343 protein-coding genes, 2 tRNA genes and 3 pseudogenes (1 of these 348 only partly in view) are annotated in these 380896 nt (G+C 36.3%); 170 read left to right on the top strand and 178 right to left on the bottom strand.

Annotated elements, in window-relative coordinates; genetic code table 11:
* The 12 genes from DRF65_RS02540 to DRF65_RS02485 form a co-directional block, all read left to right on the top strand.
* The coding region (locus DRF65_RS02540; RefSeq protein WP_115968610.1) for a non-ribosomal peptide synthetase at positions 1 to 12580 on the top strand (12580 nt) is incomplete at its 5' end.
* Positions 12581 to 12639: 59 nt separating this feature from the next.
* On the top strand, positions 12640 to 13362 hold the full coding sequence (locus tag DRF65_RS02535) for a thioesterase II family protein (protein WP_165852158.1): 723 nt from the start codon (positions 12640 to 12642) through the stop codon (positions 13360 to 13362).
* A 31-nt stretch (positions 13363 to 13393) separates the two neighbouring features.
* A complete protein-coding gene (locus DRF65_RS02530; protein ID WP_115968607.1) occupies positions 13394 to 14617 on the top strand; it encodes a TCR/Tet family MFS transporter in 1224 nt (407 codons plus the stop codon).
* 377 nt (positions 14618 to 14994) lie between these two features.
* Positions 14995 to 15897, top strand: a complete 903-nt coding sequence (locus tag DRF65_RS02525) for an AraC family transcriptional regulator (protein ID WP_123947260.1) — start codon at positions 14995 to 14997, stop codon at positions 15895 to 15897.
* Positions 15898 to 16091: 194 nt separating this feature from the next.
* Complete coding sequence (locus tag DRF65_RS02520; protein ID WP_115968603.1) at positions 16092 to 18338, top strand: TonB-dependent receptor; 2247 nt, start codon at positions 16092 to 16094, stop codon at positions 18336 to 18338.
* A gap of 47 nt (positions 18339 to 18385) precedes the next feature.
* Entirely contained in the window at positions 18386 to 19045 is a 660-nt protein-coding gene (locus DRF65_RS02515; protein ID WP_115968601.1) for a hypothetical protein, read from the top strand.
* A 298-nt stretch (positions 19046 to 19343) separates the two neighbouring features.
* Entirely contained in the window at positions 19344 to 20675 is a 1332-nt protein-coding gene (locus tag DRF65_RS02510; RefSeq protein ID WP_115968599.1) for a 2TM domain-containing protein, read from the top strand.
* Entirely contained in the window at positions 20662 to 20970 is a 309-nt protein-coding gene (locus DRF65_RS02505) for a 2TM domain-containing protein (protein ID WP_115968597.1), read from the top strand. The genes DRF65_RS02510 and DRF65_RS02505 overlap by 14 nt, the downstream gene beginning before the upstream one ends.
* 96 nt (positions 20971 to 21066) lie before the next feature.
* Positions 21067 to 21636 (top strand): methyltransferase family protein, encoded by a 570-nt coding sequence (locus DRF65_RS02500; protein WP_115968595.1) that lies wholly within the window; start codon positions 21067 to 21069, stop codon positions 21634 to 21636.
* A 132-nt stretch (positions 21637 to 21768) separates the two neighbouring features.
* Positions 21769 to 22059: a 2TM domain-containing protein gene (locus DRF65_RS02495; protein ID WP_115968593.1), complete on the top strand. Its 291-nt coding sequence runs from the start codon at positions 21769 to 21771 to the stop codon at positions 22057 to 22059.
* Between the two features lie 23 nt (positions 22060 to 22082).
* Positions 22083 to 22355 carry a 2TM domain-containing protein gene (locus tag DRF65_RS02490; protein ID WP_115968591.1) on the top strand — a complete coding sequence of 91 codons (273 nt, stop codon included), beginning with the start codon at positions 22083 to 22085 and terminating at the stop codon, positions 22353 to 22355.
* Positions 22356 to 22415: 60 nt separating this feature from the next.
* Positions 22416 to 23159 carry a LytR/AlgR family response regulator transcription factor gene (locus DRF65_RS02485; RefSeq protein ID WP_115968589.1) on the top strand — a complete coding sequence of 248 codons (744 nt, stop codon included), beginning with the start codon at positions 22416 to 22418 and terminating at the stop codon, positions 23157 to 23159.
* 70 nt (positions 23160 to 23229) lie between these two features.
* On the opposite strand, the gene DRF65_RS02480 is transcribed toward DRF65_RS02485, so the two are convergent.
* The 3 genes from DRF65_RS02480 to DRF65_RS02470 all read right to left on the bottom strand — a co-directional run bounded on the left by DRF65_RS02480 (position 23230) and on the right by DRF65_RS02470 (position 25832).
* Positions 23230 to 24456 carry a DUF6051 family protein gene (locus DRF65_RS02480; RefSeq protein WP_115968587.1) on the bottom strand — a complete coding sequence of 409 codons (1227 nt, stop codon included), beginning with the start codon at positions 24454 to 24456 and terminating at the stop codon, positions 23230 to 23232.
* Between the two features lie 159 nt (positions 24457 to 24615).
* Positions 24616 to 24822, bottom strand: coding sequence for a hypothetical protein (locus DRF65_RS02475; RefSeq protein ID WP_115968681.1), 207 nt, complete (start codon positions 24820 to 24822; stop codon positions 24616 to 24618).
* Between the two features lie 113 nt (positions 24823 to 24935).
* Positions 24936 to 25832: a hypothetical protein gene (locus DRF65_RS02470; RefSeq protein ID WP_115968585.1), complete on the bottom strand. Its 897-nt coding sequence runs from the start codon at positions 25830 to 25832 to the stop codon at positions 24936 to 24938.
* Between the two features lie 113 nt (positions 25833 to 25945).
* On the opposite strand from DRF65_RS02470, the gene DRF65_RS02465 reads away from it, so the two are divergent.
* Both DRF65_RS02465 and DRF65_RS02460 read left to right on the top strand, forming a co-directional pair.
* A complete protein-coding gene (locus tag DRF65_RS02465; RefSeq protein WP_115968583.1) occupies positions 25946 to 26695 on the top strand; it encodes a glycine-rich domain-containing protein in 750 nt (249 codons plus the stop codon).
* Positions 26696 to 26724: 29 nt separating this feature from the next.
* Positions 26725 to 27078, top strand: a complete 354-nt coding sequence (locus DRF65_RS02460) for a hypothetical protein (RefSeq protein ID WP_115968581.1) — start codon at positions 26725 to 26727, stop codon at positions 27076 to 27078.
* A gap of 79 nt (positions 27079 to 27157) precedes the next feature.
* Here DRF65_RS02460 and mnmA read toward each other — a convergent pair whose 3' ends face one another.
* Positions 27158 to 28345, bottom strand: coding sequence for a tRNA 2-thiouridine(34) synthase MnmA (gene mnmA, locus DRF65_RS02455; RefSeq protein ID WP_115968580.1), 1188 nt, complete (start codon positions 28343 to 28345; stop codon positions 27158 to 27160).
* A 211-nt stretch (positions 28346 to 28556) separates the two neighbouring features.
* Between mnmA and DRF65_RS02450 the strand changes: the two genes are divergently transcribed.
* Together DRF65_RS02450 and DRF65_RS28725 are read left to right on the top strand one after the other, a co-directional pair.
* A complete protein-coding gene (locus tag DRF65_RS02450) occupies positions 28557 to 29084 on the top strand; it encodes a hypothetical protein (RefSeq protein ID WP_115968578.1) in 528 nt (175 codons plus the stop codon).
* A 333-nt stretch (positions 29085 to 29417) separates the two neighbouring features.
* Positions 29418 to 30602 (top strand): hypothetical protein, encoded by a 1185-nt coding sequence (locus tag DRF65_RS28725; RefSeq protein WP_185148446.1) that lies wholly within the window; start codon positions 29418 to 29420, stop codon positions 30600 to 30602.
* Positions 30603 to 31197: 595 nt separating this feature from the next.
* Here DRF65_RS28725 and DRF65_RS02435 read toward each other — a convergent pair.
* A complete protein-coding gene (locus DRF65_RS02435; RefSeq protein ID WP_115968573.1) occupies positions 31198 to 33738 on the bottom strand; it encodes an ATP-dependent Clp protease ATP-binding subunit in 2541 nt (846 codons plus the stop codon).
* A gap of 152 nt (positions 33739 to 33890) precedes the next feature.
* On the opposite strand from DRF65_RS02435, the gene DRF65_RS02430 reads away from it, so the two are divergent.
* The 5 genes from DRF65_RS02430 to DRF65_RS02410 all read left to right on the top strand — a co-directional run bounded on the left by DRF65_RS02430 (position 33891) and on the right by DRF65_RS02410 (position 37620).
* Entirely contained in the window at positions 33891 to 34115 is a 225-nt protein-coding gene (locus DRF65_RS02430) for a uroporphyrinogen decarboxylase (RefSeq protein WP_115968571.1), read from the top strand.
* Positions 34115 to 35224 (top strand): glycosyltransferase, encoded by a 1110-nt coding sequence (locus tag DRF65_RS02425; RefSeq protein ID WP_115968570.1) that lies wholly within the window; start codon positions 34115 to 34117, stop codon positions 35222 to 35224. Before DRF65_RS02430 ends, DRF65_RS02425 begins: the two co-directional genes overlap by 1 nt.
* A gap of 104 nt (positions 35225 to 35328) precedes the next feature.
* On the top strand, positions 35329 to 35748 hold the full coding sequence (locus DRF65_RS02420) for a SufE family protein (protein WP_115968567.1): 420 nt from the start codon (positions 35329 to 35331) through the stop codon (positions 35746 to 35748).
* 2 nt (positions 35749 to 35750) lie between these two features.
* On the top strand, positions 35751 to 36716 hold the full coding sequence (locus tag DRF65_RS02415) for a glycosyltransferase family 9 protein (RefSeq protein WP_228438465.1): 966 nt from the start codon (positions 35751 to 35753) through the stop codon (positions 36714 to 36716).
* Between the two features lies 1 nt (position 36717).
* On the top strand, positions 36718 to 37620 hold the full coding sequence (locus DRF65_RS02410) for a glycosyltransferase family 2 protein (protein WP_228438463.1): 903 nt from the start codon (positions 36718 to 36720) through the stop codon (positions 37618 to 37620).
* 252 nt (positions 37621 to 37872) lie between these two features.
* Here DRF65_RS02410 and DRF65_RS02405 read toward each other — a convergent pair.
* The 3 genes from DRF65_RS02405 to DRF65_RS02395 all read right to left on the bottom strand — a co-directional run bounded on the left by DRF65_RS02405 (position 37873) and on the right by DRF65_RS02395 (position 39350).
* Positions 37873 to 37947 (bottom strand) — tRNA-Val (locus DRF65_RS02405).
* Between the two features lie 34 nt (positions 37948 to 37981).
* Positions 37982 to 38056, bottom strand: a tRNA-Val gene (locus DRF65_RS02400).
* A gap of 49 nt (positions 38057 to 38105) precedes the next feature.
* Complete coding sequence (locus DRF65_RS02395; RefSeq protein ID WP_115968564.1) at positions 38106 to 39350, bottom strand: bifunctional folylpolyglutamate synthase/dihydrofolate synthase; 1245 nt, start codon at positions 39348 to 39350, stop codon at positions 38106 to 38108.
* Between the two features lie 182 nt (positions 39351 to 39532).
* On the opposite strand from DRF65_RS02395, the gene DRF65_RS02390 reads away from it, so the two are divergent.
* Genes DRF65_RS02390 through DRF65_RS02370 form a run of 5 tightly spaced genes read left to right on the top strand, consistent with a single transcriptional unit; the run spans position 39533 to position 43750 of the window.
* On the top strand, positions 39533 to 40873 hold the full coding sequence (locus DRF65_RS02390; RefSeq protein ID WP_115968562.1) for a TolC family protein: 1341 nt from the start codon (positions 39533 to 39535) through the stop codon (positions 40871 to 40873).
* A gap of 1 nt (position 40874) precedes the next feature.
* On the top strand, positions 40875 to 41465 hold the full coding sequence (locus DRF65_RS02385; RefSeq protein ID WP_115968560.1) for a SprT-like domain-containing protein: 591 nt from the start codon (positions 40875 to 40877) through the stop codon (positions 41463 to 41465).
* A 2-nt stretch (positions 41466 to 41467) separates the two neighbouring features.
* A complete protein-coding gene (locus DRF65_RS02380) occupies positions 41468 to 42550 on the top strand; it encodes a mannose-1-phosphate guanylyltransferase (RefSeq protein WP_228438461.1) in 1083 nt (360 codons plus the stop codon).
* 32 nt (positions 42551 to 42582) lie between these two features.
* Positions 42583 to 43248 (top strand): hypothetical protein, encoded by a 666-nt coding sequence (locus tag DRF65_RS02375; protein WP_115968555.1) that lies wholly within the window; start codon positions 42583 to 42585, stop codon positions 43246 to 43248.
* Complete coding sequence (locus DRF65_RS02370; protein WP_115968553.1) at positions 43217 to 43750, top strand: GNAT family N-acetyltransferase; 534 nt, start codon at positions 43217 to 43219, stop codon at positions 43748 to 43750. The genes DRF65_RS02375 and DRF65_RS02370 overlap by 32 nt, the downstream gene beginning before the upstream one ends.
* A 71-nt stretch (positions 43751 to 43821) precedes the next feature.
* Here DRF65_RS02370 and bcp read toward each other — a convergent pair whose 3' ends face one another.
* Complete coding sequence (bcp, locus tag DRF65_RS02365) at positions 43822 to 44271, bottom strand: thioredoxin-dependent thiol peroxidase (RefSeq protein WP_115968551.1); 450 nt, start codon at positions 44269 to 44271, stop codon at positions 43822 to 43824.
* Positions 44272 to 44304: 33 nt separating this feature from the next.
* On the opposite strand from bcp, the gene DRF65_RS02360 reads away from it, so the two are divergent.
* Complete coding sequence (locus tag DRF65_RS02360; RefSeq protein ID WP_115968549.1) at positions 44305 to 44925, top strand: endonuclease III domain-containing protein; 621 nt, start codon at positions 44305 to 44307, stop codon at positions 44923 to 44925.
* 88 nt (positions 44926 to 45013) lie between these two features.
* Here the strand turns inward: DRF65_RS02360 and DRF65_RS02355 are convergent, their stop codons facing one another.
* Both DRF65_RS02355 and DRF65_RS02350 read right to left on the bottom strand, forming a co-directional pair.
* Positions 45014 to 45460 carry a DinB family protein gene (locus DRF65_RS02355; RefSeq protein ID WP_185148445.1) on the bottom strand — a complete coding sequence of 149 codons (447 nt, stop codon included), beginning with the start codon at positions 45458 to 45460 and terminating at the stop codon, positions 45014 to 45016.
* 61 nt (positions 45461 to 45521) lie between these two features.
* Positions 45522 to 47318, bottom strand: coding sequence for a DUF885 domain-containing protein (locus tag DRF65_RS02350; protein WP_115968548.1), 1797 nt, complete (start codon positions 47316 to 47318; stop codon positions 45522 to 45524).
* Positions 47319 to 47484: 166 nt separating this feature from the next.
* Here DRF65_RS02350 and DRF65_RS02345 point away from each other — a divergent pair, with 166 nt between their 5' ends.
* From DRF65_RS02345 to DRF65_RS02330, 4 genes are all read left to right on the top strand, one after another.
* Positions 47485 to 47946 (top strand): hypothetical protein, encoded by a 462-nt coding sequence (locus tag DRF65_RS02345; RefSeq protein ID WP_115968546.1) that lies wholly within the window; start codon positions 47485 to 47487, stop codon positions 47944 to 47946.
* A 173-nt stretch (positions 47947 to 48119) separates the two neighbouring features.
* Positions 48120 to 48824, top strand: a complete 705-nt coding sequence (locus DRF65_RS02340) for a MotA/TolQ/ExbB proton channel family protein (RefSeq protein WP_115968545.1) — start codon at positions 48120 to 48122, stop codon at positions 48822 to 48824.
* Positions 48825 to 48836: 12 nt separating this feature from the next.
* Positions 48837 to 49235 carry an ExbD/TolR family protein gene (locus DRF65_RS02335; protein WP_068941092.1) on the top strand — a complete coding sequence of 133 codons (399 nt, stop codon included), beginning with the start codon at positions 48837 to 48839 and terminating at the stop codon, positions 49233 to 49235.
* Between the two features lie 24 nt (positions 49236 to 49259).
* Positions 49260 to 50150, top strand: a complete 891-nt coding sequence (locus DRF65_RS02330; RefSeq protein ID WP_115968543.1) for a ferric siderophore ABC transporter substrate-binding protein — start codon at positions 49260 to 49262, stop codon at positions 50148 to 50150.
* Between the two features lie 16 nt (positions 50151 to 50166).
* Here DRF65_RS02330 and DRF65_RS02325 read toward each other — a convergent pair whose 3' ends face one another.
* From DRF65_RS02325 to DRF65_RS02280, 10 genes are all read right to left on the bottom strand, one after another.
* Positions 50167 to 50559: a hypothetical protein gene (locus DRF65_RS02325; RefSeq protein ID WP_115968541.1), complete on the bottom strand. Its 393-nt coding sequence runs from the start codon at positions 50557 to 50559 to the stop codon at positions 50167 to 50169.
* 19 nt (positions 50560 to 50578) lie between these two features.
* Positions 50579 to 51313, bottom strand: a complete 735-nt coding sequence (locus DRF65_RS02320; RefSeq protein ID WP_115968540.1) for an ATP-grasp domain-containing protein — start codon at positions 51311 to 51313, stop codon at positions 50579 to 50581.
* 12 nt (positions 51314 to 51325) lie between these two features.
* Positions 51326 to 52729 carry a nucleoside recognition domain-containing protein gene (locus DRF65_RS02315; RefSeq protein ID WP_115968538.1) on the bottom strand — a complete coding sequence of 468 codons (1404 nt, stop codon included), beginning with the start codon at positions 52727 to 52729 and terminating at the stop codon, positions 51326 to 51328.
* A gap of 318 nt (positions 52730 to 53047) precedes the next feature.
* Positions 53048 to 53557, bottom strand: a complete 510-nt coding sequence (locus DRF65_RS02310) for a DUF6973 domain-containing protein (protein ID WP_115968536.1) — start codon at positions 53555 to 53557, stop codon at positions 53048 to 53050.
* Positions 53558 to 53611: 54 nt separating this feature from the next.
* On the bottom strand, positions 53612 to 54466 hold the full coding sequence (gene accD / locus DRF65_RS02305) for an acetyl-CoA carboxylase, carboxyltransferase subunit beta (RefSeq protein ID WP_115968535.1): 855 nt from the start codon (positions 54464 to 54466) through the stop codon (positions 53612 to 53614).
* Positions 54467 to 54556: 90 nt separating this feature from the next.
* Positions 54557 to 55627, bottom strand: coding sequence for a class II fructose-bisphosphate aldolase (gene fbaA / locus DRF65_RS02300; RefSeq protein WP_115968533.1), 1071 nt, complete (start codon positions 55625 to 55627; stop codon positions 54557 to 54559).
* 69 nt (positions 55628 to 55696) lie between these two features.
* Entirely contained in the window at positions 55697 to 56563 is an 867-nt protein-coding gene (locus tag DRF65_RS02295; protein WP_115968531.1) for an NAD kinase, read from the bottom strand.
* Position 56564: 1 nt separating this feature from the next.
* Positions 56565 to 57218: a CBS domain-containing protein gene (locus DRF65_RS02290; protein ID WP_115968530.1), complete on the bottom strand. Its 654-nt coding sequence runs from the start codon at positions 57216 to 57218 to the stop codon at positions 56565 to 56567.
* Positions 57219 to 57405: 187 nt separating this feature from the next.
* Positions 57406 to 57936, bottom strand: coding sequence for an RNA methyltransferase (locus DRF65_RS02285; RefSeq protein WP_115968528.1), 531 nt, complete (start codon positions 57934 to 57936; stop codon positions 57406 to 57408).
* A gap of 5 nt (positions 57937 to 57941) precedes the next feature.
* Positions 57942 to 58562 (bottom strand): toxin-antitoxin system YwqK family antitoxin, encoded by a 621-nt coding sequence (locus DRF65_RS02280; protein WP_115968526.1) that lies wholly within the window; start codon positions 58560 to 58562, stop codon positions 57942 to 57944.
* A 55-nt stretch (positions 58563 to 58617) separates the two neighbouring features.
* Between DRF65_RS02280 and DRF65_RS02275 the strand changes: the two genes are divergently transcribed.
* Positions 58618 to 59217 carry a hypothetical protein gene (locus DRF65_RS02275; RefSeq protein ID WP_228438459.1) on the top strand — a complete coding sequence of 200 codons (600 nt, stop codon included), beginning with the start codon at positions 58618 to 58620 and terminating at the stop codon, positions 59215 to 59217.
* Positions 59218 to 59229: 12 nt separating this feature from the next.
* Here the strand turns inward: DRF65_RS02275 and DRF65_RS02270 are convergent, their stop codons facing one another.
* Entirely contained in the window at positions 59230 to 60126 is an 897-nt protein-coding gene (locus DRF65_RS02270; RefSeq protein WP_228438457.1) for a bestrophin family protein, read from the bottom strand.
* Between the two features lie 236 nt (positions 60127 to 60362).
* Between DRF65_RS02270 and DRF65_RS02265 the strand changes: the two genes are divergently transcribed.
* Positions 60363 to 61241, top strand: coding sequence for a cupin-like domain-containing protein (locus DRF65_RS02265; protein WP_115968522.1), 879 nt, complete (start codon positions 60363 to 60365; stop codon positions 61239 to 61241).
* A gap of 253 nt (positions 61242 to 61494) precedes the next feature.
* Here the strand turns inward: DRF65_RS02265 and DRF65_RS02260 are convergent, their stop codons facing one another.
* Entirely contained in the window at positions 61495 to 62025 is a 531-nt protein-coding gene (locus DRF65_RS02260; protein WP_115968520.1) for a GNAT family N-acetyltransferase, read from the bottom strand.
* Positions 62026 to 62147: 122 nt separating this feature from the next.
* Between DRF65_RS02260 and mutS the strand changes: the two genes are divergently transcribed.
* Positions 62148 to 64736, top strand: coding sequence for a DNA mismatch repair protein MutS (gene mutS / locus DRF65_RS02255; protein ID WP_115968518.1), 2589 nt, complete (start codon positions 62148 to 62150; stop codon positions 64734 to 64736).
* 37 nt (positions 64737 to 64773) lie between these two features.
* Here mutS and DRF65_RS28365 read toward each other — a convergent pair whose 3' ends face one another.
* Positions 64774 to 64929, bottom strand: a complete 156-nt coding sequence (locus tag DRF65_RS28365; protein WP_165852157.1) for a hypothetical protein — start codon at positions 64927 to 64929, stop codon at positions 64774 to 64776.
* A gap of 265 nt (positions 64930 to 65194) precedes the next feature.
* On the opposite strand from DRF65_RS28365, the gene DRF65_RS02250 reads away from it, so the two are divergent.
* On the top strand, positions 65195 to 65512 hold the full coding sequence (locus DRF65_RS02250; protein ID WP_115968517.1) for a hypothetical protein: 318 nt from the start codon (positions 65195 to 65197) through the stop codon (positions 65510 to 65512).
* A 330-nt stretch (positions 65513 to 65842) separates the two neighbouring features.
* On the opposite strand, the gene DRF65_RS02245 is transcribed toward DRF65_RS02250, so the two are convergent.
* Both DRF65_RS02245 and DRF65_RS28360 read right to left on the bottom strand, forming a co-directional pair.
* The gene (locus DRF65_RS02245) at positions 65843 to 66007 is read right to left on the bottom strand and encodes a bacteriocin (RefSeq protein ID WP_115968515.1); all 165 of its coding nucleotides are present in this window, start codon (positions 66005 to 66007) and stop codon (positions 65843 to 65845) included.
* Positions 66008 to 66038: 31 nt separating this feature from the next.
* Complete coding sequence (locus DRF65_RS28360; protein ID WP_165852156.1) at positions 66039 to 66200, bottom strand: hypothetical protein; 162 nt, start codon at positions 66198 to 66200, stop codon at positions 66039 to 66041.
* A 151-nt stretch (positions 66201 to 66351) separates the two neighbouring features.
* Here DRF65_RS28360 and DRF65_RS02240 point away from each other — a divergent pair, with 151 nt between their 5' ends.
* The 3 genes from DRF65_RS02240 to DRF65_RS02230 all read left to right on the top strand — a co-directional run bounded on the left by DRF65_RS02240 (position 66352) and on the right by DRF65_RS02230 (position 67987).
* Complete coding sequence (locus tag DRF65_RS02240) at positions 66352 to 66840, top strand: TlpA family protein disulfide reductase (protein ID WP_115968514.1); 489 nt, start codon at positions 66352 to 66354, stop codon at positions 66838 to 66840.
* 8 nt (positions 66841 to 66848) lie between these two features.
* Positions 66849 to 67505, top strand: a complete 657-nt coding sequence (locus tag DRF65_RS02235) for a thioredoxin family protein (protein ID WP_115968512.1) — start codon at positions 66849 to 66851, stop codon at positions 67503 to 67505.
* An 80-nt stretch (positions 67506 to 67585) separates the two neighbouring features.
* Positions 67586 to 67987 carry a ribosomal maturation YjgA family protein gene (locus tag DRF65_RS02230; protein WP_115968511.1) on the top strand — a complete coding sequence of 134 codons (402 nt, stop codon included), beginning with the start codon at positions 67586 to 67588 and terminating at the stop codon, positions 67985 to 67987.
* A gap of 10 nt (positions 67988 to 67997) precedes the next feature.
* Here the strand turns inward: DRF65_RS02230 and DRF65_RS02225 are convergent, their stop codons facing one another.
* The 4 genes from DRF65_RS02225 to DRF65_RS02210 are packed head-to-tail and all read right to left on the bottom strand — an operon-like array spanning position 67998 to position 71180.
* On the bottom strand, positions 67998 to 68915 hold the full coding sequence (locus DRF65_RS02225) for a YARHG domain-containing protein (protein WP_115968509.1): 918 nt from the start codon (positions 68913 to 68915) through the stop codon (positions 67998 to 68000).
* Positions 68912 to 69547: a DUF2306 domain-containing protein gene (locus tag DRF65_RS02220; protein WP_115968508.1), complete on the bottom strand. Its 636-nt coding sequence runs from the start codon at positions 69545 to 69547 to the stop codon at positions 68912 to 68914. Before DRF65_RS02220 ends, DRF65_RS02225 begins: the two co-directional genes overlap by 4 nt.
* Positions 69548 to 69556: 9 nt before the next feature.
* On the bottom strand, positions 69557 to 69949 hold the full coding sequence (locus DRF65_RS02215; protein ID WP_115968506.1) for an energy transducer TonB: 393 nt from the start codon (positions 69947 to 69949) through the stop codon (positions 69557 to 69559).
* A 28-nt stretch (positions 69950 to 69977) separates the two neighbouring features.
* A complete protein-coding gene (locus tag DRF65_RS02210; protein WP_115968505.1) occupies positions 69978 to 71180 on the bottom strand; it encodes a BaiN/RdsA family NAD(P)/FAD-dependent oxidoreductase in 1203 nt (400 codons plus the stop codon).
* A 114-nt stretch (positions 71181 to 71294) separates the two neighbouring features.
* On the opposite strand from DRF65_RS02210, the gene DRF65_RS02205 reads away from it, so the two are divergent.
* From DRF65_RS02205 to DRF65_RS02185, 5 genes are all read left to right on the top strand, one after another.
* Complete coding sequence (locus DRF65_RS02205; RefSeq protein WP_115968674.1) at positions 71295 to 71789, top strand: acyl-CoA thioesterase; 495 nt, start codon at positions 71295 to 71297, stop codon at positions 71787 to 71789.
* Positions 71790 to 71794: 5 nt separating this feature from the next.
* Positions 71795 to 72856: a thiamine-phosphate kinase gene (gene thiL, locus DRF65_RS02200; protein WP_115968503.1), complete on the top strand. Its 1062-nt coding sequence runs from the start codon at positions 71795 to 71797 to the stop codon at positions 72854 to 72856.
* Positions 72857 to 72944: 88 nt separating this feature from the next.
* Positions 72945 to 73796, top strand: a complete 852-nt coding sequence (locus tag DRF65_RS02195) for an AraC family transcriptional regulator (RefSeq protein WP_115968502.1) — start codon at positions 72945 to 72947, stop codon at positions 73794 to 73796.
* 137 nt (positions 73797 to 73933) lie between these two features.
* On the top strand, positions 73934 to 75142 hold the full coding sequence (locus tag DRF65_RS02190; protein WP_115968500.1) for a multidrug effflux MFS transporter: 1209 nt from the start codon (positions 73934 to 73936) through the stop codon (positions 75140 to 75142).
* Positions 75143 to 75420: 278 nt separating this feature from the next.
* The gene (locus tag DRF65_RS02185; RefSeq protein ID WP_115968499.1) at positions 75421 to 76329 is read left to right on the top strand and encodes a DUF6268 family outer membrane beta-barrel protein; all 909 of its coding nucleotides are present in this window, start codon (positions 75421 to 75423) and stop codon (positions 76327 to 76329) included.
* Between the two features lie 86 nt (positions 76330 to 76415).
* Here DRF65_RS02185 and DRF65_RS02180 read toward each other — a convergent pair whose 3' ends face one another.
* From DRF65_RS02180 to pepT, 7 genes are all read right to left on the bottom strand, one after another.
* The gene (locus tag DRF65_RS02180; protein WP_115968497.1) at positions 76416 to 77150 is read right to left on the bottom strand and encodes a LytR/AlgR family response regulator transcription factor; all 735 of its coding nucleotides are present in this window, start codon (positions 77148 to 77150) and stop codon (positions 76416 to 76418) included.
* Positions 77140 to 78192 (bottom strand): sensor histidine kinase, encoded by a 1053-nt coding sequence (locus DRF65_RS02175; RefSeq protein ID WP_115968495.1) that lies wholly within the window; start codon positions 78190 to 78192, stop codon positions 77140 to 77142. Before DRF65_RS02175 ends, DRF65_RS02180 begins: the two co-directional genes overlap by 11 nt.
* Positions 78193 to 78272: 80 nt before the next feature.
* The gene (locus tag DRF65_RS02170; RefSeq protein WP_115968493.1) at positions 78273 to 78869 is read right to left on the bottom strand and encodes a porin family protein; all 597 of its coding nucleotides are present in this window, start codon (positions 78867 to 78869) and stop codon (positions 78273 to 78275) included.
* A gap of 190 nt (positions 78870 to 79059) precedes the next feature.
* Complete coding sequence (locus tag DRF65_RS02165; RefSeq protein ID WP_115968491.1) at positions 79060 to 79824, bottom strand: T9SS type A sorting domain-containing protein; 765 nt, start codon at positions 79822 to 79824, stop codon at positions 79060 to 79062.
* 164 nt (positions 79825 to 79988) lie between these two features.
* Positions 79989 to 80222 (bottom strand): hypothetical protein, encoded by a 234-nt coding sequence (locus DRF65_RS02160; protein ID WP_123947259.1) that lies wholly within the window; start codon positions 80220 to 80222, stop codon positions 79989 to 79991.
* 180 nt (positions 80223 to 80402) lie between these two features.
* Positions 80403 to 80969 (bottom strand): energy transducer TonB, encoded by a 567-nt coding sequence (locus DRF65_RS02155; protein ID WP_115968487.1) that lies wholly within the window; start codon positions 80967 to 80969, stop codon positions 80403 to 80405.
* Between the two features lie 4 nt (positions 80970 to 80973).
* The gene (pepT, locus tag DRF65_RS02150; protein WP_115968484.1) at positions 80974 to 82221 is read right to left on the bottom strand and encodes a peptidase T; all 1248 of its coding nucleotides are present in this window, start codon (positions 82219 to 82221) and stop codon (positions 80974 to 80976) included.
* A gap of 187 nt (positions 82222 to 82408) precedes the next feature.
* On the opposite strand from pepT, the gene DRF65_RS02145 reads away from it, so the two are divergent.
* Both DRF65_RS02145 and DRF65_RS02140 read left to right on the top strand, forming a co-directional pair.
* A complete protein-coding gene (locus DRF65_RS02145) occupies positions 82409 to 83257 on the top strand; it encodes a hydroxymethylglutaryl-CoA lyase (protein WP_115968482.1) in 849 nt (282 codons plus the stop codon).
* A gap of 186 nt (positions 83258 to 83443) precedes the next feature.
* On the top strand, positions 83444 to 84280 hold the full coding sequence (locus tag DRF65_RS02140; RefSeq protein WP_115968480.1) for a sulfurtransferase: 837 nt from the start codon (positions 83444 to 83446) through the stop codon (positions 84278 to 84280).
* A 274-nt stretch (positions 84281 to 84554) separates the two neighbouring features.
* Here DRF65_RS02140 and DRF65_RS02135 read toward each other — a convergent pair whose 3' ends face one another.
* The 4 genes from DRF65_RS02135 to DRF65_RS02120 are packed head-to-tail and all read right to left on the bottom strand — an operon-like array spanning position 84555 to position 86455.
* A complete protein-coding gene (locus tag DRF65_RS02135; RefSeq protein WP_109621030.1) occupies positions 84555 to 84881 on the bottom strand; it encodes an SUF system Fe-S cluster assembly protein in 327 nt (108 codons plus the stop codon).
* Between the two features lie 3 nt (positions 84882 to 84884).
* Positions 84885 to 85586, bottom strand: a complete 702-nt coding sequence (locus DRF65_RS02130) for a 3'-5' exonuclease (RefSeq protein ID WP_115968477.1) — start codon at positions 85584 to 85586, stop codon at positions 84885 to 84887.
* Positions 85587 to 85601: 15 nt separating this feature from the next.
* Positions 85602 to 85949 carry a tRNA-binding protein gene (locus tag DRF65_RS02125; protein ID WP_115968474.1) on the bottom strand — a complete coding sequence of 116 codons (348 nt, stop codon included), beginning with the start codon at positions 85947 to 85949 and terminating at the stop codon, positions 85602 to 85604.
* Positions 85946 to 86455: a hypothetical protein gene (locus tag DRF65_RS02120; protein ID WP_115968472.1), complete on the bottom strand. Its 510-nt coding sequence runs from the start codon at positions 86453 to 86455 to the stop codon at positions 85946 to 85948. The genes DRF65_RS02125 and DRF65_RS02120 overlap by 4 nt, the downstream gene beginning before the upstream one ends.
* A 193-nt stretch (positions 86456 to 86648) precedes the next feature.
* Between DRF65_RS02120 and DRF65_RS02115 the strand changes: the two genes are divergently transcribed.
* The 8 genes from DRF65_RS02115 to DRF65_RS02080 all read left to right on the top strand — a co-directional run bounded on the left by DRF65_RS02115 (position 86649) and on the right by DRF65_RS02080 (position 90897).
* Entirely contained in the window at positions 86649 to 87086 is a 438-nt protein-coding gene (locus DRF65_RS02115) for a hypothetical protein (protein WP_115968470.1), read from the top strand.
* A gap of 178 nt (positions 87087 to 87264) precedes the next feature.
* Complete coding sequence (locus DRF65_RS02110) at positions 87265 to 87549, top strand: hypothetical protein (RefSeq protein ID WP_115968468.1); 285 nt, start codon at positions 87265 to 87267, stop codon at positions 87547 to 87549.
* Positions 87550 to 87588: 39 nt separating this feature from the next.
* Positions 87589 to 87966, top strand: coding sequence for a hypothetical protein (locus DRF65_RS02105; RefSeq protein ID WP_115968466.1), 378 nt, complete (start codon positions 87589 to 87591; stop codon positions 87964 to 87966).
* Between the two features lie 107 nt (positions 87967 to 88073).
* The gene (locus tag DRF65_RS02100) at positions 88074 to 88331 is read left to right on the top strand and encodes a hypothetical protein (RefSeq protein WP_115968464.1); all 258 of its coding nucleotides are present in this window, start codon (positions 88074 to 88076) and stop codon (positions 88329 to 88331) included.
* 140 nt (positions 88332 to 88471) lie between these two features.
* Positions 88472 to 88792 (top strand): hypothetical protein, encoded by a 321-nt coding sequence (locus tag DRF65_RS02095; protein WP_123947258.1) that lies wholly within the window; start codon positions 88472 to 88474, stop codon positions 88790 to 88792.
* 113 nt (positions 88793 to 88905) lie between these two features.
* Positions 88906 to 89439, top strand: a complete 534-nt coding sequence (locus tag DRF65_RS02090; RefSeq protein ID WP_115968461.1) for a hypothetical protein — start codon at positions 88906 to 88908, stop codon at positions 89437 to 89439.
* A 124-nt stretch (positions 89440 to 89563) separates the two neighbouring features.
* A complete protein-coding gene (locus DRF65_RS02085; RefSeq protein WP_115968459.1) occupies positions 89564 to 89878 on the top strand; it encodes a hypothetical protein in 315 nt (104 codons plus the stop codon).
* Between the two features lie 149 nt (positions 89879 to 90027).
* Positions 90028 to 90897 (top strand): ATP-grasp domain-containing protein, encoded by an 870-nt coding sequence (locus DRF65_RS02080; protein ID WP_115968458.1) that lies wholly within the window; start codon positions 90028 to 90030, stop codon positions 90895 to 90897.
* A 60-nt stretch (positions 90898 to 90957) separates the two neighbouring features.
* Here the strand turns inward: DRF65_RS02080 and DRF65_RS02075 are convergent, their stop codons facing one another.
* The gene (locus DRF65_RS02075) at positions 90958 to 91440 is read right to left on the bottom strand and encodes a hypothetical protein (RefSeq protein WP_115968456.1); all 483 of its coding nucleotides are present in this window, start codon (positions 91438 to 91440) and stop codon (positions 90958 to 90960) included.
* 216 nt (positions 91441 to 91656) lie between these two features.
* A complete protein-coding gene (locus DRF65_RS02070; RefSeq protein ID WP_115968455.1) occupies positions 91657 to 92481 on the bottom strand; it encodes a universal stress protein in 825 nt (274 codons plus the stop codon).
* 64 nt (positions 92482 to 92545) lie between these two features.
* On the opposite strand from DRF65_RS02070, the gene DRF65_RS02065 reads away from it, so the two are divergent.
* Both DRF65_RS02065 and DRF65_RS02060 read left to right on the top strand, forming a co-directional pair.
* The gene (locus DRF65_RS02065; protein ID WP_228438455.1) at positions 92546 to 93829 is read left to right on the top strand and encodes a sensor histidine kinase; all 1284 of its coding nucleotides are present in this window, start codon (positions 92546 to 92548) and stop codon (positions 93827 to 93829) included.
* Complete coding sequence (locus tag DRF65_RS02060; protein ID WP_115968453.1) at positions 93826 to 94590, top strand: LytR/AlgR family response regulator transcription factor; 765 nt, start codon at positions 93826 to 93828, stop codon at positions 94588 to 94590. Before DRF65_RS02065 ends, DRF65_RS02060 begins: the two co-directional genes overlap by 4 nt.
* 235 nt (positions 94591 to 94825) lie before the next feature.
* On the opposite strand, the gene DRF65_RS02055 is transcribed toward DRF65_RS02060, so the two are convergent.
* Positions 94826 to 95416 (bottom strand): porin family protein, encoded by a 591-nt coding sequence (locus DRF65_RS02055; protein ID WP_115968452.1) that lies wholly within the window; start codon positions 95414 to 95416, stop codon positions 94826 to 94828.
* Positions 95417 to 95721: 305 nt separating this feature from the next.
* Here DRF65_RS02055 and DRF65_RS02050 point away from each other — a divergent pair, with 305 nt between their 5' ends.
* From DRF65_RS02050 to DRF65_RS02040, 3 genes are read left to right on the top strand one after another with little or no spacing between them, the layout of a single operon-like run.
* Positions 95722 to 96840 carry an efflux RND transporter periplasmic adaptor subunit gene (locus tag DRF65_RS02050; RefSeq protein ID WP_115968450.1) on the top strand — a complete coding sequence of 373 codons (1119 nt, stop codon included), beginning with the start codon at positions 95722 to 95724 and terminating at the stop codon, positions 96838 to 96840.
* A gap of 29 nt (positions 96841 to 96869) precedes the next feature.
* The gene (locus DRF65_RS02045; protein WP_115968449.1) at positions 96870 to 100028 is read left to right on the top strand and encodes an efflux RND transporter permease subunit; all 3159 of its coding nucleotides are present in this window, start codon (positions 96870 to 96872) and stop codon (positions 100026 to 100028) included.
* Positions 100015 to 101430 carry an efflux transporter outer membrane subunit gene (locus DRF65_RS02040; RefSeq protein WP_115968447.1) on the top strand — a complete coding sequence of 472 codons (1416 nt, stop codon included), beginning with the start codon at positions 100015 to 100017 and terminating at the stop codon, positions 101428 to 101430. The genes DRF65_RS02045 and DRF65_RS02040 overlap by 14 nt, the downstream gene beginning before the upstream one ends.
* Before the next feature lie 80 nt (positions 101431 to 101510).
* Here DRF65_RS02040 and DRF65_RS02035 read toward each other — a convergent pair whose 3' ends face one another.
* The 4 genes from DRF65_RS02035 to DRF65_RS02020 form a co-directional block, all read right to left on the bottom strand.
* Positions 101511 to 102002 carry a cupin domain-containing protein gene (locus DRF65_RS02035; protein WP_115968446.1) on the bottom strand — a complete coding sequence of 164 codons (492 nt, stop codon included), beginning with the start codon at positions 102000 to 102002 and terminating at the stop codon, positions 101511 to 101513.
* A gap of 11 nt (positions 102003 to 102013) precedes the next feature.
* Positions 102014 to 102757 (bottom strand): pirin family protein, encoded by a 744-nt coding sequence (locus DRF65_RS02030; protein ID WP_115968444.1) that lies wholly within the window; start codon positions 102755 to 102757, stop codon positions 102014 to 102016.
* 23 nt (positions 102758 to 102780) lie between these two features.
* Positions 102781 to 103383: an isochorismatase family protein gene (locus DRF65_RS02025; protein WP_115968442.1), complete on the bottom strand. Its 603-nt coding sequence runs from the start codon at positions 103381 to 103383 to the stop codon at positions 102781 to 102783.
* Between the two features lie 186 nt (positions 103384 to 103569).
* Positions 103570 to 104454, bottom strand: a complete 885-nt coding sequence (locus tag DRF65_RS02020; RefSeq protein ID WP_115968440.1) for a helix-turn-helix domain-containing protein — start codon at positions 104452 to 104454, stop codon at positions 103570 to 103572.
* Between the two features lie 278 nt (positions 104455 to 104732).
* Here DRF65_RS02020 and DRF65_RS02015 point away from each other — a divergent pair, with 278 nt between their 5' ends.
* From DRF65_RS02015 to DRF65_RS01965, 11 genes and pseudogenes are all read left to right on the top strand, one after another.
* Positions 104733 to 105308 carry a DUF4840 domain-containing protein gene (locus DRF65_RS02015; protein WP_115968670.1) on the top strand — a complete coding sequence of 192 codons (576 nt, stop codon included), beginning with the start codon at positions 104733 to 104735 and terminating at the stop codon, positions 105306 to 105308.
* Positions 105309 to 105400: 92 nt separating this feature from the next.
* Positions 105401 to 105967 carry an RNA polymerase sigma factor gene (locus tag DRF65_RS02010; protein ID WP_115968439.1) on the top strand — a complete coding sequence of 189 codons (567 nt, stop codon included), beginning with the start codon at positions 105401 to 105403 and terminating at the stop codon, positions 105965 to 105967.
* Positions 105960 to 107354 carry an outer membrane beta-barrel protein gene (locus DRF65_RS02005; protein WP_115968437.1) on the top strand — a complete coding sequence of 465 codons (1395 nt, stop codon included), beginning with the start codon at positions 105960 to 105962 and terminating at the stop codon, positions 107352 to 107354. Before DRF65_RS02010 ends, DRF65_RS02005 begins: the two co-directional genes overlap by 8 nt.
* A gap of 46 nt (positions 107355 to 107400) precedes the next feature.
* Positions 107401 to 108363: a T9SS type A sorting domain-containing protein gene (locus DRF65_RS02000; RefSeq protein WP_115968436.1), complete on the top strand. Its 963-nt coding sequence runs from the start codon at positions 107401 to 107403 to the stop codon at positions 108361 to 108363.
* A 787-nt stretch (positions 108364 to 109150) separates the two neighbouring features.
* Entirely contained in the window at positions 109151 to 111106 is a 1956-nt protein-coding gene (locus DRF65_RS01995; protein WP_165852155.1) for a right-handed parallel beta-helix repeat-containing protein, read from the top strand.
* Between the two features lie 235 nt (positions 111107 to 111341).
* Positions 111342 to 112259 (top strand): hypothetical protein, encoded by a 918-nt coding sequence (locus DRF65_RS01990; protein WP_123947257.1) that lies wholly within the window; start codon positions 111342 to 111344, stop codon positions 112257 to 112259.
* A gap of 132 nt (positions 112260 to 112391) precedes the next feature.
* Positions 112392 to 113237 (top strand): annotated as a pseudogene (locus DRF65_RS01985) (YifB family Mg chelatase-like AAA ATPase); the annotation flags it as partial.
* A gap of 47 nt (positions 113238 to 113284) precedes the next feature.
* On the top strand, positions 113285 to 115279 hold the full coding sequence (locus DRF65_RS01980; protein ID WP_115968429.1) for a recombinase family protein: 1995 nt from the start codon (positions 113285 to 113287) through the stop codon (positions 115277 to 115279).
* Between the two features lie 236 nt (positions 115280 to 115515).
* Positions 115516 to 118953 carry a DUF6443 domain-containing protein gene (locus DRF65_RS01975; protein WP_115968427.1) on the top strand — a complete coding sequence of 1146 codons (3438 nt, stop codon included), beginning with the start codon at positions 115516 to 115518 and terminating at the stop codon, positions 118951 to 118953.
* A 17-nt stretch (positions 118954 to 118970) separates the two neighbouring features.
* Positions 118971 to 119513, top strand: coding sequence for a hypothetical protein (locus DRF65_RS01970; RefSeq protein WP_115968425.1), 543 nt, complete (start codon positions 118971 to 118973; stop codon positions 119511 to 119513).
* On the top strand, positions 119510 to 120172 hold the full coding sequence (locus DRF65_RS01965; protein WP_115968423.1) for a hypothetical protein: 663 nt from the start codon (positions 119510 to 119512) through the stop codon (positions 120170 to 120172). Before DRF65_RS01970 ends, DRF65_RS01965 begins: the two co-directional genes overlap by 4 nt.
* A gap of 184 nt (positions 120173 to 120356) precedes the next feature.
* On the opposite strand, the gene DRF65_RS01960 is transcribed toward DRF65_RS01965, so the two are convergent.
* The 8 genes from DRF65_RS01960 to DRF65_RS01925 form a co-directional block, all read right to left on the bottom strand.
* Positions 120357 to 121172 carry a hypothetical protein gene (locus tag DRF65_RS01960; protein WP_115968421.1) on the bottom strand — a complete coding sequence of 272 codons (816 nt, stop codon included), beginning with the start codon at positions 121170 to 121172 and terminating at the stop codon, positions 120357 to 120359.
* On the bottom strand, positions 121159 to 121734 hold the full coding sequence (locus tag DRF65_RS01955) for a hypothetical protein (RefSeq protein WP_115968419.1): 576 nt from the start codon (positions 121732 to 121734) through the stop codon (positions 121159 to 121161). Before DRF65_RS01955 ends, DRF65_RS01960 begins: the two co-directional genes overlap by 14 nt.
* Positions 121735 to 121755: 21 nt before the next feature.
* A complete protein-coding gene (locus DRF65_RS01950; RefSeq protein ID WP_123947256.1) occupies positions 121756 to 122160 on the bottom strand; it encodes a hypothetical protein in 405 nt (134 codons plus the stop codon).
* 345 nt (positions 122161 to 122505) lie between these two features.
* Positions 122506 to 124356, bottom strand: coding sequence for a hypothetical protein (locus DRF65_RS01945; protein WP_115968415.1), 1851 nt, complete (start codon positions 124354 to 124356; stop codon positions 122506 to 122508).
* Positions 124356 to 124952, bottom strand: coding sequence for a recombinase family protein (locus tag DRF65_RS01940; protein WP_115968668.1), 597 nt, complete (start codon positions 124950 to 124952; stop codon positions 124356 to 124358). Before DRF65_RS01940 ends, DRF65_RS01945 begins: the two co-directional genes overlap by 1 nt.
* Positions 124953 to 124998: 46 nt before the next feature.
* Positions 124999 to 125541: an antirestriction protein ArdA gene (locus tag DRF65_RS01935; RefSeq protein WP_115968413.1), complete on the bottom strand. Its 543-nt coding sequence runs from the start codon at positions 125539 to 125541 to the stop codon at positions 124999 to 125001.
* A gap of 395 nt (positions 125542 to 125936) precedes the next feature.
* Complete coding sequence (locus DRF65_RS01930; protein ID WP_123947255.1) at positions 125937 to 126596, bottom strand: hypothetical protein; 660 nt, start codon at positions 126594 to 126596, stop codon at positions 125937 to 125939.
* A gap of 1 nt (position 126597) precedes the next feature.
* Positions 126598 to 127485, bottom strand: coding sequence for a DNA-processing protein DprA (locus DRF65_RS01925; protein ID WP_115968408.1), 888 nt, complete (start codon positions 127483 to 127485; stop codon positions 126598 to 126600).
* Positions 127486 to 127992: 507 nt separating this feature from the next.
* On the opposite strand from DRF65_RS01925, the gene DRF65_RS01920 reads away from it, so the two are divergent.
* The 4 genes and pseudogenes from DRF65_RS01920 (at position 127993) to DRF65_RS01900 (ending at position 134798) form a co-directional block, all read left to right on the top strand.
* Positions 127993 to 128634: a hypothetical protein gene (locus DRF65_RS01920; protein ID WP_115968406.1), complete on the top strand. Its 642-nt coding sequence runs from the start codon at positions 127993 to 127995 to the stop codon at positions 128632 to 128634.
* A gap of 46 nt (positions 128635 to 128680) precedes the next feature.
* Positions 128681 to 129769 (top strand): ImmA/IrrE family metallo-endopeptidase, encoded by a 1089-nt coding sequence (locus DRF65_RS01915; RefSeq protein ID WP_115968404.1) that lies wholly within the window; start codon positions 128681 to 128683, stop codon positions 129767 to 129769.
* 108 nt (positions 129770 to 129877) lie between these two features.
* A pseudogene (locus tag DRF65_RS01910) lies at positions 129878 to 130579 on the top strand (YifB family Mg chelatase-like AAA ATPase); the annotation flags it as partial.
* 1111 nt (positions 130580 to 131690) lie between these two features.
* Positions 131691 to 134798 carry a non-ribosomal peptide synthetase family protein gene (locus tag DRF65_RS01900; protein WP_115968397.1) on the top strand — a complete coding sequence of 1036 codons (3108 nt, stop codon included), beginning with the start codon at positions 131691 to 131693 and terminating at the stop codon, positions 134796 to 134798.
* Positions 134799 to 134865: 67 nt separating this feature from the next.
* Here the strand turns inward: DRF65_RS01900 and DRF65_RS01895 are convergent, their stop codons facing one another.
* Complete coding sequence (locus DRF65_RS01895; RefSeq protein WP_115968395.1) at positions 134866 to 136089, bottom strand: spondin domain-containing protein; 1224 nt, start codon at positions 136087 to 136089, stop codon at positions 134866 to 134868.
* Between the two features lie 196 nt (positions 136090 to 136285).
* On the opposite strand from DRF65_RS01895, the gene DRF65_RS01890 reads away from it, so the two are divergent.
* Complete coding sequence (locus tag DRF65_RS01890; RefSeq protein WP_123947254.1) at positions 136286 to 136567, top strand: hypothetical protein; 282 nt, start codon at positions 136286 to 136288, stop codon at positions 136565 to 136567.
* Positions 136568 to 136585: 18 nt separating this feature from the next.
* Here DRF65_RS01890 and DRF65_RS01885 read toward each other — a convergent pair whose 3' ends face one another.
* Together DRF65_RS01885 and DRF65_RS01880 are read right to left on the bottom strand one after the other, a co-directional pair.
* A complete protein-coding gene (locus DRF65_RS01885) occupies positions 136586 to 137062 on the bottom strand; it encodes a YdeI/OmpD-associated family protein (RefSeq protein WP_115968392.1) in 477 nt (158 codons plus the stop codon).
* Between the two features lie 76 nt (positions 137063 to 137138).
* Complete coding sequence (locus tag DRF65_RS01880; protein ID WP_115968666.1) at positions 137139 to 139346, bottom strand: S46 family peptidase; 2208 nt, start codon at positions 139344 to 139346, stop codon at positions 137139 to 137141.
* Positions 139347 to 139432: 86 nt separating this feature from the next.
* On the opposite strand from DRF65_RS01880, the gene DRF65_RS01875 reads away from it, so the two are divergent.
* Entirely contained in the window at positions 139433 to 139867 is a 435-nt protein-coding gene (locus tag DRF65_RS01875) for an META domain-containing protein (protein ID WP_228438450.1), read from the top strand.
* Between the two features lie 109 nt (positions 139868 to 139976).
* On the opposite strand, the gene DRF65_RS01870 is transcribed toward DRF65_RS01875, so the two are convergent.
* The 4 genes from DRF65_RS01870 to DRF65_RS01855 all read right to left on the bottom strand — a co-directional run bounded on the left by DRF65_RS01870 (position 139977) and on the right by DRF65_RS01855 (position 144295).
* The gene (locus DRF65_RS01870; RefSeq protein WP_115968389.1) at positions 139977 to 140387 is read right to left on the bottom strand and encodes a hypothetical protein; all 411 of its coding nucleotides are present in this window, start codon (positions 140385 to 140387) and stop codon (positions 139977 to 139979) included.
* Positions 140388 to 140393: 6 nt separating this feature from the next.
* Positions 140394 to 142943 carry a beta strand repeat-containing protein gene (locus DRF65_RS01865; protein ID WP_115968387.1) on the bottom strand — a complete coding sequence of 850 codons (2550 nt, stop codon included), beginning with the start codon at positions 142941 to 142943 and terminating at the stop codon, positions 140394 to 140396.
* A 5-nt stretch (positions 142944 to 142948) separates the two neighbouring features.
* Positions 142949 to 143428 carry a T9SS type A sorting domain-containing protein gene (locus tag DRF65_RS01860; protein ID WP_115968385.1) on the bottom strand — a complete coding sequence of 160 codons (480 nt, stop codon included), beginning with the start codon at positions 143426 to 143428 and terminating at the stop codon, positions 142949 to 142951.
* Between the two features lie 159 nt (positions 143429 to 143587).
* Positions 143588 to 144295, bottom strand: coding sequence for a LytR/AlgR family response regulator transcription factor (locus DRF65_RS01855; RefSeq protein WP_228438448.1), 708 nt, complete (start codon positions 144293 to 144295; stop codon positions 143588 to 143590).
* 195 nt (positions 144296 to 144490) lie between these two features.
* On the opposite strand from DRF65_RS01855, the gene hflX reads away from it, so the two are divergent.
* The 9 genes from hflX to DRF65_RS01810 all read left to right on the top strand — a co-directional run bounded on the left by hflX (position 144491) and on the right by DRF65_RS01810 (position 153935).
* Positions 144491 to 145714 carry a GTPase HflX gene (gene hflX, locus DRF65_RS01850; protein WP_115968383.1) on the top strand — a complete coding sequence of 408 codons (1224 nt, stop codon included), beginning with the start codon at positions 144491 to 144493 and terminating at the stop codon, positions 145712 to 145714.
* Entirely contained in the window at positions 145714 to 146343 is a 630-nt protein-coding gene (locus tag DRF65_RS01845; protein WP_115968382.1) for a DUF4919 domain-containing protein, read from the top strand. Before hflX ends, DRF65_RS01845 begins: the two co-directional genes overlap by 1 nt.
* Positions 146344 to 146366: 23 nt before the next feature.
* Positions 146367 to 147653: a cation:proton antiporter gene (locus DRF65_RS01840; RefSeq protein ID WP_115968380.1), complete on the top strand. Its 1287-nt coding sequence runs from the start codon at positions 146367 to 146369 to the stop codon at positions 147651 to 147653.
* Positions 147654 to 147674: 21 nt separating this feature from the next.
* The gene (locus tag DRF65_RS01835; protein ID WP_115968379.1) at positions 147675 to 148397 is read left to right on the top strand and encodes a DNA alkylation repair protein; all 723 of its coding nucleotides are present in this window, start codon (positions 147675 to 147677) and stop codon (positions 148395 to 148397) included.
* Positions 148398 to 148505: 108 nt separating this feature from the next.
* Positions 148506 to 149174, top strand: coding sequence for a hypothetical protein (locus DRF65_RS01830; protein WP_115968377.1), 669 nt, complete (start codon positions 148506 to 148508; stop codon positions 149172 to 149174).
* 95 nt (positions 149175 to 149269) lie between these two features.
* Complete coding sequence (locus DRF65_RS01825; RefSeq protein ID WP_228438446.1) at positions 149270 to 151201, top strand: hypothetical protein; 1932 nt, start codon at positions 149270 to 149272, stop codon at positions 151199 to 151201.
* Positions 151202 to 152440, top strand: coding sequence for a hypothetical protein (locus DRF65_RS01820; RefSeq protein WP_115968374.1), 1239 nt, complete (start codon positions 151202 to 151204; stop codon positions 152438 to 152440).
* A gap of 19 nt (positions 152441 to 152459) precedes the next feature.
* Positions 152460 to 152798, top strand: coding sequence for a DUF6122 family protein (locus tag DRF65_RS01815; RefSeq protein WP_185018872.1), 339 nt, complete (start codon positions 152460 to 152462; stop codon positions 152796 to 152798).
* Positions 152799 to 152864: 66 nt separating this feature from the next.
* Positions 152865 to 153935 carry a calcium:proton antiporter gene (locus DRF65_RS01810; protein ID WP_115968372.1) on the top strand — a complete coding sequence of 357 codons (1071 nt, stop codon included), beginning with the start codon at positions 152865 to 152867 and terminating at the stop codon, positions 153933 to 153935.
* Positions 153936 to 153998: 63 nt separating this feature from the next.
* On the opposite strand, the gene DRF65_RS01805 is transcribed toward DRF65_RS01810, so the two are convergent.
* Complete coding sequence (locus tag DRF65_RS01805) at positions 153999 to 154379, bottom strand: group III truncated hemoglobin (RefSeq protein ID WP_115968370.1); 381 nt, start codon at positions 154377 to 154379, stop codon at positions 153999 to 154001.
* Positions 154380 to 154521: 142 nt separating this feature from the next.
* Between DRF65_RS01805 and DRF65_RS01800 the strand changes: the two genes are divergently transcribed.
* The 3 genes from DRF65_RS01800 to DRF65_RS01790 all read left to right on the top strand — a co-directional run bounded on the left by DRF65_RS01800 (position 154522) and on the right by DRF65_RS01790 (position 156538).
* Entirely contained in the window at positions 154522 to 155493 is a 972-nt protein-coding gene (locus DRF65_RS01800) for an ion channel (RefSeq protein WP_115968369.1), read from the top strand.
* Positions 155494 to 155982: a YkgJ family cysteine cluster protein gene (locus DRF65_RS01795; RefSeq protein ID WP_115968367.1), complete on the top strand. Its 489-nt coding sequence runs from the start codon at positions 155494 to 155496 to the stop codon at positions 155980 to 155982. It abuts the gene before it with no gap.
* Positions 155983 to 156220: 238 nt separating this feature from the next.
* Positions 156221 to 156538 carry a hypothetical protein gene (locus tag DRF65_RS01790; RefSeq protein ID WP_115968366.1) on the top strand — a complete coding sequence of 106 codons (318 nt, stop codon included), beginning with the start codon at positions 156221 to 156223 and terminating at the stop codon, positions 156536 to 156538.
* Between the two features lie 44 nt (positions 156539 to 156582).
* On the opposite strand, the gene DRF65_RS01785 is transcribed toward DRF65_RS01790, so the two are convergent.
* From DRF65_RS01785 to DRF65_RS01770, 4 genes are all read right to left on the bottom strand, one after another.
* Positions 156583 to 156951, bottom strand: coding sequence for an iron chaperone (locus tag DRF65_RS01785; protein ID WP_115968364.1), 369 nt, complete (start codon positions 156949 to 156951; stop codon positions 156583 to 156585).
* Between the two features lie 131 nt (positions 156952 to 157082).
* Positions 157083 to 158441, bottom strand: a complete 1359-nt coding sequence (gene gdhA, locus DRF65_RS01780; protein ID WP_115968363.1) for an NADP-specific glutamate dehydrogenase — start codon at positions 158439 to 158441, stop codon at positions 157083 to 157085.
* 190 nt (positions 158442 to 158631) lie between these two features.
* Positions 158632 to 159741, bottom strand: coding sequence for a DNA-processing protein DprA (gene dprA / locus DRF65_RS01775; protein ID WP_115968361.1), 1110 nt, complete (start codon positions 159739 to 159741; stop codon positions 158632 to 158634).
* 33 nt (positions 159742 to 159774) lie between these two features.
* On the bottom strand, positions 159775 to 160542 hold the full coding sequence (locus DRF65_RS01770; RefSeq protein WP_115968360.1) for a rhomboid family intramembrane serine protease: 768 nt from the start codon (positions 160540 to 160542) through the stop codon (positions 159775 to 159777).
* Between the two features lie 249 nt (positions 160543 to 160791).
* Here DRF65_RS01770 and DRF65_RS01760 point away from each other — a divergent pair, with 249 nt between their 5' ends.
* Complete coding sequence (locus tag DRF65_RS01760; protein ID WP_115968357.1) at positions 160792 to 161718, top strand: DUF3078 domain-containing protein; 927 nt, start codon at positions 160792 to 160794, stop codon at positions 161716 to 161718.
* A gap of 226 nt (positions 161719 to 161944) precedes the next feature.
* Positions 161945 to 162868, top strand: a complete 924-nt coding sequence (locus tag DRF65_RS01755) for a DUF3078 domain-containing protein (RefSeq protein ID WP_115968355.1) — start codon at positions 161945 to 161947, stop codon at positions 162866 to 162868.
* A 75-nt stretch (positions 162869 to 162943) separates the two neighbouring features.
* Here the strand turns inward: DRF65_RS01755 and sufD are convergent, their stop codons facing one another.
* The 5 genes from sufD to DRF65_RS01730 form a co-directional block, all read right to left on the bottom strand.
* The gene (gene sufD / locus DRF65_RS01750; RefSeq protein WP_115968660.1) at positions 162944 to 164251 is read right to left on the bottom strand and encodes a Fe-S cluster assembly protein SufD; all 1308 of its coding nucleotides are present in this window, start codon (positions 164249 to 164251) and stop codon (positions 162944 to 162946) included.
* A gap of 171 nt (positions 164252 to 164422) precedes the next feature.
* A complete protein-coding gene (gene sufC, locus DRF65_RS01745) occupies positions 164423 to 165166 on the bottom strand; it encodes a Fe-S cluster assembly ATPase SufC (protein ID WP_115968354.1) in 744 nt (247 codons plus the stop codon).
* Positions 165167 to 165184: 18 nt separating this feature from the next.
* Positions 165185 to 165691 (bottom strand): GNAT family N-acetyltransferase, encoded by a 507-nt coding sequence (locus DRF65_RS01740; RefSeq protein ID WP_115968352.1) that lies wholly within the window; start codon positions 165689 to 165691, stop codon positions 165185 to 165187.
* A gap of 6 nt (positions 165692 to 165697) precedes the next feature.
* Complete coding sequence (gene sufB / locus DRF65_RS01735; protein WP_115968350.1) at positions 165698 to 167146, bottom strand: Fe-S cluster assembly protein SufB; 1449 nt, start codon at positions 167144 to 167146, stop codon at positions 165698 to 165700.
* Positions 167147 to 167213: 67 nt separating this feature from the next.
* Positions 167214 to 167543 (bottom strand): HesB/IscA family protein, encoded by a 330-nt coding sequence (locus tag DRF65_RS01730; protein WP_027372006.1) that lies wholly within the window; start codon positions 167541 to 167543, stop codon positions 167214 to 167216.
* Between the two features lie 145 nt (positions 167544 to 167688).
* Between DRF65_RS01730 and DRF65_RS01725 the strand changes: the two genes are divergently transcribed.
* Complete coding sequence (locus DRF65_RS01725; protein ID WP_115968349.1) at positions 167689 to 168543, top strand: GLPGLI family protein; 855 nt, start codon at positions 167689 to 167691, stop codon at positions 168541 to 168543.
* 56 nt (positions 168544 to 168599) lie between these two features.
* Here the strand turns inward: DRF65_RS01725 and ypfJ are convergent, their stop codons facing one another.
* The 13 genes from ypfJ to DRF65_RS01660 form a co-directional block, all read right to left on the bottom strand.
* Positions 168600 to 169463 (bottom strand): KPN_02809 family neutral zinc metallopeptidase, encoded by an 864-nt coding sequence (gene ypfJ / locus DRF65_RS01720; RefSeq protein WP_115968347.1) that lies wholly within the window; start codon positions 169461 to 169463, stop codon positions 168600 to 168602.
* A gap of 81 nt (positions 169464 to 169544) precedes the next feature.
* A complete protein-coding gene (locus DRF65_RS01715; RefSeq protein ID WP_115968346.1) occupies positions 169545 to 171623 on the bottom strand; it encodes an LTA synthase family protein in 2079 nt (692 codons plus the stop codon).
* A 214-nt stretch (positions 171624 to 171837) separates the two neighbouring features.
* Positions 171838 to 172356, bottom strand: a complete 519-nt coding sequence (ribH, locus tag DRF65_RS01710; RefSeq protein WP_115968344.1) for a 6,7-dimethyl-8-ribityllumazine synthase — start codon at positions 172354 to 172356, stop codon at positions 171838 to 171840.
* 4 nt (positions 172357 to 172360) lie between these two features.
* Complete coding sequence (locus DRF65_RS01705; protein ID WP_115968342.1) at positions 172361 to 173068, bottom strand: YfgM family protein; 708 nt, start codon at positions 173066 to 173068, stop codon at positions 172361 to 172363.
* Positions 173069 to 173227: 159 nt separating this feature from the next.
* Entirely contained in the window at positions 173228 to 173764 is a 537-nt protein-coding gene (locus DRF65_RS01700) for an adenine phosphoribosyltransferase (protein WP_115968340.1), read from the bottom strand.
* Positions 173765 to 174970: a hypothetical protein gene (locus tag DRF65_RS01695; RefSeq protein ID WP_115968338.1), complete on the bottom strand. Its 1206-nt coding sequence runs from the start codon at positions 174968 to 174970 to the stop codon at positions 173765 to 173767.
* 50 nt (positions 174971 to 175020) lie between these two features.
* Entirely contained in the window at positions 175021 to 176037 is a 1017-nt protein-coding gene (locus tag DRF65_RS01690; protein WP_115968337.1) for a hypothetical protein, read from the bottom strand.
* A gap of 121 nt (positions 176038 to 176158) precedes the next feature.
* The gene (locus DRF65_RS01685; protein WP_115968335.1) at positions 176159 to 177490 is read right to left on the bottom strand and encodes a quinol:cytochrome C oxidoreductase; all 1332 of its coding nucleotides are present in this window, start codon (positions 177488 to 177490) and stop codon (positions 176159 to 176161) included.
* A gap of 8 nt (positions 177491 to 177498) precedes the next feature.
* A complete protein-coding gene (locus tag DRF65_RS01680) occupies positions 177499 to 178176 on the bottom strand; it encodes a c-type cytochrome (RefSeq protein ID WP_115968333.1) in 678 nt (225 codons plus the stop codon).
* A gap of 1 nt (position 178177) precedes the next feature.
* Positions 178178 to 178699, bottom strand: coding sequence for a DUF3341 domain-containing protein (locus tag DRF65_RS01675; RefSeq protein ID WP_047376185.1), 522 nt, complete (start codon positions 178697 to 178699; stop codon positions 178178 to 178180).
* Complete coding sequence (nrfD, locus tag DRF65_RS01670; protein WP_089735129.1) at positions 178686 to 180083, bottom strand: NrfD/PsrC family molybdoenzyme membrane anchor subunit; 1398 nt, start codon at positions 180081 to 180083, stop codon at positions 178686 to 178688. Before nrfD ends, DRF65_RS01675 begins: the two co-directional genes overlap by 14 nt.
* Positions 180084 to 180108: 25 nt before the next feature.
* Entirely contained in the window at positions 180109 to 183168 is a 3060-nt protein-coding gene (locus tag DRF65_RS01665; RefSeq protein ID WP_115968331.1) for a TAT-variant-translocated molybdopterin oxidoreductase, read from the bottom strand.
* Between the two features lie 23 nt (positions 183169 to 183191).
* Positions 183192 to 184550, bottom strand: a complete 1359-nt coding sequence (locus DRF65_RS01660; protein WP_115968329.1) for a c-type cytochrome — start codon at positions 184548 to 184550, stop codon at positions 183192 to 183194.
* Positions 184551 to 184732: 182 nt separating this feature from the next.
* Between DRF65_RS01660 and DRF65_RS01655 the strand changes: the two genes are divergently transcribed.
* Positions 184733 to 185290, top strand: coding sequence for an SPOR domain-containing protein (locus DRF65_RS01655; protein ID WP_115968327.1), 558 nt, complete (start codon positions 184733 to 184735; stop codon positions 185288 to 185290).
* Between the two features lie 46 nt (positions 185291 to 185336).
* Here the strand turns inward: DRF65_RS01655 and DRF65_RS01650 are convergent, their stop codons facing one another.
* From DRF65_RS01650 to DRF65_RS01625, 6 genes are all read right to left on the bottom strand, one after another.
* Complete coding sequence (locus tag DRF65_RS01650) at positions 185337 to 186614, bottom strand: DUF6080 domain-containing protein (RefSeq protein ID WP_228438444.1); 1278 nt, start codon at positions 186612 to 186614, stop codon at positions 185337 to 185339.
* Positions 186615 to 186691: 77 nt separating this feature from the next.
* Positions 186692 to 187648 (bottom strand): T9SS-dependent choice-of-anchor J family protein, encoded by a 957-nt coding sequence (locus DRF65_RS01645; protein ID WP_115968325.1) that lies wholly within the window; start codon positions 187646 to 187648, stop codon positions 186692 to 186694.
* Between the two features lie 82 nt (positions 187649 to 187730).
* Positions 187731 to 189272 (bottom strand): protein adenylyltransferase SelO, encoded by a 1542-nt coding sequence (locus tag DRF65_RS01640; RefSeq protein ID WP_115968323.1) that lies wholly within the window; start codon positions 189270 to 189272, stop codon positions 187731 to 187733.
* A gap of 75 nt (positions 189273 to 189347) precedes the next feature.
* Positions 189348 to 191723 (bottom strand): transglycosylase domain-containing protein, encoded by a 2376-nt coding sequence (locus tag DRF65_RS01635; RefSeq protein ID WP_115968321.1) that lies wholly within the window; start codon positions 191721 to 191723, stop codon positions 189348 to 189350.
* A 6-nt stretch (positions 191724 to 191729) separates the two neighbouring features.
* The gene (locus tag DRF65_RS01630) at positions 191730 to 192194 is read right to left on the bottom strand and encodes a gliding motility lipoprotein GldH (RefSeq protein ID WP_115968319.1); all 465 of its coding nucleotides are present in this window, start codon (positions 192192 to 192194) and stop codon (positions 191730 to 191732) included.
* Positions 192187 to 193599, bottom strand: coding sequence for a PSP1 domain-containing protein (locus tag DRF65_RS01625; RefSeq protein WP_115968317.1), 1413 nt, complete (start codon positions 193597 to 193599; stop codon positions 192187 to 192189). Before DRF65_RS01625 ends, DRF65_RS01630 begins: the two co-directional genes overlap by 8 nt.
* A gap of 479 nt (positions 193600 to 194078) precedes the next feature.
* Between DRF65_RS01625 and DRF65_RS01620 the strand changes: the two genes are divergently transcribed.
* The 5 genes from DRF65_RS01620 to DRF65_RS01600 all read left to right on the top strand — a co-directional run bounded on the left by DRF65_RS01620 (position 194079) and on the right by DRF65_RS01600 (position 200053).
* Positions 194079 to 195320, top strand: a complete 1242-nt coding sequence (locus DRF65_RS01620) for an OmpP1/FadL family transporter (RefSeq protein WP_115968315.1) — start codon at positions 194079 to 194081, stop codon at positions 195318 to 195320.
* A gap of 10 nt (positions 195321 to 195330) precedes the next feature.
* Positions 195331 to 196890, top strand: a complete 1560-nt coding sequence (locus tag DRF65_RS01615; RefSeq protein WP_115968314.1) for an SGNH/GDSL hydrolase family protein — start codon at positions 195331 to 195333, stop codon at positions 196888 to 196890.
* Positions 196891 to 196975: 85 nt separating this feature from the next.
* Positions 196976 to 197914 carry a ribose-phosphate pyrophosphokinase gene (locus DRF65_RS01610; RefSeq protein ID WP_115968312.1) on the top strand — a complete coding sequence of 313 codons (939 nt, stop codon included), beginning with the start codon at positions 196976 to 196978 and terminating at the stop codon, positions 197912 to 197914.
* Positions 197915 to 197969: 55 nt separating this feature from the next.
* Positions 197970 to 198623, top strand: coding sequence for a 50S ribosomal protein L25/general stress protein Ctc (locus DRF65_RS01605; RefSeq protein WP_115968310.1), 654 nt, complete (start codon positions 197970 to 197972; stop codon positions 198621 to 198623).
* A 209-nt stretch (positions 198624 to 198832) separates the two neighbouring features.
* Positions 198833 to 200053, top strand: coding sequence for a cysteine desulfurase (locus tag DRF65_RS01600; protein ID WP_115968309.1), 1221 nt, complete (start codon positions 198833 to 198835; stop codon positions 200051 to 200053).
* A 96-nt stretch (positions 200054 to 200149) separates the two neighbouring features.
* Here DRF65_RS01600 and hemE read toward each other — a convergent pair whose 3' ends face one another.
* From hemE to hemA, 4 genes are read right to left on the bottom strand one after another with little or no spacing between them, the layout of a single operon-like run.
* Positions 200150 to 201181 carry a uroporphyrinogen decarboxylase gene (gene hemE / locus DRF65_RS01595; RefSeq protein ID WP_115968307.1) on the bottom strand — a complete coding sequence of 344 codons (1032 nt, stop codon included), beginning with the start codon at positions 201179 to 201181 and terminating at the stop codon, positions 200150 to 200152.
* A gap of 46 nt (positions 201182 to 201227) precedes the next feature.
* Entirely contained in the window at positions 201228 to 201911 is a 684-nt protein-coding gene (locus DRF65_RS01590; RefSeq protein WP_115968305.1) for a uroporphyrinogen-III synthase, read from the bottom strand.
* A 58-nt stretch (positions 201912 to 201969) separates the two neighbouring features.
* Positions 201970 to 202878, bottom strand: a complete 909-nt coding sequence (gene hemC, locus DRF65_RS01585) for a hydroxymethylbilane synthase (RefSeq protein ID WP_115968303.1) — start codon at positions 202876 to 202878, stop codon at positions 201970 to 201972.
* The gene (gene hemA, locus DRF65_RS01580) at positions 202865 to 204139 is read right to left on the bottom strand and encodes a glutamyl-tRNA reductase (protein ID WP_115968301.1); all 1275 of its coding nucleotides are present in this window, start codon (positions 204137 to 204139) and stop codon (positions 202865 to 202867) included. The genes hemC and hemA overlap by 14 nt, the downstream gene beginning before the upstream one ends.
* 370 nt (positions 204140 to 204509) lie before the next feature.
* Between hemA and DRF65_RS01575 the strand changes: the two genes are divergently transcribed.
* The 6 genes from DRF65_RS01575 to DRF65_RS01550 all read left to right on the top strand — a co-directional run bounded on the left by DRF65_RS01575 (position 204510) and on the right by DRF65_RS01550 (position 210847).
* Complete coding sequence (locus DRF65_RS01575) at positions 204510 to 205535, top strand: rod shape-determining protein (protein ID WP_115968299.1); 1026 nt, start codon at positions 204510 to 204512, stop codon at positions 205533 to 205535.
* Between the two features lie 28 nt (positions 205536 to 205563).
* Positions 205564 to 206418, top strand: coding sequence for a rod shape-determining protein MreC (gene mreC / locus DRF65_RS01570; RefSeq protein WP_115968297.1), 855 nt, complete (start codon positions 205564 to 205566; stop codon positions 206416 to 206418).
* Entirely contained in the window at positions 206411 to 206917 is a 507-nt protein-coding gene (locus DRF65_RS01565; RefSeq protein WP_115968295.1) for a rod shape-determining protein MreD, read from the top strand. Before mreC ends, DRF65_RS01565 begins: the two co-directional genes overlap by 8 nt.
* On the top strand, positions 206914 to 208959 hold the full coding sequence (locus tag DRF65_RS01560; protein ID WP_115968293.1) for a peptidoglycan D,D-transpeptidase FtsI family protein: 2046 nt from the start codon (positions 206914 to 206916) through the stop codon (positions 208957 to 208959). The genes DRF65_RS01565 and DRF65_RS01560 overlap by 4 nt, the downstream gene beginning before the upstream one ends.
* Positions 208956 to 210185: a rod shape-determining protein RodA gene (rodA, locus tag DRF65_RS01555; protein ID WP_115968291.1), complete on the top strand. Its 1230-nt coding sequence runs from the start codon at positions 208956 to 208958 to the stop codon at positions 210183 to 210185. The genes DRF65_RS01560 and rodA overlap by 4 nt, the downstream gene beginning before the upstream one ends.
* Positions 210186 to 210265: 80 nt before the next feature.
* On the top strand, positions 210266 to 210847 hold the full coding sequence (locus DRF65_RS01550) for a pentapeptide repeat-containing protein (protein WP_115968290.1): 582 nt from the start codon (positions 210266 to 210268) through the stop codon (positions 210845 to 210847).
* Between the two features lie 174 nt (positions 210848 to 211021).
* On the opposite strand, the gene DRF65_RS01545 is transcribed toward DRF65_RS01550, so the two are convergent.
* Together DRF65_RS01545 and DRF65_RS01540 are read right to left on the bottom strand one after the other, a co-directional pair.
* Entirely contained in the window at positions 211022 to 211732 is a 711-nt protein-coding gene (locus DRF65_RS01545) for a C40 family peptidase (RefSeq protein WP_115968288.1), read from the bottom strand.
* Between the two features lie 504 nt (positions 211733 to 212236).
* Positions 212237 to 214432: a glutamine synthetase III family protein gene (locus DRF65_RS01540; RefSeq protein WP_115968286.1), complete on the bottom strand. Its 2196-nt coding sequence runs from the start codon at positions 214430 to 214432 to the stop codon at positions 212237 to 212239.
* Between the two features lie 308 nt (positions 214433 to 214740).
* Between DRF65_RS01540 and DRF65_RS01535 the strand changes: the two genes are divergently transcribed.
* From DRF65_RS01535 to DRF65_RS01515, 5 genes are all read left to right on the top strand, one after another.
* On the top strand, positions 214741 to 216432 hold the full coding sequence (locus DRF65_RS01535) for a DUF6909 family protein (RefSeq protein ID WP_115968285.1): 1692 nt from the start codon (positions 214741 to 214743) through the stop codon (positions 216430 to 216432).
* 175 nt (positions 216433 to 216607) lie between these two features.
* Complete coding sequence (locus DRF65_RS01530) at positions 216608 to 217078, top strand: DUF1572 domain-containing protein (protein ID WP_115968283.1); 471 nt, start codon at positions 216608 to 216610, stop codon at positions 217076 to 217078.
* 193 nt (positions 217079 to 217271) lie between these two features.
* Complete coding sequence (locus tag DRF65_RS01525) at positions 217272 to 219110, top strand: M1 family metallopeptidase (protein ID WP_115968281.1); 1839 nt, start codon at positions 217272 to 217274, stop codon at positions 219108 to 219110.
* 102 nt (positions 219111 to 219212) lie between these two features.
* Complete coding sequence (locus DRF65_RS01520) at positions 219213 to 219971, top strand: type III pantothenate kinase (RefSeq protein ID WP_115968280.1); 759 nt, start codon at positions 219213 to 219215, stop codon at positions 219969 to 219971.
* A 59-nt stretch (positions 219972 to 220030) separates the two neighbouring features.
* Complete coding sequence (locus DRF65_RS01515; protein WP_115968278.1) at positions 220031 to 220567, top strand: GNAT family N-acetyltransferase; 537 nt, start codon at positions 220031 to 220033, stop codon at positions 220565 to 220567.
* An 89-nt stretch (positions 220568 to 220656) separates the two neighbouring features.
* Here the strand turns inward: DRF65_RS01515 and DRF65_RS01510 are convergent, their stop codons facing one another.
* The 10 genes from DRF65_RS01510 to DRF65_RS01460 form a co-directional block, all read right to left on the bottom strand.
* A complete protein-coding gene (locus tag DRF65_RS01510) occupies positions 220657 to 221088 on the bottom strand; it encodes a nucleoside deaminase (RefSeq protein ID WP_115968277.1) in 432 nt (143 codons plus the stop codon).
* Positions 221089 to 221688 (bottom strand): hypothetical protein, encoded by a 600-nt coding sequence (locus tag DRF65_RS01505; RefSeq protein ID WP_115968275.1) that lies wholly within the window; start codon positions 221686 to 221688, stop codon positions 221089 to 221091.
* Entirely contained in the window at positions 221688 to 222239 is a 552-nt protein-coding gene (locus DRF65_RS01500; protein ID WP_228438443.1) for a hypothetical protein, read from the bottom strand. The genes DRF65_RS01505 and DRF65_RS01500 overlap by 1 nt, the downstream gene beginning before the upstream one ends.
* 118 nt (positions 222240 to 222357) lie before the next feature.
* The gene (locus DRF65_RS01495; RefSeq protein ID WP_115968273.1) at positions 222358 to 223278 is read right to left on the bottom strand and encodes a helix-turn-helix transcriptional regulator; all 921 of its coding nucleotides are present in this window, start codon (positions 223276 to 223278) and stop codon (positions 222358 to 222360) included.
* Between the two features lie 122 nt (positions 223279 to 223400).
* On the bottom strand, positions 223401 to 223691 hold the full coding sequence (locus tag DRF65_RS01490; RefSeq protein WP_115968272.1) for a hypothetical protein: 291 nt from the start codon (positions 223689 to 223691) through the stop codon (positions 223401 to 223403).
* Between the two features lie 15 nt (positions 223692 to 223706).
* On the bottom strand, positions 223707 to 224192 hold the full coding sequence (locus DRF65_RS01485; RefSeq protein ID WP_115968270.1) for an SMI1/KNR4 family protein: 486 nt from the start codon (positions 224190 to 224192) through the stop codon (positions 223707 to 223709).
* Positions 224193 to 224382: 190 nt separating this feature from the next.
* On the bottom strand, positions 224383 to 224613 hold the full coding sequence (locus DRF65_RS01475) for a hypothetical protein (RefSeq protein WP_115968267.1): 231 nt from the start codon (positions 224611 to 224613) through the stop codon (positions 224383 to 224385).
* 375 nt (positions 224614 to 224988) lie between these two features.
* Entirely contained in the window at positions 224989 to 225237 is a 249-nt protein-coding gene (locus tag DRF65_RS01470; protein WP_123947253.1) for a hypothetical protein, read from the bottom strand.
* A 157-nt stretch (positions 225238 to 225394) separates the two neighbouring features.
* The gene (locus DRF65_RS01465; protein ID WP_115968263.1) at positions 225395 to 226432 is read right to left on the bottom strand and encodes a patatin-like phospholipase family protein; all 1038 of its coding nucleotides are present in this window, start codon (positions 226430 to 226432) and stop codon (positions 225395 to 225397) included.
* Between the two features lie 191 nt (positions 226433 to 226623).
* The gene (locus DRF65_RS01460; RefSeq protein WP_115968262.1) at positions 226624 to 227124 is read right to left on the bottom strand and encodes a M15 family metallopeptidase; all 501 of its coding nucleotides are present in this window, start codon (positions 227122 to 227124) and stop codon (positions 226624 to 226626) included.
* A gap of 179 nt (positions 227125 to 227303) precedes the next feature.
* Here DRF65_RS01460 and DRF65_RS01455 point away from each other — a divergent pair, with 179 nt between their 5' ends.
* From DRF65_RS01455 to DRF65_RS01445, 3 genes are all read left to right on the top strand, one after another.
* Positions 227304 to 228887 carry a Na+/H+ antiporter gene (locus DRF65_RS01455; protein WP_115968260.1) on the top strand — a complete coding sequence of 528 codons (1584 nt, stop codon included), beginning with the start codon at positions 227304 to 227306 and terminating at the stop codon, positions 228885 to 228887.
* A gap of 202 nt (positions 228888 to 229089) precedes the next feature.
* Complete coding sequence (locus DRF65_RS01450) at positions 229090 to 230361, top strand: Y-family DNA polymerase (protein ID WP_115968259.1); 1272 nt, start codon at positions 229090 to 229092, stop codon at positions 230359 to 230361.
* 32 nt (positions 230362 to 230393) lie between these two features.
* Positions 230394 to 230669: a hypothetical protein gene (locus DRF65_RS01445; RefSeq protein WP_115968257.1), complete on the top strand. Its 276-nt coding sequence runs from the start codon at positions 230394 to 230396 to the stop codon at positions 230667 to 230669.
* A gap of 9 nt (positions 230670 to 230678) precedes the next feature.
* Here DRF65_RS01445 and DRF65_RS01440 read toward each other — a convergent pair whose 3' ends face one another.
* Positions 230679 to 231290, bottom strand: coding sequence for a YdeI/OmpD-associated family protein (locus tag DRF65_RS01440; protein ID WP_115968653.1), 612 nt, complete (start codon positions 231288 to 231290; stop codon positions 230679 to 230681).
* A gap of 4 nt (positions 231291 to 231294) precedes the next feature.
* On the bottom strand, positions 231295 to 232428 hold the full coding sequence (locus DRF65_RS01435) for a serine hydrolase domain-containing protein (RefSeq protein WP_115968256.1): 1134 nt from the start codon (positions 232426 to 232428) through the stop codon (positions 231295 to 231297).
* Between the two features lie 98 nt (positions 232429 to 232526).
* On the opposite strand from DRF65_RS01435, the gene DRF65_RS01430 reads away from it, so the two are divergent.
* Positions 232527 to 233855, top strand: a complete 1329-nt coding sequence (locus DRF65_RS01430; RefSeq protein ID WP_228438441.1) for a M48 family metalloprotease — start codon at positions 232527 to 232529, stop codon at positions 233853 to 233855.
* Positions 233856 to 234051: 196 nt separating this feature from the next.
* On the opposite strand, the gene DRF65_RS01425 is transcribed toward DRF65_RS01430, so the two are convergent.
* The 5 genes from DRF65_RS01425 to DRF65_RS01410 form a co-directional block, all read right to left on the bottom strand.
* The gene (locus DRF65_RS01425; RefSeq protein WP_115968252.1) at positions 234052 to 235587 is read right to left on the bottom strand and encodes a hypothetical protein; all 1536 of its coding nucleotides are present in this window, start codon (positions 235585 to 235587) and stop codon (positions 234052 to 234054) included.
* Positions 235588 to 235673: 86 nt separating this feature from the next.
* Complete coding sequence (locus DRF65_RS01420) at positions 235674 to 236135, bottom strand: hypothetical protein (RefSeq protein ID WP_115968250.1); 462 nt, start codon at positions 236133 to 236135, stop codon at positions 235674 to 235676.
* Between the two features lie 186 nt (positions 236136 to 236321).
* Positions 236322 to 236492, bottom strand: coding sequence for a hypothetical protein (locus DRF65_RS28350; RefSeq protein ID WP_165852154.1), 171 nt, complete (start codon positions 236490 to 236492; stop codon positions 236322 to 236324).
* Between the two features lie 107 nt (positions 236493 to 236599).
* The gene (locus DRF65_RS01415; RefSeq protein ID WP_115968248.1) at positions 236600 to 238141 is read right to left on the bottom strand and encodes a glycine--tRNA ligase; all 1542 of its coding nucleotides are present in this window, start codon (positions 238139 to 238141) and stop codon (positions 236600 to 236602) included.
* A gap of 48 nt (positions 238142 to 238189) precedes the next feature.
* On the bottom strand, positions 238190 to 238390 hold the full coding sequence (locus DRF65_RS01410) for a hypothetical protein (protein ID WP_115968246.1): 201 nt from the start codon (positions 238388 to 238390) through the stop codon (positions 238190 to 238192).
* A gap of 290 nt (positions 238391 to 238680) precedes the next feature.
* Between DRF65_RS01410 and DRF65_RS01405 the strand changes: the two genes are divergently transcribed.
* Positions 238681 to 239397: a pseudouridine synthase gene (locus DRF65_RS01405; RefSeq protein ID WP_115968244.1), complete on the top strand. Its 717-nt coding sequence runs from the start codon at positions 238681 to 238683 to the stop codon at positions 239395 to 239397.
* 208 nt (positions 239398 to 239605) lie between these two features.
* Positions 239606 to 240643, top strand: a complete 1038-nt coding sequence (locus tag DRF65_RS01400) for a quinone-dependent dihydroorotate dehydrogenase (protein WP_115968243.1) — start codon at positions 239606 to 239608, stop codon at positions 240641 to 240643.
* A 208-nt stretch (positions 240644 to 240851) separates the two neighbouring features.
* Here the strand turns inward: DRF65_RS01400 and DRF65_RS01395 are convergent, their stop codons facing one another.
* Together DRF65_RS01395 and DRF65_RS01390 are read right to left on the bottom strand one after the other, a co-directional pair.
* Entirely contained in the window at positions 240852 to 241745 is an 894-nt protein-coding gene (locus DRF65_RS01395; RefSeq protein ID WP_115968241.1) for a hypothetical protein, read from the bottom strand.
* Positions 241746 to 241760: 15 nt separating this feature from the next.
* On the bottom strand, positions 241761 to 243005 hold the full coding sequence (locus tag DRF65_RS01390) for a DUF445 domain-containing protein (protein WP_115968651.1): 1245 nt from the start codon (positions 243003 to 243005) through the stop codon (positions 241761 to 241763).
* Positions 243006 to 243112: 107 nt separating this feature from the next.
* On the opposite strand from DRF65_RS01390, the gene msrB reads away from it, so the two are divergent.
* The 3 genes from msrB to DRF65_RS01375 all read left to right on the top strand — a co-directional run bounded on the left by msrB (position 243113) and on the right by DRF65_RS01375 (position 244904).
* Positions 243113 to 243640 carry a peptide-methionine (R)-S-oxide reductase MsrB gene (gene msrB, locus DRF65_RS01385; protein ID WP_115968239.1) on the top strand — a complete coding sequence of 176 codons (528 nt, stop codon included), beginning with the start codon at positions 243113 to 243115 and terminating at the stop codon, positions 243638 to 243640.
* Positions 243641 to 243660: 20 nt separating this feature from the next.
* The gene (locus DRF65_RS01380) at positions 243661 to 244047 is read left to right on the top strand and encodes a DUF7079 family protein (RefSeq protein WP_115968237.1); all 387 of its coding nucleotides are present in this window, start codon (positions 243661 to 243663) and stop codon (positions 244045 to 244047) included.
* 98 nt (positions 244048 to 244145) lie between these two features.
* Complete coding sequence (locus tag DRF65_RS01375; protein ID WP_115968235.1) at positions 244146 to 244904, top strand: murein L,D-transpeptidase catalytic domain family protein; 759 nt, start codon at positions 244146 to 244148, stop codon at positions 244902 to 244904.
* Between the two features lie 157 nt (positions 244905 to 245061).
* On the opposite strand, the gene DRF65_RS01370 is transcribed toward DRF65_RS01375, so the two are convergent.
* The 5 genes from DRF65_RS01370 to DRF65_RS01350 all read right to left on the bottom strand — a co-directional run bounded on the left by DRF65_RS01370 (position 245062) and on the right by DRF65_RS01350 (position 250859).
* Entirely contained in the window at positions 245062 to 246750 is a 1689-nt protein-coding gene (locus DRF65_RS01370) for a right-handed parallel beta-helix repeat-containing protein (protein WP_115968234.1), read from the bottom strand.
* 256 nt (positions 246751 to 247006) lie between these two features.
* Positions 247007 to 248248, bottom strand: a complete 1242-nt coding sequence (gene fabF, locus DRF65_RS01365; RefSeq protein ID WP_115968232.1) for a beta-ketoacyl-ACP synthase II — start codon at positions 248246 to 248248, stop codon at positions 247007 to 247009.
* A 190-nt stretch (positions 248249 to 248438) separates the two neighbouring features.
* Positions 248439 to 249707 carry an acetyl-CoA C-acetyltransferase gene (locus DRF65_RS01360; RefSeq protein WP_115968231.1) on the bottom strand — a complete coding sequence of 423 codons (1269 nt, stop codon included), beginning with the start codon at positions 249705 to 249707 and terminating at the stop codon, positions 248439 to 248441.
* 11 nt (positions 249708 to 249718) lie between these two features.
* Complete coding sequence (locus DRF65_RS01355; protein ID WP_115968229.1) at positions 249719 to 250324, bottom strand: TetR/AcrR family transcriptional regulator; 606 nt, start codon at positions 250322 to 250324, stop codon at positions 249719 to 249721.
* 118 nt (positions 250325 to 250442) lie between these two features.
* On the bottom strand, positions 250443 to 250859 hold the full coding sequence (locus DRF65_RS01350) for an OsmC family protein (RefSeq protein WP_115968228.1): 417 nt from the start codon (positions 250857 to 250859) through the stop codon (positions 250443 to 250445).
* Between the two features lie 569 nt (positions 250860 to 251428).
* Here DRF65_RS01350 and DRF65_RS01345 point away from each other — a divergent pair.
* From DRF65_RS01345 to DRF65_RS01280, 14 genes are all read left to right on the top strand, one after another.
* Positions 251429 to 252307, top strand: coding sequence for an AraC family transcriptional regulator (locus DRF65_RS01345; RefSeq protein WP_115968226.1), 879 nt, complete (start codon positions 251429 to 251431; stop codon positions 252305 to 252307).
* Between the two features lie 363 nt (positions 252308 to 252670).
* Positions 252671 to 255631, top strand: coding sequence for a SusC/RagA family TonB-linked outer membrane protein (locus DRF65_RS01340; protein WP_115968224.1), 2961 nt, complete (start codon positions 252671 to 252673; stop codon positions 255629 to 255631).
* A 15-nt stretch (positions 255632 to 255646) separates the two neighbouring features.
* Positions 255647 to 257284, top strand: a complete 1638-nt coding sequence (locus DRF65_RS01335) for a SusD/RagB family nutrient-binding outer membrane lipoprotein (protein WP_115968223.1) — start codon at positions 255647 to 255649, stop codon at positions 257282 to 257284.
* Between the two features lie 150 nt (positions 257285 to 257434).
* Positions 257435 to 258733 (top strand): MFS transporter, encoded by a 1299-nt coding sequence (locus tag DRF65_RS01330; RefSeq protein WP_115968221.1) that lies wholly within the window; start codon positions 257435 to 257437, stop codon positions 258731 to 258733.
* A gap of 35 nt (positions 258734 to 258768) precedes the next feature.
* Complete coding sequence (locus DRF65_RS01325; protein ID WP_115968219.1) at positions 258769 to 259740, top strand: glycoside hydrolase family 130 protein; 972 nt, start codon at positions 258769 to 258771, stop codon at positions 259738 to 259740.
* 123 nt (positions 259741 to 259863) lie between these two features.
* Positions 259864 to 262092 carry a GH92 family glycosyl hydrolase gene (locus DRF65_RS01320; RefSeq protein WP_115968217.1) on the top strand — a complete coding sequence of 743 codons (2229 nt, stop codon included), beginning with the start codon at positions 259864 to 259866 and terminating at the stop codon, positions 262090 to 262092.
* Positions 262093 to 262126: 34 nt separating this feature from the next.
* Complete coding sequence (locus DRF65_RS01315) at positions 262127 to 263554, top strand: glycoside hydrolase family 125 protein (RefSeq protein WP_115968215.1); 1428 nt, start codon at positions 262127 to 262129, stop codon at positions 263552 to 263554.
* A gap of 109 nt (positions 263555 to 263663) precedes the next feature.
* On the top strand, positions 263664 to 265811 hold the full coding sequence (locus tag DRF65_RS01310) for an endo-beta-N-acetylglucosaminidase H (protein WP_115968213.1): 2148 nt from the start codon (positions 263664 to 263666) through the stop codon (positions 265809 to 265811).
* A gap of 59 nt (positions 265812 to 265870) precedes the next feature.
* Positions 265871 to 268276: an endo-beta-N-acetylglucosaminidase H gene (locus DRF65_RS01305; protein WP_115968212.1), complete on the top strand. Its 2406-nt coding sequence runs from the start codon at positions 265871 to 265873 to the stop codon at positions 268274 to 268276.
* Positions 268277 to 268397: 121 nt separating this feature from the next.
* Complete coding sequence (locus tag DRF65_RS01300; RefSeq protein WP_228438438.1) at positions 268398 to 269261, top strand: ROK family protein; 864 nt, start codon at positions 268398 to 268400, stop codon at positions 269259 to 269261.
* A 21-nt stretch (positions 269262 to 269282) separates the two neighbouring features.
* The gene (locus DRF65_RS01295) at positions 269283 to 271565 is read left to right on the top strand and encodes a GH92 family glycosyl hydrolase (protein WP_115968210.1); all 2283 of its coding nucleotides are present in this window, start codon (positions 269283 to 269285) and stop codon (positions 271563 to 271565) included.
* 26 nt (positions 271566 to 271591) lie between these two features.
* A complete protein-coding gene (locus DRF65_RS01290) occupies positions 271592 to 272089 on the top strand; it encodes a cupin domain-containing protein (RefSeq protein WP_115968209.1) in 498 nt (165 codons plus the stop codon).
* A 212-nt stretch (positions 272090 to 272301) separates the two neighbouring features.
* A complete protein-coding gene (locus DRF65_RS01285) occupies positions 272302 to 274410 on the top strand; it encodes a glycoside hydrolase family 97 protein (RefSeq protein ID WP_115968207.1) in 2109 nt (702 codons plus the stop codon).
* Positions 274407 to 276446 (top strand): glycoside hydrolase family 65 protein, encoded by a 2040-nt coding sequence (locus DRF65_RS01280; protein ID WP_115968205.1) that lies wholly within the window; start codon positions 274407 to 274409, stop codon positions 276444 to 276446. Before DRF65_RS01285 ends, DRF65_RS01280 begins: the two co-directional genes overlap by 4 nt.
* Positions 276447 to 276512: 66 nt before the next feature.
* Here DRF65_RS01280 and DRF65_RS01275 read toward each other — a convergent pair whose 3' ends face one another.
* The 5 genes from DRF65_RS01275 to DRF65_RS01255 all read right to left on the bottom strand — a co-directional run bounded on the left by DRF65_RS01275 (position 276513) and on the right by DRF65_RS01255 (position 282755).
* On the bottom strand, positions 276513 to 279200 hold the full coding sequence (locus DRF65_RS01275) for a TonB-dependent receptor domain-containing protein (RefSeq protein WP_115968203.1): 2688 nt from the start codon (positions 279198 to 279200) through the stop codon (positions 276513 to 276515).
* A gap of 66 nt (positions 279201 to 279266) precedes the next feature.
* Positions 279267 to 279629, bottom strand: coding sequence for a hypothetical protein (locus DRF65_RS01270; protein WP_165852153.1), 363 nt, complete (start codon positions 279627 to 279629; stop codon positions 279267 to 279269).
* A 19-nt stretch (positions 279630 to 279648) separates the two neighbouring features.
* Entirely contained in the window at positions 279649 to 280293 is a 645-nt protein-coding gene (locus DRF65_RS01265; protein WP_115968200.1) for a hypothetical protein, read from the bottom strand.
* Positions 280294 to 280375: 82 nt separating this feature from the next.
* Complete coding sequence (locus tag DRF65_RS01260; RefSeq protein ID WP_002982671.1) at positions 280376 to 281062, bottom strand: response regulator transcription factor; 687 nt, start codon at positions 281060 to 281062, stop codon at positions 280376 to 280378.
* A 154-nt stretch (positions 281063 to 281216) separates the two neighbouring features.
* Positions 281217 to 282755: a sensor histidine kinase gene (locus DRF65_RS01255; RefSeq protein ID WP_115968198.1), complete on the bottom strand. Its 1539-nt coding sequence runs from the start codon at positions 282753 to 282755 to the stop codon at positions 281217 to 281219.
* 201 nt (positions 282756 to 282956) lie between these two features.
* On the opposite strand from DRF65_RS01255, the gene DRF65_RS01250 reads away from it, so the two are divergent.
* Positions 282957 to 283442: an SRPBCC family protein gene (locus DRF65_RS01250; RefSeq protein ID WP_115968197.1), complete on the top strand. Its 486-nt coding sequence runs from the start codon at positions 282957 to 282959 to the stop codon at positions 283440 to 283442.
* Positions 283443 to 283563: 121 nt separating this feature from the next.
* On the opposite strand, the gene DRF65_RS01245 is transcribed toward DRF65_RS01250, so the two are convergent.
* The 8 genes from DRF65_RS01245 to DRF65_RS01210 all read right to left on the bottom strand — a co-directional run bounded on the left by DRF65_RS01245 (position 283564) and on the right by DRF65_RS01210 (position 291049).
* Entirely contained in the window at positions 283564 to 284391 is an 828-nt protein-coding gene (locus DRF65_RS01245) for a hypothetical protein (protein WP_115968195.1), read from the bottom strand.
* Position 284392: 1 nt separating this feature from the next.
* Positions 284393 to 285232 carry a hypothetical protein gene (locus DRF65_RS01240; RefSeq protein WP_115968193.1) on the bottom strand — a complete coding sequence of 280 codons (840 nt, stop codon included), beginning with the start codon at positions 285230 to 285232 and terminating at the stop codon, positions 284393 to 284395.
* Position 285233: 1 nt separating this feature from the next.
* Positions 285234 to 286121 (bottom strand): hypothetical protein, encoded by an 888-nt coding sequence (locus DRF65_RS01235; RefSeq protein WP_123947252.1) that lies wholly within the window; start codon positions 286119 to 286121, stop codon positions 285234 to 285236.
* A 556-nt stretch (positions 286122 to 286677) separates the two neighbouring features.
* A complete protein-coding gene (locus DRF65_RS01230; protein ID WP_115968190.1) occupies positions 286678 to 287016 on the bottom strand; it encodes a hypothetical protein in 339 nt (112 codons plus the stop codon).
* Positions 287017 to 287181: 165 nt separating this feature from the next.
* Complete coding sequence (locus DRF65_RS01225) at positions 287182 to 287427, bottom strand: four helix bundle protein (protein ID WP_228438436.1); 246 nt, start codon at positions 287425 to 287427, stop codon at positions 287182 to 287184.
* Positions 287428 to 287439: 12 nt separating this feature from the next.
* The gene (locus DRF65_RS01220; RefSeq protein ID WP_115968188.1) at positions 287440 to 289485 is read right to left on the bottom strand and encodes a S9 family peptidase; all 2046 of its coding nucleotides are present in this window, start codon (positions 289483 to 289485) and stop codon (positions 287440 to 287442) included.
* A 142-nt stretch (positions 289486 to 289627) separates the two neighbouring features.
* A complete protein-coding gene (locus DRF65_RS01215; RefSeq protein WP_115968186.1) occupies positions 289628 to 290368 on the bottom strand; it encodes a uroporphyrinogen-III synthase in 741 nt (246 codons plus the stop codon).
* 12 nt (positions 290369 to 290380) lie between these two features.
* Positions 290381 to 291049: a DUF4271 domain-containing protein gene (locus DRF65_RS01210; RefSeq protein ID WP_115968185.1), complete on the bottom strand. Its 669-nt coding sequence runs from the start codon at positions 291047 to 291049 to the stop codon at positions 290381 to 290383.
* A 239-nt stretch (positions 291050 to 291288) separates the two neighbouring features.
* Between DRF65_RS01210 and DRF65_RS01205 the strand changes: the two genes are divergently transcribed.
* The 4 genes from DRF65_RS01205 to DRF65_RS01190 all read left to right on the top strand — a co-directional run bounded on the left by DRF65_RS01205 (position 291289) and on the right by DRF65_RS01190 (position 294732).
* A complete protein-coding gene (locus DRF65_RS01205) occupies positions 291289 to 292005 on the top strand; it encodes a polyprenol monophosphomannose synthase (protein WP_115968183.1) in 717 nt (238 codons plus the stop codon).
* Positions 292006 to 292052: 47 nt separating this feature from the next.
* Positions 292053 to 292418, top strand: coding sequence for a DUF4296 domain-containing protein (locus DRF65_RS01200; RefSeq protein WP_115968646.1), 366 nt, complete (start codon positions 292053 to 292055; stop codon positions 292416 to 292418).
* Between the two features lie 65 nt (positions 292419 to 292483).
* Positions 292484 to 293614, top strand: coding sequence for a tRNA guanosine(34) transglycosylase Tgt (gene tgt, locus DRF65_RS01195; protein ID WP_065400151.1), 1131 nt, complete (start codon positions 292484 to 292486; stop codon positions 293612 to 293614).
* Positions 293615 to 293619: 5 nt separating this feature from the next.
* Positions 293620 to 294732: an LptF/LptG family permease gene (locus DRF65_RS01190; protein WP_115968181.1), complete on the top strand. Its 1113-nt coding sequence runs from the start codon at positions 293620 to 293622 to the stop codon at positions 294730 to 294732.
* Here the strand turns inward: DRF65_RS01190 and DRF65_RS01185 are convergent.
* On the bottom strand, positions 294726 to 295442 hold the full coding sequence (locus DRF65_RS01185; protein WP_115968179.1) for a biotin--[acetyl-CoA-carboxylase] ligase: 717 nt from the start codon (positions 295440 to 295442) through the stop codon (positions 294726 to 294728). The two genes, DRF65_RS01190 and DRF65_RS01185, sit on opposite strands and share 7 nt — an antisense overlap.
* Before the next feature lie 87 nt (positions 295443 to 295529).
* On the opposite strand from DRF65_RS01185, the gene rsfS reads away from it, so the two are divergent.
* The 9 genes from rsfS to DRF65_RS01140 all read left to right on the top strand — a co-directional run bounded on the left by rsfS (position 295530) and on the right by DRF65_RS01140 (position 303361).
* Positions 295530 to 295895 (top strand): ribosome silencing factor, encoded by a 366-nt coding sequence (gene rsfS, locus DRF65_RS01180; protein ID WP_115968178.1) that lies wholly within the window; start codon positions 295530 to 295532, stop codon positions 295893 to 295895.
* 21 nt (positions 295896 to 295916) lie between these two features.
* Complete coding sequence (gene ftsH, locus DRF65_RS01175) at positions 295917 to 297938, top strand: ATP-dependent zinc metalloprotease FtsH (RefSeq protein WP_115968176.1); 2022 nt, start codon at positions 295917 to 295919, stop codon at positions 297936 to 297938.
* A 136-nt stretch (positions 297939 to 298074) separates the two neighbouring features.
* Entirely contained in the window at positions 298075 to 298656 is a 582-nt protein-coding gene (locus DRF65_RS01170; RefSeq protein ID WP_165852152.1) for an LUD domain-containing protein, read from the top strand.
* Between the two features lie 24 nt (positions 298657 to 298680).
* Positions 298681 to 299553 carry a phosphatidate cytidylyltransferase gene (locus DRF65_RS01165; RefSeq protein WP_115968173.1) on the top strand — a complete coding sequence of 291 codons (873 nt, stop codon included), beginning with the start codon at positions 298681 to 298683 and terminating at the stop codon, positions 299551 to 299553.
* Positions 299554 to 299557: 4 nt separating this feature from the next.
* The gene (locus DRF65_RS01160; protein ID WP_115968171.1) at positions 299558 to 300214 is read left to right on the top strand and encodes a phosphatidylserine decarboxylase family protein; all 657 of its coding nucleotides are present in this window, start codon (positions 299558 to 299560) and stop codon (positions 300212 to 300214) included.
* Between the two features lie 238 nt (positions 300215 to 300452).
* Positions 300453 to 300860, top strand: coding sequence for a transposase (locus DRF65_RS01155; protein WP_115968644.1), 408 nt, complete (start codon positions 300453 to 300455; stop codon positions 300858 to 300860).
* Positions 300842 to 301195, top strand: coding sequence for a helix-turn-helix domain-containing protein (locus DRF65_RS01150; protein WP_115968170.1), 354 nt, complete (start codon positions 300842 to 300844; stop codon positions 301193 to 301195). Before DRF65_RS01155 ends, DRF65_RS01150 begins: the two co-directional genes overlap by 19 nt.
* Positions 301196 to 301386: 191 nt before the next feature.
* A complete protein-coding gene (locus DRF65_RS01145) occupies positions 301387 to 302379 on the top strand; it encodes a helix-turn-helix transcriptional regulator (RefSeq protein WP_115968168.1) in 993 nt (330 codons plus the stop codon).
* A gap of 193 nt (positions 302380 to 302572) precedes the next feature.
* Positions 302573 to 303361, top strand: a complete 789-nt coding sequence (locus DRF65_RS01140; RefSeq protein WP_123947251.1) for a hypothetical protein — start codon at positions 302573 to 302575, stop codon at positions 303359 to 303361.
* Between the two features lie 191 nt (positions 303362 to 303552).
* Here DRF65_RS01140 and DRF65_RS01135 read toward each other — a convergent pair whose 3' ends face one another.
* The 4 genes from DRF65_RS01135 to DRF65_RS01120 all read right to left on the bottom strand — a co-directional run bounded on the left by DRF65_RS01135 (position 303553) and on the right by DRF65_RS01120 (position 307470).
* Positions 303553 to 303903, bottom strand: a complete 351-nt coding sequence (locus DRF65_RS01135; RefSeq protein WP_115968165.1) for a DUF1801 domain-containing protein — start codon at positions 303901 to 303903, stop codon at positions 303553 to 303555.
* 22 nt (positions 303904 to 303925) lie between these two features.
* The gene (locus tag DRF65_RS01130; RefSeq protein WP_115968164.1) at positions 303926 to 305764 is read right to left on the bottom strand and encodes an ABC transporter ATP-binding protein; all 1839 of its coding nucleotides are present in this window, start codon (positions 305762 to 305764) and stop codon (positions 303926 to 303928) included.
* A 236-nt stretch (positions 305765 to 306000) separates the two neighbouring features.
* The gene (locus DRF65_RS01125; RefSeq protein ID WP_115968162.1) at positions 306001 to 306924 is read right to left on the bottom strand and encodes a M28 family peptidase; all 924 of its coding nucleotides are present in this window, start codon (positions 306922 to 306924) and stop codon (positions 306001 to 306003) included.
* Between the two features lie 156 nt (positions 306925 to 307080).
* Positions 307081 to 307470, bottom strand: coding sequence for a DUF4293 family protein (locus DRF65_RS01120; protein WP_115968160.1), 390 nt, complete (start codon positions 307468 to 307470; stop codon positions 307081 to 307083).
* A gap of 143 nt (positions 307471 to 307613) precedes the next feature.
* On the opposite strand from DRF65_RS01120, the gene rho reads away from it, so the two are divergent.
* Together rho and DRF65_RS01110 are read left to right on the top strand one after the other, a co-directional pair.
* Positions 307614 to 309452 (top strand): transcription termination factor Rho, encoded by a 1839-nt coding sequence (gene rho / locus DRF65_RS01115; RefSeq protein WP_115968159.1) that lies wholly within the window; start codon positions 307614 to 307616, stop codon positions 309450 to 309452.
* 199 nt (positions 309453 to 309651) lie between these two features.
* Positions 309652 to 310248 (top strand): superoxide dismutase, encoded by a 597-nt coding sequence (locus tag DRF65_RS01110; protein WP_115968157.1) that lies wholly within the window; start codon positions 309652 to 309654, stop codon positions 310246 to 310248.
* A gap of 69 nt (positions 310249 to 310317) precedes the next feature.
* Here the strand turns inward: DRF65_RS01110 and DRF65_RS01105 are convergent, their stop codons facing one another.
* The 3 genes from DRF65_RS01105 to DRF65_RS01095 all read right to left on the bottom strand — a co-directional run bounded on the left by DRF65_RS01105 (position 310318) and on the right by DRF65_RS01095 (position 313820).
* The gene (locus DRF65_RS01105) at positions 310318 to 311817 is read right to left on the bottom strand and encodes a T9SS type A sorting domain-containing protein (RefSeq protein ID WP_115968155.1); all 1500 of its coding nucleotides are present in this window, start codon (positions 311815 to 311817) and stop codon (positions 310318 to 310320) included.
* Between the two features lie 330 nt (positions 311818 to 312147).
* The gene (locus DRF65_RS01100; protein ID WP_228438473.1) at positions 312148 to 312534 is read right to left on the bottom strand and encodes a DUF6146 family protein; all 387 of its coding nucleotides are present in this window, start codon (positions 312532 to 312534) and stop codon (positions 312148 to 312150) included.
* 86 nt (positions 312535 to 312620) lie between these two features.
* Complete coding sequence (locus DRF65_RS01095; protein WP_115968153.1) at positions 312621 to 313820, bottom strand: endonuclease/exonuclease/phosphatase family protein; 1200 nt, start codon at positions 313818 to 313820, stop codon at positions 312621 to 312623.
* 413 nt (positions 313821 to 314233) lie between these two features.
* On the opposite strand from DRF65_RS01095, the gene DRF65_RS01090 reads away from it, so the two are divergent.
* Positions 314234 to 316969 carry a TonB-dependent receptor gene (locus DRF65_RS01090; RefSeq protein WP_115968152.1) on the top strand — a complete coding sequence of 912 codons (2736 nt, stop codon included), beginning with the start codon at positions 314234 to 314236 and terminating at the stop codon, positions 316967 to 316969.
* Between the two features lie 11 nt (positions 316970 to 316980).
* Positions 316981 to 319194, top strand: coding sequence for a DUF5689 domain-containing protein (locus DRF65_RS01085; RefSeq protein WP_115968150.1), 2214 nt, complete (start codon positions 316981 to 316983; stop codon positions 319192 to 319194).
* A 449-nt stretch (positions 319195 to 319643) separates the two neighbouring features.
* Here the strand turns inward: DRF65_RS01085 and DRF65_RS01080 are convergent, their stop codons facing one another.
* The 5 genes from DRF65_RS01080 to DRF65_RS01060 form a co-directional block, all read right to left on the bottom strand.
* Entirely contained in the window at positions 319644 to 320114 is a 471-nt protein-coding gene (locus tag DRF65_RS01080; protein WP_228438434.1) for a DUF6702 family protein, read from the bottom strand.
* A 58-nt stretch (positions 320115 to 320172) separates the two neighbouring features.
* A complete protein-coding gene (locus tag DRF65_RS01075; RefSeq protein ID WP_115968641.1) occupies positions 320173 to 320910 on the bottom strand; it encodes an LOG family protein in 738 nt (245 codons plus the stop codon).
* A 24-nt stretch (positions 320911 to 320934) separates the two neighbouring features.
* Positions 320935 to 321648 (bottom strand): nucleotidyltransferase family protein, encoded by a 714-nt coding sequence (locus DRF65_RS01070; RefSeq protein WP_115968146.1) that lies wholly within the window; start codon positions 321646 to 321648, stop codon positions 320935 to 320937.
* 103 nt (positions 321649 to 321751) lie between these two features.
* On the bottom strand, positions 321752 to 322159 hold the full coding sequence (locus DRF65_RS01065) for a RapZ C-terminal domain-containing protein (protein WP_115968145.1): 408 nt from the start codon (positions 322157 to 322159) through the stop codon (positions 321752 to 321754).
* A 78-nt stretch (positions 322160 to 322237) separates the two neighbouring features.
* Positions 322238 to 323263, bottom strand: coding sequence for an aminoglycoside phosphotransferase family protein (locus tag DRF65_RS01060; protein ID WP_115968143.1), 1026 nt, complete (start codon positions 323261 to 323263; stop codon positions 322238 to 322240).
* Between the two features lie 260 nt (positions 323264 to 323523).
* On the opposite strand from DRF65_RS01060, the gene xrtF reads away from it, so the two are divergent.
* Both xrtF and DRF65_RS01050 read left to right on the top strand, forming a co-directional pair.
* On the top strand, positions 323524 to 324054 hold the full coding sequence (xrtF, locus tag DRF65_RS01055; RefSeq protein WP_115968141.1) for an exosortase family protein XrtF: 531 nt from the start codon (positions 323524 to 323526) through the stop codon (positions 324052 to 324054).
* Entirely contained in the window at positions 324041 to 324472 is a 432-nt protein-coding gene (locus DRF65_RS01050; RefSeq protein WP_115968140.1) for an exosortase F system-associated membrane protein, read from the top strand. The genes xrtF and DRF65_RS01050 overlap by 14 nt, the downstream gene beginning before the upstream one ends.
* An 80-nt stretch (positions 324473 to 324552) precedes the next feature.
* On the opposite strand, the gene DRF65_RS01045 is transcribed toward DRF65_RS01050, so the two are convergent.
* The 18 genes from DRF65_RS01045 to DRF65_RS00960 form a co-directional block, all read right to left on the bottom strand.
* The gene (locus DRF65_RS01045) at positions 324553 to 325551 is read right to left on the bottom strand and encodes a cation diffusion facilitator family transporter (protein WP_115968138.1); all 999 of its coding nucleotides are present in this window, start codon (positions 325549 to 325551) and stop codon (positions 324553 to 324555) included.
* Between the two features lie 57 nt (positions 325552 to 325608).
* Complete coding sequence (locus DRF65_RS01040) at positions 325609 to 326601, bottom strand: aspartate-semialdehyde dehydrogenase (protein WP_115968136.1); 993 nt, start codon at positions 326599 to 326601, stop codon at positions 325609 to 325611.
* A 66-nt stretch (positions 326602 to 326667) separates the two neighbouring features.
* A complete protein-coding gene (locus tag DRF65_RS01035) occupies positions 326668 to 327108 on the bottom strand; it encodes a hypothetical protein (RefSeq protein WP_115968134.1) in 441 nt (146 codons plus the stop codon).
* Positions 327109 to 327191: 83 nt separating this feature from the next.
* Positions 327192 to 329837 (bottom strand): TonB-dependent receptor, encoded by a 2646-nt coding sequence (locus DRF65_RS01030; RefSeq protein ID WP_115968132.1) that lies wholly within the window; start codon positions 329835 to 329837, stop codon positions 327192 to 327194.
* Positions 329838 to 330045: 208 nt separating this feature from the next.
* Complete coding sequence (gene nadC, locus DRF65_RS01025) at positions 330046 to 330906, bottom strand: carboxylating nicotinate-nucleotide diphosphorylase (protein ID WP_115968131.1); 861 nt, start codon at positions 330904 to 330906, stop codon at positions 330046 to 330048.
* A gap of 12 nt (positions 330907 to 330918) precedes the next feature.
* Positions 330919 to 332490 (bottom strand): L-aspartate oxidase, encoded by a 1572-nt coding sequence (gene nadB, locus DRF65_RS01020; RefSeq protein ID WP_115968129.1) that lies wholly within the window; start codon positions 332488 to 332490, stop codon positions 330919 to 330921.
* Positions 332491 to 332520: 30 nt separating this feature from the next.
* Complete coding sequence (locus DRF65_RS01015; RefSeq protein WP_115968127.1) at positions 332521 to 333147, bottom strand: NAD(P)H-dependent oxidoreductase; 627 nt, start codon at positions 333145 to 333147, stop codon at positions 332521 to 332523.
* Between the two features lie 124 nt (positions 333148 to 333271).
* Positions 333272 to 335536 carry a T9SS type B sorting domain-containing protein gene (locus DRF65_RS01010; protein ID WP_115968126.1) on the bottom strand — a complete coding sequence of 755 codons (2265 nt, stop codon included), beginning with the start codon at positions 335534 to 335536 and terminating at the stop codon, positions 333272 to 333274.
* A gap of 37 nt (positions 335537 to 335573) precedes the next feature.
* The gene (locus tag DRF65_RS01005) at positions 335574 to 337841 is read right to left on the bottom strand and encodes a T9SS type B sorting domain-containing protein (RefSeq protein WP_115968124.1); all 2268 of its coding nucleotides are present in this window, start codon (positions 337839 to 337841) and stop codon (positions 335574 to 335576) included.
* Positions 337842 to 338002: 161 nt separating this feature from the next.
* Entirely contained in the window at positions 338003 to 338479 is a 477-nt protein-coding gene (rnhA, locus tag DRF65_RS01000; protein ID WP_115968123.1) for a ribonuclease HI, read from the bottom strand.
* A gap of 122 nt (positions 338480 to 338601) precedes the next feature.
* Positions 338602 to 340188 (bottom strand): replicative DNA helicase, encoded by a 1587-nt coding sequence (gene dnaB / locus DRF65_RS00995; protein WP_115968121.1) that lies wholly within the window; start codon positions 340186 to 340188, stop codon positions 338602 to 338604.
* Between the two features lie 153 nt (positions 340189 to 340341).
* Entirely contained in the window at positions 340342 to 342435 is a 2094-nt protein-coding gene (locus DRF65_RS00990) for a T9SS type B sorting domain-containing protein (protein ID WP_115968119.1), read from the bottom strand.
* Between the two features lie 34 nt (positions 342436 to 342469).
* The gene (locus DRF65_RS00985) at positions 342470 to 343066 is read right to left on the bottom strand and encodes a tetratricopeptide repeat protein (RefSeq protein WP_115968117.1); all 597 of its coding nucleotides are present in this window, start codon (positions 343064 to 343066) and stop codon (positions 342470 to 342472) included.
* A gap of 299 nt (positions 343067 to 343365) precedes the next feature.
* Complete coding sequence (locus DRF65_RS00980) at positions 343366 to 344601, bottom strand: MFS transporter (RefSeq protein WP_115968115.1); 1236 nt, start codon at positions 344599 to 344601, stop codon at positions 343366 to 343368.
* A 92-nt stretch (positions 344602 to 344693) separates the two neighbouring features.
* The gene (locus tag DRF65_RS00975) at positions 344694 to 345056 is read right to left on the bottom strand and encodes a hypothetical protein (protein ID WP_115968113.1); all 363 of its coding nucleotides are present in this window, start codon (positions 345054 to 345056) and stop codon (positions 344694 to 344696) included.
* 69 nt (positions 345057 to 345125) lie between these two features.
* Positions 345126 to 346625 carry a GH3 auxin-responsive promoter family protein gene (locus DRF65_RS00970; RefSeq protein ID WP_115968112.1) on the bottom strand — a complete coding sequence of 500 codons (1500 nt, stop codon included), beginning with the start codon at positions 346623 to 346625 and terminating at the stop codon, positions 345126 to 345128.
* Positions 346626 to 346763: 138 nt separating this feature from the next.
* Positions 346764 to 347066 (bottom strand): hypothetical protein, encoded by a 303-nt coding sequence (locus DRF65_RS00965; RefSeq protein WP_115968110.1) that lies wholly within the window; start codon positions 347064 to 347066, stop codon positions 346764 to 346766.
* 180 nt (positions 347067 to 347246) lie between these two features.
* Positions 347247 to 347642, bottom strand: a complete 396-nt coding sequence (locus DRF65_RS00960) for a hypothetical protein (protein ID WP_115968109.1) — start codon at positions 347640 to 347642, stop codon at positions 347247 to 347249.
* A gap of 251 nt (positions 347643 to 347893) precedes the next feature.
* On the opposite strand from DRF65_RS00960, the gene mfd reads away from it, so the two are divergent.
* From mfd to pth, 6 genes are all read left to right on the top strand, one after another.
* Positions 347894 to 351262, top strand: a complete 3369-nt coding sequence (gene mfd / locus DRF65_RS00955; protein ID WP_115968107.1) for a transcription-repair coupling factor — start codon at positions 347894 to 347896, stop codon at positions 351260 to 351262.
* A gap of 374 nt (positions 351263 to 351636) precedes the next feature.
* A complete protein-coding gene (locus tag DRF65_RS00950; protein ID WP_115968105.1) occupies positions 351637 to 352458 on the top strand; it encodes a hypothetical protein in 822 nt (273 codons plus the stop codon).
* Between the two features lie 8 nt (positions 352459 to 352466).
* Entirely contained in the window at positions 352467 to 353285 is an 819-nt protein-coding gene (locus DRF65_RS00945) for a hypothetical protein (protein WP_115968104.1), read from the top strand.
* Between the two features lie 9 nt (positions 353286 to 353294).
* Positions 353295 to 354035 (top strand): hypothetical protein, encoded by a 741-nt coding sequence (locus DRF65_RS00940; protein WP_115968102.1) that lies wholly within the window; start codon positions 353295 to 353297, stop codon positions 354033 to 354035.
* Between the two features lie 365 nt (positions 354036 to 354400).
* Entirely contained in the window at positions 354401 to 355369 is a 969-nt protein-coding gene (locus tag DRF65_RS00935) for a hypothetical protein (RefSeq protein WP_228438432.1), read from the top strand.
* Between the two features lie 85 nt (positions 355370 to 355454).
* The gene (gene pth / locus DRF65_RS00930) at positions 355455 to 356018 is read left to right on the top strand and encodes an aminoacyl-tRNA hydrolase (RefSeq protein WP_115968101.1); all 564 of its coding nucleotides are present in this window, start codon (positions 355455 to 355457) and stop codon (positions 356016 to 356018) included.
* A 170-nt stretch (positions 356019 to 356188) separates the two neighbouring features.
* Here pth and DRF65_RS00925 read toward each other — a convergent pair.
* From DRF65_RS00925 to DRF65_RS00910, 4 genes and pseudogenes are all read right to left on the bottom strand, one after another.
* Positions 356189 to 356830 (bottom strand): annotated as a pseudogene (locus DRF65_RS00925) (carbonic anhydrase family protein); the annotation flags it as partial.
* Between the two features lie 41 nt (positions 356831 to 356871).
* Positions 356872 to 358464: a SulP family inorganic anion transporter gene (locus DRF65_RS00920; RefSeq protein WP_115968098.1), complete on the bottom strand. Its 1593-nt coding sequence runs from the start codon at positions 358462 to 358464 to the stop codon at positions 356872 to 356874.
* A 146-nt stretch (positions 358465 to 358610) separates the two neighbouring features.
* Entirely contained in the window at positions 358611 to 358910 is a 300-nt protein-coding gene (locus DRF65_RS00915; RefSeq protein WP_115968096.1) for a hypothetical protein, read from the bottom strand.
* Positions 358911 to 358932: 22 nt separating this feature from the next.
* Positions 358933 to 359601: a carbonic anhydrase gene (locus DRF65_RS00910; RefSeq protein WP_115968095.1), complete on the bottom strand. Its 669-nt coding sequence runs from the start codon at positions 359599 to 359601 to the stop codon at positions 358933 to 358935.
* Between the two features lie 389 nt (positions 359602 to 359990).
* Between DRF65_RS00910 and DRF65_RS00905 the strand changes: the two genes are divergently transcribed.
* On the top strand, positions 359991 to 361106 hold the full coding sequence (locus tag DRF65_RS00905; RefSeq protein ID WP_115968093.1) for a helix-turn-helix domain-containing protein: 1116 nt from the start codon (positions 359991 to 359993) through the stop codon (positions 361104 to 361106).
* Positions 361107 to 361220: 114 nt separating this feature from the next.
* The gene (locus DRF65_RS00900) at positions 361221 to 361829 is read left to right on the top strand and encodes a DUF2306 domain-containing protein (protein ID WP_115968092.1); all 609 of its coding nucleotides are present in this window, start codon (positions 361221 to 361223) and stop codon (positions 361827 to 361829) included.
* Here DRF65_RS00900 and DRF65_RS00895 read toward each other — a convergent pair.
* The 3 genes from DRF65_RS00895 to DRF65_RS00885 form a co-directional block, all read right to left on the bottom strand.
* Positions 361826 to 362383, bottom strand: coding sequence for a serine O-acetyltransferase (locus tag DRF65_RS00895; protein WP_115968090.1), 558 nt, complete (start codon positions 362381 to 362383; stop codon positions 361826 to 361828). The genes DRF65_RS00900 and DRF65_RS00895 overlap by 4 nt on opposite strands.
* Before the next feature lie 11 nt (positions 362384 to 362394).
* Positions 362395 to 363540, bottom strand: coding sequence for a glycosyltransferase (locus DRF65_RS00890; protein WP_115968089.1), 1146 nt, complete (start codon positions 363538 to 363540; stop codon positions 362395 to 362397).
* Between the two features lie 254 nt (positions 363541 to 363794).
* A complete protein-coding gene (locus DRF65_RS00885; protein ID WP_228438430.1) occupies positions 363795 to 364271 on the bottom strand; it encodes an acyltransferase in 477 nt (158 codons plus the stop codon).
* A 137-nt stretch (positions 364272 to 364408) separates the two neighbouring features.
* On the opposite strand from DRF65_RS00885, the gene DRF65_RS00880 reads away from it, so the two are divergent.
* Genes DRF65_RS00880 through DRF65_RS00870 form a run of 3 tightly spaced genes read left to right on the top strand, consistent with a single transcriptional unit; the run spans position 364409 to position 366402 of the window.
* Complete coding sequence (locus tag DRF65_RS00880; protein WP_115968086.1) at positions 364409 to 365383, top strand: 3-oxoacyl-ACP synthase III family protein; 975 nt, start codon at positions 364409 to 364411, stop codon at positions 365381 to 365383.
* Positions 365384 to 365410: 27 nt separating this feature from the next.
* Positions 365411 to 365644 (top strand): phosphopantetheine-binding protein, encoded by a 234-nt coding sequence (locus tag DRF65_RS00875; protein ID WP_115968084.1) that lies wholly within the window; start codon positions 365411 to 365413, stop codon positions 365642 to 365644.
* The gene (locus DRF65_RS00870; protein WP_115968083.1) at positions 365644 to 366402 is read left to right on the top strand and encodes an SDR family NAD(P)-dependent oxidoreductase; all 759 of its coding nucleotides are present in this window, start codon (positions 365644 to 365646) and stop codon (positions 366400 to 366402) included. The genes DRF65_RS00875 and DRF65_RS00870 overlap by 1 nt, the downstream gene beginning before the upstream one ends.
* Here the strand turns inward: DRF65_RS00870 and DRF65_RS00865 are convergent, their stop codons facing one another.
* Both DRF65_RS00865 and DRF65_RS00860 read right to left on the bottom strand, forming a co-directional pair.
* Positions 366403 to 367563 (bottom strand): glycosyltransferase, encoded by a 1161-nt coding sequence (locus DRF65_RS00865; protein ID WP_115968636.1) that lies wholly within the window; start codon positions 367561 to 367563, stop codon positions 366403 to 366405. It lies immediately after the preceding gene.
* Complete coding sequence (locus DRF65_RS00860) at positions 367563 to 368402, bottom strand: glycosyltransferase family 2 protein (RefSeq protein WP_115968081.1); 840 nt, start codon at positions 368400 to 368402, stop codon at positions 367563 to 367565. Before DRF65_RS00860 ends, DRF65_RS00865 begins: the two co-directional genes overlap by 1 nt.
* Positions 368403 to 368670: 268 nt before the next feature.
* Here DRF65_RS00860 and DRF65_RS00855 point away from each other — a divergent pair, with 268 nt between their 5' ends.
* From DRF65_RS00855 to DRF65_RS00815, 9 genes are all read left to right on the top strand, one after another.
* A complete protein-coding gene (locus tag DRF65_RS00855; RefSeq protein WP_228438428.1) occupies positions 368671 to 369441 on the top strand; it encodes a class I SAM-dependent methyltransferase in 771 nt (256 codons plus the stop codon).
* 125 nt (positions 369442 to 369566) lie between these two features.
* Positions 369567 to 370586, top strand: coding sequence for an acyltransferase family protein (locus DRF65_RS00850; RefSeq protein ID WP_115968078.1), 1020 nt, complete (start codon positions 369567 to 369569; stop codon positions 370584 to 370586).
* 33 nt (positions 370587 to 370619) lie between these two features.
* Complete coding sequence (locus tag DRF65_RS29075; RefSeq protein ID WP_259080860.1) at positions 370620 to 370742, top strand: hypothetical protein; 123 nt, start codon at positions 370620 to 370622, stop codon at positions 370740 to 370742.
* A 15-nt stretch (positions 370743 to 370757) separates the two neighbouring features.
* Complete coding sequence (locus DRF65_RS00845) at positions 370758 to 372485, top strand: HAD-IIIC family phosphatase (RefSeq protein WP_115968077.1); 1728 nt, start codon at positions 370758 to 370760, stop codon at positions 372483 to 372485.
* A gap of 18 nt (positions 372486 to 372503) precedes the next feature.
* Entirely contained in the window at positions 372504 to 372740 is a 237-nt protein-coding gene (locus DRF65_RS00840) for an acyl carrier protein (protein ID WP_115968075.1), read from the top strand.
* A gap of 10 nt (positions 372741 to 372750) precedes the next feature.
* On the top strand, positions 372751 to 374187 hold the full coding sequence (locus DRF65_RS00835) for an MBOAT family O-acyltransferase (protein WP_115968074.1): 1437 nt from the start codon (positions 372751 to 372753) through the stop codon (positions 374185 to 374187).
* 52 nt (positions 374188 to 374239) lie between these two features.
* Positions 374240 to 375178, top strand: a complete 939-nt coding sequence (locus DRF65_RS00830; protein WP_115968073.1) for a hypothetical protein — start codon at positions 374240 to 374242, stop codon at positions 375176 to 375178.
* Positions 375179 to 375498: 320 nt separating this feature from the next.
* Positions 375499 to 376932 (top strand): MBOAT family O-acyltransferase, encoded by a 1434-nt coding sequence (locus DRF65_RS00820; RefSeq protein WP_115968069.1) that lies wholly within the window; start codon positions 375499 to 375501, stop codon positions 376930 to 376932.
* Position 376933: 1 nt separating this feature from the next.
* Positions 376934 to 377851, top strand: coding sequence for an SGNH/GDSL hydrolase family protein (locus DRF65_RS00815; protein WP_228438426.1), 918 nt, complete (start codon positions 376934 to 376936; stop codon positions 377849 to 377851).
* Between the two features lie 11 nt (positions 377852 to 377862).
* Here DRF65_RS00815 and DRF65_RS00810 read toward each other — a convergent pair whose 3' ends face one another.
* The 3 genes from DRF65_RS00810 to DRF65_RS00800 form a co-directional block, all read right to left on the bottom strand.
* Positions 377863 to 378804, bottom strand: coding sequence for a glycosyltransferase family 2 protein (locus DRF65_RS00810; protein WP_115968065.1), 942 nt, complete (start codon positions 378802 to 378804; stop codon positions 377863 to 377865).
* Positions 378805 to 379017: 213 nt separating this feature from the next.
* A complete protein-coding gene (locus DRF65_RS00805) occupies positions 379018 to 379962 on the bottom strand; it encodes a glycosyltransferase family 2 protein (RefSeq protein WP_115968063.1) in 945 nt (314 codons plus the stop codon).
* 246 nt (positions 379963 to 380208) lie between these two features.
* A protein-coding gene (locus tag DRF65_RS00800; RefSeq protein ID WP_115968061.1) for a glycosyltransferase family 2 protein crosses the window boundary here: on the bottom strand, positions 380209 to 380896 show its 3' portion. Its footprint extends 248 nt past the window's final position; only the last 688 of its 936 coding nucleotides appear in the window; its start codon lies beyond the right edge, outside the window; its stop codon occupies positions 380209 to 380211.

Below are 380896 nucleotides of genomic sequence, written 5' to 3'. Positions count from 1 at the left end.
AGCCGGAGATGTTACCAATCCACAGGTCATGGCGATGTACAAAGAACATGGAGTAGATCTGATCAACGCTTACGGGCCAACAGAAACTACGGTATGTGCGACATTACATCATTATAACGAAGATGAAAATCCGGTGAATATCGGAGGTCCAATTGGAAATATGACGGCTTATGTCCTGGATAATCACCACCGTATAGTTCCTGTAGGCGCTATAGGAGAGCTATATGTGGGCGGATCCGGAATTGCCAGAGGCTATCTGAATAGACCGGATCTTACCGAAGAACGTTTCATTACGAATCCTTTCCAGACAGAAGATCAGAAATCAAAAGGAGAGAATGGACGTTTATACAAAACCGGAGACTTAGTACGCTGGTTATCCAATGGAGAACTTGAATACATCGGAAGAAATGACTTCCAGGTTAAGATCCGTGGGTATAGAATCGAATTGGGAGAAATTGAGAATCAGTTGCTGGGTTATCCTGGAATCAGCCAGGTTGCAGTTTTAGCCAAAGAAAATACTTCAGGCTTAAAATACCTTGCAGGCTATTATGTTTCTGAAAATGAGATAGATTCATCTTTACTATCAGAATGTCTGTCAGAATCATTACCAGAATACATGGTTCCATCAGTGTTTGTTCACTTAATCTCTTTACCTCTTACAATCAATGGTAAATTGGATAAGAAAGCATTACCTGAGCCAGAATTTACAGGCAGTAAAAATTATATTGCACCAGAGACAGATCTTGAAAAACAGCTTGTTGCAGTATATGGTGAAGTATTAGGAATTAATGCTGAAACGATCAGTATTCATGACGATTTCTTCCGATTAGGAGGAAACAGTATCATGGCCGTTAAACTAATCAGCAAAATCAGACAGGAGCTGGATCTGCAGGTCAATGTAGGCATGGTGTTTAATCATAAAACTGTGGCCTCTCTTTCCTATGCTTTAGCTCATGAAAATCATAACGAAAATGGAATAAACATAGTTCCTGTTAAGGTAAATTCCCCTGAAGAGCAACGATTGTCCTTTGCCCAGGAAAGACTTTGGTTTATAGAATCCTATGAAGGCGGAAGCAGTGCCTATAACATTCCTATTATTACAAGATTAGATGACAGTATTCAACTGAATCTTTTTGAGGAATCTTTGAGAACGGTAATAATGCGTCATGATATACTTCGGTCAATGATTCATACTACTGAGAACGGAATAGGATATCAATTAGTTACAGACCTTGTTCCTGAGATTAAAATTTCAGAAGTAAATAACGAATCAGAATTGGAGCATGCTGTCAACAGATGTGTGAATAAGGTTTTCAGCCTGGATGAAGAAACTCCTGTAGAGATCAATATTTTCAAACTTGCAGAGCATGCCTATCTGTCTATTGTTGTTCATCACATTGCTTTTGATGGCTGGTCTATAGATGTTTTCTTAAAAGAAGTAGCTTCCATTTACTATAGTCTTTCTGATGGAAAAGAACCGGAACTTTCTCCGGTAAAAGTTCAGTATAAAGACTTTGCATTATGGCAGCGTGAGTATCTTTCAGGAGATCGCCTTGAAAATCAGATTGGATATTGGAAAAATAAACTGGATGATTTCCAGAACCTCGAATTGCCTTCAGATTTCAAAAGACCATCTCAAATATCCTACGAAGGAGAAAATCTTTATTTCAACCTGAATACAGAGCAGGGAGAAAAACTTAGAGCCCTTTCCCAAAAGTTGGGGGTAAGTCTGTACAGTGTAATGCTGGGAGGTTATTATCTGATGCTGTCTGCTTATTCCGGACAGGACGATATTGTGGTGGGAAGCGCGATAGCGAACCGTCACCATGCGGGCCTTGAGGAGATCATCGGTTTCTTTGTCAATACCTTGGCTTTAAGAGAAAAAGTAGATCCGGCACAGAATATCAGTGATTTCATTCTTCAGGTATCAAAATCAGTCAATGAAGCTCAGTCTCATCAGGATCTTCCATTTGAAAAACTGGTGGATGAGCTTGGCGTGGAGCAGGATACTTCAAGACATCCTGTTTTCCAGGTAATGTTTGGACTTCAAAGTATTGATGGAGACGTTAAAGCCAATAAGGAAGAAGCATTATTCCATCCTTTTACCGGAGAAGTAGATTATAAGGCTGCTAAATTTGATCTTACCACAATGATTGACGATGACGGAGAAAATATCCGGATCATGTTCAATTATGCGAAAGCTTTATTTAAAGAAGAAACCATTATCCGAATGGCAGGTTCTTATCAGCTTCTTTTAGATCAGATGATAGACACCAATCCGGATCAGACACCAATCCGTAATCTTTCACTCATATCAGAAGAAGAAACACAGCAGATCATCACAGAATGGAATGCCACGCAGGAAGACTATCCATCAGAAATGACCATTCATAAGTTATTTGAATATCAGGCAGAAAAAAATCCTGATACAATAGCTTTGGTATACAATGATGTTAAACTTTCATATCGTGAACTGAATGAAAGATCCAACCGTTTGGCTAATCATCTGATCCATCAATACCAGACTCAGCCTGACGATTTGGTACCACTATGTCTTGAAAGATCCGAAGATATGCTGATTGCAATTCTTGCCGTATTAAAGGCGGGAGCTGCTTACGTACCAATGGATCCATCCTATCCTGCAGACAGAATAGGTCACATCCTGGAAGATACCCAGGCAAAATTGGTCATTGCACAGGAAAGTACCATCGATAAATTACAGAATATAAACGTCATTTCACTTGATGAAGTGACTCTTAAAGCAACACTTGAAACAGAAGTAGCTAATAATCCTGTTACAGAAGTCCATTCAGGGAATCTTGCTTACGTGATCTATACCAGTGGAACCACAGGACTTCCTAAAGGAGTAATGATCGAGCATAAAGGAGTAATAAACCTCATCAGATCAATGATAAAGGCTCACCAGCTTGACGAATATCAGGAAGTAGGATGCTATTCCAATTATGTATTTGATGCCTTTGTGTATGAAGCATTCCCAGTATTATGCAACGGAAATTCCCTATGGCTATACAACAATGAGCTTAGAACTTCAGTGAATGAGCTTAATGATTATATTAAAACCAATGCCATAGAAGTTTCCTTTATTCCACCAGTTTTGTTGAGAGAAATTGTGGAAAATGGAACAGGTTTAAAACTGATCTTCGCAGGAGGAGAAAGTTTCCCGGCATTGGATAAAAATATTGAAAATATTACCCTTGTCAACGAATACGGGCCAACAGAAGGAACGGTATGTGTTACACTGCACGATTACAAAGAAGATAAAAACCCGTTGAATATTGGGGGATCGATTGCCAATACAACTTTATATGTTCTTGATGCTCAATATCGCCCTGTTCCTGTAGGAGCTGTAGGTGAATTGTTTATCGGAGGGGCAGGTATTGCCAGAGGCTACCTGAACAGGCCTGAGCTTACTGAAGAGCGTTTCATGGTAAATCCGTTCCAGACCTCAGAGCAGAAAGAAAAACATGAAAACAGCCGTTTATACAGAACCGGAGATTTAGTTCGATGGTTACCAAACGGAGAACTGGAATACAGAGGAAGAAATGACTTCCAGGTGAAGATTCGTGGTCACAGAATTGAGTTGGGAGAGATTGAAAATACCCTGCTTCAATTGGAAGGCATTCGTCAGACGGCTGTTTTGGCAAGAGAAAATAAATCAGGAGTAAAGTATCTGGCAGCTTACTATGTTTCAGATTCAGCTATGGATGCTGATCTGCTTTCAGAATATGTATCAGAATCTCTTCCGGAATATATGGTTCCAGGTGCTTTTGTTCACTTAGCTGAACTTCCGCTTACCATTAATGGAAAGCTGGACAGAAGAGCATTACCTGAACCTGAATTTACAGGCGGTAAAGACTATGTAGCCGCTGAAACAGAACTTCAGTCACAGCTTTGCCAAATCTATGGAGATGTTCTGGGGCTTGATCCTGATACCATCAGTATTCATAATGATTTCTTCAGATTAGGAGGGGACAGTATTATCAGTATTCAGCTGGTAGGAAAGATCCGCCAGCAGCTAGAAGTAAGAGTAAGTGTAAAAGAAGTATTTACTGCCCGAACGGTAGCCTCATTGTCTCAGCTTATAGAAGATAAAAAACATGGAAGTGAAGCCAATATTCTTACCGAGCAGGGAATTCTTACAGGAGAAGTTCCGCTTCTGCCGGTACAGGAATGGTTCTTTGAGCAAAAAGAATCCGGTTACCTTACAGCATTCAATCACTGGAACCAGGCATTCATCATTAATGTTCCGAAGCTTAACAAAGTTCTGTTTGAACAGGCTATAGACTTATTACTGACGAAACATGATGCCTTCAGATTGGGATATACAGGTCATACTCAGGAATATAAATCAGGAGAAAATGCTCCTGAAATCAATTATCTTGACGCTTCTGATCTGAAACCGGAAGAACTGGCTGATATATTCACAGACTGGCAGTCCCATTTTGATATTGAAAACGGTTCACTATATCAGATTGGATATGTTGATGGTTATCAGGATGGAAGTGCAAGAATATTTTTTGCATTCCACCACCTTATTATCGATGCCGTAAGCTGGAGAATCCTTACCGAAGACCTGAAGAATATCTATCAAACCCTTGAAAAAGGAGAAAATTATCAGGTTCAGAAAGGAAGCAGCTACCGTCAGTGGGTAGAAGCCATCAGAAGCTATAAAAAAGAAACTCCGGAATCCAGAGATCAAGAAACCACGTATTGGAATCATATTGCTGATATTGTTGAAGAAAGTAATTCAACATTATCTAAACTCATTACAGGAGAATACCAGCATGGTCACCTTCAATTGGATAAAGAATCCACAGGAACTCTGATTCGTGGAATACATCATGTATACCATACTCAGATCAATGATTTGTTGCTTTCAGCTTTAGCACAGGCTCTTACAAAGGTTACGGGGGATAAGTGTCATGCTATTCTGTTGGAAGGTCATGGACGTGAAGAAGTATTCAGCCAGTTAGATATCACTGAAACGATGGGATGGTTCACCACCATGTATCCGGTACAGCTGGAATCAGGAAAATCATCAAAAGACACCGTTATCCTGACCAAAGAATCTTTGAGAAGCATCCCGAATAATGGAATCGGTTATGGTAGCCTGGTAGGCTATACAAACCGTGGATTACCGAAGATCAGTTTCAATTACTTAGGCCAGCTTGACAAAGAAGATGTATCAGGTGAGAAAACATGGTTCATTGCAGCCGAAGATACCGGAGCAGGAGTTGGAGCTTCCAACCGTGACAGTCATTTCGTAAGTATCAATGGTGCAGTTGTCGACGGTCAGCTTCGCTTCGGAATTTCAGGATACCTTTCAGCTGAAAACATTACCCTTTTATCCGAAAGCTTCAAACAGAATCTGGAATCCATTATTAAGAACCTTTCAGAAGAGAACAGAAGCTACCTTACGGGATCAGATGTAGATCATGTGGTGGAAAAGACTCAGCTTTCAGCGATTCAGGAAAAAGGAGAAATAGAAGGAGTATATCTTGCCAACAGCTTACAGGAAGGATTTGTCTATCATGCCCTGAACCAGGGAGAAACAGATGACGCCTACAGAGTACAGCTGATGTGGGAGTATCGTGCTAAAATAAATACAGAGAAATTAAAAAATTCATGGAAATTAACCCAGGCACAATATCCAACCCTTCGTGTCAGATTTGACTGGAATGGAGAAATCGTACAGGTAATAGACAAAAAAGGAGAATTAGACTGGAGATATCAGGATATCAGTGCTCTGTCTGAAGAAGAGCAGGAAAAATTGATCAAAGAAATCACTCATAACGATCGTTTTGAAGGATATGACCTGACCAAAGGAAATCTGTTCAGAGTCTATCTTTTCAAACGAAATGAAGAATATTACAGTTGCCTGTTCAGTAACCATCATGCTATACTGGATGGATGGAGTATGCCTGTGATGATGAATAGCGTTCATGAGGCATATCTGAGCCAAGTGAATAATGAAGAATATGTGCTGTCAATAGACCAGGCATATGCCGCGAGTCAAAAATATTTACAGGTCAACAAAAAAGCTGGCCGTAGCTTCTGGGATCAATATATGACTCTTCTTGAAGATCAGGAAGATCTGAAAAGCCTTGTAAAAGAAGATCAAAGACAGATAGATTTAGGAACTTATCGTCATATCAGAGATCATCAGAAAGTAACAATGTTGATAAACGGAGACAGATATCACCATTTGAAAGACTTTACGAAAGCTCATGGGCTAACAGTAAATGCTGTATTGCAATATTTATGGCACAGCCAGTTAAAACTGTATAGCGGATTGCAGACAACAGTAGTAGGAACTACCGTTTCCGGAAGAAGCTTACCTGTGGATGGTATAGAATCCTCAGCCGGATTGTATATCAATACCTTACCGTTAATTGTTAATCATGAAGACGGTCGTGTCATAGATCGTATCATGGAAATTCAAAACAGGATCAGTGATCTGAATACCCATAGTGATATCAACCTTGCAGAGCTTCACCATGACGGACGTCGTATCTTCAGCAGCTTATTTGTGTATGAAAATTATCCTGTTCCAAAAGGAGAAGGAAGCAATGAACTTGGTTTTATATTCAAAGATTCGGTGGAAAAACTGGATTACCCTCTAGGAATAATGGCTTCAGAACAGGGAGAAAGTGTATTGCTTAAACTGAACTATGAAGGCGCTCTTTTTGAAAACAAAACCATGAAGCAGCTGATGGATGGGATGGAAATTATTCTGAATCAGATTCTTGATAATCCTGAAATGACATCCGATACCCTTTCTTATATTTCAGAGAGCCAATTGGAGCAGATGTTTGCCTGGAATGATACCCAATTGAGCTATCCGTCAGATAAAACAATTCACAGCCTATTTGAAGATCAGGTGCTGAAAACTCCCGATAATATTGCTCTGGTCTATGAAGACATAAAACTTTCATATCGTGAATTGAATGAACGCTCAAACCGCCTGGCCAATTACCTGATCAAAGTTTATGACATTCAGCCGGATGACTTAATCCCTTTATGCCTGGAACGCTCAGAGAATATGCTGATTGGAGTTCTTGCCGTATTGAAGGCCGGAGCAGCGTATGTTCCAATGGATACTTCTTATCCGGCAGAAAGAATAGAATATATCCTGTCAGATACCAAGGCCAAAATTATGCTGGCTCAGGAAAGTACAGCAGAGAAATTACAGGGTATGAATGTAGATGTTATTTCTTTAGATAATACCTCATTCAAGCAAATCATTGAAAAAGAAAATGCATCCAATCCGGTTACAGCTATTAAGCCGGACAATCTTGCCTATGTCATCTACACCAGTGGAACCACGGGACATCCAAAAGGTGTAATGGTAGAACATACAAGTGTAGTGAACCGGATTGTCTGGATGAATGATACCTATCCTTTGGTACCAACAGATAATATCCTGCAGAAAACGCCTTATACATTTGATGTTTCCGTTTGGGAATTATTCTGGGCTCATTTCTATGGGGCATGTATCGTATTTGCACGTCCGGAAGGACATAAAGATCCAGAATACTTAGCTGAAGTTATTCAAAAGACCGATGTGACCATTTTACACTTTGTACCTTCTATGTTAAGTGCCTTTGAGGAAACATTAGACACTAAAGAAGAGTTGCAGGCCATGGTAAAAAGCTTAAGATACATTTTCTGTAGTGGAGAAGCTCTACCATTAAAACAGGTACAGGATGCACGAAGATTAATGAGCCATGCTGAGATTCATAACCTTTACGGGCCAACGGAAGCTACCGTGGATGTTCTGTATTATGACTGTAATGATCCTGCTATTCAGAACGTATTGATTGGGCAGCCGATTGCCAATACAGCAGTATATGTGCTGGACAAATTCTTACATCCGGTTCCTATCGGAGGGGTGGGAGAACTGTACATTGGCGGTGTAGGAGTTGCCAGAGGATATCTGAACAGACCGGAGCTGACGGAAGAACGCTTCATTGCAAATCCATTCCAAACCAATAAAGAAAAAGACGAAAAATATAACGGGACCTTATATAAAACAGGAGATCTAGTAAGATGGGTGTCCGGTGGAAACATAGAATACCTGGGTAGAAATGACTTCCAGGTGAAAGTTCGTGGTTTCCGTATCGAACTTGGTGAAATTGAAAATGCTCTGGTAAAATATTCCGATATCCGCCAGGTAGCAGTATTGGCCAAAGAAAATAATGCAGGTGTAAAATATCTCGTAGCCTACTATGTTTCTGATAACGAGTTAAATGATGAGCAATTGTCCGAATTCCTATCCGCAACATTACCGGAATACATGGTACCAAACATTTTTGTTCATCTGAAAGCATTACCTGTTACCCTTAATGGAAAACTGGACAGAAAACAGTTACCGGAACCGGAATTAAAAGGAAGTCATGAATATACTGCGCCAGAGAATGAATTGCAGGAAAAACTATGTAAGGTTTATGGTGAAGTATTAGGAATAGACTCCGAAACGATCAGCATTCATGACGACTTCTTCAGACTGGGAGGAAACAGTATTATGGCGATAAAGCTGATCAGTAAGATCAGGCTGACATTGGATATGCAGGCTAACGTTGCAATGATATTCAATCATAAAACTGTGGCTTCTTTATCGGCGGCGTTAATGGAAAATATTCAGGAAGATCAGATCACTATTCTTCCTTCACAAGTAGATTCGTTGGAAGATCAACGATTATCTTTTGCCCAGGAAAGACTTTGGTTTATAGAATCCTATGAAGGCGGGAGCAGTGCGTATAACATTCCGATGACAGTTACTTTGAGCAGAAAAACCGATATTCCGGCTTTACATAGAGCTTTAGAAACTGTAATCCAACGTCACGAAGTACTTCGTACATTCATTCTGACTACAGAAAATGGGGTTGGTTATCAGGTGGTTACTGATCTTCTTCCCGAAATCAGAACTATAGAAGCAGGAAACAGAGAAGAACTGGAGGAGCTTGTAAACAGAAGCGCTCATAAGGTATTCCGTCTGGAAGAAGAGATTCCTGTTGCAGTCAATATTTTCAAGTTAGATAATATCAGCTACCTGTCAGTAGTCATTCATCACATTGCTTTTGATGGATGGTCTACCGATATATTCCTGAAAGAAGTGGCTGAAGCTTATCATGCCATTGCCGGAGGAAAACAGCCGGAGCTTCCTGAATTAAATATTCAATACAAGGATTTTGCATTATGGCAGCGAAACTATCTTACAGGAGAACGTCTAGATAACCAGATTAACTATTGGAAAACAAAACTGGATGACTATCAGAGCTTAGATCTTCCGGTAGATTTCCATAGACCTGCCGAGATTTCTTATGATGGTGATACTGCTAGATTTAATATCCCTGAAGCAATGGCGCTTGGATTGAAAGACATTTCTAGAAATCTTGGAGTAAGCTTGTACAATGTCATGTTAAGTGGTTATTATCTAACTCTTTCTACCTATTCAGGCCAGGAAGATATTATAGTGGGAAGCCCGATTGCCAACCGTCATTATGCAGGGCTTGAAGATCTTATCGGGTTCTTTGTGAATACATTAGCATTGAGAGAAAAAATTGATCCTCAACAAAATATAAAGGATTTCATTCTGCAGGTGTCAAAATCAGTCACAGAAGCTCAGGCTCATCAGGATCTTCCATTTGAGAAACTGGTGGAAGAACTGGGAGTGGAACAGGATACTTCAAGACATCCGGTGTTCCAGGTGATGTTTGGCCTTCAGACCAGTAACGCTGGAGGTGTTGCAGCTCAGGAAGAGGAGGTTATTTTCCAGCCTTTTGATGGTGACGTAGATTATCAGGCAGCGAAATTTGATCTGACAACAATGATTAACGAAAGTCCTGAAGGAATTCAGATGTCTTTCAACTATGCTACCTCTTTATTTAAAAAAGAGACAATAGCCCGTATAGCAAACACTTATCAACACCTGTTGGGCCAGATTGTACAGATTGAAAAATCCAATACTGATCATCTGAAAATAGGAGAGTTATCTCTTCTTTCAGAAACAGAGAACAGACAGATTACAGAGATATGGAATGATAACAGAAAAGCATATCAGGATAAAGCTACAATTCATCAACAATTTGAATATCAGGCTGCCAAAACACCTGATGATATGGCATTGGTATATCAGGATGTTAAACTATCTTACAATGAACTGAACGAAAGAGCAAATCAGTTGTCAAATTATCTCATCAAAGAATACAAGCTTCAGCCTGATGATCTTGTTCCATTATGTCTTGAACGTTCAGAAGATATGCTAGTAGCAATTCTTGCGATATTAAAGGCCGGAGCAGCGTATGTTCCGATGGATCCTTCTTATCCTGCAGATAGAATCAGTCATATTTTAAAAGATACGGGAGCTGAGGTGATTCTTATTCATGAAGAAGTAAAAGACAAGTTCAGTGAGGCTTCCTTAGAGGTGAATCTGGTTTTATTGAATGATAAAGCATTAATTGAAGAACTGTCAACAGCAGAGACTCATAATCCTGTTTCCCGTGTAACGTCAGACAATTTAGCGTATGTGATCTACACCAGTGGAACCACAGGACTTCCTAAAGGAGTCATGATTGAACATAAAGGGGTTATCAATCTGATCGATGCGATGACTGAAGTTCATCAGCTTGAAAAATACAAAAATGTAGGAGTCTATTCCAATTATGTATTTGATGCCTTTGTGTATGAAATATTCCCGTCTTTATGCAACGGAAATACCCTTTGGTTGTACAGTAATGAGCTTAGAACTTCAGTGAATGAGCTTAATGACTATATTAAAACCAATACCATAGAAGTTTCCTTTATTCCACCAGTCCTGTTGAGGGAAGTTGTGGATAACGGAACAAGTTTACAGCTGATCCATGCAGGAGGAGAAAGTTTCCCGGCGTTGAATAAAAACATCGAAAATATTACCCTTATCAATGAATACGGACCAACAGAAGGAACGGTGTGTGCTACGCTTCATGATTACAAAGAAGATCAAAACCCATTAAATATTGGTAAAGCAATTGCCAATACAACCCTATATGTTCTTGATGCTCAATATCGCCCTGTTCCTGATGGAGCCGTAGGAGAGCTGTACATTGGAGGAACGGGTGTTGCCAGAGGGTATCTGAACAGACCGGAACTTACTGAAGAACGCTTTATGGTTAATCCATTCCAGACAGCTGATCAGAAAGGAAAAGATGAAAACAGCCGTTTATACAGAACCGGAGATTTAGTACGCAGACTGGCTAATGGAGAATTGGAGTACATGGGAAGAAACGACTTCCAGGTGAAGATCCGAGGACATAGAATTGAGTTGGGAGAAATTGAAAATACCCTGCTTCAATATCCGGGCATTCGTCAGGCAGCCGTTCTGGTGAAAGAAGACAAAGGAAATATGAAATATCTTGTGGGATATTATGTTTCCAATCCGGTAATTGACCCTCTCCAGTTGTCAGAATTCTTATTGAAATCACTTCCAGAATATATGATTCCTAATGTTTTTGTTCATTTAACAGCTTTACCGTTGACGATTAATGGTAAACTGGACAGAAGACAGCTTCCAGAACCTGAATTTACAGGCGTATCAGAATATGCAGCTCCGGAAAATGAGCTTCAAAGACAGATTGCAGTAATTTATGGAGAAGTATTAGGTCTTGATCCTGAATCTATCAGTATTCATGATGATTTCTTCAGAGTAGGTGGAAACAGCATTATGGCGATAAAACTGATTAGCAGAATACAGCTGGTATTGGATGTAAAAGTGAAGATTGTAGATGTTTTCAAAGAAAGAACCATCAGTAAGCTGGCGGCTCTTATTACAAAATTCGGTAAAGAATACAGAACAGTATCCATCCTGAATGCAGTCAATAACAATCCGAATATATTCTTTATCCATCCAGGAAACGGAGGAAGTGAAGTATATCAGTCCCTCGCAGAACAACTGAAAACCAGCTATGACTGCTATGGCGTGGATTCTTATAACCTCTATCATGAAGAAAAGATTGATAACCTGAATAAACTGGCAGGATATTACCTGGATCACATCATTCAGATACAGGAAGAGACCCAGCAGGAAGAATATATTTTACTGGGATGGTCTCTGGGGGGAACCATTGCGCTGGAAATAGCTTCTCAACTGGAAAAACGAGGATGCAAGAAGATTAAAGTCTATCTGCTGGATACCATTTTCTATGCCTCAGATCAAAAATTAGTCAACTTCCTTTCATTCCCTTCCGATGAAGAATTGAGCAGCAAATTGGAAGTTCCTGTAGATCACAGCCATTTTATTGCTACAAAAAGCTTTATGTCGGCAGAGTTTACCATTGCAAGAGAACACATTTCTAATAGCCTTGGTTTTACAAAAGTGGTCTTATTAAAAGCAATGTTGGGTGGAGAAGGATTTGACGAATCATTTAATAATTATATGATGGATTGTACCTATAACAATGTAGACTCAGTTATAGAAAATCAGGAACTGTTATCAGTATATCCTGTGGAAGCTGCACACCAGTTTATGTTAGAAAAAGAAGAACAGATCATCGATATCATTAATAAAACAGTTGGACAATAAAACAGCATGGGAGATCATTTTCTCCCATGCTTTTATGTAGAACCATAAAAGGAAAACCCATGAACAGAACAAGATCATCAAAACCACAGATATTTTTATTGCACTATGCCGGCGGAGACAGGAATTCCTTCCGCCCTTTAATAGAAGGGCTGCAATCCCATTTTCAGGTAGAAACTCCGGAACTTCCGGGAAGAGGTGACCGGATGGCAGAGCCTCCTTTAAAAAATAAACAGGAAGCCATTGCTGATGTATTGGAACAGATACAACGGGTAAGACAGAAAGATGTTCCGTATTTGATCTATGGTCACAGTATGGGAGCGATATTGGGGCTGGAAATTTGTCATGCGATGGAAAAAGAGAGTGATGCTCCCGTACATTTTGTTGCTACAGGGTATCCGGGCCCCGGAATAAAAAATACACCTCCTATTGCAGACCTTCCCAAAACCGAATTCTTTGCAGAAGTAAGAAAACTGGGTGGGATTTCCGATGAGGTAATGCAATATGAGGAATTATTAGACTTTTTTGAGCCAGTATTGAGAAGTGATTTTGGACTTTTGGAGAACAAAAGCAATCAGATTCCCGATATAAAAATACAGACACCCATTTATGCCATAATGGGGAAAAGTGAAAAATATGCACTGAATATAAGAAACTGGGCCAACTATACAGAAGCAGAATGTGAATGCCAGATTGTTAACGGAAACCATTTCTTTATCAATCAGAATTTCAATTATCTGTCGCAGGTCATTAAAAATCTTATGAATACTGCAACAGCTAAATGATAAAATATCTACTCACCCATAAAGCAAATCTATGCCTGGAAAAAAAGAACACGCGCTAACCTTTATCTATATCACAGTACTGATTGATATTATTGGAATAGGAATTATCGGGCCGGTATTGCCTACCCTGATTACAAAACTGTCCAACGCAGACAACATAAGTATTACGGCTCAGTATATCGGCTGGTTTATATCCGTATATGCTTTAATGCAGTTTCTGTTTGCACCGGTTTTAGGAGGGCTAAGCGATAGATATGGACGCAGACCCGTACTTTTATGCTCATTATTAGGACTTGGAATTGATTATCTCATTCTTGCGCTGGCACCTGATATTGCATGGCTGTTTGTAGGAAGGGTCATCAATGGAATTATGGGTTCCAGTATGACAACAGCAGCAGCGTACATCTCAGACGTCAGTACCCCTGAAAAAAGAGGACAGTATTTTGGAATCATGAGTGCCGTTGCTGGGGTAGGAATGATTATTGGGGCCCTCATTGGTGGAGTTCTCGGACAATATGGAGAAAGAATTCCCTTTTATGCTGCCGCCGGATTAAGCTTACTTAATCTTGTTTATGGTTTTTTTGTGCTCCCGGAATCATTATCAGAAAGCAATCGCCGCCCGTTTTCCTGGAAAACCGCCAACCCGATTGGAGTCATGAAAAGCCTGGATAAGAAAATACTGGCCCCTGCATTTATCATTGCCTTTATTTTGATTGCTTTAGCAGGACATTCTGTACAAAGTTCCTGGAGTGTATATGTGATGGATAAATTTAATTGGAAAGAAGATATGATAGGCTATTCAATGGGGTTTTTGGGGTTGCTGATGGTGATCTTTCAAGGTGGTTTGATTGGGCTGTTTATCAATAAATTAGGGCAGAGGAAATCTGTCATTATTTTCCTGGCGTTCTTTTGTCTGAGTATGCTGTTATTCGGGATTGCTAATAAAGGCTGGATGATGTTTGTTGTCATAGCGATTTATGCCCTCGGAGGAATGGCATCCCCAATACTTCAGGCCATGATTTCCTCAAAAGTTCCGGATAATAAACAGGGATTATTACAGGGCGGACTTACCAGTGTTCTCAGCTTAACCTCTATTTTCGGGCCATTGCTGATGACATGGATATTTGCTTATTTTACCTCTCCCCGGTCACCCGTTTCTTACAGCGGTGCACCTTTTATTTTTGGAGCTATTTTAGCCGTAATTGGTAGCTTTTGTATATACATAGCTATGAAAAAAGACAAGGAATTGAAGTGAAAAATCAATCAAATGAAAGATAATCAGTTGTTTATTCTATGAAAGAACACTTTGATGATCCATTCGCTTCATCAAATCAACGGAGTTGATTTCATCTTTGCCTCCTAAAATCTACGGAATCAAAATAAAAACTTTGCGTCTAAAAAATAGAGTAAGTTTACAAACCAAACAGATCTCAAAGATCTGTTTGGTTTTGATGATTTATTGGTGAGATTATATCATTGAATAAGTTGTATGATATCCATCCTTAGCCTCCTAAAAATAAAACGCTATGAAAACTTTACGTCTAAAAAATTAAAGAGTACCATTATTTAGCAATAATAGACAATAGAAATGCACTTAAGATCAATACCTTTGTGATTCTACATCTTTTTATTTTGGAAGAATATAAAAAACGGATTGTAAAAATTATACAATATATTGATGCAAATCTTGACGCTGACCTCTCTCTTGAAAAGATTGCAGAGATCAGTGCCTATTCTCCGTTTCATTTTCACAGAATATTCAAGCTGATAACAGGAGAGACCCTTCAGAATTTTATTATCAGAAAAAAAATAGAAAAAAGCGCTTTTTTTCTGGCGGTAAAGAAAGAGATGGAAATTAAGGAAATCTATCTTGATCTTGGGTTTTCCAATCACTCTGTTTTCAGCAAAACCTTTAAAAAACACTACGGATTACCACCATCCGAATTTCGCAGAACAGCTCCCAAAGCATTTCACAAGATTTTACAAACACAAAGCAAGAACGGACAAACTGATACGGTTTTCAGCCAATACATTTGCACTATTGAAAACCTGTTAAATTGGACAGCAATGAATTTAAAAATTGAAGTAAAAGAAATGCCGGAAATGAATCTGGCAGCAGTAATGAGCCTTGGAATTGCGAATGTAGAACATTCTTATAATGTGCTGATAGACTGGGCAAAGAAGAAACACCTGTTTCCACGGGAAGAGGTGAAAATGATCTCTGTGTATCATGACAGCTTTAAAGTAACCCCTCCCGATAAGGTCAGGATTCATGCCTGTATGCTTTTGGATGAAAAGTCAGAAGAACCAACAGGGGAAGTTTTTTCAGAATCTATAGAAGCTGGAAAATTTATTGTAGGAAGCGGTGAGGTTACCCTTAACGATTTTGAACAATGCTGGGTATCATTGTTTTTATGGATGAATGAACATAACTATTCTACAAGAAGAACGTTTCCGTTTGAGATCTATCATTCCAACTTTAAAGAACATCCGGAGGGAAAAATGATCGTGGACTTCTGTATCCCCATTCAGTAGTTAATACTGAATGTTTTAAACCGGAAGTAATGAAGATAATGGATATTAGTTATTATGACCAAAAGTAACTTCCAGCCTCCTTTCTTCCAGGGCCCAGCATTTTTTACCATTCAGTAACTAAAGAATGCCTTTCAGTAATATTTTTTTTACAGAAGGGCATTTGTCATAGTATTTTTGATCCAGAAATAATAACCATGAAAACACAAGGACATAAAATATTCTTCCTGATAGCTCTCATAACCTTTGCCCTGGGATATTCCCAGATAAAGATATCAGGAAAGGTAACCTATAAAAATAAAGGAATAAGTGAAGTAAATATTACCTTAAAAGATACTTATGACGGAGCGACTACAGACGCGCAGGGCAATTTCTCCTTCGAAACTTCAGAAAAAGGAAGTCATAAAATAACTTTTACCCATCCTAAATATGAAGACATTGAGAAAGAGATTGGTATTGAAAATCAGGATATAATAATTAATGCAGATCTTAAAGAGCAAATCAGTGAAATAGATGCCGTAGTGGTTTCTGCAGGTTCTATAGAAGCCAGTGACAGAAAGAGAGCAACGGCCTTGCTTAGTCCTCTTGATATTTATACCACTGCCGGGGCAGACGGACAGATAACATCGGCTTTAACCTATCTCCCTGGTGTGCAGAAAGTAGGAGAGTCTGAAGGTCTTTTCATCAGAGGAGGAACAGCTTCTGAATCCAAAATTTTTATGGATGGAAGTCTTATTAATAATTACTTTTCGAACTCTGTTCCCGGAATTGCAGGAAGAGATCAGTTCAATACTTCTCTTTTTAAAGGAAATATTTTTTCAAGTGGTGGATATTCAGCGTTGTACGGTCAGGCTCTTTCAGGAGCTTTAATGTTGGAAAGTGTTGATCTGCCAGATCAGAGTTCTTATAACTTCGGGGTTTCTCCTATTTTTCTGAGCGGTGGATTTCAAAAACTGGGAGAACAAAAAAATTATTCATACGGTGCCTCTCTGGGCTATTCTCTTCTGAGTCTTATGCAGAATGTTTTCCATTTTAATACAGACTTTATTGATGCTCCGCAGGGGCTGAACGGAGATGTTAATTTTAGATTCAAAACAAAATCAGGTGGTTTTTTTAAATATTACGGAATGTTTAACTCCAATAAAATGGGTGTAAAAACAGAAAGTCTGGAACCGGAATATGAGTTTGGGCTTGTGAGGTTAAAAGGTAAAACGATGTATCATAATCTCTCTTTCAGACAAAAATTCGGAAAATATCTTCTGAATGTAGGAGGTTCTTACTCTTATAACCAGTCAGATCTTAATTTTTCTACAGAGACCAACGAGATAGAAGATAATCACACAAAATTGCTGACTGATGGAAATTATGTGAATTTTAAAACGGTTCTTGAAAGAAAAATCAACAGAATCAGTGCTGTAAGAGGTGGTTTTGAACTGAATAATACTAATGAAAACCTGAACTTTGAAACTGTTCAGAAAAATTATAAGGATTTGATTTCCTCTGCATTCATAGAAACGGACCTGGGATTTAGCAATGCACTGTCTGCAAAGATCGGAGTAAGAGCAGAAAACTCATCTTACTTGGGTAAAAGTAATATAGCTCCCCGTTTTGCACTGGCATACCGACTTTCCGATAAATGGACTACCAATATAGCTTATGGAATCTTCTACCAGAATCCAGAAAGCAAGTATATCAATGGGCCGGCAGCTCTTGATTTTCAGAAATCACAGCATTATATTTTCCAGCTTTTGAAAAGCTCAGAAGGAAGAAGCCTACGTTTTGAAGCTTTTTACAAAAAGTATGATCAGCTTATTAAAACCTATAGTATTCTGCCTGGAAAACAACAGAACCAACAGATTCAGACCGCTCTGAATAATGATGGATACGGATATGCAAAAGGCCTGGAATTGTTTTGGAGAGACAATAAAAAGACATTCAAAAATATAGATTACTGGGTAACGTATTCCTTTTTAGATTCAAAAAGAGATTTTATCAATTATCCCGTAAGTCTGAAACCCGGTTTTGCCGCAGAACATACACTTTCGGCAGTGGTGAAAAGATTCATTCCGGAATGGAAACTGGGCGTAAATTTATCCTATACCTATGCTAAAGGTCGCCCATACTATGATATTGCTACAGAGCTTAAAAATGGAGAAGCTGTTAACTATACAAGAAATGAAGGCAGGCTTAAAGATTATAATGCTTTGAATATTAGCTTTAATTATGTTCCCAGTATCGGAAAAAAAGATGCAAAATCATTTACTGTCTTTGTTTTGAGTATTTCAAACGTTCTTGGATCTAAAAATGTATACGGATACAATTTTTCAACCAACGGATCAAGAAGTTCAGCAGTAGTTCCTCCAGTAAATACTTTTGTCTTTGTAGGGGCCTTTTTCAGTTTTGGAGTCGATAAAACAGAAGATGCCATCAATAATAACTTATAAAAACATAACTTCGAATAAATAATTAACCAACTTTAAAATTTGATATCATGAAAAAATACCTTTTAAGTTTTGCTTTAGTTTTAATGAGCTTAACTGCTTTTGCACAGACAGATTATGAAAAAGTAATGGCTGAAAAAATTGCAAAAATAGAAACCTGTAAAACCCCTGAAGATTTTCAGACACTGTCTAATGATTTCCAAAGAATAGGAAGTAAAGAAAGTTCGCAGTGGTTACCTCCATATTATGCTGCATTTTCTCAAATCCAAAAAGGAAGAGTGATGATGAGAAACGGCAATACTCAGGATCTGGATGGGGTGGCAGCACAGGCTGAAAAATATCTTGGTACCGCACAAAGTCTTGCCGGAGCAGATAATGCTGAGATTCACCTGTTGAAAAAGATGGCTTATTCTCTAAGAATGATGGTTAACCCGCAGCAACGTTTCATGACAGATGGAGCAAGAGCTTCAGAAGAACTCAGCAGAGCCGAAAAATTAGATCCTTCAAATCCGAGAATTACCCTTATTAAAGCTGAAGATATCTATTTTACACCCGAGCAGTACGGAGGAAGCAAAAGCAAAGGGGTAGAAATGTTTAAAGAAGCAATCACAAAATTTAATGCATATAAGCCTAAAACGTCTCTGGATCCGAATTGGGGAAGAGGAGAAGCAGAATACTTTATGAGTTTACCAACAGAAAATAAAAAATAATCTAATAGAGACTCCCAATAAGTCAAAAAATAAGACCTTGTAGTCTAATTATGAAAAAGCACCCTACCGCAAAGGTGCTTTTTAATGTTTTTATACAAATGGAAGGGTTATTTTCATTAAAATATTTGTTTTTCAATGAATAATTTATTGGGTAATATTTTTTGATTATTGAATTGTTAATTTGCCATCCGTGACACTCTATTGAGATATACCATTCAGGGATAAAAATGAACCCTTCGGTAAGAAATAGTTTTTGGTACCTATAATAAAAGCTAATTTTGAATCAAGAAAACGAATCATGAAGCGTAAAGATATTATAACAATGTTTTGGATCTCATTCATCGTCTCTATGTTTTTCTTTTTTGCCTTTACAGGAGAGAAAAATCTGGAAAACTTTGGACTTACTATTCTCATCTCATTATTGTATACCGTTGTGTTGGGAGGAGGAAATGGATTTTTGAATAATTTTCTCAACAAAAGATTTCCCTGGTCTGATGAAACCTCCAAAAGAGCAGTAATAAGTATTGTTTCCGTTATTGTTGTTAATATTATATTAGTCTATTTCTGTAATTATATTAATTTTATATTGATTCAGAAAGGAGCAACTACAGAAGAGTATTTTTCAGGGAAATATAATCTTGCCAATTGGTTTACCATCAATATAGCATTGCTTATTTCGGCCTTTCTTCATGCGAAAAGCTTTATGCAGGAACTGAAGAAGACTTCCAGAAAAGAAGTGGTGGAGCAGAAATTGATCGCAAAATCAGCCAATGCACAGTTTGAAAGTTTAAAAAACCAGCTGGACCCTCATTTCCTTTTTAATTCTTTAAATGTTCTGAGTTCTCTGATTGATGAAAATCCTCATCAGGCACAGAAGTTTACAGCTTCAATGTCAAAGATTTACCGGTATGTACTTGAACAGAAAGATAAAGAGCTGGTTACAGTGGAGGATGAAATAGAATTTGCCAAAACCTATTGTGATCTTTTAAAAACAAGATTCGAAGACAGTGTTGATTTTATCTTTGATGTTAAAAAAGAAGATTTCCGGAAATATGTAGTGCCTTTGTCACTGCAGCTATTGTTGGAAAACTGTATCAAACACAATTTTGCCACCTCTTCAAAGCCATTGATCATCAGAGTTTTTTCAGAAAATGATATCCTTTGCATTGAGAATAATTTACAGGTAAGGGAGCAGATCAAAGAAAGCTCCGGAATAGGATTGGCTAATATTGTGCAACGTTATTCTCTGCTTACTAAAAGGAATGTTTTCATAGAAAAGGCAGAAGATTATTTTAAAGTAAAACTTCCGATGTTGGCCAGTAAACCCAATATTGTCAGTGAACAGCCGGATAATGATCTTAAAGCTTATAAAAAAGCACAGAAGAGAATGAAAGAGATCAAAGATTTTTATATCAACCTGATTTCTTACTGTATTGTGATTCCCTTTTTGATCTTTATTAATTTTTTTACCAAAAGCACATTCCACTGGTTTTGGTTTCCGGTATTTGGCTGGGGAATTGGGGTAGCCACTCATGCATTTCAGGTGTTTGGAGTTGGAGAATCCTGGCAGGAAAAGAAGATTCGTGAAATTATGAATAATCAAAAAAATAATAACGATGGAAACATTTGACGAAAATGATATTCAATATCAGAAAGCTAAAAGATATGTTGAGAAATTAAGAGGCTTTTATGCCCATCTGTTTGTCTATATTGCCGTGAATGCAATGATTGTTTTTTACAATTATGACCAGCTGAAACCCGGAGAAAGCTATTTTCAGTTCAAAAATTTCTTTACGTTTACTTTCTGGGGAATCGGACTTGTAACCCACGCAGCAGTCGTTTTTTTATCAAAAAACAGCTATCTGCATACCTGGGAAGAGAAAAAGATCCGTCAGCTGATGAAAAAAGAGAAAAGAGATCTGTAAGATTAGAAAACCTACAGAATAACCAAACTGTCAGATTGCTGAAATAACAGATGATTTTCGGTCATATTTTGAATAAACCTTCTAATATCAATCAAAATGACTGCTTTACAGACCCTATATGTAATGTCCATGGTTGCATGGTTTTTAAGCGAGTTTTTTTATAAAAACATGCTGAAATCCGGTAAAGACGATAAAAAAGACAAAGATAAATCTACCCTTAATATTCTTTGGCTGGCCATTCCTTTTTCAATTGCCGCAGCCGTAATGATTTCCAATTTATCAACACTGCCGATAGCTCATGGAAACTGGATCATGTATGTAGGAGAGACCTTTATTCTTATCGGTATTATTTTCAGGTTTATTATTATCAGATCTTTAGGGAAATATTTTACCGTAGATGTTACCATTAAAGAAGATCACAAAATAAAAAAAGAAGGGTTTTATAAATACCTGAGACATCCCTCTTATGCATTTTCTTTACTGACGTCCCTTGGATTGGGGCTCTATCTTAATAACTGGATGTCCCTGGCTTTTGCTTTTATACCTCCGTTTTTAGCCTTTGCTTACAGAATTAAAATTGAAGAACAGGCTCTTGTAGAACGGTTCGGTGAGGAGTACATTACCTACAGAAAGAATACAAAGAAATTGATTCCATTTATTTTCTAAAGTTTAAAAAGTTCTTTTTTACCATTCAGGAAGCTTAATCTACCGTTCGGTAATATAAAATTGATTTGAGGCTCTTTTCCGACATACATTTGAATCAAGAAAAAAACAAATCAACCTTTAAAAAAAACAATTATGGAAACTTTTAATAAAGAAACAACTGCTTACGAAAGAGCATCAAAAAGAGTAAAAGAACTTAAAGAATTTTACGGGAATATTACTTCTTACTGTATTGTGATTTCCTTTTTAGCTTTTCTGAATCTTATAACATCTCCGGGATATTTATGGTTTTTATGGCCCATGCTTGGATGGGGAATCGGAATTGCATTTCACGCTGTAAATGTATTTGGAATCGGCAAAAGCTGGGAAGAAAAGAAAATAAAAGAGCTGATGGCTGAAGAGAAAGGAAAAATTAAAACATTATAATACCATAAAAAAAACAATAGATCATGAATTATAATACAGCATACAACAGAGTTCAGCAATTGAAAAAGTTTTATAAAAACCTGATGTGGTTTGGCATTATATCCCTAATTATTCTAGGAGACGATTGGTTTAATGATGAACTGCGTTACCAGATATTTGGCGGGCATTTATTTTTAGGGATCTGGGCATTGATTCTGATAATGAAAGCCACTTCATTATTTATTTTTAATGATGAATGGGAAAAGGAAATTATAGAAAAAGAAGTGGGGAAAAATAAAAAAACAATAGATCTTTAAACCTGGCTATTTTTTATCTAATTTTATTTGCCAAATTTTAAGAATAAAACTATCAACTTAATGATCAAAACCGTTATTATCGAAGATGAAAAACCTGCTTCAAGGAAACTAGAAAGAATGTTGAGTCATTTCTCTGATATTGAGGTGGTTGCTAAAATAGAATCAGTAGAAGAGGGGGTAGCCTGGTTTTCTGAAAATGGGCACCCACAGCTGATCTTTTCAGATATTGTTCTTGGAGACGGATTGTCATTCGATATCTTTGAAAAAGCACCTACCAAAGGCTTTATTATTTACACGACAGCATTTGATCAGTATACCTTAAAAGCTTTTAAATTAAACAGTATCGATTATCTGCTGAAACCAATTCTTGAAGAAGATCTTTCAGGAGCTGTAGAGAAGTTTAAATCATTCATTCCCTCCAATAACGATATTGGATCCCAGGATATCAAGCAACTGATCAGAAAAGAAAAATCTGTTCTTTCAAGGGTTTTAGTGAAAATTGGTTATAACCTGAAAATTGTCCAGACCCATGAAATAAGTTGTTTTTTCAGTGAAAATAAGATCGTTTATCTTCAGACTGAAGACCGTTATTATCCATCAGATTTTACCTTGGATGAACTCGAAGATATTCTGGATGAGAAAAAGTTTTTTCGGGTTAACAGGCAGTTTATCATCAATTCTGATTATATCAGAAATATCCATACTTCACCCTATTATAAAGTAGACCTTGAATTTCAGCCTCAGGAAGAAATTACCATAAGCCGGGACCGTGTCAAAGACTTTAAAGACTGGCTTGTAAGCTAACTCTAAAAAACTTAACCATGGAACTTATATTATTTCTTTTCAAGCTCTTTCTCTCCATTTTCTAGCATGATTATCGGGTATAAAAATCACTGGCAGATTTAGTGAACTGATGAAAAGCCGCTGTTATTTCAGTCTTATGCTTGTGAGTCAGCGGAAAAGGAACCATATGGGAATACTCAAATGGGAAATCCTTAATTTCAACCTCCACATTGATATTTCTGTAGCCTCCCTGTAGTGTATTTAAGGCTTCCATAGGTGGAGCAACGCTATCTTTTTCCAATACATAAGCCTTTATCTGGGATTGGATCTCATTAATTCTTTCCTCTCTTTCCCTTTGAAAATAATTGTAACGGAGCATCTTTTTGAACCAGCTTTCCTGCGGGTGAAGATCATCATCCTGATAATGCTTCAGCCTGTGATCAAACTTAAAATCAGAGCTTAGCAATTCTGTAAATACAGCCTGCATTTTAATCGTAGCCTGAGAATCCATGATGTATTTCGAAATCGGAAACATCCGGTCAATAGTCATGCCCCCACAAAAACAAAAAACTCTGGATTGAGTGAAAAAGCTATATGGATCAGTCATTTTAATGATCATAGAGAGGAAAGAGCCTATGGAATATCCAAAAAGATCAAGGCTTGCATTCTGCGCAATGCTCTTGATTTTATCGGCTTTAATATCTTTTACTACTTCGATGATATCAGAATAAGTCTGCAGTCCTGACCAGAAAATCCTCTGGGGATGCGCTTCCAATCTGGAACTTGTTGCAGCATTTACATATGAAAAATGAGTGTTTTCAGGATATTTTTCCTTTCTGAACTTTACAATCTCTGTCATCTGATGACGGTCACTCCAGATCGCCTCCGCCCGGTCCATGTGAAAGGCAATAGGGAAAAGCATGACTGCTTTACGGGTCTTCTGAGCCAATTCATAAGCCCATGGAAGGTACTTATCCCATTTCTTTTCATTAAGCCCATGGAAAAAGATGATACAGCCGTCAGCTGTTTCTATATCAGCCCTTTTAAGAATATGATACTCAAATTTTTTATTGCATTCAATATCAAAATCTTTAATGTCTATCGAAGGTTGATCATATACCGGATAGGCATTTTCATTAATTTTCAGGGGCTGATGATGGGTAGGGCAATCCAGATTATCCGAGCCATGAAGCAGGTCCGAAGCTCTGGATTCAAAAGAAATAGATTCAATAGTAACGTTTAATTCTCCGATTTCCACAACCTCTTTTCCGGAATCAAAATGATTTTTCAAAACTTCATACAATTCATAATATTCCATAGCAAGATGATTGAAGGTTCATATTTAGAACTATGAAATTATGTAATTATTATGGTAAAGGATTGATATATAAAGGATAAATGTATTCCAGGCATAAGATCCGTACAATAAACCCGAAACAGCTCTGCTTCAGGTGGATCTGGTGAATAGATCGTGACTTTATTCTTTTTTCTTTTCATCAGCAATGGTTCCATATTGCTGAACCATGACAGAAGTAAGTGCTGCAAGGATCAGACAGATAAAAAGATCAGATTTTTCCGGATGATAGATGGCCTGGTAAATATTATAGCCTAACAGCATAGACACGACAAAGATCAGAACCGTGTTGGCTGATGCATACTGATTGTGGGTAGTAGGAGTTTTCATAATGATTTTTTTATTGTTATTTACCGGGTAAGTATGACAATTCAAAAAACGTTACAGAAAAATTAAAAAAAATAAAAATCTTCATTCTCATATCCCGAAAACCCATACCTCTTCTACCTGTAATCAATTCTGTTAGAGTCAGTATCCTCAAGTTGTTTAAGAATAGAGTCCGGAATTTCATCACTGTCGATGGGGAAGCTGATGGAATCGGAAATAAAATTTTTTCGGTCTGCTTTCCGGAAGATTTCAAACAAGGCAATAGGCTCCTGGTTAAAACTTATGCAAGTGCTGATGAAATGGAGCTCATGAAGCTTATAGTCTGGGTTTTTAAGCTTTTCTTTGCTGTCTTTTATCCTTGAAATAAAATGCCTTTGTCGGATAAAAGTATTGCTGTTCATAATGATAAAAACATAATCGGAATAAGCGGTAACCTTTCCGAAATATTTGTGATGATCTCCACCGCTCCTTTCTATAAAATATTCTCCTGTAGTTTCAGACTTGTAAATTTCCATCGCTGAACGCCAGATCCGGTCTTCTTTGGCTTGTGTAGGATTTTCCGGTAGATTTCTGTTATAAGAATACCAGCAGCCTGCCAAACGTTCTAGCAGAGCTGTATTCAGATTCACTTTATCCATATCAATTTTAAGGTCATTGAAATTGAAAAGCTCAGTATTGGAGTTGATGAAATCAATGTAATTTGAATAGCCTAAAGCTTTCACAATCTGGCTTAATTTGGCAAGATTAGGCCGGCTTAAGAGTGCATTTTCATTCTGATTGATTTTTTTCAGCTTGTTAATTATCAGGTGTTCATAGAGATAATTAGTTCCCAAAAGGTCAGGGTTCTTCTTTATTTCCTTTTCTGAATGCTCCTGAATGATAAGGTCATTAAGTTCAGCACAGATATAGGACCATTCGGTTTTGGTCACATCTTCCCAATGGTTTTTCTTTAAAAAATGCTGACTCAAGAAATTCATCAGTTTCTCAAGATGCAGAATATCTTCCTTTTTCATACTTTGATTTTGTAAGACTAATTTAAGATTTTTATCAAACCAAATAAGATTTTTGAAAGATTTTTATATTTTAAAATCCATTGATATTTGAGTAGAAAAACAAAAGAAAAACAATGGAAACAAGAATGATTTTAAAAGATGAGTCCCTTTGGACTAGGATTCAAGGATTTTCACTGGATGCTTCCGATGCTGATTTTCCTTTTTCGAAAAAGCTGGCAAAAGAAGAGAACTGGAGCATAGATTTTACCAGAAAAGCGATTGAAGAGTACAAAAAATTTGTCTACCTCTGCTGTATCCTTCCCAAAGGAGCTTCCCCAAGTGAAATCGTAGATAAAGTCTGGCATATGCACTTGATCTATACCCAGAATTATTGGGAAGAGTTTTGCCCAGATATTTTAAAAAGACCCTTACATCATCATCCTTCAAAAGGAGGTTTTAATGAAAAAATGAAGCATCATCATTGGTTTTCAACTACTTTGAAAAATTATAAAGATGTCTTCCAGTCTGATGCTCCTCAGGATATTTGGTTCAATGGGGATGCGATTGAAAATAAAAAAAGTAAGTCACGAATGTGGAAATGGATTCCGTTCCTGATGGTAATCTTAACGTTGAGTTCCTGCCTTGGAGAGGTGATCATTACCATTGGTTCCATATTTCTTTCCTTCGCAGGAATTATCATTTTTGGAGCAATCATAGCTTTCATTAAGCAGATTAAAGAGATTCAAGTTGAAAATAAAGAAAATCCCGGTTCAGATAGTGGGGGAAATAGTGGTAGTTGCAGCGGAGGGAGCAGTTGCAGTAGTGGAAGCAGCTGTGGCAGTGGTTGCGGTGGAGGTGGAGGATGTGGGGGCTGTGGCGGATAAAAATGAATAATTTAAAATAAAAATGAATTATGAAAAAGCTAATCATCCATTCTGTCCCGGTTGTAATAAGTGGTCTATGGCTTGTTACTGAATGTAAAACATTCAATCCGATTACCCTAAAAGGACCTGATTTTTTAAAATTCTACCTGATCCTGGTTCTTGGATTCTACCTCTCCGTTTTTATTTTAAAATTATTTGCAGAAAGAGCTTCACAGATTACATTTTATTTTCTAATACTAATTGGCGGTTTGGGAATTGTCAAACTGATCCGGGGAATTATATTAGGAAAACCTGTTGGATTCTTAATTATGATTTTGATTGTGGAACTGATTGTAACGCTTTTGTTAACAACGTTTCCGCCCAAAGATGAGTTCAGAAAATAATTCCAAAAACAAACCCGAAACAGAAAATGCTTCGGGCTTGATGATATCATTAAGTATTGATGTTAATATAATCTGGCTACTAAGAAATTACACCACTTCCAATCAGCTCTTCATCAATATACCATGAAGCGAACTGTCCTTCAGCGATGGCAGATTGCGGTTCTTCAAATTCAACATAAAAATCATTTTCAAACTGGTAAAGAGTAGCTTTCTGCAAAGACTGTCTGTATCTGAATCTGGCCATTACTTCCATAGATTCTCCATTTTGAAGTCTCATATCCTCACGTACCCAATGAAGTTCAGACTTGTCTATTTTTAATGCCTTTTTGTATAGTCCTGGGAAATGGCTTCCTTCTCCTACGAAAATAATATTGTTTTCCATGTCTCTGGAAACAATGAAACAGCTTTCTTTATGGCCACCAATTCCTAATCCTCTACTTTGTCCGATCGTGAAAAATTGAGCACCCTGATGCTTCCCAATAACTTTTCCGTCAGCTTTTTTATAATTGATCTTTCTGGATAAGAAGCTAAGTTCTTCTTCCTTGGTTGAAAACTCAGGAGCTACTTCAGCAAATAAAGGGGAATCTTTGAAAATTTCTACGATTTCTCCCTCGTTTGGCTTCAGTTGCTGTTGCAGAAACTGAGGTAAGCTAACCTTTCCAATAAAACATAATCCCTGGGAATCCTTTTTATCAGCCGTTACCAACCCGATTTCTTTTGCAATTTCTCTAACCTGAGGTTTGGTAAGTTCACCGATAGGGAATAAAGCTTTTGACAATTGATCCTGGCTTAGCTGGCAAAGGAAATAGGACTGATCTTTATTATTATCCTTTCCTGCCAAAAGATGGAAGATTTCTTTTCCGTTTTCATCAATAGTAGAATCTACTCTTGCATAATGCCCTGTAGCCACTTTATCAGCACCTAAAGACATGGCGGTCTTCATAAAAACATCGAATTTGACTTCTCTGTTACATAAAACATCAGGATTCGGAGTTCTACCTTTTTGATATTCATCGAACATATAATCTACAATACGTTCCTTATAAAGTTCGCTCATATCAATTACCTGGAAAGGAATTCCAAGTTTTTGAGCCACCATAAGGGCGTCATTGCTGTCCTCAATCCAGGGACATTCATCTTCTAAAGTTACCGAAGCATCATTCCAGTTTCTCATAAACAAAGCCACTACTTCATGACCTTGCTGTTGTAGCAAATGTGCTGTAACACTTGAATCTACACCTCCGGAGAGGCCTACTACTACTTTCATTGTATTTCAATTTTACGAAACTCTTAACGGGAGTTCTTAGTTTGACGCGGCAAAAATACAACTAAATAAATTCGTAAAAAAACCATAATTTTAAACATTGATAAAAACGATGTTAATATAAAAACACCATTAATAACGTTTTTTGAATGGTAAGCACAGACAAAAATGTGTTTATTTATACCTTACCTTAGAACAAAATAAAATATTTAATATGAAAAAGTTTATTATTTCCATGATGCTGATCGTTTCGGGATCTGCATTTTCCCAGGTTTCAATAGGTGCTCCGGTGCAGGAAAGCAATAAATGGACCTTTGGTGGAGGGATAGGTCTTGGATTCGGAAGCAACAGTTCATTTTATCTGCAGGCGTCTCCAAGAGTAGGATACCGTCTTACCGAAGATCTTGAAGCTGGAGCTGTGGGAAGTGTTTCCTGGCAGACCTCAGATTATTATAGATCCACGATGTTTGGAATAGGACCCTTCGCTAATTATTATATTGCACGGTCGTTTTATTTAAGTGCAAACTTCCAGCATTACTTCATCAATTATAAAGATAAATATTACGATTATAAATACAACCGGGAAGAAAATGCATTATATCTTGGTGGCGGATATATGCAGAGAATCGGGAATAATTCTTTTATGCAGATCGGTTTGATGTATAATGTACTTTGGAAAGAAAATTCAAGCGTATTTTCAAATGGTTTGGTCCCGAATATCGGATTTGTGGTGGGGCTTTAAATAAAATTTAAAAAAGTAATGATATCAAAATAAGAACTCCGTTTTTCGGAGTTTTTTTATGGATTAATGAAAAATAAAAAGGGTGTTTTTTGTTTCTGGTTTCGAATATTATTCATTTTTATGATCTCATGTTCACATTTTAGAAGCATAAAAGTTGAGTGAAATCAAGGTTTTTTTCGTTTTAAAGGGAAATATTGCAAAAAAAATTAAAATGCAATTGATTAAATTTCAATAATGTAAGTGCTTATTAATTCACAAAGTGGTTAATTATTTAAAAAAAACACTTTGTGAACGCCCTATTTTTGCTAGTTTTACCCGATTTTTAAAAAAAATATGAAGAAAACTAAAAACCTATTTTACCTCTTACTATTATTCGTAGGAGTAACCTCTTGTAAACAAGAAGAATTACTTGAAAGGGGAGATCAGCAAAAAGAATTCAGTCTTTTTCGATATGAAAACGAGAAACAGTCCAAAAGTTCTCAGGGAAGCTCATCGCTAGGGAGAGCTTATGCTTTAGATTTCCTGCAGGCCTTTTACTCTTATGATTTATTACATAGCACAAATTATACAGGGTTAAATGTCAAAGTTCCGGTTGGGGAGTCATATGTTAATTTCAGATTACATTCACAAGTAATTAAAGATGAAAAGGGAGATATCTTTATGTATTTTCCAACCATCAAGAATGAAAAAATTGATGAAATTTATTATGCCAGCATTAATAAACAAAATACACTATTAGGACTTTACAAATTAAAAAATATATCAAAAGGATATAGTGATATCGTTAAAGCTTTTGAAAATGCATATAAGCCTGCAGGAAATATAGCTTCTAAAAATGGTGGAGTTACTGACGTTGGAGAAGTTGTAATTACTGGCCCTTCAAACTCTTCAGATGATATGGGGATACTAACTCCGGGACAGTGCGAAATGTATGGCCAATGTAATAATGGCGGAGGCGGAAGCGGTGGCTCCAGTGGAGGAGGCGGCGGAGGCGGCGGAGGCGGTACTCCTGTACTTCCACCACCACCACCACCAACTGTTGCTATTTCAGACTTAGAGAATTACTTAAGCTGTTTAAATATCACTCAATCAGCTGATTTAACGGTTTATGCTGAGGAAATGTATGGCGGTCATGGAGTAGGGCATGCATTCATTTCAATAAAGCAAGGGAATAATGTGATGACTTATGGGTTTTATCCCAAATATGGATTCCCATCAAATGCATATGGAACAGGAGTATTCGGGGATGATGGCGGACATATTTATACGCATTCATGGAATGTAGGAACCATTTCTCCTACCCAATTACAACAGATTATTGCCGCTTCTAAAGCGTATTCTGCAAGTATTTATGATGTAGGTTTTAACAACTGTGCTGATTTTGCCCTGACTATGTTAGAGTATGCAGGAGTAAATACGAATGCTGCCGGAATTGATACTCCTAATACTGTAGCAAGGTTAATTGGCGGAACTGCTAAGCCAGGAACAGCTCCTTCTTCTAAGAAAACATGTAAATAAACCTCTATGAAAGGGCTTAAGATAATTTCTGTTATTTCTTTTTTACTGATTGGAGGAATTCAATTGCATGCAACAGTAAACCTGATTATGTTGCTGTTGTATATATATACATTGATACAGAATATTTTCTCGCCACCTCCGGTTTTGGACTCATCTTGGGAAAGCCTGTTGATTATTCCGATTATAGGAACAATCATTATATTTTTGTCATGCAAAAGATATACAGACAGATTTCTCTTATTAACATGTAGTGCAGGTTTGTTATTGACTCTAATTTTATTATCGGGAATCACTGATCCGGATAATTATACGAGAATCACATTTGGTTTTATTATTCCTTTTTTAGGGTTTATAATAAGCTCGTTGCTATTAATAGTTAAAATCTTCAAAACAAAAGAGGAAAGCTCTTTATAGAATACATTACAGGATAAGCTATATTTAAGAAGTCTTTCACTTATGTGGAGGCTTCTTTTTTAGATATATCCGAATACTTTCAGTTTTAAAAGCATGATTTTCCAGAGCTTAATTTAATCTGTTAAAAGCAAAAAGCACCAGGAAGTTCCCGGTGCTTTTCTATTGAAATTAAATTAATTATTTACGATTGAGAAGATTTTTCAGCAGCTGATGGCTTCTTAGGTTTAGAAGTTTTTCCTTCCAATCCGTCTTTCGCTTCATTCAGATCAAGAACTACAGTTTCACCCTCGTTCAATTGTTTGTTTACAAGCATTTCTGCCAATAAATCCTCAATATACTTCTGGATCGCTCTCTTCAGTGGTCTTGCTCCAAAGTCTTTATCCCATCCTTTTTCTGAAATAAAGTTTTTCGCTTCTTCTGTTAATTCCACTTTATAACCTAATTTTTCAAGTCTGCCATAAAGCTTGTTCAGTTCAATATCAATGATTTTCTTGATATCATCCTGTACCAGAGAGTTGAAGATCACAATGTCGTCAATTCTGTTTAGGAATTCAGGAGCAAATGCTTTTTTAAGTGCATTTTCAATGGTGCTTCTTGCTCTGGAGTCTGAAGTCGTTTTTTTAGCTGAAGTACCAAATCCTACACCATCTCCGAAATCTTTAAGATCTCTTGTTCCGATATTGGATGTAAGGATGATAATCGTATTTCTAAAGTCGATTTTTCTACCTAAGCTATCTGTAACGTGCCCTTCATCAAGAATTTGTAACAGGATATTGAAGACATCCGGGTGAGCTTTTTCAATCTCATCCAAAAGAACCACAGCATAAGGTTTTCTTCTTACCGCTTCAGTCAACTGGCCACCTTCTTCGTATCCAACATATCCCGGAGGCGCTCCAACCAATCTTGAAACCGCAAATTTCTCCATGTATTCACTCATGTCAATTCGGATAAGAGATTCATCGGATTCAAAAAGTTCTCTGGCCATTACCTTAGCCAACTCGGTTTTACCAACCCCGGTTGTACCCAGGAAGATAAATGTACCGATAGGACGGTTAGGATCCTTAAGACCAGCTCTGTTTCTTTGAATAGCCTTCACAACTTTCTTCACAGCTTCTTCCTGACCAATAACTTTTCCATTCAGTTTCTCATCCATCTGAGCCAATTTATCAAGCTCATTTTTACCAACCTTCGTTACAGGAACACCACTCATCATAGAAACCACTTCCGCTACATTTTCTTCGCTCACGGTTTCTTTTTTCTCTTTTACATCTTTATCCCATTTTTCCTGAGCAGCATTCAGCTCCATCTGAAGACGTTCCTCTTCATCTTTAAGCTTTCTGGCTTCAAGATAATCCTGTGCTTTTACTGCTTTCTGTTTCAGTTCCTTGATATCTTCAATTTTCTTTTCAAAATCAATGATCTTGGTAGGAACTTTCATGTTCTTGATGTAAACTCTTGAACCCGCTTCGTCCATAGCATCAATAGCTTTGTCCGGTAAGAAACGGTCTGTAATATATCTTGATGTCAGATTGACACACGCATTAATAGCTTCAGGAGTATAAACTACATTGTGATGTTCTTCATACTTATCCTTGATCTGGTTCAGAATCTGAATAGTTTCTTCAATAGAAGTAGGTTCCACCATTACTTTCTGGAATCTTCTTTCTAAAGCGCCGTCTTTTTCAATATACTGACGGTATTCATCAAGAGTAGTAGCCCCGATGCATTGAATTTCACCTCGTGCCAGTGCCGGTTTAAACATATTGGAGGCATCTAAACTTCCTGTAGAACTTCCTGCACCTACAATAGTGTGAAGCTCATCAATGAATAAGATGACATCTCTGTTTTTCTCCAGCTCGGTCATGATGGCCTTCATTCTTTCTTCAAACTGGCCACGGTATTTAGTTCCGGCTACTAAACTTGCCAGATCTAAAGTGATGACACGCTTTCCGTAAAGAACTCTTGACACTTTTTTCTGTTGAATTCTTAAAGCTAAACCTTCTGCAATTGCAGATTTACCAACTCCCGGCTCCCCGATAAGAAGTGGGTTGTTTTTCTTTCTACGGGATAAGATCTGAGACACTCTCTCAATTTCTTTTTCACGACCAATTACAGGGTCCAGTTTTCCATCTCTGGCCAAAGACGTTAAGTCTCTACCAAAGTTGTCCAAAGTAGGGGTCTTGCTTTTTGCTGAGCCTAAATTTCCTGTAGGCTTTCTCATTTGCTCGAATTCCTCTCTTTCATCATCGTCATCATAAGCACTCATCTGTGGTGACTGCCCGGAATTTTTAAGCATAGTCTGGTACTCTCTTGAAACACCTTCATAGTCGATGTCATAAGCTCCCAAAATATTTGAAGTAGGATCCTCATATTTATATAGAATACCTAAAAGCAAGTGAACGGTATTAATTTCATTGCTTTTGTATTGACGGCATTCTAACTCCGCACGTTTAATAGCATGATCTGCCATTTTGGTGAAAGAAATATTGGTAACCTCCTCAGAAATAGGATTAAGACTTGCTGTATTTAGAGTTTCAATTTTTCTTCTGATTTGTGTTAAATCCGCATTGAGGTTTTGAAGGATTTCTTTAGCAGAGTTTTCCGTTTTTATAATACCTAAAAGTAGATGTTCTGTATTAAGAAATTCACTTTTCAGCCTTTTAGCTTCGCTTTTGCTTTGTTTGAACACCTGGCTCAAACCTTGTGAAAACTTATAATCCATAATATATCTCATTAGAACAAAGGCAACATTACCTTTTATTCATTATCTAAATTACAAATATTTTACCAAAAATCAATTAATGACTTTATGGCAGTAAAAAATTTTATTATCTTCTTGAAAATGATTAAGTTTGTTATCCTTAAATATTCCTCATGAATCCCGAAATTACCACTTACGTCGGATACTCGGCCTCAGTTTTTATCGTGCTGAGTTTCATACTGAAAGATGTAAGAAAAATCAGAGTCGTTAACATGATCGGTTGTTTCTGCTTTGTCATTTATGGCTTCTTTAGCGGACCATTATGGCCGGTTATTATTCCTAACGGACTTATTTGCTTTATTCAGATCTATCATTTATTGCTTGGAAAGAAAGCGTAATGCAGAAAAAAATACTCACATCTGCCTTCAGTAATTTGTATACGGATCAGCGTATTGAAAAGGTATGCCAGACTTTATATCAGAATGGTTACAAGATTGAGCTGATAGGGAATGACTGGAATGGAGCTGAAGAAATGCTGCGTCCTTATCCATTTTCAAGGATCCATTTAGCTTCAAAAAGCCTGAAAACGGCTTATTTTGAATTTAACTGGAAACTGTACCATGAGCTCAGAAAAAAAGCAGATCAGAATACAATTCTTCATGCCAACGATATTGATGCGTTGTACCCCAATTATCTTATTGCTAAAAAGCTAAACATTCCATTAGTTTTTGACAGTCATGAAATTTTTTCAGAAATGCCTGCTGTTCAAGGCAAAATGTCACAAAAATTGTGGCGCTATATAGAAAAAACTGTCATTCCTGAACTGTCATGGATGATTACAGCGAGTGGAAGTTATGGAAAATGGTTTGAGAAAAAGTATGGTATACATCCTGTGGTGGTTCAGAATGCCCCCAAAAGTATAGACTTTACTATTGATATTCCCGAAAATAATCCTAAAATACTTTTATATCAGGGTGCTATCAATCCTTTCAGGGGAATTGATAAAGTAATCCTTGCTATGCATCATATAGATAATGTATTGTTGAAAATCGCAGGAGATGGTCCTAGAAAAAAAGAATATGAGGATCTTGTAATCAGGGAAAAACTTCAGAATAAAGTTCAGTTTCTGGGAAAATTAAAGCCGGAAGACTTAAGAAAAGTGACTGTAACTGCAGATTGTGGAATGAGCATTGAAGAAAATGGAGGTGACAGCTATCTCTATTCATTGCCTAATAAGGTGCTGGACTGTATTCAGGCTTGTGTTCCTTTAATTCTGTCAAATCTTCCTGAATTGCAGAATATTAAAAATCAGTTTGATGTAGGGGAGATTATCCAGGATCATCAGCCGGAAAATATTGCAGTTGCAGTGAAAAAGGTCTTAGATAGAGGGAGAGAGAACTATCTTGAAGAGCTCGAAAAAGCCTCAAAAGCACTTTGTTGGGAAAATGAAGAAATAAAGCTGTTGCAGGTTTTTCAGAAAGCATCTAATTCGTTAGGCTTTAAGTAATAGATTATATTCATGATGTGAAAAATATCTGAAACCAGTCTGCACTTTACTGCTTTAGGTCTAAAGCATAATTTACTATCTTTGCACAAAGAAATTTTTTTAAAATGACCATTAAAGAAAAACAGCAGGAAATAATCGACGAGTTTGCGTTTCTTGAAGATTGGGAGCAGAAATATGAGTACATCATAGACCTTGGAAAAGAACTGAAGGGGCTTTCGGAAGACAAGAAAACAGATGATAATCTGATCAAAGGCTGTCAAAGTAAAGTTTGGATAGATGCTGAATTTAAGGATGGTAAGCTTTTCTTTAATGCAGATTCAGACGGAATTTTACCAAAAGGAATTGTTTCTCTTCTGGTAAGTATTTACAGTGGACATTCTACCCAGGAAATCCTGGATTCTGACTTTGAATTTATCTCAGAGATCGGGTTACAGGAGTTTCTTTCACCATCCAGAGCAAATGGTCTGATGGCTATGACAAAACAGATCAAATTTTACGCAGTAGCTTATCAGCTGAAATCATAATCGTGACCAGAATTTTAGCATATCGTTTTTCTGCGTTTGGAGATGTTGCCATGACGGTTCCTGTTTTTAAGGAATTTTTAGAGCAAAATCCCGATGTGGAGATTATCATGGTTTCCAGGAAGAACTTTGAAGCTTTGTTTGCAGGTATTCCTAATGTTGTATTCAAAGGAATTAATGTAGATGATTATAAAGGATTCTTTGGACTGAGTAAACTTGGGAATGAATTGATCAAAGAATTCAAACCTGATTATATTGCCAATCTTCATGATGTGATCCGAACTAAAATTTTGGACAGAATCTATAGAAGAAAAGGATTAAAAGTTTTTAAAATAGACAAGGGAAAGGAGGAGAAAGAAAACCTTACGGATGTCTGGAACCTGGATAAAGTTCAGTTGAAAAAAACAGTTGAACGTTATGCAGACGTTTTCCGTGAAATGGGTTTTAAATTAGAGCTTTCTCACAAATTAAGACCTGGTTCAGAACATAAATCGGGAATTGGTTTTGCTCCTTTCGCTCAGCATAAAGGAAAAATGCTTCCGCTGGAAAAATCATTTGAACTGGCCAGGATTTTGGCTCAGAAACATACTGTATACTTTTTTGGAGGCGGTAAAAAAGAGACAGAAACCCTTGAATCCTGGGAGAGCAAGATTCCTAATACAAAAAGTCTTTCCGGAAAATTAAGCCTTACCGAAGAGCTTCAGAAAATCGCTGAACTGGAAGTAATGATTTCTATGGATTCTGCGAATATGCATCTGGCAAGTCTTGTGGGAACCAGATGTGTTTCTATATGGTGTGCCACGCATCCATATGCCGGTTTTTTAGGCTTCGGGCAGAGCGAAGAAGATGTGGTACAGGTAAAAGATCTTTCGTGCAGACCATGTTCGGTTTTTGGAGATAAAGAATGTTACAGAGGAGACTGGGCTTGTATTGAAGAGTTCAGCATTCAAAAAGTCGTTGAGAAAATCTGACATGATGAAGCTTTCAATCTGTATACCTGTCTATAATTTTGATGTCCGTGAATTGGTTTTTGATTTAGAAAAAGAAATTAACAGCCAGGAAATTGATGCTGAAATTATATTGATCGATGATGCTTCGAAGGAAGAGTTTAAGCAGACGAACAGAGAGCTTCAGAATATTATTCATCAATTTATTTTTCTTGAAAAAAATATCGGACGCTCCAGAATCCGCAATCTTTTTCTGGATTATTCTAAAGGAGAATATCTTTTATTTCTGGATTGCGATGGAAAAATCGTAGGAAAGAATTTCTTAAAAAATTATATACAGTTTATACAGGAATATCCGGATACTGAAATTATTTATGGAGGCCGGAAAGTTCTGGGTTCTGCATCCGGTTCGGATCATTATTTAAGATGGAAATTTGCTGTTGAGAGGGAAAATCTTTCAGTAGAATTGCGTAGAAAAAATCCATATTTAAGCTTTCAGACCAATAATTTTGTGATTCAGAAAGAGGTATTGAGAAAAGTAGGCTTTAATCCCGAATTTCAAAAGTACGGCTATGAAGATCTTCTTTTTGCAATGGATTTAAAAGCTGAACACATCAAAATAAACCATATTGATAATCCGATTCTTAATAATGATTTGGAAAGCAATATAATTTATCTGGATAAAGTAGAAGAGTCTGTGGAAAGCTTGTCTCATATGCTTAAAGATAAAACCCTGAATTCAAAATTAGCAGAAGTAAAACTTGTTAAGGTGTATAATAAGCTTAAAAATACACCTTTTAAGACTGTTTTAGAGTCATTGTTCACAATAGGAGAAGGAAACATAAAAAGAAGGCTTTCTAAAGGAGATGTGAACCTCCGCTATCTGGATATATATAAGCTTGGACTTCTTTTCAGGAAAATGAAATAAAATATGGAATCAGGCTCAAAAGTTGGGAGATAATATTGTCTGTATGTATGAAATTTAATTTGACACAAAGTTTTTAGCACCTTATCTTATAGTCTTAAGGAAGTAAAGAACGAAGTAAATAAATATCTACGAATCTTCTTTAACAAAAAGTATAGATTTGAACTAATCCCCAAGTTTTTGCGCTTGATCCGAAACGTATTTTATTTAATACTATAAAATAAAAAAAAACTCTCAGAAATCTGAGAGTTTTTGTGGGCCCTGAGGGATTCGAACCCCCGACCCTCTGGGTGTAAACCAGATGCTCTGAACCAACTGAGCTAAGAGCCCGAATTTTTTTTTAAAGGTTTCGTTTCCTTTTTTGTGGGTCCTGAGGGATTCGAACCCCCGACCCTCTGGGTGTAAACCAGATGCTCTGAACCAACTGAGCTAAGAACCCTCTAGACTTTGTTATTGTTTCCTCGTTTAGAGTGGTGCAAATATACAACTTATTCTTTAAACTCCAAATTTTTTTCTAAAAAATCTCCCACAACAAAGTTACTTCCACCAATAAAAATCATTTCTTCATTTGTACATCGTTCTTTTGCAGATAGATATGCTTCCTGTACGGAATTAAAAATTTTATAAAAAATTTTGGACTCCTGAAGCAGGTTTTCATAATCTTTGGGGTGTCTTCCCCTGTTGATGGATGGTTTGGCAAAATAAAACTCAGAATTTTCAGGAAGTAAACCCATCACTTCATCTATGTTTTTATCATTAACGAACCCCAAAATGATATGCTTGTGTCTGTCAATTGAATTTAATTGTGAAAAAACATACTCCAGACCTGCCTGATTATGTCCCGTATCACAAATCGTAAGCGGTTCCTTTGAGAACTCAAACCAACGGCCAATAAATCCTGTATTTTGATGAACGTTCAATAAACCTGTTTCCAGATTCTGATCTGTAATAGTAATGTGCAGCTTTTTTAACTCTTCAACAATAGCGAGAACCACCCGAACATTCTTTTGCTGATAATTTCCTTTCAAATCAGAGGAGAGATCAGTATGAAGCAGGGTAGCGTCTATAAAAGGAGCATGTTCCTTCAGTGCTTTTTCTTTGATGATTGCTTTTACAGTTTCATTGTCATCTCCTGAAATGACAGGGATGTTCTGTTTAATGATCCCAGCTTTCTCACTGGCAATTTCCTCAATAGTATTTCCTAATATATTCTGATGGTCAAGCTGAACATTTGTGATAGCAGAAACCAAAGGCTTAATAATATTGGTAGAATCCAGCCTTCCGCCTAATCCAACCTCAATAATGGCAAAATCTACCTGCTGCTGATAAAAATATTCAAAAGCCATGATCGTAGTAAATTCAAAAAATGACGGAAGGATTTCTTCAGGAATATTTTTAAGTTTTTGGATAAAATCAAAGACAAACTCCTTGCTGCAGTTTTTACCATTTACTTTAATACGCTCTGTAAAATCAATAAGATGAGGAGAATTGTACAGACCTACTTTATAACCGGCTTCCTGAAGTACAGATGCCAGCATATTGCTTGAGGATCCCTTTCCATTAGTTCCGCCAATGTGAATGCATTTTATTTTTTCCTGAGGGTTTCCAAAGTATATACACAGTTTGGTAATATTGTCAAGCCCTGGTTTATAAGCCTTTTGTCCATCTATCTGGTAGTTGGGCATTTGTATGAAAAGCCAATCAATAGCCTCCTGATATTGTTCATTTGTCATGATACAAAATTCTCAAAAGTTTTATGAAAATGAAACTATTTTTTTCAATCTGTAACTTTTTTATATTTACTTCGTCTAATAGGGAAAAATCTTAATATGAAATCGCAGTGATTTGTAAGTGCAAATACTGATGAAAATGACGCGATTGCATATGACCATTAAAAACAAATAAACATTTATATATGAAAAAAGTTTGGATTATCGTTTTTGGATTAGGTTGTCTGAGTGTGAACGCTCAGAAGAAATGGTCCTTAAAAGAATGTGTAAGCTATGCAGTGGAGCATAATCTTCAGGTTATCCAAAATCAATATAACAAACAAACTCAGGATGCCAGTCTTAAAATTGCTAAAAAAGGATATTTACCTTCTGTTTCTGCAAGTGTGGGGAATACGGTCAGCTTTGGACAAACCTCTTTCGGAACGGGGAGTTTAAGAAATGACAGATTCAGTAACAATGTAAATATTGGAGCTGATATCCTGGTATATAACAATGGCAGACTGGAGAAAACGGTTAGAAAGACTGAATTTGATTTGCAGGCAAGCCTGTACGATGTGGAAACGATTAAAAATGATATATCATTGCAGATCGCACAGCAATATTTAACAACATTACTGAATAAAGAAATTGTAAAAATATCTGAGAGTGCTGTTGAGAATGCTAAAAAACAATACGACAGAGCAAAAATAACAACAGCTGTAGGGACAACGGCGCAAACTGTTTTAGCAGAAGCGGAAGCAGCATTAGCAAGAGAAAAGCAAAATTTGAAAACGGCAGAGGTTAACGTGGGACGAAGCTTATTTGCAATGGTTCAGCTTTTACAGCTGTCTGATTATAAAGGATTTGATGTGGAAGATGTTGCGGTTTCAGATCAGCTGTCTCCCGAACTTAAATCTGTAGATGAAGTTTTATCTATTGCCTATGAATCCCAGCCTCAGATTAAAGCAGCAGAAAGCAGAATAAATTCTGCGGAAGCTCAGACTGAGGTTTCAAAAACAGCTTATTGGCCTACCATAACAGCAAGTGCAGGAGTAGGAACTTTCTATAATAACCTTTTAAATACCGATAATATTGGTAACGCGCTTGTTTACATTAAGGAAAAAGGTTTATTCAAGCAGTATAATGATAACTTTGGACAGCAGGCCAGTCTTTCTGTAAATATTCCTATTTTTAATAAAGGAATTACAAAATTGCAGGTAGAGCAGTCCAGAATCAACGAAAGTATTGCTAAAAATACATTGGAACAGCAGAAGCAGACGGTAAGACAGAATGTGCAGAAAGCACAGTTTGATGCTGATGCCAACTATGAGTCGTATATGGCAGCAGTAGAGGCAGAAAAAAGCTCAAAACTAGCCCTTGATTTTGCAGATAAAAGTTATGCAGCCGGAAAAACAACCATCTATGACGTTAATGTAGCAAGAAATAATTATGCAAATGCACAGGGATCAGTAGCACAGGCGAAATATAATTATCTTTTCAGTCTTAAATTATTGAATTTCTATGCGGGAATTCCACTAAGTTTATAAAATGTCTATCCAATCGTTAGAAAAATATTTACCACAAAATACACTTAAATATTTAAGAATTTGGTTTTCAGATTATTATATTCATATAAAAGTCACAAGAAACAGGAATTCTAAACTGGGAGATTACAGAAAGCTCCCGGATAATTCTCATGAAATTACGGTAAACTCTACGCTTACTCCACAGCTTTTTTTCTTTGTGCTTACTCACGAGCTGGCCCATCTGATCGCTTTCGAAAAATATGGTAGAAGAATCTCTCCGCATGGCAATGAATGGAAAGAAACTTTTAGAAATATGCTGGTTGAAAGTCTTGAAATTTATGATGAAGAGTTGAAGCCTATTATCATAAAATTTTCAAAATCACCAAAGGCTAATTTTATGGCTAGCCCTGATCTGGTAAGATATTTTCATACTGAAAAACAGGATGATAGCCTCCATTTTATCGAGCAACTTCAAAAAGGCGAATTTTTTATATATCGCAACGAAAAGTATTTATTAGAAGGTCTGATTAAAAAAAACTATCTTTGTAAGAACCTGGCTACTGGAAGGAAGTATTCTTTCAAGCCTTTAGCGAGGGTAGAAAAATGTAGCTAAGAATGTTAAAATCAGATAGATACTGTGTGATAATGGCGGGAGGAATCGGTAGTAGATTCTGGCCGATGAGCACGCAGAAATTTCCAAAACAGTTTCAGGATATTTTAGGAACAGGGCGTACCATGATTCAGCAAACTTATGACAGAATCAGTAAAGTAATTCCTAAAGAACATATATTCGTAATTACGAATAAAGAATATGTGACACTTTCCCATCAACAGCTTCCGGAAATTCCGGAAGAAAATATTGTGGGTGAACCTCTGATGAAAAATACAGCGGCATGTAATCTGTACATGGCGAATAAAATTGCTGAAATAAATCCGAATGCTACCATGATCGTTCTTCCTGCAGATCATCTGATTCTGAAAGAAGAGGTATTTCTAGAAAAAGTATTGTTGGCATTTGACCTGGCTTCCAAACATGACTATCTGGTAACATTGGGAATAACACCTACAAGACCTGATACGGGATATGGGTATATTCAGTTTGTAGAAAAGAAAAATTCAGAATATTTCAAAGTAAAAACATTTACAGAAAAGCCGATTCTTGAGATTGCCCAAAGCTTTTTAGATAGCGGAGATTTTCTCTGGAATGCAGGAATCTTTATCTGGAATATCAAAAGCATTCATCATGCATTCGAGATGTATCTTCCTGAGATGACGCAGCATTTTATGGCGTGCGAATATAACTCAGAGAAGGAAAACAGCTGTATAGAAACCATTTATCCAAAGGTGCAGAAAATTTCCATTGATAACGGAATTTTAGAAAAAGCAAAAAACGTGTATGTTATTCCATCAGATTTAGGTTGGAGTGACCTTGGAACATGGACGTCTGTCTATGAAAATACGGACAAAGACAAGGATGGAAATGCAGTGAAACTGAAGCATTTGCTTTCTTACAACTCAAAAGGAAATATTATCCGTTTAAAAAACAATAACAAGGCAGTCATAATTGATGGTCTTGAAAATTATATTGTAGTAGATACTGATAAGGCACTTCTTATTTGTCCCAGAGACAACGACCAGCTGATCAAAGATTATGTACTGGATCTGAAAAGTTTTAAGAAAGGAGACAAATTTATGTAGTATTTGGTATCTTTTATGCTTATTTTTAGGCTATGATTAAATGTACACTCCGATTCACGACTTTAGTACTTTTACTTTTTACAGTTCTGGGAAATGCCCAGGAAAAGAAAAAGTTTTCAAGTATCTCCAATATATTACAGAGAATAGAGCCTGACGATAAGGTAGACTCCTGGGTTCTGGTATACAACAGCTATGGAAAAGGGGAGGAGATCAAAGTTTCCGGAGGGAAGATAAATTATACACCTCAGTTTTCCGGATTTAATATGTTTCCTAGTGAAGACAGTTTTTATTATATAGTCTATTCTTCAGGTGGAAAAATTAATTACATACTTGATACTGAAGCTTTAAAAGTTTTTGTAGGAAAAATTGATAATGTTCAGGAGGCTGCGATAATATTGGCTGCTGATGGCTATATGGTAGACGAGGAGTTCAAGGATCTTGCAGGGAATTATCATGAAGATCAGAAGAATTATTATCTGGATCTTGGAAAATTAACATCAAAGGAATGTCCATATCAGAAAACACATTATACATTAACGGTAAGTAAGGCTACCGGGCTTGTATCGAACGTGAAAGATAATGGAACCTATATTGAGCTTTACAATAAAAAATGTGCTAATAACCCAAGACTTTTAAAAGTCGAGAAAAAAGAAGAACCAAAGACTGATGAGCCTAAAAAAACACCCAAACGCAGATAATACTTATGAAACAGAGCGTTTAATACTTCGCCCTATGTCTGCTGAAGACAGAGATTTTATTTTTGAACTGTATAACAGGCCAAAATTTATCCAGCATATCGGCAACCGAAATGTGAATACTGCTGAAGACGCTGAAAAATATATTCTGAACAGATTTGCTCCACAGATTGAGAGACTTGGATATGGAAACTATCTTTTAATAACTAAAGATAATAATGAAAAAGTTGGAGCTGTGGGAATTTTTGAAAGAGAAGGGCTTGATGTGGTAGATATTGGCTATTCTTTATTGGAAGAGTTTGAAGGAAAAGGCTATGCTTTCGAAGCAGCCCAAAAGGTAAAATCTATTGGAATGGATGAGTTTGGATTGTCAAAAATATCTGCAATTATTTCAAAAGATAATCTTTCTTCACAAAAGCTGATCGAAAAATTAGGATTGAAGTTTATGAAATATGTTACCCTTCCCGGAGAAACGGAAGAGTTGAATTATTACGAAACAGAATAAAAATCAAACGTTACACCATAAAAAATCCACAAAATTCTTTGTGGATTTTTTCTTTTTATCAGGGCCGAAAATTATCCTTCTAAAATTTGTTCGGCAGCAGTTTTGGAGGTTACTTTTTCAATAACCCTTGTACAAACTCCATTTTCATCAAAAATAAACGTGGTTCTTACAATTCCCATATAAGTCTTACCAAACGTCTTTTTCTCCTGCCAAACCCCGAATTTTTCAATAATATCACGGGTTTCATCGGCAATAAGATCATAAGGGAATGCGAATTTGCTGTGAAAGTTTTTCTGCTTCTTTACAGAGTCTCCACTTACTCCCAATAGCTGGAATCCTGCCTGTTCAAGCTTGGAATAATTATCACTCAGATTACACGCTTCAACAGTACATGTTGGAGTACTCGCCTGAGGATAAAAGAAAACAACTAGCTTTTTCCCGATTAATTTTGGTGAAGATACAGTTTCTCCATCCTGGTTTATTCCTTCAAATTGAGGTAATTTATCTCCAACTTTCAGCATAATGATTTAATTTTGTTCAAATTTAAGGGTAAAATGACAAAAAAGCAAAGAGCAGAGCTCGTTCAGATAGAACTGGATAAATTATATCCTACAACACCTATTCCTTTGGATCATACTGATCCTTATACTTTAATGGTTGCTGTTGCCCTTTCTGCACAGACAACAGATAAAAAAGTAAATGAAGTTACCCCAAACCTTTTTGAGGTTGCCGGAACACCACAGAGAATGGCGAAGCTGGAAGAATTTCAGATCAAGGAATTGATTAAAGAAATAGGATTATCCAATACCAAAGCCAAAAATTTAAAGAGAATGGCTGAACTTTTACTTGAAAGACATGATGGTATTGTTCCGCAGACTTATGAAGAATTAGAGGCTCTTCCGGGTGTAGGACATAAAACGGCATCAGTAGTGATGAGCCAGGGTTTTGGATTTCCTGCTTTTCCTGTAGATACACACATTCATCGCCTGATGACACAGTGGAAACTTACTTCCGGTAAAAATGTAGTGGAAACAGAGAAGGATGCCAAGAAATTATTCCCGGAAGAAGTATGGAATAAGCTTCATCTTCAGATCATTTTCTACGGAAGAGAATATTCTCCGGCAAGAGGAAAAGGAGAGAAAGATTTTATTACCAAAATGATGTTTGAAAAGTAAAAATCCTGATTTTGTACAAAATAAAATTCCCCTTCAAAGAAGGGGAGGATTTTTGCTTAGCAAAAATACAGGTCGTTTATAATAATGATTAAATATCCAATAATCTTCTATGGTAATTAATCTGTCCTAAATGATAATCCAAATGGGTAATAAGATGAATCAGAAAGTAACCGGTTGTCATCGTATCTTCAAAAACAACAAGTGGATATTCCTTTTCCATTTCAGTTTCCGGAAGCTGGCTTAAAACAGAGTCTATCATGGTCGTCATTGCTTCAATTTTTTCAATCAGTTCTGTTCTGGGAATATCTTTTAAAGAAAATTCAAGGTCACGATGCCTTACGTAACCTGTATTTCCCAGCTGTGTCCCTATAAAATGATTAAGATTTCCTATTAAATGAAGACATAGATTTCCTGCGGAATTGGAAATGTTTTTGTCAGTCTTCCAGAGGTTCTCTTCGTTTTGATAAGCTTCTATTTCGGATTTTAATTTGTGCAGGTCTCTTTGATAAAGAGAGCGCAAAGGTGCTATTATCATGGTCGTTGGTTTTAAAATTAAAAAATGGGACCGTTTAAAAAAGTCCCATTTGTATTTTATATTACTTCTGTTTTTTAGCCCAAAGCTCCATCTTTCTGTTCAAAACATCCAATGGAAGGCATCCCTGACTTAATACTTCATCATGGAAGCTCGCCAGGTTAAATTTGTTACCAAGCTCTTTCTGATATTTTTCTCTCAGTTCACGGATTCTTAAAGACCCGATTTTATACCCTAAAGCCTGTCCCGGCATAGCCATATATCTTTCTACTTCAGCTACTGCTGCTCCCTCATCATAAGATATATTGCTCAGGAAGTATTTAATAGCTTCTTCTCTGCTCATTTTTCCGGTGTGTAAACCTGTGTCTATCACTAGTCTTACTGCTCTCAGCATCTGATCGCTTAAATATCCCATTTTCTGGTAAGGGTTAGTATATAAGCCGAATTCAGGACCTAAGGTCTCACAATAGTGCGCCCATCCTTCGCCATAGGCTCCAAACCACCCGAATCTCATGAACTTCGGAAGTTTTGTATTCTCCTGTTGTAGAGAAATCTGATAATGGTGCCCTGGAATCGCTTCATGTAGGAATAAGGATTCCATTCCTGAAGTTACATTGAATTTGGTAGGATCGGGTAGCGGAACGTAGAAAATTCCTGCTCTTTTTCCATCAGGAGTTCCCGGAATATATTCAGCACTTGCACTGGCTTCTCTGAATTTTTCTGTCTGTCTGATCTCAAACTTTGTTTTTGGAGTCACATTGAACATGGTCTTCAGCTTCGGTGTAATCTTCGTCAGAATACTGTTGAACCCATCTAAAACCTCCTTAGAAGACTTATAGGTCATTGCTTTTGGGTCTGTTTTCACAAAAGTGATAAACTCTTCTAATGTGCCGGAAAAACCAACCTGCTGCTTTACTTTTTCCATTTCTGCACGAAGCATAGCAACCTGCTGTAATCCAATCTTGTTGATCTCATCTGGAGATTTTTTCGTGGTTGTCCAGCTTTTGACATAATAGCCGTAAATTTCATTTCCGTTGGGAAGACTGTTATATCCATCTGTATCTCTGCCTTTGGGTAAATATTCTTTTTCAAGGAATGTTCCCATTTTGGTATAGGCAGGAATTATTTTTTTAGTAATGACATCTTTATAAAGTGCTGAAAATTTATCTTTTTGTGCTTGAGTGAAGTTCTTCGGGAAGTTTTTAACAGGTCCGTAGAAAATGTTTTTTTCCATATCCTGAGTGGTAATTTCCTCAGCTTTCATTTGTGGAATCATTTTAACAATCAGCTTTTTAGGCAAGACAACCTTATTATTAATTCCTTCGCGGAAGTTATCTGCAGCGGCATCCATCCATTCCGGGAATTTTTCCATTCTCTTCAGCCAGTCACTATAGTCTTTTTCTGTCTTGAAAGGCTGGCTTCCCTGCCCGCTTCCATACAAAGGAAAGTTCAAAGGAAGGCCTCCGAACTGAGTGAACGGGATATATTCCGGGTGATAGGCATACGCTTCAATTTTATCCTTTAAAGTATAATCCAATACATCATATACCACTTTATCCTCATCAGAAAGTGCTTTGTAATCTACATTTTCAAGCTGCTTCTGTACTGAATTGTAAAAAGCCACTTCTCCTGAGATGAAATCTTTATCAATATTGATGGGAAGCTGATCATTGTATCTTAGATCTCCCTGAGATGTTGCAGCTAAAGGGTATAGTTTAAGATACTGCTCATAATAATTGGATGCAATAGAATCCAGGTTGGTAGGGGTCACCTTGGTAAGGGGAGAATCTGTCTTTTTGCACGAAGCAAGACCGATCATTAATCCTAGTCCCAGAATACTTTTCGATAAAATATTTTTCATTTCAGAATCTTTATAAAGCAAAAGTAAGTATTATTGGGTATTTACACCCATATCCGAATTGATTTTAAAAAATAATTTTCAAAATCCTTTTCACATTAAATCAATTTTTTATCTTTGTCTAAAACGTTTAACAATCATATTATTACAGTTCTTTTTTTAAGAAAAAATGAAAGGGATTTTAAAAATTTACCATCCGGAGGAAACGCTAAAATACAATATCAGAAATACTTATTGTAAAGCAGTTTACAGCAACCAGCAGCATTTTTTAGAGGTTGAAATTATTACGGATGACGGTTTGGATCACGTAGACGATGATTCATTACAGTACAACTTTCCGCAGCTTTCACTTGAGATCTTCGATTTTCCTATCGACTCTGCGGAAATAGAAGGAAAAACAATCAAAATCAATGATTCTGACGAAGAAACCTATACCGAGGTTGATCTTTTCGATGATGAAGATGCCTATGTCTATGACAATGAGCTCTTTTTCGAAAAGAATGAAGAAGGTGAGCTTCAGGTGATCTGGAAGGGAACTATTGATGATTTCTATACCGGATCCGATACTCCTATTCCTTTTAGGTTAAAATGCGAGTTCAGGCAGGATGATATTGAAGTAGACGAAGACTAAACACTACTATCATTCTTTTTAGTATCAAATTTCTTTTCAAAATTTCTTTTGGAAAGAAATTTGCTGTTCATAAATCCTAACAAACTTTAAGTTGTTTTTAAGCAATTTTTAAGAGAGCAATTCATAATATTCCACTACATTTGTCGTTGAAACTTTAATAAAATTCACATTTAATGCTGTTAACGGAACTTTCTCAGATTTTATTTGCACAAATCACTACCCCTGCAGTTGCCGCAGACAATTTAGAATTTTCATTCTGGAAAATTATGTTCCACGGAGGAGCCTTCGCTAAAATAGTGATGGCAACCGTATTGCTGCTTGGAGTATTTTCTCTGTACCTGTTTTTTGAAAGATTTTTCTTTATCAAAAGGCTTACCTCAAAGACAGACTCCAACTTCATGAATAATATTGAAGATTTTATCAAGGAAGGGAAAATAGAAGCCGCTGCTGATTATTGTAAAACACAGAACTCTCCGGAAGGAAGAATTCTGGAAAAAGGAATTTCAAGACTGGGACGTCCGGTTTCTGATATTGTAAGTGCAATGGAATCTCAGGCTCAGGTAGAAGTGGCCAATATGGAGAAAAACCTGAATCTTTTGGCGGTAGTACCAAGTATTGCACCAATGTTGGGACTTTTGGGAACAGTAATCGGGATGATTATTGCTTTCTTTAATCTATCCCATGCATCCGGATCTTTCTCACCAAAAACACTTTCGGAAGGTATTTATACCGCCTTAGGGCAAACGGCTGTAGGTCTTGCAGTGGCAATCCCCGCAAACTTCTGCTACAATATTCTTTTGACAAGGATTGATAAGTTTGTACTGAAGGCACAGAATATGTCTGGAGAATTTTTAGATCTTATCAATAAACCTTTATAAATCTTTCCTAAGATGAAAATTCAGAGAAGAAATAAAGCGAACCCGGAATTCAGTTTAGCAGCGATGACAGACGTTATCCTGTTGATGCTGATCTTCTTTATGATTACCTCTTCTGCCGCCAACCAAAGTGCGATAGAGGTAAATCTGCCGAAAGCCGGGGCTGTTGAAGATAATATTCCCAATCCTGTGGTAGTAAGTATTAAACCGGATGGGGCTTATTTTGTAGATGACAATCCGGTGAACAGGGGAGATCTGGAGAAGATTATTGTAGATAAATTAACAAGTCAGACCAATAAGTCTTTCACCATCAGAGCCGATGAAAATACCATGCATAAAGATGTTGTTTTTGTAATGGAAATCGCTGAAAAACATAAATTTAACATTGCTATTGCAACTGTTAAGGATAAATAATAAGTGTAAGAATCATTTTTTAGGATGAGAAGCTATACAGCAAACAAAAACGAGGAGAACCGGGACAGAATAAAAAGTGCATTGCTTTCTATTCTTATATGGTGTGCCATCCTGCTTTTTGTTTTTTACTATAAATTGAAACCGGAACTGGATAAAGAACCTGAGGTTATCACCACCATGCTGGTTAACTTTGGAGACAACAGAAACGGAAATGGAGCTGAAGAACCTGCTGAACAGCCCGGAAGTTTGGCTGCTGCTACAGAAGAAGTAACTCCTGAACCAGTAGAAGTTCCTGTTCCTGAAACGAAAGCCGAAGTAAAACCGGAACCTGTAGTGAAACCAGAACCAAAGAAAGTGGAAACTAAGGAGAAAGTTATTACAGGAAACAGTTCAAAAAATACGGTTCCTAAAAAGGAAGAATCTAAAAAAGCTGTAAAAAAGGAAGCCACCAGTGCAAGTGCTTCTAAAAATACTAAGAAATCAGGAGCCGCAAAAGCCAATTCAAAGACCGGAAACGGTGACGGGCAAGGAAATGCTGCTATCGGGAAGTTTCTTGGTGGTAAAGGACAAAACCCAGGTGGGCAGGGAGACGGAAAAGGTCCTGGAAATGCAGGAGATCCATTAGGTGGAGACGGAAACGGCGACAGTAAAGTGGGGATTGATAGAAAACTGGTAGGATACATTCCCGGAACGATGGGAAGAGGAGGAGCACAACCTTCTCACAGCTGTACTGCCAGCGGATCTATTACAGTTGCCTACACTGTAGATAAAGCTGGAAATGTAGTATCTGCGAGAAGAGCAGGAGGAATTTCCGATCCTTGTGTATCATCTACATCCGTTAGCTGGGTGAAGAAATATGTAAAGGCTGAGAAAGCCAACGTATCTTCCAGCGGAACATATAAAATTACATTCTAAAATAGAAAAAAGCACTTTATTCAAGTGCTTTTTTTAATTCATTTATTCTGTTGATGACCGGAAGGGCAAAGATTCCACTAGTTTGTAGGTAAAGCTCATAGAATGTTTTGGCCTTATCCTGAAAATCTTTATTCTGATCTTCTCTGCTCTTAAAGTAGAAAAGGTTTCCAAGCATTTCGTAATAGTCTTTATGGTCTCTTTCTTGTCTTTCATTGACAAGCGTGATCACTTCTTCTTTTGTCATTGAAGATACTTCTGTAAAATTCATTTTGAAAATATCTCTCATGAGAGTATCAAAATCCAGTTCTTTCTGTAGTAAACTTTCTTCAGGCTTGTCCAGGATCAGTTTTTCTAATGCCTGAGTCAGTTGACGAATAAGTCTTAGGGTGAATTCTTTATCTGTAATCATATACTGATATTTATTTTAATTAAAAGTTTAAATAATCTTCTGTTTGAGTGAGTTCACTCCATCTGGCAGAAAGAAATTTTGCGTAATTATAAGGGGGAATTCCATAGGTTCCCAAAGAATGTCCGTCATTTACTTCTACCAAAATTGTTTCTCCATTTTCATTTACTCCGAAATCCAAGGCATAAGAACGAGGCTGGGACTGAAATGCTGAGATTGCATTCCGAACAATTTTTAAATCAATTTTTTTATCCCATTCTCCTTTGTATCTTCTGATGTCCAGAATTTCTTTATATCGAATAAAGCACCTCCATTCCGTTTTAAAATCGATCAGTTCAGAACACCATATTCTAATATCATTTTCCGGATCAATAAGACCTACAAAATCCATTTCGTTTTTGATTACCTTACCTGCGAAAAGCTTTGTTTCCGTTTGTGGTTTTATGAAAATGTTCCAGTTTTTGCTGTTGAATGTTTCATTGATGGTTGAATCCCAGATCTTTCTTTTTAAATAGGCTTTCAGTTCTGCAGGATAATCAATCTCTTTATTTTCACGAATGATATTTAAATTTTGCAGACGTTTTCTAACATTTAGAATACCTCCAACGATAATATGCTCAGGGTTGTTATCAGAAATTTCGCCTGAGTCTATGAATTTTTCAACCTCGAATCCAAAGTTTTTAAAGCCTTCATACGCTGTAAATGCATTCACATTATAAAACTCACCATCTTTATTTGTCTGAATATATGCTTTCATAGCGTAATAAGGTTAGGCAAAAAACAAATAAGCAAGTGCTATAGAGGTAATAATACCTACCAAATCCGCCAAAAGCATAGCAATTACCGTGTATCTGGTATTCTTAATGGCTACAGCGCCAAAATATACCGCAATCACGTAAAATGTAGTATCTGAACTTCCCTGAAGAACAGCTGCTAGTTTCCCCTGGAAGCTGTCTGCTCCAAAAGTTGACATCGTATCTACCATCATTCCTCTAGCTCCGGAACCGGATAAAGGTTTGATTAGTGCAGTTGGAAGTCCGTCAACGAATCTTGGATCAAGGTTGGCTGTATAGGCAACCCACTTCATTCCATCAATGAGTACATCAAAAACTCCGGAAGTTCTAAGAAGGGAAATAGCGATTAGCATTCCAACCAAATAAGGAATAATCTTTACGCAGGTTGTGAAGCCTTCTTTAGCGCCCTCAATAAAGGCATCAAAAACGTTGATCTTTTTATAAACGGCTCCAAGTACGATAGCAAGGAAGATAAACAGAATAAGACCATTACTTAATACCTTACTGAAGTCGTCAAGTTCATCTTTGCTCAATTGCACCAGGTAAACAACTAATAAACCGATAATTGCTGAGATTCCACCTACATAAGCAATTACTACCGGACGGAGAAGATTGATCTTCTGATATAAAGAAACAATAATCATAGCTGCTAAGGTTGCCGCAAAAGTAGCAATCATACAAGGCAGAAAAATATCGGTAGGTGTTTTTGATCCCATCGAAGCTCTGATTGCAATAATGGATACCGGAATAAGGGTCATTCCTCCTGCATGAAGACACAAAAACATAATCTGTGAATTGCTGGCGGTATCTTTATTGGGATTTAAAGTCTGGAGGCTTTCCATTGCTTTTAGTCCGAAAGGAGTGGCTGCATTGTCCAATCCCAGAAGATTGGCACTGAAATTCATCAGCATATGCCCGAATGCCGGATGGTTTTTAGGGATGTCTGGAAATAATTTAGAGAAAAACGGTTGAATGAACCGGCTTAAAAGATTGATCCCGCCTGCTTTTTCCGCAATACTCATGAACCCCATAAAAAGAGTCATAATTCCAATCAGGCCAATGCATATTTTTACAGCTGTTTCTGAAGTTCCGATGACACCATCCGCTTCCTGAACACGGTAAACGTTTACATTTTGTTTTAAAGAATCTGTTTTATAATGAATTCGGCTTTCTGTAAAATAATTTTTCTTCATCAGGTTATCCTTCACAACAGGGGAGAAGGTATTCATAGGCTGAGTGGCAACCTTCACCGTATCACCACCTTTCCCAACAACCATATCATTGAAAATGGTTTTGTAATTATCTGATGAAATGTATTTTATACTGGCAATGGCAATGGCAATGATAATGAAAGCCGACCAAATTCTGCTGAGAACCATTCGATTGATTTAATTGTTTAAACTTATCAAAAATACTTTAAACTACAAAAGTTACAAAAGAATTAAACACTTAAGTTTTTGAGAAGTGAGAAGGATTCTGTTGATAACAGTCTCAAGCTATTGAAAATCATTTGTTTTAACGCAATGTTCGCAAAGATTTTTATAGGAAGATGTATATTTTTCGTTCGCAGTGGCGTTAAGACTTAGCAGAGAACACTAATTAGATTCCCTTGCCGAATGAAATGCCCTTGCGCTCAAAAAATATGTATAAAGTTTTATAACTTCTTTGCGTATTCTTAGCGTTTGAAATAGAAAATATTACTCTTCCAGATAAACAAGATGACCTTCAAAATCATCATTCAGGTTTTTCAGCACCTTAGCATTATCCATTTTTTTAACTAACCCTTCTACAAAAAAGCTTTTTTCGAAGAATTGGCGGTGAATTCCTGGTAATAGTTCCATGAAATAATCCATTCCGAATTTGTTATTATGGAGATCCATTTTAGTTTCCAGAGGTTGATTGGGAAATAGTTCTTCATGCATATCTGTCATTCTTTTACAGAAATCCAGTGCTTTTTCAGGTGAGGAAATTTTACAGCAATACATCATGATGAAACAACACCAGAGTGCATGCCTGAAAGCATTTCCTATGCCATTGTTAGATGCTGTTTCAGGGAATTTTGCCTGTGCAATGGTAAATGCTTTCACGGTAGCATGAAAGCTGAGTATGGCAAAAAGAGGATGGGGGAGGATAAGAGATAAGAGACGGATGATCTTCTTAAAACTCATGCTCCGGATGGTATTGAAAAATATCTTAAAAGTCCTCATAAATAAAAATCTCTCCCCAATTAGAGAGAGATTGTATTGTTTTTGTTACAGAAACTATGCTTTTACAGCTAATAAATTAACGGTTTTAGCAACAGTGTCCTGAATTTCAGTTCTTTTTACAATGAAGTCAACAAATCCTTTTTCCTGTAGGAATTCGGAAGTCTGGAAACCTTCCGGTAAATCTCTACCGATCGTTTCACGAATTACTCTTGGTCCTGCAAAACCGATAAGAGCTTTCGGTTCAGCCATAATGATATCAGCAGTCATTGCAAAAGATGCTGTAATCCCACCAAAAGTTGGGTCACACAGATAAGCGATATATAAAAGACCTGCTTCTGAAAGTTGAGCCAATTTAGCCTGCACCTTAGCCAATTGCATCAAAGAATAGGTAGCTTCCTGCATTCTTGCTCCTCCGGACTGACAGATGATCATATACGGAAGTTTGTGCTTGATACAGTAGTCTACAGCTCTTCTGATCTTTTCACCCATTACAGAACCTAAAGATCCACCAATAAAAGCAAAATCCATACAAGAAACTACCATTTCAGTTCCTTTTACAGTTCCTACAGCGTTTCTGATAGAATCCGTAAGCTTGGTTTTAGCTTTTACTTCTTTTAAACGGTCTTTATAAGGTTTTGTATCCTTAAAGTTTAAGATATCAATACTTTCAACATTGGCATCCAGTTCGGTAAATTTACCACCGTCAAAAAGGATGTCAAAAAATTCCGCACTTCCTATTCTTACATGAAATCCATCTTCAGGAGAGACGTAATTATTTCTCTTTAATTCCTCATGCTCCACAACTTTTCCAGATGGAGTCTGATGCCACAGGCCTTTGGGAACGTCCTTTTTTTCATCAGTAGAGGTGGTAATGTTTTTTGCTTTTCTTTTAAACCAGTCGAATGCCATTTTTAATTGTATTAATGTATAAATGTAAAATGTACCAATGTAAATGTACTCCTTATGATTACTTTTTACATCGGTACAAATGTACAGTTCTTATTTTAAAGTATTTACGTTATTTAAATCTTCAAATGCTTTCACCAATCTTGTAGAGAATGTATCCTCACCTTTTCTTACCCAAACTCTTGGGTCATAGAATTTCTTGTTAGGCTTTTCTTCTCCTTCAGGGTTTCCGATCTGAGCTCTTAAATAATCAATATTGTTTACCATATAGTCTCTAACGCCTTCTGTGTATGCAAACTGAAGGTCAGTATCAATATTCATTTTGATTACTCCGTAGTCAATTGCTTCTCTGATTTCTTCCAAAGTAGATCCTGATCCTCCGTGGAATACGAAATTGATAGGCTTGTCAGCTGTTCCGAATTTTTCCTGAACATATTTCTGAGAGTTGTCTAGGATTTTCGGGGTAAGAACCACGTTTCCTGGCTTGTAAACTCCGTGTACATTACCGAATGCAGCAGCAATCGTAAAGTTGTCAGAAATAGCTCTTAATTTTTCGTAAGTATATGCTACATCTTCCGGTTGAGTATATAGTTTAGAGTTATCAACGTCTGAGTTGTCAACACCATCTTCTTCACCACCAGTTACTCCGATTTCTACTTCAAGAGTCATCTGAAGCTTAGCCATTCTTTCAAAATACTGAGCTGAAATCTCAAGGTTTTCTTCTAAAGATTCTTCAGAAAGGTCTAGCATGTGCGAAGAGTAAAGAGATTTTCCTGTCTGCTTGAAGAATTCTTCGTTAGCATTCATTAATCCGTCGATCCAGGGAAGTAATTTCTTTGCACAGTGGTCTGTGTGAAGAATTACAGTTGCTCCATAAGCTTCAGCAAGAGTATGAATGTGTCTTGCTCCTGCGATAGCTCCTAAGATTGCAGACTTTTGTCCGTCATTGCTTAATCCTTTCCCTGCATTGAAAGCAGCTCCACCATTTGAAAACTGAATAATTACAGGAGAATTTAATTTCGCTGCAGTTTCCATCACAGCGTTTACGTTGCTTGATCCAATTACGTTTACTGCAGGTAATGCAAATTTGTTTTCTTTAGCATACTGAAAAATATCAGTAACTAACTGACCTGTGGCAACTCCTGCCGGAAAAATTCTGCTCATGTTTTACTTTTTATTATAAATTTATTAGGTGCTTAATTTCGTGTAAAGGTAATCATTTTTAAGAAATCATTAATTTCTTTTGTCGCGTCCCCAAAGCAGCTTCTGACGGATGGTTTCGTAAAAGCTTAGATTGTTGGGCTGTACCAGAAGAAGCTGAAAATCGGCTTTCCTGATGATGATTTCCTTATCGGTCTCAATATGGATCAGTCTGGAGTCTAAAGAAAGAGAGTATTGTGGTACCCTGCTTTCCACTCTGAATTTGATCTCCACTTTGTCGTTTACTACTAAAGGTCTTACATTCAGGTTGTGAGGAGCGATAGGGGTGATGACAAAGTTTTCGTTATTGGGAGAAATGATTGGCCCACCGCAGCTTAAAGAGTAAGCAGTAGATCCGGTTGGCGTTGAAATGATCACTCCGTCTCCCCAGAACACATTTAAAAATTCATTGTTAATATAAGAGTCTACCGTAATCATGGAAGTGGTCTCTTTTCTGGAAACCGTTACATCATTCAGTGCATAAGGAAAAAATCCTTCCAGATTTGGAGAAACTACTTCAATTACTGATCGGCGGCTTGTTTTCACATCTCCTTTAAGGATTGAATCCAGTTCTTTAAAGGCTTCCTCTTTGGTGAAAAAAGCCAGAAATCCTAATCTTCCGGTATTTACTCCTACGACCGGGATCTCAAGATCTTCAATGAATGTCAGTGAATTCACAATAGTTCCGTCACCGCCAAAGGTAAAGAAAAGGTCTACTTCCTTATCCAAAAGATCCTGTTTACTGTTGAATGTTTCGAAAATCTTCGAAAACTGAAGAGCTTCAGCCATTTCATCATACAGAACAGATTTTACACCTCTGGTTTCAAGTTCAGAGATAAACTTGCTTAAATATAAAAAAGTATCAAGATCTTTTTTCTGAGAATATATGGCTACCTTCATGTTATATTTCTATAAATTTTTGGAAAAAACCGAATCGGTCTTTAAACAGATCGGATTTCTCATCAGAATAGTATTTTTCAACAATTCTGTAATCGTACCGGTCAAAAGTTGAGTCTATCGAGGCCAGGTTTTCATTGCTGATCTTGATGGTGATGTGGATCACTTCATCAGACATAAAGCTTATAAAACCACCGTAAAATTTCGAGTTATTACTTTCCACAATATTGGCAATCTCCGTCATGGAATATTTTCTGGAAGGAGTTTCTACAGTAAGAATAGCTCCTGATTCTGAAAATAGGGGATAACGGGAAAGATCCTGGAAAATATCATCACAGGTAATATAGCCCAAATACTTTTCATTCTTATTAATCACCGGGATTACATTAGAATTGAAAGTATAAAACAGGCGGATACTATCCATAATATTATGGTCATCCAAAATGGCAAACCGCTCGATCTGATGCTCAAGTTCCTTCAAAGTTCCACCATCTTCTTCGTATAAAAAGTCCTTTGCAAGGGCTCCGTAAAAGTGATGGGATTTTTTGATGAAAATATGAGAATATCCGAAATCTTCCAACATATTTCTGGCCGACTCTATAGAGTCCGACAGGCTAAAACATGGGAAGTCTTTTGAGATATAGTCCTTGATAAACATTGTGCTAATTTATAAAAAATTAAACGAAACTTTTTCTGAAAACACGACTTTTTTTAAGGTAAAACAAAAAAAATGCCGTTAAAATTTGTTTGTAAAGAAAAAAAAGGTACCTTTGTCGCCTTTCATTTTTACTTTTTATTAGATTTATTTCAAACTGCACTGTCTACTAAGGACATATGCAGTTTTTTTATTTTAGGGCTTTCGCAAACTCCCACATTACAATTCCGCCACATACACTCACGTTAAGAGAATGCTTGGTTCCAAGCTGTGGAATTTCCAGAAATACATCAATATTAGGCAGTACCTCATCACTTATTCCCTCTACTTCATTGCCTAAAATCAGAGCGTATTTTTTAGACCTGTCAATAGTGAAATCTGTAATCATCTGACTGCCTGTAGTCTGTTCGATTCCTATGATTTCATATCCTTTACTTTTCAGTTCTGAAATTGCATTGTTGGTATCTTCTTCATGAGACCAGTCTACACTTTCTGTTGCTCCCAGTGCTGCTTTGTGAATTTCGCGGTGAGGCGGCTGTGGCGTAATTCCGCAAAGGATTATTTTTTCAATTAAAAAGGCGTCTGCCGTTCTGAAAGCTGCACCTACATTGTGCATACTTCTGATATTATCTAAAATGATGACCAACGGAATTTTTTCAACTTTCTTAAATGTTTCTACATCTATTCTGTTAAGTTCCTCCAGTTTTAGTTTCTGTACCAATTGTATTATTTTGTTGAGATTAATTTTCCGTCTTTATAGACCTCTGTTTTTTCAATGCTGCCGTCTTCGCGGTAATGGACTCTGTTACCATTCCATTTGTCATTGGCAAATTCTGTTTCACGTTGTACTTTGCCTGAATGATAAAATACTTTCCATTTTCCGGTGGCAAGTCCGTTTTCATAATTCCCGATCTGCTTTATTGATTTTCCGTCTTTATGAAAGAGTTTGGTTTCTCCATGCAGTTTTGCAAATTTATAGTTGGAGACTTCTTCCACAACTCCCTTTGGAGAATAGAAGGTAGCGGTAAAACTATTATCATAAATGTTTTTGTCTCCATTTCTATACACTTCCTTCGCGGTAAGAGTTCCGTTTTTATCATAGTAAGACCATTCTTTTACTTTGAAATCTTTTTTGAACTCGCCTTTTGCATTTACTTTTCCGTTATCATGATAAAAAACAGCATCACCTTCTTTTTTTCCTTTCTTCCATTCAATTTCGGTTTTTACCTGCCCGTTGTCATAGAAGTCTTTGCAGTTTCCTTCCTGTAACCCGTCCTTATATCCACATGGTTTCTGGGCCAAACCCATGATAGAAAAAGAGAAAAACAATAGAAAAATGTATTTCATAGCTATTTTTATTTCAAAAATAGTAAAATACTTATATTTGATTCAAAAATATACTATGAAAAATTTATTCTCTTTATTCATACTGGTGTTTGCCTTTTTACCTTCACAGGCACAAAATACCTATTATCCTCAAGCTTTCTTTGATAAAAAACTAGCCCGTGATATGCTGGCATTCGGAAATTCAACGATTGAAGGGGTAGCTTCTACCAAGCAAAAAAATAATTGGGGCATAAAACCATTGCTTGGACAAAAACATTATGCTCCTAAGGGAACAGTTATTATGCTTTTTCCTGTAACTCCTTATTTTGAAGAGTTTTATAGCATGAGAAAAAAGTATGAAAATAAGAAGACTACAGTTTATATGTCTGAAGAAGCTTTTAAATACAGAGTGGAGGCTTTAACAGATGATCACGGCCGTTTTAAATTTGAAAAACTGAAACCAGGGAAATACTATCTTGAAACCATTGTAAACTTTACAGCAACGGCGAGTTACCAACAGCAAACGGGAACTTCAGATGCCTATAATGGATACGGGGGCTATCTGTATTCCACTCCCATATATAGCACCTTTTTTTACGGATATGACGCTGCCAACAGAGAAAGTAAATTTGTTGAGATAAAAGCAGACGGAGAACTTAAAGAAATCAACCTTTAAAAGGTTGATTTTTTATTTCTTGCTCATAATCTGATGAACATTTTTCTCAATATTCTGGGCTATGGTCTCCATTGGAATGTCATTCTCATCATTGTTGAAAGGGTCTTCAATTTCCTCGGCAATCATCTCAAGACTCATCAGTACATAATACACAAAAACAGTAAGTGGTATCATGAAAAGGCCTATCGTAATAACGTAAGCAATAGGAAGGGCAAGTACATATAGGATGATGAATTTTTTTATAAAGGATGAATAAGAATAGGGAATGGGTGTGTTTTTAATTCTTTCACATCCGCCACATACTTCCAGGAATCCAGAAAGTTGAGTGTCCAGGTACAACATTTCAATCTCTGAAATCTTTCCTTCTTTCTTTAATTGGTTAAGCTTATGACTTAAAAGAATAAGAATTTCACTAGGTCCATGGTTTTTCAATGATTTTTCAATTTCTGTATAATCTTCATCTAATGCCAGGCGCGTTGATTCCTTAGAAAGGTGTTTGGCTAAAAAGTGAGGAAAGTATTTTAAATATCTTGAAATCTGTTCTGCATCCTGACGGTTATCTCCAAGAATGGTATTGATTTTTATCGCAAAGTTGCGGGTATCGTTCACTAGTTTTCCCCATAGTTTTCTTCCTTCCCACCATCTGTCATAGGCCGTATTGGTGCGGAATACAAGCAAAAGAGAAAGGACAAACCCCAATAAAGAATGGATCATTCCTACATTGCTGATTCCTGATTTTGCAGTAAGATGAAAATATCCCACTTCCAGATATTGAATGCCCCAGGAATATAATCCCACCATAATCATGCTTGGAAAAAGGATTTTCAGGGTGTCGCTTTTATGTAAACTGAAAAGGATTTTAAGGAAATGTTTCGTGTTGTAGACTCTCATAAATTCGCTTAATATCACAAATATAAATTTTTCAGAATAAAGTAGGAAGTCTGAAGGTGGAAGAGGAAAGTTATTGAGGTCGAAAAGTAGGTTTTAAGCTTTCCATTAATAATTTTCTATTGAATGGTGTATTATAGGCACTTACAGACAAATAGAAACTTCCAGCCTCCTTCTTCCAGCTTCCAACTTAACAATCTTAATTTTCGCAGTTTTCAAAAAAAGACTATTTTTAATTCGCATTAAATACAAAGTACATGATCCTCGAAAACGTAGATATAGTCAATGATATCAGTAAAGAAGATTTTCAGAAGAACTATTTCAAAAAGCATAAGCCTCTTTTAATCAAGAATTTTGCAAGCCGTTGGGATGCTTTTGATCTGTGGAACCTTGCTTATATCCGTGAAAAGGCAGGCGATCAGAATGTTCCTTTGTATGACAACAAGCCTGCTGATGCTGCTAAAAGCTCTGACGCTCCGGTAGCTAATATGAAAATGAGGGATTATATTGATACAATAAAAAGGAAGCCCTCGGATCTCAGGATCTTTTTCTACATCATTACAGACAGGTTGCCTGAAATGCTTAAAAACTTTACCTATCCTGATTTGGGAATGAAGTTCTTTAAAAGGCTTCCTACTTTATTTTTTGGAGGAAGTGAAGCACATGTGCTAATGCATTACGATGTAGATTTGGGTGATTTTATGCATATCCATTTTGAGGGGAAAAAGAGAATCTTATTATTTGATCAGAAACAGTCTCCATTTTTGTACAAAGTGCCTTTATCTGTTCATACCATCTATGATGTAGACTACGAGGATCCTGATTATGAGAAGTTTCCGGCACTGAAATACGCAAAAGGATATGAAATCTTTATGGAACATGGAGATGCGCTTTTTATTCCGGGAGCGTTCTGGCATTTCAACAGATATCTTGAACCGGGTTTTTCTCTGTCACTAAGAGCATTACCGAACAAACCAAACGTATTTGCCAATATGCTGTACCATGTCTTTATCATGAGATACACAGATAAGCTTATGCGCAAACTATTTAAAGCCAAATGGGTTGATTATAAGAAAAAATGGGCCTTTAAGAAAAGCAGTGAGGCGTTGGAAAAGTATCTGCAGAAAGGAAATTAGTCTGAAAGGATTGAAGATGGAGGCGGGAAAAAGTAAGTTATTTTTGTCGAAACCTCAGGGTAAGTCTTTCATAAAAAATATTTGATTCTTATATCCAATGTTGCATCATTGTCAGTGGCTACGCCGAATCTTTGATTTCTGACATTTGGAAGGATATAAAAGATTCTTCCAGATGTTTAGAATGATAAGTAGATGTTTACAGACAAATAGTAACTTCCAGCTTCCTTCTTCTGGCTCCCAGCCTTATAACATCTTACTTATTAATTAACCCAAAGATCTTGGCATCTACAAATCTTCCTTTTTCAAAAAAGTAGTCTCTCAGCATTCCTTCTTCCTGAAAACTGATCGATGTTAAAAGTTTTTCAGATGAAATATTGGCCGGATCTATAAAGGCATCCACACGATGCAGTCTCATGCTTTCAAGACCAAAGGTCAGAATAGGCAGTATAGCTTCTTTCATATAAGACTGTCTCCAGAAAAGAGGATTGAGTTCATACCCGATTTCTGCCTTAAAATGTTCACGGTACCAGTTGTGATAGCCGCATGTACCAATCACTTTTCCATTCGATTTCAACTGCAAAGCCCAGCGGAATCCTTTTCCTTTTTCAAATTCACTGTTGAAATGCTGAATGATTTGCTGTGCATCTTCGAGTGATTTGAACGCTTCAAGATCATAATATTCCATTACTTCTTCCAAAGAAAAATATTCGAGCAGATCTTGGGCATCATCGAGGGTAAGCTGGCGTAAAATAAGCCTTTCAGTTTCTAGAAGGGGAAATTCCATGGATGTGATTTTATGGTGAAAATACAATTAATTCCTGATAAGGAAAAGTTATTCAGCGATAAAGCATAAAACCACTCTGAACCCTGAATTTATTTTTCTAAATTTGGGGCTCATTTTTTACTATGGCAAAATCGAAGAAGGAAACTCCGCTAATGACTCAATATAATACCATCAAGGGCAAATACCCTGATGCGTTGTTGCTTTTCAGAGTAGGGGACTTTTATGAAACTTTTGGGCAGGATGCTGTGAAGACGTCCCAGATATTGGGTATTGTTCTTACCAAAAGAAATAATGGTGAAGGAAGTGTAGAACTGGCAGGATTTCCGCATCACTCAATAGATTCCTATCTTCCAAAACTGGTAAGGGCAGGGATGAGAGTAGCGATCTGCGATCAGCTGGAAGATCCTAAAATGGTCAAAGGAATTGTGAAAAGAGGGGTTACGGAACTGGTGACGCCAGGGGTAACGTTCAATGATCAGGTTTTAAATTCCAAAAAAAATAACTTCCTGCTTTCCCTGCACAAGGAAAAGGAAAAGTATGGGATTGCTTTAGTAGATATCTCTACAGGTGAATTTCTGGTAAGTGAAGGAAACCTTGAAAAGCTGTTGCATATTGTCAATACTTTTGATCCCAGTGAAATTATTTTCCAGAGGAGTGTACAGATTCCGGAGCAGATTAAGAATAAGAATGCTTTTAAGCTGGAAGACTGGGCTTTTCAATATAACTTTGCCTACGAAAAATTAACCAATCATTTTAAAACCAATTCTCTAAAGGGGTTTGGAGTGGAAGCCCTTCCGTTAGCTATTACAGCAGCAGGAGCTATTTTTGCCTACTTGGTGGAAGATACACACCATAACCTGCTTTCTCATATTACAAAACTTCAGATTATTCCACAGGAAGATTATCTGATGATGGATAACTTCACCTTAAGAAATCTGGAGATCGTTTATCCAAGCAATCCGCAAGGGAAATCATTGCTGGATATTATTGATAAAACCTCAACGCCGATGGGCGGGAGATTACTGAGAAGAAGAATTATTCTTCCTTTAAAATCTGTAGATGAAATTTCAAGAAGACTTTCCCTGATTGATTTCTTAAACGAAAATGATCAGCTTAAATATGAAATAGGACAGCTTTTAAAGTCGATCTCCGATCTTGACCGATTGATGGGAAAACTGGCCGCAGAGAAAATCTCACCTAGAGAATTAGGACATCTGCGTCAAAGTCTGATTAATATTCATAGAATCAAAGCATTATTACATCCTCATGCAGATGTATTGGCTTGGCTAGAACCATTATTTGATCTGGAAGAACTGATTAAATACCTGCAGAATCACCTTAATGAAGAACTTCCGGTAAGCATTGCCAAAGGAAATGTCATTAAGAACGAGGTTTCTGAAGAGCTGGACAGACTGAGAAATCTTCAGAGTAAAGGCCGTGGCTTCCTCGATGAAATGTGCCAGAGAGAGATTGAAAGAACAGGTATTACAAGTCTTAAGATTGATTTTAATAATGTTTTCGGATACTATATTGAAGTCCGGAATACCCATAAAGATAAAGTACCGGATGACTGGGTGAGAAAACAGACCCTTGTGAATGCCGAACGTTATATCACAGAAGAATTAAAGGAATATGAAAGTCAGATTCTGGGTGCTGAAGAAAAAATAGGCGTTCTGGAAACTCAGTTGTATAGGAATCTATGTTCTGAAACAATGGTTTATATTGATCAGATTCAGGGGAACTCCAATATTATTGCTCAGCTTGATGTAGCTGCCGGATTGTCTGAACTTGCTGTTTCAGAGAGCTATACGAAGCCTATTCTGAATGATGGTTACTCCATTGATCTGAAAGAAGCAAGACACCCGATTATAGAAAATGCTCTTCCATTGGGAGAAAAATATATTCCGAACGATATCTTCCTGAATAAAGATTCTCAGCAGATTATTATGGTTACAGGACCAAACATGGCCGGTAAATCAGCTATTCTCCGTCAGACGGCTATTGTATGTCTTTTGGCTCAGATCGGAAGTTTTGTGCCGGCTAAACACGCAGAAATCGGAATGCTGGATAAGATCTTTACCAGAGTAGGCGCTACAGACAATATTTCAGCAGGAGAATCCACTTTCATGGTAGAAATGAACGAAGCTGCCAACATCCTGAATAATATTTCAGAACGAAGCCTTATCCTTCTGGATGAAATTGGACGTGGAACTTCCACATATGATGGGGTTTCCATTGCATGGGCTATTGCAGAATATCTTCATCAGCACAATACACAGGCGAAGACTTTGTTTGCAACCCATTACCATGAACTGAATGAAATGACCGTGAATTTTGAAAGAGTGAAGAACTTCCATGTTTCCATTCAGGAAAACAAAGGGAACATTATCTTCTTAAGAAAACTGGTTCCCGGAGGCAGTGAGCATAGTTTTGGTATTCATGTGGCAAAGCTGGCCGGAATGCCTGCCAAAGTGGTAAACAGAGCAAATGAGATTCTTAAAACGCTTGAAGCAAGCAGAACCCAGGGCGGAGGAACCTCGGAGAATATCAAAAGGGTAACGGAAGAAAATATGCAGCTTTCTTTCTTTCAGCTGGATGATCCGGTTCTGGAGAATATCCGTGAAGAACTTACCAAGATAGACATCAATACTTTGACACCTATAGAAGCTTTAATGAAGCTGAACGCCATAAAAAAAATGATTGGAGGATAATCCAATCATTTTTTTTATTGTAAACGTTTAAAATTGATTAGCAGCAACGCCCGTCTTCTCCTATAAGACCTGGTTCAAGCAATCCTGAATCACTTATACAGAATCCCGCGCGGCATCTTATACCAGCCCCACCATTAATTTCTTTTAAATCTGTTTTTGTCAATTTTCTTTTTTTGTTCTCAGAATTTTTCATGATTTTTTATTTAATTTATACTAAAATACAGGGAAATTTTAATAATTCCATACCGTGTGATAAAATTTAACGGTATATTGTCACTGAATAGTGAATGATAGATGTGCTTTCCCTTTTGTGATAAGTGTTTGTACTATAAACAATTGTGTTTTATTTCTATAAAAAAAATAAATTTATTGTTTTTGTGTTGTCTTAACGATGCTTAATAATAGGATTTTAGAGTTATAAATCTAAAATTGTACCTTTCGGATTAATAAAACCAATCATGAAAAAAATATTTTTAGTATTCTTATTGATTTCACTATTCTCATGCAATAAAGCAGCAAAGGAAAGAGCTGAACAAAGAATTCATGATTCTGTAGCAGTAGTATATAAAGCGTATATCGATTCAGTGAAAATCGTCAAGAGACGTGAAGATTCTATAGAGGAACATTACAGAAAGAAACCTCGACGACCAGGATCAATGTATTGTGAAAATGGAACAATGTTTTATGTTGCAAAGGCTTCTTCCTCTAAATCAAAAACTAAATCAAAAATTAGGTCAAAAACAAACACAAAATTAAAAGCTAAGAGAGAACAGTAAACATTTTTTAGCCAACAGACATGTGTAGGTTTCTGGGTTATAATTATTTATTAAATTTAACCATGTGGAATTATTAAAACCCTGTCAACTATTCTGTTTTGTACCATTGCAAAGCTCAGCAGTAAAGTATTCCCATTTTGAAATACGAAGACCTTCAAAAACGTGTTTAGGAAAAAAGGGATATCATTTTTTAAGAAAGCGGGTTCCCAAGGCAGGTGAGTACAGACATCAATAGTTTGACTTCTACAGAAGCTTTAATGAGCTGAATATGATAAAAAAAATGACTGGAGGAAATCCAATCATTTTTTTATTGTAAGCGTTTAAACTTGATTAGCAGCAGTATCCGTTTTTACCCACGGGGCCAATGATCATGAAATGACTGCTCACTCCTCTAAGTTTGCAAAGTCCTTCTGCGCAGTTGGCTGCAACACCGCCACTGATTTCTTTAAGCTCAGCTTTTGTTAGCTTCTTTTTTTCAATTTTTGATTTTTTCATATCTTTTTAATTTGGTATTATTACTCTGTAATTAGCAGCAAGGACCGTCCTGAATTCCGTAGACTCCATACAGCTCTTCCCCGGTATTACGGTCCGTACAGTTGATTACCCTCGGGCAGATAGGTCCTGCTCCGTTAATGGTTTTCAATTCAATCTTGGTAAGTTTCTTTTTTTGATTCATTGATTTTTTCATAATAATTTTAGTTTGGTTGGAAAGCTAATGTACATTTTATTTCAATAATTCAATACTGTGTGAACGATAAATTTAAAGGTTCATTGCGCCCGTTAACAAACTTTAACAGTTTGGAAATCATGGATAAAGGTTGCAATTATTAAATTTGAATATGAAGAATATATTTAAAATTCTGGCCATCTTTCTTTTCTGTGCGGTTTGTAAAGCTCAGCAGACCGAAGTTCCCGTTGTAAAATATGAAGAGCTTGAAAAAAGAATACAGCAGGAAAAAGATAAGTTTCTTGTTGTCAATTTCTGGGCAACCACCTGTGCCCCTTGTGTAAAAGAGCTTCCACATTTTATGGAGATAAATAACCAACATGCAGGTAATCCGAAGTTTAAAATGATTTTAGTTTCCTTAGACAGGCTGGTAGATAAAGAAAGAGTTTTAAAGTTTATTAAAAATAAAAACCTTACCGCAGAAGTAATTTTGCTGGATGATATCAAAAGAATGAATACCTGGATTCCAAAGTTTGAAAAGGATTGGGACGGAAATATTCCGGTAACGTTATTTTATAAAAACGGAGGAAAAGTATACTTTAATGATGGTGAAATGAGCAAGGAAGATCTTGAAAAAACAATTACTGAAAATTTACAATAAAGACTATTATGAAAAATATGAAAATTTTAATGACTGCATTCATCGCTGGTTTAGGATTACTAAGCTTTACAACGGCAGCTCATGATAAGAATAAAATGCAAAAAGAAACCGTTTCGAAAGTGAAAGGGTATGAAGTAGGAGATGAGGCAGCCGATTTTAAGCTTAAGAATATTGATGGTAAAATGATTTCCCTGAGTGATTTTAAAACAGCTAAGGGATTCATCGTTATCTTTACCTGTAACCATTGTCCGTATGCAAAGAAATACGAAGACAGAATCATCGAGCTTGATAAAAAATACAAGAATCAGGGATATCCGGTTATAGCGATCAACCCCAATGACCCGAATGTACAGCCTGAGGATGGTTATAAAGAGATGATTGACAGAGCCAGGCAGAAAGGGTTTACTTTCCCGTATCTAGTGGATGAAGGGCAGAAGGTTTATCCTCAGTACGGAGCCACAAAAACGCCACATGTTTTTGTATTGCAGAAAGAAAAGGGTAAGAATATTGTAAAATATATAGGCGCTATTGATAACAACTACGATAACCCGAATGATGTATCAGAATATTATGCTCAGGATGCAGTAAATGCCCTGATTAAGGGAGAACCTATGAAAATGACAAAAACTGTCGCCATTGGATGTACAATCAAAGTAAAGAAATAATATATTTGTCAGAATAAAATCGGTATTTTTAATGAATACCGATTTTTTATGCCTGAACTTTTAAGATTTAAAACATCCATATGAAATTCCAATTTAGTCTGAAATATCTGCTTGCCTCCGTTGTTATTTTCCTGATTGAGGTACTGATTGCTACAAAACTGAAAGATATTTTCTTCGTACGAGCCTATCTTGGGGATGTTATTGTAGTAATGCTTCTCTATACTTTGGTGAAGAGCTTTTTCAGGGTAAACAATGAAAAACTTATCTGGGGAATTCTGATTTTTTCCTGTTTCGTAGAGTTTGCCCAGTATTTTAATATTGCAGAAAAATTAGGCTTCCGGGAGGGAAGCCTGATGTATATTGTTATCGGGAATTCTTTTTCCTGGATTGATATTCTGTGTTATGCTGCAGGTTGTCTGCTGCTTTATCTTTTTGTTAAAATGACAAATAATAAAAGTTTGGCTTCAACTCCTAATTCCTAATTCTCAGAACTTACCTTCCAAAACTGTCATATTTATCTTCAGCGTATTTAATAAATCTGTTCAGTAGTGCCACGTTATCCTTTTCCATGGGAGAAAGTTCGTTGTCTACATTATTGGAAACCGGAATGTACCAATTGGTCTGCTCGAAAAAGTCTCTGTACGTTTCTTTTTTGAAAGAATAACCATGCCTTGCAAACACTGAGTTCTTGATAATCTCAAGATCCAGTTTTCTCAGATTTTTAATGTCTTTTTCGCTTAGTCTTTGTTTAGAGGCATTCAGTTTAAAGACCGCATCAGAAGCAACCCGATTCTTTGATGTGGTATAACTTTCGGTTTTCCCATCACTGTCGGTGTATTTTTCTACAAAATCTTTAGGATTGTTCCAGTCTACCAGGTTGGATTCCGGATCAAGCATAAAATTAGGATTATACACAAATTCTTTTTTGATGAGTTTCAGGGATTTCAGAGGAGCTTTTACTGCTTTTTTATTGAAAGCATTCCATTTGCCGGTTAAGCTATCTCCACTTAGTTTTACTTCAAACCTACCGTCTGTTTTATCATTCCCGGGTTCATCCAGTATAAAAGATTTTGAAGATTCATTAAAAATTCCTCTTACAGGACGCTGGTTTCCATTCACAATGCTTTGCCCATACACACTGTCTTTGGTAATTCTGTTGATTTTTATAGAGATTCTTTTGTAGACATTCTCATCATACTCAGAGCCGTCTACATCGTCAACCAGTTTTTCCATCCCTGCAAAGTCTCCGGTGTAAACTCCGTAATATTCTTTATGAACTTCAGGAATGACTACAGAGTCTTTTTTTGCGGTTAGAGAATCTTTGTCTGATTCATTCGTTTTTCCCTCTTTTTTGCAGCTTATCAGAGAAACTGCAAACAAGGAAATAAGGGTGTAACTTAAAGTTTTCATATCTGTTTTTTTGTAATTAAGTATTCAATGATAAGGATATTGGGAATCCAGCCCAGCCATGCAATGATTTGATAAACATCCATGGGATTTGGGTGAAATAAATATACAATAATAACTTTCCACATCCGTAATGTAATGGCTGATAATGTAAAAGCAAAACTCCGCCACATCCATTGCTTGTGTTCTTTAAACTTTTTTTGCCTGGCCAGCTGATAGGCTCTGAAGGTAGAAAACCACCATGAAAGCCCCAGAATAACGAATGATACCTTTGAAAAAAGGCCACCATTGGCAAAAAATCCCATATAAATTCCTGATGGTGCAGCAAAAAATAAAATGAGAAAAATATAAAACTTTCCCATGTTCCGGTGAAAGCTTTTCCATCCGAAGTCTTTGCGAAGTATGGCTAAAAATCCTGAAAGAAGTACAAAAATGCTGGTGTACACATGAGTGTAGAAAAAATAAAGGTATTCTGGTCTATGCTCTACTTCAGTCTGTTTAATCATCAGGAAACTGATGTTGGGGTCCAAGGGAATATATTCCAGTGTTATTTTCAGCATCAGCCAAAAGAAGTATACAAATCCTATGATAAGAAGGATTTTGAAAAATGTGATATTTCTTTTGGCTGATAGCATACCTATGCTTTAATCAAAATTTATCGACATTGGAAGGGTATACCAATAGTCCACAGGTTTGTTTTTATAAACAGCGGGCTCCCATTTTTTGTTTATGGTATTGATGACCCGTATCAATTCTTTATTAAAGTTTTCCTGCTCTCCGTTTGCCGTCACAGAGCTCAGTTCTCCCTTGGAATCAATTAGAAACCGTACCTCTGAGTTTGCTGAGTCTGTAATGATACTAAAATTTATTTTACTCATAATGAGTGTTCTGAATACAGCAATTCCTCCTGGAAATTCAGGTTTTATATCTGCTTTATTAGTATAATCTTTTACAGGGGATTCTGCCCGGTCCTGTTTTACCTGAGAAAAACATAATGTGAACCCAAACGTAAATAGTAGAAATATTAATTTTTTCATGTGTCGTTATCCTTATTTTTAGTGATTTTTATAGGGAATTTAAATCCTGTGCAATCAGCCATCCTTCACTCCAGCATGCCTGAAAATTGAAACCTCCGGTTACTGCATCTATATTTAAAACTTCTCCGGCAATATAAAAGTTTGGAAGGAGCTTTGAAGACATGCTTTTAAAGTTAATTTCTTTTAAATCAACGCCTCCCGCAGTTACAAACTCGTCTTTAAATGTTGATTTTCCGGTCACCTGAAACTTTTTCTTACACAGATTTTCCAGAATTTTCTGCGTTTCTTTTCCTGAAATATTGGCTACCTGCTTGTTGAGATCAACTTTTGAAATATCTAATATTTTTTGCCAGAATCGGTTGGTAATATCAAAGATTTTCGATTGGCCTATGGTCTTTTTAGGATTACTTTGTTTAAAGTTATGGAACATTTCTTCTGCATCGTCCATCTCTATGGAAACAAAGTTCACCTCAATTTCAAAATTGTATTTAAGTTTTGCGAGACTTATGGCCTCCCATGCCGAAATCTTTAGAACAGCAGGTCCGGAAAGTCCCCAATGGGTAATCAAAAGCGGTCCGCTTTCCTCAGTTTTCAGTTTAGGAATAGAAATTCCTGCATTTTCAAAACTGGTTCCGGGAAGATCTTTTAAAAGATCATCTTTAATATTAAAAGTAAAAAGAGACGGAACAAGGTCTATGATCTTATGCCCCAGATTTTCAACAATTTTTAAGGATTTAGGTGAGCTTCCGGTAGTGTACACAAGATAATCCGCTTCAAAATCTCCCGAATTAGTTTTTACACTATATTTTTCATCCTGTTTTTCAATCTCCTTTACGGTACATTTTGTCTGTACAACTACATTTTTCTTCTGAACTTCATTCAAAAAGGTATTGATGATGGTTTGTGAAGAATTGCTTTCAGGAAAAGTTCTGTTGTCATTCTCTATTTTCAACGGAACATTACGCTGATCGAACCATTCCATTGTGTCGCCCGGTTGAAATTTAGTAAAAACACTTAATAGTTCTTTGTTTCCACGCGGATAGAACTGCACGAGTTCTCTAGGGTCAAAGCAGGCATGGGTGACATTACATCGTCCGCCTCCGGAAATTTTAACTTTCTGAAGGACATCAGAGTTCTGTTCTAAAATCGTAATTTTATATTTCTTTTCGTCAAGGTTGGCTGCGCAGAAAAAGCCTGCAGCACCACCTCCGATAATGATGATCTGTTTCATGTATGGGTAATCCTATGCTGAAGATTATTTTTTCAAAAGTACAATTTTTATAAACCATCTTATTTGAGTATTTTTGAAGATTATAATTTTAATGATACCAAAAACGATTTCAGTATGATTTTCTACCATAAATTTGAAGTGCGTTGGAGCGATCTTGATGCCAACAAACACTTAGCCAATTCATCCTATGTACAATATTGTGCGCAAGCCAGAATGGCTTTTATGACCAAGGAAAAAATGGGAGTTACCCAATTAAGCAGATGGGGAATCGGGCCTGTTATCCTGCACGAAAGATATTCTTTCTTCAAGGAGATCTATGCCGATCAGATTGTTATTGTAAGTGTAGAAATAGACGGATGTTCAGATGATTCCTCCATTTACCGTTTCGTTCACAAGTTCTATACACCGGAGGGAGTACACTGTGCTACTTCCGAAGCAACAGGAGTCTGGATTGATATGATGCTTAGAAAAATGACCACTCCACCAGATGATGTAGTGGAAGCAATGAATAAATACAAAAGCCCGGAAACTGTGGTGCTATCAAAGGAAGATTTTAAAAAGCTTCCTTTCCATCCACATAATATTGATCCGGCAGAAATTAATATATAAAATTTATGTTTGAAGATAAATCACAGGAGCTGACTCCCATTTCAAAACTAGGAGAATTCGGTTTGATTAAACATCTGACAGAATATTTTCCTTTATCCAACGAATCTTCGGAGCTTGGAGTAGGAGATGATGCGGCAGTAATTAATCCTGACAATAAAAAAGTAGTTCTTACCACAGACGTTCTGGCAGAAGGAGTACACTTTAATTTAGGCTATGTTCCGTTAAAGCATTTAGGCTATAAAGCGGTAGTGGTAAACCTAAGTGATATTGCAGCGATGAATGCCGTTCCTACACAGATTCTAGTCTCTTTGGCTGTTTCCAACCGTTTTCCGGTAGAAGCTTTGGAAGAACTCTATGCAGGAATTCAGGCAGCATGTACCCGATATAAAGTAGATCTGATTGGTGGAGATACTACAAGCTCCAATTCAGGATTGGTAATGAGTATTACGGCAGTAGGAATCGAAGAAGGGGAAAATATTGTGAAGAGAAGCGGAGCAAAACCAAATGATCTTCTTGTAGTAACAGGAGATTTGGGTGGAGCTTATATGGGACTTCAGATTCTGGAAAGAGAACATGCTGTTTATCTTGCAGACCCAAATATGCAGCCGGAAATGGAAGGCTATGATTATATCCTGGAAAGACAGTTGAAACCTGAAGCAAGAACAGATGTTAAAACTATTTTGGAAGAGCTGGATATTAAACCAACTTCCATGATTGATATTTCTGACGGTTTAGCTTCTGAAATTCTTCACCTTTCCGATCAGTCTAAAGTAGGTTTCAGGCTGTATGAGGAAAAGGTACCGTTGGATAACCTTACGATCTCTACCGCAGATGAAATGAATTTAAATCCTGTTATGACTGCATTAAGTGGTGGTGAAGATTATGAATTACTGTTCACGATTTCACCAGAAGATTTTGATAAAATTAAAAACCATCCGGATTTTACCATCATAGGACATGCTGTGGAAAAAGAAGAAGGAAACTTTATGGTAGCAAGAGGATCTAACCAATTGGTAGCTCTTACTGCTCAGGGATGGGATGCATTTTTAGGAAACCAGAACGGATAAAATTATTTAATTTTAAATATTGTAGAAAACCGCAGCACTTTTTTGCTGTGGTTTTTGTTTATAGCTTAACTATTTTAAAACTCCAGTGATGATTATACCGGAAAAAGAAATACCGATGCACCATCTGACTTCTGAAGAATTTCAGATGAGTACTCTGAGTGCAGCTGGCCCTGAGAATTTCCATGATGTTCACCGGCATAATTTTTTTGAAATTATCTGGTTCAGGGAAGTGTATGAAAAAAGCCATTTAGAGCTGGATTTTGAAAGTTATAAACTTCAGAACAATCAAATCTGCATCATTGCACCTGGGCAGGCATTCAATATGAAGATAGAAGGAGAAGAGGGATATGCCATGGCGATAAGCCGGGAAATTTTCAACGAAGCCTGTGATATTGAATCTGTTCTTACCGGAGGTGTGCTTCCGTTCTTTTTAGATCCTAAAAATGAAAAAACCTGCAGCACACTTATCTCATTGATTGAACAGGAATATAAAGCCACTTCAAGAACTGAACTTTTAAAGGCTTATCTGAAAGCATTCTGTATCATTATTGGAGAACAAATTAATCCTCAGGAACTCTTGCTGAATGACCGTCAACGTGTTCATGACTTAGTAGGACTTATTGAGAAACATTATATAGTACAGAAGGAAACAGGTTTCTACGCCGAAAGACTAAAGATAAGTACCCATCACCTGAATGATATTGTGCGTCTTCTGAGAGGAACAACAGTAAAAAAAATGATCAACCAGCGTCTTCTCCTTGAAGCTAAAAGAGAACTCAGCTTTGGAGCGCTTACAGTAAAAGAGATTGCTTTTAAACTCGGTTTTAACGATGCTTCATATTTTTCAAGGTTTTTTAAGAAACATACAGGGCAAAACCCAGACTTTTTTAAGAATAATGAAAAAGGTAATCCTCAATATTTACAATTTTTAGGGTTTTAAACTAGCATTTTTTACTTGTTATTGTACATTTATCTTCAATTTGTCCTATACTTCCTTCAGTTCTGTTATTGTAATCTTTTGCTTTTTAAGGCAATTTTGCATCCTGAAAAAAAACCGCCTGCGAAGGCTTACAATTTATGAAGAAGTTAGGTATTGTAGTGTTTATTTTAGCATTACTCAACACGTTGGAATCTTTAAGTATAGATCTTTATCTTCCTGCTTTCCCAAGCATGGCTGAAATTTTTAAAACAGATATTGGGCATATCCAAATCTCTATTTCTGTTTTCTTTGCCGGATTTGCGTTCGGACAATTATTATGGGGACCTTTATCAGACAAAACAGGCCGTAAGCCGATGCTGTATTGTGGTCTTCTCCTCTTTATCATAGGGGCTACTGCCATTTATTTTACCTCAGATATTTATGTTTTATGGGCGATGCGTTTCTTACAGGCGTTTGGAGGAAGTGCGGGAATTGTGATTGGAAGAGCCATTATTATTGATTTGTATGATAAACAAAAATCTGTAACCATTTTTGCCCAACAATCTCAGATCAGTGGAATTGCCCCGATTGTAGCTCCTTTACTGGGAAGTGTATTTCTGAAATACTGGGGATGGAACAGTTCATTTGCTTTTTTATGCATCATGGGACTTATTACCTTCTTTATGGTATACAAATACGTTCCGGAAACAAATACAAGAATCAGCCAGCCGGATCATGACCTTCCGGATGAAAAAGGATTAAAGGAACAGTTGAAAATGATTATTTCCAACAAAGAATTCATCAACAGTACGATGGTGGGGAGTATTGCTTTTGCCTCTCTGATCATTTATATTTCAAATGCTCCGTTCTTATTTATGGAACTTCACAGATTCTCGAGTGAGACCTTCAGTTTTATATTTGCATTTAATTCATTAGCCTTGATTACAGCAGCTTATATTACTCCAAGGCTGATTAAGAGAATCAGTAATTCGGATCTTTTATTTGGAGCTACATTGATGCTGTTGCTGGTGTGTTCACTGCACATTCTGATCGCTGCCGGAAGCCTTTCTGTAGCTTTGGAAATCGCAATGCTGTATTTATCATTGCTGGCTATCGGAATTCTGTTCCCTATTACCTCTGCACATGCTTTATCTCCGTTTAAAGAGGGGAGAGGTACGGCTGCAGCGTTACTGGGATTCATGCAACTAATGGTTACCTTTTTAATATCAGGATTATTGGGGCTTTTAGAAGCAGATTCTATAATGCCGATGGTGGTTACCCGTACAGGAATGGCATTGGTTGCTGTATGGTTTGGATATCAGATATTTAAAAGTAAAAAAACCTCAGTGCAGCAATCTGTAGCTTAATAAGTAAGGAAGAGGGAAGAGGGAGGCGGGAAGTTACTGAAAGTCAAAGAACGAATAAAGCTTAGGATTGCAGATTTTTCTGGGTTTTTAGTACTCTATTTTGTAATAACTTTCAGTAATTCAGTAGACAAATAGTAACTTCCAGCTTCCCTCTTCGCGCTTCCAGCCCATTGAGCTTTATCCTGCCATTGCTTCTATTGGTCATACCATTCAGGCACTTAATCAAGTAATTTTTGTAAACAATCCCTAAAGGGTTCTCTTTGCGTAAAATTTAGAATATGAAAAGAAACCTTTTGACGGCTTTTTGCTGTCTGTTGCCATTAGGGTATTGGGTAAGTGCACAATCAGGAATCTCTGCAGAACTTAAAACAGAATATATTCCATCCTCTAATTATATCCGGCCGGAAGACAGCGTGAAAACCAATTCCAAAAGTGATTTTAAAAGAGTAAATCTGAACCTAAGTATTCCGTTATCGGTAAAAAAAGATAAAGATGGTAAGGTAAAAGCATGGGCTATGCTACTGAGTGGGTCTTATGCAAAAATGTCACACACAAATTATGAAACTCCGTTATTTCCGGATCAGATGTTGAACGCTCAGGTGGGGCTACAGCATATAAGACCTTTAGGTAAAAAGTGGAGTATGATGATGATGGCATCCGTGGGAGTGTATACTGATATGGAAAAGATAAGCTTTGATGATGTGCTGGGCCAGGGTGGTATTGTGTTTATCAGGCATTTTAATCCTAATCTTGCTTTGGGTGTTGGACCGGTGCTTACGACAGCATTTGGAGTTCCAATGGTGTTACCGTGGATCTATTTTGACTGGAAAACCAACGGAAAGGTCAAATTCAGAATTAATTTCCCGGAAGGTGCGGAAGCCGGATATGAGTTCTCAGATGCTTTTACCTTAAAAGCTGTGGTTAACCTCAGCGGGATGACTGTAGAAAGGAATAAAGAGGGACAATCCATAATGTTCGGTTATCAGCAGATTACAGCAGGTCTGAAACCGGAAATAAAGATCAATAATAAGCTGAGTATAGGAATTACAGGAGGATCAACCTTAACGAGAAGTTTCATAGAAAGTGAGCGAAAGATCAAAAGCATTTTTAAAGAGAAAAAAATTGCAGATCCAAAGTTTTCCAGTACATTCTATGCTGCTGTATCTCTACGCTGGAATTTACCTTAAGATATGAGAAAATAAGCCGGAATGTATTTATTTGATCTTCTTTTTAACTTGAATAATTCCCCCCACACCTTCCGGCTTTCTTCTTTTTACTTACTGATAAGCTTCTTATAAACGACCTGATTAAGCAGTTCTTCTTTTCGGGTACGGGATATAGGAAGCTCTGTTTTATTGATGAACAGACGGCCTCCGGAAATCATATCGATGTGGGTGATGTTGATCAGGAATGATTTGTGAATCCTGAAAAAATGTTCGGAAGGCAATGATTCTTCAATGGCCTTCATGGTCTGATGGATGACCAGGGATTTATCTTTAAAATGCAGCTTTGTATAGTTCTGCATACTTTCAATATATAAAATATCTACCCAGGAAACTTTGATAAAGGTATCAGATTGCCTTACGTACAGAAAAGGATCATCCCAAGGAGTGTTTTTCTTTAATTTTTCATTAATGATAAATTGCTGCTGGGCTTTATTGACAGCCTGATAAAAGCGGTTAAAAGCAATCGGCTTTAAAAGGTAATCCACTACCTGAAGACGGAATCCTTCCAATGCATACTCAGAATAGGCGGTCGTAAAAATACATAATGGCGGATTTTCAAGCTGCTCCAGGAAATCGATACCATTCAGATAAGGCATATTGATATCCAGCAAAAGAAGGTCTATTTCGCTTTCTTTTACCTTGGTTCCTGCTTCCAGTGCGGTAGCATAAGTTCCTTCTACAGATAAGAAATCGATCTTGTCTGCCAGTTCCTTAAGGTGAAATCTCGCCAATGGTTCATCATCTACGATCAGACATTTCATTTTGGGAATATTATTGCTCATTTTCAGACAGTTTTAAGGTTAAAGTTACTTTATAAACAAGATGATCAGACTCTATTTTAAGATCGTAAGCATCAGGATATTGTAACTTAAGGCGTTTTTGTACATTTTGCAGGCCAATTCCGCCGTCTTTCTTTTTATGAACGGCTATTTCTGAATAGGAATTCTCAACATAGAAGAAAAGATTATTGTTTTCTTCCTTGCAGAAAATTTTCACATAACCGGTTTGTCCCGGAAGTCTGCAGACATATTTAAAGGCATTTTCAATAAAAGGAACCAGTAGCAAAGGTGCAATGTAAGCCTTTGTATTATTGATTTTCAGCGTGGCATTTACATTGAGCTCATTTCCCCATCTCAGTTTTTCCACTTCAACCAGGTTTTGGAGATATTCAATTTCCTTATCAAGAGGAACGAGGTTTTGATTGCAATGATAGAGCTGGTATCGTAAAATATCTGAAAACTTCATTAATAAAAAATCAGCAAGTTCAGTATCCGTTTTGATGAGAATATGGATGTGATTCAGAATGTTAAATACCACGTGGGGATTAATCTGGTCCTGAAGCAGCTTGAGCTGGTTTTCCAAATGGGCTTGCTGAAGGAGAATATGGTCCCGTTCTATTCTTTCATGCTCAAGATAAAACTTAATACCGCATGTAGCTACACTTATCATAAAAGCAGCGGGAATGGCCATATAAAACCCTTGCCATAAAATGGGTAAATGACCGTAAAAACTGGGTGGTAAATCAACGGTAGGAGCCACCTGAAGGTAAGTGAAAATAATAGAATAAATACCACTTAAAATTAAAATATTCACTGTTGCCTGTACCAGAAAGATCTTCATTCTTTTTGTCCTTAAGGCTTTGGGAAGAAGCTTCTGGGCAAGATGATAAGTAAAAATAAAAGACGTTATTACAATGGCAATTGTTTGAAGTACAGCAATAAACCGGTCTGTGTTTGCCTGAAAATTAATCCATATTACAACGGCAAAAATACACCAGAAGCTGAGGTAAAATATATATTCTTTGAAAACATTAGGTTTTGTCATGGATTGGTCTGAAGAGGGTTTATAAAAAATTAGAAACTGCAGATTCACAGTTTCTAATCAGTCAAAGATAATTCAAGTTTTTAGAATAAGAAATAACCTATCCCAAGACTAAAGCTGTGAGGTTTGGATTTAAATTCCTTACTGATGTTAGACAGCCCGTGTTCATACCTTAGATCTACTGTAAAGTTTTTATAATCGATACCGACCCCGCCAGTAAATCCAATATTGGATTTGTCAAACTTATTAAAACCTTCCTGCAGAGATTCGGAAACCGATAACTTGTTGTTGAAAGCGTAGCTGTACACACCACCAGCAAATGCTCTTACATTAAAGTCATCGGTTTTAATAAATTTGTATCCAATCACTACAGGAATATCAATGGCATTCCATGTTAATTTTGCTTCTCCTTTGTCTTTTGCTTCGTAAGATGTTTTTCTTTTGTTGAACAGCGTTTCTCCTTGTACATACAGACTTCCAATATCGAATCTTACCATTGCTCCTGCCTGATAGCCGAACCCGTATTTCCCTTCCAAGGAAGAAGATTCCGTTGAGGTTTTTGTAAAATTTGCCCCACCCTTGATTCCGAAATGAATAGATGGAGTTTGTTGAGCCTGTGTATCCATAGAACATGTAATACATAATAACAGTGAGCAGAATGCTAAAAATTGTTGTTTCATAATTTTAATTATTGTTAGAAATCTGCTGCAAAACAACGAATCCGGAAGGCTTGATAAAATTTTATTTGATGAACGGTAATCGGGTAGTGATGAGCTGTAGATATTGCTGTTTTATCCTTTGATAACATTGATTAAAAAGAAAAAATCCCACGACAAATGAAGTGAAATTTTATCAATAGACAGGGAAGGGTTAGTTTTTGATAAACTTAGAGCTTTGATCCCCTATTTTATATAGATAAACTCCTGCCTTAAGAGCTTCCACATCAATGGAAATGTTTTTCTCTCCGGAACTAAAGCTTTTATGGAGAACCATTTTTCCGGAAACATCATAGACCTGAACATTGTTTCCTCCGTTTCCGGGATTCATAATATTTAAAAGTTTGTTTGCAGGAATGGGAAAAGCTGAAAGCTTGTTTTTATTCTGTGTCTGAATTTCCAACGTAGTTAATGAAGAGGTAGGCAGAGAATATACTTCTGTAACAGTGTTAATGCCCAAGCTTTTTGAAATGACAAATTTGTTCTGATTAGAGGCCACATCATGGAAGATCTGGTATTGAGAATGGTAATCGTTTCCAAATTGTCTGATGATATTTCCGTCTTCATTGATAATAAGCATTAGGTGTTGTCCGCCCTGATTATTGATAAAAGTGAGTATGAACTCTAATTTATCATCAGTATTAAAAATACGTTTGGAGATGGAGTAGTTTTCTGTAAGTAATTCGGGAATATACATATAGCTACCCGGGATATTGGGCGTTAGTGTTTTATACAAAGTATGATTGGCGTTGTAGATATCAAAAGTATTATTCCCTTTACCAATCAGATAATGAGAAGTAGTGTTGTCTGAATAAACATCCCAATGACTGCTATCGGAAGTATAAGAATGTTCAAGGTTCATTTGGCCAAATACAGAATTTGCTGCTATAATGGCCATTGAAAAAAGAGTTTTTTTCATAAGTGATTGTTGTTTAATGAATTTGATGCAAAACAACAGATCTGAAAGATGAACAGGAATTTTATTTGATGAATGGTAGAGATGTTTTGACGAGAATCTGTTTTCGAATGAAAATAAAAACGGAAGCCATTATAGCTTCCGATAGATTATTGTTTGATTTATCTTTAGTAAGGCTGCTCTGTGCAGTCATTCGGAGGTATGCATCCACCACCACCAGGATTTCCGCCACCGCCAACAGCAATGCATTGTCCCGGGCTTCCATCTTCATACATTTCGCAGGCTTTTCCCCAGGCACACTGGCAGTCACTCTGGCAGTTATATGAATCTCCTCCCATATGGCAGCTGTCTATCCCGTTACCAAGAATCGTTGAAAGATCCTTTCTTAAAAGTTTTTTCATTGTTTTCATAATGTAATCTGATGTTAAAAATTAATAGTTTTGTTTATAATGTAAAGGGTAAATATAACAAAAAAACAAATTGCTTTTAATTTTAACTATCCGAAAATGAATAGGATACGGGTGGGTTGTTAGGTTGGATGATATAGAAAAAAGACCCACTCTAAAGCGGGTCTATTGTATTTATTTTTTAAATGTTAAAACTAAGGGAAGAGATATCGTAGATGATACCGGTTTTCCATTAGATTCTGCAGGTTTCCACTTACCTTTTTCTTTGATACGGTAAAAGGCGGCTTCAATAAATGAATTTACATCTTCATTATTTCCCTTTGCCTGGGCTCCCAAGGCATTTCCCTTAGAGTCTACTACAAAGTTTAATGTTGCCTTATAGGAATCTGAAGCAAAATTTAAGAACGCTAGATCAACAGCATCATACAATGATTTTTGAAATGCAGTTTTTCCTGCTTCATATTCCGCTTCTTTTGTCAGTTTAATTTTGACTGGCGGATCATTGACTAATGCTTTTTTATCCTCTTCAGAAATTTTCTCCAGAGCATTTTTATAAGATGTTATTTTGTCTTCCGTAAGGAGCCACTCTAGCTTAGTTCTCAGATCATTAGGCTTGGGGTATTTATTATACAGGGCCGTTTTCTTTCTTTCATATTTCGAATCAGCCTTTTGAAATGCAGATATCTGAGCCCTTCCGAAAGCAAAAGATAGTATGAATGCTAATGCTAAGAGTTTTTTCATCTTCTTAAGCTTTTACAATATTAATAATCACTTCTGTTGCCTTCTCCATGCTTTCTAAAGCAACATATTCATAAGGACCGTGGAAATTGATTCCTCCCGCAAAGATATTCGGGCAGGGAAGTCCCATATAAGAAAGCTGAGCACCATCTGTACCTCCTCGGATGGCTTTGATCTTAGGTTCAATACCGGTTTCTGTCATAGCTTTTGCTGCAAGATCCACGATGTGCATTTTACCTTCAAACTGTTGCTTCATGTTTCTGTATTGCTCCTTGATCTCTACTTCAGCAGTTCCTGCACCATGTTTCTGGTTGAATTCAGCTATTTTTTCTTCCATGAATTTCTTTCTTGCTTCAAATTTATCAGCATCGTGATCACGAATGATGTATTGAAGTTTCGCTTCAGAAATATCAGCAGTAATATCCATTAAATGATAGAATCCATCAAAACCTTTAGTGGTTGAAGGAGTTTCATTGGCAGGTAACATTTGAGTAAATTCAGCAGCGAGTAAAGCCGCATTAATCATTTTACCATAAGCATATCCCGGGTGTACACTTAATCCGTGGATTTTTACTACCGCTCCGGCAGCGTTAAAGTTCTCATATTCAAGTTCTCCTACTTCTCCACCATCCATTGTATATGCCCACTCAGCACCGAATTTAGCCACATCAAACTTGTGTGCTCCTCTTCCGATTTCTTCATCAGGAGTAAATCCTACAGCAATTCTTCCATGCTTGATTTCAGGATGAGCAATAAGATATTCAGCAGCTGTTACAATTTCTGCACAGCCAGCTTTATCATCTGCTCCAAGAAGTGTATTTCCATCAGTAGTAATTAATGTCTGACCAATATATTTTTTTAAACTTTCAAACCTTGAAGGAGATAAAGTGAATCCTGTGGTTTGGTTCAACAGAAGGTCATTTCCATCATAATTTTCCCAAACCTGAGGCTTTACATTTTCCCCGCTGAAATCAGGTGATGTATCGTAGTGTGAAATGAACCCAATCGTAGGTCTGTCATCATTTTCAAGGTTAGAAGGAACGTAGCCCATAATATAACCGTGCTCATCAATTGAAACATCTTCCAAACCGATCGTTTTCAGTTCTTCAGTGATATAGTTTGCAATATCCCATTGACGCTCTGTAGAAGGTGTAGATTCACTTTCTGCATCACTCGTTGAGTATATTTTTACATAACTAAGAAAACGGTTCAGCAATTTCTCTTTCCATAATGGATTGAATTCTATTGTACTCATCAGATTTATTGTAAATTTTAACAAAGTTAGCAAATTTGATGCTCAGAATACATTATTTGCGACTGAATATCAGTTATTGAAATTATAAATCAGATATAAAACTTTGAAAATCAAAATAATGTTAGATTTGTATACCTCAGATCTAAACTTATTTAGTTTTATTATATTTGAGAAAATGAAAGTACCAATGTTTCTTACCGAATGTCCTAGAGATGCAATGCAGGGATGGGGAGAGTTTATCCCTACTGACAAAAAAATAGATTATATCAACTCCTTAATGGATGTTGGCTTTGATGTATTGGATTGTCTGAGCTTTGTTTCTCCCAAAGCAATTCCTCAGATGGCTGACTCTGATGAGGTAGCTGAAAATATTGATAAATCCCGCTCCCAAACAAAAGTTTCTGCTATTATCGGAAACTACAGAGGAGCTGAAAAAGCGTTAAAACATGAGTCTGTAGATATTCTTGGGTTTCCTTTTTCTATTTCTGAAACATTTCAGCACAGGAATACCAATAAGAGTCAGGAAGAGGCTTTTGATGAGATCATTAAAATGCTTGAACTTGTAAAAACTGAAGGAAAACAGCTGAATATTTATTTTTCTATGGCTTTTGGAAATCCATACGGAGAAATGTGGAAATGGGAAGATGTGGACCAATGGGCACAAAGGTTTTCAGATATCGGTGTAAAAGATATTCTGCTTTCCGATACAACCGGAGTGGCAACCCCTGAAACCATAGCCCTTTTATTTGAGAAAATTCCGTCAAAATACCCTGAAATCAACTTCGGGGGACATTTCCATAACCGCTATGAAGAATCTTATTCAAAACTAAAAGCAGCTTATGATCAGGGATGCAGAAGATTTGATAGTGCCATCAAAGGAATTGGCGGATGTCCTATGGCAAAAGATGATTTAGTGGGAAATATGCCTACTGAGCAGGTCATCAACTTTATGAGTGTTGAAAAAACAGACCACAAGCTGAATCTTTTAAACTTTGAAAGTTCTTACAATAAAGCTAAGGATATTTTTCATTTTTAAAATGATTTAAAATCTTTCACAAACTCTACGCAGATAAGACACTAGAAAATTAGAATCTACGAAATCCGTGTGATCTGCGTGAAATTAAAAAATATAAATAGGAGCGGACTTTAGTCCGCTTTACTATATCCATCAATCCATTGGCTTTAGCCAAAAACTAATTAGAATAACCTAAAATTTAACAAAATGTCTCCAATAGTTTCACCTTCTGAATTAAAGAGCCTTCCAACAGGTAACCTTATCATTCTTGATGCAAGAATAGGGAAAGATATAAAGCAAAACTATCTTAAAAAGCATATCAAAGGTGCAAGATTCATTGATCTGGATAAAGATCTGGCGGATATAGGTGAAGATGCTGCTTTTGGAGGAAGACATCCGCTTCCAACTCCGGGAAAATTTGCAGAAACACTTTCCAATCTTGGGATTGCTGAAAATACCCATATTGTTGTCTATGACGATAAAAATGGTTCAAATGCGGCTGCCAGAGCCTGGTGGATGCTGAGATCTTTTGGATTGGAAAATGTACAGGTGTTGGATGGTGGAATGCAGGCTGCTGAAAAAAATAATTTAGAGTTTTCAGCAGGTGAAGAGATATTTGAAAAGACAGAACTTATTGACAAAGAAAAATGGGCTCTTCCAATTTCAACCCTTGAAGATGTTGAAAATGAATTGAAAAGCAATTCTTCTACAGTTGTTGACGTAAGGGATGCCTACAGATACAGAGGAGAGTCTGAACCTATTGATCTGGTGGCAGGACACATTCCGGGAGCCATCAATATTCCTTTTTCTGAAAATCTGGATGAAAACGGATTTTTCCTGAGTTCTGAAATTCTAAAGGAAAAATACAATCAATTATTAAAAGATAAACCTGAAAACCTGATTATTCACTGTGGTTCTGGAGTCACAGCCTGTCATACTATTTTAGCACTAGCTCATGCAGGTTTTAAGACTCCGAATCTTTATGTTGGTTCATGGAGTGAATGGAGCAGGAGAGAAGGAAAAGAAATTGCAAAAGAAGCTTAAAAATAATCCTGAATTGGGTTTCAACGATACAGAAAAGGATGCCAATAATGACATCCTTTTTATATTTTCAATTCTTATATTACTTTTTATTCAGCTGCAGTAAAGCGATAATTATAAACCCTATTCCTGTAATAAAAGGAGGCTGAGTCTGCATTTTGGATCCTAAATAAAGCATATATACCCCTAAAAAAGCAAGGAGTATGGCCCCGATTTTTTTAATCATGTTTGCTGAGTCGTTGTACTATAAAATTATCTGTACAGAAATGCTTGAGATTTAAAGCATTCCCAATTCAAACTTCGCTTCTTCGCTCATCATATCCTTATTCCAGCTCGGTTCGAAGGTAAGTTCTAAATCTACACTTTTTACATTTTCTACCTCAGCTACCTTGTCTTTTACTTCTTGGGGAAGGGTTTCGGCTACCGGGCAGTTAGGAGTAGTAAGGGTCATTATAATTTTTACGTCAGCATCATCGGAGATCTGTACATCATAAATTAGCCCTAATTCGTAAATATCTACCGGAATTTCGGGGTCATATACGGTTTTCAGCATGCTGATGATTTCTTCACCAATGTCTGCAATTTGATCGTCTGTAAATTTCATTTTTTAATCTAGATTGATATTCCTTTTCAACAAATCTTCCTGACGCATACGTCGGAAAATATTTGCCAAAGTTAAGACATCTTTTTCACAATAGTCAACAATTCGCTGCAAGTCTTTTTCTATGTAGTAAATTGATGAAACCATTGAGCCGTCGATATCATCCTTTGGAGTAGGAATACCAAAGACATGAGCCAGTAATTCCAGTGATACAAAACTTTTATAATCCCCGAACTTCCACAGTTCCATAGTATCTATATGAGGAATCTCCCAGGGCTTTTTTCCAAACATCTGAAAGGGAGCGGGAGGCTGCATTCCGTTGATGAGATATCTTCGTGCAATCCATGGAAAATCGAATTCTTTCCCGTTGTGGGCACAGAGAATCACATTATAAAGTCTTGGACTGTTGAAGAGCTCTCCAAATTCCTGAAGCATCTTTTTTTCATTATGTCCGGAGAAGCTTTTGATCTTTAAGGTTTCATTCTTTTCCACCATTCCGATGGTAATGCAGATGATCTTTCCGAATTCAGCCATGATTCCGGCTCTGTCATAAAATTCAGCGGCAGAAATGTCTTCTTTTCTCTGGAATTTTGTCTTTTTATCCCAAAGATGCTGGTCGGTTTCAGACAAATCTTCCCAGGAGCCTGCCTGTGGAACGGTTTCAATATCAAGGAATAAGACCTTTTCTAATGGTATGTTCTGTATCATCGTGTTTTTTATTTGCTATCCTACCTGCATTCCGTTTTTGGTGGGTAATGAAGGAGCTAAAAGAGTGACATCGTTTTTATCTTCCCCATATAATCCTAACACTAAACATTCACTGAAGAAGTTAGCAATCTGTTTTTTAGGGAAATTAACCACTGCTAAAATCTGTTTTCCTATCAATTCTTCTTTCTGATAAAGAGAAGTGATTTGTGCAGATGATTTTCTTATTCCCAGATCACCAAAGTCGATTTCCAACTGATATGAAGGATTTCTGGCTTTTTCAAAATCATGTACTGAAAGAATGGTTCCGCATCTGATGTCTATTTTTTCAAAATCTGCCCAGGTTATGTCTGGTTTTACGTTCATGGTAATGTGTTAATTAAATGTTCTACTTCTGTTTTCTGTTCTGCATATTTTTGTTGTAATTCCGAACCTTCACCCATCCTTTTATAATATTCCAAAGCTTTTCCGCCGAAGAATTTTTTATGAAAGTCCGAAACTTCAGGAACCTGTGGAAAAACTTTATGAAAAAGCATTTCATAATACGCCTGAAACTCTCTTTCATTTTTATCCTCAATCACCTGTCCCGGAGCCTTTTGCCTTACATGAAGCATTTCGTGGGCTACCATATTCAGGACGAGGTTCAGGTCAAAATCAAATAAATTTCTAGGAATCATCACGGTTTGAGGCCCTCCGAGTTCTCCTTCCGCAGTAAGAAGCATCGAAGTAGGAGAGAGTTCTTCCCTGAATCCAAACCCTGCAAAATTGTCATGTTCCAGATCAAAAGAATGGATCAGGTATTTCGCGGCATCCAGAATCTGATTATGTTCTTTATAGGCTTCAAGGTGTAGATTAACCTGCTCGAAATTCATTTGAAGTATGTTTGATAACAAATGTATTAAAATATTGAGAAACCCAAGGTTGTTTATATCAAAGGTTTAGGATATAAGAGTAAAAAAGTTTTTATACGTCAACTTCTGTCGCTTCCGGGTAGCATCTTAGAGGACTATTATGAATCATTAAGAAAATAGTCTGATAACTTTTCTAAAAAACTGGCAGAAAGAAATGCTGAAAAAGAAACTAGAGCGATTTTTGATGATGCAGAGAAGGAATTGGATGAACACAAGTAAACTTAACAAAAGTAGATTCAAAATAAAATATGAAAATATTTCTATGAGAATGTTGAGGTTGGAAGTGCTGGTATTTCAAACGGTGGTTATCTTTCTTTTGATATTCCTGGAAACTTTCAGAGACAAAAACTTGGTGCTGAAATTATTGAAGAGGCTATTTCTTTTTTTGATAAACAAGGGAATTCAGGCAAGATGGCTGTCAGCAGCTAAATATGAAGGAGGGATTTCAACTAATTTAAAGTCGTTTCAATTGACTATCTTGGGAATAAATTACCTAGAGATGGCAGTACTTAATACACCCACAGGAAGAATAGTTAAGAAAAATGGCTTTACAAAAGTATCTGTTGGTGATTGGGATGTTTTTTTGATCTAGGAGGTAATAGACCTGCTGAAATATATTGGATTGAATTAGAATTTAAAAAACCTTAAAACTGAAAAAACTATATACATACAATAATAAAAGAATCACTGTTTGTAACAATTTTGACTTAAAATTTAAAGATTTTCTTTTTTATCTAAAAAATAATGATGAAAAATTATATTTACTCTTGATGAGTAATGTTGATTTTAATGTGAATAGGGAGTTTTTTTTAGAAAAATTCAAAGATTTTTTAGAAAAATGGTTGCAAGAATTTTTTGAATTAAAACAATCTTTGTCTTTCAATAGTATAGAAAGTATTTTTAATACTGTTAAAATGAGCAATAATAAATATGAAGAATTTTTCTCATTTTATAATTTTTATAAAAAGTTAATTGAATCAAAAGATGACATATTATTCTTTTATGATTCTCAATCAAAGACACCACATGAACATTTTAAAAGGTATGTAGATTAATTATGAATTTATTTTTAACTTCATTGATAATTAAAAATTATGTCAATTACATATCATTTAAAATTTCGAAACAAATTAGAACAAAAGCCAGAACTTATTCAACTTATTCATGAGTATAAAAATACGGTATTATTAATCTCTAATTTATATTCAACAGAGTACGGTTATGAAGGAGGAAAATTTCAAGATGAATATTTGGATGTTGACTTAGACAATTCTTCTCAAATATCATTTGATCTTTTACAGAAAGATGCTGATCCACAATCCTGGAAAAAACTACTGGAAGAAATTATTCATAAAATCACTAATGATGTATATCCAGATGAAGATTATTTTTTCGGTTTTCAGGGTGATATTGTGTATGAAATAAGAGAGAATGGGATTGTTAAGAAAAACAGGATTGATAAATTTATATAATAGTATTATAAATAGAAATTACCTTATTTATGTTAAAAGATAAGAAATGCTAACCATAGCAGAACGTTATTTAAAAAAACGAGGAGAACAAGGAGGCAGTAGCCATAATGACAGATAATATTATTGTGAAACCTTATGGTAGTATTTACTATTATAATTCTAAGGAATACCTATTGACAGGAGATTTCAATAAATCATTGATAGGTAATGCTCCTTTTTCAGTAGAAAAAAAATCAGACAGGGTAGTTACTTTTGGAACAGCAGCTAGATTAGAGGATTACATACTATCTTATGAAAATGGTACTATGACACCTAGTTTAGATCTTTACTGGTATGCAGATGAGGATAGGTTCGATTATAAGTAATCTTATTGCTTTATAGAGTGTAATCTTACAAAGGCTTTAACAAATATACAAAACAGTAGTAGTTTTACTGCTGTTTTATTATTTTCCAGCTGGAAGAAATCATGCTGTTTTTATTTATTGTAAAATATTCAGGAACAATTATGAAACAAACAGAAAATAAAATAAAAGAAGCTATAGCTAAGGTCTATAAAGATTTAAAATTAGACCATAACAACCAGTGTCCTATAAAATTGAATTTTTGGAAGAAAGAAGACAAAGATAATAGATTCAATATGGATTATTGGAGTGGCTGGTATGACTATTCAAAAGGATTTTCCTCTAATGAAATGTATGGAAACTATATAATAGCTATAAATGATGAAGATGGAAAGCCATTATCCGTATTAATCTTTCCTGAAGAACTTTGTATTGATACTGATAAAGATGGAAATTATTTCTTAGGAAATAGAAGCAATAATTAAAGACCATTTCGATTGTTTATCATTTAATATTCCGAAAACTTTAAAAAACAAAAGTCAGAATTTAAGGAGATAATATTAATGGACTTCTATCTTAAGTGTATAATTAATGGGTTATGAAAATAGAAAATTTAGATTTTGGAGCATTCTATTATGTCGAAGCTATGAAGATGATAGATGATCCCATTGAGAGTGTCAATGAATTTATGAAGTTTGAAAAAGAAAAGACAGAAATAGAATTGTTTTTAAAAGATTGTAGTTTGAAAGATTTTATTGGGGTAATCATTACTATTTTTAAAGATAAGTATGCTAATGGTGCTCTTTTGGGAGCCCTTATTTCAGAAACAATACAAAAAGAAAAACAATTAAATGAAATATTGTATGTTAAAAAATTTCAATATAGAGATGATTTAAAATCACTTAAGTTTAGATATAATGAAGATGATCACTTCGAATCACTTGAATTTGATATAATAATTCCTTTTACTCAGATTAGTCATATTATTGAGGAGTCTTTGATGGAAAAAAAATATTCAAAAAATGGAGATAAGTATATACTAGATTCTGATAGTGGAATGGAATATATTGAAGCTACTCCTACTTTTTTTAAACTTGGAGCAAACATGAAAGTATCAAAAAAATTTCATTAATAATTTTAACCACCTTATTGGTGGTTTTTTTATTTTCAATCATATATGTACTTAATTCAAATAAAGTATATATGATCCTGGAAAAAAAAAGATAAGAAAGAGGATGCATTAGCAGAAAATTATTATGCTAACAGATAAAAAAATGCAGCAAATAGCAGAGCGTTATTTACAAAAAATAGGAGAAGGGAGCATTGAGGCAATAATATATTCGGATGATACTATTAAAAGTCCTATGATAATATTTATTTTAATGGGAGAATTTAAGTATTCATTGGGTGGAAATGTACCTTTTTTAGTAGAGAAAGAAACTGGTAGAGTTATCACTTTTGGAACAGCGGGAATATTAGAAGACTATATAAAGGCTTATGAAAGGAAGACGTTATACAGAACTCTAGATCGTTATTGGTATCCAGATGAAGATAGATTTAACTACCAGTAATCTATACAATTTATACTAAGCATTCACAAAAGATTCCTACATGCGCGGAAAAAAACGACTGTATCCAAATCAAATAAAAAAACTGTATCTGTATTCATCCATAAGTTCTTCGCAACTTTACCCAAAGAAAAACGCATAATAACAGAAACATGAAGATTACACTGGTAGGCTTTAAAAAAGAAGATCGATTTTCGGTAGGAGTAGCCAATGATGAGGATAAAGAATTAATCAACTTTTTAAAAGATAAAGGATTGGATGTTGTTCCCACTATTTGGAATGACAAAAATGTAGACTGGAACAGCTTTGATGTAGCCGTTGTCAAATCTCCATGGGATTATCATAATCACTTGGCTGAATTTCTGAGCTGGTTGGATCATCTTGAAACCTTAGGCGTTAAAGTTTTAAATCCTGTGGAAATCATCAAATGGAATTCGGATAAACATTATTTGAAAGATATTGCCGATAAGCAGCTTCCGGTTATTGCAGCAGAATATCTGGAAAAAGGATCTTCCTTTAATACCCACTTTTTTGATCTTTTTAATGCAGAAAAATTAGTGGTGAAACCTTGTGTGAGTGCAGGTGCACAGAATACAGTAACAATCAGCAGGGATAATTTCGATGAACGCTCTAAAGAAATAGACCAATTTCTGAAAGAGCAGGATTATATGGTGCAGCCTTTTGTAGAGGAAATAAAAAACGGAGAATGGTCATTTCTGTTTTTCGACGGAAAATACAGCCACTGTTCCTTAAAAACTCCTAAACAGGGGGATTTCAGGGTGCAGCATTATCATGGTGGAAGCATCAGCTATCCAACTCCGGATCCTATGTATATAGAACAGGCAAGTGTTTACTTAAAAAACTTACCTCAATCTACACTGTATGCAAGAGTAGATGGGGTATTGATCAATAATTCATTTCACTTAATGGAACTGGAGCTTATTGAGCCTTATTTGTTTCTTAATGGCAACAATGAATTACAAGAAAATTATTATCAGGCATTAATGACTTTGATTTCCTGATAATTATTTTATTAAGGTGGTCTTCTACGTTGACAGCGTAGAAGACTTTTTTTATCAGGGTTATTTTATAATCTCGTATTTTGAAACTGGAATAATAGCTTTATTCTGAGGGGAATCAATCGTATTGGAGAAAGACAGTCCTCGTTTTGTAGCCTCCAAAAGAAATTCACCACCTGAGAAGGACCCGTCAGAATTATTACTTTCTACTGAATAAATGACTCTTCCAGATGTAAAATTATCATTCACTGTACAGTTGATATTTTTAATCTTATAAATCTGTTCAGATGGCTGTTTCTGAGTGGGTTCCTGTAACACGGTCTTTATGATAGAGTTTATCGGATCAATAGTAATTTCCAATTTAACCGGTTTTTCCTGACGATTTTTTGTAAAGACCATCTTATCTGATATCAATCTGAGCTTTTGTGTACATTGAATCGGATTTCCTTCCTGGCTGTTGTTGGATATCTGAGCAGATGACAGGATATATCCAAAAAATAATAAACAGATCATATACCATCGGTAATGAAAAAGAATAGGTTTCATAATAACTTATTTTGGTGCTTATATAAAAGTACAATTTATATCAGAATAAAATCGGAAATTTTTAATCTTTTTGTTTGGTTTTCAGTGGATATAGGATGCAAATAAAAACCGGACCGGAATTTTTCTCCGGTCCGGTTAAACAAGATTAAGTGTAAAATTTAACCCTTAAAAAGGCAAAAAAGGATAATTCAAATGTTGATTTTTATTGATTGAGCCTTAATCTATGTTTAGGGGGATTGATAGTAATGGAACTTTATTTTTATATGCCATGATGGCTGTCTTGCTTCGGTGAAAAAGAGATTCTACGAGATTGTATCTGTAGGGAACCATGGTCAGCAGATCAGAACTGGTCAGCTTTACTTCCTCTTCAATAGCTTTGATAATTTCAATGGATTGTATCATCTTAAAGCTGTATTTAATATCATCAAGATCATAGCCGGAATTCAGATCAATATCATGAATAACCTCCTCAAAATCTTCCAGCCTTTCACTTACATTAAACACCTCAATCTCCGAATCAAACTCATTAATGAAATAATAAATGTCGTTCATTGCTGACCAGGTGATAGATTTGTGGGTGTCATACGCAAAAAGAATTTTTCGGATCCCTGTATATTCTATATGTCCCGGAATAATCAGTATAGGCTTTTTGATCCTGTGAATAGCTTTAGTTACTGTATTTCCCAACAGCCTTTGTTCAAGCGTCTTTTCAGTCATACCCATGACAATAAAATTACAATTGACAGACTCTATACATTTATTAAGTTCCTCAATAAAATTCCCAGAAGCCAGATAATATTCTGTTTTGATGGTGTAAAGTGTGCCGATTGCATTGGCCTTATCGGTAAGTTTCTTCTGGTTCTTTAGCGTCTGTTCATAGAAGAAATCAGCTGAGGCCTGAGCATTCAGCGCATGAATGGAAATGCTTTGAAGATTGAACAAAACAATATTATATTGGTTTTGTTTAGCCATGGATGCCGCGTAATGAATTGCATTTTCAGCTTCCCGGGAAAAATCTGTGCAGACAATTATTGTTTTCATTGTACCGATTTTGATATTGCAAAACTAGGGTGGAGGTTGGTAGTCTTTTATTAAAAATAGGGTGATGTTGCATAAAATGATGGTGAAATGTATTTTTCAGGTGATGAAACGTTATCATCATTTGAACGGGTCTATTTTACGTTTCAGGTACAGTTTTGGCGGTCTCGTTAAAAACAGAGGAGACTCTTCTGAAATCTATTTCTATATTTACATTCACAAAATCCCGGATATGAACAGGATTTCTAGTATCAGAAAAAATTTAGTACGGAGTAAAAAGATCCTTTCCACCATGAAAAGGAGATTTGTGATTTGGGCAGTAGCTGTAGTTGCTTTCTGTGGCTTTTCGTATCTTATTGACCCTTTTGATCCGGTTTGGCGGGGATATCTGGAGACCCCGTTAAAAATGATTATTGAGGACGCTCTTTGGATTTTTTTCTTTTCCATCATTATTTCGGAGGTCAGTATATTTATTGATCTGACTCTTAATAAACTGCTTCCGTGGAAGGACAGAACAGTCAAGAGATTATTGATACAGGGGCTTCTTCAGGTTTTAGGAAGCGTACTGATTGTGATGATTATTAATGCCATTGTAGATTGTACTTCAGATAATCTGCCTGAAATGGATTCCAGAAAGGAATATACTCTTTTAGGACAGTGGGTAGCCACTAATATTGTGATTTCGCTTATTATAAGCGGTTTTAATACAGTAGATTATTTACTTCAAAACTGGAAAAGAACGGCTGTAGAAGCTGCCCAGCACAAGCTTAGAGCTTCCAAACATAAACAGGCTGCGATGGTAGCTGAACTTCAGGCCCTTAAACTACAGATAGATCCACATTTTATCTTTAATAATCTTAGTGTACTTTCTGAGCTTATTCTGGAAGACCAGCAGCTAGGGTATGAATATTCGGAAAAATTTGCGCGGGTATATCGGTATTTGCTGGTGAATTCCAAGAAAGATATCATTGCCGTAGAAGAAGAGTTGAAGTTTTTAGACTCTTATATTTTCCTGATTGAAAAAAGGATCGGGGAAGGAGTAATATTTAAAATTGATATTCAGGAAGAATACAGATCCATGTATACCCTTCCGTTATCCCTGCAGCTATTGGTTGAAAATGCCATCAAGCATAACCAGACCTCAAAGGCAAACCCATTAAAAATTCATGTCTATACAAACCCCGAAAAAGAATTGGTAGTGGCAAATAATTTTTTACCATTGCTCAATAAACCGGATTCTTCAGGAGTAGGGCTTACCAATATTATTGCAAGATATGAGATCCTGGGCTACACAAAACCAATTATAGAACAAACAGAAGATAAATTTATTGTAAAACTTCCATTGATATGAAGATTAATAAAATTTTAATAGTTGAGGATGAAAGACCCAATGCAGACCGCTTAAAAAGGCTGTTGCTAAAGTTAAGACCGCACATTGAGATCCTGTCTGTAGAAGATTCAATAACCTCTACAGTCAATTGGCTGGAAAACAATGTCGTTCCGGATATCATTATGATGGATATCCGCCTGGCCGATGGCCTAAGCTTTGAAATTTTTAATAAGCATGAAATTAAAAGTGCCGTAATCTTTACCACTGCTTACGATGAATATGCCGTACAGGCCTTTAAATATAACAGCATAGACTACCTTTTAAAACCGATAGAAGAAGAAGAGCTGGATGCTGCATTGAAGCGGTATGAAACCTTTATGGAAGCAGTGCCTGTAGTGGGGTCAGCGATAGAAGGGCTCCTTAATTATCTCCAGCCTAAAGATTATAGAAAACGGTTCCTTATTGTTCACCGTGATGGATATAAAACGGTTTTGGCAGAAGACATTCTCTACTTCTATACAGAATTGGGAATCAGTAAAGCAATGCTGAATACCGGTGTTGTGGAAAATATCCCACAGACCCTCGAAGAACTCGAAAAGCAATTGGATCCAAAGTTTTTCTTCCGCGCGAACAGACAGTTCATTATTCACATCGATTCCGTCAAGCAGATTTTTAATCATTTTAATGGAAAACTGAAACTGGAACTGAGAAAGCAGCCTGAAATGGAAGTGATTGTAAGCCGTGAAAAAGCCTCTGTTTTCAAATCCTGGATGGATTATTAGAGTAAGGAAGCCGGGGGCTGGAAGGGGAAAGTTATTGCAAACATAAGACAAATGAAGATCATTTTAATTACTGTTTTTTTAGAAAGGCTTTAAAATCCTTTTATCCCTGTCAGAAGTTGTATGCACTATAGTAACTTCCAGCCTCCCTCTTCCAGCTTCCATCCCCATAATAACAAAACCCCCTCACGAATTGCTCATGAAGGGATCATATGAAGAAAAAGCTATGATTTAAACGTTATAAAGGAATAGCATATCCCAAAGAGATTGCAAAACCTCTGTTTTTCACATCTACTCCTTTCTCATCAGAGATATTGCTTAATCCTAAGTTATATCTGCCGTCTACAATGACTTTCCCCGGGCCCGCAGGAATTGCTAAACCTGCTCCCATCTGCAATCCGAAATCTACTGATCGGGTTTTACCATATACTGCTTTCACTTTATCGTTTTTCCCCATTAAAAACCCAATGGAAGGACCTGCATTCACATATACCGGGCCGAAGCTGTATTTTGCCAATACCGGGACTTCTATATAGTTGAAATTGTAGGTCTCACTTCCATAATTGTTTTTAAACTTGGTTCCCTTGCTGATAAAGTTAACCTCAGGTTGTATAGAAAAGTTCTTTATCCCTGTCTGGATATTTACTCCCAAACCAGCCTGGAAGGACGTTTTTGACTTTTCACCATTTACATTTTTAATAGATTGGCTGGCAATGTTAATTCCTGCCTTCGGAATCAGTTCTATCCCTGATTCTTTTTTCGGTTCTGTGGTTTGAGCCTGTACTCCTAATCCTAACACAAGCGCCGTGATTGCTAAAAACTTTTTCATTTGATAAAAATTTAAATTACTGACTTATTTTTTGATGTTTTAATACTGCGAAATTAGGCTGGGAAATACCCTGAGTATGGAATTTTAAAAGTGAAACGTATAAATTGAAACCCCAACCGTATTTTTGAAATATTAAAACGAAAAAGCCCTTTTTTATCGATCCTGATACTGGAAATAATCGCTTTTCCTTTCATTTTTGGTATCATACGTTTCACCTGCGATTAATTACGTTTCACCTGATTTTTAGATGAATCTCCTTATTATATGAACTTATTTTGCTGCTGTAAAATTTAAAAACAAATGTTATGAACTACAGAAAAGGATATCTGGCACTCTCACTTACGGCTGCAGCAATACTGTATTCCTGCGGTTCAGGAAATAGTCAGGAAAATGCTCAGCAGGTGCAGGCTCTTCCTACAGACTTCATTCAGGTGAAATCCGGGAATGAAGATGTTTCAACAGGATACCCGGGAAGCATAGAAGGACAGGATAATGTAGAGATAAAAGCTCAGGTAACAGGATATCTGGAAGCAGTATACATCAAAGAAGGACAATATGTAAGCAAAGGGCAGACCTTGTTTAGGATTAATCCGTCTGTATACAATGAACAGGTGAATACCAATGAAGCTGCATTGAAGTCTGCATTGGCAGCACAGGAAACAGCGAAACTGGAAGTTGAAAAATTAAGACCTCTTGTAGAAGGAAAAGTAGTTTCCGATATGCAGCTGAAAACAGCGCAGGCAAATTTAAAAGCCGCAGCAGCGCAGGTTGCACAAGCTCAGTCTTCATTAGGTTCTTCAAAGATCAATGCTAATTTTACCTATATCAAAGCACCGGTGAGCGGATATATAGGCAGAATTCCAAACAGGGTAGGAAATCTTATCAGCCCGTCTGATGCATCACCATTAACGACTCTCTCAAACATCAGCAGCGTAAATGTTTACTTCTCAATGAATGAAGCAGACTTTATAGCGCATAGCAGAGCGGCTGTTTCAGGAGGAAATGCAGAGAATGTAGAGCTTATTTTAGCAGACGGTTCCACCTATGGCTTCAAAGGAAGATTAGAAAATGCAAGCGGAAACTTCGACAGAAATACGGGAAGCATCCAAATGAAGGCTGTTTTTCAGAATCCTGATAAATTGTTAAGATCTGGGGGAACGGGAAGAGTGATGATCCACAATGCACTGGACGGAGTTGTTAAACTTCCGAAAACATCTGTAAAAGATATTCAGGATAAATTCTTTGTCTATAAACTTGAAGGAAAAGATAAAGTGAAAATGACTCAGATTAAAGTGTCCGGAAGCACATCAGAGGATTACTTCGTGAAGAATGGAGTGAATGCGGGAGATAAAATCGCCATCAACAGGATAGATGCTCTTACAGATGGAGCTCTGGTTGTGGCTAAAGTAGCTTCTTCAAAATAATTTTATAATCATTCTTAGAAATTTCGAAAATGTTAAAAAAGATAATAGACCGTCCGGTACTGGCGACAGTAATATCCCTGATTATTGTCATTTTAGGGATTATAGGATTAAATCAGCTGGCAGTGACCAGGTTCCCGGATATTTCCCCACCTACCATTACAGTTTCAGGTTCATATCCTGGGGGGAACAGTGAAACGGTAATCCGTTCCGTAGTAACACCATTGGAAGAGCAGATCAATGGGGTGGAAGACATGAGCTATATGAAATCTACGGCAAGTAATGACGGAACATTTACTATCTCGGTTATATTCAAACAGGGAGTAAATGCCGATCAGGCAGCAGTAAATGTACAGAACAGAGTACAGCAGGCTACTCCTATATTACCTCAGGAGGTGATAAGAATGGGACTGACGACCTCAAAGCAGCAAAACAGTATGGTGTTGATTTTCAATATTTATACCGAAGATAATAAACAGTATGATGAAACCTTTCTTCAGAATTATGCGAATATCAACCTTATTCCACAGATAAAAAGGGTAAAAGGTGTAGGTCAGGCACAGATTTTCGGAATTAAAGACTATTCCATGAGAATTTGGCTGAATCCTCAGAAAATGGCCACTTATGGATTAGAACCATCCGATGTTTCGAATGCTATTGCCGATCACAGTTTAGAGTCTGCTCCCGGTAAATTGGGAGAAGAATCAGATGCTGCATTGGAATATGTAATCCGATATAAAGGGAAAAAGAACAAGCCTGAACAATATGAGAACATCGTTGTTAAAAATGACGGAACCAATGTGATCAGGCTTAAAGATGTGGCCCGTGTAGAATTTGGTTCCATTAATAACAGTGGAGATAACCTTTCCAATGGTAAAAATGCAGTTACCGTTGCCATTATGCAGACAACAGGATCTAATGCCAATGAAATTGAAATAGGAGTAAATAAAGCGATTGATCAACTGTCAAAATCTTTTCCTCCGGGGATTAAATATACCAAGGTAATGAGTACCAAGGAAAGATTGGATGAAGCAACAGGACAGGTGAAATCTACTCTGATAGAAGCATTTATCCTTGTATTCATTGTGGTATTTGTCTTCTTACAGGATTTCAGATCTACCATTATCCCGGCCATTGCGGTTCCGGTAGCCATTATTGGTACTTTCTTCTTCCTTTTGGTATTAGGATTTACCATTAACGTATTGACGCTGTTTGCTCTTGTACTGGCAATTGGTATTGTCGTCGATGACGCTATCGTAGTGGTAGAAGCGGTTCACAGCAATATGGAAGGAACAGATCTTTCAGGAAGAGAGGCTACTCACAAAGCAATGAGCGAAATTACAGGAGCTGTTATTTCCATTACATTGGTGATGTCTGCTGTGTTTATTCCGATTGGGTTTATGTCAGGTTCTGCAGGGTTATTCTATAAACAGTTTGCTTATACATTAGCCATTGCAATTATTATTTCTGCTGTAAACGCACTTACTTTAACGCCCGCTTTATGTGCTGTATTTTTGAAAAATCACCATGCAGAAGAAGGTGGAAAGAAAAAAGGATTTGGACAGAGATTCGCTGTTGCTTTTAATGCAGGCTTCAATAATATGACCGAACGTTATGCAAAAGGAGTAAGATTTTTAATCGGACGTAAATGGATCGCAGCAGGATTGGTAGCAGGAATTATAGGACTTTCAGCATGGTTGATGACAAGTACTACCAAAAGTTTTGTCCCAATGGAAGATGACGGATTCTTCATTTATTCATTGAGTATGCCGCCAGGAACGGGATTAACAAAAACCACAGAAGTTTCCAATAAGATCAATACCATTTTAAAAACGGTAGACGCAGTTCAGGAGAATACTTCCATTACAGGATTTAACTTATTAAGTAACAGTGCCGGACCAGCCTATGCCATGGGATTTGTGAAATTGAAACCTAAAAAAGAAAGAGGAGCTGTTCAGGATATCGACGAGATCATGAATATAGTAAACGGAAAGCTGTCTGTAATCAAAGAAGGAAGTGTAATGAGCTTCAGAATGCCTCCGGTAGAAGGATATGGAGTGACAAATGACGCAGAGATTGTACTTCAGGACCGTATGGCTAGAGATCCGCAGGCTCTTAAGGCAAAAGCAGATGATATAATCGGGCAATTGATGCAGGTTCCTGAAGTTGCTTATGCCTATACCATGTTCAGAGCAGATTATCCACAGCTGGAACTGGAAGTGAACGAAGATAAAGCCAAGCAGTTAGGAGTAAGTATTTCCAATTTATTAAACTCTATACAGACTTATTTTTCAGGGGATCAGTCTCAGAATTTCTCAAGATTCGGGAAGTTTTACAGGGTGAATATTAAGGCTGATGGAGTATTCAGAATGGATGAGCAGGCGTTCAATGATATTTTTGTGAAAAATAATAAAGGAGAAATGGTTCCAGCCAGTACTCTGATTACTTTGAAAAAAGTATACGGTCCGGAATCCGTACAGCGATATAATCTTTATAATTCACTGAATATTAACGTAGTGCCAAAGCCGGGAATCAGTAACGGAGCCTTAATGGATAAAATTGAGCCAACCCTGAATAAACTTCCATCTGACTACAGTTATGAATGGACAGGATTAAGCTTAGAAGAAAAATCAGCAGGAAATCAGACCGTGGTAATCCTTGGATTGTGCTTACTGTTTGTATATCTGCTGCTTGCAGCACAATACGAAAGCTACATACTTCCGTTAGCGGTAATGCTTTCCATCCCAACAGGAGTTGTAGGAGCATTTCTGGGGATCAAAGCAATAGGGTTGGATAATAACATCTATGTACAGGTAGGATTAATCATGCTTATTGGTTTGCTGGCGAAGAATGCGATCCTTATCGTAGAATTTGCGGTCCAAAGGCGAAAATCAGGACTTTCTATTCTGGATTCCGCATTGGAAGGAGCGAAAGCGAGATTACGTCCGATCATCATGACCTCATTGGCCTTTATCGTGGGAATGATCCCACTGATGATCTCTACTGGAGGAATGGCTTCAGGAAATAAATCCATCAGTGTGAGTGCTGCCATAGGAATGCTGAGTGGAGTGGTGCTGGGAGTATTTGTAATTCCTGTACTGTATATGTTCTTCCAATATCTGGATGAGAAATTTTCATCCAAAAAGAAGCATCCTGTAATCCAAAACCAATTGACAAATGAGAATATTTAATATAAAGAATTTCCTTATCTCAGGCGCAATGGCATCAGTACTGGTGTCCTGCGCTGTGGGAAAGCCCTATGCAAGAACAGATCTTCAGGTACCGGAAACCTATAAAGAATCCGTACAGGTAACAGGAGATACAGTAGTGCTTCCATGGAAAACGTTCTTTAAAGACCCTAAACTGATAGGGTTAATAGATAAAGCTTTAAGCAGAAATAATGAAGTAAATGTTGCATTAAAAAATATTGAACAGCTGGACCTTATTTATAAACAGGCTAAGCTGTCTCTTCTTCCCACACTGGATTTCAATGCAGGAGCCAATAGAAGCTGGGCTTCCAAAAATACCCTGAACGGATCCCTTAATGAACAGTTCGTAGGTACAAAATATATGGATGATTTCAGTGCCAGTCTGAGACTGACCTGGGAAGTTGATATCTGGGGAAAAGCTAAAATGCAGAAAGAGTCTGCCGCTGCCGAGTATTTCGCTCAGAAAGAAAATCTGAATGCCATAAAAAGCAGGATCGTTGTTCAGGTAGCTCAGGCGTACTATAACCTGATAAGTCTGGATGAGCAGATGAAAATTGCGGAACAGAATATTGAATTAAGCAACAGTACCCTTAAAATGATGGATCTACAGTTTAAGGCAGGACAGATCAATTCACTGGCAGTGCAGCAGTCAGAAGCGCAGAAGAAAACTGCTGAACTTTTGATTCCTCTGGCTAAACAGAATATATCCATTCAGGAAAATGCGTTGAGCATTCTTTGTGGTGAATATCCGAATAAGATAGAAAGATCAGGAAATCTGAAAATGATGATTCCTGGAAATAAACTGTCAGAAGGACTTCCTGCACAATTATTGAGCCGAAGACCCGATCTGAAAATGGCAGAATTCAACGTCATCAGCCTGAATTCAAAAACAGGATTGGCTAAAGCTGCAATGTATCCCAGTATCAGTCTGAGCCCGCAGATTGGAGTTAATTCTAATAATTTCAGCTCATGGTTTGATATTCCGGGTTCTATTACAAAAGCTGTTGCTGCTAACCTGGCAGCCCCACTTTTCCAAAAAAAACAATTGAAAACCGCTTATGAGACGGCATTGATTGAACAGGAAAAAGCGGCGATCAACTTTAAACAGTCTGTAATGACGGCTGTAGGAGAAGTTTCTGATGCTATGGCAAAAAATCAGGGAACCTCGGAAAGACTGCAGCTCTTGGAACAGAGAACAGCCATTTTAGATAAAGGAATTGGTGATGCTTTAAAACTGTACAAAAGCGGAATGGCAACCTATCTTGAAGTGATTACAGCTCAGAATAATAAACTTCAGAATGACCTGGAAGCTATTAATGTAACACTGGAAAGATTAAAGGCCGAGGTAGACCTTTACCGCGCCTTGGGCGGTGGAACAGAATAGAAGGTAGAAGGTAAATGATAGAAAAAATGCAGCTGTATCATACGGCTGCATTTTTTATTGATTGAAGGTAAAACCGAAAGTTAGTCTAAATAATTGTGAGGATAAGTAGTCTGCCCGAATTTTCTGTCGATTTCTTTTAATAGCGCGATCCTTTCCGGAGTCATTTCAGGGACAGGTAAAAACTCTCCCGGTTTTGCCGGAGTTCCTATCTCTCTGAATACCTGTTCAAGCCCTGCCGGAACCACGGTACATAACATACGGGCATAGCTATCCGAAACATTTTTAAAACAATGAACAGAGCCATTCAGTGGGATATTCACGAAACCACCTTCCTTCAAAGTTGTTTTTCCAGCTTCTGTTTTAAACTCCAGTTCGCCCTCCATAAGGTAAAACATTTCCTGAGTGGCAGGATGGGCATGAGGTGGAGGTCCGCCACCCGGAGAAACCAGCATTTCTATAACAGCATAGGCATTATTGGTTGTTTCCCCTGAAACTACGATCCGGTAATTTCCACCTGCCACGCCAAGGGTTTGTCCCTGATCATGACTGACAATACTGATATTACTTTTCATAAGATAATCTTTTAGTGAGATATATTATTGATTTGATTACCACTGTACATACCGCCATCATAATAAGGAGAGTGGGTATCTGTAACAAAGAGGACAAGCTCTGCTTTATCTTGAGTATTAAAACGGATAGATTCTCCTTTCACAAATACACTTTCACCTTTGCTTAGACTAATAGTATCATTCACTTTTAAACTACCCTGAAAAACATACAAAAGAGCACCAAAGTCTTCTCCGAATGTTTCAGGAAGTGAAAAATCCTGTCCTGGAGTAATCTGCATATCATATATCCAGGTATTGCTGCTTAGCTGAAGCTTGGTTTTGGAAGCGTCGGGTGAAGCAATCAGCCTCCATTGATTCATGCTGTGAACCTTATCCAGCTCCTGAAAAATAACTTCCGGCTTAGCATCTTTTTCTCCCGGACGGATAAATATCTGAAGCCCTTCCTGCTCGTCCAATATAGCCTCTTCGTGGTAGAAAAGCTGGCCGGCCTTCATCAGCATCAAACGGTTAGGCGTGATGAATTCAGTAAAACCTTCCGAGTCTGTATGCTTTACTTTACCTGTTCTGAAGTAGGAAAGAATATCATCGTTGATATGGGGGTGCATTTTGATAACCGCTCCTCCATGAATATGAGCCTGATCAATACGTCCGATGCTGTAATATCCTGTGTCATTGTCTGTAAGGTCTAATCCGGGATATAGAATTGAGATATGAGCATTGCCCATTTTTTTAGAATTATCTATTTTTTTCAACATGTTCTTTATTTTTAATAAGGAAGTTAAACAAACTGTCCGGTTTTGGAGATCACTTCTTCAAATACGATCTGTACTGTCTTTTCTCCATCTTCCGTTGCCCAGCTGTCAATCATATCAGCTACAAGTTGGTTGATAGTAGTGGTACGTACACCTGCTTTTTCCCATGTCTGCTGAGCCACATCATCTGCAATCTGAGTAGGAGAGCCTCCTGCATCTATCACGACCTGTACATCAAAACCTTCTTCTATCATAGATCGGGAAGGATATACAATGCATACATCATGGGTAAGTCCGGCCATAATTACATTTTTTCGGTCTCCGGCTGCTTCCAGGACTGCTTTTTTGAAGTTTTCATCCTTCCATGCATTGGTTATTCCTTCACGCTTTACCCTTTGAGCATATTCATCAGGTAAAATCTCTTTGAGCTCCGGAATAAGCATTCCTTGGGTACGATCTTCCTGGCTGCTCGTTAAGACTACGGGAATATTCAGTGCTTTTGCAATTCTTGCCAGTGCTATAGTTCTGCTGATGATCATTTCTTTCGGTCTGTTGGCACACCATTGCAGAGTTCCTGTTTGGTGGTCAATAAGTAGCATAACAGTATCTTCTTTTCTAAAATGTTTCATTGTGTATAAATTTAGGGTTTACAATTATTAGGTAGTCATATCCTATTGTTAATTTTATCTTTAGGGTTATTGATTCGACAAATTGTAAAACACTAAATTAATTGATACATCATATGTGGAAAAGGGCTGCAAGTAATATACTTTGGTCAGATAGTAATATTAGACTTGCTTTAAATTATTATTATTTTAAACATACTGTTGGATTCCCTGAATGTAATTACGGTATTCAGTGGGATTCGTTTCTGAATATTTTTTAAAATATTTTCCAAATGTACTCGGGTCAGGAAAATTTAAATGTTCTGCAATGGTTCCGATACTCATTTCTTCCTTTTGAAGCAGGATTTTGGCTTCCAAGATAATTTGGTGTTGTATCCATTTCCCTGGGGTACGTCCGGTTTCTTTACGGATAATCTGGCTGAGATATTTAGGATGAATATTCAGGAGATCTGCATAGAACTGCAATTCTCTTTGCTGGGTCGCATACTCGGTTACTGCTTTTCTGAATTGCATACTAAGGCTGTTTGTAGATGGAGTGATATCTCCCTGTTCAGTACGGATGCTAGCCGTAATATTAACCAGAGAATACACCGCACCATGTACAATCTCTTTATGGAAAACAGATCTGGGTGGCGTATAGGAGCTTATTATTTTGAATATAGATTTGATATGCCCAGCCTCTTTTTTCCTGAGTTGAACAATAAAAGTTCCGTTTCCAGACAGATCCGAAAATCCCTTAAGAATATTATTTTCGATGATCTTTTCCTGTAAGAAGTCTTCAGAAATCAGAATACTTTCTGCTTTGTAGGGAAGTTCCGGCATTTCCCAGTTTTTGATGGAAACCGGGTCCGCAAACACTATTGCAGGGGATTTTACCTCATGACGGATGAGGTTGCTGTGAATCACAAGTTCTCCCTCTTTTAAAAATCCTATACAATAATAATTGGAACGGTAGGGCTCAGTAAGACTTTCTGAAATTCTGAAATCCGGGACATGTATATACCCTTCCTGAAGAGTAAGGTCTTTGAAATTATCGGTTAAATTCTGTAGAGAAACTTGTTTAATACTTTCCATAAACTAAACATCTTAGAAGAAAGATCTGATGATATTAAAGATACAAATTTTAGGTTAAAAATGATTGTTATTTGAACGACTTAAAAATATGAATTTCCGAACAATCATCATTTTTTTATAGAAAAAACATTTATTTGAATTGAATTTTTAAATCACTAAATCAATTAGTTATGAAAAATGTTTGTTTTTTTTGAAAAAAGCATGCAAGATTTCCGGAAAAGGAGATTTATATCAATGAGTACTCAAAATAATTAATGTTTAATGAAAAAAATAATGCAATGAAAAAATTTAAAGTATCTCAATTTTTAACAGCTATCTTAATTGTATTGACAGGTTTCACTTTGTATTCATGCACCGTTGATGGTCCGGAAATTCGTCCGGTAAAACAGGAGGATGTGATAGGAAACTACAAAGGGAGACTCATTACTGTACAGGGAGAGAGCAAAACAGAAAAAATAAAGAATTTTAAAGTAAAAAAAGATACGGTCATGTTTGCAGAATTTCCAGTAGATGAAATTGTGAAAACAGTAGTAAAAGACCCGGTAAAAGCAGAGATGGCCATCAAGGCACTGGGAAAGGTGAAATATGATATACAATATACCTCTTCGGTAAATGCAGCCAGTAATGTGATAGAATTGTCTTTGGTTCCAAAACCGATGGAAATCAGAATACCAGTAGATGGAACAACAAAAAAAACAGAAGTGGTATTAACGGCTAAGCAGAAAGGATTTTATGTAGGGATGGATGGCTCTATGCGATTTGTTTTGAATGCAGAGAAAATTACCGTAGACGGTACAGTACTTGCCCCTTATGAAGCGATTAATTATAATTTTCCATTCTGTGTAAAATATTAATTAATGGTTATTACTATAAATAGATTGTATTTATACGATGCAATCTATTTTTGCTTTAAAATTTAAATCAATATCGTATACTGGAGCAGTACATGGGAGAAAGTAAAGAACAGATTTTGATAGGCCGCCTTCTGCAGAAGGAGGAAGCCGCCTGGAAAGAGCTTTTTGGAGCTTATTCAGGTAATCTGACCTATGTATGCTCACGGTATATTTCTGAAAAGGAAGATGTGCATGATGTACTTCAGAACAGCTTTATCAAGATGTTCCATTCAATAGAGTCGTTCGAATATAGGGGAGAAGGTTCTCTTAGGGCATGGATCACCAGGATTACAGTGAATGAGTCACTTAAGCATATCAGACAAAACGGAGATTTTAAATCTTCTGTTGAGGTGGAAGATCTTCCCGATCTTCCTGATGATGATGAACCGGATTTTGAAGAAATTCCGAAAGATGATATTATGGGATTGATCAGATCTCTTCCTGACGGATACAGAACCGTTTTCAACCTTTATGTGTTTGAACAGAAAAGCCATAAAGAAATTGCATCCCTGCTGGGAATCGCCGAAAATTCTTCTGCATCACAGTTTCACCGTGCAAAAGGGTTGCTGGTTCAGAAAATAAAGGAATTTAAAATGTCAAAAAAAGCACAATATGAATAACGAGTGGCTCAATACCCTGCGAAGCAGAATGGAGAACCATGAAGAAGAGGTTCCGGAAGGATTGTGGGATGACATCAGCGATGAACTGTTCTCGGGAGAAGAGGAGAATAAATTGATGCCAGGCTTTATTCCTGCAACAGATGCTGAAAATAAAGGAGAAAAGATAGCTAAAACGAAACCGGATATAAAGAGCTCATGGTTGTATCGTATCGGAGGTATTACAGCAGCAGCAGTTCTGATCTTTATGATGATGAAAATGCTGCCGGAGGAGAATCAGAAGAAAATCTCGCAGAATCCATCAGATTCGAACAAAAAAACAGGGGCTGGTCTGTCTTTGAATAATGCAGGGAATCAGGAGAATATAGAGGTTGGAGAGAAATCAAAGACGGAGAAGGCTTTAACTCAGAATAATGTTAATACAAGACATGCTTCTGTTCAAAAGATTACATCTAAAGAATCCGGAAAAAAAGAAGAAGGATATTATGAAAATACTCAGGACATCATAAAAATACCTGAGGTGATGAAGCCAATAGTTTCTAAGGAAGAGAATAAAATGACGGAAATGCCTTTAGCTGATAATAAAGTAAAAGATGAAGGTGTCGAAAAAGAGATTGATAGGGTAGAGCAGGGATTGCCTGAAAAATATGCAGATAATACCACAACTGAAGTAACAAAATCCGGGTCTGAAAAGAAATGGATGCTGAGTATGCTTACTGGAAACGCATCCTCCAACTCTTCAGAACAGCAGTTTCATGGGTATGCCTCCATGGATGGAGCGCCAATGAATATTGAAGAAGTTTGGAGCGCCTCCGAATATGTAGATGATCCTATGACCCAAATATTACTGGCCAATCAAAGTAAACCGGTAGAAGCAAGGATCAGGCATAAGATTCCGGTAACCTTCGGAATGTCTGTGTATTATAGTTTGGGAAAAAAATGGGGAATAGGAACAGGATTGAATTATACCAAACTGTCTTCCGAGCTTCATTCAGGCAGTAATGACAATTATATTAAAGGAGAGCAGACCGTTCACTATATAGGAATTCCTGTTCAGGTCAATTACAATGTATTTCAGAAAGGAAGATTTACAGGATATATCACAGGAGGAGCTATGGTAGAGAAGCCTGTATCAGGAACCGTTACCACCAGTTATGTAGTACACGATAAGGTAAAGGAAACTTTCAGAGAGGATATAGATCATAAGCCACTGTCGCTTTCAGTAAATGCTGCAGCAGGAGTTCAGGTAAAGCTGGTTAACCGGTTGGGAATCTACGCAGAACCCGGGATCGGATATCATTTCAGGGATGAGAAGTCTCCCAACACCATTTATAAGGAAAAACCCCTGCATTTTAATTTGAAATTCGGGATCAGATTGTTGATTGATTAATGCTGATGACTTTTAAAACAGAAATCAACCTTAAATGTCAATATATATGAAAACAAAACTGACTTTTTTAACATTTTTATTATTCGGCTTTCTGAATATAAAAGCACAGTGCGAACCTACCATCACCAGCCCGAGATTAGGTGCTATATTTGCGGAGAAGATATTGTTCTGTGAAAGTGAAGATGAAATACTTTCCACTACACAAACATACTCATCTTACCAATGGTACAAACAGGAATGGACCTGGCAGACACCCAATAACAATCCATGGGAAGCCATTCCGGGAGCTACCTCACAACAGTTAACGATCAATGGTGGCGACCAGCTTTATTATTTTAAGGTACAAGTGACACAGGGAGCCTGTATGGCAGAAAGTGCAGCAGTAATGGCAGACGGATATGTGTATGGACTTCCGGCAATGATGTCCACTTTTGTTCCGGGAACTTATGAAATTGTAGATGGTGGAGTCGCTCATGTATGTGAAGGTGCTCCCGTGAAATTTGATGACATATTTCCTGTAGTCTATGGCCCTCATACATGGTTTAAATGTATTCCGACCACTGTTGCGCCTTTTACAGGAGACCCTTGTGTGATTCCAAATGTGACAGGAGATACCTATACCACTTCTGAGCCGGGAGAATATGGATTCTACGCCTGTACAGAATATTGCCCCAATCAGTGCCAGATGCTGGACCCTTTTACCTTCGTAAAACTTGAATACGGAAACTGGGAGTTCTGTGGAAATCTGGGTACAGGAGAAGTAAAAGCCAAAGAAAATAAATTAAGTATATATCCAAACCCTACTGCACAGTTCCTGTATATCGGAAAAGAATCAGAAGAGTATAAGGAAGTTACCATTATAGATATGTCCGGAAAGCTGGTGCTTAAGAAAAATGATCACCAGTACAGACAAGCCATTGATGTAAGCCATCTGGCAGCCGGAAATTATATCATTGTTTCTAAAAATGGCAAAGGAGAAGTCTATAGAAATAAATTTATAAAGAAATAAAGGATTAAATAATCTTTTCGTTAGTTTTTAATAGTGGTTAAATCGGTACATGAATTTGTGCCGATTTTATTTTGCTGATATAGAAACCCTCTCTGTACCTATTTTGCTTATTATCCGAATTCAACTTTATATTACAGATTAATTCTGCCTGACTATTATTGATCTTGAAAAAAGCTATATAAAAGGGGTAGAATAAATCTCTTATGTTTCACATGAAACACTGAGTACATTTTTTTGTTTCAATTAAGCTTATTATTGATATATGTTTTATTGTAAAATATTTATATTTAATAAGTTATATTAATTAAATGGGTGTAGAGATGGAAATTTTTTCTATGGTGAATCGATTAAATCATATAACAAAATCTATAGAAATCGGAGTATAGACTTAATTATCCATTATATAAAAGCACTGATTTAGACCAGAATTAGAACTAAGTCTATTATTTTATAATCTGATATTTCCATTTTATGATGAAATAATAGAATTAAAGATTTAATTTTCAATGATTTTTGTAGGTTATTTCAAGTAAATCTTCATTTTAGTGGTGGTTTTTTTCAAGCTCTGTTTTTGATAAAGGCAGGAAATGTAGATTTACAAAAGACGGTTCTCTTATTTTGAGAAATTTAAACTAAAACTGGAAAAATTGATCTTTAGTGACAGGGAGAAAAATAAAGTTCAATAAATTTATAATACGCCATGTTTTGGCGCTGTGTGCCTGTACTTTTGGAAATAATTAATCAACCAATTAAATCATAAAGTACAATGGCAATTATTAAAAATTCAATGAATGAGCTACAAAATCTAAGTGTAGCCGAAATTTCAGCACTCATAATGTCCTTTGATCAAGAGAAAAAGCCTCAATATGTGCAGTTAACGGGTTATTATCCAGGAATTCCTTACGATAAACCTGTTATCTATTATTTATCAAAAACGGTTGCTTCAGAGGATAATTTCAGTATTATTAAGCTTACCAACAACACACAATATAAATTGGAAGCTGCTTTTGGAGACACTGTAGATCTTGCTTACTGTGGGATTAAGGGAGATGAGACGGATAAAATTGTGGATGTCAATACATCTTTGGTAAGGTTACACGTTATGAATATTAAAAATGTTATTCTTTCCGGAGTGTATAAGATTGATGTAGATAAGTTGGAAAAGATTCAACTTCAAAGCGATACCAATTATTATTTGAATGGCAGAGTTGAAGCACTTCCAGGGAACTACCCTGAATATGAATTAATCTCCTTTTACAGAACAGTAAACACAATGTTGAAAGGTGGGAAAATAAAAGGAAATAAATATAGTTTTAAGGCTAAAAATGGAAGTTATTACAAAATTTGGAAACCTAATGAATCCTATCAGGTGGATGATTATGTTTATGTAAATAATACCCCCTTGAGAGTGGAAAAAGCTGGAATCTCAGGTGGAGTGAAACCATGGGTATATCCGAATGTACCATGTGAAGAGATAACTCCGGATAAAAAACCCTCTTATTGTAATATACATTATAAGGAAAATATCCTGATTGAAGTGACTGATGGTTCCATTACATATGAAAGCGTAAACGGGCTTGATCTCGGAGAATGGGGATTTGGTATTAATGTACTTGAAGCTCGTAATTTCATTATAGAAAATGTAGAAATTTCAGAATGTTGGGGAGATGGTATCTATATCAAGTATTCCTATAATGGTAACATTACAAATGTTCTTTGTTGTGATAACCGTAGACAAGGGATGTCAATCATAGATTGTGATAGTGTTAATGTGCTTAACAGTCAATTTATTAAAACCAATGGAACAATTCCGGAAGCAGGAATAGACATTGAACCCAACAAAAACCAAAAAATCAGAAATGTGAATATCGTTAACTGCATCTGTGATCAAAATGCAGGGTATGGATTGATGATAGCAACTCCAGAAGCTAGTGCAGCAGTATCGGATGTTAATCTTCTAAATTTAACAACAAGAAATAATGGTCTTGATGGCTTTGCCTGCAGAACAGAAGGAGATGAATATTCCCATACAATCTTTAATATTAATGTGCAAAACTTAGCTTCTTCAGGAAATAAAGCCTCGCAAATCTTTATTGAAGGCACAAATGGTGTTAAAGTAAGAAATGGCAGAATTGAAAATGCATTTGATTATCCGCTTATTGATTTATATAAAGTACATAATGTAAAAATTAATGATCTGGAAATGGTAGGAAATGGAGACGGAGTTAAGATCAGAAAAGGAGCTGATAACGTAACCATTGAGGGAAATTACATTGAAACAGTTAAAACATGTATTACGGACGATCACACCAATTTTAAAAAAGAAAATATCACAATTAAGGGCAATAATTTGAAGTCCGTACAGCAAAGTGCTATCGATGTGTTGGAATATACTTCACTTACTGTAGCAGATAATGCGGTTTTAAGAACTGGTACTGACGGGATTAAAATAGGAAATACAAAACGCACAATCATTAGTGGTAATAAGACTAATAATGTAGGTTTAGCAAATAATAAAGAGTATGGTCATATTGTGATTCAAGGAGATGCGAGTGAAATTATTTGTGAAAATAATATTTTGGCTAATTATACCGGGCTAACATTTTTACCGGTAGGAATTATTGCAGAATCTCCACAAATGAACTACTGCACATTCAGAACATTACATTCTTATAATAACAGCACCTTCGGACCAGATAAGATCTTGTCAGGGGCTACAATAAAAGTACAGGATATCAGATAATAAGGATATTTGATCATTTTATAGATCGCTTACATATTAAACGATGTTAGACTTAACAGAGCTACCATCGTTTTTTATTATTTGGTCTTTGAAAGAATATTTTCCAGATGATCTCAAAAAGCTTATTGTGTAGATTAAAATTCGGATTCTTTCTAACTTTTTACGATATTTATCAAATTATTTAATGATTAAAATGAAATTTAACAAAATACTCCTGCCTTTAATGATATTCTGTATGATACTGATACAGGCTCAAAAAAACACTGAAAATATCGATGGAGTGTATAAAACAAACGGATCTGTTTTCGTTATCAATAAAAATAAGACGTTTCTGATCATTGCTTATGCAACGCTGATAAAAGGAACATGGAATATTGAAAAAGATCTTCTTTACCTGAAACCCAAAAATCCGGAAGCTAAATTCTTTGTATATGCCCGTAAAAATACAGATATTAAAACTGGAATGCGTATTAATTTTGCAGGAGATGGTATTGGAAACAGCAATATTGTTGTAGGCGAGTTTCCAAATAAAATGCAGCCTCTTTTTAATGATGAAGCCAACTGTCTGGACTATCCTAATGTTCATGTTTTCAAAGAGAAATGGCCAGTCATTACCCTGTTAGAAGAAAAGAAATATGAAAATGGATTAGAGGTTGATATCCCAAAACTGATCTATAATTTTCCGACTGGTGATTATAATGATTTTATTGTTCAGCATATGCAGGATAGTTTGTATCATCATGATTTTATTTTAAAAATCACAAAAAAAGGATTGTCGGAACTGAATAGCGAATCAGGTGAGGTGATTAAAAAATCTACTGTAAAAGAAGTGTTTTCCAATGAAAAAGAGCTGGAATTCATGAATCAATCATTCGATATGGCTTTTGATACAGATTATAAATTGGTGAACAATGCATATAACACCAATGATGATATGAACGAAAAAATAGATTTGAATAACTATAAATACAACAAAATCAAGAATGTATATGTAAGCCTTGGTGTACCGGAAAAACAGGTGAATTATAAAAGCAAAGATTACCATGATAATGCTGTATTAATGAAGTTTGATAAGGTTACAGGAACTACTCAACCGCAGGTTGCTGTTAAAACATTGGGGAAACCAGTCTTTGTGGCGAATTGTGATCACTAAAAACTAATTGATGTTTAAATCTTTACTTTTCTTAAAATCATTTTAAGAATTCTTTTTTCTATAGAAAATTATTAGCATAACTTGCAGATTTTCAAAACGGTATATTAATTATATTTACTTCAAAAACACACCATGCTGATCAAAATTTATGGTAGTGCCATTCATGGCGTTGCTGCCCAGACGATAATCATTGAAGTAAATGTAGATACCGGCGGAGTGGGGTACCATTTGGTAGGGCTTCCCGATAATGCGATCAAAGAAAGCAGTTATAGAATTTCTGCAGCTTTAAAAAATGTTGGCTATAAAATTCCCGGTAAGAAAATTACCATTAATATGGCTCCTGCAGACCTTAGAAAAGAAGGATCTGCTTATGATCTGAGTATTGCTGTTGGAATTCTAGCGGCATCAGATCAGATTCTGGCCGATGAAGTTCAGAACTATATCATTATGGGTGAGCTTTCGTTAGACGGAAGTCTGCAGCCTATTAAAGGTGTTTTGCCCATAGCAATTCAAGCCAGAGAGGAAGGATTTAAAGGAATTATTCTTCCCATTCAGAATGCCAGAGAAGCAGCCATAGTCAGTGGTCTTGAAGTATATGGAGTAGAAAATATAAAGGAAGTCATCGACTTTTTTAATGAAGGAAAACCTATTGAGAGGGTCATATTGGATACCAAAAAAGAGTTCCATGAAAGAATCAATAATTTTCCGTTTGATTTCTCTGAAGTAAAAGGCCAGGAATCTGCTAAAAGAGCAATGGAAGTAGCAGCTGCCGGCGGGCATAATATCATTTTGATCGGTCCTCCGGGAAGTGGAAAAACAATGCTGGCAAAAAGAGTTCCAAGTATTTTACCTCCTTTAACATTGAAAGAGGCATTGGAAACTACAAAAATACATTCCGTCGCAGGAAAAATAGGAACAGAAGCTTCATTAATGACAGTAAGGCCATTTCGTTCACCACATCATACGATTTCAGATGTTATTGTATAGAATGTTGTGTATGTGTATATTTGCAGAAAAATCACTGTATGTTAGCTATTTATGCAAGAGTGTCACAAGATAAGGATGATGAAAAGAACTCAATCGAGACTCAAATTGCTTTGGGTAGAGCCTATGCTCAAACAATAGGGTTGGAATATGAAATTTATGAGGACAATGGAATTTCAGGTACATTGGAAATAGAAAAGAGACCAGCTCTATATGAATTAGTTCAAAATGTTGCTTCCAAAAAAATAACTCATGTGTTTGCCTATGACCAGTCAAGGCTTGAAAGGAATAATACTGTATGGTCAACGTTATACTTCCTCTTTCAGAAGGATGGCATCAATCTATTTTTCCAAAATTCGGGAGAATTTGATTTTTCATTAGATACTAATTTCCTTACTTCAAACATGTTATCCATTTTTAATTCTTTTTATGTTAAACTGACAAAAAAGAAGGTTGTTACTGCATTGCAACGTAATGTTGAGGCTGGGAAAGTTCATGCAAGTCCTCCATTTGGTTACACTAAGGATTCTAATAAATTTTTGATTATCGATGAAAAAGAATCTGAAATAGTGGAAAGGATTTACCAAATGTCCTTAGAAGGTAAGGGAACAGATAAAATTGCTGAAATACTAAACTTGGAAGAAGTGCCAACAGCCTATAGTAAATTGGCAAAAGGAGGAGTTTATAAGGTCAGAGACAAGTATAATCCCAATCTGGTAACTGAAAAGAAAAAAAGTGATGCTAAGTGGAGAGGTAGAACCATACAAGGGATAATTAAGAATACAATTTATAAGGGTCAGAGATTTTGGAGAGGAAATTACTATCCAGTACCAGCAATCTTTGATGAGGTATACTGGCAAAAAGTTAATGAAAACTTACAAAAGAATAGAAACAATACTGGAAAGAAAGTTGAGCATAAATACTTGCTAAAAGGTATCATTAAATGCAACTGTGGTAGAAATATGTATGGAAGGAGTAGAGTTAATAAAAGAGACCATACCTACATCTGTTCATCTCGAAGATACAAAGGGGAAAACTGTGGAAACAGGGCTATAAACATTGATAAGATTGAAAAAATTATATGGGAACACTTTTTTATTAGAAAAGAACTATTGGGGCTTTTAAATGAGTCATCAGGTAGTCAAAAAGAGATTTTAGAAGCCCTTAAACAAGAAGAGTCTTTGTTGGATAAGAAAATTGAAGATAATCAGAAAAGCAGAGGTAATCTTGTTAGAGCAATATCCAATGGAGTCATTAATGATGAAGATGCAAAAGAGGAAATTAATAAGATTAAAGAAAACCTAACTAAATATAGTTTAGATAAGGCATTAATTGTTTCAAGAGTAGCAGATGTTCAAAACTTTGAAAGTTTACTTGTTGATACGAGAACTGATTTTGAAAACTTTTCAAAAGATGTTGATTTTGATACCAAAAGAAACTTAATTCACAAGTACGTTGAGAGGATAATTGTTGTTTATGATGATGGAAGAGAGCATAAGAACGGATTTAAATACCCACCATATACTTATCATATTCAGATTGAATTTAAAAATGGAATTGTTAAAGAAAATTATATCTATAATGTTAAGAATGATATTATAGTGTCACTTAGAGACAGAACATTTAAATTGTTGACTGAAAATGGTATCGTGGAAACAATGGATTCAGATATGATTGACAAGTCAATTATACCATTAAGTAATGGAAGGTTTTTAATTAAACCTTTTTTGGGAAAGGATAATTGTACATACATTTTAGATAACACAATTATTCCTCACGGAGATTTAAGAAGTTGGAACGTAAAAAAAGTTGTTGATTTCTATACTTTAAACAAGACTTTGCTATGCAAAGAGTCTGGTATAAACATTTTGACCGAAAATAAAACTGATGAAAACTATCAATGGTTTGTTAGAAACTACAAGAACTACAAAGATAAGCCACTGATTGAGTGGGTTACATTTTTATTTGAAGCTCAAAATTATACAGACTTATTAGTAACTCCCAAAGCAAAATCAAAATCTAAACTCAAAGAATAGCATGTTCGTATTGTTGTTTTCACATTCTGGCTGAAACCAAAGTTCTCAACATATAATTTTCATAATAACTTAAAATCAAGTTTTAATGTGACACGTTTTGTCGTTAGCCCTCTATATATTTGACCCAACGAGCAAGTAGTAGAAATCCCTATTCAAATATGTGGTTTTCCCCATACGTGGAATTAAAAAAAAATATTATACTTGCTCCTTAAAGTATAAACTAACACAAAAGTATTATGAAGAAATTTTTATTTCTCTTTATACTGGCTCTTTATAGCCAGTTATCAGGGCAATTGTCACCTACTGAGAATTACATTCAATCTATCACCTGTCTAAATGAGGATTGTACCAGAAAATCTGAAGCAGTAACCTATTATGATGGCTTAGGAAGACCTAAGCAGATTGTAAATGTTAAAGCAACCACAACAGGAAAAGATTTAGTAACTCCAATCACCTATGATGGATTCGGGAGAAGAACAAAAGAAATCTTACCCACTCCATTAAGTACCTTAAATTCTGCCATACATTCAGGTGTAACAAATGAAAGTACAGCAAATTCCTATTATGGTGTTTCAAATGCTTATGCAGAAAAGGAGCTTGAAAACTCACCATTAGACCGAGTGTTGCAACTTGCACAGGCTGGTGACTCATGGAAAATGAGTTCAAGTCATACTGAAAAAATTAAGTACGAGGCTAACAATGCAAATGAAGTTTTAGGATTTGTAACAAATACAACTATAAACACCGTTAATAATGTTACCAATACTTTATCAACCCTAACAGTTACTTCTGAAAACAATGGTTATTATAAGGCTGCAACACTTTACAAAACTACTGTAACAGATGAAGATGGAAATCCTGTAATTCAGTTTAAGAATGGTAGAGGGCAAATTTTGCTTATTCGTAAAAATGATGGTAATCAAGATATTGATACTTATTATGTTTACAATGAATATAATCACAAAGCATTTGTTATCCCACCTAAAGCTATAAAACTGATTAAAAGCAATGGAAATGTTGTTACACAGGATATTTTAGATGATTTATGTTATCAATACAGGTATGATGGGAGAAATAGAGAGGTAGAAAAGAAAATACCTGGCAAAGGATGGCAATATATAGTTTATGACAAACAGGATAGACCAGTTTTAGCACAAGATGCAGTATTAAGGACCGTAAACAACAATTTCAACACTAAAGGCTGGCTTTTCACTAAGTACGATGAATTTAGCAGAGTGGTTTATACAGGATTCTTTGCTAATACAGCTACGAGACAAGCAATGCAAGGTGCATTAAATAACATGTCTGCTAATGCTGGAAACAATGAAAAGAGAAGTCGAATCCCTTTTAACTTACAAGGGATTGATATTTATTATGACAAACAGGCTTTTCCAACAGGAAGCATGACTGTACTGACCCTAAACTATTACGATACTTACCCAGTAGAAGCCCCAGCCATTCCAGCAACAGTTTTAGGTCAATACACCTTACCACAGACATTGAATGCAAATAATGATGCTACAACGAATAGCCTTCAAACAGCCAGTTATGTAAAGAACATTGATGACAACAACTGGACTAAAACTTATACTTATTATGACAGTAGAGCTAGACCAGTAGCATTAAAGACTATTAATCATCTAGGAGGCTACACCAATAAAGAATTTAAGCTTGATTTTACAGGACTGGTTGAGGAAAGCTACACCTATCATAAAAAAACAACTAATGATGTAGAGGTTAAGGTAAAAGAAAGATTTGTATATGATAATCAGAACAGGGTTTTAAAGCAATATCATCAGGTTGATAATTTACAGGAGGAACTACTGGCAGAAAACACCTATAATGAGATTGGGCAACAGATTAATAAAAAGACTGGAAATACTACAGGCACACCATTACAGTCTATTGATTACACTTACAACATTAGAGGGTGGTTAACTTCTATTAACAATCCTAATAACCCAGCCAGTTTTAACAATAAGCTATTTGGGATTGAATTAAAATACGATAATCCAGCTTCATCATCTTTTGCACCAGCAAAATACAACGGAAGTATTTCAGAGTTTGATTGGAAAACAGCTAATGGAAACACTTTAAGAAGATACGGTTATAAATATGACAGATTAGACAGACTTACGGATGCTTCATATCTTGAACCTTTAGCAACTGTTCCAGTAACCAATGGCTACGGAGAATTTTTGACTTATGATGAGAATGGGAATATCAAATCTCTGAAAAGATACCAATCGTACAACAATACTGCAATGTTGATTGATGACCTAATTTATAGTAATTACAAAGGAAATCAACTTCTTAATGTCACTGATAACAGCAGTAATAATTTAGGTTATCCAACAGGAGGCAATACGATTGCTTATGATTTGAATGGAAACATGATAAACCATGTTGATAAAGAAATTAGTAATATTTCTTACAATTTCTTGAATCTGCCTAATAAAGTTACTTTCCAACAAGGAACATCGTTTAATAGTGATGTAGTTTTTTCGTACCGTGCAGATGGTGTAAAACTGAAAAAAGCATTTAGCTATCTTAATCCCAGAAGTGGCTTTATACTAACCGAAGACACTGATTATCTTGATGGATTCCAGTATTTCGGACAAGGAAGCTTTAACAGTTTACAGTTTTTCCCAACAAGTGAAGGATACTATGATTATCAAAAGAAAAGATATGTTTATAATTATTCCGATATTTGGGGTAATGTAAGATTAGCTTATTACAACTCAAACAATACAGCTACCATAGACAGGGAATCAAATTATTATCCTTTTGGGCTGGAATATCAGGGTTATAACGGAACTTACACACAAACACCAAATTATACTTATGGCTTCCAAGGTCAGGAAAGACAAAAGGAGACAGGGTGGGGTTCTTTTAAATGGAGAAATAATATTCCAGAACTGGGAAGATTCTTTAATGTTGACCCCTTAGCTGAAAAGTACACATATAACTCACCTTTTGCATTTCAGGAAAATAAAATTGGTTTAGGCAGGGAGCTGGAAGGGCTTGAAATGACAAGTTTTGACATGGATAGTAAAGACCCCAATGTTAAGTATATGACAGAATTGGATGGGGTAACCAATTATAGAGATAGTAAAAATTACCAGCTATTTAATGAAACAAGAAACTCAATTTTAGAGCCAGCAATTGTAACTGTTTATTCAATCTTACCTGAAATAGCAATTGAAGAGGTTGTAGTCACTGGTCTTACAAAAATTGGTTTCTTTGGTAGAGCATGGAATGCACTAAAAGGAGTTTTCAAAGCAGAAAGTGAAGTTTCTACCATTGCTGAAACAACAATAGGAAAAGTTCCAAACCCTTATGGAAAAACTGGAGGACCAGCACATAAGGCAGCAGTAAAAGAAGCAGAAGAGGAATTGAAAGATGCAGGATTTACGAGCATTAAAAAAGAAGTAATGGTTAGAACTCCTGATGGTACTAAAACAAAAAGATTCGTAGATGTAGAGGGTACAAATCCAACTACAGGTGAGGTAAAACAAATCCAAGTAGGAAAACAGACCCAAAAAGGGAAACCTATTTCAAGAGAGAGGAAAGCACTAGATGACATCGAAGGTGCTACAGGAGTTAGACCTGAATTTAAGCCTTATAATAAAATAACACCAAAAGTTGGTGATGCTGGTAAAATTGCACCTTAAATTATAATAATAGAAGCATGAGTTCTAAACAATTAAATTTTTATATTACCCCCGAAGATTATAGGGAAATCAATCAATTTATTCATAAAAAAGGAGCTTTAATACTGTTGAATCAAAAGATTTCAAATGATGATAAAATAGAATTACAAAATGAGATTCCAAAGAATGATGTTTTTCAAATTTATTTATCAAACAATGATTTTCTTAATAAAGTAAGAGTTAATACAACAGAAGGCAAGCATGTAAAATATTTTGACATTGATGAGAGTTATCTGTTGGAGTTTGATTTAGGAGGTTTTTATCCTCATGACACAAGTATTTTACACAGAGGTAGGTTTTACTATGTAAAATCGTTCTGGAACGAAAATGATGTTTTAGAAAAGAAATCTAATGATTTTACCCTGTGGTGTGATGACTTTATTAAAGATTTTAGAAAAGAATTTCTAAAAAGGTTTTCAAAAGAAAAAACATTTTTCTATTCAGACTCTGCAATAAAGTGGATTGAAGATAATAATGCTTCGGAAGCAGGTGGAGGATTAAACTGGAAAATTAATGTATGAAAATCAATATATTAACGATTGTTTTGTTTACATTTTCCTTTCTGAATTGTCAGGAAAAACAAATGAAAAGTTTTGAAGGAGTAATTAAATACAACATAACTTTTGTTTCTAAAACGGATGATAAAGAGTATATAAAATATCAAAAACAAAAGTTTGGAGATAAAATAGACTTGTATGTTTATGAAAATGGAAGTTTTGTTAAGGAATACTCAAACACAGGGAACAAAGGCTATCAATTTGTTTTATACAATCCTAAGAATCAAGAGGTTTGTGCAAAATGGAAAAATTTGGATGAGGTATATTGTACCAGTTCACTAATTAGCAGTACAAGTTTATTAAATGAAAAAGAGTTACCAAGTGAACAAATACTAAATGAGAGCTGTAAAGGTTATAGCATCTCAATGGTAGAGCCTAAAAGTGGGCAACAAATATCACTTTCTTATTTCTATCCAGAGAATGATTTATATATAAATCCTGAATTATACAGCAACTTTAAAGATGGGTTTTATAACATTGCCATGCAAAAAATGAAAGCACCGTACTATAAATTTATCATGGATATGGGAAAGTATGAAATCATTTATGAAGTTGAAAAGGTTGAGAAAATGAGGCTGGATAAAACAAAAATTGAAGCAATTAAAAGCTCAATTTCCAAGTGATTTTTTACCCCTAAAACTCAATCTGCCATTTGGTTTAAGTAATTCACTGTCAATCAGTGATTTAACATGTAAAATAATCCAATCCTGTGTTATCTATATATATGGCAAAGCAAAATCCCCTCTGAAAATTGAGGGGATTACTATTTTCTAAAACCTCGTTAAAGGTTTACACTTGTTGTTTAATTTATAAAGAATTTTTATCAGTAATAACAGCTTTGTAATTTGGGAATGTACGGGTACATCTCAACAAATCCTCAAAATACCTGTCATATCTCCTATTCAGTGGAGTCATTTTTACCAAGTGTTTAAATTCCCCAGTGGCTAACTCATTGAATCTTTTTTCCAGAGTATTCCCCAGAGCTTCCCCTATAAGTTCTTTAATGTGAGGATTTATAAAATAATTAATACTGAATTTAGCTGATTTGTTACAATTTAATTGTAGCTTTGCAAAAGGAGTTACAAATTCCTCTACTCTGGTAGGATTATTCCAACTTCCAATTTCAGTAAAATTACACTCAATTCTAGTTCTTAAATACTCTACCTCTAAACAAGCTTGAATTTCGATTAAAAATCTCTTTGTGGTATCGTAGTGTTCTTTTGTGATTTCATTCGATTTTTGAGCCTCTAAAGTGGCAAATTTGGCAAGTTTTAGATTGCAGTAGCTGTCTTCAAAAATAGAGATGAATATTTCTGAATCTAAATCAGGGATATTTCTCTTCATTTCCAGAAACTCTAAAACTATCAGTTTTTCAATATCACCAGTTGAAAAACCACATTTTCTTAATGTGCTCTTAACTTCCAGAATTTCCATACGAGTTGGATAAACCCTATTACTGGTTACATTTCCCTTTTTATCAATCCCGTTCCAAGCCAAATAATCTAGTATAAGTTTTTGAAATGGTGTCTGATAACGATGTAAAGGAGGGAAAACATCACACTGCTGTTCTGGCACTGGAAGTAGCCAGTTATGGATTTTGTCATAAAATCTATTCCCTATCATGGCTGTTATTTGTATTTTTCTGTTTATTAGTTACAATAGCACCAATAATTCCAGCACCAACAATTAGGATAACAACTATTAAAACAGTGTTATCATTGTTCTGGTTGATGGGTTTTTGGTAACCACTATTTTTTTTAATGTAACTCCCATCTGGTTGCTGATTGTAATACTGGTCTACATCAACTTTTTCACCTTGAAAAGAGGGTGAGTTATCCTCTGGGGAACTGAATGGGTCAACATCACTGTTTTGAGTGCTGGATTGTGCATTTTCAGCCTGATTGGAGTTTCTATTTTCAGGAGCTGGTGCAGGTTGGTAGACATCTTCAAACTTTGCTACTTCAAGATTTTCAACCATTTTCTGAGATTTTTCTAACTTTTGACCTATTTTACTTGGTTTACTGTTTTTCAAAATCTCATCAACAGCCCTTACACTCTCACTTTGAGTCTCTTTCATCCCAATTATGGGGTCTATACTAGAAGGATTGGAATTGTAGTAATCCTGTTGTGTTTGGGCTTTAGCAAGGATTGTAAACAAAACTAAGGGAAGTAATATTTTTTTCATATTAATTAATCTTAAAGTTGTTTATTCTTTATCCAAAAAGAAAGGAGTACTACCAACCCATTGAATCCTTGTATCACTAATTTTCTTAAACTTATACTGTCCAGAAGAAGCACCTGCTGTTATTGTGAATTCATAATAATAGTCAGAAGTTTGTTCTACCACCTTAGCAGGTTGCCCCGTAGCTGCCGTCTGAGTTAAAACAGCTTTATAGCTAGTATAAGGAGTTACCAGAATGAAGTCATCCGAAGAAAATTTAAAGTAAGGATTTGCACTTCCTGTGATTTTCCAGCTTCCTTGAATCCATGCAGGAGGTGAAAAATATTGATTTTGTACAGGATTGTTTTGTTGTGGTGTTGTGGTATCATCGTTACCAGAACAGCTTACGAGAGAAACAGCCATTAAGACTGCAAGAAATAAATGTTTCATAAATTGAATTTTATTGTTCATAATTTTTAATTATAAGCAACAAAAAAAGCAAGGAGATTGAATCCATGCTTTACAGTTATAGAAGGCTCGGCAAAGCCCATGACACATACAAAACAGGTTCTTTCCCCTTGCCCTATGAGACAAGGTGATAACTGTTTGCATTTTTGTGTCATTATTTTGAATTTTGCCGATTCTCTATAACAAAAAAGCAACGTTTACACTTTTTTCGTTGAAGTAAGTAGCAAAGATATTAATTTCAATTTGAATCTTTCAATTCTATTTTTTGTAAAATAGCTTTTGTTTTGTTCCAGAATGTTAAGTACCCTTACTATTCGTTAACATAAATTATTCCAACTTAATTTGGGGACAATTCCCAAACCTTGAAATAAATACATCTTTTAGTTTTAACTTTGAAACTTCTATGTTTTCCTCTTGTACAACAATGCAATCATGTATTGTAAACGTTGGAATCTTTTTCTTTATCAAGTCTCTTGCAACCGTATCAATAATGATTTCAGCCTCTAAATCGAATAACTCGTGAGTTATAATTTTGTGATTCCCTTTTTTCTTCTCCCGTATTAAATCATACAGGATTGGGAATTCTGATTTAAAAACTTCCTGCTCTTTTCTGTAGTGATTGTTTTGAGCATACAGCATGGAAATCAAAAGTTTTTTTGCTAAATCTCTGTCTTGTTCATGTAGGTAGTTGTACTCAGTATTAAACAAACTTTGATACTTCAAAGCCCATTCGACTATATGAATTTTACTCTTAAAAGGGGTAATAAAGTAGTCATAAACAAATCCCTCTGTAGTGAGTGTGTTAAACTTGGAAATTTCTTTATTCATGAGGTTTTCAAGAGCTTTGGTCGAGATATAGTTAGAGTAATCCACTGGTGCAGGGTTTACTTTTCCTGAAACGTTTGAGCCTTTATGGGTTTCAGTATAAGTTGTACCTAAATGGGAATTACCATATAACCCTTTAGTTTGGTTGTAGCTATTGAGGTTGGTGTATCTTTGGGGTTTACTTTCCCTTTTCGATTTCCAATCATTATGATTCCAATTCCCCGTTTGTGAATTATTGGGAAGGAAATTGGAATAAAACTTTTTATTAAACTGCTGGAAGTGGCTATCACTATACTGAAACAAATTTTTAGGTTTATCTAAAGAAAAGTATTTGTTAGAGCCTTGCTGAACTAATCTCCCGTTTGTAACCCCTAATATTGGTTTGGGTAGTAATAAAGTTCCATACCTTTCTTTAAGATGCTGTTCTAGCCATTGGTTAGCTTTGTAAGGGACGGCATTTAATTTATATTTAGCCTTAAATGCTGGACAATTTTGTAACCTTTCAACTCTTTGTGAATCTAGAATGGCTATTTTGGGTAAATACTGTGATAGCAAATATGGAAACATATTTTTTACATCCAATTGCTGTAACTTTTTGCCTTCGTAGTACAATAAGCTTCGTGTAATTTTGTTTAAAGAAGTTAAAGGAGAATAAAATCTGCCTGATGGTTTTCTTTCTGATTGCTTAGTTTTTCGAATGAATGTATGCTCACCATTAAGGAACATCACCAATTGTTTTAAAGCACCGTGATATGCTGAATATCTTCTCCACTTGGATTTATCTTTCGAGTTAAGTGGAAAAGTGAAGTGTTCTAGATATTTATTGAATAAATTTTCCTCTGCAAGATTGAAATCTATGGAAAACTTGGTTCTATCAAAGAGATTGTACAAGATTTTTTCGTAGTTTTTTACATAGGAATCGAAATTTTTATCATAATTTATTGGCTTTGGATAATCTAATACGGTTATTTTTAGCCTTCGGAATGCATGAGAATTAGAAAAGCCGTAGCCGAAGCTTTGTCCTTTAGCTTTGGGATTGAATGGACTTCTTGTTGCCAGCACATCAGATTTTAACAAAAAATTAATGTAAACTTTGTAATTATTTCCACAGCACTTTTTTAGCTCATCACTGTGAATGTTTGTCTTATTGTGTGTTACATGTATTTCCTTTTCATAGTTGTAAGATGTTAATTCAGTGGTGATTAAACTCAACAAAGACAATAGCTTTGTTGTTTCTATTTCAACAGAATACAAAATAGCAGCTTTAATAAGTTCCTCAATATTAATAGTTTCGGGAATTAGGAGTGTTAATTCATACTTAGATAATGCTTTAGGTATGGTATTCTCTCTCATTAATTTTTCTTTAAAATTTGTTTTACCTTTTGAACTGTTCCTAAGCTAACGTTGCATAGCTTGGCAGTATCTCTCAAAGATTGTCCTTTCTTTAGATACTTCACAACATCTTTATACTTATCTAAAACCTGTTCATTACTTTCAACCGAACCTTTTACCCTACCTTTGTAAACACCTTTAGCTATGGCAAGTTTTATGCCCTCTTGTTGCCTTTCCAGTAAGGTTTCTCGTTCCATCTGGGCTATATTTGCCATCACTGAAATGATTAGTCTAAAAGCTGAATTTATCTTACCATTAACTAAGCTTTCAATGCCCAAGTTATCGACTTTCAAAATAATTTTTTTGTCATTTAGAAGTTCCAAGGTACTGAGAATGTCAAAGAGATTTCGTCCTAATCGGTCAATTGAATTTACAGTTATGTAATCTATTAAACCAGCTTCTATGTCTTCAAGCATCTTTTTTCCCTCTGGTCTTTGGCTGAATGGTGTAGCCCCACTAATGATGTCAATGTAAAGTTTTTCATTAGGGTGGCTTTTCTGTAATTGTCTTGCTGTATTCTGGTTTCCAGTAGAAACTCTAATATATCTTGCTTTCATTTGATTATGGTATAAAGCACCCTGATGACAGGGTGCAGGGTTGTTATTAATTTCTGAAATAATGACCATTTGAACATGAATAGTCAAACATGAAATTATATGCTGTTTTCTGCCAGTCTATGAAGATGTATGAGGGCAGATTTTCGGGAATGCTGCCATCTTGTTCTAACATTTCCTGTACAAAGTCTTCATCAGAATTATACTCACCAGAATAAGACTCTGAAACTTCATATAAAAGTCCCTGTATGTCTTGATTGTAGTTACCTCTACAATCTACATAGGCTTCAATGATTTCAAATTCTAAGCCTGAATCGTTTATTTTCTCTGCAATTTCGTAAATGTCATTTGAAATGTGACATTCACTTATTAACCCCTGATTGATAAAGAATTTAGGGGCTTCATAATCCTGAAACATAAATTCGGGTTCTTCTTCATCGTTGTGAAGTTCTTTCATAGCCTCGTAAAGCTCGTTGTAATCTGAGTAGTCAGAGAGATTTAGCCACTCTCCAAAGATGCTCCCATTGTTGTACTTTGCATAAGTGCCACAGTAAAGTGAGCAGTTGTCAAGACAATTTTGTAAATTTGCCATAGTCGATAATTTTAAGTAAGAGTTAAAATTTATTGATATGCCTTGTCGTGCTTCCAACACTTCAAGGCTTTTTTATTAATTCAAATATACAATATTTTTTTTGATGTACCAAATTTAGAATAGGTATTTTTAGTACATTTTATAACTTTTATACCATGTTATTAACAAACTTTTATTGTATCACGTTTAGACTTTAGTCTAAATTTGATACTTTGCAAAAAAATATATCTTAAAAAATTTGTGAAAACCAGCTTTGGAAAAAGCTGATATAAAATATAGATTTATTAGGAGGGGGGTACTTAAAGAAATTAAAAGTAGGGTGGGGTTGCTGTTGATATAGCTATTCTATTGATATAGTTATGACGAATGCTGAATAATATAAATCAATAAGGATGCTACATTAACCAATCTAAATCTTCATCATCAAAATCTGAGAAGTCATCATGTTGTGTTCGTGCTATAAAAAGCCCTGTTATGTCAATGTTATCATACTCCTGAAGTAATAAACCTTTACAGGCTTTAAATTGAGAGCCAGTTGTAATAACATCATCAACTAATATTACATTTTTTGTATTGATATGTGGATTGTCTTCTAATGTCAATAATTGTTGTAACTGTTGAGGTGATAATCTTGGCTTTTTACCATTAGTATGTGAAGCTTCCCTGTTTTCCTCAATTGAAATAATATCTCTTACAATAATGTTTTTTAATCCTGCTGATGCTAGTTGTAAAGCTTTTAGCATCCTATCATCATACATTGCATCGGTTTTACATAATGATGGAGGAATTGGTATTACTGTTACTGGTGTTTGTATTGTTTCCAGAGTTCCTCTTAAAATTGAAGCAACTTTTTTTATTGCTTGCTGTTTATATTTCCAATCAAATTGACCTTTTCTATCTAATTTCTTTTTAAAATTGCCAATTAATTGATTGTACTCATTAAATGCATAACCTTTGTTAGCAAGATAAACATGGAAGAAGAAGCATTTATCTTCTTCATCAAGGTAATGATAATCACTTAGGATAAGCTCATCGATAGACTGTGGATTTGCCATGTCAAATTGCATCTAAAATATCTTTAATGTCATTCACTCTAATTGCCCCCATCTTTTCAAATCTTGCTGGCCAAGTTATATTTTTGTTTTCAAAGCAACTATTAAGGATAAATAGTTTTCTACCTTGATGTAATGCAGCCCTTGCCTGAGTTAATGTTCCAGATGTTTCACTTGCTTCGATAATTATAGTTCCTAATGAAAGTGCCGACATAGTTTTATTTCTTTCTGGGAAAAAGAATCTATTACTCTTCGGGTTTTGTAATGAATATCTGTAAAACGGAATTTGACTTATTAATAAATGATTTTTTGCTATAAATATCTGTAAATCCTTATTCTCTTTAGGATAAACTTGATTTAATGGGGTTCCTATTACAGAAATGGTTCTTCCCCCGTTCTCTATAGCTGTTTTGTGTGCCATAGTATCTACTCCTTGTGCCAACCCAGATACAATAGTAAAGTCTTCTTTCACAAGGAGTTTAGTTATTTTTCGTGTTCTAACTAAGCCTTCAGGGGATGGGTTTCGAGTTCCCACAATGGAAATACATTTAGAATCGATATAATCAAGATTCCCAGAATAGTACAGGGCTTCAATCGGTTCTTTGGCATCCCTTAATTTTAAAGGATAGTCTATAGTTGAATTAATAAGGAAATTAAATTTATAATCAAGCTTGTCGTTAAAGAATAATTTACGAAAAGTATCTTTAAAGTCCTCAATCATTTCTTGAGTTACAAAGCTTGAGGGTCTACCTTTAGGTGAACTTGAAAACAGTTCAGATATTGATTTGAAACTGGCTTTATCTTTAGTCCACAGGAGTTCATATGCTATTGCTTCCTCAAAAGGACTCAAAGAATTTGAAAATAAACTATCGTTGTTGGTAAATAAAGTCATATACAAAAGTACTATTTATTTGATATTATACTATCAATCTTAGAGTTTTTTAGCTAAAGTTAGGGAATTTAATTTTTTTTTAATAGATAGTATAAATGATTTAAAGTGAAGTAAAGCAGATGGATTGTTTATTGGAGGAGAGAAAATAGTTTGAGTATAGACACAAATCGAATGCTTAACTAAGCTGTAATTAAGCTTAATATGACTTCAGATAAGAAAAAAAAGGGTAATAAACATGTTTGAAATATTAAACATTTGTTTAAAAAGGGAGTGTTTTTAAAATTTAAAATTATTTAATTTGTTGATAATCAGCAATTTGATATCTTTTTAGAATTTTTACAGAATGTGGATAAAATTTTTTTGAAATAATTTGAAGCAAATTGTTTAATTCAAAAAATATTTTATTAAATTTGTAGTGTTCAGGTATGAACAAGAAAAAACCTTCTTGTTACCAGCAAAAAGGTTTGAGTTCGTTGTATTTTGGTCTCTTCATTAAATTCCAGTATAATGAAGAAAATAAACTTTTCTATAAACAAAAGTACACTATTAAGTGGATATCTTGCAAATTTTAATCCAGAAATTTACGAAGATATTTTAGAAATTGCCTATGAATCGGTAATTGCAGGTAATGAAAAAGTAAGTAAGCTTATAAAAAGTGAACCTACTCTTTTCAGTAAGAACACGTTAAAATCTTTGTTGTTAAACAATGCTATGATTGACATTTTTAGAACAAGAATTTTAACGAGTGAAAAAACAAAGCACAGAGTTAAGTTTTTTGAAACTTTTAGAATGACTTTTGCTTTGGTTGATAATAAGTTCTTTTTATGTTTCAAGGCATTAGGTAAAGAAAATGTCATTGAAGGTATGAAGACAAAAAGATTTGAGGATATAATTAAAGGAAAACCTTTTACTATGTCTAAAAAGATGAACAAAGAGATTTCTAAATTGAATTTGACAAGTCTACCTCCTATAGTATTTGTAGGATTTAAAAAGACGACTGATTTTATAGATTTTATTAATCTCCAATATTATTTTGATGAGAAAATTGCTTTAGAAGTTACAATGAGAAATGCTGTTACTTCTACTAAAGTGGATATCATTAAACCAAAAAATTTGAATAATGATGATGATGCATCATTAGCAATCTAAGTTAACCCGAAGAGACCAAAATCAAAGAAAAAACATTACTATCACTATGGAAAACACAGCCTACAATGGATTCTCCTTAAAGGTTGTCAGAGACTTTTATGGAATAAGCCAATCACAGTTTGCAAAACTACTTGGTATTTCACAGCCAGTAATTAGTAAATTAGAAAAAGGTGATAAAAACCTTGAAGAAATTCACATTAAAAATTTTAGTGAATATTTTGAACCAAACTATTTTAAAAGAAATGTAGAGAATGTTAATCCTAAATTATTTTATCGAAAACTATCATCAGTAACGAAGTCTAAGTTAGGCTTATTTGAATCAAGATTAAACTTATTTTATAATACAATTGTAGAAGCTTTAGAAATAGTTGATTTAGAAACTCAAAGCCTTCCCCGAATAGATATTGATAAGTATTATAGGGAGATTGATGGAGAGTACAAAATTGACTTTGAATACATTGCTACAGAAGTAAGATTAAACTTCGGAATAGGAAGAGGACCAATTAACGATATCATTAAACTATTAGAAGAGAGAGGAGTTATTATTCATTTTTTTGATTATGATTTTATCTCTTCAGATAACAATAAATTTGATGGAGTAAGTTTTTATGTTAAAGGAGTTCCTATAATTTTAATTAATAATAAAATACCTAATTCTCGAAAGGTTTTTACTATTGCTCATGAACTCGGACATCTATTACTTCATTTTGATGATATGATTTCAATAGAAAGAGATATTGAATTTGAAGCTAATAATTTTGCCTCAGCATTCTTATCTCCAGCTAAAGATATTAAAAGTTCTTTGAGACAGCTTAATATTGAAAAGTTAAAATCCTTAAAGATGGAATGGAATATGTCTATTTCCTCTTTAGTTTATAGAGCTTATACTTTAGGTACAATCTCACAGCAAACATTAAGATTTTGGATGATGAAACTATCACCAATTAGAAAAAATGAGCCTTTAGAATTTGAATTAAATAGTCCGAAATTATTGAAAAAATTATTCGAAGTTTTAGAAGAGCAAACAAATAATGGGTTTTATAAGCATTTAGGCTTTACGGAAAAAATGAGGGTAGAGCTATTTGGAAAAGATAATGTTCCTTACAGAGCAAAGCTTAAAATTGTCTTAGATTAGGCAAATCATCTAACAAAAATCTAAATAAGTAAGAAGGTTTCCCAAGTAGGGAGACCTTTTTCATTACAACTTTACATAACAATAAAAAATGCCCCTACATTTAGGAAAATAACAGATGTGGCACTTGTAGGTGGCGGAAGCTATCCTCAGCCGGGAGAAATTTCACTGGCCCACAACGGAGTTTTGTTTCTGGATGAAATGCCGGAGTTTAAACGGACAGTACTGGAAGTCATGAGGCAGCCTTTGGAAGATAGGGAAGTGACAATTTCCCGAGCCAGATTCACTGTCAATTATCCTGCAAGTTTTATGCTGGTTGCTTCGATGAACCCAAGCCCGAGCGGCTTTTTTCCGGATGATCCTAACAATACCTCGTCGGTATATGAAATGCAACGGTATATGAATAAACTTTCCGGGCCGCTTCTAGACAGGATTGATATTCATATTGAGGTTCAGAAAGTAGAATTTGAGGAACTTTCAGAAAAAAGAAAAGGAGAAAACAGTAAAGACATCCGGGAGCGGGTCCTGATCGCAAGAGAGATTCAGAACGAGCGGTATAAAAATCTTAATATCAGTAGTAATGCCCAGATTGGACCAAAAGAAATTGAAGCATTCTGTGATCTGGACGAAACATCTTTTAATCTTATAAAGCTGGCAATGGAAAAACTGAACCTTTCAGCAAGAGCCTACGACAGAATTCTGAAAGTTGCCCGTACTATTGCTGATCTTGAGGAATCTGAAAAAATTCTTTCTCACCATATTTCCGAAGCCATTCAGTATAGAAGTTTAGACCGGGAATTCTGGAATGCTTAGGAATCATGTAAATTGAAAAACAATCTTTAAAATTACCTCATTTATCAGTATTTTCGACGTCGCAATCAAAATGTTATTGTTTTTTTGAACTAAAACCATGGTTATAATATTTATTATCACAATAATACTGATCGTTTTGCAGGTTACAAACCGAAATATTTGGGGTGTTTATCTGTTAAATTATTTTTTTTGGGATTATGATCATGATTATTCTACAGCATTATGAGTATAAAGGAGTCTATCTGGGGCAGGGTGGAGGTACCCTTATTATGATGTTTTATATATTTTACTTTTCAATCCTTTTTTTTGGATCATTATTTTATTGGATGGATAAGGACAATAGAAAAGTGTACTATTTTGTTGTTCCAGTTATTATTTATTTTTTGCTGGTAATGAGTTTGTTTTCTGATAAAGATTATTCCTTGTGGGGGATTTTATTTTTAGCATTCTTTCCAACTCACCTTTATTCCTATTTTACATTGAAAAAGCTAGGACGTTTGTAATATTCAGTCGTCTGTATGGAGATGTTGTTATGTATTTTATTTACGGAGTGTATTGCTTATTTTATAAAATAATACTTGCTGTGCATTATTTCTTTTTAAGATGAATTCTTAGTGGTTGTTATTTTTTTTAAATCTATTCTATTGTCATTCAGGTTGTTTTTTGCACAAGTTAAATCTCTTATGTGGGATTATTTTGTAATTATGTAACAATTTATTCGTTTTATTATGTTAAATTTGATTATTAAATTATTAAAAATATCATATTATGACATTAAAATTATTAAAAAGAAAAACGAATTTCTATTAAAACCAAACATGAAAGAATAAAATATTCTTTCTATTCTTTTTTGAGAGTAATAAGTAAAGAGCGTCTTTATTTATAGTTCTGTTCACTGAACAGATCACCTGAACTTCTCTACATCTACCATTTACAGGCTTTTTATATAAAATACACATTGAATTCTTCAGTTGTGCTTATACTGTATACTCTGTTCTTCTCTAGGCTTATTGGATAGGGAAATAAGTTTACTGTCAGATTATTAGCTGTAAAATGAGGCTTAATGGAGAAGTGATAAAAACTAAACTTTTAATCAAATTACATCATTACAATGTCAAACTCAACACCAACTTTAGAAACCCAATCATTGGGAACCTCCGTCTTGTTGTCTTCCGGAGACAGAGAAAAACTTTTAAATGACTTTAATAAAACAGGGTGGGATTACAAACAGGAAGAAACTCTGGTGTCCCTTTTCAGAAAGCAGGTGGAGCTTCGTCCTGATCATATTGCTGCAATATTTCAGGAGCAGTCTATTACTTATAAAGAACTGGACGAGGGAAGTAACCGTCTGGCTAATAAATTATTAGCTGAAGGAATTAAAGAAAAGATGTTCGTTCCTATATGGCTTGACCGTTCTATTGAGTGGCTAATAGCGGTTCTTGGAGTTGTAAAAACGGGTGCAGCTTATGTTCCGATAGATCCGGCATATCCCGTAAAAAGGGTAGAATATATAATTTCAGATACCAATTCTGAGATTATAATTACGAATTCTCATCTTGGCTTACAGCTGTCAGAAAATAAAAATAGAGAAGTCCTTCAGCTTGATGGCACGGCGGATCTGGAGTCTTTTTCTTCAGAACAGCTGGAAGTTGAAATTCATCAGGACGCTCTTGCATATACAATTTATACCTCTGGGTCTACTGGAAAACCTAAAGGAGTAATGATTACCCATCAGGCTATTCAACATTTGGTAACATGGCACAACCATCACTTTCATGTGGATCATACCTCACATCTCACTATTGTTGCAGGTTTGGCATTTGATATCTCAGTGTGGGAAACATGGTCGGCACTCACTGCCGGGGCTACACTTTTTATGGCAGAGAACGAAGAAAGAGCAGAAGCTTCTGCTTTGGTAGATTATTATTACAGAAATCATATTACCCATGGCTTTGTACCGGCAGTACTGGCTCCTGCTGTGGTGGAACATACCAGAAACTTTCCTGATTTGAAACTGAAATATCTTTTTACAGGTGGAGAGAAACTGAAGTCGGTATTAACTGCAGAGTTAAGTTATGAATTGATTGATTATTATGGACCAACCGAATGTACAGTATTTGCAACATTCAAAAAAGTTAAAGATGTTGGTGGAAAGTATGTATCTTCAATAGGCAGGCCTATAGCAAACGCCAAAGCTTATATTTTAACAGAGAAGATGGAACTGTTACCCGTAGGAGCTATCGGTGAGTTATATATAGGTGGAGACCTTTTGGCTAAAGGCTATCTTAATAATGAAGAGCTCACTACTGAAAAGTTTATGACTAATCCATTTAGAAAAGAAGAAAAATTATACCGTACTGGAGATCTGGCCAAGTGGCTTCCCGATGGAGATATTGAATTTTTAGGAAGAATAGATAATCAGATAAAAATCCGTGGATTTCGGGTAGAGCTGGGAGAGATAGAAAGGACTCTGAGCCAGCAGGAGAATGTACAGGAAGCTACTGTGATCACAAAAGAAACAACGGGAAGCAATAAATACCTTATCGCTTTTATTGTTGCAAAACAAAGTTCTGAGAAAGATGTTAACTCTGTCAGAAACTTACTGAAAGAAGAATTACCAGGATATATGATTCCTGCCCAGATTATTTTTATAGATAAAATTCCACTTACAGCCAATGGGAAGACAGATTCCGATGCTTTAAAAGATCTGGCAGATAAGGAGGCGAAAGATCTGGTTTCCTTTGAGCCACCAACTAATGAAACAGAAAGAATAATATCGGATATATGGTCTACAGAGCTGGAACGTCCTGTGATTAATATTACAGATAACTTCTTTGACATAGGAGGAAACTCATTGTTGGTCGCTGTAGTGGCAGTAGCACTGGAAAGAAGACTTGATACAAAAGTATACCTTCGAGATATTTATCAGTATCCCGTATTGCAGCAACTTTCGGAAATTTTAATTGTCAGGTCTAAAGAAGCGAGGGAATCAGTACCGGTAGAAGATGTAGAGCCTTATGTAGAGCTGCAGCAGGATGTTTATCTTGCTCCAGGAACAGTATTTGAAGGTGATTTTGACCCCAAACAACTGGAAAATCCATCAGTTATTTTTTTAACCGGAGTTACGGGATTTGTAGGAATTCATCTTGTACAGGAACTTTTAGATACAACAAGTGCTGATATCTATTGTCTGGTAAGAGCTCAGGATGATTTTCAGGCTAAAGAAAAAATTGATCGTTGTTATAAACAATTTGCCATTCCTCAAAAAGAAGAGCAGCAATCAAGAATTATTCCTGTGATTGGTGATCTCTCACAACCATCATTGGGTCTTTCTGAAGAAACATATACAATGCTGGCAGAAAAGACAGACCTGATTTATCATTCAGGAAGTTCCGTAAATTTCATAGAACCATATTCCTATATGAAAGCACCGAATGTAGAAGGACTGAGAGAAATTATAAAACTCGCAGGGGCGGAAAGAATAAAATGTTTGGCACTGCTATCCACAATATCAGTGTATAGCTGGGGACATCTGTTTACCGGTAAAACCGTGATGCTGGAATCTGATGATATTGCTCAGAACCTGATGTCAGTAAGCAAAGATATCGGCTATGTAAGAAGCAAATGGGTGATGGAAGCTATTGCAGATCTGGCCGCTAAAGAAGGGTTACCGCTCATTACATACCGATTAGGATATGCGATGTGCCATAGTGAAACGGGGGCAAGTGCACCATATCAATGGTGGTCGGGATTAGTAAAAAACTGTGTGGAATTCCAGTCTTATCCGGCATTGACGGAATTGAGAGAAGGTTTGATTACTGTTGACTATATGACCAGATCTATGGCTTATATTACAAAAAATAAAGAAGCTATAGGCAAGAAATTCAATCTAATTGCCCGCCCGGAAACGAATCTTACCTTAGAAGGCTTCTTCGGACTCATGAAAAAGCATTATCCGTTTATACTCAAAGATCTCCCTTACAAAGAATGGCGAAAACAATGGGAAGATGACAGTAAAAACAGGCTGTATCCGCTGACTAGTCTTTTCAGGGATAATATGCATGAAGGTTTATCCACTGTTGAATTATACCAGAATACCTATGTGTGGGATTGTTCCAATGTGATTCAATTCCTGGAAGGATCAGAGATTAAAGAACCTGTATTTGATAAAAAGCTATTAGATGTTTATTTAAAGTATCTCGGAATCTCAGTTTTGTAAGTTTTAAGCTTTGGAAATAAAATACCAGACAGAAACTGTCTGGTATTTTTAAATTCATTGTATGAATTTAATTCACAGTTACTTTAATCACATTTTGTACAGCGGGAACAGGATATTGGGTTCCAACCTTTGAAATTACCATATTTTCACTTTGTGGAGTCCCTCCGAATAAAGCCTGGCGGTTTCCTGCTCCTGGATATTGATCTACACCTGTTCCGGAATCAAATAATGTAGTTTTTGAACTAAGATCTCCCTTTACAGTAGCATCAATGCTTGCCTCATTAGCATAGAACCAGTCATTGGAAAAACCAAACATGGTAGCATAGGCAATTTTATCACCCTGATCTGCTGTGAATTTAGTCATGATCTTATTTCCTGGAGGAACAGGAGCATTCCCGGCAACGTAGATCCCTTTAATACCAGGGAAAGATTTTAAACTGTTTTGCAGTTTACTTACATTTCCGGTTTGCGCAATTTCTTTTAGTCCCATTCCATTATCCATTTTTCCCAATTCATAGATAGGGTTTTTATCTCCACGATAAATAACCACCAAAGCAGGAGAAAGGCCTGTCATGATTCCTGTATTTGCGTTAAGCTTTGCTTTCATCTTATCAATATTTCCCATTTGAGCAATATCCGTAATTTCAGGATTAGATAAAGAGTTGGGAGTGAAAAACGGAACAGAGTTCAATAATTGAGTTCCATTGTAATTGGAAACAGCCCAGACTCCAGGAGAAAAAGGTGTTTCATTAGCCGTTCCACCTGAAGTATTGTTGATGGTTAAAGTAAATTCGGACGTTGCCTCATTATAGGAAAGGTTAAGTTTCATCAGTTGTGAAGCATTCACATTAGAAACCTGAGTGATAGGTTTATTTTCCGCTTGTCCGGTCATGTTATCTTTCGTTCCGTTATCCCATAGCAATACACTTGAAGAAACATCTCCGGTGATGGCCGTTCCATTGTCGGTAAACAGTTTGATACCTGGTTGTTTCGAAGCAAAGAACCAATCTTTAGAGGCTCCGTACATTGTAGCAAACATAAGAGCCTGCGCTTTTCCCGCGCTGAATGTAATAGATGCAGACTGTCCTGGTAAAATAATTGGAGGTGTACCAGTTCCCTGAAAACTTCCACTTTCCACAAAATCTTTAGGAGTAACAACATTTTCAAAAGTAATGGTCCTTTGAGATGGGATGTCCATCATGTTATTGTCTGAATCATTGCAGGCTGAAAGTGCAAATGCGGTCATAATTCCTGCTACAGATGCTGTAATTTTTAAAAAGGTCTTTTTCATAACAGTAATTTTTTATAGTTATGATCATAGTCGGGGCCTTTTTAAAATCCTGACAGAAAAAGGTTATATTTTTTTGATGATACAGGATCAGATTGTTTTGAGAGACTTTTATATTGGAAATAATACGTCGAGTTTTGTCGCTGTAGATAAGAATCTTTGCACCAGAGTAACAAATATTATAATTAAAAGAAAAATAATGGATAATTATATAATAATGGCTAAAGACTTTGTCGCTAATGAGAGTATGGTGGTAGATCTTACATCTGCCGGGTTTAAAAATAGAGTAGGTTCATTGGTGTTTCAAAATCAAAGTGGGCAATCAGCACGATTTCTATGGCAGTCCCATAGTTTGGAAAAGGCAGGCTATTTTAAAGAAGTTATCAATGATCTTGGAGTGAAGATTGCCCATTATGATGGCTTCCTGACAGTAACCAATGGAGGAGGGGGACAATATCTGAAAGCAGAATTAAAAGAGTAATATCTTAAGGAAATGAGGTTAAATTCCCCTTTTTCCGTTCAAAATCATCTGAATCATTTTGACCTTTCTGTTTTCTCTTGTCTCTGGCTTTTTAGCATCATCAATCCAGCGGATATATTCTTTTTTGTGAGTATAGCTCATTGTATCGAATAATGCTTTGGCTACAGGGTTTTCTTTAAAAACAAGAGCAATATCATCGGCTATTTCAACAGTCCGCTCTTCTTTATCTTCAAGGAGAGAAACGGTAACCTCATCCCCAAAAGTTTTTCCGAGCTGGTTTCTGATTTCCTGAGTCAGTCCTAAAATATGGCAGTCAGATTTCATTTTAGCGAGACTTCCGCGATATTCAACCTTACCGTCAAATATGGCTTTAATTTTTACCTGTCCTTTTTTGTTAAATAACTCTTCTGTTGAAAAGGGAAACTCCACAAAAGCTGCATTCATTTCTCCGTTTTGCTTAATGATGGCTGTGAATAATATAGGCTGAATACTCATGGGTAATATTTTAATATTCAAAAATAAAAAAACCGTGAAAATTACTTTCACGGTTTCAAAAATATATCAGATAAGATTATTTTTTCTTTGTTTTCTTAGGCATTGCTGTAGTACCTGAGTTTTTAGTTTTTGTATCAGCCGGAGTGTTTGCGTCTCTTACAAGCTTTAATTCATCAACTAATCTTCTTGCACCTGCAAATTTATCGATTGTCCAAAGAACGAAACGAACGTCTACGTTGATTGTTTTTTGCCATTCTTGTTCAAATACAATATCACCGCTTAATGCTTCGCTGTTTCCGTCAAATGCAATACCGATAAGGTTTCCATCCCCGTCAATTACCGGAGAACCAGAGTTACCTCCTGTAATGTCATTGTTAGAAAGGAAGTTTACAGGCATATATCCTTTTGCATCAGCATACTGTCCGAAATCTTTAAGGTTATAAAGATCGATAACTCTTTGAGGAAGATCGAATTCTTCATCACCTTTCTTGTATTTTCCAACAAGACCAGACATGTCTGTATAATAGTTATCTGTAACCCCGAAATAATTTCTGTCTTCTCTGATAGGAAGCTTATCTACAGTACCATAAGTTAATCTCATGGTTGAGTTAGCATCCGGATAGAATTTCTTCTCAGGCATAGCCTTCACTAAACCAGCTAAGAACAGACGGCTGTTTTTTGCAAAGTTATCATCAATCTTTGCATATCTTTCAGTGTTCATTTTTTGGTCTGCAACGATACCGTTTGCAGCTTTCCAAAGTGGATCAGCATCAAGTTTTAAAGCATCAGGGTTTAATAAGAAATTAGTAGCAGAAGCCTTGTTTGCAAAAATAGAAGAGTAAGCAAGATTAGAAACGGCTTTAGCATCTAATCCCAGGATTGTAGCAGATGCTACTTCTCTGTTTTTTACTCTGGCCTGATAAAGGCTGGTCATTGCAGCAAGCATTTCACCTTCTAAAGAAGGACTGAAGTTCTCATAAGTAGCCTTAATAGCAGCTTCAGTTTTAGCTTTCATAGCTAACCTTCCTTGCATATCCTGGGTTGCATAAGTTTTTAAAACAGAACCTAGCTGTAAAGCAAGAGAAATATATTTAGCATTTCTTGAAAACTGAGAAGCATAGTTTCTCTCAACATTTCTGTCAGAAGCTTGCTTATAATAAGCTTCTATATCAAGTAAAATACCATCATAAGCCTCATTTCCTGGCATTGCAGACCATTTTTTATAAATGTCTTCAATCTTTTGCTTGTCAGTAATTGTTCCGTTTTTCTCTACTGCATCAATCGTTCCCTGTCTGTTTTTCCAGTAGTTGGCTACAGAAGCATACTGAGAAGCATAGTTAAGCTGAGTTGCTTTATCCTTATCCATGTACTTCTTCATAACATCCATCGCAGTTTTGGAAGCTTCAACCCAAGCCGGGTAGTCTTTACCTACCATCTGCTGAATTCCGTAAGAAGTCAAATAACGGTTTGTTCTACCTGGATATCCTAAGATCATTGAGAAATCTCCTGGCTTAATTCCTTTAAGAGAAACCGGTAAGAAGTGCTTAGGCTTCATAGGAACGTTGCTTGGAGAATATTCAGCAGGATTTCCTGCAGCATCAGCATACACTCTGAAAACAGTAAAGTCTGCAGTGTGTCTTGGCCACTCCCAGTTATCAGTATCACCACCGAATTTTCCTAATGATGAAGGTGGTGCACCTACTAATCTTACGTCTTTATAATCCTGGTATACGAAAAAGTAGAATTCGTTTCCGTTGAAGAAATCTTTTACAACTACCGTGTATTTCCCGTTTTCAGAGTTTTCTGTTTGGATGGCTTTAGTTTCAGCATCAATTACAGCTTTTCTCTCTGCTCCGGTCATATTGTTGTTTAGCTTGGATGTGATTCTCTGAGTGGCATCATCCATTCTCACTAAAAATCTTACATAAAGATCCTTTGCATTGAACTCGTCTTTCTGTTTCATTGCCCAGAAACCGTTTTTCAAATAATCTTTTTCCGGAGTAGAAGCAGCAGCTACTGCTCCGTAACCGCAGTGGTGGTTCGTGAATAAAAGTCCTTTATCAGAAACAATCTCCCCAGTACAGAAACCACCGAAACTTACGATAGCATCCTTTAAGCTGGAATTGTTAACTGAATAAATTTCCTCAGGCGTTAGATGCAGACCTTCTTTTTGCATATCAACACCGTTAAGTCTTTTGATGAGCATTAGCAGCCACATCCCCTCATCCGCCCTCATCTGAGCAAAGCCCAGCAAGAAAGTGAATAGTAGAAATAGTCTTTTCATTTTATAAAATAATTTTTGTGTTGCTAATTTACTAATTTTTACGATATTCTGTCCCGGATTGGTATGAAAATGGGATGATAATCCACATGAAAAAAATACTATTCCCCCTTTTTGCAGTATTATTTCTGGGACTTGTTTTAAATTGCTCTGCTGTTCCGGATAAAAATCCATACCTCCAAAGACAATGGATGCTGGTTTCTTTTGCTGGTTTTTCTAAAGATCAGCTGATGGCCCATAAAGCTGAAATGAATCTGACAGGAAAGCTGGACAACGGTAAAATTCAGGGAAATGCATACATGGGTTGCAACCAGATGTCCTTTACTTCCGAATTTAAAAAAGATGGGATAGTGAAAATTTCCCAGGGAATAAGCACAATGAAAGCATGCCAGGATATGAACCTGGAAAGCTCATTTCAGAAAAAAATTGAAACCATGACGAAATATTCTGTAGAAGGACATTTCCTTACATTGTCAGACAATCAAGGGAACACAATGAAATTTGTTGCTGCTGATTGGGATTGATACTCTCAGTTTCTTCAATATAAAAGTCCGCCATTGAGCGGACTTCTTTTTGTTTGAAAAATCTAGTTTGGTTATCAGTTTTTGTAGGCTATTAGTTTTAAGAGGGTTACTAGTTTTTAGGAATAGTTTTTTTTATTTCTTCCAAAGTTGCTGTGTTGGGTAGCCCGATAATTGTTTTTGTGTTCCTAGAATTGATGGAGTTGTGAGATGCCTGTCTGTTGGGAATAGTTCTTTTTATTTCTTCGAGTGTTGCTGTATTGGGAAGAGTCTTTCCTGAGTCATGAGAAGCTTTAGGTTTCTGTTCCTGTTTTTTCACCTCCAGCCCCTGATCTGAAGTAAGTCCTGTATGAGCCGTTTGCTTTTCTATATTTTCTTTGGCCTCCTGCATCAGTTTTGACTCCTGTTCCTTAATCTGTTTCAAAGCCTGTGTCTGATCTTCCCCAGAAGTGGTTTGCTTATTTTCCTGAGCGTAAATAATAGTGCTTAAGAATAATAACGGGATGATATATGCTGTTTTCATAATGGTTTATTTTATGTTGACTAATACTTGAATTTTTCCAATCCCTTTTTGGTCATAATCCTGAAGAGCTTTTCCTATAACCTGTCCTATTTTTACCTTTTTAGGATTTGCTTTCATTGCGATACCTTTTTTGGATGAGGTTACCAAAAGATCACCTCTTTTTATTTTTCCGTTTTCAAGACATACTTTGGTAGGGATAACTCCAATAACGCCCATTGGAACTTTATTGGAAATATCAGTATCAATATGTTCTTCTGTTAAAAGTACCCCAGGTTTGGTGGCATATACTCCGGCTACAAGATTGGAATAAGGAGCTGAAGATTTTTCTACCGTTCTGTCAGAGTTTATGGAAATAACCAATATATCACCAGGTTCATATTCAGAAATAGTTCCTTCTACATCAAATGCTTCTGCCACGTCTGCGCCACTATTTTGTGTCCCACCATTAAAATAACCTGTTCCTGCTTTATTGATACGGGCTACATTGACTGAGGCATTTTGATAGGTGGCAATATTACCCGATGGCCCCTGATGGTTGATAAGTAGAGTAGAGCCTGTACCGTTAGTAGTTATATGAACCACTGCTTGGCCATTAGCACTGTTGAAGTTGGCAAATCTACCTGCCTTACCAGTACCAAAGTTGGGGATAAAACCAGAGATCGCATTACCAGGTCCGTCACAAGAAGCCTCAATACCATCTCCATTTCCACCTGCATTGGCAGTGATGGCATTTCCGTTTCCATCAGTTAAAGCTAGTACCGAAGGGCCATTTCCAGCCACATTTGATGCATGAAATAAGCCGGCATAGCCACCGGTTCCTGAAGAAACTCCATATATACCGGCTGTTCCGAAATTCGCAAACTGTGAGTTTACTTCACCTTTTACAGCAGCAGATGTTCCGGTAGTCCTGTCTACTTTGAAATTACCTGCAATACCATTTCCAACCGTTTTTACTGTTATGACATCACTGGTGTTAGCATCATTGAAAATTTCAAACCTTCCGGCTCTTCCGGTAGAAAAAGTTGGGACCCAAGCATAGAGAGCATTTCCGGCTCCGTCAATATTGGTTTCTACACCGTTTCCGTCTTTACCTGCATTAGCAGTAATGGCATTTCCGTTTCCATCAGTTAAAGCAATAAGTGAAGCTCCGTTTCCTGCGGGATTTGATGCATAGAATAAACCAGCGCGTCCTCCGGTTCCGGATGAAATTCCAAAAACTGCAGCAGCCCCGAAGTTTCCAAAAATAGTGTTTACCTCTCCTCTTACAGCAGCGCCTACACTATTGTTATTATCGAGTACAAAAGAAGCTGCATTACCCTGGGTGTTATCAGGAATATTTCCGTTACCATTACTTTGTACTTCAAAAGTATTACCTGTTGTATTAGTCTGGTTAAAGTTTTCAAATCTACCCGCCCGTCCGGTACTGTTATTTAATCCTACTTGCCCATAAACACCTATACCCGTACCGGATGTACTTGTTGAAATGAAACCTCTCACACCATATCCACCACCATCATTCCGGCCTACTACAGCTCCGGCAATATCACTGGTTGTAAGTCCAACAACTGCTTCTCCGTTTCCTGTGTTACTTCCTAGAACCCCTGCGGATGATTGAGCTGTAGTGATCCCATGAATAGCAAAACCTGCTCCTGTAGCACTTTTTACCCCAGCCCCATTTCCACTAGTGGTAACATTAACAGCAGTTCCGTTTCCTACAGTAGAAACACTGAGAGCATTATTATTATTAGCATTATTGAAGATAGATATACTTGCCGGGATTCCATTATTACTAGTGGCTGTAAGACCAGTTCCTGCATTACTGTTGGCGTATACACCTGTTCCATTAGCTGTTGCATTTCCATATACTCCCAATCCATTAGGAGTTGTACCGTATACTCCCCATCCGCTTCCGGCATGGCTTCCGTATGCTCCTATACCAAGTCCTCCTGTTCCATTATTGATTCCTCGTACTGCAGATGAGAATCCTCCTGGAGCTGCACTGGTAACAATCCCTCTTACTGCAGCAATATTGGATGTGGTGGTGTTATTATTACCTTCTAAGGAAGTTCCGTCTCCATCATTTGTTAGCGAAAATAGAGTGCCGGCATTATTTACGGTGTTTGTATAAGGGATAGTGAAGCTACCACCACCGCCTCCGGCTGATTTTGCATACATGGCATACGGAACACTCAGTAACTGGCTGGTTCCTGCTATGGTATAGTTTGTTCCACCCGAAGGATCAGTTTCTGTTTTTAAATAATAGCTTCCTGAAGGCCAGTCGATAGTAGCAAATGTTCCTGAGAGAACAGTTCCGGTTCCTATTTCCATAGTGATTAGTCCATTGGCGTTGGTATTACCGGTAAGCCGTTCAGAATAAACCAGAGTACCTGCAGGTGATCCCTGTAATACACTTACTTTAATAGCAATTCCCTGATTGCTCAATAGCTGTCCTGATCCGTTTCTTACGACAGCCTGATAACTCATTTTTTCAGGAACCTGTGACAGTCCCATAAAGAGACCGGACAGAATCCAGAACAGTAATAATATTTTTTTCATGGTGATTATTTTTTGATTATTTTAAAAGTTTTTAGATTTTCTCCATGCAGATTAATTCTGATGATATACATGGCAGAAGGGATATCGGAAAAATTGAGCTCAGATTTTGACTGTAAGATCACATTTTTTCGGATTAATTTTCCTTGTGCATCGAATAGCTGGTATTCTGCATCTTTAAAATTATGGGTTGTAAAGTCCAGGTACAGATAATCTTTAAAAGGATTTGGGTAAAGTAAAATGCCTTCCAGATTTGTTGATAATGCTTCATGAGTGGCAAGTGCTACAATCTCATAAGGCTGTTGAACACCTTCCGTAATTTGATCCCCAGCTCCTTTATAGAGGTAGGCTGCCTGACCAATACTGTAGGAAACAGAACCGTTGCCTCCTGAAATATCCGTTCCGGTAGGAAGAATTGCTGACTGGGCTTTCAGGTATGAGAGGGAGGTGGCAAGCAGTAAGAGGCAATAAATAGATTCTTTTTTCATGGATAACAGTTTTTAAGGTTATGAATTCAAGTTGTTCCATAAGAAATTTGGGAAGACTAAATTACTACCTATCATGACCTGATCACCGAAAAATAGACTAACGGCAGAAATAATCGACCAATGGCGTTTTGTGAATTATGGTTGATGTTTAACAGCTTTCTAAGGTTCAAAGAAAGACAGATTATTTTTATAAGCTCTGCCGATGGGAAGTTTGATGCGATGGATGAGTTCTATTTCATGACAGCTCTTTCCACGGATGAGGTGTTTGGGCACAGCATAGCTCCTGTGTATTCTGACAAAAGAATCAAAAAAACTTTTATGTAAAAGATTACCTAAAGAATCAAGGATACAGTGTTTTTTTTCAAGAGTGATGATTCGGGTGTAATCTTTGAGCGCCTCCAGATAAAGAATATCTGCCTTTCTGATCTGAAAAATGTTTCCGCTCTCCTTGATTTTAATAAAATCGTGCCCCAGCATAACATCATAGCATTCACATTTATCCTTTACCTTGAAAAACTCGAAAAGTCTCTGCATAGAGTAATGGAAACGTTCTGAAGTGAGAGGTTTGGTGATAAAGTCCAGGGTATTAAGCTCAAAAACACAGGCAGCAAGTTCCGGATGGGAGCTCACAAAGATACAGGCAGGAATTCTATGGGCTAATTTGCGTAATTCCAGGCCGCTCATCCCTTTTAAATTGGTTTCAGTGATCAGAAGATCAATAGGAAGTTCGAGGTAAGGAATTGCTTTTTCAGCCGAATCAAATGATTCGATAATCTCTATATTCTCGTATTGTTTAATATAATGCTGAAGAACCAGCCTGTCCAGTTCATCATCATCAATAATCATACATCTAATATGGGTAATCATGATCTTCTGGAAATTAATTTTTAAGTTAAAAGTTTAAAAATCAGAAAATTATTATATAAAGTTATTGATTTTTTATAAAAGAATAAAGAGTTGGTCTTAAATTTATATTAAAAAATGTTATTAACTAAAAATTGATTTTGTTTTTTTTCTGAAAAATATTATCTTGTAAAAATCATAAACATAGACAGAACTTTAATGTTAGAAAAGAAAGAACATAATTATGAGAAAGCAGTCCTGGTGGGCATTATTACCCAAAATCAGGATGAAGAAAAACTGGTGGAATATATGGATGAACTGGAGTTTTTGGCTTTCACAGCGGGGGCAACCGTACAAAAACGTTTTACCCAAAAATTAACACAGCCTGACTCCAAAACCTTTATTGGAAGCGGAAAAGCACTCGAAATAAAAGAATATGTAAAGGAAAATGAAATAGGAACAGTAATTTTTGACGATGAACTTTCTCCTTCACAGCTTAAAAATCTGGAAAGAGAAATGGAGGTAAAAATCTTAGACCGTACCAATCTTATTCTCGATATTTTTGCACAAAGAGCACAGACTTCTTATGCAAGGACCCAGGTTGAATTAGCCCAATATCAATATCTTTTGCCTCGATTGACCAGAATGTGGACTCACCTGGAGCGTCAGAAGGGAGGTATCGGGATGAGAGGACCCGGGGAAACGGAAATTGAAACTGACCGTCGTATTATCCGTGACAGAATTACTTTATTAAAGGATAAACTGAAAATCATTGATAAGCAAATGGCTACTCAGCGTAATAATCGTGGAAAAGTAGTGCGTGCAGCTTTGGTAGGATACACAAACGTTGGAAAATCTACCTTGATGAATTCTATCTCAAAATCTGAGGTCTTTGCTGAAAATAAATTGTTTGCAACACTGGATACCACGGTGCGGAAAGTTGTAATCGGAAATCTTCCGTTTTTACTTACAGATACTGTAGGTTTTATCAGAAAATTGCCTACTCAGCTGGTAGAATCGTTTAAATCTACGCTGGATGAGGTTCGTGAAGCAGATCTTTTGATTCATGTGGTTGATATTTCTCACGAAAGTTTTGAAGATCATATCGACTCTGTTAATCAGATATTAATGGATATCAATGCCCATCAGAAACCGATGATCATGGTGTTCAATAAAATTGATGGTTTTAGCTATGAGAAAAAAGATGATGATGATCTGACCCCTGGTACAAAGAAGAATGTTTCCCTTGAAGAATGGAAAAAAACTTGGATGGCCAAATCAAAGCACCCAACGGTTTTCATTTCTGCTTTAACGAAGGAAAACTTCCCAGAAATGAAAAAAATGATCTATGATGAGGTAATGAAGATTCATATTTCCAGATTCCCATATAATGATTTCCTTTTCGAGTACTTTGATGACGAAGAGGACGAAAACAACAATTAATGAAATATCATTTTTTTCTATTATTCATTCTGTTTTCGGTTTTTGGGTTCGGCCAGAAATCAAAAGTAGATTTTAAAGCCATTGAAAAAAGTCTTAAAAGTTCTGATTCTCCATACAATTACGAGAAACTTATTTTTAAATACAAAGGATATCCGAAGTCTCTGGATAGTATAGAAGCTCAGTATCTTTACTATGGAAGAAGCTTTAGAGATAGTAAAATAAGTACTTCAGATGAAGGATTCAAAAGTCTGGCGGAAGCTTTTAAGCAAAACAATTTTGAGGAATGTATCAAGCAGGGAAAGGTTCTGTATGATAAAGATCCTACCAATCTGGACATTCTGCTAATTCTGCTCAGAGCGTATGATTCTATAAAAGATGGAAACAATTTTATGCACCATTTGAGCCAGTTTCGTGCTTTGGCAGAGGGAATCAAGAGTTCAGGGGATGGAAAGTCTGAGAAAACTGCTTACCTCGTGAATTCGGTGGGAGATGAGTATATTTTGCTGAATATTCTGAATATAGGAAATGATTATACAAGAGGATCCAGGCCTTCGAAGGACGGAATGTTTGATATCTGGGAAAAAGGTGATCAGAAAATATACATCAAGGTCCTTTACTTAGACTTATAAATTAATTTTAAAAAGAACACTTAGTGGAATTATATTATTCATTTTCAGCATTAATCGTATTAGCATCCATATTCGCCTATCTTAATTACAGATTTTTAAAACTTCCAAGTACCATCGGGATCATGGTGATTGCCATTGTGGTTTCCATTTTCCTAGTATTATTCGGAGAAGCGATACTTCCAAGAACTTTCGGGCACCTTAACAATTTGATGGAAAGCATTGACTTTACAGAAATTCTGATGGGGGCCATGCTTAATTTCCTTCTTTTTGCAGGGGGAATTCACATTAATATAAATGATCTTAAAGAACAATTCAGGCCCGTACTGATATTTTCTACTGTGGGAGTCGTAATTTCCACATTTGTAGTAGGTTTTGGGATGTTCTATTTACTTCCGTATGTAGGTGTTCAGCTTCCGTTTATTTATTGTCTTGTTTTTGGAGCCCTGATTTCACCTACCGATCCTGTGGCCGTTCTGAGTGTCCTGAAGCAGGCTAAAGTTTCCAAATCACTGGAAACAAAGGTTGCGGGGGAATCTCTTTTCAATGATGGTATGGCCGTTGTGGTCTTTACAGTAGTATTACAGCTTGCCGTTGGAAAAGAAGTAGATCTTGGAGTGGAAAGTATTGGACTCCTATTGCTTCATGAAGCAGGTGGAGGTCTTTTATTGGGAGTTCTGTTAGGTTGGATTACTTCAAGACTGATGCGTGAAGTAGATGATTATATTATTTCCGTACTGGTAACACTTTCTGTGGTGATGGGAGGTTATCTTATTGCAAGACAGATGCATATTTCAGGACCATTAACGATGGTAGCCGCAGGGTTATTTATGGGGAACTTTAATATGAATTTTAAAATGAAATCCGTTACTCAGGATTACTTAATTAAATTCTGGGAGCTTATTGACGAAATTCTGAATGCCGTATTATTCCTTTTTATCGGATTTGAGCTTTTAATGATTAAAGATCTGAAGCATTTTATGATTCCAGGTTTACTGGCAATTTTTGTAGTGTTGTTTGCTAGATTTATTTCCATTTGGGGCCCCACCAAGTTTACTTCTCTGAGAAGAAGTTTTAGCCCACAAACAGTGAAAGTATTGGTTTGGGGAGGAATTCGTGGTGGTGTTTCCATTGCATTGGCGATGTCTATTCCTAAAAGTGAGTATAGTGAAACCATCTTAAGTATTACGTACTGTGTAGTGGTATTCTCTATCATTGTTCAGGGGCTTACCATCGCGAAAGTGGCTAATCCTAATCAGATTGTAAAAGAAGAAGAGGAGCAGGAAAATAGTGCTTTAGAGGATAAAGTTTAGTTTTTTAAAAATTAGATAGTAATGAGTACTGGTGTCGTTAAAGAAATACAGGAAGCTCTGGCAGTTTTATCCATTCCTGAAAAAGCTGAATTCTTTCCAAGGTTTTTCAAAACGGGAAAAGGAGAATATGGTGAGGGAGATCTTTTTCTGGGTGTGAAGGTTCCGGATCAGAGGACTGTAGCTAAGGAGTACTATTCAAAAATCAGTTTAAAAGAACTCAGTGAAATACTTTCTTCAGGATATCATGAACATCGGCTGACAGCTCTTTTTATGCTGATCTCAAAGTTTGAAAAAACAAAAGATAAAGCGGTAAAAGATGAAATCATAGTATTTTATCTTAATCATCTGCCCTATGTTAATAATTGGGATCTGGTAGACTCCAGTTGTTATAAAATTCTGGGCAGATATGCTTATGAAAACAAGAAGGAAAATCTGTTGAGGGATCTTTCGGAAGCGGAGGAGATGTGGCATAAAAGAATTGCTGTTGTAGGAACCATGCATTACATCAAAAAAGGCTCTTATGATCTTACAAAGGAATTTGTAACCAGAAACCTGAAACATTCCCATGACCTGATGCATAAAGCCAATGGCTGGCTGCTGCGTGAAATGGGAAATAAGAACGAACAGGAGCTGCTTGGCTATCTGAATCAGTATTATAAAGAAATGCCGAGAACCTGTCTTCGTTATGCCATTGAAAAGCTGGACGAAGATCTCCGTCAGGATTATCTGAAAGGACGTATTTAAAAAATAAACCCAGAAGTAGCGGAAAACAGCTATATTATATACAAAAAACCAAAGGTTGTAAGGGTTTAAGACCAGAATTGAGTAATTTTGTGGTTTTTAAACCCAATCATGAAAAATTTTCTTAAATTATTTCTTCTATTTACCCCTTTATTATTCCTGACAAGCTGTTTCGATATTCTTGATAAAGTGAATATAAAAGCTGATGGTACAGGAGAATATACCATTATTCTTAACGGTAGTAAGAGTAAAACAAGACTGGCATCCATCTCTAAAATGGAAACCATCAATGGGAAAAAAGTTCCAAAAAAAGCTGAAATTGAAAGCAAGATCAATGAAGCTGCAAAAATTTTTAAAGGAACTCCCGGAATCAGCAATGTAAAAACATCAATTGATTTAGATAATTATATCATTAAACTGAGCTGTAATTTTAAAAAAATTGAAAACATTAATGCAGGCCTCGAAAAGCTGAAAGCTCAGAAAATATTGGGTAAAATGATTCCCACACAAGTCTACAGCCATAATCTTGAGAAAAAGACATTGACAAGAAACAAAGTCAATACCTTCAAAGAAGATTACGATAAGATGAGTAAAGCGGATAAGGAAGTCTTTAATGATGCACGGTATACTTCAATCATGCAGTTTGAAAACGCTGTAAAATCACAAACAAACAGCTCTTATGTGCTGTCTCCAAATAAAAAAGCACTTAAACTGGAAGCTGACATTCTGGATCTTATCCTTCAGAAAAAACAAATACAAAACACAATTCTTTTTCAATAAATTTCTAAACTATAGTCATGAAATCTATCTTATTAAAAATACAAAAAATTATTCTCGTACTCTTTGGCTTTACATTGGTTTTTGCCCAAAATAGTATGAAAATACCGTCTGATGCCGTATTCTATATGGAAGTCAACGGAAAACAGCTTAATAATAAAATCAATTGGGATAAGCTGAATCCTTTGTTACATGAACTTAGCAAAAAAAGTAAAGAAAAACCAACATGGACAGACTATTCCAAAACAGGAATTAAATACGATGCTGTTCAGTATCATTATGCAAGCTTTAATGACTCCATAAAGACCTACAATACCCATTTTATCATTGATAATAAAGAAAAGTTCCAGCAGTTTGTTAATTCTATGAAGAAAAAAGGGCAGGAAGTTTTCAACAGAAAAAACTATTCTTATGTAGATATTGATGATGATATTTTTGTAGCCTGGAATGGAAGCCGTGCAGTTCTAAGCCTGATCAGTTATACCAAACCATATAAAGATCTTTGGACTGAAGAGGCTGTTACAGATAGTACAGCTGTTGCCGTTGCTGATTCAGCTGCTGTTGCAGTAGATGCTTATGCTGATGAACCGGAAAAGCCTTTCAACTATAAAGATGAAATCAAAAGTCTGAAGGATGATATTAAGTATCTGAAAGAAAGCATTAAAGATAATAACAACGAGATTGCAAGAATTCAGAAAGATATCAAATACCTGCAAAAACATCACAAATATCCTGCAGAAAAAGAAAATGCAGAGAATCCTGAATACGAGGGAGAAATGCCGGAAGAGGGTGATGAAGAGTATGAAAAAGCCTACAAGAAAGAACAGGATTCTATCCGCAGAGAAGAATTCAAAGTTGTTCAGAAGAACGCAGAAGACAGGTTTGACCAATACTTCAGTTCAAATTTAGACATTGAAGTTCCTAAAGAAATGCTGTCATTCAGAGATGACAATTCCGATGTTTTTGTTTACACAGACTACGGCAGAATTGTAAATGAAGGAATCTATGGCAAGATGACAAAGTATTATGCCTATGGACAGCTTTTCAAAAATATGTATAATTCTAACTATTCCTACAACCTGTATTTTGATAAAGACAAAGTAAGATTGGTTAACAATTATCAGCACAAAAATACAGACATTCAAAAGAATATTTCAGCGATCTATAAAGGAAAGAAAAACAAAAAACTGCTGGAACTTATCAATGAAAAAAGCGTTGGTTATTATGCGATGAATGTAAATGGAGCAAAATGTTTCGACATGATGTACAGCCTTCTTCAGAATTCCGGAGAAAATGATTACAAAAAAGAAATGGAGCTCATCATGGAAACCATGAAAATTATTCTCGATGAAGAAGCCATTACCAAAATTGCTCCAGGAAACGGAATTTTTGTTTTGAATGAATTAAAATCCAAAAAAGTAGAATACACAGATTACGAATACGATGCTGATTTCAATGAAAAGGAAGTAAAGAAAACCAAAGATATTGCTGTTCCTAACTTCACTTTCGCTTTTGCAACAGAGAACGAGGGCTATTGGAACCGTATTTTTGATTTACTGACTACCAATAAAAAACTGTCTAAAAGATTCTCTAAAAAAGGAAACCTATACACTTTTAAACAAGAAAAAGACGGAGGATATATTGATCAGTTATTCTTTACTGTAAAAGATGGAGTGGTATATCTGATGAGCTCTGCAGATAATATTCTACCGGTAAACCAATCTGATATTTCCAGAAAATGGGCAAAAGATTCTGCAAAATATCCTTTATCCGGAAGGCTCGATATTCAGAAGCTTTTAACCGGTTTAGATAAAGAATTCAAAAGCCCTAGAGAAAGAAAAGCATTAGAGGCCATCAAAAAAAATGTAGGGGAACTGTATTATAAAACTGAAGTAAAAGGAGAAAGCATCCAGACTGAAATGAATTATAATATCAAAGATACTTCAGAGAACAGCTTGATGTATTTCTTTGATGTATTCGACCAGGTTTTTAAAACAAAAGAAACAGAAAAGCAGCCCCAAATCTTATAGATGAAAAAAAAGAAGATTATTGTCCCGTTACTTTTATTATTCGCTGTTGCGGTGTATTTTGTGGTTTTTCATAAAGATAAAACCCTCAGATATATTCCGGAGAACGCAGATGCAGTTATTTTAATTGATAGTAAGAAACTAATGGGACAATACCTCTTCAGTTTAGCCACACACCCTTCAAGCTGGTCCGGAAGCGATACGAAAAGTAAAAGTTCCTCTTCATTCAAAGATTCAGGAATCAGAATTCCGGATTTTTTGCAGGTATTCCATATTAAAGATACTAAGTTCTCAGAGTGGTATAGCGTTTTAGAACTTAAAGATCCTCAAAAATTCATTGCTTTTTTAAAGAAACAGAAGTTTGCAGATAAAGGAAATAGCCGCTTTCAGAAGGATCAGGTTTTCTTGATGATAAAAGGAGATCATTGCATTGCAGGAACTTCTGAGCTTGCTTTTGAAACTGTTCAAAAACAACTTTTCCATACTTCTACAGCTCCTGTTTGGAATGCAGATCAGTTTATTCAAAATACATTGGGAAGCCTTTCTTTTATGTCAGGACAGAAAACTCAAAATTTTTCTATTGAATTACTTGATGACGAAATTGAAATCAGAAATAATTCAAATCAGGAAGTTTTTAATTCAATTGCTTCAAAACTTCAGAAAGGAAACAACTTTCTGGAAATGGAATTAGATCAGGAGAACCTCAGAAAATTCTCATATTTTTTGGATAAAGGGATAGCAGATTCTTTACGGGCTACTTCTTTTAAAGCCACTGCAAATCTCGAACAGGTCAATGATACCATCATCAGTTATGAATATGATGACAACTTTAATGAAGTTGAAAAAAAGACCTTTCAAAAGATTATACAACCTAATTATAGTATTGAAATTCAAAGTAAGGATCCTGAAAGAGCATGGGGATATTTCCAATCTAAAAAATGGATTAATGGAGAAAACCAATTCACTCAAATTCCTTTTCAACCTAATAAAATTAGCCAAAATAGTGAAGGTGTTTTTATAAAATCGACCCGAAAATCGGTATTATCATCACCTCAATTACAAGAAAACTATATCATAGTCAGAAACAGTACGCTGTTGTATTCTTCTTTAAAAACACTGAGTAACAAAGAGAAAAAAATCATTTCTGATATCGATTATGTGCTGTATGGGAATAAATCACAGGATTATTGGGTGAAAATAAAAGCGAAAAAAGGAGATTTACCCTTAATTTTACGGTGGTAAATGATAAATATATCCATTAATGGCTCCATCAGAAATTGCTTTGCTCAAAACGTGTACACATTATTTTTTACATCTTGTGTTTCCGGTCTTTATAGCACTGGTATTTTACCCTAAAAACTGGAAGAAAGTATATCTTATTTTGTTGGCTACAATGCTGGTAGATCTGGACCATCTTTTTGCGAATCCTATTTTTGATCCATCAAGAGAAAGCATCGGTTTTCATTTTTTACATTCTTATTATGCCATTGCGGTGTATTTTTTGCTGTTATTTTTTAAAGGAAATGTCAGAATTGTTGCCATTGGGTTGTTGCTTCACATGTTGACAGATTATCAGGACTTTAACTTCTGGCCTCATTAAAATATTATTAATATTTTCTTTTGATATTGAAAATATTATAGATTTTTTGTATTTTGTAGTCACTATATGAGACTTAAAGAACTTTTACATTACACCTATATTTTTCCTGTCCTTGCGGTAGGTTACTACTTTTCCGGACTGATGGGGAATGGCGTTATTTATGATATTATTGCAGGTATTTTACTCATTGGGAGTGTTTTATCGGCAGTTCACCACGCAGAAATGGTGGCTCATAAAGTAGGAGAGCCTTTCGGTACCATTATTCTTGCCCTTTGTATTACCATTATTGAAGTTGCGCTTATCATCTCACTGATGGTTGCCGGCGGAGATCAGGCGATCACGCTGGCCAGAGATACCGTTTTTGCCGCTGTTATGCTTATTCTTAATGGTATCTTGGGAATCTGTATATTGGTGGGCGGCGTTAAATATCATGAACAGTTCTTTGCCAGAACTTCTGCTACCACCTATTTGGTGAGTACGGTTTCAATTCTTATTCTTACCCTGGTTCTTCCTAACTTTACTTCAAGTGTTAATGGACCATTCTACAACCAGGCACAGCTTATTTTCGTATCTATTGCCTGTCTGGTCATTTATGGTGTTTTCCTGATGGTACAGACGGTGAGACATAGAAGTTATTTTATAGTTCCCGATGAACATCCTGAAGCACATTATATTCCTACATTAACTAAAACATTGATCAGTTTTGGCTTTTTAGTTGTTTGTCTGGTCATCGTTGTTTTAATGGCAAAAGGACTTTCTGATACTATTGAAGGAATGGTACAGAGTGTAGGGGCTCCTAAATCTTTAGTGGGAGTAATCATTGCTGCTGTTGTTCTTCTTCCTGAAGGCGTTGCAGCCATACGTGCCGCAAGAGCCAATCAAATCCAATCCAGTTTAAATCTGGCATTAGGTTCAGCACTGGCAAGTATCGGATTGACGATTCCTGCGGTTTCGGTAGTATGTATTATGTATGATATACCATTGGTACTGGGATTAGATAAGAAGGATATTATTCTGCTTTCCCTTTCCGTATTTATCGTAATGCTTTCATTGAGCCGTGGAAAGACCAATATCCTATATGGAACTGTACTATTAGTGAACTTGGCGGCGTATATCTTTACCGTAATTGTTCCTTAAGAGAGAGATACCTTAGTATGAATTTCATATCCTGGAACTCAAATTTCGAAAACCCGGAACTCGCTAAAGTCTTCTAGCCAGCTCCATTTTAAAAGCCATCAGTTTGGCAATATTCTCGGATTTGTAAATCGCCATATCAGCGTTTTCACCTACAAAATTCTCCTCAATGGTTGTTCTCCATAGCTCAAGCCATCTGTCGAAGTGCTTTTGCTCCATAGCCTGTATTTCATTAATCGGAAAATGTACACCCATTGGATTTCCTTTGTAGGACATCTGCCCAAAAAGAATAGACTCCCAAAACGAATACATTTTTGGAAGGTGTTTGTCCCAGTCAACTTTCGCAATATTATTGAAGAAGAAACTGATAGTTTCATCCTTTACTACTTTGGTGTAAAATGAATTAACCAGGTGTTCAATGTCTTCTCTTGATTCAAGCTTTTTCATATCCCAAATTTACTGTAAAATCAAATTGGATAAGTAATGAATCGATTGATAAAATTCATGAAAACAATATTTTATCTTTGTATCCGGAAACGGAGCAAGATTAATGTTGAGTAATTAAGTGATTCAAAACAAATGATATAAAATGACAAGAGGATTCAGAAAAAAGATCCGCCAGAAAAACACTGAGAACAGTGGTTTCGGAAGCAATGCCTCAGGAAGATTCATCAATAAAGACGGTCTCCCGAATGTAAAAAGAACAGGTGTGAATGTTTTCAACAGCCTGAGCTGGTATCATACCATGCTGAATTTGTCTTCATTTCGTTTTATTTCATACCTCGTCGTAGCATATATTCTGATCAACCTCATATTTGCAATGATTTATTACCTGATAGGAGTGGAGCATCTTACAGGGATAGATAAAAGTGATCCGCTGAATGAATTTATTGATGTTTTCTTTTTCAGTTCTCAGACATTTACTACAGTAGGGTATGGAAGAATAGCTCCTGTAGGCTTTTTGGCCAGTTTAGTGGCTACTTTTGAAGCTTTTCTGGGATTGCTTACCTTTGCCATTGCAACGGGGCTTTTCTATGGGAGATTTTCAAGACCCAGGGCTTATTTAAGATTTTCTGATATTGCAGTGATTGCACCTTTTGAAGAAGGAACAGCTTTAATGTTTAGATTAGCACCTTATAAAAACAATGCGCTGACAGACGCTGATGTTATTGTATCTACAGCCATTGAAGTGATTGAAAATGATGTTCCCAAAAACAATTTTTATAGATTGGAAACACAGTTAAGTAAGATCAATACATTAGCTCTGAACTGGACTGTTGTTCATAAAATAAATGAAAGTTCGCCGTTTTACGGCTTCTCTGAAGCTGATTTTAAAAGTACGGATATCGAGATTATTGTTCAGGTGCGGGCATTTGATGAAGTATTCTCCAATACAGTGGTTCAGAGATCTTCGTTTGTGACAGGAGAAATTGTATACGGAGCGAAATTTGTCACGATGTATTATCCTGATAAAAGGAATCTTGCTACCATTTTGGATCTGGATAAGATCAATGAATATCAAAAAGCTGAACTTCCGGAACAGCCAGGAAATAAAGAATAAATGAATTTAGATTTTTATAGAAAACAAGCTTTACAAAAGCAGAAAGACCATAAGAAATTTCTGGACGGATTAAAGAAAAAACCGCCCAAAAATCTTGATTATATGGTACAGGAAACTCATGATGAAGTTTTTGATGAAATAGACTGCTTACAATGCGCCAACTGCTGTAAAACCACGGGGCCGTTATATACTGAAAAGGATATTGAGCGTATTGCGAAGCATCTGCGCATGAAACAAGCTGATTTTGAAGCTAAGTTTTTAAGAGTGGATGAAGACAATGATAAAGTGCTTCAGAATCTTCCATGCTTTTTCCTGAATAGTGACAATACCTGTTCTATTTATGAAGTAAGGCCAAAAGCCTGCAGAGAATACCCTCATACAGACCGTAAAAAGATTTACCAGATCAATAACCTGATGTTGAAAAATACAGTAATTTGCCCAGCTGCTTTTGAGTTTGTAGAAAAGATGATGAAGAATATAGCGAAGTAATCCTGAGGGTAGAAAGGGAATCCTCGTCAAGGTTTTAAACCTTGACGAGGATGAAGAACAAATCTCCTCAAACCAACAAATATTCCCATATCCAGCTTCGGTTTTCCTATAAAATCATCAGGATTATTTTTTGTAAATTCTTCTTAAAAAATGATAAAGTACGTTAAATAAGAAACTTACGTATAATTTTTTTAAATGATACCCCGTTTAGGTTAAACAATCATTTAAATATTACATTATGAAAAAGTTATTTTTAACGGCCGCGTTTACATTAGTCGGAGTAATCGCAGTATCGGCTCAAACACAAACTCAGAAGCCTGCCGAAAGTACGACTAATAATCAAACAACAACTCAGACACAACCGCAGACATCAGAAACCAAAAGTGATTGGAATTCTACCACCACTACAAATGGACAGAATCAAAGTACCACTACAGCAGAAGCTTCAACAGCTACACCAGCAGCAGAAGCCACTGTAAGTACAGGGACTACGATGGAAGCTACAAAACCTGCGGAAGCAACAAAAGAAGGAAAGAAATCTAAAAAGAAAAAGTGATAATACTTTAGCAAACACTAGTCAGAATCCTGGAATCTTGTATTTCAGGATTTTTTTTGTTCAATTTCTGTGATTCTGAATGTTACAATCTTCTGAATCAAATCCAATGGAATATCTTCCTCTATCGGAAATTGGACTGCCCCTTTGGAAAACTTGTAATTTCTCTCTTCAAACTCTTTTTCAAAATTTTTGATTCCTTCAGCTCCGGGATAGAATCCGATATGTTTTTTATAGCCCGCAAAATAAACAAGAGGTTTTCCTTTATGCTTAAAGGCCGGCATCTGATAGCCAATGTACTCTTCAAGATCCGGAACCTGGGAATGGATAGCCTTTCTCAGTTCAATAAGTTTGCCCTGAACGTTAATGGGAAATAAAAGGATATAATCATCAATATTTTTAAAGGTGTCTTTCATACCTATAAAAATAAAAAAAGCGCTGCATATAGCAGCGCTTTCTCCTTTCACTTTTTACTTTTTTCCCATTATCCCGGGAACAGGCTATATCAAAAAAGGTCGGGATTTTTCCCAACCTTTATTATTTTATGTTACACAACTCCTTGAGCCAACATTGCTTCTGCTACCTTTACGAAGCCGGCAATATTTGCACCTTTTACGTAGTTTACATAACCGTCTTCGTCTTTTCCGTAGTCTCTACAGGCTTTGTGGATACCGATCATGATTTCCTTTAATCTTGCGTCAACTTCTTCAGAAGTCCAGTTAAGACGGATAGAGTTCTGAGTCATTTCTAATCCTGAAGTTGCAACACCTCCAGCGTTGGAAGCCTTACCAGGAGAGAATAATACTTTATTGTCTAAGAAGTAGTTGATTGCATCAAGTGTAGAAGGCATGTTAGCAGCTTCAGTTACACAAAGACATCCATTTTCAACTAATTTTCTTGCATCATCTAAATCTAATTCGTTTTGAGTTGCAGAAGGGAATGCTACATCACACTTCACTTCCCAAGGACGTTTTCCAGCGTGGAATTCAGCAGATGGATATTTTTTAGCATAGTCCTCAGCTCTGTTGTTTCCAGAAGCTCTAAGTTCTAATAAATAATCAATTTTTTCTCCGCTGATACCGTCTTTATCATAGATATATCCATCAGGACCAGAAAGTGTTACCACTTTTGCTCCAAGCTCAGTTGCTTTTTTGATAACTCCCCAAGCTACGTTTCCGAAACCTGATACCGTTACTGTTTTTCCTTGGAAATTCTGTCCGATAGTCTTAAGCATCTGCTCAGCGAAGTATACTACTCCGTATCCTGTAGCTTCAGGACGGATTAATGAACCTCCGTAAGCAAGACCTTTACCTGTAAGAACTCCGGTAAATTCGTTTCTGATTTTCTTGTATTGTCCGAATAGGTAACCGATTTCTCTAGCTCCTACACCGATATCTCCTGCAGGTACGTCTGTTTCAGGACCGATGTGCTTACATAATTCTGTCATGAAAGCCTGGCAGAAACGCATTACTTCCATATCAGATTTACCTTGCGGATCGAAATCTGAACCTCCTTTACCACCACCCATTGGAAGAGTAGTCAAAGAGTTTTTAAACACTTGTTCGAAAGCTAAGAACTTAAGAACTGATAAGTTTACAGTAGGGTGGAAACGGATTCCTCCTTTGTATGGACCAATAGCAGAGTTCATTTGGATTCTGAAACCTCTGTTAACCTGAATCTCTCCTTTATCGTCAACCCATGGAACTCTGAAGATAATAATTCTTTCAGCTTCAGCCATTCTTTCAAGCAGCTTCATTCCGGTATATTCTTTTCTCGTAGCAATGAATGGAATTACAGTTACGGCAACTTCTTTTACAGCCTGTAAGAATTCCGGTTCGTTAGGATTTTTTGCTTCAATTTTTGCAATAAACTCTTGGATTTTCTGGTCAATATTATATTGTTCCATATATTAAGGTTGAATATTATTGTCAACAAATTTAATTTTTTTTTCAAGATTCACAACACTCTATTTCAACATTGCTAAAAATTAAATAATAATGTTTGGAAATATTATTAAATTAATAATTTATGATTAAAATTTATTAAAAATGAAATGTTATGTATGAAATAATGCAGTATTAAGAAATCGTTAATTCTTAAATTGCGATAAATTGCCTCCCGGAAAATGATTTTACTTTCCCTAAAAGCTCCAATTCTAAAATTATCGGTAGGATTTTGTGTGAAGAAACTACAATTTTCTGTACCAGATCGTCCAAGGATATCTGTGGATTCTGTTTGATGAATTCATAGACTATATTTTGATTATCAGTTAATTGTATTGTCTCTTCACTGTAAGGAAAAAGCTCTTCAATTTTTTCTTTGGGATTGTTCAGTCCCAGCATACTGATAAGATCTTTTAAATTTGAAATAGCCGTTGCTTTGTTCTGTAAAATCAATTGATTACAACCCTGGCTATAAATATCAGTGATCTTCCCCGGAAGGGCAAATACTTCTCTGTTGTAATCGTTGGCAAACGTTGCTGTACTTACAGATCCGCCTCCAAATGCTGTTTCCACTACGATAGTGGAAGGAGATAAACCCGCTACAATTCTGTTCCTCTGAATAAAGTTTTCCCGATCCGGCTTTCTTGCCGAATTAAATTCTGTTAACAAAATGCCACCATCCTGAAGAATTTTCTCTGACAGTTTTCTGTTTTTGGAAGGGTATAAAAACTCAAAACCATGCGCAAGAACAGCAATAGTAGGTTTATGGGTCCGAATGGAATGTTCATGAACTTCTTTATCCACTCCCAAAGCAAGGCCACTTACAGAGACATATTTTGAAGATTGGGTGGCATCAAAAAAGTCTCCAATGAATTGTTTTCCATATGGAGTCATGTTACGGGTTCCTACAATGCTTATCTTCTGAAGAGAATCATCAATGTTTCCCTTCTGGTATAGAATCGATGGAGAATCAATACATTCATTAAGTAAGGCGGGGATTTCTTTAAGATGTCTTAGCCTGATATGGATATTGTTCTTTTTACAGAATTCAAGCTCCTTTTCGGCAAATTTGAGATGCTCTGTATTCCCGATTTCAGAAACTGTTTTTTGTCCTATTCCCTCCAGTTTTTTGTACTCTTTTTTTGCTTTTTTCCATGCATTTTCTGCATTTCCGAAGGTTTTTACAAGTTTATGGAAATTGATATCGCCAATCTGGCTGCATTCGCGGAGAGCGATGGCATATAAATATTCTTCAGAGATCATGTGTGTTTTTCCCCAAATGTAGTGAAATAAGTTTTACTTTTTCCTTAATTCATCCAGATGATCCCAAATATCATCTCTTTTTTTGTACGGCAATTCAAGAAAATCTTCCGGGTGATTTTCTCTGTATTCCTGCCAGAGTTTATCATCTTTTTCACTATAATAGTTGGGGAATTCCCAGATGAATTTTTTCTTTTTTTCTCCTATATTTTTAAAAGCAAAAGCTATGATACTTCCTACAACAGCTCCGGAAAGGTGGGCCTGCCATGAGATTTTGCTGGGTTCCTGCATATTATAAAACAGTTCTTCAGGAAGCATTCCCCAGACTAAACTGCCATAATATAATACAACGAGTAAGGAGATCGTCAGAAGCTTTGTATTCCATTTAAAAACTCCGCTGAAGAATAAGAAAAAGGCCAATACATATACGACACCACTGGCTCCGATGGTGCAGGTGTACATATACTCACCCGTCATAATGTCTATAGGAGGAAGGATCCATACCAAAAGCCCGGTTGCAATCCATCCAATGAAGAAAACTTTATTGGCCACCAATGGATAAAACTGAAAGAGAAGAAACATCAATGCAGCAATGGGAATAGAGTTTCCTATGATATGCTCAGTATTTCCATGTAAAAGAGGAGAGGTAATAATTCCTAATAGTCCTTCAGGAACAAGAGGAATAATAGCTCCGAAGCAACTTCCAAAAAAGCCGTGCATCTGTAAAAAAAATCCGAACCACATTGCGGAAAGCATCAGCAAAGGGTATAAAACCGCTCTTTTGGAAATTACATTTTTAAACATAGTGATTGTACGTCAAATCAAAAGCCAATGATAAATTTCGGAAAATTTGTCGATGAATCCATTTCTATTAAACTGATTTTAAGACAAAAGGTATCAAATTTAACTTTTGAACCGATTATTTTGGCATCAATTTTATTGACGTATTTTGTTGCCAGCGAATTGAAACTGGAAAAAATATATTGTTTAAGGCTGAATTTACCTTTAAAAAAAATTATATTAATATTTTTGCATTGAAAATTATTTAGAGTAATGAAGAAGTTTTTATTGATTCTTTCCATATTTATGGGGATTTATGCAAGTGCACAAGAAGAATTGAAAAAAGATTCAGTAGTGGTAGACACCGTGAAATACTGGTCGGTACTAGGAAAAAACACGGTAATGATTAATCAGGCAGCCTTTTCGAATTGGGTAGGAGGAGGAGCCAATAACGTAGGTTGGCTTGCCGGTGCCAATTATAATATCACCTATGAAAAAGACAATGATCTTTGGGAAAATATTATTATCCTTGGCTATGGTCAGAATGATACGAAAGGATTGGGCATAAGAAAAACTCAGGATGTTATCAATCTCTCTACAAATTACGGGCGAAAATTTTCCAAGAGCTGGTACTTTTCTTTAGGGGCAGGTTTTCAGTCTCAGTTTGCACCAGGATATGAGGATGGAAATAATCCTGAAGCAAAGAAAATTTCAAACTTTATGGCTCCTGGTTATATGAACGTCGGGATGGGTATCACTTACAGGCCCAATGACAATCTTACAGTGACCTTACGTCCTACCAACGCCAGATGGACCTTTGTTCAGGATAAAGAGCTTCAGTTTGCAGGAAGCTATGGTTTGAAAAATGATGGTGATTCTTCTCTTTTCCAGTTCGGTTTCTTGGGAACAGCAATATATAAGATAAAAATTATGGAAGATGTTCATTTAACCAATACAGCTTCGGTCTTTTCAAATTACCTGGATCGTCCGGACAGGCTAGTACTGGCTTATGGAGCACTTCTGAATCTAAAGGTTAACAAATATATTTCATCGAATATCTCACTAGACTTACTGTATGATCATAACCAGATTGAAAAAACACAGTTAAAGCAAACGTTGGGAATTGGCTTTGCTTATACGCTGGATAATGGTGTGAAGCGTTCTGACCGTAAAGACAGCCAGTGGTGGATCAAAAAATAAATAAACAATATTCATATCATAAAAGCACTTCAGTCATGAAGTGTTTTTTTTGTTTTTTTAAGTTTCCGGTTTTAAGTTGCTTTAAGTTTGGTATGTGCGGGTGATTGGTTAAATGGTTTGTTTCCATGATATTGTCTTGATAATTTTGATGTGATTCAATTCATTTTAAAGTGAATTTTATTTTGGCGTAAATTATTATTTATACATTTGTAGGAAATCGTTAATTATGAAAAAAGTTTTATTAATCGCTTCCATTTCTTGTGGGGCTATAGCCATGGCTCAGGAAACAAAAACAGATGCTCCTGCTGTGGATACTATTAAAGCCTGGTCTATTCAGGGACAAAATACATTAATGCTTAATCAGGCAGCCTTTTCGAATTGGGTAGGAGGTGGAGCCAACAACGTAGGGTGGCTTGCCGGGGTTAATTACAACCTTACTTACGAAAAAGGCAAAAATCTTTGGGAAAACATTATTATTCTAGGGTATGGACAAAATAACACCCAAGGTACTGGAGTAAGAAAGACTCAGGATGTGATTAATCTGTCTACCAATTATGGGCGGGAGTTTGCTAAGCACTGGTATATTTCCGGAGGTGTTGGGTTTCAGACCCAGTTTGCTCCAGGTTATGAAGATGGTAACAATCCTGATGCAAAGAAAATTTCAAACTTTATGGCACCAGGTTACTTGAGCGTTGGGGCAGGGGTTACCTATCGTCCCGATGATAATCTTACAGTAACGCTACGTCCTGCGAATGCCAGATGGACCTTTGTTTTGGATAAAGATCTTCAGAAAGCAGGAACTTACGGACTTAAAAATGATGGAGATTCTTCTTTATTCCAATTCGGTTTCCTGGGAACAGCTATGTATAAGCTGAAAATTATGGATAACATCACTTTGCTTAATACTGCTTCTGTATTCTCAAACTATCTGGATCACCCGGATAGATTAGTTCTTGGATATAGCGGAGTTTTAAGCATGAAAATCAATAAATATATTTCTACAAATGTAACCCTGGATCTGTTATATGACCACAATCAGATATGGAAAACCCAGTTAAAACAGACACTAGGTGTTGGTTTGGCTTATAATTTTGATAACGGAAAGAAACGTTCAGATAATAAAGACAACCAAAGCTGGTTAAAGAAATAAAACGGGATTAGACCATTTTAAAATAAAAAAGCACTTCAAATTGAAGTGCTTTTTATGTATCAATATATATAACGTTTAAAACTCTATATCTACTTCTAATTTCTCAGCCAAAAGCTTTGAAATCTTCTCTTTTAGAGGCTCAATATCAATATTTTGCATCGCGTCATTTGCAAATGCATATAGAAGTAATGCCTGAGCTTCTTTTTTAGAGATTCCTCTTGCTCTCAGATAGAACAAAGCATCTTCATTAAGCTGGCCTACTGTACACCCGTGAGAACATTTTACGTCATCTGCAAAAATTTCTAACTGAGGTTTAGTATCAATGCTTGCGCCTTCACTTAGCAATACATTATTGTTCTGTTGGTACGCATTGGTTTTCTGAGCAATTTTATCAACAAAAACTTTTCCGTTGAAAACTCCGTGGGCATTACCATCGTAGATCCCTTTGTAGTTCTGATAACTTTCACAGTTCGGGAAATTGTGGTGAACCGCCGTGTGGTGGTCAACCAGCTGATCTTTTCCGATAATAGTAATACCATTCATGAATGAATTGATATTTGATCCATTTTGGATAAAGTCAAGGTTGTTTCTTATCAGCTTTCCTCCGAAAGAGAATGTATTTACAGTCGTTAAACTGTCTTTTTCCTGTTTTGCAAACGTGTGGTCTACAAGGTAAGACGTATTGTTATCGTTCTGAAGCTTGTGCCAGTCTGCTTTTGCATTTGGATAGGTGAAGATCTCTGTCACAGAATTCGTTAACACATAAGTGTCATCAAAATTGTGGTGACTTTCAATAACCTCAACTTTTGCTCCTTCTTCAACGATCAATAAGTTTCTAGTATTATAGAATGTATTTTCCTCCTGGTTTTGAGAAATGTAGAAAACATGAATTGGTTTTTCAATTACCACATTTTTAGGAACTTTCAGGAAGAAACCATATTTGCAGTAGGCAAGATTTAAGTTCGTGAAAGCTAAATTCTTAGAAGCAATTGTGTTAAAGTACTTTTCAAATACTTCTTTATGTTTTTCATCATTCAATGCGTAATTGAACGAAAGAAACTCTACATTTTCAATAGAAACTTTTGAAAGTTCTTTGTGAAGTTTACCGTTTACGAAAACAATCCAATCAAAATTTTCTTCTCCAAGATGCAATTCATCAAACTGCTCCTTAGTGATATTATGGTGCTCATTCGGAAAGAAATTATAGTTTTTTTCCGTGATCTCCTTTAGATTGGTATATTTATATTCTTCGTCTTTCTTTGTAGGAAAACCAGCGTTCTCAAACTTTTGGAGAGCAGCTTTTCTGTCACTATCTAAAAATCTGTGACGAAGACTCTCCAAAAACTCATTATGGTTTTCGATGATTTGTTCTTTTAATGCCATTACTGGTATATCTGTGGTTTGCACCATTTTTTCTTTTTATTTTGAACTAAAATATTGTCATTCCAAGGAAGAAGGAATCCAAATTTTTGATAATAGAGATTCTTCATTTTTTACGCTTCACTCAGAATGGCAGCGAAAAATTTTTGATCTCCGGAATAATCGATTTCCTTCTTAGTTAAGAAGCCAATCGTAACCTTTTTCTTCCAATTCTAATGCTAAAGATTTATCACCTGTTTTGATGATTTTTCCGTTAGCTAAAACGTGAACGAAGTCAGGTTGAATATAGTTAAGCAATCTTTGATAGTGAGTAATCAAAAGAACTGCGTTTCCTTCGTTTTTAAAAGCATTTACCCCATCAGCAACAATTCTTAGCGCGTCAATGTCTAGTCCTGAATCTGTTTCATCAAGGATAGCCAATTTAGGGTTAAGCATCATCATCTGGAAGATTTCGTTTCTTTTCTTCTCACCTCCGGAGAAACCTTCGTTCAGTGATCTTGAAAGGAAATCTTTTTTGATTCCTAATTTTTCAGATTTTTCACGGATTAATGCAAGCATTTCTTTTGCCGGCATTTCTGGTAATCCGTTTGCTTTTCTTGTTTCATTTAAAGCAGCTTTGATGAAGTTCGTTACAGAAACTCCCGGAATTTCCACTGGATACTGGAAAGATAGGAAGATTCCTTTGTGTGCTCTGTCTTCCGGAGCATCTTCAATGATATCTTCTCCCTGGAACAAAATTTCTCCACCTGTCACTTCGTAATCCTCTTTTCCTGCGATTACAGAAGAAAGGGTAGACTTACCAGCTCCGTTTGGCCCCATAATAGCGTGAACTTCTCCTGGTTTTATTTCAAGGTTAATCCCTTTTAATATTTCTGCGCCATCTTCAATTTTGGCGTGAAGGTTTTTAATTTCTAACATTTTATTTGCTTAAACAAATTATTTTTGAACTCTATATACTAAACTTTCAGGTTGACCGGGAACATCATTTAGAGTTCCGATTTTGATCATACCTGCCTTTTCCAAAACTTTAACAGAAGCTAAATTACTGGGGCGGACAATGGCGAATATTTCATCTTTATTATCCTTATTCAACCCAAAATCTATAGCTTTCTTTGTGAATTCTGTGGCGTATCCTTTCCCCCATGCCTGGGAAGCAAAACGATAGCCTAAATTCAATTTTTCTTCTTCTCCGTAGAGTTTATAGCTCAGGCCGCCAAAACCTATTATATTCTCAGGACTGTCTTTTTCAACAATCACCCAGCTTCCGAAATGATACGTTTCCCAATGATCAAGCATTCTGGTAAATGTACTTTCTGCTTTTTCAAAACTCATGGGGCCGCTAGGATTATGAATATTGGTTTCAGGGTCATGATTAATTTCAAAGAATCTTTCAAAATCTTCTTTTGCAGGTTTTCTTAAAATTAATCTTTCTGTAGCTATCATGTTTTGTTATCCTACTGATCCTTCTAATGAAATTTCAAGTAGTTTTTGTGCTTCAATAGCAAATTCCATTGGAAGCTTATTTAAAACTTCTTTACTGAACCCATTCACGATCAATGCAATGGCTCTTTCTGTATCAATACCTCTCTGGTTACAGTAGAAAATCTGATCTTCTCCAATTTTCGAAGTGGTTGCTTCGTGTTCCAATTGTGCAGTAGGATCTTTAATTTCAATATAAGGGAAAGTGTGTGCTCCACATTCATTACCCATCAATAAAGAGTCACACTGAGAGAAGTTTCTTGCTCCTTTTGCAGAAGGCATTACTTTTACCTGTCCTCTGTATGAGTTCTGAGATTTTCCTGCAGAGATTCCTTTAGAAATGATCGTTGACCTGGTATTTTTCCCAATATGGATCATTTTTGTTCCGGTATCTGCATATTGGTGATTGTTCGTTACTGCGATAGAGTAGAACTCTCCGATAGAGTTGTCACCTTTCAGAATACAAGAAGGGTATTTCCATGTTACAGCAGAACCTGTTTCAACCTGAGTCCATGAGATTTTTGCACTTCTTTCACAAAGACCTCTTTTCGTTACAAAGTTGAATACGCCTCCTTTTCCTTCTTCATTACCAGGATACCAGTTCTGTACCGTTGAATATTTGATTTCAGCATTGTCTAATGCAATCAGTTCCACAACCGCTGCGTGAAGTTGGTTTTCGTCTCTTGATGGAGCTGTACATCCTTCAAGGTAAGAAACATAACTGCCTTCATCTGCAATCACAAGCGTTCTTTCAAACTGTCCTGTTCCTGCCTGGTTGATACGGAAGTAAGTAGATAATTCCATTGGGCATTTTACGCCTTTAGGAATATAGCAGAAACTTCCGTCAGAGAATACTGCGGAGTTCAGTGCTGCATAGAAGTTATCTCCTCTAGGAACTACTTTTCCAAGATATTTTCTTACTAAATCAGGGTGATTTTTAATAGCTTCTGAAATAGAGCAGAAAATAATTCCTTTTTCTGCCAATGTATCCTGGAAAGTGGTTTTCACAGAAACTGAATCTATTACAATATCTACAGCAACTCCTGAAAGTCTTTTTTGCTCTTCAATATTAATCCCTAGCTTTTCGAAAGTTTTCAATAATTCAGGATCTACCTGATCAAGGTTTTCCAATTCAGGTTTTGCTTTTGGAGCTGCGTAGTAACGGATTGCTTGAAAATCCGGTTTTTCATATTTGATATTGGCCCAATTAGGCTCTACCATTTTTAACCAGATTTTGAAAGATTCCAAACGCCATTCAGTCATCCATTCAGGCTCCTCTTTTTTAGCGGAGATGGCACGGACGATATCCTCATTTAAACCAATCGGGAAATCTTCATAATCAATTTTGGTTTCCCAACCGAATTCATATTTTTTATTTTCTAGATCGACTCTTAAATCGTCTTCAGTATATTTACTCATTATAATTTTTTAGATTTCAGATTTAGACCTCATATTTTTCTGAGGTCTAGTATCTTATGTCTTTTCTCTAAAGACTAAATGATTCTCCACATCCACATGTTCTGGATGCATTCGGATTGTTGAAAACAAACCCTTTTCCGTTCAATCCTCCTGAATATTCAAGAGTAGTTCCTGCTAAATAGAGAATGGATTTTTTGTCGATGATAATTTTAATATTATTATCTTCAAAAATCTGATCTGTGTCTGTTTTTTGGTTGTCAAACTTTAAAACATACTCTAAACCAGAGCATCCGCCGCTTTTTACCCCAACTCTTATATAATCTTCAGCAGGGTTAAAACCATCTTCAGTCATTAACTGGATAGCTTTCTCCTTTGCATAGTCTGATACCTTTATCATTGTATTTATTTAGAATGATTTAATTACGCAAAAATACGAACAAAAATCAGGATATAAAAATCAGCATTTTTATTTTATCGATTTTTATCATTGATGAGTTTAACCTTGGTAATCTTTTGAAATCCAAAACATAAATTGACTCACAATGAAAAAAATAGGTATTATTGCTCTGGCACTGTTTATACAGCAGGTTTCTGCGCAGGCAAATCGATTTGTATATCAGGTAACGATGAAGCCGGATACTGAAAATAAAGCAGATATAAAAACTGAAAATACATATCTTGATATTTCTCAGGATAAATCTATTTTTTATTCTGAAAACAGAATCAAAAGGGATTCTATCATGCAAAAAGCATTTCAGGGCGGCGGTGGCAGAGCGGGTATCAACAGAGATCAGATGGAAGGTCTTAGAACAAATATCAACTACACGGTAGAAAAAGATAAAGCGAATCAAAAGACTTATTTTAAAGACAGGATCGGCAGGGATATATATTCCTATGAAGAAGACAGGCCTTTAAACTGGAAAATGTCTTCAGAAACAAGAAAAATTGGAGAGTACAAAGTGCAGAAAGCTGAAACGGATTTTGCCGGAAGAAAATGGACTGCCTGGTTTACTACAGATCTTCCCTATCAGGATGGACCATATAAATTTGGTGGACTTCCGGGATTAATTGTAAAAGTTGAGGATGATAAAGGGGATTATTCTTTTGATCTGATGAAAAATTATAAGATTGCAGAACTTCCAACTTTAAACCAGTTTGGAAATACTTTAAAAGTAAAAAGATCTGATTTTGTAAAGCAACAGCAAAAGTTTAAGACTGATCCGATGTCTTTCATGAATCAGGGAACAGGAGGAGGCAGTACTGCACCAATGAGAATCGGCGGAGGACGGGGATCTGGAGGTGGCGGAAACCAAAATCCTGCTGATATGAGAAAACGAATGGAAGAAAGAGTGAAAGAAGAAGCTAAGAAAAATACAAATCCGATTGAATTGCAATAAAACAAAGTGCCAGTGAATCCGTTCACTGGCACTTTTATTTTATACTATAAGTTTATTTACTTCAAAAGTTGATTAAAAGTATCACCCTGTCTGATATCACCAGTGTTGTATCCTTTCATAAACCATTCTTTACGCTGTGCAGATGATCCGTGGGTAAAGCTTTCCTGATTCACATAACCTTGACCTCTTTTCTGGATATTATCATCGCCTACAGCTTCTGCAGCATCTATAGCAGACTGAATGTCTCCAGGCTCAAGAATTTTCTTAGAATCATCTGTACGTTTAGCCCAAACTCCGGCATAAAAGTCTGCCTGTAGTTCTGTAGCTACAGATACCTTGTTCATTTCAGCTTCAGAATATCTTCCACTTCTTCTTAAGGCATCTACTTTTTGGGTAGTTCCCAGAAGAGTTTGTATGTGATGTCCCATTTCATGAGCAAGAACATAGGCAACAGTAAATTCAGTTACTTTGGCTCCAAACCTCTGTTGAAGCTCACCGAAAAACTCCATGTCCATATAAATTTTCTGATCGGCAGGACAATAAAATGGACCCATAGCAGACTGTGCTGTGCCACACCCGGAGTCAGTTGTACTTTCGAAAAGAACAATTCTAGGTTCAGAAAAATTCATTCCATTTTCTTTAAAGATCTGACTCCAGGTTTGGGTATTCCATCCGGACATCATATCAACCATTTCCCCAATCTGTTTTTCCTGTACAGTAAGCTCTCTTTTTTCTCCTGTATTTCCTGAAGATTGTATGCTGCCGGAATTCAATATCCCAGAAGGATCCCCTCCTAAAAAGAAAACAATGGCTGCTATAATTAAGGTTCCGAGGCCACCGCCTACAATCATACCGCCACCTCCGCCTCCGGAGCCACGGCGATCATCAACGTTACCGCCTCTGTCGTCTGTCCATCTCATAATAATATGTTTTTTTGTGTCGTAAATTTATAAAATTAAAGTTTACAACCGTTTATTAAGTTACTTTATGAAAGAAATATCTTATCGGTTAAGCTGCTTGGTCTTCAGCCAATAAGATGTTGACTGGTAGGCTGAAATAGCATCATTTACCAGTTTCTGATCTGTGTTTTTCAACAGTTTTTCATCATAATACAGTTTAAACTCCGGAGCAAGCTCACTTTTTTCCAGTTCCAGAGAGTATTGTTTTGCTTTCTTCACTGGTGAAATGATGGTTAAACGATTGTCTTTTACAAACCCAAGGTCCTGATAGGTGGCAATATAAGCCTTAGGCTGGAATTCTTTTTTGAAAACATCCTGGCCTAAGAATTTGGATTGATAATTGAAATTTAATAATCCGAATAGAGTAGGCATCACATCAATCTGAGACATCAAAGCATCAAATTTCTGTGGCTGGATGAATCCTTCTGAAAAGATCATTGCAGGAATTCTGTACTTATCCATCGGAAGTTCTGTTTTTCCGGCACTGGATGCGCAATGGTCTGCGATAATAACAAAAACTGTATTTTTATACCAATCCTGTTTCTTTGCCATATCAAAGAATAGCTTCAGTGAATAGTCTGTATATTTTACCCCTCCTTCACGGGATTTTGATGTTCCGGGAATATCAATTCTTCCATCCGGGTAGGTAAAAGGTCTGTGGTTGGAAACTGTCATCCAATGGTTGAAGAAAGGTTTTCCTGATTTTGCTTCAGCATTCATTACCTGGATAGCTTTCCTTGCCATATCTTCATCTGCAACACCCCAAACATTGGCAAAAGTAATTTCTTCCGGTTTAAAGTTGTTTCTGTCTACAATATCATATCCGTTTCCTCCAAAAAAGTCCTGCATATTATCAAAATAACTGTATCCACCATATAGGAATTTAACATCATATCCTTTTGATTTGAATACACTTCCTGTGGTGAATTTATTTTTATTGTCATTTCTTTTGATAATACTTTCCCCTGCTGTAGGAGGAATACAAAGCGTTAGGGCTTCCAGTCCGCGAACGGTTCTGTTCCCTGTAGCATAAAGATTGGTGAACATCAAAGATTTATCTGCAAGACTGTCCAGGAATGGCGTAATCTTTTGGGTATTTCCATAATGTTCAAGGAAATCTGCAGAAAGACTTTCAATAGAGATCAGAACTACATTCTTCTTTGCTTCCGGCTGTTCAGCAACAATATTTCTTGCTAAGGTATGCTGTGGATATTGGCTTAGGAAATTCTTTTCTGCCTGCTGTTGATTGAGCTGTGAATAAAACTGGAAATAATCAAGTTCGTTATGGGTGAAAGCCCAGTAAAACTTTGGAAGTCCGTTGGCTTCAATTTCATCTGCAAAAACATTGTCAGATTTGATTTGCATTAATGATGGGAGAGTTAACAAGCTGATAGCACAAAGTACAGCAAAGCAACCTAGTAAAATCAATTTCTGCTTAAAATTAGGGAGTTCCAGTAATTCGTCTTTAGTCTTTTTATAAATGAACCATGTAATGGTTACTGTAACCAACATTATCCCTGAAAATAGTGGAATAACAGGATAACTTTCCATGATATTCCCAATGACTTCATTCGTATATATTAAGTAATCTACCGCAATAAAATTGTAGCGTACTCCAAATTCATTATAAAAGAAATACTCACTTACCCCATTGAATATAATCAGTAGAACATACAACAACAAGGTAATAAAATATAAAATGTTACGAATTCTGATTCTTTGGGTAGGAAGGAAAAGCATTAATCCGAACAGGAATGCCTTGACTCCCACAAAGGAAAGAGCAATTTCTGTTACAGAGCCTCCGTATTGCTTGAAAATATTATTTGGAATAAGCCAGATATACAGGAAAAATGCAACCAAAGCTCCAAAAATAATATATCCATAAGGTTTTTTATATTTCGAATTGGAAAGGAATAAAAAGTAGAGGGCAAGAATGGAACTTGCGAGGACAAAAACAAAAATATCGTTGATAAGACCTACAAACAGTACTTTAATGATCTCAAAGAATCCAAAACTGGCTGTAGTGATAGGATGAAAGAAGAATACTGTCCTTACGATCAAGGAAATAATCAGATAAAAGATTCCTAAATATAGGAAAGGTTTTATTTTTTTTAGAAACATGGATTTATGGTCTATACGATTTTCACAAAGATAGTTCGTTGTATCTAACTTTTATGTCAAAAAAAGCAAAACCTGATATTTATTAATAAGAATTTAAGAGTTCATGGGTATAATTTAAACCTTAGTTTAATTAATCCGTGAACATTTTGATATTTGCCAATAAAAAAAGGACTATTAAAAAATAGTCCTCTGTATTATTAAAGTATATCAACGGTTAAGAATGTCCAAAACCGATGTTTCCTTTTTTATCAGATAAGTTCTTTTTGAAATCAATCATTCTTAAAGCGGTTACTGCTGCTGCTACACCTTTGTTTCCAAGGTCTCCGCCGCTTCTTGCAATAGACTGTTCCTTAGTGTCATCTGTCAAAACACAGAAGATTGTGGGAGTGTCTGTCATGATATTACAATCCTTGATTCCCTGTGCTACAGCAGAACATACATAGTCGAAGTGAGGTGTTTCTCCACGGATCACACATCCGATTGAGATGACAGCATCATATTTTCTTTCTTTGCAAAGCTGCATGCTTGCATAGCTTAATTCAAAAGCTCCGGGAACAGGGAAAAGCTTAATGTTTTCTGGTTTTACGCCTTCTTTTTCAAGGATTTCCAAAGCTGCATCACGAAGATTGTACGTTACAAAATCATTCCACTCAGAAAAAACAATGCCGATAGAAAAATCTTCGGCATTAGTTATATGAAGTGGCTTGTAATCGGAAAGATTAACTGTTGCCATTTTTTTAGTAATATTTAGTCATTTCAATATAAGAATCAGACATTCCGTTGTCATAATCCTGGTATTTCTCATCAATTGCTGAGAAGTATTTTTTAGCATCTGCATTTTTCTTTAATCCTAATGCTACGATACCTGCTTTTCTTGTGAAGAAATAAGTAGTATAAGGATCATCAGAAGCTGTAGCTGCTTTGTCTAATAATGATAAAGCTTCATCATTTTTGTTCAATCCTGATTTTGCATCAGCCATAGCACCATATTTCATTGCCATCAGCGTTTTGTTGTCAGAAGAGAATTTATCTAAAAGATCATAAGCTTCCTGGAATTTTCCCTCTTTGAATTTCAATAAACCAGCATTGTAAGCAGATAGCTGACCGATGCTTGTTCCTGAATATTCGTTAGAAGTTCCGATAAAACCTGGATTTGCAGCAGATTTTCCACCTAAAGCTTCAGTGTTTTTATTTTCAGTAAGGTTTTTCTGAGCAGCAAGGAAGCTTTTTACAGCCTCAGCGTTTTTAGGAGCAACTACAAATTGCTTATATCCGAAGAATCCTAAAACTCCCAACACTAAAACTCCAAATACAATTCCTAGTGGTTTTGAATATTTTTCAAGAAATCTCTCAGTGTTTAAGGCCTCTCTGTCAAGGTCTTTGAAGAACTCAACCGTTTCTTTACCTTCTTGCTCGTTCTGAGCATTCTTTCCCAATTTTGCCATAAGTTTTTAAAAATTGAACTGCAAATTTAATTGTTTCTTAGTGATTTACAAAATACTTTTAGAGCATTGTTATATAAATGTTATGAATTATCAATCGTTAATAATAAAAATGCCTCGAAAACATAGTTTACGAAGCATTTATTTTTTTATTGATATAGATTAGTATTCTAAGACATGGTACACTTCTGCACCAAATTTTTTCAGTTTTTCATCACCATTCAAGCCTTTTAGTCCAATCAGGAAACTGAATTGAGAAACAGTGGCGCCCTGTTTTTCTACTAGTTTAGCTGCCGCTTCTGTAGTTCCTCCTGTTGCTAAAAGATCGTCGTGGATTAAAACTCTCTGTCCTGGTTTTATCTGCCCTTCACGGGTTTCGATAATGGCACTTCCATATTCCAGGTCATATTTTTCCGAAATGATTGGTGGGGGAAGTTTTCCTGCTTTTCTGATTAAGATAAAAGGAACCTCTAGGGCTACTGCAATGGCGATTCCAAAAAGATATCCACGGCTTTCTATTCCGCATACTGCATCTATCTTTCCTTTACTGTTGGCAGCAAGGTCTGCAATTACATCTTCATAAAGTTTTGGATCTAAAAAGATGGGTGAAATATCCTTAAACTGGATCCCTGGAATAGGAAAGTCCGGAATATTTTCAATTGTTTCTTCTAGTTTTTTTATCAGTTCTGCTGAAGCCATTTATGGGTTGATTTTATAGCTGGAAATTTTCCAATCTCCGTTTACATTTTTAAGTCCGAAAGTTACCTTTAATGAGGTTGTTTTTCCGTTTTTATCGGTTACATCATAAGTAGCATTTACGCTTGCTCCGTTAGGATTAGATGCACTTGTTGTAATATTTTTAACGCTTACATTTTTTACTGCTCCAAAACCGGAATTAGGATTGGAGAAAGATTCATAGCTTCCCCAGCTTGGGTTGTTAGATGTTTCATAAGCAGCTTTTAAGTTCTGAGAGCTTACGCTGTTCAGGAACTTGCTTACTGTATTTTTTGGATCTGCAACTGGCTGTTTTGGAGCTGTTGGAGCTGCAGGAGTTGCTGTACCAGGTTCTGTAGTTGCAGGTGGAGTAGTTGTTGATGGATTATTCGGGTCTACTACTGCACTTGGCTGTTGAGGAACAGCTGTTGTATCTGTTTTTGGAACGGCAGGAACTTTTAAGGCTGCAGCATTTACATCCAATCCGATTTTAGACATTTTGAAAGTCTTTGCCGTTGTTTTTACAGAAACAGTGATATCAATTTTATTATCTACAACCTTAGAAGCAGGAATAGAAGAGAATTTAAGGTTAAATCCTTTAAAGTTGTTATCCTGCATCAGGTTTTTAGCGGTTGAGAGTCTTACTCCATTGCTGAAAACTTCTAATGTAGCTTCCAAACCGGCACCTGTAAACGCTACAGGGTTTCCTGCTGCATCTACTAATCTTGGAACGATCTGGATAGCGGTGGGTGAACCGTTTCCGTCATCTCCTGTTGGTCTTGTCACAAGGCTTAATGCTCCTGCTTTTATATCATTAGGATCGCTTTCTTTGGCTTTATCATCACCGAAGATATTCATTTCACCCAGTGATGGTGGGTTACTGCTTGCCCATTCTATTCCGTTTTTCTGTGCAACTTCGTCAGCTAAGGTCATGATCTCAGGAACTTTTTTCCCGTTGATCAGTTTTCCAAGAGCTTTTAGCTCATTCACATCCCCATCAGCTTCCACTCCAAATGTTTTAAGGATATAAAGAGCTTCATTAAACTTAATCTGTTTAATGGTTGGTAGGCTGGAAGTCATATCGTTAATACTTGACTGCAGCGTTTTAGTATTCGTAGCATCTACATGATCTTTCTTACATGCCGTAAAAAGCAACAGACTGAAAACAAGTAGAAAAGAAAACTTTTTCATTTTTATTTGGTTTGTTGCAAATTTACTAAAACCTTTATTAATAGTAGATTTTATTTTTTGTTTTGTTTTTCCTGAAGATCCCCCTTGAAATAACTGCTGAAAATGGTCTGCATATTAGGGAAAGACGGATCCTTCCAGTATTGAGTCTGATAATTACTGTATTCTTTATTGAATCTTACATCATCAATATTATTTTCATTGCTAAAACTGATTTCTGTGGTATAAAAATTTTCATAAGAGATAATCTGGTTGTAGCTGGCTTCACTCTTATGTTTGAGCTTTACAAAAAGAATTTCATTAAACTCCAGCAGGTCTTTCAGTGATTTCTGAGAATCTTTTTCGAAGGAAATATTCTGAATGCCTCTAAAATCAAAGAACCGGAATCCAAATAATGCTAATTCTTTCTGCTGCAGATATTCTCCGGTAACTTCTATTTCATCTTTAAAGTTTCCTTTCAGCTCCTTGATTTTTGTATCCTTCTTTTTATACTCATCTATATTTCCGACCTTTTTCATTTTCGGAACATCGAGTGAGTTTCCGTAATCCCAGCTTGCCGTGAGTTTCTTTTCTTGTTTAGGATCTATGAGTCTGTAAATTCGGTACTGCTGAACATTTGTACTTTTTAGCTTTTTGGTTTTATTATCGAAAACATAGGTAATGATTCCGTCTGCATACCCATTAAGTTTATTGTTAACGGTAACGTATGAATTAAAGTTTCCTTTAACCAGAATGTATTTGGCTGGCTTATTATTTTTAATAACAATGGTTTCAATTTCTTTTACCTGGTCGTTGATTTTAATGGTGGGCTGTTCAAAGTCAGAATAGGAGAGTGTCGCCACAGGGAAACTGTTATACACTAACTGGAATTTTTCCTGATCTGGGTTTAATGACTGTTTGTCGATTTTCCCATCAATATCAGAGTAAGCAAGAATACTTCCGTCTTTCCCGAAAACAGAAACTTTAGGAAGCGGCTTGTTGTTTTTTTCTGAAACAAAAGTAATTGTCTGTGCATCCATGAAAACAGAGATGAGACTGAATACAAAGTAAAGCAGGTGAATTCTTTTCATAGGAGTATTTTATTTGATGTTGGTGATCATGTTGCTCAGTTCTCTATTGAAAATTAGAACATAAAAAAAGACTGATCGTTTAAACAATCAGTCTTTTAGAGTTTTATTTTGTTACAAGTCCTTAGAAAGGATACTCATAAATTTCAGATTCGTGTAGGTATGGGTTTCCTGTTGGAATCAACTTCAGTTTAGATAAAGCTGAAAGTACAGTAAACATAAATAATCCTGCTACAAATAAAACAGCTCCTGCTATTAATAGGAATACCTCAGGAGTGTTCCAGTAAGGTCCTACCGTTCCAGGCATTACCATATTGAAATAATCTAAAAGGTGACCTAAAATAACGACAACAGCCATTGTTGTTACTACTTTGTAGTTTCTCTTGATGCTGCTACTTACTAATACCAATAAAGGTAATAAGAAGTTGATAATTAGCATTGGCAAGAATGTAGTACCATAGTGCTGGAATCTTCCGAAGAAGTAGTTAACCTCTTCCGGTACGTTGGCATACCAGTAAAGCATGAACTGAGCGAACCATGTATATGTCCAAAGCATACTTGTAGCGAAAAGGAATACTCCTAGATCGTGTAAGTGGTTGTCATTGAACTGTGGTAAGAAACCATTTTTCTTAAGATAAACACTTAGTAAAATGATAACAGCAATACCACTTGAAAGGCAGCTAACCATTGAATACCAGATATACATTGTAGAATACCAGTGAGGGTCAATAGACATCAACCAGTCCCAAGCCCAAGCAGCAGATGCAAATCCGAAGAATGCAATATATCCTACTGCCCATCTGTAAAGCATTTGATACTCAACTTTAGATTTAGTATCGTCTACTTTTTTAGACTGAGCTTTAAGTTTCCATGCAAAGAATGAAGCACCTATCACATAAATAAGAGTTCTGATTGCATAGAAAGGAATATTTAAGAATCTTTTCTTTTCAAATAAGATCACATCGAAATGTGCAGAGTTTGGATCTGTTAAATCCGGATCCATCCAGTGGAATAGGTGACCTTGGTGGAAAATATTCAATAGCATTATGATTACTAGAATAGCCCCTCCGTAAGGAATATAAGAAGCAATAGCCTCCATTACTCTTGTAATGATAATTGGCCATCCTGCATGCGCTGCATGCTGAATACAGTAGAAAAATAATACTGCACAACTTACTCCGAAGAAGAATACAGCTACGAAATGTATGGATGCTAAAGGCGAATTATGAATCTGCATTGTCGCATGCTCTAAATGAGCGTTGTGATCCTGCGGTCCAACCATTTCACTTGAGTGTGTAGGAGCATTATGACCAGAAGCATGAACAGCCTCCATCATGTGTTCTATTTTCTCAGTAGAAATTCCTTTGTTCAAAAAGAAACCAATACCGAAAAGAACTAAACCTACAACAAGAAGTATTATAGAAGTTGATTTTAATTTTGGTGAAAAACTATACATTTCTTTTCTTATTTTTTAGTTTCAGTAGTCGTTTCAGTTGCTGGTGCTGCGGCTGCCGGTGCTGCTGAGCCTTTTTTGAAAGCACTCATCACATACATTGCCACTCTCCATCTATCACCAGGGTTTAGCTGTCCAGCATAAGATCCCATCGCGTTTCTACCGTTTGTTAATACATAATGAACAGATCCTACAGTAATTTCTCTGTCAGCATAGTTTGGTACTCCAGAAAATGCTCCAGTCTGTACAATTGGTCCTTGTCCATCACCTCCTGTTCCGTGACATGCAGCACAAGTATGGTCGAACAATATTTTTCCTCTTTCAATATCCTTAGCAGCATTAGCCGGATTTAGAGGAGAAGCAGTCATTTTTTTAGAAGCATCATATCCTGCGTTGTACTCGTCAACATTCTTTGGCTTTAACCCTTCTTCAAAAATACCATCTTTATTTTGCGCTACTGATCCTTCTACTGGAGAAAGACCTGTTGCACCACTATTTTTAACAAAAGCAGGAATTTCATTTTCATGATCTGAATACGCATCCTGAGCTTTCATCAATGGATCATAAGCTACCGGAAAATACATGTCCGGGAAGTATACCAACGGAGTGTTCTCCTTTGGCCCGCAAGAGTTAAGTAAAACTGTTGTTAAACCTAAAACTGCTGTAATTCTTAATACGTTCTTTTTCATTTTAAGCGTCTTTAACAGTTATTTCTTCAACTCCAGTTTCAATTAGCAACTGCTTTACAGATTCTACATCTTCAGTTACGAATTCCATCATGAATTTATCATCAGTAGTTCTTGGATCCGGATTCTGAGCTGGAGCTCCTGGATACATTTTGTTTCTAACTAAGAAAGTTAAAGACATCATGTGAGCTGCACAGAATACCATTAATTCGAACATTGGAACTACGAATGCCGGCATGTTGTGTGCCCAGTCAAATGCTGGTTTACCACCGATATTCTGAGGCCAGTCATGGTTCATCACATACCAAGTTACAGTAGCACCAATAGTAACACCGTAAAGAGCATATAAGAAAGCGGCATCAGAAATTCTAGTTTTCTTTAACCCTAAAGCCTTATCTAGTCCGTGAACCGGAAACGGAGTATACACTTCGTTTATAGCGATTCCTTTATCGTTGAATGCTTTAACGCCGTTCATTAAATCGTCGTCGTCAGCATAAAGTCCGTATACAATTTTAGTGGTGCTCATCTCCTTCTTTTGCTTTATAAGTTTCACCTGAGATTTTCAGAATCGATTTTAATTCAGCCTGTGCAATTACAGGGAATGTTCTTGCGTATAGTAAGAATAATACAGAGAAGAATCCGATTGTTCCTAAGTATACACCCACATCAATGATCGTTGGCTTAAACATAGTCCAAGATCCTGGTAAGTAGTCTCTAGAAAGGTTGATAACGATGATATCAAAACGCTCAAACCACATACCGATGTTAATGATTAATGCAACAATGAATGTCCAGATAATGTTCGTTCTAGCTTTTTTGAACCAGAATGATGCAGGAACAACAAGGTTACAGATAATCAATGACCAGAATGCCCACCAGTAAGGTCCTACTGCTGCACCCGGAGAAAGATATGTGAAATCTTCAAATCGAGATCCTGAGTACCATCCGATGAAATATTCAGTTGCATAAGCTACAGTCACCATACCACCTGTAAGAACGATTACGATGTTCATAATTTCGATATGATACATTGTGATATATTCTTCTAAGTGACAAACTTTTCTAGCGATCAACAATAGTGTCTGTACCATTGCAAATCCTGAGAAGATTGCTCCGGCAACGAAGTAAGGAGGATAGATCGTAGAGTGCCATCCTTTAATTACTGAAGTTGCGAAGTCAAAAGATACGGTAGTGTGTACCGAGAATACAAGTGGAGTTGCCAACCCTGCAAGAACCAAAGAAAGTTCTTCGAATCTTTGCCAGTGTTTTGCTTTACCACCCCAACCGAATGCTAGGAATGTATAAATCTTCTTAGTCCAAGGAGTTTTAGCTCTATCTCTGATCATTGCAAAGTCAGGGATTAATCCCATGAACCAGAATACAGTTGATACTGAGAAATACGTAGAGATCGCAAATACGTCCCAAAGTAGAGGAGAGTTAAAGTTCCCCCAAAGAGAACCGAATTGGTTTGGTAATGGGAATACCCAGTATCCAACCCAAACTCTACCCATGTGAATTACAGGGAAGATTGCTGCCTGTACAACCGCAAAGATCGTCATCGCCTCTGCAGATCTGTTTACAGACATTCTCCATCTCTGTCTAAATAATAATAATACTGCTGAGATTAGGGTTCCGGCGTGACCGATACCTACCCACCATACGAAGTTGGTAATATCCCAACCCCAGTTAATAGTTCTGTTAAGCCCCCATGATCCAATACCTGTCCCGATCGTATAAGCGATACATCCGAATCCATAGATGAATAGAACTAAGGCTGCATATAATGAGATCCACCATAATTTACCTGCTCTTTCTTCGATAGGTCGTGCAATATCTTCTGTGATATCGTGATAAGTTTTGTGACCAATAATTAGAGGTTCCCTTATCGGAGCTTCGTAATGTCCTGACATTTTTTACCTATTTATTATTTAAACTTTATTTTTCTACTCTGTTTCTTACTTTAGTATGATAGAACACATTTGGTTTTGTTCCGATCTCCTCTAGTAAATAATATCTTCTGTTAGAGGCATACACCTTTCTAATTGAAGAATCTTTATCATTCATGTCTCCAAATGTCATTGCACCAGTAGAACAAGCTTTAGAACAAGCTGTCTGGAATTCTCCATCCTTCACTCTTCTTCCCTCTTTCTTAGCCTCAAGAATAGTATTCTGAGTCATTTGGATACACATTGAACATTTCTCCATTACCCCTCTAGTTCTAACAACTACGTCAGGGTTAAGTACCATTCTTCCTAAATCGTTGTTCATGTTGTAATCGAACTTGTCATTTAGGTTATACGTAAACCAGTTGAAACGTCTTACTTTGTACGGACAGTTGTTTGCACAATATCTTGTACCGATACATCTGTTGTAAGCCATATGGTTTTGACCTTGCTTACCGTGTGAAGTAGCCGCTACCGGACATACAGTTTCACATGGAGCGTGGTTACAGTGCTGACACATTACCGGTTGGAAGATTACATCTGGATTATCAGCCGGGTGGTTCAATGCCCCTCCGTCTCCGAATGCAGTACCATACAATTCAGGTACAGCCATTCCTTCTTTTAATCCTTCGTATATTTCTACCTTTTGTCTTGAAGAATAGTAACGGTCAATTCTTAACCAATACATATCTCTAGACATTCTTACTTCTTCTTTACCTACTACAGGAACGTTGTTCTCAGCCTGACAAGCAATGATACATGCTCCACAACCTGTACAAGAGTTCAAGTCAATAGATAAGTTGAAATGAGGACCGTCAGTATCATCAAATGCATCCCAAAGATCGATTTTTCTTGCTGGAAGAGCTCCACTGATGGTGTGGTATTCCAAAGGCTTATTCCATCCTTTGTGCTCGTCATCAAATGGTACGTTGATGAATTCAGCTAAAGGAACTTCTTTAGCGATTTCGTAACGACCCATTAATGTATTTTGAAGCTGGATACCTGCGAATTCGTGATCTTCTCCTGTCTTTTCGATTTTAGCACCAGAAAGAACAAGGTTAGAACCATCGAATAAAGGATAAGCATTTACCCCAGTATCTGCAGTTGCTCCTGAGTCTTTCTTACCATAACCAAGCGCAAGACCTACTGATCCTTCTGCTTGACCTGGTTGTACGAATACAGGAACATCTTTTATTGTTACTCCGTTTACAGTAAGATTAACAATTGAACCATCTAACTGCATTCTCGCGTTAAGATCGTTGTCAATTGCAAATTTCTCTGCGTCTTTTGGAGAAATAGTCAGGTAGTTATCCCAAGACATTCTAGTGATCGGGTCAGGTAACTCTTGTAACCAAGGGTTGTTTGCCTGAGTACCGTCTCCCATTGAAGTCGTAGTGTATAATACTAATTCTAATTCGGAAGCTTTGAAGTTTCCTAGCTCAGCAACAGCTTGTGCAGCGTTTCCACCAGCGTAAGATAATGTTGTTGAGTTTGTAGAAGGGTTGATACCGTTATATAATGCTTTGTTGAAAGAAGTACTACCTAAAAGAGAAGCAGAGCTAGCCTTTAAATAATCGTAGTAGTTGTTTGCAGCATTGTTTTTACCATTTTTCCAAACCAATAAAGATTCTTCAATCTGTCTTGATTTGTAGATCTTCTGGATCGTAGGCTGCATTAATGAATATACTCCTGTCTGTGGTTCGATATCTCCCCAAGACTCTAACCAGTTAGCCACTGGAATCACAGCCTTAGCTGCTTTGTACATTTCATTTTTCTTATCAGCAACCGCAATTACATAAGGAACTTTTGATAAAGACTTCTTGAAGTCTTCTCCTTTTGGATGAGCATAGATAGGATCTACGTTGTTTGTAACTAATACTCCAACTTGTCCACCGTTTATCCATCCTAGGAATTCCTGGTATCTTGCACCGTTGAATTCTTTTAGTAAGTTTGCTTTACCAGTGAAAGCTACTGAACCTAATTTTTGGTTGATTAAGTGTGCTAAAACCTGTGCTCCTTTAGAACCGTCAGCAAAAACAACAGCTTTGCTTCCTTTTGCTTTAAGTTCGTTTGCAATTTCAGTAGCAGTCTTATCAGAAGTACCACCACCTACGATTGCATTATAAACCTCAACTAAAGTTTTGTTTACAGCACTTGGCTTTAATCTGTATCTTGAGTCAGCGTTAGCACCAGTTAATGACATGTTAGATTCCACTTGGATGTGTCTCAACATGGTTGCACTTGGTTTTCTAGCTGCTGCGTAAGAAGACTCTAAACTTGAAGCGTTATAATCTCCTAAGAAATCAGCCTGGAAAGAAACTACCAATTCAGAACCGTTAAGGTCATAAACAGGTAATGCTCTTTGTCCGAATACTTCCTGAGCAGCATCTAATCCTGCAGCATAAGGATAAGCATCGAAAGTTACTAATTCAGCTGTAGGATATTTAGCTTTGAATTCAGCGAATAACTTTTTGAAAGTTGGTGAAGCAAAAGAGTGTGATAAAACCACAATCTTTTTGCCTGACGCTTTAGCTTCTTCCAACCCTTTAATAACGAAACTGTCTACTTTATCGAAAGTTTCATCTTTACCGTCTAGCTTAGGCTGCTTTACTTTATCATTATCATAAAGAGAAAGTACACTTGCCTGAGCTCTAGCGTTAGTTTTACCTAAATCACCACCAGCAGGGTTTGGTTCAATTTTGATAGGTCTACCTTCACGGGTTTTTACTAAAACACTAGCGAAATCGAAACCGTCAAAATATGTTGAAGCGTAATAATTAGGAACCCCTGGAATAATATCGTGTGGTTTTACCACGTAAGGGATCGTTTTGATTACCGGAGCTTCGCAGGCAGCTAAAGTTACTGCTGCTGTAGAGAATCCTAGTAATTTAAGGAAATCTCTTCTTGAAGTACTTGATCCGTTTTGTTCAGCATCTCCAAGGAAATCTTCTACCGGAATTTCTTCCTGAAACTCTTTAAGAGCCAGCTTACCATTTAAAGCTGGGTCTTTAAGTTCATGAATACTTCTGAATTGTATTTTGTTTGAAGCCATTTATACTTCTAATTTTTTAGTTATTAATAATGACATTTACCACACTCAAGACCTCCAATTGCATCTACAGTGATCTTACCTCCATCTTGTGGATATTGTTTTTTCAACTTGTCGTGTAGATTTTTGAAGTACTCTTTATTATAACCGTTGTTCATATCAACCTCAGTCGTTCTGTGACATTCAATACACCATCCCATTGTAAAGTCGTTAGCCATTTGAACAACATTCATTGTATCAATTTTACCGTGACAAGCCTTACATACAACGTCAATTTTGTTGTTAGGATTCTTTTTGTTGAAAGAATTGATGATCGCTTGTTCACCAGCAATTACGTGCTGAGAGTGGTTGAAGTAAACGAAATCTGGCATGTTGTGGATTCTTGTCCATTCAACCGGTTGTGTTTTTCCTGTGTACTGTTGTTTAGCAGGATCCCAGCCTGTTGCTGCGTAGATCTTCTGGATTTCTCCGTCATAGAATGCCTTGTCTTTTCCTGGCTCCATGTAGTGATCTGCGTTGTATTCAGAAATTGTTCTGTGACAGTTCATACAAACATTCATAGAAGGAATTTCAGATACTTTTCCGTATTTAGCACTGGAGTGACATAATTGACAGTCAATTTTTTGTTCTCCAGCGTGGATTTTGTGGGAGAAGTAGATTGGTTGTTCAGGCTTGTATCCTTTGTAAACCCCGATCCACATTAACCAGTTCCAAACTCCGTAAGCAGCAAGAATAGCAAGTACAGCTATTATACCTTTTCCTACATAGTGGAACTTCTCGTACATTTCCTTGAACGAACGAACTCTCGTTTCGTTAAGCCCTGTTAATTCTTCAGACTGGCCTAGTTTTACTAATTGTCTTAGTTTAAGCAAGATCCATACTAATAGACCTGCAATGGCTAATAGGGAAATGATTACAATGTTTGTTGTGCTTTTGTCTGCAGGAGCTGCCGCATCAGCGCCAGGTGCAGGAGCTGCTTTGTCTTCCTTTGGAGGCTCAACAGGAGGATTAGTAGTGAATGCTAAGATGTCATCAATGTCCTTCTCCGTAAGGTTAGGGAACTGTAACATTTCAGTCTTATTATACTTTTCGAAAATTTCATTGGCGTATTTATCCCCTGAAGCTCTTAAAGCTTTGTTGTCTTTAATCCACTTGTGAAGCCAATCTCTGTCTACACCACCTTCTGTCTTTACTCGTTCTACAACCCCCTTTAATGGAGGTCCTATTACTTGTTTGTCCAGCGCGTGACATGCAGTACAATTCGCTTTGAAAAGTTTCTCTCCGTTTTTAGGATCGCCGTCTTGCCCGTAAAATGAAGCACTGGTTGATAGCAATAAGCCTATTGCGATCAACGTTTTTTTATAATGCTTTCTCCAACTAATCATTTAAATTATCTTATGTTAGTAAATTATTGAAACATATCAATTCCGCAAAAATAATATTTTTAACAGAAATTTAACGGCATATAGAAAGGGGAAAATATCATTTACGTTTAATTTGTATTGATTCTAAATAACTCGTTTGGTATAGTTTTTTAATTTGTATAAATTTGCGGAAACAAGTTTAAATGAGAAATTTGATCAAAATATTTTCGATATTATCATTGTTTGGTTTTTATAGTATTGAAGCCCAGCAAGTTGTTAAAAAGGATACGCTTTCGGGAACGGAGCTTGTTATCTCCATGGATTCCAAAATAAATGCTGCTTTGGAAGGAGTAGAAGATAAATGTTCAAAGGTTGTTACCAATAATCCTACTAAAGATTATAGTAATAATGACTCTGGTATTTCTTCAGGCATCAGTACAAAACCTCCTAAAATCTATGTACCGAATAGGGAATTGACTAATGCAGAGATTTGTAGAAAAAATCCTAGAATTTTAGGATATAAAATTCAGATCACAACGGTGAAGAGCAATGAAGAAGCTAATGAAGTGAAGTCTTATTTCAGAAAAAGATTTCCTAATCTGAAAGTGGAAACAGATGCTTCTTTAAGACCGAACTATAAAATCTTAGCTGGAAGTTACTTTACTAAGCAAAGTGCAGCTGGGGATCTGTCTAGAATTAGAGAATATTTTAAATCTGCAGTGGCTGTACAGTATAGAATTTTCTGTGCTGAAGCAAAATAATACTGAAGATTTTAAAACATATAAGCCGGGAATTTTCCCGGTTTTTTTATTGATAATAAGTTTCTAAAAACCAAAAGAATTCTGATATTCTGAACAGATTGTTTGCAAGTAAATAGACAAAAAGGAAACAGATTATTAGCGTTAAAAAAGCCATCATTTTTGCAGAGGACCTGTAGGCGAACAAGAGCCAGCCAATAAGCAGTGGATATACAAATACAAAGTGACCACCGTAAATATATGAAGTGTGAAGCCCGAATCTCATGATGCAGTGAATGATGATGTCAAAGAGAAATGAAATCATAATAACCTGCACCCATTTGTTTTTAAAATTCTTCAGATAACTCCAACTTGTCAATATCAATAATAAGCTGATGAAAATGTAAGGGAATATTGACGAATAAAGATCCATATAAAGACCTTTAAAGTCAAAACCTTTCATATTGTGTTTGTCTGAAATAATGAAACTCGGAAAAAGAATATTTCCTCCGAAAAAGAAAGACAGGATCATATCCCAGGTCGGCATGGATTCTACATTGGAAAACTTTTCATATTGCTGATTGGTCTTTGAAAAAATGTTCTGGTATTTAAAATCAATTCTGTTCAGGTAAAGCAATGTGTAGATTGTAATGGCTGCCATACCTCGTAAAATGGCTTCTCCTATTTTTTTCCAGCTTTTAAAAAGTCCTTTTTCGAAGAAAACCGGGATGAAAACTTTTACCATGTTGGTAATGGTAAGTCCTCCAATGGTAATACCTGCCAATGAAAGTGCTGTGGCTGGTATTTTTTCTTCCTTTCTGAGTTTTATCGCTGCATAATAATTGTATAGAGAAAGAAAGAATAGGGTGTAGGTGAAATTTTCCGGAGTAAAGGAAAGAATGATGTTGGTAGAAAATATTCCGAAGAATAATATAATCAAAAGACTATAAGGCAACGGAAGCCTGATGATATTCTTAAGGTATTTGAAAATCTGAACCACATTTAAAGTGATGATGATATTGCTGAGCCAGGCTAGGGTGAGTCTAAAGGTCATATCCATTTTACCTCCTGAAACGAATAAACAGAATTCTCTGATCCAGTTGAAAAAATAATAGGATAGAGGGTGTCTTTCAAAGCTGCCTCCAGTCATCAGAATAGATTTGTTGTCAAAGCTGAAGTAGGCGTCCCAAGGAATTCTGCTATCGAAGATAATTCTGTAATGAATGGCAATATAAGAACCCAGAATTCCGTAACAGATGATAAAGAAGAGGAAAACTGTAAGTTCAGTGTAGGAGGAAGGGAAGACCAGCCTCAAAAAGTTAATAAATTTTGTCTTGATAAATGACACGTGTCGTATTTTTTGCAAAAGTAAAATAAAAAACCACCGGAATGGGTGGTTTTGGGAAGATTGTATACACGTTGTGATTATTGTTTGATAATTTTTTCTGTTGTAGAAGTTCCGTCAGCAAATTCTACGTTCATCAGATAGATTCCTTTTGGAAGAGATGAAATATCTGTATTTCCGGATTCTGTTCTGTTGAGTGTTTTTCCTGACATGTCAATTACTGAAGTTGATTTTATTTTTTTATCTGTTTTAATATTGATTTCTCCTTTAGTAGGATTAGGGTAAATAGCTGTGTTTGTTTTTGCTTTTGAAGCCTCACTTGTTCCAAGAGTTCCTGAAGTTGTGATTTTAACATCATCCAGCATAAACATATATTTATTTTCAGCCATATAGTTAAAGCCAACTCTTATGGTTTGTCCCGCATAGCTATCAAGGTTAAGGGTAATAAGCTGCCATGATGGGTAGGATGCACTGAGGGCGGCTGGTCCTGAAATTGTTGTGAAATTACTTCCTGAGGTTGGGCTTCCACTTCCTGTATAAACTCCCACTTTGTATTGTTCAGTATAATCAGGAGAAAGAGCTTTCACCCAAAATGTTAAAGTATTGGAGCTTGTTCCCAGTGTCACTGCCGGGGTAATAAGCCAGTCATTGTTGGCAATAGTTCCTAGTTGTGCAGATGCTGCCCATGCGGCGGCGTACTTCTGTCCGGTGTGTGGCGTGAAATCTCTTACTTCTTCATCTGTAGCCGTAGCTGTCGTGTTGTTTGTGGCATTTGTGTTGGATGGATTAAATATTTGAAATGCCTTTGGTGAAGATGAATTGGGCCAGCTTGGTGTCCAGTTGGGATCAGTTACACCTCCAACAACCGGGCCTCCACCATAAAAAGTGCCCGCCATATCAAGGTCAAGTGTAAGCCAGCTTCCAATTCCTGTAATGGCAAAGTCCGTATAACTTTCAAAGCTCTCATTGAGCAGTACTGTTTGGGAATATGCTGCTGTTCCCAACATTAAACTTAAAGATAGGATAATTTTTTTCATATTAAAGATTTTTCTAAAATTAGTGAAAATATTTAATATGATGTAAATAATTCAATATCTACGACATTTTGCGGTATATTCATTAAGAACTACACGAAAGTGTAGAACATCCTGCGGTGTCGTCATATTCAGGTGGCCTTTTGGCGGAAAACTCAGGGAACAATTCTTCATAGGGAGTTTCCAGGGCCTGAGTTAGCTTATTCAGCATTTCAGTTTTACCATGGTTGATTTCCTCAATGCACTCATAGAGCAGATAATTTCTGAGAATGAATTTTGGATTTGATTTTGCCATCATTTGTAAAGACTCTTCTCTGGAAATGGTATTTGAATTCAATCTGGACTTGTAACTTTCAATAAAGTTCTTAAGTTTCCCAAGTTTTTCTTCATTTAAAACAGAGTAGGAGATATCACTAAAAGCTGCCTTTAGATCTGTTTCGCTGGATAATTTTTCCAATTGATTAAAAAATAAAGTGTGATCCAGTTCCAGTTCCTGCATTAATCCCTGCCAGTTGGTAAAGAAATCTTCATCATCTTTTCTTAGTTCATCAAACCCGAATTTTCTGCAAAGCATTTTGTCATGAGCCTCCCAGAAATAATTGCCATATCTGTTTAAAGTATCTTCTAAAAACTTTTCATCCTTAATCAGCGGATGAAGAGCATTAGCCAATTGCCAGAGGTTCCATTGAGAGATCTGTCCCTGTTTTCCGAAAGCATACCTTCTTCCAGGAAGATCAGTGGTGTTGGGGGTGAAATTTAAATCATATTCATCCATCATTGAATAAGGGCCATAATCGATGGTAAGTCCTAAAATAGACATGTTATCTGTATTCATCACTCCATGTACAAATCCAACCCTGAACCATTCCACCATAAGATCTGCTGTACGGGTGCAAATGCTTTCAAAAAAGGCTTTGTATTTCTGGATACCTGATGCTGTGATTTCCGGATAATAATTTTCAATGGTAAAATCCAATAGGTTTTCTAAGTTTTTGTATTCCTGCTGGGCAGACATCAGTTCAAAATGTCCAAAGCGAAGAAAACTTTCGGCAGTTCTGATTACGACTGCTCCTTTTTCCAACTGTGGATTTCCACTATACATAATGTCCCGAACGACATCTTCTCCGGTGAATGCAAGGCTTAATGCTCTGGTTGTAGGAACTCCCAAGTGAAACATCGCTTCACTCATCAGGTATTCCCTTACGGAAGATCTCAGAACGGCTCTTCCATCTGCATGTCGGGAGTAAGGGGTTGCTCCGGCTCCTTTCCACTGGATTTCTGTTCTTTTTCCGGAGTCATTAGTGATTTCTCCTGCAAGAATTGCTCTTCCATCTCCTAGCTGACCTGCCCAGTTTCCAAACTGATGTCCTGCATAAGCTGTCGCATAGGTCTGAATATTGTCAGGTAGATTGTTTCCTACCAGGAAATCCAGGTCTTTTTCATCGAAATTACCCAATCCTATTTCTTCGGATAAAGTTTTATTAAAAGCTATTAACTGAGGTTTATCAAATCCTGCAGGGGCAATCGTTGAAAATAAAACTTTAGGCGTATTTCTCTGCATAGGATTGTTTGAAAAATCTCCTGGAAATTTTTTGATAAAAGGCTGGCTTATGCGTTCGATATTCATCCTTCAAAGGTATTAATTATAAAAGAAAAGACCTTTCAAATTATTGAAAGGTCTTATGTATTTCTAAAAGAGAATTTATTTATTGAAATCTACCTCATCATTAGAGTGAAGGTTTTCATTGATATTTTCTTCTTTCTTTTCTGTAGATTTTTTAGGTGTTGGATCTGCCGGTCTTGGATTTTTGATCTCATCAATGGTCTGAAGACTTCCGTCATCTCCATATCCGCCACCTAATCCTTTAAGGTTTGAACAGCCGTCTTTCCAGTCAGAAGGTTTGATAAACTTATCATCCGGAGTAATTCCCAATGTCTTGTCTGCCCATACTTTCTTCATGAATATTGCCCATATAGGCAATGCCATTTTTGCTCCCTGCCCTTCACCTGTTCCGAAGAAGTGGGTTGCTCTGTCTTCCCATCCTACCCAGGCTCCTGTCGCCAGTTTAGGAGTGATTCCCATGAACCAACCATCGGAGTTGTTCTGTGTAGTACCTGTTTTAGCAGCAATTTCAACCGCTTTTGAGATTCCTCTTCTTCCAAGCTCTCCTGATGCAGTACCATATTGTGCAACACCTTTCATCAATTCAATCATGGTGTAGGCGTACATAGGGTTCATTACTTCTTTAGGCTCTACATTTACCTCCTTAATAACTCTACCGTTGGCGTCTTCAATTCTCCAGATCATTTCCGGTTTATTGTGGTTACCGTAGTTTGCGAAAGTACTGTATGCACCTAGCATTTCATAGATGGTAATATCTGATGAACCCAGGGCAATGGTATTGTTTCTAGGAATATCTTCTGTTACTCCAAGATCTCTTGCGGTCTGGATAACAGCGTCTACTCCCGTCATTTCTATAAGTCTTGCTGCAATCGGGTTCTGAGAATGTGCCAAACCATCTTTTAAAGTAAGCATTCCTCCTCTTCCCGGTACATGCCAGCCGTTATGGTCATAAGTTCCGTTAGAAACAGCAGAACAAGGAGTCATTCCCAGTTTCATAATTGCAGTTGCATATACGAAAGGTTTGAATGTAGATCCTACCTGTCTCTTACCTTGTTTGATGTGGTCATATTGGAAATGCTGCCAATCGATACCTCCTACCCAGGCTTTGATCTCGCCGGTTCCGGGAACCATAGACATTAAACCTGCCTGTGCAATTTGTTTGTGGTATCTGATAGAGTCCCAAGGTGACATTTCAACCTCTTCTTCTCCAGCCCATGTGAACCTTGAAGTTTTGATCGGTTTTTTGAATTCCATCATAATGGAATCATCTGGCATGCCATCAGCTTTTAACAGCTTATATCGGCCAGTTCTTTTCATAGCCTGAAGCATTACACTACTGATTTGTTTATCAGTAAGATAGTAGAAAGGTCTGTTCTTTCTTCCTCTCTGTTCTGCGTCGAATCTTTTCTGAAGATCCGTTAAATGCTCTTTGATAGATTCCTCAGCATACTTTTGCATTTTAGAATCAAGAGTAACATAAATTTTTAATCCGTCTTTATAAAGATTAAGCTTTTTACCGGTTTCTTTTTCATGAGACTCAAGATATTTATCAATCTCTTTTCTCAGATAGAACTTGTAGTAAGCAGAATATCCGTCAGTAATACTTTTGATAGGGTGAAAATCTACCTCTATCGGTGTATTGGCTGCTTTTTCATAAGTGGCAGCATCAATATATCCTGTTTTCTGCATTTGGTCCAAAACAACATTCCTTCTTTCCTTTGCCTTTTCAGGATATCTGTAAGGATTGTTTTTTCTTGGGTTCTCAAGCATTGCTACAAAAGTTGCTGCTTCCGGTAGGGTAAGCTCAGAGGTCTTTTTGTTAAAATAAACTCTGGATGCCATTTCAACACCATTTGCATTGAAAAGGAAATCGAACTTATTGAAATAAAGGGTAATGATTTCTTCTTTAGTATATCTTTTTTCAAGACTTACAGCAACCACCCATTCTTTCAACTTCTGGAATGCTCTTTCAAATTTATTCTGAGATGCTGTTCCTGTAAAAAGAAGTTTTGCCAGCTGCTGGGTAATGGTAGAACCACCACCGCGTCCACCTCCGTAGGCAACTGCTCTGGCGATAGAATAAAGGTCGATTCCTGAATGTTCTTTAAAACGCTCATCTTCTTTTGCCTGAAGAGCATAGATAAGGAAAGGAGGAAGATCCTTATATACGATAGGCTGAGTTTTTTCTTTCTCAAACTTACCTAGCGTTACCCCATCTGAAGAAATAATCTCAGAAGCTACAAATATGTCCGGGTTTTCCAGTTCTTTTACATCTGGCATTTCTCCAAGGAATCCTTGGGAAACTGCAAAGAAAAGTCCTGAAATCCCTAAAACTACCGCAATGAGTGCAATCCAAATAAAGGAGACCCATTTTTTCCAAGAGGTGTTCTTTTTTTTAGGAGGCAGAGGGAATGTTTTCCCCTTATTTCCTGCATTTTTATTGTTTACTTCCATTTATGGTTACGGTTTAGCCGTTTCTATTTTTATCCCAATATCTTCAATTCCTGGTAAGATATCATTTCTCATAGCTTGAGTAAGCCCGATTTGATATTTTCCTTTTCCTGGGAATTTATAATTTAATTTATACTGAAACAATGTTTCCTTTGTATCACCAAAGCCTGTACCAAGCCACTCTCCGTTTGGTTTTGCCAGAACATAATTAAGGGTGTCTGTCTCTTTTTTCTTGTTCTGAAGATTGGTGAAATTCACAATGAACCTTATATTACTGTAAGGATAATTGTTGTTGTTTCTTACAACAAATATAATATTTTTAGGATTCTGCGGATCTGAAATTTCAAGATTAAATTTTTGCTCACTTTTCTTATTCCACTTATTATCAACGGAATTCATAATAACATCTTCTCCTGAAGAAGAGTTACAGCTTAAGAAAAGAATAAAGGTCAATAATCCTAAAATTTTACGCATTTTTATCTTTTTTTGGAGGATATTTCTTTTTAAATTTTTTCTTGTTCGGATTGCTTTGTTGCGCATTCTCTGCATCAGGATTTGCATCAGCTTTTACTTTTTCCACGGGTGCTTTTGGCTGCTGTTGTGGTTTGGGTTGCCTAGGCTGGTTTGCTGAATTAGCATTAGAGTTTTCCGGCTTTTCCGATCGGTTAGGTCTTTCCTGTCTTTCAGGTCTGTTTTTCTTTGGACCTTCTCCCTGAGGTTGTCTTTGTCCTTGTCCCGGGTTATTATTGTTCTGCTTAGTCTGACTGTTTCTGTTTCTGTTGTTTCTGTTTTTCTTCTCGAAGCGGTCTACATTATTTTCCTGGATAAGATCAATGCTTTGGGATGGTGTTTCCGGTTGTTTCAGGTCTTCCAGAGGGAGTATTCTTTCTCCTCTTTTGTTCTTTGCAATCAGTTTTTTAACAAGATCAATATCGAAGTCGTACCATGCGATAGAACTGTCTACATAAGCAAACCACATTTTCTTTTTGAAAACGTCAATTTTGATACAGAATGCTTTTCCTTTTTCTGTGTCCAGTGTAGTAGAAGAAGATGGGAAGTTGCTTAATGCATCTAAATAACTGTCAAGCTCATAGTTAAGGCAGCATTTAAGCTTACCACATTGTCCTGCCAGTTTTTGAGGGTTAATACTTAATTGCTGGTATCTTGCCACATTTGTGTTTACAGATCTGAAATCTGTTAACCATGTAGAGCAGCAAAGTTCGCGTCCACAAGATCCGATTCCACCTACTTTTGCAGCTTCCTGTCTGAACCCGATCTGCTTCATGTCGATCTTCGTTCTGAAAGCACCGGCGTAATCTTTGATTAACTGTCTGAAATCCACACGGGTCTCAGCAGTGTAATAAAATGTGATTTTTGAAGAGTCACCCTGATATTCAACATCAGTTACCTTCATTTCAAGACCTATTCTTTGAGCAATTTTTCTTGCTTCAAGCTTTACGGCTTCTTCTTTTTTTCTTGCTTCCTGCCATACCTCAAGATCTTTTTGGTTGGCCTGTCTGTATATTTTAAGTGCTGATTCTTCAGAAAACTTTTTCTTTTTCATCTGAATCTTTACTAATTCTCCCGTAAGGCTTACTACGCCTACATCGTGTCCCGGACTAGATTCTACTGTAATTACGCTACCTATATGTAAAGGAATATTATTTACATTCTTATAAAACGATTTTCTGTCATTTTTAAACCTAACTTCTACAAAATCACACCTGTTTGGTGCCGGATTGTTGATGTTAGAAAGCCAGTCAAAAACACTTAATTTATAACTATTCCCGCAGGTATTTACATTTTCACAACCACTTGCAGTTTTTTTAGGACCACAAGAATGTGCAGAATCGCCGGATGTTTTGCATCCACAACTCATATTACTATTATTTATAATCTTGCAAATTTATGTATTTTTATCTTTATGCAATTCTAAAATACTCAAATAACCTGAATTCGTGGTAAAACATTTTTGTATTTTAGTAAAGTCGGGAAGTTAAAGAAATAAAGAAGTCTGGTTGAGAGGGTTTTCAATAGGTCTTTTTTTTGCTTTTAAAATTTGTAACGGGTACAAAAAAATCTGCTTTCAAAATTTTAACATTTTTTGAGATTTCACTCTGTTATGACCTTTTTCAAGGTGATGATTTCCTTTTGTTAAACAATCGTTTAATATTAAACAGTTTTAATAGCGTCATGTAGTCTGATTTGTAATTGTTTGTTAACTATTGCTTTGTGCTTTATTATGTCTAGAATGTTATTTTAAACATAGTTTTCTTTTTATATATTGTTTAAAATGTTAGCAAATATTAACAGACGTATTCAAAATAATTTTATATTTGGGTTATATAATAATAGTCTATGAAAAAAATATTAGTATCAACTGCTTTATTGGCGGGCGTTTTATCTTACGCAGGAGGCTTCAGAGTTTCTTTGCAGGGGGTAAAACAATTGGCAATGGCGCATACTAGTGCTCATGCCGAAGATGCAAGTGTGACATTCTTCAACCCGGCAGGTATGTCATTTATTCCTTCCAAGCTGAGCGTAGTAGCGGGAGGATTTGGTGCAAGTAATAAAGTTACTTTTCAAAACTTAAATACTTTGCAGAGTACGGAAACGGATAACCCACTTGGGACCCCAATCTATGCAGCGATTACTTATAAACCAATAGAAAATCTATCTGTAGGTTTTAGCTTTTCAACACCTTTCGGAAGTACGATTAAATGGCCGGATAATTGGGAAGGTAAGGAAATGGTACAGAAATTAGAACTGAAGAGTTATTATTTCCAACCAATGGTTTCTGTGAAACTGGCTCCTTGGTTGGCTTTCGGAGCAAGTTATATCTATGCAAGAGGAAAAGTAGATTGGGATAAAGCTGTGACACAATTTAATGGACAAGTAAATATCAATGACGATAAAGCAAGCGGACACGGATATGGTTTTGGTTTCTATTTCAGACCTGATCCAAAATTGGATGTTAGTATTGCATACCGTTCAGCAATTGACATGAAGGCTGATAATGGAACTGCTACATTCAAGTTCCCAACTCAGACCCCTTATTCATTATTAAAATTAAATGCTGCAGGCCAAGATGGTTTCACAGCAACACTTCCGTTGGTTGAAGAGTATACTATCGGTTTAACTTATAAAGTGACTCCAAAATGGCAGGTTTCTGCGGATTTCAACTATCATGGATGGGAGAGATATAGTAAGTTAGTCTTGGATTTTGCGAATGCACCACTTGCACCTAATAACCCATCAGATCCAACAGTTCTTGTGAGTGCTAAGAACTTTAAAAACTCTAAAACATTCAGATTGGGAACTCAATATGCTTTCACTAATATGATTTACGGTCGTCTAGGTGCATATTATGACGAGTCTCCTTATACTAACGAAAACTTTATTCCGGAAACTCCTTCTTTTGATACCTATGTGATTACTGGTGGAGTAGGATTTAAGCTAAAACAGTTTGGAATTGACATTGCAGGAGGATATGCGATGCCTCAGTACAGAAATGTGAACAATGCTAATCTTGGATTCTATGGACAGGCTAAGGCAAAAGCGTTCTATTTTGGTCTAGGTTTATCTTATAACCCTTTTTAATTAAAAGACTATGAAAAAAATTATAATATCAACAATAGCAGTTTCTGCACTTCTTTTTACCGTAACAAGCTGTAAGACTGATTTTGATACGGATGTAAAAGATATACAACCTTCAAAAGGGAATGCTGATTTCTCAAAATATGTTGCGTTAGGAAATTCACTTACTTCCGGATATAGAGACGGTGCTCTTTATGTAGATGGGCAGAATGAATCTTATCCGTCAATGATGGCTCAGCAAATGAAACTTGTAGGAGGTGGAGACTTCAGGCAGCCTTTAATGGGTGATAATAACGGAGGATTGCTTCTGGCTGTTGCACCTGGTGTTACTCCCCAAATTCAAGATACAAAGCTTTATATAAAAGGTTTTGTTGATGGAGCTCCTGATATAAGTAATATCAATGATAATAAAGCGGCAAACTTGGTTAATACAGTTCTTAAAGGACCTTTTAATAATATGGGAGTTCCGGGAGCAAAAGTAGCTCATTTATTAGCTCCTAAATATGGTGATGTTGCAGGAATTATACCTAAGACGGCAAACCCTTATTTTGTAAGATTTGCTTCATCCCCTACTGTATCTGTGATTGATGATTTTGTAAGTCAAAATCCTACTTTCTTCTCTCTATGGATAGGAAATAATGATGCTTTATTATATGCTTTGGCAGGTGCAGACAGTTCTGTTGAAACTTTAACGCCTCCAGCTCAGTTTAAAACATATTATGATCTGTTGATTTCTAAAATTGATGCAACAAAAGCGAAAGGAGTTATTGCAAATATTCCAAGTGTAACTTCTATTCCTTCTCTGACAACAATACCAACAAATCCTTTAACTGCTGCAGTGTTAGGAAAAGGAAATGTTGCTGTAGGAGAGGCTACAATTGATGATTTGAATAAAAATGTATATGGCCCGTTAAGTCAGATTTTAGCAGGATTAGGAGCAGGAGACAGAATTAAACCACTTTCTAAATCTGCTGCGAATCCATTGCTGATTAAAGACGAAAGTATTACAAATCTGGGTGCACAGATTACTGTTGCTGCGGCCAATTCAGGAAATCCAACATTAGTAATGCTTGCTCCTTATCTTGGTGCTACTTACGGACAGGCTAGACAGGCAAAATCAGGAGATCTTATTCCTTTAACTACCAAGGCTGCGATCGGTTCAGTGGAAACTGCTCTTCCTGCAGGAATTCCGGCATCTCTTGGTGCTAGAGGGGTTTCTTACCCGTTTGCAGACAAATATGTTCTGATCCCATCTGAAATTAAGGAGATCAATGACGCTATTGATGCTTATAATGTTGTGATTAAAGCAGCAGCTACAGCTAAAGGATATGCTTTTGTAGATGCAAATGCTAAACTTAAGAAGCTGGCAGACGATTCCGGTATTTCTTGGGATGGGGTAAAATATACAGCTAAATTTGTATCCGGAGGTGCATTCTCACTGGATGGAGTACACTTAACAGGTAGAGGATACGGTGTAATTGCTAACGAATTTATCAGTGCTATTAATTCAACTTATAATTCGTCTATACCTCTTGTAAATCCTAATAATTATTCAGGAGTTACATTACCATAATTATTGATTAAATAAAAACTTAGAAACCACAAGAGTAAATCTTGTGGTTTTTTTTTAAATTTGCAAAATCTTTTAAAAAGTAAAAATGGCCGATCAGTTAAGTTATCTATTTTGTACAAGAACCAGCAGGGACTTGGCAGAGAAAATTGCCCAACATTATGGGAAAGAATTAGGGAAAATCAACTTTCAGGAGTTCAGCGATGGTGAATTTGAGCCTGTTTTGGACGAATCCGTAAGAGGAGGAAGAGTTTTCCTAATCGGATCTACATTCCCTCCTGCAGACAATCTTTTAGAACTTCTTCTAATGATTGATGCAGCGAAAAGAGCTTCTGCAAAGAGCATTACCGTTGTAATTCCTTACTTCGGACTTGCCAGACAGGACAGAAAAGACAAACCAAGAGCGCCGATCGGTGCTAAGTTAGTTGCGAATCTTCTTACAGCAGCAGGAGCAACAAGAGTGATGACAATGGATCTTCATGCAGATCAGATTCAGGGGTTCTTCGAAATTCCGGTAGATCATCTGTATGCTTCTTCAATCTTTGTTGATTACATCAAATCTTTACATCTTGACAATCTTACCATTGCTTCTCCGGATATGGGAGGTGCAAAAAGAGCAAAAAACTATGCAGGTCACCTAGGGGCAGAGGTAGTAATTGCTTACAAGGAAAGAAAAAAGGCCAACGTTGTAGAAGAAATGTTCCTTATTGGAGATGTAACAGGTAAGAATGTGATTCTTATTGATGACATGATCGATACAGCGGGTACGCTTTGTAAAGCAGCGGATATCCTGATCGAGAAAGGAGCAAAAACTGTAAGAGCTATGGCGACTCATGGAGTGCTTTCAGGGAAAGCTTACGAGAATATTGAGAACTCAAAAATTCTGGAAGTTATTGTAACTGACTCAATTCCTGTTAAAAATAATTTGTCATCTAAAATAAAAGTGCTATCTTGCGCCCCATTATTTGCGGACGTTATGACAATGGTTCATGAGCACAAATCAATCAGTAGCAAGTTTGTTATTTAATTGATTTTAAATAGTTTGCAGATTAAATTAAGAACAATTTTTTAAATTTTTATAAATGAAATCTATTACAATTCAAGGTACAAAAAGAGAAAGCGTGGGCAAAAAGTCTACAAAAGCTTTACGTGATGCTGAATTAGTTCCTTGTGTTGTTTATGGAGGTGAAGCACCTTTAAACTTCTCTGCTGAAGAGAAAGCTTTCAAAGGGTTAGTATACACTCCTGAAGCACACACGGTATCTATTGAAGTTGACGGAAAAACAATTCCAGCAGTTCTTCAGGATATTCAGTTCCACCCAATTACTGACAAAATTCTTCACATTGACTTTTATCAATTATCTGAAGACAAGCCAGTTGTTATGGAGGTTCCGGTAAGAATTACAGGACGTTCTAAAGGTGTTGTTTCTGGTGGTGTTTTACGTCAGTCTTTCAGAAAGCTAAAAGTAAAAGCTATCCCTGCTAACCTACCTGACGAAATCGTTGTTGATGTTACTCCATTAAGAATTGGTAACAAACTTTATGTAGGTGGTATCAAAACAGAAGGATATTCTTTCGTGCACCCAGACAATGCAGTAGTAGTTGCTGTTAAGATGTCTAGAAATGCAATGAAAGGTGGTGCTGCTGCAATGGATGAAGAAGATGAAGAAGAAGCAGAAGAAGTTGCAACTCAATCTCCTGATGTTCCAACAACAGAAGAAAAATCTGCAGAATAAGTATTGCTTATTTAATGATATAAGACCTGTCAAATTTTTGGCAGGTTTTTTTGTGCTTTTCAATCTATATCAGTTTTATTCATGTGATATCATTGAATATTTCTATTAACTGACAAGTATCAGCTTGTGACCGGATGCTTCCTTTCGAAAAAAAAGCCGTAAATTTGAAGAGTTCTAAATAAGGACGTCTTAATTTAAAAAATAAATAAATGTTTGACATTCAGGAAATAAGAAGCCAGTTTTCTATATTGGACAGAGAAGTGAATGGTAAGCCGTTGGTTTATCTGGATAATGCAGCTACATCTCAAAAGCCAAATTCGGTTTTGGAAGTCTGTCACGCATATTATACGGAACTTAATGCAAATGTTCACAGAGGAATTCATACATTAAGCCAATTGGCAACAGAAGAAATGGAACTTTCCAGAAGAAAGATCCAGAAATTCATTAATGCTGAACATGACTTTGAAGTAATTTTTACAAAAGGAACAACAGAAGGACTGAACCTTATCTCTTATATTCTAACGCAAAAATTGCAAAAAGACGATGAGATTATCATTTCTTATCTGGAGCATCATTCCAATATTGTTCCATGGCAATTGCTTTGTGAAAGAACAGGAGCAAAACTTCGGGTAATTCCTATTGATGAAAATGGTATTCTTCAGTTAGATTATTTTGATAAATTTTTAAGTGAAAAAACAAAAGTAGTTTCTGTAAATCAGGTTTCTAATGCATTGGGAATTGTAAATCCTATTGAGGAAATCATCGCGAGAACAAGAAAAAATACGGATGCCTATATCGTTATTGATGGGGCTCAGTCTGCACCTCATTTCAATATTGATGTTCAGAAATTAGATTGTGATTTCTTTGTATTCTCAGGACATAAAATGTATGCTCCGATGGGAACAGGTATTTTATACGGAAAACGTGAAATATTAGAAGCTTTGCCGCCATTCCATGGAGGAGGAGAGATGATTGCAACATGTTCTTTTGATAAAACAACTTATGCAGGACTTCCATTTAAATATGAAGCAGGAACGCCAAATGTAGGTGGAAATATTGCTTTGGGAGCAGCTGTTGATTTTATGAACAGAGTAGGGCATGAGAATATTCAGAACCATGAAAATGCTTTATTGGAATACGCTCAAAGACATCTTTTGGAAATTGAAGGATTGAAAGTATATGGCGAGAAAGCGAAGAGAACAGGTGTTGTTTCTTTTAATCTTGAAGGAGTCGGGATTTCTTCTGATGTAGGAATGATTCTGGATAAAATGGGTATTGCTGTAAGAACAGGGCATCACTGTACGCAGCCCATCATGGAATTTTTCAATATTGCTGGAACGGTAAGAGCAAGTTTTGCGGTTTATAATACCTTTGAGGAAATTGATCTTCTGGTAGAAGGAGTGAAAAAAGCACAACGAATGTTGAGTTAGTACTATTTAAAACCAAACATATAAAAGAAGCCCTGTCAGTAATGATAGGGCTTCTTTTATTATCGTAAATCTTCGGTGTGAAGATTGATTTTGTGTTTATAAAGTTGGTTTCCAGTCAACCACCGCTCTGATGAATGCTTCAGCATTTTCAACAGGAACATTAGGGAGAATTCCATGCCCTAAGTTGGCGATATATCTGTCCTTTCCGAAACGGTTAATCATTTCATTTACCATTTTCTTGATGGTTTCAGGAGTTGAATGTAATCTGGCAGGATCAAAGTTTCCTTGTAGTGTCATCGTGTGGTTTGTCAATGTTCTTGCGAATTCCGGCTTAATGGTCCAGTCAACACCAAGAGCGGAAGCTTTAGACATCGTCATATCTTCCAATGCAAACCAGCATCCTTTTCCGAATACTACCACATGGGTAAGTGGGCTTAATGCTTCAACGATCTGATTGATGTACTGCCATGAGAATTCCTGATAGTCAGTTGGAGAAAGCATTCCGCCCCATGAATCAAAAACCTGTACAGCAGAAACTCCTTTTTCTACCTTTCTCTTAAGGTAGGCAATCGTAGTATCAGTAATCTTCTGAAGTAATAAATGAGCTGCTTCAGGTTGTTGGAAACAGAAAGATTTAGCAATATCAAAAGCTTTACTTCCTTTTCCTTCTACGCAGTAGCAAAGAATTGTCCATGGAGATCCGGCAAAGCCGATCAATGGAATGTCGTTGTCTAATTTCTGTAGAGTAAGTTCAATAGCATCAAAAACGTAACCTAAAGTATCATTCACGTCCGGAGTCACAATATTCTGAACCTGTTCCATTGTTCTGATCGGAGTATCCAACCATGGACCAACGGATTCTTTCATTTTGAAATCGATTCCCATAGCCTGTGGCACTACCAAAATATCAGAAAACAGGATCGCCGCATCTAAAGGAAATCTGCGGATAGGCTGCATCGTAATCTCTGCAGCAAGTTCAGGCGTTTGACATCTTGTAAAGAAATCGTATTTGTCTCTTAAGGCAATGAATTCCGGCAGATATCTTCCAGCCTGCCTCATCATCCAGACAGGAGGTCTTTCAACGGTTTCTCCGCGAAGTGCTTTTAAATATAGGTCGTTTTTTATCATAATCTATTTAAACTAATATCACCGTCTAAATCCGGTAACAGATATTCTAAAGTTTGCTCACGATTTCCCGTCTTATCAGCTCGAATATAGAATTCAGCGTGTTTTCTTCGGACGTGAAAATATTCTCGTGAGTATAATTTCTCAATTCCCCGGATGTAGTTTCTCCAATGGAAAACAGCTTCATCTCTTTCAGGGAATTTTGCTTTGCAAAACTACGAACTCCGCTTGGACTAAAAAATACTGCAGCATGATATTTTTCAGGAATTAAAGGATTGGTTTCCTCCGTATTGTAGATCGTAATTTTTTTATACTTAATGTTTTGCAGAGGAAGATCTTTGTCCAGTACATTAATAGCAAGATTACCACAGAAGTGGAGAAATTGCTCATGCTGGCAGTTCCCGATGATAAATCTGGAAAGAGTTTCAGCATTTTTTAAGACTTTAAAAGTTCCAAATCCGTGCTTTCTTAATGCTTTTTTTGTCTTTTCACCAACACAGTAGATCTTGTTATAGTTTTTAGCCGTGAAATTTTCATTAGGCTTAAACCTGTTTTTGAAAAATGAAGCTACACCATTCACGCTGGTAAAAATCAGGGAATAGTTTTTCAGATCAAAGGGGCTGATCAGAATAGGCTTGGTCTTAATCACCTCAACACAGTCAACCGAGATATCCTCTCCTAATTCTTTGGATATAATGGTTTGGTCTATATTTTTGGTAAATAAGATTTTCATGTCTGTTGGATTAGAAGATGAAAAATACAGTTAAAAGAAATTGGAAATCTAAATTATCTTAGATCTGGCTTTTGATTTCAGCCATCAATTCTTTTCCTCCGTTTTCCAGCACTACCTTTGCGAATTTTTCTCCAAAATTTTCTTCCGGATTGTATTCGAAATTTTCATCAATGGCAATACAGTTTTTACCATCAAGAGAACAAAGTGAGGCTACAAAGCGGATCTGATCCTCAATAATTTCGGCAAAAGCTCCGATAGGTGCTGTACATCCTCCTTCTAAAGTGCTAAGGAAGTTTCGTTCAATTTCTACACAGATCTGGGTAGGTTTGTGATTGATCTGTTTCAGTATTTCATTGATTTCCGGTTTGTCGGAATGTCCTGCTACGGCAATAACACCCTGAGATGGGGCTGAAATCATGACCGGAAGCATTTCGTAATCAATTTCCATTTTCATTCTTTTGATCCCTGCCAAAGATAGAATGGTCGCATCAAAATTTCCATCTTCAAGCTTTTGAAGACGGGTCTGGATATTTCCTCGGATATCAGAAAACTCAGTATTCGGAAAATGTCTTAACCAGAAAGCTCTTCTTCTCAGGCTGCTTGTGGCAAGTCTCAGTTCATGAAGTTCTTTATTTCTGGCTGATTCTTTTCTGATGAGAATGTCCTGTGGAAAGTCTCTTTCAAGATAGGAGATCATCTCAATATTCTGAGGTAACAGGGTAGGAACATCTTTTAAAGAGTGAACAGCAATATCTATTTCATCATTCAATAAGGCAGTATCAAGGTCTCTTGTGAAAACCCCGGTGATTCCTAATGAGTATAAAGGCTGATTAAGATTCTTATCGCCAGAAGAAACGATAGGAACAATCTCCGTTAAATAATTGTTGTTCTGAAGGTGCCTTGCAACCTCTCTAGCCTGCCAAAGTGCAAGTGCGGAATTTCTTGTTCCGATTCTAATGCTTTTCATTGAATTCGTTGTTTGGTTGTTCAACTAATATTTCGTGCATTAATTTACTAATTTCTTCGGCTTTTAAAGGATTATCGATGATATATTTTGCAAAACGGTTGGTGATCTTCTGGATCATTTTATCAGAAAGCTCCATATCCGTGATGTCTATATATTTATTTTTCTTGTAAAAATTATGCATTTCATTGCGTTCCATGTTCTTTAAAACAGCTTTGAAATGATGAATGTTTGGTGCTAATTTTCTTTTTTTCTCCCACTCAATGAAATCTTTCATCAGATCCTTAATGATCTTTTCAGCTTTTGGAATTTCCTTTTCTCTTTGCTGGATCGTTTCCTGAATCTGTTTTGAAAGCTCATCCACATCAATTAACGTTACATTTTCATTTTCCGTAACATTCTTTTCAACGTTATGAGGGATGGAAAGGTCTATTACCAATGTTTCTTTTCCGTTCGGGAAATGCGATTGGTTGATAATCGGGTGTTTAGCCCCTGTAGCCACGATAAGAATATCAGTGTTTTTTAATTCCTTGTCAAAATCAGAATAATCAACGTGAGGAATATTATATTTCTGGGAAATCTTTTCAGCTTTCTCCTGAGTTCTGTTCGCTATTTTAATTTTTGGCTGGTAAACATGTTTTACCAGGTTTTCAACGGTGTTCTGCCCAATCTCACCCACACCAAGAAGAAGGATATTCTTTTCAGCAATTCTCTTTTGGCTGTTTAAGATATAGTGAACGGCAGCATAAGAAACAGAAGCAGCTCCGTTGGAAATTCCTGTTTCATTCTTTATCCTTTTAGAAATCTGAATGGCAGCATTAATGGCTCTTTCCAGATATGGATTAGAATTCTGTCTTTCCTTTTTAAAACGGCTGTATGCTTTTTTGATCTGACCAATAATCTCAAAATCTCCGATAATCTGGCTTTCCAAACCGGCAGCTACTCTGAAAAGATGTATCAAAGCCTCTTCTTTAGTCAGAATATTGGCAAACTGAAGGAAGTCCGTAAGGTTTACCCCAATGGTTTTGCAGTATTCTTCAGCGACTAAAAGATAATTGGAAGAAGTGGTATAGATTTCAGTCCTGTTACATGTGGAAACCACAAATGCATCCCCAAGGTCTTCCTGATGGACGCGGGAAACAAAATTTTTGATGTTTTCATCAAAGAATGCAAACTTTCCTCTCGTTTCTACATCGGCCTTTTCGTAGCTTATAGAAAGCACGGCAAAATTCGATGTTTGATGGATGTTGGAATACTGTAACATAAGCAACGGCAAATTTACGTTTTTTTTAATTAATCATCCCCTGATAGTGTATATGATAATTATCGTAAAAAACTATAGAGAGATTCAAAAAGGCATCTGTGGAAGTTAAAATGCTGTTGAAGACAAAATATAAATAAAGAAATTTTCAAATTCGCTTATTTACCTGTTTGTTTTCTCTGCTTTTCTTTGTGTTTTTGACTCTCAAATTGTCCCGTTAATTTTAGTTGAAATCAAACTCTGTAATTATCTAAACAGAAAGTTAATAAAGAATTATAAATTTTAATAAAATTTTAACCAAATTATGTTGTAATGAAATTTCTTTAGTAGGGTTAAATTTATATCTTTGTAAACTTAAAATCAGAAGAAAAATATGAGTTTATTTGATATGTTTACGCAAGAAATTGCGATAGACCTGGGAACAGCTAATACCCTTATCATTCACAATAATAAAATTGTTATAGATCAGCCTTCAATTGTTGCAATTGAACGATCTACGGGTAAACCTATTGCTGTAGGGGAACAGGCTAAGCATATGCAAGGTAAAACTCACGAGGATATCAAGACGATTCGTCCATTGAAAGATGGGGTTATCGCAGATTTCCACGCTTCTGAACACATGATCAAGGAATTTATCAAAAAAATTCCTGGAATCAAGGGTAAATTCATACAGCCTGCATTAAGAATTGTAATCTGTATTCCTTCTGGTATTACTGAAGTTGAAAAAAGAGCGGTAAGAGACTCTGCTCAGAAAGTCAACGCAAAAGAAGTAAGGTTAATTTACGAGCCAATGGCAGCTGCTATAGGAGTTGGGATCGACGTACAGAAACCTGAAGGAAATATGATCATTGATATAGGTGGAGGTACTACAGAAATTGCAGTAGTAGCTTTAGGTGGTATCGTATGTGATAAATCTGTAAAGATTGCAGGAGATGTATTTACCAATGATATTGCTTATTTCTTAAGAACTCACCATAACCTTTATATTGGAGAAAGAACTGCTGAAAGAATTAAAATTGAAGTAGGTTCTGCTGTAGAGGATCTTGATGTAGACATCGAAGATATTCCAGTACAAGGTAGAGACCTTATCACAGGGAAACCAAAAGAAATTATGGTAGGGTATAAAGAAATTGCCCGTGCATTAGACAAATCTATCATCAGAATTGAAGATGCTGTAATGGAAACTCTTTCTCTTACGCCACCGGAATTGGCTGCTGATATTTATAAAACGGGTATTTATCTTGCCGGAGGAGGTGCGTTGTTAAGAGGTCTTGCGGATAGAATCCACAAAAAGACAGGTCTTCCTGTATTTGTAGCGGAAGATCCGTTGAGAGCTGTAGTTCGCGGAACTGGTATTGCCCTTAAGAATATGGATAAATTCAATTTCTTAATTAAATAATTTTAACTTTTTACGACTATATATCTGAATGGGATTTTTGCTGAGATTATTTTCGAAGAACACACTTTTTATCTTCTTTATATTCCTGCAAATTATTGCTCTGGTTCTGATATTCTCTAGAAATGCCATGCAGAGATCTTGGATTGCGGGGCAAACGGCTGCGTTGAATTCATGGATTTCCGGGTATATTGATGAGGGGGTTTCTTATCTGAAACTAAAACAGATCAATGAAGATCTTGTGGTTCAGAATAAAGCCCTTATGGCAGAACTCTATGGGAAAGACGGATCAAAAAATCCTGTTTTCAAAAGAGTACATGATACCATCGGAGGTGGTCAGATCTATACTTTTGTTGATGGTGAAATTGTTTTCAACAGTATCAACAGAAGAAATAACTATTTTACAATCAACCGTGGCCGCAGAGACGGGGTCTTTCCTCAGATGGGGGTAATGGCACCTAGGGGTATTGCGGGGATTGTTATCAATTCTACAGACAGTTACGCATTGGTTCAGTCAGTATTGAGTGTCAACAAAATCAGAATTAATGCAGCGCTGAAAGATTCAGGATATTTTGGAACGTTAACATGGAATGGAGATAACTCCAGGGTGATGCACCTTGCGGATATTCCAAAATATGTTGCTTTAAAAGTAGGAGATACCGTTGTTACAGACGGTAAGTCTGCCATATTCCCGAAAGGGGTGACAATTGGAACTATTGCCGGATATTCTGTAGATAATAAAACAGGTTTCTGGGATATTTCTGTGGAACTGAGTGAAAAAATGGGTGCGTTGAATAAAGTGTATGTCGTGAAGAACCTGAAGAAAGCAGAAGTGCAGAAGATTCAGGACACGATGCAGACTGTAATAAAAAAGGAAAATGATTAGCAGGACTTTATTTACTGATATATTGATCATGATATTTCTTGTTGCATTACAGATTTTTGTATTGAACAGGATTACCATTTTCGGGAAATATACTCCGGTATTATATCCTGTATTCGTCATGTTCTATCCTTTTTTCAGAAATAAATTTCAGTTCCTGGCGTTAAGTTTTCTGATAGGATTATCTATTGATGGGTTTCTCTATTCATGGGGAATCAATGCTTTTGCAACAACATTGATTGCTTATTTTAGAACCTTGATATTCAGAACATCTACAGATACGTCTACAGACTTTTTCTCCTTTCAGTCCCTGCAATGGGCGCAGTTTTTGCTGTTTTTATTTTCAAGTATTTTCCTGCATCAGCTTTTAGTTCAATATATTGAGTTCTTTAAGTTTAGCAGGTTTTTCGAAATATTATTTAATGTGTTGGTGACTAGCGTAATTTCATTTATATTTATAGTTGTCTACGCATTAATATTTAAAATCAAACAAAAAGTTTGAACACACGTTATTTAAAAATCTTTTCCGTCCTTGTTGTAATCGCTCTTATTTTTGTAGCGAGGCTTGCATATTTGCAGTTGTTTACAGACCGTTATGCACTGAATGCAGCCAACACTTCCATCAAAATTGAATATGTAATTCCTCAACGAGGGGTAATTTTTGACCGTAACGGAAAAATTATGGTGGGAAATCAGCCCGCTTATGAGATTTCCTTTACCCAAGGCTTAATGAAACCGGATTTTGATACAATAGGTTTTTGCAGCCTGATGAAAATCAATAAGGCAGACTTTATCAACAAGATCAATATTATTAAGAAAGAAAAATATTATTCTAAGCTGACACCTATGACCTTTTTAAAGGATCTCAGCAGGGAAGATATTGCGAGAGTGCAGGAAATTATTTTTAAATATCCTGCCTTTAATATTGTACAGAGACCTCAGCGTCAATATGAAGTTTCTACTTCAGGTAACCTTTTAGGATATACCAGTGAAGTAAATGAAAAAGAGATTAAAAAAGACTCTGTCTATTATTTACCTGGAGATTTTATCGGAAAAACAGGTGTTGAAAAGTCTTATGAGAAGGAACTCCGTGGGGTAAAAGGAATGAAGTATATCCAAAAAGATATCAGACTCCGAAATATTGGATCTTATAAAAACGGATCTTTGGATAAAGATGTAATTACGGGTAAAGATATTACGTTAACTATTGATTATGATCTTCAGAGAACGGCTGAAGAAATGCTGGTCGATAAACACGGTGCCATTGTAGCTATTGACCCTAATAATGGGGAAGTATTAGTAGCAGCAACCGGACCGGATATTGATCCGAACCTTTTCACCGGACCTTATAAATCCAAAAATTTATATGCCCTGTCAAAAGATACGCTTTATGAAAACAAGCCTACTTTTGATCGTTCTTTACAGGCGGGATATCCTCCGGGATCAACTTTCAAGTTGTTGACTGCCTTGGCTGCCATGCAGATGGGCGTAATGGATGAAAAGACTGTTTTTCCTTGTGGTGGTGGATTTTTCTATAAAGGAAAAAGAATTAAAGGACATGGTGGTGCAGATCCGTTGATTCCTTCTATTCAGGTTTCCAGTAACTGCTTTTTCACCTATGCATTTATTGCTATTATCAAAAAATATCCCGGAAACCCTTCAAAAGGTGTTGATGAATGGAAAAAGATCATGAGCAGCTTTGGTGTTGGAGAGTTTTTAAATAATGACTTTGCGGTAGGAGCAAAAGGAAGAATTCCTTCCGGAGATTTTTATGAGAAAAGGTTTAAAGCCATCATGAAAGCAAGTGGGTCTCAGAGAACTGATTTTAAAAACTGGGATGAAATGTCAACCGGAGCCATCTATAACGGGATGGGGCAGGGAGATGTTTTGGTAACCCCTATTCAGTTGGCCAATTATGTAGCTGCTATCGCTAACAAAGGATGGTATTACACGCCTCATATTGTAAAAGCTATTGATGGAAAGGCAAACCCTGATCCAAGATTTAAGGTTAAACACCAGACTCTAGTTGATCCAAAACATTTTGAACCTGTTTTAAAAGGTATGGAAGCCGTAGTGTTGAGAGGAACCGCAAGAGGGCTGAAATCCAATGACTTTACACAATTAGCCAAAACAGGTACCGCACAGGTACCGCAAGGAAAAGATAACTCCATCTTCGTATTGATTGCTCCTGCTGATAAACCAAAAATTGTTGTGGTTGCAGTAATGGAACACGCGGGATTCGGAGCAACGTGGGCAGGCCCGGCTTGTACAGTGATTGCTGAAAAATATATTACCGGAGATTTAAAAAGAGAAAATCTTTATAAAAAAATGATTACCTCGAGTTTCATGCCGGAATATAAGAGACAGTGGATTGCAGACTTGAAGCGTAAAGGACTTTATAAAGATCCTAAACCTGATTCCATTAAACAAAAAAGAATAAAGGATAGCCTGGAACTTGTTAAACAACAAAAAGCCAAGCTCCAAAAGAAAATAGAAGAAGATAAGAAGAATAGTAACACTGTTAAAAAACCTGTTAAGCAATGAAATGGACAGAAGGGATAGATAAACTGGGCCTTGGGCTGTATTTCCTGCTTTGCATTTTTGCCATTGCCAATATCTACAGTGTTGACCAGAAATTAGGAGAAAAACAGTTGATATTCTTCTGTATATCTTTAGTGGTGGGACTCGTTATATTTTTAGGAAGAAGTAAGTTCTTCGAAAATATGGCCGGTATTATTTATATAGGCGGGGTTCTGTTACTGATCGGGCTTTTCCCTTTCGGAAAGGAAATTCTGGGGCAGAAGAACTGGTATAAGTTCGGAAGTCTTACCATGCAGCCTGTAGAGTTCGCAAAAATAGGTACTGCATTGATGCTGGCCAACTATGTTTCAGGGCCTGATTTTAATCTTAAGAATAGAAAATCACTGCTTACAGGTTTAGGGATTATTGGTATTCCGGCGGTTGTAGTATTGGCTATTCCCGATGTTGGTTCTATGCTTGTATTTATTGCATTCTTTATCGCTTTATACAGGGAAGGATTAAGTGGTTTGCTATTTGGGGTAGGTTTCGTTTTCGCTGCCGTTTTTTTGGTGGCTCTTGCGATTCCGCCAGTATATGTAGCGGCTGCTATTCTAATCATTGCAGGTGTTCTGATTGCGATGAATTATCATAGAATGTCGTGGGATGTGATTTCGATTTCTGGAATTTCAGGGTCTATTCTTTTATTATGTGGATTGGCATTCGGGTCACCTTATATCTTAGAAAAATTGCCTAAACACCAGAGAGAACGAATTGAGGTTCTTTATAAAGGTGAAAAAGCATTTAGAGATACTTCAGGATACAACTTATTATATTCCAAAACAGCGATTGGATCCGGAGGCCTTTTAGGGAAAGGATACCGTGAAGGATCAGTCACTCAAGGTAAATTTGTTCCCGAACAGGAAACTGATTATATTTTCTGTACAGTGGGGGAAGAGTGGGGCTTCTTAGGAAGTGCTATCCTTGTTTTATGCTATATGGTATATATCGGACGGATCTATTATCTGGCAGAGAGGCAGAAATCTACCTTTAACCGGGTATTTGGGTATTGCTTTGCCTCGATTTTATTAATGCACTTTTCAATCAATTTAGGGATGGTTATGGGGCTTTTCCCAACGGTAGGAATCCCGCTTCCGTATTTCAGTTATGGTGGAAGTTCTTTGCTGGCCTTCTCCATGATGACTTTTATTTTCTTTAAACTTAATTATTCGGATAAGAACAGCTTAGTATAGCTATTTCCAAAGATTTAACTTTGTTTAAGTTCTGCAGAATTTGTGGATTCTATTGTTATACCTATAAATCATTACTTTTTATGAAAGACGCTTATATTTTAGATCAAAATTTTGAGAATACAGATTTTGTACAATCTCCATTGGAAAAAGGAGAGTATGAGAATTGTACTTTTAAGAATTGCAGCTTTGAATATGGAAACCTATCCGGTTTTAGTTTTACAGATTGTGAATTTATAGGATGTAACCTCAGCATGGTAAAACTTACCTCAACGGCCTTTAGGAATGTTTTTTTCAAGGAATGTAAAATGTTAGGCCTGCAGTTTAGTGATTGTAATGGCTTTGGTCTTTCCTTTAAGTTTGATGGGTGTGCTCTTCATAATTCTATATTCTATCAGACCTCAATAAAGAAAACTGTTTTTAAAAATTCTAAACTGATTGAAGTGGATTTCACTGAATGTGATTTATCCAATGCAGTATTTGGCAACTGTGATCTGTCAGGAGCTGTTTTCGATAATTCTAACCTTGAAAAAGCAGATTTGAGGACTTCGGTAAACTATTCAATAGATCCGGCTTTAAATAAGCTTAAAAAGGCCAGATTTTCGCTTTCTGAAATATATGGACTCTTGTATAAGCTGGATATTGAAATAGACAGAAATAGCTAGGTGTTGAATGTTGGTCTAAGCATTAATCATTAATTTCAATAGAAGCGAGCTTTAGCCTGCTTTTTATATAAAATGCATTCCATTGATTTATCCGAAACTTAATAGAGGTAAGACAAATAAAAAAGCCGTCAGAATTTCTGATGGCTTCATTATTTAAATCAATTATTTATAAAATTAAAAATTTGCTGGTGTAGCTTGAGTAGCAGAAGCTAGATTGTTGTAATTTTCTCCTTCTACATTAATTACTCTTTTTGCGAATCTGAATTTAGGTCCCCAATAAGAATCATTCAGTGAAGAAACCATTACTCCTTTAGATGTTGCTGCGTGAATAAATTTGATCTCTCCTTCTTCAGTAACACTTTCTACAATACCTACGTGAGAAATTCTTCTTCCATGAGAAAAGAAGATTAAGTCTCCTTTCTGTAATTCTCCTTTTTCAACTCTTTCACCTTCCTGAGCCTGAGAAGCCGCTACTCTTGGTAAAGTAAGACCTGCTGCAGCTCCAAAAACAGAAAGAACGAAAGCTGAACAATCAATGCCTCTTCTTGTAGTTCCTCCATATCTGTAAGGAGTTCCAAGGTATGTTTCAGCTTCTTCAAGGATACCGTCAATGGTTTTATTGTGTTTGATTGCTTTTGCAATCTCAGAATTCTTAACTGCTTTTTTAGCATTTGCTATAGATGCCGCTTTTTCTGCAAGGAATGAGTCTATCAATTTCTGCTTATCCTGCTCCATTTTTTTGTTATCAATAGAAGCTAGTTTGGCATCTGTTTTGTATTCTTTAGCGTAAGTTGCTGGTTTTGAAACTACATAATTGGTAGCACACGATTGCAATGATACAGTAGTAACTAAAGCAACTAAATAAAACAAAACTCTTTTCTTCATATATACTTGATTAACCGTGTTAAATTGGAATATTTATTTTCAAAAGCAATACAAAAGTAGAGATTCCGAGCTAAAGACCCCTGATATGATAATTGTCAGGATCTTATTTTAACACTATTTAACATATTATTTACATATGTTAAAGAAAAATAAACCGCAACCGCCTATTTTTGGTAATCCTGCGGTTTTTTTTATTAAGATTCTTTAACAAAATTCATCGATATTCTTCTATAAATCATGTTTTGTAATTTAAAACTCTAATTTTCAAGGGTGTTAAAAAAACAAAATAAATTTTAAAAAAACCTTTATTTCATGGGTGTTTGAGCTTTGTTTTGCTTATTGCTTTAAATAATATCTCTTATTATTATATAAAACGGGATTTTAAAACTCTTTTTTTGATATGAAGTGATCAAAATCTTAACAAAACCATCCTTGATCATCGTAAGGGAATAAAAAAATTCCTCAGAAAACTGAGGAATTTAACTAATATGGAACTTTACAGAGTTATTTTGTAAACAACATCTCTCTGTATTTCGTCATCGGCCAAAGCTCATCGTCTACCATCATTTCAAGGTTGTCAGATGCTTCTCTGATACCGTCAAATAAAGGTTTTACTTTGTTGCAGTATACTTCTGCCTGCTTTTGGCTGTCTGATATGCTTTTTGCCGCTTCTCTGGCTTTGATAAGATCTTCAACACCCAGCTTGATTTTTGAAACATTTTCAGAAATGCTGGTGATTAGGCTCATCTGTTCTTTTGCCAACGGTTTAAATTCTTTATCTCCGAAGATATCCTTAAGACCCTTAACGTTCTCAATTAATCTGTTCTGATAATTTAAAGCGGAAGGAATAATGTGATTTCTTGCGATGTCACTCAACACTCTCGCTTCAATATCAATAACAGTAGAGTATTTCTCTAGTTTAATCTCGTTTCTTGCTTCCACTTCTCTGTGGTTAAAGATTCCCATTTCTTCATAAAGATCAAGGAATTTTTTATCCATTTCCTGCTTAAGAGCTTCTGGAGTGGTTTTCAGATTATTCAACCCTCTTTTTTTAGCTTCTTTTGCCCAGTCGTCAGAATATCCGTCACCTTCAAACATAATGCTTTTGCACTGTTTGATGTATTCTCTTAATATATTGAAAATAGCTTCGTCTTTCTTCAGTCCTGTTTCGATCAAAGCATCTACTTCTTTTTTGAAATCACCTAATTGCTTTGCTGCAATCGTATTCATTACCGTCATAGATTCTGCACAGTTTGCAGATGATCCTACCGCTCTGATCTCAAATTTATTTCCTGTAAATGCAAATGGAGAAGTTCTGTTTCTATCTGTATTGTCCAGTAGAATTTCAGGGATTTTTCCAACTACATTTAATTTTAGTTCTGTTTTTTCTTCAGGAGATAATTTTCCGTTAGTTACTTTTTCAAGTTCTTCTAATACACTGAATAACTGACTTCCGATAAATACGGAGATAATTGCCGGTGGAGCTTCATTAGCACCTAATCTATGGTCGTTACTTGCAGAAGCGATACTTGCTCTTAAAAGATCTGCATACTCGTAAACAGCTTTAATTGTGTTCACGAAGAATGTTAAGAACTGTAAGTTTTTCTTAGGGTTTTTTCCCGGGCTTAACAGGTTTTCACCAGTATCAGTTGCTAAAGACCAGTTGTTGTGCTTTCCGCTTCCGTTTACCCCTGCGAATGGCTTTTCATGGAACAAAATATGGAAATGGTGCTTGTGAGCAACTCTTGCCATGATATCCATCAATAAAGAGTTATGATCTACAGCAACATTTACTTCTTCAAACATAGGAGCCAATTCAAATTGATTTGGAGCTACCTCATTGTGTCTTGTTGTTGCAGGGATTCCCAGCTTCATACATTCGATTTCCAGTTCTTTCATGAAGTTCATTACCCTTGTAGGGATAGAACCGAAGTAATGGTCATCTAATTGCTGTCCTTTTGCAGGAGAGTGTCCTAACAAAGTTTTACCTGTTAATACAAGATCCGGACGTGATTGGTATAATGCTGAATCAACCAGGAAATATTCTTGTTCCCAACCTAAAGTGGGAGTTACTTTTGTTACGTTTTTATCAAAATACTGCATTACGCTGGTTGCAGCTTCGTCTACAGCATTTAAAGCCCTTAAAAGAGGTGCTTTATAATCTAAAGTTTCTCCAGTATAAGAGATGAAGATTGAAGGAATACATAATGTAGTTCCCATAATGAAAGCCGGAGAAGTAGGGTCCCAAGCTGTATAACCTCTGGCTTCGAAAGTGTTTCTGATTCCTCCATTCGGGAAAGAAGACGCATCCGGTTCCTGCTGGATCAATAAGTTTCCGCTGAATCTTTCTATCGCTCTGCCTCCTTCGATAGGGGTGAAGAAAGAATCGTGTTTTTCGGCAGTTGTACCCGTCAAAGGCTGAAACCAGTGAGTATAGTGAGTTACTCCTTTACTCATTGCCCAGTCTTTCATTGCTACGGCAACCTGATCTGCAATGTGTCTCTGGATTTTAGTCCCTTTTTTTACCGCATCCATAATAGACTGGAATGCTTCTTTCGTTAAATATTCTCTCATTGTTTCTTCTGAGAAAACATTTTGGCAGAATAGTTCTGATAATTTCGCCGGGATTTCGACATTGTTGTCTTTTCTGAAATCCTTAAATGGAAGAGTTTCTAATGCTTTGAATCTTAAGGTTGACATATTTGGGTAGATTTTGATAGGGCAAATTTACAAAAAAAATGAAATGAAAATGATTTGACCCCTAAAATTTTCAGGGGTGTTGTGAAATTTTATATAAATTAAACAATTGTTTGGGGTGTTTTTGATAGGGGTGATTGTTTTTTTTAATGGTTAAAATGTAATATTTAAAGGTGTTTTAAAGGGTAGGGTAGCTCTAAATACATTTTACATGATACATGCCGCAATCCTGTGCGAATTTAAGCTACTTATTAAAAGATAGTTAAAATAAAATGGGCAAAGATTTCGTATATTTGTGTGAAATTTATTTTATGACAAATTCTAGAGCAAGAGAAACAACAGAAGCTATTGAAAGATTATATATCTCTATGAGACACTTATTTTATAGAGGATTTTTCAAACCGGCAGGTGTTTCAGGAGAAAGTATCAGAAGCTTGTTGAAAACCATCAATCCGGAAATTTATGGAACCATGAGTGTCCCGAGTAAATTGGAACTTGATGGTCTAATGTATGTATTAGACAGGCTTCCGGAAGGGATTGAGGAATGTGCTTTTATTCATCTTACATCTGATGAAGGTTTTGATAAAGGAAGTTTCGAACCTATTGTTCCAAAGAAAAGAAGAAGAAACTGTTATAGAATAGACGAACACCAGATGAATATTGAGGTTCTTTTAGGCCGTTCCGAAATTTATGACATTCTTACTCACCTTACATTCCTATTTATAGAAGCTGATAAAATCCGTAACCTGGCATTCATTCAGGACGAAAACTGGAAGCCGACACGAGCCTTCAAAATTATTGAAGAGGTAGTGAAAGGTGAAAAGAAATTCAGCAGAAAAGAAAAAGAAGTGGCATTGATCCACCTTTCTTCATTAATAGGAAGATCTTTTGATGAAACATTAATAGCTTATAATACTTTTGGTGATGATAATAACCCAGACCGTTTATTTAAAATCATGTATAATCTAGCAAAAGTAAGTCTTGAAGATGCAAAGGGAACTACAGAGAGAGAAATTCATTTCAGTGCTATATTAAAGGAAAGGGTAGGGCACCACTATTTCGGAGAGAAGTGGGCTAATAAAGTGAAGGAGGTTTTATTTGAAAACAATCTTCATACCCGTCCACTGCATATTATTTCTGCCAATATGCACTCTGTGAAAAATATGCTTTATGCGAATGATGCCCTTAAAAAGAAGCATAATAACGAAGTGGATTATAAACTGTATGAAGAGATTTCAAACAAAAAAGAACTTCGTGATAAGGTATTGAAGTATGCTTTAGACGAAGGAATGATTCATATTGCGGATAAAAGCGGAAGTAATATCGATGTACAGATTATTGATCTTAGTAAGATGAATCTGAAGAATACCCCGTTTGCTGACTGTAAGTTTGGAGGGGATGATGTGGTGATGGTATTTGATTATGCTTTCGGAGAACAGGCTTTTGAGGTAATGGATGAATTGCTGAAGCCTTACGAACATAAAGGAGAAGTATACATGATGCATGTAAAATCTGTTTCTATTATGGGGAAAGCAGGTATCCTTACCGGAGAAAAAGGAGATATTATGATCCCGACTTCTCACATCTTTGAAGGAACTGCTGATAACTATCCTTTTGAAAATGCATTGAAGCTTGATGATTTTAATGATGATGAACTGAAAGCATTTGAAGGTCCGATGATTACTGTTTTAGGAACATCGCTTCAGAATAAGGATATTTTATCTTACTTCATGAACACTTCATGGAAAGCGATTGGTCTTGAAATGGAAGGAGCTCATTATCAGAAAGCGATTCAGGTAGCTTCTAAAATCAGACATCATATTTCACCGGATCTGTTTGTTTGCTATGCATACTATGCTTCAGATAATCCTTTGGAAACAGGAAGTACCCTATCTTCAGGAGGTTTAGGCCTTACAGGAGTGAAGCCAACGTATCTGATTACTTTAAGAATCCTTGAAAAGATCTTAAAAAGCGGAAAAAAAGAAGTTTCTGCTAAGAAATAATTGTAATTTCATATTATAATATAAGCCTCAGGTGTTTTACATCTGAGGCTTTTTTTGTTTTAAATACTTAGGATATTGAGCCTTGTCAAGGTTTTAAACCTTGACAAGGCTTAGTGTTATCTGCAAGATCTAGATCAATATTTTAATTACTTATCTTTAGAAAAACATATTGATCATGAGTTCTGTATTACAATTAGCCAAAAGATTCAGAGAAGTTTTGCTAGACGGCCTCTGGATTGCCAATACCAATTTTAAAGATCAGCTTTCTGATGTAACATGGGAACAGGCTGTAACGAAGGTTGGTACTTTAAATACTATTGCTATGCTCACTTTTCATATTGATTATTATATTGCCGGGATTACTCCTGTTTTTGAAGGAGGAAATCTGGAAATAAAAGACAGGTACAGTTTTGATCTCCCACCCATAGAATCTCAGGAACATTGGGAGGCGCTGCTGACTAAGCTATGGTCAGACTCAGAGAAGTTTGCCGTTTTATTAGAAAAGATGCCGGATTCAAAGCTTGATGAAATGTTTGTGGATCAAAAGTATGGAACGTATCAAAGAAATATTGACGGGATGATAGAGCACGCATATTATCATCTGGGGCAGATTACTCTTATCAAGAAACTATTACAAAAGCAATAATGTATTAGCCGGATAAGACAACACCAGATGGTCATCTGTGAAAATCTGCGTAATCCGTAGTTAAAAAAATAATCTTACTGTTCATTTAACAAAACAGATGGAAAGTTATCTAAAACAGAGCAAAACCCTGTTATAACTCCACATTTTAAGGTTTTGTTTAAATTACTTACCTTTAAAAAAAATTAAATTTTAAATGAGAAAATCGGCTGCAATCATTTTTGCGTTTATCATTTCACAATTTCAGGCTCAGCAAGGAGCTTATTATCAGCAGGCTGCGAAGTACAAGATGGATATCGATGTCAATGCTGAAAAATTTACCTATCAGGGAAAACAAACTTTAGAATACACCAATAACTCACCGGATGAGCTTAATGTAGTGTATTTCCACCTGTATTGGAATGCTTTTAAGCCTAATTCCATGATGGATCAGAGAGTTTCTTCCCAAGGGAAAAATGGTGACGGAAGGTTGCAGAAAAACGGAATCTCAACACTGTCTTCCATTCCAAAAGATCAGGAAGGCGCTCAGAATATTCACTGGATCAAACAGAATGGTAAAGATCTGAAATTTGAAGTTCAGGAAACGATTATGAAAGTATATCTGGCAGATCCTATTAAACCAGGCTCTACAACAACTTTTATGATGGATTGGGATGCTGTAATTCCTCAGCAGATCAGAAGAAGTGGAAGAAATAACAGAGAGGGGGTGGATATGACCATGACACAATGGTATCCAAAAATTGCCGAATATGACTATGATGGCTGGGCAACATTTGATTATCTGGGAAGAGAATTCCATGCGCCTTTCTCTGATTTTGATGTAACTATTAAAATCAATAAGGATTATGTAGTAGGAGCAGGAGGAATTCTTGAAAATCCAGCTGAGGTAAAAGGTTATGATGCTGCTGCAAAGATCAAAGCAGAAAAAGATAAGAAAGCCACATGGAAATGGACTGCCAAAAATATCCTTGATTTTGCATGGAGTGCAGACAGAGATTATTCTGTAGAAAGCTTTAATGTTCCTGAAGGGCCAAAAGTATATTTAGTCTATCAGAAAAATGATAAAACGAAAGTATGGAGTGAAGCTCAGCCTTATATTACCAAGTATTTCCAGATTATGAATTCTCATTTCGGAAAATATGTATACCCTACTTATGCTTTCATTCAGGGAGGTGACGGTGGAATGGAATACGGAATGTGTACCATGATTCTGGGTGAGGCTAAAGATATCAAAGGGCTGATGGGGCTAATGGCTCACGAAGGTTCTCACTCATGGTATCAGCAGATGCTTGCTACGAATGAATCTGTACGCCCATGGATGGATGAAGGCTTTACCAGCTATGCAGAAGGTTATACCATGTACCAGCTGTTCCCGGAAGAACTTCCGAATCCGTTTGCCAATACTTTGAATGCATACAGAAACTTCGTTAAAAAAGGAATTGAAGAACCGGCTGTGTGGTTAGGAGATCACCATGATAACGGAACATCTTATACGTATGCTTCTTATGTAAAAGGAGAATTGTACCTGGTACAGCTGGGATATATCATGGGAGAACAGAATCTTGCAGAGACTTTAAAGCAATATTATGACCAATGGAGCATGAAACACCCTTCAGACAGAGATTTTCTTCACATTGCTCAAAAGGTTTCAGGAATGGATTTAAAATGGTTCCACAATTATTGGATCAATACCACCAAAACGATCGATTACGGAATTAAGGATGTAAAGTATGATGCGAAATCTACAACAATTACCCTTGTTAATAACGGTCAGGTTCCGATGCCGGTTGATTTCAGTGTAATGACTACAGATAAGAAGATTGTTACTTATCAGATTCCATTGAATATGACCCATACCTGGAAAGAGAAAGATGCTTACGGAGAATTCAAGACAATGCCTTACTGGCCTTGGACGCAGAAAGAGTATACGATCACGGTTCCTTATACAAAATCTCAATTGTCTGTATTAGGAATTGATTTTAGTCAGAGAATTGCAGATGTAAATATGGAAGATAACTTTGTAGAAGTAAAATAAAAAGATCAACATAGAGATAAAAGGAGTATTTGTAAGTACTCCTTTTATTTTTTTATAAATTTGGAACTCAAATTTTTTCAAATCCTAGCCTGTTAAAATATAATGAATTCAATTGTAATAAATGTAGGGAACAGTAATATCAGATTTGGTCTTTTTAATGGTGATAATTGTGATATTTCCTGGGTAATCAATACAAAGCCTTACAGAACAGCAGACGAGCTTTATGTACAGATGCTGATGCTTTATCAGACTTATAAAGTTGAGCCAAAAGAAATAGAAAAGGTAATCATTGGATCTGTGGTACCTCAGCTTACCAAAGTGATGAGTTCGGGAATCAAGAAGATCCATGGAGTTACACCGATCATTGTTGATCGTACAACTCCGTCAGCAGTGGTGGCGAAGTCAAAGCAGATGGGGACGGATATTTATGCGAACCTTGTAGCTGCTCATAATCTTTATCCAAACAGAAAAAAGATTGTTATTGATTTTGGAACAGCGCTTACAGCAAGCTGTGTTGCAGAAACTGGGGAAACCTTGGGGGTAATTATTGCTCCGGGGATTGTAACCTCTTTAAACTCTCTGATCCATCAGACAGCTCAGCTTCCGGATATTGAACTTAAAAGACCTAAATCAGTATTGGGATTAGATACGGTAACCTGCATGCAAAGCGGAATGGTATACGGTTTCCTGGGAATGGTAGAAGGCTTTATCAACCGGATCAATGATGAGGTGAACGATGATTGCTTTGTTGTGGCAACAGGGGGTGTTTCTCATGTATATAAGCCTTTAACGGATAAAATTCATGTAATGGATAGGCTTCATACTCTGAAAGGGCTTTATTTCCTTGGAAAAGATCTCTAGATCATCCAAAGCTTTTGGGCTAAACCTCAGCTCTATTACCCAATTTAACCACGAATAAAATGAAAGAATTAAAAGAATTTCCAAGAATTGAAACCGAAAGACTGATCCTTTCCCAATTGGAAGAGAAGGATATTCCTTTTATTGTTGAATTTCTTAAACACAGGATTTATTCGGATCTTACTTCTAATATTCCTTATCCTTACACGGAAAATGATGGTAAGATGTGGGTGAAAATGTCCAGAGAAGCTTTTGAAGAAAAAACTGGCTTTACGTTCGGAATCCGAAATAAAGAAGAGCAGCTTATCGGAGCCATTGGTCTTCATGATAGGGATGACGATATAGCAGAACTAGGGTATTGGATAGGAATTCCTTACTGGAATAAAGGATATGTTACTGAAGCAGCAAGAGCCATTGTGAAATTCGGATTTAAAGACTTAGGTTTTAATAAAATTTATGCTACTCATTTGCTTCACAATCCTGCTTCCGGAAAGATTATGGAGAAAATAGGAATGGAGCAGGAGGCAATTTTGAAACAGCATGCCAAGAAAGATGAAGAATATTTTGACCTTGCAATGTATTCTGTCTTTAAAGATTAATCGGGATCATTCTTTATAAAATAAAAATCAGAGAACATTCAATATTCTCTGATTTTTTATGTTTGTCAAAAAGGCTCTTAAAGAAAAATCTACCTTTTGCTTTTAAAAAAGTCTTTAACAATAGAAGAACATTCGTTTTCCATAATACCTGTGATAATCTCTGTTTTTGGATGTAGGGTAAGGTGTTTGTTAATAAAACCTCTTTGTTCATCCCTGGCTCCAATTACTACTTTGGATACCTGAGACCAAGATAAGGCTCCTGAACACATCACACATGGTTCCATCGTAACGTAGAGCGTACAGTCTTTTAAATATTTACCTCCTAAAAAGTTAGCTGCAGAGGTTATAGCCTGCATTTCTGCATGGGCTGTGACATCGTTTAATGTTTCGGTGAGATTATGGGCTCTTGCAATGATACGATTATTGGAAACTACAACACATCCGATAGGGACTTCATCCTGTTCCAAAGCGGCTTCTGCTTCCTGCAGAGCCATTTTCATATAATATTCGTCTGTAAACATTTAATCAAAATTTAAAGTTAGAGGAACGCGTAGCCGAGCTCTATAGGGCTGATTGTTTTTTTTAGCAGGTTCCCACTTTTTTTTAATCAGTAATATTGCAAGCTCAGCCTGCTTATTGAAACTTTCATTTTCCCCGAAGGCCTTTGCTGTCATGATGCTTCCATCTAGATCTATAATGAAGACTACACGGCTTTGAATGATTCCTTTTCCCCTAACCAGGTTTGTATTTAAGTTTTCAGCAATTTCTTTTTTTAAAGCTTCTATACCATCAGGATATTTTGGAGATTTGTCTTCTTCGGTATCTTTCATATCGGTTTTTAGCTGGAAGTCCTCCAAGATATAACCAGATTTTATTTTTTCCAGTTCTTCCAGGTATTCGTTATTCCTTTTAAGCTCTAATGTTCCTATATCACTGTCTTTTTTCAATGTAATTTTAGCGTGCTTTCTTAAAGGAGCTTCTGCGATATCATCAGTATACTTATTATTTATTTTCTGAATTTCAGCATCATATTTTTCCTTAACAAGCTTAAGCCTTTCTGCTTGCTGTGAGAAGTAAAAATTAAGAGAAAAAAATAGAAACAGGACGTAATATTTCTTCATTAGTCCACCATCGTTAAAGTTAGAGGAATTCTGAAACGGAATCTTGCCGGATCACCTTTGACAAGGGCGGGAGAAAATTTCTCAGAAATAGAGTAGAGAGCAATTTCAGCTTGCCTGTTGAAAGTGAAATTATCACCCTGTGCATGAACATTGCTGATGCTTCCATCTTTTTCCACAATAAAGGCAACATCTGTTTTTACTGTTTTTAATTCAGAATGAACGCCGTCTACATACAGCAGATCTGCAACTTCCTGTCTCAGAGTATTGATTCCTCCGGGATAATCAGCAGTCTTTTCTGCCTGGGTAGCTTTATCACTAAGATCTCTGGAGTTTCCTTCATTTGATTTTAAAGTCTGAAGATCCTCAATATTCCTTACTCTCAGAAGTGCTCCGATTAAGGCTGTGTTTTCAATACTGTCCATCTTTTTCATGAAAAAGAGAAAATCTCCTTTAATTGCATCCTTTTTGAGGATATTGGATTCAGCATCGAACTTCTTCTTGAATTCATTATTCAGCATCCCTCTGTGCTGATTGTAATAGTTTTTTACCAATCGGAATTCTTCTTTCTGCTGTGATAAGCAAAATGAAGAAATAGTACAAAATATGCAAATGAATAAAGTTCTCAATAGAGGATGTTTATGTAAATATAATTAAAAAATATGAGATCTATTAGCTTTCAAAATATCGGTTTAATGATTCCTGAAGATGGTTGCGTATGTCATCAACTAAACATTTCGGTTCTAAGACAGTTACTTCTTTTCCATATGATAAAATCTCCTGCATAAAGTCATAAGTAGGGTGAAGGAAAAACTCAAAATAAATCTCTTCCGGTGTTTCTTTGGTCTCTTTCTGTGACTGATGAAGCGGAAAACTTCTGATGTATTCTCCCTGATGACGGCTGCATTTTAATGTGATTTTTTCAGGCTTTTGCTCTGTAAGATTCATCACTCCAAAGGCATTTTTAAAGTGCTCTCTGAAATTATATTTATATTTTTCTCTGAACTGGTTCTTTGTCACATCCAGATAATTGATTCTGTCTAATCCAAATGATTTTAAAGCTTTGTCTTTGGTATCGATCGCGATGAGGTACCATCTGTCTTTAGACTCTTTTAAAGCTAAAGGGTGAACCTTTCTGGAGGTCATTAATTTGTTTTTATAATTGTAATGTTCAAAAGTTACTACCCTTTTGTTGCGGATGGCAAAGAACAGATCATAAAAATGCTCAACGCCGGTTGGCTTGCGGCTTTCAAAGAAGATAAAATCTGAAAAATCCGGATGAAGATTCAGGGCATTGCTTACCTGGAAAGATTCCAGCAGTTTTTGGTTGTATTCATCTACTTCCATGATCGGGCGACTCTCTATATAATACCGGTTGTCTCCTTTTTTCTTGTTGTGAATAGAAAGGTTGAAAAGATCGGAGATCTCACGGATATCTCTCTGCAAGGTACGGATAGAGTAGCTTTTGATCCCCGCATCCTGGAATTCAAAAGAATTTAAAAGATAGTCCTCCAGCTGAGAATAGGTTGCCGGAGAACTTTCTAATCTTTTAATGATTAACGCATATCTTGTCAGATAAAAATCTTTCTTCATGGTAAAATTTTGTACCACAAATATATGAGCTTAATGCGACAAAACGTGTCGTGTTTTATTTTATTATGAAGAAGGAATATTAAAAATTAATATCATTGTATATTCTGGCATTTAAATCGTTTTTACAGTTCATCTTCCCATTCCTCAGCATAGCCATGCTTTGTGTAGGTACAGTGTACTTCTCCTGTCTCAGTATCTACAATAACAAATTGAGGAATAGGTTCATAATATCCCTCAAGATAATAAGTTACTACAAAAATATTCCTTATAGTATCTTCATATTTTCCATAATTAATCCTTTTTTGTTCTTCATAACGAATCTGATCTTTTTCATCAATAGAAATATATTCTCTCTTGCGATCCTGTAAATATTGCTTAACGATTTCTAATGCTTTTTCTTTATCAATGCTCATTATTGTCAATTATTTTTAGCTTTCCTCTTTTAATCTTTTAAAGGCAGTATCTATCTTTTTTTCAATAAAAGTACTGAAGTTTACCTTTAAAGATTTAATATCTTTTTTATTATCATCAGTTATCGAGTAGTCTGCCAGATACACGGTTGGATTATTTCCTTCATCTAAATAAAAAAAATAAAATTGCTCACATCCATTGCTTTCTGCAAAGAGCCAAAAAGGACGTGTTAGTGTATGATGTAACCCTGTTTCCCTGATTTCCTCCTGCATGATTTCATAGTGCCAGTCTGAAGAAATAGTTTCGAGATCAGCAGTATCCATTATAGGCAATGCTCCACATGATTCACCGGCTAAGAAAAGAAATTCAGAATAAGCCAATGGAAACTGTATATTGAACTTTTTTTCCACTTTTTTTATCTCATTTTCCGATACACCTCTTATTTTCCAGATTCCGATTTTAGGTGTTGCCTGGAGCTTCTTCAAATATTCTATAGTCATCATAATCTGTGCTATTTCCAAAACTCCTGTAAAAAGTTTTGCTCAATTTTTAGAGATTCTTCTTCAGTTATATGAAGGGCCCTCTTATAGCTTAAAACATGTTTTACCAATTCAGGGTTAAGCTTTATATGGGGATATTTTTTTATATATTCAATGATGTATTGTGGCCATAGCCATATTCCATCTGTATAGATCATATTATATGTGATAAAACTTTCATCATTATAATATTGTCCGTTCCAAATAAAGGATCTTTTGCATTTTCAACACATCCCATTAAAGGAACTGCCATAATTTCCCTTTGTAAATAGGGCAATACTTTATCTTTATTATTATCTATAGAAGCTGTGCTGGAAATTAATTCGTGAATGCGCTCTGAGATAGGGTAATCGTCATGTTCTCTTATAAATCCAAAATATTTCATATTACTAAGATGATTAAAAATTATTTCCTATCAGATAAAAAATCTTTAGGGCAAATCTTATGCACAATTAATACTTGTTTTTTGTTGGAAGTTAAGAAAAATAATAAGCCACAGAAATACTGTGGCTTATAAAATATAAAAGATGGTGATTGGTTTGAAGCTTTATAAGATCACTTCAGAATCTTTGGCCCTGTTTTTAGTGGTCGCAGGCCAAATTTCCACTGTAATATATTTTCAGACATCGTTCTGGCTGCCCAACATTTTGTGAATGGTGAATTCAAAGGTGTTGGAAATGTTTAATGAGACTGTGTATGATAAGGATATCAAAGGTAATGGTGGACAGCATCAGAACTTGTCATGTTTTAAAGTTTTTATTTATAAGACATCTTCTTCAAGAATGTCTTCTTCAAAATCTTCCCTAAAGAAATTTTCAATGTCGTTGAGATAGTTTTCATAGTCTATCTCTGCATTTTCGATGTCACTCCATTCCACGGTGTAGAGGTCTTCATCGAAGAGTATATCTGTATTGTGATTAGGTGTTTCCATGTTTTGTGTTGTGATTGGGTGTTGTTTGTATTCTGAACATACTTTTGGCTGTTCAGCATAGGTGAATGATGAATTCAAAGGCGTTTTTAAGTTTTTGTTGATAGTTGTCTTGTGTCTTTTGATATTCCAAAGGTAGTGGGGCAAAGCGACAAAACTTGACGTGTTTAAAAAATGATTTTTAATTTTCGAAATATAATTTTCAGAGCTTATATTGGGAGATTATAAGGTTAAAAGCTTATATTTTATTTTTGATGAGTTTCTGAACGATCTGGTTCAGGGTTTCTCTGTTATCATCAATATAGCTTAATCCGGCCTGTATCAGATTTTCAATATTAGACCGCCTTACATTATCCATTGCCGGAGAAGCATTTTTCAGTGATGGATTCAGACGGTAATAATTTTTCTGATTTCTCAGTCCTAATGTCTGAAACATTTGAGAAAGCTGATAATCCACAGTTTCTGCATTGGCAGACATTAAAATGTCAATGATTGGGTTTACCCAGCCTATTTTTCCTGCCTTTTCCAGTTTATTAAAAGAATACGGTCTCGCTTCAATTCCGGTTCCGATGGAGATAATGATCATATCATTTACTCCGGGATGATTGGCTTTCTGATGATTCTTTAAAACTTCCGCAAAAGGTATTTTTCGGGCTTCTGCATAAGCACATAAAGCGGGATTATTCGCAAACATGCCACCGTCAATCAGGCTGAAGATCTGACCGTACATTGATTTGATCTGTACAGGGCTGAAATAGGTAGGGGCTGCAGAAGTGGCTCTACAGACGTCTTTTACATAAAAATTATCTGTGCTGAGATGAGCTTCACATGAATTGAAAAGCTTGGCTCTTCTGTTTTCTATATCATAACTTGTTATTAAACATGGTTTTATCAATTCCTTTAATTCTAAATTTCCAAAAAAGTCATTGAGGTTTTTCTCAAGGGCTTCCTGAGAAATCCTTTCATTCAATAATCCAAATGGATTAATTAGCTTTTCCCAAAAGGAAACCTGGAAGATATCACCGCCCTTTTCAGCATACAGTTCCAATCCTTTTTGGATGGAATACTTTGCTTTACGGACTTCATCAGGACATAGAATAATAGAAGCAATCAGCCCTCCTGTACTGCTGCCTGCCACCAGATCAAAATAATCTCCAAGTTTGGCACCCGGCTTATCATAATACTGAAGCTGTTCTTCTATGTAACGCAGAATAATACAGGTGATAATTCCCCTTATTCCGCCTCCGTCCAAAGAAAGAATGGTTGTCTTTTTCATGTTATATTGTTAATTGTTTTTTTAAAGGACACATTGCAATATAATCTGGTGGAATCAATAGCTTTTAGTCAGAAAAAATGTTTGAATTCCATAGTCAGATCATGTTGCTTTTAGCGGTTCTTTGTAAAACAAAGGTAGGACGGAGAAGCGACAGAACTTGACGTGTTTTAATTAATTTCAAATAAAAAGGATTAAAAAACAACATAATTTTGTTGATCTCTCGGCATCTTCAAAAGCTTTCTCCAACTGGTTTTTACAGATCCTTTCTTCGATGGAATTGTCTTTTTTTCGAAGTGAGGAAGGTCCTTAAATGTTTTCCAGTTTCCGCCCCAATCCCAGCCGTGTTTGGCGAAAATTTTTACACATTCGTACCAATCTGCTACTTTGTCATTATCCCAGTCTTTTACTGTATCCCAACTGGCTGTTTTTCCGTCAATAATAAGGCATATATCAACAGCAAGACCATAGTTGTGAATACTCTGTCCCGCCTTGGCATTTGTTACCTTTTTACCGGAAGTAATTCTCCCGATGGCATATAGCTTTTCCTGCTCTTCAAAAGACCTTAATCCTTGTGTGATTCTTACCTTAGCTCTGCCTGTGAGTACTTCATCACATTCCTTAATAATCAGCTTTACTTCATCTCTTACCAATGGGTGAAGTTTCTGAATTCTTTCTAATGTTACCTTATCCATAGTTTATACTGTTAGGAAACAAATATATAGTCGCAAAGCGACGAAACTTGACGTATCTGGATTGAATTTTAAAATTTATTAAGCGGGATTCAAGCAGAAAATTGATAAAAAAATAATTTTTAGCTTTTAAAAACCAAATAGAAGTGGTAAATATGAATTGATAAAAAACACAATACTAAATGCATACGATTTTACCTTTCTTCCTTGCGATGATCGCAGCCATTGTACTATTGAATATGTGGGCTACCAAATTAAAAATTGCCTATCCGATCGTGTTGGTGGTATTTGGGCTTCTTGTTAGCTTTATACCCGGGTTACCAGTAGTAAAGATAAATCCTGACCTTATCTTTTTTATTTTTTTACCTCCTTTACTGTTTGAGGCCGCATGGTCTATTTCCTTTAAAGAAATGAGGCGATGGTGGCGCATTATTGGAAGTTTCGCCTTTCTGGTGGTCTTTTTTACTGCACTGGCGGTTGCTGTAACCGCTAATTATTTTATTCCTGGATTTACGATTGCCTTAGGGTTTCTATTGGGAGGAATAGTTTCTCCTCCTGATGCAGTAAGTACAGGAGCTGTGATGAAGTTTGTTAAAGTACCCACAACCACCTCTGCGATTCTGGAAGGTGAAAGTTTGCTTAATGATGCTTCATCACTGATTATTTTCCGTTTCGCCCTAATTGCTGTGGGGACCGGGCAGTTTGTATGGCAGGAAGCTTCGTTGGATTTTTTATGGATGGTCCTTGGTGGGGCTGGAATAGGCCTGTTGCTTGCCTGGATCTTTGTAAAGGCACATAAACACCTTCCTACTGATGCTTCATCGGATATTGCACTTACACTTATTGAACCTTATCTGATGTACTGGATCGCAGAACAGTTTCATTGCTCCGGTGTATTGGCGATAGTATGTGGCGGATTATATATGTCGAATCAGCGAATGACTTTTCTAAATAGCACCAGCCGTATCAGAGGTTATAGTGTCTGGGAAAGTTTTGTATTTATTCTGAATGGAATTGTATTTCTTATCATTGGGCTGGAGCTTCCTGAGATTGTGGGGGGATTACGTTCAGAAGGAATTCCTCTGGGAACTGCTATTCAGTATGGGTTTCTGGTGACGGGTATTCTCATTGCTGCAAGGATTATCAGTGCATATGCTGCGATGATTGCAACAATAATTTTTCGGCCAGCTGTTGCCCCCAGAATCCCTTCTGTCAGAAGGCGCCTAATGATGCCCCTTTTACTGGGGTGGACGGGGATGAGGGGAGTTGTATCATTAGCTGCTGCATTAGCAATTCCTATTACGCTTGAGAATGGAAGCCCTTTTCCCAATCGAAATCTTATTCTGTTCATCACTTTTGTAGTTATTTTACTTACTCTTTTAGTGCAGGGGCTTACATTGCCTTATTTTATTAAGTACGGACATGTATTTGATGATTTTGTAGATGAAGAAAAAGAAGAAGATGTAAGGAAAGAAGTCAAGCAGAAGCTTAAACAGCATACTTATCATTTTCTTAAAACCAAGCATGAAAGCGAACTTAATAGCCATGCAGGGATAGAACGGATTTTGAAACATTGGGAAGAGAAAAATCAAACCAACAATACAGATTGGATGGATGAAAAAGTAAAGGCTGTTCTCTTTGAAATGTTGGAAAGTCAAAGAAAATTTCTTTCAGAGCTCAATAAAGATATTTCGATGAATGAAGAAATTATCCGTCATCAGCTATATCAGATCGATTTGGAAGAAGAGCGTTTAAGGATGATTTGATAAAGATGAGGTAAAGTTTTCAGGGTTATGAAATAAAATGTTTTTGGAAAACAAAATTAGTACGTTAATACGACAAAACATGTCGCATTAAAAAATAATATTCATTTGTTTTTCAATGTGTTAAATGTGATGTTAATTCCTGATTAAAAAGTGATTTTATTCTTGAAAAATAATAATTTTGTATAGATAATTCACGATCATCATGTATGCGCTGGTAGATTGCAATAACTTTTTTGTTTCCTGTGAAAGGACTCTGGATCCTGACCTTGAAGGCAAGCCCGTTGTGGTTCTTTCCAACAACGATGGCTGTGTGGTGTCCCGAAGCAAGGAAGCGAAAGATCTGGGAATTCCTATGGCAGCACCTGCATTTAAATACAAAGATCTTTTTAAACAGTATGATGTAAAAAGTTTTTCTGCCAAATTTGAGCTGTATAATTACAAAAGTCAGCAGGTAATAAATATTGCCCGTTCTTATGTTCTGGATTATGAAATCTATAGTATAGATGAACTCTTTCTTGATCTTACAGGCTTTAAATATATTGATATCCACGAATATTGTTCTAAAATCAAAACTGAAATTCAGGAGAAAGAAAACATTCCTGTAAGCATAGGAATTGCGCCCAGTAAAACCTTATGTAAAGTAGCCAATAGAATTGTAAAGGATTTTCCGGAGCAGTTTAATGGGGTTTATATTATGGATACTCCTGAAAAAATAGAAAAAGCGCTGAAATGGCTGAATATAGGTGATGTTTGGGGGATAGGAAGAAAGTTGGCTGCCAAAATGAATGACAGTGGTGTTTATAAAGCCTGGGATCTTCTTCAGAAACCCGAAATGTGGGTTCGGAAGATGATGGGAATTCATGGAGTAAGAATGATTCATGAACTAAGAGGAATCCGTCAGCTGGAACTGGATGCTCCATCACCAAAGAAATCCATTGCGGTTACCCGAAGTTTTATGGAAATGCTTACCGATAAAGAAGCAGTCCGGGAGCGGGTAGAAACTTTTGGAATGTATTGTTCGGAAAGATTACGCCGGCAGAATACCTGTTGTAAAATGATAACGGTCTTCGTACAGACCAACCGGTTCAGGAAAGATCTTCCTGAGTATAAAAATGCCATGACTCAAATTCTTCCCAACCCAACCAATTCATCCATATTGATAGGACGAGTTGTCAATGAACTTTTTGAAGCCATTTACAGGAATGGGTTTCATTACAAGAGGGCAGGAGTGATGGTAAATGATTTTGTTCCCGAAGATCAAAGACAGATCAGCCTTTTCGAAGAAGATATACAGAATCAGCATCTTCCTGTGATGAAGGCAATGGATGCCATGAACCGGAAATATGGAAAAGATAAAGTCCGGCTAGGAAGCATGAGTGGTGAGAATACTTTTGGCCGTGCCCAGTTATCTCCTGAATATGAGGCTTTCCTGAAAAAAAATACACTGCCAGAAGCGAATTTTAGATTTCATTAAGCATACTTTTTTAGATGTTTTATTTTTGTTATATGAAAAATAAAACTGTTGAGATCAATAATCTGCTATACAAAATATCCAGAGAAGATTTTTCAGGATATGAAATTGTTGATTATTGGGATGCTGATACTACAGCTATAGGATTACAAAAGGAAAATATACTAATATATGTTTCAACATTTAATTTTCCAAAAACCAACAATTACGATCTTATTATTGAAGATCTTAAAACTGGTAAAATATTGAAATCCGAAACGATAAAAACATATGCAGAATTTATTAATGGAGTTCAGGTATTTTTGAAATAATATTAAACATTACTTTCTCTCATACTTCCAGTTTCTCCCTTTTCCTTCTCCAATCCATTCTAAAGCCTGTTCCATTCTTTTATTCCGGGTTGCTTCTGTTTTCGCATCTACAATCCATGTGATGTATTCTTTTCTGAATGATGGTGAGGCTTTTTCAAAAACGTCCCATGCTTTTGGCTGAGCTTTTAATGCAGATTGAAAATAATCAGGAATTTCTATTTCTGTTTTGGAAGGCGCTGCTTTCTTCATGGTAACTCCCATATCCGTAAGTTCCATTGCTTCTTTGATGGCTTTTTTTAGCTGAGATTTTGAAGGAAGATCTTCAGTTCTTGTAATTTTACCGAGGCTGAACATAGCGTTTTTTTCAATATTCTGCGTAATTTCCTGAATGGTTTTCATTTCCTTCTCCAGCCAGAACCCGAAAGTACAGTGTTGTTTGAAGGAAGCCATAGCACAGAGATTTTTCCCTTTGTATATAAAATGTGGAAAACTCCACTTCATGGTTTCTTCTGCATCAGGGCAGCATTCATGAACGGTTTCACGAATATAATTCAGAATCGGCTTTGCAAAATCCTGAGACTGTTCAATATAGGAGTCTATTTTTGGACTGTATTTTTCCATGTTTTTATTGAAATAATTGTACGGTTTCATTAACAAGGAACTTCACCTGGTCAGGTCTTCCTCTATCATTTTTAGGATTATTAGAATAGCTTCCTGTTTTTACAATCACCATATTATGTTCCGGAACCATAATGATATATTGACCTTGAAGTCCCAGAAAATAATAATGTTTGATCGGGTTGTCATGATTAATCCAGAGTCCCATTCCGTAAATGTTTTCAGATTTTTCTGTAGGCATTCTCATTCGATTAATAAAATCTGTGTTAAGAATCTGCTTATCCCCAAATTTACCATCATTCAGAAACAGCTGTCCAAGCTTGGCAAAGTCCCTTGCATTAGAATGGATACAGCAATAGGTCTTTTCTATTCCGTGATCGTCTGTGCTCCATTTCGCATCCTGTTCCATTCCCAAAGGAATCCAGAATTTTTCAGAGAGATAACTTGCTAGCGGCTTCTTCAATGCTTTTTTCAGAGCAAAACCAAGAAGCTGTGTAGCTCCACTTTGATATTCGAATCTGACTCCTGGTTTTTCTTTAAATTTCCTTGAGAATACAGCTTTTACTAAGCTTTTTCCATAATAGGCTCTGGCATTGGGAAGAAACGGATTGTTGTAATTTTCATCCCAGTCGAGACCAGATTCCATTTGAGCCAGATTTTTAAGCGTTACTTCATTTCCGAAAGTTTTTTCTTTAAATTCAGCATAAAAATCTGAAAGTTTTTCATCAATATTGCTGATAATCCCTTCCTCGAGAGCCTTTCCCAAAAGCATAACAGTAACCGCTTTTGCCATAGAGAAAGAATTGGTCTGTGAAAGCTGATTGTATCCGTCCCAATATTGTTCATGAAGGATTTTACCATTCCTGATCACTACAAAAGCGGCTGTTTTAGAATGTTTTAAATCATCAACTAAAACTTTAGGTAGTTCTTTGGTATTGTATTCAGGGTCTTCTTCCCATCGTATAGGAGATTCTGTAGCAATAGGATTGCTGGGGAATAGATTTCCATCATCAATATAGGCACTTGATTTTCCTTTAAGATACGTTTTGGAAATCCCACTGAATAAATAATCATATCCCAAAAAGTAAGCTGCTGCAGCTCCGGCTACAGCTCCTCCTATCATGTACTTTAGTATTCTCATTTTTTAGTGAATCGGTCTTTAACAAATTTAGAATAATTTGGATGAAAAATTGAAAATGAATCATCAAATACATTATTTTTGTTTAATTGATGAAAAATATGACCAGAAAACTTATTGTATTGATGTGCTTCTTGCTGTCAGTAGTGGGAATTGCTCAGACTTATAAAACGATAGATACCGCAGACTATCTTCAGCGGAAAGATTTTCTAAGAAATTTTACAGCCGGTAATGAAGCTTTGATCAAAGGGCTGAAGTCTCAGTATTCCGGAAGGACAGGTTCGGAAATGTCTAAGATCTATAAAGAATTTGGGACCGATTTTGAAAATCAGGTAAGAAATAAAGACTTTGTTTTTAAATCTGAATTCGATGCTGTAATTAAATCCCTGGTACAGCGTCTCAGAAAAAATAATCCTAAAGTTCCCCAGGATCTTAAAATTCTGATTGCAAGAGATAATACTCCAAATGCTTACTGTCTTGCAGACGGCACTTTTGTCATCAATATGGGGCTGTATAACTGGATGGATAATGAAGCTCAGGTTGCCGGGGTAATTTCCCATGAATTAGGGCATAAAATAGAAGACCATACTTTAAAATCTGTCCTGAATATTGTGGAACAGAATAAATTGGATAAATCTACGGTACAGAGTATTAAAGAAACTACAGATCGCAGAAGCCAGGGACGCAATGAAAAAGCGTTTGACATTCTTAAAAACAGGATTTATAAAAAAAGCGTTGAAAAAAGAAATCTGGAGATTCATGCAGATTCTCTGGGATATGTTATTTTTAAAAACAGTGATTTTAAGAAAAATGAATTTATAAACGGTCTTCAGAAACTTCAGACATTTGATACGGTTTCGCCAAGAGAGCTTAAGATTGAGACCTACAAAAAGCTTTATGATCTTCCAAAACAGGCTTTTAAAGATAAATGGATGAAAAAAGAAGACTTTTCACTTTACAATTATAATTTTTATAAAGAAAAACTGAACAAGGATTCTTTGGCATCACACCCTGAAATGGTTAAAAGGCTGGAAAAGCTTAAAAAAACTTTTCCGGAGCTGAATACCCCTGTAGAGGCAGAAAAGCCTTCAGAAGCTTATCTAATGCTTAAAAAAACAGCAAGGATGGAGATTCTTCCGAATTTTTTCCACTCTGAAGATTATGGACTGGGGATTTATACAGCCATGCAGTTTTTACAGGATGGGGAAGAAGAAAAATATTATAAAGGATGGTTGGGAAAATGTTTTACCAAAATTTACGAAGCCCGGAAAAATTATAATCTGAACCGTTATCTGGATAGGGTAGAACCCAAAAATCAAAGCGAAAGTTATCAGCAGTTCCTGAATTTTATGTGGAACTTAAGTCTGGATGAGATTAAAAATATTTCAGAGTATTATCAGTCTGTTGAAACGGTTGCAAAAACAAAATAACGCTGGAATTTTATCTCTCACTGATTTACAGGTGGATAGATTTTATCCTTGTCAAGGATAATGTTTTTACATAAAACCTGGGTGATTTCTTTGCCTTGTTTTAAAAATTAGGAAACCTATCTCATTTTTTGAGATAGGTTTCTTTTATTGTAAGTAAGATTACTGTAGCAAAAGGATGCTTACTATTTCATGTAGATTAATAGTTCAGCTTTTCCAAACGGATCTTATTGTATTTATCTTTCTTATTATATTCACGAAGAAGGATATACCCTTCCTTGGCGACGTATGGAGTGACTTCATAGTTGTCCTTTTCAGAAATTGGAATAATCTCCTGCTTGAATTTTCCATCAATAACTGTATTGATGAAAAGATTCCATTTTTTTTGTCTGGTTACTTCATCTTTTTGGTAATCACGGTAAAAGAAAACTACGTCTTTACCACCATTGAGATATTGTGAAAACAGATAGTCGCTATTCACAACCCATTTTGTTTTTTCTTTTTCCAGGACTTTAAGGTCTTTGATTTTAAAATCTTTATCTGTATACAGGTATACGAGATCTGTTGTTTTTGGAGCATTATACTGGCCTGCAGGTTTATATTTTTCAGAAAGGATACCTACACTTCCGTCACTCATGAAATATAAATCTTTTGTCAGGAGGTAATATCCGCTTTCTACAAAGCCGTGTCCGTCAATTTTAGGTAAATAGGGAACAAAATCCGGTTTATAATCAAGGGTTTTTGTATTCACGCTGAAATCTGATTTATTGATCATCAATCTGGCGAAGCCAATGTCATAATCGTTGGATGCATAGTTTCTTCCTGTCAGTACGATTTTATCATCGAAAGTTTTATCATTATCAATACCGCTGTAGTTGGCGATAAAAGTATCAATATATTCGATGGTTTTATCAGTAATTCCTGTGATAGGATTATTGGCCACCTGTTTTCCTGTTTTCATATCAAGGACAAGAAGACTGAATGTTTTTTTATCATCATCTACCTTTTTCAGGATAGAATAGATATAGTTTTCATCTTTTTCCAGAGGAGTTAAAGTAGAATATACTTTCTTGGTACCGTCTGTGTTGTATCGATACCGCCATACTTCTTTTTTATTTTCATCAAATTTCATCAGGCTGTTACTGTTAACATATTTCCCGTAATCTTTATATTCTACAGCAAAATAACCGCCCTCTTTCGTTTCTCCTACTGCGGAAATATAATTGTAACCCTTTTCTTTTTTCTCACTACGGTTGTCTTTCCTTTGTTCTTTCCAGCTTGTAGGCTCATTGATCTCTTTGAAGCTTCCATCTTCGAGATAGTCATAATATACTTTTCTGGCAATGGTATTGGTCTTTGGATTAATAACCATAGAAACGGGTGTGAAAACTTCTCTGCTTTTTACCAGAGAATAATCCATCATGGATGGTTTTAAGATGATTTGTCCCTTAAAGTCAACATATCCCATATAGGATGCTGCGGTAATGTCACCTTCAAACTCTTTATTGGCAACAGGGTTGAGGTTCTTATCTAGAATAACGTATTCGAATTTCTTGGTTTTGTCTCCGGATTTCCCATAAGAATAAATAGATACATAGCCGTAAAGATTATCCTTATCGTCAAATAGTGCATTCATTCCGACATGGTCTCCTGCTGCTAATGTTGTTAAATCCTGGGTTTGAGAAAAGGCAAATGTCTGGATCAGTCCAAACATCAATAAAGTGAGTTTTTTCATGGTCGAATTTTGGACTAAAATAATAAATTATAGAATACGTTGAAGAAAAATAAAAAGCCCTGAAACCAGAGCTTTTATTTGAAAAATTACTTATTGTATTGGTAACTATAAATATGAGTATTGGTTCCGGATGAGCCTCCTGTATACGTCATAGCACTTTGAGTAGGATAAGCTGCATTATTCAGAGTATGATTTGCAGTGGTTTTTCTTGTACTAACTATAGTTCCTGTAGAATTTTCACTTCTGCTTACTAAATTGTTATAAGCCAGTTCGCCATCATTTAGATAAAACAAATCAATTTTTACATAGCCCTTTACATTTTTCATTGGATGATTGGCATTATCATAGGTGTTCGTAACATTATGGGTGGTTCCATTATAAGTATGGCTTGTGGAAGCTACATTACCATTATTGGTCAGATAGGCATCCACTTCTGCAAATTGAAAATCAGAATATACTCCTGTTGCCGGATTATAAGTAGAGCCTTTATACTCATTAAATTTAACGTGAGTATTGGTGATGTATTGATAGTTTTTTGTGTAAACCAATGTTCCGTAATCTGTTCGGGTTATTTTTTCAGCAGTTAATTTTCCGTTAGAATACGTAAACTCTCTTACTTGTCTTATTATTCCTCCTTCAAGTTCTTCAGTTTTTACAATATCATCGCCATTATAATAATAGCGTGTAGTTTGATTATCAGTTGCACTAACAGATTCTGTGATCTTATCACCATTTTATTTGAATTCAAGGGTATAGACTTGCCCGTCTTGTGTAGTTTCGGTAACTTTTTTTAAAAGATAAGGAGTGTTATTATTGTTGTTGTTATTATCTGGAGTCTCGTCATTAGATGAGCTGCAGCTTACAATCATTGCTATTGCCAGCGATGAAATAATTAATTTTTTCATGATTATTATTTTAATGTTTAAAGTCCGGCTAAAATAATAATTTATTTAAATATGTTCAGTACTACTTTTGGAAATAAAAAAAGCCCTGATTTTTCAGGGCTTTTAGACTATATTTTAGAAAGCAGATTTCTGAAGTTGGTCTTCTCATCAATGATTCTTCTCAATTCTGAAACCGGAACTCTTTCCTGCTGCATCGTATCTCTGTCTCTTATGGTTACGGTATGATCGGTTAATGAATCATGGTCTACCGTAATACAGTAAGGAGTACCAATGGCATCCTGTCTTCTGTAACGTTTTCCGATCGCGTCTTTTTCTTCATAGAATAAGTTGAAATCATATTTCAGATCGTTAAAAATCTTCTCCGCATATTCTGCTAAACCATCTTTCTTCATCAATGGAAGAATAGCAGCTTTAATTGGTGCTAAAGCAGGAGGTAAAGATAAAACCGTTCTTTCTGAACCGTCTTCCAATACTTCGTCTTTTAAACAGTGTGAGAAGATAGAAAGGAATAGTCTGTCTAAACCTACGGAAGTTTCCACTACATAAGGAACATAGTTCTCATTTCTTTCAGGATCGAAGAACTGAAGTTTTCTTCCTGAGAATTTTTCGTGTGCCTTAAGGTCAAAATCTGTTCTGGAGTGAATTCCTTCCAATTCTTTGAAACCAAATGGGAAGTTGAATTCAATATCAGCCGCAGCATTCGCATAGTGCGCTAGTTTTTCATGATCATGGAATCTGTAATTATCATTCCCTAATCCTAAAGCTAAGTGCCAGTTCAGACGTTTTTGTTTCCACTGCTCGTAGAATTCAAGTTCTGTACCCGGAGCTACAAAAAACTGCATTTCCATCTGTTCGAATTCACGCATTCTGAAGATAAACTGTCTTGCAACAATCTCATTTCTGAACGCTTTACCAATCTGTGCAATACCGAATGGAAGTCTGTGACGTGAAGTCTTTTGTACATTTAAAAAGTTAACGAAGATACCCTGAGCCGTTTCCGGTCTTAAATAAAGATCCATAGCACTATCTGCAGAAGCTCCAAGCTTAGTTCCAAACATTAAGTTGAACTGTCTTACTTCCGTCCAGTTTTTAGAACCGGTGTCAGGATCAGCAATTTCAAGCTCTTCAATCAAAGCTTTTACATCAGCAAGGTCTTCATTTTCCAGAGATTTTGCCAATCTTGAAAGAATAGCTTCTCTTTTTGCTCTGTACTCCAAAATTTTTGGATTGGTAGCCTCAAACTGAGCCTTATCAAAAGCATCTCCGAATCTTTTCGCTGCTTTTTCAATTTCTTTTTTCTCTTTATCTTCAATTTTAGCGCAATAATCTTCCACCAAAACGTCTGCTCTGAAACGTTTTTTAGAGTCCTTATTATCAATCAATGGATCGTTGAAAGCATCTACGTGGCCTGATGCCTTCCATGTCGTTGGGTGCATAAGGATCGCCGAATCAATACCTACAATATTTTCGTTAAGCTGTACCATAGCTTTCCACCAGTATTGTTTGATATTATTTTTAAGTTCAGCTCCGTTCTGCCCATAGTCATAAACAGCGGATAAACCGTCATAGATCTCACTTGAAGGGAAAATAAACCCATATTCTTTAGCGTGAGAAATTACTTTCTTGAAAACATCTTCTTGCTTTGCCATAATTTTTATGTCTGATGTGCAAAAATAATGTTTTTTATTGGGAAAATATTAATACCTGTAAGATCCTACATTGGATATGGTCATTAAAAAGCATCCTCCTGCACCAATGATAAATAAAATACCGGCAAAAATCAGCAATAATATTTTGGCTATTTTATATTTTTTAAAGGGTACAAAAATAATTGTAGCGATTGCTATAATGACAGAAATTACAGTCAATTTTACAAAAAAGCCAAAATAATCTGTCATCGTTTTTTTAATTAAGGTTATACCTGATACTAATATAAAAAAATTATTCGAAGTATAGTGATTATATATAATGAGCCGGGAACCTGCTTTCGCTACTCGATTTTTCTCAGTTTCGGCGGCGGCAAAGCCGCCGCCGAAACTGAGAAAAGAGCTCAGACATGCCGCTCAATCAGGACTATTGATCTCTGGCTGTTGCCAAAACAAATTAGATTTAAAACAATAATTATCTGTTAAAACTTTAAGGTTTCTCACTGAGACAAGAATCAGTAGAAAATCTATACTTTTGCACCATGTTAGAAATTCTTTATCGTGACGAGAATATTATTGCCATCAATAAACCCAGCGGATTACTGGTTCATAAATCCTTTTATGCCGGAGAAGCTGATACCTATGCTATTCAGGAGCTAAGAAACCAGATTGGACAAAAAGTTTATCCTGTACATCGCTTAGACCGTAAAACTTCGGGGGTTTTGTTGTTTACCTTAGATAAAGATACACTCAGAATAATGAGCGAACAGTTTGCATCACGCGAAGTGGAGAAGAAATATCTGGCAATTCTTCGTGGCTGGACAAAAGAAGAAGAAACGATCGATTATGACCTGGTTAATGAAAATGAAGTCACGCAAAATGCAGTTACCTACTATTCTCGTTTGCAGACTTCTGAAATAGATTTACCCTTTTTAAAGCATCAGACTTCTAGATATTGTTTGGTAGAAGCCATTCCTGAAACAGGGAGATTTCATCAGTTGAGAAAACATTTTAAACATATTCTTCATCCTATTTTAGGGTGTAGGAAACACGGGTGCAATAAACAAAATAAATTGTGGCTTCAGACATTTGATATCAACAAAATGACGCTTCATGCTCATCAATTGATTTTTAATCATCCAATCACCAACGAAAAAATAATTGTGAACGCTACTATTGATGAAGAGTTTAAAAGAGTAGGGGATATTCTGAAATTTGATTTAAGTTCATACTCTAAACCCAAAGACTTTATTGAATAAGCCTTCTGTATTAAAGGGAAAATTTCTGGGGAATATCCTTGTCAAGGTTTTAAACCTTGACAAGGATATTAGAAGTACAACTTAAAAAAACATCTTGTCGAATGTTGTATTCCTTATAGATACTATAGATAAAAAACATTTTGATAAAATATCTCAGGTTAATTAACCATTAATTTTAAAATGAGTAATTTTGTAAAACTTTTTTTCAATGTACAAATCGCTCATTCGTCCGATTCTTTTCAAATTTGATCCCGAAGAAGTACACCACTTTACTTTTTCGATGCTAAAGAATTTTGGATTTATTACTAAATTATTTTTCCCCAAACCTATTGAAGACAAACGTCTGGAAAGAGAAGTTTTCGGATTAAAATTTAAAAATCCTGTAGGACTCGCTGCCGGTTTTGATAAAAATGCTGTTTTGTTCAACGAATTGGGCGACCTGGGTTTCGGTTTTGTAGAAATCGGAACGGTAACCCCAAGAGCTCAGGCTGGAAATCCTAAGAAAAGATTATTCCGTCTTATTGAAGATGGAGGGATTATCAACAGAATGGGCTTCAACAATGATGGCCTTCAGGCTGCGATCGAAAAACTGAAATCCAACAAAGGAAAGATAATCATCGGTGGAAACATCGGAAAAAATACAGATACAAAGCCTGAAAACTATACTCAGGATTATCTGGACTGTTTCGAAGGCCTGCATCCCCATGTAGATTATTTTGTACTCAATGTAAGCTGCCCGAATGTTGGAAGCCACGCCAAACTGGAAGATGTGGAATACCTTCGTGAACTGATTACAGAAGTAAAGAAAATCAACCAGTCAAAATCTGTACAGAAACCAATATTACTTAAAATTGCGCCGGATCTTAATAATGCTCAGCTGGATGAAATTGTTGAACTGATTGCAGAAACTAAAATAGATGGAGTAATTGTTTCCAATACCTCAGTTAATAGGGAAGGATTGAAAACCTCTCCTGAAGTTTTGGAACAAATAGGAAACGGAGGATTAAGCGGAAAGCCTATTCGTGAGAGAAGCACAAAAATGATCAAATACCTTTCAGATAAAAGCAACAGAGCATTTCCAATCATTGGAGTAGGAGGAATTCACTCAGCAAAAGATGCTATCGAAAAGCTAGATGCCGGGGCAAGCCTGGTTCAGTTATACACCGGATTTATCTATGAAGGCCCGGAATTGATTAACGAAATCAATAAAGAGATTTTAAAAAGAGCAAGCAGATTGCCAAGATAAATATAGAGAGACCATCCGGTCTCTTTTTTGTTTTAGCCACGAATGCACAAATTTTTTATTTGCGCATTTACAAAAAATAAATAGCCTATAGTTTAGCTTAATTTTAAAACTAATGTTTTTATATACGCTTACAACAAATAGCATTCATAAAAATTCATGCATTAGTGGCAATAAAAAAATAGATTAAGTGGGTTCAAATAGAACCCTTTTATTTTGACTTTGTTACAGTAGCATTTTTAATATCAACAGTGAGTGTATAAGCTGGAGAAGAATCTGATTTACCGACTTTATATATTATCGTTTTACCATCCCTTGATTTTGTCTTGGTGGTGTCATAAATGTTTTCCATGCAGCTTTCGGTAAGAAATTCTTCATAGCGTTTATAGTTCCAGTCTTTGGTAAAATAAAGAATCCTGTAGCCTTTCTCACCTTCACTGGCACCGCATCTTCCACAGGCATTAAGGTTTGATGAATGTTCAAAATACAGTAAAACCCTGTTCCCTTTTTCTCCGGAAACATAAGAAATCAGCTCATTTCCGCCATATAAATTAATAAAATCAAAGGTGTTGATTCTTTTATTACCAGGTAAAATCAGGTAATTATTGTAGCGATAGATCATATCATTACCGGTGAATAATTTGGCAGATTGAGCTTTAGCTTTATTTTCTAAATAAAAACCTCCTGAAATAGGATTTTCACGGGTTTCGTCCTGTCCAAATAAAATGGTTTCCTTCGGACTAAAAGTTTTCGCAATTTCCACTGCTTTTTCTACATCCTGTGGTGAGTTGATCCTTTCTTTAAACTGTTTAGAAATGTGTTGATGCTTAGATCCAAAATTATATAATAACAGTTTACCATAATCATAAAGCCCTGTTAGAGGAATTTTCTTCTGATATTTATCGTAATAATACCAGCCGTCTATAAAATGCTGGTATAAGTTGCAGTCTGGAATACCATTGTAATGAAGCTGAAGAGTAATGGGAACTCCTGCTATTTCACCCTTAAAGGTCTGAGAAGAGTCGGTGATCTGTTTTAATTCAACCTTTTGACAAAAAAAGAAGGTTAGGGAAAAGAATAGGAATAGGGAAAAAGTTTTTTTCATGGTTGGGATTAGTTTTTAGAGGAAAAAGTGCGCAATGGTATAGATAATCAATCCCACCAAACCACCTACCAGGGTTCCATTCACACGGATGAACTGAAGGTCTTTTCCTACTTCCAGTTCCATTTTTTCGCTTAATTCCTTACCCTGCCAGTTTCCTACAGTGGTACTGATGAGGTTTCCGAACTGATGGGTGTTTTTCAGAATATATTTATAGGCTGTTACCCGAACCCAATGATCAATTTTATTCTGAAGGTTTTCATCAGTTTTTAAATTTTGCGAAAACTCGTTCAGGTTTTTAGAAAGATAATTTTTCAAGGCAGAATGGTCCTCCTGAAGTTCTTTCATTAATGTTTTCTTGATGGAAACCCAAATGTCATTAGAGTATTCATCAAGCTTATCATTTTTAAGGAGTCCTTTTTTAATAGTTTTAAATTCGTCATCCCATTTTGGATCTTCTTTAAGGTCAACCGAAAATTCATGAATTTTTTGAGTGATTAAACCTCTTACTTCATGTTCCGGATTTTCTTCTATTTCTTTGAAAAAAACAGACAGTCCGTCTGCAATCTTATCCGCAATTTTATTATCAACAAAAGACGGGATGAAAGTATAACTTCCTTTCTTTACCCGATCTTTAATCATTTCATCATTTTGAATAATATATTCTTTGATCTGTTTTGAAAGATTGGTGATAATCCGCTGATGGTCATTTTTTTCCAAAATATAATGGATCCCGTTGCCTACTACTTTGTTAAGTTTGATATCATCCGTCATATCAGAAACCTTTTTACTGATGAATTGGCTCACAGTAGAATCATCAAGCTTATTGAGAATATCAAGCACAATATCTGATAGGTTTCGGATCAGAATATCCTGATTTTTTTCTTTGGCAAGCCATTCCCCGGCAAAACCTGAAACTTTGATTTTTTGAATGTATGGGCGGATATTCTGAGGGGAAAGAAAATTACTCACTACGAAGCTTCCGAGGTTATCGCCCAATCTTTGCTTACTGTTTTCAATCAGGTTGGTGTGAGGAATCGGTAGCCCAAGTGGATGACGAAATAGGGCGGTAACTGCAAACCAGTCGGCCAAAGCACCTACCATGGCAGCTTCAGCAAAAGCGCGTACATATCCTATCCAATGGGAAGAATTAGACTTCTGCATAATGGTTGTCACAATGAAAATAAGGGCCATCAGAACAAATAGTCCTGTAGCAAATGCCTTATATTTTCTTAGCTGTTTTCTTTTTGCTTCGTCATTCATATTCTCAAATTTACTAAATTTGGTTATGAAAACCATTTAATGTGAATAAAGCTTTTTAGTACAAAACGTATAAAAGTTTTTTTATCCTTTAAAAGTTAAAATTTACGATGAAATTTTTAATTTCAGCTCTTATATTAATTGTTCTGCAAGGATGTACGCAGAAACAGCAACCTATTAAAATTACTTCTATGGAAAATACAGAAGCAAAAAACAATCCATATTACTCAAGAACCGATACCACAAAACTGAATATCTCCAATGAAGAATGGAAAAAAATCTTAGCTCCGGATCTTTACGCAATCTCAAGAGAAGCCGCTACAGAAAGGGCTTTTACAGGGAAATATAATGAATTTGATGAGATAGGAGACTATTATTGTGCTGTTTGTGGGAATCATTTATTCCGCTCTACTTCAAAATTTGCCAGCAGTTGTGGATGGCCAAGTTTCTTCGAAGCAGACAAAGAGGGCGTATATTACAAAAGGGATCAGACCTATGGAATGGAAAGAGTAGAGGTGCTTTGTAAGAGGTGTGATTCTCACTTGGGACATGTATTTGATGATGGCCCAAAGCCAACCGGTTTGAGGTATTGCATGAATTCCATCAGCCTTGAATTTGTTTCAGATTCAGAAAAATAAAATCGTTGTATTTCATTGCCATGAAAGGACTGAACTTAGAAAAGCGAAAACGGATCTGGATTGTTTTGTCGGATCTATATCTTGATACAGAGCTTCAGGAGTCTGATTTCAAATATATGGCAGAAACTTTTTTTGAAAACCCTTTTACTTTTGAAGAAATCAAAGAAATTGATCAATATGAAGTGTTTCCGGTCTTCTTTTCAAACCTTTTGATTCCTACAGGAGAATGGGCAGGGTTTGACGAATTGGTATTGGTTAAAAATATTATGAAATGGATTGAAACGAGAAATAAGCTGGATATTTTTGCTGTCAAATGTCTTTATCCCATTTATGATAAGATAAATAGGAGTTATTGGAAAAGGATAGAAGATATTTATAACCAGATAGATGGAGGGCTTCTCCGTTAAAGTTTCTTAAATTCAGTTAAACTTTGTAGACTTATAAGTGGCTGATAGCGATGTTTTTATAATTTTGCCCCACTAATTTGGAACTAATATATTATTGAATGAAAGGATTTTATGGCGTAATAGGCCTTATTTACATGGTGACGACCTCTTTCTACATTTCTCCAAGAGCGGTGGTAAAGGATGAAAATATCACCACAAAAAAGACAGAAAGAGTAACTGACACGAAATCTGAGAAGAATGCTACTGTAGCCGTATCTTCATCAGAAGCTTTATACCAGTCAATTGAATTTGATCCTGAACATGAACTGAACTATGAAGTGTTCTCTAAAGCATTAACAGGATTTGAAAACTTAAAGAAAGCAGGATTACTTACTGGCGAGTCGCATTTATTAACTGTTTGCGATTTTTCTATGTCCTCCAATACCAAAAGACTTTGGATCATTGATCTTAACGACAAAAAAGTATTGTTCAACTCATTGGTTGCGCACGGTAAAAATACAGGCGAAGAATTTGCTACGAATTTTTCTAATACGGAAAGTTCGCGGCAGAGCAGCATGGGATTTTATATCACAGATGCAACTTATCAGGGAGACAATGGATACTCATTGAGATTATTGGGAATGGATAAAGGATTCAATGATGCAGCGTATAAAAGAGCTATCGTAATGCATGGGGCAGATTATGTAAGTGATGCATTTGCAACGATACACAAAAGAATCGGAAGAAGCTGGGGGTGTCCCGCAGTACCGAGAGAGCTGTCACAATCAATGATCAATACGATAAAAGGGAGAAATTTATTATTCATCTATTATCCCGATCAAAATTACCTTTCCTCCTCAGAATGGTTAAAAGCATAAAAAAAAGCAGTCTGAACGACTGCTTTTTATGATATACATTTAATATGAAAGATTGATATTTTTTAAAGTGAAAAATAAAACCAGAGCAAAAATTCTGCTCTGGTTTATATATTAATGTCGTTGATTAATTACAACGTAGCGACAAAATTTATGTATGTTATACTGGATTTCCATTTACATCTACCCAATCGGCTAAATTATTTTTCTTAAAAATAGGTTTATTAAGTTGAGTATCATAATAAGCCATACCTGTTATTGAGCCATTAGGATCTTTTTCATTTGTGTTTCCAAATCTTTTGATACCAAGTATTGACCCATCATTTTCTAACCAATATGCTCCATTCCAACAACCAACTCTTCCATTTCTAATAAGAATATCATTTACAAAAACTTTATTGGGTGCTTCCTGAATATATGGTCTGATTTGATTACGTTTATTTCTCTCAAATTTTTGATTGGCAGAATCCGCCAATGCAATGGGCATGTTATATATAAGGCCATTGTTAATGTATGAGTTTTGAAAATCTATATCATTATCCTGAATAAATCTTTCTAAATACCCTTCAAGTAAAAATTTGAAAACATTATTTTTTGCCTGTGGATAGAATTTGAATCTGATTGGTGGTATTTGATTATTTATTGTCAAATAGGTATTTGATTCAAATAAATTTTCGGAAGCAAATTCTTTAAATACTGCGACTCTGAATAGTGGAAACTCTGGTTTTGTTTGATAGTGACTAGCTCCAATAAAAAAGCATCCTCGTACAATATTCCCTGAAACAAAATCATCGAAAACGATATTCTGAAGATCTGCTTCAAAATAGCACTCACTAATTGTATTGTTCTTACATGCTTCTCCTTCAAAAAAAATGCTTGAAGATGAGGTATTAAGATAATTTAAAGGATTATTAATTGATGGTGCGGTTAGATATTTTGCAATGTTTTCTTCGAAAATGCAATTCTTTACCCAATTGCTAAAACAAGCTTTAAAATGAATACCTCTTGAATTTTTTCTAAATTCACAATTATCAAATAAAATGGTAGTACTGTCACGGGCTTCAACACCTATTGCATTATTTGTAAAATAACAACTTCTCAACGTTTGATAATAAGTGGTATCATACAAAATTCCATATCCTTCAAATCCTTTTATAAATAAGTTATTAAGTTCTACTCTTAACATTTTTGAAATCAGTATTCCTGTTTTGTTAGGTTTAAAGCCATCAGCTTTATCATTAAACTCATCAGGTTCTTCATCAAAATATCGTCCTCCTAACGATAGATCTCTAATTATTGTTTTTCCTGTTTGTTCATGAAAGGCATTTAAGTTCGTTTTAGATTGTAAAACTCTTAATAAAGGTTTATCTATATTAGCAATAATAATGGAATTAAGTGAACTTTCTCCATATAAATGACCACGTAAAGGAATATAAAATGTATCAGTAATCTTGAATCTTCCATTGGGAATATAAATTGAAGAAATTGAGACATTTCTTTTTCTTTGCTCAAAAACAAAGTCTGAGATTTTGTTAAATGCATTGGTATCATTTGTAACTCCATCTCCTTTTGCTCCGAACCATTTTATATTTAGAGATTTTTTATTAAGAATTGATTCACGGGCATAATAAACATTGGGTGCTTTTTTTCTGAAAACAGTTCCATCAACAAGCTCAGGTTCATTGGTGGATATATCTGTGCCATCAAGCCAATGAGTTACTTTGATATAGTTTACGGTTTCAAAAGTAAAACTATCCAATAATGTAATTACATCCGGATAACTATCCACATTTGGATAATTGGATGAAAAGAAATCTTCTGTTGTTGCTAAATTTAAATTGTAGATCATTTTTTTTTTTTTTGATTAAGTAATTGTTTTGTAAATCCTTGCAAGAAATGTTACTAAAACAAAAGTATCGGTTGAGGGCGACAAAAGAAGTCGTATTATAATTAATTTTTAAAGATTTTCTAAGTTATAATATATACAGATAGAAATGTAAATATTGGATTAGGATTAATAAATACTTAGAAATGTATTCAATTATATAAAATAAAAAATCCCTATGCAAAAAGCATGGGGATTAAAATTTATCTTTATTTCAGGATTAGCTGAACTTCTTAAATACAACCGTTGCATTATGTCCGCCAAATCCAAAGGCATTACTCAATGCAAAATTGATATTCTTTTCCTTAGCTTCTCCAAATACAATATTAATATCATTAGGAATGTTCTCATCAATACTGTGAAGATTGATGGTTGGCGGAATGATACCATTCTGAATAGCCTTAATAGAAAGGATTGCTTCAACGGCTCCTGCAGCACCTAATAAATGCCCGGTCATTGATTTGGTAGCACTGATATCAAGTTTTTTATTTCCTTTGAATGCTTTATTGATTGCTTTTAATTCAATTAAATCTCCCAATGGGGTAGAAGTGGCATGAGGATTAATATAGTCAATGTCTTCCATATTAATACCTGCTTCTTTTACAGCCAATTGCATTGCTTTGATCGCTCCCACTCCTTCAGGATGAGGGGCCGTCATATGGTATGCATCGGCAGTCATTGCTGCTCCGGCTAATTCAGCATAGATTTTCGCTCCTCTTGCTACAGCATGTTCGTATTCTTCAAGAACTAATGCCCCTGCACCTTCACCCATTACAAAACCATCTCTTTCCGCATCATAAGGACGGCTGGCTGTGGCAAAGTCATCATTTCTGGTAGACATGGCTTTCATAATAGAGAAACCACCTATTGAAGCTGGAGTAATAGCTGCTTCAGAACCACCACTGATGATTACTTTTGCTTTTCCAAGGCGGATATAATTAAAAGCATCCATCAATGCTGTATTTCCTGTTGCGCAGGCAGAAACTGTTGTATAATTAATTCCCTGAAGGCCATATTTCATGGAGATCATTCCTGAAGCCATATTGGCAATAAACTTAGGGACAAAAAACGGGTTAAAACGTGGGGTACCATCACCATGTGCAAAATCCATCACTTCCTTTTCAAAAGTCCACATTCCGCCTTGTCCTGTTCCCCAGATCACTCCGGAATCGAAAGGATCCATATTTTCAAGCTCTAAACCGGAATCCTGTATTGCTTCAGCTGAAGCATACATGGCATATTGTGTAAAAAGGTCACTTCTTTTGATTTCGTTGTGGGTAAGATGCAGTTTTGGATCAAAACCTTTTACCTCACATGCGAAGTGTACCTTAAATTTTTCTGAATCGAAATGAGTGATTAACCCTGCTCCGCTAGCTCCGTTAATACTGTTGTGCCAAAAGTCTTCGACATTATTTCCCAAGGGTGTCACTGCGCCCAATCCTGTAATGACAACTCTTTTCATATTAGTTATTATTTAAAACTGATTAGATTTTTCATGAGGTAAAGTCTTTTTACCCATGCTTCATTTCACTGCTTTTCTTTATCATTCTGTTTTCCGTTTGCAATATTATCATTTTTCTTTCGCTACAGACGAATAATAAGGTGTATTATTTATAGCATAATGAATGTTTTTATGTAAAAGCAGCTGTAAACTACTTTTCTAAGATCATTGTTATCCCCTGTCCACGAGCTGCACAGATGGAAATAAATCCTTTCCCACTACCTTTTTCATTCAGAAGTCTGGCTAAGGTAGCTATAATTCTTCCGCCTGTTGCTGCAAAAGGATGGGCTGCTGCAAGACTTCCGCCTTTTATATTGAGTTTACTTCTGTCGATTTTGCCAAGTGCTTTTTCCAATCCGAACTGTTTAGCCAGATCATCATTTTCCCAGATTTTAATGGTGGCTAGTACTTGAGCAGCAAAAGCTTCATGAATTTCGTAATAGTCAAAGTCATCCAGGTTCATTCCTGCTTTCTTCAACATTCTTTCAGCGGCAAAAACAGGAGCTAATAATAAGTTCTGTTTGTTTTCAACATATTCTATACCGGCAAGCTCTGAAAATGTAATATAAGCCAGAACAGGAAGATTATTGGCTTTTGCCCACTCTTCACTTGCCAATAAAACTGCTGAAGCACCATCCGTAAAAGGTGTTGAATTTCCGGCTGTTAAAGTTCCGTTCTGTTTATCAAAAGCCGGTTTTAACTGAGATAACTTTTCAAGACTGGTATCACGGCGGAGGTTGTTGTCTTTATCCAGGCCATAGGCAGGAGTTATCATATCATCAAAAAATCCTTCATCATAAGCTTTTGCCATGTTCTGATGACTTTTAAAAGCTAAATCATCCTGATCTTCTCTGGAAATTTTATAATATTTTGCTGTGATTTCGGTATGTTCACCCATCACCAGACCTGTTTTGGGTTCCTGCCCTTTGTAAGGGATGGGCATCCAATCTTTCAGTTTGGGGCTTAGAAGCTGTTTTATTTTCCCGAATGCAGATTTTTCTTTATTCGCTTTTAAAAGGGCTTTTCTTAGGCGGGGAGAAGATTCAAAAGGGATGTTGCTCATGGCTTCGACACCACAGGCAATACCACTTTCTATTTGTCCGAGAGCAATTTTATTTCCGATATAAATAGCAGCTTCAATTCCGGTATCACAGGCCTGTTGCAGATCACAGGCAGGAGTTGCAGGATTCAGTGAAGTGTTCATTACGGTTTCTCTGATGAGGTTGCTTTCAGAGATGTGCTTGATGACAGCGCCACCGGCAACTTCTCCTAGTAATTTACCTTGTAACTGATAGCGGTCTATCAATCCGCTCATAGCAACAAGGAGAAGATCCTGGTTACCCTTTTCGGAATAGGCGGTATTCATTCTGGCAAATGGGATTCTGTTGTATCCTACAATGGCCACTTTTTTTGTTTCCATATTGTGAAAATTTATGATGGAAGAATTATGAGTTCGTGATCAATCATATCCTTGACCTTATCCAGTGCCTGGTGCAGGAATCGTTCCTCATCCATCGTTTTTGAAAGGAGAATTCCTCCCTCAATAAGCATGATAAACAGAGAAGCGTACTCATCGGCATTTACTGAGACGTTCAATTCCCCGTTTTTTTGACCCTGAGCAATAACTGAAGCTATTTTTTCAGTCCATAACGTGAATGATTTCTGAACGTATTGTTTAAGTACAGGAAAAGAATCATCGGCTTCTGTGGCTGCATTCATTAAAGGGCAGCCACCATTTGAAAATACGGAACGCCAGTTTTTCCGGTAGAAAGATACAAAAGCATGGAGCTTATCCGTTGATGTAGGATATTGTTCTCCAAGAGAGTAATTCATTACCTTGCTCAACAGTCCTGCATTATATTTATACACCTCAATAGCTACCTGATCCTTGTTTTCAAAGTTTCCGTAAATACTTCCTTTGGTCAAACCTGTTGCCTGGGTAATATCCGAAAGGGATGTAGCGCCATAGCCTTTGGTATTGAATAAAGTTGCTGTTTTCTCGATGATAAATTGTTTTGTCTTTTCTGCCTTTGACATTTTAAGTGCTTAAATATAATGCAAATATACAAAAAATACCATTTGGTATATTTTATTTTAAAACGAAGTCTGAGATTTTATCACAACCCAGACTTCATATTTTTATATGGTAAGCTTTTTAAGCTAAAGTAGCATTCAGAGTAATTTCAAAGTTGAATGCTGCGCTTACAGGGCATCCTTCTTCTGCGATCTTCACATATTTCTGAAACTCTTCATCAGAAATTCCCGGAACTTTTGCAGTAAGGGTTAATTCTGATTTTGTAATTTTTCCAATGTTAGGATCAAGAGTGATGACTGAAGTGGTTGTTAATTCTTCAGGAGTGTAACCTGCCTGGGAAAGTTCAGCACTTAATTTCATGGTAAAACATCCGGCATGGGCAGCGGCCAGCAATTCTTCAGGATTGGTTCCCACCCCATCTGCAAAACGGCTGTTAAAAGAATATTGAGTCTGGTTTAAGGTGGTACTTTGGGTTGTAAGGTGTCCCTTTCCTTCTTTAATGGTACCGTTCCAAACGGCTGTTGCGTTACGTCTCATACTGTAGAGTTTTGATTAATATGAATTTATTTTAAAGATACAAAAAAAGTTTTTTAATTATCAAAATCAAGTCGGTTTTGATAATGTATGACATAATCTCTTTTGAATCTGTAAATCAGTTATTTGGCTGTATGGGAATGCGTAAATAATATCGTTTTATGATAAAATAATATTATATCTGATTGTATATGAAATCTAGATTTGTAAATATTAACAAAAATTGAATTATATGATGGTTGTAAGAATTGGATTGGTGGAATGATCAATATTTGTTGTAATTAATGATAAGAAACAGGATTATAAGTATTGTAAAGAAATGATAACAAAGCTTAAAACTTATTATTAATGGAAATAAATCCTCTATTGTTAATGTTAACAGGTGACTGAAATACATTCCGGAGGACAAAGAAAGCCGTTTCGCAAATTTGTGAAGCTGTTTTCTTTGGTAAGTATGTAATTGTAATAATTTTTTTATAAAAATAAGCGTAATTTAGTAATTGAAATTATAAATAATAATTATGTGTCTGAATAGCATTGTTGCTATTTTTTAATTTTTCAAAAACCTCTGTATGAGTGAATTAGAAAATATTCTTAGAGAAATAACTCCACTATCTCCTGAAGATAGTTTTCTTGTGTTTGACAGAATTAAGGCCTCTTTTGATTTTCCTTATCATTATCATCCGGAAATTGAAATTAACTTTGTGTACAAAGGAAAAGGATACCGCAGAATGATTGGGGATCATACAGGTGAGATTGGAGATATAGAACTGGTATTGGTAGGCCCAAATTTACCGCATTGCTGGGCAAACTATAAATGTAAGAACCGGAAAACCCACGAAATTACCATACAGTTTAATCAGGATTTTTTCAATCAGTCTATGATGCAGAAAAATATACTGAAACCGATCAATAATCTGATGAAAGATTCAATCCGCGGCATTCTTTTTTCAACGAAGACCGCTGAAAAACTAAAAGACTCGTTTCTCAATCTGTCGAAAATGAACAGTTTTGAATCCTTCATCGAGATTATGAAAATCCTCAATGAGCTGGCCATCGCAGAAGATAAAACACTTTTGTCTTCCTACAGTATTGAGCTTGAAACTTTTGCTGATAATGATAAAATGAAGGCGATCCATGATTTTGTACATAAAAATTTTGAGAATAAAATAACCCTGGATAATGTAGCCTCGTTGGTGAATATGAGCAATGTAACATTCAACAGATTCATTAAAAAAAGAACAGGAAAAACATTTATCAATTACCTTAATGAGATCAGAATAAGCTATGCGGCCCGTTGGCTGATGGAAAAGAATCTTACTGTTTTTGAAATTGCTTTCGAAGCAGGTTTTAATAATATTGCCAACTTTAATAAAGTCTTTAAATCTATTAAAAAGACGACTCCTACTGAATTCAGAGAACAGTTTAAAGGAGTGAAAAAAATTGAGTAAAGTCCTTTTTAGCTTCAATATATACTTCAATACGATACTGTATTTCTCAATCTAAAATAAAAAATTCTAAGATAATTCTCCTTTTATTGGTTATGTTATTTGTGTGTTAATTTACTGATGTATAATAGATTGTGTGGTTTTTTATAAATTCACTGAAAAAATAATATCGTTTTATGATAAAATAGTATTATATCGGGCTGGTTACAAAATATAGATTTGTTAATGTGAATTAAATCTTAACAAAACTTTAAATTTTTTAATACATAAACGGCAAAATATTGCTAAAAAAACAATAATTTTTTTTGTATTGAATTATAAAGTAATGTCATTGATTCTCAATTAAATCTAACTAATCTAAACCTTATGAGAAAAGCAGTTATACCGGTTCTATTTGTTTTTTCCCTTTCTGCCACTGCACAGGAAAAAAAAGCGGCCGACACTACGAAGACAACCGATATTCAGGAGGTCGTAGTCACCTCTTTGGGGATTAAAAAGCAGGCCCGCTCTTTGACCTATTCCAGCCAGCAAATTGGTGGGGATGAACTGACAGAAGTGAAAACACCCAATTTTTTAAACTCTATCAGTGGAAAAGTTTCCAATGTACAGATCAATAGAACTAACGGTGTAGGAAGTTCGGTAAGGGTTTTAATGAGAGGTAATAAATCAGCAAGTAGTAGTCAGCCTCTCTATGTAATAGATGGTATTCCCATTATTAACGGGGGTGGAAAATCTGCTGAGGCCAGCCAATATTCTACAATGCCAGACGCAGGAGATGTTTTAAGTTCTATCAATCCGGATGACATTGAAAGCATCAACTTTTTAAAAGGAGCTTCTGCTTCTGCTCTTTATGGCTCTATGGGGGGGAATGGCGTTATCCTGATTACCACTAAAAAAGGAAAAGTAGGTAAAAGCTCTATAAGTTACAATACGAGTTTTACAGTAGATCAGGCATATAGTCTTCCCAAGTTGCAGCATAGTTATCTTTCCTATGATCCTTCAGTTGCTGGCCAAATTCCTGGTTTATCCAATGAAAGCTGGGGTGCGAAAGGAGCTTCCAAAGATTATTTAAAAGACTTTCTGCAAACCGGTACAACTTGGGTTAATAGCCTTTCTTTTCAATCAGGAACTGAAAAATCAACGAATTATGTCTCAATAGGAAATACTACTAATAAAGGGATTATTCCTTCTTCTTATTTCGATCAGTACAATGTCTCTTTTAGAAACTCCAGTAAATATCTGAATGATAAATTAACGTTGGATGCTAATTTTATTGGCTCTATACAAAATAGCATCAATAGACAGACTCCGGGTATTTCTTTCTCCCCTTTAGTGAGTTTATATTGGTTGCCAAGAGGAGTAGATTTTGACCAATATAATAATAGTAACTACTATTATATAGATAAATCGAGATTATTGCCGGGTCAAAACTGGTGGGCTATAGGACCAGACGGAAAATTCAACGGAAATCCTGCAACACAAAACCCTTACTGGATATTAAACAGAGATAAAGTTACTGTTAACAATAAAAACGCATATAGTGCCGTATCACTAGCTTATCAAATAAATCCTTGGTTATCAGCAAGATTAAGAGGGAATTATAGTTGGAATAGTACTGATAGTCAAAGAGGGGTTTCAGCCTATTCAGACCCAAGTCTTATAACTAGCAACGGGACTAATGGAAGATTCCTTCAAAACAAATATGAAAACACATCTACTTACGGAGACGTTTTATTAGTAGGGAGTCCAAAATTAAGTGAGGATATTTCATTAGATTTTACAGTTGGGGGGAGTATCAATACCTCAAGAAATACAGTAACTGAAATTGATAATGCTTATTTGGCGATTCCGAATTTGTTTACAATAAGTAATCTGCAGTGGAATGTGGACAGGGGCGTAGGAGATGGGTTTCATAATATAAGCTACAGTACCAAAAAACAAGTACAGTCAGTTTTTGCAAGTGCATCTTTGGGGTATAAGAATATGTTTTATGTAGATATGACCTTTAGAAATGATTGGGATTCTACTTTGGCTTTAACAGGAACTAACGGGTACGATTATGAATCTGTAGGTGCTAATGCAATATTATCCTCCATCTTTAAACTCCCTGAAACGATTAATTTTTGGAAAATAAGAGGGTCTTATGCTACAGTAGGATTAGGATTGCCTCCCAATTTAGCAACTGCAACAGATCGTTATAATAGTGCTTACGGATATATTGTGGATGCTGGTCAGATTGTAAAGCCTAAATACTCACTTGTAACAGATCCTGCTTTCAAAGAATTATTTGCAAAGCCGGAAATTAATAAAACTTTTGAAGCTGGTACTGAATTCAGATTGTTTAATAACCGTTTAAGTTTTGATATCACCTATTACAACTCAAATGCTTCCAATCAGCTTTTGCCACTTGATATTTCTTCTAACTTAGGAGGGTTACCGTCCGGTTCCTATTATGTAAATGCTGGAAAAATAAGAAATACAGGCTTTGAAGCTTCTCTATCCTATAAAATATTAAATTCAGAAAAATTGGGATGGACGGCTAATTTGAATGGGTCCATGAACAAAAATAAAATTGTAGAATTATTTCCATCGAGTATAAATGTTCCGGAAAGTCAACTTCTTGCACTTACTGGTGGTGGTGCTTATACAAAGCTTAAATTAGGCGGGTCTTTCGGAGATATTTATGGTGTTAAATTTATGAGAGATGACCAAGGAAGAATTTTAGTTGATGCAGATGGAAAGCCTATGGCAGATAAACAAATTGGTTATTTGGGTAATCCGAATCCTAAATTTATGTTAGGGTTTAATAACTCTTTTAATATTGGAAAATTGGGAATTTCATTTCTGATTGATGGAAAATTTGGGGGCCAAGTTCTGTCTCTAACAAAAAAAGCAAATGATTTGCTTGGGGTGAGTCAGAACAGTGCTTCTGCCAGAGATGCAGGCGGAGTATCTATCCCGAATGCTGTATATGCACCAGGAACACCAAATGCAGGAGCTGCCTATACTGAGTTAACTGATGCACAAGCTTATTATAAAACGATAGGAGCAAACCAGGAAGGAGCAGGAATTGATGAAGCATATATCTATAGTGCAACCACTGTAAGGCTGCGCCAGGCATCTATAGGGTATACTTTTGATATCAATTCTAGTTACCTGAGAAATGCAACAGTAAGTTTAGTGGGAACAAATCTATTTTTCTTTTATAAAAAAGCACCGTTTGATCCTGAACAGGTTTCAGGAAACACACCTGGTGGTGTAGGAGTAGATTCTTTTGGTATACCTATTACCAGATCTATTGGATTATCATTAAAAGCTAACTTCTAAATATACAATACTAAAATGAGAATAATTAATATTAAAACTTATATACTTGGAGTAGCCGTACTTTTTTCTGCCTCTAGTTGTATCGGAGACTTTGAAGAGTTTAATCAGCAGAAAGTTGGAGGTCCGGAAAATTTTTATGCAGACTTTAAGGCAATTGTAGATCCTATGAAAGCCATGCAAAGAGGTTTTCAGTCAGACTATCAGCTAGCGACAAATCTCAATGCAGATATGTTTAGTGGAATGTTTAGTACAGCATCACAGTTTAATGGAGGGACAAATAATCTTACTTATTTAATGATGGATGGCTGGAACAATAGAATTATCGCAAGACAGCGTGATACTTTTAATAATTCTATTATCATTGATGATGTGGCAAAATACAATTATCCCGGAATAGATTTTACCGCAACTTTTGCAGTTAAAAAAATATTGAAAATTCTTACAGCGGCAAGAGTTTCAGATCGCCATGGACCTGTAGTGTACAGTAAATATGATACTCCTAATGCAAATGGGGTTACAGATTTCGATTCTCAACAGGACGCTTACAACAATTTTATTAATGATCTTACCGCTGCTATTTCTGATTTGCAAAAAGTACAAAATACTCCCGCAACCCAGAATGTAGAAGATAAAGCTGTTGTGAAAAGATCAGATTTGATCTATGGTGGAGACATCGCTAAATGGGCAAAATTAGCTAATTCTCTCAAATTGAGATTTGCTTTGCGTATGAGTTACGCTGATCCAGCAAAATCAAAAAAATATGCAGAGGAAGTCTTTGCTTCTTCCGCAGGATTAATATCTGACAATACAGATAATGCATTGATAAGTGTCGGGCAGCACGAATTGAGTTTTATTATCTATTCGTGGGGGGATTGTTCTATAGGAGCACCTATAATGGCTTATATGAACGGATTCAAAGATCCAAGACTTTCTTCCTACGCTAACACAGCAAAAGATCCGGCAACCTTTATAGATGGTAAACCTCAATATATAGGAATTCGCCAAGGTATTGATTTAATAAATGGCCAACCAACCTATGGTGGTTATTCTCAACCTGCAGCAAGAGCTGCTAGTGGAGATTATTTCTCCGGAACTGATGGAAAGTTCAAATTATTTACTGCTGCTGAAACGTGGTTTTTAAAAGCTGAAGCGGCTTTGAGAGGTTACTCAGGTGCAGGGGATGTACAGGCTAATTATCAGACTGGTATCGCTCAATCTTTTGGAGAATGGGGGAAAAGTTCTGATGTAGCTAATTATCTTGCAGATAATGTTTCAACAGAAGCTCCTTATATTGATCCTAAAAATGCAGCCAATAATATCCTTGCCGGAGACTCTCAATTAAGTACCATTACAATTGCTTGGAACAACAGTGATTCTAACGAAAAGAAACTTGAAAGAATCATCACTCAAAAATGGTTAGCTCTTTACCCGGATGGCCCTGAAGCATGGGCTGAACAAAGAAGAACAGGATATCCAGTTTTGTTCAAAGTCAGAAAAAATGATAGTGGAGGATTAATTGATACCAATCAGATGATCAGAAGAATTCCGTTCACAAATGATACAAAAAATTCAACTTTTAATTATGCTCAGGCGGTTCAGCAATTAGGCGGCTCGGATAACGGAGCTACCAAATTATGGTGGGATAAAAAGTAATCAATCACTTCAATAAAACAGAGACATCTCAGAAGTGATAATCATTCAGGCAGGAGAGTACGTAGGCTTTCCAAAAAATTTATAGTTTCGTTTTTTAGCAGGAATGAGCTTTGAGATGTTCTCTTTTTCTTTAGAATCTTATTTTTAAATATGGGAAAAAATAGCTCCGGAACCCGTCGGATTCAGCCAATTCTCTGGATATCCACCTTATACTTTGCAATGGGAGTACCCTTTGTAACCATTAATGCGGTGTCAGGAATTATGTATAAAGATATGGGCGTTTCGGATTCGAAGATCACATTCTGGACGGCTCTTATTATGTTTTCATGGACGTTGAAGCCTCTTTGGAGCCCTTTTCTGGAGATCTATAAAACCAAAAAGTTCTTCGTTGTTTCTACCCAGTTTGCTATAGGAATTCTGTTTGCTTTGGTTGCCTTAAGTCTGCCTTTGCATGATTTTTTTAAATACAGTATTGCGCTTTTTGCAGTGGTTGCATTTTGTGGGGCTACCCATGATGTAGTAGCAGACGGAACGTATATTGGTTTTCTGACCAATAAGGAGCAGGCCAAGTATATTGGCTGGCAGGGAGCATTTTATAACCTTGCCAAGATTATCAGTAGTGGAGCTTTAGTCTATGCTGCCGGTATGTTGGAAAAAACAAAAGGAGTTACCCATGCCTGGATGATCATTATGGTGATCTATGCATTATTATTTTTTGCATTAGCGATATATCACTATTTCATTCTGCCTAAAGAAAATAAAGAAGTACAGAAAGATGAAAAGACTGCCGGAAATGTCCGTAAAGAATTATTGGAAGTCATTACTTCCTTCTTTACCAAGAAGAAAATCCTGTGGTGTATTTTGTTCATTATCCTGTATCGTTTTGCAGAAGGTTTTGCAATAAAGATTGCTCCTTTATTTTTTAAAGCACCAAGAACTTCAGGAGGGCTGGGATTATCAACCTCAGATATTGGACTTATTTACGGTACTTATGGTTCTGCAGCATTTATCCTGGGATCTGTTCTTGCGGGGTATTTTATTTCAGTCCGCGGATTGAAGAAATCATTGATATGGTTGTGTTGTGCATTCAATATTCCATTTGTGGTCTATGCATTACTGGCCTATTATCAGCCGGTTGATCTTTTACCTGTAGGAATTGCTGTGGTGGTAGAGTATTTCGGTTATGGGTTCGGCTTTGTGGGATTAATGCTCTATATGATGCAGCAGATTGCTCCGGGAAAACATAAAACAGCCCATTATGCGTTTGCAACAGGAATTATGAATCTTGGAGTAATGATTCCGGGAATGTTTAGCGGAATGATCAGTGACTGGATCGGGTACAAAATGTTCTTTATCTGGGTACTGGTTGCTACAATTCCTGCATTTCTTGTGACCCTATTTGTTCCTTTTCCTTATTCAGAAAATCAGAAAGAAGAACCAATCAATTAATAAACAAATTTTAAATAAAAAAGTAAAAATACTTTATGACAGCTCAATCAGTAATGATCCCTTGGCAGGATCGCCCGGAAGGTTGTAATGATACTATGTGGAGGTTTTCCGAAAACCCGATCATTGACAGATATGCGATACCAACATCCAACAGTGTGTTCAACAGTGCGGTAATTCCTTTTGAAGATGGCTTTGCAGGGGTATTCCGTTGCGACAATAAAGCAGTGCAGATGAATATTTTTGCTGGATTCAGTAAGGATGGAATCAATTGGGATATCAATCATGATCCTATTGAAATGCAGGCAGGAAATACCGATATGATTGAATCCGATTATAAGTATGATCCCCGTGTTACCTTTATAGAAGACCGTTATTGGATCACATGGTGTAACGGATACAATGGACCTACAATCGGAATTGGATACACTTTTGATTTTAAAGAATTTTTCCAGTGTGAAAATGCGTTCCTTCCTTTCAACAGAAACGGAGTTCTTTTTCCGGAAAAAATCAATGGTAAATATGCGATGCTGAGCCGCCCGAGTGATAACGGACATACACCTTTTGGAGATATTTATATCAGTTACAGTCCTGATATGAAATATTGGGGTGAGCACCGTTGTGTGATGAAAGTAACTCCTTTCGAGGACAGTGCATGGCAGTGTACAAAGATTGGTGGCGGTCCGGTTCCTATTAAAACCGAAGAAGGATGGCTATTATTCTATCATGGGGTGATCAATACCTGCAGAGGATTCAGATACTCAATGGGAGCAGCTTTGCTTGATCTTGAAGATCCTACGAAAGTATTGTACAGAACTAAACCTTACTTATTAGCTCCCGCAGAGCTGTATGAATTGACAGGAGATGTACCCAATGTGGTTTTCCCTTGTGCAGCTTTAACGGAAGGAGACAAAGTAACAGTATATTATGGTGCTGCCGATACTGTAGTGGCTATTGCTTTTGGCTATATTTCGGAAATTATTGATTTTATGAAAAAGAATTCAATCTGAAAATACTAAGATTAAAAAAATAGGTTAACCCGCTTAATTTCTCTCCTTTTTGGGATTTTTGTAATGGTTTTCATATTTTTAAACAAACTTTTAAATTAAAAAAATCTCTGATACTCTCTTATCATGAAAAAAGAATTGCTGATCTGTTTTTTTACTTCTCTGATTTCCATGGCGAATGCCCAAAATAAAAATGATATTTTATCCTGGGTAGATCCGTTTATAGGAACAGGAGGGCATGGACATACATTTCCAGGAGCTACTACACCATTTGGAATGATTCAGCTGAGCCCGGATCAGAATACGAAAAGCGGTGATTGGGACTGGTGTTCCGGATATCATTACAGCAGCAAAACGATTATGGGATTCAGTCATAATCATCTTAGCGGAACAGGATGGGCAGATCTTGGAGATATTTTAGTAATGCCTACTGTAGGGCAAGTGAAAATGGTTCCGGGATCAGAAGATCAACCTGGAACAGGATACCGCTCAACATTCACTCATGATAAAGAAACGGCAGCTCCGGGATATTATTCCGTAATGTTGGACAGTTATGAAGTTAAAGCAGAATTGACAGCCTCTCCAAGAGTAGGATTTCATAAATATACCTTCCCGAAGACCGATGAAGCGAATATCATTATTGATCCTACCAATAAGATCTTCGGAAATATTTATCACACATTGGTAAGTATTGAAGGTAATAACAAAATCAAAGGATATTGCTATAGTAACGGCTGGGGCGGGAAGAGATTTGCTTATTTCGTGATGGAATTTTCCAAGCCGTTTAAATCTTATGGAGTATATGCAGAAGGGAAAATAAAAAATAACGAAAAAATTGCTCTGGCTAAAGATGCGAAAGCCTTTGTTAGATTCGCTACAGAAGCCAATGAAAGTATAGAAGTAAAAGTTTCTTTATCTCCGGTAAGTACAGAAAATGCACAGGAAAACTTTGATACAGAAGCACAAAACGTGGATTTTGCCAAAGCTAAAGAAACGGCACAAAAAACATGGCGGGACCTTATCGGAAGATTTCAGGTGACCGGAGGAACGGATAATCAACGAAAAATCTTTTATACAGGAGTCTACCACACTTTTATTGCTCCGAATCTTTATATGGATGTGAACGGAGATTATGTGGCTGCCCAGGAAAATATGAATACGAAATGGTTCACTAACTATAGCACCTATTCCTATTGGGATGGCTTCAGAGCTACCCATCCTTTGCTGACTATTATGGATCAGAAGCATACTAAAGAATTCGCCAATTCACTTATCAGCAGATATACCGATCGCAAGGATCACATGCCAATCTGGGAACTTTGCGGCTATGACAATTTCTGTATGTTGGGCTATCACAGTACATCAGTAATTTGGGATGCCATTTCAAAGGGAGTTCCCGGAATTGATGCTGAAAAAGCATTCGCTGCTATGAAAGATGCGTCTCTGACAGACAAAATGAGCAGCAGTGACGGAGGAGGAGGTCTTAATGACTATATTAAATTAGGGTATTCACCTTCAGAAAACGGAGCTTCTGTTTCCGCAACATTAGAATATTCCTACGATGACTGGTGTATCCAGCAGCTGGCAGAAAAGCTAGGGAAGAAAGATGAAGCAGAAGTATACAGAAAACGTTCCATGAACTTTCTGAACACATTTAATAAAGAAAATAACCATTTCTGGCCTAAACAGAAAGACGGTAAATTCTTAGCCGATTTTGCCCTTAATGACTGGAAAAAACTTCAGCCACACTGGGTTTCCGGAAATATCTGGGCTTACGATTTCTTTGTTCCGCATCAGATAGATGAAATGATGAATCTGTATGGTGGAAAAAAAGGATTTGAAGAAAAGCTTGATAAAACATTTACTGAAGCTCTTCATATGGAAGGGGAACAGCACGTGGATATCTCTGGATTCATCGGATCTTTAGGGTTTGGAGATGAGCCGGGGCACCATGTTCCATATCTGTATAACTATGCAGGAAGTCCATACAAGACACAGAAAATGGTAAAATACATCCGAGATAATATGTATGCTGCCAAACCGGACGGAATTGTGAATAACGAAGATTGCGGACAAATGTCAGCATGGTATATTTTCTCATCATTAGGGTTCTATCCTGTTACGCCTGGAAAACCGGTTTATGCAATTGGAGCACCTCAGTTTCCCAAAGCATCTTTGCAGCTGGAAAACGGAAAAACCTTTACAGTGATTGCCGATAAGATCTCAGATAAAAACATCTATGTACAGAAAATGTTTTTGAATGGGAAAGAATACAAAAGCTGGGAACTGAACCACAGTGATATTATGAATGGCGGAGAACTGAGATTTGTAATGGGAAGTAAGCCGGTAAAATAAAGACTAATAAAAATAAACGAAATAAAAAGTATCAATGGAAAGGAGAGATTTTATTAAAACAAGTGCACTGGCAGGAGCCGGATTGCTGTTTACTCAGAATGTTTTTGCAAAAACCCTGACTACGGAAGGTTTTCCTGTTGTTCGTGTTCCTAAAGATAAAAGACATTTTACCAGTGAATCCGTAGAAAGTGCTATTGCAGCTTTTAAAAAGAAAGTAAACAATAAAGAGCTAAGCTGGCTTTTTGAAAACTGCTTTCCAAATACATTAGATACTACTGTTTTCTACAGTGAAACCAATGGTACACCTGATACTTATGTGATTACAGGAGATATTGATGCCATGTGGCTTCGTGATAGTTCTGCACAGGTTTTCCCTTATCTGCAGTTCTCAAAGAAAGATGAGAAGCTTCATAAGCTGATTTCCGGAGTCATTCACAAGCAGACAACATTCATCCTGAAAGATCCTTATGCCAACGCATTCTACAATGATGATAAGAAAATAAGCAAGTGGAAAGAATATGACCATACCGATATGAAACCGGGAACCCATGAAAGAAAATGGGAGATTGATTCATTATGTTATCCGATCCGTCTGGCATATCATTTCTGGAAAACAACAGGAGATACAAAACCTCTCGATGCCAATTGGTTACAAGGGATTAAGCTTACATTGCAGACCTTTACTGAGCAACAAAGAAAGAATGATCTTGGACCGTACAAATTTGAACGTACAACAGCTTGGGCTACCGATGGAGTTCCGATGGGAGGATATGGTTATCCGACAAAGCCGGTAGGTCTTATCAGTTCTATGTTCCGTCCAAGTGATGATGCTACAATCTATGGGTTTTTAATCCCGTCCAATTTGTTTGCGGTTGTAAGTCTACGCCAGGCAGCGGAAATGGTGTCTCAGATAAAAAATGAAAAAACGTTGGCTCAGCAACTGAACAGCCTTGCTGATGAGGTAGAGGCAGCCATCAAAAAATACGGAATTTACAATCATCCTGAATTTGGAAGAATATATGCCTTTGAAGTCAATGGTTTCGGAAGTTATAATCTGATGGATGATGCGAACTGTCCAAGCCTGTTAGGATTGCCTTATCTGGATGCAGTGAAAGCTGATGACCCTGTTTATCAGAATACAAAGAAATTTGTATGGTCGGAAAATAACCCATTCTTTTTCAAAGGAAAGCTGGCAGAAGGGATAGGAGGTCCACATATTGGACTTGATATGATCTGGCCAATGAGTATCATTATGAAAGCACTCACTACAAAAGAGAAAAGTGAGATCAGATGGTGCATCAATACCTTACAGAAAACGCACGGAGGAACAGGCTTTATGCATGAATCCTTCCATAAAGACAATGACAAAAAGTTCACCAGAGAATGGTTTGCATGGGCAAATACTTTATTTGGCGAATTGCTATGGAAAACCTTTAACGAAAACCCTGAGCTACTGACATAGCCCACAATTTTATATGGCTTATTTATTAAGATGTTTTCCTTAAAAAGAAAGGATCAGGGGATTGCTATATAAAATTCAGAAACCAAAAACACCTTAAAAAAATTATACAATGAAAAAAAAATCAATCCTTACTGTACTGATGGCCATGGCGTTTCAGTCCGGTTCTCTCCTTACTGCACAGCAGCTTAACCCTAAAGGGATATGCTATGTGGAAGTGAATAATAACAACATCCTGAACGCAGGAGCGTATAAACTGCAGACATCGAATAGCTATCTGTTTAATGTCGTCAATATTTTTGCAGCTAATATTAATTATGATACCAGCCGTGGAAGAGCCTATCTGTATTCTAATAATAATGTGACCAAGGTTCTTACCAATGCAGATACCTACATAAAACCGCTGCAGCAGAAAGGAATGAAAGTAGTCCTCACCATCCTTGGAAACCATCAGGGTGCAGGAATATGTAATTTCCCATCCCGTGAGGCCGCAAAAGATTTTGCATTACAATTAGCCAATACAGTAAATACCTATGGTCTGGATGGGATTGATTTTGATGATGAATATTCAGGATATGGAAATAATGGAACGGGGCAGCCTAATGACAGTTCTTTTGTAATGCTTGTTCAGGAGTTAAGGGCATTATTGCCGGATAAAATCATTTCATTCTATTATTATGGAGATGCCGCTTCAAGGCTTTCTTGGAACGGATTCAGAGTAGGAGATAATATTAATTACAGCTGGAACGCCATGTACGGGACCTTCTCTGCTCCTAATGTACCACCTCTCACCAAAGCTCAGATTTCTCCGGCAGCTGTATGGCTGGGAAATACTTCCAATTCTACAACAACCAACCTGGCTACCCAAACGAAAAATGGGGGGTACGGATTATATCTTTGGTATGATCTTAAAGGAACCAATCAAACTTCACAGCTTTCAGCAGGCACTCAGACATTATATGGTGAACCAACGGTTTTAAGCGGAACCTTACAGTCATGGACACAGGGAACCAATTGTGATGCACCAATCGGGTTATACACCAACAATCTTACAGGAACCAGTGTAAAACTAAACTGGGCCGCATTAGGAACCAATACGTACGATATAGATTATAAACCTGCAGCTTCCACAACATGGACGAGTGCAGCCACAGCAATTAATTCTACTTCAGTGACTGTTTCAGGGTTAACAGCCAATACGGAATACGACTGGAGAATCAGAACAAATTGCAGTGTGAAAAGTGCTTATATGTTCGCCCCTAGATTCAATAGTGGGTCAGGAACAATAACACCTACAGGCTCTTACGCTCTTTCTCTGGATGGTACAAGTGAATCAGGAGCGGCTGGAAATCTTAATCTGACAGGTTCAGCACTATCTTTTGAAGGTTGGATCAAACCTTCGTCCTTTAAATCAGGATCTCCATACATATCATCCATTATGGGAACAGAAGCTGGGGATACTAATTCAGCATTATTAAGACTTGGAGATGCCAGTGTTGCCAATAATAAACTTCAGTTTGTGTTAAGTATCAATAATGTACAGCAAAAACTTGCTTCCAATACAGCTTTAAATGCCAATACATGGTACCATGTGGCTGCAACTTATGATGGAACTTCGATGAAGATTTATATCAATGGAACCTTGGATGCAAGTAAGACACAGACAGGGAATGTAAGCTCAAACGGAGCATTCAATGTGGGATATTCATATAATACCTCCAGAAACTTCAATGGTAAAGTAGATGAGGTTAGAGTTTGGAAGCGTGCATTAAGCCCAACAGAGATTAGTCAGAATATGTGTAATATATCTGTTCCGGCTTCTTCCCTTGCAGCCTACTGGAAATTCAATGAAGGAAGCGGCTCTACTGTTCAGGATAGCTCAGGAAATGGTGCTGCTTTAAGCCTGACAGGTGTGGATGCATCTAATTGGGGAACAGATCTGCCGTGTACAGCAGGAACTTCGAAAACAACATCCACTCAAAGAACTATAAGTACAGGAGAAATCAATACTAAGGACCTAATCAAAATATTCCCGAATCCAATCAGTAAATCTTCATCATTTACAGTTTCTGTTCCCGATGAATATAATAAGGGAAAGCTGACCATCTTTGATTTTTATGGAAGAATTATGGGTACAAAATCACTTAGCACAGGAAATAATCAGTTTGAATCCTCCGGACTGCAATCAGGAAATTACATCCTTCAGTTTGAATCCCAGAATGGAAGTAAAAAGCAGACAGAGAAATTAATGATAAAATAAAATATCAGTCATTGGGCTTAGTCTCAATGGCTTTTCCTCTTAAATAAAAATAATATACAATGAAAAAAAGATTTTTTCTTATTCCCTTGATGGCCTTGATGCTTCAAGCAGGATCGTACCTCAAAGCGCAGCAGCTAAACCCTTTGGGGGTCTGTTATGTGGAAGTCAACAACAACAACATCCTGAATGCAGGGTCTTATACTTTACAGACCACCAACAGACCGCTTTTTGATGTTGCTATTATCTTCGCTGCCAATATCAATTATGATGTTTCCAAAAGCAGAGCTTACATCTCAAGCAACAATAACGTTACCAAGGTACTGAACGATGTAAATACTTATGTGAAACCTTTGCAACAGAAGGGAATCAAAGTATTATTGGATCTTTTAGGAAACCATCAGGGTGCCGGGATTTCTAATTTCCCCAACCGTGAAGCAGCGAAAGATTTTGCACTACAGGTTGCCCATACAGTTTATACCTATGGACTTGATGGGGTAGATTTGGATGATGAATATGCAGGATACGGAAACAACGGAACAGGACAGCCCAATAACAGTTCTTTTGTAATGCTTTTACAAGAGCTTAAAGCAGCAATGCCTGATAAACTGATCACATTCTATTATTATGGTGATGCAATTTCAAGACAAAGCTATAACGGAGATCAGGCAGGAAATTACATCAATTACAGCTGGAATCCTTATTACGGAACATACAGTGCACCTAATGTACCACCACTTGATAAAACAAAACTTTCTCCTGCCGCAATCTGGATACAAAATTCAAATCCACAGTCTACGCCTGCATCTGTAGTTGCTTCATCAGCAACCAGCACAAAAAATGACGGTTACGGGGTGTTTATGTGGTACGATTTAGGGGGAACTAACGTAGCCAGCTATCTGAGTACAGGATCTAATATTCTTTATAATGAAAATACCCAGTTAAGCGGGCAATTGTATTCATGGAGCCAGGGGCAATCCTGCGATCCGCCATTAGGACTAGATGTTTCCAATGTTACAGGAACTTCTGCTAAATTAAACTGGACCTCCAATGGATCCCAAACCTATAATATAGATTATAAACCTGCCAATTCAACAACCTGGACTAATGTAGGAACCAATTATTCTGGAAATAATATTACCATCAGTAATTTAACCTTGAATACAGATTATGACTGGAGAATACAGTCTAATTGTTCATCAACATTAACCAGTACCTACCTTTTTGCTCCAAGATTCAATTCAGGAAACGGATGTGTCACTCCTTCAGGTTTGGTATCAGGAAGTTACCTTGGAAATTCGGCTCAATTATCATGGGATGCCGGAACAGCATCATCTTATACATTGCAGTACAAAACAACAACAGCTCCTGCATGGACTGAAGTTCAGAATATTAACACTAATAGTTATTCATTACAAAACCTTTCCCCCAATACAAACTATGTATGGAAAGTACAGGCAGCATGCAATGGAGGGACAGTAAGTACTTATTCAGGAGAAGGAACATTCAATAGTGGTTTTGCTCAGGTAACGAGTCCGGGACCAAGGTCACTTTCCTTTAACGGAAGTACAAATTATCTGAATGCAGGACAGTTTAATCTGAGCGGAAATGCTGTGACTATTGAAGGTTGGGTAAAAGTAAATGCATTTAAAACAATTTTCCCAAATATTTCATCTGTTCTTGGTATTGAAGTAGGAGATAGTAACTCTGCCATGCTTAGATTCGGGGATGGTAACTTGGCAAATAACAAGCTGCAGTTTATATTGAGTTTTGGATCATCTCAGATGAAGATGAATACGAATACAGCATTTAATACAAATACATGGTATCATGTAGCTGCAACATATGATGGAGCAGCGATGAAATTATATATCAATGGTAATCTTGATGCCAGTGCACCGGTTACAGGTAATTTTACTGCAAACGGTATCCTTTATTTAGCAAGAAACTATGATAATAACCGTGCCCTTAATGGTTCTTTGGATGAATTCAGAGTGTGGAAAAGAGCATTAACAGCCCAGGAAATTATGGATAACAGCTGTAATGTGGCACCCAACTCACAAGGTCTGGAAGCGAATTGGAAAATGGATGAAGGAAGTGGGATAGGCGCTTTGGATGCTACTGCAAATACTCATTTCGCAACACTGGTAAATATGGCTGATACCAATTGGAAAACAGAGGTTCCTTGCAACGGCTCTCTGTCTGTAACAGATACCGAACCTGTAAAAGAAATCAATACTGTTTATCCGAACCCTGTTAAAAGAGGAAATGACATTCACTTTATGGTTACCGGAAATTCCAGCGAAGTTTCATTCTATGATATTTCAGGAAAATTATTGAAAAAACAGGGTATTAATCAAAATAATAACACAGTGAATACACAGGATTTAACCAGTGGTACTTATATTTACAAGATTACATCCTCAAAAAATAAAGTAGTATCATCAGGTAAAATCATTGTAAAATAAAAATCAGTAAATAAGGAATTTATCTGAAAAATAGAAAATAAAAACTGTAAAGCAGGCAGATAATACTTTCTTGTTTGTCTGCTTTTCTCAATCAGTAGAACAGCTTGAATTTAAAATAAAAATGATGCAGAATATATTAGGAATCGATATTGGCGGGTCGCATATTACACTGGCGCAGGTAGATCCTGAAAAAAAAGAGATTATGACTTCAACGTATGTAAGAGAACATGTCAATTCATTTGATCACAAAGAAGCTATTTTCTCAGCCTGGACTTCGGCCATTGAAAAAGGAGCTCATAATCTGGTGAAAAGTGACCTTTTAATAGGAATTGCAATGCCCGGACCTTTCGATTATGAAAACGGAATATCCCTTATGCAGCAAGGAAAATTTATTGATATCTACCACATCAATATTAAAGAAGAATTAGGCAATAGATTATCCATTTCTCCAAAGCAGATTCATTTTGTAAATGATGCCGCTGCCTTTATGGAAGGGGAAGTTTTTGGAGGCTGTGCTCAGGGTTTTAAAAGAATTTTTGGAGTAACGCTGGGAACAGGGTTGGGAACTACTTTTTATAACGGAGAATTTGCGACAGATGAAGACTTGTGGGATTCACCATTTAAAGATTCTATCTGTGAAGATTATCTGGCAACACGTTGGTTTGTGAAACGGTTTGAGGAGTTAACGGGAGAGCAGATTTCAGGGACTAAAGATCTTTTGGATAAACCTTCAGCAATACAGAAGCAGATATTTGATGAATATGCAGATTCCTTCTCTGATTTTATTGTGAAATATGCAGAGCCTTATAAACCGGAAGTTTTAGTTATAGGCGGAAATATAGCGAAGGCTTATCCTCATTTTGAACAAAGGTTTATTCAAAATATAACACAGAATAATATTAACTTGCAGGTCAAAATTTCGGACATCTTTGAAGATGCTGCCATTCTGGGAGCCGCTAGCTATGCATTAAAAAAGCTTATATAAATTAACAAACGAAACGATACAATGAAGTCTATTTTTTCTACTTGCTTTCTTTTATTACAGGCCTTGGTTTTTGGCCAGAATGCATCTCCTGTAGACTATGTGAACCCATTGATGGGAACCCAGTCTAAACCTTCATTATCCAACGGAAATACGTATCCCGCAGTGGGGCTTCCATGGGGAATGAACCTCTGGACAGCACAAACTGGGAAGATGGGCGATGGCTGGGCATATACTTATGATGCCGATAAAATAAAAGGATTCAAACAAACCCATCAGCCTTCTCCCTGGATGAATGATTATGGTGCATTCTCCATTATGCCGGGAGTGGGAAAATTAAAATTCAAAGAAGAAGACAGAGCAAGTTGGTTCAGCCATAAAGCTGAGGTAACCACTCCTTATTTCTATAGCGTTTATTTGGCAGATATCAATGTAACCACTGAGTTTACTCCCACAGAAAGAGCTTCTTTTTTCAAATTCGATTTTCCAAAAACAGATAGTGCTTATGTTGTTGTTGATGCATTAGACAAAGGTTCTTACATCAGGATTTTGCCTAAAGAAAGAAAAATACTGGGATACACTACAAGATATGCATCAGGAAAATATGAAAATTTTAAAAACTATTTTGTCATCCAGTTTGATAAAGAGTTTGAACTGTCAAGAACCTGGAAAGATGATAAACTGATCAGTGATCAGTTGGAAATTACCAGTAATCATGCCGGAGCTGTAGTTGGTTTTAAACTGAAAAATAAAGAAACAGTTTATGCAAAAGTTGCTTCTTCATTCATAAGCTTTGAACAGGCTGAACTCAATCTTAAAAGAGAAATCGGAAACAGAAACTTTGAACAGGTAAAGACCGATGCCAAAAATATCTGGAATAAAACCTTAGGGAAAATTGAAGTAAAAGGAGGTACAGACCAGCAGATGAGAACCTTTTATTCCTCACTGTACAGAACCTTATTTTTCCCGCAAAAATTATATGAAATTGATGCCCAGAATAAAATAAAACACTGGAGTCCTTACAATGGAAAAATTACAGACGGGAGAATGTTCGCAGGAACCGGTTTCTGGGATACTTTCCGTGCTTTATATCCCTTCCTGAACCTGGTATACCCAAGTATCAATGTAGAAATGCAGGAGGGATTAGCAAACACTTACAAAGAAGGAGGGTTCTTACCAGAGTGGAGCAGCCCGGGATATTCTGATGTTATGATTGGAAATAATTCAGCTTCCGTCGTGGCAGATGCCTATATTAAGGGGCTTCGCGGTTATGATGTGGAAACTCTTTGGCAGGCAGTAAAACATGGTGCCAATAATGAAGGCCCTATTGAAGCCGTTGGCCGTGCAGGAGTAAAATATTATAATGACTTAGGGTATGTTCCTTACGATGTGAAGATTGATGAAAATGCAGCCAGAACGCTAGAATATGCGTATGATGATTTTGCTATTTATGAACTAGGAAAAGCATTAGGAAAACCTGCTTCAGAAATTGATATTTACAAAAAAAGAGCGTATAATTACAAAAATCTGTTCGATAAAGAAACAGGATTGATGCGTGGCAAAAATAAAGACGGTAACTTTCAGAAGCCATTTAATCCTTTCAAATGGGGAGATGCCTTTACAGAAGGGAACAGCTGGCATTATACCTGGTCCGTTTTTCAGGATATCAACGGACTGTCCGAGCTGATGGGAGGGAAAAAGAAATTTGAAGCCAAACTGGATGAGGTTTTTTCATTGCCACCGGTTTTTGATGATAGCTATTATGGCGGAGTAATCCATGAGATCAGGGAAATGCAGATCATGAATATGGGACAGTATGCCCACGGGAATCAACCGATCCAGCATATGATCTATCTGTACAATTATGCCGGAGCACCTTATAAAACCCAATATTGGGCAAGACAGGTTATGGATAAACTCTATCAGGCTACTCCGGATGGTTATTGTGGTGATGAAGATAACGGACAGACTTCAGCATGGTATATTTTCTCAGCACTGGGTTTCTATCCGGTAACGCCGGCAACGGACCAGTATGTATTGGGAGCACCATTGTTTAAAGAAGCAACGATCCATTTGGAAAACGGAAAGAAAATTGAAATAAAAGCCCCGGAAAACAGTGCCGAAAATTTATATGTCAAATCATTGAACGTAAATCAGCAGCCTTATTCCAAAAATTGGCTGAGCCATAAAGAATTAATCAAAGGAACGGTTTTAAACTTTAAAATGGATAGTAAGCCGAATGCAGACAGAGGATCACAGGAAAAAGATTTCCCGTATTCAATGTCAAAAGAAGAATCAGGTAAATAATTTTTAATTAAGAAAAAACAAACTGTATGAGTACAGAAAAAAAAGAAATATTCGATAGAGTGGAAAAAATGCTGCAGACACAAGGGTTTACCATTGCAGCAAAAGATGAGACCAGACCATGGGGAGGCTTTTTTGTCATTGATGAAACCCAGGCGCAGGATTTTGCCAATCAGTACTTTGATGGGATTGATGTCGAAAACCTGAGAATAGGCGGGAAGCTAAGCCCAAAAATTCTTATTGTAGCTCCGGAAGCAAGATTAAGTTGGCAGTACCATCACAGAAGAGCAGAGATCTGGCAGGTAGTAGAAGGAACAGTAGGAATCAAAAGAAGCAATACCGATGATGAAGGAGAACTTGGAGAATACCATCCAACGGATCAGGTAAAACTTCAGCAGGGAGAAAGACACAGACTAATCGGTTTGTCAGGCTGGGGAATCGTAGCAGAAATATGGCAGCATACTGATGCCTCCAATCCTTCAGACGAAGATGATATCGTAAGAGTACAGGATGATTTTGGAAGATAAATACCAATAAGCATATTCATTTCTTCCCTTCAAGGCATGGTAAGCTAAAGGGAAGAAATGCTATGCAAATACCGATCATAAAATACTCCTTTTTCAGATTCTATATTTCCTGAATTTCCTTTTCTATAAGGCCTTATTTCTGAAAATATTTTTCCCGCTTCATCTGTTCATGATGAACTGAAATTATTTAAACCATTAAAATCGCTAAGATTATGATAAAAAATATTCTGTGCCTCAGTTTATTTGTGGTATTCGGATTCATTGTTCACGGGCAATTGCTTGAATCCCCCAATGGTAAATTAAAGCTAAACTTTAAAATTGAAGAAGAAAACCCTTACTATGCACTTCAGTATAAAGGAAAAACGATACTGAAGGATAGCAAACTTGGCTTTGTTTTAAAGCCCGCCACTTCTTATTTTTCCGGATTTAAAATAGAAAATATTCAATACTCATTTGCAAATAATACCTGGACAACGGTTTGGGGGCCTAATAAACAAGTGGCAGATCATTATAATGAGATGTTGGTACATTTGATACAAAACAAAACGGGCTGGAAACTGGATGTCCGGTTCAGACTTTTTGATGATGGTTTAGGATTCCGGTATGAATTCCCTATTCAGCATGAGTTAAGACATTTTACAATCAATAATGAAATGACCTCTTTTAATCTGGGAAAAGATTATAAAGCATTCTGGATTCCTGCAGATTATGACACCAATGAATTTCCGGTAACAACTTCCAGATTAACCGAAATCTCAAAACAGATTGATGAAGTAAGAAAAGAACCTTTGGCTGCCAAGGCTCCAAGTGCAACCCTTGCAGTACAGACCCCTTTGATGCTGAAATCCCAGGACGGGATTTATATTAACATCCACGAAGCCGCTTTGGTTAATTTTCCGGCAATGACGCTCAATCTTGATGAGAAAAATCTGATTCTTTCTTCCAATCTTACTCCTGATAAAAACGGAGACAGGGGATTTATCCAAACCGGATCCGTAAGCCCTTGGCGTACAGTGATTATTAGTGATGATGCAAGAGATATACTGGCATCCAATCTGATTGTTAACCTTAACGAACCCAGCAAAATAAAAGATCCATCCTGGATAAAACCGGTCAAATATATTGGAGTGTGGTGGGAATATTTTACAGGAGGCGGTTCTACATGGACTTATTCAGATCAGCAGGATATCCGGATCGGAGAAACGGATTATAAAACATTACAGCCGAATGGAAGGCATGGGGCTAATACAAAACATGTAAAGGAATATATTGATTTTGCTGCAGCGAACGGATTTGATGCTGTTTTGGTAGAAGGATGGAATGAAGGATGGGAAGATAATCAGGCATACAGGAAAGAACATATTTACAGTTTTACTAAAGCATATCCCGATTTTGATGTAAAAGAGCTGCAAGCCTATGCAAAGAGCAAAAATGTAAAAATCATTATGCATCATGAGACTACTTCTTCAGCTGTAGAGTATGAACGACAATTGAAAGATGCATTCAAGTTTATGAAAGATAATGGCTATGATGCCGTTAAAACAGGATATGTAGGACCTATTATTCCGAGAAGTGAATACCATGACGGGCAATGGATGGTTAATCATTACAGGTATGTTACTGAAACAGCAGCCCAATATCAGGTTATGGTTAATTCCCATGAAGCGGTACGGCCTACAGGGCTTCACAGGACCTATCCGAACTGGATTGCTCAGGAATCTGCCCGGGGAACAGAATTTGAGTCTTTCAACGGAAATAAACCCGATCATACCACCATTTTACCTTTTACAAGGCTGATCGGCGGTCCTATGGATTATACTCCCGGAATTTTTGAAGGTGATCTCTCTGTCTATGGAAACAACAAGGCTAAATTGAGTACAACCCTTACCAAGCAGTTGGCTCTTTACATCACCATGTACAGCCCACTTCAAATGGCCGCAGATCTGATTGAGAACTATAAAAAATATCCGGATGCATTTCAGTTTATCAAAGATGTTGCGGTAGACTGGGATTCGTCTTATATCCTTGAGGCAGAACCGGGAGATTATGTTACCATTGCAAGAAAGGCGAAAAATAAAAATGAATGGTTTGTAGGAGGAATTACTGATGAAAACCCCAGAGAAGCAACTGTAGACTTGTCATTTTTAGCTAAAGGCCAAAAATTCGAGGCTGTTATTTATAAAGACGGAAAAAATGCAAGCTGGAATCATCATCCTAAAGACTATGAGATTTTGCATCAACAGATAAAATCAAATGAAAAACTGAAAATTAAAGTGGCGCCGGGAGGTGGGTTCGCTATCAGTATAAAACCTGTGAAATGATGAGAAAAGGACTTGTTATCTTAACTGTTTTGTGTACCGGTATTTTTGGACACTGTTTGGCTCAGGATTGCTGGAGTATTGTAGCTGAAAATATTGTTCCTGATAATTATACCGGTGTCACGGTTTCAAATGGAATTATTGGAATGACCTCGTCTCCTGAACCTCTTAAGGCTGGTAATGTTATTCTGGCTGGTGTTTATGATCAATTTGGAAGAGGAAGAACCAGTAATTTTCTTTCCAATTTTAATGTGTTGGATTTTAATTTGTTGATTGACTGGAAGCAGGTTAGCCAGAAAAACATCTCTAATTATAAACAAAAAATTGATTTTAAGACAGCTGCTTTTTCAGGGTCCTTTAATTATGGAGATATCGCATCTGTAGAATACAAGTATGTCGCTTTGAGGCATCTTCCGAATAACGTCATTCTCACGGTGACGATCTCTCCCAAAAAAGAGATGACATTTATTGCAGAAAGCAATCTGAAAACACCACAGGGATTTTTACTTTCTCAGCAAAGTTATAATGAGGTGAGCCCTCCGCATGCTACCATTCCTCTTTTGACTTCTGTGGCCAAAAGTCCTACAGGTGCACTTACAATGGCTGCCAGTACAACATTTTTATTTCCTGAAGAACAGTATAGCCAGCCAAAAGTTTCGCATGAAGTACGGGATAGTGATGCACATCTTATGAAATTTGTAAAAAAATTAAAAGCATCAGAAACCTATACTTTTTCACTTATTGGATCACTTGTATCCTCCTCGCAGGTTAATGATCCGTATAATATGGCTGAGAGATTAAGTATCTATGCTAATTTACAGGACCCGTTGGAACTTTATAAAAAGCACGAAGAAGAATGGAAAAATCTATGGAAAGGAGATATTGAAATAGAAGGTGACCCTCAGGCACAGCAGGATGTTCATAATATGTTATATCATCTGTATGCTTTTTCAAGAGAAGGATCAGATCATTCATTATCCCCCGTGGGGCTTAGCAGCACTGGCTACAACGGACACATTTTCTGGGATACGGAAATGTTTATGTTTAAACCCTTATTGTTTTTTCATCCGGAAATAGCAAAAGGACTTGTGGATTATCGTTTTAACCGGATAAAAGCAGCTGAAACCAATGCAGGCTTACATGGATATAAAGGAGCTATGTTTCCTTGGGAAAGCGCTGTTTCCGGAGAGGAAGAAACTCCTGTTTGGGCATTATCGGGAACGTATGAGCATCATATCACAGGAGACGTTGCCTTTGCCGCATGGTATTATTATTTGATGACGAAAGACATACAATGGCTTAGAGATAAAGGCTGGCCTGTCTTAAGTAAAACAGCTGGATTTTGGCAATCCCGTGTAGAGAAAAAAGAAAGTAAATATCATATAAAGAACGTGGTGGCAGCTGATGAATGGGCCGAGAATGTAGATAATAATGCCTATACCAATGCCATTGCAAAGCTCAATCTAAGATTCGCCAACGCTGCTGCAAAAGTTCTGAATTTACCCTTTAATAAGACCTGGAATGAAATTGCAGAGAATCTGGTTTTTACTAAACTTGAGAATGGAGTGACAAAAGAGCATGATACATACAGTGGAAAAGAAATCAAACAGGCTGATGTCAATTTATTGGCCTATCCTTTGAATCTTATTCAGGATAAGGAGCAGATCATAAAAGACCTGAAATACTATCAGGAAAAGATACCTAATAAGCAAACACCGGCGATGACAAAGGCTATTTTTGCCTTATTGTACAGTAGGCTTGGAGACGGTGGCACAGCATATAAATGGTTTAAAGAATCTTATGAGCCTAACCTTTTATCTCCATTCAGAGTACTCGCTGAAACAGAAGAAGGAGATAACCCTTATTTTATTACAGGGGCAGGAGGCATATTACAGGCAATGATCATGGGGTTTGCAGGAGTAGATATCGATGACAAAGGAGTTTTAAAAACAACAAAAAATACCTTACCTCCTCATTGGAAAAGAGTGACCGTGAAAGGAATTGGTGCAGAAAATTTAACCTTCTCAAACAGCCAATAGTAAAGAACAGGCTTCCTTAAATCATAAGGAAGCCTGTTTTGCTATTATTAAATTGTTGTAACCTATTTAAAACGTCACATCCAGTCCCACATAGAAATTTGCTTTCATAATCGGGGCATAGACCATTCCGCCATCAAAATAATTTCCGAAAGGATTTCTAAAATCAATGATTGCATTTTTCTGGTAATAAGAAGTAAGGTTTTCTCCCCCTACATAAGCTCTAAGCTTCTTGTTGAAGTTTTTTGAAATCTGGGCATTCAGTACAGCATAAGAATTGGAATATGCCGGTAACTGAAATTCTGCAGGATTGTCTCCCATATTGGGAAGTCTTTGTTTTCCTACCCAATTTAAAGTAGTATCAAAACTCCAGAATCCCCCTTTATCATTCTTATTGGTTGCATAGGCAAGGTTGACAAATCCTCTGTGTTTAGCCATAAAAGGAACCTCTCTTCTGCCTCCTATATAATCTGCCTGTACATCATAATATTTATAAGCTAATCTAACATCAAAATTTCTGAAAGGAGTAAAATCCCATTGTGTTTGGAACGAGTTTGCAAATGACTTTCCTTCCAGGTTATAGAAGGTAAGCTGCTGAGGAGATCGGTCTAGATCAACCAATACCTGATTCTGGAAATCGGTTCTGAAAAAATCAGCAATGATCGTTGATTTTCTTCCGAAAAGCTTAAACTCCTGTTGTAAACTTGCTCCATAGTTCCACGCAATTTCAGGTTTTAAACCGTAAATATTTCCTCCGTTTGGTAAAATATTGATCGCTCTGTTAGAAGCAAAATACTGCTGGCTTTCCGCAAATACATTGGCTGTTCTGAATCCTCTTCCTGCAGAAAGTCTTAAGATGGTCTGCGGTGTAAAATCATATTTAAAGTTTAATCTCGGAGTAAACTGAGTTCCTGCCAGATTGTGGAAATCTACTCTGGTTCCTGCTACTAAAGTATATTTTAATCCTGTTAAAGTATATTCAGCGAAGATTCCCGGAACAATTTCATTTCTTTTAATATTATCCGTTAAATAAGTTTCATCATAACCATCATATAAAAAGCTTGCTCCCGCTTTGTATTTATGGTTAGTATTCCCCAGGATGCTTTCAAAAATTAAATTTGAATAATAGGTATGCTGCTGCCCTGAATAATTTCTCAACCCAAAGAAGCTGTCCTGCTGGTGATACACATACTGGTTCATCCAGCCGATACTCTGGTAAGGTTTTCCTTTAAAAACATAGCCTGTTTTATTCCAGACCTGAAATCTTGAGATATCAATCCCGACACCGTATGCTGGTTGCTTATCCTGCCCAAGTTTTTTATCAAAGCCAACCTGTCCTGCAGTTCTTTCATCCCTGATAAAGTTAATCCCGAAATGAGATCCGAAACCTGATTTTTCCAGATCATTATAGTTCAGGAGATAAGCAGCGTTGATCTGAGTTCCTTTCGGTCTGTCCAGAAAGCCGTCATGATTCATATCTGTATTTCCAAATGTTCCGTTTCCGTGAAGAAGGAAAGTCTGTGACCATTTATCATTAATGGGAGACACACTGGTAATATTTGCCTCAGCTCTCCCGTTAAAATCTGAGAAAAGGTTCAGGGACGTTTCCGGAGTTTTGGCATTCTTCAGCAATTCGGTATTGATTTGTCCCGTAATACTTTCATATCCGTTGGTTACTGTACTTCCTCCTTTCGTCAGCTGAATACTTTCAATCCATCTGCCGGGAATGAAATTCAATCCATAAGCCGAAGCCAATCCTCTGATCTCAGGTAACTGCTCTTTAGTTAAGCTAGTGTATTTTTGGTCCAAACCCAGCATTTTCAGCTGTTTTGTACCTGTTACAGCATTACTGAAAGACACATCTACGGTGGCATTTGTTTCAAAACTTTCAGATAAATTACAACATGCTGCTTTTAATAATTCTTTTTTATCAATATTAAAAACTAAACCTGCTTCTTTCTTGTTTAAAGAGGTAGCAGCTTTAGAACCTGTTACTACAACCCCATCAATATTCTTTTCATGTTTACTGTGAGAATCATTATCAGATGGAGTAGCATGATCTTCATGTTTCGTCCCTTCCTCATAATGAACCTTTGGGTTGGCTTCTCCAAAAGTAAAATCCCTGTCATACAGACAACATCCCGGAAGACCATTATAAGTAGTATCCAAAGCCTTATATTTCTCGTTATCATGTCCCACATCAGCAATAGCCTTTAAAATTTTATCTGATGAGGTTTTTGCGGTATCAAAATGTAAAGCAACCGTTTGCTTCTCTGCATTCCATTCAGCTGAATCAGCTCCTGCTCCCTGAGCTGCTTTTTCAATTCTGGCTTTACATGAAGCACAGTTTCCTCTTACATAAAATTCATTGTCTTTTTTGGCATCAATATGATGCTCATGAGGCTCTGCTGCTGCTTGTGAAGGCTGTAGATCTCTTTCATACAGACAACATCCCGGAAGGTTTTTGTAAACGTCATCGGATGCTTTAAATTTTTCATTATCATGACCTGCTTCTGCTACTTTTTTCAGAATGTCATCAGCAGAAACTTTATCTGTTTCTAAAGTCAGAGTTTGAAGATCTATAGAATAAACAGCCGTTTTTGCACCTGCTTTTTTAGCCACTCCTTCAATTCTTGTTTTGCACATTTCACAGTTCCCTTTTACTTTGAACTGGTTTTTCTGAAGATTTTGAGCCGATATAAATTGTGTAAATAAGAATAATGTACCAAGTATCAACCTGGAAATATATAATTTCATTTGTTTAAAGTTTAAATTAATTAAAATACGGTTCGATACGGATGTAACGAACTTACAATGTTTTAATTAACCTATTTTAGGCGGTTGCCAGATTTCCTTTAAACGATCTGAAAGATAAGGATCTGAATATTGAAACTGAGGATTCTTATTTGCTTTGTAATAAGACAGTTCCAGACGCAGGTTTTTTGAAAAAGGGGTTTCAATAAAAGTGTAGCAGACTATACATGATGAACAGCAGTCATCATTACATGATTTTGTAGCGCGATCTTTACCATCCTTTTTTGAGGAATGATTTTTACAGCAGTCACTCTTCTTTCCGGATTCTGCTTTGCAGCATGTTTTCTGTATAGATTGAGCGTAGAAGCCATCCTTAGGAACCAGAAAGATTCCCAAACAAAATACTATTGCCAGTATGTGAAACAGCTTCATATCTGCAAAAATACAAAATTTATGGCAAAGGATCACCAACTTTTAGAGAGCAGCTGTGCCAAGGTTCTCCATGAGCAGGGTTTATTTTAGGTTTTTCTCCCATAGCAAGATTTTGTGAAGCTGCCTGAGCAGGTGTTGGAGTAGGAGTAACCTGTATATTATTTTGAGCTGTTTGCGAAGCTGGAGCAGGTTTGCCATTTAAAGGCTGTCCTACGGGGATATCACATCTGTGCCCCGGTTGTCCGTGAGGAGGATTCATTCCCGGAGCCGTTTTCACAGGTTTAGAATTATTGTTCACTGTTACTTGCGCTGGAGCTGCTGAGTTAGGATCAATTTGAATTGCATTGTTAGCTCCTACGCTGATATTTTGTGAAGCAGGGGTAGCTGCTGGCTGGCTGTTCAAAGGTTGTCCTACAGGAATGTCACATCGGTGTCCCGGCTGCCCGTGTGGTGGGTTCATGCCCGGAGCAGTGGCCATAGCAGTAGAAGGAGTACTGGATTGGATGCCTGCCTGATCCATCAGTGAAGCTTTTGGAGCATTGTTAATAGCTACAGAAGGCTGTTGAGTACCTGCTTCTTCTTTTAAATAAGTTGCTCTTTCATCTTTCTTACAAGAGACAGCTAATATTGATACAGAGATCAAACCTAAAAACGTATTCTTCATATCCTTGATTGGGTATAAAACAAAATTAGCAAAACATTTTCAATTGTTTTGCTAATTTTATATTTATAATACGATTTTTAGATTAGTTTTTTACAAGAAGTCTAAATCCTTCACCGTGAACGTTGATAATTTCCAATCCTTCATCATCTTTCAATAGCTTACGAAGTTTGGCAATATATACGTCCATACTTCTTGCTGTAAAGTAATTTTCCTTTTTCCATATCTTTCTAAGAGCAAGGTCTCTCGGCATGAAGTCGTTTCTGTGGATGCAAAGAAGTTTCAGCAATTCGTTTTCTTTTGGCGAAAGTTTATATTCTTTATCACCTACCTTCAGTTGTCTCAACATAGAATCAAAGAAGATATTGCTGATCTTGAACTGCTCCTGCTCTTCATTTTCCAGGGTAGAGCTTCTCTGAAGAATAGCCTTGATCTTGTATAAAAGAAGTTCCGTATCAAATGGTTTGGTGATATAATCATCAGCCCCTAATTGATACCCTTTCAGGATATCCTCTCTCATATTTCTTGCTGTAAGGAATATGATCGGTGTATTTTTATCGATTTTTTTCACATCTTCGGCTAATGAAAACCCATCTTTCTTAGGCATCATCACGTCAAATATACAGATGTCAAATTCATTTTCTGTAAACTCTTTCAATCCCTGTTCCCCATCTGTAGCAAGTGTAACTTCAAAATTATTGATTGTTAAATAATCTTTAAGCACTGCCCCGAAACTCTGATCGTCCTCTACTAATAATATTCTATTGCTCATAACTTTTACTAATTAATAATTAACAATGAAGAATGAACTTTCTCACTCTCTCTTCTTATATTTTGTTTTTTGGTTCTTTATTTTATAATTGATGAATAATGTGAGATGATCCTTTAATTATTAATTCATATCATTCATTACTCATTCCTTATGTTTACCCCATCGGCAGCTTTATCGTAAATGTACTTCCATCTCCTTTGTTGGAGTCTACAATAATCTCTCCTTTGTGGAGTTCTACAATTTTTTTAACGTAGGAAAGACCTAATCCTTGTCCTTTTACATTGTGAATATTTCCGGTTTCTTCTCTGAAGAATTTCTCGAAAATCTTTGTTTTATTCTGGGTTTCCATGCCCATTCCTTTATCAGAAATTTCAATGACATACCAATGTCCTTCATTTCTTGTCTCCACATGAATTTCCGGTTCTTCAGGAGAATACTTATTGGCATTATCCAGTAAATTCACCAGCATATTCGAGATATGAAACTCATCAATTTTAAAATTATAATGAGTAGCATTGAACTTTTGGGTCAGGGTACCGTTTCTCTGCTGTACGATCAGGTTGAAAGACTCTGTTGTTCTCTTGATCAATTCCCTTACATTGGTTTCTCTCAGGAATAATTCTACCTCATTTCTTTCAAGCTTAGACATGTTCAGAACATTTTCCACCTGTTTTTTCATCCTCAGGTTTTCCTGTTTAATCAATTCGGAATAGTATTTTACTTTATCCGGGTTGGTGGCAATCTTATCATTGGCTAATGAATCTGTTGCTACAGAAATGGTGGCCAGTGGTGTTTTGAATTCGTGGGACATATTGTTGATGAAGTCTGTTTTCACTTCAGCAAGTTTTTTCTGCCTCATCATATAATTGATGGAAATGATATAAATTCCAAGAATTGTAAGCAATGAAAGAAAAGTACCCAATAACATAGGCCAGTTGTTCATAGCCAGAGAATATTCCTTTTTAGGGAAAACTAAGGCCAGATTATATAAGGTATTGTATTTCTTATCTGTAAAAAGAGGATAGTTATATGTATTGCTGTCTTTTTTTTCTTTGTAAGCTTTATTGGCAATACTGGTAAGTTTATTGTCTTTGTCTACAATTCCATATCCGAATTTTGCGCTAATTCCTCTGATTTTTAATTCTTTTGTAATCACAGAATCAAGAGTGGCCGGGCTTACCCTTTGTGCAATAGGTAAATTATTCCCATATACCTTTACAAACTCTTTTACTGCATAATCCCCGGTTTCAATATCCTGATTGATATCCGAGGTAAGAATTTCACGGTTGGTGGTATCTCTTTTTATTTTGTAAGCAGCTTCATCAGTGTATAAAGTAGTAAGCTTTACAGAGTCTCCTTTTTTAGAAATAGGAAGCTGTGCATTGGAGATAATATTTTTGGAATAGATGATCTGTCTCTGAGTTCCGGAATCCTCCACCTGTTGAATGGTAGTAAGAGAAGGGTTTTTACTGTTAGCAAGAATGGTATTTCTGTTATCCTTAGTAAGATATTTATCAGCTTCAATTTCTTCAATTGTTTTTGAAGTACTTTCCAAAACGGAATAAACTTTATTGGAAAAGTCCTGTTCCAGTACACCGTAATAGCCTTTCAGCCAATAAAATTGGAGCGTAACAAAGACAATCAGTGAGATCGTCATAAACACCGATATTATTGGGATGAATTTATTATTCATTATTTAATTATATATGTTTTGGAAGTATGAATGTTAAAATTAATTGTTTTAAGACTACGTAAACAAAAAACGAGCCAAAAAATTATGTTTTTTATCTTAAAAGATTGTTTTTTAACAATTATTTATGAATTATTGTTTACTTGTCATAGGAAAAGTCCTTTCTGTAAATAAAGACTTAACTTTATTTAAAATTATTACTTTATGGAATCTAATATCATTTTCAACAAAGATTTTGACTCAAAAAGTGTCTATGTAATGAATATTTACAACGCTGATGTTTCTGAAGTGTGGAACTATTTTACCCAATCTGAATTATTGGATCAGTGGTGGGGACCCAAACCCTGGAAAGCTGAAACGGTAAAACAGGATTTCAAAGAAGGTGGAATCTGGCTGTATGCAATGGTAGGCCCTAACGGTGAAAAAGGATACTCCCAATCCCAGTATGGAGAAATCATAGAACATAGAAGTTTTGACTGGACGAGTGCTTTCTGTAATGAAAACGGAGAAGTTAACGAAGATGCTCCAAAATCAAAATGGCTGATCGGTTTCACTGGAGTAGAAGAAGGAACAAAGGTTACAGTTAATATCCATTACCAATCAGAAGAAGTAATGAAAAGAATGCTGGATATGGGATTCGAAGAAGGTTTTAAAATGGGGCTCAGCCAGCTTAAAGAAATCATCGGATAATCATAGGAAATGGAAAAAGTAATGACAGATCATTAATTTTATACAATGAAAATCGGTCACTCCAAGTGGAGTGCCCGATTTAATGAAATATGGAATAAAAAATGTTTCGTGTTATCTCAGATTATAGTTTTTCTATGCTGATAAAAGTTCCGTCTGTAGGAACTATTTTGTAGACATCGGCCACTGTTAGAATAGAAACACCACCTGAAACTTGAACTTTAAGCTTATCTCCTTTGTCAAACATTGCTAAAAACTCCATTGTTCCCACTCTGTTAGCTCCGGCTGTAATCAAGATCGCTTCATTCAAAGGCACATCATTTCTGGCAATAATAGCTCCGTTTTTTAAAGCTCTGAAAGAAATTACAGGAGGACTTACATGAATACCGGAAGTTTTCACCTTTAAACTGATAAGGATCTTATAAAATCCCGATTCTTTGAATGTAAAATTACTGAAGCTGCTGTTTACTGCTCCCTGAGGATCAATAATACCAAGTTTATCGCCATCCAGGGACGTATTGTGGAACCCGAAAGGCACATCTTTTTCTCCGCATCCGATCAATATGCATCCTACAGATGGAAAATCACTTTCAGCAGTTGTTGGGTTCATGCTGGCGCGAGTAGCCCTTCCTCCGGTTTCATAAAAAGTAGGTTTCCATATATCCCCGTCGTATACTACCACTCTCTGAATATCTTTTCTGTACATAATCATTCCCTGCATAGAAGGATCTTTGTCAAAACGATTAGGCAGACTGGTATTGTACAGAGGTAATTCGGATTCATTATTTACGGTTGGGATCATCATTCCTTTAGATCCTGCAGCACTATCATCCTTATTCACAACACTGAACATGGAATTTGGGCTTGGATTGATTTCACTTCCAATAATAACCTGAGAAAATGCCATTGTGGCTGTCATCAGAAGGGTGGTGATATATATTTTCTTTCTCATTTTAATTCAGTTTTTCTATATAGATAAAAGTATCTTTATCGTTCATTTTAAAATTGACACCAGCTCCTACATTTAATCCTGTATCAGCTTGGATGCCAGCTCTTAATCGGATCTGGTCTCCTGCATGCAGATATTTTGTAGTGGAAAAGTTATTTACTGAATTTGCACTGCCGGCTGTTACCAATAATCCGTAAAGCAAAAAGCTGTTTTCATGAATTTTTTGCCATCCATCTCCGGCAGCAGCGGCATAGAGAGCCTGTAGTGAAATAATGGTAGCTGCATTTCCTACAGAAAGACCTCCGGCGCTACTTGTTTTTACAGATGGATTGATTCTGTAGAAACCATCTGTCGGAATTGTAATTTCTCCATTAGCGTTTACCGTAACTTTTAAATTATTGATATTATTTCTATCAAAATCAGCTAAAATATTAAAAGATAGGGTAGGGCGTCCTGTAATTCCCAATACATTGGCTACGGATACATCAGCCGCATTGGATCCCAGAATACTTACATTTTTATAATTTTTGATACTCCTCTCCGTTGCGGCAATCCATCTGTAGCCATCGTATTTTACTACATCTTTGAGTTCTTTGCTATAAAATACCAAGCCATTATCTTCAGGTTTGTTTTCATACAGATCCGGGTGTGTTGCATTATAGTGAGGAAGTTGAGTATGGTTTTCAACAGTGGGAAGCATAATCCCTTTGGCATTATGCTCTATCTGTAAAGCGGCTCTTGTGTGAACTGTTTCGGGTTTGTTACCCATTTTTACCTGAGCGGATCCCAGTGTACTTATCGCTGTTACAATAAAGACTTTGAGCGTAATCGTTTTTCTCATCATTTTAATCACTTACTTTGGTGAACATTATTTCTCTTGGGTAGTATTTGGAGATATTGGCATTGGTTGCAGCGGTAAGAGTAACCACTACAGATACTGTTGCCAATGGAGAATGTATTCTCGAAACAATATAATCTCCTGGATTCAGGCGGATTCTGGTGGTTGTAAATGCAGCAGTATTGGTATCCCCACCAATTCCCAGGATGCCATAATAATCCGGGAAGAATGTGGTAAGTTTTACTTCGTTGTAACTTCCATTGCTTTGCTTCAGATAGGCTCTTAATTGATATTGAGGTCCACTGGTAAGGGATACTGCTCCTCCTGTTTTGGAAGGAACATTCAGGTAAATGTCATAGACTCCGGCTTCATTGATGACAAATTTGGAATTATTAAAGGTTTTGTCTCCATAAAGTCCGCCTCCGGCAACTACCGCTGCTTCCTTCGTTATATTAAGGCTATTGTAGGATTGTTTGCCATCAACAGGTGCGCTGAAACTAAGTCCTACATGTCGGCCACATCCAAGAAGTACGCATGCCACACCTATTTCTTCATCCGCATTGGATAAAAACCTGGATTGTTTCAATTTAAAGTCGGCAGTTGTAGGTTCATTGTTCCATTTTCCTCCATCATAGGAATAAAATGTAGCATGTGTTTTTTCGAACATCATCATTCCTGTCATCTCACTGTCTGAGGTGGCAGAACTGTACAACGGAAGATTCTCCGGTGCAGATACTTCAGGAAGCATCATCCCGTAATTCTTACCTTCGTATTTTCCGTCTACCTGTAAAATGGCCTTATTGTGGATTTCGACTGTTGGGTTTTTCGAAATACCTACTTGTGAAAAGGCCATGCTGACAATGAGCAACATTAGAGAAGTGCTAATCTTTTTCATGGTTTGATTTCTTATTTAAATTTAATCTGTTTGTTCAGAAGAATTTTTTTTGAAATACATAGTTTTTCAGTCCTCAGTTTTTTTGTGTGTATTTTTTTCAAATTTTTATCTGTCCCGGTTCAGGTCGAACTGGGATTTCATTTGTTTTTTGTCTTTTTTTTCAGTGCTGTACATAGGTTGTAAGCCTGAAGAAATTGACCATTGTTATTCTGAGGGAAATTGACCACAGTGGCGGGGTCAAAAGAATTTGGTCTGTGTGCCTCTAAATTACAAATCTAATATGGAATATGTCTATTAAATTACGAAAAATCACAAAATATGAATATGATATTCGTAAAATAGGTGTGTAATGAATTGATAACTAAATAGTTTAAAATATTAACTCTAACTTAAAAAATTAGATATTTTTTTAATATTAATCTTGTTTTTGTTTAAAAAAAATAGAGACAAGTTTTGGCTTGTCTCTATTTGTATAAGGGGAAGTGATGTTTTAGAAGGGTTTTGCTAATAATGCTATTGTTTTATTAGTAAATTTTCAAATTATCACATTTTCGACTTAAATAAGTTCTTCTTCCTGGAAGTATTGAATAATCGCCTTTTTCATGAGCAAGGACTGCTCATTAGGTCTTAATTCAGGAAGGTCTTCCAATTTTTCAAAGTGTGGCCACCCATCTTCATAGTGCGAGAATTTGTAATATCCAAAAGGTTCAAGCAATCTGCAAATTGCAATATGTATCAGATTTACCTTGTCTTCTTTTGTGTATTTTTGCTGTCCACTGCCCAGTTCCTGCAGGCCTATTAAAAACAGCAATGTTTCAATAGGCGGGTTCTTCTCGGTTTGGAAATTGTCCTCGAAGAACTGTTCTATTTTTTTCCAATATTCGGAATCGTTCATATAATTGATAAATGATGATTAATAATGATTAATGTTGCTAATGTTTTAATTCTTCACCTAATTTCTTTTTATAGGGGGAAGTCGCTTTCACAATTTCATCAGTCTTGTGATAAGCTTTGTTATATTTTCTTTTTCCAGCAGATGAAGTTCATCTATTAACTCTAGCTAGAATAAAGTTTCATCAGCTTCTTCTACAACAATACATATCTTAGAGTATTTCTCTTTTGTAGATCGTGCTCTGCACATAGCTCTATAATTACTTGCTGTTGATGAAACAGAGCGGAATATCTGTTTTCTTATATTTGAGATTTTGTCAGAATATGGGATTTCGGATAATTCATTAATAATTGTGATTGTTAATGCTTTGGCTCTTCTTGCGAAGATCTGGTTATAGTTATTGCCGAAATCCATATCAATTATCTTTTATAAATTATCATTTATTTTCAATAAGAATGCATATTCTAGTGCGTCTTCTTTCAGTGATTCAAATCTTCCGCTGGCTCCGCCATGTCCTGAACTCATATCTGTTTTAAAAACCAGAATATTATCGTCGGTCTTCAATTCTCTAAGCTTGGCGGTCCATTTTGCAGGCTCCCAATACTGTACCTGAGAATCATGGAATCCTGTGGTGATAAGCATATGTGGATAATTCTTAGCTTCTACATTATCATAAGGTGAATAGTCTTTCATATAATGATAATATTCTTTATCATTAGGATTTCCCCATTCATCATATTCTCCGGTCGTTAACGGGATTGTATCATCCAGCATTGTAGTAACTACGTCCACAAAAGGAACCTGTGCCACAATTCCATTGAATAACTGTGGTTCGTAATTCATCACTGCACCTACCAGCAGTCCTCCGGCACTTCCACCCATTGCATATAGGTGATCAGATGAAGTGTAGTTTTCCTTTACAAGATATTTTCCTGCATCAATAAAATCGAAGAAGGTGTTTTTCTTGAACAGCATTTTTCCGTCTTCATACCATTCCCTTCCCAGGTATTCACCACCACGGATATGAGCAATGGCGTAGATAAAACCACGATCAAGGATAGAGAGTCTTACATTTGAAAAGCTGGCATCTACCGTATGTCCATAACTTCCATATCCATAGAGTAGAACTGGAGTGTCTGCTGATTTTTTCGTGTCTTTATGATATACAAGAGAAATTGGAATTTTTGTTTCTCCGTCTCTGGAATCTGCCCAGATTCTTTCAGAAATATAATTTTCGGGGAAAAATTTTCCACCTAATACTTCCTGCTGTTTCAGAAGTATCGTGGTTTTATCCTTCATATTGTACTCGTAAGTAGAGCTTGGCTGCGTCAGGGACGTATAGCCATACCGTAAGACCTCAGTGTCAAATTCAAGATTGATTCCTATATAAGTAGTATAAGTTGGATCAGAGAATGGCAGGTAATAAGAATCCTTCGTTTTTTCATCAATAATTTTGATTTGAAGCAATCCTTTTTTCCTTTCCTCCAATACCAGATAATCTTTGAATATTTCGAAACCTTCCAGTAAAATTTCGGCACGGTGAGGGATTACATCCACCCAATTTTCCATACCGCAGTTATCAATCTTGGTTTTTACAATTTTAAAGTTCGTAGCCTCATCTGCGTTGGTGATAATATAAAATTCATCTTCATAATGTTCTACTGAATATTCAAGGTCATCTATTCTTGGCTGGATGACTTTCCAGTCTGCAAAAACATTATTTGCAGGAATAAAATGATGTTCATCAGAAATTGTGCTTGAACTTGCGATGAAAATATATTGTAATGATTTTGTCTTGAATACATTTACATCAAAGGTGTCATCCTTTTCATGGAATATAAGGATATCTTCAGCGGGATCAGTTCCCAGTTTATGTCTGTAAACCTGGAATGCGCGGAGACTCTTGTCTTTTCTGATATAAAATACGTGCTGGTTATCATTGGCCCAAACTGCTTTTCCTGTGGTATTCTGGATTTTATCCTGAAGAATTTCACCGGTCTTTAAATTTTTGAAGTTTAAAGTATAGATTCTTCTTCCTACATTATCTGAAGAAAAAGAAGCCAGTTCATTATTGGGGCTTACGGCTACGCTTCCTACTTCAAAGAATTCTTCACCTTCCGCTAACATATTGACATTAAGTATGATTTCCTCCTCGTTATCCAGAGTTTCGTGCTTTCTGCAGAAGATTGGATATTCTTTTCCTTCCTCATAACGCACAATATACCAGTATTCATTAAAGATATAAGGTAAAGATTCATCATCCTTCTTATAACGGGCTTTCATCTCTTCGAAGAGTTCCTCCTGAAGCTCTTCGGTGTCTTTCATGATGAATTCTTCGTAAGCATTTTCTTCTTCAAGATATTGAATGACTTCCGGGTTTTCCCTTTCATTAAGCCAGAAGTAATGGTCTACTCTTCTGTCGCCGTGGGTTTCTAATATTTTTTCTATTTTTTTTGCCTGTGGAGCTTTCATCAGAATATTTTAATTTTTATACGTCCGGATATACTTTCAGAGACGTTTTATTCAATGTTAATTTTTGTTCAAATGTAGTTAAAAAAAAACCATCTTTCCTTTATTGGAGAGATGGTTAGCTTTATTTTTTTTGTATTAAAGACTATTTGTGTAGAGCTTTAATATATTTTTCAAGGGCCATGGTCATAGAAGGGGTTTCCTTCGTAGGAGCCATTAGATCTACTTTTAATCCTGCTTCTTCTGCAGCTGCCAAAGTGGTGTTTCCGAAAACGCCAATTTTGGTCTCATCCTGCTTGAATTCCGGGAAATTCTGTTGCAGAGACTTGATTCCCTGTGGGCTGAAGAAGATCAACATATCATAATCCTTAATGTTGATATCAGTTAGATCACTGCATACAGTACGGTACATAATTGCTCTTGTCCATTCTATGTTTGCAGAATCCAAAGTTTTTATAATATCCGGACTTAAAACATCTGAAGATGGCAACAGATATTTTTCAGTAGGAAACTTCTTGAACAGAGGAAGAAGATCTGAGAAGTTTTTCTCCCCAAAGCTGATTTTTCTTTTTCTGTACACGATGTGTTTCTGAAGATAGTTGGCAATTGCTTCCGACTGACAGATATATCTCATTGTATCCGGAACTGCAAAACGCAATTCTTCTGCAAGTCTGAAGTAATGGTCAATAGCATTTTTACTGGTAAAAATGATACCGGTATATTGCGTCAGATCTATTTTCTGAGTTCTGAGTTCTTTATTGTCAACCCCTTCGACGTGGATAAATGGACGGAAATCAATCTTTATTTTTTCCTTCTTCGCTATATCCAGATATGGAGAAGACTCACTAGGCGCTGGTTGAGAAACCAATATAGACTTTATTCTCATCTTTGACATTTATTAAAAAAATAACAACTTCCAAAGCAGTAATAATGGTGCGATTTGGAGCGTGCAAATATACAAAAATTTATAATACCATTTCTCGGGAAGAATCTTGTTCTTGTGAAATAAATAGAAAAAAACTTTGAAAATGAATACAAAAGAAAAGAATGAGAAATAATACAGGAACATTTTATTTCTGTCTATAGGGAAGTAATAATGGGTGATACACAGAATTATCAACAAAAAAGAAAGGATGAAATAGAACTTTGTAGAGGTGAAATAAAAAATTGTCCATTTTTTTCCATCCCCGATACTTTGATAAAATAAATAACCTAATGTTGATTTGATCAGATAAAAAAACATAACCGCCAGCAAAGTGTACCCAAACTTATTAAGCTGGTATCCCCCAACCTGCAGATCTGCAATATGTTTAGGGACTACCGGAATATATTGAGAAATCAAAACAGACAACGTAAGCGTGATCACACAGGAAGTAATGATCCAGCTCGGCAGGTTATTACTGGCATCAAAATACTTTTGAAGCAGAAAGTCTTTAAGACTGGCATCCCTTTCTATAATGTTCATCATGAAAACATATAAAAATATACAGCCTATAAGTATAAAAATGACCCAATCGTTATTCTCAGGTATTCTTACATGATTGATGTAGTTTGGTGATGACGGCAAATTTTAAGTTTTTTATTTTTTTATTTAACTATAAATAACACAACTTGGCATAGATTTTCTTTATTGCTTCATCTGTTAAATCTAATCTTAAACCTATTTTTCAACAATTTTTCTATCTCATTCAGAACTGCGAAAACAATCTTTGTCTGAGCTGCGAATCTTTGAAAAAGATTTTTGCAAAATTATAGATTATTTTGTATAAAATAAAAAGGTTAAATAAACTATCTTTGCAAACTGAAATGAAAAAACTCGTCATCATCCCAACATATAACGAAAAGGAAAATATTGAAAATATTATTTCCGCGGTTTTTGCATTGGAGGATGACTTTCATATCTTAGTGGTAGATGATTCTTCTCCCGATGGAACTGCGGAAGTGGTAAAAGAACTGCAAAAGAACCATTCCCATTACCTGCATCTGTCGATAAGACATACTAAAGACGGTTTGGGTAAAGCCTATATTCATGGATTTAAGTGGGCGATTGAAAATAATTACGACTACATTTTTGAAATGGATGCTGATTTTTCGCATAATCCCAATGATCTGCCTAAACTATTTGAAGCTTGTCTGAATGCAGATATGGCCATCGGTTCCCGGTATTCAAAAGGAGTAAATGTGGTGAACTGGCCTATGGGAAGAGTATTATTGTCCTATTTCGCTTCGAAATATGTAAGATTTATTTTAGGACTGCCTATTCATGATACTACAGCCGGTTTTGTCTGCTTCTCACGAAAAGTATTGGAAGAGATAGGATTAGATAATGTAAGGCTGAAAGGATACGGGTTTCAGATAGAAATGAAGTTCAGAGCTTTCAAAAAAGGGTTCAGAATTGTGGAAGTTCCTATTATATTTACCAACAGAATTTTAGGAGAAAGTAAAATGAATGGCGGAATTATCCATGAAGCTGTTTTTGGTGTTTTAAACCTGAAGTGGAAATCAATTATCAATAGATTATAAAACGGAGCATGCCTTTTCTTCCATTAAAAAAGTATAAAAATAAGCTGATGAAAAAAATGATCCTTGTTTTTGTTTTTCTGGGACTGTTTTCATGCAGTGATTATATCGATAAGCCTAAAAACCTGGTCGACCAGGACGTGATGGCAGAAGTTATTGCTGACCTTATTGTTACCGATCAGGCTAATTTTATGTTTCAGGACAAAAATATGGAGGCCGGTACCCGATTTATTTTAAAATCCCATAAAGTAAAGCCTTCTGATTTTGTTGAGAGCTTTAAATATTATGTGATCAAAGAAGAAATGGAAGATATTGCCAATGAAGCGCAGCAGATTTTACTGAAGAAAGATCCAAAAGCGGATAAATATGTAAAAGATAAGTTGAAGCAGGCTGAAATAGGCACGCCTTTAAGATAAATGATGAAGTGGGCTTTGCCCGGACAATGACAATCGTTGATAGTAATCAACTAAAAAGTGTACAAATGAAATTTTTTAATATAGAAAAAACCTCTGAAGGAAAAGCCAGAGCAGGAGAGATCACTACAGATCACGGAAAGATTCAAACGCCTATCTTTATGCCGGTAGGAACTGTTGCGAGTGTAAAAACAGTTCATCAGAGAGAATTAAAAGAAGACATTAAAGCTCAGATTATTCTGGGAAATACTTACCACCTTTACCTTCGTCCAGGAATGGAAACAATGCAGGATGCAGGAGGTTTACATAAATTCATGAACTGGGATCTTCCTATCCTTACAGATTCAGGAGGTTTTCAGGTGTTCTCTTTGGCGAGCAACAGAAAAATGACAGAAGAAGGAGCCAGGTTCAAATCCCATATTGACGGAAGTTATCACATGTTCTCTCCGGAAAGATCAATGGAGATTCAAAGACAGATCGGAGCAGATATTTTCATGGCTTTTGACGAATGTACTCCTTATCCTTGTGATTATAACCAGGCAAAATCATCCATGGAACTTACACACCGTTGGTTAAAAAGATGCATCGACTGGACCAATGATAATCCTGAATTGTACGGACATAAGCAAAGACTTTTCCCGATTGTTCAGGGATCTACCTATTCCGATTTAAGAAAAATTTCTGCAGAGGTAATTTCTGAAGCAGGAGCAGAAGGGAATGCAATTGGAGGGCTTTCAGTGGGAGAGCCTGAAGAAGAAATGTACAGAATTACTGATGAAGTAACAGATATTCTTCCAAAAGAAAAACCAAGATACCTGATGGGAGTTGGAACTCCTTGGAATATCCTGGAATCTATTGGACTGGGAATTGATATGATGGATTGCGTTATGCCTACAAGAAATGCCAGAAATGCAATGCTTTTCACATGGCAAGGGGTAATGAACCTTAAAAATGAAAAATGGAAGCGTGACTTTTCGCCTTTGGATGAATTCGGGACCAGCTTTGTAGACCGTGAATATTCAAAAGCGTACCTTCGTCACCTATTTGTTTCAAAAGAATATCTGGCAAAACAGATTGCTTCAATTCATAACCTTGCGTTTTATCTTGATCTGGTAAAAGTTGCAAGAGAACATATCCTTGCTGGAGATTTCTATGAGTGGAAAAACTCTGTAGTACCTGTTCTTAGACAAAGACTGTAAGAATTATGCTTAAGATTGTAGACAAATATATCATTAAAAAGTACCTTGGAACTTTCAGTTTCATGCTGGTGCTATTGTCTATAGTGGTGCTTGTCATCGACGTTCAGCAAAAAATTCCAAGGATAGAAAATGCAAAAGCGTTAGATCCCAAACTGGATCTGGGGTATTTTCTGCTTCATTTTTATCCTTACTGGATTATTAATCTTGTAGTAACGTTCCTTTCCATTCTGGTCTTTATTACCGTGATTTATTTCACTTCCAGGATGGCAAATAATACTGAAATTGTAGCCATTATCAGTAGTGGCGCCAGTTTTTACAGATTTTCAAAACCTTATCTTTATACTTCAATCCTGATTGCATTAGGAGCACTTGTGGTGTATCATTTAGTTCTCCCGTGGGCAAATATCAAAAAAAATGAACTGGAGGCCTATACCTATAATGCTGCCAATAAGGAAAAGATTCTTGGAACAGCCCCGGCTTCTTCACAGCTCAGCAGAACAGAGTATATCTTTGTAGATTCCTGGAATAAAAGAGAAAAGAGAGGATCTGGATTTGTTTATCAGAAGTTTGATAGGGACAGAAAAATGGTTTATGAACTAAAAGCCAGTGAAGTGTACTGGCATAAAGATATAAAACAGTTTGTCCTAAATAATTATCTTGAAAAGACCATTAATAAAAATAATTCAGAAACACTGAACAGCGGTTTGGAGCTTAAAAAAAACTATAGCCATTCCCCTGAAGAACTTTTCCCTAATGAGCTTTTGGGGCAGAACAAGACAACTCCTGAGCTTTTAAAATTCATTGAAAGAGAAAAAGCAAGAGGAAACAGTAACCTGAATTCATATCTGAATGAGCTTCATCAGAGAACCTCAATGCCTGTTTCTATCATTATTCTGACTTTCCTTGCCCTTTCTCTGTCATCACAAAAGAAGAGGGGTGGTTTGGGAATCAACCTAGCTATCGGGATTTCGCTGGCTTTCCTTTTTGTCTTTTCGTTTGAAGCTTTAAAGGTAGTTTCGGAAAATAAGAGCCTGTCGCCTGCATTGGCTATGTGGCTTCCTAATCTCGTATTCCTGCCGCTTACCCTTTATCTTTATATCAAAAGAGCAAATCAGTAAAGGAGTTTTACTTCTTTGTGGTAGAAAGAACACATCCCGTCCTTTTCCAATTCGATCCAGAGTTCACCCTTTTTGTCTGCATTTCGGATGATGCCATTTTGTCTCTCTTTTTCGATTTCAAAAACGGAGATTTCATCCTTTCGGAACAAATTTTTATTGAACCTGTCCAGTATTTCCTGGTCAGAAGGAATATTTTTAAGTTTTTCAGATAAGAATTTGTGAAGTCTTAAACTAAGGTCTTCAATGTCAAATTCCTGCCCTGTCTGTGTCAGGAGTGAGCCTGCGGTGGATATTTTTTCAAACTTATCCTGAAGAATATTGATTCCGGTTCCGATAATAAAATAATTGTTCTGATTAATTTTTTTCTTTTCAATCAAAATTCCAACGATTTTTTTACCTTTAAGGATAATATCATTCGGCCATTTAATTTTCACATCATAATCAGCCAAATTGGCCAGGAAATCCCTGACAATAATTGCGGTATAATAATTGAATATAAAGTCGGAGCACAGGATGTTTTGAGTATTTACTGCCAGCGTATAAGCCAGGTTTTTCCCGGCGGTTGGAGTCCATACATTTCCATACTGACCACGGCCTTTGGTTTGATTGAAAGTATGCAATCCTATAAAATCTGAATTTTTATAAAGTAAAAACTTTGATATTTCGTCATTAGTAGAAGAACATTCTTTCAGATAGAAGAGTTGACTCATTTAAGAAAACTTTAAGACATTAAGCGGGTAAAAGTAAGGTTAAAGTAAAGAAAAAACAATAAATTTGCAGATTATAGTATTTTTTTAATGAATAAAACAGCAGAAAAACAAGCACTAATAGATAAAATCGTTGAAGCACTTCAAGATGTAAAGGGAGAAGATATCATGATCTTTGATCTATCAAACATTGAAAACTCAGTAGCGGAGACGTTCGTAATATGTAGCGGAAACTCGAATACACAAGTATCAGCATTAGCTGGGAATGTAGAGAAAAAAGTAAGAAACGATCTGAAAGACAGACCTTGGCATGTAGAAGGTAATGAAAATGCCATGTGGATATTGGTAGATTACGTTTCTGTAGTGGTTCATATATTTCAAAAAGATGTACGTGAGTATTACGATATAGAAGAACTTTGGGGTGACGCAGTCATTACCAAAATTGAAAATGAATAATAAAAATTTTAAAAAGTCTAAATGAATAACAAAGGATTCAACTGGTTCTTTCCTATTGCAATCATAGCTCTTTTGCTTTTCTTCGGTTCCAATTTCCTTGGTGGAGATGCCGCAAAAACTATTGATGAAGATGGTTTCTTTAGAGAAATGCAGGCGGGTAAAGTCCAGAATATTATTATATACAAAGACATAGAGAAAGCTGATGTTTTCCTTACCAAAGAAGCAAAATCAGCAATGGTTTCCAAAACCGGAAAGGAAAATAACCCTTTTTCAGCTTTAGATATGGCCCCAAAAGCAGATTATTCTGTAAAATACGGGGATCTTCAACTATTTCTTCAGAAATTTGAACAGATCAAGGCAACCAATCCGGCTATTAAAACCGCTAAAGATTACGGAACCGGAAAAAGTCCTTTTGCAGATATTCTGATATCCGCATTGATCTGGATTGCGATCTTGGGATTATTCTACTTCCTTCTTTTCAGAAAGATGGGTGGTGGCGGAGGCCCTGGCGGACAGATTTTCTCTATCGGGAAATCTAAAGCTAAGCTTTTCGATGAAAAAGAAAGAATTCAGGTGACATTTAAAGATGTTGCTGGATTGGAAGGAGCTAAAGAAGAAGTTCAGGAAGTTGTAGATTTCTTGAAAAACTCTGAAAAATACACAAAATTAGGAGGTAAGATCCCTAAAGGAGTACTTTTGGTAGGGCCTCCGGGAACAGGTAAAACCTTATTGGCTAAAGCTGTTGCAGGAGAAGCTAAAGTTCCGTTCTTCTCACTTTCAGGATCAGATTTCGTGGAAATGTTTGTAGGAGTTGGAGCATCCAGAGTAAGAGACCTTTTTGCTCAGGCGAAAGCTAAATCTCCCGCGATCATCTTTATTGATGAGATTGATGCCATCGGACGTGCAAGAGGAAAAAATAATTTCTCTGGCGGAAATGATGAAAGAGAAAATACATTGAACCAGCTTCTTACTGAAATGGATGGTTTCGGAACCGATACGAATGTTATCGTAATGGCTGCAACCAACAGAGCGGATATCCTTGATAAAGCTTTGATGAGAGCAGGACGTTTTGACCGTTCAATCTATGTAGACCTTCCGGAATTACATGAGAGAAGACAGATTCTTGATGTTCACTTAAAGAAAATCAAGCTTGATGACAGCGTAGACAGAGATTTCTTAGCAAAACAGACTCCAGGGTTCAGTGGTGCAGATATCGCTAATCTATGTAATGAAGCAGCACTTATTGCAGCAAGAAACAGCCACGAGTTCGTAGTAAAACAGGATTTCCTGGATGCAGTAGACAGAATTATCGGTGGTCTTGAGAAAAAGAATAAAGCAATTAAGCCTTCTGAGAAGAGAAGAATTGCATTCCATGAGGCAGGTCATGCAACCGTTTCATGGCTTACGGAACATGCGTCACCATTGTTGAAGGTAACTATTGTACCAAGAGGTCGTTCCCTGGGAGCAGCATGGTACTTACCGGAAGAAAGACAGATTACAACAACTGAACAGTTACTTGACGAAATGTGTTCACTTTTAGGAGGAAGAGCAGCAGAGCAGGTAGCATTGGGTGATTACTCTACAGGAGCACAAAATGACCTGGAAAGAGCTTACAAACAGGCCAACTCAATGGTTACAATCTATGGTTTGAGTGAAAAAGTAGGACACGTTTCTTACTATGACAGCTCAGGTCAGTCTGATTATTCATTCTCTAAGCCATATTCTGAGAAAACAGCAGAGGTGATTGATGATGAAATCAAGAGATTTGTAAGTGAGCAATATGACAGAGCAATAAGAATTCTTACAGAAAATAAGGATAAGCTTGATGCTCTTGCCAATAAGCTTTTAGAAAAAGAAGTGATCTTCCGTGAAGACCTTGAAGAGATTTTCGGAAAGAGAGCATGGGATCCTGAATTGACAGAGAAACCGGTTACCAATACGATCCCTGAAAAAGATCTGCCGGAAGTACTGGAAACTCCTCAGATTAAAGAGAAAGAGGAAGAAAGCGAAATACAGGCTCCAGAAAGCCCGACACAGCTTTAAAATCATCTTAAAAATAGGATATATTAAACCTGACAACTTTAAAATTGTCAGGTTTTTTCATATTTAAGGAGATATTTTGGAATCTATTGTAATTTATTTTCTATTTTTGTATAAAGTTGACTAAAAATAGATTAAGTTGAATTTATTCAAGAGGATTGTAAGCAAACTTACCAACCAGCCTGAGGAAGAGGAAGAACAGAGCCTGGAGAAGCTTGGGGATTCGCTGAAAAATGCGGATCTCGACTATAAGTTTGCGCAATTATTTACGCATTCGGGGGGATTTTTTAATTATTGTGCAGATGAAGCGGAGGCTCTACAGACTTTAAATCAAATTATCAAGATAGAAGGTATTAATAATCTGTTCTGTTGGGATAAGGAACTTCAGAACTTTTTAAATGTTGTAAAGACTTCCTATACTTCAGAACTGCAGCCGTCTAATGAAGCAGCATTCATCACCTGTGAATACCTGATTGCTTATGACGGGAGAATTATGCTTTCTCACAATAATATTCTTCATTATCATTCTTCAAGGCTGCCGGATAAGATTATTATCATTGCCAATGTTTCACAGATTGTAAACAACCTGAATGATGCCATGGGGAAAATAAAAAGAAACGGAAATATCAAGAACCTTACTTCCATCAGTGGAAGCCAGTCTAAAATGGACAGTTCTTCCAATTCCAATACAAAACTGTTTTTATTGTTGCTTGAAGATTAAGCACCCACCTCTAAATTTTAAATTTTGGACAAAAATCTTATTCAAAGAACCGTTTCAGGTCTCGTTTATGTAGCCATTATCATTCTTTGTTCTACTCCGTTGGGAGCACAGTTTATCAATAGTGTTTTTCCCGGCCTTATTCAGCAACAGTATCTTTATCATGGCTTGATGAGTCTTTTACTGATCGTAGGAACCTGGGAATGTGTTAAAGTCATGAAATTCGGAAACGGATATGAAAAATGGGTGGTTTATCCATTGGTTATTTTCATATTCTATATTTTTTCCAAACGATATTTCCATCACGATTTCTTTTTTGATTTCAGACTAAGCGAAATATTGGCGCTGGCGCTGATTGGTATAGCTGTAGTCACTTTATTCAAATATCCTAACGAATTATACTATGACAGCGGAAAGTTGATCTTTACGGTCATTTATGTGGCTCTTCCGTTCAGCTTTGCATTAGGGTTACCTAAATTCTCCAGCTATAATGAAAGTTTTTCTCTGGAGGTCCTCTTTCTGTTTATCCTGATCTGGAGTAGTGATACTTTTGCTTATCTGGTAGGTAAATTCTTTGGAAAACATAAAATGGCACCTAAGATTTCCCCTAAAAAAACATGGGAAGGATATGCGGGTGGTGTTGTTTTAACATTGGTTTTATCTTACTTTATAGAACATTATCAGCCTGAGCTTCGTGCCAACTGGATGGTTGTAGGATTTTTAGTGGCAGCTTTTGCTCCACTGGGGGATTTGGTAGAAAGTCAGCTGAAGAGAAACTTCGGTGTGAAGGACAGTGGAAACATCATTCCAGGTCATGGAGGAGTATTAGATAGGCTGGATAGTTTTATTATCTGCGTTCCTGTCGTATATTTGTACTTTATTTTAGAAAAATTTATTTAGTCTCATGAAATTGCATAGAGAATCAAAAGGAACGATTACCGTAGCGACAATACTTTTTCTGGTATTGGGAGCATTAGCCATCTATTTCCTTAAAATATGGTCTTTGTTGATCATCGTACCTTTGTTGGTCATTTATTGTCTTGTATTCTGGTTTTTCAGAGTTCCAAGCCGTACTATTCTTGACCACAAAGAGAATGTTATCGCTCCGGTTGACGGAAAAGTAGTAATGATCAAGGAAGTGGAAGAAAATGAATTCATTAAAGGAAAGGCCATTCAGGTTTCTATCTTTATGTCTCCATTGAACGTACACATCTGTAGATATCCGGTTACTGGGAAAGTGGTGTACAAAAAATACCATCCGGGAAAATACCTGGTAGCATGGCATGAAAAATCTTCTACTGAAAACGAAAGAACAACAGTAGCTGTTGAAACTTTAACCAACCATAAAGTTGTTTTCAGACAGATTGCAGGATATGTAGCCAGAAGGATCGTATTCTACTGTAATGAAGGAGATCAGGCAAAAGCCGGGCATGAGTTCGGATTTATTAAATTCGGGTCGAGAATGGACGTATTCCTGCCTTTAGATACTGAAATCATCTGTAAGATCGGAGATATTACCAAAGGTGGTTTGGATATTATTGCAAAGCTTAAACAAAATTAGTTTATAACTGTTACATAATAAAAAGGAGAAAATCTTAAATGGTTTTCTCCTTTTTTATTTCAACTGTTTAGGGTAAATGAAAGAATAACGTTTTGTGAGTTTTTCTACTCATGAGTGGTATTGCGTACCATATCGTATAGTATTTATAAGGTCTACTTAATATTTTTGGCTCCTTAAAATATAATTTTTTTAGAGGATTAAGAGAATCTAAAATGTGTTACATAAAGAACTGTTGAAAATGAATTTAAAAGAAATCCATATTGGTACACTGTTACAAATTCGAATGGAAGAACTTCAGATCTCTTCCGAAAGAGCAACTAAATTTTTAAAATGTGATGAAGTTGATATAAAAAAAATGTATCAACAAAGCAGTATTGATACTCATCTTTTACTCAGATGGTGTAAGCTTTTAAAATATGATTATTTTAGATTATTCACTGGATATTTAGTTCTTTATGCACCACCTGCTCATATATCTGCATCTGAAAAAAATAACCTTCCGATATTCAAAAAAAACATATATACTGAAGAAATCAAAAGTTTTATACTTGATAAAATCTTTACAAATAAAATGACTCCCCAGGAAGTCATTATTAAATATAGAATCCCTAAAACAACATTGTACAGATGGATCAAAAAAGTATAGCAAGAGACAGATGTCCTGATTATAAGAAAATATATACTGATATTATTATCGAAAGATTTCCTGACAAAAAGAATGATTTGAAAATCCGTAATAAAATTGACTGTATTGAAACCACATTGGATATCCTTAGTCTCAATACACTCATCTTTGGTGAAGAAGAACTATTGAATGAAGCTGATAATCAAAAACTTCGTTCTTATGATGAAAATTCTATTGTAAAGATTCTTGATTATCAAAGGAAGAATCAGCTTAGTAATACAGCGACTGCACTTCATTTTAGAATGAGCCGAAATACAGTGGCAAAATGGAAGATGATCTATAAATATAAAATTTAAGGTATTCGATTGATGATATAAAATATATTTTTTTATTTTAAACATTTACAATATTTTTTTATTTCAAAAAGTATAAACTGATAAGTTCTTTATACAAATTTTTCTTTTTTTCATATATTTAAATATACAAAACCCTAGTTGAGCAGTTGGTTAAAGTTGACCATTGAGTTTTTGTAATAAAGATTTAGAATATGATAAAAAAAATACTTTCCAAAATAATGACTTACAATTTTGAGAAGACAGCTAATGATTTTGAACATCAGTCCTTAGCACTTATCCATCGTTATCTTTTGTTTCTTTTTTTCATAGACTTGTTTTATTCAGTATTTATTATTCTATTCTTTGGAGATACTATTATTTCTATAGGTCTTATCATGACTACTTTTTTATGGTTGTTTCTGATAATGATTAAAGGAAAGATAGCTCGGTTCGGGAATATTTTGAAAAAGATTATTGCTCTTGTATTTATCATCCTCACCTTGATGGTCAGTTTTTTTTATGTATTCAGCTGGAAAGGTGCAGGTGTTGAATATTTTTATTTTTCACTTCTATTTGCTATTCCTTTCTTTTTTAATTATAAGGAAGATTATTTTTTTATATTTCTAATTGTAACATTCATAACAGTCAATTTTATTGGTTCTATGTATTTTGAAATAGACTTTCTACCCAAAAGTAAGTTTATTAAACAGGAAGATTTTAAACTGATTAAGCTTCTTAATATTCTTTTTGTGATTACTACATTTATAATTGACATTTATTTTATTTCACAAAAGAATAACCTTATCTATGGTCTGATGAAAGAAACGGAGATTAAGGATAGTACTATTGGAGATCTTCAGAAAGTGAATGATGAATTGATGAAACAACAGATCATTACTAATAATTTGACAGAAGATAATATTACAGAAATTATAGAACTTGCCGAAAATGATTCTCCAGTTTTTTTTGAAAAATTTCAGCTGTATTTTCCTGATTTCATTCCCAATATCTTAAATATTAATTCTAATCTCATTTATTCCGAATTATATATCTGTACTTTAATGAGGCTGAATTTTGATACAAAAAAAATAGCTTCATGTATAAACTGTAGTGTAAGAGCAGTAGAGAGTCGGAAATACAGAATCCGTAAAAAATTAGGAATTAGTTCTGATATTAATATTAATAACTTTATTCTTAAAATATAATATTATCCTCATTTTTTGTGAGTTTTAATACTCATGCGTAGTATTGCGTATGAATATTCTCAAAAAAACGCCTTTTGTTTGATACTTTTGGACAATCGAATGTGTGGGTTTTGTTTAAAAATATTATTGCACATATACGACTTTCATTTTTGAATGAATTTATTATTTGAACAAATTTAAAAAAACAGATACAATGAAAAAAAATGGAATAATGGCGATGATATTTTTATCAGGCAGTAGCTTTGTTCTTGGTCAGGCTATAACAGCCGGAAGTGTAGGAATTGGAATAACCGAGCCAAAATCTACCCTTCATATCGAAGGTAAAGCCGGATCACCATCAGTCCCTGATGGGTTAACAGTCCCTAGATTAACCAGAGCACAACTTTCAGCAAAAAACAGTGTTTACACAGGTGACCAAAATGGCACAGTTGTTTTTGTTACAACATTGGATGGTGCTGCCGCAGATAAAGTGGTAAATGTAACGTCAGTGGGACTATATTTCTATGATGCCCCCACAAATAAATGGCACAATGTGCGATATTCTTCTTTTGGCGTTGTAGAAAGTTTTAAAGCCATTACAGGAACTTATTCACCCGCGGTTCCTTATGTAGTACAACCTGATGATTATATTTTGCTTTTGCGGTTTTCTACAACGTCTACAGGTGGAAATTCTACATCCAATATTAATAATACATCTCCTTTTATTAATAATACTGCAAATTTACAATTGCCGGATCCGACAACTTGCCCAGGCAGGGTTTTACACTTTGTTAATGATAGTGATAGATTTGGATTAAATACAGGAGCCAACGTTTATACAAACTATCCGATGATTAGCAATGGTGCTGCGTCAGAAGCTAATGCGTACAATATAAGAAGTAATAATAATAACTATCAGATCCTGTATGGATTGAATTATTCGCAGTGGAAAATCATAAGCGATGGAACACGATGGATAAGTTTACAGGTAGTTATTGTTTAAGTTATATTGTATTTGGTTTTGAAACAAACCAAAAAATAATAGAAGTATCACTGTAAAAACACGAATGATTGAAAACATCAATGATATAGAAATATAACATTGGTGTTTTTTATGATCACAAAACATCTGAATTTATATTAGGTAATATATTCTATATGTTTTGAATCAAATCATGAAAAAAGAAAATAGATTTATCCTTTAATATACGGCTTTACTTCATTCAGTAAGCTCAATATAAATTCAACGGGTAAATCCTGTTCCACGTCAATTAAAAGGATTTTAAACTTTTTTCTCCCATCCTGTGTCAGTTCGGGATAATCTAACTTATCACCGTGATAAAAACTTAGGTAATGCTTTTTGTATTTTTTGCTGTAATAGAAATAGCACAGCATTTTCTTTTTGTATTTGATAAACGGAAGGCCAAAGCTGAAAGTTTCTGTAATATTTTCAGGGTCTGAAGCCAGAATGGTTTCCCGTAAAAAAAGAAGAGTACTTCTTTCAGGCTCTTCGATTCTGTAGAAATACTCTTGTATTGGGTTCATTTTAAAATTAATTTAGAAACGTTTAGTCAAAATTCTGGAGTTCAACAAGTTTGTTATACATTCCTTTTTTGGCGATAAGATCGTGGTGAGTTCCCTGTTCTACGATGGTTCCTCTTTCCATCACTACAATCCAGTCTGCTTTTTGAATTGTCGAAAGACGGTGAGCAATCACAAGAGAGGTTCTGTTTTCCATCATCTTCTCCAGAGCATCCTGTACAAATCTTTCAGATTCCGTATCCAGTGCTGAAGTAGCTTCATCCAGGATCATGATCGGTGGATTTTTCAAGACAGCTCTTGCGATGGAAACCCTTTGTTTCTGACCTCCGGAAAGCTTGTTTCCATCGTCTCCGATATTGGTATCATATCCATCAGATAAGCCTGTAATGAAAGCATCTGCATTTGCGATTTTAGCTGCTTCAATGATCTCTTCTCGGGTAGCGTCAGGTTTACCCATCAGAATATTGTTGTAAACAGAATCATTGAACAATACAGATTCCTGCGTTACCATTCCCAGAAGCTGGCGGTATTCCTGTAGTTTTAAATGTTTAATATTGACACCGTCAACCAGAATTTCTCCTTCAGAAACATCATAGAATCTTGCTAAAAGGTTGGCGATAGTTGTTTTTCCACTTCCACTCTGTCCAACCAATGCAACAGTTTTCCCTTTAGGAATTGTTAAATCAAAGTTTTTAAGGATCAGATTGGCTTTATCATAGTAGAATCCAATATTTTTGAATTCAATATTGCTGTTAAGGGTTGAGATGGAAACCGGTTCTGCAATTTCCTCGATTTTTACATCTGCATCCAGAATTTCCAATACTCTTTTCAGAGAAGCTTCTCCTTTTTGTACATTAGAAATAGAGGATGACAGACTCTTTGCCGGAGGTAGGATCTGGAAGAACATTCCAAGGAATACAAGGAAATCAGCCGGTGAGATGCTTTGTTCTACAATAATCTGTTTTCCTCCATACCAGGCAATGATCAGAAAGGTAATGGAACCTAAAAATTCGCTCATTGGCGATGCAAGCTCTTTCTTTTTACCTAAGCTGATAGAACTGGAAATCCATTTGTTCATTGATTTCATGAAACGGTTATCCATGATCTTTTCCGCATTAAAAATCTTAATAACCTTTGATGACTTTAAAGTTTCGTCTACAATAGAAAAGATCGTACCCAATTCATGCTGCGCTTCGTGAGAATCTTTTTTAAGACTTTTCCCGATCAGTGCAATCATGGTTCCCATTACAGGAAGTACGAGAAGAGAGAAAAGAGTCATTTCCGGACTCAGAAAGAATAAGGTAACCAATGTACTGATCAGCATGAAAGGAGCATTGATAAGTTCTATTAAACTTCCCAAAATATTCCCTTCAACATCGCCTACGTCATTAGACATACGGGACATCATATCTCCCTTTCTGCTCTCTGTAAAGAATGAAACCGGTAAAGAAAGAATCTTTCTGTACATCGCACCACGAAGGTCTTTGGTAACTCCTACACGGTAATTGATCAACAGTAAAGACCCAAAATATCGGAATGCATTTCTTAACAAGAACATAAATGCAGTGATCACACACAGCCAGGCAAGAACAGTAAGGGCACCATGGGTACTTACTAAAGACTGAACATAATAGTTTGAATATTCTTTTATATAAGTGAAAAAATCTGTGATGTCACCGGAATAAACAGGGGGAGTTTCATATTTTTCAGGCTTTATTGTACCAAACAACATTCCTAAAACCGGTAAAATAGTTCCTAAGGAAGCAATCTGAAATAAAGAATACAGAATATTGAAAAATAAACTTCCGTAGATATATTTTTGATGGGGCCTCGCGAACCTCAGTATTTTTTTATACTCATTCATTCAATGAAAAATTTGGATAGCAAAATTACGTAAAATTAGAAGATAAGACGTTCTTAATCCTGTTTTACTTTAAATGATAAGTTTCAAAATTGATGTTTTTGTTACAATGCCTTGAAATAAAGTAAGTAAGAATTAAAAAAGGGGGTTGGATATTGTAGGATGATAAGGGGGATTCTGCTTTCCGGTAAAATAAAAATAAAACCGCCTGGATGGCGGTTTTTTTATAGAAGTATGAATTAATTAAAACTTACCTGATCGTTATATTTCGGAGCAAAGTTTTTTGGATTTAACTGATCCAGTGTTTTTCCAAAATTATTGATGATCCGGGTCATATTATCAACATCAACAATACTGATGTCATCGTTTACATGATGGTAATGAGTCGCCTTAGTCATATCAACAGTTGAAAATGAATGGGCAATAATTTTCTTTTTTACAAAGCTGACATTATCTGAACGATAAAAAAGCTGTTGTTTTGCGTAAGGATCAGCATTGATTTTTAATCCGTTCGCTGCATGCTTATTGAATAATTCATCAAGATCTGAGAAACCATCTCCTGTCATATATAACGCATTTTTTCCCCATTGAGATTCTGTAGCAACCATTTCAAAATTGAATAGAGCAGCCATATTACTGTAAATCTTATCAAGATTTTTATCCTCAGAGATAGCCTGAGATCCCAGCATTCCTTTTTCTTCTCCATTAAAGGCAATGAAAACCATTGAAAATTCCGGCTTTTTATTTTTGAAATAATCAGCGATGCCTACCAATGTTGTAATTCCGCTGGCGTCATCATCAGCTCCATTATAAATATTATCCCCACTTTTATCGTTGGTTCCGATATGATCAAAATGTCCTGAGAAACCAAGATTTTTATCAGATTTACCTTTCTTTATACCACAAACATTATAGGCTGTTTTGCCGTTATAATCAAAAGGGATAAGGTATGAGTTTCCTGTGCAGAATTCAAGGTTGTTTTCCTTGAAAAGAGTAGCAATATAATTAGCTGCATTATCATTTTCAGGAGTTCCGATCTCTCGCCCTTTCATTTCATCGGATGCCAGAGTGGAAATGACGGTTTTTACTCTTTCTTTAGAAACTTCCTGTGCAAAAGCAGATATAGAGAATAGTGATAAAGTAAGATAAGTTAGCTTTTTCATAGTCTTTAATTAAAAGTTAAAAGATCTGTCGTCTTTTTGATCAAAATGTTGCATGGAAGTTACATAAATTAATTGATCCGGGTAGGTAGTAGGGATGTACAAATAAAAAACAGCTCCTGAAAAGGAACTGTTCTCACTCAAAAAATCGTTGTAAGGTTACCGAAGTCTGTCTACAGATTTCACGAGCCTCTCATCTTTACGGATGTATACATTTGCTATAAGCAGACATATTACCGCAATTAATGGGAAAATCGGCTCAATACCCTTCTCAGGAAAATTAATTCCTCCGGATAAGCTTAGCAGCCAGTACGCCAATACACCAATCAACAAAGCGTTTATAATGATGCTGATGGTATTCAGCAAAATTTGTCTTTTTCTGTTTTTAAAACTGAAGATACTTAATGACCCAGTGATGACAAGGATTATACATCCTATATTAAGTACAGGGATACTGTCGGAAATCACAACATCCTGTCCCGTTATAAAAAGGAAAACAGCAGCGAAGACTGCTAATAAAGTCCATATAGTTTGTATTCTCTGTAGCATTGAATATTAAATTCTTGGCAAAAATAACATAAATTTTGCACAATTCAAAAATAAGTGTAGATTTGCATTATACAATGTACTTGAAAACCAAAGTCACCGGACTTACTTTTCTTACTCACAATTAATTACATTTTTACATAAATATGTTTAACATAGAAACGTTAAGGTCAAAATCCGTAACGGAACTGACTAAAATCTTAAAGGATTTGGGCGTTAAAGTTGCAAGAAATAGCAATGATAATGATAAGATCTTTGCAATTCTTGACTTTCAGGCTTCTAATCCTAAAGTATCAAAAGATTATTTCAACGCCACGGAAACCAGCACCAATACTGAAGAAGCTCCCGCAGAAAAACCTGTAAAGGCTCCGGTAAAAAAAGCTGCTCCAAAGAAAGCCCCAGCAAAACCAAGGGCAAATGCGAAAGCACCGGCAGAACCAATAGTAGAGGAAAAAGTAGAAGAAAAAACGCCGGTCGCTGAAGAAGTAAAAACAGAAGAGCCTATAGCTGAAGCAGTAGAAGCAACAGTAAATGAAGAATCATCTGCAGCTAATTCAGCTAAGAAAAAAAGAAAAAGAGTTTCTACCAATACAGGAAATACAGAAACTTCCCAGGAGAAAACAGAAGCTCCTAAAAATACAGAATCTCAAGAGCCTGCCCAGGCAGAAGAAAAGCCTAACAATACGCCTCCTCAGCAACCACAGGCTAACAGACCTCAAAAAGGACACAACCATCCACAGAACAGTGGAAACCAACATAAAAACCAAAACCCAAACCAGCACCAGCATCAAAACCAACACCAAAATCAGAATCAAAACAGACATTCTGAAAAGGCAGAGGAGCAGCATGACCATAAAAAAGAATTCAGTTTCGATGGAATGGTAAGCATTGAAGGGGTGTTGGAAATTTTACCTGATAACTACGGATTTTTACGTTCATCAGACTTTAGCTATATCTCTTCTCCTGATGATGTGTATGTTTCTACAGCGCAAATCAGAAATTATGGGTTGAAAACAGGAGATACCGTTAAAGGAATTGTAAGACTTCCAAAAGAAGGTGAAAAATATTTTTCACTATTAAAACCTACAGAAGTAAACGGACGTGATCTTGCATTTATTAAGGATCGTGTTGCATTTGAATATCTTACACCGCTTTTCCCTGAAGAGAAATTCAATCTTGCAGGAAGTGATTCTACCATTTCGACAAGAATAGTAGATTTATTTGCACCTATTGGTAAGGGACAGAGAGCAATGATTGTTGCACAGCCTAAAACAGGTAAGACGATGTTGCTTAAAGATATTGCCAATTCTATCGCTGCTAACCACCCTGAGGTATACATGATGGTCCTTCTGATTGATGAACGTCCGGAAGAGGTTACTGATATGGAAAGAAGCGTAAATGCAGAAGTTATTGCTTCTACATTTGATGAAGCTGCTGAAAAGCATGTGAAAGTAGCTAACCTTGTTCTTGCCAAAGCACAAAGAATGGTTGAGTGCGGACATGATGTTGTAATCTTACTGGATTCAATTACGAGATTAGCAAGAGCATACAATACTGTGACTCCGGCATCTGGTAAAGTTCTTTCTGGTGGGGTAGATGCTAACGCTCTTCACAAGCCGAAAAGATTCTTTGGAGCAGCAAGAAAAATTGAAGGTGGTGGTTCTTTAACTATCATAGCCACTGCACTTATTGATACCGGTTCAAAAATGGATGAAGTGATCTTTGAAGAATTCAAAGGTACCGGTAACATGGAACTTCAGCTGGACAGAAAAATTGCTAACAGAAGAATTTATCCTGCTATTGACTTAATTTCTTCGAGTACCCGTAGAGATGATCTTCTTCTGGATGAAGTAACTTCTCAGAGAATGTGGATTTTTAGAAAGTATCTTTCTGAAATGAATCCTGTGGAAGCAATGGAATTTGTAAATAAAAACATCAAAGGAACTCTTAACAATGAAGAATTCCTGATGTCTATGAATAAATAAATTTAATATTGTTAAATAGAAAGCACGGGTCCTCAGGATTCGTGCTTTTTAGTTTAATATTTGTAATTTTAAAAAAAATAAAATTTAATTCATTCTAAATCAATATATCAATGTTAAAGATTTATTAAAGTAATCCCCAATCTTTGATAGTACCTTAAATATTGGCTAATTTTGAAGTATAACATTAAAAATAAAGATTATGTCATTTGAATTACCAAAATTAGGATATGCATATGATGCATTAGAACCTACGATCGATGCAAAAACTATGGAAATCCACTATACGAAACATCACCAGGCGTATATTGACAATTTAAATAAAGCAATAGAAGGAACTGATTTAGCAGGGAAAACTATTGAAGAGATCTGCCAGACAGGAACTGATAAACCGGCAGTACGAAATAATGGAGGTGGACATTTCAACCACTCTTTATTCTGGGAAATTTTAACTCCTGGCGGAAGCAATGAGCCTGTAGGAAATGTAAAAGCTGCTATCGAAAATTACGGTGGTCTTGAAAAATTCAAAACTGATTTTTCTGAAGCTGCTAAAACAAGATTCGGTTCAGGATGGGCCTGGTTAGTAAAAAATGCTGATGGTTCTGTATCTGTTTCTTCTACACCAAACCAGGATAACCCGTTAATGCCTGTTGCAGACGTTAAAGGAACTCCGGTATTAGGATTAGACGTTTGGGAGCACGCTTATTATTTAAACTACCAGAACAGAAGACCTGACTATGTTTCTGCATTCTTCTCTGTAGTAAACTGGGATAAGGTAGAAGAATTATTTAACAAATAATTTTCAGCTATTATAAAAATAAAAGGTTCAGAATTTTCTGAACCTTTTTTAGTTTGATAAATTTTAAATTTATCTTTTTATTATTTTCTGTGTGAACACTTCGTTGCCTGAATTTACTTTTACAATATAGGTATTGGATGGTAATGAATGAATATCAACGGCTATTTCTTTTTCGTTAGTGAATGACTTTTCAAAAACAATCTTACCATTGATGTCATTAATTTCCAGGGCTCCTGAGCGTACTTTGTCGAGCGATACGATAAATATCCCATTATTGGGGTTCGGTGACACCTGAATGTTCTTCGGTCTGCTATTTTCCTTCTGCTTAGCTTTTGTGTGGTTAGGATCTGCATTAAGATCGATGCGGTAATCCTTATCTTTTGGTCTTGCAAACTTAGCTGCAGGATTGGAAATAGTTGTGTTTGTTCGCAAATTCTCACAGTACATAAAATCGTAAGGAGAAGTAATACTGTTTTCAGCATGAATTCCATCATTATTACCGCCAAGAGAATAAACAAGCTCAATAATGAATTTGTATTGTCCTGAAGGCGGATTGGTAAGATCTGCCTGATTTACTGTAAATTCAAACTCATTGGGGTTAGGGAAATTAACTGTTGCAGATGTTGGATAAACTGCACTTGTTGCTATATCTAACAGGGATAGCTGAAAGTTGACGATGTTAGCTCCTTGTGGAATTGCATAGTTTCCATTGATATGTAGCGGAAAGCTTACTGGGATTTTACAGGAACGAGCTTGATAGGTGAAATCGACATAAGCTGTATTCATTTTACAGATGTCATTACTTAATGAAGATATTTCAGTATTCGTTAAGGTAAAATTTGTCTTATTCAGATAAAATCTAGGGAGTAGATTGTGATCCGGATCATCATTGTACTGTTCAATATTTCCGGTATATGAACCTCCACGGCTGGCAATGTTGGCTGCAGCTTCTATGTATGGTGCATAATCACTTACATGTACCACGATGAATTTTGCACTTCTGTCCATTTTAAACTTTGTAAAGGCTGAAAAAGCATTGTCCTCATGCAGTCCGTTGGGAGGATTGAAGTTGACCAAATAAGAACCATTGCTAAAGCTGCCGTTGGCTCTTTCTGCATCAGAAAATAAGATGATCACTAATGGTCTCTCACGGTGCCTATCTAATGATTTCTGTTGACTTACAATATCAGGATGTGGATAATGGTCAAGGGCTGCTCCTATTAAGCTAACTGCATCATGAAAATGGTCACCATTTCCTAATCTTCTTGAGAATGTTTGAGCAGTTGCCAGATCATTGGTGAAATTAGATTCTATATAAATTCTAGGGACAGAAGGGCTCATTCCTGGAAAATCTGTTCCATAGTGTACTACAGAAACCCGATTATCCCGGTTGCATTTTAAAATCTGTTCCATGAGCTTTCTTGTGGAAACAGTCATTTGATTGAAGGCTACGTCACTTATAGAACCACTGTTGTCCAGGCAAAAAATGATATCACTTCCTGTTTGTGAGTAGAATGGTGTCCATGATAGTAGAATTGAAAATAAGATAAGTTTACATATATTTTTCATAATTCACAGATTTTAAATGTTGTTAAAAAATGAATTGATGTAAAACTCTGTCCGGTGTCGGGACTCCTGGAGTTGAGAAAATGGGGGCATGGCTAGAAAGCACGCCGTAAGCGATAGGTTTTTCATGGTCTTAAATTTTGTTTATGGTTGTTATTCACTGAAAATCAAAATTCAGTGATATACAAATATATTAAAACTTAAGTATAATTTTATTTAATATTAAATAATTAAAGTATTTATTTTATAATTTTGTCTATTAAAAATTATTTAATTCTATTTTAGTTATTTTATTGTGAAATTTTTTCTAAAACATTAATAATGTGTAGTAATTTATATTCTGATTTCACTTCCGGATAAACCGGTCATTCTTAATCCATACTTCCAGTTTACATACGCAAATACCTGATACAGCTTATATTCGAATTTTATTCCGTAATTCTCTCTGGGATTATAATCTATTCCGGATTCTATGATGTTTCTATATTGTCCGGTGCTGTAATAGCTATTCCATTCATTCACGAGAAATGTATTTTTTGTCTTCAGAAAAGATTCTGAATATTGGCTGATTGGCTTTGCTATGGCATTGAGGAAATAATCAAACTCAGTGTCAATAACGGTAAGGTCCCATTCTCCATCGTCGTTTTTAGACGGTTTCATTTCATGCTGTGCTTTATCTTTTTTTGAGCTGTTTTGTTGTGAAAGGCAGCCGAATGAGATAAAGGCAATACTAGAATATTAAAACAATATTTTTCATGACTTTTAAGGATATAAAAAAAGCACTCCAATAAGAGTGCCTTTCTGTATTATTTTTTAATATATTCTTTCTGAACTACGGAAACTGCTGGGAAGTGGTCACTGTATCCGCCTGTGAACCTATCTCCATCCCAGGAACGTAAAGGATATCCTTTCCATTGTCCTTCTTTGTTTACCAGGTAAGCCGGTGCATAGATCTCAGCTTTAAATATGGTATAAGTAGGAGTGATTTTTTCAGGAGAATAAAGATTTCTCGAAACAATGATCTGGTCAAATAAGTTTGGAGCATCTCTGTAAGCAAGAGAAGCTACCCCTGCCTTATATAATTTATACATTAAGTTATAGTAAGGAGTTTTGTCAGATAATTCACTTGGATCACCTACAGCTGCCAAATGTTTTTTCAAACTTGGGCTTACCGGGTCATCATTATAATCACCCATTGAGAATAATTTGATACCAGGATTTTCTGCGGTTACTTTATCCATTTCCTCTTTCAGTACAGTAGCTGCTGTATTTCTTTTAGCAAGAGAAATTGCCTCACCACCTCTTCTGGAAGGCCAGTGATTCATGAAAAGTCCTACTTTTTCACCATCCAATAATCCAATAGCAATTACAATATCTCTGGTGTATTCTCTTTTTCCGTTTTCATCATAGATTTTAATTTCTTTCTTATAAGAATCCAAAACAGAGAATCTTCCTTTCTGATAAATAATGGCTACATCAATTCCTCTTGAATCATAAGAGTTGAAATGCACAATCCCATAGTTGCTTTTTGCTAAAGCAGGTTGCTTGATAAGGTCTTCAATCACCTGTCTGTTTTCTACCTCAATCAATCCTACGATGGCAGGGTTGTCATTTGTATATTGTCTTCCAAGCTCTGAAATTACCTTAGCTTCATTGGCTAATTTCTGATTGTAGTATTTTGATCCCCATCTTTTTGGGCTGTTGGTAGTAAAATCTTCAGATAAAAACTGTTTTCTGATCACTTTTTTCCCAATCAAAAGATCATCACTCCATTCACCTTTATAATCTTCTGTTGTTTCAAGATATTTAAGTGAATCTACAGGCACACTTCTGTGAAACTTAGGATTGGAACGGGGTAATGTTCCATCAATATAATCTGCTGAAGGAATAGTGTCCCAAAGGTTTTCTACATTCAGGAATGCGACAGCTGCTCTCTTTACCTGTCTCTGTTGTGAGAAAGCAGAACCAAAGCAAAACAGGGCGGCAATGATTAAATATTTTTTCATATTCTTAGTATATTCAAAAAATTGAGGGGTAAAATTACTAATTTTATATAAGAATAAAGATTAAAATGATCTGAGTTTAATTTAACAAAAGGTTAAGCTTACTATAAAAACATCTGAAATAAACCTATTACAGGGTGTTATTTGATAGGTCAGGAAGTTATTTGTCATTTATATAATGTTAAAAAATGAACGTTTTATTGAGGATTAAAAATAGTAAGCTCATAATGTTGGTGACTTTTATTAAAACCTATAGCTGTTTTTTGTGATTGATTAAAATTGGAGCATATTTTTAGGATAATTACAGTGCGTTAAGAAAAATTAATAGAATAAATAACTAAAAATGTTTGAGTTAATGAAAATAGTCCTAAATTTGTTGCCCCTTAAATAAAGAAGGAGTTAAAAATAAGTTTATTATGATTAAAAAACTATCCCTAATCTCTTTGTTTACTTTAATGCCTGCCTCTTTTTATTTTGCACAAACTACTGTTTTTGCGTATGTTAAAGATCAGGATGGTAAGCCTATAGAGAAAGCAGAAGTAGATCTAGCACAGTCCACCGGCGACACATCTGTGGATAAAATTGGATACTTCCAGTTTGTGGATTTAAAACCTGGCCACTATCTAATCACAGTGACAAAACCAAACTTTGAGTCTAAGATCTTAGAGTTTGATGTAGCTGCAGATGAGAAGAGAAAAGATTTAGGTGTTATTACACTTAATTACAACTTAGGATCAGATGCAGGAGTAATAGTTATTGATGACTCTGCAAATGATACCGAAGATGGAGGCTCATCAATGCAGCCTACTGTAGGACTTTTAAGCTCAGGAAGAGATGCTTTCCAGAATGTTTCCGCTTTTGAACTGGGTGCTTACTGGTTCAGACCAAGAGGGGTAGACAACAGATTTGAGGATGTTCTTTTTAATGGTGTTTCCATGTCTAAAAATGATGATGGAAAAGTAGACTTTAATAACTGGGGAGGTCTTAATGATGTAACGAGATATCCTTATGAAAATGTAGATAACATCACTCCTTCAGAGTATACTTTTGGTAATTTGGGAGGTGCTGTTTATTATAATACAAGAGCATCCAGCTATAGAAAACAAACTTCATTAGCGTATTCATTTACCAACAGAAGCTACTTACACAGAGCCATTGCTACTTATTCTTCCGGTCTTTCTAAAAGCGGTTGGGCATTTACGTTCTCAGCAAGCAGAAGATGGGGAGACAGAGCAATTCTGGATGGAGTGTATCAGGATGCTTATGCTTATTTTGCTTCTATTGAGAAGAAATTCAGCGATAGACACTCTCTTAATTTAACGGCTTTTGGATCTCCTACTTATAGAGCTTCCAATGCTCCAAATACTCAGGAGGTTTATGACCTTATGGGGAAAAATTATAACTCATACTGGGGATGGCAGGATGGAGAAAAGAGAAACTCCAGAATCAGAAACGTGTATGAGCCGGTATTCATGTTAACAGATTACTTAAAAATAGGTAAAAACTCTAACTGGACCAATACGGTTTCCTATCAGTTCGGTAGCGATGCGAGAAGTAGATTAGACTGGTTCCACGCTGCAGATCCAAACCCTACATACTACAGAAAATTACCAAGCTACGGTCTCTTGACTGCTGATGAATTCAGACAGCAATCTCAGATCGACTGGAATTATCTATATAATACGAACCGTATTAACAAGTTCGAAATGGATGGAATAACTTCCAGAGGAGCTTCTTATACCTTGATCGATGACGTTAACAAAGACAAAACTTTCAACTTTTCATCACACTTTGATACAAAGCTGAAAGATAACTGGAAGTTGAATGTTAATTTTAACTATCAGAATTTAAAGTCAGATAACTTCAGAAGAATTAATGATTTATTAGGAGCAGATTATGCGAATAATCTTAATCCTTTCAACAATGATGTAAGATACAATCTTGATGACACGAATACTCGAGTAAGAGTGGGAGACAGAACTCAATATTCTTACCAGTTGACCAGAAATCATTATTCATTGAATGTTTCTACTGAAATTGATTTCAAAAAATGGAATGTAGTAGCTTCCATATTTGCTTCGCAATCTGAATCTTACAGAAATGGAGATTATAGAAGTGGAATCGCTCAGTTTACCAATAACTCCAAAGGAAAAAGTGCTGTCTATAATGCTTTAGATGCTGGTATTAAAGGTAAAATTACCTATAAGATCAACGGTAAAAACTTTATCGTATATAACGGAGCATTCTTTAGCTTAGCTCCTACACTTAATGAGATCTATATCAACCCTAGGGTTTCAGATTTCCTGACTCCGGGTGTTAAGAATCAGATCATCAACTCAAATGATATCAGCTATATCATGAGAGGTCAGATCTTGAAATTAAGACTATCAGGATATTATACTACAATCAGCAACTCTACTGAATTAGCAAGATATTATGCGGCTGTTTCTACAGACTCAGGATCATATAATACATTGATTAATGAGGCAATGAGTGGCGCTGATAAGAGATATATGGGAGCTGAATTAGGGTTCGATGTAAAAATTACACCTACCATTAATGCGATAGGGGTAGCAAGTGTTGGTGAATACAAATTTACAAACACTCCACAGGTCTATTCAGTAGATGATCTTAATGGTTTCAGAAGCTATGGTGCTGCAAATATTAAAGATTACAAAGTGGCCGGTACTCCTCAGAAAGCATTCTCTTTCGGGTTAAAATACAATTCACCTAAATACTGGTGGGTAGGAGCCTCTGCTAACTATCTGATGGATCAGTATCTTGATTTCTCTGCGCTTAACAAAACGGCTGCAATGTACACGATTCCGGATTCCGGAGGTCTTATTTATGATGGGGCAACACCGGAAGTTATCCAGCAGCTTACTGCTCAGAAGAAATTTGATGACCAATTTATGCTGAACGCTAATGCCGGTAAATCTTTCCAATTTGGAAAATACAGAGTTGGGGTAAGTATTTCTGTGAATAACATCTTAAATAACAGAAACTATGTAACAGGTGGATTCGAGCAGGGTAGAGCAGCTAACTTTACAGATGCACTTGCTGAGTCTCAAAGAGCAACTCCTTATTTCGGACCAAAACTTTGGTATGACAGAGGAAGAACGTTCTTTACTAATGTTTATCTAAGATTCTAATAACGACTACAATGAAAAAATATAATTCAATTTTAAAATATATGTTTATCGCAGCTGCTTCTCTATGGATTACCGTAGGATGTGTGCATGATGATAAATATGATGAGCCTAATCTGGATGGATATCAGTGTGTTGCGGATTTTCAGGCTAATATGACGTTAAGCGACCTTAAAAAGAAGTTTACTGTAAATAACCCTACCGGAGCTGCTTATGTTTTCCCTGCAGATAAACCTAATGATCCAAGTGATGATTTGTATATTGAGGGATATGTTTCTTCTACAGATGAAACCGGGAATATCTATAAAACGATCTATATTCAGGATGCATTGGAAAATCCTACTCATGGGTTCACCATCAGTGTAGATATGGTAAGTTCTTATACAAGATTTCCTCAGGGATCTAAAATATATGTAAAAGTTAACGGTCTTGCAGTAGGTACCTACGGAGGAGTTGTTCAGCTGGGAGTAAAAACAGGAGCAGAATCAGCAATAAACGGAGTTTCCAGAATTCCTGAGAAATTAGCTCCAAAAGTAATTTCAAGATCTTGTACCACAAGAGGTAACATTAAGCCATTGGTAATCTCAATAGCAGATCTTAAAAGCAAAGAAGATCTAATTGGTTGTTTAGTTGAGCTGAATAATGTAGAATTTGATGCTAAAGCTTTATGTTCAAACTTTGCCCCTAATGGTCAGACAGTAGATAAAGTAATCGGTCAGAATTGGGACAACGTAGCCAAAGTTTACAAAAATACTGCCGTTGTAAGAAACAGTGGATATTCTTCTTTTGCAAATCAATATATTCCTGCTGGAAAAGGAAATTTCAAAGGAATCTTCAGTAAATTTCAATCAGGTTCTAATACGACTTACCAATTCTATATCAATAAAGTAAGTGACCTTGATATGGAAGGAGGACCATTAGGCCCGGATGGGAAAGATAAGCACTTCCCACGTCAGGATGATATTCAGGAAAATCCTTGTAGATTCAGCAATGCAAATCTTACGGCTAAAACGGTGGCAGACATCAAGCAGCTTGCAGGTGGATTAGCTCCAAACGGATTGGTACAGATTACAGGTAATTTCTATGTGAAAGCTCAGGTTACTGCTAATGATGAAGCAGGAAACTTATTCAAATATCTATACGTAGAAGATGCAACAGGAGGAATTAAGATCAATATCAATAAAACGGATCTATTCCAGGATGCCAGATTTAAAGTAGGCAAAGATCTGTTCATTAAATTAAATGGACTATACATCAGAAACGTAGCTGGTGAACTGCAGTTAGGTTCTAATGATGCAACTTCTGCTATCGGATACAGAATGAAAGAAGAAGATGTATACAAATATTTATACGATTCCAATGAACCTGCAAGAGCGGTTGTTGCTTCTGAAAGATCAATTTCTCAGTTAACGACTGCAGATGTAGGAAGATGGATCAAAATTAAAGATCTTGAATTCATTAACGGAGATCTGGGAAAAACATACGCTGATGGTACTGCTCTTTCTAACAGAACTTTAGAAGACTGCTCAGGAAAGACAATTACTTTAAGAACCAGCGGAAGAGGTATCTTTGCAGGAAAGGCTGCAAGTACAATTGAAGTTGCAGGTGGTAAAGGAGATGTATATGCTATTTTAAGTGTATTCAACGGGACTTACCAATTGTGGTTTACTAAGCTTCCTGATCTTCAGTTAACAAATCCTAGATGTGACGGAAGTATTTATACTCCACTTCCGGTTCTTTATAAGGATGATTTCGCTTCTGGTGGATTCAGTACAGACTGGACAACTGTAAACAAAGAAGGACCAAATCAATTCTGGGGAACTTCTAACCAAGGAAACGGAACAAACTACTATGCAATGATGAACGGTAATGCAGGAGGTGCAGGTAATAATTTTGTTAACGAAGACTGGTTGATCTCTAAAGCAGTTAGCTTAGTTGGAAAATCTAAAGCAGTAGTAACCTTTACTACAGACGTAAGATATGCAGGAAACGCAATACAGGTATTTGCTACAGATAACTATACAGGAGACGTAACAACTACAAACTGGACAACACTTCCGGCAATTCTGGATACCAATACCAATGCATTCGGAGATTGGATAAGTTCAGGAAATGTAGACTTAAGTGCTTTCTTAGGTAAAAATGTAAGAATCGCATTCAAATATACTTCTACAACATCTGCTGCTTCAACATGGGAAGTAGATGATTTCAAAATCAAAGGACAATAATTATTGTTTTTATAAATTGAAAACCGGCTCGGAAGAGCCGGTTTTTTTATGTTATGGTGAAAGGCGTCCCTATTGTTTTCCTGATTTCTTACATGATTAGCAATGAGTATCTCAACAGTATATTCTAATGAAAATATGATGTACAAAACTATAGGAAAGGTCATTGTAAGGGAGGATTTACGCTAGGAGGAGATGCCCTTGTTTCTTATAGCTCTACTGATATTAGGAATGGGCATATAATGCCACATCAATTTGAGATATACTTGTGGTGTCAGATATTATATTGAGCAAAAATAGGATGCCTATCCTTAAGGCTGGCTTTTAGGAAAAAATATTTTTCAATATGATGAGGATGATATTGAATATGAAGTAAGAATGTGTATGTATTGAGTAGATAATAACAAAAAACCACCGCAACAGCAGTGGTTTTATATTATAAGTTGTTTCATTTAAAAGGAAACTTCATTCACTTCTTTTCCTCTTTGAAAATTCATCATTTTCTGGCTGCCTTTATAAGCAACGCTGACCAGGTTGATCTGCTTAGGAAAAGCGCTTAAAAGAATCGTATTTTTAATCTTTAGGGTAGTGATATCAGAAACCCCTCCGGTTTCAAAATACACCCATACAGTTTCTCCGCTTATCTGACTTCCGGTGAAGGTAATTGTTTTGGGAGCACCATTGACAAATACATCAAAATTATTGTTCACATATTTTTTCACTTCTGCTTCAAATCCTGCTGTGTTGGGATTGATTTTAATGGCATCAGAGATATGGCTTGTATTCATTTTTGTGGTAAACTTCAATGTCTTGCTTCCATCAATATAATCCACTTTGGTCATTGAAGAGAAAAAGTCTACATACATAAAACTCATTAACACAAAAAATGTTAAAATTCCTGATATATATAAAAGTTTTTTCATCTTAATTAATAGATTTACAATCATTCTTGCTAGTTATAGTTCACAAATAATATGCCAATTAAAAATTTACATTCACAGAATACTTATCATAAAAAGCTTTAATGTGTGCTACTGCCTCATCAGCAGTGTCTACCACACGATAAAGATCAAGATCATCTTCTGCAATCATTCCTTCTTTTAATAAGGTTGCCTTAAACCAGTCTAATAATCCACCCCAGAATTCAGTCCCCACCAATACGATGGGAAATTTACCGATTTTATTGGTTTGAATCAAAGTCATCGCTTCAGTAAGTTCATCCAATGTTCCGAAACCTCCCGGCATTACTACAAAGCCTTGGGAGTATTTTACAAACATTACTTTTCTCACGAAAAAGTAATCGAAGTTCATAGAATAGGATTTATTGATATAAGGATTGAAATGCTGTTCAAAAGGAAGATCGATATTAAGCCCGATGGATTTTCCTTTAGCATTAAAAGCTCCTTTATTTCCTGCCTCCATGATTCCCGGACCACCACCGGTAATAATTCCGAAACCTAGTTTTGTAATTTTCTCAGCAATTTCCACGGCCATGTCATAGTACTTATTTTCCGGCTTCAGACGTGCTGAACCAAATATAGATACACATGGGCCTATTTTTGCCAGTTTTTCATAGCCATCTACAAATTCTGCCATGATCTTGAAGACCATCCAGCTGTCCTTCGTGATCGTTTCATCCCATGTTTTTTGTCTGAAACTATTGTGAAGCTTTGTTTCGTTGCTATCTAATTCCGGGTTTACTAGACTTTCATCCCTCATTCCATCAATTTCCATTTGTAAAAATTATTTAAAATGTTTTTCAGCCTCTATTACAGATTCTGGTCTTCCAACATCTATAAGAATGCTGTCATGCAGAAAACCATGAATATGTTCCGTCTGCATTAGATCCAGATATTCTTCCATAACGGAGAATTTACCTTTTCTTTTTATTTTTTCAAAGATGACAGGATTGATACAATGAACCCCACTGAAGGCAAGAGCTTTAAACCCTTTATTGAATTCAGCAAGTCTCTGTTCACCTGTTTGTACATTCAGCCAACCTCTTAATACCAAATCATCATTGAAAAGGAGTTTTCTTGAACTTTCACGATCCGAAACCGCTAAAGTAGCAAAATCTTTTATTTTTTTATGATACTCTACCAATTCATTAATATTGATCTCAGTTAAAATATCAGCATTTAAAATTAAAAAATCTTCTCCATGATCAAGAAATCTTCTGGCAAAAATCAAGCCGCCCCCGGTTTCCAACAATTCGTTGGTTTCGTCGGAGATTTCAATGTTACAGCCGAAGTTATCATTTTTATTTAAAAAATCAACAATCTGATCCCCAAAATGATGAATATTAATAACAAAATCTGTTATTCCGAAGCTTTTCAGATAATTGATATTTCTTTCCAAAAGAGGAATACCATTCACCTTAGCCAGAGCTTTAGGATGGTGATCTGTAAACGGCTTAAGCCTGGTGCCTTTTCCGGCAGCGAAAATAAGAGCCTTCATTTTTTATAATTGATAATAGATGAATGATAATGTTTCTGTGTATTAATAAATGAAAGTTAAAATTAAAGGATTAATTTATCATTTATCAATGATCGCTTATCATCTATTGATTTAGTTGTGGTTGTTCATCGTGATGAATGGTTATCACGGTTCCGTTGGGATATTTTTCTTTGATGAATTCAGCGATTTTTATAGCAGAGTATACGGATCTGTGCTGTCCGCCAGTACATCCGAAGTTGATCTGAAGATTTTCAAAACCTCTTGCCAGATAATCATCAATATTAATAGATACGAGAGATTTTATCAGTTCTAAGAACTTAGGCATTTCAGTTTTAGTTTCAAGATACTCCTGAACACCGATATCATTTCCCGTTTGGATTTTATATTCTTCAATTCTTCCGGGATTTAAAATTCCTCTGCAGTCAAAGGCAAAACCGCCTCCGTTTCCTGATTGATCTTTTGGAATTCCTCCTTTCTTGTACGAAAAACTGTGGATGTCTATGTGTAGCATTTTCTTTTTTATTTTATTATTTGGACTAGAACCACTAAGATATTTATAATCTTAATATTCTTAAAGCTTTAAAGCAGCTTACTGGTTCAAATTTAATATTTCTTTAATCTTCTGTTCTGTTTTACCAGAGGTCAATTGTTCAATGACTTTATTAAGTTCAGGATAATTTTTCATGTCTTCCCAGGAAGCCGCAAATTGTGTGATGTTTTGGATTCCTTTTTCAAGACTTGTCATAAAGTGTTGTTTCCTCTGAATTAAGCCTCTGAAGCCATACGCTCCCAGAACCTGAAGAAATCTCATCATCTGAATTGGTTTAACCGATTCTTTTAGTTGATCTTGAGTTCTTTGATCTTCAAACAGCTGGATGTAAAAATTCAGCATTTCATTTTTAAAGTCTTCAGGGAAATCAGCTTTAGCCTGAAAAAGGAATGAAATAACATCATACATCAAAGGACCTTTCATTGCCGATTGGTAATCGATAAAAGAAACTTCATCTTTTTCATTCACCATGATATTCCTTGCCTGAAAATCCCGGATCATAATGCCTTTGGGTTCCAGGTTTTCCACCAATGCTGATATCTTTTTAAATTCTTTCAGTAAAGTAGATTTATTATATTCCAGTTCCAGAACATCAGCTACAAAATTTTTAAAATAATAAAGATCATGAACAATAGGAAGTTCATCATAGCTTTCATATTCAAATGTGTTGGAGAAATCAATGATCTCCTGAGTCTGAATCTGTAGTGTAAAAAGTTTTTTCAGGGTTTGCTGTACCAAAGCTTTTACCCGAACTGATAAATGCTCTTCTGTAATGATCTCCGATAAGGTCTGTTTTCCTAAAAACTCCTGTACATACATTTTCCTGTCCTCTGAAATAGCGAGAATAGAAGGAGTGTTAAGATGAAGTTCAGAAAAAACACTGGAATAGTAAAGAAAACTTTCATTTTCCGGGATATTCTCATTGTAGGTGATAATGTATTGGTCAGTATCGGTTATGGCCAGAAAGTTGACCCTCGCAGAACCGCTTTGAGCTAAGGTGATGAATTCAGTGGATTTTTTACCGAGATGGGTTTCAAAAAATCGATTGGCGTTGTCAGAAGTCATAATAATATGGAAACAAATATACTAATTTAACACGAATAGTGTTAGGCTGGAAGAGGGAAGCTGGAAGAGGGGAGAATTAAGCATGAAAATATATGATGAGGCTTATTTTTGTAAGCTTTATTTGAAAGGTTTCGGGTAATTTTTCTTTGATTTATCACAGGGTAGTTGTTTTAAGCTTCCTATATCCGGTTTTTAATGGTATGTTTTAACTTTCTTGTTTCTCCTTCAGGTTATTACAGCCTAATTTTTATCTTTGTAATATGTTAAAGGACTTTAAGCCGGTGCTAGGAATTTTACTGCGCTTCATCATTATTTATCTGGTGTTGCTTGTTGCGTATCAATTTTATCTCAATGCGGGTAAGGATTCCGGTTTGGATCCTTTTTCAGAAATTATTGCCGACCAGGCGAGTGCGGTACAAAATGTTTTAGGTTATCCTTCCCAACTGTACAATGATGTGAAGAATGAGCAGGTCTGGTTTTATGTAAAGAAGCAATATGTAACAAGAATGGTGGAAGGCTGTAATGCTATTTCTGTCATGATCCTCTTTGTATCCTTTGTTTTTGCTTTTTATAAAGGAGCTAAAACATTTGTTTTTGTGCTGACGGGGCTGGTTTTACTTTATATTATCAATCTTTTACGGATTGTAGGATTAAATATTGTGATGGCAGAACACAAAGAATATGGTAAGATGTTCCATGATTTTGTTTTTCCGGCAGCGATTTATGGTAGTGTGGTTTTACTTTGGTTAATCTGGATTAAATTCTTTGCTTTAAAACATGAAAATTCTTAGTTGGCTTCTGGTTATTTCAGGCATCTGTGGCTTGATAGGAGTAAGGGTAATGGAAGATAAAATATTTTATGATCCGTTTCTGGATTACTTCCATGAGGCCAATAAAAATATTGCATTTCCTGCATTTGAATGGGGTAAATTAGTGGGAGGCTATCTTTTTAGATTTGCTCTTAATTTGTTTTTCTCATGCCTGATTATTCAGGGCTTATTTAAAAATAAACAATGGACTATACAGGGCGCTTTGATGATTCTTATCATTTTCCTGATTACGTTTCCTATTTATCTGTATTGTATTCAGAACAGATTTGAAATTGGGTATCTTTTTTCTTTTTATATGAGAAGATTTGTGATTCAGCCCTTAATTATACTGCTGATTGTTCCGATGTTTTACTATAGAAAACAAATGGATCGTAAATAAAGAAGGCTGAGAAAGCAAATAAGGATAAGTAATACCCTTATATTTTTGCTTTCTCAGCCTTTTTAAATTTTATATATTTTCTAGTCTACAGTATGTTTATGTACACGGGTTACATTGTCTGCGGTCCATTCCACTCTTTTTACAAAATCTTTTTGGCGAACAGGGCAGTTTGTAATCTGGCATACTGGGCATGAAATAGGCTTACAGTCATCCATGTGAAAATTAAATTCGATGTTTCTTTTGATGTTCTTAGCCAAAAGAATAATGACTTTTTCCATTTCATTGTGAGCATCACGAAGGTCATAATACCAGGGTAGGGTAATATGGGCATCAATATGAAGCGAGGCTCCAAACTGTTGGATTTTCATATTGTGTACATCAATCCATTCTGTATGCCTGTTTGCTTCAAGGATTCTGATTACCTGATGCAGTATTTCCGGATCCTGTTCGTCCATAATACCGCTTAATGATTTCCGGACAATTTTATAGCCTACAAATATGATATAAAGCCCAAATATCAAAGCAACAACAGAATCCAGCCAATAAATTCTGGTAAAGTAAACAATAATTAAACTGGCTACTACTCCAAGGGTTGTGATGGTATCTGATTGCAGGTGTTTTCCGGAAGAAATAAGAACCAATGAATTTTCTTTTTGCCCTTTCTTTATAGAAATATATCCCAGAAGATAATTGATAACAGCTGTTGCTGCAATGATCCAGATTCCTAAGTCAATTTTGCTCAGGGTTTTTCCTACGATGAGGCTGGATATGCCTTCATAGATGATCATAAGTCCTGCAATGGCAATCAAGGCGCCTTCAATACCAGAAGTGACGAATTCAACCTTTCCGTGACCATAAGGATGGTCTTCATCTTTAGGTTTTGCGGCAAGGTGAAGTGAATATAATCCCATAAATGCACTGATGACATTCACAATACTCTCCATGGCGTCGGAGAATACTGCATCGGAATTGGTAAGCTTCCAGGCAATGATCTTTCCAATGAAGAGGATAACTCCAAAAGTGGCAATGATCTTTTGGAATCCTATTTTTTCTTTGTGGGTATTCTTCGGGGTATTCATACTATGTTTGATAAAAAAAAGAATCTCAATTCTGAGACTCTTTTTTATTTTGTTAGTTTATACTAAGTTGTTTGCTACAAGGTATTCTGCGATTTGTACAGCGTTGGTTGCGGCTCCTTTCCTCAGGTTGTCTGCTACGATCCAAAGGTTGAGCGTTTTCGGCTGTGAGAGATCCCGTCTTATCCTTCCTACGAAGACTTCATCTTTTCCTTCTGAGTATAAAGGCATCGGGTAGTGGTTGTTTTTCACATCATCCATTACGATTACTCCAGGTGTTTCAGATAAGATCTTTCTTACTTCATCCAGCTCAAATTCGTTTTCGAATTCAATGTTTACACTTTCTGAGTGACCTCCCTGAACCGGAACTCTTACGGCTGTTGCAGTTAAATTGAATGTATCATCGCCAAGGATTTTCTTAGGCTCCTTCATCAATTTAATTTCTTCTTTAGTATAATCATCATCAGCAAATACATCACAATGAGGCAATGCATTCTTGAAAATCTGATATGGGTATACTTTTGCAGCAGATTCATCACCGCTGATTTCACCGTTTAACTGATCAACCGCTGCTTTACCTGTTCCTGTTACGGATTGGTAAGTAGAAACAACGACTCTTTTTAAATCATATTTTTTGTTCAGTGGCCCTAAGACCATTACCAACTGAATGGTAGAACAGTTCGGATTTGCAATGATCTTGTCTTCTTTAGTCAGTACATCTGCGTTAATTTCAGGAACGACTAATTTTTTATCAGGATCCATTCTCCATGCTGAAGAGTTGTCGATAACTGTTACTCCAGCTTCTGCAAATAAAGGGGCAAACTCAAGAGAAGTAGAACCTCCGGCAGAAAAGATAGCAATATCCGGTTTGGCAGCTATAGCGTCCTTCATGCTTACAATTGTAAATTCCTTCTGTTTATACTTCACCTTTTTACCTACAGATTTTTCGGAAGCTACCGGAATTAATTCTGTTACAGGGAAGTTCCTTTCTTCCAAAACTTTAAGCATAACTTGTCCAACCATTCCTGTTGAACCTACTACAGCTACTTTCATTGATTTAATTAAAAATTTAAGATTAAACTATTTATAAATTATAACGCATATAATTTTTTGTGTGTTTTAAGCCCCAAAGACTCTTGTCCAAGGGAATGCGAATGCAAATAAACCTGCTGCGATTAATCCCATAATAGTAATACCAAGGGAAATTGTATCGTTAGATTTTACTTTTTTGTTGATAATGGTCATTAATACTGCTGCGATTAACATAGAGAATGGATGCTCAACAAATGTCTGTCTGCTGTAGGCATCTTTCATTAATGTTCCTGAATCTAATGCAGCTTTGAAACCTGGTGAAAATATGAATAACAAGCATATTCCTAATAGAAACTGAACGTGGAAGAAAATCATCGTGAAGAGAGTGGTCTTCTTTAAAAATTTGTTCACTTTTCCACTGAAACCGAACATGGTAGCTAAAAGTGCAATAATAAATAATGCAACTAAAAGTAGTTCTAAATATCCGAATCCTTTGTGTGCACTAAGAAAAATCTTGTAAAAATCCATAATCTATTTTTTTGTAGACAAAGATAACAAAAATCCCGGCTCAAAGCCGGGATTCATATTTATAAAATCTAATATTGTGATAATTAGAATTTGAATGCAATAGATGCTGACCAAGTAATTCCTGCTCCAAAATACACTTGGTTAGATGAATCTAAACCTTTATAAAGTGTTTTTTGATAAGCATCAAACTGTTGTTGTGCAGATCCAGATGCATTGTCTTTAAAATCACCTAGTTGTTTTGTATGAACAGAAGTTCTGGCGTCAGAGATATAATCTTTATCAAATAAGTTATATACGTTAACTCCAAATACAAAACTCTGCTTTTGATCTCTTAATTTTAAAGTATATGATGTTCCTACATCGAAAAGACTAAAGCTAGGATACTTTAATGCTCCTTTTTTTGCAGCATCGGTTACTTCTCCATTAGGTCCAACTAAGTAATCCTGATTAAAGCTTACTCCTCCATAGTATCTGTCTGCATAAGTCCATGTACCATATACTGAAAGATTTTTTACAGGATTTACGGTTACCCCAAGAGAGGCAGTCGTTTGAGCAGCATCTGAAACTTTTACGTTATCCAATGCAAAAGTTCTTCTATTATCTTGCCCAGCCGCTAACTGTACAGGTTGATCATTTTCGTCAAAAATCTCACCACTTGCATTACCTTTGTATTTCCAGTCACCAATCGATAACATACCATTAACAGTAATATAGTTAGTGATTTTATAAGCACCCTCAAATTCTACTCCCATATGAACCTGTTGTATTCCATCCATGTTGGCATAAGGACGGGAAACTGGTTTGCCATTAACATCGGTTAAGTTAGGAAGGTTTGTAAATCTTTGGAATCTGTCTTTCCATGAAGTATAATAAAGATTCACATTCATAGTAAGTTTAGAGCTTCTGTAACCATATCCTAGTTCTCCACTCATGATCTTCTCATTCGTTAGATTAGGGTTTAGGTTTTGGTTATTACTTGGGTAAACTCCATAGTTGTTTGGTTGTTTTTCATAATATCCAACATTACCAAAAATGTTATGGTTTTCATCAATATTATAGTTTACACCTCCTTTTGCATTATATCCAAACAGATATTTGAACCCTGTTTTAGTGTTTTGGATTTGCTTGTTTTTAACGGTTACTCCATCAACAATCCAATTGTCTATCCTTTGGAAGCCTTGTTCTGAAGCTGACCCTTGGATATAAGCTGAGAATTTTTCATTAGAATACTCTAATTGTCCAAAGAAACCTCCCCATAGTACCTCTCCATCAAAGTTTCTGAATGCATATTGCGTATCGCCTTTAGTAGCTGTTGCAAATGGATTAGCAGAAGGAACAGCATTGAAAGAATCTCTTACAATATATCCACTTGGATAATTTAGATTTCCTTTTTCCTGGTAACCTGAAGCTCCTAAGAAATCTGTAACATATCCTGGGTGGAATCCGTAGTAGTATCTTCCGTCAAAACCAACTGAGAAATTCCAGTTATCATTGATCTTATGTTGGAAGTTAGTTAAAACTCCGTACCAGTTGTGTGAGTTTACACTTGCTCTTCTGGTAAGTCCGTTACCAGACGTGTTCAATCCAATTTCTCCATTCGTAGCAACTTTATTTGCTCCAAAATCTGGAACAGCCCCTCCCTGATTCCATTTTACAATATCATCCCATCGGATAATTCCGTTAGCATCTCTTAATGGGGAAGTAGCGTCGTAATTGGTGTTTTTACCATTGATTGAACCTAACATTCCTGTTCCTCCACCTCTACCCCAAGAACCGTACAATACTGTAGATAACTTAGATTTTGAGTTCATATTCCAGTCCCAGTTCAACATAGCAACAGGTTTACTGTACCAGTTTCTGTTTGTTGAAAACTCCTGACCATTAAGATATCCCCAGTTTGGATTATACCTTCTGTTTGGTTTTCCGTCTTTACCATATTTTAAAAAGGCTGATATGGGAGCCTGGAAGTTTTGCTCATGCCACTGTGGTGCTCCGGTAAAAGTAAACTGAAGCTCGTGTTTTTCACTAGGTTTGTATCCTAAAGCAAAATAATAATTATAAGCTTCTCCTTTACCTCCGTCAATATAACCATTAGTAGCGGTTCTGCTCATTAAAAATGATGTAGACCATCCGCTCTGGGTTCTACCAGTATTATAAGAAAATAAAGTTTTTAAAAACCCATTATTACCTACTCCAAGAGTTACGTTACCGCCTTGTTTTGCATCAGCAGCTTTTGTAAGCATATTAATCGTTCCTCCTACAGAAGCAATTGCTAATTTAGAAGCACCAAGTCCTCTTTGCATCTGCATAAATGTAGTTACGTCACTTAGTCCTTGCCAGTTAGACCAATATACAGTACCACCTTCCATATCGTTAACAGGCATACCATTAACCATTACAGCAGTATTTTTAGTATCAAATCCTCTAATTCTCAGTGATCCATCACCAAGGCCACCTCCACCTCTTGTTACATATACAGAAGGCGTAGTTTTTAAAATTTCCGGAAATTCTTGATTACCAAGTCTTTCTACGATCTGTGCGGCTTTAATGGTAGAAACAGCAACGGGTGTCTTTCTATCCTTAGCGATATCGGTTACACCTCTTAGGATTACCTCGTCAATGTCTTTAGATGCAGATTTAACTGTATCCTGAGTTTGTTGAGCGTAATAAATACTAGCTGTAGATAAAGTAATTACTGCAGTTAGCATCGATTTGTTGATTAATTTCATAATCGTTAGTAATAATTAGATTTAATTTTCTGCAAAATTCGCAAAATATATTTTAACTATTATTAACTCAATGTTAATTTTTAATCAGTCTTAATAATGTTAATCGGTTGAATGTCAGTAAAATGGGTAAAAAACGAATTTTTGTATGAAAAAAGTCATGTTATTGATTTTTTAATAAAGAGGAGGTGTTTTTGTTAAAAATTCAACGCTATTTCACTGCTTTGAGACTCAAATCTATATTCTCAGCAGAGTGTGTTAAAGCCCCTACAGAGATATAAGTTACCCCTGTTGATGCAATTTCTTTAAGCATGTCACGGGTAATTCCACCAGATGCTTCTGACTCAGTTGAGCCATTTATCATTTTCACAGCTTTCTTCATCATTTTAACATCCATGTTATCAAGCATAATTCTGTCAACTTTTGCATTGATGGCTTCCTGAACTTCTTCCAGATTTCTGGTTTCAACTTCAATTTTTAACTTTTTCTTGGTCTTTTTAACGTAATCTTTAGCCATTTTTACGGCATTGGTAATGCTTCCGTTGTAATCAATATGATTATCTTTAAGCATAATCATATCATAAAGACCGTATCGGTGATTGGTTCCACCACCAATAGCTACCGCCCATTTTTCACACATCCTGAAATTAGGAGTCGTTTTTCTGGTATCTAAAAGTTTGGTTTTGGTTCCTATCAATCTTGAATCCCAATCATGAGTAAGTGTTGCAATACCACTCATTCTCTGCATACAGTTAAGAACAAATCTCTCTGTGGAAAGGATGGATCTGGCACTTCCGGTTACAATAAGGGCTATGTCTCCTACTTTACATGGAACTCCATCTTTGATGAAGGTTTCTACTTTAAGATTTTTATCAAAAGTTTTAAAAATGATTTCTGCCAATTCTACTCCTGCAAGGATACAGTCTTGTTTTACAAGTAACTTAGCACTTTGCTGAAGATCTTCAGGAATTGTGGAAAGGGTAGAGTGGTCTCCATCCTGAATGTCTTCTTCAAGGGCATTTTTTATGAATGTTTTTAATGCTTTATCTGTAACGTAGCTTGGTCTTTTCATGATAGTATGCTTTTAGGCTAAATCTTTATTGTAAAATGCTCCTTTGTTTTCTGTCATTTCCATAGATTGGATAATGATGAGGTGAGCAACGGTGGTCAGGTTTCTTAATTCTGATAACTGTGGAGAAAGAATAGAGTAGTGGTAGATCTCATCAACGGCTGCTGCAATCTCCTGATGCTTTTGTAAAGCCATATTCAGACGTCTGTTGCTTCTTACAATTCCTACCAGGTCGCTCATCATTTCCTGAAGCTGCTTTCTCAGGTAGCTAATAATGACCATTTCATCCATGATCTTCATTCCTTCTTCATTCCATTCCGGAACGGCTTTTAAATCATCAAAGTTGAATAGGTTTTCATTAAGAAGAGATACCGTTTTTATGGCAGCATTATGTCCGAAAACTAATCCTTCCAGTAAAGAGTTTGAAGCTAGTCTGTTGGCACCATGTAATCCGGAATTGGTACATTCTCCCACTGCAAAAAGATTTCTGATAGAAGATTGGCCGTCTCTGTCTACTTCAATGCCTCCCATAAGATAATGACAGGCTGGTACAACGGGAATTAATTGGGTGAACGGATCAATGCCTTCGTCTTTACACTTCTTATAAATATTCGGAAAATGTTCTAAAAATTTTTCATGATTCATTTCCTTGCAATCTAAACCGACAAATTCGTCTCCGGTAATTTTCATTTCGGCGTCAATAGCTCTTGCAACAATATCCCTTGATGCAAGTTCTTCACGTTCATCATATTTATGCATGAATTTTTCGCCTCTTTTGGTTCTTAATTTAGCTCCGTCTCCACGAACAGCTTCTGAAATTAAAAACAACATTCCATCCATTTTGCTGTACAAAGCTGTTGGGTGAAACTGATAATACTGCATATTGGAAACCTTTCCTTTGGCTCGGGCTACGAAAGCAATTCCGTCGCCTGTGGCAATAGTAGGGTTGGTTGTATTTTTATAAACATGTCCGGCACCTCCTGTGGCTGCCAATGTGATTTTGGAAGTGATTTTCTTGATAGTTTTGGATTTCTCATCCAGAATATAGGCACCATAGCAATGAATATCTCCTTCATTAAGCTCTTTTCCAGGAACATGGTGCTGGGTAATGATATCAATTACATAGTGGTGATCCAGAATTTCAATATTGGGACTGTTTTTGGCTGTTTCCAATAATGCTCTTTCAATTTCGAAGCCTGTGATATCTTTATGGTGGACGATTCTGTTTTCGGTATGGCCTCCTTCTCTTCCCAGAGCGAATTTCCCGTTTTTCATATCAAACTGGGCACCCCATTCTACAATTTCATTGAATCTTGCAGGAGCTTCCTTTACCACCATTTCCACTACGTCGCGTTTGTTTTCTCCGTCACCGGCACGCATAGTGTCTTCTATATGTTTCTCAAAATTGTCATTCTGAAAGTCGGTAACTACAGCAAGGCCACCCTGTGCATATTTGGTATTGCTTTCGTCTTCATCAGACTTTGTGACAATAATGATTTTGGCATCAGGGAGTTGTTCAGAAACTTTAATGGCATAGGAAAGTCCGGAAATACCGGAACCGATTACTAATACATCCGCTTTTATCATGTGCTTGCTTTAGATACAATCATTTAAATATTAAATAAATTTAAACAATTTTTCGTTTGGTTTTCTTACTTTTTTCATGTGCTGGAAGTAATCTTCTTCAGAACGGTAGCCTAAAGCGAGGGTAACGGTTACTTTTTCTGTTTCGGGATTGATATTCAGAATCTCTTCTATCAGATCCTGTCGGAAGCCTTCCATTGGGCATGAATCTATGTTTTCAATTGCTGCAGCGTACATCAGATTGGCTAATACGATATATGACTGCTTTTCGGCCCAGTTGAAAATTTCATCCTGTGTTTTTTGATTGATATGCTGCTTAATGCTGTTTTTGAATGGATCAAGCTGCTCAAGAGGAGTTTCTCTTACCTCGGAAATATGGTTAAAATATCCCTTGATATAGTTCTCTTCAATTGTTTTCTTTGAAATAATGACAATAAGATGAGAACATGTAGAGATCTGAGATGGGTTATAAAAAGCAGGAATTAACTTCTGCTTCATTTCTTCACTTTCAACAACAACGATCTTGTATGGCTGAAGCCCAAGAGAGCTTGCAGACAGTTTTCCTGACTCAAGAATGTTGTGTAGTGTTTCCTGAGGAATAATTTGAGTATTAAATTTTTTTACAGAATATCTTCTGCTTAAAGCTTCCAAATAATTCATAGGACAAATTTAAGCATTGAATATGAATAAAGGGGCTTTTAAAAGGAAATATATCCGCTTAATTTAAAGCAAAAAATCACCCTGCATAGCAGAGTGACTCTTTTAATATGAATGATAAATGTGATTAATTTCTGTTTTTAACAATGATCCAGCCTGTAAAGTTGACAAGGGTATTCTTGTTATTATTATGCTCATTCCATGAAACGGAATACCAGTAACTTCCGGTAGGTACTTTTCTTCCGTTGGCTGTACCATTCCATCTGTAACCATTGGTTTTGTCTGCCTTGAAAACCTGTACCCCGTACCTGTCATAAATATTGACATCCAGATTGGGCTTCATTGCAAGAGCTGAATAATCAATGGTGTCATTAATGCCATCCTCATTGGGCGTAATGATATTAACAAGATTAGGAATCGTGACATTGATTATAATAGGTTCGCAGTTATAATTATCCTTTACATATATTTTAGCTATTCCTCTTGTAATATTGGTGAATACATTGGAATCCTGCCAGGTTATATTATCTAATGAATATTGATAAGGAGGCATTCCTCCATTAACGTGAACGGTGACATTTGCTCCGGAAATATCTATGCTGGAGATAACCGGACTTTCTGATGGGATTACTTTTACGGTTTGTGTAGTGATACATTCTCCGGTTTTTAATTTTACCCAATAGATGCCAACACCAACATTTTTAATAGACTGTGTAGTAGCTCCTGTGCTCCATTCGTAACTTTTGAATCCTGGACCCGCATCCAATGTTGTTTTACTTTCCATACAGATAATTTTGTCATTTAATACTCTTGAAGGGGTCGGAGGATTAACTGTTAGAGTGAGCTTAGCAATTGAAAAACATCCTTTGGTATCAAAAACCTTAACGTAAGCAACTCCATTAGGAGCAATGTATGCACCTGGGTTTGTTATTTCGTTAGTTCCGTTAAGAGCGTCTGTTAATGATGGATAGTATTTTTTTGTAAATGCTGCCGGGTTCGGAACTACACCTGCATTGATAAGATTAAAAGAGGCTGTTAATGGATTGCTTTCTATAAAACATGATTCTATATTAACATCATGAACGGCTACAACCGGATGGGTCTTCAGGGTAATTTTAGCCGTGCTTACACATCCCTGTGCTGTAATTACCCTTACGTAGATAATTCCTGGGGGAGCGGTGTAGGCTGCTGGATTAGGAATCTGATTAGTGCTGGCATTCAGATCATAGATGCTTGGATAAAATTCTTTGGTAACACCGGTCAAGGTAGTAACTGCCGCTGAATTGAGATCAAATATTCCAACTCCGCCATTGTTATTGTTACATTCGGTAAGAGTAGCGTCTGTTGCTGCAAATGGTGTGGGCTCCAGTTGTATGATGCCATCTCCATTATCACAAAGTGTTGATGTGGGATCTTTAACAATTACTTTAATGGTGGTATTGCCTGTATATTGAAAGCTGGTAGGATTGGCAATAGGGGTGGCGGATCCCAGTAGGTAATAGGTGAAGGTATAGTTTCCGGGATTGTTTACAAATTGTGTATTGTATGATGTAAGGTCTACGGTTCCGTTTCCTGTTGCAGGGTTGGTACAAACAAATGGTTTTATAGTATTGTTTAAAATAGGAACTTTATCTACATAAACCTTTGCATTCTGAATAGAATGTCTGGCACTGGCGCCTCCTGTTGCAGCTGAAAAACCAAAATATCCTTGTGACATCCCTACGGCATTCCCAGAAGGAGCAAACGACTGGTCTGCGATGAGAACACCGTCTATTTTGATTTTAATAATCCAGTTTGTGGGATTGGTAAGGTCTGTTTCCCCGTTTACTTCAACGTGTTTGTAAGTATTGCCTACAAAGGGCTGTGTGGGATTCAGGTCCGGAGAATGAAATGTGCTGCCTGGAGTATTGTTGTATTCTATATTGCTGCCGGCAGTATTGTTTGTACCATATAAAACGTGTACTTTACTCATCTGGCCCTCCGTAGTATTATTAAAAATATCAAAACCTACCATTAGTCCTGATGCATTGGCTGGAATTCCTAGACCTCCTCCTGATACAAAACCTGTTGGAGGATTAGCCAGATACCAGAATGTAAAGCCATCTCCACGTCCAAACTGTGTTGTTCCGTTTCCGTCAATTCTAAAATCAAATTCTACTTTCCATTTATCACAATAGCTTAAGGTAATTGGGGTAGATAGTTTTATGGCTCCATACTTGCTTGTTTGGTCTGTAGTAAGTCTTATAAAATCTCCGCTTACAACAGCATCTGAAACAAGATCCCAACCTGTAGTATTTACGGGGTTTCCGGTAAGTTGATAGGTTTGAGAAGAAGCTCTTTCTGGCAAGCATAGTAAAATACCCAGTAAAAAAAAGAGTAGATTTTTTTTCATAGTGGAAGGATTGTGACGTTGTTATTTGTATTAATGTTTATTCCATATTTTTTACTAATACCCAGCCTGAGTATTTTGTTTCTGTACTATTTTTATTGTTTTCATTCCATGAGATTGTATACCAATAAGTAGCAGAAGGTATCTTTTTACCATAAGCTTTTCCATCCCAAGTGTAATTTCTTATTTTGTTCGCTTCATAAAGTTTGTTCCCATATCGGTCGTATACTGTGAAGACTAAGTTTTTCTTGTAGGACAATGCGGAATAGTCAATGAAATCATTTTTGTTGTCACCATTAGGGGTGATCACATTGATGAGGTTGGGAACTGTAATCTGAACTTCTGTAGGCGGGCAGTTATAGAGGTCTTTTACAAAAACCTTTACTTCACCTCTGGCCAAACCTATGAACGTATTTGATATCTGCCAGTTGGTTCCGTCTAATGAATACTGATAAGGTGGTGTTCCTCCTGAAACATTAACGGCAATTGTATTATTATGAATGTCAATGTTGGAGATTACAGGATTTGGAGCAGGTTTTACATTGATGATCTGAGTTGTGAAACAGTTTCCTGTTCTGAGTTTAACCCAGTAGGTTCCTACACTCACATCCTTTATGGTGGAAGTAGTAGCTCCGGTGCTCCATATATATTCGTCAAAGCCTGGTCCTGCATCCAGATCTGTTTTATTTTCGATACAAATAGTTTTATCTTTAAGAATGGCTGATTTAACTGGTGGAAGTACTGCAAGGTTGATCTTGGCAATAGCAAAACAGCTATTAGCATCCGTCACTTTTACGTATACCGCTGTACTGGTTGATGTATATTGATAAGGATCAGTGATCTCATTAGTTTCATTAAGCGCATTAGCAATTGTAGCGTAATATTTCTTATTGACACCGCTGGTTAGTGAAGTGACATTTGCTATGGTCAAATTAAAAATAGCATTTGTGATATTGTTTTCAATAAAACAGGATTGTATAGTAGCTTCCTTTACTGGAGTGTCGGGATAAAAAGTAAGATCAATTTTTGCAGAGCCGGTGCATCCCAGAGGAGTGGTTACTTTTACGTAAACTGTTCCCGGTGCAGAAATATAATTATCCGGATTTAAAATTTCATTAGCTCCGGAATTTAAATCACTGAGTGTTTTGTAATATTTCTTTGTGACTCCCGGAACATCTGTGACATTGGCTGAGTTTAGGTTGAAAGTAGCAGTGCCTTTTTTATTGTTATTACATTCAGTAAGTGTTTTGTCATTAGCCTTAAAAGGGCTTAAATCTAGCTGAATTTTTCCATCAGGATTGTCACAAAGCACTCCTGCATTATCTTTAATAACAATGGTTATTGTTTTGTTGGTGTTAAATTCATAATTGCTAGGATTAGCTATGGGTGTAGAGCTTCCCTGAGGATAATAAGTAAAAGTATAATTTCCTGGATTGGCAACAAATTGAGCGTTGAAGTCAGTTAGATTCACACTTCCAAATCCGGTTGTAGGATTAGGACAGAAAGACTGAGTTGCTAAAGTCTTTAAAATGGAGACTTTGTCGGTATATATTTTTACATTTTTAATAGAATGCTTAGCACTTGCAGCTCCGGTAGATGCTGAAAATCCAAAATATCCCTGGGTCATAGTGGCTGCTCCTGCTGAAGGAATGAATGATTGTGATGTAATTGTGTTGCCATCTATCTTTACCGTAATAATCCAGTTGGTTGGAATATTTGGATCTGTTACTCCTGTAACTTCAACATGTTTATAAGTGGACCCTACAAAAGGTTGAGTAGAATTAAGATCGGGTGAATGGAATGAACTTCCTGCTGTGTTGTAATATTCTAACCCATTTGAATCTGTTGTATTGGGAACTACTCCGTAGGCAACATGAACCTTACTCATCAGGCCGCCCCCTGCCATATTATTGTAGATATCAAAACCTATGATAAGGCCCGTTGCGTTTTGTGGAATTCCCAATCCTGCTCCTTGTTGACTGGTAATAGGAGGATTGGCAAGATACCAGAATGCAAATCCATCTCCTTTGCCGGAAGAAGTTCCGTTTCCGTCAATTCTAAAATCAAATTCAACTCTCCACTTGTCACAATACTTTAAATTAATGGGATCGTTTAGTTTTATGGCGCCTGCTTTATTGGTTAAGTCATCGGTGAGCATGATGAAATCTGTATTTGCAGCTGCGCTAGGTACTATAGTCCATCCTGTCGTGTTGATCGGATTTCCGGTGAGCTGATAGGTCTGGGCAAAGGATTTTCCAGACAGGGTAAATAAAAGAATAGAGAAATAAAACAATAAATTTTTATTCATTTCACTGGGATTTAGATGATGTAAATATATTAAATCCTAATCAATAAATATGTATTTAATGTTAATTTTGTTAAAAAAATTAATTATTATTCAAAAAATGTTGTTTTTTATGATAAAGTAGTAAATCTTGTACGTGTTATTATGGATTTATGTTAATTAAATTAAAAGAGCGAATTGTTTTCCAATCCTTCAAAGTAAGTATCAATTTCAAGATCTGCAGAGCCTGCTGCAGCCACTGCTAATTTGTCACAAAGCTCATTCTCGAAATGCCCGGCATGGCCTTTTACCCAATGCATTGTAGGTTTATGGATGTTGTATTGCTCTATAAATTTCTTCCAGAGGTCAGGGTTCTTTACATTTTTCCAGCCTCTCTTAATCCATCCGGTGATCCAGTTCTGATTAACAGCATCCGCTACATACTTGCTGTCAGTATAAACATGAATGTCATTTTCTGTAGATTTCAGTTTCTCCAGTGCTGAAATCACGGCCAGAAGTTCCATTCTGTTATTTGTGGTTTTACGAAATCCCTTAGAGAATGTTTTCTGGTAGTTTTTTTCGGGAACACGCATGAGAATTCCATATCCGCCTTTTCCCGGATTTCCGCTGCATGCGCCGTCTGTATAAATTTCGATTCTCAAATCTGTTGTATAATTGAATTGTATTAAACTGATGATATTACAAAAATGGGGTGAAATCTTTTGATGAAGAAGAATTCATTTTTATATTGAGTTCCCGTAAGTTTTAGGGGTGATTCTAAAGTCTAAAACGGAAAATCATCATCATCATCAAAATCATTCATAGATGATCCTGAAAGTTTTGAACTGTCCGGAAGATCAAATGCTGCTCCCGGTTGTATTGTTGTCTTGATTTTGTCAAAACCACTTGGCTCACCAAAATTTGAAGGGTATCCACCACCCATGCCTCCATCAAGGGCTGCTTCAATGTCTCCGAATTTTGCGAAATGCTTTAAGAAAGATAATCTAACGTCAGCCGTTGCACCATTCCTGTGTTTTGCGATAATTAGTTCCGCCTGGTTTTCAGTAGATGTTTCCTGTCCTTCATCATCATTATCCCATACCGTAATTTTATAATATTCAGGTCTGAAAATGAAAGATACAATATCCGCATCCTGCTCAATCGCACCGGATTCCCTCAGGTCAGAAAGCTGAGGTCTTTTTCCCGGACGGGTTTCCACACTTCTTGAAAGCTGAGAAAGTGCAATAACGGGTACGTTCAATTCTTTTGCAATAGCCTTTAATGAACGGGAAATCATGGAGATCTCCTGTTCACGGTTTCCAACTCCTTTTCCGCTGCTGCCGGCTGTCATCAGCTGAAGGTAGTCAACCATGATCACCCTTACTCCGTGTTGCATTACCAGTCTTCGGCATTTTGCACGGAAATCGAAAATCGAAAGTGATGGAGTTTCGTCAATATATAAAGGTGCATTTTCCAATTCGGATACGTTGGAGAATAGTCTTTGCCATTCTTCATCATCAAGAGTTCCCTTTCGAAGTTTTTCCGAGGAGATTCTTGTTTCCGAGGCAATCATTCTGGTGATAAGCTGTACAGATGCCATCTCGAGAGAGAACAGAGCCATGGGAATTTTGTGGCCTACCGCAATATTTCTTGCCATCGAAAGAAGGAATGCTGTTTTCCCCATCGCCGGACGTGCTGCAATGATAATAAGGTCAGAATTCTGCCAGCCTCCGGTTTCTTTGTCTATATCTCTGAATCCTGAAGGAACACCAGAAAGTCCCTCTTTGTCTTTTAAAGATTTGATGGTGTCAATAGCTTGTTTTACCAATGAGTTGGCGGTATCGAATCCCTTTTTAATTGTTCCGTTCGTAATTTCAAAGAAAGACTGTTCTGCTTTATCCAGAAGTTCAAATACATCAGTTGATTCTTTATATGAGGAATCAATCACATTCGCGGAAACATTAATAAGACTTCTTAAAATATATTTTTCAAGAATGACGCGGACATGATACTCAATATGGGCGGATGAACTTACTCCCATAGTAAGGTCGATAATATAATGATCTCCACCTGCCTGACTTAATTTATCCTCTTTTTTAAGTTCCTGAATGATTGTCATTAAGTCTACCGGATGGTTGCCTTCATAAAGCTTCAAAATAGTAGAGAAAATTACCTGATGTCTGGGATCATAAAATACTTCCGAGGTAAGAAGGTCAATGGAATGGTCAAGACCCTTTTTGTCAATCAAAAAAGTTCCGATAACAAGTCTTTCAAAATCCACTGCATTAGGAGGCATCTTCCCATCCGCAATAGATAGCTCTTTTGCAAAATTTCCGTGGGTAAGGGATGATAATGTTTCTTTCTGCGCCATGGTGCAAAGATAGCTTATTTAAAAAATATTTAAAAAATAGTATTCAACAAATTATTAGCAGTCTTTGTGAAAATACGACCAATAGGGTGTTGGGTGTGTTGATAAAAAAAATCACCTCGAGTGAGGTGATTTTTTTATGATGTGGATTAGGGATTACTCTCTGTTTTTTACAATAATCCATCCTGAGAATTTGAAAGGAGTGTTCTTTCTGTCGTTCTCATTCCAGGTTAAAGAATACCAGTAAGTACCTGTCGGTATTTTCTTGCCGCCAATAGTTCCATCCCATTTGTATCCGTTGGATTTATCAGCCTGGTGAATTTTCACACCATATCTGTCGAAGATATTCAGTGTCAGATTCTGTTTGTCTGCAATTGCTGAATAATCCAGAGTGTCATTGATGCCATCTCCGTTTGGTGTAATAACATTTACAATATTAGGAACCAATACTGAAACCACAATAGGGTCACAATTATAAGCGTCTTTTACGTAGACCTTATAGCTTCCTCTTGGAAGATTGTTAAATACATTGGTATCCTGCCAGACAACATTGTCTATAGAATACTTATAATCAGGTGTACCACCTAGTACATTTACGGTTAATGTAGTAGTTGCAATATCAATACTTGCTATTACAGGTTGTTCAGATGGATATATACTTACAGATTGTTTAGTGACACATTCACCAGTTGTAAGTTTTACCCAATAAGTACCTACCCCTACATTACTGATGACTTGTGTAGTTGCTCCGGTGCTCCATTCATATTTTTTGAATCCAGGTCCTGCATCCAAAGTGGTTTTATCTTCCATACAGATGATTTTATCCTTAAGGACGTTGGAAGTTACTGGAGGAAGTACTTTAAGTGCTACTTTAGTTACGTTGAAACATCCGCGGTTGTCATATACCCTTACATATACTACGCCGGTTGGTGCTATATAGGTTTTAGGATTTGTGATTTCATTAGTAGCATCTACAGCGTCAGCCATTGAAGGGTAATATTTCTTCTCTGTGCCGGAAGCTGGTGTGTTAACAGGAGCGTTATCGAGATTAAACAAACCTGTAGAAGGGTTAGATTCTATGAAACATGCTGTGAGTTCAGCGCCATCCAGGACTTCTACCAGTGGATAGAATTTTAATTTAATTTCTGTAATAGTTATACAGCTAAATTCATTCGTTGCTTTTAAAAAGACAGAACCTTCTGCGGCAACATATTGATAAGGGTTGGTTATTTCGTTGGTACCGTGGGAAAGATCATACATTGAAGGGTAATACTTTACCGTAAGATTAGGGGTGAGACCTATGGTTGCAGTGGATAGGTCATATAGTGCTGTCCCTGACTTGTTGTTACTACATGAAGTAAGGGTTGCGTCGGTAAGTTTGAATGATCTGTCAACAAAATTAATGTCTCCAAATTCCCTGCACTGATTTAAAAAGCTGACAGGTTTGGTCGGATCTGCGTAAGAAATAGAATAAGTATATTTTGTTGTCGTGTTAACTGGAATAGGACTTGTGATAGGGTCATAATCATTCATTGCATCAACAGCACTACGATAATATTTTATAACAAAATTAGGATTGTTGTTTCTGATATGATTTGATAATGTAGAAAAATCAAAAGTTACCGGATCACCACAAATGTCAATATCGCCATCTAGTTTAGCACCAGGCTTTAAAAACGGAAAAGGTTGGTAAATTTTTAATGAGTTATTATCAAAAGGAGTAAGTAGTGTTGCTGTTCCTCCAAAGCTTAATTTGAAAGGAGCGATTTCTGTGGAATAGTTATTTAAAAGTAAATGATATACTTCTCCAGGAAGTACATCAATGTATTTGACGAAACCGATTCCACCACCTCCTTCTGTGGTTTCTGTGGCGGTCATATTAAGACCTGTAAGAGGTCTGTTTATTAAGTTGCCCATTCCCGCATATGAACATCTTAAAGGGGTTTCTCTGGGATTGCTGCAGCTGTGGTTAGGTCCATATAATGCAAAGTCATAATCAATGTCATAGGCCTTAGGTCCCAGGGGGGTGATAAGGAAGGTTAAAGTTCCTGCTGTTTGTATGCTGAAGGTAAACCAGATAGAATTACTCTCACTGCTTAGACAGCCGCTTCCTTCTTTTACGCTTCCACTTCCATTTGGTTTTAATGAGATTTCTGCATCGCTGCATATAGGGATCGCTGTGATGCAGTCCTGTTGTGCAAAAACCATTTGGGTGATGAAAATTAGAAAAACCAGTAGATATTTTTTCATTTTGACCGATTTAAAATTGAATCCTTAAAGTAAATTATTTGTTTCTTGGGATAAGTTGCTTACCCCATCCTGGTACAGAGTCCAAGGTTGTAAATCCTGTGGCAGCCTTTTGGTATTGAGTCTCAGCCTCAGTAGTGTTACCTGATTTTTCAGCTGATTTTGCTTTTAGGATTGCCAGTCTTGGATTGTTCGGATCAGTACTTTCTGCTTTTGAAATATATGCTGAAACCAATTGTGCAGCTTTTGCCGGATCATTGTAGATATCCATCTGTATGCTTTGTAATGTAATAAGGCCCAGGAGAATATTGTTTTCCGGATTGTCTGGCTGGGAAAGGGATACTCCAAGAGCGAATTTTTCGGCTGTAGTAATGGCTTGTGATGCTGAAGCAGGAGATTTTTTTGATAAAAGTTCTCCCTTAAGATACATAGCCGCAGCAGCATAGTAAAAAGCCTGCCATTTTTCAGAAGTGTTAGTCTCTGTGAATTTCTTAAACAATTTGTCGTAGTCACCTTCAGTGTTGATGGTGTTGAGTTGTGAAGCGCTTTGTTGTAGTACTTTGTCAGTGAAAGCCTGAGCGCTTACACATAAACTGGTCACGAAAAAGCTTAAAATAAATAAAAGTTTATTCATAAAGAGGATATTTGTGACAAATATATGAAATTATTAATGTTTAATAAGGAATTTTGATATATATTTATGAATGTGGTTTATTGTTTTGTGATGTGGTATTTTATGTGTTTGATTAAGTTGTATGAAAACTGTAATGTTTTCTTGGTTTCTGTTTTTAAATTACATTATGAATTGTGAGTTATTTTAAAATAAATTAGGCATAAAATAAAAATAAGGATAGAAAATTTTCTATCCTTATTTTGTGTATGTATTATTTAGGTTTGATTTAAGTGTTCTTAAATCAATTGATGATAAATTTGTTAATATTGCATTTTTCTAAGCTTTGAATTGGTGCTTCCTACAATTAGAGCAATCAGAACTGTCATGCATCCTCCAAATACCACCGAGCGTACCACTCCCAATGCTTTGGCCATTACACCGCTTTCAAACTGTCCCATTTCATTGCTGGACATAATGAATATTGAGTTCACACTTAAAACCCGTCCTCTTATATGGTCAGGGGTTTTTAACTGTACAATAGTTCCTCTGATGACCACGGAGATCCCATCAAGCATTCCGCTTAATATAAGAAACATAAAAGAAAGCCAGTAAAGTTTTGATAATCCGAAGCCAATGATGCAGATTCCAAAACCAGTAACTACTGCAAGTAATATTTTCCCCTGGTTTTTTCGTAAAGGAACAATAGATAAAAGAGTGATAATACACATAGAGCCAATATCAGAAGCTGCATTCAGTAAACCAAATCCTTCAGCTCCCGAATTCAGGATATCTGTTGCAAATACAGGGATCATTGCTACGGCTCCTCCAAAAAGTACAGCAAACATGTCAAGACACAAAGCACCCAGAATTTCCTTTGTTTTAAAAATATAGGAGATTCCCTCACGCATGCTTTCCACCACATCTACATTTTCTTTCTTATACTCAGAATATTGCTTATTCAGGTGCCAGAAAAAAAGCGAGGCAATAAATATCAGGGATAAAATAACCACCAAAGTCCACTGTACTCCGAAATATCCGATAAGGAGTCCTCCAATAGCATGCCCACATACAGAGGATATCAGAAAGGTTGCCTGGTTAAGAGTAACAGCATTAGGCAGATTTTCTTTCTTTACAATTTTAGGAATCATAGAAGGAATAATAGGGCCGATAAAGGCTCTTGCAATCCCTGTGAAAAATATAACTCCATAAATGTAGTAAGTGATCTGATGCCCTGTAAAATGCATTTGAACATTAAGAAAAGCTGGAATAAGAAGCAATGCAATCAGAAAGATATAAGCATAATTACAAATGAGCAGCAATCTTTTTTTCTCATTCATATCAATCACATGTCCTGCATATAAAGCACAGCTTACCGCAGGAATTACCTCCGAAAGGCCGATAAGTCCTATTGAAAAAGGGTCTTTGGTTAATTGATACACCCACCATCCCAATAAGGTGGCAAGCATTCTGAAAGCTAAAACAATAAAAAACCTCCCAGTAAGAAGATTTCTGAATTCAACATTTTGTAATGTCTTTAACGGGGTAAAGGAAATCATGAACAAAAATAGCCCTAAAAATTTATTTAGGGCTATCAGTATGTTGTTTTTTAAAAGATATAATAAATATATATCAAAAGATAAAATCTATTTTAGTCTGCTCTTGAAGAGCTGAGTACAATCGCTGCAACACCTGCAGCTCCGATAATGGTGGCTCCAGTTGCAATTCTTGCTTTTCTGCTGTCTTTCACTGCAGCAACATTCGATTTAGGAATAATTACTTCTGTACTGTCTTTTTTTCCGGCCGTACCTACAAGATTATCTCCTACAACGTTTCTGAATAATATTTTCTGCTTCGGAGACCCGTCTCTCATGGTAACTTTGTAAATTTTACCGGCTTCCAGATTGGAATAGTTGTTTTTTGAAATATCTTCGCTGTATTTTGTAGTAGCGCAAGACGTAATGACAAATAAAGACGTTAATAAAGATGATTTCAACAGTACAGATGCTTTCATTATTTTCGTTTAGTTTTTCAAATTTATAATTTTTTTCGAATATACGTTTTTGGAATTGAAAAAATATCTTTAAAGTTTGTAAATTTCTAACAGATCTGCGATTTTTCTGTCATTGGCTAATCTTGGTGTTTTATTCTGGCCACCCAGTTTTCCCTGAGATTTCGCATATTCATGAAACGCATTTTTCTTGAGTCTTGTAATCTGAAGCTTTTGTAAAATATTTCCGGAAATAAGATCCTCATAATAGGTATTCCTCTTTCTAAGCTGCTGATCCAATTCATTTCTGAATGTTTCCCAGTTTTCAGGATCCTTTTCAAATTCAATCAGCCATTCATGATAAGGAAGACCTTCACCTGGATTAACTTGTGGTGCAAGATGGAATTCGGTGATCTGTGCCGGATGCTTTTCAAGAGTAGCTTTCATGGCTTCCTCTACTTCAAACGCAATCACATGTTCTCCGAATGCGGAAGTAAAATGTTTAGTTCTTCCGCTTACCAGTACCCTGTATGGATTTTTATCAATAAACCTGACCACATCGCCGATAGAGTAAGCCCATAATCCTGAATTGGTTGTAAGGATCAGTGCGTAGTCTTTATTAAGCTCAATTTCTTTTAATGTTAATCTTCTGGCGTTTGGCTTCCCATATTCTTCCAAAGGAATAAACTCATAAAAAATACCATGATTCGTTAAAAGTAAAAGCCCCTCTTTGGTATAATCGTCCTGAAAAGCAAAGAACCCCTCAGATGCGGGGAATGTTTGGATAATATCTACTTTTCCACCCAATAAATCCTCCATTTTATCACGATAAGGCTCATAATTTACGCCGCCTGTAACGATAAGTTGAAGATTAGGAAATAATTGTTTTATCTTTTTTCCGTGCTTTTCAGTCAGCTTTTCAAAATACATGATAAGCCAGGGCGGTATGCCTGAAATCAGGGTCATGTTTTGGTTTTCCGTTTCTTCAACAACCTTATCTACTTTAGCCTCCCAGTCTTCCATAATATTGGTTTCCCAACTTGGCAATCTGTTTTTTTGAAGGTAGCTTGGGATATGGTGGGCAACAATGCCGGATAATCTGCCGGTTTTAATTCCGAAAACATCTTCCAGTTCCGGACTTCCCTGCAGAAAGATCATTTTTCCGTTAACGAAATCTGCATTGTTTTTCTTGCTTATATAATGAAATAAAGCACTTTGAGCTCCTGCAATCTGATAAGGCATTCCTTCCTTAGAGATAGGGATGTATTTTGAGCCGGAAGTTGTTCCGGAAGTTTTGGCAAAGTATTCAGGAGTATCTGTCCAGAGAATATTGGACTGTCCTTTTTTTACTCTTTCGATGTATGGTTTTAAATCTTCATAATCAGCAATGGGAACTCTATTCTGAAAATCCTTTACAGAACGGATGTTTTCAAAATCATGTTCCCGCCCGAAAAGTGTTTTTTGGGCAGTACTGACAAGAGTGATCAATACATCCTCTTGGTTTTTCTCTGCATTTTTTTTGAATTCCTCTGCCTTTTGAACATGTTTTTTTGCCCAAATCAGCGCTGCGTTTTTCTTGAAGAAGTTTAACATGGTTCAAATTTATAAATAAGTAGAGAATTGTGGAATTATTTTTAGAACGTAAGGCATAAAAAAAACCGATGAAACGAATCCATCGGCCTTTCTCGAAATTTGATTATGAAAATAACAACTATATGTTGATGTTATGCTTTATTTATTTGTTTTATACCTTTTGTCCGGAGTACCATCTTTTTTCAGATGCTTGTTTTCTTTATATCTCTTATCCGGAGTACCGTCTTTTTTCATTTTAGCAGCAGGGGCAGGTTGAGATGGTTTTGCCTCTGCCGGTTTAGCTGTTTTAGCAACCATTGGTTTTGCCGCTTTTACTTCTGCTGGTTTAGCAGCTGCCGCTTTTACAGGGGCAGGGGTTGTATGAGTAGCGGGAGCAGTCTGCTGAGCAGTAGCAAGGCCCAGTCCTAAAACTAATGACATTGCTGATAATAATTTTTTCATAAGAATACTGTTTATTTTTTGTTGAATAAAGATATACAAAAAGCAGGCTAGAAATTTTGGTTTTTTAAACTTAACTAAAGTTTATTACAGCTTAAAAAAAAATTAAAGCAGCTTGCTGAATAATAAAAAAAAGCCTGTTTCCGATTAAGAGAACAGGCTTTTACATGAACAACAGATGGGTTAACGTGTACAGTTAGCTGTCCAGGTTTTACCATCCTGAATGTATAAAATTTTCAATGTATTATTGTCAATTCTGATATAAGAAGTGGCAGTAGATCCCACCATCACTAAGGTATTATCTCCCTGTTTGCTGAATTCTATTCCATTCAGACTAGGAATACCGTTTGAGAAGGTAAAGTTGTACTTGGTGCCACTGGCAATTTTCGTTACAAATACACTTCCGGCATCCGTGTTGGTATTGGTAGAGCCTCCATCATTATAAGATACACTTCCTTTGTAGGTTCCTGCAAAAAAGTCGTTGTCTGCCGGATCATCATCCTTGCTGCACGACGAAAAAGATAATGCTGTAAAAATCAACAGCATCAATACTCCTAGAATTTTCATTGCTTTTTTCATAATACTACTTTTAATGTTTGGTTTATTTAAAAAGCCAAACACTATGCCATGGGAAAAAATGCAATCTTTTTTAACAGGTTATTAAATGAATTAGTAAAAAATTAAGATTTAAATAGGCTAAGTCTTTCATTTTAAATCTAAAAGTCTGGCTGATTTCTATTCAAAGAAAAAAATATCCTTACCTTTGTATACCATTAAACGGTTTCGGAAAACTCCCGAAATCGCTTTTGTCGTTTATACCATTACTATTTATGCAGTTAAAATCCATCAACGAAAAATTCCTTCCGGACCTGATGCAAAAAGAGTTCGGAAAAGAAATTTTTACTCAGTTAGAAAATAGTCAGCATATTGCCGTGAAAGGAAGTGCAGGATCCTCAGTTTCTGTATTTGTGGCTGAACTTTTTTTGGTTCAGAAAAAAAATATTCTTTATCTGGTAGATGATAAGGAAGATGCATTGTATGCCAACACCGAAATGGAAGATCTGATTGGAAAAGAAAAAGTATTGTATTTTCCAGCTACCCATCTTGAACCGTATCAGGTAGAAAAGACGCAGAATGCCAATCTGGTATTGAGAACTGAGGTTCTGAACAAAATCAATTCAGGGAGGTCTCCAAAAGTAATCGTTGCGTATTCTGGAGCACTGTCTGAAAAGGTATTAAAGAAAGAAGATTTCAAAGCTATTTCCCATCATATAAAAGTAGGTGATCAGCTGGATTTTGATTTTGTGGATGAGCTGCTTAATCATTATCATTTCCAGCAATCAGATTTCGTTTCAGAACCAGGTGAGTTTTCTGTAAGGGGAGGAATTGTAGATGTATTTTCTTATTCTTATGAAAAGCCATACAGGATCACTTTCTTCGGTAATGAAGTGGAAAGTATAAAAACCTTTGATATAGAAACTCAGCTTTCGGTAGATAAAGTAAAGGATTTTCAGTTGGTATCCAATATGAATTTTTCTGTGACAGCAAGTCGGGTGTCATTGCTGCAGCTATTGCCTAAGGAAAGCTACGTCATTTCCAAAAACGGAATGGTAGGAATGGAGAAGATTAAAACATTCTATGAAAGGTCCCTTGAAAAATATGAAACGTTAAATAAAGATATTGCTCACAGAACACCGCAGGAGCTTTTTATTTCCGATCAGGAGTTTTTATTTGATTATAAGAAATTTAAAACCGTTGATTTTGCAAATGTAGCCATTCAGGGATTGAAAGAAATTGCTGAAATTAAAATGGAGCAGCTTCCACAACCTTCCTTCCATAAAAACTTTGAACTCCTGATTGAGGACATGGAAGAAAAACAAAAAGACGGGTTTGATACCTGGATTTCCTTTTCAACAGAAAAGCAGAAGGAAAGACTGGAGTCTATTTTTGAAGAACTTGAGCATGAGCTTCCTTTTAAAAGTTTTAAATCTGAACTGCATGAAGGATTTGTAGATAATGGGCATAAACTGTTGGTATATACAGATCACCAGATCTTTGACCGTTATCAGAGATATAAAGCCAAAAACACCTTTGCAAAATCAGAACAGCTTACTCTGAAAGATCTGATGTCCCTGAAAATAGGTGATTATATTGCCCATATCGACCATGGAATCGGAAAGTTTATGGGATTGGTGAAAGTGAATAATGACGGAAAAATTCAGGAATGTTTTAAGCTGACCTACAAAAACGGTGATTTATTATATGTAAGCATTCATTCATTACACAAGATTTCAAAATATAACGGACCGGATGGAAGAGAGATTGTTTTGAGTAAACTGGGCTCTCCGACCTGGAAATCCCTGAAGCAAAAGACAAAAGCCAAAGTTAAACAGATTGCTTTTGATCTTATTCAGTTATATGCTCAAAGAAAAACAGCCAAAGGTTTTGCTTATACGCCGGATTCTTACCTGCAGAATGAGCTGGAAGCAAGCTTTATTTATGAAGATACTCCAGATCAGGAAAAGGCAACTGTAGATGTGAAAAAAGATATGGAAGCGGATACGGTGATGGACCGATTGGTTTGTGGTGATGTTGGTTTCGGTAAAACTGAGGTTGCAATCCGGGCTGCATTCAAGGCTGCAACAGACGGTAAACAGGTCGCGGTACTTGTTCCTACTACTATTCTGGCATTTCAGCATTTCAGGAGTTTTAAAGAAAGACTTAAAGATTTTCCGGTCAATGTTGGCTATGTTAATCGATTCAGAACTGCCAAGCAGAAATCTGAAACGCTGGATGACCTGAAAAACGGGAAAGTAGATATTATTATCGGAACTCATCAGTTAGTAAGCAGTTCCGTTAAATTTAAGGACCTTGGATTATTGATTATTGATGAGGAGCACAAGTTCGGAGTTTCAGTAAAAGATAAATTGAAGACTCTGAAAAATAATGTGGACACGCTTACGTTAACTGCTACTCCAATTCCAAGGACATTGCAGTTCTCTTTAATGGCAGCAAGAGATTTGTCCGTAATCAAAACTCCACCACCCAACAGACAGCCGGTAGATACTCAGCTGGTGGGATTCAATGAAGAGATACTTCGTGATGCCATTTCTTATGAAATTCAGCGAGACGGACAGGTGTATTTTATTAATAACAGAATTGAAAACCTGAAAGATATTGCCGGGCTTATACAGCGTCTGGTTCCGGATGCAAGGGTAATCACCGGACATGGGCAGATGGATGGTAAACAGCTGGAAAAAAATGTACTTGATTTTATGGAAGGAAAGTATGACGTTCTTGTTTCAACCACCATTGTAGAAAGTGGGGTAGATGTTCCGAATGCAAATACAATCTTTATTAATGATGCGCAAAAATTCGGGATGGCAGATCTTCACCAGATGAGAGGAAGGGTAGGACGAAGCAACAGGAAGGCTTTCTGTTTCCTGATCACTCCACCTTATGATATGATTACTTCTGATGCCAGAAAACGTCTGGAGGCTATTGAACAGTTCTCTGATCTTGGAAGTGGTTTCCAGATAGCGATGAAAGACCTTGAAATCCGTGGTGCTGGAGATTTATTAGGTGCAGAGCAGAGTGGCTTCATCAATGAGATGGGGTTTGAAACCTATCAGAAGCTTATGCAGGAAGCCCTTGAAGAATTAAAAGATGATGCTGATTTTGAGAATTTATTCGAAAATGAAGAAGACAGGCAAAAGCTCTTCAAATCTGTGAAAGATGTTAATATAGATACAGATCTGGAACTGATGTTGCCTGACTTCTATATCTCCAATACAGAAGAGAGACTGTTGTTGTATCAGAAAATAGCAGAGATCAATAATGAAAAAGATCTTCATCAGTTTGAACTTGAGCTGATTGACAGATTCGGGGCGTTGCCGAAAGAAGCAGTGAATTTACTGAAAAGCGTCTCCCTGAAGTGGCTGGCTGCAGATATTGGTTTTGAAAAGATTGTGATGAAGAATGGTGTGTTTTTAGGATATTTCCCGGGTAATCCTCAGGACAAATTCTATCAGACCGACCGATTCAGACATATCATTAATTATTTGACAAGAAACCCTGCGGAAGCTCAGCTTAAAGAGAAATCCGGTAAAGAAGGAAATCAGCTGATGATGAGAAAAGAACGGGTGAAAAATGTAGATGAGGTAAATATTTTACTAAAAGCAATTATTGAACATAATTAAAATATAGTTTTTAAAAATTAATAAATTTCCTTCAAAAGTTATTAAACCATATAAAAATTCGTTTTTTTTATATGGTTTTTTTGTGATTGTTATCATGTTTTTTCTTCGAAATATTCATAGTTAGGAGAATTAGGCCCTTTTTGATGGGGTTAAAGTCACTTTTTAATGAGAAAAGACTGTTGAATAAAGCCCGTTGCAGAAGTAGTTTGAAGTGTTGTGTAATTTTATTTTAGTTTTTCTGATGGCGTAATGTAGAAATAATTCTACTTTTTCATATAAATAATTCTATGCTGTAATGTGTTTATTTCTATAGGTTTAAGGGTTGTAACTGGAATTTTTTCGATTCGTAATCAGTACCTTTGCAGTCCTTAATTATGAAAAAAATTATATTTACTTGCGTAGTTGGACTCATTTCCTCCTATGCTCACGCACAGGTGGGAATCGGAACCTCGAAGCCAAAATCAACGCTTGATGTAAACGGCAAAACCACCTTAAGAAAAGAACTCAGAGTAGGCGGAACTTCAACGAGTGCAGGAAATGCCGGATTGAATGGGCAGGTATTGGTTTCTCAGGGCGAAGGTAATGCTCCAATTTGGAAATCACTGAATGTTCCTTTTATGGAAGAGGGACAGTACAAATTGATCAATTCATATTTATCATCGGATCAGGTAGGTATTACAGCACTTTCTAACGGTATTCAGGGGGATGGTGTCTCCAGAAATAGTGTTGGGGATGATATCAATGATACTTCTAAAGGTAAATGGGTGAAAATTGATGGTCTTAAAAATATTTTTACCATTAAAAATGGAAAAAACAGGCTTACTTATCAGTTTCAGACCGGAGTTGAAATGAAGGCACCGGTATCTACGACTTCTAATAATGTAAGATTTGCTTGCGCTGTTTTCAGAAATGATAAACTGGTTGCCGTACGTCCTGACAGGGTAGCTTCTAACAATAATACGGCAAAAGCTGGTATTCAGGATTATATTTTCACACTTAATTATACAGAACTCAATGTTCCTGTTGGAGTACAAAAACTTGAAATTGCATGTAGAAAAATCAACACTTCAAATGTAAATTCTCAGTTTGCCATAGGCCGTGATGTTCAGAGTTCCAATGGAGCGTCTAATGCGTTTACACTGGAGTCTAATATGAAGATAGATGTTATTGAATATGTAACTTATAAATCCAACTAATTTAAGTGATGAAAAATATATTTTCGACTATACTTCTTGCCTCAGGACTGATGCTCTCAGCCCAGGTGGGTATTAATACTGATTCTCCAAAAGCACAACTAGATGTAAACGGAGATTTGAATCTGAGAGATAAAATTGCCGTACTTGATGCGACAGATAACACGCTTTCTATTGGAAATAATGACCAGTTGCTGGTTTCCCAAGGTGAGGGATATGCACCTATCTGGAAAACTCTTCGTATTCCAGAATATGAACCGAATAAGTTTTATCTGATCTTTAATAATTCCTTTTCGGATAAATTAGGAGTTGATTTCTCATATTCAGATGAACCTAATATGAGCGCTTCTAAAGGCGCAACTTTTACTAAAGGAACAAGTTTGGGTAGCCTTATCGGATTCAAAGAAATCACTGGTTTGTCACAGAATATCAGTGTGTTCAGTACTGAGAGTAAAGCGTATTTTCAGTTTGAAACTGTAGTACAGGCAAATTTTGGAAGCAATGGAACTACAGATACATCAATAGACTATGCTTGCGGTATTTTTGTGGATGATAAGCTGATCAATTTGAGACAGAATAACTTAAAGGCTAATAGTGCCCAATATCCTTTCATGACACACAATCAAATTGGACTAATCGGAAATCTTTCTAAAGGAAACCATAAGGTAAGCGTTGCCTGTTCAAGGGTTGGATCGTACGGGGATGCTCCCAACAGGAGATTGTCTGTAGGAAAAAATACAAATACCAATATTAACAACTTTATCGCTCAATCATCTTTGAAAGTAGAGGTATATGAAGTTCCACAAGCATTTAACACGATAATAAATTAAAAACCAATTATGAAAAAAATATTTTTTGTTCAATTTTTATTGATTATCGGGTTAGTGAGCGCTCAAGTCGGTATTAATACTGCAAATCCAGTTAATAAGTTAGATGTAAATGGAGATATTAATGTTAGAAAAGAGGTAAGAACTGCTGGTACTGATTTATTTAAAGGGTCAGCCGGTAATGCCGGAGACATTTTTCATAACAACTCGGAAATGACTGCAAATGACTGGAAAAGTATTAAAATAGCTGATGGACAGGGGAGTATGTCGTTGTTTTCGATCAATACTGTTGCAGATCAAACGGGAATCTCATTTAATACTAATGGTAACCCTGTACCTTACAGTGAAAATGATGACCTAACGACTAATTGGCTTGTGATACCCCAGGCTGTGGATACTTTTTCTGTGACAAATATGTCAAATAAGGTAACGTTCTCATTTCAAACCACTGCCCAAAAAATGTATGCCGGTACAGCATCAGCAAGTTTTGCATGTGGAGTGTTTGTTGATAATAAACTTAAAGCAGTGAGAACTGATGTATTACAGGGAGACAGTGGGGCTTATAAAATATTTAATCTTAATGCAACGCTTGAGAACCTTAAGCCAAAAAATAAATATTCTGTTAAAGTAGCTTGCATCAACAGAACATTAAATAATACCACACTGGGAATTGGAAGAGCTGTAGATGGATCAACTCTTAGTAATGATATGGCACAGTCAGTTTTAACTATATCTGTATTACAACCTTATTAATTTTTGTATTCATATAATAATTAAGAATCTAAAAGCGTTATGTTTTTAGATTTTTTTTATTTATTGGCTGTAATGTTTGTGGATTTGTTGGTTAAAGTGGTCTGTGTTGTGTAAAATTGAATTATATTTGAACAAATTAAAATATATGGTAAAAAACTATTTTCTTAAAATGTTCGCTGGTATTATTCCTTTCGGGTTGCTGGCTTCATGTCATACGTTTCCGGAACAGCAAAATTCATTTCAGATCGTATGACGGATCTCAGAATCTGATGTTTACCTATATGAATTAATAGGTAGATAATCTTTGTTAATCTTATCAGAATATTAATAATCATATAATTTTTATGCAAAAAAAAATTATATTTGTGAAAAAAATAATCAATTACCAGGAAATGAAACAAATTTTCTATTTTATCTTATTAATTGCAGGTTTTTCGTCAATACATTCGTGCAAAAATTTATTGGATGAAGACGGGAATCCTCTTTTGGATCTGAATCAGACAGGTGGCCTGAGTGGTCCACGAGCTTTATATAGAGAAATTACAGCTAAAGATACTCTTGCAGAATATCAGTACAGCGGGCTGCAGGTGACCAGAGTGCTCACTGACAGTGCTTCTATTACAGATATTATGTACAGTGGTGACAGAATCAGCCAGATTACCTTCAGAGGTTTTCTTGATCTTGACGGAAACGGAAAACTGGATAAAGACAGTGTTTCCTACAGCCAATTATTCAATTATGGAAACAATAGCAGATTGCAGTCGATTTCTGAAACCCGCTATGTTTTCAGAAGACCACTACCAGTTCCTCCTTCCACTAAGCCAGGTCCTCAGACCTTATTAGCTACAGAAAAATACATTTATGCTTTAAAATATAGTGCAGCTACCACCAAACTGGATAGTATCATTATGAGAAAAGGAGTAGATGTTCCGGGAGTTCAATTTGCGTTTACAGAGTATTCAAAAACAGCATATACTTATGCCGGAGACAATGTATCTAAAGTAATTAGACTTTATGGCCCGGCATCCGGTCCTACTGGAGAAATTTATGGAGCCCCTGTTGAAAAATACGGATACGAATATTATGTTTATGATGAGCAGATCAGCCCATTCACATTATTACCGTTTACTTATAAAATTTCCAGATTGTTATCTACGAAACGTAATGATAAAGAAAGTTTAATTCTTTCTCCTAACAATCCTAAGAGATGGTCTGTAACAGATCTTACGGCACATATTCCGATGCCGATTGTAATGAGTACAAACTATGCCTATGACATACAGACGTATATGACGAAAGGCTATGGAGTAAACTATATTTATAAACCACAATAGAATAGTTTTTTAACAATATTTAAACTCAATCTTCTTAAGGTTGAGTTTTTTATTTTTTATGTTTTAATTTTGCAAAAAATTTCTGATGAAATATTTAATTGTTGGGCTGGGAAACAAAGGCTCAGAATATGAAAATACTAGACATAATATAGGCTTTAAAGTTGCAGAAAAAATAGCAGAAAAACTGGAGGTGTCATTTAATACCGCTAATTTCGGCTGGATGGCAGAAGGTAAATATAAAGGACGAAAAGTCTTCGTCCTTAAACCGGATACATACATGAATCTCTCCGGTAATGCAGTGAGATACTGGATGCAGAAAGAAAATATTCCTCTGGAAAATGTACTGATCATAACGGATGATCTGGCACTTCCTTTCGGAACATTGAGATTGAAGGGGAAAGGTTCTGACGCGGGCCACAATGGGCTTAAGAACATCAATGAGGTATTGCAGACTCAAAACTATGCAAGACTTCGTTTTGGAATATCGGCCGATTTCTCTGCTGGACGTCAGGTAGATTATGTATTGGGTACATGGAATGAAGAAGAATCTGAAAAGCTTGCTGAAAGAATTGAAACTTTTTCAAAAGCCAGCCTTTCCTTTGTATTTGCAGGAATCAGCAATACAATGTCAGGGTTTAATGGGAAATAAAGAAATGATGTATATTTTTTGATCGGAATACTGCATCAGCTTTGATTATAAAATAAAGGCCATCGGATTCCCGATGGCCTTTTGCTGTGTTTTAAATTAATTTCCAATCAATTTATTTGAGCGATGCTCTATTTATATACTATTTTTTGTAACTAGCTGAAATGTTGGGATTATAACCAGCTTACGGCACCCGTTTCAACGTCGTAATTAGCTCCAATGATCTTAATTTTACCTTCTTCTTCAAGTCTTTTAAGAGTTGAGCTTTCTTTACGGATATCTTCTATTGCATTCTTTACGTTCTGATGGTTCAGTCTTTCTAAAAGGGAACTGTTTTTTGAAGAACGTTCTTCATTTTCTTCAATAATATCATTAATGATCGGGTTGAAGTGATTGATCAAGTGGTTTAGATTATCCATTCCCATTCCTTCAATCTGAGCTGCATCAAGGCCTCCTTTTAAAGCTCCGCATTTAGTGTGTCCTAGAACTACGATCAGCTTAGAGCCTGCAACGTTACAACCGAATTCCATAGAACCCAGAATATCCTGATTCACAAAATTACCGGCGATTCTGATACTGAAAACATCTCCCAATCCCTGGTCGAAGATCAGTTCTGCAGAAGTACGGCTGTCTATACAGCTTAATACTACTGCAAAAGGCCACTGTCCTTCACGGGTAGCATTTACCTGCTCAAGAAGGTCTCTGTTGGCTTTAAGGTTATTCACGAATCTTTGGTTTCCTTCCTTTAAAAATTCTAATGCTTTTTCAGGAGTAATAGTAGACTGAGTTTCGTATGTATGTGCTTTCATATAATTGTAATTGTTTGTTGAGTTAAAGTTTAAAAAATTAGTAGAGCTTACATTGCTCTTTTATGAGTAATTAAAATGTGAGAATCCTGGCTTCTTTCATAATCTCTGTATGAAGTTTTAAAGCCCAGCAACTCTACAGTGATGTCCTCTTCCTTTGCACGGATATTGGCAAAATCCTGAATCATTTCCAATACATCGGTAGCAATGTATGATGTTTCTCTGGCATCAATGATAACATTGGAATTAGCCTTAATGTTTTTCAGCGTTTTTTTAATAGCTGCCTTATTCAGGAAAGAAACTTCTTCAGCCAGTTTAATCTTGATTCCATCAGCATCATCCAGCTTTTCTCTGCTTAAATAATAAGCTCTTTTCATATTTCCCTGAAGAATATAGAAAACAGAGATGGCAAGGCCAATTCCCACTCCTTTTAACAGGTCTGTTGCTACAACTGCTACAACCGTTGCTACGAATGGTACAAACTGGAATTTTCCAAGATGCCAGAAATGTTTGAAGGTAGCAGGTTTTGCCAGTTTATATCCTACCAGGATCAACACGGCGGCAAGAGTTGCCAACGGGATCATATTCAGGATGAAAGGGATCGTTAATACACAAACCAATAAAAGAACACCGTGGATCATAGCTGATACTTTAGAAGTTGCTCCTGCATTGGCATTGGCAGAGCTTCTTACCACTACAGAAGTCATTGGTAGCCCTCCGATAAATGAACTTATAAGGTTTCCTATACCCTGTGCCTTAAGCTCAAGGTTGGTGTCTGTAATTCTTCTCTGTGTGTCTAGTCTGTCTGAAGCTTCAATACAAAGTAGAGTTTCAATAGAAGCTACAATGGCAATAGTTGCTCCTACGATCCATACCTTAGGATTGGTGAAACCTCCGAAATCAGGCATTGTAATCAGATTTTTAAAGTCATCCAGCGTTTGTGGAACAGGTAATGATACTAAATGTTCCGTACTGATAGCCAAAGCACTTCCTGATAATTTGAATAGTTCATTCAATAATATTCCGGCTAGTACGGCTACTAAAGCTCCGGGAAGCATTTTCATTCTTTTAAGACTTGGAATTTTATCCCAGAGGATAAGTATTCCTATAGATATTGCCGTTACAATCATAGCTCCCGGATGAATAGCTCCGAAAAGTTCTGTGAAATAGCCAAAGTTCAGTCCATTACTAAAAATAGACTGGTTCCCTTCATAATCTTTATCGAATCCCAAGGCATGGGGAATTTGTTTTAAAATAATAATGATACCGATCGCGGCAAGCATTCCTTCAATAACGTTATTGGGGAAATAATTGGAAATACTGCCTGCTCTTACAAAGCCTAAAACCAATTGGATGAGGCCGGCAATGATCCCTGCACATAAGAACAGTTCGAACGCTCCAAGATCAGTGATCGCAGTAAGTACAATAGCGGTAAGACCTGCAGCAGGCCCGGAAACCGATATGTTTGAATTACTAAGGAATCCTACGACAAGACCACCTACAATCCCGGAAATAACCCCGGATAATGGTGGCGCCCCAGATGCCAGAGCGATTCCTAAGCACAAAGGAAGTGCTACTAAGAATACAACGAGCCCGGAAGGGAAATTCTCCTTGATTCCTCCTAATAATGATGTTTTTTTCATGATATTTTTTGAAATATTATAACCGATTGATTTATTCCTAAATAATCAATTATAAAAGATTGGAAATTTAATTTTCAAAGCATACACAGCTTATTCAGTACCTGGAAGGCATGAATAACTATAAAATCTAACTACTACTTTAAAAATTAAGCTTCCGGAGGCGGAGAAAATATGGTAAGTAAAGGGGATAGATGAAAGGAATCATCTATCAACACAAAAGACATAGCCTGAGGATCTGGCTCGGAAAATTTCAGATAATCGAAAACATCCAAAGGCTTGGGTATAGTCTTTTCGTAAACAATAAATGAGGACGGGTGAGAATGCGGTTCTTCTTCATTTACTATTATATTCGTTCTCAGAATATCCCAGCCCGCAACCGCAGCTATGCTTGGAAGCGCTGTAAAATTCAGAAAAAACGTTAATACAATAATACTCCAGAATTTCATTTCACATTTCTTTTTAAAAAAACTACTTGGTTTTTTTGCTCATTACCCAATCGGAACCTGTAAGGTTATAGATCTTCTGAATGTCTTTTAAGATTTTCTCAAAATCAATTTCAAGATCAATGATCTTTCCTGTTCTAAGGTCAAATACCCAGCCATGTACAATAGGTTGTTCTTCTAAAATATACCTTTCCTGTACACAGGCCATTTTGATGACGTTAATACACTGCTCCTGAACGTTAAGTTCAACAAGTCTGTCATAACGTTTATCTTCATCTTTGATAGAATCCAGTTCAGCCTGGTGCAATCTGTAAACGTCACGGATGTTTCTCAGCCATGGATTCAGTAATCCTAAATCCTGGGGAGTCATCGCAGCTTTTACACCACCACAGTTGTAATGCCCACATACCACAATGTGTTTTACTTTAAGATGTTCTACAGCATATTGAATAACGGCTGTGGAGCTCATGTCTAAAGTATTTACGATATTGGCGATATTTCTGTGAACAAAAACTTCTCCTGGTTTTGCACCCATTAATTCTTCCGCTGTTGCTCTGCTGTCTGAACATCCGATATACAAATAGTCAGGATGCTGAGTTTTTGCCAGTTCATGGAAGAAATTTGGATCTTTCTCAATTTTAGATTCTACCCATTTTTTGTTGTTTTCAAAAATAACCTCGTACGATTGTGACATAATTTTAAATTTAAAAAGGTTTATAATTATTTATTTCGTTTAAATTATTTTCGAATTCAATAGACTGAATCAATAATTATGCAAAAATATACTTTTTGGAGAAAAACTATCCACTTTTAACAAAGTTTAATATTAAAATATGCTTAAAGTCATGTCTAATATTCCGGTATACTTTGTCTTAGAGTGCATCATGATTTCTCAATAATTCAAACGTTTAAAAACTAAGATAAAATTACAAAGTATAAACCAAAAAATGAGACCTGAAGATTAAAATATTTTTAAATTTTTATTCTGTATAGAAGAACAGATGATTAATCCGTTGAAGATAAATACTATTTGCTGTCAAAAAATGAATAAATTAAGGTCCTGATTTTAAATGGGTAGCCTTAATGGAAGATTTTGATCTGGGAATATTATATTGGGCAGGAATTTTTATTGCCTGTTTTTCATCTTTTCTCATATTAGGGAAGCGGGAAAAGAAAACAGATGATTTTCTTTTAGCAATATGGTTTTTGATTATAGGAGCTCATCTTGTTTTTTTTGTATTATTTCGTGCTGAGGGCTATTTGAAATTTCCTTATCTCATTGGATTTGAAATTCCGTTTCCTTTTATGCATGGTCCTATGTTGTATTTGTACATTTTGGGGATAACGGGCAGGAATTCTGGCAAAAAGATTTGGCTGCTGCATTGGTTGCCCATTTTGATGATTTATATTAGCTTACTTCAATTTCTGATGCTGTCTCCTCAGGCAAAGGTGGAGGTATATCAGAATAAGGGTAGGGGATATGAAGTATTAAGTAATATTATTAAGGTTTTAATGATTTTCTCCGGAGTTTTATATGTGGGACTAAGTCTCCTTGCGGTAAGGAAATACAAGAAAAAAATTGCCAATCAATTTTCCAATACGGAGAAAATTAACCTGAATTGGTCATATTATTTGATTACCGGAATTGCCCTGATATGGATTGCTGTTATTATAAGAAATAATATTCTTATTTTTTCTATGGTTGTTCTGTTTATTCTGGTAGCGGCTTATTTCGGGATCAGCCGTGTAGGTATTCTTAATTTACCTGTTTTAGATACTGTAGAGGATGAAAAATATTCTGATAATGAAGTGGTAAAGTATCAGAAAAATTCTCCGGGAGATGAGGTTATAAAAGCTATTTATAGTAAGCTTATATATAAAATGGAGCATGAAAAACTGTACATGAATCCGGATCTGAACCTAAATCATGTTGCAAAACTGCTCGATGTTCATCCCAACATATTATCTCAGGTTATTAATTCAATGGAAAACAAAAATTTTTACGATTATATTAACCGGCAACGGATTGAAGAATTTAAAAGAATTGCTGTACTTCCTGAAAATCAGAAATACACCATTTTATCTCTGGCATTTGAAAGTGGTTTTAATTCAAAGACTTCGTTTAACAGGAGTTTTAAAAAATATATGGACTGTTCACCAAGAGAATTTTTAAAGAACCTTAATTTTGATATAGAATAAGTTATTTTGTGTAAATATTTGGTAATTAGTGTCTGGGCATTTGTTCCACCTTTCATTTTGGCATAATTGAACAGTTTTTTCTCCTCATTTTTACAGAAAAATTAACCAACTGCTATGAAGCAATTCTTATTCGTTATCATCTGTATTTTTGCTTTGATAATAAGTTTGTATCCATTGATTTATGTTTTCGTTGAACATAAAAATACTTTTCTGGGATCTAAACCTTCGGAAGTTCTTCAAAACGAAATCTGGAAATCAGCATTTTTTGCCCATATTATTTTCGGGGGGATTTCCCTTTTTATCGGCTGGCGTCAGTTTGGTATTAAGTTTCGAAATAAGCATCTGAGGCTTCACCGGATAATTGGAAAAACCTATGTTGTTTCTGTTTTCATAAGTTCTGTCTCCGCTATTTATATGGGGATATATGCTAATGGAGGAATTATATCATCTGCCGGATTTATCTCTTTGGGATTGGTATGGCTCATTTCTACATTAGTTGCCCTTATTCAGATCAGAAAGGGAAATGTGATGAAGCATCAGCAGTTTATGATTTACAGCTATGCCTGTACCTTTGCTGCAGTGACATTAAGACTTTGGTATCCTTTGTTGAAAAATCTCACACAGGATCCTGATAACTCGTATCTTGCAGTAGCATGGTTATGTTGGCTTCCCAATGTATTGGTAGCCTATTTTATTAATAAAAAGAATCTTAATACTGACTAAAGAACCTTATTGTTGATGTAGCCTTGTGTTGCATTTTCTGCAGGATAAATCTTACCGGGATTTCCCATGACCATTGAATCCCCGGGAACATCAAAATTAACATAAGCGTTGGGAGCAATCAGTACATTACTTCCAATGTTTATATTTCCTACAATAACGGCATTAGGACCTATCCACACTTCATCTCCGATAATGGGATAGCCTTCATTTTTTCCTCTGTTCTGCTGTCCTATGGTTACCCCTTGGGCAATATTACAGTTTTTACCGATTTTAGCTTTAGGATTGATGACCAGTGCTCCCCAATGTCCCAGATATAAACCTTCGCCAATCTGGGTTTCCGGGTAGATCTGAAATCCGTATTTGATCTGATAATGTCTTAAAACCAATTTCCAGAATAGGCCGGAAATAGATTTTTGGTGATATTTCTGTGCTTTTCTGAGAATATAGAGATAATGGAGATTGGGATTAATACACTTTTTCCAAATCCCAAAAGTGGAAAGCCATTGCCCGCTTTCCCTGTAAAAATCTTTCTGTATTGCTGTATACTCTGGCATAACAAAATATTTTATACGTTATCAATGATCTCCTGTAGATGAGCTACCGATTTTTCAAGAACGAACGGAAGATCAGTATTGGCAATCTCCTTCTCATATTGTCCGGCAAGTTCATGGGTAGTTAAGATTTTTTTCATTCCTTCATAAATTCCCTCTTCTGAATTGGAAGTAATGAGACCAAGTTTTCCATCCTGAAGCAGGTCTTTTATCCCCGAAACATCGGTTGAAACTACCGGTTTATTCAGAATAAGAGCTTCTGCAATAATAGTAGGGAAGCCCTCATGTCGGGAAGACATTACATAAAAATCGGATTGTTTAAGATAAGGATAAGGATTACTTCTGAAACCAAGCATTTTTACCGTTTCCTGAAGTCCAAGTTGGTTGAGTTTAGCCTGAATATTTTCAAAATCAAAACCGTCTCCTATAATGATGATCTGATGTTTAAAACCTTCATCCATTAATTTCTTATGAACATCAAGAAGCCTGTCATAGCCTTTTTGGGGATATACGGTTCCTATGGTTACAAAGGTTGGAAGATCTTTGGAGAATGGGAAATCATTGATGGGAACATCAGCCTTCTGTAGTGTATCCTGTCTGTCAATGGGATTGAAGATTTTAACAACAGCCTGTTTTTCCTTTTCATTATGTGCTGATTTCTGCATTTCTTCCTTCAGTTTATTGGAAATCACTAATATTCTGTCAAATCTGAAAAGCTGCCTGATGACATCCGGAGTATATTCTTTCAGATTAAATATATCATTCTGAATCCAGATGATCTTTTTGGAATCCTTTTGCGGGCTGGATAAAAGTTCTTGGTACATCCCATGGATGGCTGCAATTTCTACATCGTATTTTTTGTTTTTTAAGACGAACTTATACAGTAAGGAAGGAAACAGCAGGAACATTTTCTGATAAAGTACCCTGAATGCCTTTACCGGAATTTCATGAGGCCTGTTGGTGGTAATCATTTCTCCTTTCAGAAGATAGTGCAGTTTTACCCATGACGGAACTTCCTTAATGTACATTCCTGTATAGAGATTGATTAATAAGTCAACTTCATATTTGTCTTCGGGAAGGTTTTTAAGAAAATTCACTAAAACTTTTTCTGCACCACCATGGCGGAGGGATCCGATACGTATAAGAATCTTTTTTTTCATTCAGAGGTCTTTATATTCTGTGAAAAATATTTGCAGATTTATCCTTATTAAGGAAAAACCAGTTTTTAAATAAATATTTTTCTGTTATGCACACCGGTAATTTTTGAGGGTGGCTTACAAAAATATAAAAAAAACGATGTTTACGTTCAGAAAGAATATAAATTATTGTTAAATAAAAGCCTTTCCGGAAGAAATAAAAGAAGGAAATGAATGGATAGGTGAAAATATACGTTTTCTTATTTCAGAAGATCTGATTATCTGATTCTTCTTGCCTTTTTATATTTATGAGGAAGATTAGCTTTAATATATTCGTCAAGCTTTTTACGGTCTTTTTCCAGTTCTCTCGGATAGTCTGGATTATTTTTTAAAACGATATCTCCATAATCCTCAATGGTACAAAGGAACTGGGCCGGATTACCAATGAATACAGTATTATCCGGCATAGATTGGGACAGAACAGAATTGGCTCCCAAAATACAGTTGTTTCCGATTTGTACATCCTGAGTAATGACACCGTTGATCCCTATTGTACAGTTATTTCCGATTTTGATTCTGCCCATGATTCTGGCATCCTCATATCCGGGAAGTTTTCTCAAAAGAGTAGTTGTCCCGCCGTGGTTCACGAATCTTACCCCAGCAGCAATATTGACGTTATCACCAATTTCAATAAGATAAGGTTCCGTACCAAAATAAATTTTGTCCGGCATATTGAAATTTTTTCCTACTTTCATACCACGATATTTTGCCGCCTCCAAACTTGCTTTGTTTAAGAAAGTATGGTAGACAGAATGTATTTTCAGTACTATTCGGTATATGAAGATCATTATTGTAAATTTGTTTTTTACTTTTGCAAAGAAAAAGAATTTATATGATAAAAGTTTCCAAAATAGAATATTATTTGCCGGAGCTGGTTCTTACCAACGAGGATTTGGAAAAAGAGTTCCCTGAATGGAGTTCCGAAAGGATCCATGAAAAAGTAGGCATCGCACAGCGTCACATCTCATCAGAAAACGAAACGGTACTGGACCTTGCCGTGAAATCATCCGAAAGGCTTTTTGAAAACTATGACAGGAATAAGATAGACTTTATTCTTTTCTGTACCCAAAGTCCGGATTACTTCCTTCCTACTACAGCCTGTATTTTGCAGGATAAGCTTGGGCTGAGAAAAAATATCGGAGCCATGGATTTTAATCTTGGATGTTCCGGATTTGTATATGGACTGGCGTTTGCCAAAGGCTTAATTGCAGCTGGAATTGCCCAGCATATTTTATTGGTTACCTCAGAAACCTATACCAAGCATATTAATCCAAAAGATAAAGGGAACCGAAGTATATTCGGGGATGCCTCGGCCTCGGCAATTGTTGAAAAGTCTGAAAGCGGCAGTGATTATAAATTCTGCCTGGGTACAGATGGCAGTGGAGCAGAAAATCTTATTGTTAAAAAAGGAGCATTCAGAACAGATTTTGAACTGAACCCTGAAAATGAGTTTTCACCGGAAAATCTTTATATGAACGGACCAGAGATTTTTAATTTCACGATTGAAAATATTCCCGGGCTGGTAAAGGAAACGATGGAAGTGAATGGGCTGACAATGGATGATATTGATCATTTTGTCTTTCATCAGGCCAATTCATTCATGCTGAACTACTTGAGGAAAAAGACCAAAATTCCTGCAGAAAAGTTCTATATTGATATGGAAAAAACAGGAAATACCGTTTCTGCCACTATTCCGATTGCTCTGAAAAATATGATGAACAAGGGAATACTGAAGGAAGGAGATAAGGTTTTACTGGCCGGTTTTGGAGTGGGATATTCATGGGGCGCAACGATATTGGAAATTTAATTATTAACATCATAAAATAAAAAATATATGAAGACATCCGTTTTTTTAGAAAAATTACAAGAAGAATTGGAAGAAGATGAAACGCTTACATTAGAAACGAATCTGAAAGCATTAGAAAGCTATGACTCTATCAGCTTACTTTCCGTTATCGCTTTTGTAGACGAAAATTTCAATAAAAAAATTGATACAAAACAATTTAAGGATATTGAAACTGTTTCAGATCTGAGAGATCTTATTGGTAAAGAAAACTTTGAAGATTAATGAATCAGTTTTCATTAGAAAATAAAATAATTCTTATTACAGGGGCTTCTTCCGGGATCGGGAGAAGCTGTTCTGTAGAATGCAGTAAAAGTGGCGCCAGTCTTATCCTTATTGCAAGGAATGATGAAGAACTGCAGAAAACGGTATCCATGCTGGCTCAGGACACTAAAGTAGAAACTATTATTGCTGATATCGCACAATGTGAAAATCTTGAAGAATTAATTGCTGAAAAGGTCTCAATTTTGGGTAAGATTGCTGGATTTATCCACTGTGCAGGAGTGGAAAAAACATTGCCACTTAAAAAACATACGCCTCAGTTGTATCAGGATATCTTTGCGGTGAATGTAATTGCAGGTTTTGAAATCGCGAAAGTTTTATCCCTTAAAAAATATAAAACCGAAACTTCCAGTTTTGTATTTATATCCTCTGTAGCAGGAATAGTGGGTGAAATCGGAAAGGCTGCCTACTCATCGAGTAAAGGAGCTGTAATTTCAGGCGCACGCTCTATGGCCATGGAGCTTTCAAGAAGTAATATTAGGGTCAACAGTATCAGTCCGGCAATGGTGAATACTCCAATTCTGGAGAAAATGTTTGAAAACATTGGTGAAGATGCTGCTGAGGAAATCCTTAAAAAGCATCCGCTTGGAATTGGAAAACCTGAAGATGTGGCAAATGCCTGTATTTTCTTGCTTTCTGATGCTGCAAGATGGATAACAGGCTCAAATCTGGTTGTAGACGGAGGATACTCTGCCCAATAATTATTTTTGATAAAGATTTTCAATGATCTCTTCCACGGCATTGAAAATCTTCTGATTATCAAATTGGTCTTCTATAGTTTCGAGATTTTTTCTGATATGGGAAACAAGTTCCGGATCTGTCAGAAATGTTTTCATTGCTTCATACATCTCATTTGTGTCATAATTGATGAGATATCCGGTTTCCCTGTCTCTTACCATTACTCCTACATCGCCGGTATCTGTTGCAATAATGGGAGTCTGAAGAATTAATGCTTCTGCAACAACCAGCGGCCAGGCCTCTGATTCTGAGGAAAGGATGAAGTAATCTGCATTTTTGATGTAAGGATAAGGATTCATTCTATTTCCACATAAAATAAAGGTATCCTGCACATTATTGGCTTGAATCTGTTCTGTCAGATTTTTCATTTCTTCACCATTACCCACAACCATGACGCTGTGTTTAAACCCTTCATCCATAAGTTTTTTGTGAGCGTCAATAAGCTTATGATACCCTTTTCTTGTATGAAGACGGCCTACAGAAACAAAAACCGGCCCTTTAGGAAAATCGGTTATTTTTTCTTCTGCTTTCCTTTTAATTTCTTCAATAGGAATAGCATTAATCACTACACTCTCAGATGGATATTGCAGATCCGGGTAAGATTGATGCATGATGTCTTTGATCTTTTGAGAACAGTAGATCATATGGTCAAACTGAGGGAAGTTTTTAAGAATATCTGAAACTAATGGCTTCATTCCCGGAATATTGATTTCAGAGTGGAACCAGCCTATTTTTTTTGAAACTCTATTACTGGAATGAATTACGGATGAGAAAGCAGCATAAGTTGGAGCAATCTCAATATCAAATTTTTTATTCCCCAGGATACGGTCGGATATCTTATGATCTTTCAATGCTCTTGACAGTTTCAGTCTTCGGCGGATGAGCTGAAGTTTATGAATAAGGGGATTTTGTGAAAAATCTTCCTTTCCTTCCGTCAGGTATACTTTTTTTACATGTTTTGGAAATTCATCTTTCAGTTCTCCCTGGTTCAGATTCAGGCAGACCGTAATGTCAAATTTGTCAGGATTAAGGTTATTGAGCATGCTCAAAATAACTTTTTCCACCCCTCCCATTTCCATAGAGCGGTGCCTGAAAAGAACCTGTATTTTCTTGTTTTCTGACATTATCTGAAAAGTTTTTGTAATGTGATTGCTATATTTTTCTTTATCCTGTACCAAATTCCGTGCTGATATTCTAAAAGAGCAAAGATCTCCTGATGGTTGGTGTACTTTTCCGGAATCTTTTTTCCGTTGATGCTTGTAAGGTTCCTTCTTTTCATCGTTGCCAGGACAACCTGTGCAAAATAATCGTAAGATTTACCTTTGTTGTTATTCTGAGAAATACCTCCAGAGTGGGCTCTGTAAAGATAATTGGTGTCATCTATAAAATAAACGTCCCCTTTTTCATACATTTTTAAGTAAAGGTCCTGATCTTCTGCTATCCTTAATTCCGGATTCATTTTTTCCGTCTTTTCATAGACCTCCTTTCTGAAGGTTACAAAATGATTGATCTGATTGGGATAATTGAAGAAATACGGATCTCCGTTTCTTACCTGCATGGCAGATTTAAAAGGTGCAATAGGCTTCAGATCTTTATCGCATCCCATAAAGCGGGAGTAGGTAAGTACTACTTTCTTTTTATTTTTAAAAACCTGAACAGCCTTTTCGATAGCTGTGGGAAGTAGGGCATCATCAGGATCTACAAAACCACAAATCTCTCCGGTAGCCAGCTCTATAAGTCTGCTTTTTGTAACACCTACGCCACTGTTTTTTTCATTTTCAAAAAACTTAAATCTTTCATCTCCTGCAATGATAGCTTTTATCTGCTTTTTTTCATTTTCTGAAGAGGCATCATCTACAATAACTGCTTCCCAGTCAGCATAGGTCTGTTTCTGCAGAGAATCATAACAGTCCCTGAACAATACTGCATTGTTGTAGTGAGCGATGAGTACGGAAAACTTCATATTGAGTTATAAAGAGTGTTGAGCATTAATTTCAGTCTGAGTGTAAAGATTACAGGACTTGTTATTTTTATCAGGTATTGCCGGCAGATATTCCAGAAAATATTCTGATAAAAAAGGGTTCATTGAACAATGAGATCCTGATGATAAACTGGCATCTTTCATAATAGGGATAGGGTAATGCTTTTTCACTTGAGTTACACAAATATAATCTGTTTTTATATAAATGAAAAAAAAATCTTTATTTTTGCTTTATTATAAAGATAACACAGTGAGTGAAATAACAAGAGTTCTCAAAACATTTATCGGATATCTGAAAAGACCCGACCTTTATCCGGAATTAGGCCGGAAAATTATTAAAAATACAGTCAACAGAGGCAATGCTTTTAAAGGGAAGGAAAAAACGAATTCCTGGGCAGCCGAAAGGGCAGTATCTCAGAAAGAAGCCGTTTCAAAGCTTTTTGGGCTTGGAACAGATGCTTTTCGTAGTGATTATCAGGAAATTTTAGCAAAGGCTAGCCAAAGAGAAAAGGATTGTCCCGTAAAAATGGGTGGCCCCGGAGCTTTGGAGCTGATCTACTATGCGTGTGAGTTTACAAATGCTCAGCATGTGGTGGAAACAGGTGTAGCATACGGATGGTCTTCACTGGCATCACTTTTATCTCTGGTAAAAAGAAATGGAACGCTATACAGTTCAGATATGCCTTATCTTGCACAGGATGGAGATCAATATGTAGGGTATGTAGTTCCTGAAACGCTTAAAGGCAACTGGAAGTTATTTCGTTTTGCTGATAAGGAATCATTGCCGAAGATCTTTGCAGAAAATACGGTCTTTGATGTTCTTCACTATGATTCTGATAAGAGCTATAATGGAAGAATGTGGGCATATGATGAGCTTTACAGTCATTTAAAGAAAGGTGGTGTGTTCATCAGTGATGATATTGGTGATAATTCTGCCTATCAGGATTTTTGTGAAAAAAATAATATAGGGACCACAGTAGTTGAATACGAAGGGAAATATATAGGTGTTTTTATTAAATAGTTTCATAGCAGGGATAATTTCTTTTGTTATTCTATTCGGATAAAAATATCATGAGCCTATAGTTAAAGATTTCTGGATGACAAAATCTTCATACACAATTTATAATACGGCTGTTTAAGAGTTTTATGAGAATCAGCCAGATAACGTTTACCAGATTTCTTGCAGCAATGGCGATTGTTATTTCCCATTTCAATAAAGATCTGTTTTTATATAAAATTGATTATATATCCAATATATTCCTGAAAGCAAATGTAGGAGTCAGCTACTTCTTCATTCTTTCAGGTTTTATTATGATTGTGGCTTACCATAGAAAAGATAAGATCGAATATTCTGATTACTATAAAAACAGGTTTGCAAAAATTTATCCTCTGTATGTACTGGGGCTTTTGCTGTATTTGGTGACCAGATATTCCAGTTCCACTCTTTATGAATGCATTTTATATCTGTCCGGGTTTCAGAGTTGGGTTTTGAAAGGCATGATTGTGAATTTTCCCGGTTGGTCTATTTCTGTAGAACTTCTGTTTTATCTTTTGTTTCCCTTTCTGTATAATTATTTTTATTCTAAAGGAAATAAAAGGATCTGGGTGATAACAGTTATTATCTGGATCGTTACACAGGTATTCTGCAGTCTCTATGCTGATTCATCTTATTATAAAGGACCTCATACAAGAAGCCATGAGCTGTTGTATTATTTTCCGCTGATGCATATCAATGAATTTTTAGTGGGAAACCTTGCGGGACTTTTTTTTGTGAAAAATTCAGGGCAGAAGAATTATGATATTCCTGTAATTATTATTTTCGGACTTGTATTGTTATCATTGATTTTCCTTCCTGTATTTTATCATAATGGGTTGATGGCTGTCTTTTTTATTCCGCTTATTATTTTAATATCAAAGAATAATGGGATCTTAACGAAGCTGTTTTCTTTGAAACCTCTGGAATATCTCGGTGAGGCAAGTTATGCGGTGTATATTACGCATATTCCTGTTCTTTATATTCTGAGAGAATTGGTGCGTAAGTATAATTTTTCTATTGATACTGTATTTGGGATTTATATAATCGTTGTTATCCTGACTTCTATTTTGTTTTATCAGTGTATTGAAAAACCACTGAGAGATTATCTGAAAAAGTTGAAAATCAGATAAAAATCTTTATTTTTGTAACAAAGCAACACAATTATGGAAATGAGAATGGTTCCCAACATTTATATTTCAGATGAAGATCTGATACAGAAATTCATTGGTCAGGAATATAATAAAAAAACGCTTTCAGTGCCGGGAGAGCATACATTGATGTTTTAATAAAAAAGAATATTTATGTATAAAACATTTTCGGAGCTTAAAAAAGAACTTCGTAAAGATTCCAAAGGATTAAAAAAAATAAAAATTGCTCTGCTGGGCGATACCGCAACTCAATTCCTGAATGTTGCCTTAAAAGGAACCGCAATAAATGAAGGTTTTGAATTTGAAATCTTTGAGGCTGATTTCGGGCAGATTTCCCGTCAGATTCTGGATCCAACATCTGAATACTATGAATTCAATGCTCATTATACGATCATTTTTGAATCGTCTCATAAGTTATTGGCTCAGTATTACAAATCATATGATCCTCAGGTTTGCTTTGCAGAAAATAAGCTTGTTTATGTGACAGAGTTATATAAAACGATACAGGAACGAAGCAAAAGCAGAGTAATCTACTGTAATTTTCCATTGATCAATAATCAGGTTTTTGGGAATTTTTCCAATAAGGTAGAGTCCTCATTTGTTTTCCAGCAGAATAAACTTAATTATCTTCTTTCAGCAGAAATTGCATTTAAAAATGATAATTTTTTTATTGCAGATCTGGTTTCCATTCAGAATAAATGGGGAAGAGATTTTATGTTTTCTCCTAATATCTATGTGAATACGGAAATGGTGCTGTCTCTGGATGTATTACCCATTGTAGCTCATCATATTACCGGAATCATTTCTTCATTGGAAGGTAAATTTAAAAAGTGTCTGATTCTTGATCTGGATAATACGACCTGGGGCGGGATTATTGGTGATGATGGCCTTGAAAAAATACAGATTGGAAGTTTTGGGATCGGAAAAGCATTTACAGAATTCCAATATTGGGTGAAGGCCCTTCAGCAAAGAGGAGTGATCCTTGCTGTCTGCAGTAAAAATGATGAAGATAAAGCCAAAGAGCCTTTCGAGAAACATCCTGACATGGTTCTTAAGCTTGATGATATTGCTGTTTTTGTTGCCAATTGGGAGAATAAGGCAGATAATATCAGGAAAATTCAGGGAATTCTGAATATAGGATTTGATTCTATGGTATTTCTGGATGATAACCCGTTTGAAAGGAATATTGTAAGAGAAAACCTGCCTGAGGTTTGTGTTCTGGAACTTCCGGAAGATCCCGCAGAATATCTGGAATACCTTTACGGCTTAAATCTTTTCGAAACAGCAAGCTTTTCAGAAAATGATGCTGAAAGAACGAAACAGTATCAGGTAGAAGCCCAGAGGATTGTTGATGTAGAGCGATTCACGAACGTTGAAGATTTTCTTAAGAGTCTTCATATGGTTTCCGATGTTCAGGCATTCAATAGTTTTTCAAAACCGAGAGTTTCCCAATTAACACAACGTTCCAATCAGTTTAACCTGAGGACAATAAGGTATACGGAACAGGACGTTGAAGAATTGATGAATTCAGATGCTCATTATACCATTTCTTTTACTCTCGAAGATAAGTATGGTGATAATGGACTGATCTGTGTAATTGTTCTTGAAAAGAAAGATCAGGAAACACTCTTTATAGATACATGGCTGATGAGTTGCCGTGTTCTGAAAAGGGGAATGGAAGACTTTACTTTAAATACGATTTTAGATGTCGCCCGGAAAAACGGATATAGATATGTAGAAGGAGAGTTTATTCCAACGGCGAAGAACCAAATGGTTATGGATCATTATGAAGGATTGGGCTTCACAGAAAAGGATGAACGATGGGTGCTGGATGTAGAGGACTACAAAAACAAACAAGTATATATTAATCATAAACTATAAAACACATTGCAAGACACTATGAACAAAGATGAAATTTTAGCTAAGCTGACTGATATTTTCCGTGATGAACTGGATAATAATGAAATTGTACTGACTCCGGAAACTACTGCCGAAGACATTGAAGAATGGGATTCACTTTCTCATATTCAGTTAATTGTAGCGGTAGAAAAAGCATTTGGAATCCGCTTTACTTCATCAGAAATCAGAAGCTGGAATGATGTAGGGGAAATGATAGACTCTATAACTTCTAAATAACAGATGTTGTATGCTTCTTAATTCATACAGCTTTATAATTTTCTTTATTGCGCTCTATTTTATTTATTATCTCGGTGGAAAAACCTCGAAGATCCAAAATATAATTCTGCTTATAGGAAGCTATGTCTTTTACAGCAGTTGGAGTTGGGAGTTTTTATCATTATTGGTTGCTACTACAGGGGTTACCTATTTTGTAGGGAATAAAATAAAATCTGCTCAGAAAGAAAAGTCTAAGGTATGGTGGTTGAGGTCAGGGGTTTTTATTGTCCTGATTCAGCTTTTGTATTTTAAATATTTTAATTTCTTTATTGAGAACTTTAATGATTTTCTGCACCTTTTTGGAGCTAAGGATCAACTGGGAATATTAAAGATTATTTTTCCGATAGGGATTAGTTTCTATTCGTTCAGGATGATAAGTTATTTGTTGGATATCAGGAATAATAAGCTGAAGGAAATTCCATCTCTACTGGATTATGCCGTTTTTATCGCCTTTTTTCCATGTATTATTGCCGGACCAATTGACAGAGCCACACCATTTTTGAAAAATCTGAAAATAAAAAGAGAATTTTCTTCCCCTCAATTTACGGATGGACTGAAACAAGTTTTATGGGGGCTTTTCAAAAAGTTGGTAGTAGCAGATAATATTGCCGGAATTACTTCTCAGCTATTTGATTCTTATCATACCTTAAACGGAAGCGCTTTATTTGCCGGGGCAGTATTGTATTTTATCCAGTTGTATTCAGATTTCTCAGGATATACGGACATGGCTATAGGTATTTCCAAGCTGTTAGGGATTAAAATTCAACCCAATTTTAATTATCCACTGTTTGCCCAGAATGTTGCCGATTACTGGAGAAGATGGCATATTTCTTTGACCTCCTGGCTTACTGAATATGTTTTTACTCCTTTATCCATCCATTTCAGAGATTATGATAAATATGGATTGATTATGGCCATCATTATTAATTTTCTGGTAGTGGGATTCTGGCATGGAGCAGAATGGCATTATATTATTCATGGACTGGTAAGCGGAATCATGTTTATTCCATTGATTCTGAGTGGGAAAATGAATAAAAAGATTAAAACATCGAACAATTTCATACCTACAAAAGATGAAATAAAGAATATTCCTGTAACGTTTGTTCTTTTCACTTTATTGATGATCCTTTTCTTTTCAAAAGATATGGAAATGGCGGCGAAATATTATCAGGGAATTTTCTCATTGTCATTTTTCCAGCTGCCCAATTTTCCAATCCAGAAAGAAGTTATATTGGTAATGGTATTTATGCTGTTGCTGGAATGGGGAAACCGGGATAAGGAATATGCCATTAAGGAGATTTTGGTGAAAAAGAATGTCGTTTTACGATGGGGCTTTTATTATGTATTGGTGTTTTTGGTTTTTCTGTTTTATATAGCTCCTAAAGGATTTATGTACGCCATGTTTTAATATTAACAGAAATTATAGAAAGAACCCAGTAAGCTCAAGCATAATTTAAATTATGAAGAAATCACTTTTAAAATTGATCCTATTTTCTATCCTGCCTTTATTGGTATTAGGATATGCAATCTATTTTTTATCAAAACATTCGGATGATTTTTATAGAAGATTTACCTCTCCCCAGCAGAATTCTTTTGTATTGGGAAGCTCAAGGGCTGCATTGATGGATCCTGTTATTATGGATCGCATTTTGCACTCAAAATATCCTAATACGGCTATATATAATTATTCGTTTACCTGGGCACACTCTCCTTACGGTCCCAAATATCTGGAGTCTATTGAGAAAAAGATAAAACCGGAAACTAAGGATGGTGTTTTTATTGTAACTGTTGAGCCTACAGCCTTAATGGTGGATAAAAAGAAACCGGACAGTCCGGAATTTTATATTGAGAATGATAAAAGTGTTGCAAAAACTTCAAGGGTAGCCATCAATCCCAATATTGAATATCTGTTTGAAAGTTATGACGCTTCCATTACCAATGAGCTTAATAAGAAAATCATACCTCCTAAAAACATCGTTGGAGTTTCTACGATCTTAGACAACGGAAGATATGATCTGAAAATTATAAAAAAAGTTGCGCCGGAAAAGCAGCAGAAGTCCAACGAAAAGAATATGAGAAAACTTCAGGAAAGGATTGACGGATTGAAAGTATCTGAAAATAGAATTCTTTATCTTGAAAAAACGATTGATTTTCTTAAGCAGCACGGAAAAGTGATGATCATAAGAATGCCAGTCAATAAAGTACCTTATTCCATAGAAGAAAAGGCATTTCCGGACTTTGATAGCCGTATGCAGACTGTTGCTTCAAAAACAAACGTTTCCTATATCAATTATAATGGATTGGATAGCACGTATAAATGGCTGGATGAGGTTCATTTGGATGAGAAATCCGTTGAAGATTTTTCAGGAGTTGTAGCAAGAGATGTTTTGTCTCATTAAATAATACCGGAGTTATTTTAAACGGTTGAATGCGGATTATTTTTTAGAAAATAAGAATAATATATAAGGCTTTAGTAATAAGAATTGTAAATTTAATTCCGGAATTCACTGATAACGTGCCAGAAGAGTAATTAAAATCAGAAAACAAATCGTGTAACCTAAAACACTTACAATGATTGAAATAATAAATGTTCCTCCATTAATAAAGAATATTCTATCAGAGAAAAACTTGAATTTTGTATTTTTTTGTAAAAAGAATAATATAAAAACAGAAACAATAGGTTTCAGAGAAGTATTATAACCCATACCTTCTAATTACTATGTTATTCAATTCAATAGGATTTCTTATTTTTTTACCAATAGTGTTTTGCCTCTATTGGTTTGTTTTCAACAGAAAATTTCAGGAGCAAAACAGACTGTTGCTATTGGCCAGTTTTTATTTCTATGCCTGCTGGGATTGGCGATTCCTTTTTTTACTGATGTTTTCCATTGGGCTGGATTATGTATCAGGAATTAAAATTGAGAACAGCAAGACCAACCGGGAAGCTAAATTCTGGCTTACTTTAAGTATTGCCATCAATCTTGGTTTTCTAGGGTTCTTTAAATATTATAATTTCTTTGTTGAGAGCTTTGCAGACCTTCTTGGCGGTTTTGGCTTCAAGGCCAATATGTGGCTGCTCAATGTCATACTTCCGGTAGGAATTTCATTTTATACATTTCATGGACTTTCTTATGTGATTGATGTCTATAAAAAGAGAATAAAGGCTAAGAGAAGTTTTACAGACTATGCGGTTTTTGTGAGTTATTTCCCCCTTCTTGTGGCGGGACCAATAGAAAGGGCTACTCATCTTTTGCCTCAGATACAGCGGAAGAGAGTGTTCAACTATGAGCAGGCGGTAGATGGGATGCGGCAGATTTTGTGGGGATTTTTCAAAAAAATGGTGATTGCTGATAATTGTGCACCATTGGTGAATGAAATATTTAACAATTATCAGACGGAAAGCCCTGCTAACCTTGTAATAGGAACGGTGTTGTTTGCTTTTCAGATCTATGGGGATTTTTCAGGATATTCCGATATTGCCCTGGGAGTTTCCAGACTATTTGGTATTGAATTACTGAAAAACTTTGCATTTCCTTATTTCTCCAGAGACATTGCAGAATTCTGGCGAAGATGGCATATTTCACTTTCTTCATGGTTCAGAGATTACTTGTATATTCCGTTGGGAGGAAGTAAAGGAGGGCTTTCGATGAAGATCAGAAATACATTTATTATTTTCCTGGTTTCGGGATTCTGGCATGGCGCCAACTGGACGTTTATGATCTGGGGTGGCCTCAACGCTCTGTACTTTATGCCTTTGCTGATGATGAATAGAAATCGCCAGAATATGGAAGTTGCGGCTCAGGGAAAATTCTTACCTTCTTTTAAAGAATGTTTTCAGATCCTGTTTACTTTTTTGATCACCTGTATCGCCTGGATTTTTTTCAGGGCAGAATCTGTAACACAGGCGATTCACTATATTGGCAGAATTTTTAGCCGCGAATTGCTTTCTATTCCGCATCCGTTGCCGGTAAAAGTATTGGCGTTGATTGGATTGATGCTGATTATAGAATGGATCAACAGAGAAAGGTTTCACGGATTAGAAATTAAAAGATTCAGCCCTTTGATACGACGTATTTTCTATCTGGTTGTTATTTATATTATTCTCCGTTATGCCAATTTCGGGAATAATGAATTTATTTATTTTCAGTTTTAGCATGAAGAAATTTTTAATTAAAATACTACCTTATTTTGCTGCAGTACTTATTGTATTGGCAATTCTTGGATCTTATGCTGATGGCAATACAGATGATAACTATATGCATTTTGCTGTGAAAAAGCCGCAAAATGTTATATTGGGTGACTCAAGAGGTTCACAGGGAGTTGTTCCCGGAGTTTTGAAAAAGAAGCTTTCCAGAGATTTTGATAATTTTTCTTTGAATATTGTAGAATCGCCTTATGGACAGGTTTACTTTAAAGCTTTAAAAAGGAAATTAGATCCTGAAACCAAAAACGGGACTTTTATTTTTACAGTAAGCCCATGGAATCTGTCATTAAATAAAAGCATTAAAGAAGAGAAAGATTTCCCTGAAGAGCATTCTCCATTGAATGATATGCATTTTTATGATCAGTCTCCCAACTATGAGTATCTGCTGAAACATTATACAAGAAGCTGGTTTAAGATTTATACTGAAAGAGCGGAACTGGGACGATCCAACACTTTTCTTCACAACGATGGCTGGCTGGAGGTTAATATCAATATGCATCCGGACTCTGTGGCAGTGAGAACAAATAAAAAGGAACTGTTTTATAAAGATCTTGCTAATACAGTAGAACTTTCACCGGAGCGTCTCAGAGCGATCAATGAAATGATTAATTATCTAAGAACAAAAGGTAAGGTTTATCTGGTTCGCCTCCCTACATCAGAAGGCCTTATGGCTATTGAAAATAGAAAATATCCTTATTTTAACAAATTATTGAGGGATATAGCAAGGAAACAGAATGTGCAGTTTTTTGACTTCTCAAAAAATTATTCAGAATACGATTACACAGATGGAAACCATTTGTATAAAAAATCAAGTCTGAGGATTACTGACCGTATTGCAGATTCTATTCTTGCAGTCAGAAGAAAATAGCATGTACTGACTTAAAATAAATTATTCCTGAAATTGATGTTATAAATACCGGAACGGATGCTTCTATAGTCTGTTACAAGAAACTTCATGATCATTCCCCACTTTTTTGAAGTGGAAGCATTGGCAATCTGAAAGCTTCTGTACATTCTTTTGATGTGAAGTTTTATATTTTCAGGAAGGGTAGTTTCGTTTTCAGCCCAGGTATCCACTTCTTTCCATAAAAGGACACGGGTAGTTGCAGGATTTATTTTTTTAGAATCTACCTGGGTAATTCTGTTGTCTTCATGTACACCACGTATAGCTATTGCTTGGTCTAAAATTCCGGGATAAAGATTAAGATAATAGGATAGTCTGAACAAAAACTCTGTATCCTGATGCAGTCTTAAGCTGGATTTAAACAATGGATCCATTTTTTTCATTAATGAATCTTTACGGATCGTTAAAGCATCAATACTGAATAAACCAAAGCTTCCCAACATATAGATTTGTCCGGGGAAAACATCTTTGGGTTCATGTCTTTTATAAACGGTAGTGAGTCTGTCTCCAAATAACGAATAATATTGTTCTTTTGCCTTTTCAGTATAATAATGCACACCAAGAGCACCATAAACTCCTTCTATTTCTGGTTTTTTGAAAAGTTCTCTTTCAGCATCAAATCTATTGGGGAGAAAATAATCATCCGCATCCAGAAAAGCTATAAAATCTCCGGTAGATTTTTCTATTCCCAGATTCCGTGTTGGGCCTGCACCATGATTCCCTTTATCCGGATGTTGATAAAGTTTTACCCGATCGTATTTTTTGGTAAGCTGTTCACATACTTCTAGCGCATGATCCGGGGATTTGTCTTCTATCAGAATGACTTCACAAACTTCGTCAAACTGCAGAGCAGATTCCACTGCCTGAGAAACGTACTTTTCGGCATTGTAAACGGGAATAATTACTGAAATTTTCATTTTTTGTCAACTTAATTTTTTATATCATTTGTGTGGGTAAAAGCTTTGCAAGATAATCAATTATAAAGACTTATGCCTGAATTTTTTTTATGTAAAAAAATATACTTTTTTTAATCTGATTCAGTAAATGTGCCCGAAAAAAAGATCCTGATGACCTTGTATGCCTTTCTTTTGTGTTTAATTTAAGCTGTAAAAGTATGGTGGTTTTAGTTTTTAAGAGATCAATGAATGCCGGAAATTTATGTTGTACAGACCGGACCTTATGCTTTTATAATCTGTAAAGAAGTATTTGATGATCATTCCCCATTTTTTTATCAGGGGAGCTTTTGCGATTTCAAAACTTCGGTGCATCCTTTTGATATGTATCCTTACATCTTCAGAAATTTCGTTTTCAGTCTGAGACCAAAGATCAACTTCTTTCCAAAGCATTGCCCTGGAAACAGACGGATCTATGACACGCAGATCAACTTTCGTGATTCTGTTGTTTTCATGTACTCCTCTTACAGCGATCGCTTCATCCAGAATTCCGGGATAAAGATCCAGATAATAAGAAAGACGAAACAAAAATTCAGTGTCTTCATGAAGTCTTAAATGAGGTTTGAAAAGTGGGGTTACTTTATTCATTAAAGATTCCCTGCGTATCGTTAAAGTATCAATACTAAAGAGTCCAAAGGTTCCAAGCATATGAAGCTGTCCCGGGAAAACGTCTTTAGGATCATATTTTTTATAGACTGTGGTGAGCCTGTCTCCAAATAACTGATAATATTGCTCTTTTGCTTTTTCGGAATAGTAGTGTACTCCAAGAGCTCCATAGACGCCTTCTACTTTTGGATCTTTGAATAGCTCCTTTTCAGCGTCGAATCTATTGGGTAGGAAATAGTCGTCTGCATCAAGAAAAGCGACAAAGTCACCGGTTGATTTCTCTATTCCAAGGTTTCTGCTTGGGCCGGCACCGTGGTTTTCCTTATCCGGATGCTGGTAAAGTTTTATTCTTTCATGTTTTTCGGCAAGTTGCCGGCATATTTGTAATGCGTTGTCCGGCGACTTATCTTCGATCAGAATGATCTCGTGCACTTCATCAAACTGAAGAACCGAGTCTACTGCCTGAGTAACAAACTTTTCTGCATTATAAACGGGAATAACTACTGAGATTCTCATTTCTTCTCCTTTTTACAATAAATTTAGAATTTACAATTGCGTTTTATTAGTACCTTTTGAATTCGAAATTTAAGGTTTTGATTTTATTTTAAGGTATTAAGATTTCGTTTTTTTTGCAAAATGGCACACAAACACTGTAGATGCCATCAGGGAAGTGATTTTGTAAGAAAATTCATCATTGTAAAGTGAAAAAAATAACATGAAATACCCATTTGTGGGATTTATTATTACTTTAAGAAAAGTTTATTATGCGTGAGAATAGGTGAATCTATATTTAGTTTTTAATATATAGGGGTTTTTAAAAACAGCAGCCAGCAATCCTATTGTTTTTGAAACTCCCTTTTTTTTTGAAAGTTCAAATGCCTTTTTCTGAAGATAAATGTGCTGTGCAGCATCTTTCTCGAGAGATAAAGTAGTAGACCATTCGTAGAGAGAATTCCAGAAAAGAAATTGTCGTTGGTTATATTGTGGAGAATACTTTATTATTTTGGTAATTCTGTTATCATCATGCATTCCTCTCATAGCCACAGGAAGGTCTATAATACCGGATTTCAGGTAACATTGGTGAGCAAGTTTGATGATGAAATCTGAATCCTGATGTAGACGGAGTGCTTCATTAAATCTTAATTTTTTGGTTTCAAGTGAATTTTTTCTGACGGTAAGGGCATCTAAAGTGAAAAACGAACCAAATACTCTGGGAGTAAGTCCCAGGAGGCCTCTGAAAACTTCATTTCCTTCTGCTGCATAGTTGACCGTCAGCAGTTCATCGTCATTGATATTAGTCATGAATTCTTCCTTACCTTTTTCAGTCAGGTATTCCGTACCAATGGCATTAAAAACGCCATCTGTTTTTGGATCTTTAAAAAGTTCCTTTTCAGCTGTAAATCTGTTAGGCAAAAAATAATCATCTGCGTCAAGAAAAGCAATAAACTCC

The organism is Chryseobacterium pennae (assembly GCF_003385515.1).
In the GTDB taxonomy this organism is placed as follows: Bacteria; Bacteroidota; Bacteroidia; order Flavobacteriales; family Weeksellaceae; genus Chryseobacterium; species Chryseobacterium pennae.
The sequence above is the reverse complement of the archived record's forward strand: the minus strand, read 5'-3'. Positions and strand labels throughout refer to the sequence as shown.

Coding starts and splice junctions, on each gene's coding strand:
- DRF65_RS02535 (WP_165852158.1), top strand. CDS start 12,640: ATGAACAGAACAAGATCATCAAAACCACAGATATTTTTATTGCACTAT.
- DRF65_RS02530 (WP_115968607.1), top strand. CDS start 13,394: ATGCCTGGAAAAAAAGAACACGCGCTAACCTTTATCTATATCACAGTA.
- DRF65_RS02520 (WP_115968603.1), top strand. CDS start 16,092: ATGAAAACACAAGGACATAAAATATTCTTCCTGATAGCTCTCATAACC.
- DRF65_RS02515 (WP_115968601.1), top strand. CDS start 18,386: ATGAAAAAATACCTTTTAAGTTTTGCTTTAGTTTTAATGAGCTTAACT.
- DRF65_RS02510 (WP_115968599.1), top strand. CDS start 19,344: ATGAAGCGTAAAGATATTATAACAATGTTTTGGATCTCATTCATCGTC.
- DRF65_RS02505 (WP_115968597.1), top strand. CDS start 20,662: ATGGAAACATTTGACGAAAATGATATTCAATATCAGAAAGCTAAAAGA.
- DRF65_RS02500 (WP_115968595.1), top strand. CDS start 21,067: ATGACTGCTTTACAGACCCTATATGTAATGTCCATGGTTGCATGGTTT.
- DRF65_RS02495 (WP_115968593.1), top strand. CDS start 21,769: ATGGAAACTTTTAATAAAGAAACAACTGCTTACGAAAGAGCATCAAAA.
- DRF65_RS02490 (WP_115968591.1), top strand. CDS start 22,083: ATGAATTATAATACAGCATACAACAGAGTTCAGCAATTGAAAAAGTTT.
- DRF65_RS02485 (WP_115968589.1), top strand. CDS start 22,416: ATGATCAAAACCGTTATTATCGAAGATGAAAAACCTGCTTCAAGGAAA.
- DRF65_RS02480 (WP_115968587.1), bottom strand. CDS start 24,456: ATGGAATATTATGAATTGTATGAAGTTTTGAAAAATCATTTTGATTCC.
- DRF65_RS02475 (WP_115968681.1), bottom strand. CDS start 24,822: ATGAAAACTCCTACTACCCACAATCAGTATGCATCAGCCAACACGGTT.
- DRF65_RS02470 (WP_115968585.1), bottom strand. CDS start 25,832: ATGAAAAAGGAAGATATTCTGCATCTTGAGAAACTGATGAATTTCTTG.
- DRF65_RS02465 (WP_115968583.1), top strand. CDS start 25,946: ATGGAAACAAGAATGATTTTAAAAGATGAGTCCCTTTGGACTAGGATT.
- DRF65_RS02460 (WP_115968581.1), top strand. CDS start 26,725: ATGAAAAAGCTAATCATCCATTCTGTCCCGGTTGTAATAAGTGGTCTA.
- mnmA (WP_115968580.1), bottom strand. CDS start 28,345: ATGAAAGTAGTAGTAGGCCTCTCCGGAGGTGTAGATTCAAGTGTTACA.
- DRF65_RS02450 (WP_115968578.1), top strand. CDS start 28,557: ATGAAAAAGTTTATTATTTCCATGATGCTGATCGTTTCGGGATCTGCA.
- DRF65_RS28725 (WP_185148446.1), top strand. CDS start 29,418: ATGAAGAAAACTAAAAACCTATTTTACCTCTTACTATTATTCGTAGGA.
- DRF65_RS02435 (WP_115968573.1), bottom strand. CDS start 33,738: ATGGATTATAAGTTTTCACAAGGTTTGAGCCAGGTGTTCAAACAAAGC.
- DRF65_RS02430 (WP_115968571.1), top strand. CDS start 33,891: ATGAATCCCGAAATTACCACTTACGTCGGATACTCGGCCTCAGTTTTT.
- DRF65_RS02425 (WP_115968570.1), top strand. CDS start 34,115: ATGCAGAAAAAAATACTCACATCTGCCTTCAGTAATTTGTATACGGAT.
- DRF65_RS02420 (WP_115968567.1), top strand. CDS start 35,329: ATGACCATTAAAGAAAAACAGCAGGAAATAATCGACGAGTTTGCGTTT.
- DRF65_RS02410 (WP_228438463.1), top strand. CDS start 36,718: ATGATGAAGCTTTCAATCTGTATACCTGTCTATAATTTTGATGTCCGT.
- DRF65_RS02395 (WP_115968564.1), bottom strand. CDS start 39,350: ATGACAAATGAACAATATCAGGAGGCTATTGATTGGCTTTTCATACAA.
- DRF65_RS02390 (WP_115968562.1), top strand. CDS start 39,533: ATGAAAAAAGTTTGGATTATCGTTTTTGGATTAGGTTGTCTGAGTGTG.
- DRF65_RS02385 (WP_115968560.1), top strand. CDS start 40,875: ATGTCTATCCAATCGTTAGAAAAATATTTACCACAAAATACACTTAAA.
- DRF65_RS02380 (WP_228438461.1), top strand. CDS start 41,468: ATGTTAAAATCAGATAGATACTGTGTGATAATGGCGGGAGGAATCGGT.
- DRF65_RS02375 (WP_115968555.1), top strand. CDS start 42,583: ATGATTAAATGTACACTCCGATTCACGACTTTAGTACTTTTACTTTTT.
- DRF65_RS02370 (WP_115968553.1), top strand. CDS start 43,217: ATGAGCCTAAAAAAACACCCAAACGCAGATAATACTTATGAAACAGAG.
- bcp (WP_115968551.1), bottom strand. CDS start 44,271: ATGCTGAAAGTTGGAGATAAATTACCTCAATTTGAAGGAATAAACCAG.
- DRF65_RS02360 (WP_115968549.1), top strand. CDS start 44,305: ATGACAAAAAAGCAAAGAGCAGAGCTCGTTCAGATAGAACTGGATAAA.
- DRF65_RS02355 (WP_185148445.1), bottom strand. CDS start 45,460: ATGATAATAGCACCTTTGCGCTCTCTTTATCAAAGAGACCTGCACAAA.
- DRF65_RS02350 (WP_115968548.1), bottom strand. CDS start 47,318: ATGAAAAATATTTTATCGAAAAGTATTCTGGGACTAGGATTAATGATC.
- DRF65_RS02345 (WP_115968546.1), top strand. CDS start 47,485: ATGAAAGGGATTTTAAAAATTTACCATCCGGAGGAAACGCTAAAATAC.
- DRF65_RS02340 (WP_115968545.1), top strand. CDS start 48,120: ATGCTGTTAACGGAACTTTCTCAGATTTTATTTGCACAAATCACTACC.
- DRF65_RS02335 (WP_068941092.1), top strand. CDS start 48,837: ATGAAAATTCAGAGAAGAAATAAAGCGAACCCGGAATTCAGTTTAGCA.
- DRF65_RS02330 (WP_115968543.1), top strand. CDS start 49,260: ATGAGAAGCTATACAGCAAACAAAAACGAGGAGAACCGGGACAGAATA.
- DRF65_RS02325 (WP_115968541.1), bottom strand. CDS start 50,559: ATGATTACAGATAAAGAATTCACCCTAAGACTTATTCGTCAACTGACT.
- DRF65_RS02320 (WP_115968540.1), bottom strand. CDS start 51,313: ATGAAAGCATATATTCAGACAAATAAAGATGGTGAGTTTTATAATGTG.
- DRF65_RS02315 (WP_115968538.1), bottom strand. CDS start 52,729: ATGGTTCTCAGCAGAATTTGGTCGGCTTTCATTATCATTGCCATTGCC.
- DRF65_RS02310 (WP_115968536.1), bottom strand. CDS start 53,557: ATGAGGACTTTTAAGATATTTTTCAATACCATCCGGAGCATGAGTTTT.
- accD (WP_115968535.1), bottom strand. CDS start 54,466: ATGGCATTCGACTGGTTTAAAAGAAAAGCAAAAAACATTACCACCTCT.
- fbaA (WP_115968533.1), bottom strand. CDS start 55,627: ATGAGCAGAATTTTTCCGGCAGGAGTTGCCACAGGTCAGTTAGTTACT.
- DRF65_RS02295 (WP_115968531.1), bottom strand. CDS start 56,563: ATGAAGGTAGCCATATATTCTCAGAAAAAAGATCTTGATACTTTTTTA.
- DRF65_RS02290 (WP_115968530.1), bottom strand. CDS start 57,218: ATGTTTATCAAGGACTATATCTCAAAAGACTTCCCATGTTTTAGCCTG.
- DRF65_RS02280 (WP_115968526.1), bottom strand. CDS start 58,562: ATGAAATACATTTTTCTATTGTTTTTCTCTTTTTCTATCATGGGTTTG.
- DRF65_RS02275 (WP_228438459.1), top strand. CDS start 58,618: ATGAAAAATTTATTCTCTTTATTCATACTGGTGTTTGCCTTTTTACCT.
- DRF65_RS02265 (WP_115968522.1), top strand. CDS start 60,363: ATGATCCTCGAAAACGTAGATATAGTCAATGATATCAGTAAAGAAGAT.
- DRF65_RS02260 (WP_115968520.1), bottom strand. CDS start 62,025: ATGGAATTTCCCCTTCTAGAAACTGAAAGGCTTATTTTACGCCAGCTT.
- mutS (WP_115968518.1), top strand. CDS start 62,148: ATGGCAAAATCGAAGAAGGAAACTCCGCTAATGACTCAATATAATACC.
- DRF65_RS28365 (WP_165852157.1), bottom strand. CDS start 64,929: ATGAAAAATTCTGAGAACAAAAAAAGAAAATTGACAAAAACAGATTTA.
- DRF65_RS02250 (WP_115968517.1), top strand. CDS start 65,195: ATGAAAAAAATATTTTTAGTATTCTTATTGATTTCACTATTCTCATGC.
- DRF65_RS02245 (WP_115968515.1), bottom strand. CDS start 66,007: ATGAAAAAATCAAAAATTGAAAAAAAGAAGCTAACAAAAGCTGAGCTT.
- DRF65_RS28360 (WP_165852156.1), bottom strand. CDS start 66,200: ATGAAAAAATCAATGAATCAAAAAAAGAAACTTACCAAGATTGAATTG.
- DRF65_RS02240 (WP_115968514.1), top strand. CDS start 66,352: ATGAAGAATATATTTAAAATTCTGGCCATCTTTCTTTTCTGTGCGGTT.
- DRF65_RS02235 (WP_115968512.1), top strand. CDS start 66,849: ATGAAAAATATGAAAATTTTAATGACTGCATTCATCGCTGGTTTAGGA.
- DRF65_RS02230 (WP_115968511.1), top strand. CDS start 67,586: ATGAAATTCCAATTTAGTCTGAAATATCTGCTTGCCTCCGTTGTTATT.
- DRF65_RS02225 (WP_115968509.1), bottom strand. CDS start 68,915: ATGAAAACTTTAAGTTACACCCTTATTTCCTTGTTTGCAGTTTCTCTG.
- DRF65_RS02220 (WP_115968508.1), bottom strand. CDS start 69,547: ATGCTATCAGCCAAAAGAAATATCACATTTTTCAAAATCCTTCTTATC.
- DRF65_RS02215 (WP_115968506.1), bottom strand. CDS start 69,949: ATGAAAAAATTAATATTTCTACTATTTACGTTTGGGTTCACATTATGT.
- DRF65_RS02210 (WP_115968505.1), bottom strand. CDS start 71,180: ATGAAACAGATCATCATTATCGGAGGTGGTGCTGCAGGCTTTTTCTGC.
- DRF65_RS02205 (WP_115968674.1), top strand. CDS start 71,295: ATGATTTTCTACCATAAATTTGAAGTGCGTTGGAGCGATCTTGATGCC.
- thiL (WP_115968503.1), top strand. CDS start 71,795: ATGTTTGAAGATAAATCACAGGAGCTGACTCCCATTTCAAAACTAGGA.
- DRF65_RS02195 (WP_115968502.1), top strand. CDS start 72,945: ATGATTATACCGGAAAAAGAAATACCGATGCACCATCTGACTTCTGAA.
- DRF65_RS02190 (WP_115968500.1), top strand. CDS start 73,934: ATGAAGAAGTTAGGTATTGTAGTGTTTATTTTAGCATTACTCAACACG.
- DRF65_RS02185 (WP_115968499.1), top strand. CDS start 75,421: ATGAAAAGAAACCTTTTGACGGCTTTTTGCTGTCTGTTGCCATTAGGG.
- DRF65_RS02180 (WP_115968497.1), bottom strand. CDS start 77,150: ATGAGCAATAATATTCCCAAAATGAAATGTCTGATCGTAGATGATGAA.
- DRF65_RS02175 (WP_115968495.1), bottom strand. CDS start 78,192: ATGACAAAACCTAATGTTTTCAAAGAATATATATTTTACCTCAGCTTC.
- DRF65_RS02170 (WP_115968493.1), bottom strand. CDS start 78,869: ATGAAACAACAATTTTTAGCATTCTGCTCACTGTTATTATGTATTACA.
- DRF65_RS02165 (WP_115968491.1), bottom strand. CDS start 79,824: ATGAAAAAAACTCTTTTTTCAATGGCCATTATAGCAGCAAATTCTGTA.
- DRF65_RS02160 (WP_123947259.1), bottom strand. CDS start 80,222: ATGAAAAAACTTTTAAGAAAGGATCTTTCAACGATTCTTGGTAACGGG.
- DRF65_RS02155 (WP_115968487.1), bottom strand. CDS start 80,969: ATGAAAAAACTCTTAGCATTAGCATTCATACTATCTTTTGCTTTCGGA.
- pepT (WP_115968484.1), bottom strand. CDS start 82,221: ATGAGTACAATAGAATTCAATCCATTATGGAAAGAGAAATTGCTGAAC.
- DRF65_RS02145 (WP_115968482.1), top strand. CDS start 82,409: ATGTTTCTTACCGAATGTCCTAGAGATGCAATGCAGGGATGGGGAGAG.
- DRF65_RS02140 (WP_115968480.1), top strand. CDS start 83,444: ATGTCTCCAATAGTTTCACCTTCTGAATTAAAGAGCCTTCCAACAGGT.
- DRF65_RS02135 (WP_109621030.1), bottom strand. CDS start 84,881: ATGAAATTTACAGACGATCAAATTGCAGACATTGGTGAAGAAATCATC.
- DRF65_RS02130 (WP_115968477.1), bottom strand. CDS start 85,586: ATGATACAGAACATACCATTAGAAAAGGTCTTATTCCTTGATATTGAA.
- DRF65_RS02125 (WP_115968474.1), bottom strand. CDS start 85,949: ATGAACGTAAAACCAGACATAACCTGGGCAGATTTTGAAAAAATAGAC.
- DRF65_RS02120 (WP_115968472.1), bottom strand. CDS start 86,455: ATGAATTTCGAGCAGGTTAATCTACACCTTGAAGCCTATAAAGAACAT.
- DRF65_RS02115 (WP_115968470.1), top strand. CDS start 86,649: ATGCTGAAAAAGAAACTAGAGCGATTTTTGATGATGCAGAGAAGGAAT.
- DRF65_RS02110 (WP_115968468.1), top strand. CDS start 87,265: ATGAGTAATGTTGATTTTAATGTGAATAGGGAGTTTTTTTTAGAAAAA.
- DRF65_RS02105 (WP_115968466.1), top strand. CDS start 87,589: ATGTCAATTACATATCATTTAAAATTTCGAAACAAATTAGAACAAAAG.
- DRF65_RS02100 (WP_115968464.1), top strand. CDS start 88,074: ATGACAGATAATATTATTGTGAAACCTTATGGTAGTATTTACTATTAT.
- DRF65_RS02095 (WP_123947258.1), top strand. CDS start 88,472: ATGAAACAAACAGAAAATAAAATAAAAGAAGCTATAGCTAAGGTCTAT.
- DRF65_RS02090 (WP_115968461.1), top strand. CDS start 88,906: ATGAAAATAGAAAATTTAGATTTTGGAGCATTCTATTATGTCGAAGCT.
- DRF65_RS02085 (WP_115968459.1), top strand. CDS start 89,564: ATGCTAACAGATAAAAAAATGCAGCAAATAGCAGAGCGTTATTTACAA.
- DRF65_RS02080 (WP_115968458.1), top strand. CDS start 90,028: ATGAAGATTACACTGGTAGGCTTTAAAAAAGAAGATCGATTTTCGGTA.
- DRF65_RS02075 (WP_115968456.1), bottom strand. CDS start 91,440: ATGAAACCTATTCTTTTTCATTACCGATGGTATATGATCTGTTTATTA.
- DRF65_RS02070 (WP_115968455.1), bottom strand. CDS start 92,481: ATGAAAACAATAATTGTCTGCACAGATTTTTCCCGGGAAGCTGAAAAT.
- DRF65_RS02065 (WP_228438455.1), top strand. CDS start 92,546: ATGTTGCATAAAATGATGGTGAAATGTATTTTTCAGGTGATGAAACGT.
- DRF65_RS02060 (WP_115968453.1), top strand. CDS start 93,826: ATGAAGATTAATAAAATTTTAATAGTTGAGGATGAAAGACCCAATGCA.
- DRF65_RS02055 (WP_115968452.1), bottom strand. CDS start 95,416: ATGAAAAAGTTTTTAGCAATCACGGCGCTTGTGTTAGGATTAGGAGTA.
- DRF65_RS02050 (WP_115968450.1), top strand. CDS start 95,722: ATGAACTACAGAAAAGGATATCTGGCACTCTCACTTACGGCTGCAGCA.
- DRF65_RS02045 (WP_115968449.1), top strand. CDS start 96,870: ATGTTAAAAAAGATAATAGACCGTCCGGTACTGGCGACAGTAATATCC.
- DRF65_RS02040 (WP_115968447.1), top strand. CDS start 100,015: ATGAGAATATTTAATATAAAGAATTTCCTTATCTCAGGCGCAATGGCA.
- DRF65_RS02035 (WP_115968446.1), bottom strand. CDS start 102,002: ATGAAAAGTAATATCAGTATTGTCAGTCATGATCAGGGACAAACCCTT.
- DRF65_RS02030 (WP_115968444.1), bottom strand. CDS start 102,757: ATGTTGAAAAAAATAGATAATTCTAAAAAAATGGGCAATGCTCATATC.
- DRF65_RS02025 (WP_115968442.1), bottom strand. CDS start 103,383: ATGAAACATTTTAGAAAAGAAGATACTGTTATGCTACTTATTGACCAC.
- DRF65_RS02020 (WP_115968440.1), bottom strand. CDS start 104,454: ATGGAAAGTATTAAACAAGTTTCTCTACAGAATTTAACCGATAATTTC.
- DRF65_RS02015 (WP_115968670.1), top strand. CDS start 104,733: ATGAAAAAATTTAAAGTATCTCAATTTTTAACAGCTATCTTAATTGTA.
- DRF65_RS02010 (WP_115968439.1), top strand. CDS start 105,401: ATGGGAGAAAGTAAAGAACAGATTTTGATAGGCCGCCTTCTGCAGAAG.
- DRF65_RS02005 (WP_115968437.1), top strand. CDS start 105,960: ATGAATAACGAGTGGCTCAATACCCTGCGAAGCAGAATGGAGAACCAT.
- DRF65_RS02000 (WP_115968436.1), top strand. CDS start 107,401: ATGAAAACAAAACTGACTTTTTTAACATTTTTATTATTCGGCTTTCTG.
- DRF65_RS01995 (WP_165852155.1), top strand. CDS start 109,151: ATGAATGAGCTACAAAATCTAAGTGTAGCCGAAATTTCAGCACTCATA.
- DRF65_RS01990 (WP_123947257.1), top strand. CDS start 111,342: ATGATACTGATACAGGCTCAAAAAAACACTGAAAATATCGATGGAGTG.
- DRF65_RS01980 (WP_115968429.1), top strand. CDS start 113,285: ATGTTAGCTATTTATGCAAGAGTGTCACAAGATAAGGATGATGAAAAG.
- DRF65_RS01975 (WP_115968427.1), top strand. CDS start 115,516: ATGAAGAAATTTTTATTTCTCTTTATACTGGCTCTTTATAGCCAGTTA.
- DRF65_RS01970 (WP_115968425.1), top strand. CDS start 118,971: ATGAGTTCTAAACAATTAAATTTTTATATTACCCCCGAAGATTATAGG.
- DRF65_RS01965 (WP_115968423.1), top strand. CDS start 119,510: ATGAAAATCAATATATTAACGATTGTTTTGTTTACATTTTCCTTTCTG.
- DRF65_RS01960 (WP_115968421.1), bottom strand. CDS start 121,172: ATGATAGGGAATAGATTTTATGACAAAATCCATAACTGGCTACTTCCA.
- DRF65_RS01955 (WP_115968419.1), bottom strand. CDS start 121,734: ATGAAAAAAATATTACTTCCCTTAGTTTTGTTTACAATCCTTGCTAAA.
- DRF65_RS01950 (WP_123947256.1), bottom strand. CDS start 122,160: ATGAAACATTTATTTCTTGCAGTCTTAATGGCTGTTTCTCTCGTAAGC.
- DRF65_RS01945 (WP_115968415.1), bottom strand. CDS start 124,356: ATGAGAGAGAATACCATACCTAAAGCATTATCTAAGTATGAATTAACA.
- DRF65_RS01940 (WP_115968668.1), bottom strand. CDS start 124,952: ATGAAAGCAAGATATATTAGAGTTTCTACTGGAAACCAGAATACAGCA.
- DRF65_RS01935 (WP_115968413.1), bottom strand. CDS start 125,541: ATGGCAAATTTACAAAATTGTCTTGACAACTGCTCACTTTACTGTGGC.
- DRF65_RS01930 (WP_123947255.1), bottom strand. CDS start 126,596: ATGGCAAATCCACAGTCTATCGATGAGCTTATCCTAAGTGATTATCAT.
- DRF65_RS01925 (WP_115968408.1), bottom strand. CDS start 127,485: ATGACTTTATTTACCAACAACGATAGTTTATTTTCAAATTCTTTGAGT.
- DRF65_RS01920 (WP_115968406.1), top strand. CDS start 127,993: ATGAAGAAAATAAACTTTTCTATAAACAAAAGTACACTATTAAGTGGA.
- DRF65_RS01915 (WP_115968404.1), top strand. CDS start 128,681: ATGGAAAACACAGCCTACAATGGATTCTCCTTAAAGGTTGTCAGAGAC.
- DRF65_RS01900 (WP_115968397.1), top strand. CDS start 131,691: ATGTCAAACTCAACACCAACTTTAGAAACCCAATCATTGGGAACCTCC.
- DRF65_RS01895 (WP_115968395.1), bottom strand. CDS start 136,089: ATGAAAAAGACCTTTTTAAAAATTACAGCATCTGTAGCAGGAATTATG.
- DRF65_RS01890 (WP_123947254.1), top strand. CDS start 136,286: ATGGATAATTATATAATAATGGCTAAAGACTTTGTCGCTAATGAGAGT.
- DRF65_RS01885 (WP_115968392.1), bottom strand. CDS start 137,062: ATGAGTATTCAGCCTATATTATTCACAGCCATCATTAAGCAAAACGGA.
- DRF65_RS01880 (WP_115968666.1), bottom strand. CDS start 139,346: ATGAAAAGACTATTTCTACTATTCACTTTCTTGCTGGGCTTTGCTCAG.
- DRF65_RS01875 (WP_228438450.1), top strand. CDS start 139,433: ATGAAAAAAATACTATTCCCCCTTTTTGCAGTATTATTTCTGGGACTT.
- DRF65_RS01870 (WP_115968389.1), bottom strand. CDS start 140,387: ATGAAAACAGCATATATCATCCCGTTATTATTCTTAAGCACTATTATT.
- DRF65_RS01865 (WP_115968387.1), bottom strand. CDS start 142,943: ATGAAAAAAATATTATTACTGTTCTGGATTCTGTCCGGTCTCTTTATG.
- DRF65_RS01860 (WP_115968385.1), bottom strand. CDS start 143,428: ATGAAAAAAGAATCTATTTATTGCCTCTTACTGCTTGCCACCTCCCTC.
- DRF65_RS01855 (WP_228438448.1), bottom strand. CDS start 144,295: ATGATTACCCATATTAGATGTATGATTATTGATGATGATGAACTGGAC.
- hflX (WP_115968383.1), top strand. CDS start 144,491: ATGTTAGAAAAGAAAGAACATAATTATGAGAAAGCAGTCCTGGTGGGC.
- DRF65_RS01845 (WP_115968382.1), top strand. CDS start 145,714: ATGAAATATCATTTTTTTCTATTATTCATTCTGTTTTCGGTTTTTGGG.
- DRF65_RS01835 (WP_115968379.1), top strand. CDS start 147,675: ATGAGTACTGGTGTCGTTAAAGAAATACAGGAAGCTCTGGCAGTTTTA.
- DRF65_RS01830 (WP_115968377.1), top strand. CDS start 148,506: ATGAAAAATTTTCTTAAATTATTTCTTCTATTTACCCCTTTATTATTC.
- DRF65_RS01825 (WP_228438446.1), top strand. CDS start 149,270: ATGAAAATACCGTCTGATGCCGTATTCTATATGGAAGTCAACGGAAAA.
- DRF65_RS01820 (WP_115968374.1), top strand. CDS start 151,202: ATGAAAAAAAAGAAGATTATTGTCCCGTTACTTTTATTATTCGCTGTT.
- DRF65_RS01815 (WP_185018872.1), top strand. CDS start 152,460: ATGGCTCCATCAGAAATTGCTTTGCTCAAAACGTGTACACATTATTTT.
- DRF65_RS01810 (WP_115968372.1), top strand. CDS start 152,865: ATGAGACTTAAAGAACTTTTACATTACACCTATATTTTTCCTGTCCTT.
- DRF65_RS01805 (WP_115968370.1), bottom strand. CDS start 154,379: ATGAAAAAGCTTGAATCAAGAGAAGACATTGAACACCTGGTTAATTCA.
- DRF65_RS01800 (WP_115968369.1), top strand. CDS start 154,522: ATGACAAGAGGATTCAGAAAAAAGATCCGCCAGAAAAACACTGAGAAC.
- DRF65_RS01795 (WP_115968367.1), top strand. CDS start 155,494: ATGAATTTAGATTTTTATAGAAAACAAGCTTTACAAAAGCAGAAAGAC.
- DRF65_RS01790 (WP_115968366.1), top strand. CDS start 156,221: ATGAAAAAGTTATTTTTAACGGCCGCGTTTACATTAGTCGGAGTAATC.
- DRF65_RS01785 (WP_115968364.1), bottom strand. CDS start 156,951: ATGAAAGACACCTTTAAAAATATTGATGATTATATCCTTTTATTTCCC.
- gdhA (WP_115968363.1), bottom strand. CDS start 158,441: ATGGAACAATATAATATTGACCAGAAAATCCAAGAGTTTATTGCAAAA.
- dprA (WP_115968361.1), bottom strand. CDS start 159,741: ATGATCTCTGAAGAATATTTATATGCCATCGCTCTCCGCGAATGCAGC.
- DRF65_RS01770 (WP_115968360.1), bottom strand. CDS start 160,542: ATGTTTAAAAATGTAATTTCCAAAAGAGCGGTTTTATACCCTTTGCTG.
- DRF65_RS01760 (WP_115968357.1), top strand. CDS start 160,792: ATGAAGAAGTTTTTATTGATTCTTTCCATATTTATGGGGATTTATGCA.
- DRF65_RS01755 (WP_115968355.1), top strand. CDS start 161,945: ATGAAAAAAGTTTTATTAATCGCTTCCATTTCTTGTGGGGCTATAGCC.
- sufD (WP_115968660.1), bottom strand. CDS start 164,251: ATGGCATTAAAAGAACAAATCATCGAAAACCATAATGAGTTTTTGGAG.
- sufC (WP_115968354.1), bottom strand. CDS start 165,166: ATGTTAGAAATTAAAAACCTTCACGCCAAAATTGAAGATGGCGCAGAA.
- DRF65_RS01740 (WP_115968352.1), bottom strand. CDS start 165,691: ATGATAGCTACAGAAAGATTAATTTTAAGAAAACCTGCAAAAGAAGAT.
- sufB (WP_115968350.1), bottom strand. CDS start 167,146: ATGAGTAAATATACTGAAGACGATTTAAGAGTCGATCTAGAAAATAAA.
- DRF65_RS01730 (WP_027372006.1), bottom strand. CDS start 167,543: ATGATAAAGGTATCAGACTATGCAAAGGAGAAAGCTATCCAGTTAATG.
- DRF65_RS01725 (WP_115968349.1), top strand. CDS start 167,689: ATGAAAAAAATAGGTATTATTGCTCTGGCACTGTTTATACAGCAGGTT.
- ypfJ (WP_115968347.1), bottom strand. CDS start 169,463: ATGAGATGGACAGACGACAGAGGCGGTAACGTTGATGATCGCCGTGGC.
- DRF65_RS01715 (WP_115968346.1), bottom strand. CDS start 171,623: ATGTTTCTAAAAAAAATAAAACCTTTCCTATATTTAGGAATCTTTTAT.
- ribH (WP_115968344.1), bottom strand. CDS start 172,356: ATGGCAACAGTTAATCTTTCCGATTACAAGCCACTTCATATAACTAAT.
- DRF65_RS01705 (WP_115968342.1), bottom strand. CDS start 173,068: ATGGCAAAATTGGGAAAGAATGCTCAGAACGAGCAAGAAGGTAAAGAA.
- DRF65_RS01700 (WP_115968340.1), bottom strand. CDS start 173,764: ATGGCTTCAGCAGAACTGATAAAAAAACTAGAAGAAACAATTGAAAAT.
- DRF65_RS01695 (WP_115968338.1), bottom strand. CDS start 174,970: ATGAAAAAGTTTTCTTTTCTACTTGTTTTCAGTCTGTTGCTTTTTACG.
- DRF65_RS01690 (WP_115968337.1), bottom strand. CDS start 176,037: ATGAAAAGAATTCACCTGCTTTACTTTGTATTCAGTCTCATCTCTGTT.
- DRF65_RS01685 (WP_115968335.1), bottom strand. CDS start 177,490: ATGTATAGTTTTTCACCAAAATTAAAATCAACTTCTATAATACTTCTT.
- DRF65_RS01680 (WP_115968333.1), bottom strand. CDS start 178,176: ATGAAAAAGAACGTATTAAGAATTACAGCAGTTTTAGGTTTAACAACA.
- DRF65_RS01675 (WP_047376185.1), bottom strand. CDS start 178,699: ATGAGCACCACTAAAATTGTATACGGACTTTATGCTGACGACGACGAT.
- nrfD (WP_089735129.1), bottom strand. CDS start 180,083: ATGTCAGGACATTACGAAGCTCCGATAAGGGAACCTCTAATTATTGGT.
- DRF65_RS01665 (WP_115968331.1), bottom strand. CDS start 183,168: ATGGCTTCAAACAAAATACAATTCAGAAGTATTCATGAACTTAAAGAC.
- DRF65_RS01660 (WP_115968329.1), bottom strand. CDS start 184,550: ATGATTAGTTGGAGAAAGCATTATAAAAAAACGTTGATCGCAATAGGC.
- DRF65_RS01655 (WP_115968327.1), top strand. CDS start 184,733: ATGAGAAATTTGATCAAAATATTTTCGATATTATCATTGTTTGGTTTT.
- DRF65_RS01645 (WP_115968325.1), bottom strand. CDS start 187,648: ATGAAAAAAATTATCCTATCTTTAAGTTTAATGTTGGGAACAGCAGCA.
- DRF65_RS01640 (WP_115968323.1), bottom strand. CDS start 189,272: ATGAATATCGAACGCATAAGCCAGCCTTTTATCAAAAAATTTCCAGGA.
- DRF65_RS01635 (WP_115968321.1), bottom strand. CDS start 191,723: ATGGAAGTAAACAATAAAAATGCAGGAAATAAGGGGAAAACATTCCCT.
- DRF65_RS01630 (WP_115968319.1), bottom strand. CDS start 192,194: ATGCGTAAAATTTTAGGATTATTGACCTTTATTCTTTTCTTAAGCTGT.
- DRF65_RS01625 (WP_115968317.1), bottom strand. CDS start 193,599: ATGAGTTGTGGATGCAAAACATCCGGCGATTCTGCACATTCTTGTGGT.
- DRF65_RS01620 (WP_115968315.1), top strand. CDS start 194,079: ATGAAAAAAATATTAGTATCAACTGCTTTATTGGCGGGCGTTTTATCT.
- DRF65_RS01615 (WP_115968314.1), top strand. CDS start 195,331: ATGAAAAAAATTATAATATCAACAATAGCAGTTTCTGCACTTCTTTTT.
- DRF65_RS01610 (WP_115968312.1), top strand. CDS start 196,976: ATGGCCGATCAGTTAAGTTATCTATTTTGTACAAGAACCAGCAGGGAC.
- DRF65_RS01605 (WP_115968310.1), top strand. CDS start 197,970: ATGAAATCTATTACAATTCAAGGTACAAAAAGAGAAAGCGTGGGCAAA.
- DRF65_RS01600 (WP_115968309.1), top strand. CDS start 198,833: ATGTTTGACATTCAGGAAATAAGAAGCCAGTTTTCTATATTGGACAGA.
- hemE (WP_115968307.1), bottom strand. CDS start 201,181: ATGATAAAAAACGACCTATATTTAAAAGCACTTCGCGGAGAAACCGTT.
- DRF65_RS01590 (WP_115968305.1), bottom strand. CDS start 201,911: ATGAAAATCTTATTTACCAAAAATATAGACCAAACCATTATATCCAAA.
- hemC (WP_115968303.1), bottom strand. CDS start 202,878: ATGAAAAGCATTAGAATCGGAACAAGAAATTCCGCACTTGCACTTTGG.
- hemA (WP_115968301.1), bottom strand. CDS start 204,139: ATGTTACAGTATTCCAACATCCATCAAACATCGAATTTTGCCGTGCTT.
- DRF65_RS01575 (WP_115968299.1), top strand. CDS start 204,510: ATGAGTTTATTTGATATGTTTACGCAAGAAATTGCGATAGACCTGGGA.
- mreC (WP_115968297.1), top strand. CDS start 205,564: ATGGGATTTTTGCTGAGATTATTTTCGAAGAACACACTTTTTATCTTC.
- DRF65_RS01565 (WP_115968295.1), top strand. CDS start 206,411: ATGATTAGCAGGACTTTATTTACTGATATATTGATCATGATATTTCTT.
- rodA (WP_115968291.1), top strand. CDS start 208,956: ATGAAATGGACAGAAGGGATAGATAAACTGGGCCTTGGGCTGTATTTC.
- DRF65_RS01550 (WP_115968290.1), top strand. CDS start 210,266: ATGAAAGACGCTTATATTTTAGATCAAAATTTTGAGAATACAGATTTT.
- DRF65_RS01545 (WP_115968288.1), bottom strand. CDS start 211,732: ATGAAGAAAAGAGTTTTGTTTTATTTAGTTGCTTTAGTTACTACTGTA.
- DRF65_RS01540 (WP_115968286.1), bottom strand. CDS start 214,432: ATGTCAACCTTAAGATTCAAAGCATTAGAAACTCTTCCATTTAAGGAT.
- DRF65_RS01535 (WP_115968285.1), top strand. CDS start 214,741: ATGACAAATTCTAGAGCAAGAGAAACAACAGAAGCTATTGAAAGATTA.
- DRF65_RS01530 (WP_115968283.1), top strand. CDS start 216,608: ATGAGTTCTGTATTACAATTAGCCAAAAGATTCAGAGAAGTTTTGCTA.
- DRF65_RS01525 (WP_115968281.1), top strand. CDS start 217,272: ATGAGAAAATCGGCTGCAATCATTTTTGCGTTTATCATTTCACAATTT.
- DRF65_RS01520 (WP_115968280.1), top strand. CDS start 219,213: ATGAATTCAATTGTAATAAATGTAGGGAACAGTAATATCAGATTTGGT.
- DRF65_RS01515 (WP_115968278.1), top strand. CDS start 220,031: ATGAAAGAATTAAAAGAATTTCCAAGAATTGAAACCGAAAGACTGATC.
- DRF65_RS01510 (WP_115968277.1), bottom strand. CDS start 221,088: ATGTTTACAGACGAATATTATATGAAAATGGCTCTGCAGGAAGCAGAA.
- DRF65_RS01505 (WP_115968275.1), bottom strand. CDS start 221,688: ATGAAGAAATATTACGTCCTGTTTCTATTTTTTTCTCTTAATTTTTAC.
- DRF65_RS01495 (WP_115968273.1), bottom strand. CDS start 223,278: ATGAAGAAAGATTTTTATCTGACAAGATATGCGTTAATCATTAAAAGA.
- DRF65_RS01490 (WP_115968272.1), bottom strand. CDS start 223,691: ATGAGCATTGATAAAGAAAAAGCATTAGAAATCGTTAAGCAATATTTA.
- DRF65_RS01485 (WP_115968270.1), bottom strand. CDS start 224,192: ATGATGACTATAGAATATTTGAAGAAGCTCCAGGCAACACCTAAAATC.
- DRF65_RS01475 (WP_115968267.1), bottom strand. CDS start 224,613: ATGAAATATTTTGGATTTATAAGAGAACATGACGATTACCCTATCTCA.
- DRF65_RS01465 (WP_115968263.1), bottom strand. CDS start 226,432: ATGAAAAAGACAACCATTCTTTCTTTGGACGGAGGCGGAATAAGGGGA.
- DRF65_RS01460 (WP_115968262.1), bottom strand. CDS start 227,124: ATGGATAAGGTAACATTAGAAAGAATTCAGAAACTTCACCCATTGGTA.
- DRF65_RS01455 (WP_115968260.1), top strand. CDS start 227,304: ATGCATACGATTTTACCTTTCTTCCTTGCGATGATCGCAGCCATTGTA.
- DRF65_RS01450 (WP_115968259.1), top strand. CDS start 229,090: ATGTATGCGCTGGTAGATTGCAATAACTTTTTTGTTTCCTGTGAAAGG.
- DRF65_RS01445 (WP_115968257.1), top strand. CDS start 230,394: ATGAAAAATAAAACTGTTGAGATCAATAATCTGCTATACAAAATATCC.
- DRF65_RS01440 (WP_115968653.1), bottom strand. CDS start 231,290: ATGGAAAAATACAGTCCAAAAATAGACTCCTATATTGAACAGTCTCAG.
- DRF65_RS01435 (WP_115968256.1), bottom strand. CDS start 232,428: ATGAGAATACTAAAGTACATGATAGGAGGAGCTGTAGCCGGAGCTGCA.
- DRF65_RS01430 (WP_228438441.1), top strand. CDS start 232,527: ATGACCAGAAAACTTATTGTATTGATGTGCTTCTTGCTGTCAGTAGTG.
- DRF65_RS01425 (WP_115968252.1), bottom strand. CDS start 235,587: ATGAAAAAACTCACTTTATTGATGTTTGGACTGATCCAGACATTTGCC.
- DRF65_RS28350 (WP_165852154.1), bottom strand. CDS start 236,492: ATGAAAAAATTAATTATTTCATCGCTGGCAATAGCAATGATTGTAAGC.
- DRF65_RS01415 (WP_115968248.1), bottom strand. CDS start 238,141: ATGGCAAAGCAAGAAGATGTTTTCAAGAAAGTAATTTCTCACGCTAAA.
- DRF65_RS01410 (WP_115968246.1), bottom strand. CDS start 238,390: ATGACAGATTATTTTGGCTTTTTTGTAAAATTGACTGTAATTTCTGTC.
- DRF65_RS01405 (WP_115968244.1), top strand. CDS start 238,681: ATGTTAGAAATTCTTTATCGTGACGAGAATATTATTGCCATCAATAAA.
- DRF65_RS01400 (WP_115968243.1), top strand. CDS start 239,606: ATGTACAAATCGCTCATTCGTCCGATTCTTTTCAAATTTGATCCCGAA.
- DRF65_RS01395 (WP_115968241.1), bottom strand. CDS start 241,745: ATGAAAAAAACTTTTTCCCTATTCCTATTCTTTTCCCTAACCTTCTTT.
- DRF65_RS01390 (WP_115968651.1), bottom strand. CDS start 243,005: ATGAATGACGAAGCAAAAAGAAAACAGCTAAGAAAATATAAGGCATTT.
- msrB (WP_115968239.1), top strand. CDS start 243,113: ATGAAATTTTTAATTTCAGCTCTTATATTAATTGTTCTGCAAGGATGT.
- DRF65_RS01380 (WP_115968237.1), top strand. CDS start 243,661: ATGAAAGGACTGAACTTAGAAAAGCGAAAACGGATCTGGATTGTTTTG.
- DRF65_RS01375 (WP_115968235.1), top strand. CDS start 244,146: ATGAAAGGATTTTATGGCGTAATAGGCCTTATTTACATGGTGACGACC.
- DRF65_RS01370 (WP_115968234.1), bottom strand. CDS start 246,750: ATGATCTACAATTTAAATTTAGCAACAACAGAAGATTTCTTTTCATCC.
- fabF (WP_115968232.1), bottom strand. CDS start 248,248: ATGAAAAGAGTTGTCATTACAGGATTGGGCGCAGTGACACCCTTGGGA.
- DRF65_RS01360 (WP_115968231.1), bottom strand. CDS start 249,707: ATGGAAACAAAAAAAGTGGCCATTGTAGGATACAACAGAATCCCATTT.
- DRF65_RS01355 (WP_115968229.1), bottom strand. CDS start 250,324: ATGTCAAAGGCAGAAAAGACAAAACAATTTATCATCGAGAAAACAGCA.
- DRF65_RS01350 (WP_115968228.1), bottom strand. CDS start 250,859: ATGAGACGTAACGCAACAGCCGTTTGGAACGGTACCATTAAAGAAGGA.
- DRF65_RS01345 (WP_115968226.1), top strand. CDS start 251,429: ATGAGTGAATTAGAAAATATTCTTAGAGAAATAACTCCACTATCTCCT.
- DRF65_RS01340 (WP_115968224.1), top strand. CDS start 252,671: ATGAGAAAAGCAGTTATACCGGTTCTATTTGTTTTTTCCCTTTCTGCC.
- DRF65_RS01335 (WP_115968223.1), top strand. CDS start 255,647: ATGAGAATAATTAATATTAAAACTTATATACTTGGAGTAGCCGTACTT.
- DRF65_RS01330 (WP_115968221.1), top strand. CDS start 257,435: ATGGGAAAAAATAGCTCCGGAACCCGTCGGATTCAGCCAATTCTCTGG.
- DRF65_RS01325 (WP_115968219.1), top strand. CDS start 258,769: ATGACAGCTCAATCAGTAATGATCCCTTGGCAGGATCGCCCGGAAGGT.
- DRF65_RS01320 (WP_115968217.1), top strand. CDS start 259,864: ATGAAAAAAGAATTGCTGATCTGTTTTTTTACTTCTCTGATTTCCATG.
- DRF65_RS01315 (WP_115968215.1), top strand. CDS start 262,127: ATGGAAAGGAGAGATTTTATTAAAACAAGTGCACTGGCAGGAGCCGGA.
- DRF65_RS01310 (WP_115968213.1), top strand. CDS start 263,664: ATGAAAAAAAAATCAATCCTTACTGTACTGATGGCCATGGCGTTTCAG.
- DRF65_RS01305 (WP_115968212.1), top strand. CDS start 265,871: ATGAAAAAAAGATTTTTTCTTATTCCCTTGATGGCCTTGATGCTTCAA.
- DRF65_RS01300 (WP_228438438.1), top strand. CDS start 268,398: ATGATGCAGAATATATTAGGAATCGATATTGGCGGGTCGCATATTACA.
- DRF65_RS01295 (WP_115968210.1), top strand. CDS start 269,283: ATGAAGTCTATTTTTTCTACTTGCTTTCTTTTATTACAGGCCTTGGTT.
- DRF65_RS01290 (WP_115968209.1), top strand. CDS start 271,592: ATGAGTACAGAAAAAAAAGAAATATTCGATAGAGTGGAAAAAATGCTG.
- DRF65_RS01285 (WP_115968207.1), top strand. CDS start 272,302: ATGATAAAAAATATTCTGTGCCTCAGTTTATTTGTGGTATTCGGATTC.
- DRF65_RS01280 (WP_115968205.1), top strand. CDS start 274,407: ATGATGAGAAAAGGACTTGTTATCTTAACTGTTTTGTGTACCGGTATT.
- DRF65_RS01275 (WP_115968203.1), bottom strand. CDS start 279,200: ATGAAATTATATATTTCCAGGTTGATACTTGGTACATTATTCTTATTT.
- DRF65_RS01270 (WP_165852153.1), bottom strand. CDS start 279,629: ATGAAGCTGTTTCACATACTGGCAATAGTATTTTGTTTGGGAATCTTT.
- DRF65_RS01265 (WP_115968200.1), bottom strand. CDS start 280,293: ATGAAGAATACGTTTTTAGGTTTGATCTCTGTATCAATATTAGCTGTC.
- DRF65_RS01260 (WP_002982671.1), bottom strand. CDS start 281,062: ATGAGCAATAGAATATTATTAGTAGAGGACGATCAGAGTTTCGGGGCA.
- DRF65_RS01255 (WP_115968198.1), bottom strand. CDS start 282,755: ATGAATAATAAATTCATCCCAATAATATCGGTGTTTATGACGATCTCA.
- DRF65_RS01250 (WP_115968197.1), top strand. CDS start 282,957: ATGGAATCTAATATCATTTTCAACAAAGATTTTGACTCAAAAAGTGTC.
- DRF65_RS01245 (WP_115968195.1), bottom strand. CDS start 284,391: ATGAGAAAGAAAATATATATCACCACCCTTCTGATGACAGCCACAATG.
- DRF65_RS01240 (WP_115968193.1), bottom strand. CDS start 285,232: ATGATGAGAAAAACGATTACGCTCAAAGTCTTTATTGTAACAGCGATA.
- DRF65_RS01235 (WP_123947252.1), bottom strand. CDS start 286,121: ATGAAAAAGATTAGCACTTCTCTAATGTTGCTCATTGTCAGCATGGCC.
- DRF65_RS01230 (WP_115968190.1), bottom strand. CDS start 287,016: ATGAACGATTCCGAATATTGGAAAAAAATAGAACAGTTCTTCGAGGAC.
- DRF65_RS01225 (WP_228438436.1), bottom strand. CDS start 287,427: ATGGATTTCGGCAATAACTATAACCAGATCTTCGCAAGAAGAGCCAAA.
- DRF65_RS01220 (WP_115968188.1), bottom strand. CDS start 289,485: ATGAAAGCTCCACAGGCAAAAAAAATAGAAAAAATATTAGAAACCCAC.
- DRF65_RS01215 (WP_115968186.1), bottom strand. CDS start 290,368: ATGAGAATAAAGTCTATATTGGTTTCTCAACCAGCGCCTAGTGAGTCT.
- DRF65_RS01205 (WP_115968183.1), top strand. CDS start 291,289: ATGAAAAAACTCGTCATCATCCCAACATATAACGAAAAGGAAAATATT.
- DRF65_RS01200 (WP_115968646.1), top strand. CDS start 292,053: ATGAAAAAAATGATCCTTGTTTTTGTTTTTCTGGGACTGTTTTCATGC.
- tgt (WP_065400151.1), top strand. CDS start 292,484: ATGAAATTTTTTAATATAGAAAAAACCTCTGAAGGAAAAGCCAGAGCA.
- DRF65_RS01190 (WP_115968181.1), top strand. CDS start 293,620: ATGCTTAAGATTGTAGACAAATATATCATTAAAAAGTACCTTGGAACT.
- DRF65_RS01185 (WP_115968179.1), bottom strand. CDS start 295,442: ATGAGTCAACTCTTCTATCTGAAAGAATGTTCTTCTACTAATGACGAA.
- rsfS (WP_115968178.1), top strand. CDS start 295,530: ATGAATAAAACAGCAGAAAAACAAGCACTAATAGATAAAATCGTTGAA.
- ftsH (WP_115968176.1), top strand. CDS start 295,917: ATGAATAACAAAGGATTCAACTGGTTCTTTCCTATTGCAATCATAGCT.
- DRF65_RS01160 (WP_115968171.1), top strand. CDS start 299,558: ATGAAATTGCATAGAGAATCAAAAGGAACGATTACCGTAGCGACAATA.
- DRF65_RS01155 (WP_115968644.1), top strand. CDS start 300,453: ATGAATTTAAAAGAAATCCATATTGGTACACTGTTACAAATTCGAATG.
- DRF65_RS01150 (WP_115968170.1), top strand. CDS start 300,842: ATGGATCAAAAAAGTATAGCAAGAGACAGATGTCCTGATTATAAGAAA.
- DRF65_RS01145 (WP_115968168.1), top strand. CDS start 301,387: ATGATAAAAAAAATACTTTCCAAAATAATGACTTACAATTTTGAGAAG.
- DRF65_RS01140 (WP_123947251.1), top strand. CDS start 302,573: ATGAAAAAAAATGGAATAATGGCGATGATATTTTTATCAGGCAGTAGC.
- DRF65_RS01135 (WP_115968165.1), bottom strand. CDS start 303,903: ATGAACCCAATACAAGAGTATTTCTACAGAATCGAAGAGCCTGAAAGA.
- DRF65_RS01130 (WP_115968164.1), bottom strand. CDS start 305,764: ATGAATGAGTATAAAAAAATACTGAGGTTCGCGAGGCCCCATCAAAAA.
- DRF65_RS01125 (WP_115968162.1), bottom strand. CDS start 306,924: ATGAAAAAGCTAACTTATCTTACTTTATCACTATTCTCTATATCTGCT.
- DRF65_RS01120 (WP_115968160.1), bottom strand. CDS start 307,470: ATGCTACAGAGAATACAAACTATATGGACTTTATTAGCAGTCTTCGCT.
- rho (WP_115968159.1), top strand. CDS start 307,614: ATGTTTAACATAGAAACGTTAAGGTCAAAATCCGTAACGGAACTGACT.
- DRF65_RS01110 (WP_115968157.1), top strand. CDS start 309,652: ATGTCATTTGAATTACCAAAATTAGGATATGCATATGATGCATTAGAA.
- DRF65_RS01105 (WP_115968155.1), bottom strand. CDS start 311,817: ATGAAAAATATATGTAAACTTATCTTATTTTCAATTCTACTATCATGG.
- DRF65_RS01095 (WP_115968153.1), bottom strand. CDS start 313,820: ATGAAAAAATATTTAATCATTGCCGCCCTGTTTTGCTTTGGTTCTGCT.
- DRF65_RS01090 (WP_115968152.1), top strand. CDS start 314,234: ATGATTAAAAAACTATCCCTAATCTCTTTGTTTACTTTAATGCCTGCC.
- DRF65_RS01085 (WP_115968150.1), top strand. CDS start 316,981: ATGAAAAAATATAATTCAATTTTAAAATATATGTTTATCGCAGCTGCT.
- DRF65_RS01080 (WP_228438434.1), bottom strand. CDS start 320,114: ATGAAAAAACTTTTATATATATCAGGAATTTTAACATTTTTTGTGTTA.
- DRF65_RS01075 (WP_115968641.1), bottom strand. CDS start 320,910: ATGAGGGATGAAAGTCTAGTAAACCCGGAATTAGATAGCAACGAAACA.
- DRF65_RS01070 (WP_115968146.1), bottom strand. CDS start 321,648: ATGAAGGCTCTTATTTTCGCTGCCGGAAAAGGCACCAGGCTTAAGCCG.
- DRF65_RS01065 (WP_115968145.1), bottom strand. CDS start 322,159: ATGCTACACATAGACATCCACAGTTTTTCGTACAAGAAAGGAGGAATT.
- DRF65_RS01060 (WP_115968143.1), bottom strand. CDS start 323,263: ATGACTTCTGACAACGCCAATCGATTTTTTGAAACCCATCTCGGTAAA.
- xrtF (WP_115968141.1), top strand. CDS start 323,524: ATGTTAAAGGACTTTAAGCCGGTGCTAGGAATTTTACTGCGCTTCATC.
- DRF65_RS01050 (WP_115968140.1), top strand. CDS start 324,041: ATGAAAATTCTTAGTTGGCTTCTGGTTATTTCAGGCATCTGTGGCTTG.
- DRF65_RS01045 (WP_115968138.1), bottom strand. CDS start 325,551: ATGAATACCCCGAAGAATACCCACAAAGAAAAAATAGGATTCCAAAAG.
- DRF65_RS01040 (WP_115968136.1), bottom strand. CDS start 326,601: ATGAAAGTAGCTGTAGTAGGTTCAACAGGAATGGTTGGACAAGTTATG.
- DRF65_RS01035 (WP_115968134.1), bottom strand. CDS start 327,108: ATGGATTTTTACAAGATTTTTCTTAGTGCACACAAAGGATTCGGATAT.
- DRF65_RS01030 (WP_115968132.1), bottom strand. CDS start 329,837: ATGAAATTAATCAACAAATCGATGCTAACTGCAGTAATTACTTTATCT.
- nadC (WP_115968131.1), bottom strand. CDS start 330,906: ATGAAAAGACCAAGCTACGTTACAGATAAAGCATTAAAAACATTCATA.
- nadB (WP_115968129.1), bottom strand. CDS start 332,490: ATGATAAAAGCGGATGTATTAGTAATCGGTTCCGGTATTTCCGGACTT.
- DRF65_RS01015 (WP_115968127.1), bottom strand. CDS start 333,147: ATGAATTATTTGGAAGCTTTAAGCAGAAGATATTCTGTAAAAAAATTT.
- DRF65_RS01010 (WP_115968126.1), bottom strand. CDS start 335,536: ATGAAAAAAAATCTACTCTTTTTTTTACTGGGTATTTTACTATGCTTG.
- DRF65_RS01005 (WP_115968124.1), bottom strand. CDS start 337,841: ATGAATAAAAATTTATTGTTTTATTTCTCTATTCTTTTATTTACCCTG.
- dnaB (WP_115968121.1), bottom strand. CDS start 340,188: ATGGCGCAGAAAGAAACATTATCATCCCTTACCCACGGAAATTTTGCA.
- DRF65_RS00990 (WP_115968119.1), bottom strand. CDS start 342,435: ATGAAAAAATATCTACTGGTTTTTCTAATTTTCATCACCCAAATGGTT.
- DRF65_RS00985 (WP_115968117.1), bottom strand. CDS start 343,066: ATGAATAAACTTTTATTTATTTTAAGCTTTTTCGTGACCAGTTTATGT.
- DRF65_RS00980 (WP_115968115.1), bottom strand. CDS start 344,601: ATGATTTCCTTTACCCCGTTAAAGACATTACAAAATGTTGAATTCAGA.
- DRF65_RS00975 (WP_115968113.1), bottom strand. CDS start 345,056: ATGAAAGCATCTGTACTGTTGAAATCATCTTTATTAACGTCTTTATTT.
- DRF65_RS00970 (WP_115968112.1), bottom strand. CDS start 346,625: ATGTTAAACTTCTTCAAGAAAAACGCAGCGCTGATTTGGGCAAAAAAA.
- DRF65_RS00965 (WP_115968110.1), bottom strand. CDS start 347,066: ATGAAAAAATTATTATCAGCAATGTCATTAGTTTTAGGACTGGGCCTT.
- DRF65_RS00960 (WP_115968109.1), bottom strand. CDS start 347,642: ATGAAAAAAGCAATGAAAATTCTAGGAGTATTGATGCTGTTGATTTTT.
- mfd (WP_115968107.1), top strand. CDS start 347,894: ATGCAGTTAAAATCCATCAACGAAAAATTCCTTCCGGACCTGATGCAA.
- DRF65_RS00950 (WP_115968105.1), top strand. CDS start 351,637: ATGAAAAAAATTATATTTACTTGCGTAGTTGGACTCATTTCCTCCTAT.
- DRF65_RS00945 (WP_115968104.1), top strand. CDS start 352,467: ATGAAAAATATATTTTCGACTATACTTCTTGCCTCAGGACTGATGCTC.
- DRF65_RS00940 (WP_115968102.1), top strand. CDS start 353,295: ATGAAAAAAATATTTTTTGTTCAATTTTTATTGATTATCGGGTTAGTG.
- pth (WP_115968101.1), top strand. CDS start 355,455: ATGAAATATTTAATTGTTGGGCTGGGAAACAAAGGCTCAGAATATGAA.
- DRF65_RS00920 (WP_115968098.1), bottom strand. CDS start 358,464: ATGAAAAAAACATCATTATTAGGAGGAATCAAGGAGAATTTCCCTTCC.
- DRF65_RS00915 (WP_115968096.1), bottom strand. CDS start 358,910: ATGAAATTCTGGAGTATTATTGTATTAACGTTTTTTCTGAATTTTACA.
- DRF65_RS00910 (WP_115968095.1), bottom strand. CDS start 359,601: ATGTCACAATCGTACGAGGTTATTTTTGAAAACAACAAAAAATGGGTA.
- DRF65_RS00905 (WP_115968093.1), top strand. CDS start 359,991: ATGGAAGATTTTGATCTGGGAATATTATATTGGGCAGGAATTTTTATT.
- DRF65_RS00900 (WP_115968092.1), top strand. CDS start 361,221: ATGAAGCAATTCTTATTCGTTATCATCTGTATTTTTGCTTTGATAATA.
- DRF65_RS00895 (WP_115968090.1), bottom strand. CDS start 362,383: ATGCCAGAGTATACAGCAATACAGAAAGATTTTTACAGGGAAAGCGGG.
- DRF65_RS00890 (WP_115968089.1), bottom strand. CDS start 363,540: ATGAAAAAAAAGATTCTTATACGTATCGGATCCCTCCGCCATGGTGGT.
- DRF65_RS00885 (WP_228438430.1), bottom strand. CDS start 364,271: ATGAAAGTAGGAAAAAATTTCAATATGCCGGACAAAATTTATTTTGGT.
- DRF65_RS00880 (WP_115968086.1), top strand. CDS start 364,409: ATGATAAAAGTTTCCAAAATAGAATATTATTTGCCGGAGCTGGTTCTT.
- DRF65_RS00875 (WP_115968084.1), top strand. CDS start 365,411: ATGAAGACATCCGTTTTTTTAGAAAAATTACAAGAAGAATTGGAAGAA.
- DRF65_RS00870 (WP_115968083.1), top strand. CDS start 365,644: ATGAATCAGTTTTCATTAGAAAATAAAATAATTCTTATTACAGGGGCT.
- DRF65_RS00865 (WP_115968636.1), bottom strand. CDS start 367,563: ATGTCAGAAAACAAGAAAATACAGGTTCTTTTCAGGCACCGCTCTATG.
- DRF65_RS00860 (WP_115968081.1), bottom strand. CDS start 368,402: ATGAAGTTTTCCGTACTCATCGCTCACTACAACAATGCAGTATTGTTC.
- DRF65_RS00850 (WP_115968078.1), top strand. CDS start 369,567: ATGAGAATCAGCCAGATAACGTTTACCAGATTTCTTGCAGCAATGGCG.
- DRF65_RS29075 (WP_259080860.1), top strand. CDS start 370,620: ATGGAAATGAGAATGGTTCCCAACATTTATATTTCAGATGAAGATCTG.
- DRF65_RS00845 (WP_115968077.1), top strand. CDS start 370,758: ATGTATAAAACATTTTCGGAGCTTAAAAAAGAACTTCGTAAAGATTCC.
- DRF65_RS00840 (WP_115968075.1), top strand. CDS start 372,504: ATGAACAAAGATGAAATTTTAGCTAAGCTGACTGATATTTTCCGTGAT.
- DRF65_RS00835 (WP_115968074.1), top strand. CDS start 372,751: ATGCTTCTTAATTCATACAGCTTTATAATTTTCTTTATTGCGCTCTAT.
- DRF65_RS00830 (WP_115968073.1), top strand. CDS start 374,240: ATGAAGAAATCACTTTTAAAATTGATCCTATTTTCTATCCTGCCTTTA.
- DRF65_RS00820 (WP_115968069.1), top strand. CDS start 375,499: ATGTTATTCAATTCAATAGGATTTCTTATTTTTTTACCAATAGTGTTT.
- DRF65_RS00815 (WP_228438426.1), top strand. CDS start 376,934: ATGAAGAAATTTTTAATTAAAATACTACCTTATTTTGCTGCAGTACTT.
- DRF65_RS00810 (WP_115968065.1), bottom strand. CDS start 378,804: ATGAAAATTTCAGTAATTATTCCCGTTTACAATGCCGAAAAGTACGTT.
- DRF65_RS00805 (WP_115968063.1), bottom strand. CDS start 379,962: ATGAGAATCTCAGTAGTTATTCCCGTTTATAATGCAGAAAAGTTTGTT.